The sequence below is a fragment of the Roseibium sp. JB4-4 genome (genome assembly GCF_055693425.1).
The window spans coordinates 2,642,621-3,100,747 of record NZ_CM146333.1; the positions used below are offsets into that span (position 1 = coordinate 2,642,621).

Sequence of the window (458,127 nt, forward strand, 5' to 3'; positions counted from 1 at the left end):
GTCAGGTTCATTTTGAAAATTGCAACAATCGAAGGCTTCAACATATCGTCACCAGCATCATAGACGGACATTTTTCTCACGCCGCCTTTGTACCGACGATCCGATTTTCATCGCCTCGCGATACTTGGCCACTGTCCTGCGGGCAATGTCGACGCCATCACCCTTCAGAATTTTGACAATCGTATCGTCGGAAAGGATCGATTTCGGGTCTTCCGCGTCGATCATTTGCCTGATTCTGTGGCGGACAGATTCGGCGGAATGGGCATCACCGCCAACCGTTGCGGAGATTGCAGAGGAGAAGAAATACTTCAGCTCGAAAATGCCCCTCGATGTCGCCATGTACTTGTTGGACGTCACGCGGCTGACAGTCGATTCATGCATGCTGATTGCTTCAGCGATGGTCTTCAGGTTGAGTGGACGCAGATGTTCAATGCCATAAGTCAGAAATCCGTCCTGCTGGCGCACGATTTCCGTCGATACCTTCAAAATCGTCTTGGCCCGCTGGTCGAGGCTTTTGGCCAGCCAGTTGGCGGTCTGCAGCGATTCCGTCAGGTATTCCTTTTCCGTCTCGTCCCGAGCCGTCTTTACGATCCGTGCGTAGTAGGTCTGGTTGACGAGGACCTTCGGTAAGGTGTCGGAGTTCAGTTCCACCGTCCAGGTCCCGTCATTTGCCTTTTTGACAAAGACATCCGGCACGACCGGTTGAACCAAAGAAGAGCCAAATACACTGCCAGGCTTGGGATCCAGGGCACGGATCTCGGCAATCATTTCGACGAGATCCTCGTCATCAACACTACAGATTCTTTTCAGGCCCGGCAGGTCCCGCTTGGCAAGCAGTTCAATGTTCTCAATGAGCGCTTCCATAGCTGGATCGAACCTGTTCTTGTCGATCAACTGCAGTTTCAGGCACTCGGCGAGACCCCGTGCAAAAACGCCTGCCGGCTCAAAGGTCTGGAGCACCGCAAGCACGCTCTCGATCCTGGCGACATCAACTCCGAGTTGCTCCGCGGCTTCGCCAAGGTCGATGTAAAGATAGCCGTTTTCATCCAGAGAATTGATCAGGTGACCGGCAATCAACTTGTCCGCTTCGTCACTGAGAGCAAGGTTCATCTGCTCTTCGAGTGTCGTGCCGAGAGACACTTCATCGGCAACGAATGCCTCCAGGTTGTAGTCTTCCGAGGCACCGCCGCTGCTGACGTTCTTGTAACTGTCGCCAGTCTTGAGAAGGGCCGGATCCGGAGAGGCCGGAACCCCGGGCTCATCTGGAAAAACGTTGCCGAGATCGGTGTCCATTCGAGAGGCGATCGCTTCCGACCCCGTTTCAAGGTCGCTTTGCATCCAGTCGCCACTATTTGGCTCGTCACCTGCGCCGTCAAACCCCTCGGAAGCGTTGACGCTGGCGTCCTGCGCGTTTTCCAGGACAGGCTCGGAGGAAGCTCCCTGTTCGCCTGCCTCGCCTTCACCTTTTTCCAGAAGCGGGTTTCGTTCCAGCTCAGCTTCGACATAGGCAACAAGATCGAGATTGGACATCTGCAAAAGCTTGATCGCCTGCATCAGTTGCGGCGTCATGATCAGCGACTGACTTTGTCGCATCTCCAGCTTTGTTGAAATGGCCATCTGCTTCTAGGGTGCCCGCGTTACCGAAGTGGTCTGCTTTTTGCTTATTCGTTTCAGACCGAGTGTATAACCTAGCGGGTCACGAGTCATCAAAGCGTAAATTGTTCACCCAGATAGAGCCTGCGCACGTCTGGATTGGTGACAATTTCCTGCGGCAGGCCTTCTGTGAGCACCTCGCCTGCGGCAATAATATAGGCCCGATCAATAAGCCCAAGTGTTTCACGCACATTGTGGTCGGTGATCAAAACACCGATCCCGCGCTGTGTCAGATGCCGCACAAGTTGCTGAATGTCGCCAACGGCGATGGGGTCGATGCCGGCAAAAGGCTCATCGAGCAACATGAAGGACGGGCGGCTGGCCAGCGCACGTGCAATTTCGACACGCCGGCGTTCACCACCGGACAAAGCGATACTTGGTGACTTTCGCAAGTGCGTGAGGCCGAATTCCGCAAGCAAAGAATCCAGCTCTTCACGCCGTTTCTGCCGATTGGGCTCAATCACTTCAAGAACGGCCCGAATGTTTTCCTCAACAGTCAGACCTCGGAAAATGGAAGCTTCCTGCGGCAGATACCCGATACCGAGACGTGCGCGCCGATACATCGGCATCCGGGTTATGTTGAACCCTTCAAGGGAAATCTGGCCTTGATCAGGCCGGATCAGCCCTGTGATCATGTAAAAGGTCGTGGTCTTGCCGGCGCCGTTAGGACCAAGAAGACCAACCGCTTCACCCGGCTTAACCGTCAAACTCACATATTTGACAACTTGCCGCCGGCCATAGGTCTTGCCTATACCGTCTACGACCAGAGAACGGGAGAGATCCTCGTCCTCGCCACGCTGCCCCGGCGCACCAACCGTCAAGTCGTCAAATTCCGTGGAGGTTTTTTTCACCGATGCGCCGTCCGTCCGATCCTTACCGCAGCTTCACATAAGTGCTGAGAAGGGAGCTGTCGAGTCAGATAAGCGAGCAACTCAATTGCCTTCTACGCTGTTAGGTAGAATTCGGACCTTCACCCGGCCACTCCCGCCGCCGCTTTCCGCCGATACGTTGCCCTGACCAGCAGTCAGATTTGCCTGCCCCGTTTTCAGATTGACTGTCAACTTGTTGCCAACCACAACGTTAGGACCCTGACTGAGCACAACTTCCCGGCCGGTCATGACCATGATTTCGCGGTTCATATCGAAACTCGCCGCGTCACCCTTTGCCGTTTGATCCTTGGAGGCGATAAAGACACCACCGGCGGCCTCCAGGCGCGAGATCTTCTGCTGGACGGCCGATTCATCTGTCTTGTCGCTGGCAGAGCCCGCGTAGAAGACCTTTAGCCGTTCCGTTTTGAGGCTGGTTTCGCCCTGGGTGACAACCACATCGCCGACAAATGTCGCGGTGCTGTTGTTGTCTTCCACCCGAAGTTCGCTTGCTTCGATCTCAATCGGCTGCCCATCATTCGATCCGAACCCTGCAAATGCGTCAGAGAAGGTCTGCGCTCCGGCAGCGCTGGCGAAGAGCACGGACATAGCAGCGATCGCGAATAGTTTGAGAGATTTCATTGGTTCCCGTCCTCAGCAGCCGGATTGAGCGTCATTTTGATGCCGTCCGAAAACCGGACGAGACCCTTGTTTTGATCATAAGAAAGCTTACCGGCAACAACGTGACCCTGGTCGGAACGGATCGAGATGGGCTCCGACGTGGACAGGGCACCGTTGTTCAGGTCCACCTGAACTTCAGAAAGATCCACCGTATAGCCTTCGCTCCACTCCAGCTGGATACCTTCGTAGAGGCGCAGCGTTTCCGCCGCGTTGTTGTATGTGCCTTTCAAGGCAATAATTTCCGCACTTTCATCAGCGCTTAGCACAATGTCAGCGCGTATGGTTTCAAGATCAATGATCCGGGGGTCACTCAATCTTTGAATGGCTCTGCTCGCAGTCACCTTGTAGGAGCGCTCACCATCGTGACCTGAGAGCTCCGGGTGATCCATCACCAGACCTTCGCTTGTCAGCATCATGTTGGCTGCGCCAAAACTGTTCAGAAAATTGAACAGGACCACAAGCGCGACCATCCCCCCGAGGATAAGAAGACCCATTCCCGGAAGCAGCCAGCGCAAGATGCGCACCATCAGACTGTGCCGTCTCGCAACGCGCTGTGCCTTGCTGGGCTTTCGCCTGGGAGCGGCTACTGCAGGGAATTCTGTGACTGCGGTCAAAAAAGTCTCCGGTTTGTCGCGAGCTCTGCCTGTCAGGCGGAGCCGGAAATATCAGGAATGCGCAAAGATGTCGTTGTCTTCCCATCCCTTTAGGTCAAGTTCGGCACGCGTCGGCAAAAAGTCAAAGCACGCTTTGGCGATGTGTTCACGTTCTTCCCGCTTGAGCATCGCCAGGAGCCGATCTCTCAGGTCATGCAGATAGAGCACATCGGAAGCCGCATAGGCCAATTGTGCATCCGACAACGTCTCTGCTGCCCAATCGGAACTTTGCTGCTGTTTGGAGAGCTCCACTCCAAGCAACTCGCGGGTAATGTCCTTCAATCCATGACGATCTGTGTATGTACGCACCAGCTTCGACGCAATTTTGGTGCACCAGACAGGCGACACACGGATATCCAGATAGTGCTTCAACACCGCAACATCAAACCTGGCGAAATGAAAAATCTTCGGTTTAGACGGGTCCGTCATCAACGCGGCAAGGTTGGGCGCATCGGCCTGACCGCGCGCGATCTGAACCACATCTGCAGATCCGTCGCCGGGTGAAAGCTGAACAACGCACAGCCTGTCACGATGAGGATTGAGGCCAAGCGTTTCGGAATCGACCGCTACTGCACTTGCCTTTTCATAAGCGCTCAGATCAGGGAGATCCCCTCTGTGGTAACGGATAGTCATTTCGAATTGTCTCCTGTCGCCCAAACGGCCAAAGCATCAAGGTGTTGACCGTCAGGTAAAACATGGCGAGACGTGTGGCAAGCGGATTGGTTGCTCGATCGAATTCCGCCGGGGAAACCCTGCTCTCACTTCTTGATGCGAAACGCCTGATGACAGCTTTTGCAGGTTTCGCCGAGCGCGCCGAAGGCTTCGGCGATTTGTGACTTGTCACCGCCTTCATCCGCAGTGCTTTTCAAAGCCAACGCAGCGCTCCGAAGATCGTCGGCGAGTGCCTGAAACTTCGTCCATTCCGTCCAGATCGCAGGACTGGCCTCTGTTGGCGGATGCAGGCTGTCTTCCGGGAAGAGCTTCACCATGGCCGCGCCACCGTGGTTTGCAATCACTTCTCCGGCTTCCGAAACCCGTGGCAGGTCCAGTGCTCCGGTCTTTAACATGGTGCCGACGGCTTTCACCTGATCCCCGATTTCAGACATTGCATCCATGCGGTCCTTGACGATTCCCGTTGCGCCGGTATGCGCAAGTGCCGTGCCCGCGACAACCAAAGTGCCCAGAAGGGCAATTCCTGTTCGTCCCAATTTCATCCATTCCCTCCTAGTGGATTCCATTCGCGCGTTGAAGCTCCCGAACAAAGACCACAATTCTCTCAACGTCCCGCATACTGGTGTTTTGCGCCGGAGGCATGTCACCAAACGACCAGTGGTGCGCTCTGACCCCTTGCTTGGCCGCAACAAAGAATGACCCGTCGCTGTGGTGACCTGGCTCGTAAATCTTGTGAACGAGAGGCGGGCCGAACCCTTCTCTGCCAACAGCATTGTCGCCATGGCACACCGAACAGTTCTCCTGAAACAGTTTTTGTCCTTCTACGGCGTTTTCCGACAGCTCTGGAACGGTGATCGTGACCATCGGCATACCTTGCGCCGGAGTTGCGTGATCACCTTTGTCTATGAATAGAGTGGCGAGGGTATACGCCAGTATGAGCGCAAAACCGGCCGCGACAACTGCCATCGTCCGCGCTTTCACTTCCCCTTCTCCTTGAAAGTGCCCATCGCTGCAGTACTCTGCCCCGCGAGATCATCAATTATCGGGCAGTCGGGCCGATTGTCGCCGTGACAGGCCTCTGCAAGATCGGAGAGAACCCGTCTCAGCGATTTCAGCTCCGAAATCTTGCGGTCCACCTCACGGATCTTGGCCTGTGTCAGTTTCTTGACGTCCGCACTGGCACGGTTCCTGTCGCCATAAAGCGAGAGCAATTCGCGGCATTCTTCTATTGAAAATCCGAGGCTTCGCGCTCTTTGAAGAAATTTCAGCCTCTCCAGATCAGAATTTGAGAATTCCCGGTAGCCGTTTTCGCTCCGCTGCGGGAGCACCAGTCCGATGTCTTCATAATACCGGATGGTCTTGACCGGTAACCCGCTTTGTTCAGCTGCTGATCCGATATTCATCTGATCGCCTCACAGTTTCAGGGTGCGCAAACGCAACGCATTGCTGATCACGGAGACCGATGACAAGCTCATGGCCGCTGCCGCCAGCATTGGTGAAAGCAGGATACCAAAGATGGGGTAAAGAACCCCAGCGGCAATCGGAACACCAACAGAATTGTAGATGAAAGCGAAAAAGAGGTTTTGACGGATATTGCGCACTGTCTCGCGAGCCAGTTTGCGCGCCCGCAGGATACCCTCCAGGTCGCCTTTCAAAAGTGTGAGACCGGCACTTTCGACAGCAACATCGGCTCCCGTACCCATAGCCAGGCCAACATCGGCTGCCGCAAGCGCAGGTGCGTCATTCACGCCGTCTCCGGCCATTGCCACAATATGTCCCGCAGCTTTCAATTCTTCGATCAGCTTTTGCTTTCCCTCCGGCAGGACGCCGGCGCGCACATCATCGATCCCAAGCGTTTTTGCGACCGCTTCTGCGGTTCGCGGAGCGTCGCCCGTTGCCATGACAATCCTGATATTGTCCTTGTGCAGCGCGCCAATTGCAGCCTTCGCATTGGTTTTGATCGGATCGGCAACGGCAATGACGCCCAGAAGGGCAGCCTTGTCACCTTTTCCGCGCACGAGATACATCGCTGTCTTGCCAAGATGCGCCAGTTCCTCCGCCCGTTCCTGCAATTCGGACAAATCGGCCCCGGCCTCCTGTGCAAAAGCCGCATTTCCGAAGACAATACTCTCGTGCATGACATTCGCCGTCACGCCCTTGCCCGTCACCGCCTGGAATTCCCGGGCGTCCGGCAAATCAATTCCCCGAAGCGCGATGGTATCAAGAATGGCCTCGGCCAGCGGGTGTTCAGAGCCTTTTTCCAATGCTCCGGCCAGATGCAAAACCGTGTTCTCGTCAACACCATCTGCCGTCAGAACATCGCTCACAATGGGTCGACCTTCCGTAAGCGTTCCGGTCTTGTCGACAACGATCGTGTCGACGGAGGCAAGACGCTCCAAAGCCTCCGCTGTTTTTACCAGGACGCCGGCCTGGGCACCGCGACCGGTCGCCGTCATGATCGACATTGGTGTTGCCAGGCCGAGCGCGCATGGGCAGGCGATAATAAGCACAGATACAGCGGCGATTACGGCATGCACGAAGGACGGGCTTGGCCCGACCACCAACCAGATGACAAAGGCCAGAATGGCGACCGCCACAACAGCGGGAACAAAGATACCGGCAACACGGTCGGCAAGGCCTTGAATGGGAGCTCGTGAGCGCTGTGCGGACGCAACCATGTCAACGATCTTGGCCAGCATGGTATCGGCTCCGACCAGCTCGGCCTGCATTACGAAGGAACCCGACTTGTTCAAAGTGCCACCGGTTACCTTGTCACCGTCCGTTTTGGCGACCGGCACAGGCTCACCAGTGACGAGGCTTTCATCGACCGATGAGTTGCCTTCCAGAACCCTTCCGTCGACGGGCACGGCCTCACCCGGCCTGACACGCAATCTGTCACCGGCCAGAATATTTTCCAGCGGCGCGTCATATTCATCACCTTCCGGCGTAACCCGCCGTGCGGTCTTTGGCGCCAGATCGAGAAGAGCGCGAATAGCATCGCCGGTGCGTTCACGTGCTCTCAGTTCCAACACCTGCCCGACAAACACCAGGGCCACAATGACAACCGACGCTTCGAAATAAACCGGGAGGTGCCCGCTTGCGCTCTTCAAGTTGTCGGGAAAGAGAAATGGAAGGAATGCTGCCACCATGGAATAGGCATAGGCGGTTCCCACGCCTATCATGATCAGCGTCCACATATTGAAGTGGCGCGTGGTCAACGATGTCCAGCCGCGCTGAAAGAATGGCAACGCTGCCCAAAGGACCACCGGTGTCGCCAGAAGAACCTCCAGGTAAATTGCGACGCTTTCACCAATCCAGTCACGAATTGGAACACCGACCATCGGCCCCATAGTCAGAACAAGCAGGGGAATGGCGGCCAGTGCGCTCACCCAGAGTCGCTTGGTAAAATCGATCAGTTCGTGATTGGGCTCATCGGAGACACCGCTCATCGGTTCAAGAGCCATCCCGCAGATCGGACATGTTCCCGGCCCTTCCTGGACGATTTCCGGGTCCATCGGACAAGTGAAGAGCGCTTCGCCTGAGCTGCGTTCCGCCTCTTGGGCTTTTTTCCGGTCGTTGTTGCCCGACAAAAAGAAATAAGGATCGGCGTCAAACCTGTCATGACACTTCGGATTGCAGAAATGGTAGTCCTTGCCTTTGTATTTGAGGGAAGGTTTGCCTTTGCCGAGCGCTACGGACATGCCGCATACCGGGTCGGTCGCCTGACCAACATTTTCCTGAGCGTCTTGATCCAAGACTTCCTGCATTATCCTGATGACTCCGATCTTGTCATGAAGCCGTCAGTTAGGGCTTCCAGTCACTGGAAGGTCAAGACGGGGAAACGCGTAGACAGCAGATGCTCAATAGGCGAACGCCTCGCATTCCCTTACGTACGCCCATGTGACTTCCAAATGTCAACTGAGCGCAGGCCTTCAAAACAAGGGCTGATGCCCATCAAAAATACCGAATGACAATTTCCTTGCCATCCTTCGAAGTTAAAATCATGATGACTTCAAATAAAAATAAAGCCCTGAGCAAGAATACAATTGATAAAAATACGGATCAATTTTATGAAAATCGGCAGAAAGCTCACTACTTCTCTGAATTTGCTTGGTTTCGCTTCATTTTTGTTAAGCGCATGTATTGCCAGCGCGTCAGCTGCCGATCTATCCAACAAGCCAAATGTCACGGAGACACTCGTCAATGAGAGGATCAATCGAACCTGGGAATTTATGATCGCTCCCTATTTCATAGCGGCCAATATTTCGGGGACATCACAGGTTGGGCGACTTCCGAGCACCGACATTGACATCGGCACGGGTGACATTCTGGAGAACCTCCGCTTTGGCGGGATGATCCACGCTGAAGCGCTATACAATCAGAAATTCGGCGGCATGCTTGATGTCGCCTATATGAACCTCGGTGGAGCGACAGATACCCCCAGATCAGGCGGACGTATTCGTGTCGGGGTTGGCCAACTGATTGTTGAAGGCATGCTTTTTTACAGAGCCTACAGCACCTCGCAGACGTCAATTGATGTGTATGCGGGTGGACGTTATTGGGATATCGACCTTGACCTTGATGCCACCGGCACAATTGCGGGCAACTTCGACATCACCAGAGGAGACAACTGGATCGATCCGGTGGTCGGTATTCGCGCCTTTCACATGCTGAATGACAAATGGTCGGTGAACGGCCGTGGCGACATCGGCGGCTTCGGTGCCGGTTCCGACTTTACCTGGAATGTGCAGGCCGGCGCTGGCTATCACTTCAACAAGACCTGGTCCGCGCATCTGCAATACAAGGCTCTCAGTGTCGACTATGACAATGACAAGTCCGGGAGATCGAGTTTTGAATATGACACGATCACACATGGCCCACTGGTCGGCATAGTCGCTCGATTCTAGTCGGGTTCCAGACCGTAACGCCTATCAGATTTTTTGATCGCAGGAGCATCGTCCACATTTTGATTGCACGCATCGCAATGTGTGGTCAGCCGGAGCACAACACGGGCCACCTTAATGGACTGGCGCCTCGCCATATTTGGGTGCATCTTCACGCTCCATTAACCATAAGTAGCACTATTCTGACACACCAATAACGCGAATCTCTTCTTGTTAGAACCAACGGTGTTTCGGTGATGCAAAAACTTTTCTGGTCGCTGTCTGCGGTTATCTGCCTGTCAGCCGGTATTGTAACCCCTTCGGTTGCTGCCGATGCCTATCAAGGTCCAGACGGCATTTATCAGACCTCAAGTCTGCGCGGCAGCATCGGGCTGCGCTACTGGTACAGCAGATCGAAATCGGATCTGGACAACGCCCGATATGATATTTCCAGCACCGCCGATGTCACGTCCCATACCGCCGAAATTGTCGGAACGCTTGAAGACGTGACCGAAGGAACCTTTTTTCGCGGATATGTCGGCCTTGGTCGCAATGTTGACGGCAGTACCGATTTCGTCGGTTTGGACATGGACAACACCAGCCAGACCACGCTCAGCTATGTTGTACTGGACGGTGGTTGGCAGTTCGCTCAATTCGCGAACAACCAGGTGCGGCTGAAAGGATTTCTCGGCTACCAATATCTTTCCGACGACCTGAAGGCGTCCTATCGTTCCGTCACGGTTGAGCAGTCACGAGACTGGCACGCAATCCGTTTGGGAATGACGGCGGAAGGTGACATTGGCGAACGGACCGGATGGTCAGTCGATGTGGCCGGCGTCCCTTGGAGCTACAACCAGATTGAAACCTGGGAAAGCGACTGGACCTACGGTCTGGAAGCGGACGCAATGCTGAATGTGGATCTGACCCAAAACTGGAAGCTTGGCGTCGGCGGCCGTTATTGGTGGCTTCATTCCAACTTCGACCGACGCAACAGCATTACCAACGAGAAGGTCGTACTCGACCAGAACTACCATCGTTACGGATTGCTCTTGGAGACCAAGTACGCCTTTTAAAACTGATTGCAATTCGGGTCGCCACCGTCCAGACCTTCTGGCAGAAACAACAAAGTCCGAACGCCAGAGATTGTCTGAGATCGCCAATGCCTGCCACGCCTGTTGCCACTTACCTGTTTCTCATCGCGGCCATCGTCGCCGAGGTCATCGCGACCTCGGCACTGGCAAAAACCGAAAACTTCACACGTCTGGTTCCGTCGATCATCACAATTGGCGGATACGCCGTTTCCTTCTGGCTTTTGTCATTCCCCATTCGTGTCCTGCCGACCGGCATTGTCTATGCCATCTGGTCCGGCGCCGGCATTGTTCTGATCACACTTGTTGCCTGGCTGGTCTTCAATCAGAAACTCGACCTGCCTGCGGTCCTGGGCCTTGGGCTCATCGTCGCCGGAGTTGTTGTCATCAATGTGTATTCAGACGTCGTGGGACACTAAAGAGGATCATTACGCCTTTCAGCAGGCGCTCTCCTCCTCCCGAACTTGCACATAAAATGCGGGCTTCACTTCTATTTCAACCAGCAATGCCATGCTCTTTGAACGGGATGAGTGACGTCACGGAAATTTAGGTTGAACAGATCAGGCTTATCCATGTAAATTTCACCAATATCGTTGTATGTCGGGCGGAACATGAATGTCTTATTTAAAGCAACTCGTCGCGTATGGTTTGACAGTGGCGCTCGCAAGCGCCTGCAACACAAATACAACTGTGGGCAATGGCGGTTCCGACAATGATTCCATAGGCCGCTCCACGACTTTGAGCCAGGGCCGTGTCGGAAACCCGGCCTATTGAACGTATTGAGAAAGCAATTTTTTCGGCCCGGTTTACAGGCTTTCATTCGTGTTATTTGACCTGGTTTATCTTGCGGATATTCGATTTCCCGGAGGCACTTCGACTGCGCTTTTTTACGAGTTAAGGGCAGCAGCAAGGGCTGGATTAAAGGTCGGGCTGATCCCTGTCGCTTCACCGATCCTGACCAAATCGCGTGCCCCCAATCCGAAGCTGCTCAACGAAATCCGCAGAACCCGAACCACCATTGTTCCAAGAGGCGTGACGCCGCAGTGTCGCCTATGCCTTGCGTATCATCCAACACTGCTCGACGGCCAGCTCAAGAACGTGCCCCGCGTCAAGGCGGATACGTTCGCGCTTGTAGCGCACCAGCCACCTTTGAACAGGTTTGGCGAGAAAGCCTTTGACGCAGGTCAGCTCTCTCGGATCGCCGAGGACCTTTTTGGCCACGAGCTGACGATACTTCCGGTCGGGCCGACTGTCAGACAAGGGTTTGAAGCACAAGGATTATCCGCTCAGCTTAGTGCCGACGACTGGCTCAACCTGGTAGATGTGAATGACTTTCCGATTTGCGACAACCGGGAGATTGAGGGACCTCTTGTCATTGGGCGTCACTCCCGCCCAGGTCGCGAAAAGTGGCCGGACCCGGAAGACGCTATCCTCGCCTATCCGGAGAACAGCAGATATCAGTTCCGCATGCTCGGTGTGGGGCCGGACTATCTGGGTGAACTGGATAAAACTCCATCCAATTGGCACTGTCTTCCGTTTACGACACAACCGGTTTCCGGTTTCCTGAAGGGGCTTGACGCCTACAGCTATTTCCACAGCCCGGCCTGGATCGAAGCCTTCGGTTATTGTGTTCTGGAAGCACTATCTGCAGGATTGCCGACCGTGCTTCCGAACTATTTCTGCGATTGGTTCGAGGACGCTGCGCTCTACGGCACACCTTCACAGGCGCCGGAGCACTATGACCGGATCCTGGATGACAAAACCTATCGACTGGAAGTGTCAACAAGAGCCAGGAAGTTTGCCTCTGACCGTTTCGGTCTGGAGCAGTTTGGAGAGCGTTTTGAAAAGCTGGCCGGCAAGGTCCAACATCTGCATGCTGCTGGATCATCGCAGAAGGCACGGCCGCCAAGGCAACATGTGGTTCTTGCCGTTACATCAAACGGGATCGGTCTTGGCCACCTGACAAGACAGCTCGCAGTGGCAAAAGCGCTTGGGCCGAACGTAAAAACAGTCTTCTTCTCCCTTTCGGAAGCAGTCAAAGTTGCTCAACAGATGGGACACCTGGTTGAATTTCGACCGTTCCATCGACGATTGGGCTGCCGTGTCAATGACTGGAACGATTTTTTTACCGGGAGTTGCGAGATGCTCTCTCGTTCTATCGTCCAGAACTCGTCAGTTTCGATGGAAACACTCCCTATTCCGGATTGCTGGAAGCAATTTCAGACCATGGTGACGCACAATCCGCCTGGATCCGGCGCGGAATGTGGCGCACGGAAGCGCCTGAGATTTCCCGGCGCGCATCGCACTTTGACCTTGTCATCGAACCCGGCGAAGTCGCTGCGCCAATGGACCCTGGATATGCGAGGATCGGCAGCGACCATCTGGTTCACACCGACCCTGTTCTGCTGGTAAACCAGTCAGAAATGATGACGCGCGCAACCGCCCGACGCCTATTGGACCTGCCACTGGATGCAACCCTTGGCCTGGTGCAGCTAGGTTCGGAGCGCAACAGCGACATGTCCTTTGCACGACACGCGATCGACGCTGTACTTGAACGCAACCAAAACGTTCATTTTGTTGAAATCAAATCGCCAATCAGCCCGGATTACGACAGGGAACCAAACGAGCGATACCATCGGCGTACTGCATATCCGCTCGGGCTTTATCTGAACGGGTTTGACTTCGCGGTTTCAGCAGCGGGATACAACTCCTTTCATGAGTTTCTTGCATCGGCCCTCCCCACTATCTTTGTTCCCAACAAAGCTCCAGAGATGGACCTCCAGGAAACGAGGGCGGAATATGCCGCCAAGGCAGGTTGGTGTCTGACATGCGACGCAGACGATCCCTTCAACCTGGAAGGCTGCCTGGACGAGATATTGCAAACGCAGACACGACTAGACATGCAGAACAAGTGCCGCATCCTTTCCAAAGGCTGGAAGGGCGCAAACCAAATCGCAGAGTACTTCGCAATGACTGCGGGTTTGCCGACCGGCCCCTTTCCCGGCAGTCAAAAGGATCGGAGTTTGATATGAAGTTGTCAGACAAGATCCGCAGTAGACTGCTAAAACCGGTTATTTCTCTCTACAGCCGTTTCGCCGGCTCCCGAAAAGAGACGGCCGTTCTTCTGTCAGGAACAGCGAAATCCAAGCCCGTGGCTCTGGTTTGGGCGTTTGGCATATCCGAACTTGAGCGTGACGCCAAACTGCAGGACATGAAGGATCACCTTGACGCCTTTCATACCGTCGTTGTCGTTTGTGACAGCAACGCATTTTCAAATTTGCTGCAGATGGGTTTTCGCGTCGAAGCCGTACCAAGTCACGAAGAGCAGCAAAGCCACTTTTGCGACCTGCCGTGGTCGACTTACCTCTCGCGTCGCATCAGCCGCATTCGGAACAACTGGGCGCCGGACTTTGAATTTACGCTCGCTAAAGATCCTGACGAGTTTGTCGAATCCTGCAAAAGCAGACAGCCGACAACATCCAACAACATTACAATGACTGAAGACCTCGAATATCTCGAGGACTACGCTTCCTGAACGGTTCCCGCGCTGGCACATCAAACGAGGTCCAAAGAATGTCTTAGATGGTCAACACATTGACTTTTGTTGCCTGTCCAGAGCTTCGCGGACAAAAGGCCGCAAGGACCCCAGTTCAACCGAAGGGCTTCTCAGTCTTTGATCGGCAAGAACCGAAAGGAGCTCTGGATGGTCTGGGTGACCGGGATCGCAGACATTGTGTTCTTCAAACTCCTGCTGTGTGAATGTGCCCCAATTGCGCAAACGCAGGAAATAGACGCCATTGGCACCGACATGTTGGGCCAGGCTCGCAAATGAAGGAACTTCTCGAAAATTCCGTTTCTGGACGACAAAGTCTAGCCGAAGTTTCGAGAAGGCACCTGCCCGACGCATGTTGCCGAGAAAGCGCAGGTTGCTCAAAAGGCGCTTAAAGGTTCCTCCACGCCTGACAACAGAATATGTTTCGGCCTCTGCGGCATCGACCGAAATCCAGATACTGTCGACATGTCCCCAAAGGTCCAGTCTGTTCCACGTGGCTTCATCAAGCAGGAGGCCATTGGTGTGCAACTGAAGCCTTTGAGCGCGGGTGTTTGTTGCCGTGAAGTGCTTCAGGAAGCTGAGAAAATGCCGGCTGGCAAATGGATCGCCAGACCCCGTCACCTTGATCCTTGAGGCTGCTGACAAAAAACAGCGTAGTCTTTGTTGATCAGGTTATCGAGCTCTGCCGATTGCTCGCGATTGATCTGGATGACCTTTGTTCGGCAGCTGGGACAGGATAGGTTGCAACTCCGGTCGTGAGACAAGATCGCGCGGTTTGGTGTTTGTTTCAGAGAAAGCGTATCCGATTTTTCGGATGCGTTTCGTGCTTTGGCAATTGTCATGACCTCGGAAGAGGCGCCCATTTGCTCGAGCTTCCGCAGCCTGCGCCCACTGATCATCGGGCAATGCCAACGGCTGCAATAGGTATAGTCTCCGTCGAGGATCGACCGCCTGATTTCTTTCGCCACGTCCGAGTTCCAGACACGGTCCGGTTTCTGGTCAAGTTTCCCAATCGGAACCGGCTGCCACGCCGAGCAGCAAAAGTGAACTGTCTCGTTCGCTCGTGTTTCAATCTGCTCGAAGGGTGCTTTGCAGAATTTGTCCTTAAGCCAATCATCAACCGGAAGCGACAGGTCGCTGCTTTCAATTGCGGCTGCATCATGCAACCGTTGAGCCAGCAAGTCGTGGTGGTCAACACTATTCACCGCGTTCGCGAGCCGCTTGGCCAGATCCCAGTTCTCTGCCTGGATACAGGCCAAAGAAGCCGCATTCAGAGTTGAGATGCTGACCTTACCGGCATCGTTCAAAAGCCATTCACCGAAGCCTTGCAGCAATCGCGCGCCGAGGGTTGAACCAATTTCATCCGCAGCAGCCGCGATCAGATCACGCGCCGTCTTCTTCCCCGAAACCGGATTCCTGCGGGCATCCAGATAGGCAGTGTTACCGGCATTCAGAAAGTCGGCCGTTTTTTGGAACCTTGCCGTTGGCTCTTCGATACGTTCAGCTTCCATGGGTCAGAGGCCGTTCAGCTGAAGTCGCTGCTCAATGCGTTCTTCGACCTTGGCAATGTCGTCTGTACTGAGCAATACCTTCAGTCGCTCGACTTCTTCAGCGGCATTCTTGTATTTCTTCAATTCGGCAATCCGATAGAAAAAGAAGGCTTCCAGCGTGTTCTGAGAAACCAGGCTGCCTTCCTCGTGGACCCGGCCCAACTCGAAATAAGCCTGACCGAACCCCCGATCGGCAGACAATGTGAGAAGCTCGAGGATCTTCTCTTTTCCCGCCGCGTCAGGTTTTTGACCCATCAGATCCCTGGCAAGAAAATAAGGCGAGAAACGGTCCCCGGCATCAATTGCCCGTGCCAGCCATAGATGCGCGGTCGTGCGATCTTTTTCGACACCCCACCCGGAAAGATAGCTTCGGCCCAGGCTGTTCATCGCCTCTCGCTGTCCGTTTTCAGCTGCAAGCCTGTAAAGCGCAGCGGAGGCGTCATAGTTCTGTTCGACACCAATCCCCTTCCGATAGAGATCTGCCAAGGCGTTTTGCGCATTTACCCATCCCATCGCGGAAGCGAGGCGGTACCAGAGTATGCCTTCAGACGGCTGCTGGGCGACACCGCGACCCTTTATGTAAAGCGTACCGACATTGGTCCGCGCGCGCAGATTGCCGAGACTTGCCGCCTTCAGATAGTACCGGCGGGCCTCCTCATAATTCACATCGGAACCGCGACCTGAATAGTACATGTACCCCAGATTGGTCAGGGCAGCGGAGTAGTTCTGATCCGCTGCGAGTTTGTAAAAGGCCTTGGCCCATTCAAACCGTTTGGCGACATCAAGAACTCGCCCCAGCTGGAACTGCAGCCGAGGGTTTCCGGGGTCTTCCACAAGCGCGAAACCGCACAGAATAACGGCATCTCGTATGTTGATCAGTCCGTCACGGATCGATGGTGCGACACGTTGCGGGTCTGCGGGATGTGCAGCCAGGAGATCACAGGCCGTCACGATGTCTCTCAGCCCGCCTGCGGCATTCGGCAGATCTTCGGGCCACAATCTGAACAGTTCTGCGGGAATATTTGTCTGGGGTTGAAATGCCAGACGTTCCTGACGCTTTTGCCTGGCCCGTTCAATGACATCCTGCTGGTTGATCGCAGCCGTACGCACACTCACGCTGCGCGACACCTCCGCAACCTGTTTCTCGCCTGTGTCCAAATTGCGCATGAGGGTGCGCACCGCCGAAATATGCCGACTGGACGGGAAAGATCGGACGAAGCGCTCAAGCTCGTCTTCTGTTCCGTATTTACTCAGAAAGTACCAAAGAACAGTGTCGAGATCATAGTCTCCGGCCTCGACTTGGGGTTCAGGTGTCGCAGATCCCGAATTCCCCCTCAGCACATGCTCTCGCTCGACAGACCCTATCACCCAAGGGATCTGCAATCCTTCGGTTGAGACCCTCACCTGCTGGCGAACGCGGCGAAATGCGGAAAAGAGCGAGATCCCCGGTGACTCGAACGCCCGGCTCAATGCAATCGCATAAGGTCCGTTACCACCGGCCGGGCCATCAAAGGCGAGTTTTCCAGCACTGGTGGAAAAAGCCAGCAACGTTTCTTCGCCGCCTGCTTCTGAATAGGACAATCCCGCCTGAAAACGCGGGTCCAGACCGGAAAACGGATCGTCACGGCAAGCATCGATAATGATCAATCGCAGTCCGCCGCCCTTCCCGGTCGAGGCAGCGTCAATGACATCACGCAGTTGAACCGCTTTCAGGTTCACCGATTCCGCTGAAGACGTGTCCACATCGACAGAAAGCAACTTGTTCTGCCCGTCCACCTGAAACCCATGACCGGCAAAATAGAAAACACCAATCTGGGCGCCATCAAAGGTCCTGTCCATTTCCTCAATGAGGGTGGTGAACTCATCTTTCTTGAGGTCAAAAAACAGATTGACCTCAAAACCCGCCTGCGCCAGGACTTCGGCAACAAGCGCGGCATCGTTTGATGCATTCGCAAGAGGCGACGTGTCGTACTTGGTGTTTCCGACAACGACTGCGATCCTGTCTGCAGCCGCCTGCGCCTGTTGAACCCAGACCTGGCCAATTGCGAGCGCGAACAACAATACCAAGCCCGCCGGGTTTCTGAGTTTCATCTGCTCACCTTCACAAAACTGCGTTCACGCCGAAAACCGGGCGATCAAGACGCCTGTATGCCTAAAAGCATCATCAAAACTCATTTTCCTTTGTCGGACAACCTGAAGACTGCCGATGTTCGGCCCGGAGAGCCGCAATCCCGCCACTCCACAGTCTTTCATCCCGCATCACTACCTGTCGTTGCGTAGTTTATCGCAAGAACTGATCCACATAATCCGCACCAAGCCCCACAGACTGGTAGTGCTCCCGGCACATGTCGATCTTGGTGAACACGTCCTCATAGCCGAGATGTTTTCCGTAAGGATCGACGTAGTACATGATGCCGTTCACCTGGAACAATGTGATCATCTCTTCGACATCATCAGGAACGACCAGAGTATGTGTTTCGCCCGGCGGTTCGTAGACATAACCTCCCTCCTGGGCGACCCAGTCATGTTCAAGATAGTGCCAACGGCCCTTCAGCACATACCCATGTACGGGATTTGGATGGCGGTGCCTTGAAAGAACTCCGGATTTTCGAACCCTTAGCAAATTGACCCAGTAACCCTGGCTCCGGTTCAGACACAAGGGCCGAAACCAGACGTTTTCAGCTTGAGGGACCCAAACACGCTCGTCATCGGGAATGGCACTCGGAACGACGATTTCGGCCTGAGCATCCTTCGGGAATGGAAGCTGATAGGGAATTCGAGGATTTTCGTCCTTTTCGGTGACAGGCATGGCTTCTCTCCCAATAGTATCGGGTTTCAATGACTTCAGACGGCTGAATAGCCGCCATCGACCGGATAGACTGATCCAGTGACAAAACTTGCTTTTTCGCTCAATAGCCAGGCGACAAGCGCTCCGACTTCTCGCGGTTGCCCCCATCTATCCATTGGTGTGCGGGCGAAAATGGCCTCTTCTCGGCTGATATCCTCCCGGAGACCTTCGGTCATGCCAGTCTCGATCCAGCCCGGGGCAACAGCGTTGACGCGAACGCCATCGGCGGCCCAATTGGCAGCAAGTGCCTTGGTGAGCTGCGCAACTCCGCCCTTGGAAGCAGAATAGGCCGGAACCAGGGCACCGCCGAAATAGCTGAGCATCGATGCGGTGTTGACGATCGCTCCACCCGACTTTTCCAAGATCGGCTTTGCCGCAAGACACATGCGCATCGTGCCTGTCAAATTGACTTCCAAGACGGTCTTGAAATTCGACAGTTCGTATTCTTTGCCGCGCATCAAAACACCGGCGCAATTGACGAGACCGTCGAGGCCATCCAGCTCTGCGATGCAGTTGGATACCGACAGGTCGTCTGTCACATCCAACCTGACGGCAGTGAGATGTTCGCTTTGAGGACATTGAGCAACCTCGTGGTCTGACACGCCGGTTGCCGTCACTTGCCATCCGCAGTTGATTAGTTCCTGCGCGACGCCAAAGCCAATTCCGCTGGTGCCGCCGGTGACCAAGGCTCGTTTCATGCAGCTCTACCTTCGTTCATGAACTTTTCAACGTCCTGTCTCTTGGGCATTGGAGCCACTGCACCAAAGCCCTGCGTTGACAATGCCGCCGCGGCATTCGCATATCTTGCGGCCTCATATGGATCCCGTCCCGCCGCCATCTCGGCAAGAAAAGCTCCATCGAACGTATCGCCGGCTGCGGTCGCGTCAACCGGCTTGACCGGCAAACCGGGCACGCGACGCCGTTCGTTGGGCAGCGCGATGAGTGTTCCCTCCTTGCCGAGCGTCAAGGCAACGATTTCACATCCAAGGTTCAAATAGAAATCGGCAATCGCGTCAGGATCTGTAAGGCCTGTCAGTTGCACTGCATCTTCCAATCCGGGAAGCGCAATATGTGCTTTTGCCATGGCGGCGTGCGTAACCGCGCGCGCCCTTTCCAAAGGCCACAGGTTGACCCTCAGATTGGTATCATATGAGACCCAGCCACCGGCCTGGCGGCAAATGTCCATTGCTGCAAAAACAGTATCCGCCGCTGTTGCGGAAATCGCCTGGCTGATCCCCGAAACATGTAAAATGCGCGCTCCGGAAATGTATTCCTGAGGAAGGTCCGCAGGCGACATCAAGCTGGCAGCTGATCCCTTTCGCATATAGGTGAAGGAGTGTCCGCGCTCATCATGGCTGACAAAATAGATCCCGGTGCGCGCATCCCCGCGCCGCCTCACGTGACAAGTGTCGACGCCTTCACTTTGCCAAAGCTCCAGAAATTCAGTGCCAAAGGCATCCTGACCCAGCTGAGTCAGGTAGCCGACGGACGCATTTTGCCGCGCGGCTGCGATAGCAGCGTTAGACGTGTCCCCACCGTGCCCCTTCAGATATCGACCGTCAGTTTGCTCGTTGAATTCGAGCATGGGTTCCCCCAGGCAAATGATGTCAGGTTGCATGATTGGTACTCTTTGTCGGGAAATATCGACCGCGAGTACACACTCGCGGCCGTGTGAGAACAATTATTCAGCCGTGTAGCTTTGGCCAACGCCGGGAATACGCCAGATCCTGAAGTTCGGGATCTGTGGGTCCTCGAAATTCATGTCGCCATCCACCCAGACGTGAAGATGGTTGGAAACAACGTAAAGAGCGCCATCGGGGCCCCAAGCAAGTGTGTCCGGCCAGTTCATTTCGGGATGGTGGGCAAACCTGGACAATTGACCGGTCTTGCCATCGAGTTTCATCAATCCATCGAGCGACAGCGCCGTCATATAAACGTTTCCGTCCCGATCCGCTGTCATGCCGTCCGTGTTCGACGGCAAGCTGGTCTCCACGCGGACCGCGTTTTCAAGAACCGTCTCACTGGTGTTGAAGTCACGCAGGAGGTCCGTATCAAGGCTGTAAAGAGTGTTGCCCGTGAGATTGGTCCAGTAAAGCGTTCCCTTGTCCCCAGACAAAGCAATACCGTCGGCACCGGTTTTCATACCGCCGTTTTTCAAGACCTGGCGGTCGTCGATGTTGAAAAAGAAATGCGGCTCATCGTTGGTGAATTTGTGCTGGTCCAGCAGCCGTCTGGCGGTATTTGATTTGCTATCGTAGGCAATCAGTCCGCCGTGCAAGGGATTACAGAAAATCCCACTGTCCGTGATATAGGCAAAACCGGTGTCGTTATCGACCGCGATGTCGTTCAGAAACGAGCACTTTGGATCGGCTTCGTCGGCAGAAAAGACGTACCTGCCGATTTCCTTGCCAGCCTTGATATCCCAAAGAACCAGCTTCGCATCACCTTCGGCCATCTTGCCTGCCACATGGCCCTGATCGAGGATCCACATCACATCGTTTCGATCGATCTCAAAACCAAGTACGGCTTTAAGCCCGGTCGGGTTGCCGGCGGCGTTCATATCCTCCGACGGATAGGGCTCCAGAACCCATTGATCGCCTTCCTTGACCAGTTTGGACAAAGTCGCTGGGATTTCTGGACCACCCCAGCGTGCGGTCGAAACATAGATGTTGCCATCGCTGTCGAGCTTGGCCCCCTGGATCAGAGCCTTGCCGAAAACACCGCTTTTTTCCCATGTGGACCGAACGTCCTCAGACAGCACCTTATATGGCAGGCTGTTCCATTCTGCGATTACTTCCGCTTCAGGGCCAGCATCAGCAAATGCTACCCCTGCTCCCAGCACAGTCGCCGTAAAGGCCACGGAAGCCCATTTCAACCGTTTCATTTCGATCCTCCTCTTCGATTGAGCGTCAAATCCGGCCGTATTTCGCCAAGCCTTCGCGTAAGGAGCCCGCCTGCATGATCAATTTGGCCTGCTCGGCTTCGCGGACGTCAATTTCGCGCGCCATTTCAAGCACTTCTTCAGCCTTCCCAATTGGAACGACAACAACACCATCAATGTCGCCGACCACGATGTCTCCGGGATGGACGATCACATCACCCACTGGAACCGGCTCATTGGCAGCCAGGGTTTTGTGGCGTCCGAGTGTCGTTCCTGGTGAGGTTGCGCGCGCATAGACCGGAAAATCGTAGTCGCGGCGAATTTCCGTGATGTCCCGGACGGCACCATCAAGCACGGCGCCTTCGTGCTTGTTGGCAACCGCGCCTGCGGTCATCAACCCGCCCCAAACAGCGACATTCGCATCGCCTGCAATCGAAATGACAATGACCGACCCCGGTGAAGATTCATCAATTGCGTCGAGTGCGTGTTGAGGCGGGATAAATTCGTCCGTCGGTCCTTCCAGTACAGTGACCGCCGGGCCAACGATCTTCTTGTCATTGATGCGGGGCTTGATGGTCTCGTCCAGATATCCCTTGCGCCCGGTCACCTTGTCCACCGCATCGGCAACCGAGGCGGTCGCGGTTTCGCGGAAACCTTCAATCAAATCTTTTAGTTCCATTACAAACACTCCTGTTGAACCGTCCTGAAACGGTAAGTTCCTGGATGGCAGTCCTATTGCTCACCACGGGTTGACCCAGTTGTTGGGGGAAGTCCTTGCAGCACGCGTGCCAGCTCTGCGCCCGCACGCCTTTGAAGCTCGCTGACGGACGCTTCCGAATACCAGCCGCAATGATCGCTGAGCACAGCGTTCGGTGCGCCAAGCAACGGGTTATCCGCAGAAGGCGGTTCGACCTGAAAAACGTCTATGCCAGCGCCAAAAATGCGTCCTGCATGCAAGGCTTCTGCGAGAGCGGTTTCATCAATCAGGCCCCCACGCGATACATTCAGAAGAATTGCATGGGGTTTCATCATGGCAATGCGTCTCGCATCGATGATGTTTCGTGTGTCAGGCGTCAAAGGCGTGTGGAGACTGACAACATCGGCCTCACGGCAGAGGCTGTCAGGGTCGTGACGTTCGACGCTCCACTCTTGTCGCGTTGCTTCATCGAGGTTCGGGTCACTTACGATGACCCGTGAAAAGCCGAGTGCCCTGAAGCGCAGACATGCCGCGCGGGCGATGCGCCCGAAACCGATCAGCCCCAGCGTTGCACCGCGGTGTCCCGGCACGGGATGTTGTTGGCCAATGCCCCAGAGCCCTTTCCTGACTTCAGCGTCTCGCGAGACGATGCGTCTTGCGACGGCAAGATAAAGAGCGAGCGCGTGGTCGCTGACTTCGTTCTCAGCGCCGTAATCGGGGATGTTGGCTATGTAAATGCCACGTTCAGTGGCTTTCTTGAGGTCCACATTGTCAACCCCGACACCGTAGCGCAGGATCAGCTTCAGGCTCGGAAAGTCGTCATAAAGCGCGGGGTCAATGCGGCGCTCCCTTATGAGCACCGCAAAGACGTTCTTGTTGGACAAGGCGGAGACCGCGTCCTGACTGGGCGAAACCGGAAGTACCTTTGCGCCGAATGGCTGGATGGCCTCTTGTTCCAGCTCATAGTCCGCATACCCGGGCTCAAGCACGGCCGCAAAGGGTGTCGCTTCTAGGGAAACAGCCTCCGCCCGCATATCATTGACCCCTGTAGTCTGCTACTGCAGCGTCGAGCTTGTTCGGCCAGTCTTCGCCGATCTCGCCAACGATGTATTCGCGTACTGCGGGCTGTGCGAGCGCACGGAACTTTGCCTTCTGGTCCGGACTGACCGGCACGACCTCGAGGCCTTTCTCACCCAGGATTGTTGCCGCATTGGCATCCTGTGCGGCCGTCATGCCCCGATGTATGACCTTGGAGATTTCAACGCATTCGTTGACGGCCTGCCTTTCGGCATCGGTAAGCCCCTCATAGAAAGCATCGTTGATCATGTAAGCGTGCCAGGAAAAGACGTGACCATCGAGGGAGACATACTTCTGGTGCTGATAGAGCGACGCATTGACGATATTGGTGACGCCATTTTCCTGGCCATCAACAACCCCTTGCTGCAGGGCGCCGGGCAATTCCGGCCAAGGAACAGGTGTTGCTGATGCACCGAGCGATTCCACGAGCTTTGTCCAGACGGGCGCTGTCATGACACGCATCTTCAAACCTTTCATGTCATCGGGCTCAGCTACCGGGACCTTTGAGTTGGTAAAATTGCGAACGCCGTTGTCCGCAAGGCCAAGAACGCGAATGCCGGTTTGGCTGCGCATGTCATCGAAGAGCTCCTCGCCGAATGGCCCATCCACGATCGACCAGGCCATGGCCTGATCGTCAAAGAGGTAAGGCATTGCGAATACGGCAAAAGGTTTGTAAACCGCAGAAATCGGGCCATCGTGGACGACGCCCATCTGGATTGCTCCGAGCTGAAGACCCTCGATGACCTGCCCCCCGTCGCCGAGCTGCGAGGCTGGAAACACCTGAACATCGATGTCTCCGGACGTCTTGCCTTCAACGCAAGTTTCAAATGCGAGCGCAGCAGCATGTTTGGGCGACGACATGTCTGCCGCCTGAAAGTGAGCGTATTTCAGCTCTTTTGCCTGCGCAGCACCTGCCGCGGCAAGAATGGCGAGTGCCGCTGTGGCACCCAATAGTCTTGAAGTCCGTTTCATAGTTTTCCTCCCAGGTTGCTAACTCGAAAATCCGAAAAAGCGAGGTAAAGCGGTGCTGATGTCCGGCACGAGAATGACGAGCAACAGAACCGCGATTTCCGCAGCAAGGAGCGGCAGAACAGCGCGCGACAGGCCTTCAATTCTGAGTTGGCCAACAGTCGCGATGACGAAGAGAACCGGCCCGACCGGAGGCGTGATCATGCCTATGGTCAGGTTGAGAACGAGCATCATCGCGAATTGCAAAGGATCGATGCCGAACTGCAGGGCGATGGGCCCCAGGACCGGTGTCAAAATGATGAGAGCAGGCAGCGTGTCTATGAAGAGGCCGCAAACGAGGGCAAAACCGGCGAGCAGGAACAGAACTGTCAAACGGTCCGTTGTTGCTCCGGATATGAGGGCGGCCAGGCTTTGCGGGATCTGCAAATATGTCAGCAACCATCCAAAGACGGACGCCATGGCGACGATCAAAAGCACGGACGACGTGGTTACACTGGCCCTCACAAGCACGGTGTAGAGTTTGGACCCATTCAAAGTGCGCATTGCCAGACCAAGCAGCAAGGCATAGGCGGTCGCGACCGCTCCTGCTTCCGTCGGTGTGAAGACGCCGCCCAAAATGCCGCCGAGAATGATCAACGGCATCAGCATTGCCGGACCGGCAGACAGGGCACTTCTGGTGATTTCGGAACCGGACGCTCTCTTCTCACGTCCGCGGTAGCCTTTCTTCACCGACACGTAGTGATTGGCGGCGGCCAGCGCCAAGCCCATGAGAAGACCGGGAACGATGCCTGCCATGAACAGCCCAGCGACCGTGACGCGATTGTCTGAGATCGCGTAAATGACCATCAGGATCGAAGGTGGAATGATCGGCCCGATGGTTGCCGTGGCCGCAGACAGAGCACCGGCATAGTTGGGCTCGTAGCCTGCGTTGCGCATCATGCGCATGACAATTGCCGATGGACCGGCAGCATCGGCCAATGCAGAACCGGAGATCCCCGCGAAAAGCATGGAGACCAACACGTTCACGTGGCCCAGTCCGCCTCGAATGTGGCCGACGAGATCGTTGGCGAACCGGAGCAAGGCCGTCGTCAGGCCGCAGGCCGTCATGAGTTCCGACGCGAGAATGAAAAAGGGCACGGCCATCAAGGGAAAGGAATTGATCCCACCAAACAATCGCTGCGGAATGAGCAGCGGATTCAGCGCTCCGTCGACCAGGATCGCAACGGTTGAGGCGACACCCATGGTGAAAACGACCGGCATCCCGAGCGCTAGAGTGGCAAAGAACAATATGATGAGGGTTTTTGCCATCATGATTGAACGTCGACTTCATCCAGATGGGTGTCGGTCTCGAACTCACCGGCGACGAATTTTCGGCATGTCAGCAGCAGGTGGCAGAGGAACAGGAATGATCCGAACGGAATGGCAAGATAGGGAATACCGCGCGAGATACCGGTCGCCATGGTTTCCTTGTTCCAGCCGAACTCGACAAACAGAATTCCAAACCAAAGGACGAGCCCCATAAAGGCTGCCATCACAGCGACGGCACACCAGCGGACCATCAACCGCGCCGCTTTTGGCAGCAGCGCCACAAAAAGATCGATCTCGACCAGCCGGCCGCTTCGCAGAGCCAGTCCGGCACCGGCAAACACACCGAAAATCATCAGGAAGCGCGCAACTTCCTCACCCCACGCGAGTGAAGACCCGAACACATAGCGTCCAATGACATTGGCGATCACGATCAAGAACACGATCGCCAACGAGCTTGCGACCAGGAAACGGTTCACGGCTATCAGGACGCGTTCGAATTGCGCCATCAGGTTCCTCCCGAGTGTGGAGTGCCAATCTGAGGTGGCCTCCGAGTTTCAGAGAACTGGCATACTGGCATACAGTATGTCAATGACAAAAATACTGTGCACCGGTTGCGAAACCGGTCTATAAGCCGTTTCCAACCGGAGGTTTCATGGTGTCATGTTGAAAATCGAGCGCCCTAAATCGTTTGCCGAACAGGTCTCTGACGTGCTGCGTGCTCAAATCATCAGCGGCGAGCGGGAGATGGGCGAAGCCCTGTCGGAAACGAAGATTGCAAAGGAACTCGGAGTAAGCAGAACACCGGTCAGAGAAGCCTTTGCCAGACTGGAACTGGAAGGACTTGTCCATACGGAACCGCAACGGGGAACATTCGTTTTCACGCTTGACCGTTGTTCACTGCTTGATATTTGCGACGTGCGTGTCAGCCTGGAAACAGCAGCCTTGAAAAAGGCAATGGAACGGGATCCGAAAGGGCTTGCAAGAAGTCTAAAGGACATCACCAAGAAGATGACTAAGGCCCGAAAGAAAGGCGACGAGCGCGACTATCTAGGCTTGGATACGGAGTTCCATCAAAAACTGTTCGATCACGCAAAAAACCAATTCCTGAACGACGCCTATCAGACAATCGCAGCGAAGATGGCTTGCCTAAGGAACATGCTGGGCAATCATCCTGAACACATGGAAAAGTCCTTCGCGGAACACATTGAAATCGCATCGCTTCTGGAAAATGGAAAAACAAATGAAGCCATTGATGTGATGATCAGACATATTGGCCGCAAGGAAGGCTCTTACTGGAACAAGTGAGGACCCGTTCGCAGGAAATCACACGGCTAGGGCGCTAGAAGATTGTTTGTCAACGCAATCGCGATGGCGTGTTCACGGGTTTTCGCACCGAGCTTGCGCCGTGCGTTTCGGATATGAAATTCCACAGTAATTGGTGCGATTCCAAGAGTGGATGCGATGCGTTGCGGACGTTCACCAGAGGCCAATGCAATCAGACACTCACATTCCCGCTGCGTGAGAGGCTCAAAGGCGCTTTCGATCCTTGCAAATGCTCCCATGGTCTTACTCGACCCTCCTGACATTGACCTTGTCGAATCTACGTAACAACTTGCTTCCCCAGCGGCATGACCAATATTGGGTATGCACGGCCGAAACATGGAACGGGCAACCGCACCGTTTTCGTTTCGCTCACGGGTTTCAACAAGCGTTTGTCCAGTTCGGAGCATTGCAAAGCCTTGAAAGATAAAAAGAATGGCGAGATGCCTTCCCAATTGGATGACATGATTGCCAATGTCTATGAAGCCGTACTTGACCAAGACCGCTTTGATGAACTGATCACGCTCGCGGAAAGCAGCATCACGAACAGGACCGCGCACCGGGAACTTTTGCGTAGAAAGCGCGATATCGAAGCGCATTTCGAAACCGCGGAAAAGCTGCTGTCGAGCCTGCAGAAACCTGAAGAAGACAAGGACCGGCCCGTAATCCGGTTGGGAGGGGACCTTACAATCCTGCAGGCCAATGAAACCGCCGAGCGAATTCTGCAAATTACCGCCGGCCAATCACTTGACGACTTGGATATCGATGGCGACGCTTTGGGTCATCTCAAAGAGGCCGTTTCGGGCCGAGCCGAAGACTGGCCGATCATTCGTGTCCCTCATGCGGCGACGGGCAAACAAGTTCTGTTGATCCTGTCAGCCGAAGAAGAACAGCGCATTGGAAAAATCTGGCTGCTGACAGGTGTTGAGCGCGTCTGGCAACAAGGCGCGAGCCTGGCCATGCAGAGCCTTTACGGTCTCACGCAGTCAGAAACCGACGTCCTGTCCATGCTGGTCAGCGGACATACACCGACGGAGATCGCAGAGGCACGTGATCGATCAGTCGAAACGGTTCGCCAGCAGATCAAGTCGATGATCACAAAAACCCGCTCGCGGGGCAGCGGTGAGCTTGTCGCCGTTGCCCGGGCCATCGCAAACTCTGCACAGCGGCGCAAACTTGTAACCACACCGGCAGATCACACACGAACACAGCTGAAACTCCGGGACGGGCGCAAAATTGACTATCTGGAGCAGGGAGATCCAAACGGCAGACCTGTTGTGTTCCTTCACGGCTGTCTTTGCGGCAACAGGCTGCCGAACACCGCGAGCCGATTTTTTTCCGAAAACGGTATCCGCCTGCTTTCTCCCGCCCGCCCCTGGCATGGTCAGAGCGACGGTCATGGGATACTGCTTCATGATCCGGCTCGTTACGCGCATGACGTTGCCGACTGGCTCGATCAGCTGGATCTGGAACAGGTCCAACTTGTTGCATTTGACGTTGGTGCCATCTTCGCACTGATCTGTCTTCCACATCTCCAAGACCGTGTGACGCGACTGCTTTGCGTGTCCGCTCAACCTCCCATGCGCAGCTTTCAGGATTTTTCCGGAGCCCCACCGCAGCAAAAACTGTTCGCCTTGTTGCCGCGTGTCTCAGTGCCGCTACTGAGCTACATGGCAAAACTGGGTGACAAACGGCTGAAGCGCGATGGACCGGACGGCTTTGCACAAACCGTTTTTGGAGGTGCGCAGGCGGATCTGGAAGCCTGCAATGATCCGCATTTGCTGGACCTGTTTTGGCAAGGGCACCTGTTTCATGTCGAACGCGGCTCGGACAGCTTCATAAATGATTGCCGGTTTGTTGCCTCTGATTGGGAGAAGCTGATCAAACCAACGGATGTCCCTGTTCATTTTGTTCATGGAACGCAAAATAGGTCGATCCGGCCGGAACGTATTTTAGCCTTCGCCGAGCGCATCGAGGCGCAAGTCTCGCTCGTTGAAAATGCCGGCCACAGTCTGCCTTTCAGCCATTGGCGCGGCTGGACACGATTTCTCGACTGAAATGAGCATCCCACCCTATCAAAATCCATAGCTGTTTCCACTCAAGGACACGTGCTCTCCTGAGTTCCTTTGAGACTTCAGGACAGATTGCGATGCGCGTTATTTCAAAGTTAGCTTTTTTCTTGTGTTGCCCCCTTTTTACATTACAAACGCCGCAGGCTCAGGAGACTGATCCCGGCAGGGCAATGATCGTCTTTGACGGGTCGGGTTCCATGTGGGGGCAGATCAGTGGCACCCCCAAGATCGTGACGGCCCGTGACACACTGGCGCGCGTCGTCGGCCAGCTGCCGCCAGCTCTTGAGGTTGGATTGATTGCCTATGGCCACAACCGCAAGGGCGACTGTAGCGACATAGAAACTCTGGTCCCGGTGGGGCCTGCCTCGACACAGTCGAGCAAACTTGTTGCATCTGTTGCTGCCCTCAAGCCAAAGGGCAAAACGCCTCTAACCGAAGCCGTGCGCCGCGCCGCACGGGAACTTCAGTTTCAGGAAGACAAAGCCACCGTCATTCTTGTGACAGACGGGATTGAAACCTGTGAAGCAGATCCGTGTGCTGTGGCAAACGAGTTGGAAGCGCTCGGGATCAACTTCACGACACACGTAATCGGCTTCGGGCTGAACGAGGAAGAAGGCCGCCAGGTTGCGTGTCTTGCGGAAAACACAGGTGGCCTTTATCTGCAGGCGGACAATGAGGGTGATCTTGCCGCCGCCCTGCAGCAGACAGTTTCTCTTTCGCCAGCGCCAGCGCCAGCGCCAGCGCCTGAACCCGCGCCTTTTCTTGCGAAGAATATCAAGGCGACGGTAAGCCTTGAGGAAGGTTCCGCCCCGATAACCGACGCAGACGGAATTCGTGTTTTCTGGACGGCAACACCCGCCGGTGGCGGTGAGGAAATTCGCCTGACCACACGTCCTGACATAACCGAAAGGCTGGAACCTGGCGCCTACCGCCTCGCCGCCCGAACGGACAAGGGCAGCTCGGCAGTTGCCGATGTCACGGTAACCGACAGCGAGCTTACGGAAGTCAACCTATCGCTTGGAGCCGGCAAGATCGATCTCTATGCCGTGATGGCCAACCAGGATCTTGGCCTATCGGATACGGATTTCTTCTGGCAGGTCGAAAACAAAATCACGGGCGAAAAGTTCTCGGCCTATACCCAGGCGCTGGAAGCGGTTGTTCCAAGTGGCCAGTACGAGGCGAAGCTCGTGATCACGCGTCTTGAAAAGATGTCGCCCGGCAGTGTCGAACTGAATGTGGTCACCGGAGAAACGGCGCAGGCCGAAGTGATCGCACAGACGTCGAAAGTCACGTTACGCGCCTTCAACGCCGACGGTACCGAGCTGAAGGCACACGATTCCAGACTGAACATCTACCTGGGAAGCTCAACGACCGACAATGGCGCGTTCGTCAAGATGGTGCTTGGCGGCGGTGCACTTTTTCTCCTGCCCGGACAATATTCCGTTCGAGCCGAAGCATGGGACGGTAGCAAACGAGAACCGATCTCCCAGTCAATAACGGTTAGCCCCGGATCGAAACAGACCATCAATGTGACCTTCCCATGAGTGGGCAGGAAGCATTCTGGGATCCAATAGAAGGCAAGGTAACACCGGAATACAAGCGAAGGCCGGAGCGTGAACCGGCGAAGCTTCCAGCGTCCTTCAAAAAGTTGGAACTTCCGTTTTTCCTTCTGGCCTTTCCCGGTTTCATTCTCGCTTTCTTCAGCGACAGTCTGATGCCTTACGGCATAGCACTCGTCACATTCGGGATGGCTGGCGGATTTGCGATCAACCACTTCACCGGAGCTACAGAAGACCGCCTCGCGCGGCTTTGGCAGACAGGTGAGCATCTCGGGTTTCGGTTCCGCCCGGAAATACCGGCCGCCCGGCTGCACGACATCCGGCAAAAGATCCCCGAACTTTTCAAACTGCGCGTTGGGGGATCGATCCCGCTGAACATCGAATGCGAGATGTGGGGCCGGTCGGAAACCGGTACGCCAATATGGCTCGGTCTCGGCGCGTTCTCGTCAGCTGCCTTTTTTGGCGGACCCAAACAGACCACCAAATTGGCGAATGCGGGTGCACAGGGCAACGTCGTGATGATGATCGCGGCGTATAAGCTGGACCGGGATACGGGCATCCGGATCGCACTGATGCCGGAGTCGCTCGGGGCTATCGGACCGTTCGACCGAGACCTGAAGACGGAAAGCGTGGCGTTCAACGACACGTTCAATATCAGAGTGACCTCAAGGGCGGATCAGGGGGATCTGGACCAGATTTCCGTCAATGTCCTGCAAGTGCTGACGCCGGCATTCCAGACCAAGCTGCTGGAGCTCGCAGACCGTTTCGCTGCACGGGTCATCGTGGATCGCGACACCGTTTATTTCGGCGGCTTTCATAACCTGCAAAGTCTGGACGATTCAGTCCTTCAATCCTTCGTCAAGGAGATCGTCGCCGCATTTGCAGCAGCAGCGACCTCTTTCAAACGCTACGCGGAGTGACTCAGAAAATGTCGTTCTTCATGATGTTGATCTTATTGGTTGGTATAGTCATTGGAACTTATGTCCTTTGCTACAACACGCTTATGTCGGCCAAGTTCCGTGTCGATGAAGCCTGGTCCGGCATAACGGTCCAACTCAAGCGGCGGCACGCACTTGTGCCCAATCTGGTGCAGGCTGCCAAAACAGCGATCGGCCACGAGCAGGCAATCATCGACAAGATCGTGATGGCACGGTCGGCTGCCCTTGAAGCGCTGGCAAGCGACAAACAGGCGGATATTGCCAAGGCTGAAGCCGGGTTAAGTCAAGCGCTTGGGCAATTCATTGCCTACACGGAAGACAACCCTGAAATAACCGCCAACGAAAACTTGCTCGTATTGCAGAAACAGCTTGAAGAGACAGAAGACCAGGTGGCCGCCGCAAGGCGGATCTACAACGGCAATGTCCAGGCCTACAACACCCGTGTCGCGTCCATTCCTTGGAACTTTGTTGCCGGGCTCAACAAACTGAAACCGTCTCAAATGTTCGAACTCGATGCTGCCGAAATGAAAGAAGTCTCGAGGGACCCTTCGCTTGACGCTCTAGAACTAGCCGTTCCCCCTCAGCAAGACAGGACCTGAGCCCATGTTGCGTCTTCTCATCAGCCTAGTCGTGCTGTCCTTCGCACTCCTGCCTGCCAAGGCATCTGACGACACCTGCGTAACGTCGGCCCCGAACGGGCAATCGCTGCGGGTGTATGACAGTGCCTCCACCAACAGCCCGGTTCTTGGAGGCATCGGTGTTGGAACCTGCGGAATTCAGGTCACAAACCAGTGTGAAGGCACGATGTGCGTGATTGTGCTTGCCGGGCTGAACGGCTGGGTGGATATGCAGCACATTTCAAACAGCCCTGTCGTCGCGCCCAGGCTCATGAATAGCGGAGCGGGAACCGGCAGCTATGTCTACGGTGTCACCGGCGGCTCTGGCTCTGTCACGGCAGCAGGCCGCACACAACCCACGCCGGTTGATGCCAATGGTGAGGTCAGGGTGCAAAAGACCGGTCCATCGGCAGCAACGTTGACGCTGCCGCAGGAAGTCACACCCGGCCCAATTCCCTTAAGCGGCAATGGCGCAGGTCCCTGGACCGGCGGCTTTGGCAGTTGGGGCGGGATGCCGATGGCCGTCACCGTTACCTTCAACGGTCTCGGCGCTCAGACAGCCACACTCGAGCTTAAGGGCAACAACCAGCTCGCAGCGATGACAATACGTCTCGACCTTGCTGCACGGTCCCTGCCAGAAGTTCAACAATCTGGCCGCCCGGCACCGGCAACACCTTCGCCTGCCGGGGCCGGTTTCAATGCGTGCACCGAGCTGGACCGACTGACCAAGGAGATCAACAGCCGCGCAGGAACCAAGCAAGTCCAGGATTTGCGCAGCATTTACGTAATTTCGGGGGTCAAGAGCACGGAACCGACCGCTGATCAAGCCGCCTGTCAAAAAGCGCTTGACCTGATTGCCCAGGATGCCGGGCTTTGGGTTCTGGTCGAAGAACAGGCCAGACTGGGTCCAGCCGCACCACCAACTCCTCCTGCATCAGGGGCCAGTCAACAAGTTCGTCCCAGCACGGTTCCCGCACCACGTCCGACACCACAGCCCGGAACAACAGCAAGCCAGTCTTCCCAGCACCAATCCGATCCGCACGGCTTGCTGGCTCAGGCCTGCAGCATATTGCAACCCCTGATCAGCCCATTGCTGCGTGGTGGTTCGCGGACCGAACGAGAACAGGTTCTCGCGCTTTTGACAGCGCAAGGTTTGGTCAGCGTTACCGGTGCACAACCCGTTCAATGCGCACTTATATTGGCTGGTCTGATGTCCAGCGGGCTTGTTGCCAATGACAATCGCCCCTGGGCCGCCGTTGCCCAGTCTGGCGCGACCGGCTTTGGCGGCGAGGACCCCTCGACAATGATCGCAGGCGGACGTGAAATCGGCATAGACCCTTCTGATTTCATACCTGAGTTCAATCCGGACGGACAGGCAGCCAACGCGGCGCCACCGGCTCCTCTAACAACCAGCCCTTCAAGCGCCGACGACCCCTGCATTTTGCTGGGCAACGCATTGGTGATTGCTGTTCGTGTCGGTTTTCCTGGCGATCTTTCCGCGCTCGCGGATCTCTTGAAGACCCATGGAGTTGAAACGCTCGCTCCAGGCTCAGCACCGCAATGCCTGGCTGCCTTGAACACTGCGCGCCAAGCCGGTTTGGCTCGATGACAGTTGGCTGGAAGGATAGCAACACATGAACACGAGAAGCGCCATTTTCAGTGTCCTTGCCATAGCTGCAGTCTTCCTGGCGGGTCTGCAGTTGGTTTCCGCAAATGAACCCGATCCCGCAGAAACCGCAGACTTGCCCGGATTTGGCATCTGGGGACCCGCATACAAACTTCGAAATGTGCCGAACGGGATGCGCCTTGTCGTTCGTGCGCAAGGAACCCGCTCTGCAGAAACTGTCGGAAGTCTTGCGCGGTCAGCCAGCGAAGTGCTTGTTCTCAACTGCGCGCCCGAGATCGTGCCACTGACTTTCGAGGATGCATCACCGGATGGGAAACGCGAACTGCTCGGCGGCGTCTGGTGCCAGATCGACCACTATGGAATGACCGGGTTTGTGCCGGGAATATATCTCGACCCCATCCTGAACCGATAACCTAAGGCTGCAGTCTTTCAGCTAATTCGTGGAACTGGTTTTCGAAAGCACAATGAAAAACGAAAAAGGCCTCGAAATATCGGGGCCTTTTTGGTCATTTTCCGGTGATCCAGGATAATCTGAATTCGGGAATTTGGTGCCCAGGAGAGGACTCGAACCTCCACGCCCGTTAGGGCACTAGCACCTGAAGCTAGCGCGTCTACCAGTTCCGCCACCTGGGCTGTGAGGGGGCTTGTAAGGGCCGGACCTGGGCTTGTCAATCATTATGCGCGACTTTTTTCCTCATTCGAAGCCAGCCCTTCACACACGCTCTGCAAAGGGCTAAGACACTGGCAGACAGACCTGCGAAATAGCAGTTCGGTCACACCTTTTGGACGCGACAGAAGGCATTTTCACGATGTCCACACCACTTAACGGCAAACTCGTCACGATTTTCGGTGGCTCCGGTTTTCTAGGCCGCCACATTGTCCAGGCCCTTGCCAAGCGGGGCTATCGTGTCCGCGCCGCCGTGCGGCGTCCGGATCTGGCAACCCATCTGCAGCCACTCGGTGCTCCCGGCCAGATCATGCCCATCCAGGCAAACCTTCGTTACCGCTGGTCCGTTGAACGCGCTGTTCTTGGTGCGGACGCCGTGGTGAACGCGGTCGGTATCCTGGCTCCGTCCGGAAAACAGTCATTCGATGCGGTTCAGGCCTTCGGCCCAAGGGCGATCGCTGAAGCTGCTCGCGCTGCCGGTCTTTCAAGCGTCACGCATATTTCGGCAATCGGTGCGGACCCGGAAAGCACTTCAGCTTATGCCCGCTCTAAGGCTGCCGGTGAAGCCGGTGTTCTGGAAACACTGCCGGATAGTGTCATTTTGCGCCCTTCGATTGTTTTCGGACCGGAAGACGACTTCTTCAACAAGTTTGCGGACATGGCCCGCTTCTCGCCCAGCCTGCCGCTTATTGGTGGCGGTGAAACCAATTTCCAGCCGGTATATGTCTGCGATGTCGCCGAAGCTGTGGCGCGCGCCGTCGATGGTCAGCTCAATCCTGGCACCGTCTATGAGCTTGGTGGCCCGGAAATCAAAAGCTTCAAAGCTTGTCTTGAAGACATGCTGAGCGTCACGCGCCGCTCCCGCCTGTTGTTGCCGATCCCGTTCCCGGTCGCTTCTGCGATGGGCAAGATTTTTCAACTCTTCCCCTATGCCCCCCTGACGGCAGACCAGGTAGAACTTTTAAAGACCGACAATGTCGTTTCCGACACCGCAAAATCGGACGGACGGACACTGGAAGGTCTCGGCATCACACCGGCAACGCTTGCCTCTGTTCTGCCGACTTACCTCGACCGGTTTCGCGAACGCGGCCAATACGACGCGCACCGGCCGGCCTGACGGTCGCCATCCTGAAATTCAAATGGCGGGCTTCGGTCCGCCATTTTTCATTTGGACCCACCGCGCATGAGTGGATGTTCCGGGATAGCTGCAAAGGGTGATTGGTTCGCCAAAGCTTTCGATTGCCGCCTTTTTGCGCATGTCCTAGGCTTGTAACCAGCTGGGAGGCGCCCATCGTGTCAATTCTTACCAAAGTCACTTTGCTTTTTGTTGTTTTCGTGGACCTTCTCGGCCAGGGCCTCGTGTTTCCGATCATCAACAGCCTCATCATGGAACCTTCGACCTCGATGTTGCCGAAGGACACCTCGAATGCGGTTCGTCATTTCAACTACGGTCTGATCATCGGAGTCTTTTTTCTATGCTGGTTTTTTGGCGCGCCTTACATTTCCAAACTCTCAGATGTGATCGGACGGAAGAACGCCATTATCATCTGCCTGTTCGGCGCGCTTGGCGGCTACGCTTTGACGATCGTGGCCCTCTACCTCAACAGTTTCCTGCTACTCATTCTCGGCCGTGCCATCACCGGCCTGACGGCCGGCAATCAGCCGATCGCCCAGGCGGCGATGATCGACGGCAGCGTCGACGACGAAGACCGAAACCGCAACATGGGCTACATCATCACAGGCGTCAGTTTCGGTCTGGTTGGTGGGCCTTTGATCGGCGGTTTTCTATCCGATCCGATCCTGATTGGCAGCATCGCCAGCATCAAACTGCCATTTTATGCCTGCTTCGTTCTGGTGGCGATCGCGATATTTCTGGTGGTCTTCGGCTTTGAAGACAAGGAAGACGCCATTGCGAAAAAACAGCCATTCGCGTTCCGCCCAGCCGAGATATTCGAGCTCTTGTGGCAAATCACCAAATACCCGAAGGTTATGCGGCTGACGTTTGTTTTCTTCTTCTTTCACATTGCCAACCTCTCCTTCTATATTTTTGTCGACAACTACCTGACCAGCCGCTTTGGATACGGCACCTTCGGCGGTTCCATGGTGATGCTGACAATCGGTGCCGCTCTTGCCTTTTCCAGCACGTTTCTTGTTGTGCCGGCACAAAAGCGGCTTAGCAAAGAAGCGATTTTGGGGATCACCTTCACTGTCTGGGCCCTTTCAGCGGCGGCGTTCGTTGCGTCTCCAGTGGCCATACTCACCTTCATTCCGGTGTTCTGTTTCTATTTTGTGTTCGGCATCGCCTACCCGACATTTCTCGGACTTTATTCGGCTGCGGTCGGTGACGAGGAGCAAGGCTGGGTGATGGGCGTTACAATCGCTGTGTTCACATTGGTCGCCGGCGTTATCTCCCTGATCGGGGGGAACTCATCGGGTTCGACCTGAACTTGCCTTTCTACGGCGTCATCATTGCCGCCATCCTTGCCCTGGCCGTCATGTTCCTTGCCTGGAACAAACCTGAAATCAAGGCGCTTACCAGAAGGTCCGGCGGCTGATACTCAAGGTCAGCCGCCGAATTCCTCAGTGGTTCCAAAATTCTTCGCCCAGGCGGTCGTGGTGCAATTCGCGATAGCCTGTTGTTGTGCGCACAAGGCCAATATCCCGCAATTCATCATGGTTCAGATGTGACAAAGCTTTGTGAGTTGCTCTGCGGCGGAAATAGCTGTTGAACTCAGCAGCAAATACACGAAGGGCGGAAAGCAGAAGACCGCGGCTATGCGCACGGCTGCGAAAAACGGTATCGATCTCAAGACTCATCTCACTTCTCCTAGGGGATTTGGAAGCCCCGCTTTTTGGGGACGAGACGAGAATGCCAAAGCAATCCTGACAACAGCGAGTCAGGTTTGATCCCGTTCTGTTCTCAGGTTATCATTTTTTTGAGATGCATCTCTCCAGCTTGGATCAGGACCTCAATCCATGAACCCAATCGAACGTGCGCTCGGCATATTGCTGTTGCTGACCGGCGGCAAACTTGTCCCTGCCACAGCGCTTGCCGAACGCTTTCAAGTTTCGCTTCGCACGATCTATCGTGACATCGACAGGCTGATTGCCCTCGGTGTCCCGGTTGACGCAGAACGTGGAGCGGAAGGCGGTTACCGCCTTGCAAGCGGCTACCTCCAGCCGCCAGTGGCGTTGACACGCAATGAAACAGCGGCCTTGCTGGCAGCCATGGCCCTTGTGCGCTCGAGCCGCACTGTGCCGCTCGCAGCCGAACTTGGTTCCGCGGAAAAGAAACTGCTCGCTTCACTGCCCAAATCCGTACACGGTCTCCTCAAGGACGCCGACAGGATCGTCGGCATCGAACCCATACCACCGGACATTTTTCATTCCGGGACCAAGGCGGAACCGACCGAGGACTGGCAAACGGCACTGGACGGCTTCATGGCCGGTATTTTGGACAGCAAACGCGTACGCTTTGAACACGTCAATCCGTCCCGGCGAACCGTCAAGTCGCATGATGTCGAACCCTTTGGCGTCATGTTCGACCGGGATCTTTGGTATCTGGCTGGCCGCTGTGTCGATACGAATCTGTTGAAAGTCTACCGGGCGGACAGAGTACGCTCGCTAGAGGTCAGCGGGCTCTTTTTTAGACCCGACAAGAACTTCTCCATTAAGAGCCTCACAGGCGGCGCGTGGCTATCGCAGGCCATGCGCCGTTGGGAAAAGGAAGAAGACATCGCCGAGATCCTGATCACCCCGCATCAGGCCCGCAAGCTCAGTGCCGACTGGTATTACCGGCATGCGATCTTTACGCCTGCGGAGGACGGCAGAGTGCTGATCAGCATTCCGTCCACCGAAAGAGCAAGGATCCTGCCGCTGGTCCGTTGGCTGGGACTTGGTGCGGAGCTTCTCGGTCCGGAAAATCTGCGGCAGGAGCTGGCTGAGGAACTCGGCGTGCTGAAGTCGCTTTATGAACGATCCACGTTCGATAAATCAGCCTAGGAAATAAAGCCCTGCAAATCCGGCGAGACCGACACCGATACGCCACCAGGCGAACGGCGCAAACCCGTGCCGGGATACAAAGTTGAGAAGGCCCTTCACCACAAAAACCCCGGCAATGAACGACGCAACAAACCCGATCGTTATGATCACCGCATCATCCATCGAGAGCACATTCCGGTTCTTGTAAAGATCATAGGTGAACGCACCGGCCATGGTTGGCATGGCAAGGAAGAAAGAAAACTCTGCAGCCGATCTCTTGTCAGTCCCCATCAGCAGAGCGCCTGCGATTGTCGCACCGGAGCGGGAAACGCCCGGAACCATCGCAAGACATTGGCAAAAACCGATCTTGAGGCAAAGCGACAATGGATAGTCCATGACATTGGTGTAACGCGGGGATAACGGCAATCTGTCGATCCATAGAAGGATGACCCCGCCAATCAGCAAAGTGGAACAAATCAGGGCAGGCGTTTCGAACAACACTTCCTTGATGAAGCTGTGCAGCATGACGCCGATAACGGCGGCCGGAAGAAATGCGACCAGAATACCAAATACGAAGCGGCGGCTTGTCGGATCGCTCGGCAATGTAATAACCAGGTTCCACAAGCGGGCGAAATAGACCGACAATATGGCCAGGATCGCGCCCAGCTGGATCAAGACTTCAAAAGTCTTGCCCGTGCTTTCAAACCCAAGAAAGTGCCCAAGCAGCAGGATATGACCGGTGGACGAGACAGGAATGAACTCCGTCAACCCCTCAACAATCCCCAAAATGAGAGCGCTGACAATCGTTTGGCCATCCATTTTGTCACAGGTCTCCAAATGGCTTGCTACATTCCGGCCCGAACGGGTATGTCTCGCGACTCAGATTGCTATTCATTGCCGCCTGTTTGCCGGAGCAATTTCGTGCCGTCAAACCCTTGATAACCATATCCGGGCAAACTGGACGTTAACGCGATTTTCCCATTGGGCTTAGGGCTCGCACCCTAGTCTTGCCACAGTTCAGGCTCTAAACGCTTCAATGCTTACGCTCTACCACCACCCTTTCTCGCCGTCGTCCCGATTTGTGCGGCTCATCCTGGCCGAATACGGAGCAGCCTTCGAGGAGCATCACGTCGAGCCATGGGACAGGCCACAGCAACTCCTGATGCTGAATGCCGCCGGTACTGTTCCGGTGCTGGTGGAGAATGGAGGCCCCGCTATCTGTGGCCCGGGACCGATCATGGAATATCTCGACGAGACCCGGGGATATGCGGTTGCCGACAAGCGCCTGATGCCAGACCACCCCGAAGCAAGAGCTGAAACCAGGCGGCTGGTGGAATGGAGCCTTACCAAACTCGATGTTGAGGTTGTCGGCCATTTTGTGCGCGAACGTATCTACAAGCAGATCATGCCAAAGTCAGCTGGCGGCGGTGAACCCGATTCAGCAGCACTTCGCGTGGCGCGCGCAAACATCAACCATCATTTGAGGTATTTCGGCTATCTGGTCGCCTCCCGCCGCTGGATCGCAGGTGACCGTCTGTCCTTTGCCGATTTTGCGCTTGCTGCGGGGCTGTCCTGCGCCGATTATCTCGGGGAAGTCCCGTGGGGCGACGAGGAGGACATCAAGTCCTGGTATGCGCGGGTGAAGTCCCGCCCCAGCATGCGGCCACTCCTCGGCGAAAAGGTGCTCGGCATGCCGCCTGCTCCCACTTACGCGGACCTGGATTTTTAGACCGGCAGTTCGTTTGGTTTGGACGCGAAAACTCAAAAAACTCTGACTGCCTTCAGGGAAAAGGCAGACCAGCTCGGTTTCGATGCCGTGAACATAACCGCTGCCGACAGCATTCCCGAAGCCGGTGAAAGGCTGCGCCGTTTTCTGAAAAACGACTATCACGGAACAATGGCATGGATGGCCGACACGGCGGATCGCCGCGCAGCACCGCCTGCCCTTTGGTCTGATGTGAATTCGGTCATCATGCTTGCCATGAACTACGGCCCGGACGGCGCGCAAGAGAACCATCCACTAGCTCATCTGGACGATCCGACCAAAGGTGGTATCTCGGTTTATGCCAGGCATCGCGACTATCATGACGTCATCAAGGGACGGCTGAAGGAGCTTGCAAGTTTTCTCGTGTCCAGAGCCGGCGGGGATGTCAAGGTTTTCGTCGACACGGCCCCGGTGATGGAAAAACCGCTTGGCCAGGCCGCCGGTCTTGGCTGGCAAGGCAAACACACCAATCTGGTCTCGCGTGAACTCGGCTCCTGGTTTTTTCTCGGCTCGATCTTCACCACGCTCGTTTTGCCGTCGGATGGTGCAGAGATCGATCACTGCGGCTCGTGCCGGGCATGTCTCGACAGTTGTCCGACCGCTGCCTTCCCCGCGCCCTACCAGCTCGACGCCCGGCGCTGCATCTCCTATCTGACGATCGAGCACGCAGGTCCCGTTCCGCATGAATTTCGCGAAGCCATGGGCAATCGTATCTATGGCTGTGATGACTGTCTGGCCGCCTGTCCCTGGAACAAGTTCGCCGGTGCGGCCAGGGAAGCCAAGCTCGTTGCCCGAGACGATCTCAAGAGCCCGCAACTGGCCGACCTCCTCAAACTGGACGACGGCGCGTTTCGCAAACTGTTTTCAGGGTCGCCCATAAAGAGGATCGGGCGGAACCGATTCATGCGGAATGTCCTGATCGCGGCGGGAAATTCAAAGACACCGGACCTCGTTCAAATCATTATGATTCTTCTGGACGATCCCGATCCTATTGTCCGGGGTGCCGCAGTATGGGCATTTCGCCGGCTCGGCCCAGATCACATTGTTGATAACCGGAAATCGAAGGCCTTGTCGTCGGAAATCGATGAAACCGTTCGCCAGGAATGGCTGAGTTGACCCGCTGAAAAGGCCGGACGTGATTCGACCTCGCCAAGAGAATGGTTCATAGTCATGGAATGGCCATGGACGTCTCCCTATATCGGGTCTGACCATCTCTTTCCCGGTCATTTCCGATCATCCGATTTGGAGCCAAAACATTGATTTCGCAAACTACGCTTCCGTCTTCCCGCCCATCTCTCCGAGCTCGTGTTCAGATCCTCAGCCTCACCACGGCTTTGGCTCTGGTGACGGGACCTGCCTTGGCGCAGGACAACGGAATAGCCGCCTTCAACGCCTATGTCGCGGGTCTGGCAGCGCTTGGGCTTGACGTTGAAAACGGATCCGTCAACTACGACGAGGGCAGTGACACGCTGACCCTGACCGACAGCAAACTTGTCTTTGCGGGCACAATTTCCGATTTGCCCTCGGACGACGGCGACGACACCACAACCCAGGACCTTGAATATTCTCTGTCCATGGAATCCGGCACCGTCACCATTACCGGTCTGACACATGATGCCGGCGCGTTCGCAGCCGATACCTGGATCTATTCCGACGACAGCGTTCTGATCGTCACCGGTTCGGTGGAAGGGGAAGGCCGCCTGCGTGCCGAAGGCCGTATGGCCGGAATCTCAGCGACCGGCTACAGCTTCACCATGCCCGAAATTCCGGCAGAGGATCCCAAGCGCCAGGCAAGCCGCTGGCTGCCGTTCCTCAAGGCAACCGTCCTGACCTCCTATGAGGAAGTCAAGGTCGACAGCACCGCCATGACATTCGAGGCCTATGCTGTCGAGGACGGTCAGGAAACGCCTGTGGTCACCGGAACCATGCAGATGGACGGGTATGTGATGGCCGATGCCAAAGACGGCTTCATCGGGTCCTACTCAATCGACAAGGTCACACAGAACCTGCAGACGCTCGACCCCGGCTCGGGCAACATGGTCAACCAGACCACCAGCCAGGGTAAGACCATTTACGAGAACATAGACGCGGCTTCGTTCGTTGATCTTTTTGATCCGGATGTTCCGGTGACCGGCGACGAAATTGTCATGATCGGTTCAGGGTCTGCCGTCGACTACGAAAATACCCAGGAAATTCTGCCGGGGATGACGCTCAAGATGAATATCGAGAGCGCAACAATGGGAGAAATGACGGTCACCAAACGTGATCATGATTTCCTCGCTGTTTTTGACAAACTGCTGGACACCAAGGAACCGTCTCCTGAAAAGATCATCACCAGCGTGTTTCAGCTTTATCGCTCGTTCGGCATCTCCGACGCCCGGGTCAGCGGTGTGTCCTTGAATGTGCCTTCTCCGGACACGGATGGCGGCTTTAACGTCAACATCAAGGAAATGGCGATGACCGACGTCAATTCCGATGGCATTGGCGAGATGATGATTGTCGGAGTGGATGCTCCGGAACTGCCGGAAGGCGCTTCAGTCAAACTCGACTGGGCTGCGATCGGCGACATCGAGTTCGCCGAATATACGCCGATGAAGGCCATGATCAGCACACTGATGGCCGACCCGGACTACGGCGAAAACAATCCGCTGGAAGTTGCCCGTGCCTTCATCCCGCGTTCCTTCGGCTATGAAGTGCAGGGACTGGATGTCAACGTTCCTGATGAAGGGCGCATACAGATCGGTAAAACCGAATTCAAAGCGTCCACCACCGTACCGCCGATCCCGACGAGCCTGTTCTTTAAGAGCGACGGTATCCGCGCCCCGATCAGCGCCGTCGATGACAAGGACGTTGAGGAGATGCTTCGAGCACTCGGGCTCGAAGAGATTGTCTGGTCCGATGAAACCCGGCTCTACTGGGACGAATCCACTCTTGAGCTTCGCCTTGAGCGCTTGATGGTGAACGTTGAAGGTGTCGGGAGTGCCGAAGCATCGGCCCGATTTGCAAACGTCCCGAAAGCCTTGTTTGAAGATCCAGAAGGTCAGGGCCAGATGGCAGCCATCACGGCGCAGTTCGTCGATGCATCGCTCGTATTCAACGATGCCGGCATTACGGCCAAGGGTCTGAAGCATATCGCGGATGCTGAAGGAATTCCGGAAGACGTCTTCCGTGAGGCCCTGGTTGCTCAGGCCGCTGAAGCGACCAGACCGATCCAGAACGAGACCTTCACAAACATGGTCAGTGAAGCGGTTTCGAAGTTCCTTGAGAACCCAGGCGAATTGAAGGTCACGCTCGTACCGGCCAACCCGGTGCCGCTTGCGCAAATTCTCGGCAGCATGGCCGCACCTCAAACGATCCCTGACCTGTTGAATGTCAACGTTACCGCGAATTGACCGGAAGACTTTCAACTGACAAACAAAGGGCGGTCAAGCGGCCGCCCTTTTCCATTCTGAATTCCACTTGTCTAACCTGTTCAATCGGCCTGCACGTCGAAGATCGACGTTTTCCGACAGCACCTGTTTGCGAACCGTGAGACAGAAATTTCAAAAACTCTGCGGCAGGTAGTCGGCTCCGGTCACATAGTTATAGCCGTCGAGCACAAGCCCGAAGACAGTGTTCACCTCTTCTGACGATTGCGGCGTGAAAATCAGGACGAATCCCTGCCAGCCGGGACGCTGATTTGCCCATGGGTGCATGGTTGCCCAGCCGGCGCGGACAGCCTCTTGTGCCCTCTCCGGGGGCAAAGAGGCATGAAGACTGCCGTCCGGGTGCAGATGGGCAAACTCCCGTCCTCCAACGATTGCCTGAGGGCGAGCCAATTTTACATCCTCATTCAGCCAAAACCCTTTGGCGCCAGGCAACGAAATGACGGTGGCGCGCAGTTCCACGCCGGGGATTTTCGCGACCCTTTCAAGCAGACGATCCGACAATTCGGGAACTGCTTGAGCTCCGATCTGGATATGCGGAACAGAACTTGTTGTCCTCGGCACCTCGCCTTCGCGTTGTGGAAGGCGGTCCTCGCCAGCACGCGCAGTTTCAAAAAACAGCCCCGCAAGAAGCAGGATCGCGACTGCGCAACTTGTTCTGCCAAATCCGTTTTTCATTCGATTGCAGTCCATTTCGATCTCGGGATCGATCTGCCGGGTTTTCATCAGCTCCGGCCAAGCGCTCACTGAAAACAGCCAGAAATCTCTTAGGTTCGCAGCAAAGGCACTGTGCCGCCGTCGTCTAGTCACTCTCACGGAATTTCTCATGGCATGCCTTGCATGAGCCGCCAATCGCTCCGATGTTGCTTCGGACACCTTCGACCCCGCTGCCGGCCGCTTCACTCATCGCCGTTGCAGCCACAATCAACTGTTTGCCGATTTCAGCGCTTTCGGGGTAAGTCGTCCAGGCCTCTACCTTGGCCCGTGTTTGTCCGGGAAGTGCCGTGCTGTCAGACCCTTGCGGCCAAGCGGACCCGTTGTTCATTGAGGCGAGGATCCTGATGTTTTCTGCCGCAGTCGTTGCAGCATCAGCGTTGTAGTCCACTTCGCCTTTCGCCATTGCTGCCAATTGCCCCAGGTTCCAGGCGTAGAGGGACATGACCGCTTTGCGCGCCTTGATGGCGTTGTCGAATTCTCCCGCAGCGCTTGCCACGCTGCCTCCCAGGGCAACAGCAACACCCATCGAACAAATCAACTTCAAACCATAGGTCATCATGCTACCCTTCTCTGTGCGATTTTGAACACTTTCAATTTTCCATTTTCGCAAACTGAGGTAAATTCGGAAAAATCAAACACAAAGGTGTGCGAAAATGCACAGACTTCGCTGGGATGATCTGCAGTTCCTTCATGCTGTAGCGGAACACGGTTCTCTTTCAGCTGCTTCGCGCGCCCTGGGCGTGAACCACGCAACAGTCCTGCGCAGGATCGCGTTGTTGGAAGCTGCAAATGAGGTTCAGCTATTTGATCGCAGCAGCGATGGATACCGGCTTCGTCCTGAAGGAAGAGCGCTTCTTGCTTCTCTCAAGCTGATGGAGCACGCCTCAGCACGCATTCAGCGGAGTCTTGTTCTGACATCCAAGGGTATTGAAGGTACGTTCCGGCTTTCAACAACTGATGCGATCGCCTGTCTTCTATTGCCGCGATACCTGACTGCGCTGCGTGCAACGCATCCCAATACGCATATAGAAATCGATGTCTCAAACGACCCGATTGATATGTCGTTGTCCGGTGCGGAGTTGCTCATCAGGCCAGGCTCAGAACTTCCAGCTGAACTCAGTGGACTACACGCCGGAACGGTGGGTTTTGGAATTTTCGGAACTGCCGGCTATCTGGAAAAAAATGCGGGGCGTGAAGCGAGCGAGTACAAATGGCTCGGCGTTTCACCGACATTCGCCCAGTCTACTGCCGGAGAATGGCAAGCTGCCAATAATCAAACACGGTTCGACTTTTCAGCTGACAGCTTCCTCGCACTCGCAAGCCTTGCCGCCGAGGGTCTGGGGCTTGCCATGCTACCTGTTTTTGTCGGCAACAAAACGCCTCAGCTCGTCAGAGTGTCTGAGTTTTCACGCGGCCCCGTCGCCGATATCTGGGTCGCAACTCACAAGGAGTTTCGACAACAAACGCATATTGAAGCGCTGCTGGAGTTCTTTGCAAAAGCCATCCGAACCGATGCGGAACTGAATTGAAATTCCGCATCGCATCAACAGTTCCGGGCGTCTCGCCTGCATCTCCAGCCAACGATAGGCTAGAGTGCGCGCACCGCTATTCGGCAGCTTCTTGATGTTGTGCCGGACCGATACGCGCCGCACAGAATTTGAATTCGGGAATCTTTCCGAACGGGTCAAGCTGCGGGTTGGTCAGGAAGTTGGCCGGCGCTTCAAAGAAACAGAATGGTACGAACAGCATCCCTGCTGATACGTCCCGATCAGCACGCAAAGTCAGCGTGATTGCCCCACGGCGCGTCTCGACGGTCACCTGCTGCCCAATGTCCAATCCTGCCAGTTTGATGTCGCGGGGGTTCATGGAAACCACGGGCTCAGGCTCGATCGCGTCGAGAACCGCCGCCCGCCGGGTCATGGCGCCCGTGTGCCAATGCTCCAGCATTCGGCCCGTCGTCAGCACCAGCGGGAAATCGTCATCGGGCAATTCGTCCGGCGGCACCAGATCGGTTGGAACGATTTTTCCGCGTCCGTCAGCCGTTGGGAAAGACTGTCCGAACAGGATTTCGTTGCCAGGCACATCAGGCGCATCTGCGGGATAGGTCACCGTGCCTTCGCGCTCAAGCCGCTCCCAGGAGATGTTCTTGAGCGAGGCCATGTGCGAGCGCATTTCCTCGTAGATGGCCGGAACCCCGTCGTAGGACCAGCCAAGTCCAAGCCGATTGGCTATGTCGATCAGGATTGTCCAGTCTTCACGCGCTTCACCCGGCATTGGAACACAAGGTCGACCGATCTGCACTTGGCGGTTGGTGTTGGTGTAGGTACCGAGCTTTTCCGCATGCGCGGATGCGGGCAAAATGACATCTGCGTGCCAGGCGGTTTCGGTCAGGAAAATGTCCTGAACCACAAGATGCCTCAGGCTCGCAAGCGCTTTGCGGGCATGACTTTGATCGGGATCCGACATTGCAGGATTCTCGCCCTGGATATACATCGCCTCGATGCCGCCAGAGAGAATGTCATTCATGATCTCAACGACTGTCAAACCCCTGACGGGATCCAACGTGCGTCCCCAGGCATCTTCGAATTCAGACCGGATATCCGCACTCTCCACAGACCGGTAGTCCGGGAAAACCATCGGGATCAGGCCAGCATCCGAGGCCCCTTGAACGTTGTTCTGTCCTCGCAAGGGATGCAAGCCGGTACCTTTCCGGCCGATCTGTCCTGTGGTCAGCGCCATGGCAATCAGGCAACGGACGTTGTCCGTGCCGTGAACATGTTGCGAAACGCCCATTCCCCAGTAGATGATCGATTTGGCGCTGGTTGCATAGAGGCGCGCAACGTCACGAAGAGTATCGGCCTCGATACCACAGACAGGCTCCATAGCCTCGGGCGTGAAGTCTCGGATTTTTTCCTTCAGCGTTTCGAAGCCGTCAACGTGAGCTGCGATGTACTGACTGTCGTATAGTTCCTCTGTGATGATCACGTTGAGGATCGCATTCAGCATCGCGACATCCGTACCCGGTTTGAACTTCAAACCGTAGTCAGCGTGCCGCATGAGGCCCTGGCCGCGTGGGTCCATGACGATAAGTTTTGTACCGTTCTTGGCGGCCTGCTTGATATAGGTTGCCGCGACAGGATGGTTTTGTTCCGGCCTTGCGCCGATGACGATCATGCAATCGGCATCTTCCGCGGCATTGAAGGGTGCTGTGACGGCACCGGAACCGATCCCTTCCATGAGCGCTGCCACCGATGATGCGTGGCAAAGTCGCGTGCAATGGTCAACGTTGTTGGTCTGAAAGCCCTGCCGGATCAATTTCTGGAACAGGTAAGCTTCTTCATTCGAGCCCTTGGCGGACCCGAAACCGGCAACACCTGCACCGCCCTTTGCCTCGAAGCTTGCCTTGAGGCCGCCGGCAGCCTTTTCAAGGGCTTCTTCCCAGGTTGCTTCACGGAAGAAATCGAGATGGTTCTCGAGCGTCATGGAGATGTCGCCGCGCTTGGGCGCATCCTCGCGTCGGATAAGCGGCTTGGTAAGACGCTCCGGGCTGGAGACATAGTCAAAGCCGAAACGACCCTTGACGCAGAGCCTGTTCTCGTTGGCTGGTCCGTTGCGACCTTCAACACTGACAATCCGGCCATCGGCGACCGAGACCGACGTCAGGCAACCCACACCGCAGAACGGACAAACACTGTCGACCGTTTCTTCCGCGAAAATCTCGCGTTTGGTCGCCGTTTCGTCCAGGAGGCTTTTTCCATCAAGGCCCCGGTTGGGCACGCGGAAACGCATTCACCGCACGCGACACAGGTGGAGATGCCCATCGGATCGGCGAGATCGAACACCGGCATTGTGTGAGATCCGCGGTCAGCCATCCCGATCACGTCATTGACCTGCACTTCGCGGCAGGCCCTTTCACACAGATTGCATGCGATGCAGGCGTCGAGATTGACTGCGATTGCGGGGTGCGAAACGTCCTGATCCGGCTTGGCGCCGGCTGCGAACCTGCCGGTGGAAACACCAATGGCATCCGACCACTTCCAGAAATCACTTTGCGGGTCGGGATGATTGTCGCGACCCGGCTGATCGGAGGCAAGAAGCTCAAACACCATTTCGCGCGCCTTTGAGGCACGCTCGGTCTCAGTGTTGACAACCATTCCTTCTGCGGGTGCGCGGATGCAGGAAGCCGCGAGCACTCGTTCGCCTTCGATATCCACCATGCATGCACGGCAATTGCCGTCGGAGCGGTAGCCCGGCGCGTCCTTGTGGCACAGATGCGGGATGGCGACGCCTTCACGCTTGGCAACCTGCCATATGGTTTCACCGTCTTTCGCCGTTACGGTCTTGCCGTCGAGAGAGAATGTGACCTGGCTCATTTGTCAAACTCCTCAGGGAAGAATTTAAGCACCGACGCGACCGGATTGCTGGCCGCCTGGCCGAGACCGCAGATCGATGCAGTGCGCATGACTTCATCAAGGTCTGCAATCTTGCCTTTGTCCCAATCTTCATCCGAAAGCAGCTGCTCCATCTTTTCGGTTCCGGAGCGGCACGGCGTACATTGGCCGCAACTTTCGTGCTTGAAGAAACGCATCAGGTTCAGCGCGACATCGCGCATATCGTCCTGATCGGAGAAGACCACGATTGCATGACTTCCGATAAAGCAACCGTGCTTGTCGAGCGTGCCGAAATCCAGAGGTTCATCGGCAAGCGACGCCGGTAGAATACCACCTGAAGCGCCGCCCGGCAGATATCCTTTGAAGATGTGCCCCTCTTCCATGCCGCCGCAAAATTCTTCCAGCAGCTCGTTCATTGTAATGCCGGCGGGCGCGAGCTTGACACCCGGGTCGCGAACTCGGCCTGAGACTGAGAAGGACCGGAAGCCCTTTTGTCCCGCCGTCCCTGCGACGCAAACCAGTCGGGCCCCTTTTCGATAATGTCCCGAATCCAATAGAGCGTCTCGACATTATGATTCAGTGTCGGTCGACCGAAGAGGCCAACCTGCGCGATGAAAGGTGGACGGTGGCGCGGAAGGCCACGCTTGCCTTCGATGGACTCGATCATCGCACTTTCTTCACCGCAAATATATGCACCGGCACCGCGTCTCAACTCGATCCCGATTGTGGTGATGATGCCAGCGTCGTTCAGTGCAGCAATTTCCGCCTTCAGAATTTCAAGAACTGCCGGATACTCATCGCGCATATAGAGATAGACGCGATCCGCTGATATCGCGTGAGCTGCGATCAGGGCACCTTCCAGAAGTCGATGGGGATCGCGTTCAAGATGATGACGATCCTTGAACGTACCCGGTTCGCCTTCGTCACCATTGATCGTCAGATATTTCGGTCCGGGCAGATCGTTGACGATTTTCCACTTCGTGCCCGTCGGAAATCCGGCACCGCCGAGCCCTCGGAGGCCCGCTTCGAGAGCCTTGTCGGCAATAGCGGCGGCATCAAGGTCACCGGCCCGAACGCGGTCCAGCAATTTGTAACCATTTTGTGCACGGTATTCCTCGAGACCGACATAGTCGGGAATTTCAGGTGACGTTTCACCTTCGAAGAGGGCAGAGCGGACGGAAATCTCGGTGGCGTTGTCAACGGCGCGCTTGCCGACCTGCACGGCGGGTGCGCCCGCACATCGGCCGATACACGGAACTTTTTGTACTCGGACCTTTGACGGATCCAACCCGCTCTCAAGGACGCCGGCAAGTGCCTCCGCCCCTTTGAGAGAGCATGCAACGCTGTCGCAGACGCGAATGGTCAAGGCAGCAGGTTTGGTTTCGCCTTCCCGGACGATATCGAAATGATGATAGAAGCTGGCGACTTCATAGATCTCGGCCTGGGAGAGCCGCATTTCTTCAGCCAATGCACGCAAATGACGGGCCTCCAGGCAGCCAAAAGCATCCTGGATTTTGTGAAGGTGCTCGATGAGCAGATCGGGGCGGCGCGGTTCGTCGCCCAGCAGTGTCTGGACTTCGCTTAAGGCCGCATCTTCCAACTGACGCCCTTTTGGCTGGGACGGCTTCCGTGAAAGCCCCTTGCCGAAAGACATTGGCGTTCCTCCCAAGTGTTCCGCAGCATACCGGCTCAACCGGGTGTGTGCTTCAGGATATGTCGGTTACGTCCTGAAATTTCAAATCCGCGAGGCGGTTTTGCTTCAAAACGTCTCAATTCGGCGGGATGTTAGCGAGGCGTCTATGGCCTGTCTGTTTCAAAAACGTCAAACGAACTTCAATTGCTGACGCTTTGACGATGACTTCATCGCATGCTCAGCACAATTTTTAGTCACAGCTGATTTCGCCTCGCCCCTGCAGGACGCGGTTCACGAAGGTCTCTGTCCTTTCAAGTGAACGGCCGGATCGACCGGAGACTATTCAGTTGGTCAAATGTGAGAATGCCGCAACGACGCGTTCATATACCGGGCGCTTGAACGGAACAATCAGACCGGGAAGCCGCGCTGCATGTTCCCAGCGCCAACTGCTGAATTCCGCTGAATGTCCTTCCGGAGGTGTCAGAATGTTGATTTCCTCGTCGTCCCCTTCGAAACGATAAGCCACCCAACGCTGGGCCTGACCTCTATACTTGCCCTTCCGGCTCCGTTGAACCACTTCCGGAGGATAGTCATAGGAAAACCATTCCGGTGCTTCTTCAAGCAGGCTGATCGTCGTGACGGAGGTTTCCTCAAAGAGCTCACGCCGGGCGGCCTGTTCCGGGGTTTCGCCCTTGTCGATCCCACCCTGAGGCATTTGCCACGAGAACTCATAGTTTGCGGAACTTCCGCCATCGTCGCGGCTGCCTATCCAGACCATGCCGTCCTTGTTGATCAGCATGATACCAACGCAAGGGCGGTAGGGAAGGTCTCCGGAGGGTTCTGGAAAACCGGGGCCAAGTTCAATCTTTGTCACGAAATCACCTATTGGAAACACACATTACTCGCGCAGCAATCAGATCGGACCCTGGAAATCAGGTTCCATGCCTGCAAAACGCTCTATCGATCAATGGTCGCGCTGATCGGCACCAACTGCAAACCGCGTTGTTCCAGGTCCCGTACCCACTCTTTGAGCTGGCGGACAGTGACAGGAAGTGCGGATCCGGATGCCACGGCGACGCCCCGCGCGCGCGCAATACTTTCAAGCTGAAGCAGCTTGGCATCGATGTGATCGTCCCGCGGGACTTCGTCCAGAACAACGTCGACACCGCTATAGGGTATGCGCTGATCACCCGCCACCTGAGGTGCCAGGCTGCGCGAAGACGATCCGTTGTCGACAAACATCAGACCACGGGACTTAAGCTTCTCCATGAGATAGTCCATGGAGGGCTTTGTGGATGTGAAACGCGCACCCATTTCCGGAATAATGCCGACGTAGTTGGTTGCGCGGGTCAAGAGGTAGGCCAACCGGTCCATCATTTCCGCAGGTTTCAGACTGACCAGCAGCGTGTGGGGGCCAGGATCGTTGTCCGGGAAATCAAACGGCTCCAGCGGCAATTGAAGCAAGAGCTCATGCCCTCTGCTGCGCGACTGCTGCATCCACAGGTCAAGGTCGTCGCCGTAAGGGGCCATGGCAAAAGTTATGTCCGCCGGGAGGCTGTCGATCGCGTTTTGCGTTCCTGTTTCGCTAAGACCCATGCCGTTCAACACAATTGCGATTTTCGGGATCGACGTGAATTCGCTCACCACGGGACGTGAATAAGCATCTAGCGGCCGCACTCCGGCATCGCTGATCTTGGGAAGGAAACCGTAATCGGTTCGTTCAAAAACCCGGTTGTCCGGATTGATATTGAGGTTCGCAACCGGAGCATCATGGCTCAGTCCATCCGGGCGTTCGATCATCTGATAACGCGGACCGAGGAGATCCTCGCTGGTTTCAGGCCTCAGATTGGGGCCGAGATCGCCGGTAAGTCCCGGTCGGATTTCGACAACTTCGATATCGTGAGACGTGACACCCTCGACGACCGCGTCAAGCGGCAGGAGTGCGACAGGCTCCCCCCAATGGGATCGTCCACCACAGCGACCCAAACCACAATGGTCGTTACCGCAACACTGAGGATACCCGCACCGATAAGGCCAAACGGCAGCTTCACGAGCCGCCGTTTGCCCATGCCTAAGGGAGCTGTGAGATCTTCGCTCGACATACCGTCCTGAGCCCGTTGACCGGGTCTGGCTGAGACTCGCACCAGCTACCGGCGTCATCATTGTTGTTTTGATACGCAGAACGAAACGGAGGGCACGCGCTGGCTTGCCAGCGCGTGTTACTTATTAGTTTTTGACGGCGGCGCTGTCTGAGACAGGCGGGAAAGCGCTGTCTACCTGAACGCCGCGCAGGAGATCCAGCGCAAGTTTCAGCTGTGTGTCGTCTTCCGGATCTGCCGGCACATAAGCCTGACTGCCGCTTTCTTCTTCGCCGTCGGCTTCCAGGTGACCACGCAAACCGGCCTCACCCTTGGTGTCGACGCGGCCTACCAGCTCTTCCGGCAGTTCCTGTAGAGCTTCAATGTCCGGGACGATGCCCTTTGCCTGGATCGAGTTGCCGGACGGCGTGTAGTAACGGGCCGTTGTCAGGCGGATTGCACCATTGGCACCAAGCGGGATGATGGTCTGCACTGACCCTTTGCCGAAGGAGCGGGTGCCAAGAATAGTGGCGCGACGGTGATCCTGAAGCGCACCTGCCACGATCTCGGATGCAGATGCGGAGCCACCGTTCACCAGAATGATCACAGGCTTGCCGGTGGTCAGATCGCCGGCACGCGCATTGTAGCGCTGTGTTTCATCTGCTTCACGGCCACGTGTAGAGACAATTTCACCACGGTCAAGGAACGCGTCGGAAACAGCGATCGCCTGGTCCAGCAATCCGCCCGGATTGTTACGCAAATCGATGACGAAGCCTTTCAGCTTGTCCTCACCGATGCTCTCAGACATCTGCTCGATGCCCTTCTTCAAACCGTCGAATGTTTGCTCGTTGAACTGCGTGACGCGCACATAACCGACATCGTCTTCTTCGCGCCAGCGAACGGAGCGAATGCGGATGACATCACGTGTGATTGTGATGTCGAACGGTTCAGCGGCACCTTTCCGGCGGATCGTCACAACGATATCGGTGTTGACCGGCCCGCGCATTTTTTCGACTGCCTCGTTCAAGGTCAGTCCCTGAACCTGCTCGCCGTCGATATAGGTGATCAGGTCACCGGCAAGAACACCTGCTTTGGCGGCCGGCGTCTCATCGATCGGCGACACCACTTTCACGAGACCTTCTTCCATCGTGACTTCGATGCCAAGGCCACCGAATTCACCGCGGGTCTGCACCTGCATGTCCCGGAAGCTTTTCGGAGACATGTAGCTGGAGTGCGGGTCGAGGGAAGTGAGCATCCCATTGATGGCGCTTTCGATCAGCTGTGCATCGTCAGGCACTTCCACATAGTCCGAGCGCACTCTTTCGAAAACGTCACCGAACAGATTGAGCTGCCGATATGTGTCCGTCGCGGCCGCATTGGCCGCCACTGAAACGTTCAGCGGCATCTGGGACATGGTCGTGACTGCCACAGCACCCATCAGAGCGCCGACAACCAGCAAGGAAGCTTTCCGTATCATCCGCGAGCCTTTTCCTCTTCTGTGCGCGCCCACCAGGGTTTGGGGTCTATCGCACGGCCGTCTTTTCGAAATTCAACATATAGGATCGGTTGGGTCGAACCCAAGCCGAAAGTCGAAGCGCTCGCCCATTGGGTTGCGCCCATCACACCAACCGGTTCCCCGGTCAAAACAAACTGCCCCAATTCCGCATCTATCCGGTCCATCCCGGCCAGGAGCACATGGTAGCCATCACCTGTATTCAGGATCAAGAGCTGTCCGAAAGATCGGAACGGACCTGAATAAACAACCCAACCGTCTGCAGGTGAGGTTACATTAGAGCCCGGCCTTGTGGCGATAGATTGACCTTCGGTCTCCCCACCAAAATCATCTTCTTCACCGAAATCCTTCAACATCGTGCCGACGACCGGTTGCGGCAACTGACCGACAGCATCATCAAATGCGATTGCCGGCGCAAGTCGGCCCGGGTCAGAGAACGGATCAAATTTCCGCGAATCCTGTTGTTTTGCTTCCAAAGCGGCCTGACGCGACTTTTCCGCTGCCTCGCGCGCGCTCTCGATTTCGGCTTCCAGGCTTGTGATCAGTTCCTGCAAGGACCCGGCTTTGTTGGCCAGTTCTTCCGCACGCCTTTGTTCTTCTTCCAGAACGCGCACCGATTTTTGATGCTCCTGCCGCTTTGCGCTCAGCAACAATTCCAGACGCGATCTTTCTTCAGCCAGTCGCATGGCGTCACCGCGCAGGCGGTTCTTTTCATCCGCAATAACCGTCTTCAGCCGATGCAATTCTTCAAGGTCGGCGGCAAGCGCCTCGGTTTCGACCTTCAGTTCGGGCATAACGGCGTTCAACAATATCGCGCTACGCACAGCAGAAAGAGCATCGCTCGGCCGCACGGCAAGCGCAGGCGGAGGCCGTTTGCCAATTCGCTGCAAGGCCGCAAGAACCTCAGCCAGGATATCCCGCCGCGCAATCAACGACAGCCGGACCGCGTCTTCGTTCTCGCCGAGCGCACGCAACCGGCGTTCCGTCGCCGTCAACTCGGTTTCGAGCCCTTTGATCGTATCGGAGGTGCTGATGATTTTTGCATTCAGCGTTTCACGATCCCGATCAAGCGCCCTGATTTCGCGCGCAATGGCGGCCTGCCTATCAGTTGAGACGCCAATGTCACGAGAGAGTGCAGCCAGTTCCTGCTCGCGCTGTTTCTTTCGCTCCAGAGCTGCGTTCACTTCCGGGGCGAGTTCGGTCTGCTCCTGCGAACTTTCGTCCACGCTTTCCGTCGCCAGCCCGTTTGCGGGCAGCGCCAGTGTAGCCGCAAGCAGACAGCTCAAGAGCGGTCGCTTGACTATCCGCATCTCAAGTCCAGGTCTCGCAATACTGATGCGATCCGGTAACAACCTGCCTAAGCTCCCAAAAGGTTATCTTATTCAGCGATACACAGTCTGCGTTAACGAACCGTTTACCCTAATAAAGAGTTCACTAACGGCACCTTCCACCGGTATATCGCGTAACCTTGTTTGTCCGGTAATCGTTGATCGATAATCGCCGAATGCGGCGAGATACGGGCAGAAGCCAAGATTTCCGCCATTTCGAACGCTCGGCAATGCCCGCCGAACCCGGCGGCATGGAATCCGTACTCCCAAATTTAGGCCCTAAACGCCAAAATGGCGATAAACGATATCCTGTGGATCAGGTCGCGGTGCTTGAATGTCCAGTGTCGCACCCATGCGTATTGCAAGACTGGCGGAGCGTTTGTTTTCAGGGTCCATATAACTCACCAAACCCGGCAGACAGCGCTGATTTTTCGCCCAGTCGCGAAAAGCACATGCGGCTTCAAACGCAATTCCTCGGCCTTCCGCGTGCGCATAAACGAACCAGCCAAGCTCATGCTCGGGAAAGAGCGGTCCGTGATTGATACCAACCTGGCCCAGACACTCACCCGTCTGACTGTCGTCGATCATAAGTGCACCGTGATCCATCAGCTGCCACTGGGCGACATCCTGACAGAACAGCCCCCAGGCATTAAAGCGGTCGAACGGTCCACCCATGAACCGGGATCGATCAGACAGCATCAATTGCTCGTAGTTCGGCCAATCGTCCATTTTCATCGCCCGCAACGTCAAACGCTCGGTGGTCAGAATTGGTGGCATATTGCCCAAACTCCTGAAAGACATGTGCGGCTCAAATCCGATGATAGGGATGTCCGGCCTGTATGGTTATGGCCCGGTAAATCTGCTCTGCAAGCAGGATCCGTGCGATCTGGTGCGGCCAAGTCATGGCACCCAGTGCCAGTTTCAGGTCTGCCCGGTTCAGAAGCTCCTGACCATGCCCGTCAGCTCCACCAACTGCAAAGACAACTTCTGAAATGCCCTCGTTCTTCCAGTCTTCAAGCTTCTGACTGAAAGCCGGACTGGACAGGTTCTTGCCATGCTCATCGAGAACAATCAGACGGGCACCCGGCGGCAGCGATTGCTGGATGACCTTTGCCTCTTCTGCCTTGCGGTCTTCGGGCCGCTGCGCGCGGCTTTCGGGAAATTCTGAGAGAGAGAGCCCGGTAATACCCAGAATTCGTCCGGATTTGCGAGCACGGTCCAGATATCGATCCAAAAGGTCTTTGTCCGCACCGGCCTTCATCCGGCCAATGCAGGAAAGCGTAAAGCGCATAAATTCCTCGCCGGAACCAAGTTTCCGGTTAAAACCTCATCGGCATCGGGAAGTCCAGGCTCAACAGCGGGTCAAGTCAGGACTTCATATCCGTATGTCAGCCGATATATTGCGGCGCGTCGTCCGACTCCGGCGCCCACATCTTCTCCAAATTGTAGAAGCTGCGCACTTCCGGACGGAAAATGTGAACTATCACATCGCCCGCATCAATCAGCACCCAATCGCATGTCGTCTGGCCTTCAACCGTTGAGGTGCGTGCGCCAGCCGATTTCAGGTCCTTGAGCAGATGATCCGCGATCGCACCCACATGTCGATGAGAGCGTCCGGACACGATCACCATGTGATCTGCCAGGGAGCTTTTTCCTGCGATGTCTAGAGTAACGACGTCCTCAGCTTTGGAATCGTCAAGACTGGTGAGGACCGTATCGAGGAGGTCTGCCGCAAGATCTTTGCTTACGGAAGCCTTCAGAGGAGTGGACATGGTTGCCCGCTCACTGTCAAAGGTCATGGTCAGATGTAGTGCCTTTCGCCGTTTGTCCGCCTTGTTCCCAACGTCGTCACGAACCGATAGTGTCGGCTTCGTACGTCACCCGTTTTGGAGACAGGGCCGGTTGACCGTACCTCGGCCGCGTTCATCGCGACCGACCCTATAATACCGCTTCCCTTTTGGCATTTTCAAGACAAGCTGGTTTTCTTGGCAGAATTGCCAGTCACACTCCGATATTCGTCAGCCTCAGATCCGTGGATGAAGTCCGGTCGAGAGGCGAGTGCAAGAAGGTCCAGACCGGTGGCTGCAAGTCCGGAAGCATTGCGGCTTGCTCCTCCGGAAGTCTATATTTTTCAAAGGCTTTTGCCATCGGTGCGGACATCATGGATAACGAAGCACCGGGCCGGTCAACCACCGCGATTGGAACAGAACCAACGATTGCACGCCAGTCCTGCCAGTGATGAAAGCTTGCAAGATTGTCAGCACCCATGACCCAAACGAATCGTACTGACGGCCTCATCACCCTTAGCGACATGACGGTTTTGGCCGTGTAGGGAGATCCAAGCACCTTTTCAAAAGCAGTCACTTTCATGCGCGGATGATCCGCAAGCGCCCTTGTCTCACGAAGCCGCAAATCAAGCGGTGCCAGATCTGAATGGCTCTTTAGAGGGTTTCCTGGCGTAACTAGCCACCAGATCTGATCAAGACCGAGCCTTTTCAATGCGGTGATCGCAACCAAACGGTGCCCTGAATGGGGAGGGTTGAAGGATCCACCGAATATGCCGATGCGATTGCCGGCTTCGACGTGAGGCAACTTCAACCACGTCCAGTCGAGTTCTGAGACCGGATTTCCTTCACTCATGCGCAAAGTCTCATGGGCGGGTCTGACCCGTACCACGAACCTTGTATTTGAAGCTGGTGAGTTGCTCGACGCCAACCGGGCCCCGCGCGTGCATGCGGCCTGTCGCAATGCCAATTTCAGCGCCCATGCCGAACTCGCCACCGTCAGCAAATTGCGTCGAGGCGTTGTGCAGAACAATCGCGGAATCAACTTCGCTCTGGAAACGGTCCGCGGCTATCTGATCTTCAGACAGGATACAATCGGTGTGGCTGGACCCATACCGGTTGATATGAGACATCGCCGCATCCAGATCCGGCACAACCCTTACCGACAGGATTTTGTCCAGATATTCAGTCGACCAGTCTTCTTCACTGGCCGGCACGACACCTTCGCAAATGTCACGCACCCGGTCGTCGCCTCGAATTTCGCACCCTTTTTCCTGAAGTGCCTTGACGATCTGAGGCATTTGGCTGTTTGCGACACCTTCATGCACCAGAAGCGTCTCTAGCGAACCGCAGATGCCGGTGCGGCGCAGCTTTGAATTGACGACTATGTCCAGCGATTTCTCAAGATCCGCCGATTTGTCGAGAAAGATGTGAACAAGGCCTTCCAGATGAGCGAAGACCGGTATCCGCGCTTCGGTCTGCACACGCTCAACCAGGCTTCGGCCGCCGCGCGGAACAATCACATCAAGGTTGCCACCAAGACCGCGCAACATCTCACCGACAGCGGCCCGATCAGTGACCGGCACGATCTGGATCGAGATCTTCCGGCAGTCCTGCGGCGGAAAGACCCTTTTGCAGTGCTGCGTGGATGGCCCTGTTGGAGTGAATCGTGTCCGAGCCACCACGAAGAACCACAGCATTTCCGGCTTTCAGACAAAGTGCGCCGGCGTCGGCCGTCACATTGGGACGGCTTTCATAAATGACGCCAATCACACCAAGAGGCGTGCGAACCCGTTCGATCTTCAGCCCGTTGGGCCGCTCCCATGCCGCCATGACGCTGCCCACCGGATCGTCGAGTGCAACGATGTCTTCCAGCGCGGCGGCAATGGCCTCGATGCGCTCGAGTGTCAGTGTACCGCGATCGAGAAACGCCGCCGTTTGACCATTTGCTGTCATGGCGTCGACATCCAGCTTGTTGCCGACGAGAATGTCTGGCGCAGCCTGCCGAACTGCCACTGCCATTTTGCGCAGCGCATCGTTTTTCTGATCAGCTGGTGCGGTCGCCAGGACATGCCCGGCGGTGCGGGCACGCTGCCCGATCTCCGCCATCAGATCCTCAGTCGTCATTGCTTCGACCGCTTCCAACATTCTTCCAAACTCCCAAATTGCGGTTTCCAGACCGCCCGTTTTGTGACTTTTTAGCCTGTTCCGTGCAAAAAGACATCATCCAGCACAAGATCATCTCGGTGGATCATTTCCGCACGGCCCGGGTATCCGACAATAGCTTCGATCTCGCGGCTGTTTCGTCCAGCAATCAGTCTTGCTTCATCCGCGTCATATGCGATCAGCCCACGGCCAATGATGCGCCCCTGCAGTGTCTCAACGATTACGGCATCCCCGCGCGTAAAAGCACCCGACACGGATGAAACACCCGCGGGCAGCAGGCTTTTGCCGGATTTCATCGCCTGAACCGCACCTTCATCCAACGTAATCCGTCCACGTGGCTCCAGGTGCCCCCCGATCCAGGCCTTGCGGGCGCTTGCGGGTGAACCAAGAGCCGGGAACCATGTTCCCCGCCCGCCGTCAGCCAAGCGCTTCAATGGATTGAGTTCCTTGCCGGACGTAATGATCATTGTGGTTCCGGCCGCCGTCGCGATCTTGCCCGCATCGATTTTGGTCTTCATTCCCCCTCGGGAGAGTTCTGATCCGGCACTGCCCGCCATGGCCTCGATCTCGCGGGTAATACGCGGCACTTCCGGCAGGAAGACAGCGTCAGGATCTTCATTTGGTGGCGCGGTATAGAGCCCGTCGATATCTGACAAGAGCACGAGACAATCGGCGCTGGCCATGGTGGCAACGCGTGCGGCCAACCTGTCATTGTCGCCATATCGAATTTCCGAGGTCGCGACAGAATCATTCTCGTTGACGATCGGTACAGCTCCCATCTTCAGCAGCATGCCGATGGTGGCGCGCGCGTTCAGGTACCGCCTGCGCTCCTCCGTGTCGCCGAGCGTCAACAGGATCTGTCCAGCTTTTTTACCATGCATGCCGAGTGCATCTGCATAGGCCTGCGCAAGCGCAATTTGTCCAGCAGCCGCAGCTGCCTGGCTTTCTTCAAGCTTCAATGGCCCCGTCGGCAACCCTAGGACACCACGGCCAAGCGCAATCGAGCCTGAAGAGACGATCAGGACGTCTGCGCCTGCATCGGACAATGACACAATGTCTGACACAAGCGCGTCGAGCCACGCCCGTTTCAACTCGCCCTGATCAACCAGCAGGGCGGACCCGATCTTGACGACGATCCGATTGAAGGATTTCAGGCTTCTGGACATCAGGGGTGCCAGCCCTCCTGTTCAGGCGAAGGCACCTGATTGGCGGCATCTTCCTTGTCCTTGTCGATTGCACGCACGATCATGCGCAAGGCCCGATCGACATTCTGGCCGCTTGCTGATGACAGCACCAATGGCTTTTGGCCACAGGCAGCCTCCAGGCTCGCCGACCTTTCTGTAATCAGGTCTTCCGTAAGCGCGTCGCATTTCGACAAGGCGACGATCTCCGGCTTGTCCATGAGCCCTGCGCCATATGCCTCAAGTTCACCGCGCACGACACGGTAAGCCTCACCGGGGTCATCTTCACCCGACCCGTCAACGAGGTGCAACAGAACCCGCGTGCGTTCGACATGGCCAAGAAACCGGTCCCCAAGGCCCGTGCCTTCATGCGCACCTTCGATCAGGCCCGGAATATCTGCCATTGCAAAACTGTGCCCATCTATCTGGACGATGCCGAGATTGGGATGAAGGGTGGTGAACGGATAGTCGGCGATTTTCGGCTTGGCGGCCGAGACTGTAGCCAGGAAAGTGGATTTTCCGGCATTCGGCAGACCGACCAGCCCTGCATCTGCAATCAGCTTGAGACGCAGCCAGATCCATTTCTCCTCGCCTTCCAGACCGGGATTTGCGCGGCGCGGTGCCTGGTTTACGGACGATTTGAAATGCGCATTGCCGAAGCCGCCATTGCCACCCTTCATCAGAAGAACACGCTGGCCCAGCTCAGTCAGGTCGGCGATCAGCGTTTCGTTGTCCTCTTCAAGGATCTGGGTGCCGACCGGCACTTTCAGGACAACGTCATCACCATGGGCACCTGTCCGGTTACGGCCCATGCCATGAATGCCCGTCCCGGCTTTGAAATGCTGTTTGTAGCGATAGTCGATCAGGGTATTGAGACCATCAACACACTCAACGATCACGTCGCCGCCCTTTCCGCCGTCTCCGCCGTCAGGACCTCCATATTCGATATATTTCTCACGGCGAAACGACACGCAGCCGGCTCCGCCGTTTCCGGAACGCACATAAATCTTGGCCTGATCGAGGAATTTCATTTTCTTCTCTTTGTTCTTGTCCTGCTGTCAGGCCCTGGTCCTGTGGCGGTCAGTGGCCGTTCAGAAATTCGGTTCGAGTGACTTCCGTTCGAAGTGCCGGCACGAAGCTGCCGCGCGAAACGCTTTCACAATCAATTTGCGCAACTCTGCGAAAGCCGAGTTTTTCCAGCACTTTCAGCGAACCGGAATTCTCAATCATGGCTTCACCGGCCAAAAGATCGTGCGCCGTATTTTGGAACAGCCAGGTCACGGCGGCCTTGACCGCTTCACTCATAAACCCGTTGCCCCAATAGGAGCGCCCAAGCCAATAGCCGATCTTCGGGGTCTCCTGCAACGTCTTGAAGCCGATCGCCCCGATCATTTGGCCGTCATGGTCAATATGAAATCCCAATTCGTCGGCGGTTGCCGCGTCTCGCCAGCGCTCTACGGACCGGGCAAGATATGTCTTTCCGGCCTCCAGGTCGTAAGGATAGGGAACACGCGAAAGCATTTTGACGACTTCATAGTCGCCAAGCAGTTCGGCACAGCGTTCCAGATCGTCCGGCTCAGGCGACCGCAGCTCAAGCCGACGTGTCTTAAGACTAATCGCGCTCATGACTTCTTCCGCTTATCCGCTTGAAGGTTTCCGGTTCCAGTTTCATGCGTGTGGCCGGGAGCGTTTCTCCCCGCGACTTGATTGAAAGACGATAAGGCCCGATCTCAGCGAAACCGAGCTTGGTGAGAACGTTGAGCGACGCCCTGTTTTCATCGAGTGCTCCGCTCAAAACCGGTTCACCTGACGAGCAGTCAAAATGCCAGACCAATACCGCCTTGCCCGCCTCAGTCATGAGGCCCTGGCCCCAAAATCTTCTGGCAAGCCAGTAGCCGAACTCAGGCGTTCCGTCTGGTTTTCCGCAAGACACGACGCCGATCAGACCTTCGCCCTTGTCGATGGCGAATGCCCGCTCCCCATCCCGTCCCTCTGCCGCGGTTTGCCCATACCAGTCGCGCGCATCGGAAAGCGCATAGGGATGCGGCACAGTCGTGAGCATCTTGGCGACATCATAGTCGTCAATCAGACGGACAATATCCGTCAGGTCCTGCTCCAGAACCGGGCGCAACGAAAGACGTCCGGTTCTAATTTCCGGCAGTTTCACGCCGCTTCCTTCCGTGCCTCGAAATCGGCTCGCGCCAGACGAACAACGACATTGGAGACCCGCCTGTCGAGCGCTCTGGAGAACCGCTCTGTCATGCTGTAGGGCTTGAAACCCATCTTGCGCAGAAGTCCGCGAGACCGGAAATTGTCCTCAAACGCGCGCGCAGCAATGGCCTCCGTCCGGTAGCTGGCGAACGCCCAGTCAATCACCGCTTCCACCGCTTCACTGGCATACCCATGTCCCTGGAACGCGCGACCGATCCAATAACCGATGGTCGGCAGGTCGGGCAGGTCTTCCAGATCTCCCGGAGCCTCAACGGCGGCAACACCAATAAAGACGCCACCAAGCGTGATCGCGAAAACGGCTTCCGTCTTCAGCGGATCCTTGCCGACGACCGTTTTCAGGAAGGCTTCTGCCGAGCCTTCCTCGTAGGGCCAGGCAAAGGAGCTGATCCAGCGGGCAACAGCAAAATCCTTGCCGCCCAGCTCCACAATTGCATCTGCGTCCGACATGGCAATCGGTCTCAGAACCAGTCGTCGCGTCTTCAGTTCCTGCAGTCCAGTCATCGTCCCTGCCCCCATCCTTTCAAAGACTTCCAAACGGTGCGTTCCAGCGTGTAGCGCTCAATCGGCACGGAACCACCGGCGCCAATCGACCGGATCATCGCCTGATCCCTGAACTGGAACCCGGATTTGATCAGGACCCGGCGGGATGCCGGATTGGTGACCCTGCAGGAGCCCTGCAGTTCATTGATGTCGTGATAGGTAAAGGCATGATCGACCAGAGCATGCACGGCCTCGGTCGCCAGTCCCCGACCCCAGAAGGGCTCACCCAGCCAATAGCCGATGTGGACCGGGCCTTCCGAGTCCACGGGTGCATATTTGGCAACACCGACCAACCGGCCTGTGCTTTTCAGCCGGATCGCAAACAGAGCGGACTTGTCACGCACCCGGTCCGCCTGCTTCACAAGCGCACGGGCGTTTTCAATCGTATATGGATGAGGCATCGCGGCCAGGTTCGCCGCGACGGTCTTGTTGTTGGCCAAAAACACAAGGTCGGCCAGATCGTCCATTCGCGGTTTGTCGAGCCGCACATGAACCGCTTCCTGCGGCAACGGGGCCGCAACCAAACAGCTTTCGTCTAACAGTCCATCACTTTCAACAACCATCTTTTCCTCCAGTCAGAACAAATCAAGGGGGAGATGGCGCCCCATCTCCCCCTTGGATCTTCGACTGGTCTTTGGTTGCTGACCTGTCTCGAATTGCCGGGGTCTTGTGGGACGCCGGCGCTTCGAAAATTCACGTCGGCTTTACTCCGCAGCTTCCGCCACCGGGACCACATTGATGTAGGTTCGTTTGTTGGCTTTCGCCTGAAACTCAACCTTGCCTTCCACGGTCGCGAAAATGGTATGGTCCTTACCCATGCCCACGCCGTTGCCCGGGTGCCACTGAGTGCCACGCTGACGAGCGATAATGTTGCCGGGAATCACAGCTTCCCCGCCGTATTTTTTGATGCCAAGACGGCGGCCAGCTGAGTCGCGGCCGTTGCGGGATGAACCGCCTGCCTTTTTATGTGCCATCGTTAGAACTCCTCGTTCTTCGAATACTTCTAGTCAGTCTCTAAGGAAGCGGCGGCTCAGTTGCCAGCCAGTTCCTTGGCCTGATCAACCCAGTTGTCGCGTTCGATACGGCCCTTGAAGTTCAAGACCTCATCGACGCGGGCGATGTCTTCCGCTGAGAAGTTGACGATCTGCTCATAGGTGGTGATGCCCAGAGCGTTCAGTTTCTTCTCAAGGACCGGGCCGACGCCAGAGATCTTCTTCAGATCGTCTTTGCCTTCCGGTGCGGTGAAGAGCGGCTCAACAGCTGCGTCTTCTTTTTTCTCGGCAGCCTTGGCTTCTTCAGCTTTCGGCTCTTCGGTTTTATTCGGCGCTGCCTTTTTCGGCGCTGCCTTTTTGGCCGGTTTTGCACCACCTGTCAGGATGTCGGTCACCTTTACAAGGGTGAAGGACTGACGGTGGCCGTTGCGGCGGCGGGAATTCTGACGCCGGCGCTTCTTGAAAATAATAATCTTGCGGCCGCGGCCCTGCTCGACCACTTCTGCAACTACGCTGGCACCTTCAACGGTCGGCGCGCCAACGGTTGTGTCGGTGTCGTTGCCAACCATGAGCACTTCATCAAAGGTTACGGTGCTGCCGGCTTCGGCTTCAAGTTTTTCGACCTTCAGGAGGTCATCTGCGGCAACAGTATACTGTTTGCCACCGGTTTTGATCACTGCGAACATGTCTCGCACGTCCTTCTTTTCGTTTTTGACATGCCGTCCAAAATCCTGTTGGATCGTTGATCCGGCTGCATTCAGGTCGACCTCAGGCGCCAGTCTCCCCGCAAGCGGTTGACAGGTCTTTGTGACGGGTTTCGCTTAAAGCTTGATTGCCCGGCAGGCCTAGAACGACAAAGAAAACCCGAAAAAGCGAACCTTTTCGAGCCCGCGCAATATAATCGGCGCGCCGAGGATGTCAAACGGAAATACGGTCGAGAGCTGCTAAAAAGCGCGGCGGAATGAATCGCTTGGCGCAAGTGAGGCGACTTTCTTCTGGCAAGTCAATTGATAGGCTTCAATTCATCCGATCCCGCACAAAGCTCGCTCATGGTGCTTGAGTGTCTTGAGCCGGATCCACCCATGTCAAGAACGGGCTGAAAATGGGCCAAACCCTCCGCATCCGCGCGCCGGTTCCGATCAGTTTCCGATGATATCGACAATCGGGTTGAAGAACTGAATTCCGGACTTGCGGGTCGCCCGTAGCTTGTCTATGTTCCGCGCCACTTGAGACCCGTTTATCTCAAAGTGCCGCGGAGAGGTGCCGGAGTGGTTGAACGGGGCGGTCTCGAAAACCGTTGAGCGCGCAAGCGTTCCGGGGGTTCGAATCCCCCTCTCTCCGCCATTTTCCAGAAAAGATAGTGTTTCCGAAGCCGTGTGGCAGGCTCAGAGGACTGATTCTTTATGTTAGAGGTATAAAATTCTGGTTTGGCCATGGGCGTATGCCGGGCTTTCTTCTGCCGCTCATTGAATGGCTGCAATGCGGACAAAGCCGTCATTCCTAGTTCGGATACGAGGTTCCGCTATTCGTTTTCCGATATCGTCAGCCTGTCAAAAATCTGCCAGAACTTCGCCAATTGTGCCGGGAAGTTCTGGCATCGCTAATTCATTGATCTTGCATGACTTAAAGATCATGCTGATCTCGGAACACCTTACGTTGTCAGCCCGCTAGAGCGACAGCATCCTTGCCAGCCGGAATACGGAGTGGGCTGTTTGAATCTGTAACAGCGTTCCAGATTGCTTCGACAACACTTTTCGGCTTCGTAAGCTCTTTGCCGCTCGGTTCTCTGAATGCTTGCATGATTTGAGCGACGAAATCCTTATAGTCTTCGGGCGTATCGCTGGATTGCGCCATCAATGACATCGCGTTCTTTCCGAAACTCGTAGTCGGTGCTTGCCCAGGCAACACGATGTGAGAGCGAATTCCGAGTGGAGCGAGTTCGAGAGCAAGGCATTCGGTAAAGGCGTTCACAGCGGCTTTGCTGGCAGTGTAAACTGACGCAATTGGCAAAGGCTTGAGCGTCACACTTGATGACACATTGACGATGACACCTGCACCTCTGGCTCGCATTTGAGGCAGCACACCGCGGACCATTTCCATTAAACCGAATGTGTTGGTTTCAAAGATACGTCGCAGATTTTCGTCCGATGTGCCCTCGAAGGGGGAAAGCCAACCCACGCCAGCATTGTTGACCAACGCGTCGATCTCGCCGGTGGCTTCGATGGCGCTGTCGATGCTGGCCTTGTCAGAAACATCCAGCGGCAAAATCCGCAATTGGTCTGAACTCGGCAGCAGTGCCGCGTCGGGCTTTCTCATGGTCGCGATGACCGACCATCCGTTTTCCAGAAAATAGCGCGCGGTATCCAGCCCGAAACCCGAGGAACATCCTGTGATCAAAACTGTACTCATAGCAGTCTCTCCTCTTTATTGACTGCTTTTAGGTAGTTTGGATAAGTTGGATTATATATAGCTTGTTATCCATTTTTTGTTATCAAGAGTCCGAATTGATCGACCCGTTCTCAGAAATTATCTCGCTTTTGCGGCCGCAGGCATCGCATTCGAAACTGTCTCATGCTTCGGGGCCGTTTCGTGTGCGCCGCGATGATGTGAGCGAAGCATTTTATTCTGCGGTTCTTTACGGCAGTGCCTCTTTGGAGGTCGCCGAAGAAGACGCGGTCGAGTTAAACGCAGGGGACTTCATCCTGATCCCTGCAGCCAAGTCTTTCACCATGTCCAGCCTCGACCCTAAACCGCCACTTGGTCTGGTGAGCCAACCTGTTGAGGGTGAAGACGGGGTATTCAGAGTGGGACAATTGAAGGGCGAGCCAGAAGTTCAACTGCTGATCGGACATTGTACGTTCGACAGCCCGGATGCAGACTTATTGGTTTCTCTTTTGCCGGGCTTGATCGTGGTGCGGGGTGAAGGACGCTTGGCCACCCTGACAGAGCTCGTGCGGGATGAAGCGCGTGCGAACAGACCTGCGCGAGATGTCATTGTAGAGTATTTGTTACAAGTGCTTTTGATTGAAGCTATTCGATCTGGCTCGGACTCTGGTGCGTCCACTGGCCTGTTACGAGGTTTGGCCGATTTGCGCATCGCGCCTCCATTAAGAGCGATGCACTCAAACCCTGCCCATAATTGGACGGTCCGAGAACTTGCCAAGGAAGCAGGTCTGTCGCGCTCAGCGTTCTTTAGCCGTTTCGATCGGATCATGGGAGTTTCTCCGATGGCATACCTGCAGAATTGGCGTATGACCATGGCAAAGAACATGCTGCGCTCGGGAGGGCATAGCATCGCGGAGATTTCAGCGAAGACGGGCTATGGATCATCAAGTGCGTTCAGCACCGCGTTTACCCGTTGCGTAGGATCTCCGCCTGCGCGTTTTGCAAAGTCGATTGCGGGCGATAAAGGCACATTTTCGATCTTCTAGCCTATTCGGATGATCGGCTATGGCAGAGAATTGGCGCGCCTTAGTCTCGTTGGTCGCGGCAAACATGCGACCCCACCCTCATGCAATTGAGGAATGAACTCATTTAGATGACAATGCCTCCAAAGCTGCCGTTCGAAGAAGTTACAGCATTTTGCAATTTGGGCTCGAGACAGTCATTTAATTTTCGGGGGCTTCTCAATAGTCCACTCAGGGGATTCCAACTTGGCACGGGTTTGACCCACACCAAAATCAGGCAGGGAATTCAAAATCGTTTCCCAAGTTTCTAGCTCTTTGAAAAGATCATCGAAAAGGTTCGGACTTTCCCCCTCTCTCCGCCATTTTCCGGAATGCTCTGGCGTTTCCGGTACACATAGCAGCACCAGATCAAAGATTTCTCGTTTTCAAAGCCCATTTTCTGGCGTTCAATGTAACCATCAGGCGCATGCTGGGAGACTTTCATCATCAGACATCCGTGACTTCGTTGCGGATAAAATGGCCGGTTGTTCTAGACACATGGACATCCGCGTTCATCTTCCGCCTAATACTCCGGCTCTCAACAGCACATTCGGTGTATTGAGGTTCCCTGAGGCCGTTCCTATATTCGGCGGAGACACAAGATCCGGTAGAGATACGAGGAACTGGAAAAAGACGATGGACCGCACGCTCACCACTTGAAACCAGAGGTTTGCAACCGTGAGCATCATCCATGTCTGCTATCGTTATCGCCAACCTGAGTTGGCACACTCCTGACAACACATCCCTTTTCGACAATTTGAATCTGACGTTCGAACCGGTCCGAACGGGACTTGTTGGTCGAAACGGTACAGGCAAGACGACCCTCTTGCGTCTGATCGCCGGCGAAATCGCTCCCATGACTGGGAAGATCATAACACCGCCGTCGGTCGGGTTTCTGCGGCAGAACCCTGAACAGCACCCAAACGAAACGCTGGCCGATCTATTCGGCGTTCGCGATCAACTTACCCTTCTGGACCGTGCGGAACGGGGTGAGGCAACGGCAGAAGATTTGGCAGACATTGACTGGACACTGGAAGCCCGGCTGGAAGCAGCCCTCTTAAACCTGGGGCTCAAACAGCCTATCGACCTGCCGATCCGCTCCCTCTCCGGAGGTCAGCGCACGCGCGCGGGTTTGGCCGCGCTTATGTTTGCTGAGCCGGATGTGCTCTTGCTGGACGAGCCAACCAACCATCTCGACCGAGCCGGACGCCGCAGTGTGATCGACGCACTGCGGGCGTGGAACGGATGCGTGGTTGTCGCCAGCCATGATCGGGAATTGCTGGGGGCGATGGACGCAATCGTCGAGCTCTCTCGTCTAGGAGCACGCAGCTACGGCGGCAACTACGACACGTATCGCCAGATGAAAGCTGCCGAATTTGCACGCACCGAAGCCGAACTTGCACGGGCAGAAAAGGCCGTCTCCCAAACGCAAGCGCGCGCGCAGCTGGCTTTGGAGCGCAAGGCCCGTACCGACCGGCAAGGCAAGCAACTCCGCGCGTCCGGCAGCCAATCCAAGCTCATTTTGAATGCAGCGAAAGAACGAAGCCAGTCTTCAGGCAATGCTGCAGCACGTCTTAGACACCGCCAGACCCAGGCAGCCGCTGATGCTTTGGAAGCGGCGCAGAAGTCCGTCGAGATCTCGCAGCCGCTCAAGATGGACATTCCTCCTTCCGGACTTGTTGCCGGTCGTGATGTACTGCGTGTTGATGACCTATGCTTCCGCTATTCGGGCAAGGCCCCTCTGCTTCAGGATGTATCCTTTGCGATTCGCGGACCGGAACGTGTCGCGATCGAAGGCAGGAATGGGTCGGGCAAGTCGACGTTGCTTGCGTGCGTCCACGGCAACCTTCAGCCACAAAGCGGATCTGTCTCGGTTCATGTTCCAATGGCGCTATTGGATCAGGATCTTAGCTTGCTGAAACCGGAAGAGACCGTACGGGACGCCTTTGCGCGGCTCGACCCGGAGGCCGGCGAGAATGATCGACGGGCGGTCCTGGCGCGATTTCTGTTTCGAGGAGATGACGCAAAGCAGAAGGTCGGTGCTCTCAGCGGCGGACAGCGCTTGCGCGCTGGCCTGGCCTGCACGCTCGGACATTGCAGGCCGCGCCAGCTCTTGCTGCTGGATGAGCCGAGCAACCATCTCGACATCGAGGCGATCGAAGTACTTGAAGCGGCATTGACCGACTACGATGGCGCAATCCTGGTTGTCAGCCATGATGAGGCCTTTCTGCAGAACATTGGCGTCGAACGAACACTTTCCCTCTGAACTCAAGTGTCAGCATCGACCTTGTGACAGGTCTCGTCGCTATTGAGATGACACATCAAGATTTTCTTTCGTAACAGCCCAGATGTTTTTGGCTCGTCGGGTCGCTTGTGGTGCGCAAAACAGCGAAATTCTGTACCCCATCTCGGCTTCGCAATTTCTGGCAACTATTCTGCCAGCGGCCAAATCTGCCTCGACGAGGCTCTCCGGTAGAACACCTCGCTCGCCTTTCGAAAGGCAATGAGCCCTTATGTCCGCGGCCATGCCATGCGGCACCTCTTCGGTCACAGGCAGTTCCGCAATGCTATCGCGGCACGCTTGCCATATCTGACCCACATAGGTCAGTGGATGGGAAACGTGCAGCGGCAACAGTTCAATTTCCGGTAGGTCGGCTGGCTCTATGATCATAAGCCTGTCCTTGGCGATGTCCGCATAGCGGAGAACCGACCAATTCTCATCCAGCGGGACGCTTGGGTGTCTGGTCACGATTGCCAAGTCCATCTCGGATCGCGCGATCATCCTGGCGGCGGTGTCGTGATTGGCCAGCATTGGGGCAAAATGAACGCCACCCAGTCGGCGTGACAGCCACTCCTTGAATTTTGGAAAGACGGTGAAGCTCACATTGTGAGGCATCACAATGGACACGCCTCCTTCACTGGTGCTCCAGGGGATAGACTGGCCTCGAAAGCTGTCAATTTCGGATAGGATTTGCCGGGCGACCGGTAAAAAATCGTCGCCTGCTTTCGTCAGACACAGAGGCCGGCTACCGCGATCAACCAGCGCCCGTCCCAGATAGTCTTCAAGCGCCCGCAAACGCTTACTTAGGTTCGATTGTGTCGTATTCCTGCGGTTGGCTGCATGTGTGAAGTTGAGAGTTTCGGCGACGCATAAAAAGTCTCGCAGATGGTCAATGTTCATCGCAGCGCCGCCCCTGCAAGCATCGACCGGTCTCAGTTAAGGGCACCACCAGCGGCAAAGAGCGCATCCATCATACCTTTTCGGGCGAGAGTGCCCGGGCGTTGCTCGGGACGCTCACCAAATCGAAGCAGTTGGGCAAACACCACGGTGCGAGCCTCCTTTTCTGCCCAGCCGACATACCAACCGAAAGGTTGTCCCTTCAATCTTTTACCGTCGTCACCAAAGGGCAGTCCCGCACCAGTTTTGCCATAAACAGTCCATCCATCAATCGGTTTTTCGACTTTCAGGAGTGCCTTGGTCTGAGCGACGGCCAAATGATCTACGGACAATTCTTCCTTGATCATGCGCGCGATGAAATCAACCTGTTCGGCGGGTGAGATCTTCAGCGACGAGCTGAGCCAGGCGTTGGTCAATCCATTCGACATGCCTTTGTCACCGGACACATCACGATTTCCGTAGCCAAAAGTGTCAACGTAGGCTTCGAACCGTTCCTGTCCCAGTTTTTTGGTAGCCAATTGCGAGTACCAGACAACCGAGTCCCGCATCCAGCTATATGGCCTCGTATCCTGTCGCCAGTTGGGATTCCAATCGGCATATCCTTCTTGAAATGGCCATTCAGGTGCTTCCGTCGACCTTAAAATACCGCTGTCAAATCCCATAAGACTTATCGCGATCTTGAAGGTAGAGGCGGAAGACATGCGCTCATCGCATTTTCCTTCTTCAATCAGGATTTTGTTCGAGGCGAGCTCAACTGCAAGTGTACAAACAACCTGCTGCTCTGCCGACGCCTGTAGCGGGATCGCTATGACGGTAGCTGCGACAAGCGTATTCAGTATTTTCATGGATTTTTTCCTTCACTGCTCAAGCAGCACTTACCTCCAATCCACCTGCGGCGTCCAAGTCATGTTTCGACTGTTGTATCGCCACGGAGGAATAGTTTGCCCATGCAAGGAACAAGACTTGGCGGCCTGGCGAGTACGAAGGCGGCAACATGAAGCGAACCAGAAATCTGTTCCCTGCGGTGGTTTGAAATTTCTCTGAAGGAGGCCTGCTTTACTAGAGAAGGGCGCACTCAAAACCTGACGCGCGAGACAAGGCTGTCATTCGGTCTCAAGCCGGAACTTGAGGAATTTTGCGCCATCATACTCAACCTCGCCGACACACCGCGCTCCAATTCTTTTAAGTGCCCCCAGGTTCTTGCGGGTTGGTGGCAAAAGAAATGTCACAAACGGGATGCGTTTGTCGGCTATGGCAAACTCCAGTGCCTTTTTCGAAATACGAGTCCCCAGACCAAAGGCGTCGGGCTTCAGAACCAATCCGAAGTCCCACTCATAACCCTCTTTCTGAAAACCTCCCCACCCGACATAGCGACCGTCTGACAAAATCGCCCAGTGGCCGAGCCCATCGCGAGACCAGCACTCTTCCTTTTGCGCGACAAACTTCGCCACGGCTGCCGTGTCCCATTCAAATGTCAAAAGCGGCATGTGTTCCGCGACCCTTGGGTCAGACATGTGAGCTTCAATTTCGGTGGGCTCAATTTCCGGCAGCCGCGTAAAAACGATTTTGTGTTTCAAGGTAAGTTCCTGTGGCAGTCATTTGATGGATTACCGGTGTTCTGCCCGAGCGACGAACAGCGCAGTCTCAAGGTGACCAATTTCATTCACTCATATGTGGTGGACGGGCACAATTTGCATAGCCAGCCCGTCGAACGTCTGTCAAAAAATAGCAGCGAAAGTGAAACGCTATTTTTTTTCCATCTGCCCGTAGCTGGAATTGTCGCGTGGCCAACAAGGCGCTCTCAGTCTCATCGCATCAATGTCTGCATTGGAACGACATCCAACCAACAGTCATTTTTGGCGGGCGTGTGCCAGCGCAAGTGACCACCGCGGGGCCCAGATCGCAATTGAGCCTGAGTGTGTGTTGCTCTACTGATTAGGCAGCCAGCTCGTTGCACGAGAACTTCCGGAAAGGCAAACACAGCATGATTGCATACGTCACTGTCGGTGCTGACGACATTGCCCGGGCAAAACAGTTCTACTGCGCGTTCCTGCCCGCCCTTGATTACGAACTGGAGGAAAGTCCCGAAGGCCTGAGCTTTGCGCTGCCTGTCAAACCGGGGCAGGCTGCCGCTCAACCGGAATTTTACGTCAAACCTCCCTTTGATGGAAAACTGGCATCCGCAGGGAACGGCGCCATGATAGCCTTTGAAGCTCATAGTCAAAAGCAGGTTCGTGAGCTTCACTCCGCAGCACTTGCCGCAGGCGGTGTTGACGAAGGCCAACCTGGCTTCCGTGCCTCTTACGGACCCCGTTTTTATGTCGGCTACCTGCGCGATCCGCAAGGCAACAAGATTGCACTGTTCTCCAGCAATCCGGACGAGCCCGGACGCGACTGATCGCGGTATGGCCTCTTGGGCTCGAATTTCGTAGAGATGCCTTTCAAGTTGGTCCAGACTTTGTTCCGAAAGGTCCAACCCAATTGAAACGCCTTAAATTCGCCAGGCCCCTAGGTGCTCAATCTTCTTTTGCGTAGCAGACGGCCTGGAGTTTGTTGCCGTCAGGATCTCGAACATAAGCAGCGTAGTAGTTTTCTCCATAGTGTGGACGCCTGCCGGGTTCGCCGGCACTGCTTCCACCCTCGATTAGCGCGGTTTGGTGGAAGGCTCTGACTGCGTCCCTGGTGTCAGCGACGAACGCAACATGAGTGCCATTTCCCCAGGTGGCTGGTTGACCATCTTCGGGCGGATAAAGATAAATGGTTGGCATGCCGCCTTTTTCAAAGGCCGGTGGTTTCCCCGGTGGCTTGGGCAAGCGTTCGAAACCAAGGGCACCAAGAACCTTGTCGTAGAAACGACCTGCACGTTCAATATCGTTGGTGCCGAGCGTAATATGGCTGATCACTGACATTGCTATTTCTCCTGATTGATAGGAGAATAAAACAAGAACAAACTCAGCACAATAGCTCTGCTTTCTACCGGAAAACAAAAGGCGCTACGGGTTCAAGAACGTTCGCCAGCCTGTTTCCCGGTACCGTCACCTGGATCAGTTTCCACCACCGAGCGGCAGACAGCCCGCTTCGCCGGACCCTGCCATCTGCGCAGGTTCGCGTTTGGATCGATACCGGCCGTTGCCAGGGCGCGGGCGGCGATCTGGCGGACAAGATCGTCCAGATCTGTCAATCCGGCATAGAAGGGTGGCACCGTTGGCGAGACGATCGCTCCCATGCGCGTCACCTTCAGCATGGCTTCCAGGTGACCTTCATGAAGTGGCGCTTCACGGGCCAAAAGGACAAGAGGCCGTCGCTCCTTCAGTGTGACATCCGCAGCGCGGCACAAAAGCCCCTCGCCAGTTCCATAGGCGACCGAGGCGAGACTTCGCATGGAACATGGCGCCACCAGCATGGCGTCCACTGAGAACGACCCACTGGCGAGAGGTGCGAATAGGTCCGTCTGCGGATACTCCACCGTTGCCAATGCGCCGATCTGCTCGCGGCCATCCGGGCCCAGTTCGTGCTCGATGGTGTGTTCTGCCCCGCGCGTGACAATGACATGCCGCTCAACTTGGAGGTCGGCCAACATGCGCAGCATTTGGAGCGCAATTGCAGCGCCCGACGCCCCGGATATGCCGACAATGACGCGTCTGGATGAGGTCATAGCCTTGAAGCTTCCACTTTTTCAGGCGGTTTCAGTTTGCCTAAAAGGCCTTCTGCACGCGCTGCCACATCCCGGGGCATCACAAGTTTCTTCGAAAAGGGCCGTGCGGTTTCCGAACCGATCTTGATGGTTGCATCCATGCCGAGTTTACCGCCCAGACCCTCACGCGGACTTGCAAAATCAAGCTGGTCAACCGGCGTGGAACTGAGAACAAGAAGGTCGCGTTCCGGGTCGGACCGGGTTGCGACAGCCCACATGACCTCGTCCCAGTTTCGAATATCGATATCATCGTCGACCACAATGACATATTTGGTCATGGAAAATTGCGGCAGCAACGACCAGAAGCCCATCATCGCGCGGCGTGCCTGTCCCGGATATGACTTGTCGATCTTGAGAATGGCAAACCTGTAGGAGCAGGTCGCTGGCGGCAGAAAAACATCCTGTATTTCCGGCAAGGCCTGCTGCAGGATTGGCCGAAAGAGATCTGTCATGGCGTCGCCGATGACCGAAGGTTCGTCGGGTGCGCGTCCTGTGAAGGTCGACAGATAAACCGCGTCGTCCCGCATGCGGAGCGCCTTCAGATGAAAGACTGGATATTCGGCAGGGTCGTTGTAGTAACCGGTGTGATCACCGAATGGCCCTTCAAGCGCGGTCTCCTCGGGGTGGATCTCACCTTCCAGTATGATTTCCGCACCTTCGGGAACATGCATTTGAATGCGGTTGCAGGGCGAGAGACGCGCGGGCCTGCCGTTGAAAATACCAGCAAGCGCCAGTTCGCTGATATTGCCCGGAGCAGGTATCACGGCCGCCAGAAGTGTCGCCGGATCGCAACCGATGACGACGGCAACGGGCATCGACTGGCCCTTGCCCTGCCATTGCCGGTAATGCTGCGCCCCGCCGCGAAACGGTAACCAGCGTACTATGGCGCGTTGTCCGTCCAGAACCTGCATTCGGTATATGCCGAGATTGTAGAGCCTTGGATCGTCCACTCCGGGTGGCCTTGTGATAACCAGTCCCCAGGTGATCAAAGGTCCGGCGTCTTCTGGCCAGCAGGTCTGAACGGGAAGGCACTTAAGATCCGGTGCAACGTCATGCAGATCCCTGGATGCGGCAATTTTTTTCGGGCGGGTGTTCCAGCCGGCTTTGGCCACAGGAAACAGTTTTGGAAGATCACGCAGGGACGCGGGAGTTTCGGGCGCGCGCAATGCGGCCAGAAACTGTCCAAGCTCCGGCAATTGATCGGGATGGATGCCAAGACCGTTGGCGACCCTTTTCCGCGTCCCGAAGATGTTCACGAGCAGGGATGCGGCAAATTGCACCTGCGACCCATATCTGGGGGCCTTCAGCAGCAATGCCGGTCCACTGTCACGGATGACCCGCTGGTGTAAAGCTGTCGCCTCAAGATGGATATCAACTGGCTCGGAAAGATGTTTCAACTCATCTTCAGAAGCCAAAAACGTCATAAATTCCGATAGGTTATGAAATTTCGGCAAGTCACGGCCGGACATTGTATCGCTTTGCTATCAATGGTGATTTCAAGCATTCAGCACCGACGCTCATGCCCTCATTCAAGACGCCCGATTGTCCTGACCGGGCCGGATTGAACCTTGATCTTTGTCAAGTCATTCAGGCAATTGCGCGAACTACATTCGGCGCTGAAAGTGAGACCTCATATGCCGACCACCGCACCTGCCCTCAGCTTGCCACCCCTGATTTCAACATTGATCGCTCCCTTGCCGAAAACGCCGATGGAGGTTCTTCTGACGCGGTTCACGAGGCGCCTCGTGGCACGTCGACCGGAGCTGCTGCAGCGGCTGGGTGCGGTTGTCAAAGTACCGATCGCAATTGTTCCAGATGATATGCCACACGCATTTCTTCTGTCTTTGGACAATGACAAATCCAGCGTCGAAATCTGCGACAAGGACCAAATCACGCGCGCCAAGGCTGTCGTCAGGGCTCCCTTTCTGGTTCTTTTGGGACTGCTTGACGGCACATATGACGCCGACGCCCTGTTTTTCACGCGGGACCTTAAAATAGAAGGCAGAACCGAGCATGTGCTGGCGCTGCGCAACACGCTGGAAGAGGCCGATCTGACACCTGGAGAATTCTTCGGTCTCAGCGGACGACCGGCGCAGTGGATGAACGGGTTCAGCGGAACGCTACTCGACAAGGCCAAAAGACTGGCCGGTAACGGAAGCCGGAACGCCAGCTCAATGGAACAGGGCGGCCAGCGGTGAGCAAGGAAGAAAAGCAGATGGAGCTCGTCTGTCCGGCCGGAACACCAGCCGCCCTGCGAGCGGCGGCGGACGCAGGCGCCGATGCCATCTATTGCGGATTTGCCAATGAGACGAATGCCCGAAATTTTCCGGGCCTGAACTTCTCACCAACAGAGCTTGCCGACGGTGTTGCCTATGCGCACGCAAAAGGTGCCAAGGTGCTTGTCGCAATCAATACCTTTGCCAGAGCAGGAAGTATCGGTCTCTGGCGTCAGGCGGTGGATGACGCTGCAGCATGTAACGCCGATGCAATTATAGCCGCCGATCTCGCGGTGCTTGAACATGCGGCGGAAAAACACCCGGATCGACGGCTTCATCTCTCAGTTCAGGCAGCAGCAAATTCACCGGAAGCAATCCGATTTTACTCCGATACGTTCGGGGTAAAGCGCGTGGTGCTGCCACGTGTTTTCTCAGTTCCGGAAATCGCGGCCCTCAATCGGGAAATCGACGTCGAAACCGAGGTGTTCGTCTTTGGCGGGCTTTGCGTCATGACCGAGGGGCGCTGTTCGCTTTCCTCCTATGCAACTGGAAAGTCGCCCAATCTGACCGGGGTCTGCTCGCCACCCGATCATGTTGACTATCGGGAAGACAAGGCAGGCCGGCTCTTGGCCCAGCTCGGCGGTTTCACCATCGACAGCTTCGAAAAAATACACCGGCAGGCTATCCGACACTCTGCAAGGGACAATTTTCAGCCGAAGGCCGAACGGGATATCTTTTTGAAGACCCGGTTAGCCTCAACGCATTCGAGCTGCTGGAAGACCTCGCAAAGGCCGGTGTCACAGCTCTGAAAATCGAAGGCCGGCAACGCGGCAAGGCCTATATCGCGGGTGTTGTCAGCGGTTTCAGGCGCGCCGTAGACGGACTTGCGACCGGCACAGACGCTGGTCCGGCTATTGCTGCGCTGAAAACGTTTTCCGAGGGCGGACGGCAGACGTCCGGCTCCTACAAGAAAACCTGGCGGTGATATTGTGATGGCGTCAGAGCGGATTGAACTTGCCCTTGGGCCCTGCCTCTTCAACTGGCCGGCGGGCCAGCTTCTGGATTTTTATGCACGCATTGCCGATGAAGCCGAGATCGACCGCGTCTATTTGGGCGAAGTCGTCTGCGGCAAGCGCATGCCGTTTACAGATACTGTGTGGCCGCAAGCTATCGAACGACTGGAAAGGTCCGGCAAGACAGTGGTGTTGTCTACCCTTGCGCAGCCGGTCAACAAGCGCGAACGCAATATTCTGAAGCAGCAAGCAAGTTACGACATGCCGATTGAAATCAACGACATGTCCCTTTTGCCATCCAGAGAAGCCCGTCCGTTCACGGCTGGTCCTTTCCTGAATATCTACAATGAGGCCAGCCTGGCGTTTATTGCAAAACAGGGAGCGGTCTCCTGGTGTCCGCCTGTCGAACTTCCCCTGGAATCCATTCAGCAGATTGCAGCGCTTGTGCCCGAGGTTGCGATTGAACTTTTCGCGTTCGGCCGCTTGCCGCTGGCGCTTTCGTCGCGCTGCTATCATGCGAGAGCTCATGGTCTCAGCAAAGATTCCTGCCAATTCATTTGCGAACGGGACCCTGATGGAATGAATGTGGCAACACTCGACGGTGAGCGGTTCCTGGCCGCGAACGGCATCCAGACGCTTTCTGATGCCTGTCACGTTGCAGCCCTGACCAGAGACCATCTCAACACATCAGGGATCCAAAGACTGCGCCTGTCGCCGCACATGTTGGACATGGTTGCCGTCAGCAATGCGTTTCGTGAATTTCTGGATGGGGCCCTGGATGCAGCAGAGCTCGAGGCGCAGCTGGAAGGACTAGAGCTGCCCGGTCCCTTGTGCAACGCATATCTGAAAGGGGAAGCGGGATGGAAAAAAACATCTCTTCCGGTTTGAATTCCGGAACTTATGAAAAAGAGCATAACCTGATCGAGCAGATCCACCGCGAGCTGTCGGGACTGGACATGCCTTGCAGCTGCAAAACCGAACTTGATCGCACGATTGTAGCGATTGAGGCCTGGCGGCAAAACAAGGCGCGCAAGGAACTGGTCGACAGCATTCGCGAGGATTATCACAACCTGGTTTCCGGCATCTCGTTTCTGACCGAGTTGGAAAAAATCGACCGGCTCGAACTCACACCGGAAGAACTTTACGATCACGCCGAAAGCCTGAAGTTTCTGGCGGACCTTGCAGACCGGTGCGCGGACCGGCTGGTCGGTCTGTCGACCATTTCAAAAATCATGAAATAGCAACGCGTTTTTTCGGGGGAAACGCAAGCCTTCGCATCAAGCAAACGGATCGATACCGATGAGATAGGGATGGAGGCCTGCGAGCACGAAGTAGGTTACAGAGGCAAGCAGCGCTCTTATCAGCAGGTTTTGCCAATCAACATCATGCACATTTTGAACCTGTTTCATCGCTTGCACCAGTCTCAACCAGTCAGGGCCCATTTCGCGCTGGCGGCGCTTGTCGATCATCTTCATGCCAAGCAGCGAGAACACTGCAAATGCGCCAAACAGGATCACATGCGCCAGATTGCCATTGGGAACCAGATGGGCTGCTGACCAGACCAGCAGTGCCGCAAGAACCGGATGACGGATCCATTTGACCAAGCCGGGTTTGGCTGGGTCGAACCGATCGTTCCGCATTCCGCCGAACGAAAACGGATTTGGCACGCCGACGCCGAATGCCAGAATCACGCAAAACGGTATCATCGCAATGCGCGGCACCCAATTCTGCCATGGAGCCCATGCCCAGATCTCAACAAAAGGTGCATCGCGGGCTGCAACAATCAGCCACCAGAGGATCGCCAGAGACAGAACCGAATAGCAGATTGTGAAACCGGCAGGTGTCAGTGCCCTAACGAGAATGGGGCGCGCAGGCGGGCGAACAAGAACCATGTGAGATGCGAAAAAAACCGCAAAGGCAACGATATAGTTGATCCAACCGGTTTCGGTCATTGAAGTTTCCATACCTTGATTCTGACTGCGGTCGTCTCCGGCATACCCGCAGGCTTGACCACTTTCACCAATTTAAAGTCGTCGGTTTCAGATCAGCTTGACGATGATCAAGAACTTCACGGCTCAGGCCTGTGACCATGTGGCTTTGTTGAAACGAGCCGCTTTCAGGCTCCTGAACCGACTGCAGTCGGTTTTGCATTCAAGAGACCGCTTCATGGCCGCTACCGTCCAATCCAGACGCCCCAAATTCAAGAGCCGTTTTCCGACCGTTCTGACTGCCGGGTTCCGGTTCTTCTTTCTTGCTGCCGGTCTGTTTTCCGTCGCAGCAATGGCCGTCTGGACCCTTTGGCTTGCCGCTCTTGCTGGTGGTGATACGCTGGATGTCCTGCCTGTTCGGATGATGCCCTACCTTTGGCACGCCCATGAGATGATGTTCGGCTATACGACGGCAGTGATCGCGGGTTTCTTTGTTACCGCGGTTCCGAACTGGACCGCAACCGAGGAAGCTGGACCCCGCTTTGTCACGATATGCAGCGTGATCTGGCTTTCGGGCAGGATGGCAATCTGGTTTTCCGCTTGGCTTGATCCGTTTCTTGTGGCCGCAGTCGACCTTGCGTTCATTCCGGTCCTTTCCACGGCCATACTTGGCCGGCTCACGCAGAAGTCACAGCTTCGCAACGCAATTTTTCTGCTTTTGCTGTGCACGTTATTTGCTGGCAATCTCTTGATGCATCTCGACTGGGTCGGTTGGAGCACCGATCTCGCAGAAACAGGCGTTCGCCTTGGCATTTTCACAAGCGCAGCCATGATTGCCATTATTGGCGGCCGCGTCATTCCGGCCTTCACCCGCAATGCCCTGAACAGAGAAGGTTACTCAGGTGCCCTGCCTCAATCCTACGGCTGGCTTGATCGGATCGGCATACTTTCCGCTGTGTTGACGGCTCTGGCAACGCTTCCCTTTGTGCCGCCCTGGGGGCTTGGCGCACTGTGTCTTGTTGCCGGAGCGGTCAACCTTGCCCGGCTGACCGGCTGGCAAGGAATGGCGACACGAAAAATCCCATCCTCTGGATTTTACATGTGGCGTATCTGCTGCTTTCAGCAGGCTATCTTGTTTACGGAAGCACCCTGGTGTTCGGGATATTAAGCGAAACCGCATCGCTACACCTTCTTGCCGCAGGTGCGATCGGATGCATGACGCTCGCTATGATGACACGCGCTTCCCTGGGTCATAGCGGCAGGCCGCTCGTGGTGTCGGGGCCGATTGTTCTCGCGTATCTCATGGTTATAGGGGCTGCGGTTTTTCGGACCTTCGGCACGATGTTCTTCGACTATTTCCCGGTGATGTTAATATCGGGAACACTTTGGCTGCTGGCGTTTGCCGTGTTTGCCTGGGTCTTCTATCCCATTCTGACCAGACCAAGGCCTGCGCGCCAGAGCAGCTAGGGAAACTCCCAACAATTCCAACCACATAATCGCAAGCGCAAAAACACCCAAGCTAGCTTGACTATCGTCAAGTAGCTTTCGTGCGACATCACCGAAGATCGGCACACCAAAAACAAGTTGTGTGTCGGAGCGCTTCACGTGCGTCCACTGTTTTATCATTTCAGCTTTCAGACGCTGTGCGCAGCCTTGCTCCTGGTTCTGGTCCAGGTGTCTGCCGCACAGTCTGCCGGCCCCCTTGTGACAGGCTTCCTGGAAAAGGTTCAGGTGAGTGAACTTGTTCCGGACGCCGACAGCTATGGTGTCTTGCGAGACGACTTTCCTATCGTCCCTGCTTTAAAAGCAGGAGAAACGATTGGCTGGGTGTTTCTTACCTCCGACTTCGTGTCGACGACAGGATATTCAGGCAAGCCAATTCACACGATGGTCGGTGTCGATCTGAACGCGATCGTGACGGGCGTTCGTCTGGTCAAACACTCCGAACCCATCGTCCTGATCGGCATTCCAGATTCCAAAATCCGCGCCGTGACGGAAGGCTATGCAGGTCTTGATCTGAAGGCGGAAGCGGCCAGCGGCGGCTCGGCTCACGATCTGGACATCATCTCCGGTGCGACTGTCACCATCATGGTGATTGACGATTCCATTGTCCGCTCCGGACTGAAGGTGGCGCGCGCACTGAGCCTTGGCGGTCTCGTTCCCGAACTTGCAGATGAAGGACCGCAGAAGGAAATCGACCCCGGCCTTCAAGAGGTTGCCGACTGGTTGACCCTGACAGGTGATGGATCGGTGCGGCGCATGTCGCTCGACATCGCGCAGATCAACAATTCGTTCGAGCTTCAGGGCGATCCGCGCGCAATAGCCCGGCCTGAAGGCGGGCCGGAAACAGATACGTTCATCGACATGTATCTGGCCCTGGCCGATGTGCCCTCTATTGGCCTCTCGCTCCTCGGCAAAGCGGAATACGACAACCTGAAGAAACGCCTGAAGGACGGCGAACACGCCCTCATCGTCATGGGGCGTGGCCGCTATTCCTTCAAAGGCTCGGGCTATGTCCGTGGTGGGATCTTCGACAGGATCCAACTCATTCAAGACGATATATCCGTCAGGTTTTTCGACAAGCAGCAGGCGCGTATCGGCGAAATCGCCGCCGATGGCGCACCGGCTTTCACCGAAATGGACGTATTCATCATTCCGGCCGACACAGAATTCGATCCGGCCAAGGATTTTCGCCTGCAGTTGTTGGTTCAACGTGCAGTCGGACCGATCGACAAAGTGTTCCTGACGTTTGATCTCGGTTACCAGTTGCCGGACCAATATTTGAAAACGATCGCGACAAGCACGAGTGCGAGCGATGCATCGGCACTCCAGCAAACCGGCCTGTCGGACGATCAGGCAGCTGTTCAGGCCCTTTGGAAACGGATCTGGCAAGACCGCAAGTCCGACATCATCGTGCTTGCAACAGCCATCGGCATTCTCACGCTTGTCTTCTTTTTTCAAATGCAGGTCACCCGGAACGAGAAATTCACTTTCTGGTTCCGCATCGGTTTCCTGACCTTCACGCTGGTCTGGCTGGGATGGATGCAGAGTGCGCAGCTGTCTGTCGTGAATGTGATGGCCTTCTTTTCCTCCCTCACGACCGAATTCAGCTGGAACGCATTCCTGCTGGATCCCCTGGTGTTCCTGCTGTGGTTCTCGGTGGCAGCAGCATTGCTGTTCTGGGGACGGGGGGCCTATTGCGGCTGGCTCTGCCCCTTCGGCGCTTTGCAGGAGTTGACCAACCGGTTGGCAAAGCTTTGCCGCATCCCTCAGATCGAGGTTCCCTGGGGTCTCCACGAGCGCATCTGGCCGCTCAAATACATGATCTTTCTCGGCCTGTTCGGACTGTCACTCTATTCGCTGGACGCAGCAGAGCACTATGCCGAGATAGAGCCTTTCAAGACCGCCATTATCCTCAAGTTCCAACGGGCCTGGCCGTTTGTCCTTTTTGCAGTGGCGCTGCTGGTCGCAGGGTTGTTCATCGAACGGTTCTATTGCCGCTACCTTTGCCCACTCGGGGCAGCCCTCGCCATCCCGGCCCGGCTTAGAATGTTCGACTGGCTGAAGCGCTACCGCGAATGCGGCAACCCATGCCACCGCTGCGCCAAGGAATGCATGGTCCAGGCCATTCATCCCGAAGGCAACATCAATCCCAACGAGTGCCTGAACTGCCTGCATTGCCAGGTGCTGTATCAGCACGATCAGAAATGTCCCGTTTGCATCAAAAAGCTTGCGAAAAGGCGGCGATTTGAGGTGCAGACCGGGCTGCGCAAACCGGAGGAGAGCGCCAAAAGCGCGAAGCCACTTCCGGCTGAATAACCTTCAAACGGCAAATAAGGAGAGCAGCCATGAAGGAGAAAGAACAACATTGGGGCATGTCCCGCCGAGACTTGTTAGGCGGTACCGCCAAGACTGCGGTCGTCGCAGGCATGGGAGCTGTCGCTGCGAGCGGCGCAACTCCGGCCCTTGCGGCTGATGGTGATCACAAATTCGCACTCGCACCGGGCGAACTCGATGAATATTACGGCTTCTGGTCCTCGGGCCAGACCGGCGAAGTGCGCATTCTGGGTGTTCCGTCAATGCGTGAATTGATGCGCATACCGGTTTTCAACCGCTGCTCTGCAACCGGTTGGGGGCAGACCAATGAGTCGCTGAAGGTTCTGACCGAAGGACTTCTTCCGGAAACCAAGGAATATTTGGCTGCGCAGGGCAAGGTCACCTACGACAATGGCGATCTGCACCACCCGCATATGTCCTTCACCGACGGCACCTATGACGGTCGTTACATCTTCGCGAACGACAAGGCAAACACCCGCGTTGCCCGCATCAACTGCACGACGATGAAGTGCGACAAGATCATCGAGATCCCGAACGCGCACGATATCCATGGCATGCGGCCGCAAAAGTATCCGCGCACAGGGTACATTTTTGCCAATGGCGAGCACGAAGCACCGCTGGTCAATGATGGCTCCGTCCTAGATGACCCGTCACAATATGCCTGCATCTTCACCGCAATCGACGGCGATGAAATGAAAGTCGCATGGCAGGTGATCGTCTCAGGCAATCTTGACAACACCGACGCTGACTATCAGGGCAAATACGCCTTCTCCACCAGCTACAACTCGGAAATGGGAACAAACCTCGCCGAGATGACCGAAAGCGAGCTGGATCACTGCGTCGTCTTCAACATCAAGGCGATCGAGGAAGCCGTTGCAGCCGGAAACTACAAGGAAATGAAGGGCGTTCCTGTTGTGGACGGCCGTAAGGAAGCCAATTCCCAGTTCACCCGCTACATTCCGATCCCCAACAGCCCGCACGGCTGTAACGCGGCACCGGACAAGCAGCACATTGTCATCAACGGGAAGCTGTCCCCGACGGTGTCCATCATCGATGTCACGAAGCTGGATGCGCTGTTCAATGACAATGCCGATCCACGTTCCGCGATTGTCGGCGAGCCGCAACTGGGTCTTGGCCCACTGCACACGGCATTTGACGGCAAGGGCGGTGCCTTCACCACGCTGTTCCTGGACAGTCAGGTCGTCAAATGGGACATCGACAAAGCCGTTCGCGCTTATGCGGGCGAAGATGTCGACCCGATCATCTCCAAAGTCGATGTTCATTATCAGCCGGGACACAATTCCACATCCATGGGTGAGACCGCGGAAGCGGACGGCAAATGGCTGATTTCGATGAACAAGTTCTCCAAGGACAGGTTCTTGAACGTTGGCCCGCTGAAACCGGAGAACGAACAGCTTATCGACATATCCGGCGACGAGATGAAAGTCGTTCATGACGGGCCGACATTCGCCGAGCCGCATGACAGCATCATCGTTCACCGGTCGAAGGTGAACCCCGCGATTGTCTGGGACCGCAATGACCCGAGCTTTGAGGATGCGAAGAGACAGGCCGAAGCCGATGGCGTCGATCTGGAATATGGCGCTGACGTAATCCGTGACGGCAATAAGGTTCGCGTCTACATGCATTCGGTCGCGCCAACCTTCAGCCTTGAGAAATTCACGGTAAAGCAGGGCGACGAAGTGACGGTCTATGTCACCAATATCGATGACATCGATGATCTAACTCATGGCTTCTGCCTGGCAAACTATGGTGTCGCCATGGAAGTCGGACCTCAAGCGACGGCTTCGGTCACTTTCATCGCCGAGCGTCCCGGTGTTCACTGGTTCTATTGCCAGTGGTTCTGCCACGCACTTCACATGGAAATGCGCGGCCGGATGTTTGTCGAGCCCCGAGGAGCCTGATCCATGCGCTGCGTCCTGTCCAAACCGGTCGGATCATTGACCCTTCTTTGTGCTGCATTGCTGGTCTGCGGACCGCTTGCTGCAAAGGAGTGGCTTGTCCCGGCCAAACAGGGCGCCTTGCAGGAGATCCTGAAAGATACGCAAGCCGGGGACACTCTCCGGCTTGCGCCAGGCGACCATTCCGGCCCGGTCGAGATTGACAAGGCGATCACGCTGGTCGGTGGCCGAAACGCGCGGATCATCGGAAATGGAACGGGAAGCGTCATTACGGTGCATGTTCCCGATGTCCAGATACTGGGCCTGACACTCACCGGTTCGGGCCTGTCACAGGAAACACTCGATGCCGGCGTCAAACTCACCAAGAAAGCTCATCGTGCGGTTGTGCGTAACAACACGATCCTGGACAATCTGACAGGCGTCGACGTGCATGGTGCCAGGAATGCGATCGTTTCCAACAATTTGATTGAAGGCCGCCGTGATCTGCGCATGAACGAGCGCGGGAACGGTATCTATGTCTGGAACGCTCCGGACCTGCTGGCAGAACACAATACCATCCGCTTCGGCAGAGACGGTGTCTTCGTCAATACCAGTCATAGAGACACTTTCCGCTACAATCATTTTGAAGGCCTCCGCTTCGCCATTCATTACATGCACGGCAACAGTGGAACGATTGAGGGCAACACCTCGAAGGACAATGACATCGGCTACGCGCTGATGTTTTCCGACCGACTGACAGTCAAAAACAATGTCTCGGTTGGAGACCGCAACCATGGTCTCATGTTGAACTACGCAAACCGGGCCAAAATCACCGGAAATCAGGTTTCCGGCGGCGGTGAAAAATGCCTGTTCATGTATAATGCCAACAAGAACACCGTCACAGACAACAGTTTCGAAGGCTGCCCGATCGGTGTTCATTTCACAGCCGGTTCGGCCAAGAATGCCTTCCAGGGGAATGCGTTCATCGGCAACAAGACCCAGGTTAAATATGTCGGCAGCCGCATGCTCGACTGGAGCACAGGCGGTAAAGGCAACTACTGGAGCGACCACGCTGCCTTCGACATGAATGGCGACGGCCTGGCCGACACGGCCTACCGGCCGAATGATCTGGTTGACCAGGTCCTTTGGACCCAACCTTCGGCAAAATTGCTTGTCGGCAGTCCCGCAGTTCAATTGCTGCGCTGGACCCAGTCCCAGTTTCCGGCCCTTTTGCCGGGCGGCATTGTCGACAACGCCCCTCTTATGCATCCGCCGGTTCGGCCCATGCCAAATTCGGGAGTACAGGGATGATCAGCAACTGCCTTTCTGTCCAAGGCGTCAGCAAGCACTTTTCCGCACAAAAGGCGGTGGACAACGTCACCTTCTCGCTTCAACCGGGAGAGCGTGTTGCACTTCTTGGCCACAACGGCGCTGGTAAAACCACACTGTTCAAGATTGTGCTGGGCTTCCTCAAAAGTGAGGAAGGTGCCATTTCCATACTGGGATCGGGCCCGGGAAGTGCACCCGCGCGCAACGTGACGGCCTATCTCCCCGAAGCCGTCGCCTTTCCGCCGTCGCTGACAGGCAGGGAAGTGCTGTCCTTTTACGCCCGTCTCAAAGGGCAACGGCCTGCAAAGGCACTACCGTTGCTCGACAAGGTTGGACTGTCAGATGCTGCCGGGCGCCGTGTCGGCACTTATTCCAAGGGAATGCGTCAACGGCTTGGATTGGCGCAGGCACTTATCGGCAAACCCCGGCTGGTGCTGCTTGACGAACCAACGACCGGGCTTGATCCCATTTCCCGACAGACTGTCTATGAACTCATTGGCGAGATTGCAGACCAGGGAGCAACTGTTCTGTTGTCCTCCCACGCCCTGACCGAACTTGAGGCCCGGACGGATCGGATCCTGATCATGTCCAAAGGCCGTCTCGTCGCCGATGATGCGCTCAGCAATTTACGTGAGCAGGCGGGTCTGCCCATCCGGATGAAAATCAGGACAAGACCTGGCGCTGTTCAGGAAGTTGCAGCCCAACTTGGCGGCGGTCGCATGAATGGGCGCTCGGTGGAATTCGACTGTGGACTTGACGACAAGATCAAAGCTCTCAGCGCCATAAGCGCCCTTGGAAGTCTGGTTGAGGATGTCGACGTGCATGCGCCCAGTCTTGACGACGTCTACCGGCACTTTTCCAAAAGCGCGCAAAAGGAGGCTTAAGCGATGCTCTCCAGAATCTGGACCCTTGCCGCTCAGGAAATCAGGATCGGCATCCGCAACAGATGGATTCTGCTCGCGACACTGATCCTTGCGGTGTTTTCGCTCGCATTGGCGCTTCTTGGATCAGCACCGGCAGGCACACTTGGCGTGGATCGATTGACCATCACCGTTGCGTCCCTGGCCAGTCTCTCAGTTTACCTCGTGCCTCTGATCGCCCTGCTTTTGGCTTTTGATGCGATTTGCGGCGAGATCGAACGTGGCACGTTGCTGATGACGCTGTCCTGCCCGATTTCCCGGACCGAGTTTCTGGCCGGGAAAGCGCTTGGTCATACGCTTGTGCTGACCTTTGCGCTCGTCATAGGTTACGGACTGACAGCCGCGCTTCTCGTCACCCTGGGTGCCGGGTCCGTTGCAGGTCTTCCCGATTTTGTCCGTCTGATCGCGACCTCAGTGTTGCTGGGTGTGTCCTTTCTTGCCATTGGCTATGTCCTGAGCGCGCTGACCCGGCAACCGGGAACGGCAGCTGCCGCGGCCATAGCCGTTTGGCTGATCATGGTTGTTCTTTACGATCTGGCACTGCTTGGCGCTCTCGTTGCCAACCCCGGTGGAACCTTTGCCTCAGATCTCTTTCCCTATGCGGTGCTTTTGAACCCGGCGGACGCTTTCCGGCTGTTCAACCTTGCCGCGCTTGGTGCAAGCGAACTGGTTGGCGGCATGGCCGGGGTATCTGATTCCCTACCCTTTGATCCGGCTTTCGCGCTTGTTTCACTGACGGTTTTCGCCGCTCTGGCGCTCAGCCTTTCCGCCTTGCTTATTCGGAGAATAACACCATGAGAATACAGATACTCGCGCTTGCAGCGGCCTGTCTTCTCGCAGCCTGCCAGGAAGAGGTCCAGATCGCCAAACCAGATGCGATCACGCTGACACCTGAAGCTGCCGGCCACTATTGCCAGATGACCGTTCTGGAGCATACCGGCCCCAAGGCGCAAATCCATTTGACGGATATGCCCTTCCCGTTCTGGTTTACGCAGGTACGAGATGCAGTGGCGTTCAAACTGTCGCCGGAAGAACCTAAAAACATAGCTGCGATCTATGTGAATGATATGGATAAGGCAAAGAGCTGGGAGGAGCCAGGATTTGACAATTGGATCGAAGCTGAGAAGGCCTGGTTTGTTGTCGAAAGCAAGCAGACCGGCGGAATGGGGGCGCCCGAAACGATCCCGTTCGGTACTGAAGAGGGTGCAAAAACATTCGCGGAGACAAACGGAGGCCACGTCCTTCGCCTTGCTGATATCCCGGCTGAATACGTTCTTGCACCGGTCGAGCTCTCGTCAGCCTCACAACTGAAGAGAGACGAAATTGAAGGTGTGCAGCGATGAGTCGGTCTAATGCTGCAGCCAGGCCGCTGAGCCGCCGCCGTTTCATCACCATCAGTGCTGCCGCTGCTGCCGGTGTGGCCATTCCCCTGGGAGCGGTCGGTGCTGAACCCGATCTTCACACATGGCGCGGGATCGCGCTTGGTGCGAAAGCGGAAATCAATCTGCTGCACACCGACGCTGACAGAGCCCGACATCTGTTTTCTTCGATCGAAGGAGAGATCCGACGCCTGGAAGGCATTTTCAGTCTCTACCAGCCGGACAGCGAGTTGAGCCGTCTGAACAGCACGGGGCTGTTGTTCGCCCCGTCTTTGGAAATGCTGGAAATCCTCAGCCTGTCGCAAAGGCTGCATCGCGCGACGGAAGGTGCCTTCGATCCAACGGTCCAGCCGCTGTGGGGCCACTATGCGCGGCAGGTTGCTGGAAATCAGACAAGTGATTTCGCGGCGGCATTTGCTCGCGTCGGCTTCAATCATGTCCAGATCCGGCCGGGCGAAATCAAGTTCAGAAAGTCCGGCATGGCAATGACACTCAACGGCATTGCGCAGGGTTTCGTCACCGACCGCATCGCCGCATTCCTGGAACGAGAAAGCTGCGGGGACATAGTGGTTGAAATCGGCGAAATTGCAGCTCGTGGGACCGCTCCCCAAAGGATGCAACGGGGAGAAACTGGATGGCCGGTCACCCTTCGTCCCGACCCGTCTTTGATCGACGCACAGGCAGAAATTCATCTTGCCAACGCTGCGGTTGCAAGTTCGGCGCGGCTGGGGACGACATTCGACCAGGGTGGATCGCGTTCCCACATTCTGGATCCAAGAAACGGCCATCCAGTCGATACCGGTCTTGCCGCAACAAGCGTCGTCGCCCCCAGTGCGGCATTGGCGGACGGACTGTCGACGGCAGCGCTCGTCTGCGGTGAAACCCAATTGCGGCAAGCGTTGACCGGCTTCCAAAAGGCACGTGCATTCATCGTGCGTGAAGACAGGTCCACAAACTGGCTGGCAACATAACAACTCGCGAAAACGAGACGGCCACGCAGGCCCGTAATCTTTTCTTGGGTGTCAATTAGCGGGACAGCTATCCACGCAACGCGCTGCCTCTTGCGACCCGCGCAATCATGGCCCAGACAATCGTTCTGAACATCATGGCCAAGACTGTCCTGAACTCGTATGCGCCACCCAGCATAACGTGCACTACAAAAGCGATGAGCACCATTGCTGTGCCTGCAAAGATGGCAATCGACAGCCAATATGCCCATCGTTGTTGTCGCAACAGTCCATAGCCTGCGACCACATATGAGAAGCCGGCAAGGAAATTGAACCACAGCACAAAATGAACAACGTTTCCGGCCGCCTCCATGGCTGCACTACCACCGAAAAGAACAATTCCGCCTGACAGGACAGTCATGAGGCCGAAAACAATCGCAAAGAGTGCAACAAAAACTGAAGCGGGACGTTTCGACTGAGTATCCGTCATGGTCAGCTCCCTGTCGGTGCGAAAAATCTGTGATCCTTTGTAACTTTCGAGCGTCAGTCCGAACGTTGATTGCCGTCTGCTTCATCCATCAACCCGCGCACCCATTTTGCGGCCGCCCAGGTTGCCGGAATTCCAAGGGGTATACTGATCCAGATCGATGTCATTGGAGACAAAACAGGCAAGCCAAAGGCCTTGCCCATGAGGCTCAGCAAAAAAAGATTGATCGCAACCGCAGCTGCGGAGAAAGGGTAGAGAACAACAGCCAGCTTCTTTACCGACCAGGTTCCGTCTGTCTGTGTCATTGGGCTTTTCCCTTTCAAAATGATTGGCAACCGGTGCCCAGCTCAAAAACGCTGCGGCGTGTTCAAACCGTCCTTGCGTCGGGTTGCCCAGGGCTTGCAGAAAAAGTCCCTAACAGCGTTTTTGAGCTTGCGGATTGTTGCTGCGAATGTCGGTCTTGCCGATGCACCCGAGAACTGCGTGGCACTATCAAACAGATCCGATCCGATCCGGTCTCCTGTTTGCCCTCCAGTTGAAGATATCGGCGGCGGCGTGAAACTGACAGCGAGCCGAGATCGATCCATCGGATCAAAACCATAGGTTCTGCGCCAAGCATTCTTGAGGCTTTGCGCAATCAAATCCGGTACGAACGCCGCCTCGCCGATGGAAGGCAGAAGCACGCCTTGAAAACGGCCTTCTTCCAGCTCCTGCGGGATATCGACAGTCAAATGTGATCCCGTCCCGGCAAGAAACGGCAGCAACAGAGTTCTGGGCGTGCTGAACCTTGCGACCCTTGCCAGAAACGGATCCTGTGCAAGAAAACCCGTGCGGATCTTCTTTTTGAAGGGTGTCAGGCGCTGCAATCTGCGCGCAAAATACAGTGCACACTCTGCTGCAGCCGGACCGGTTTCCGACCCGTGTGCAGCTATCATGATGTCACATGAGTTGAAGCACCAGCCGCGCTGTTCAGCTTCCTGTTTCAACAATTTGAACGATTGATGCGGCAGACCGGGGAAAGTCCCGAGAGGTGAAAGCTGATGCACTTTACGGTCGCCAAGGCGGTCGGGCAGCGCTTTTTTGGTAAACCAGCCATCGGCCATGAATACCGGCACGACATAAGGCACACCGGTAAAATTCTCCAGCTCTTGCTCCAGAACACCAGGAGCAGCAAGGGTCGCCGAGCGTATCGTCCAACCCGGAAGGGCGTGCGCTATTCTTTCAGCCAGTGCCTTGAGCTGATCCTCACCTGCTTGCGGGTCCAGAGGTTGCCCATGCGCGACGATTATCGCCTCAGTGACTGGTCCCTTCGGAGAAGGTGATCTTGTTCCAGACATTGTATTTCCCAGAAGGTTTTCGCATCGGCAAGCGCCGGACTTCCTCTAAAGTTTCGGCGTCGTAGATGATCACTGCGCCATCGTCCTCCCAGACGGAGACAAGCGCATGGCTGCCGTCACGCGTGAATTCGACATGGGCAACGGTGGCTCCCTCGACGGGGCGGAGCGTCTTCACGATTTCAAGACTATCCTTGTCGATGACATGCATGACGTCCTTGTTCGGACCGAAAAACACATCCACCCAGACATAGCGGGAGTTCTCGTGGCTGCGCATGAAGAAGCCGGGTCCAAGCGTTTCGATCCGCTTTATGGTTTTCCATGTCGACATGTCGATTACGGTGACTGCGCCGTCTTTCAGATGCGGCGTTGCCATGACTGTGGTGTCACCATATTTCCATGTGATTCCGGACCCGAGATGCGGCATGCCGGGCAAATCGAGGTCAGCGGTCTTCTGTCCAATGACAAGATCGATGACCTGCCCTCCCTCACCGCTGCGCGATGCTCCCATGACGTATTCATAGCTCTGGTCAAAAAAGAAATCGTCCAGATAGTCCGGCGTCGTGATCTTGCGGACCGGGAATGGGTCTTCACTCTTGAGCGGCCCCTCATCCCGCCAGTCGTGTGCAAACCCCATCTGCGGCGGGTTCGGGCCGTAGAAGACTTCCCAGATTTCCGGAACATCTTTCAGAGCAAGCACAAAGCTTTCACGTGGAGGAGCCTGATAAACAGCGGAAATTCGACTGGGTGTGCCGTCCTTTCCCTTGACACTTTTCACTTTCGCCACGCTCAGATCATCCGTTGAAAGGATTGTAAGCGAGTTTGGCAGATAATTGGCGACCGCGAGCCATTTTCCATCGTGCGAGATCGCGATATTGCGGCTGTTCAAGCCTGCGCGGATCCGACCGACTTCCTGAAGCGCATAAAGGTCGTATTTCTGCACCCAGCCGTCGCGCGACATGATGAAAACAAAGCGGCCGTTGGGTGTGAACTTCGGTCCGCCGTGAACCGCGAACGGTGTCTCGAAACGATCAAGCGTTTCAAAGGTATCACCATCCAGAACACTGACGTGATGATCGCCAGTTTCGACCGCGAGAGTGATGTTCATCGGATCGGATGACCAGATCGGGGTTTCAACCGACTTGTAATCCTCGTTCATCACGCGGCTGGACATGATTTCAACTTCACCCCAGGGCGGCACATCTGCCAGGGGCTGTTTCAGAAAAACAGCAAGTTCCTCGATTTGCTCGCTGGACAGTGTTTCGCTGAACGCAGGCATCTGAGTTGCTTCCCGTCCGTCACGAATGACTGAGACGAGATTGGGACCACGCATGCGACCCAGCGTTTGCGGGATCAAGGCAGGCCCCAACCCGCCCAGCCGTTCAGCGCCGTGGCACTCCTGACAGTTTTCGACATAGTTCTGCACCGGGTCCGCCATCGGCGCAGTCAATGTCAGGGCCAGAACGCTAAGCGAAACGATGAGCCGGATCATGGCGTTTTCCTCGGAATGGGGTCACGGTGAGACGTTCGAAACCATCTCCATCCGTGCCGATTTCTGCGTCGCTGAGATAACAGGCCGGATCTTCAGCCCAAGGGTCGCCCGTTACCTGCAACGCGCGAATGCGCGTGTTGCCGCCGCAAACGTTCTTGAACGCGCAGGCACCGCACCTGCCTTTGAGCGGCCGGGGCCGTGTCCTGAGCTGCGCCAGCATGGCATCGCTGCCTGTCCAAAGTTTTGAAAAGAGGTCCGTTTTCACGCTTCCAATCGTGTAGTCGGACCAATATGTATCCGGGTGCACATTGCCGAGCGTATCGATATTCGCGACCCCCAGACCTGAGGAATTGCCGCCCCAGGCTATCAGATGTTTCTTGATATGCGCGGCCGTCTCGGCGCCGAACCGTTCTCTTGCCCAGTTCAGGAAATAAACAGCATCCGCATCATTGTTCCCTGTGACGATGTCGAGTGGCAGTCCTCCGTTGACGCCTTCCCAGGCTCGCTCCAGCAGCAGGTCCATTGCCCAGCGCGACCGTTTGTGTTCGGCATCTTCGCCGCGGTGCTTGTCACCCCGGCCCGCATAGACCAGATGGGACAAATAGAACTTGTCGACACCCTCGTCATCGCAAAGGCGCAACAGGTCCGGAAGGCTGGTGAAGTTGCCCTCCGTCAGTGTGAAGCGCAATCCCACCTTGATCCCACGTGCCTTGCATTCGCGCACACCGCGCAGGGCGTCTTGAAATGCTCCATTGACACCCCGGAACCAGTCGTTTGTCTTGCCAATCCCGTCGATTGAAATTCCCACGTAATCAAAGCCGATTTCGGCAACCTTGTCGGCGGCCTCACCGTGCAGTTTTGTTCCGTTGGTCGACAGGGCAAGCATGCGCACCAACTTGCGGGCGCGGGTCGCGATGTCGAACAAGTCGCGCCGATCAAGCGGTTCGCCACCTGACAGAATGAGCGCCGGAATACGGAACCGACCGAGATCTTCCAGGGTCTCCATGGCCTGTGCGGCCGTCAATTCCCCTGGAAAGTCGACATCGGCGGAAACCGTATAGCAGTGACGGCATTTCAGATTGCAGCGGCGCGTGAGGTTCCAGATCACGACAGGTTTGACCGGCCCTGCCCCACGTGGACCTTTGACCGGAGTTGGGGCGTTGATCTGATGCATGTATTCAGACAGACGAAACATGGCTCAGCCTTCCTTCCTGCGGAGACGCATTCCGGTCTTTTTCAGGATGCGGGTGGAAAACAGGATGTCGCTTGCCCGGCATGTGTCGCCCAGCAGTTCAGCGACCTGGTCGCGCTTTGCAAGCACCTCGTCGCGATTTGCGCCGTGCACCATTGCAAACAGATTGTAGGGCCAATCCGGCAACGCCCGCGGGCGCCGATAGCTGTGGGTGACGAAATCAAGTGCACCGACCTTTTGTCCGATGTCGTCGACAATCGCATCGTCAACATCCCAGACGGTCATGCCGTTGGCGGTCATCCCAAGCCGGTAGTGATTGGGAGCAGCACCGATACGTCGAATGACCCCGAGTTTCTTGAGACGTTTCAGACGTTCCAGGACATCGTCTTCGCTCAGACCAAGCGTCTGTGCGAGCACGGCAAAGGGTGCAGGCACCAATGGCAAACCTGCCTGCGTCGCTTCTATAATTGCCCTGTCGGTCGGATTTAAGGTCATGCGTTTACCCGGAAGCCTATGAAGAACTCGCGCTCTTTCGGAAACTGCAGGACCTTCAGACCGGTCTCCTGCTCTATTGCCCTGGCAGACTCGCGAATTGCCGAACGGCTTTCTGTCGCCAGCACGAACCACATGTTCAGTTTGTGGTCGCGTTCATAATTATGCGCCACCTCGGGATGAGCATTGACTTTGGTTAAAACCTCTTCGAAACACTCTTGCGGTACCGCCATGGCACACAGGCAAAATGCACCGCCAAGCGCTTCAGCATCGAAAAACGGGCCGAAACGGGTCAGCAGTCCCTCGTCCCTCAAGTGTCTGATCCGGTCGACAACATCATCCTCGGCAATTCCGAGCTCATTTGCCAATGTCGCAAAGGGACGCGAAGTGAGCGGCAGATCATCCTGCAGGCGATTGATGAGCCGTCTGTCCAAATCCGTGAGCTCACCGGTCATGCGGCGGCTCCCGTGCGTGCAATCATCGCTCCGGTCTGCTTAAAACACCGGCTGGAAAAGAGTATCTTGAACTTCACGCCTTCCAGTTCGGGAAGGTTGCTTGCCTCCGTCAAAGTATCGAGCGCACGGGGCCGGCTTTGTGCGTGGATCATGCAGTAAAGGCGATAAGGCCAGACGTTCTTGACCGGGCGGCGCTCATAACAAAGCGTCACGCCGGGAAGCGCAGCGAGCGCAGGACCGGCTGCATCGATCCGCTCAGAGGAAATGTCCCAAACCACCATCGCATTCGACCGCCAGCCAAGGGCCCGATGCCGGACAATGACGCCCAAGCGGGAAATAATGCCCGCCTCCTGAAGGTCCTTCACCCGGTCCAGAACGCCTTGTTCGCTACGGTCCAGCTTGGAGGCGATGTCGCCGAAAGGGCGCGAGCTGAGCGGCATTCCGGTCGTCAACGCTTGAAGGATCTCGCGGTCACCCTCTTTCAGGCGATCAAGATCAACCGGACGCGCGACCGGAGTTTCCCGCGAATTGCCCCTGAGCTTGAATCCGAGATCCACATTAAAGGGTCGAACCAGGGGCAAATCGAGGACAACCAGACCGGTCTCGTCCCGGATCTCGTTCAGGACCGCATCGACATGATCCCGGTTCGGTCCGGTTGCGACGAACCAGAGGTTCCAGCGGTTCTCGCGCAAATAGGAATGGTTGACACCTGCTCGGCTGCCAACGAATTCGGCAACCTGCTCAAGAACTTCATCAGGAGCTGAAAGTGCCGCCAGTGTGCTGGCCGAGACGGTGTTCGGGGCGCAGGTGGCGCCGACCCGCGTGATCCGTCCGCTTGCACGCAATACGTCCAGACGGTTCAGCACTTCTTCTTCCGGGCAGCCGATGGCTGAGCCGATTACCGCGAAGGGGCGCGGGTCTATCGGGAAATCGCGTTGCCAGTCATCCAGCAGCGTGATGTCGGTCGCATCGCCAATTCGTTCCATGGTTCAAAGTCCCGTCTTGTGGGCCCGGGAGGTGAAGAAAATCCCGGACGGACTTTCTGCGTCGAATTCCGCAAGTTTCTCGAATGTGTGCGTGTCGTAGATCATCACCTTTCCGGCATCGCGCACCGAGACCCAAACCTCGTGTCCACGAGGAGTGAATTCCATATGAAGGACGGCAGGGCCGGGTTTGAACTCGTGAATGATCTCTTTGCTGGGCGTGTCAATCACCTGGATGGTGTCATTGAGAGGGTGGGCGAAATTCACCCACACCTGACGACCGTCAGGTCGGGACATGGCAAAGACCGGTTGTCCATAGGTCTCGGTTCGCCCCGTTTCGGTCAGGTCATCGGCATTGATCCATAGCACCTGGTGATGGCCAACCGCGGGCAAGACAAACTCTCGCCCGGCGCGTGCCCACCCTTCCAGGTGCGGCATTTTATAGACAGGCATTTCCTGCTGACCGCGCCCGTATTCAGGCAGAACCCGAATGGGCTCGGGGTTTTCATCCCAAAGGTCGATTGCCGTCAGTCCATCCTCGCCGAAAAGACCGGTGATGTAGAGACGGCCATCATCCGTTACCAACGCATCGTAGGGGTTGGTGCCCACACCCTTTACCTTGGTAATTTTCGGCGCGCCAGCCGAGAGATCGGCGATCCAGGTCTCGCCATCATCCCACAACGTGAACACAAACCGTTTCCCGGGTGCATCCACCAGGCCGATCGTCTTTGAACCGGTTGGAATATCGGCAACCAGATCCAGCGTATCGGCATTGAAGATCCGCACGCCCCCCGGTTCATAGTTGGAAACGGCAACAAGCGAACCGTCATCGGAGATCGCTCCGCCTATTGCATTGCCGGACTGGACAACACGGTTGGCGATCTTGCGCTCTACGATATCGACTTTCGTCAGTCCGCCATCGCGGCCGAAGACATAGGCGTAGCGTTGATCCGGTGAATAGACCAGGCTGGCATGCGAGAGATCGCCGAGGCCGGTGATCCGCGTCAGCATCTTTCTTTCAGACTGATCAACAAGCAACAAAGAACCCGAAGCGCGTTCGACAACCAGCCCAAGGTCGCCTGTCGCAAGGATGGTTTGGGCGTGAACGCTGCTTGTCATCGCGAGCGCTACGAGCGCGGTGGCGAGCCATTTCATTTCAATTCTCCTTGCAGGAGGTATTCGGCGATCTCTTTCGCCTCCGCCTCGCTCATCAGTGGCCGCCAGGGCGGCATGGCGGTGCCCTGGATACCGTCCAGGACGACTTCGGAAAGGGTCTCGACGTCATAGTGGGAAAGCGCATCGGGACGGATGTCCGGTCCAAGGCCTCCCTTCAGCGTCAGGCCATGGCAGGACCCGCAGTCCTGATGCACCAGTCTGATCAACGCATCCGGAGAACTGTGATCGTCGGCAAACGCCGTGCCGCAAAAAGAAGACTGATGGCAAACAGTCTATGCATGAGCGCGCTGCCCTGCGGCAGCCGGCTCTACCGCATCAATAAGCTCCGAGGCCACAACAGGCCATTCAGCACACAATGTGACGACCTTGCCGATGACAAAGAGCACTGGCGCTTTCAGCTCCGCGTCGCGAACATCGAGCGCAACCTGACCAAGGCGGGAGAACAGCCGCGTTTCGCGCGGTGTTGTCGCATTGGCAATCGCCATGACCGGCGTCGATTCACTCAGGCCCTCAGCAACAAGTCTGAGCGCTATCTGACCTATATTCGCGACACCCATGTATACAACAAGTGTTGTTTCTTCGCTGGCTAAGCTTTTCCAATCAAGGTCCAGCGTTCCATTGGCCTGACGATGGCCGGTCACATAGCGCACACCTGTCGCAAGCCCACGATGTGTCAATGGCACCCCGGATGCAGAAGCTGCCCCTTGTGCGGCGGTGATACCCGGAGCGTATTCGACCATAATGCCGTTTGCCTGCAGGTGGGCCGCTTCTTCAGAGCCGCGTCCGAATATCAGAGGATCCCCGCCCTTGAGACGTGCAACGGTCAACCCGCGCGACGCCAGCTCAGCAAGGATTTCGTTGATTTTTTCCTGGGGTACGGGATGGTTGTCGGGAGATTTTCCGACCGATACCCGCTCGGCCGTTTCAGGTGCAAGCGCCAGCACTTCCGGTGAAACGAGACGGTCATAGACGACAGCATCAGCTTCCTGAAGCATGCGCACGGCGCGCATTGTAAGCAGGTCCGGATCTCCGGGGCCGGCTCCAATAAGAAAGACTTTTCCCGTCATGAGAGACCTCGCTTCTGCTGAATACTGCCGGACGCTTCAGTTCTGTGCGAAGCGCCGGGGGCACCTGTCGTTTGCAGAAAGGGACGCGTTGGCTCGGCAAGGACAGTAATGATCGGCGCTTCGCAGAAGTATGATTGCTCGTTTTGGCCTTGAACTGATTGACAATAGTCAAGGTCAACCAGTTCTAATGACGCATTTTTTCATTATTCTATTCAAGGACTTACAGTAATCATGCCGATCATTTCCTGAGTTTCCCAGTGCGGGCCGCACAAATAGGTCTGATCGCCCGGGGTCAGGAACGTGAATTCGAATGCTTCCTCGGGAAAGAGACGATCCGATTCAGGCTCGCCTTCGTCCTTGAGGACAAGGCTGTGGCTGGTGCGCTTGTCTACATTGACCCAGCGGACCGTTGTCCCAACGGGAACCGTCAGTTTCTGCGGGCAGAACCGATACTTGTACATCGTGACAACCGTCACCCCTTCTTCTTCAGATGAAGGGTGCCCGAACAGTTCTGTGTATCGGCTTTCCGCCTCGTCACAGAGCGCTTTCAGGTCAGCGTCCTCCGCGCAAGCTGGAAGGGTGAGAACGAGTGACACCAATATTGCTGGAATACCGCAGGCTTGAACAAACATATGTACTCTCCCTGGCTGAAATGGCAGGGGCGGCAATTTCTCGCCGCCCCAAACCGTTACTGCTTGGCCACGTTGATTTGCGCCGTGTCGTCATCCAGAGCGAGGCTGGTGTTCAACGTCACATGGTGGAAACGTGCTGCGGCGTAGTCGTCGTGAATGGCAAAGCCAACCGTATAGGTCTTGCCAGGTTCCAGCGGAATGTCTCCAGGAGCTCCTGAATTCAGAGGTCTTGAGAAAACAACCGTCCAGATTCTCGCTGAAAGGTTTGCTTCCGCAGACATCTCGCCATCGTTCACGATCCGGCGCTCCAGAAGATAGCCATTGCTCGACGTGCCGTCCGCGTAAACGCGCAACAGGTCCAGATAGGTACCGTCTTCAAAAAGCTGGCTGATTTCTTCAGCGCTTTTCAGTTGATCCCAACCGCCCTGCGCCTTGCCACGCCGGCCTTTGACTTCAACCTTCGTGCGGCTTTCGGTCAGATACTTCGTAATGGTGTCCGTTGCTTCCAGACGGCCTGCCACGTCGGCGTTTCCGGCAATAGCCTCAGCGCCCGGGTCAAATGGCATATAGGTGTTGTCCGCGTGACAAGAGGCCCAGCAACCTGTGGTCTCACCCATTTCGATCCCCGTGCCGGCGATCATCATGGCGACCTTGACCTGATTGTCCGGATCCATCTTTCCACCGTCTACAAAGGGTGCGGGATTGTGAGGGGCATCGGGCCACTGAACGCGCACATAAAGATTTTCATCATCGTGCGCAGCCTGAATGGTGGTGTTGATGATCCCACGTTTGCCGGGAATTGGCGTCGGTTCCGTTTCACCACCAGCAACAATCTTGTTGCCGATCGCTTCCAGTTCCGCCGCATGGCAGGTCATGCAGGTATCGCCGCCCTTCGTCAGCGGCCGCGCGCCACCATGGGTCTTGCCATTCTGGACCCACTCGAACGAGGCCTGTCCCGGATAGAACAGCGTCAAATCCGTTACCGGAACAGCGTTCCAGTCAATATTGGCTGCAACGGTTCCCGTGGCGCTACCGGTATTTGCAGCGCTGTCGCCACCGGCGTCGGCATCGGAATTTGCAGCTTTGGCTTTTTCCTCTGCGACAGCGGCCTCAACAGCTGCGGCGATCTGGGCCTGAACAGCTTCCTGCTGAGCCTTTTGTGCAGCTTTTGCGGCAGCCGCCTCATCAGTTTCCTTGGCGACAATGCGCTCCAGGCTGACGATATACTCGTGCGGGACATCGCGCTTGAAAGCAGGGTTCGGCGCTTCGAGACTTTCCAGATAGTCCTCTTCAGCACGATCCCGAAGATCGGAGTGTGCGATGCCCTTGTGACAGTCGATGCATGTCTGACCGGCTTCCATCGCGTTCAGGTGCTGCTGTCTGGCCCTTGGTCTTTGGAACTCAGGCATCATGGATTCAAAATCGTGGCAGTTGCGGCATTCGCGCGAGTCATTGGCCTTCATGCGCTCCCACTCGTTCATCGCAAGTTCTAGGCGCTTGGCTTCGAATTTTTCCGGCGTGTTGATCGTACCGACCATCTTGCCCCAGAGCTCCTTGGTCGCCTGTACCTTGCGAATGATCTTGTGGGTCCAGTCCTTCGGCACATGACAATCAGAGCACATGGCGCCGACACCGGACCGGTTCACATCGTGAATGGTACCCTTGTATTCTTCGTAGACGTAGTCCCGCATCTCGTGGCAGGAAATACAGAATTGTTTGGTGTTCGTGGCTTCCATCGCGGTGTTGAAGCCACCCCAGAAAATGATGCCGCCGACAAACACTGCCGCAACACCCCCGATCGGCATGCCCCATAGAAGGTATCTGCGCCAGATCGGCTTTTTCTTGTCACCTTGGCTGCTCTCAGTCATGTCCAGGCTCCGTTTTCATGTTTCTCCGCCAGCCGGCTCAGCGCTGGCAGCGATCTGATTGCAGGATGCAGGGATCGTTTCCGAGTTTCCGGGCGACCATCCGTCGATGCAGTCCCGACACCGCTGGCAAAAAGAAGGGCGGGCGATATGCCCGCCCTTCAGACGCTTGCTTGTTATCGTTAAGTGACGTGGTTCGAACGATTGTAGACGTTGAACTTGCCGGTCGGAGCAAAGAGGCCTTTGATCCGGGTTTTTTCTTCAAGCGTTTCCGCATCGAAGATGACAATTTCACCGTTCGGTTCGAGCGACGTTGAGCGGTTCCACTTGGACACCCAGACTTCGGAACCATCCTGGTTGAACTCGAAGTGAACTGCGGCGCTGCCTTCCTCGTCGGTGATCTGGATCGTCTTCACGATTTCACCAGTCTCCTTGGAGATGACCTGAACCGACTGTTGAATTTCGGGTTCGGGATGCTTGGTCTGGTCAGCCCAAATGTATTTCGAGTCCGGATGGGTCCTGATGAACAGGCCAGCACCGTCTGTCTCTACTTCGTAGCAAACCTTCCAGGCGTCGTCCGGACGGTTCTCCGGATCGTTACCCCAGACCGTGACCGTACCCTCACCAAGGTGTGTGGTGCCTCCAACAGGTCCGCAATTCGGATCTACCCAGTTGGCTCCCGGACCCGGGTGCGGCAGGGCCGCAGTGTCGATCATCGCTTCAAGCTTGTGCGTTTGCGTGTCGACCACAACCATCTTGTTCGACGCGTTTGCGGCAATCTGGAAGTAGCGGCCTGTCGGGTCGAAGAATCCGTCATGCAGGAATTTTGCGGAATCGATCTTGTCGATACGCAAGTTGTCGAGGTCGGTGTAATCAACCTGCCAAAGCTGACCAAGTTCCTTGACCGCGACAATCCATGTCGGCTCGTTCGGAGTGGTGTAGATGGCAGCAACGCGGCTTTCTTCGACATAGTCACCATCAACATTGACGCCGCGAGTCGAAACGACTTTCTTCGGCTCCATCGTCTCTGCGTCGACGATTGCAAAATGCGGAGGCCAGTAACCGCCACCGATGACGTATTTGCCATCACCAGACACCGCAACATCGCGGGCGTCGTAAGCGATTTTCACTTCGGCGACCAACATATTCTCCGGGTTCTGCCAGAGATCGATCTTGGTCATCTTGCCGTCGCGGCCCATTGTGTACCAGAAGCGGCCGGGATGCTCAGGCTCGGTTACCGCGTGGTGCTCTGAAGCTTTCAGAACATGCACGGCATATCCGGTTGGAATATGCGCCAGAACTTCCTTGGTATCACCATCAATGACGGCAACCTTACCTACGTCACGCTCGATTACGACAAAGAAGTTTTCCCAGTTCCGGCCATGCAGAGGCTCCGTCGGATAATCCTTGGGTTCCACATAGACCTTGCGGGTCGCTTCCATCTGGGCCAGCGACATTTCAGGCGGCTTTGGCGCATCCATCATGATGTAGGTGGCCATGTCCTTGATTTCCTGCTCGGTCATGATGTCCGAGAAGTTGTTCATGCCGCCTTCGGTGCCCCAGGAGATGATTTTTTCAAGCCGCTCCTGGCCAAGCTTCAAGGTACCGCCTTCGGTTACCGTGCCGTCAGCAGCGGTCTTTTTCCAGCTTGGCTCAAGGTTCTTGCCTGTCGCGCCTTTACGCAGCACGCCATGGCAACCCGCGCATCTTTCAAAGTAGAGCTGCTTGGAACTTTCGAAGGCCTCTTCGCTTAGCGTCGGGCCCTCTGCAAGGGCAGGCACCGCCGCGCTGCCCAATAACAGCGCAAGACTTGCCGCTAACGCGGGGCCCGTCCTTTTCTTCAGTCTTGGATGTGACATTCTCAAACTCCAAATGCTGGTGAGGCATTCGCGAGACTTGAGCAATCTCGAGTTCCCTTCCTTGACTTTCGTTAAGATGATAGACCCGTTTTTTGTGAGTTCACCGAGCAGAATCTTTTTCACGTCGCAAATTCTCGGCAGCCGCCTCCTTTTTCACTTAGCCGACTAAGTTTATGACTTTCGTTGGAAACAGATTGAATATGAGAGCTTGAAATTCCAGCATCTTTTGCTGTCTGGACAGGTCGCAAATGCCTGCTTGACTTTGGTTAAGGAAATGACAGCCCGCGCTGCCACCCTCGAGACTACGATCAACTCGGGGTAAAGGAGCGCGCGATGCGCGAAGTCATGACCAAAAGCATGGCCCGAAATATATTTTATGGCGGGTCATTATTCTTCATCATCATCTTTGTAGGGCTGTCCATTCACAGCCATCTCTACATCACAGGAACTTCGACCGATCATGCCGGCATCACCGAAAGTGTGGCCGCGGGCAAACGTGTCTGGGAAGACAAGGCCTGCATCAACTGCCACACCATTTTGGGTGAAGGTGCCTACTTCGCGCCTGAACTTGCAAACGTGATGACGCGCTGGGGCGTTCTCGACGATCCGGACGCCGCTTTCGACACGCTGAAAGGCTGGATGGAATCCATGCCGACCGGCATCGAAGGCCGCCGCCAAATGCCGAATTTCGATCTGACCGACGAAGAAATTCGCGATCTGGCGAACTTCCTGATTTGGACCGACAACATCGACGCCCAAGACTGGCCGCCGAACGAAGCCGGCTGATCCGAACGCAAAAGGAAACTAAGATGAAGTACCAGTCTCAAAAGATAGCCCTGGCGTATTTCGGTGTCGCCCTGGCCCTCTTTGCCGTCCAGGTTCTCGGCGGATTGCTGGCAGGATGGGTTTACGTCCAGCCGAATTTCCTGTCCGAGGTCCTGCCTTTCAACATTATCCGGATGCTGCACACAAACAGCCTGATTGTCTGGCTGCTGCTCGGCTTCTTCGGTGCGGCCTATTTCCTGATACCGGAAGAGGCCGAACGCGAAATCCATTCGCCAAAGCTGGCCTACCTGCAGCTGATCATTCTGGTGGTTGGCACGCTTGGCGTGGTCGTCACCTACACCTTCAACCTGTTTGAAGGAAATTTCCTGCTCGGCAAGGAAGGACGCGAGTTCATCGAACAGCCGAAATGGGTGAAGGTCGGCATTGTGGTTGCAGCCCTCATGTTCCTTTACAACGTCACCATGACGGTGCTGAAGGGCAAGAAAACCGCCATCACAAACATCCTTCTGCTCGGCCTCTGGGGCCTGGCGCTTCTGTTCCTGTTCAGCTTCTACAATCCCAGCAACCTCTCACTGGACAAACAGTATTGGTGGTACATCGTCCACCTTTGGGTTGAAGGTGTCTGGGAACTGATCATGGCCTCGATCCTGGCTTACCTGATGCTGAAACTCACCGGTGTGGACCGTGAGGTCGTCGAAAAATGGCTTTATGTCATCGTCGCTGCAGCACTGTTTTCTGGCATCCTTGGAACAGGTCACCACTACTACTGGATCGGCACACCAAGCTATTGGCAGTGGATCGGCTCGATCTTCTCTTCACTAGAGGTGATCCCGTTCTTCGCAATGATGGCTTTCGCGTTCGTCATGGTCTGGAAAGGCCGCCGCGATCATCCGAACAAGGCCGCGCTTCTGTGGTCACTCGGGTGTGCGACGCTTGCCTTCTTCGGTGCCGGCGTCTGGGGCTTCCTCCACACGCTGCACGGTGTGAACTATTACACCCACGGCACTCAGATCACGGCTGCCCATGGTCACCTGGCCTTCTTCGGCGCTTATGTTTCCCTGAACCTGGCGATCATCACCTACGCAATGCCGATCCTGCGGGGTCGTGACCCCTATAACCAGGTGCTCAACATGGCCTCCTTCTGGCTGATGTCGGGCGGCATGGCATTCATGACATTCGTCCTGACATTCGCAGGAACCATCCAAACACACCTGCAACGGGTCAACGGTGACTACTTCATGGATGTTCAGGACCAGCTGGCACTGTTCTACTGGATGCGCTTCGGCGCAGGTGCAGCCTTCGTGATCGGCGCATTGCTCTTCATCTATGCGGTGGCGATGCCGAAAAGCGAAGTCATCGAGTCCGGTGACGCAGCCAACGTTCCTGCGGAGTGAGACCCATGGAAGGTAGCGTATCATTGGCAAAGGGGGCGGCTGACGCCCCTTTTTACCTGGCTCAGTCGGACGAATGCACGGTTTTTGAGGCTGCGCACAAGAACGGACTTCCCGTCTTGCTGAAAGGACCGACCGGCTGCGGAAAGACCCGCTTCGTTGCTCATATGGCGGCAAAGCTCAACCGCAAGCTTTACACAGTCGCCTGTCACGACGACCTGGCAGCTGCCGACCTGATCGGACGCTATCTTCTCAAAGGTGGAGAGACAGTCTGGGTTGACGGTCCCTTGACCCGCGCGGTCAGGGAAGGCGCAATCTGTTACCTCGATGAAGTCGTGGAAGCCCGCAAGGATGTGACCGTCGTCCTGCACCCGCTGACCGATGATCGTCGGACGCTGCCGATCGACCGGACGGGTGAAGAACTTCAGGCCGCACCGGGCTTCATGCTGGTGGCTTCTTACAACCCCGGCTACCAGAACATCTTGAAGACGCTGAAACCGTCCACGCGGCAACGTTTCATTTCATTGGAATTCGACTTTCCGCCAGCTGACCTTGAATGTGACGTTGTTGCAGAAGAAAGCGGGCTGGACAGGTCGCGTGTTGCCGCACTGGTCCGGCTTGCAGGTAAACTGCGTGCACTGAAAGGCCAGGATTTGGAAGAGGGCGTTTCAACCCGCCTGGTTGTTTACGCCGCAACGTTGATTGCCCAGGGTATGCCCGTAAACAGGGCCGTACTGGCAGCAATGATTGAACCTTTGACAGATGATGAAGACGTGAAACGCGGGCTCCTAGATCTTGTCACGGCCGTGTTTGGGTGAGGCCAGACCGATGGGCAAGATCGACTTCGAGCCATGGGAACCCGAGGAAACGGTCGGGAAACTGTGGCACGCTTTTGCAAGCCGCCTCGATGCACCTGAGGTGCATCACGGAGCCGCGGTCGGCCTTTCTGAGGTCGGCGGGCGGCTTGCAGTTCTTTTTCGGGGCCTGGGTGGTAATCATAATGTGGAACTCCGCCCGGTTTCGGAAGAAGTGTCTCGTCACCGCCTCAGTTTTCTGAGGCGACTCGGGACAGAGGTTGAAACCGTACCTCGAGCCAGTTTCGACGGAGAGATTCTGCGTTTGCCGGCATCCCTGGCAGTCTTCCCGACCCGGGAAGCAAATGCAGCGCTCTATATCTGGCTGACCGCTCTGGCGGCAAACGCACCGGTCTACAAAGTGGAGACCGATCCACTGCGCGCCGACCTGCAGGTTTTGCGCACAATCGGACAGATGGTTCGGGAAACTCTTCTCCATGCTCCAGGCTTGAGCGAGCTCTACTCGGTCTTGAGCCACGGCAGTTTGCTGCAACGGCCGGCTGCGTCTCTGCCTCGCTGGGAAGCAAATCTGGAAGCGCTTGTCCGAAACATGCTTGGAGACCCTGCCGAACTTTCCAAAGATGTTCAGGCGTTGCAGAACACACTGGAAAGCGGTGACTTTGCTGAATTCCAGGCCCCTCGCGGGTATCGTCCCTTTCGACCGGTTCCGGTTTGGCCGGATCTGCGCGAGGTTGTCTTTTCTTGCGGTGACGAAGTTGAAAACCGCGAAACCGACGGCACGCCGGAGGAGGCCGGCGACAAAACCTTGCGGGCACGCCGGCGCAAGTCGGACCAGGCCGAACGCAATGACAGTCTGATCCTGCACAAGTTCGAAGCGATCTTGAGCTGGGCCGAGTTTTTAAACCTCAATCGGCGGGTCGACGACGACGATAATGACGATGCCAAGAAAGCTGCCGACGATCAGGATGAAATCGGCCTCGGGCAGATTTCCAAATCTCCGGCAACACGCCTGAAACTGCATCTGGACCTTGCCCCTGAAGACGTCGACCGGGAACGCCTTTCAGGCAAAACTCTTTATCCCGAGTGGGATACAAGAAGCGGCCGTTACCTGCCGGACCATGTATGTGTCCTCACAAGTGTAGCCGGTGCCGACCCGGACAACGATGTTGCCGTAAAAGATCCCCGGGCCGCTCGGCGTATCAGGTCGGTCAAGAAACAATTCGAAGCGCTTCGCCCCGGCCGTGTGACGACGCGCGGACATATGGAAGGCGACCGGTTGGATATGGACACTGCTGTCAGATCCGAAGTCGAACGGATTGCAAGCGGCGCTGGCAATGACCGGATCTGGCTTCAGACCCGGCCGGAAGCGCGCGATCTTGCCGTTTCCATCCTTCTCGACGTTTCCCGGTCCACTGAAAGTGCGGTTACGGGCCGGGCTGTTATCGATATTGAGCGGGAGGCACTGACAGCGCTCGCCTGGGGCCTGAATGCCTGCGGCGACGACTTTGCAATCAACGCGTTTTCCTCGCTCAAACGGCATCGTGTCTATCTGCAGTCCTGCAAACGGTTCGATGAGCCGATGTCCGCCAAGGTTGAGCACCGTATCAGCGGACTGAGGCCAGGGTTTTATACCCGGCTTGGTGCCGCGCTCCGACACACATCGAGCGAACTGGCCGAGCAGTCACGCAAACGCAAGCTTCTGCTCGTCATCACCGACGGCAAACCGAACGATCTCGATCACTATGAAGGCCGGCACGGCATCGAGGATACGCGCATGGCCGTGCGCGAAGCCCGAAGAGCCGGTCAATCCGTGTTTGGCGTAACGATCGACAAGACGGGCAAGTCGTGGTTTCCAAGACTGTTCGGTCAGGGCGGCTTTGCGGTCATTCCCCACCCGGACAAGCTGACCCAGGCGTTGCCGGAAATCTACCGGCAGCTGATTGGCGGCTAACCATGGAAAGAGCTGCTGCAAAACCGCAGTCCGGAGGTCTGGATGGATTGCCCGGCGACTTGATGATGTGGGTTCTCATCATCAGCGAGCTTCTTGTCTTTGGTGCGGGTCTGGCAGCCTTTCTGGGTGTGCGGATATCTGATCCAGCAGGTTTTGCAGACGCCAGAACCTACCTTCATCCGACGCTTGCCGGCATCAATACGGTTGTCCTGATAACCAGTGGCTTTCTTGCGGCAAGAGCAGTAGATCTGCGGCACCAGGATCGACGAAGACCGGCACGCATTGCGCTCGGGGCGGCGATGACACTTGGTGTCGTTTTCCTTGTCATCAAAGCTATTGAATATGCCGATACGGCCGCGCAGGGCATCTCCACAGAAACCCATCCGTTTTTCACATTCTACTATCTTCTGACAGGTTTTCACGCGATGCATGTCATTGCGGGAATTGTCATTCTTGCGCTGATAGCCTGGAAGGACACACCCCGAAACATGGAAGTCGGAACAGCCTTCTGGCATATGGTGGACCTGGTTTGGGTGCTGCTGTTCCCGGTCATCTACCTGCTGGCGTGAGACGAAGATGACGCGCAATCCAACGACAAAAGCCTGGCTTCAACTGCTGCTTCTAAGTGGCTTGTCCGTCGTTCTAGCTGCTGGTGCTGCAGGACTTCTGGACCCAAGCGTCACAGGCGTGCTTGTTCTGGCACTTGCGTGGATGAAAGCGCGGGTCATCCTCTCGCGCTATCTGGGCCTGTGGCAGGCACCTTTATGGCAGGCGGGTTTCAATTGGGTTCTGGCACTCTACTGCAGTCTGCTGCTCGCGCTCTATCTCATACCCGCCTTCAACTCTTGAAAGCGCTTGACAGAGGTTCAGGCAAATCGAACTCTTCGCCGACCCGGCGTCTCGCTTCCCCGGACATCTTGCGCGCTGTCTTTTGAACGATGCCAAGAACCTTTTCATCGCTATGCTTGGCTGCAAAGGGCGCAAAGTACCATTTGAGAAACACGAAACAGATCGTGTCCTCCAGCGCCTGGACATCCGCGTGCTGCTTGATGCCTTCCTTGCGCAACATGCGTTCAGCGGCCGCAATATCTTCCGCTGCATACCCGGCTGCGGCCATGATCTCACCGACCCTTTGCGCATGATGCCCGGCCAGGTACCTGCGCCAGGCATGATAACCCGCCTTGCCTTCCGGAAAGGTTGCGCGTGGAACTGTCCAGCGTTCGATATGCTGACCACGGGCGGCGATTTTCAACGGGTCGGATGCCTGTGGGAACAAGCGGCTCAACTCTGAACTCATACGCTCGCCATATAGACGGGCTGCCGGAGCGCCTTCTTCCAGGTTCGGATCGGCTGTATTTGCTTCGTCGATCGCCGCGATGGCCTTTTCCAGGTGTGTCATTGTGCTTTGTGCCAGGCTTCGACCGGGTCGCTTTCAGAATATTCACGCAGCATTTCGATATCTTCGATCGCCGCGTGGTTGCGCTTGATATGGACACCTGCCGTTTTCAGACGGGCGAAAGACCGCGACAGGCTCTCCGGTTTCATGCCCAACCGGCCGGCGATCAGAAATTTGTCGTAGGGAAGGGTCACCACGCAGCTGCCCGTTTCCTGTTCACACAACTCCAACAGAAATTCTGCAACGCGCTGCGGACCGGTTTGCGCCTTGAGTTGCTCAAGCTGTGAGACCAGCGAATGCAGGTGCATGAAGGTCGACGCCAAAACGGCAACCGCAATCTCCGGATCCTTGCGCATCGCTTCCAGCAGCGCCACACTCGGTATGCGCATGACTTCACAAGACGTGACCGCTTCTGCAGAGACCGGATAGGCTTGACCACGGAACGCAACTGCCTCACCGAAGCTTTGCCCCTTGGCAAATACGTTCACAACAGCTTCGCCGCCATTTGGCGCTATCCGGTAGAGCTTGACCCAGCCCTCGGTCACGATGTGGATCGCCTTCGCGGTTTCCCCTTGCAGAAACAGCGTCTCGCCGCGGTCGTATTCGCGCCAGCTGGACATTGACAGGATCATGTCCTGGGTGTCTTGCGGGAAGGTCTGCAACAACAAAGAATTCTGCGCAATCTTCTTGCGGCGTTCATTCGGCATTCGATTTCCTAGTCAGGCTCCTGAGAGGCCTGCCCCTCCTATTGGCCTAGGGATATTACACAATCCATTGTCACGGTCACATCTGTTGAATTGCTGATATGGCAACGAACGCGCAGCCATGTCTTGACTATTGTCATTTCAAGCTAGGCCCTGCGCTCATAGTCTTGTCAGGATGATGAGAAAGAGGGGATCACATGGACTACAATTCCTTTTTCCGAAACCAGCTCGCTGACCTCAAACAAGAGGGAAACTACCGGGTCTTTATCGACCTGCAACGCAAGCGCGGTAATTTTCCTGCTGCCGTCCGGACCCACAAGAAAGGCCAGGACGACGTCACGATCTGGTGTTCAAACGATTATCTTGGCATGGGCCAGCATCCCGATGTGGTTGCCGCCATGCACGCTGCCATCGACAGGTGCGGTGCAGGCGCTGGCGGCACTCGGAACATTTCCGGCACGACCCACGACCATGTTCTTCTGGAAGAAGAGCTTGCGGACCTGCATGGCAAGGAAGCTGCTCTGGTTTTCACGTCCGGCTACGTCTCGAACTGGGCAGCCCTTGGAACGCTTGCGTCAAAGATCCCGGGCTGCATCGTCTTTTCCGACAGCCTGAACCATGCCTCGATGATTGAAGGGATCCGTCACTCAAGAGCGGACAAGGTCATCTGGAAACACAATGATCTTGAGGATCTGGAACACAAGCTTGCCGCGGCTGATCCGGCGCGGCCCAAACTGATCGCGTTTGAGAGTGTCTATTCTATGGACGGCGACATTGCCCCGATCGCAGAGATCTGCGATCTGGCGGACAAGTATGGCGCCATGACCTATCTCGATGAAGTGCACGCAGTCGGTCTCTATGGACCGCGCGGCGGCGGCATCGCCGAACACGAAGGCCTTATGGATCGCCTGACTGTCATCGAAGGAACGCTCGGCAAGGCATTCGGTGTGGTTGGCGGTTACATAGCCGCATCAACCGAACTTTGCGACTTCGTCAGAAGCTTTGCCAGCGGCTTCATTTTCACGACGGCCCTGCCACCGGCAATCGCTGCGGCGGCGACTGCCTCCATCCGGCATTTGAAGCAGAGCAATTCGGAACGCGAGGCCCATCAGGCAATCGTTGCCAGAGTTCGCAATCGGCTCGACACGCTCGGCATTCCGCATGTGCCCAACCCGAGCCACATCATTCCGGTGATTGTCGGCAATCCGGCAAAATGCAAATTCCTGTCAGACACGCTGCTGGATGACTTTGGAATTTACATTCAGCCTATCAACTACCCGACTGTGCCCAAGGGTACCGAACGCCTTCGGATCACACCTTCGCCAGTGCACACAAGCGGCGACGTCGACAGACTGATCGTCGCCCTGCATTCGCTCTGGAACCAGTGCCAGCTCGCGCGGCAGCCGATGGCTGCAGAATAGGAATATCCGCGGATCCGGTGTCTTCTTGCTCACTTCGACAATGCAATGACAAAAAAGACCGGCTGCCAATCACGGACAGCCGGTCTTTCTTTTGGTTCTCACTTATCCGGCTGCATTCACGGCGCGTTTTGCCATGACTGTTACGAGGTTTGCTCTGTAGTTTGCGGATCCGTGGAGGTCTGAGAGCATATCTGCAGGCGCGGGGGCAATTCCTGCGACAGCGTCCGGTGACCAGTTTCCGGCCAGGGCCGCTTCCATGTCGCTCATCCGGAAGACGCCGTTCTGCCCGGCGCCTGTCACGGCCACCGTCACCGACCCGTCTGCGCCCTTGGCGACAAACACGCCCGCCATGGCATAGCGCGAGGCAGGGTTCGGATATTTGGCATAAGCCGACTTTGCCGCCAGCGGGAAGGCCACCGACACAACCACCTCATCTTCATCAAGGGCCGTGTCGAACATGCCGGTGAAGAAGTCCCCGGCCGCAAGGGTCCGTTTGCTGGTCGTCACGACCGCACCGAGCCCGAGCAAGGCCGCCGGATAGTCCGCCGCCGGATCGTTGTTGGCAATCGAGCCCCCAAGCGTGCCCATGTGACGGACCGCCGGGTCGCCGATGCCCCCGGCAAGGGCCGCAAGACCAGGCAGCTTCTGCCGCACAAGATCCGATGCCGCCACCTCCGCGTGGGTCGTTGCCGCCCCGATCACGATGGTTCCCTCGCCTTCGCAAATGCCCTGCATCTCCGCAATCTTCGTCACGTCAACAAGGTCCGACGGCGCCGCAAGACGCTGCTTCATCGTCGGCAGAAGCGTCTGGCCGCCACCCAGGATCTTGCCGTCCTCTGCTGCCGCCATCTTCTCGGCAGCCTCCGATACGGAACCGGCACGGTGATAGGTTGTCTCATACATGTTGGGTCTCCCCCAAATCTCAAGTGTCCAATGACATCAGGTCCAATGCGGGCGGTCACACCGCCCGCTCATCGTCTCAAGTCCTATTCGGCAGCCTGCCTCAGGCCCGCCTGGCAAAGCGCCCACACCTTCTCAGGAGAAGCCGGCATCGACACAGCGTTGCTGCCGATCGCATCCGTGATCGCATTGATCACCGCAGGCGGAGACCCGATCGCTCCGGCCTCCCCGCAGCCCTTCATGCCGAGCGGGTTGCCAGGGCACGCCGTCACATGGGTCGACAGCTGATAGGACGGAACATCATCCGCACGCGGCATCGTGTAGTCCATGTAGGAGGCCGTCAGAAGCTGACCGCTCTCGTCATAGGCCGCATTCTCAAGCAGCGCCTGGCCAATGCCCTGCGTGATGCCGCCATGTACCTGACCTTCCACGATCATCGGGTTGATGATGTTACCAAAGTCATCTGCAGCCACAAAGCTCACAACCTCCGTCTGACCCGTCTCCGGGTCCACCTCGACCTCGCACACATAGGTCCCCGCCGGGAAGGTGAAGTTGGTCGGGTCGTAGAACGCCCCCTCCTTCAGACCCGGCTCCATGCCCTCAGGCAGATTGTGCGCCGTATAGGCCGCAAGCGCCACCTCGGTGAAGCTCAGCTTCTTGTCTGTGCCGGCCACTTTCAACTCGCCGCCCTCGATCTGGATGTCCCCTTCCGAGGCCTCCATCAAGTGTGCCGCGATCTTCTTCGCCTTCGCCTCGACCTTGTCCAGCGCCTTCACAACAGCCGACATGCCGACCGCGCCCGAGCGGGACCCGTAGGTGCCCATGCCGAACTGGACCTTGTCCGTATCCCCGTGCACGATCGCAACCGCATCGCTGTCAAGGCCGAAGCGCTCGCTGATCAGCTGTGCGAAGGTCGTCTCATGGCCCTGGCCATGACTGTGGGAACCGGTCAGAACCTCAACCGTCCCCACCGGGTTCACACGAACCTCGGCAGATTCCCAAAGACCCACACCGGCACCAAGAGATCCGACCGCCGCTGACGGCGCAATCCCGCAGGCTTCGATGTAACAGGACAGGCCGATCCCGCGCAGCTTGCCACGCGAGGCCGCTTCCGCCTTGCGCGCGGCAAACCCGTCATAATCGGCCGCCTTCAGCGCCGCATCCAGCGTCGCATCATAATCGCCCGCGTCATAGCACATGATCACCGGTGTCTGATGCGGGAACGACCGGATGAAGTTCTTGCGCCGGAACTCGGCCGGCGACAGGCCGACCTCGCGCGCCGCTGTCTCCATGATCCGCTCAAGCAGATAGGTCGCCTCAGGACGTCCGGCACCGCGATAGGCATCCACAGGCGTCGTGTTGGTATAGACCGTCTTCACATTCGCATGGATCGCCGGGATGTCGTATTGCCCCGACAGCAGCGTTGCATAGAGATAGGTCGGAACCGACGACGAGAACAGCGACATGTAGGCGCCCAGATTGGCAACCGTCTTCACCCGCAGGCCGATGATCTTGTTGTCCGCATCCAGCGCAAGCTCGGCTTCCGAGCGGTGATCGCGGCCATGGGCATCCGTCAGGAACGCTTCCGTGCGGTCCGATACCCACTTCACAGGCCGGCCGACGCGCTTCGACGCCCAAAGGCACACCATCTCTTCCGGATAGATATAGATCTTCGAGCCGAAGCCGCCGCCCACATCAGGGGCAATCACGCGCAGCTTGTGTTCCGGTGCGATGTTGTAGAACGCCGACAGGACCAGACGCGCCACATGCGGGTTCTGGGACGTCGTATAGAGCGTATAATGCTCCTCGGCCGCATCATAGCCGGCAAGCGCGGCCCGCGGCTCCATCGCGTTCGGAACAAGGCGGTTGTTGTGGATCTCCATCCGCGTCACATGCGCGGCACGGCCAAACGCCTCGTCGGTCGCCCCCGCATCACCGATTTCCCAGTCGTAGATCAGATTGCCTTCCGCTTCCGGATGGATCTGCGGCGCGCCCGCCTCAAGGGCTGCAAGCGGATCAACAACCGCAGGAAGCTCCTCATAGTCGACAACCACCGCATCGGCAGCGTCCCGCGCCTCGGCCTGCGTGTCGGCAATGACAACCGCAACAGCCTGGCCCACATGGCGCACAACCTCAGGCTCAAGCGCCCGCCAGCCGCCCATCTTCATCGGCGTGCCGTCCTTGGAGTGGATCATCCATCCGCAGATCAGATTGCCGACACCGTCGCCCACAAGCTGATCGCCCGTCAGAACCGCATCCACTCCCGGCATCGAAAGAGCCGCACTGGCATCGATCCCCGTGACCTTCGCATGGGCATGCGGCGAGCGCACAAAGGCCGCATAGCCCATGCCCGGCATCGCCATGTCATCCGTATAACGGCCACGGCCCGTGATGAAGCGCTTGTCCTCCTTGCGCAGAGCCCGGGCGCCAATCCCTTCAACTGCCATCATCTCTCTCCCAAATACTGCTCCGGATCAAAAAACTCCGGATGGTCTCCTCCGACCGGTCTGCCCGGCCCGCGTCTTCTCAAAGGTCGGTTCCAGACCGCCTCTGCCGGCTCCCTCCGGCAGATCAAAGGCGTCCCGCCTGACCCATAAATCCGTCGTGTTCCTAAAACCGGGCCCTCACTCGGCCGCCTGCGCCATGCCAGCCATCTGGTCGGACGCCGCCTTGATCGCCTTGACGATGTTCTGATACCCCGTGCAGCGGCAGATGTTGCCTTCCAGCTCGTGCCGGATCGTTGCCTCATCAAGATTGCCCGCACCGTGACGGTTGATCATGTCAACCGCGCTCATGATCATCCCCGGCGTGCAAAATCCGCACTGAAGACCGTGATGCTCCCGGAACGCCGCCTGCACAGGATGAAGCGCATCCGCGCTGCCAATCCCCTCAAGCGTCACCACCTCACTGCCATCCGCCTGCGCCGCAAGCATCGTGCAGGACTTCACCGCCTTGCCGTCAACATGCACAACACACGCCCCGCATTGCGACGTGTCACAGCCAACATGCGTTCCCGTCAGCCCCCGAACATCCCGGATCAAAGACACAAGCAACGTCCGGTCCTCGACTTCGGACGAAACGGTCTTCCCGTTCAATACCAAAGATACTTTCGACATAAATCTCTCTCCCTCATGGAACCTCTCGGGCCAAAGCCCAAATAGCCGGTTTAACACCGTGTTCTGCGGGTCCTGACAGCAAACGCCACCAGAACCGGATCATTCCAAATCTGTCGCCAAAGGGTCAACTGGCAAGCGCAAGAACAACAATCAGCGCGCCAAGCAGCAAAAGACCCCACACCATCGGTCCGCCAAACGCATTCCGACCCGCAGCATCCTCCAAATTCTCCTCTGCCTTGTGAAGACCCTCCTCAACCTTGTGCTCAGCCTCGCCAATCGCATGAAGGACCTCGCCCGGCGCCTCCTCAAGCGCGATCCGCTTGGCCTCCTCGGCAACACCCTCATCAAGACCATCGGCAAGATCCGCAGCCGAAGGCTCCGAAGACCCGGCAGAAACCGCCGGCGCCGATCCCCCGACCTGCTCGCTAAACCGGGAGAAAAACTCCTCGGCCATCTTGCGCGCCGTGGAATCAATCAAACGGCTGCCAAGCTGAGCAAGCTTGCCACCAACCTGAGCCTTCGCCTCGTAACTCAAAACCGTCGCATCACCATCTTCAACCAGACGGATGTCCGCCGACCCCTTGGCAAAACCGGCAACACCGCCCTTGCCCTCGCCAACAATCGTGTAACTCTCCGGCGCAACAACATTCTCAAACGTAACAGACCCTTTGAACTTCGCCTTGACAGGACCAATCTTCGACGTAACCGAAGCCGACATCTCATCATCCGAAATACGCTCAAGAACTTCACAACCAGGTATGCACAAACGCAAAACATCAGCGTCATTCAACGCTGACCAAACAGAAGAACGATCTGCCTGAATAACTTGACTGCCTGATATCTCCATGTCCTCCCCATCGATCGTTTTCGGCAAGTTGCAAGCGACAGGAAAATACACAGGGCTGCAGCTGTACACTGTACTTTAGGTCGGGTCTGCTTCCCGGCTTTGCAAACACACCGGTCTGAAGCTACATTTTGGGTTCGGCGACGGCAGTTCCGGCAAAGGAACGCCGCCTCCTGGGAGGAAAAATTGAACCCAAAAACTGGGACGCGATATGCCTGCGGGGTGGTCGTTTTATCGGCCGGCCTGCCGGATGAAGAGAACTTCTGGGCTGAAATCGATGCAGCTGCCAGGACGGGCCGGTATGCGCAGGCTCTGCTGTTTTTTTCGCAAGACCAGTTCCCGGCAGACATCATTCGAAACCGAATGGCCCATCATGCCGATGGCCTTGCCTATGCCGCATGTTCCACTGCCGGTGAGATAGGCGGTTCGACCGAAGGGACCGGGCAGTGCCTTGCGGTTCTGTTTCCGAAAGATCAATTTTCCATAAACGCTGTGCGTATAGACGGCATCCGCTCGATCGGCTTCGATCGTATCGTTGCCCAGGTCAAGGACGCGCGCCAGGTGTTCGACGCCGACGTGGCCAACCGTGCCGCTGAAACTGAACAGGGCGACGCCTTCGCCATCTGCCTGATAGACGGACTGTCGGTTGTCGAGGAAATGATCACCGCCGCGCTTCACTGGGCGCTGGACGATATCCCGCTGCTCGGCGGATCGGCCGGCGACAGCATGCATTTCAACAAGACCTCGCTCATTTTGAACGGCGAAATCAGCGATGATTGCGCGATCGTACTGTTTTGCAGATCAGCTGTGCCATTCCGGATTTTCAAGACCGACAACTTTGTGCCGACGGAACGCAAGCTTGTCGTCACAAGATCCGATCCCGAGCGACGCATCATCTATGAATTCAACGCCGCAGAAGCAGCTGGGGAATATGCCCGAGCCGTTGGCATCGATCCGGGTTCGCTGTCTCCCATGAGTTTTGCCTCTCATCCGCTCGTTGTTCGTGTGGGAGGCGAGTACTATTGCCGCTCGGTGCAAAAAGTGAACCCAGACGGATCGCTGTCCTTTTTCTGCGCTATCGACGATGGCATTGTTCTTACAGTCGCCGAACCGACAGGCATGACGAAGTCCACGAACGAGGCCTTTGAAGGTGTTGCAAACGAAATCGGTCCGGTCGACTTCGTCCTCGGCTTTGATTGCGTGCTGCGCCGGATCGATGCCCAAAACCGGCAGGCAACACAGCGTATCCAGAAGATCTACGAAAAATACAATGTCGTCGGATTCAACACCTATGGTGAGCAATACCTGTCGATGCATCTGAACCAGACCTTCACTGGGATCGCCTTTGCACAACAGGCCTCTATCGCGGGAGAAAAGGCATGAGCCTGTCCGATATCGACGATGCTGCCAGGCTGAAGAAAATAAATGCTGCGCTGGTTGACCGCGTAGAGCAGGCGATGGACCAGCAACGCAACGCCTTTTCCCTGTTTCAAACGGCCATTTCCCTGGAAGGACAAATCCGGCGCCGAACGGACGAGCTCACATCTGCACTCAGACGCTTGGAGGAGACAAACATCGAGCTGGCGCGCCAGAAAGACATTTCTGAACGGGCCAACCGGTCGAAAACGGAGTTTCTGGCTGCCGCGAGCCACGACATTCTGCAGCCGCTCAACGCGGCTCAACTGACCATCTCCTCCCTTCACGAACTTCAGGTGTCCGATCAGGCGCGTGCCATGGTCAATCAGGTCGAGCGCTCGCTCGACACAATGAACGAGTTGCTCAGGACCCTTTTGGACATTTCGCGTCTCGATGCCGGTGTTACAACACCGCGCTTCACATCGGTCCCGATACCCCCGATCCTCGACAGTCTGCTCTCAGACCTCAGGCCGATTGCGGAAAAGAAGGGATTGCGTCTACGTGTGGCCGTGACGAACGACTGTGTCTACACCGACAGAGTGATGCTGCGCCGAGCCCTTCAGAACCTTATTGCCAATGCCATCCGGTATACAGACAGCGGCGGCGTCCTGATCGGCACCAGACGCCGTGGCGACGACATTTCAATCGAGGTCATCGACACAGGTAGTGGCATCCCCGAAGACCAACTGGAAAAGATCTTTGAGGAATTTCACCGGGGACCGCTGTCTCGCGGTGATGGCAATGCCGACACTGGAACGGGACTGGGGCTCGGTCTTGCCATTGTTCGAAGGTTGGTAACCGCCCTGAAACACGATGTGAGCGTCAGATCCAGTCCTGGACATGGCAGCGTTTTCCGGATCAAGGCCAAGCGATCCGAAGCACCTGCGGAACCAACCGGTGCGGAGCGCACCAAACTGATAGCAATTCCCGTCAATGCCAGCCTCAAAGGCAAGAAGATCCTGGTCATTGAAAACGATCCGGCCGTCCTTGAGGCCATGGAAGGGCTGTTAGCCACGTGGGGATGCATCTACAGGATTGCCCGCTCATGCGACCAGACCCTTGAAGCCGTCGATGCGGTTTCATGGGTGCCCGATCTGATCATTGCGGACCACCATCTGGATTTCGGAGACCTTGGCACTTCGACACTTGAAAAGCTGTTTGAGCTCCTGCCGTCGCGGGTGCCCGCGATACTGGCGACCGCCGATGCCTCTCAAGGTGTCATCGACAGAGCGCGTGAGCTCGGTGTCGAACATCTGACAAAACCGGTCAAACCGGCACAATTGCGCGCTCTGGCAACGCATCTGATCAACAAGGCGGGTTAGCACAAAGTGCCGACAAGGCACCTGACCTGTTCTGCCTGTGCAACTACTGACGCCATTTCGCGCGCCTCAATCGGAGGGAGGCGCAAACGGGGCAACGGTGCCCAAGGCCTCGAGTTTCTTGACCTCGATGACCACCTGTGTCCGGCTTGAAACGGCCAGTTTTCGCAGGATTTCAGAGACGTGTGCTTTCACGGTCGTCTCCCCTACCTGCAACTCATAGGCAATCTGCTTGTTCAACAAGCCGTCACAAATCATGTTGAGCACCCGGATCTGCTGAGGTGTCAGACTGGCCATCCTCTCGATCATCCGGCTGGTCTCTTCATCAATCGATTCTTCCACGCCGTCTTCATACGATTCAGGCAAGTAGACCGCACCGCTCATGACTTGCTGAATGGCCTTTGCCAGAATGGTCTTTTTGGAAGATTTCGGGATAAAGCCTGCTGCGCCATAGGCCATGACCTGGGCAATGATCGCCTGGTCTTCAACTCCGGATACAACGACGACTGGTAGCTGAGGGTAGTGAGTTCGCAAGTGCAGAAGGCCCTCCATTCCCGTCACGTCCGGCATGGAGAGATCGAGGAGGGCAAGATCGAACCCGGGCCTAGCATCCAGAAAACGGCAAGCATCTACCAGCGAGGCAGCGCCCAGGGCATCGGACCCTGGATAAGCCAGCTCCACCGCACTGTGCAGCGCCTCGCGAAACAAGGGGTGATCATCGATGATCAGAAATTTGGTCACATTGTCTGTCCCGCCTCGCAGGTCCTCTTCCTCCGTTGTGGTGTTGGTCCCTGGTAACAATTGTCAATCGCAATATCTTGGCCTGTTCGCAAGCAGTTGCCAACAGTTTCGAGTGCTGATCAGCTGTGTTCAGCTTCGCGCCCAAATGATCCTGAATGGTATTCGGAAGCATAGATGATTCGGCCCAAAATGCATTTGGCCTGGAAATTCTTTGATTGACGACCATCAGCAAAGAATTTCAAACCCGAATACAAGCATTTGTGATGACTATCACACCGACCCGCGCTTCCCTTAGGTAAACTTCGATTAGATAAAGCTGCTGCTGTGCCCAATAGCTTGGGAATTCGCATTCGCGTGGGCTGAAGACTGAATACCGATCGAAAAGGACCGGGTCATGATTACGATAACTTCACCCTCGATGTGCCTGAATGACGCGCGTTCGAACCGCATATACACCATGGACGTGACCAAGAGGGTCAGCGCGACCGATACTCAGCGCGAGATTGTCGATATGGTCGTTGCCGCAGCAAGCCGTGTCGAAGGCGGCAAGATTGAAAACCTGGTGCTCAACGCTCATGGGTCGCCGGGAACATTTCACATCGGCACAGGATTGAGTTCAAGCACCATGTCGCCCTGGTCGGATGTCCGTGACAAGGTTTTCAAAATCTGGTTCCGCGGCTGTCTTGTTGCCCGGATTGCCGGAGAACACACCTCCAGCCACGGAGACGGTTCCTATTTGGAGGCTCGGGGCCTGAATTCCGGCAACGGACACTCCTTTATCAGTGCGTTTGCCCGACTGACCGGGTGCTACGTCGTTGCGCCGACAGAAATTCAGAGCGCGGCGCGTCAACGCTCCAGTTATCCGCGGGGTCAACTCGACAGTTACGAAGGACTGTTGCTTAGTTACGATCCGCAAGGGCGGATCAGCTGGCAGCAACGATATCCTTCACTGCACAGCTACAACAATGAAACGGGCACTGTACGGCTGCCCAACAGCGAATAGCCAGATGTTGTTCCGTTGACCCCGGGGCTTCAGACACCCGGGTTTTGCCGGTAGCTTTGCTCTAGTTCGATCAGCCGCTGCTTGCGCCAGAGCCCGCCGCCATAACCTGTGAGCGATCCGTCTGATCCGAGCACTCTGTGGCACGGGACAACAAGTGCGAGCTGGTTGGCACCGTTGGCCCTGGCGACCGCCCTCACCGCATCCGGCCTGCCGATGGCATTTGCAAGTTCTGAATAGCTCCGCGTTTCGCCCGCGGGGATCGTCAACAGCTCACGCCACACATCCCGAGTGAAGGCGGAGCCGTGCAGCGCAAGCCTGGTTTCAAAGACGCCGCTTTGTCCCTCAAAGAACCGGTCCAATTCCTCTTGGATCTGGTCGGTGGTTGCAGTCCTGCCAAAGCCAATCTCACCCTTGGCATAGCCCTGCAGTTTTTTGAATTCGGCCGGCAGAGCCTTGCGGTCGAGAAACTCCAGAAGGTGCAACTGCGACTGGTCAGTGACGGCGACCAAAGGACCGAGCGGTGAAGACACCCAGTCGGCAACCAGCAACGGGTCTTTGGAAAAAGCACCCGGTGCCTGTCCGAGAATTTTCGCGAAGGCCTGTCGAAAGGCGCTCGGCGAGCCAAAGCCCGCTGTGATCTGCGCCTCGATCACTTTGCCTCCACCGGCCAATGTCGAAAACCCTTCCTGAAGGCGCCTCTGCCGCGCCATCTCCAGAAAGGTCATGCCGAATTGCCGTTTGAATGCGCGCCGTACAGTGGATGGATCAAATCCGAGGTGTTTCAGATCCGGCTCGCCCCAACGATAGGCGGGTCGCTTTTCAAGCGCCTCTATGAGTGGTTTGACCACCGGATCCGCACTCGCTTCGGGTGTTGTTGGCTTGCAGCGTTTACATGGCCGAAAGCCGGCGTCAAAGCACTCTGCAACCGTCTCATAGAAGGTGCAGTTGTCCCGTTTCGGCTTCCGTGCGGGACACGTCAGACGGCAAAAGATGCCTGTGGAAGACACACCAACGAAGAAGCGCCCATCGTAGGATGCATCGCGTTCCTGAAGCGCTTCATAAAGCGTGTCAAAACCTGGATTGAACTTCAACATACGCGGAGACTAATCCGACTGCCCGGCAGATGCAGCCGGAAATCGGGCGCATATTGATTTCTTGGAACTGTCCCTACCTGTAGACCTGCTCTTCACCCGGAAAACTGCGTTCCTTCACTTCATCCGAATACGCTTTGACAGCGGCTTCGATCTGCCCCCCAAGATTGCCATAGACCTTGACGAATTTTGGCGGTGTCGGATTGAGGCCGAGCATGTCTTCCAAAACCAGGATCTGACCGTCGCACGTGGCAGAAGCGCCGATACCAATTGTCGGGATGGGAATGCCTTTGGTGACCTGAGCTGCCAGCGGCTCCACCATTCCCTCCAGCACCAACGCAAATGCACCGGCCTCGGTGACTGCTCTTGCATCTTCAAAATGCTGTTCCCAGTCATCTTGCTGACGCCCTTGTGTCTTGAACCCGCCCATGACATGGACAGACTGCGGTGTCAGGCCGATATGTGCCATGACCGGGATGCCGCGTTCCGTCAGAAAGCGGATGGTCTCTGCCATTCGAACCCCGCCCTCCAGTTTCACTGCTCCGCATTGGGTTTCTTTCATGACACGCGCAGCATTCCGGAACGCCTCAGACGGACTTTCTTCGTAGGTGCCAAAGGGCATATCCACCACGACGAGAGCTTGCCTGGTGCCACGGACCACGGCCTTGCCATGCATGATCATCAGATCGAGCGATACGCCGACTGTCGACTCCATGCCGTGCATCACCATGCCGAGGCTGTCGCCGACGAGAATGAAATCCGCGTATTTATCGACGATGGCGGCAGTGTGCGCATGGTAGGAGGTCAAAGAGACGATGGGATCGCCGCCTTTGCGCTTGGTTATCTGAGGGGCCGTGATCCGGCGAACGGGTTTTTGCGCGCTCATGCGATTTCCTTTCCAAGGAGCTTGATCTTTTCGGGGACGCTTTCTCAGGCAGGCGCAACCACGCGCTGGTCGATCAACAATACCGTGTCGAACCGGACAGCCAACAACACCACCGCCGGCCGATCCAGACGGCCACCCAATTCTGCAAGCGTTTCAGCATCCCGGATGTCGACGCTCTTGATTTCTCCAGACGGCGCCTTTGCAAGCTCTTGCCGGACTGCCTTTTCAAGAGCGGCAACGTCAGGCCCTGACTTTGCAAGCCCGTCAGCCAGCTCGAGGGATTTCGAAAGGGCAAGAGCTTCCTGACGATGCCGCGCATTCAAACGAACATTGCGTGATGACATTGCCAGTCCGTCCGGTTCGCGCACTGTTGGGTGGCCAACAACATCTATTGGCATGTCAAGATCGCGGACCATCTGCCGGATCAAGGTGAGTTGCTGGTAATCCTTTTCACCAAATACCGCGATATCCGGAGCGACAATGTTGAAGAGCTTGCTGACAACCGTCGAAACGCCGCGAAAATGTCCCGGTCGCAATGCGCCTTGCAAGATACCCGAAAGTCCTGGCACCTCGACAAATGTGTCTCCACCAGCACCGTACATTTCGTCGACATCCGGTGCGAAAACGGCATTCACATTTTCTGTAGTCAGCAACGCCAGATCGCGTTCTTCGTCGCGCGGATAGGTGTCCAGATCCTCACCCGCGCCAAACTGCGTGGGATTGACAAAGATGCTGGTAACCACCCTATCAGAATTTTGCAGCGCCATCCGCACAAGGCTTAAGTGCCCTTCGTGCAGATAACCCATCGTCGGCACCAGTGCGACGCTCTGGCCGCTTCGCTTCCAATCGCGCACAGTCGCCCGCATATCCGCCTTTGACCGGCAGATGATCATTGCGCACCCTCCCTGGACCACGGCTGCTCTCGACAGCATCTTGCTTTTCGCAGGTGCAACATAGGGGGACAGTTTCTGAAGGTCCAGTGGCCAAAGGAAGCAAGCCAAATGCGGTTTGCCTGCCAAAACTCAGTGCCTGGAACCGCATGATTTCTTTGGCTCACGGACATGTGCCTTGCAGCCTTCATGTCAGGTGCGAAAAATCGTCTAGCGTTGCGACCGAGGCCTAAACATGCGTGTATTCCTGTTCATATTTCTCCTTTTTCTGCTGCCACAGGCCGCCGATGCGTGCGGATCCGAAACACCGTGCGAAATTCCGGGCGGTTATTATCTGGCGGCCGCCCCTGAAGACTGGGACAACAAGACGCCGCTTCGACTCGTGGTCTATTTTCATGGTTGGAACAGCTCACCAGAGGCGACTTTTCGAAACAAGGCCATGGTCAATGGCGCGACCCGACGAAACGCACTGTTTGTCGCTCCATTTGCAAAAACCGGATACTGGCGTCAGATCGGCGACGGGCGGGCTGAAAGCGGACGCGATGAAGCTGCATATATTCGCGCCGTTTTGGACGACGTTCGCAAGCGCTGGCCGATAGATGAAAGGCAAACCTTGGCCTCGGGCTTTTCACGCGGGGCTTCAATGGTCTGGAATGTCGCCTGCTACAGCGGCAACCTTTTCCGCGCTTATGCTCCCATTGCCGGTGGTTTTTGGCGATCGAACCCGGAGACGTGCCCTGCCGGGCCGGTCAATTTGCGCCATATTCACGGCCTTGCCGATGGTGTTGTCGCCTTTGACGAGATCGGGATTTACAACTCCATGCCAATCACCGAAGGCTTCGACATTCTGTCTGAGACAAATGGGGTTAAGGGCGAAGCGCGCGAAGTGGCAAGCGGTGATCAACGGCTAACTTGCTCACGCTGGGACAAAAGCGACAGCGGACGCGTTCTTGAACTTTGCCTTCACGAACGCGGTCATTCGATCCCCGCCGAATGGGTTGCGCAAGGTTTAGACTGGCTTGAAAGCCTTCCTGAAGGTTCATGACGTCGAAACAATTGCGTCAGTTTTAACTGCTCCCAAAGCCGTGCCAATTGGCCCGCGCCTGGCTGCGCTTTGCAGCCCTGGTGACATTCGAAGAAGGACAGTTACAAGTCTTTCTCATTGAAAGTTGGCTCGCTAAGATGACGTCACAAATCCCACTCTTCCAATCTTGAGAAACACGCCATCATGTACGAGCCCAGAGGAAACGGCAAAGCAAGGTCCGTGCAATCCGTGACGTTTGCCGAGGTGGAACCTCCGGACCACCTGCGAGACGTCGTGCATCGTTTTCTGGAACTCAGAACGAAAGAGAACCTTGGAGAGGACTACAGCTTTCACGCCCTGCCCGATGCATGCACTTATGCTGTCTTCGACCAGCTTGATGCATCCATTGCCGGTGTGACGCGACTGCAGGCGACTTCCGAAGAACTCAATCTTGGAAAACAGTTTCACTACGTCAATATCCGGTTTTTGCCGGGGGTCTGGCAATCCGAAAAGGAAAAGAGTTCCTACGGCATGGTTGCAGAGCCTTATACGGGCGACCTTCAATTGGCTGAACTCAACCATCAACTTGTCAAACAGAACGACTTCACCGCGAAACAGTCATTGCTCACCGCGTTTGTCGAGAGGCTTCTCGTCAGCGAGCATGTTGTCGCGAATCCTGTGACTGAAAAAATCTTTCGCCAGCTGGAGCAGATACACTCTGTTGCCGACATGGCTTCGTTCGCGCATTTGTCGCCGCGTCAGCTTCAACGCGTTCTGAAAAAGACGCTGGGTTTCACACCACATGATTTTCTGAAAGTGCTTCGGTTGCAGCAATCATTGAAAGGCGAGCCATCACTGTCTTATGCGGATCAGTCTCACTTCATTCATTCTTTTCGAAAGGCGACCGGATACACGCCTGCCCGATATTCCCGCAAGTTCGATGTCTGAAATCTACAATACAGGCAATTTGTAGATCGATAGGTAAATGGCATGTTCAACACGACCAAATGGAGTTGAAAATGTCGAAGATGAACGCCGTTGGATGGTTTGATATTTACGTCAACGAACTGGACCGCGCAGTTACGTTTTATGAGCAGGTTTTCGACCAGAAGCTGGAGCCGATCGGCGACCCGACCGGCGAAAATCAGATGATGAGTTTTCCGGCCGACATGAGCGCCTATGGAGCCGGTGGCGCCTTGTCGAAGTCTGAACACGCATCCCCAGGTCCTGGTGGTACCGTTGTCTACTTTTCATCCGAAGACTGTGCTGTCGAGGAGAGCCGTGTAAGCGCTGCCGGAGGCAAGGTCATAAGGCCCAAATTTTCTATCGGAGAATATGGCTGGGTCAGCCTGTGTCAGGATACCGAAGGCAATTTCTTTGGCATCAGTTCCATGACATGACTTCGTTTTGCGGGGCGCTAACTCTGGAGCCCCGCAAACCGGCGATGGAATAGCCTTACACGGTCCAGACGTTTATCGACGTTTCCCGGCCTCTCAGCTTGATCTGGCTTTTGGCCGAGAACTGAAATCCCGGGTCGGATGCATTCTCGGAAAGGCCGGCACGGCGCATCAGTTCTTCACTGACGACGCATTTGCATCCGAGTTCCCGGGTCGAGGCTTCCAGCCTGCTGGCCACATTGACCGTATCGCCGACAACTGCGAACTCCAGCCGTCTCGACGGTCCGATATCGCCCAGGATTACCGGACCGAAATGAACCCCCACCGAGACCTTGATGGGCTCTATGCCTCTGGCTTGAAGGTCCTTGTTCAAGGCTTCGGTTTCGTCAATGAGCTGCAGCGCCGCCTTCAACGCATTACCGGCGTCGCCTGATTTGGTTTCCGGCGTTCCGAAAGTCGCCATGACGCCATCGCCGAGGTATTTATCTAGCGTTCCCCCATTTTGAAAAATAGAGCGCTCCACGAAGGCATGATATTGGCGCAGGAGGTCCATGACTTCCTCAGGCGAATGATGTTCTGCAAACTGGGTGAAGCCGACAATATCCGCAAAGAGCACCGCCACTTCCTGTGTTCGAACAGCCCCGATGTCGCGATCTGTCGACGCCAGAACATCGACCAGGCTGGATGGGAAGTAGCGCGACAGGTTTGCCCTTTCCGCGGCGATACTGGCCTGCCGCATCAGGAGCTGGTTCGATCGCCACCCCTTGAGCGCCAACATGGCCGCGACGATCAGGAAAACGACAATTTCCTGAATGCGGACAGACGGGCGGACGCTATTGGGGTCCAGTTCGCTCCCCACAATCGAATGGCCTTCGAAAGCGATTGCGGCAGCTTCGCTGAGTTCAGGGATTTTCTGTCCGAAAACGGCAACATATATGAAACCGGCCAGCCAGAGCATGCCCACCCAGGTGCCGATCGCCCAGACCGTCCGCCAGGAATAGGCAAGTGTGGCAGCTGCCAGAAAAATGAAAAAGTAGATGAAATTGTCAAACCTGTAGATGAACGCGGTCGGCACGTCCTCACTGACGAAGGGGTTGGGCGTAACAAAGAGAAGTGTCAGCAGACTGACATCCAGGAAAATGAGGCCGAGTTCCGTACGCGAATAACCGACACGTGCCAGCCGCAACTGTAGCCAGCCGAGTGCAATAAACACCGCAACCCAAGCCTCGTAGTAAAGGACACTCACGCTCGGGTTGAGAAAGGGCAGAAGGAGCGCGACAATTGACATCGCCACGGTCCTGGCGATCACCGCGAGCCGGTGCCCTTCCATTTTTTCGATTTCGAGAGCCTGAGCCAGAAACTCGTTTGAACTGGCCTGCCGCCTTTCATCATCGCGCAATTGACGCAGTCGCGCGATAAACCTGAACGGTGAGGGTATTCTGAGAGCCGACATACTCACTCCGTGTCATCGCAATCGTTCCAGTAGCTATCCTCACAATTGGTTACGAAGGAAAGGAATTCCTACGCCCTGATCCGAAAAAGCCGAGCAGTGAATTGAGACAGCGTCACACATAATCGCAGGCTTCGGCGAAGGAACTGGAAGCTCTTCACGCGCCTCTGCTGGCCGGAGCGCGCGCTCTGCCATCATTTTCATAGAGATAGCCGATGTACCGCGTCGTCTTGTTCGAAACCGCTCAGCTTGGCGTCCGTTCAGCCCAGCCTGCGAAAATCTTCTCCAAACCCACGACGATGTAATAGAGAACGATGCCAAGCAGGGCCAAAGCAATCAGAACCGCGAACATGAGCGGGTAGTCCGAGTTGGTTTTTCCGCTGTCGAACAGCGCTCCCAGACCCCTTCCATGAGGGCTGACGATCTCCATCAGATTGGTCCCGATAAAAGCCAGCGTCACAGAGACTTTCAACGCACCGAAAAACTCAGGGAGCGTTTTCGGCAGCGCGATCTTCCAAAAAATCGTGGTCTGCGACGCACCGAGAGATCTCAAGATATCGCGATACTCAGGCTCCAGCGTGGACAATCCGATCGACACGGAAACGGCGATCGGAAAAAAGGAGATCATGAAGGCGATCAGAACCGTATTAAAGTCGTGTGCACCGACGAACATGAGCGCGACGATGGGAACAACCGTCGCCTTCGGGACTGCGTTGAAGCCGACCAGCAACGGATAGAGCGCATCTCTCATGGTGCGCGAGAATCCCATCACCATTCCAATTGCAATACCGACAATGACTGCCAGCAACAGTCCAACGACCGTGCGCCAAAGCGTCTGCCAGCCCATGACGAGGAACAATTCCCAGTACCGCACATAGGCAGGCCAGAGATCGCTCGGCGAAGCCATCTTGTAGTTAGGCCAGTCATTTACCCAGACAAGCGCTTCCCACAGCAGCAGGAAAACCAGCATCGCAAACAGCGGCACGATCACATTGCGCAAGCGTCCGTTCATGATGCAACCTCTTCGGGAACGCGCCCTTGGGCAATTTCAATCTGATGCCGCAGAATTGTGAGCCTTTCGGCTGCTTCTGTGGTGTAGAGCTCTTCCAGATTTGCCGGAGCTGACCGGTCGATATTCATGACATACTGTGTGCGTGCCGGCCGCCCGGACAACACGACAACCTGATCCCCCAGAAAAATGGACTCTCTGAGATCATGAGTGATCAATACGCCGGTGAACGGTTCCTTGGCTTTCAGTTCATGCATCGTTTGCCAAAGGTCTTCTCTCGTGAAGGCATCAAGCGCGCCAAAAGGTTCATCCAGGATGAGCACCTCCGGCTGATGCACCAGTGCCCGGCATAGGGACGCCCGCTGCCGCATGCCACCAGACAATTCCGACGGCCGCTTGTCCTCAAAACCTTCCAACCCGACCAATGACAGCAAATGCCGCGCCCGCTCTTTCGCGGCCTCGCCTTTCAAGCCGTTGGGAACAATCTCCAAAGGCAACATGACGTTCTTCAAGATAGACCGCCATTCCAATAGAACCGGATTTTGAAACGCCATGCCGACTGTCGAGCGAGGTCCTCGAACCCGTTCACCATGAAGCCAGACTTCGCCTTCATCGGGACGCATCAGCCCGGCAATAAGGCGCGTCAACGTTGACTTACCGCAGCCGGAAGGGCCCACAACAGCGCAAAACCCGCCTTCTTCGACCGACAATTCAAGCCCATCCAGGACTGGCAATGGCCCGGCAGCCGTCGGATAGGCATGCCGCACGCCCTTAATTTCAATCAATGCTGTCATGAGATCCTTGATGGCCAGGGGCTTGTAGCCCCCTGCCTTTTTACTTCAAAGAAAAACCGCCTTCAGGCAGGTAAGCGTCCGTGAAATAGAGGCTGGCGTCAGGCTCATTCTGGAAGTCATAGACCGTCCCGATCTGCTCGATCGCACTGGTCATGCGATCCGCATCAATACCGCCCATGCCGTTCGCGGTCGTGTAGTCTGTGACGACATTGGCATCGATCGCCAGCTGCAGGCGGCGCTGCTCAAGCGCAGCATCGGCTGCCGGGTTGCGTTTGACCAGCGCAGGTATCACGGATTCGGGATCGGCGATCGCATCTTTCCAACCCATGGCAACAGCCTCAAGAAAGCTTTTGACCACTTCAGGGTTCGCAGCTGCGTATTCCGTGTTGACGATAACCGCATTGCCATAAAGATCGAGACCGTGGTCAGCCATCAAAATGGTCGAGATGTCGTCTTCCGGAACGCCCAAGCGAACAAGGTTCAAATAAGAGCTGAACGAAAAGCCCGTGATAGACGAAACGTTTCCTTCAGCCAGCATCGGCTCGCGGGTCGGGAACCCAACAGGCTCGACTTTGATGTCGTCCATATTGATGTTGTTTTCGGCGGCAAAAATCGGGAACTGCGCCCAGGCGCCGTCTGGTGGCGGTGCACCAAGTACCTTGCCGGCAAGGTCTCCCGGGCCTTCGACACCCAGCGACTTGCGTCCAATGACGGCAAAAGGAGGTTTGTCATAAACCATCATCGCGGCAATGACGGGTGCGCCCGGGTTCTGGTCGATGAATTTGATCAGGCTGTTGATATCTGCAAACCCGATCGGGAATGCACCTGTTGCGACCTTCGGAATTGCATCCAGGGACCCGGACCCTGCGGTGATCTCGACGCTCAAGCCCTTCTCATCAAAGTGGCCGTTGTCAATGGCGGCAAAATAAGGCGCGGACGGTCCTTCAAATTTCCAGTCCAGAGCAAAAGGGACAGCGGTCTTGTCACTGGCTACCGCGGCCGTTGCTCCGAATGCCACGACCGCAGCCGCGACGATTTTGCTGTAGAACATGAACGTCTCCCGTTACTTCAACTGTGCCAGCGATAAGCTGGGCCTCTACTGCGCCAAACGTTAGAGAGTGAAATCGCGATTTGCAAATCTTTTTGGCACGTTTATTTTTTGAGCACACCCTCAGAAATAGCAGACGGGATCGTGAGCTGAGCCGGAAAGCGTTCCGAACGCAAAAACACGCATAAAACCCTCAGGCTTGCGCCTAGCCTCAAGTCGCATGGGGACAGCGTTCCATTCCGGAAAAAGCCCCACAAACTGAAGGTTTGCCAACTCCGGTCCCCTCAATTGCGCTTTTTCCAGTTTTGCTTAACCAAATGCTACCAGCCGGTTTTGCTTCTTAAAGTTGTTTGTTTCTCAATCCACTATCCAAGCGACACCAAATTGAGCATGCCCAGAAACTCACCTTTGGCCACGCCAGACCCACCGTTTTCGCAACCAGTTGGCATTAATCGGCCGCGCTTTACCTAAATTGCAAACCTGTCACGCACAATCAGAGGCAATCATTGTGAAGAGGCGTCTTATGTCATCATTTCTTGCCAATCGATCGATTGCATTCAAGCTTGCACTTGTTTGCTGGGTACCGGTCTTGGCCCTGATCGCCATAAGCGCACAGAAGATCCACATTGAATATCAGGCCTGGCAAAAGGCGGAGGCCATCGGACAAGTGCTCAATGTCGCTCCGGTCCTGTCAGATCTGATTCATGATATTCAACGCGAACGTGGATCGTCTGCAGGCTTCGTCGGCTCTCGAGGATTAGCGTTCAAAAAGTCGATAAATGGTGAAAGATCCGAAACAGATACCGATCTGAAGAGGCTGCTGGCAACGGTTGGAACACCTTCCGGAAAACTTGCCTCCTCCAACTTCACAGACCCTTATAACGGCGCGCTCTCCGACTTGAGGAAGCTGACGAAGATCCGACAGGAAGTCGATTCATTTCAGATAACCGTGCCGGAAATTGCAAACTACTATACGGACGTCGTCGCACAGCTACTCGAAGCGATAGAACAAATGAAGCTGTCGGTCGACAACGCGGAAGTTCTGCACCAGATCTCGGCCTATATCGCGCTACAGCATGCCAAGGAACATGCGGGCCTCGAACGCGCCATGGGTGCTGTCGGCTTCGGCTCCGGGAGCTTCGCACCGGAGATCTACCAGCGGTTTTTGAGCCTTGTTGCACAACAGGACTACATGTTTTCTCAATTCCGCCAGAACGCGCCGACCGAAGCTCTCGTCCTATTGAGCAAGTTGCAGCACGGACCATTGGAAGTTCGTGTCCAGGAGTATCGGGAAATTGCGCAGCAGAGCCCCTATGGCGGAAGCGCGCGCCTAGTATCCGGAACGGACTGGTGGGACGCAACGACTGCCCGCATCGACGTACTCAAATCAATCGAAGACCGATTGTCACGATCGCTGCACGAATGGGCTCTGGAAGCCTGTCACCAGGCCTGGGTTTCGTTCGTTACGCTGACAGCGTTTCTGTTTGCACTCGTGGCTGGCGCCAGTGTCGTTTCGCTGCTGGTATATCGAGAAATCCAGCCGCCAATCGCGCGTATCAACGCATCGATGGCCAGCTGGACAAACGACGGAACCATGCCGGACCTGAAAGAAGCGCAACGTGAAGACGGTATCGGCGAGCTTGCACGCACCTTGAATGACCTGCGTCACCGGTTGGAAGACACACGGAAGACCGATCTGGAACGCAATGCCCGCGAACGGGCACAAACACAAGAAATGAAGCTGCTTTCCGATCTCAATGAATGGCTTCAGTCAAGTACATCGACCGACGAACTATATACGATGATTGAAACATTCATGGCGAAATTGCTGCCGGGCAGCAGCGGCAGCGTCTACGTCTATTCCAATTCGCGCGATGTTCTGGACGGGACTTGTTCCTGGAATGGCGGTGTCCTGCACGAGCACATTCGCCCCGACGACTGCTGGTCGCTGCGTCGTGGCCGCGGCTACTCGTTCAAAACCGATGATATCAAGTTCGCCTGTGAGCACACGCAGCCTCATCACGACGGCCCTTACTATTGCATCCCGATCCTGGCACATGGCGAAACCGTTGGCATGATGCACCTGAAACCCCTGCCGGGCATTTCGACGGATACTTTCTTCGAAAGCTATCGGCTCGCCCAGCTGGCCGCGGAACAAATCAGCCTTGCCATTGCCAACAGCAAGATGCGTGATCAACTGCACCAGCAATCCATTCGCGATCCTCTGACCGGCCTCTTCAACCGGCGGCATTTCATTGAAGTTCTGAGACGAAATGTCGAGACGTCAAAGCGCACGAAAGCGCCCTTTGTGCTGGCATCGATAGACGTCGATCACTTCAAGCGGTTCAATGACAACCACGGACATGACGCAGGAGACATGGTCCTGCGCGCTGTCGGGGCGACGCTGGAACAGGCATGCGGCGTTGAAGAATTGCCATGCCGAATAGGCGGCGAGGAGTTCATGCTGCTCTTGTCTGACACAACATTGGAAGCAGCTGAAAACCGCGCCGAGGACATCCGTCAACTGATCGAAAAAATCAGCGTTCGCTATGGCGAAAAGTCCCTGCCGAAGATAACCATTTCCGTCGGACTGTCTGCATTTCCTGATCATGGGTCACTGCCGCAGGATCTTATGCAGACGGCAGACGATGCCCTTTACAAATCAAAGGCGGCTGGACGAAATCAGGTCACCGTTGCAAATCTGGTGAAAGACGTTCCAGATCAGCCAACCGTCGATTTTGAAAAGGTCAAGGAAGAGCTGATCGACCACGTTGACCAGCGGGTTGCAAAAATCTAGACCCTCACGATGGCGCAAACACCGTTCTCGTCAGACGACTTCACCAAAAGCGCATTAACCTGCGCCGCACGAATGAAACAAGGCATTACTCAAACAAATGCGTCTTCATGATTGTTTTTGAAACTGTGCGCATAAAGGTCCGGAAATGGCGCCTCAGCGACTTTGACACTTTGCTTGCAGTCTATGGCAACCCGGACGTCTGTAGATACATTGATGACGGATCGCCTCTCTCACCGGACGAGGCCAGAGCCTGGTTGTCGGTCACTGAGAACAATTATGAAAAGCGCGGTTATGGGATGTGGGCTCTGACTTCAAGAGACACCGGCGCAACGATCGGCTTTGGAGGTCTGGTGCATCCCGGCAATCAGAAAACTCCTGAAGTCAAATACGCCCTTGGTGTAAATTTCTGGCGGCAAGGCTTCGCGACGGAATTCGTGTCTGCCGCATGCAGTCATGGATTTGACTGCTTCGCTTTGAACTCCATTATCGCAACCGTTGCCGCGGAAAACGGAGCATCAATTCATGTTCTCGAGAAATGCGGTTTCAGCGCCACGGGAAACCAGTTGGAGAGCGACGGTTCGATCACTCGCATCTTCCAAAAAACAGCAATCTGAGCTTTGGGATTGGTCTGCGCCGCTAAGGCTCCTCAGAAGAATCCGAAGTCATCGAAACTGTTCGGCGCATCCTTATCGGTTACTAAGGACTGGGCTTCGCCGGAACTGGAATGACCACCTGTCTGGCCAGGTTTCCAAATAGGAGGATGCATGGTTTCGATCGGGATCCACTCCCCGCCTTCTGCATCTTCGTCCGCGGACACGCCGCTGAAATCAAATCTGTCTTCTTCAGAATTGCTCCCGGAAGTCCTGTCGTCTGCATTCAGGTCGCTTACTTTGTAAGATGTAATAAATGCGTTTGATACGCGGGGCATTTCCATCTCTCCTTCTGTTCAACCTTGGAGCAGGTGCCCCAGCGTGAAGTCAGATTAGAAGGCGCCGAATTTCCGGTCTGTGATGAGGATTACGAAGTTCGCAAATCCGAATTCTTGCTACAGACACGCTCGATAAAGAAGACGTCCCTACGCTGAACAGCTGTTCCTGATCCCGACAAGCCATCACATGCCTGAAGACAGGTGAAACGCAGGATTGACTGGCCGGCAACCACGCAAACTGCAATTGCCGACGCCGCGTTCATTTCGAGGGGTAATCCGGTGTGGACTACCTGTGATCAGGCACCCCGGTGACGATTGCTTGGCTCGAAGCCCGATTTTTCCGCCTGTCTTGGTTCACGTACCCAGACTTCACGGTTCGGGTGCATACCGCCACCGCGAACGGCGGGAACGGCAGTGTGACGTGCCCTGTGCAACAGCCTCGTATCGGCAACGCCGCAATTGGGATGCTGACCGCCATGGTCGGCGACGACTTTATCCCACGCCCCTTTACGAGCAGCCAGAACGGCAGGGTCTTCGAGAGCCGTGCAGTTCAAGGTGTTGCTGTTCAGATCGACGATAATGGCATCGCCATCTTCGACAAATGCAATCGGGCCGCCAAGGGCCGCTTCAGGTCCGACATGACCGATTACTAGGCCAACGGAACCGCCAGAAAAGCGCGCGTCCGTCATCAGGGCGACAACAATGTCGCGTTCGCGGCAAAGCGTGGTGATACGGGACGTTGGGTCCAGCATTTCCGGCATCCCAGGAGCACCGCTCGGCCCGGAATAGCGGACGATAATCATGTCCTTGTCCTGGAAGCTGTCCGGCGCTTCATCAAGCGCCTTGATAAGGTCTGCCTCGCCTTCAAACACCCGCGCGCGCCCCTTGAAAAGATTGTCTTCCAGACCGCCTTCCACGCCCGCAAGTTTCAAAATAGCCGAAAAATCCGGAGACAGGTTACCACCGAGCATTCTGAGCCCGCCTGTCGGCTTGAAAGGCTCAGCGACCCCGTGAATGACATCGCCATCGGGCGCTGGAGTGTTCAAGTCGTCAACCTGCTCGGCAAGCGTGCGTCCGGTACACGTCATCATGTCACCGTTCAGAAGACCTGCGTCCAGCAGTTCCTTGACAATCACCTGGACGCCGCCGACGCGGTCGATATCAATCATGGAATAAGCGCCATATGGCCGCGCATTGGTTAGGACCGGCACAACGTTTTTCGACAGGTGATTGAATTCTTCAGGTGTCATGACATCGCGCCAGAAGTGCTCATAACCGGCGGCACGAGCGATTTCGGGCACGTGTAGAACCACATTGGTCGAGCCACCGATGGCCATCGCCACGATCACAGCGTTCCGGATCGAGTCCCGCTTGACGATATCGCGCGGCTTCAGACCGGATGTCATCATGTCAGCGAGATGGGAAACGAGCTCAGCCGGGAATTCTTCAAGGCGCCGAGGATCGTCGGAAGCGGGCGCGACCATGTGAAGAGGTTGAAGGCCGACGACTCCGATGAAGGTTTGCATGGTGTTGTAGGTAAACATGCCGCCGCAACTGCCAATGCCCGGGCAGGCATTGCACGCTATGCGATGGCGGACTGCCGGATCCGGATGACCTGCAACCTGATACGCGCTGACAATATCCAGAGCTTCCCCGGTTTCGGGGTCCCGGCCTGGCCGGATGGTGCCATCCGACATGATGATTGCCGGTTCGTTGTGTTCCAGAACGGCTGCCATAGTACCGACCGGCGGCTTGTCGCAGGCAACCACGGCGATGGTTCCGGCAAGGCCCGTTGCCTCCAGATGCTCACACAGGGAATCGTTGGTGACTTCCCGGCCCAGGAGCGAATAGCGCATCTCCCGTGTCCCGTTGCGGATACCGTCGGAGGTCGCGATGGTGAATTCCGGCTGAACCAGTCTGTATTTCAGTTCATCCGGACCATTGCCAATGCGGGATTTGAGGTGCTCATGAATAGCATCCACTTTGGAGGCAACGCCGAGGTAACACTGGCTGTCTCCCTTCGTCCCGACAACACCGACTGAGGGTTCGTGAATAAGTTCCGGATCTGTCCCCAGTTCTCTGGCAACCCCAATGGTCTGAGCGGACCGGCCAGGGTGGCGATCAATCAGGACGATTTTCGAACCCTTCATTTTTTTCTCCCTCACGTCGAGCACGATTACGTGTGCACCTGTTATCCCGTTTTTCAGCCACTGAATAGCCTCAAGCTGCACGGATCAGGAGCATTACCCGTCCAAAATAAACCAGTCGCAAATAATTGGCTTGATTTCGCTGTTTTACCTAAAACGCACCATCATAGGCTCGGCGTGGAATTCGGCAGGCCAGCAAAGTGAAACCGTCCCGCTTCAGTGCTGCTTCTGCTTCCTGTTTCAGATCGTTTTCATTCTCGATCCAGACACCGTGCCCGCCATATGCGCCAGCCACCGCCGGGAAATCCGTCTCGCTAAAATCCACACCTACATTCGGTCTTTGACTGCCGCGCTGTTTCAGTTCGATCAGCGCAAGACTGGTATCGACCAACACACAGATGATCACGGGGATATTCAGATCGCGCAGTGTTGAAAGTTCTCCGAGGCACATTTCGAGACCTGCATCTCCGACAAAGGCGATGACCGGTGAGCGATCGTCGACGAGACGGTGACCCATCGCGAGAGGAACCGCGCACCCCATGGTGCAAAGAGCCGATGACTGGAGCATTTGCCTCGGCATCGGGCAGCGCCAGATTTGACTGACCAGAATGCGGTGCGCGCCACTGTCAGCCGTTGCGACCGTGTTCGCAGGCATGACGTCGCGCAGCGTATGGAAAACCCTGCCAGGGCCCCAGCCGGACGGCTCCGGTTGAAATGCCTCTTCGAGATCCTTACGCACCTTTGCCGGTTGGCCGGCAGCCCAGGAAGACTGTTCCTTGCTTCTGGCGTCCGCCAAAAGTTTCAAAGCCGGGGCGACAGCGCTGCGAAGTGTTGCGGAAACGGCGTGCATGCCATGTGTGCGCAGCACCGATGTCACGTCGATGACATTCGCCGTTTCCTCCCAGGGATTGCGCCAGTTGATGCGCATCTCGATCGGGTCATAGCCCAAAAGAAGAATGCAATCGCTCTGATTGATCAGCGGCAGCAGGTGGCCATCAGCCTTTGGTGACAGACCAGCGCCTCCAAGTGCAAGTTCGCTGTTTTCGTCCAAAAGACCCTTGCCCTTGTAGCTGGTCACAAGGGGAATATTGAACGTTTGGCAGAGCTTGGAGATCTCGACCGAAGCACCTTCGTTCACGGCATCGACACCGGCGATGGCGATCGGACGTTCTGCCTTGGCAAACACCGCAAGCGCTGTCTCAAGGTCAGGTCCCTGAAACGGTGCACTGGCCACAGGTGCGGAGGAAAAACGCTCGCTCCAACCCTCTTCCGTTTCCGCTTCAGCGACCTTGATCGGAACATCTATGTGCACCGGCCCTGGCTGACCGTCGAGCGCAATTGCCAGAGCTTTTTCCATCATCACGTCCAGCGCACCAAGGCGGGCTGAGAAGCTTGCCTTCACGATTGGCCGCAACAATTGCTGGTGATCGAAAACCTGGTGCGTGTAGCTTTCCGCATCGGCCTGATCGACGCAGCCCGTCAGGAAAATCAGCGGCACGCGGTCCTGCCATGCGTTGGCAACGACATTGATTGCGTTTGCTGCGCCCGGACCGATGGTAGCCAGAAGCACACCTGGAGCACCGTCAGCATGCCAACCGCCTTCAGCCATGAAGCCTCCGGCATTTTCATGTTTGACCAGAACGAAATTCAACCCCGCCTGATCGAGCGCCTGCATCAACGCAAGAACTTCACCGCCAGGGATGCCAAAAGCATGACGGCAACCAGCTGCGTGAAGTTTGCCTGCTATAATATCTGCACCAGTGGTCATTGAAATGCTTACCCTTTATTTGGAGCATCTGCCCCAAGATCCAAAATACCTTTTGCTTCCAGATCCGAAAGCTGCTCTGCGGTCAGTCCCAGGTGACGAGCGAGCACGTCTTGTGTGTCTGCACCAAGCAACGGTGGCGCGTTCCTGTAACCAACCGGCGTTTTCTCCAGGTTGATGGGAGATCCAATCAGGTCAACGTCTCCGCTGAGCGGATGCGGCAGTGTAATGCGCATGTTGCGCTGCCGGATTTGCGGATCATCGAAAACCTGTCCCAAATCATTGACAGGGCCGCACGGAACACCTGCCTCTTCGAGCAGCCTGATCCACTCGTCTGCCGTCTTTTCAATGGTGAGACGCCGGATCAAGGGGACTAGCTCCTTGCGATTTCTTACTCGATCCGCGTTCTTGGCAAATTGAGGATCGGCGCCAAGCTCAGGCGCACCGGCAACCGCGCAAAACTTTTGAAACTGGGTGTCGTTGCCAACCGCAATGATGAAAGACTGATCTGCGGCGGGAAAGGTCTCATAAGGAACGATGGTCGGGTGCCCATTACCAAGCCGACCAGGGACATCGCCGGACACCAGATACCCAACGCCCTGATTGATCAGCCAGGAGACCTGCGCATCGAGCAAGGAAATGTCGATATGCTGACCTTCATCCGTTGAATGCCGATGGTTGAGGGCAGCAAGGATCGAGACCGTTGCGTACATTCCGCACATGACGTCGGCAATGCCGACACCGCACTTTGTCTCCGTGCCGCCATCCTCGTCGGCAAATCCGGTAAGCGACATGATCCCGCCCATGCCCTGGATCAGGAAATCGTAACCTGCACGATGCGCATAAGGCCCGGTCTGGCCGAAGCCGGAAATCGAACAATAAATGAGGCGCGGATTGCGCGCTTTCAAAGTTGCGTAGTCGAGGCCACGCCGTTTCAGGTCCCCAACCTTGAAATTCTCGACCAGAATATCTGCCTTGACGGCGAGATCGGCAATCAGGCTCTGGCCTTCCGGGCTGGACAGATCAATCGCTACAGACGCCTTGTTGCGGTTCGAGGACAGGTAGTAAGCGCTCTCGGCGGTCTCATTTCCATTCTTGTCCTTCAGGAAAGGCGGTCCCCAGCCACGAGTATCGTCGCCGCGGCCCGGGCGCTCGATCTTGATCACCTCCGCTCCAAGATCGCCCAGGATCTGGGTACAGGTCGGACCAGCCAGTATTCGCGAAAGATCTAGAACAACAAGACCGGACAGAGCGCCGGGATCGGGGCTGGATGGGGACACACTTCACCTAAACGTGCTGAATTTCGTCGGAAAAGGCCACAGGGGCGCAGCCGCGTCAACAGCACCGTTGCGCTGACGCGCACACTACGGCTCAAATTCCTGTCAGTTCGCGGTGAACGTTCACCCCTTTTCGGTCCACCCCATCATGGAGCCAAGCTCAGTCCACGCACGCTTGATCCATTTTGCTTCAACACTGTGGCCGCCATCATGCAAACAGAGTTCCAGAAGCCCCTCGCTGGGTTGCCAGCGTTCGCAGGTCAAATTGCCGTCGGTAAATTTCTGCGGTGCCGCGTCTTCAAGACCATTTTGCCGGCGCCAGACATCAAAGCTTTCAAAAACATCTCCCTGCTTCCACTGGCCGCCGCCGAGCCACCTGCCCGCGAGCGGCACGACCGTATCGCTGGTGCCGTGAACATGAAAAAGATAGGGCGGTTCTGTCGGACAGTCTTTCGGCAGCGGTTCCCAGAAGGCTCCGGCAATCGGAGCGTAGCCAGAAAACTTTCCGGAGTCCTGACAGGCCAGATACCAGGTCATGAAGCCGCCCGATGAAAAGCCGGACAACAGTGTCCGGTTCTTGTCGACGCCGAATTTGTCGGAAAGGTCACTCAGAACACTGTCGAAGAAGACGGCCTCATCGCGCAGATTTCGAGGCGCCGTGGGAAAGGACCACGTGCCGTCCACGCCCTGGACAGCGACAAAGGCAACGCCCAGCTCATCGGCCATGCGCTGAAAGCCTTTGTTGCGGATCGCATTGACAGCCTTTCCACGATGGCCATGCAGATAAAAGATCGCGCCGAGCACTTCTCCGTCTTCATGCGCCTTCGGAAGGTGGATGTAGTACTGCCCGTTTTCGATTTCACAAGGGACTTCTTCGCCGCACCCGGTTTCTGCGGCTGTGCTGTTTCCGCCCGCCAGGACAACGCCGCTCAATACGGCGGCACAGCCTACGAAAGAGTATTTTTTCGACAACACTTCCGGCTCCTCACCCATCGCATATGGTTCGCGGACTGCCGCAAAGAATTTGGCGCCCCGCCTGCAAACATTGGAGCGGCGCGGGAATTTGTCCAGCCGGCGCCGTTCACAAGTCGGAGAGAGCCATCAGGGTGAGTGTGCAACTATTCCCAGGAGCCGTCGGTGGGAATTTTCAGTGTCCGGCCGCAATGCTTGCAATGAACAGCATCCGTATCGTGCCGGTTCAAGCCGCAGTCGGGGCAGGAAATCCTGACTTTGGAAGGCCGGAAAATCGTTTGAACCAACCGTAGAAACAGGGCAACTCCGAAGATCATGATCAGGACGGTCATGAGCCTGCCAACACTGTCGGTCATCGTGATGTCGCCAAACCCGGTTGTCGTCAGGGTCGCAACAGTGAAATAGAGCGCATCGAGATAGTTGTTGATGTTGGGATTGCGGTCGTCTTCCACCACAAACACGATAGCAGTGACCACGAAAATGAAGACGATCAAGTTCACGCCCGACTGCAGAATTTCCTCGTTGCGCCTGAACCAGCTGGACGCATCGCGCAGCTCCTTCAGAAGATGATAGGACCGCATCAAACGCAACATGCGCACGACACGCAGGAAGGCAAAGTTTTCAAGGAAGGCGGGTGCGATCAAAGATGCAATCACGACAACGTCGGCCAAAGACGTAAAGCTGACGACATAGCGCCCCGGATTGGCTGCCGCGATCATCCTGGCAACATAGTCGAGCAGCAGCACACCTGCGATCACATAGTCCAACGCATGATGTAGCCGCGCCGGGTCAAGAACCGAAGAGACAACGAAATAGCCGATCGTGATCAGATCGAAAGTAAGCAGTGCATAGCGAAAGACCCTGGCTTTGGTGCTGTGACCGAAATAAAGCTGTCGGAGAATTGTTTTCAGAGAGAATGTTTCCGCGGCCATTGGATTTGCCTTTTCCCGGTTCAGTTTGACCGCAGTCCGACGGCAACCGCCCAGCCAATTCGCGTCACAAGCAGGTCGCCTGATTGAAGACCTAACACGCATTCGTGCACAATCTGCATGATGATGCTGCGATGCAGCTGTTTATTCCACAGCCTCGGGGCACTAAGGTCGCCAAAGCAAAAACGGCAAAAAGCCAACAGACGATAGGACTGGACGTTATATGTTTGATTTGTCGGGACAAGTTGCCTTGGTGACGGGAGCCAGCCGAGGCATAGGCGCAGCAGCAGCCCGAAGCCTTGCCAAATATGGAGCCAAAGTGGTTCTCGCAGCACGCAGCAGCGCAGATATCGAGCAGATCGCGGACGACATTCGCAAAAACGGCGGGGATGCTGCGGCCGTAACGTGCGATGTTGCCGACTACGGGGACATGGAAAAGGCCGTTCAGTTCGCGCTGGACACTTTTGGCGACATCAGCATTCTCGTCAACAATGCCGGCGTCATAGAGCCCATTTCACGGATTGAGACATCCGACCCCGAGGCTTGGGGGCAGGTCATCGATATCAATGTCAAAGGGGTTTATCACGGCATTCGCGCCGTCGCTCCGCACATGCTTGAAAAAAGTGCCGGAACAATTGTCAATATCAGCTCCGGCGCCGCCGTCGGCGCCCTTGAAGGCTGGAGCCAATATTGTTCTTCCAAGGCAGCGGCCCTGTCGCTCACACGCTGTGCCGACAAGGAGTTCGGCGACAAGGGCCTGCGTGTGGTCGGCCTCAGCCCGGGCACCGTTGCGACACAAATGCAGGTGGATATCAAGGCATCCGGCATCAATCCTGTCAGTCAGCTCGACCCTGCTGTGCACATACCTTCAGAATGGGTCGGCGAAGCCATTTGCTGGCTGTGCACGGATGCCGGTGACGCCTATCGAGGCGTCGACTGTTCCTTGCGGGACGAGGACGTTCGCAAGGCAGCCGGTCTCATACAATAAACATTCAGAATCAAAAGAGGGCCGCAATGCGGCCCTCCCATGAGATCGACGTGTCCGAATGTCCGGATCAGATCCCAGCGAAACCGTTCAAAACCGGAGGCTGCTCCAGCATCGTTCCATTCCGCCCAGACTTTCGGACCACGATCGGATACTCACTAGACATGGGCACACCTCCTTTCAGTTGTTGCAGACACAATAAATGTGAGGCTGAAATCTCAACGAGACAAGGCGAAAATCATATTTCCCCTGCTTTCGAGATGCTGATCAGACCGGCCTGTTACCGAGAGGCAACAGCATTATCCGCAATTGTCTGAAAGACATCATCCAGCTCGGCGGCGAGTTCGGCGAGCGCATCCCCGCCTTCGTCCATATAAGGGGCGAAAACAAATCCAGGCGTTTTCCAGGATAACGTTCCGCTGCCATCGCTGTTCTCGGTGACATAAAACCGGATGGGTGCTTCAATGCCCGCAGCAACCGATGCTTCAAGCATACGGATGGCATAATCGTTTCTGTAAACGCCCATGATGCGATTGCCGGGTATTTTCAACCCACGTCCCTTGGCTCCAGCTGAGGCACTTGCCTGCGTGACGAGAAGCATCTTTTCAGTTTTCACCGCCGCTTTGACGCTTTCGACCAGGTCGGAATAACTTTGCTCAGTCGGGATGACTTTCCAGCCTTCCCGGTCCGAAAGACTGTCCGCCTGGGAGACGCCAACGGCGACAATCAGCCAGATAAAGACACTTATCAATAGACGCATATTGCTTGCTCCCGCACTCACGTAGTCAATTCCGGCACCCTAATGGCCACCTGCCTCACAGCGCTCTCACAATGCGGTGTGCCGGGTTTCCCTCAGCCCATGCCAAGCCGCAGTCTCAACCTGGTGCCGGCAAGACTTCCCAGAAAACCGAAGACGAGCCAGAGCCAGCCATGAAGTGAACCGGATACCAGTCCGCCCAGATAAGCACCAATGTTGCAGCCATATGCCAGGCGTGCGCCGTAGCCCATGAGCAGACCACCGGCGAGTGCGGTCAGCACATCGCGCCGACTGAGATGCCAAACAGGAGCGAACCGGCCAGCAAGGGCCGCCGCCGCCATGGCTCCCAGAATGACGCCAAAATCCATGACGGAGGTGGTGTCCCGCAGAACCGAGTTGTCCAAGGCTCCGCGTTGCCAGGTCCAATAGGGCCAGGTTTCGACCGTCAACCCGACAGCTTGAAAGGCCTTGGCCCCCCAAAGTGCAAATGCCGAGGTTATGCCCCAGGGCCGACCGACGACGACAAAGGTTGCTATGCCAACGACGGCGAGCATGAGCGCGCCCAACATGGGCGACCAGGGACCTTTGAGAAAACTCTCAGTCCGCCTTGCGGGCGCGATCTCGCCATGAGCGCTCTTTTCAATCCGCAGCGTCAACAAGGCCAGGGCTCCAAGAACCGCCGCAGTTGCCAAAAAAGCACCGTGAGGCCCAAATTCCCGGACGAAGGAGACCGCCGGAAATTTGGGCAATCTTCCCCATAGATGCAGATGCGCTGTTGCCGCAACCGAGCCCAGAATGAAGGCGGCCAGTGTTATCATCATCCGGGTAGAGCCTCCGCCGGCGGTAAAGAGGGTGCCCGAGCCGCATCCGCCGCCCAGCTGCATTCCGATACCGAACATGAATGCGCCCAACGCTGCAGCAACGCCGAACGGAAAGACGAACCCGCCGGTGGGCCAGCCAAGTGACCCGCCCCAGGCGATCAGCGGAAAAGACACGGCGCTTGTCAGAAGGATCAGAACAAACTGTGCCCGCAGGCCGCCGCCACGCCTTTCGGTTACGATGCGGCGCCAGGCAGCTGTGAAGCCGAAGCTGGCGTGATAAAGAGACAAGCCGGCAAGACCGCCGATAAGGGTTGCAATTGCTTGCCGGGACCCGGCTTCGCCGTAGGCGCCTATGGCAATAAGGCCCAATAGGGCGAGCGCAATGCCAGTCACCATCAGCTGAGACTTTTGCAAACTGGGCGTCATGTCCTTGTGATCCCGATTCACTTTGGTTCCGTATTTCTTCAAGAGCAAATTTCACGGTGTCACGATTGGCCATAATTTCGCAACGAAAGTGTCTTTTGGTGGCCTACACATTGCCAACACCTTTTTGTGTTTTGCAGTTCAAGTGAAGCCTGCAGATTTTAGCGGTGACAAAGTATTGGCTGGCAGATGCCGAACGTCTTGACGCGGGAACAACGCGGCATCGGACCAGCCCGAAGAGATATAAAGGCCTGACATGCGTCTCAGCGATCAATTTGGGTATGATTTAACACTTGCCAACAAGGACGCAGTTGCGGCCTGGAATGCGACCGTGAATGCCTTCCTGGCTCATGGCAAGGCGACGCCGGGCCATCTTGAAAGCTGCTTGAGCCTGGCGCCCGATTTCGCGCTCGGCCATGCCACACGCGGTCTCTTCTGTCTGTTGCTCGGCCGGCGGGAACTTTATACGACAGCGCGCGAATGCCTGTCGGTGGCGCGCACGTCCGCCCAAAACACACCTTTGACCGATCGCGAAACGGTTGTCCTTGATGCGCTCGACACCTGGCTTCAGGGGTTTCCGACCCGGGCAGCCGATATCCTTGACGCCCAACTCGTCAAATATGCTCAAGATGCCTTGCTGATGAAGCTCGTCCATGCGATCCGTTTCGTTCTGGGCGATTCCGTCGGCATGCGGCAATCGATCGACCGTGTGTTCTCAGCCTATGACGAAAACCACCCCTCGTACGGGTACCTGCTCGGATGCCGGGCCTTTTCGCTTGAAGAAACCGGTGACTACCGTCAGGCGGAAGCATCCGGCCGCAGAGGGTTGGAGTTTGCAAAAGACGACGCGTGGGGCCTTCACGCTGTGGCACACGTTCACGACATGACGGGACGTGCCGAAGAGGGTGCCGGCTGGCTGGAAAACCATCCGAACGGTTGGGCGCATTGCAACAATTTCGGCTATCACGTGTGGTGGCACCTGGCGCTGATGTATCTCAGTCAGGGCGAAGCGGACAAAGCACTTGCGCTCTACGACAACGATATCCGCAAGGACAAAACCGACGATTATCGCGACATTTCAAATGCCGCGTCGCTGCTTGTTCGACTGGAACTGGAAGGTGTCAATGTTGGTCCTCGCTGGGACGAACTGGCCCTTTTGTCCGATAAACGGGCCGAAGACGGCTGCAATGTCTTTGCGGACCTGCACTATCTCCTCTGCCTCCTGAACGGCGGCCGCCGTATGGGAGCGGATCGTCTGCTCAACGGACTTAAGGATCGGGCGAAAAGCGAAACGGACATCGGCCGGGTTTCCGCCGAAGCCGGCTTGCCGACAGGTCTCGGACTGGAACAATACCGTAAGGGCAACTATGCATCGGCCTTTTCGCTGCTGACTTCAGCCAGGGACAATCTGAACATCATCGGTGGCTCGCATGCCCAGCGCGATGTCTTCGAGCGGATCACCATTGACGCTGCCTTGCGCGCCGGTTTCTCCTCTGAAGCAGAGAACCTGATCAAAAGCCGTACCCACAAGCGCGGCGCCCTTGACAGTTTTGCCGAACAGCGGCTTGAAGTCTGCGACAAGATGCAACGCGCGGAGCGGGTCATGGAAGACGACAGCCTGAGGGCCGCCGGTTCGGTGTAATCGCCGCCCGCCTTTGCAAGCCACATTTTTGGACCTGACGTGAACGCACATCACCAGACGAAACGCCCCCGTGACCCGCGGCTCGATTTTTTCCGCGGGATCGGAATGTTCATCATCTACGTTGCTCATGTGCCGTGGAATTGGTGGACTCTTTGGATCCCGGCCCGTTTCGGCTTCTCGGATGCAACCGAAGTCTTCGTATTCTGCTCGGGCATGGCATCGGCGATCGCTTTCGGCAAGATCTTCGATGTGCATGGTATCGGCATGGGAACCGCCCGCATTCTGCACCGGATGTGGCAGGTCTATTGGGCGCATATCGGTCAGTTTCTGGTAATCGCCGTCGGGCTCGTGATGATCCACGAAAGCGGCTACCTCAAGGAATGCTGCGACCTGACCCAGGATTATGTCGCGTCCTTGAACCTCTGGCATCTTTACGACAAGACGGCGGTGGCGCTGCCCGGCCTGATGACATTGACCTGGGTGCCCAATTATTTCGACATTCTGCCGATGTATATCGTGATCCTGGCACTGATCCCTGTGATCATGCTGGCCTCACGCGTGTCCGTTGCAGCCGCCTTTGCAGTATCGATCGGTCTCTGGCTCGCCTCTCAGTTCGGCTTTCTGGATCTTCCGGCAGAGCCCTGGGTCAATTCCGAAGGCGAACACAGAAAATGGTTTTTCAACCCGTTCGCCTGGCAAATGCTGTTTTTCACCGGTTTTGCCTTCATGCGCGGCTGGATCCCGGCACCGCCGGTAAACAGGAAACTGATCCTGTTCTGTGCGGCAATTGTCGTCATCACGATCCCATTCGCCTATTTCCGCATCCACAGCGAACATCAATGGAATGTCGTCTGGGCACGCGAGGTGCGCGAATTGATCCGCCCTCTGTGGATCAAGACCGAATTCGGCCTGTTCCGCTATCTCCACTTCCTGGCTCTGGCTTATCTGGCATGGGTTGCGGCTGGCGAGCATGGCAAGCATTTGCTCGGACACGGCGTTCTCTGGGGACGGTTTGTCAGGATCGTCCAAAAGGTTGGTCAGCAGTCTCTTGCCGTCTTCATGGCAAGCCTCGTGATTGCCCAGGCTGCCGCCTTGCTCCGTGACATGGTCTGGGGGCGTGGTGATTGGTTGCCTCAGATTCTGAGCAATCTGCTCGGCATTCTGGCGCTCATTCTCGTGGCCTATGTGGTCTCCTGGTACAAGAGCCAACCCTGGCGCAAACCACCCTCGGTTCAATCGGGTGGATCCCCCGACATGCCCAAGCCGGCAAACCGCGAAGACGCCGATGAAGCTTCCAAAACAAGGCCCGCTGGCAAGGAACAGGCGCTTACCTGAAGATAACAACATCATCTGCGTTAGCTGGACGTTGCCTATGCCATAGACAAAAACACCGGCCAAACGGCCGGTGTTTTTGTTCAATTTCTGCAGTGTTGTCTAATGAAGCGAAGCCATTTCAAGGTCGGCTTCGAACGCATTGGCAACGGCTGCTTCACGGCTGTCTGCCAGCAGGATCGGCGTGCCGTCCGCATTCAGAAGCGCATAAAGCGTCATGTTGTCATGGAGCGGTGGAACTTCCGGAAACATTTCCTTCAGGTCCCGCGCCTTGATCGGTTTGATATAGGCAACATCTCCGGTGCCGAGTTCCGTCAGTTCGTCGACGGACATGGCGGTTGTGAGATCTGCGCCGTCTGCCCAATCCGGGCTATTTGGGTCGTGCATCAGTCAATTCTCCACAAGTTGGTCGACGAGGGTCTATTCGCCGCTGGAGATTTCTATTTTTCTTATAACACGTTCCGGTTCAGGACGTGCCAGGTCGATGGACAAAAGACCATCTTTGAGGTCAGCTCCGAGGATCTCGATCCCCTCGGCCAGAACAAATGCCCGTTGAAACTGCCGGGCGGCAATGCCGCGATGCAGATACTGGCGGGATTTATCGTCTACCTGCCGACCTCGGATCACAAGCTGACTCTCCTCTACGGAGACATCGAGTTGCTCTCTGGTGAAGCCGGCCACAGCCAACGTTATCCGAATTATATCACCCTGACCTTCGTTTTTCGGAAGTCTTTCGATGTTATAGGGCGGGTATCCGTCATTCGCGGCTTTGGAAACGCGATCAAGCACACGCTCGATATCGTCGAACCCGAGCATAAACGGGCTAGAAAACGCTGACATGCGTGACATCCTCAAAGTCCTTGTCGAAGCGACCTTGCGCCCGGACCCTTTCAAAGGCATCCGGACCGGAGACAAGCTCCGTTCAGTATTAAATATGGCGCTTCGTTAAAATTGATTCAAGGAGAGGCGTTTTCCGGTCTTTTTCCGACACTGCCTCCGGACTTGCTCAGAATTCAGGCCGCAGCAATGGATCGCGTTTCAACAACTTGGCGAGTGCGGAAACGGCCTGTCTTATCAAAGGCTCATGGCGTTCGTCCTGATGCATGACAAGCCATCGTTCCGTCTCAAGCTCTTCAACAGGTTCCGAAACCCGGACAAGATCCGGGTAAGCCTCGCCGACAAACATGGGCAACAGCATGCGTGCATGTCCCTGCCGGACCAGCGAGAGGGCCAAGGATGCCCTGTTCACCGTGATCGTCACGTCGGCGGCATGATTTTCCATCATCCAGACAGCGGTTGGAAACAGAGCCTCCTTTTCAACCGGACTGACCCAGCCGATTTTTTGATTGGGCGCTATTTTGCCTGATTGATACGCAGCAAATCGGACTGTCCCGACCTTTCTGCCCGCCAGCCATTCCTGTTTCGGCCTTTTATTGCGGATGCCAATGTCGATCTGCCGCCGGGCGACGTCTCTGTTGCGGGGGTCGGCCAGAAGTTCCGGAACCCATCCTGCGTCCGGCGTCCAGAAGCCATCCAGATTGTCCATCAAAAGCCGCATGGTCCAGTCGCCCGCGGATATTCGAATACGCCGCCGCGCCTGCCCTGTGTCCCGCCAGGCGGCAATCGATTGAGCAGCCTGATCCATGTCTTCGAGCTGCATGAGCAGTTTTTGTCCCGTGGACGTTAGCTGGTAGCCGCGCGCCTCACGCTCGACCAGTCGGGCATTCAAGCTCCTTTCAAGAGACGAAACACGGCGCCCGAGCGTCGCGGCACTGACACCTGTCTTTTCTGCAGCTCCGGCAAGACCACCCGCTTTGGCGACGGCCAGAAACAATCTCAAGTCTTCCCAATCAATGTTTCGTTTCATTTTTGAAATCTCAATTTCAATTAGAAAACATAGGAATAAGCGTCTCTTGTGAGATTATCTGCAGTGATCCTCCAACACCAACCATTTTTGAAGGGAGCAGCAAATGCAAATTCCTTATTGCCTGCCTTTGAGACTCGATGGGAAACGTGGAAACACACCCGACTGGAATGATCCAGTCCGGGGCCTTTACCCGAACCATGCAGAATTCTGGCCTTCAGAACCTCCTGAACATCATCAAATGTTGCAACGGCACCTGCGCCTGGCACGCAAGCGCCGCCGGTTGATGTTGATAAAACTTTTGAAGTGGTGTTTGGGCCGCCCACTCATGGGTGTCAGGGCGCAGAATGCACCGGCTTCCGAGAAAGACCGGCAAGGCTTGGGCACGAACACGCCTGCCCGGTCGAAGTCCAAAGAAACCATGTCTTTCTTTCACCCGCTGCAAAAAGCGTCGGTCGCGCCAACAAAAGAGGCGCGACCGCTCCCACTCAGTTCGGCTTTGCCAGAAGCCTGCCGCCATGGGGATTGTCGATAACCATTTTCCAACTGCCGTCTGGCTGACGTCTTAACACCGCAACCGAAAGGCCTTCACCGGTCACATCCCGGCCTTCCGGGTCGGTGCCGGTCATTTTCCATGGCGCAATATGGACAGCCAGATCCCCCTGAACGATGACTTCATGGCCCGCATAGGAAAACTCTGGCGAAACAGAGCGGATCTGTTCGAAAATCTGCCGGGCTGTTGCGCTGTCGGAAACCGGCTGTCCCGGATCAAAAACAATAGATTGATCAACTTCGTAAGTCTGCATCACGGTGTCGATGTCTCCTTTTTCAAAGGAGCTTGTCATCTTCTCGATCAGGTTCAGGACTTTTTTTTGGTCTGTGGTCATATCAGAGCTTTCTTCCGCTTTCGTGGATGTTGAAAAGATCAGCATTGCCGCCACCATGGCAGCTCGATAAAAGATCCGGCGTTCCATATGATTCTCCGCGAATTCAGGCATGGCGGGGCCAGTCCCGCCTGGTGCCAGGCTGGTTAGGGTTGTTACTTGTCTGGCTGAACTGCGCCGCTAGAGCTCGGGCGACAGAATTCTGCGCAACCTCATGCGGATATCATCCGGACAGGCATGCGAGGGGACGCTGCGCTGAAGTTTAAATGTTTTCAGATCGTCGACGACAGCATCTATCTGTCGTCTTGTCTGCGCGTATCCTATTCGGCTTTCTGCTGAATTTGGATAAGTTCCAGCCTGGACCCTGCCCCCTTTGATTGCGGCAGGCAGGCGGCGTGGGCAGCGGCATTTGGCTTCGCTGGCGACAAGTCCGCAGTGACGGCTAGTGAAGGCCTCAACGCTCGCCCGGGCACGAGACAACCGTTTTCTGAATGTTGCCGGCGTGAGCTCAAGGATCTTCGAGGCTTCCAGATGATCCAGCTCAAATACGTCTCCAAGTACATAGGCAAGCCGCAAGTCCAGGCTCAGACAAAGAAGCATCGCCATTGTGCAAGAGATCCGCAGTTCATTCAGAAGCAGTGCTTGATCAGGTGCTTCGGGAGGGTCAGATATCAAACCGGTTTCAAGATCTGCCGCGAACATCTCGAAGGTCAGGCCCAGGTCCCGATCCCGGTGTTTCTTCGCTGCGATCAGATAACGAACGGCAACCTGGTAGGCCCAGGTCGAAAATGCACTCTCATTGCGAAACGTCGAAAGCTTGGTCAGTATCTGGATCAGGATTTCCTGCGTCGCTTCGCGGGCATCCTCCGGATTGACCAGAATGCGCCGCGCGAGACTGTGAATCAGATCCTCCACACTTGAAAGCACCTCTTCCAGGGCCTTCCGATCACCATTTTGAGCAGCTGCCACCTTCGCTGCCGATACATCCGCCGTCATCATTTGCCGGTCCTTCATTGAGTTCTTGAAAGGTTAGAGGGACCGACACGCGGATGTGTGACACAATTTTTTCAACTCAATCTCCTTGCGTGGCCGGAACCGACACGTCATCTTGCCGTTTCCCGCCGAGAACTCCGACCTCAGTTGACCCAGAGCCACACGATGACACGCGACGAATTTGACGCCTTTTGCAAGTCCCTTCCCGCGACAACAAACGTTATTCAGTGGGGTAACGCTTCAGTCTGGAAGGTCGGCGGCAAGATCTTTGCTGTTTGTTCCAAGTGGGGCGAGGGCGCTCATCCGAAGGTCAGCTTCAAATGCTCAGACATTTCCTACTCGCTTCTGACCCAGCAGGAGGGCTTGATCCCGGCCCCCTATCTTGCAAGAGCCAAGTGGGTGCAGATGGAGCAGGAAGGGGCGCTCTCCGATGACGACCTGAAAGCTTATGTCGAAGCCGCGCACAAGATCATCGCGGCCAAATTGACAAAGAAGCAACAGAAAGAACTTGGCCTTGCCGACTGACTTCACCGGCAAGTGGCGTTCACTCAGCCTGTTGATGGTGGCTGAAGTTGCAGGCATGAGCCTTTGGTTCATGTCCGCTGCCATTCTCCCAGATCTCACACGCGAATTTGCGATCTCCGAATTTCGCCAGGCCGCCCTTTCCAGCGCAGTGCAGATCGGCTTTGTTGCGGGTGCTCTCGCCTCTGCACTTTTGGGACTGGCAGACAGAATTGACCCACGCCGTTTCTTCGCCTTTTGCGCCATTCTGGCCGCGCTTTTCAATGCCAGCCTGCTGGTTGTGGAACCGGGCGGCAATCTGTCGATACTGGCCCGGTTCGTGACAGGGGCCCTGCTTGCGGGTGTCTATCCTGTGGGCATGAAAATTGCCGTTGGCTGGGGAAAGGAAGATCGCGGCCTTCTTGTCGGAACGCTTGTCGGTGCGTTGACGCTTGGATCGGCAGCCCCTCACTTCCTTGCGCTTCTTGGCGGCACTGACTGGCGTTGGAGCCTTTCTGTTGCCTCGATCGCGTCCGCCGCCGGAGGCGCACTGTGCCTTTTTGCAGGCCTCGGCCCCTTTCATGCCAAAGCACCGCGCATGAAACTCAAGGCTATCCTGACAGCCTGGACCAACCGCAAGATCCGCTTCGCTTACGCCGGATATCTCGGCCATATGTGGGAGCTTTATGCCATGTGGGCATGGATCGGCGTTGCATTGGCAATCTCGTTCAGCAACCAAATGTCATCTGACGCTGCGCTTTCGCTGTCCAGGCTGATTGCCTTTCTGACTATTGCCGCCGGTGGAATTGCCAGTGTGTTTGCCGGCCTTGTCGCAGACCGGGTTGGCAAAGCGAATATTGCCATCCTTGCGATGGTAATCAGCGGCAGTGCTGCGATTGCCTCGGCGCTCACATTCGGTGGACCGGCCTGGCTGACAATCATCTGTGTACTCGTCTGGGGCGCGGCCATCTTGCCGGATTCCGCGCAGTTCTCAGCACTTGTCGCGGACTACGCGCCACCCGATCAGGCCGGCAGCCTGATGAGCTTCCAGACGGCACTCGGGTTTGCCCTGACATTCTTCACCGTTCAGCTCACACCCGTGGCCGCCGACTGGCTCGGATGGCCCACTGTCTTTGCGCTCATGGCCATCGGGCCAGCGCTGGGGATTGCCGGAATGCTGAGACTGAAGAAAATGGAATAAAGTCTTTCAAGCGCGTATCAGGGCATTACCAGTTCAAATTCAGCGAACCCGAAATCCTTCCCGTTGATCCTCAGGCTCACTGCTTGAGTGCCTCCGTAGTAGACCCGCGTGGTGATCGGTCTGATCGCATGCTCTCTTGAAAGCTTGACCACTTGGCCCGGCGCCAGCTGGAGTTTTGTCCATTTGAAAACTTTCGGGGAAAGCGCTCCGTTCGCCTTTTTGAAATGAACCAGATAGTCCAACACCAGCGATTGCGTCTCGGCAGACGTTGACGTCAGTTCGATGCCGAACCCGAGCGCGTTGCCGTAGGGGACAACTTCCGTTGAGATCATTGGCCCTGTCAGTTCGAGCTCCGGCGGGTTCAGCCCGAACGCTTTCAGGGTCGCCGCATGACCCTGTTTGACCAAGGACCGGCAAGCATGCCTGACCAGCTTTTCCCGGTTCTTGTCAGCACCCTTCAGCCAGCGAGCTGCAATCTCGGCAACCAGATCCGGGTGGTCCTTGGCAATGTCATTGAGATGATTGGCGACGGAGCGGCGGACATATTCTTCCGGGTCGTCCTTCAGGGCTTCGAGCAGCGACAAGGTGGGTGTCGGATCGGCGACCAGTTTCTTGAGCCGCATGCCCCAGGGCAGGCGTGGGCGGGTGCCTTCGGAGACAAGCCTGCGCACATGAACGCTCGGATCGTTCACCCATGGCGACATGATCGCCAGTGCACGGTTCTGATCCTTGTCTAGAAAGGGCCTGACTTCGAATTCCGCAGTTGCCCGTTTGGTCATTTCCTTCAGAAGTGTGAAGGACTTTTCGAAGTCTTCAAGGCCGCAATCCGTGACAACCATTCCAAGGGGCATCATGCCCCAGCCGCGTATGCCTTGATCATCACTTGCGCGGTCGACATCGGTATCGGCTACGGGATGCAGCATGGCTTCAAGAACACCAAACCGCTCGTCCAGCCCGGCCGGCAGAACCTCTCCGGTGACATCGGCAATCAGCCGCGCGCGTTCCTTCAGTTCCAGAGCTTCAAGTCTCTCCAGGATCTCGGCTTCATAGGCTTTACGATCGAAGCATTTGAGATGCCTGTCGAGATGTCCTGCAAGGCAGCGCACCAGATCCGGCGAGAGGTGGTTCTTGAAAGGCTCCAAGTTTTTGCTCCTGGCTTGTGTGTCCGAAACGATGTGCCAGAAGACGCCCCCTCTCACCAGAGGGCACAACGCAAGCTCCTGACAGGTATTGTCAGGAGCCTGTCAGTTGCCCTGTCTGATTTGCCTCCCAAGACAAAAGGCCACCCCGGTTCCCGGGATGGCCAATTCGGATATGGGCACTCTTTGCGGGTCACTGCCTTGCTGCAGATCCGTCAGTCGATCCTTTGTCCGGTGACGGCATCAAAGAAGTGCACGTATTTGGGGTCAACCTTGAGATGCATCGTCTCACCGGGTTCGTGATGGGCATGGCTGGAGACGCGTACGACCATTTCCTGGCCACCATCGCCAAGGCTTGCATAAACGTAGCTTTCCGCGCCGACAGGTTCCAGAACGTTCACCGTCACCTCAAGGTTCACACCGTCGCCGTCAGTCGGCCCGTCAACCACATCAAGATGTTCCGGGCGCACCCCGATGATGTAGCCATCCTTGCCCTTGGTGTTCGCGCCGCTGAGCCCGCTGCCGGATTCGAGCGCAAGACCGGTACCTTCCGCCTTCACCTTTAGAAGGTTCATGGCCGGAGATCCGATGAAGCTCGCCACAAATGTGGACGCCGGGTTGTCGTAAACGTCGATTGGCGATCCGATCTGTTCGATGTTACCACCGTTCAGAACGACAAGACGATCGGCAAGCGTCATGGCTTCCAGCTGATCATGGGTCACATAAACGCTGGTGGTGCCAAGCGAGCGCTGCAGGCGCTTGATTTCCACGCGCATCTGGACGCGCAGTTTGGCATCAAGGTTGGAAAGCGGCTCGTCGAACAGGAAGGCTGCCGGTTCACGCACAATGGCGCGGCCCATGGCGACACGTTGACGCTGACCACCGGATAGCGCTCGGGGCTTTCGGTCGAGATAATCGCCGATTTCAAGAATACGCGCGGCTTCCTTGACGCGGCGATCGATCTCTTCTTTGGCCATGCCCCGGTTCTTGAGGCCATAGGCAAGGTTGTTATAGACGGACATATGCGGATAGAGCGCATAGTTCTGGAACACCATTGCAATGTCGCGATCGGCCGGATCAACCTTGTTGACCAGCCGGTCTCCGATCTTGATTTCCCCTGTGGTGATATCCTCAAGCCCGGCAATCATACGCAAAAGCGTGGACTTGCCGCACCCGGAGGGGCCGACCAAAACGATGAATTCACCGTCGTCGATATCAATGGAAACACCTTTGACGGCTTCCACTTCGCCGGCATAGACCTTCCGGACCGTGTCGAGAGTAATCGTTGACATAAAGTACCTCTAATTTCTCACTTGTCGCTCTCGACGAGCCCTTTGACGAACCAGCTCTGGAAGATCACAACGACCAGTACGGGCGGTATGATGGCAAGTATCGCCAGAGCCATGGCCTCATTGAAGTCCGGGATCTGCGCACCGACCCATACCTGCAGGATCTGCTTGATACCGCGCACCAGTGTGAACAGGCTCTCGTCTGTGGTGATCAGCGTCGGCCAGAGATACTGGTTCCAGCCAAAGACGAACATGATGATGAAGATTGCCGCTATCATCGTCTTGGAGAGCGGCACCAGGATATCCTTGAAGAATTTCCAGGGGCCGGCGCCATCAATGCGGGCTGCCTCCAGCAATTCGTCCGGGACAGACATGAAGAACTGACGGAAGAAGAATGTGCCGGTCGCAGATGCAATCAAGGGAACAATCAAACCGCTATAGGTGTTCACCATTCCAAGTGACTGAACAATCTCGTAGGACGGCAGGATGCGCACTTCCAGAGGCAGCAGCAGCGTTGCAAAGATCACCCAGAAGCAGAGTGTTGCCATCGGAAAGCGGAAATAGACGATAGCGTAGGCTGCGAGCATCGAGATGACGATCTTGCCGATGGCAAAACCGAAGCCGAGGATCATAGAGTTCTTCAGCATGACGAAGCCGTCGACTTCCTTGGTGAAGCCGCCAGCCTCAAAAAGTACCTTTTCGTAGTTTTCCAGAAACTTGCCACCCGGCAGGAACTGGACGCCTTCCTTGTAGACCGTGATTGCATCATGGGTGCTGGTCAAGAATGTCAACGCAACGGGCGTGACCATGAAAAACACACCTGCAAGCAGGATCAGGTGATCTGAGATCTGAAGTTTGTTCATTTCCGCCCCCTTTTACGTGTAGTGCACGCGCCGCTCGATCAGGCGGAACTGAATGACTGTCAGAACAAACACCATCGCCATCAATAGAACCGATTGTGCCGACGAACCGCCTAGGTCATTGCCGCGGAAGCCGTCGAGATAGACCTTGTAGACCAGGGTCACCGGGTTGTTGCCAGGCTCGTTCTTCACGATGACATCGATGATGCCGAACGTGTCGAAGAAAGCGTAGGTGATGTTGATGATGAGAAGGAAAAAGCCTGTCGGCGCCAGAAGCGGGAACGTGACTGTCCAGAAGCGGCGTATGCCGGAGCGGCAGTCAATGCTGGCCGCCTCCTGCACCGACTTTGAAATGCCCTGAAGCCCGGACAGAAAGAAGATGAAGTTGACCGGTATCTGTTTCCAGACAGCCGTCACGATCATGGCGAAGCTGGTGTCGAAATAATCCACACCGATCTGCATCCTCCAACCGAACAGCGCGAATAAATCGACGATCGGTCCGACATGCTGATCGAACAGCAGAACGCCGATGAGACCGGCAACCGGAGGAGCCACCGCGTAGACCCACATCAACAGTGTCTTGTAGCTGGATGCACCCCGCAGAACCTTGTCTGCCTTGACGGCCAGCAGAAGGGCTATGCCAAGAGAGAGGAAAGTGACGAAGAACGTGAATACGCCAGTAAAACGCGCCACCCGACCGTAGTCGGTCGAGGTCAGCGTATCGCTGAAATTGTCAAGCCCCACGAAAGTTGAGCCGAAGCCAAAGGGATCTTCCAGATAAAACGATGACTGCACCGCCTCGGCCGCCGGCCAGAGAAAGAAGATCGTCACGATGGCCAGCTGCGGCATCAGCAGCATGTAGGGCAGCCACGGGGACTGGAATTGAACTTTTTTCATATGAGTTTTCTTGACCCCCGGGAATGGGTAAAGCGGGTCACCAGATAAACCGGCAGACCCGCTTGACGTTCATGAAAATGGGGGCGCTTCGGAGCGCCCCCATTTGGGGTAGGTCAACCTGAACTTAGTTGCCGGTGGTCTTGGAGAAACGCTCAAGAAGCTTGTTGCCATCTGCTTCGATGGTCTTGAAAGCATCTTCGACGGAGGTATCGCCAGACATGATCTTACCGTACTCGCGGTTCATGACGTCACGGATCTGAACGTAGAAGCCCATGCGGTAACCCTTGGTCCAGTCGCCGCCCGGCAGGGTCAGCTGCTTGATGCCGATTTCGGCAGCAGGCGTGCTGTCGTAGTAGCCGTCCGACTTGGCCAGTTCGTATGCAGCGTTGGTGATCGGCACATAACCGGTCTCTTTGTGCCACATATACTGGACTTCCGGAGACGTCAGGTACTCGTAGAAGGACGCAACGCACTTGTTTTCCTCGTCCGGCTTGCCGGACATTGCAAAGAGTGCCGCGCCACCGATGAACGTGCCGGTGCCAGCGCCTTCAACTGCGTCCCAGTAAGGCAGGTATGTCGCGGAGAACGGGAACTCAACGGTTTTGGCAATGCCGCCGAAGGAACCCGAAGAGCCGAGCCACATGGCCACTTTGCCTTCGTTGAACGGGGTCTGGTTGTCGCCCCAACCGGTGCCGTAGTAACCGAACAGACCATCGTCCAGCCAACCTTTAACAGCGCTGAAGTGATTCTTGATCGGCTCACCGAAGACCAGCTTGGTATCCTTTGAACCGTCGTAACCGTTGTTGTTGGTTGCGAACTGCAGGTTATGGCGGGACTTGAAGTTCTCGGTGAAGATCCAAGGCAGGTGAGACTGAGCAAGCGGCACATAACCGGCTTCTTTCAGCTTCGGTGCGATTTCCGCAAACTCTTCCCAGGTCTTCGGAGCTTCAACACCGGCCTTTTTCAGCGCGTCGACGTTGTAGTAGAGGATCGGTGTGGATGAGTTGAACGGCATGCCGATCATCTTGCCGTCACTGTCGGCATAGAAATAGCGAACGCCATCGATATAGTCTTCGATGCTGAAGTTGGCGCCAGCGTTTTCCAGAATGTCCTGGGCCGGAATAACGGCACCCTTGGCTCCGATGATGGTCGCTGCACCAGCATCGAACACCTGCAGAATGTTTGGCTGTTCGCCGGCACGGAAAGCCGCGATGCCGGCTGTCAGGGTCTCTTCATAAGTGCCCTTGAAGACCGGTGTGATTTTACAAGCGTCCTGAGAAGCGTTGTAGCCGTTCGAAATGTCGACAACAACTTCGCCCAGACGTCCACCCATGGCGTGCCACCAGGCAATGTCGGTTGCCGCATATGAAGCGGAGGATGTGCCCAACAGGGCAGCCGCAGCGACAAAGCTGGCGACTGTTTTACGATAAGCCATGTTTATTTGCTCCCATCTCGAAGGGCATTTTTAGCCCCGGTCAGCAGTTGGTTTTCACGATACTGAAATGGCTTCATCAGCATCAGAAAGGATAACGCCTGCGTTTCGTATTGTTTTCATATGAACGTTGTATGACGCTCATATGAACATTAAAAGACGCCCAGACCGCGTCCGCAAGTGGCAACAGATGAAAACTTGCATATTTTGTTCAATCATCGGGATGTCAGCTGTTTTTTTTACCGCGTCGAAGGTCCCGCAAGACAATGGTTTGCCCGCAGACTCGCGCGTTTTTTCAGCGCAAGCCTTTCGTTGATATCACCGCGTCCATGAGGATTAGCCGGATCACATGAACGGGCTTCGACGAAGCCGGCTTCGTGAATATATCCATGAATTCAGAAGTTTACGCGTATACGCGATTTCCCAGGAGGCGCGCACCGCCTGTCAGGTAGCTCACTGGCGCGAGCCTTCCGGCACCCTCAGGCGTCCTGACCGAAAATCCGTTTCTTGGTGCTGGAGGATGAATGCAGCAGCTTGTTGTAGATATAATGCTTGCTTCGTTTTTCCAAAAACCTGAACGCGTATTCAATGCGGCCTTTCAAGCTTCGGCGTACCTTCGGACCCGAAGTCAGGTACCTGCGGATGCGTCCCTCTTCACAGAGCCGGTCCACCCATAGCTTTTCCGCGTCCCAGTCGTGCGTGTGCTGTTTGCCCTGATGCGTAAACCCGAACAGATGGATCTCCACGTCGGGCATGACATCCAGAATTTCCGCAATGATGGACGCGCCTGTCGTCGGATTGCTTCGTTCAAACGGATCGAATTCCTTGAGATGGCCGCGTGCTTTGGTTATCGGACCGAACCCCAGATGGGACTGTTTGCACTCCTTGGTAAAGAGCCAGTCGACGTCTCCATTTTCCCGGATATCATTCACCCAGACTTCAGGCGCGCGATGCAGGGCAACAGGATTTATCCGCTTGCTCATATAGACGCGTGCCCGGTTGAGCAGCAATGCATCGACCCGCTCGCCAGCCGCGCCGCAGGCTGGCGCGCTGTTAAACCGCAACACGAAATCGGCCTTGTCGATCATAGGGGCGTCGGCCTTCGAAACAGGCCCGTTTCCGACGATGGAAATCGATTTGATCGCGCGCTTCTTCAAGTCGCTTATTGTCATGAAGTCTTCCTGATACTGCACCGGGCCGTATAGCAATCCGGTTCCCAACCGGCAACGGCTGTTTGCGGCCCGCGCCGAGTGGCCATGGTATGGACGCGCAACCGGGGCACTCTCCATCCCGGCCTTTTCGACAACAAGGTTCCGCAAATGAATGGCATCCGCTAAGCTGGTTTCATTATTCGTTGACTTGGCACAGCATGACCCTGCCCTTCTCTTCTGTCTTTCCGCTGAAAAAAGCGCGCGCGCATGAAATTTGCGGCGACAGCGCTCTGGTTTTTGCCGCCGCAAGTGCCGGACTTTCAACCGGGGCCGTTGTCTGGGTATCGGAAAACTGGCGTCCGACGGTCAACCCGGAGGGCCTTTCTCCTTTCTGTGACCCGGGCAAACTGCTTCTGACCCGCGCCGACAGCCAGCTGAATGTTCTGGCCAGCACCGAAACGGCGCTGCGGTCCGGTGCCGCCGGGCTTGTCGTGGCAGAACTATCCAGCGCCATTGGGCTAACGGAAGGGCGCAGGCTGCAGCTGGCGGCGGAAGCCGGGGGAACGACTGCACTGCTCATCATTCCGGACGACGCGGGAAGCAATGCGGCAGAAACCCGCTGGCGCTGCACCGGCGTCCCGGCCGGACAACCAGGGCTGCCCGGGCAGCCCGGTCCTGCCTATGGCACCCCTCGTCAAAAGGACCATGACTCGACTCATTGGCACTGGTCGCTTATAAAGAACAAAATAGGAACATTGTCAGAATGGATTGTACGTTGGGATGCAGCGACGCATCGTATCATTGTGGTTTCCGAGGCTGGCAGCTGAGCGCTCCTTGCGCGCTCGGCCCGTCGATGCGCCTTTTGCTCTGACCCTGTTCGATCGGAATTCAGAACGCATTTACGACCTGTGTCCCCGTGCTGAAGCTGCGGGTCTCAACCGCGGCATGACGCTGGTTCATGCGCGCAGCTTCTGCCCCGGACTTCTGACCCGTGCGGCTGATCCTGTGACCGATCAGCGTTTCCTCCGCTTGCTGGCCCGGTGGGCCGTGCGCTACTGCCCCTGGGTCGGCCTTGACGGCCGGGACGGCCTTTTTCTCGACGTAACCGGATCGGCGCATTTGCTTGGCGGAGAGGCTCCGCTTCTGGACGATATCAAAAGCCGCCTGACCCGCGCCGGCCTGACGGCAAGGCTTGCTCTTGCCGGCACGCCGGGCACAGCCTGGGCCATGTCCCACTTTGCTGAAGGCATTGCTAACGATGGTGAGAACCTTGCGCGTATCGGCCCGCTGCCGCTCTCTGCCCTGCGCCTTCCCGACCAGACCTGCACCAGCCTTGAACGCCTCGGCATCGCAACGGTGTCGGAGCTCTACAACCTGCCACGGGCAACCGTTGCCAGACGTTACGATCCGGAGGTTTTGCGCCGCCTTGACCAGGCGCTCGGAGATATCCCGGAACAGATCTCGCCCCTGAAGGACGAAGTCAGCTTTGCTGTGCGCATCACCCTGCCTGACCCGATCGGACTTCTGGACGATGTCATGGCAGCGGCCCGGCGATTGATCGATCATCTATGTGCCCGGCTGGACATCGCCCAGAAGGGCGCGCGCATGCTCAAGATCACCTTCCGCAGAGTGGATCAGGAGAACCAGTCGGTAGAACTGAAGCTTGCCCGGCCGATGCGGGATGGCGAGCGCATACTTGCACTTTTCGAGCGGGGCGTCAGCGCCGTCGATGCCGGATACGGCGTCGACATGATCCGGCTGGAAGCGGTGGAGGTCGAAGAGCTTGGCATGCGCCAGCTGGACCGAGCCGAAGGCCGGGAAAAGGACAGTCTCGCCGATCTCATCACCCAGCTTGGCAACAGGGTGGGCCTGGAGAACATCCAGCGGTTTCACCCCGTCGACAGTCATATTCCCGAACGCAGCTTCAAACTGGTGCCTGCCGCCTATTCCAGCCCGGTTCCCACCTGGCCCGCCCAACGTCCACGCCCCTTGCGCCTGTTCCCCCCCGAACCGATTTCCGGGACCGGGTTCGAGCCGCCGCGCCGCTTCCGCTGGCGAGGCCGGTCCCTGAGCACCGCAGAGGCTGAAGGGCCAGAACGGATCACCCCGGCGTGGTGGGAAAACGACCTGGACTGGGCCCATGGCCTGCGCGACTATTGGCGCGTGGCCACTTTGCAGGGCCAGCGCCTGTGGCTGTTCCACACGCCGCAACACCCGGCCTGGTTCGTGCAAGGGGAGTTCGGTTGATGACCGTACCTATCCTTGCCGACGCCGTGTTTCCCGAACCGGCCCGCTATGCGGAGCTGTGCGTCACATCCAATTTTTCCTTTTTGCGCGGGGCTTCCCACCCGGAGGAACTGGTAACGCGCGCCGCAGCTCTTGGGCTGGACGCAATTGCCATCACTGACCGCAATTCACTGGCAGGTGTGGTGCGTGCCTTTTCCGCGCTCAAGGAGATCCGGCGGACAGCGGAGGAAGGCATCCAGATCCGGTCCCACTCGCAGATCGATTCATCCTCCCGGCAAGAGACCAGCACCACACCACCGCTCACCGTCGCACTTTCCAGAAGGTTGCCACGGCTGATTGTCGGAGCACGGCTCGTGCTGCAGGACAGCCCTGTGGAGTGGGTGGCTCTGCCGACGGACCGCGCGGCCTATGAACGGCTCAGCCAGCTTCTGACACTTGGCAAGCGCCGAGCGGAAAAGGGCGACTGCCATCTGAACCATGCCGATCTTCTGGCCGCCGCGACCGGCCTGATCCTGATTGCCCTGCCCCGGCCATTCATGACGGCATGTGGCTCACAGGCCGATATTTGCAAGACGGCACGTGCACATATCCGCGTGCTGCGCCAGGACGCCCCCGGCCACATCTTTCTGGGAGCGGCGCCGCGCTATGACGGTACTGACCAGGCCTGGTTCCGCACCTGTGCCCAGGCAGCCCATTCACTGGCAGCGCCCATGATCGCCGTCGGTGACGTGCTGATGCATCACGCCGGACGGCGTCGGTTGGCCGATGTGCTGACATGCCTGCGCGAAGGCTGCACCATCGACCAGATCGGAACCAGGGCCCTGCCCAATGGCGAACGGCGGCTGAAGGCGCCCGAGGATATGGCCCGGCTTTACCGCCACCACCCGGCGGCGTTGCGCCGAACTCTTGAAATTGCCACGCGCTGCAGCTTTGACCTTGCCGAGCTTTCCTACGAATACCCGGATGAGATCGCGGATGGCGAAAGCCCGCAGGAACGGTTGGAACGGCTCACCTACAAGGGCCTTCAAAACCGTTATCCGGCCGGCATCCCCGAGCACGCCATGGCCCTTGCGGAAAAGGAACTGAAGCTGATCCGGAAGCTTGATTTCCCCGCCTACTTCCTGACCGTTCACGACATCATCCAGTTTGCTCGCAGCCGTCATATCCTTTGCCAGGGACGCGGTTCGGCGGCCAATTCGATCATCTGTTATGCGCTTGGCATCACCGATGTCGGGCCGGAGACAATCACCATGGTCTCCGAACGGTTCATTTCCGAACACCGCGGCGAGCCACCGGATATCGACGTCGATTTCGAGCATGAACGCCGGGAAGAAGTGATCCAGTATGTTTATGAAAAATACGGCCGTCACCGCGCCGGGCTCTGCGCCACGGTGATCCATTTCCGCACCCGCGCCGCGATCCGGGAGGTGGGCAAGGTGATGGGGTTGAACGTGGATGTCACGGCTGCCCTCTCCGGCCAGATCTGGGGCAGCTCCAATTCCGGGCCGGAAGAAACGCGAATGAAGGAAATCGGTCTCGATCTGAGCAATCCGCGCATCTGCCAGACGATCGAATTGATCAAGGAGATCATCGGATTTCCACGTCACCTCAGCCAACATGTCGGCGGCTTTGTGATCACACAGGGACGTCTTGACGCGCTCTGTCCGATCGAGAATGCGGCCATGGAAAACCGGACCGTGATTGAATGGGACAAGGATGATATCGACGCCCTCGGCATCCTGAAGGTAGACCTGCTCAGCCTTGGCATGCTGACCTGCATCCGCAAATGCTTCGATCTGCTCGACACGCATCATGGACGGCAACTGACCCTCGGCACGGTGCCGCAAGGCGACACGACAACCTATGACATGCTGTGCAAGGCCGATGCGATCGGTGTTTTCCAGGTGGAAAGCCGGGCGCAGATGAACTTTTTGCCGCGCATGCGCCCCCGTGAATTCTACGATCTTGTCATTGAGGTTGCGATTGTCCGGCCCGGTCCGATCCAGGGCGGCATGGTGCATCCCTATATCAACCGGCGTCAGGGCAAGGAAAAGATCAGCTTCCCTTCAAAAGCGCTGGAAGAGGTTCTGGGCAAGACGCTCGGCGTACCGCTTTTTCAGGAACAGGCGATGCAGATCGCCGTGGTTGCCGCCGGCTTCACGCCGTCGGAAGCAGACAAGTTGCGCCGGTCCATGGCTACGTTCCGGCGTATGGGCACAATCGGCCAGCTGAAGGACAAGTTCATTTCCGGCATGCTGGAACGCGGCTATGAGCTGGAGTTTGCCCAGAACTGTTTCAGCCAGATCGAAGGGTTCGGCGAATACGGCTTTCCGGAAAGCCACGCAGCCGCCTTTGCCATGCTCGCTTATGTCTCGGCCTATCTGAAATGTCATTTCCCGGCCGAATTCGCCTGCGCTTTGCTCAACTCCCAGCCGATGGGTTTTTATGCCCCGGCACAGATCGTGCGCGATGCCCGCGAGCACCAGGTGGAGGTGCGCCCCATTTGCGTCAACACCAGCGCCTGGGACAACACGCTGGAGCGGCGCAGCGATGGCGCACTCGCCCTGAGACTGGGTTTCCGTCAGATCAAGGGACTTCGCGAAGAGGACGCCGACTGGATCGTTGCGGCACGCGGCAACGGCTATCCGGACACCGAAACCCTGTGGCTTCGAACCGGTGTGCCTCCCGCTACGCTGGAGCGCCTGGCCGAGGCCGACGCTTTTTCCGGCATGGGCCTCAGCCGCCGCGCCGCACTCTGGCAGGTAAAGACAATCCGCAGCCCCAAACCGCTGCCCCTCTTCAACGACCCGATTGACGGCGAAGCAATCTTCGAACCGGATGTGCTGCTGCCGGCCATGCATCTGGGCCAGGAGGTGGTAGAGGACTATCTGTCGACCCGCCTGACACTGCGCGCCCATCCGATGGAGTTGCTGCGCCCGCATATTCCACACCTGACCCCGCATGACCGTTTGCCCGTGCTCTCCCCCGCGAGGCACGTCATGTTTCGGTCTGCGGCCTCGTCATCACCCGCCAGCGCCCTGGCACGGCTTCAGGTGTCATCTTCTTGACATTGGAAGACGAAACGGGCGTTTCCAACGTGGTCGTCTGGCCGAAAATGTATGAAAAATATCGTGCCGCTGTCATTGGCGGGCGGCTCTTGAAAGTGACTGGCCGTCTGGAGCGCGAAGGTATTGTCGTCCATCTGATCGCTGATCATATCGAAGACCGCTCCCGCGACCTCGCTCTTCTCGGCCACCCCAGTGACGATGCTCTGGGTCAAACCACACCCAAGACCGATGACGTGCCCGCGCACCTCAAATCAGACGCACCTAAACCAAGAGCCATGCACCCGCGCGACCAGGCCAAACGGCTCTTTCCGAGCCGGGATTTTCACTGAGACACGCTTGCAAAGACACCACAATCATACCCTGAACCAACTCACTCATCAGGCCTGGTTGACAGAAGAAACCGCCATTTATTATACAGTGTATAAAAATGGAGAGTTGAATGCCAACCGGACACACAATGATGGCCATGAGCCTGGATGGTTTCGTCGCGCGAAAGAACCACACGCTCGACTGGTTGATGAAGCTCGACACTGAGGGTGAGGAGCACGGGTTTGCCGACTTTCAAGAGAGCATCGATGTCATCGTCATGGGCACAGGCTCTTTCAGAACGGTTCTGGGCTTCGGTGAATGGCCCTATCAAAAACCGGTGGTGGTTCTGAGCAGTACCATGCGCGAAGACGACATTCCCGACCACATAAAGGGCAAGGTTGAATTCAGCCAATTGTCACCTGACGTTCAGATGTCTCAACTGGGTGAGCGTGGCATATCGCGGGTCTATGTCGACGGCGGCGCAATCATCCGGTCATTCCTGCGTGCCGGCCTCATCGCGGATATGAGAATTGCAGTCGCACCTGTTCTCATTGGTGACGGCATTCGCATGTTTGGTGAACTAACCAAGGACATTGATCTGTTTCTTGAAGAGGTGAGCCAGTTCAAGTCCGGCCTGGTCCAAATGCGGTACAGGGTTATCTGACGATGGCCGCTAAAAAGACCCCGGGCCGCCCATCAAAAGGGGCTGGCGCGTTGTCCAGAAAACGCATCATTGCCGCTGCCGCGCCGCTCCTGCAGCAAAAAGGCCTCGAAGCTGTGTCTTTTCGGCGTTTGGCGGACAACCTCGGTGTGAGTGCAATGGCAATCAAATACCATATTGGTAGCCAGCAGGAACTGCTGTCCGCATTGGTCGAGCACAGTTTCAAAGACACGTTAGGCACGATCAAGGGAGAAAGTCCTGCGGAACGTCTCCGTCATGTTCTTTCAATGTACTGTATCCGTGCCCTGGAAAACCCGAATGCGATCCGCTGCATCCTGAACGACGCTTCGCTCATGAGTCTGGAAATTATTGAAATCACAGAAGAAATAAGGAAATATACCCGACTGTTGAACGATGATGACCCGGACGACGTTCTACTCAACCTGCTGGTCGATTACACGCACGGTTTCGTCTTTTCAGCGGTTGCAGCTGCCCCCAACACATGCCTTACCCAAGAGGATTACCTGCGCAGCATCGATTGGACGCTCTCGCTCTGCAAGGACCAGCAAAATTCGAAACCGTATTGATACCGGCGCTACTGAGTTGATATGCGATGATAGATCAAAGGACGATCATCATCGGTCGCACCGAAGCGAACAATGCCTGTCTCTTCGTCGCGAACCAGGAACCTGTCTCTGATATCAAAGGGCTCGCCACCTTCGCAAACTGCGCGTGAATTGAAGCGGTGAAGCTTGCCATCGTCGGTCAAGCGACCTTCAGCCACAATCCAGCCTTTCCCGTTTTCGCAAAGAGAGAACTCCGAAGGAACCACACGGATATCAAACTCTCCCGGCTCCTTACCAGCAATCGACAAATAGTCGATTGAGCCATCCAGAGCATCAAGTCCCTTGTAAAGTCCCACCCAATCCGCATCGTCCGCGACAGCGGAACCGGTCAAAACAGCCAGCCCTACAAAGGCCGATGCAAGCAATCGATTGAACATGCTTCAATCCCTTCGTGCGTATCAATTGCGATCACGACAGTCGATGACCACAAAGAAAATCACAGATTGCAACAATCCGTCAAAACACCCGCCGAGACCTTGTAGGACTGGTGCCACGCATTTTCTGTGTCCTGGTGAAACATCGTAGGCAAAAAGTATCGCATTCTGCTGGTATTTCATCCACGCATGACTTATGAGTGAGCAAATGCTCATTATTGTCTTGAAAGGCTCGTCATGCGCGCTTCATCCGTCCTGCTTTCCATAGCGCTACTCGTCGGCCTGGCTATTCCGGCTGCTGCTCAGATGAGCGAAGATCAAATCCGAAACGGCTTCAAAAATCACGCCGCGATGGCCCAGTATTATCGCTGGTATCAATTTTACGAACGCCCGGATGGCGGCGTTGCCAACGCACTCGATATCCTCACCAAAGACGTGACGATCACTTCCGGCCTGGGCACTGCGAACGGTCATGCGCAATACAAGGAGCGCGTGGCACAACTACCGGCAACCTGGAAGAATGCGCACCACGTTCAAACTGCCGAGATCACCCAAGGCAAAGACGGCAAAATGACGCTTGCCGCGAAGATCATTTATCAGAACCAGGGCATGCTTCCGGATGGGGCCGTTCGACAAGCCGACCTGAACTACACCGTTGAAATGGTGCCTGGCGAAGATGTGCTTCCGCTTCTATCCAATGTTCTGATCGAACAGGACAGCGACACCACCGTCACAAGTTTTCAAGATGCCTATGCTGAGAACCGGCTGCGCAGCCTTGTTCACTATTGGCTCGCGCTGATCGAAGACCCTTCCCGCAATCCTGAACCCGTTCAGGAAATTCTGTCAGATGACTTCTCACTGAATTTTTCAAGCGGCGCCATCACCGACTTTAACGGCTTCAAGGCTTGGCTGGCCGGTCCAGCATCGCAGGTCGCGGCCAGCACCCATGTCATATCCAACTTCGAAGCGAAGGACCTTGGTGAGGGAGAATACACGGCCACGATGGATTTCGATTGGGCAGGCATCACGCCCGACGGCACCGAACTTGTCGCCAAGACGCGCCATACCTGGACAGCAACCAACGACGTCAACGAGCGGTTTGCGCGCATCAAAACCGTCGATGTGGAAGTGCTTGAACCCTTCCGGCCACGTGGGAACTGACCTCACCAAACAGTGCAGATTGCCAAGTGATGGCCCGCGTGACAAAGACCTGATGCGTGGGCCACTTGCGCTATCGACGTCCTAGACAAATCGAACTGGGACTTTCTATTGTGCCGGCATGACAACCGAACCTCCAAAGATATCCGATAGCCGCGTTCGTGCGGTCATGGCTCCCCTTGCGCTCCCGCATAAGACGGCGTCCGGCACACTGGAAGCTGCCCCCCTGGTCCTGATCGACATAACGATGAATGACGGGATCACCGGTTCGGCATATCTATTTTCCTATACGCCGGTTGCGTTGGAGCCACTGGCCCTTTTGACCCGGAACCTGATCAACGGTCTCGTTGGCGAGACTTCGGACCCGGAAAGCGTGAATGCACTGCTTGATCAACGTGCCCGGCTGCTTGGAAACCAGGGCCTTCTGGCAATGGCGATCAGCGGTATAGACATGGCTTTGTGGGACGCCAAGGCCAAGCGGGCCGAGAAGCCCTTGTGCAAGTTGCTGGGCCAGGAATGCAAACCAGTCCGAGCTTATGACAGCCTTGGTCAGATGCCACCCGACGAGACCGCCCGGGAAGTCGAGGCTTCTCTCAAACGCGGATTTCGCGCTTTCAAGATCAAGGCCGGACATCCCGATCCGCAAGTTGATGCCGCCGTTGTGCGCGCGATCCGAAACGTAGCCGGTACCGATGTCTGGATTGCGGCGGACTTCAATCAGGCGTTCGATGTCGACGAAGCCGTTCAGCGCATGAAAATACTCGACGATGAAGGCCTGGCATGGATCGAGGAACCGGTTCATGCCACCAACTATCTGGGGCATGCCGTTGTTCGCACCAACATCCGGACACCGGTTCAAACAGGTGAAAACTGGTGGGGAATTGCCGACATGCAAAAATCGGTTGCCGCGAACGCTTCAGACCTTGTGATGCCGGATGCGATGAAAATCGGCGGTGTGACAGGCTGGCGCCGGGCAAGCCAACTTGCTCAAGATGCATCATTGCCGGTTGCAAGCCATCTGTTTGTCGAGATTTCCTCCCATCTTCTGAACGCGACGCCAGCTGCCATGATCCTGGAGTGGTTCGACATTGCCGGAACGCTTGTCGCGAACACGCCCACCATTCGAGACGGCCACGCGCTCCCATCTTTGGAGCCGGGCATCGGCATTATCTGGGACGAGCACGCAATTTCGAACATTTCAGCATAGCTCACGTGTTGCCTGTCAGAGCCGCAAGACCGACTTCACAGATCCAGCGCTGCTGAATGACCAGTCGATTGGTTGATTTTCCAGAAGATAGATAATGGAATTGTCGGGTTTCAGACCGGTCTGGCCGAGGCGTTTCCTCACATCTCGGTAAAGTGCCTCTTTCTGATCGTCAGAACGACCGCCAAGCAGAGCGATCTCAATAATGATTGTATGTGCCGGGTCGCGTACGCCCAGAAATGACGGATGAAGAATAATGTCTTGTGGCGGATAACGCGTCACAAGGCAGAAGAAGTCGTCAGGGTTTACCGCACACGTTTCCACCAAGCTGTCATGAAGCAATTGATTGATGCGGTGGCAGGTCGCTGTCGGCAGTGCCTGCGGAACGTGGATCTTGTTCATCGGCATCAGAGCCCCTTTCTGTTCGTTTGAAGTCCGGGGGCACGCTATTCTTGAATTTTTGTTGAAAATAGACAAAATCAAGCAAGATAAACTTGCCTGAAAGTCTGAAATGAATCCACATCTCGCACCCGAACTCGCGACGTTCGTGCGTGTCATTGACCTGGGGTCGTTCGCTTCAGTTGCCGATGAACGGGGGCTGACGTCTTCCGGGATATCCCGCGCTGTTTCCAGGCTTGAGGCATCATTGGGGTCCAAGCTGCTGCACCGCTCAACCAGGCGATTGGAATTGACGCGCGAGGGAGAAGTCTTTCTCCGGCATGCGCGCAACATTCTCGCGATGCTCGAAGCGGCACAGTCGGACATATCCAAGGAAACAGAACTTGCCCGTGGCCACTTGAAAATCAACTGCGGCTCAGCCTTTGCCCATCACAAACTGGCACCGATCCTGCCCGCATTCAACGAGACCTATCCTGATGTCACCGTTGATGTCTCAATCGCCGATCACCGCATAGACCCCTATGCTGAGCATTCTGACATCACGATCCGGGTCGGCCCCTTGAGCGATAGCGATCTTGTCGCCGTTCGGCTGGGATCGGTATCAAGGGTGATCGCAGCCAGCCCAGCTTATCTGGAAAAATACGGGCAACCGGCTTCATCGAAGGACCTGCTTTCGCATAATTGCCTGCTTTTAAAGGGGTTCCCTCACCAATCGAACTGGCCTTTCCGGGAAAATGGCAAACTGGTTGAGGTTGCCGTTTCCGGCAACTTCAGCTCAGACAGCGCAGAAATGCTGCTGCGGACGGCAATTGCGGGCCTCGGGATCGTCAGGTTGGGAGACTTTCTGGGAGAAGCCGCTCTCAAGTCCGGCAAACTGCTTCCCATTCTTCAAGACAGTCACATCAAAAACGAGCAACCCATTTCCGCACTCACACCGCCAGGACGGCAGTCCCTTCCACGCGTCCGCGCAATGCTGGATTTCCTGAAGGCGAAAACCTGAAGCCAGCCGGTCTTGTGTTGTCTGCGCCCGTCACACACTAGAATTCGTCGGCAAGCGCTTCCAATCTTTCCCGGTTCTTGATGATAAGCCAGCCGTCGCGCAGTGCTATCAGGTCAGCTTTTTGCCATTTACCGAGGCAGCGATTGACGCTTTCACGCGTGTTGCCAATCATGCCTGCCAGTTCCGACTGAGATTGGGAAAGCTTTTGAAGCGGACGGTCGTTTGACCCCGGAGTTGTTGTCGTCAACCTGAGCAGAAGCTTGGAGAGGCGCACCTGGGTATCCATAAAAGCGACCTCGATCATGCGCTCGTCGGACCGGCGCACACGCTGACACAGGAGTTCAATCAACCGGATCGAGAGTGCTGGGTTCCGGTTCAGAACGTCCAGGAACGAGCGGCGTTCAAGTACCACAAGCGCACAATTTGTGAGCGCATCGACATTTGCTGAACGTCCGCCGCCATCCAGCATGGCGATCTCGCCAAAGACATCACCGGCCTGCAGATCATTCAAAGTGATGTCCCTGTCGCCGGGTGTCATCATCGAAACGCGAACGGAGCCTTCGGCGATCGCCATCATGCTCATGCCGGGTTCACCCATCGCGAAGATTTTCTGCCCCGCGTCATAACGCTTCACATAAGAAAACTCAGCAAGTTCCTCTCTGGCACGGCTGTCAAGCGCTTCAAAAACAAAGCTTTTACCGAGCAGCTTTTCCTTGTTAAATTCGTTTGATGCATTCATGGTTTTTTACTCGAGAGGCATGACGCGCACGACATTGCTGGGAATGTCCGTGACTTGTTGGACAACAGCTCTAGGTGCCTTTGGGCAAATTTGAGCACGGCTTGAACGCTCCATTTAGGACATCGATGATGAAAAAGTATGTCACTCTGGCTCTATTCTCCATTCTGATTGCGCTCACAAGTACGTTTTCGAACGCACAATCTCTGATTGGGTGTACGCGAACCGAATTGGCAGATCCCGCCCGGGTTGTCTATCAGTGCCAGGGCGGTGTCACACTAGAGGCCGAAGCTGCAGCGTCCCTCGGTGTGATCAAGTCGGACCCCGATCAACGCCCTTCTGAGGTTGAGGTCGATTCTGATGCTGTCCTGATCGAGGTTGCACCTGCAGGCGGGCCCTTTCAAATTCGCACACCCCACGCGATCGCTGCGGTCAGGGGCACGGTCTATATTGTCGATGTGACCGCTGAAGGCACTTCCGTCTTTGTCAGCGAAGGCGAGGTCGCAGTTTTCCGCGAAGTCGGCAGCGAAGAAGTTACCCTGGCCGCAGGTGACGGTGTCGATGTGCGAACCGGTGAACCGCTTGTAGTCCGGCAGTGGCCGGAACAAAGGGTACGCGCCTTGCTCAATCGCTTTGGTCGATGAAGCCGAAGCTTTCCCGATGGATCTTGCTGGCTGCACTTGCCGCCGGCCTGATTTGGTCGGGTCTGCTCGCCTATATTCATCTGACCGGAAGCGCGAGTGTCCTCGACCGGTTTGAAACAGTTTTTCTTGATCTGAAAATTGCCGCAGCAGGAGAAAGATCTCCGCCCTCCGATGTGGTTATCGTTGCAATTGACGATCAGACCGTCAACGGAGTAGGGCAATTTCCGTTGCCGAGAAACCGGCTCGCCGCGCTCATCGATGCGATTGAGGCAGCTGGTGCGAAGGCGATTGCAATCGACATCCTGCTGCCAACCACATCAGACGATTCGCATGACCTCGACCTTGGTGCAGCTCTCAAGAACTTTCCATCCGTCATCGCTGCAGTCGGCAGCCTGGAGGAGGCACTCCCCCTAGAAAACAGCGTTCCCGTTGTGGAAACGGTGATGGTGCCCGCCGCAGCTGTCTCCAGGTTTTCGAAAACGGGATTGGCTAACATCGTCACGGACACCGGTGGCACACCGCGTCATATTCCGCATCTATTTTTGACACCTGAGGGCTTGAAGCCATCCTTCAGCTTGCAGGCGTTCAGCCTTTTTCAAGGTGAGCCACATTCCTTTGCGGCAAACGGCGTACGCATCGGTGAGCAGTTGAGAGCGACTGACCTGGGATGGCACATGCCCCTCAACTATTATGGCCCGGGCGGCACCATCCCCACTTTCAGCGCTGCTAATCTCATGGAGCAAGGCTCAGACCCTGAGATAAGCCTGGAGGACAAACTGGTCGTCCTCGGTGTCACAGCGACCGCAGTAGGAGACCGGTTCAGCACACCGTTTGATCCCGTCATGCCCGGGGTTGAAATCCAGGCGACCGGGCTTGCCAATCTGCTCGACCACAGCGCGCTCATACGCGGACCGGAGACCAGAAGCCTCGACGGTTTGGCCGCAGTCTGCATTACACTTCTCGGTCTTCTCGCGATCGCGTATTTCTCCTTGGCACAGGCCTCATTCATCTATTTCGTACTCATGGCTGTTTGGCTCCTCTTCACTGCGGTGGCATTCACTCACGGTCACTGGCTCAACGGCGCGCTGCCCTTGGCAGCAAGCCTTCCACCTGTCGCTGCATTGATTTTTGTTCGTCAGATCTCAGACCGCAGATGGGCTCGACAGCAGCAGATCGCACAACAGGAGCTTGCCAGGTTCCATGCGCCGAGATTGGCGGAACGAATTGCCGGGGACCCTACGTTTCTCCTGCACCCCAGGGAACAGACGGTTGCGGTTCTGTTCATAGACCTGTCCGGCTACACAGGCCTCAGCGAGCAGCTGGGCCCAGCTGCGACCCGGAACTTCCTGAAAGAGTTTCATACGGTCGTGGTCAATGTCGCGAGCGCAAACAATGGTGTCGTGCTCGATTTTATGGGCGATGGCGCGATGCTCGGCTTCGGCATCCCGGACCCAGCCTCAAGCGATCCCTTGAATGCCTGCCGGTGCACATTTCAACTTGTGGAGCAGGTGCACGATTGGCTCGCGCTTCAGTCGTCAATGTCGGAAAGGTGCCGGCTCCGTGTCGGTGGACATATCGGGCAAGCCGTTCTGTCCCGTCTCGGACACGAACAGCAACAGCAGATCACCGCAACTGGTGACTGCGTCAACGTGGCCAGCCGGTTGCTGGAAGTGGCTAAACATCATGGTGCCCTGGTTGCTCTCTCGTCTGACCTCATTGCAGCTGCAGAGAACATTTCTCCCAACTCGCTGACGGTACCTAGACGCGAAACAGAAGGCATTCGAGGCCGGCGGCAATCTCTCAGCGTCGGCCTCTGGAAGTCGCACGAAGTCCTGCTGAGTTCCAAACGGCTTTGAGGGTCAGACCACTTTGCCTTCAACAAGATTGCACCGTTTCGTGCAAGTGTAGCGGCCCGGAGATTGCCGTGCACCGGACCGGACGAACAGACAAAATCACAGCATCCGGAAGAGCGTCCGATCTTTCCTGATCGTGTGATGAAAAACCACAGCACCGATATGCAGCACAAAGAGGACAAGCAGGATATACGCGCTCCACTCGTGGATGGCGGACAAGGTCCAGGCGATATCAGGGCTCTTGCCTATCGGACTCCAAATCTGAACCAGACCGAACCATTTCAGCGGAAACCCATGCGCATTGGTCGCCAGAAAACCGGATACGGGCATGATGATCAGGAAAAGATAGAAAAGGCCGTGAACCGAGGCCGCCGCGTATCGTTCAATAGCCGGCCCTTCGTTCTCGATAGGTTTCGTCAAAAGCTTGTTGCCGACCCGGATCAGCATCAGCCACAAAACGATGAAGCCGAAGCTTTCGTGCAGCAGATAGAAAGCGGTGACGACATCCTTTTTTGCAAAGCCGATCATCAGTCCCAGCGGCCACGTAATCAGGACCAATACGGCGACGGACCAATGCAGAAGCCGCGTAACTGAACCATAACGCGCGAAGGGGTGAACGGGTTCCCGGTCCCCTTGAGAGGTTTCTTTGTAAGAGATGCTGTCTGTCACGGGTGTCTCCAACGGTCCTATGAGCTGATTGTATTGAGGGCTCAAGTTCAAATTTGCGCAAGGTCTGGCGGATCAGTTTTTACTGCACGGCATTCAAGCCGGTCCGCCAAGGTAGGTTTGCATCGACGAGGTCAGACATAGGCCTGAATGGGATTTCCGACATGTGGCATGCCATGGATCTGCGGCTGATCTGCACGAAAACCGAAGGCGTCCCGCTCATCGAACAAAAACTCGGACAAGTTCTCCATGATGCGAGCTCTTGCACCCGGCACGTGAAACCTCAAGTTTCGCAATCCACGCACGTAGTCGGAGAAAACCGGGTCGCGCGCACCCAGTGGACGACGGAAGGCCAGCTGCCTGTCGCCGAACACAGGCTTATATCCAAATATGGAAAGCCCAATGAGTTCGCGTGCCAAGACACGTGGAATGTTTTGCCGTGTGTCCCAAAACATGCGCAAATTCCAACTAATGAACTTTTTCCAACAAAGCTTCTTGAACTCAGGTGTATTCCGCACGAATCCCGCCGGCACGTTACCAAATCGCGCGAATTGCTGCTCCAACTCCCGCAATTCCTTGCCAAGAGTTGCCTCACATTCACGCCAGAGACCGCGTTCGTAGGGCTCAAGCGTTATGACAAACTCATGGTTTGCAGTCGCACCCCCGACGATCAGAGCGTCATTGAGAAGTGGCGTCCAACGATCTTCGCTCAAGATACTGCCAAGCCCACAAACCGGCACAACGTTCCTGGTCGGGAGGCGAGTATTCACTGGCAAGTCCGCGTCGTTTACTTCCTCGCGCTCTGCTTGGGCAGCGTCGGCCAGCATTGCTGTTTCTCTTTCCTGAATGCCATTGGCAGCAGTAATGCCGAAATTCATGATCAGGTTTCTTGCCTTGCGGATTTCGGTACCACCGAGCAGCACTAATCTCAGCTGATTTTGGCCCGTCGCCCGATACAGCCTGTAAGCTGCCCGGATGTACATTGTCATGGCAAGATCCCTGTCCCAGGACGGCGGAATGAAGCGACCGACCCAGGCGTTGTCTTGTCGGTAGATGTTTTTGACGGCTTGGATTTCTCTGTTGAATGTTTGGAAATTCATCAACGGCATGGGTCTTTCCTCCCTATTTGTCCCGAAGGAGCGGTTCCGATACCTGCAAGATGGTGGAAAGCGTTGTGAATGCCCTGTGACCATGGACACTTCACATGTCTGTAAATGAGAGAAAAGTTTCGGGAATACCTGAACGGACGGTCGGGAACGCACAAAGCCGCGGCAAGCGTCGGGTCTTTGGTTTTGTCGACGCACGGAAACAAGGCTCCGTTGCCTCAAACCCCACCAACTAAGCTCCTGAATGCTCAAGTCGAAAATCTGTGCCGTTCAGCACACTCTTCAGCCTCTGAACATGTGAAGAAGACGTCAGCTTTGGGTTGGTGTCGACGGGGTCCGTTTCTTAAACTACTGAAAATACTTCAGATCTATGCAATAGCAAATCGATCACAACTACGTTGGTCACCTGTACAAGGTTCTTTCGCTGTGTTAGCGGAATTGTCGTTCTACTGCTCGTTCGAGCAAATATTTCAATGGGATACTTCAAGCATGAAATCTTTCATACCCGGTTGCTTTCCGTTGTCATTGGCAGTCGCGGGAGCGCTGGTTTTTTCAAGCCCTGTTCTGGCCCAAGACACTTCAAACCGTGGCAAGGCCATGATGGTCCTGGATGCCTCGGGCAGCATGTGGGGCCAGATTGACGGGGTTCCGAAAATCTCAATTGCACGTGATGTGATCGATGGTGTTCTTGGAAAGTGGGACCCGGCCGTCGACCTGGGTCTCATGACATACGGGCACCGGCGCAAGGGCGACTGCAATGACATTGAAGTCATTCAATCCGTCGCGCCTCTTGACCCTAACAACTTTTCTTCGCTTGTCAGGGGTATCAATCCGCGCGGCAAAACACCCATTTCGGAATCGCTCATTCGCGCAGCGCGTGAACTGCGGCATGTTGAGGACCCTGCCTCCGTCATTCTGGTCAGCGACGGCCTTGAAACCTGCGAAGCAGATCCCTGCCTGGCTGCAACGCTCCTTGAAAACAGCGGCATTGATTTCACAGTCCATGTTGTCGGCTTTGACCTGACAGATGAGGAAGCACGCCAGTTGCGCTGCATTGCCGACAACACGGGCGGCCGCTTCCTGAACGCCGACAATGCAAGCGAATTGACTGAGGCCCTTGCCGAAACTGTTGTTGCGGTTAGCGAAGAAGTGGTTGCCAAGCCCGTCGCACCACAACCGGCACCACCCATTGTACCCAAGAAGATCACCGAACTTGATCTCGACCGGCTGAGCTTCGACGTCCACAAGATCGAAAAAGATGCCGCTTCCGGTAAAGTTGTCGCGACCGGAACGTCGAACGGCGTTGGCTGGACGGTCACTGCCAACAGCATCTACGAACCGTATTCCAACGTCAAAGGCGGTGCAGGCTTCAACGATCTCCCGGGCCGCTATGACGATCTGCATGTCGGGTCCGACTTTACGATCACCTTTGATCAGCCAGTGACTTCGATGCTTGTTGTGCTTGCCAATGACAATGACACGGGAGACGGGCCGAACTTCCAGGAACTGCCGCCCGTCGATTTTGTCGACGCCAGCAATCCCGATGGTGGCACCCAGGTGAAAATCGAAGATAAAGGTGGCGCGTTGTTCTACTACTACGACATCAACATCACATCGATGACGCATGTGAACGACAACGGCATCAACGACGGTTGGGACCTGGCGTTCTTCGTGTTTCCGACAGCCAACTGATCCATTTGAACAAGAAAAAGATGCCGCCAGGTCAACCAGGCGGCATCTTTATTTGAATTTCTCGTCGAGGCTTGGGATCAGGCAGAGCAGACCAAAATTCAGCACTTTCAATTCAACCCCGGCCAGTTCCTGTTTGCCTTGGCAATATAGCCTGGGATATCGCGGATCCAGGTCCGCTGAACAGGCTTGGAGTAGTTCACATAGAGTTTGCCGGCCACCACTTTATAAGCGAGCGGATCGACACCGACCTTGTAACCGCGTGAAACGCCATAGGCGCAATAGCCGTCAAATTGCGGGGCATAACTTGCAGGGTTCGCAGAGAAGGTGTCGCGGTTCCGTACTGACGTGAACTGGTATGTCAGTCCCCGGTATTGCGCAGTAAATTCAGCGCGGCCCTGCTTGGGGGTCTTTCCCGAAAAATAAGTCACCGGGTCGTAACCTGTCAGCGCAAGCGGGCTTTTTGCGTAAACTGGCAATGCTGAAGTCGCGACAATCGCACTAACGGCAGCTGCCGCAACAAGTCCTAGCAGTCCTCTACGGTTGATCATGAAACCTCCTCGGGTTTTCATCGTTCAGATGAGGATGTTGCGCGACAGGCTGACATTCAATGAACAATCATTTGAACCGAGTTGGCTTGCTGGCCTTCAAACTTGCTGTTTTCAGATTTCTGCGCGCAATCGGCGCACCTTCCGAGGAGCAGAAGCGGCCGGATCACGAAACCGTGAGCTTGGTTTATCGCGCTTCCTGACAAGCTGAACTCGGAAATTGCCACAAACGCACTATACTTTTGATCGGCCGTGTTTGGTCCCGAAGGTACATATGGGCGCCAATTCCGACAGGAGAGACATTCATGACCACCGATCTCATCACCCGCCGCAAACTTCTCGCTGCTGGAGGTGTTGCATTGACGATGGGCACAACCGGATTGTTGGTACCCGCTCAGGCACAAGGCCTCGCGCCAACGCGTTCAATGCGGGGTGGTTCCAACAATTACCGTCCCGGTGCTCCAATCGTCGACCGCATAGGGGATGGCGGCTTCTGGATGACTGGTACCGTGCGCCGCGCAGGCGATGGTGTACCTCTTGCCGGTCAGCGTATTCAGATATGGGCTCACACGACCGAAGGGCATGAACGCGATCCGCAAAGTCACGGCGCAACCCTTACCGATGCCAATGGCAACTTTCGCCTTGAAATGCCGCAGATCGTGCCCGCGTTTGGGCAACCGCACGGTCACCTTGCCTACGATAGCGAGGAGTTTGAAACGGTGTTCCTGCGTCCAATCATGTCAAGCTCGAAGGACACCAGCCTGGAGGCGCATTTCGTCCTTACACCGGCCTGACCCGACTTGGGGCTTCCTGAGATGAGCCGGATGCGCGGTTACCTGGTCTGGGGCGTGCTGGTGATTGTTATCGCGATACCGATTTTGGCCGCTGCAACAAGCCCACTGCTTGCCTGGCGGCAACCCGTTTACATTGTTGCCGGATTTGCCGGTGTTGCGGGCATGGCCCTTCTCTTGGTTCAGCCTCTTCTTGCAGGCGGCTATCTGCCCGGGCTTGCCGGCACGCGCGGGCGGCGGCTCCACCGCTATACCGGGACACTGCTGATTGCCGCTGTCCTGCTCCACGTTGGCGGGCTTTGGATCACCAGCCCACCGGATGTTGTCGACGCCTTGCTGTTTCGTTCTCCAACGCCGTTTTCCGTATGGGGTGTTCTTGCCATGTGGGCTGTTCTGACCGCAGCCTTTCTTGCCGGGTTTCGACGCCGCCTGCGGTTGACGGTGCGCTCGTGGCGACGTGCCCACACAATCCTGGCGATAGTCATTGTCACCGGTAGTGTGGTTCATGCTCTTTTGATCGAAGGAACGATGGAAATCATGACGAAGTTCGCTCTGTGTGCTCTTGTCGTTATCGCGACAGTGAAAGTCATCGTGGACCTCAAGGTTTGGACGAAACGGCCGCCGCGCGAAGTCTGAAGCAAGTCATTTTGATCGCTCTAGCCGGCAGCATGTTGCCACTCCGTCGGCTCATGGATCACATGATTGCCGATATGCAGGGCCAAGAGCTGTCCTAAGACCTTTCGGAAGCGCTTTCGTCCGGTTGAGGATCTTGCCGTGGCCGCGTTGCTATGCTGTGGTCGAGCGTGCACAGTGCGCGCGAACCATGCCTGAAGAACGAGCCTTCCATGTTCCGTGATCTCACGTTTCCAGCCACCTATATGGGGCTGCTTGCAGCCTTTGTCGGATACGCGGCCTCCTTTGCCATTGTGCTTGCCGGCGTAAAATCGATGGGTGCCACCGATGCACAAGCCGCGACCGGACTGTTTTTCGCTACCATCGGCATGGGCATCTGCAGTATCTGGCTCCCGGCCGTCACACGGATCCCGGCTGCGGTCGCGTGGTCAACTCCCGGCGCTGCATTTCTTGCGGCAACCGTTGCACTGCCGGGTGGATTTTCAGAAGCCGTCGGAGCTCTGATCTGTTGCGCCGCGCTAATCGTCGTGACCGGGTTCATCCCGGCACTCGGACGTGTTGTCGCCGCCATTCCGAAACCGATTGCAAACGGGCTCCTGGCAGGTGTTTTGTTGAAATTATGCTTTGCGCCGGCTTTGGCTCTAGGAACGATCCCCTTGCTTGTGTTGCCTGTCCTTCTGGCCTGGCTGGCCGGACTTGCCTGGAACAGGCTTGCTGCAATGCCATTTGCCGTCATCGCCTTTGTGATCGTTCTTTTCTTGACCGTGAATGGCGACAACGGCACCGTCGGCGCGGAAACGCAATGGCTGCCGGCATTTACGCCTGTCATGCCGACCTTTTCCATTCATTCATTTGTTTCCGTCTCTTTGCCGCTCTATTTCGTAACCATGGCAGGTCAGAACATCCCGGGCTTCGCCGTGCTGGAGCTGAACAAATACCCGGTCAACCGGCAGCCACTGCTCCAGAAGACAGGGCTGGTGAGTCTTTTGATCGCACCGTTCGGATCGGTGCCGGTCAACATGTCCGCGATCACCGCTGCAATGATGGCCGGAGAAGATGCCGGACGTGATCCGGCAGGGCGCTACTGGGCTGCCATAGTGTCTGGAATTGCCTACACGCTTCTGGCATTTGCTGCTGGACTTGTGACCTCTCTTGCAGGCCTTGCACCGACAGATCTGATCACTGCGGTTGCGGGGCTGGCGCTGATCCCGGCTTTCGTCAATTCCGTTTCGGCGGCGTTTAGCGATCGTGAGCAACTAGAAGCACCGGCTTTAACATTTCTGATCGCAGCCAGCGGAATGATGCTTTTCGGTATCAGCGGCGCGTTCTGGGGCGTCGTTGCCGGTAGCATTGTCTGGGTCGCAAAAGCCGTCGTTAAAAGACACACGACGTGAACGAAACGTGATGCGGCGCTCTTGTTAGCGACCTCCTCACGAGAGTTTTGTGTGCATGTGAACGCGTGAATCCGCAGACTGGCATTGGCCAAACGGAGGATGCCATGCCACTGACGCGTCGCGGATTTACTGGAATGCTTATTGCAGCTGCCGTCACACCTGCACCATTGAGAGCACAGGACGATCCGGTTCTGGCAGCCCTTCGATCTCCGCTTTACGGTACAAGTTCAGAATTCGCGAAAGGCATGATCTTCATGCGTGAACGCGGCAGTCCAGACGTCGTGCCCGCGCTCTTGACCAGCATGCGATTTTCCAGAGGGCGGCAGGGACGGATTGCCGAGGTGATGGACGAATTGGCGGGTCAAAAATTCGGTACCGACTGGTTCGAATGGATGCTCTGGCAGGAACGCAACCCGCAGATCATCCCCCATCCGTCACTGATCCCTTTCAAGCGTGAGGTTCTGCTTGGGATAGACGAAAATTTCGACGTCTTCCTGAAACCGGAGTATCTGGCTCGCAAGCGGATGAAAATACGGTTTGAGGAAATTGCCTGGGGCGGTGTCCGAAAAGACGGAATTCCTTCCCTCGACAACCCTGAACTGCTTCCAGCAGCCAAGGCGAACTATCTCAAGGGCGATGACCTCGTTTTCGGCGTCTCGATCAATGGTGACACCAGGGCCTATCCATTGCGGATCATGGGCTGGCATGAAATGTTCAATGAAGTCATCGGCGGCGTTGCGGTCGCACTGGCCTACTGCACGCTGTGCGGCTCGGGCATCTTGTTCGAAACCAAAGTGAAAGGCCGAAGGAGGCCGCTGGTTTTCGGTTCCTCCGGCTTCCTTTATCGCTCCAACAAGCTGATGTTCGACCGGGAAACCCATTCGCTATGGAACCAATACACCGGTAAACCGGTGGTCGGTCCGCTGGTGGACAGTGGCATTGAATTGAAGCAGCGTCCCGTCGTGATAACAAGCTGGGATGCCTGGAAGGCGTCCCATCCCAAAACCCAGGTGCTGTCTCTGAACACCGGCCATCGGCGCGACTACGGCTCTGGCGTCGTTTACCAGGACTATTTTTCCTCTGCCGAGCTCATGTTTCCAGCGCTGGTTGATCAATCACGGCATCGCCAGAAAGACTATGTCTTCGCAGTCCGCCAGTTCGGGGCTGCCAGAGCTTGGCCGCTGGATGCCTTTGAAGAGAAATCGATTATCAACGACGCGATTGCACAAACGCCTCTCGTCCTGATCGGCAATCCCTCAAAACGCACCGTGCGTGCCTATGAGCGCGGGCCTCATCGATTTCAGCAACGCGGCGAAGAGGTTCTCGATGATACCGGTCTGGCATGGACCGTGACAGAAACCGCGCTGGAACGTTCAGACGGGAAGAAACTCCCCCGTGTGGCAGGTCATATCTCCTATTGGTTCGCATGGGACAATTATCTGGGTGATGCCGCAACCATCTATGGCGGTTAACGGCTTGATCTATCGAAGCTTCCCTTCAAACAGGATGGTAGAAGCAATCTGGACAGCAACGTCACCTGCAGTCGTGGCAACAGCAGTCTTTAGATCTCACATATGGTCAATCTGCCTAACTTGAATGCAATTCAAGAAATACAACCCGCACAACAAATATTAGCGAAGGCACCACACCTTGCGGGTTGTACTCAAGATGCGAATTTGCGCCTGAATTCGACATACCTGCTCAAAAATAAGTTATTGGCGAAATAATACTGACAATTCGCATTGATTTCACAGAAATTCGCCCGATTTAGCCGTTACCAGACTCTGAAAATCGCTGACAATGCAAGTTTCCCGAGTATCTGAGCGCAGAAAATCATCTGGGTTCCATCTGTGGAGAGATTCTATGACTTCAAAAAGCAAGGCAGGACTTTTGAACGTTTTCTCTAGGTGCGCACCAGCGCCGCTGGTGGCGGCACTGACCATTGGTCTGCTCGTCCCGGCCGCAGTGGCGGAAGACCGCAGCGACTGGCCGACAAGCTTCTCGGTCGGAACGGCAAGTCAGGGCGGAACCTATTTCGTATATGGCTCAGGCTGGACAAATCTTGTTTCAGATCAGCTTGGCATCCCGGGCGGAGCCGAGGTCACCGCCGGACCGGTACAGAATGCAGCGCTTGTCCAAACCGGTGACCTCGATTTCGGCATGGTCACCATGGGGCCGGCATTCGACGCGATCAACGGTGAAAGCGCTCTTGCGCCAGGACTGAAACATGATCAGATCCGGGCGATCTTCCCGATGTACAAGACCGCATTCCATATCATGACCCTGAAAAGTTCCGGCATCGACAGCATCGATGACATTCCGGAAGGCGCAACTGTCGGCTTTGGGCCGGTTGGCGGCACCCCTGGAACGTACTGGCCACGGTTCTTTGATACGTTTGGCAAGTCCGTGACTGCGCGCCACGGAGGAGCAGCAGACCTTGCCGGCCAACTTCAGGACGGCTTGATTGATGTCTACACTTGGGCAGCAGGGGTCCCCTTCCCGGCATTCTCGCAAGTCGAAGCGCAGGCTGACGTCAATTTCATCGGCATGACGGACGATCAGGCCAAACAGATCGCGGCGGACCATCCGGTGTCTCTTTTCACTATCCCGGCCGGAACTTACCCGTCCCAATCCGAAGATCATGCGAGCGTTTCCATGTGGAACTTCGCGATCGCGCGCGCTGATCTTCCGGACGACTTTGTCTATGCCGTCGTCGATGCGGTGATGAGCAACAATCCAAGGATGCTCGACATTCACAAGGCGGCCATCGAAACCCTGCCGGAAAACTACGACAAGAACGCTTTCATTCCCTGGCACCCGGGAGCTGTTCGCTGGTTCAAGGAGAATGGCTTCGAGATCGACCCAGCCCTTGGCGGCTAAGCGATCCGGAACACGATAGATAATTGCCTTTATCCCGGGCCGCAGGACAGTGGCCCGGGTATACTATGTGCCAGATCGAGACCGAAACGTCATGTCCGACCCGATTGACCCCGTTCCCGCCCAACGGGATGAAGCTACCAGCCGCGCCTTGCAGGGCTGGCAGGGGAAATTGTTCGGTCTTCTGTGTGTGCTTTACGCAGCCTGGCATCTTTACAGTCTCAACATCGCGCCCCTGGAGACCTGGCTTTTTCGCATTCTTCACATTTGCGGAGCCCTCGTTCTCGGGTTCGGCCTGACGGGAGTGCTCATCACCGGGCCTGACAATCGCCTGCGTAAAGTCACGATGGAACGGGTCATTGCGCTCGCCGCCGGACTGCCGGTGATTTATGCACTCGTGCTGACCGTTTACGGTGTCATTCAATATTGGAACTCGGGGACCGTCGAGAACGCCGACACGACCTTTGCCTATTTCGGGATATCGCTCGCTGCCGGCACGCTGTTTGCGATTGTTGCCGGCTGGTTCATACGCGGCAAAGAAGGCCGTATTTCCCCGATCGACTGGGTTCTGGTGCTGGCCAGCATTGCATCGACCGGTTTCATCGCTCTCAGTCTTGATGCCTTGAACTTGAGACTGCGCGCGGGCACGCCATTTGCCGATCCGCAAAATGCCTGGGCCGCATTTGTTGCCATGGCGCTCATGCTGGAACTTACACGCCGTGTCGCGGGTCTCGCCCTGGTAGCGATTGCAGCAATTTTTGTCGGTTATGCCTTTTTGGGGCCCTGGCTACCCGGATTTCTGGAACACCGCGGGTACGATGCAAAGCGGTTTTTCAGCTACGTTTTCACCGATAACGGTATTCTCGGCCCGACAACCGCCGTCTCCTCCACCTACATCATTCTTTTCATCATTTTCGCGGCCTTCCTTCAAAGCTCAAAGGTCGGCGACTATTTCGTCAACCTGGCCTTTGCAACAGCTGGCCGGGCACGCGGCGGGCCAGCCAAAGTTGCCGTGTTCGCTTCCGGACTGATGGGAATGATCAATGGCACTTCTGCCGGTAACGTTGTGTCGACGGGCTCGCTGACGATCCCGCTGATGAAGCGTGTGGGATACCGCCCACAATCGGCAGGCGCAATCGAGGCTGCTGCCTCAACTGGTGGTCAGATCATGCCCCCTATCATGGGTGCTGGTGCCTTCATTATGGCCGAGATCACGGGAATTCCATATACGGACCTCGTCATCGCAGCCCTGATCCCGTCCGTGCTCTATTTTGTCTCTATCTATTTCATGGTCGATTTCGAGGCGAAGCGTCTTGGCATGCGCGGCATGACCAATGACGAAGTGCCCAAATTCAGGAAACTCGCCAAGCAGGCATTTCTGTTCCTGCCGATATTCATTCTGGTCGGCTCTCTTTTCCTTGGTTATTCGGTGATCCGTGCAGGCACGCTTGCGATTGCGTCTGCCGCTGTCGTGAGCTGGCTGACCCCGTTTCGTATGGGCCCGCTCCAGATCATCGAAGCCCTGCGCAATGCGTCTCAGATGTCCATCCAGATCATTACGGTCTGTGCTACGGCTGGCATCATTGTCGGCGTGATTTCATTGACAGGCGTCGGCGCCAGGTTCTCTTCTCTGCTGTTCGAACTCGCAGAGACCAGCAAACTGCTCGCGCTGATATTCGCGATGATCATCTCGATCATTCTGGGCATGGGCATGCCGACGACCGCAGCTTATGCGGTTGCCGCCTCGGTGGTGGCACCCGGCCTGATCGAACTCGGCATTGAGCCGCTGATTGCGCATTTCTTCGTGTTCTATTTTGCGGTCGTTTCGGCGATTACTCCGCCGGTGGCGCTTGCCGCCTATGCGGGCGCTGCCATTGCAGGAGCAGAGCCCATGCGCACATCGGTGACGGCATTCAGGGTCGGCCTGGCCGCGTTTATCGTACCGTACATGTTCTTCTACAGCCCCGGTCTTCTGATGGAGGCCAGCTGGATAGAAATCATCCGCAATGCAATTACCGCCATCATCGGCGTCTATTTCCTGTCCGGAGCCGTTCAGGGCTATCTGATGAGCCCCCTTGCCCCGATCTGGCGTATACTGCTTCTGGGTGCCGCCCTTTGCATGATTTCCGGCGATTGGCGTACCGACGTGATCGGCATCGTGCTCGGCGCTGCGCTTTGGCTTAAATCGCGTCATGATGTTGAACACGTCACCAGGGAAGCCTGATATTCGGGCACGCCAATTTGCACGCTCGTCTGTCGCTTGAAAGACCTGAAAACCGCCTTATCGCAGGAAAGCCGCCATCTCCTTCCTTGCCTTGGCAAGGTAGTTCTGACGGCTTTCCTGGGTCGAGCTGTCCATCTTGTAATGTGCCAGATAACGTGTCTTGCAACGCGGTTTTGCAAGAAGCTTGATGCCGCGCATGATGGTTTTGCGCCCGGGTTCTCCAACAAACTTGGACACAAACCAACTTGCACCACAGGTCGTCACGATCCCGATGCGCGAGATATTCTGCATGTTGGGCCGCAAGTCCTCGGTCGCGGTCGGCATGATGAACGTCTCATGCGGCACCCACACCCGTTCCAACCACCCTTTCAGCATTGCCGGAAGACCGAACCACCAGGTTGGATAAATGAACACGATCGCCTCGCACCACTTGATATCAGCCAGATCCTGCGCAATCGGTACGGTATTCGACTGCGGTGTGTGATAACCACGCCGTTCCTGCGCACTCATGACCGGGTCGAATTCTCTCGCATAAAGATCCGTCAGGCGCACATCGTGGCTGTCTTCCTCAAGGGCGCTGATAACGGTCTTGCACAGCGCAGCATTGAAGCTTTCTTCACAGGGATGACAGTAAACGACAAGAACGCGCATGCGCTTGGCCTTAAGGAACAACAACATGCAGGCAGAATGAACAAGCCGCCTGCGTCACTTTCGTAAGCCGCCACTCAGCCTCGCTGAAGACCGGGAAACAGGAAAACCTTGCCACTTGTGTAGTCGTAGTCCGGGTTATCCCAGGCAATCATCTTGCCCGGATTGAGCAGCCCTTTGGGGTCGGCCTCCTGCTTGAAGGCCAGTTGAACCGCATCTGTCTGTTTCATGCCGCCTTCTTCCAGCGTGTAGCGGTGCGGATTGAAAATCGGGCAGCCGTTCTCCTCATGCATCCGGATGATCTCATTCAGCCTTTCTTCGCTGGTGTAGCGAACGATCGGCAATCCGAAGCAGGTGATGTCGCCGTCAAAACGGACATATTCCAAGTGTCCAGGCACCTCATCGCCAAACAGTTCCTGCATCTTCCCGACCAGTTCAACCTGGTTCGGAAACGGATAAAGAACCTGAAGGTAAGTGATCTCAGGATCGACCCGCAGACCGCGCAATGTCGTGTGGTTCCAGGAAAGTTCATAGGCTGGAGGAAGCCGCCTCAGATCCTCTTCGTTTGCCTTGTCGGAACGATAAAGCACCGCTCCGCCGGACTGACGCGCGACGAACGCCTCAAACGCCGCCATGGCAAAGGGAGCCACCATCAACACCGCGACAGACTGATCCTTGCGAATGAACTTCTGGTGCCGCAGGAAATAGTCGTGCGGAACCGGCGCGGCCACGGGCGCTATGTTCTTGGTCAACAGGCCATCCTGATTGGCCAGGGTGTCGGAAAACCTGACCGCATCCATAAAGTCATCAAAGCCGACCAGAACATCAACCCAGTCGTAACTTGCGGTCAACGGCATCTCGATCTCGGTTATGATGCCGTTGGTGCCATAGGCATGCATCACCTTCTGCAGATCGTCACCCGTCATCTCCAGAATTTGAGGATCGGCCTCCATCGTGATGACCCGCAACCGAATGACATTGCCAAGATCCCTGAGGCCGCCCCAGTTGATCGAGCCGACCCCGCCCGAACCACCGGCAATAAAGCCGCCGATGGTGGCTGTCCTGTAGGTGGACGGATGCATCCGCAATTCCTGTCCGGACTGTTCACGGGCAACCTTGTCGATGTCGGACATGATGGCTCCGGCTTCAACGACAACCGAACCTGTCTTGACTTCCTTGACGGCCGCCATATCCGCCATGTTGAGTACAACACCGCCCGACAGCGGCATGGCCTGTCCGTAGTTGCCGGTTCCAGCGCCCCGCGTTGTCACCGGTATGTCGGCTGCAAAGCAGGCCTTCAGAACACGGATGATTTCGTCTTCCGTTTTCGGGGTCACGATCAGGTCGCCGGTAACATCCTCCAGCTGCTTCTTCAGGACCGGCGAATACCAGAAAAAATCGCGGCTCTTCTGCTTTACGATTTGCTGGTTGTCCTCGATCTTGAGGCCGTCAAGATCGGCTTTTAATGCAGCAATGGCGCTCATGACTCTGGTTGCCTTTCCTGGAGAATGTGATCGAGGTCGCGGTAATCGGGCAGAGTTTGGTCAATAAGAGACCCCGCGCGCAAAACACTGCGCGGGCCCGCCGGGCGGGACAAAAGCTCGTTCCAGTCTCGAGCATTGAACAGCACGAGGTCGGCCGGTGCTCCGATATCCAGTTTGCCCGCCGGGATATCCATCAATTGTGCAGGTGTCGTTGTGACCGTGCTGATCCAGTCGCCGATCGGGTGGTCAAGATGTAAAATCCGAGTGGCTTGCGTATAGACCTCAACCATATCGAGATCGCCATAGGCATAGAAAGGATCACGGGTATTGTCGGAGGCGACCGCAACCGAAATTCCGCGTTGCTTCATTTCGTGAAGCAAGGTGACACCCCGGCGGCGAGGTGTCCGGCCAGGCACACGGTCCTGGAGATACATGTTGCACATTGGCAGCGAAACGACGGCAATCCCGGCCCCTGCCAACAGATCAAGTGTCTTGTCAATCTCATCCGCCGGATGCACCGACAATGAACAGCAATGACCGCATACAATCTTGCCGTCGAATTTCAGACGCTGTGCCGTTTCGGCAATGTGGCGCAATGTGACCGCTGCCGGGTCCAGCGTTTCATCCACGTGAAAGTCCAGATCGAGGCCCCGATCCATGGCCGCACGAAAGACGTCTTCAAGATGCCTTTCCAGATCCGGGATCATATAGGTCACTGCGCCCATGATCCCATCGGCTTTCCTGACCTTTTCCGCAATACCCGACAGATAGTCCCTATCTTCGGCCAGGCGGTCGATCCCGAACAGACAAACGCCCTGCAGGGTTATGCGACCACTCCAGTCGGTGCGCATTTCCTCAAACACCGGCCAGGTGATGTCCTCCTGCGGCGGGATGCTGTCCAGATGCGTACGGATCGCGGCTGTTCCGTGTGCGTAGGCGCACTTCAGGGAAAACTCCATGCGCGCCCGCAGATCATCGGCCGACCAATAAGCAATCCGGTCTTCGCCGACCGCTGTGAGCGCCCCCATGAAAGATCCGTCTGGATTGGCCTTGCGTGGCCAGATGTGGCCTTTGTCGAGATGGGTATGCAGATCAACGAAGGCGGGCAAAACCAAACCGCTGTCCAGGTCCAGACTTGGATCCGCACCGGTCAAGGATCCGGCAGGCGCGACTTCAAGAAGCTTCCCATCAACGACCTTGAGGTCCCTCGCCAGCAGGCAGGCAGGATCCGAACCTTGTGTGTCGGCGAGCAAACATGCCGGAACGGTTGCATTCTTGATGATCCCGGTTCCGTTGAAACCCGATCCCGTTGCCGGTCCCATTTATATCTCCCGCTTCAGGGCACTTTCATGCCATTTGCGCAGGAGCAAATGCGACAGGAGGTTCATAGTCAGGAAGATCAGGATCCCCGTAACGGAAATCAGAATGAGTGCCGCGAACATTCTTGGCATGTTCAGCCTGTAGCTTGCCTCCAGGATCTGGTTGGCGAGCCCTGAACCGGAACCTGCGGAGCCCGCGACGAACTCCGCAACGATCGCGCCGATCAGAGACAGGCCGCCGGCAATTTTCAATCCGCCCAGGAAATAGGGCATAGCTGCTGGAAGGCGCAAAAACCGCAAGGTTTGCCAGCGGCTTGCGCCATAAAGGCGAAACAGGTTCTGCAGATTGTGATCTGCCGAATTTAGTCCAAGTGTCGTGTTTGAGAGTATCGGGAAAAACGCGACAATCCAGGCACAGATCAGGAGCCCGGCGGTGATGGAATCCACATAAATCAAGATCAAGGGTGCGATCGCGATGATGGGTGTTACCTGCAAGATGACCGCGAAAGGAAAAAACGAGATTTCGATCCATTTCGACTGCGTGAACAACACCGCCAGTCCCAGACCGCCCAATGTCGCGATCAACAGGGCTCCGAATGTGATCTTGAGCGTGTTGATGAGCGCAACACTCAAGATGCCCCAGTCGGCAAGCAACGTTTCAAAAACCTGTCCGGGCCTCGGCAGGATGTAGTGCGGAATTTCGTTCCAGACGCAGACCGTGTCCCATAGGTAAACCGACAACAGCAATATGACGACCGGCAACACCCATCTGCCAATCGTTTCCCTTCGAGCCGAACGTGCACGCTTCATTTCCTCGGCATCAAGAGGAATTTCCGCGCCAGCCACAGGCAATGGTGTTTTGTCTGCAATGTCTATGGTCATGATCCGGAGCGACCCTGAGAGTTTAAGAAAATCAGACAGTTCATCAGAGGTGATCTCCCGATTTCATGGCCTCGTGAAGCGCTTCAGAAACGTTTCGGCAGAAACCGCTATAGACGGGTGATGTCCTGAAATCCTCGTCCCGCGGATAAGGCGCATCAATGGCCATATCGTTGACGACACGTCCGGGCCGCGCTGCCATGACGACGATGCGGTTGGAGAGGTAAACGGATTCAAACACTGAATGGGTCACGAAAATGACCGTCCAGCCGAAGGTTTCCCACAAACGCAGAAGATCGTTGTTGAGCTTGAAGCGGGTTATTTCATCAAGTGCCGCGAACGGTTCGTCCATCAAAAGGAGCTTGGGCTTTGTCACGAGGGCGCGCGCAATCGAGACACGCATTTTCATGCCCCCCGACAATTCCCTGGGATAACTGTCCGCAAACTGGTCGAGACCAACACCTTTCAGCGCTTCCATCACCTCATCATAGGCGGCTTTTTTCGAAACCCCCTTGAGGCGCAGCGGCAACCAGACATTCCCGAAGACCGTCGCCCAGGGCATGAGGGTTGGTTCCTGAAAAACGAAGCTGAGTTCGTGGTCCTTCTGTCTGGATTCTTCCATCGGCCACTCAACCCTGCCCGAGCTTGGGCTCGTCAGGCTTGTGATGATCCGCAAGGCGGTGGATTTGCCACACCCCGAGGGACCCAGAAGGGAAACAAATTCCCCTTGCCGAATATCGAGCGACAGGTTGTTGAGTGCCACCGTCCCGTTGGAAAAGGTCTTTGAGATGCCTTTGAGGGAAACAATGGGCTGTCCAATACCCGTATCTATTTGCATATTTGCTTGTACCATGGCCGTCATTTCAAAATTGTCCGGCCATGGTTGCATTTTTCATGTGTGTCACGAAAGCGTCCTGATCAGTTCCCGGTCAGCTCTTTTTTGCGGTCCAGACCGACGCCATTGTTAACGAATTCAAGCGTGTAGGACTTCGTGTAGTCGACGTCTCCGTTGACAACACCCGCGGCGACCATTTTTTCAAAAAAGGACTTGTTGCGCTCATCCGTCATGGCACCGATGCCCATTGTGAGCGCATCGCCACTGTCAACGATGCCGTAGGATTTCAGCTTCTCGATCGAGAAGGCCAGCTGACCGTCCGTCATGCCAGGATTGTCCTTCTTGATCATTTCCAGTGCTTTGGAATTGTCGCCATAAAGGAAATTGACCCAGCCGATAGCCGAACCGTCGACAAAGCATTTGACGACTTCCGGTTTGGTTTCCACAAGCTCGGTCCGGGTTTCCACTGTTGTCGAATAGGTGTCATAGCCAAAATCGGCGATCAGAAAGATGTTGGGCTCAAAGCCGCCTTCCGTCTCGATGGCATAGGGCTCAGACGTAATATAACCCTGCTGGCCCAGTTTCTTGTCGGCAAGAAACGGTGCCGAATTGTAGGTGTAAGGACGCACCTGTTCGTCCTTGAAACCGAACTCTGACTTCATCCACTGATAAAAGGAATTGAGGCCACCCTTGCCGATCAGGAGGTTTATGTCCTTGAGGCTTTCCCAGGTATCCAGGCCCTGATCCGGATGCGTCATCAGGATCTGTGGTTCTTTCTGGAAATGAGCCGCCACAACGGTGGTTGGAATGCCCTGCTCAATCGCAGAAAATGCCTGAAGCATGTTGCCGCCCATCAGGAAGTCGATTTTTCCGACCGGCAACAGAATACGGTTGTTGGCCTGCGGGCCCCCAGGCTTGATTTCCACTTCAATGCCACAGGCTTCAAATGTGCCGTCGGCAACCGCCTGGTAGTAACCACCATGTTCTGCTTGAGCGACCCAGTTTGTACCGAAGGTCACTTTTTCAAGCGCATGCGCGCTTGTCGACGCCATGACGGCGAGCGTCGCAAGTCCTAAGTTCCGAGACAATCCCATTTCCGCGTTCCCCGTTTTCGTTACACCAAGCAGGTCAAACTGCCCACGACGGGCCGAATGCTCTGCCGCTGTGCTCGAAAGCCCTGAGAGCGGAACAGGCAGGAAGTGAGCCGTCGCGTAAAAACATTGGCCCGCTTGTCGTGCTGCCCGTTGGTTGTCTGAGCAGCCCGCAAAGACTTGCACATTGCTGCACCATTGTCAGCGCAAAAGTTAATCGTGCCCTCTATTTGAGCAATGGCATCTAAAATACGCAACTGCGAAAATTGCGCGCAGGCGATCGCCGCGATAGCTTTCGGTTTTTGACGTGAGGACAAGTCATTTGAAACGCACGCACACACCACCTGAAATTCGTGCCCCCTTTGCTCGCTACAGCCATGCTGTAGAGATCCCTGCAGGGCATCGTCTGCTGTTCGCTTCGGGTCAACTGGGTATTGCAGCCGATGACCGGATCCCAGCCGACATTAAGGGTCAAACCACGCTCTGTTTTGAAAATATAAAGGCGATCCTGGCATCTGCTGGCATGACATTGCAGGATGTGGTGCGGATCAATGCCTATGTGACCGACCGCGCCCACTTGCCTGGCTATATGCGCGTCAGGGACGGTTTCATTTCCGAACCTGCCCCGGCATCGACACTGATGATTGTTTCGGGTTTTGCGCGCGAAGACTTTCTGGTCGAAGTTGAGATTGTTGCCGCGGCGCCCTGACACGCTTCGTTGCTAAACGTGTGCGAAATGCCTTCAGAAGGAACTGAGGAGAAGAACCTTCATGCTGCCCAAACTCAATTGGCAAGACATGACCACCACCGATTTCGAGGCTCCGTCGGTCGAGGACTGGATCGCAGTTCTTCCGGTGGCCGCAATTGAACAGCACGGGCCTCATTTGCCGGTCTATACCGATACTGCGATTGCCCAGGGTCAAGTCCACAGAGTGATGGATCTTATCCCGGAAACCGTTCCCGCAACCTTCTTGCCCGTGCAGGCGGTCGGCAAATCGAATGAACACATATCCTCTCCGGGAACGCTAACCCTTGGCTGGGAGACAGCGCTCAGGGCCTGGATGGAACTCGGCGACAGCATTGCCCGCGCCGGGATCAGAAAATTGGTGATTGTAAACTCTCATGGAGGGAATGTGCCTTTGGTGGCCATCCTGACGCGAGAACTCAGGGTCCGGCACAAAATGCTGGCCGTTGGCACTGCCTGGGCGCATTTTGGACAGCCCGAAGGCGTCTTCCCGGATCATGAACTCACCTTTGGAATACATGGCGGCGACGTGGAAACCTCCATCATGCTTCACCTTCATCCTGAACTGGTGAAGATGGACAAGGCTCAGAACTTCCGTTCCGCACAGGAGCAATTCGTTTCTGAATTCACACACCTGCGCGCTCATGGACCACATGCGTTCGGCTGGAAGGCCCAAGACCTCAATTCCAACGGTACTGTTGGCGATGCTTCCATCGCGACCGCCGACAAGGGACGCCAGTCTCTGGACCACGCAGCCCGCGGCTTTGTGGAACTGCTGCATGACGTTCACGCCTTTGATCTGAATTTGCTGGCAGACTGAATTGGTGCCAGATAGCACTACCAGATTAAGGAGCCTCGCCATGTCACCAACCGACCTTCAGAGAGACATTATTGCGCGGGGTTCACCGCTTATCTCAACCGAAGAACTTGAACTTCTTTTGAAGCAACCGGGTCTCAAACTGTTCGACGTGCGCGGAACCTGGAGCAGCCCGGCCAGGGCGTTGCCGGAGGATTATGAACAAGGCCACATTCCCGGTGCAGCCTTTCTCGACTGGACCAGCCAATTCATCGATCAGAGCGAAGCTCTTCCTCTTGCATCTGTCGCGGGTCGGGATGCAGCCCGAAGCGCGTTCAAGGCCCTTGGCATCAATGCGACTGACCTCGTCGTTCTCTACGACAACTACAACCATATGCTCGCAGGCCGCATTTGGTGGGCAATGCGGTATTGGGGTTTTGAAAATGTCCGTGTGCTCAATGGAGGCTGGACCCGTTGGACCACGTTGCAGAAACCTGTGGCAACCGACAAACCAGATACGTCACAAGGCGACTTTGAACCTGTTCAAAAAAGCGATTTGCGCACAAGCCTAGAAGACTTCATCGAAAGCCACCAAAAATCCTGCGTCATTGACGCACGTGGCTTCGCCGGGTTTGCCGGGAAAGCAGAGGACCCGCGCACCGGACATATTCCAGGTTCATTGAACATCCCGTTTTCAGAACTCCTGGACAGCGAGACCGGCCTTTTTCTGAACCGCGGCGCCTTGTCGAACGTGTTTGATGAAAAATCGCCTCAATGGCGAGACCTTCCAGTTATCGCGACTTGCGGATCCGGCTATGCCGCAACCGTCACTCTGCTTGGATTGACCGAACTTGGAAGCGAGGCACGTTTGTTTGATGGATCCTTTTCAGCGTGGAAACAGGACCCGGCCAGGCCCGTTGAGCAAATCCAATAGGTTGGCCAGGTCACTGGTAGATGGATGAAATCTTCAGTGCTGTGATCGAAGGCTACGCGGTTCCACGAACCGGGCGGTTGTTTTCGATGTTGAACTTCATTCCGTCGAGAAGTTCTTCCAGATCCGGCCGCGCCGCCGGCCCGTTGGAAATATCCACCAGCATCAACGTGCCGTCCGGTCGTATCCCGAAACTGCCGGGTTCAGCAAAGAGCTTGTCAGTTTCAGCTTCCGAGAGAGGCTCTGAAACATAAAGGCCAAGTGAGCGCATCTGCGCCTCGCTCATTCCGTAGCAAAGCTCGAAATTCCAGCCGAATTCCTGCTGGTCAGCCCGCGCTTTGTCTTCGCTGTCGGCCGAAACAACCACAACGTCCAAAACATTGGTCCAGTTATCCAATGCAGCGTTCAACTTGTTCAAGAATCGCTTGCAGCGCGGGCAATGCTTGCCGCGATAAACAAACAACATGGTCCAACGGTCTTTGGGTTGCCCGACGGTGATCGAACCTTCACGCCCGAGCACCGGAAAGCTCATTTCCTCGAGACGTTCGCCCACACGTGGTTTTGGAGAAGACATTTGTTGCCCTTTGTTTGAAGATTGAACCGAGACTTAACGATAGCCGAATGGCCGCAGGGACAGCCGATTCGCATCTGCAAGATAGCAAAGACGACATCAGAAAGTGTCGCGTGCATGTTCAATATGCGTTGAGCTGCCTGGAAGGCAGGTTTTCAGTTTTTGGGTTCTGACATATCGGCCGGACCCGTCATGCGAACCGTTTCGCACCCGCGACACAGATGACAACCAGTATCGTAACCGCGATCATGGAGGGGGCGATAGGTTCTGCCAACAATACGGCAGCCAGGATCAGGCCGAAAAAAGGCTGCAATAGCTGCAGTTGCCCAACGCCCGCAGTGCCTCCGATTGCCAGGCCCCTGTACCAGAAAACGAAACCGACAAGCATTGAAAAGACAGACACGTAGCCAAGGCTCAGCCAAACCGGCAGCCCCAGATCTGCGAAGGACTGCGGATACGTGACCGCCGCCAGACCTGCCATGAAGGGAAGTGACAGGATCAAGGCCCAGGATATCACCTGCCAGCCACCCAGCCGGCGCGAAAGTTGTGCGCCTTCGGCATAGCCCAAGCCACACGCGACAATCGCGGCAAGCATGAATACATCACCGGTCAGAGAGGTATCTGAACTCCGGGCCAAGGCAAATCCAACGACTGCCGCGCTGCCCAGGATCGAAAAAACCAAAACAGGGGTGCGGGTCGTTCACCACCCCGTATCACCCCGAACGCGGCCGTCGTCAAAGGCAACAAACCAATGAACACGATGGAATGCGCCGCAGTGATGTGCTCAAGCGCAAGGGCTGTCAAAAGCGGGAAGCCGATGACCACACCGATTGCAACGATCGCAAGCGACTTCAGATCAGCAACAGACGGCCGCCGTTGCTTCATCAGTCCAAGCAGGAGACACGCCAGAACGGCGGCAAGCACTGCCCGCGCAGCTGTCAAAAAATAGGGATCGAAACCACTCACGGCCACTCGCGTCGCCGGCAACGAGCCACTGAAGATCAGCACACCGAGCAAACCACTGCCCCAACCGGAAAATGAAGAGTTCATCGCGACAAATCCTTTTTTGGATTTGTAGGTGGATTAGATCAGCAAAGGCAGATACAGATCAATACAATACTTAAAAACTGTATTGGTTTATTAAGCCATACAACGGAGCTGATGGTGACAAAGGCAACACGCCGAAATCTTGTCGTGGAACACATCAACCGCAGGATCCGGTCCAGAACACTTGGACCTGGAGACAAGCTGCCATCCGTTCGCGGACTTGCTTCCACTTTGAACATGTCTCCGTCGACAGTCGTGGAGGCTTATGACGTTCTGGCGGCAGAAGGTGCCATTTGGGCGCGGCGCAGTTCCGGTTTTTTTGTCGCCGACAAGGCTCAGCCCTTTGCCGTTTCCCAAACCGGTCCGCAGCTGGATCGTGAAGTTGATTCCCTTTGGGTCGCAAGACAATCGATCGACACGGAAAACGAACTGACCAAGCCCGGGTGCGGCTGGCTGCCAAGCGACTGGATGCCGGTCGATGCACTGCGCCGTGCCATGCGCCAGGTCGCCCGCGCGAATAACACCGTACTGACTGACTACGGCAGCGCTCAGGGGCACCGAAACTTGCGACATCTTATTGCCCGCAAGCTTCACGATCAGAGTAACGACGTGGATCCGGACTGTATTCTTTTGACAAACTCAGGATCGCAAGCTCTGGATCTGGTGTGCAGGTTCTTGCTCAGTCCAGGGGACACGGTTCTGGTCGACGACCCCTGTTACTTCAATTTTCATGCCCTTCTGAGGGCCCACCAAATCAAGATCGTCAGTGTGCCTTATACGCCAAAGGGCCCTGATCTTGCTGCGCTGGAGGACACCCTGAAAGACAAGCGCCCGCGGCTATATCTTACCAACTCAGCGCTTCACAATCCGACAGGGGCAACGCTCTCGGCCGCGACTGCGCACCGCGTCATGTCACTTGCCGAAACACATGATCTCATCATCGTGGAAGATTCCATCTTCTCCGAATTTGAACCGGCGCTTTCTCCACGCCTCGCGGCTCTCGACGGTCACAATCGTGTCCTGACCATCGGCAGTTATTCCAAAACACTGTCGGCCTCTCTGCGTTGCGGCCATATCGTAGCTCGACGGGACTGGATCGAAGCCCTGACGGATTTGCAGGTTGCGACCAATTTTGGCGGCCCCAGCCCCATGGTGAGCGAAGTTCTGCACACGGCTTTGACCGATGGCAGCTACAGAAAACACATGGAAGCCCTGATAACCAGGCTCGACCAACGGCGCGCCCAAATGACCAATGAACTTGGTGCATTGGGACTGAAGCCGTGGGTAAAGCCCCGCGGCGGTTTCTATCTCTGGTGCGAATTGCCAAACCAGATTGACGCTGCAACCGTTGCACGCGTGTCTCTGACAAAAGGGGCTGTTTTCGCTCCGGGCAACGTTTTCAGCGCATCGCAGAGCAAGTCTTCCTTCATGCGCTTCAACGTCAGCCAGCTGGAACCCGAGCACCTGAAGATACTCGGTGAAGTGACAACGACCGGCGATACGGCGAACGTCATCTGACCTATGCGAGCCGACCCTAGAACCAGAAACCTTCCCGGCGCCAGATCGTCAGGTTGCCGCGAACCGGAGGCGCAGGTGTTCCACCAAGAATGGTGAACTCCATTCCACCGTTGATGCCCTTACCGCCGGTCTGCTTCAGGATGACCCATTCATTGCATTGCGGACCACCGCTGGAGCTTTGGCACATGTCGATGCGCACGCTCTTCTCGTCTATCTTGTTCCAGACCCAGTCGACAATTGCCACATGACCGTTCCAGACCATGAAATCGAGTGGCTTCACTTCGTGGACGTCATCAATGTTGATCTTGGCGACGTGCTTTGGATAGTTCTTTGGTGAGACGCCGTGGTATTTGTCCCACTCGCCGGTGTAGATTAGAAAATTGGCGATGAAGCCAATGCAGTCCATGCCGAAGAAGCGGTCCTGAACCATCTGCTGCAATGCTGCACGGTCCGACATCTTGTCAAAATACATTCTCTTGATCTTGCCGGTCTGCTCGACATCCTTGGAGCCGTCCTTTTTGGCACGGCCGCAGACGTCGACCTTGTATTTGTCCATCAGCTCCTTGTTCTTGAGCATGAAATTCCAGATCTTCACGAAAGCCTTGTCATTTCCCTGACCCTTCAGCGCAAGATCAATCGCCTTGCCGCCGACATGTTGATTGAGGTTGATGCCGCTGGCATCCTTGATCCATCTGAAATTCTTGTAAAAACTGGTCGCGCTGTCATTGCCGCCATTGCCGCGATCCTTGCAAAGATACTGGCTCAGCTTGACAGGACCCGCGCTGGTCTGGAGACCCGGACTGGTGAGATGATCTACGTAATGGTATGGCAGGAAAAAGGACTCAGCCACATTCACTCTCCCTAAATTGGCCCCCGCATTTGGCCCCTTTTCGGTGTGGTGACCGGCATCAAATCTCTGAGAACCGGCGAGGCTAAATTGCCGTGGCAGTGAGGTTCTGTCTGTCTTCTACATCACACAATTCTTCTCCGCCTGCAGCGCAGCCGCCATTTTGAAAGACTTGATTGCGCGCACACCGCAATTCCTGCCTGAGGAACCAGGTGCGGAAATTGAGCCGACTAATTTTCTTTTGTTCCCTGATTGCTGAGCGATAATTGATCGCCTAGTCTTCCATCATCGGCTTTGGCCGACGGCTTCGCTACCTATGATTGCAATTTTCCTGGCAGGCAGTTGCATGACGGCTCGGCGCAGCCAAACTGAGGGAGAGAAAATCGTGACAAAATTTGAAGAACAAGAACAGTCATTCGACGAATTTGACGAGGCCATCAATCCGCCGCCGGAAGTGACCGAATTCGACCAGGTGGTCGACGAGGCCCTGTCCCGGCGTGGGTTCCTTGGGGGCGTCATGGCTTTTGGCGCCGGATCATTCGTGCTCGGTACATCCGTCTTTGGCTCCGGAGAGGCCGCGGCACAGAATTCCCGCCTGGGCTTCAACCAGGTGGCAGCCAACACGCTTGACGACATCACCTTGCCAGATGGCTATTCCAGCCACGTGGTCATTCGCTGGGGTGACCCGATGTTTTCCGGCGTTGCCGAATTCGACCATGCGACCCGCGGCAACGGCGAAAGCCAGGCCGGCGCATATGGTGACAATATCGATGGCATGGCGCTTTTCGAGCTCGGCGACGCATCGGTCCTGGTCAACAACAACGAATATACCAACCGGAAGATCATCTGGGGCAATCGGCCAGAAGGAAAGTCGGAAACGGATGATGATGTCCTGAAGGGCATGATGGCCCACGGCGTTTCCGTGATCGAAATCGCCAAGAGCGACAATGGCTGGGCTCTGGTCAAGGACAGCAAATACAATCGACGCATCACACCGCAGACCGAAATGGAAATTACGGGCCCCGCGGCCGGTCATGCCTCGATGCAAACAGAAGCTGACCCTGCCGGGACGCTGTCCAAGGGCACATGGAACAATTGCGGCAACGGGCGCACACCCTGGGGCACCTATCTTGCCTGTGAGGAAAACTTCAACGGCTACTTCTCCTCATCCGACCCTGATATCGAACGAACCGATGCGCAGAAGCGCTACGGGGTCAACGTCGAAGACTGGGGCTATGGCTGGGCCCAGATCGATGACCGGTTCGACATTGCCAAACACCCGAACGAAGCCAATCGTGCCGGTTGGGTGGTCGAAATCGACCCATCTGACCCGGCGTCAACGCCCAAGAAGCGGACTGCATTGGGCCGGTTCAAACATGAGAACGCGGAAGTCGTGGTCAATGGAGACGGGCGCATCGTCGTTTACATGGGTGACGATGAACGCGGCGAGTTCCTGTACCGTTTCATTTCCGACGGCGTTTATGCCGAAGGTGCAGACAATTCCGATCTGCTGGCTGAAGGAACACTTTATGCGGCGAAGTTCCATCCCGACGGCACCGGTCAATGGTTGGCGCTGACGCCAGAAACGACTGGTATGGCGTCGGCTGCCGAGGTCGTGATCAATGCCCGTGCCGCCGGTTCTACTGTCGGCGCGACAACCATGGACCGGCCGGAATGGGTTGCAGCCAACCCAAAAAAGCTGAGATCTATTGCGCTCTGACCAACAACAAGAACCGCGCAATCAAGCCCAATGCGGGTGGAGACCCAACTCCGGCGATGGGCCCGAACCCACGTGCGGAAAACCACTATGGGCAGATCGTCCGCTGGTGGCCTGCAGGCAGCAACCATACCAGCGACAGCTTCACCTGGGACCTGTTTGCGCTGGCAGGCAACCCGACCGTTCACCAGGATGCCTATGGCGGATCAGTGAACATCAATGAAGGCAACATGTTTAATTCGCCGGACGGGCTGTTCTTCGACACCAAGGGTCTTTTGTGGATTCAGACCGACGGCAATTACTCCAATGAAGAGGACTTTGCCGGACATGGAAACAACCAGATGCTTGTGGGTGATCCCGCAACTGGCGAGATCAAGCGGTTCCTGGTTGGCCCGAAGGAATGCGAAGTGACCGGTGCGGCAATGTCCAGCGACGGTAAAACGCTTTTCGTCGGCATTCAGCACCCCGGCGAACGCGGTGACTCGCATTGGCCTGAAGGCGGTGACAGTGTCCCACGGTCTGCCGTCATTGCGGTAACACGGGATGACGGCGGCCAACTCGGCTGACGCCATACTGATTCGAGCAAAAAACCGGCGCGGCCATTGCCGCGCCGGCCTCATAAGGGCGAACCACTTTTTCAAGTGGCTGCTTATCCGCGCAGCCGATGATGCAAGATGATCGGCACTGCGAGTTCTTCTTCATCCGCCAGATGCCGGACAAGAAAGGCTTCTATTGTTTCGGCAAGACCGTGCAGTTGACCAGCTTCTTCGCGCGCCTGCGCTTCATCCAGCTGGGTCAGCTTGATGGTCCTGTTGGCGGTTTCGGTAAACTCATCCAGGACGCGATCCAGTTCGTGATGGTCCTTTTCCAGGATTTCCAGGCCTGCATCAAAGCGGGGATCGGCAACGGAGAGCTCCGGGAAATAACTCCTGTCTTCCCAGGTGTGATGCCCATGGAGGTTCGCGACCAGCGCATTGCCGTAATATGACAACCGACCTGCGTAGTCATCGGAAGAGCGTCCTTTGCCGAGGTACACCTCGGTTTCAGTGCGCACCAGCTCCCCCAACTTGCGGAACATCTGGTGAGCACCCAGCCAGTGCCTGGTTTTGTCCTTGAAGCCAGGATGTGCCTCCCAGCTGTCCCTTGGATAATCATCCAGCAGAAGACGCATTTCTGCGGGCATATCTTTGGTGCGCATATTGAACGTCGGTGTCATCGTCTTCTCCTTTCTCCATCCTGCAATACCCGGAAGCCACATCTTCAGGCGGTCCATCAAATTTGCCTTCAACGCGACAGAACATTTGTTTCCGGGACATCGGAAGGGTCTTATGTCGGCATGCCTTTGCCGGAATTCCAGTTGCTGAGATGCAATGCGGGTATGCAATCAGCGCCCAGGCCGGCGACCGATTGAGAAGTTGCCGCTGTATGACAGCGATCATTCAACCGCATGCTGTCGCACTTGTGAGCCGTTCAACAGCTCGCCGGACTTGCAATTTCCGGAAATCAACCAGAGTGTTGGCATTCTGCAGTTTCCAACAACGCACATTCAGCGAGTTTCTTTCAGCCCATGGCCACGATCGAATATGTCTATTCCGCTCACTCCGGCTATGCCTATCTCGGTTCAGCGGAGCTGCTGCGGATTTGCGCTGACAACTCCGTCACATTGATCCACAGACCGATTCTGCTTTCACCAGTGATCGATGCACAGCGAGCGCCCTCGTTCCGGGGGCGGACGCAACAGCATGTCGACTATTTTTTTGGGCGGGAAATTGAACGATGGGCCGAGTTCCGAAACGTCCCCATCATCAACTACCGACCCAGTCGGCATGATGCTGACTATAGCCTTGCCTCGGGAATGATCCTTGCACTTGGCGAAACCGGTCAGCAAACGGATGCCATGGCACATGGACTACTCGAAGCCCATTGGCGTGACGATATGGATCTTTCGGATCTGGCAGCTTTAAAGGCACTTGCCACCTCACTGGGGCATGATGCTGATGCGCTTCTTGCAAAGGCCGGTTCAGCGGAAATGCAATCCTGGCTGCAAGCCAACACGCGTTGGGCACAGGAGAAAAACGTATTCGGGTCACCGACCTATTTCGTTGATGGCGACCCCTTTTACGGGCAAGATCACCTTGAGCTGGTGAAGCGCGCACTTCATACACCTTTCAAGGCTCCCGGTTGGTCAAATCCACCCGTGAAGTAAGGAATACCTCTGCCGGCCCCGATGACCGGTGATCTGTAAGGTGTGAGTGCCAAAGTCAGTTGGAAGTCCGGCCCCTCGCCCGGGCGTTCAGTTCAAAAGTTCTTCAATCACAGAGGCCTGTTGCTTACGTCCGTCAGGATCAGTTGCCGTCTTGAAACGGGTGAACTCCTCCCCCAACTGGACGTGCGCTTTCGAATGGGCGGCTCATTTGCCTCGACACACTCAAGGACCACTGACGCGACTTTTTCCGCTGTCTGGTAAATGTCGCCACCTGCGGCTCTATCCTGCGCGCTACCGATGTATTTCTGGAGGATGGGTAGATATTCATCCTCCAGCATGCCGCCTGTTTCCTCGATTTGCTTCATAATATTGGCCGCGAATTCGGACTGGATTCCACCAGGCTCTACTGTTGTGAAATCGATGCCAAAATTCGGCGACACGTAGCTGGCCAAAGCTTCCGTAAATCCTTCGACCGCGAATTTGGCAGCGCAATAGATCTCATTGAACGGCTGACCGACCAGGCCGCCAACCGAGGAAACAGTAACGACGTGTCCTTTGCGCGCTTTGCGCATATGCGGGATGACCGCTTTGGTGCATCGGACGACGCCCATGAAGTTGACGTCCATCACCCAGTTGATTTCTTCTTCGCTCGCCTGTTCCGTGGTGCGCACGTATCCGGCACCGGCATTGTTGATCAGTGTGTCTATCCGCCCCTCGGCAGCTATCACATGATCGACGGCGGCGTTGACGCTTGCACTTTCCTGGACATCCAGCTGCAGCACCTGCAGCGACACGGCGGCATCTTCAGCTGCGGCATCGAGGGTCGACTGCTTGGAAAGGTTGCGCATCGTGGCGTAGACCGTGTGACCCGCCTTGGCAGCCTGTACGGCGATTTCGACACCCAGACCCGTGGATGTGCCGGTGATGAGAATGACTTTGGACATGGCAGGTGTTCCTGAAAAGTGACGGGCATTCGACGCACAAGACCAAAACATCTTCAGATCATGCCGCGAGAGCCGCGAGTGAAAGCATCCATTGGTCCGTTGCGGATGCAGGGCTTGCAGCATGTGCGCCAGTAGCACCTTTAATTAATGAGCAATTACTCATTGTCAATATGGACCGGCAAAATCAATCCATGGTGCAAATCGATCCGGATTGGTAAGTAGGGGGATAGTGAGTTTCAGGAGACACATTTGGCGCGACCAAAGACAGGTGACAAACCTCAGGATTTGCGAAAGGCAACCGTTGACGAGGTGGCGGCAATCGGCTCGACAGCCGTTTCCGTCAACAAGATTGCTGCGCGGGCCGGTCTGAGCGTCGGGACGATTTACAGGTATCACCGAAGCAAGGACGAGCTGCTGTTTGCGGTTTTCCTCGACGTCAAACGCGACATACATGACGCGATGATGTCGGCTGCTGCACAACACCAGGAAACAGCCGATCGTTTGCGGGCCATGTGGTTCGCCCTTGTCGACTATGGCTTTCGCGCACCTCGGGACTTTCAGATGGTTGAGCTGATGAGCACCGAAACGCGAATTCAGGCCAGCGACAATGAAGATCTTAAGCGGCTCATGTCCGAAGTCCTGGCTGAAATTCAGCAAGGGATCGACGATGGCACGCTTGTGAAAGCAAGTGTACGCACCATCGAGACCGTACTTGCTTCGCCGGCGATTACGCTCGCGCGACGCGTTGCGATGGGCCGCCAGGGCATCGACAAAGACGAAGTGGAGCGAATTTTTTCCTTGGTCTGGCGCGGGATTGCCCATGACCAGTCAACGTTTCAAACCCATCCATAGCTTGGACAACGCCCGGCGCAAAACGCATGTCCCCGTGAGACAGTCGAACCTCAGATCAACGTGCCCAACAGACCAACCAGCAACGAAGCCATGACCACCAGGCTCAATGGCATTCTCAGCTTCGGGTACCAGGAGGGTGCGTCTCCAGACCGTGAAGCCGAAACGTCCTGGTAAAGCACAAGAGCGAAGGCTGCCACCATCACCAGCAAACCGGTTGACAAGGGCAGCAGCAACCCGACCCAGGCAATCAGGGACGGAACGACGCTGAGCGAGAGACGCGTGACTTGATTGTCGGTCGAGCTGGCGTCACTTATGGCAAGCCCCCATTGAATGCCTCCGAGAAAAGACAGAATGACTGCGCCGTAAAAAGCCATCGCTTGAGCAGCCCAATTTGACCAGTTTTCAGGTGCGAACACACAAAGAAATGCCAGGCCTGCAAACGGAATCGCGCCGGTTCCGCCTAACCATCGCGCTGCAACCGGCACGGTCGCCGGATCTTTCGGGTTTGTAAGACCAGTTGCGCTTTTAGCTGTCTTCATCAGAAAATTTCTCCCGGTCCCTGGCGCAACGTTTGAGAAGCGCAATGTCTCAATTCGCCTGGCGACGCATTTCATCGCGCCGCATCGGCATCTTGTCGATCAGTGCGAAGATTGCATTCGCTGACACAGGCTTGGTAGAGCGCAGTTTGAGACCGGTGTCTTTTCCGAAGAGCACGACTTCAAATTGCTCATCGGTCTTGCGCGCATAGTTCCTCACGCCAGATCCGGAAACATTGAGGTCAGGTCCAATCACAGTGTTTGCTGTCCCGGAAACGATTTCCACCAAGACCAGATGCCGCTCTTCAAATCCTTCCTGAATGCGTGCAAATGCGCGGCGCTGCGCAATCAGATCTGCGTCTTCAGGATGCGGCGCGAATACAACGATCACACGGTGCTTCCAGGCCCAGGCTTCCGGAACCTCTGCTTTGCTAGCCTGTGACGGAATAAATGTTGCGGCCACAACGGCAAGGGCCGTTCGAATGCCATTCCAGCTGCTATTGGGCATATGTCCGTTCCGGTTAATCTGTCTTCAAGTTCAAAGACCCCTACGCATGTCGCCGACAATCGGATTTCAGGCCTGAATTCCGAACCATGATGATCTTCCTGAATTCTTCTGCTCACGGGTCAACAGCAACCGGCCGTGAACCAAGTTGAATGGAACTGCGTAAATCAGGCATCTAGTCGTGAACCGCCGGATAGACACCTCAACCGCTCTTGCAAGGACCAGACAAGAATGACCCGTCGTCCCAGTCTTGCTTTTCTCAAGACAAAAGCTTTTAAGACGACGACGGCCGCACTGGTGTCGATCGGAACGGTTTTCACACCATCGCTTGACGGTCACGCGGCTTCGGCAAAGCCAATCAACTCAGCACACGACTTTACGTTCGAAATGGCATTCGGCGAGCCGCTTTCCTTGAAAGAATTTGCCGGAAAGACCGTATTGATTGTCAACACGGCCACCGAGTGCGGGTTCAGCGGCCAACTCTCGGGCCTGCAAGAGCTTCACGAGCGCTATGAAGGTCAGGGACTAGTTGTGCTGGGTGTTCCGTCCAACGATTTCGGCGGTCAGGAACCGCGCACCAACGATGAAATCGCGAAGCATTGCGAGGCTGAATATGGCGCGACCTTCACAATGACTGCGAAAACGGCTGTGAAAGGTGAACATGCTCATCCCTTCTACCAATGGGCTGCCAAAGAGCTAGGCGTCACCGCGAGGCCTTACTGGAACTTCCACAAGTATCTGATTGATTCGAACGGCAAGCTGGTTGCCTGGTTTGCAACACCGACCGCGCCAACGTCAGGAAAACTGACCTCAGAAATTGAGCGCCTGTTGACCAGCGCGGCAAAAGGCTGACACCGGCGCACAGTTTGCGCCACATCAACGCCCCCTCACCGCCCCAAGCCTAGGTTTCTCCAACAGAAAGTCCAAACCTTAGGAGAAACGAGATGGCCGTATCCAATTGGGAAGCTTTTGTCGCGCAAACGGACGAGCGCATGGCGGCAGTTCGCAAAGGCGTGCCTGAGGTTGCCAAAGGATTTGGCGCACTTGCCAAGGCTGCCACCGCACCCGGCGCACTCGACGCAAAGACAAAGGAACTGATTGCGCTTGCCATCGGCATTACTGCGCGCTGCGACGGCTGCCTAGCCTATCATGCCCGCGCGGCGGCTCGCCTTGGCGCAAGCCGCGACGAGATCCTCGAAGTCATTGGCGTGTCCGTCTATATGGGCGGCGGCCCTTCAATGATTTATGGAGCCGAAGCACTGGCGGCATTTGACGGCCTTGGCGAAGGCAGCTGACGAACCGTATGCACTAGCGGTTTGGAGGTGCACGGAACTGCGCACCTCCTTTATTCGAAAGCCCCCTAAGAGGCCACAGTTTCATTCACTCAGGATCGGTTCAAAGCCTTCAAACTGAGGATGGCCGACATAAAGGCCCTTGTTTGTGCCTGCGTTTTTATGAGCTGCGCGAAAATGCTCCGACCTGGTCCAGTTGACGAAGTCCTCACGGCTGTTCCAGACCGTATGAGTCGCGTAAAGCGTGGTGCCCATTTCTTCGTCCTCGGGCCCCTTCAACAAATGGAATTTCTGAAATCCGGGGACGTCATTCAGCCTTGAATCCCGCTCACGCCAGACCGTTTCAAAAGCGTCTTCCAGACCGTTCTTGATAGCGAAACGGTTCATGGCGATGAACATATTATCTCTCCGGGTTCGAATTTCGTGGTGCCGCTCGAATAATAAATATGACTCCAAAATTCAAGTTATTTGAGCGCGTGTTGCCCCTCAAGATTCATATCTGACAAAAGCGAACCGGCGACTGTCCGGTGCCCAGGAGGGAACATTCAGCGTCCCTTGTCCGCCAAAAAGTCCGAGCAGTGTCTTGGGTGTTCCACCCCCGGCTGGTAACAGACGCAGTTCCACATCCTTGTTGGCCGGGTGGCCTGACGTTCCCGCTTCATAGGCGAGATAGACGACATGTTGGCCGTCGGGCGAAGGATGCGGAAACCAATTGACCCGTTCATCTGCCGTCATTCGTTGAAGCTCCGATCCGTCCGGTCGCATGCGCCAAAGCTGTACATCGGTGTCTTTTTCACCGTTGAACCAGATCCAATTGCCATCCGGCGCATAATCCGGGCCATCGCAATGGTCGAAGTCTCTTGTCAGCTGCGTTTCTTCACCACCGGTGACCGAACATGTAAACACCTGGAAAGTGCCACGCGTTTGTTCGCGCTTGCCGACAAAAGCCAGGGTCCGGCCGTCGGGTGCCCATCCATGCCAATACGAGGGCGTTTTCGATGTTACACGCACTGGCAGACCGCCACCGACCGGAAGCGTATAGATGCAGCTTTCGGGCGTTCGGGATGCATCACTGATGACAAGCAATCGCCCGTCAGGCGACAAACCGTGATCGTTGTTGAGAGCCGTTGCAAATCCGGTATCGATTTCAATGAGTGAAGGCGCGCCAATTGGCAGTCGGTAGAGACGACCGTTCCCGTTCACCACCAGCGTGTCACCGTCGGGCAACCAGTTTGGTGCTTCCAGGTGGCGCTCGGCCTCAAGAATAATGGTTTCGCTGCCGGTCGCGATATCAAACGTTGCAACAATGCTCTTCAATACCCGCTCCCACGCGTCAGTTTTCCTGGATCACATGTGGCACAAAGCGCGAAAGATCCTGCGTGATCGGATGCCGGTCCTCACGGATACAAATGCCTGAAGCCTGACCACCAACGATCCAGGAACCGATCATCGCGTAGTCATCCCCGAACTTCGGGGGCTCCGTGTAAGCTTGGAGAATATGCCCCTCAGCGCCATAGGCTCCCGGTGTCGTCAACTCCTCATCGCCGAGCCCGCGCAGGGTAATGTTGGCACCCTCGCGGCTGAAAAACGGCTTGCGAACATGCGGCCCCGCCAAAAACGCGTCGTCGGCTTCTCCCTCGAAGAAGGACGGCAGCAAATTGGGATGCTCAGGGAACATTTCCCACAGGAGCGGCAAAATTGCCTTGTTTGAAAGTATCGCCTTCCACGGAGGTTCAATCAGTTGCACGGGAGCGCCTGGCAAATACGGTCCATAATCCTCACGGAACATGTCTTCGTAAGGATAAAGCTTGAACAGTGCATCGATGACAAAAGCGTCGCTGTCTGCGAACCGTCCCTGCTCGTCAACACCGATTTCCTCAACCGCGACAAAATGCGGGATCAGTCCTGCCTGCTTTGAACAGTCTTCCAGATAGCGAACCGTCGCACGGTCCTCGTCCTGGTCTTTCGAGGAGGCGAAATGAATATGGAATCCCGGCGCGAACATGGACGCGAACCGCTCAATCAAACGGTCCTGCACCGAATTGAATTGATCGGTGTCTTCCGGCAGCACGCCTGCCTTGATCTGTTCTTCCAGCCACATCCATTGAAAGAAACCGGTCTCATAAAGAGCCGTGGGGGTGTCCGCGTTGAACTCGAGCAGTTTTGCCGGACCCGTGCCGTTATAAAAGAAGTCGAAACGACCATAGAGCGAAGGCGTTTCGGCTTCCCAGGATTGTCGGATCCAGGACCGGTAGTCCTGCGGTATCGCGATCTTCTGTAGAAGCGCATCATCCCGAACGACCCGATCCACAAGCTCCAGGCACATGCCATATAGCTCTTGCGAGGGATCCTCAATATCGTCCTCGATCTCCTTGAGCGAGAACGAATAGGCCCTGCTTTCATCCCAGTAAGGCGCGCCATACATGGTGTGAAAGCCGAAGCCGAGCTTCTCAGCCTCTTCTTTCCAACCGGGTCTTTCGGGAAGCTCTAACCGTTTCATTTCAGATGGCGGATCAGAGTTTTCCAGCAGCGCTTGAACGTCATTGCGCTGAGGGTTTTCCAAGGCCTTGATCTTTGCTTCCAGGTCAGCGCCGCTTTCAAGCCGGGCTTCCTCGTCAGCTGCTTCCAGAATAGCCTGCTGCTCGGCCTGACGCTGCTCGAGCCTGGAAAGGCTGTCGACGGCGCTTGCCAGTTTTCCGTCAGAGGCAGTGGTATTCGTGGACGCAGCTTTTTGCGCCTTGATCAGAGCTTCGTTTGCTTTGGCGCTTTCCATCTTGCGCTGAAGTGTCTCGATCTTGTTTTCCGACTGGCGGATGGTGCTGTCCATACGCTCTTCGGTGGACTTGTACTGATCAAACAGGGCCTGATCGGACTCGGCCTTGTCACGCAATTTCAGGATGCTTTCGATGATCTGAACCGCCAATGGCTCGTCGCCTTGCGCCTTCGCGGTGCGCGCAGCTTCGGTGCGACGTTCAATCTCGGTCATCAATTCAGCGACCGATTTTTCCTTCAGTTTGCGGTTGGCCACCATGCGGGCCTTCTCGTCCTTGGCCGCAGAAATCGCCTGCTTGGCCTCGCGAACTTCCTGCTCCAGGATTGTCATCAGGTTCGCATCCTGAATGGATTCGGCCGCGTCATTGGCATGGCCCTTGAACGCAGTGATCAATTTGCCCCAAACACTCATGTTCCAGATATCCTTGCTTGATGAAACGGCTTTAAATTGCAGCGCTGACCTTGGGGCCGACTTCGGCGGCGAGTTCAAGCGCACTGTTTGAAATCGTGCGCAGCTCCGTTTCGACGGAATCCAGCGTCGAGCGGACCGACATGGCTCCGAACAGTTCATAGTATTCGCGACCGTCAACCACATCGATGGAGAGCGCGCATAGCGGCAGAAGCTTCTTGTGATTGCGCAGCATCATCGCCTCGAATGCGCCCGGATTGTCCTGTGCGTCGCGCGGCCAGAGCACCGTCGATGTCAGGATCTGGGTCTCTCCAAGGGTCAGGAAAAGTGTGATTTCGCCTGCGGAGCGGAGTTGAACCTCAAGAACGTCCGATTGTGCTTCGTTGATCTTGCAGCTGATCTCACCTTCTGCGAATGACTCCGACGCTTCGAGCGCGTCCTTGAGTTCCTGCAATGTCCAGGGGGTCTGCCGTGCGTTCATCCAATCGCCTCCAGATTTTTCACCGGGTCCACTCCCAGCATCGAACAAGTAGAAGTGAAACCAGACCGTTTCAAGCGGTTTTTCAGATTGGCCTGCGCGTTTGACAACCAGCGTCCCTCTCGTCACATTATGGGCCAAACACAAGCGGGGGCAATTAGCGCGCTGTGCCACTACTGCAACTCGTCATATCACGACTTTATCAGCATATATTGGAGCTCAAGCTCTGGCTGCTGTCGACACTGATTTGCGGATATCTGCTGATCTCCTGGCTCCTGTTTTTCCTTGCAGGCGAAGCGGGACTGACCAGCAATCCACTGACTTTTATCTATTTCGCCGCCACGACCGCTTCGACAGTCGGGTATGGTGACCTTTCACCGGAGACCGGAGCGGGACGCATGGTTGCCGCCTTCTGGTTTTTTCCGGGGGCCCTTTTGATATTCTCTGCAGTTCTCGGCCGGCTGACAGGCATGCTTGTGGAAGGAGTGAGGCGTATGGCTGACGGAAACGGTAACTACGAACGTATTCAGAACGCCACCGTCATCGTTGGTTATCACCGGGACAAGACCCCCCTCATGGTGGAGAACCTGGTCGCGGGCCAGGATGGCGACGAAAAGATCATCATTCTTGCAAGCGAAAAGAACGTCGAAGTGCCGGAGGGCGTCCGCTTTGTCAGAGCAGAACGTCTGGATGCGCTTCAGTCATTGCGCCGCGCTGCCATTACCGGATCGCAAAAGGTGCTGGTCTATGCGGCGACGGACGCGGAAACGTTCAACACCTGTCTGGCCATTCGAGAGCTGAACGAAGTCGTCCATATCGCGGCTTATTTCGAAGACAGGGACACAGCAAAACGGGCGGGCAAGCTGGCCAATATCGAACCAGTGGTCTCCAATGCCTGCGAAGCTCTGGTGCGCGCAGCGCAAGACCCTGGTGCCGGCGAAATTCTGATGGCCCTGTCGACTGCAGGCCTCGGCGCGACGATTTATTCAGCCATTGTCGAAGCGGACAACCCGATGGCAACCGGGATCCTGGAAAAGGCTCTCGCGGGATCAGAAGGAACTCTGATTGCGATCTCTCAACCCGAGGACAAAAACTTCGTATTCCGGCCCTTCCCGGATAGCCTGAAGTCCGGTGGATCGGTCTACTACCTTGCCAACAAACGGCTCAGCGCAAATGAAATCAGTGCCGGGCTGGAGGGAACCGATGTTCGGATCACTGTTTAAGCGCAACAAAGAATGGCAGCCTCCCGAAGTGCTCGGACTGACAGTCGGCCGCGGCATTACATTCGACCCGATTGCGCTCCGCCTGCTGCCGGAAGACAGCCTGATCGAACGACCAGATTCAACGCTCATGATCACCGCACAGGGCCATTGCGACCTTGGCGAACAGTCACACATGCACCGCTTTTATCCTGATGACGATCGGTTCCTGATCCAGTTTCAGGGAGGTGACGGCCAAAGCGACGAGCGGGTCGATGAAATAATGCTCTGGTACTTTTATGATGTGCAATATCCTTCAGGCGATCAGGAATGGAACCGCCTGAAACAGGCTATTCGCCAGAACAGTTACACATTGGAGGGCGAAAACGGCAATCATCGGTACGAGCGCGCCTGGTTCGATACTTCGACCGGCCCGGAAGACCCGATGACCTATTGGGAGGAAGTCTGCGACGACCGATCTGGCAGCGGTCGCAGGCGCATCTTCCAAACTGCAATGTTGTATGCACGCGGCTTGAAAGACGGCCGCGACGAAATGCTTCTTATCAATATGGAGGAGCCGGACAATGCGGAACGCAGTATTGCGTTCATGATCGGCTTTCCCCTCGAACGGCATAATTTTTCAGTTTAATTCACTTCTGACTTCAGTGGAGACCAAAATGGCCGACCTTCAGGCGTCCCTCGCAGGCATTCTTCCCTTTATCGCCTATTTCGCCGCAGCAATCGCAATGCTGTTGATTTTCATGAAAATCTACACCGCCATGACACCGCATGACGAAATGGCCCTGATCAAGGAAAACAACGTTTCGGCATCGGTCGTCTTCAGCGCGGCATTTGTCGGTTTCTCGTTGCCGCTCGCCAGCGCTGCGGCGAACTCGCTGAACATTGTCGATTTCATCATCTGGGGCATTATTGCGTGTATCGCGCAGCTCGTCGTCTATCAGATTTTCCGGCGCTTCTATCCAAAGATCACCGACCGTATTGAACGAGGTGAAATTGCAATCAGCATTAAGCTCGCTGCCATTTCGATCACTGTCGGCCTCCTGAACGCAGCCTGCATCACCTACTGACAATCCTGGACGAACGTATCCGCGACAATTGTCCAAATTGCATCAGACCGATTTGACGGTCGGGAGAAAACTCATGAAACGCTCCAAGTCGATCAAGCTGGTGGTCATGGCAACGACATCAGTAACTCTTGCCAGCTGCTCCGATGAACCGGATCTTGAAGGCCGCGTCTACAAGACCGAGGAAGAGTGCGTCACCGACAGCTTTGTTCCAGATGAAGTCTGCACCCAGGTCATTTCGGCCGGCAAGCAAATCCACCAGACCTCGGGACCACGCTACAACACGGTCAACCTGTGCGACGAACAGCACGGCAACAATTCCTGCCTTTATGAATCGGCGAGCGGCAGCGATTTTATTCGCCGCAACCTTCCGGCTATTTCGTAACCGGAGCTCTTGCCGGCCTGACAGGCGCTGTTGCCAGTCAGGCTCTCATGAACAATGTGCGGCCCGTCTATCCGGAGCGTGGCAGCAGGCGCTATTACACATCCGGCGGATACTATGTCGGCAGTTACGGCGGCGGCAGCTGGCGTACATATAACGATGCCGTCAAGACACCGCCCAAGGCCGCAAGAGTACAGACCAGAACTTCGGTGGCTTCGCGTGGCGGTTTCGGCAGCCGGTCCAGTTCCGGTTCCAGAGGCGGATAGTTCATTCCCGCATCTTGAGGCAAGGGGTTGGATTGATGTCCGCCCGGCCACGAGGCCGGTGCGAGTCTAATCCAGCCTCGCCTCCTTCTCGCGCCGCTCAAACGGCACCTTTCTGCCATCGGCCGTAAGCTGGCAGATGGAGGTCGGGGCACCGGTTTCGTCAAGTTCGACCAGTCCGATCCCGGAAGCGTTCAAGATCCGCTGTCCATGCGGGGTCCCTACCGGCTTGCGCGGAATGACGCGCATCCCTCTGCGTTTGGTGAACCAGTTGAGCGGTGATCGCGGGGCAAAGGCCCACCTGTTGCAGAAGTCGAAAACACGGATCAGCTTTTCCGGCCAGATGTTCTTGATACCGGAACTGCAGATCTGCCAAATCTGAGGACTGTCCGGTTCATCGCCATTCAGGCTTGGCGTCACCTGACGCAGTTCAACGTCGTAGACAAATGAATAGTGGACGTCACCGGACAGGATCACGAAATGCTTGGGCGTGTTGCGATGCCGGAAAACATTCAAGATAGCGCCCGCCGTTCCCGCGTGCGCCATCCAATACTCCGCGTCAACCATCAGCGGTTTGCCGATAACGGTGAAGAATTTCTGCACAGCTTCAATGAGTTTGACGCCGAAAATCGGCGCAGCGGACACCAGGAGGACCGAGTTCTTGCCGCGCAGGTGAGACTGAAGATCCGTTGCCGCTTCCCAATCCAGCAAGCCGGAGGGATAATGTGAATTGCGCTCCGAACGCCAGCGGCGGGTGCGCGTGTCCAGGACGATCAAAGGCGGATCGGTTTGCCATTGATAGTCCCACTCCTCAAGAGCCAAGAGTGCCGTGATTGCTGCATCGTGGCGGTCCGATCCCGGGTCAGCCAATGCGTCGCGCACAAACGCTTCCTGGGTATTGCGGAAGGTTTGCGGACAATTGCCCCAGCCCTGGTTCAGCGAATAGGCGATAATCGCGTTGCCGATCACCCGACGAGCCAACGGATGCCCATAGGCTGCCTGTTCCCAGGCAAGCGACAGGTTCCAATCGTCAGTCACATCGTGATCGTCGAAAATCATTGCAGTCGGGAGGTGGGCCATCAGCCGCCTTACGGCCGGGAGGTCGGCAACGAAGGCCTTCAAGGTCTCCGTTTCCTCCGCGTACATCTTCATTTCCTTGTCGCTCAATCCTTCAGGTGCCTGGAACTCCGGCATGTCCTTCCAGACGGCCGGCGACCAGACCAGCAAATACATGGCCAGCATTTCCGCCAGCGTGAAGAGATGATTGCGGGCGTGCAGGGAAGTGAAGATCGGTTTGCTCGTGCCGCCGAAGAGAACGTCGAACACCCTTGCGTTCTGATCGATCTTTGGCAGCAGCCCGTCGCGGCGATAGAGATAACCGCCGGCAGCATGCAAGGCATGGCCAGAGTCGGGAAGTCCGGTATCAAGACCGCTCAAGGTTTCGTCGTGAAGACCAAGCTTTTGAGCAAGTGCCCCGATCGCCTGCACCATCGGTCCGGCCACGTCATCCACATAGACCTGGTCACCGCTCATGACCAATAGCGATGGCCAGCCTTCTTCATTCGTACCAGGGGTCTCGCTGGTCGGAAGGCGCGCTTTCAAATGGGCATCGGCTGCGACCAAGCCATCGCCGGCTTCGCTGTGCGGTTTGCGGCATGACCCATGCAGCAAGGACTTGATCCTTTGGGGCACCATGAACCCGGGACGACTGACGCCCGGATAGGTGAGATCCGGTGCCCAGATCGTGTGATCCTGCCAGCCACTTTCCGGATCGTCTTCAAGTTCAAGGCTAAGGCGATAGCTGATCCATGTTTCAGCGGGCAAGGGTGTGTCGATCGGCACGTCTATCAGGAGATAGTGCAGCCTTTCGCCCGCGCATATGCAGGAAAGCTCCTCGGTGCCAGGTGTCAGGATAAATTCCATCGCCTCTTCGGCTTCAGCCTGCAGCTCCAGCTTCACACGGGCAGATGCGCGCACTGCCAGCCAGATGGCCACACTGTCCGGTGTGACCTTACGCAGAATCGGGCCTGCCAAAACTGCGGGAAGGCCCTTCTCAGGTTGCATATGCGTCTCCGTGTGCCCCTACCATCTTCAACAACAACGCATAATCCTGTCTGGTCTGACCAGCGTATTTTCTTGCAAGCGCAATCAACTCCTTCCTAGAGGTCTTCAATGCCGACGCCATAGCCCGCTCGTAGCGCACCGAGCGGCGATCGCCGCGAGAATGCGTTCGCGCCAGTGCGACACCACAGGCCTCTGCATAATCCTTGAGCGCTTTGGCAGGTTTCCTTGTGCGCAACAGGTCCTCTGGATCAACCGTCAGTCTTGCGTGATGGCGCGAGCGTACGAGCCAGTGCAAACCGCTCCAATAAACTTCATCCAGCACCAGATCAGGACGGCGCATCATGCGGCGCTGACAGTCCACAGTCAGATGCGCCGGGTTCATCCGGTTGACAGGCGACAGATCCGGAAAATGGTGGATCACCGCAGCTTCTCTCTGTTGCTTTACCTCAACGACATGGGTTTCCCTGAAAGTCTCGGCGTCAGGTGCCGCGTCCGGCCCAACCAGAAAATAGTAACGCTCGACACTGAGCGAACCGGTCCCGGCCCCGATGCGCCTTGCGACATCCAGAACATCATCATCGAGATGTGGCCCGAACACTTGCCTCAGTTCACCCGCAAGGACAGGAGCGACCTCTGCAAGCTTGTCTGATGAAGGATCGAAACGAAACCCGGCTGCTGTTCTCTTCGTCAATTTGGCAACAGAAGACTTCTTCTCAAAATGTTTGCCGCCCGCAGATCTCGCTTGCGCCTTACAGATAGGTTTTTTCAAGAAGTGCCCCTTGGCGAAACGTTTCAATGCCTCGTCCCGCTTGTCGGTGTCCTTCACGATCTGGCCCAGCGCTTTGCGATACGACTTGAGAAAGCGCTCTGATGCTCCTGCCGCATCCTTCCAGGTCGGTGGCGTTTTGTTTTTGAACCTCTTCTCGCTGCGATAACGCCCCGCAACGAGACCCTCCAGAAAATCTGCAACCAAAAATAGCGAGACACAAAATCTCAGCAAGTCGAAGGCAGCATGCCCCGTAGCGGCATCATCATAGTCGTTGGGTGCCCAGATCACCGTGTCTCCGTAGCTGCCATTTTCGGTAAGGAAGCCGAAATTCGCCAAATGACAGTCGCCGACAATACGCGTCAGAGGCACGTCAAGAAGTGCATTTGGCAGTCTGAGATTTCCAAAGGAAAGGTCGGCATAATAAAGCTGAGAAGCGCCGCGCAGGAATTGAAACGGCGAGGCGGCCATTTTGACATGTTTTGCCAGCACAGGCCGCGAATCCGGCGCTGCCCCGTCAATGCGCCGAAGCTCCTTTGAAATCAACAATTGACGTTTTCTGCGCGCGTTCATTCGATGCCTTGATTGCAAGGTGCAACTGGTTGCCGGTCCGGTTCCGAAAGTCTCTCTGGCAATCTCACATATGTTTGCAACATCGCGCTGGCAACCGGGCTGATACAATCGGTGACAAACAGTCTTGTTGTGCGCCCCAGGCGGCAGCAGTGCAAATCAGAAAAAGGGAACGGCGCCGGTACCAGCCCGCAAGGCCTTCGCACCATTGGTCAGAACAGATCTGCCGTGTTCGCCGGCTTGTCGGCATTGCCGGTCGATCGGCAAAAGCTATTTGCGGCGCAGGGGGTCCATATAGGGCCTTGGATCCTCTCCGCTTGTGGCCTATGACCTGACGGCCACCAGGAATGCAGAACGGTTTCGTCGGCGCGATAAACGCAAACGTTTTCCAGGTGCAAACGTGCCTTAGAGGACTTCTGGGAACTTCAATGAAGATGGGTTGTGAAGGAATGGTGGAGCCAAGGGGGCTCGAACCCCTGACCTCTTCGCTGCCAGCGAAGCGCTCTCCCAGCTGAGCTATGGCCCCATGTTCCAAGTGCGTCCAGGCTGGGAACCCGGCGCTGATGGGGGCGGAACATAGTCACACCGCCCCACAAGATCAAGCAGAAAATCGCCGATCAGGCTTCGGCTTGCACCGATTTACAAGCGCAGGCCGAAATCTTTTCTAAATCAGTTAGTTACCGGTCGGTATCTTCGTCTATCTCGACACGAATACCTGGCACGGCTTCGTCGTCTTCATCTTCGTCGTCGATGAAAACATCGTCGCTGCTGTCGTCGTCGTCTTCCTCGAGATCAACGTCGGTATCGTCGATATCCGGCACATCCTCGTCGTCAGAACCTTCCGCTTCCGCATCCGCTTCTTCCAGGGTCACGATTTCCGGTGCGGCAGCGTCTTCTTCTTCTTCTTCTTCCGGTTTTTCCTCAACCTTGGCCGCCTTGGCCGCACGAGAGGTCATCACCGCTTCGAAAACGGTACCGCATTTCGGGCACGTAACCGGTTCCCGATTGAGATCGTAGTATTTTGCGCCGCAGCTCGGGCACAGCCGCTTTGTGCCAAGTTCAGGTTTTGCCACTGTGCTTACCCTTCGTTTTAATTTAGCCGACTTGAATTGGTGGGCAGCCCCATAGCTGCAAGCCGTTTCGCTGTCAAAGGCAAATCGATAGAAAAATGTTCGTTGACCCATTGTTCTGCATGTTGTCGGGAAAATTTCAAGCGTCAGCCCGGTTTTCCCCACTCGCTTTTTTGTCATGCGCAACTGCCTGGCAACAGTGATCGGGCGCACGGAATGTCCTTAACTGTGAATCGCATGGGAAAAGATGACGAAGCTGCATTCGCGTGATAGGACGTGGCACCTTTTGACAACCGATCCAATCCGCGGACATTGAAAATGTCACATAACAACGCGCCTGCGCCCCTCACAACCAGCTCAGGCAGCCCCCTGACCGGCACCATCCGGGTGCCCGGCGACAAATCCATCTCCCACCGATCTTTGATGTTCGGAACGCTTGCTGTCGGCCGAACAACGGTCACAGGGCTTCTTGAATCAGAAGATGTTCTGGCAACAGCCGACGCCATGCGCGCAGTCGGTGCGACAATCGAAAAACATGACGATGGCCGTTACACGGTCGACGGAATCGGCCTTGGCAGTCTGCTGGAACCGGAAAACGTTATCGACTTCGGCAATGCGGGCACGGGCGTACGCCTGACCATGGGTATCTTCGGCAGTCATAACATTGCCGCCACCTTCGTCGGCGACGCATCCTTGTCGAAGCGACCGATGGGCAGGGTCCTCAATCCATTGCGCGACATGGGGACAAGTGTCATAGCCCGCGATGGCGACCGTCTGCCGGCGTCGATCCGAGGCGCGGAGCTGGCAATGCCCATCACCTATCGTGTGCCGATGCCATCCGCTCAGGTGAAATCCGCCGTCTTGCTGGCCGGTCTCAACGCGCCTGGCGAGACAACGGTTATCGAGCCGATCGCAACGCGCGACCACACGGAAAAGATGCTGAAAGGGTTCGGCGCCCAGATCAGCGTGTCGCTGAATGACGATGGCGAACGGGTGATCAAGCTTCAGGGACAGCCTGAATTGAAACCCCAGGACATTGACGTGCCGGGTGACCCGTCCTCTGCAGGCTTTCCACTTGTCGCAGCCCTGATTGTCCCGGGCTCCGATGTCACCATTGAGAACGTTCTTTTGAACGAACACCGCACCGGTCTGATCACAACACTGATCGAGATGGGCGGCGACATCGAGATCGTTAACAAGCGCGAAACTGGAGGTGAGGAGGTCGGAGACCTTCGTGTGAAGGCCAGCTTGCTGAAGGGCATTACCGTGCCCGCCGACCGGGCACCCTCGATGATCGACGAATACCCTGTTCTTGCAATCGCCGCGGCTTTCGCTGAAGGGGACACGTTCATGCCCGGGCTTGAAGAACTGCGCGTCAAGGAATCTGACCGGTTGGCGGCTGTTGCGCGTGGGCTGGAAGCCAATGGCATACCTTGCGTCGAAACGGAAGACACGCTGACAGTGACGGGAGGCTCCAACGCAATTGGCGGCGGAACAGTCACGACACATCTGGACCATCGCATAGCCATGGCATTCCTCGTTCTCGGTATGGCGGCTCACAAGCCGGTGACTGTCGACGACGGCGCCGTGATTGCGACCAGCTTTCCAACATTCACGACGCTGTTCGAAGATTTGGGTGCCACGCTGTCCAACAATGCCAGCGAGGCCGCATGATCATTGCCATCGACGGGCCGGCGGCGTCCGGTAAAGGCACTCTTTCGCGGAGGCTTGCAGACCATCTTGGCCTGAGACACCTGGACACTGGCCTGACCTATCGGGCAGTTGCAGCCGCCTTGCTTGCCAAGGGTCTGCCGCTTGGCGATGAAGCGATTGCAATCGAGATCGCCCAAAACCTGGATCTTGCGCAAATGGACAAGAGCGTCCTGTCCGCGCATGAAATCGGTGAAGCCGCATCTCGCATAGCGGTTTTGGGCGGCCTGCGCGAAGAACTTGTCAATCTGCAGCGCCGCTTTGCCGAAACACCACCGGGTGCCGTGCTCGACGGGCGCGACATCGGCACGGTCGTGTGTCCCGACGCGTCGGTGAAGCTCTTTGTGACTGCCTCGCCAGAAGCGCGCGCGCGCAGGCGCACCGACGAAATGATTTCCAAGGGCCAAGACGCCAATTACGCCTCTGTTCTGGATGATTTAAAGCGCCGCGACGAACGTGACAGCCAAAGAACCGTCGCACCAATGAAACAAGCGGAAGATGCGGTCTTGCTTGATACGACAGAAATGGATATAGAGACCGCGTTCCAGGCAGCTGTGGATATCGTGTCCCGTGCCAAGGATTGCTAGGTAGCAATGTGGGGTTCACCTTTGGTGCGCCCCTGTTCGTGCATCCGGAACAGACAGGCTGAAAGGCCAAAGGTTCTTAAAAGGAACACTTAAGAGATTTCGGCAGGACGCAGCCAAAACCGCGCCCTGTGACGAGACCGGATTTTCCGGCTCCTGCCCCGCCGGCCCGCTTCTTGTAAGCGGAAGGATCAGCGAGTACGCGATCCCGGGAGAAGGCCAATCCGGAGTGCAACACCAACCCGCCGGCGGTGCGCCAACTGGCGCCAGGAGAAAGACTTGACTGATTTTAATCCCTCAACCGAGGATTTTGCGGCTCTTCTCGAAGAGTCCTTCGTCCAGAACGACCTTTACGAAGGTGCTGTTGTCAAAGGCACCGTCGTTGCTATCGAAAAAGACCTGGCCGTCATCGACGTCGGCCTGAAGGTTGAAGGCCGTGTGCCGCTGAAGGAATTCGGCGCTAAGGGCCGCGACGGCGAAATGGGCGTCGGGACCGAAGTTGAAGTTTACCTGGAGCGTGTCGAAAACGCTCTTGGCGAAGCCGTTCTATCGCGCGAAAAAGCCCGCCGCGAAGAAAGCTGGGTTCGCCTAGAAGTCGCCTTCGAAGCCAACGAAAAAGTCAACGGCCAGATCTTCAACCAGGTCAAAGGCGGCTTCACCGTCGATCTGGATGGCGCTGTTGCCTTCCTGCCGCGTTCCCAGGTGGACATCCGCCCGGTTCGCGACGTGACCCCGCTGATGCATACGCCTCAGCCGTTCCAGATCCTGAAAATGGACAAGCGTCGCGGCAACATCGTCGTATCGCGCCGTGTCGTTCTGGAAGAAACCCGTGCGGAGCAGCGCTCCGAGCTGGTCCAGAGCCTGGAAGAAGGTCATACCGTGGAAGGTGTGGTCAAGAACATCACCGATTACGGTGCGTTCGTCGACCTCGGCGGCATCGATGGTCTGCTGCACGTCACCGACATCGCGTGGCGCCGCATCAACCATCCGTCGGAAGTTCTCACCATTGGCCAGACCGTCAAGGTGCAGATCATCCGCGTCAACCAGGAAACGCACCGCATCAGCCTCGGCATGAAGCAGCTTGAGACCGATCCGTGGGATGGCATCGAAGCCAAATACCCGATCGAAGCCAAGTTCACCGGCCGCGTGACCAACATCACCGACTATGGTGCATTCGTGGAACTGGAGCCGGGCATCGAAGGCCTTATCCACGTTTCAGAAATGTCCTGGACCAAGAAGAACGTCCATCCGGGCAAGATCGTTTCCACTTCTCAGGAAGTCGAAGTGATGATCCTGGAAGTCGATCCGGTCAAGCGCCGCATCTCGCTCGGTCTCAAGCAGACCCTGCAGAACCCGTGGGATGCGTTTGCTGAACAGTTCCCGGTCGGCACGAATGTCGAAGGCGAAGTCAAGAACAAGACCGAATTCGGTCTGTTCATCGGCCTCGACGGCGACGTGGACGGCATGGTGCACCTGTCCGATCTCGACTGGAACCGTCCGGGCGAGCAGGTCATCGAAGAGTACAAGAAGGGCGACATGGTCAAGGCCGTCGTTCTGGATGTTGATGTTGAGAAAGAGCGTATCTCACTCGGTATCAAGCAGCTCACCGGCGACCCGATGGAATCCGGTGCTGCCGGCGAGATCCGCAAGAACTCTGTCGTCACTTGTGAAGTCATCGAAATCAAAGACGGTGGCCTGGAAGTCAAGATCGCGGACAGCGACCTGACAGCCTTCGTACGTCGCGCTGATCTCAGCCGTGACCGCGAGGACCAGCGTCCTGAGAAATTCTCTGTCGGCGACAAGTTCGATGCACGCATCACGCAGTTCGACAAGAAGACCCGCAAGGTTGCAGCGTCGATCAAAGCTCTGGAAATCGCAGAAGAGAAGGAAGCTGTTGCTCAGTACGGTTCGTCCGACAGCGGCGCATCTCTCGGCGATATCCTGGGTGCTGCTCTGAAGCAGCAAACAGACGACTAAATTTTCCGGTCACTTTCAGGACCAGAAACGGAAAAGCCCGGCAGCGATGCCGGGCTTTTTTTCAAGCAAGAACTTTCTGTGACACCGGTCAGGCAACACCGTCACGAACATAGGTGAAAGCATTCAAGCCGGCTCCAATCGCAACGATCCTTATCTTGCGCTTTACACCGCCCGGCATCGGGTCATCTAGGCGGTAGACACCATCGCGCTGAAGTCCCAATCCAGCTGCCGCAGGGACCCAACCGGCTTGGGCGTATTCCTCGAAACCTCCCGTCGCTTGTGGTGCATCCGATGTTTGTGACAAGGTTGTCCCAGTTTCATAGGTTTTCAAAATATAGGGCATTTGACGTTTCTCCCTTCAGGAGCGCTTCGAACGCTCTGCAGCTGATTATTGGCAAGGTGTAAGTCCACCTGGATCTCGAATTGCGCGAAACCCGACCTGATCGATCGTGTTGTCACTGCGTGCATGGAAGCAGTAGCTGTCATTGGCAGCCGGCGCGGCAACGACGCAGGAATTGAACCCATTGGGTACGACATAATTCTCCAGGCCATTGATGGCGAAAACGGTTGCGGTACCGTCCGGATGTGGCGCCGGGTGCTTGGAAAACAGAATGGCGTCGTTAGGTGCCACGACCGGGATTGCTTGGAAATCCCGGCAGTCTGCCGAGAACGCCAATTGCGCGGAGGCGGAAACGGGCACGGCTAACAACCCACAAACCCAAGCTGCCACCGCCAACAAAGACACACGCGCTCTTCTGAAATGGAGACGCGGTTTTCCGTTTTTGAACTTCAGCATTGTCGTCGTCCTTTTAATTGAGGCATCTGGTGAGCGCATAGTGGAGCGCTCCGGGCGACGGAGGTCCCTCAGCTGCCTGTTGTGGTGAAAGTGCCGTCTGGATTGTAGACCACCTTGATGACCTGATACCCAAGAGTGAAATCACAGGTTGCTGCATGAGAGGTGTCGTACGGAACAACGGCCCCGACCTCGAAGTCCCCAACTTTGACAAAGTACTTGGAGACTGGCGCACAATAGAGCTGGCTGTTGGGATGCGGAGAAACGAAGCTTGACAGCACTATGGTGCCGTTCTGGTTTATCGTTGCGCACCCGCAAAAAGTTCCGGCGTTGGCGACGGTGTATAAACAGGTATCTCAACTCCGAAGTAACCGCCCGGCAGACCTTGCTTTTCAATAGGGGTCGAGAGCCCAAGCGGGTTCAAACTCATTGTCGAGTAGTTGTCGGCCTTTTGACCCGCTGCCAACGGTGTAAGGCTAATGGGTTGAGCCGCGGAAGTCTGGATGCCCACACTTTCGGTCGTATCCAGAGAGATCCTCGCATTGAAGCGCGTGACGGCCTCGTTTGCCCCAATACCAATGGCGCCGGCATAAACCTGTTTATCAAAACTGAATTTCAGCTGTGACCCGGAGGTCGCGTGAGGCGCTAATGAACTGCCTGCCAGACAACTTGATTTGATGCTGGCCGGGGAACCGGCATTTTGAAACGTTGCCTGATCTTGGAAAGCGTAAAAGTCCGCCGGTTGGCTGGAAAGGTTTTGAACTATGATTTGATATTGAGCGGTCATTGTCGCTGCCTTCAGGCTTGCTATCCATGCAACGGGGAAGCATTTCGCGTTTCGATCTGAGCCGACCGTCGGTGGAACGCGCCGTCCCTTGCCTTGGAAGGCGAACTGCTATTTTCGCGAAATTGACTTGAATTAGGCTGGCGTGAGCAGACCGGACAGGAAGAACGAACCACTCACGCCGTCAACACCAAGAACGTATCAAGGGTTATTTGACGATATCCGTCACCCAGGTACCGTTCGAATTCAGTGTGACGTCGATGATCGAGTGACCGCCGGTGAAGTCACAGATGGCAGCATCTACGCTTGAGGCTGTGAAGTTCATAACCGTTCCGGGAGTGAAGTCACCGGTCTGCACGTAGTACTTCAGGATAGGCTGACAATCCGTGTTGTTGTTGGGATTGGCTACGACGAAGTTCGACAGTGTGATACCGCCATTGACTTCTACAGCGGAGCCAACGTTGTAGATGGCAGGAGGAGAATAAGTCGGCGTCGTGATGCGGAAGGCTCCCGGCTGAACGCCTGTCCCTGATGTTGGCTGTGTCAATCCCAAAGGACTGACCGATGCTGTCGTCCAGTCGTTTGCAGAACCGGATGCAGGTGCAAGATCGATTGCCCGACTTGCTGAGGAAAAGCCTGAAGACTGGCCAACCTTGGGGGTGCTGTGCGCCTCCTGAATTCCGGCATAGAACTGCATATTTACCTGGAATGTCAGAATCGACCCTGTTTGACTATAGTTGCCAAGGCTCTGCGCATAGAGGCTGTTGCTATAAACCTCTCCTCCACCCGTATAAACTGCAGGCTGCTGAAAGAAATAGAATCCTTGCGTTGCCGATTCTAGATTTTTGACATTAATTGTTAGAAGAGTAGACATTACAATCTCCTGTTACATTAATTTTATTGAGAGGATTTTTTCACTTCCAAAATTTTTATTTAACTAAACTACAATAATGGAAACTTCCTCTCAGGAATATGCTGACCCATAAGAGAGTCTTTTTCTATCTAAAGTTGTTTACTTGTGGTTTTGAAATCCAATTAAATTTACCACTGGTTGAACTTTGGATGCGCACTGATCACCTTCTCTGGATCTCGGAGAGCAACTCAACAAGCAGCTCTGCAACCCTAATCGGGAGCGCCCTCGAACTCTCGACAAGATCAGACTCAAGGGCACTCATCTGATTTGGCTGCACCCAATCCGGGCCATTGCGACCCAAGAGAAGCCAATCAAGTGAAACATTGAGAGAACGCGCCAATTTGCAGGCATTCCCGACCGACATTGCATGGCCCTGCTTCCATTTCGTAATCGCTGCCGGCGAAATATTGAGTTCAACAGCAAGGGCCAAAGCCTTTCGATGTCCACGCACAAGCATCGCCTGCCTGAGGCGCTTACCTCGCTCCTTGTCAATTTCATGAGAGCCCATTCCCCAACCCCTTTACAAAGTGGAGAAGACTAGAAGGACACAACTTATATTTGACAAATTTTCATGTACTACACTTAAAAAGTGTTCTGCTCGACAGTTTTTACAGTATCAAAGAATATCTATAGAATTCTCATTGAAATACTTAGAGCCACACACTGGTCATCTTTTCTGCCGAGCTACCCGTCGCGACTTGGTTGATAGTCCGCCGTGGCAAGAGCATGCGGCAACATCCAACTGGTCAGACGAGGCTCTTTCAGTCGCTCGGTGCACTTTGACTTTTATATTGCCTGCTTTAGGCTGCATTGCACGACGAGCACCCGCCGGCAAGCTGCGGCCTCAAAACTCACCCCCAGACAGAATTGCGAAACGCATCATGACCGAAGCCAAAAGCGGCGACACGGTTCGCCTTCACTACAAGGGCACACTTGACGACGGTTCCGTGTTCGACAGCTCCGAAGGCAGAGAGCCCCTGGAGTTTACGGTTGGCTCCGGCCAGATCATTCCCGGTCTCGATCGCGCCATACCGGGCATGAAAGTGGGGGATGAAAAGACCGTCAATATTGCAGCTGCAGATGCTTATGGCCCGGTCAACCCGGATGCCCGGCAAGCTGTACCGCGTTCGAATATTCCTGAAAATGTGCCTCTGGAAGTCGGTCTCCAACTACAGGCGCAGACCGAAAACGGCCAGATGATGACAGTAACCGTGGTGGAGGTAGGCGAAGCGGAAGTAATCCTGGATGCCAATCATCCGTTGGCCGGCAAAGACCTGACCTTCGAAATCCAGATTACCGGGATAAACTAGGCCAGACACACTCACGCTTGAAAATCTTGAGCCCGCGATCAAGCGGGCTTTTTCTTGTGAAAGCCCAAATGATCATCCTATTGGGCGGGCGCAGGGTCCGGTTCGGCCTGCTTTTCTTTCACCAGTGTTTCTTCCATGAACACGACATAGATGACAAGGCCGACGCTCGCGGTTGCAGCAAGGGTCAAAAAACCGACGGTATAACTCGTGAACTGAACGATGTACTCGGCTGCAATATTGCTAAGCGATGCGCCAATTCCGATCAACATTGCAAGGACGCCTTGCGCGAAATTAAAGCGGCCTGTTCCCGCGGTGATATCTGCAAGAACCAGCAGAAACACCATCGCGAATATACCGTTGGCAACGCCATCGAGAGCCTGAATGGCAACGAGCGCGTAGGTGTTGTCGAATTGACTGAACAAAATGCCCCGAACAGGCAGCACAAGAAACGCGATCAGCAGCAAGGGTTTGCGGCCCCAGACATCTGCTTTCTTACCGCAAAAGATCGCCATGACGATCATCACGAGCTGGGCGGCAATCACACAGGCCGCCGTGAAGGCGATGCCGTGTTGCGCGTCACTGTTGGACGACAGTTTCTGACTGACGAGCGGCAACATGGAGGCATTGGCTGAGTGGAACAGGAAAATGCAGATGGCAAAAACAAGCAGCCGCCTGTCTTCGAAAAGGCTCAAAATACCTTCCGGGTTACCGGAACCGATTTTTTCTTCAGCCACACCTCCGCGCGCCAGTTCATGATCGATTTCGTTCCTATTGATCAGCAGGGCGCATACGATCATGCCGCAAGCCATGGCTGCCACGAGCCAGAATACGCCGAGCGGTGACCAAGTCAGCGCGAGTATGGCTGCCAGGACCGCAGCGATCATGTTGCCAGCGTGGTTCCAGGCCTGGTTTGCACTTGTCTGCCTCGTGAAATAGGCATGACCGACCAGACCAAGAGTAACCGCCGCAATAAGTGGCCCCAGAAATGCCGACGCGGACCCGATCAGGATCTGTGCGGTATAGACCGCAAAGGCATCGTTGAAAGCCAGGATACCGAGCGTGCTGATTGCAATGGCGATCGCGCAGCCGATCAAAAGTGTCCGTTTCCACGTTACGCTGTCGACTATCGCACCGGCCGGGGACTGCATTACGACGGTCGCAATGCTGCCGGCTGCCAGGGCAAACCCGATTGAACCGGGAGACCAGTGCTGCAAGGAAAGCAGATAGATCGCCAGGTAAGGCCCAATCCCGCCGACGACGTCGCCCGCAAAAAAATTCACTCCAAGCAACGGTCTGTTCAACTGCATGCTACCAGCCTTTGAAATGAGAGGGGCCTAACGTAGTCACCATCCATCACAAGCAGAAATTAGTAAAGCAATTGAATACATCTCGAAATAGCATAATAGTGTAGGCAGTTCGACAAATTCGGATGGATTAGATGCCTTTGAGTTTAATTGTATCTATATTTGTATTTTTCTTGATTGCAGTACGACAATGGCTTCCAGACTGGCTGAAGATCTGGATGATCATGACCTTTGGCGCAATATTTCTATTAATAACCGGGACTATTTCACCTTCTGAAGCCTTGAAGGCTATCGATTGGAACGTAATTGCTTATCTTTTCGGCGTGTTTGCCATTTCTCATGCTTTGTTTGCCTCCGGCATTTCGGAGAAAGTCAGCAATTGGATTTGTGCAGATACCCGTTCAGTTCCCCAGATCCTGCTCTTTTTCATTTTATTCGTCACCGCCGTGTCTGCTGTGCTCACCAACGATGCGGCCGCCGCCATTGGAACACCGATCGCAATTGCAATCGCTGCGAGCCTCAATATCGCCGCGGCCTTGCCTCTCATTGCCCTATGTGTCTCCGTCACGGTGGGCAGCATGTTTTCTCCGGTGGGCAATCCCCAGAACCTGCTGATCGTCGCCGATGGGCATTTCAACAATGCGGTCGGCACGTTTCTGGAGTGGCTGGCGGTACCGGCAGTGCTGTCTCTCGGATTTACGCTTTTGTGGTTTTGGTACTGCTTTGGCAAAGCGCCAAAGGGGGACGCCCCTTCCAACGTCACGCCGGACGAACAGAATATGCGTCAATGGCCAGCCCTTCTGGCAACCGGTTTGTTGTGCGCCCTGGTCATTACCGACAGCTTGGCGCATGAGACGGACTGGCTACCCGACCTTCCTCTTGGGGCCCTCAGCCTTATCGCCTCCATTCCGCTGTTTGTGTTTTCTTCGCATCGGTTTCAACTGATCAAGGAAGTGGACTGGCATACGCTGATTTTCTTCGTGTCCATGTTCATTGTGACCGGCGCCGTTCTGAAATCAGGTGCCTTGCAGGAATGGCTAAGCCCCTGGCATGACCAACTGGGTGAGCCGTTGATGGTCACTTCCATTTCGTTCTTCGGCAGCCAGGTGTTTTCAAATGTTCCGCTGGTGGAAATCTACCTGAACATTCTGGAGGGGCATGAGACGGCGACCTTGATGCTTCTTTCCGGCATTTCCACGCTCGCCGGCAATCTCTTTATCCTCAGCGCTGCCAGCAACGTGATCATTGTTCAGCAAGCTGAAAAACATGGCGTGGCACCTTTTCAGTTCTGGCAATTCACCGTCTACGTTCTGCCGGTAACGATCTTCTCTCTCATCGTCTGTTATGCCTGGGTTGCCTTCGTGCGAAACGCTGCCGGTTAGAAGCTGTGCCGCTTCCCTTCGCGGCAATTTTCGCGCGCGTTACGCGAAACCGCCGCAATCTGATGCGAAAGTTGCGATAAGCAATTGCAATTGCTCGTTCGCTCACTCTATTTAGGTTATTGGTTTCATACGATCTTATCCGGAGACCCCAATTCCATGTCAGTTGATGTTGACGCGCTGGTAGATAGACGTCGTTTGCGGCGCAAGGTAACCTTCTGGCGGGTGGCAACCTTTGTGGTAATTGCCGTGGCCCTGATCAGCGGCCTTGTTTATGTGTCCGGAATATCCGGTCTCTCCAAACGAAGCGCCCACATCGCCCGCATACCGATCGAAGGTGTCATCATCGAAGATCGCAAGACGCTGAAAATGATCGAGCGGATCGCCAAGGCGGAAGCCGTCAAGGGCGTGGTCATATCAATCAATTCACCAGGTGGCAGCACCACCGGCGGCGAAGCGCTCTATCAGGCGCTTCGGGAATTGTCGGAAAAGAAACCTGTCGTCGCCGAAATACGAACGGTCGGCACGTCTGCGGGCTATATGGTTGCGCTTGCCTCGGACCATATTGTTGCCCGCTACAACACGATCACAGGTTCGATCGGTGTCCTGTTTCAGTTCGGCAATATTCAGAAGCTGATGGAAACGGTCGGTGTCGAGATGGAGGCCGTCAAAAGCGCCCCGCTCAAGGCCGAACCGGATTTCTATTCGCCAACAACACCTGAAGCCCGCGCCATGCTGCAGAGCCTGGTTAAGGACTCCTATGACTGGTTCGTCGGTCTCGTCGCGGAACGCCGCGATCTGTCACCTGCCAAGGCGAGAGAACTTGCCGACGGCCGTATCCTGACGGGCCACACAGCCGTGGAAGAAAAGCTGGTCGACGCCATTGGCGGTGAGGACAAGGCCATCTCCTGGCTGGTCGACGAGAAAGGTGTTGCCAAGGATTTGCCGGTTGTCACCTGGAAGGCAAACGAAAACCTTGAAGAGTTGCCATTCTCGTCCCGGATCTCCCGCGAATTCGGAAAAGGCATCGGATCCGCGCTTCTAAATCCCATTAATGACGCTAAGGGGCTGATTCCTCGAGGTCTTACGCTTGACGGGCTCGTATCCGTTTGGCAGGCTTCAGACGCGGCAGACAATAATCATTAAGCGAGGGGCTCTCCATGATCAAATCTGAGCTTGTACAGCATATCGCCGAGCAGAACCCGCATCTGTATCAGCGCGATGTCGAAAACATCGTCAATGCCATCTTGGACGAGGTCACGGAAGCTCTGATGCGTGGCGATCGGGTGGAATTGCGTGGCTTCGGAGCATTCTCCGTAAAGAACCGCCCCGCCCGTATCGGACGCAATCCCCGCACCGGCCAGAAAGTGGAAGTGGACGAGAAATATGTTCCCTTCTTCAAAACCGGCAAAGAAATGCGTATACGATTGAACGATGGTGTGGATCACGGCGACGACTGATTGCGCTGCCGGTACCGGACCATCTAACATCAAGTTCTGATTTGGAAAATTCCGGGAGACCCAAGTGACCCGTTTCATCAGGAATGTGATTTTGTTTGTGATTGCAGTGGTTCTGGTGCCGCTTTCAGTCGCAAACCGGCACACGGTTTCCCTGTCCCTGAATCCATTCGATCCGCAGGATCCAGCAATGACCATTCAGGGCATTCCATTGTTCTGGGTGATTTTTGCCAGCCTTGCCGTCGGCATTGTGGTCGGCGGCCTCGGGGCATGGGCCAAGCAGGGGCGCTGGCGCAAGGAAGCCCGCGTCAAACGCCGCGAAGCCGACAAGTGGCACAAGGAAGCCGACCAGCTCCGCGAAATGAACACCGCCGCACAACCGGCAGCCGGCGTTAAGGGTTTGCCAGGACCGGGCAACCGATCAGCGGCCTAAGCACCGGCTTTTCAGATGAGGATCATCTCGAGCGGTGAAATTGACGCCTGTCTTGAAGACAGGCAGGTTCTGGAATCACTGAGACGCGCGTTCCGTTCCAACACAATTGCCCCCGAGATCAGCACTACGGCGATTGGCCGTCTCAACCAGAAAAACGGCAACATCTCCTGGCAACCGGCCTGGACAGATTTTGCGTCGCAAGGCGACGTCAGCCGCGGCTATGTCGGATGTTCGATCGAGTTGGCGCTTCCCGAGCAAAACGGCCAGTCGTCAGGCCTGTATCTTCTTTTTCCGGTTCTGCCGGACAACCAATCGCATTGCTCGACGGCGTCCGGCTTGCTGATTGGCGCACGGCCGGGCTCCATGCCCTGGCAGCCAGTTACCTGTCTCGCGAGGACACATCGCGCCTGCTGATCATAGGCGACAGTCCGCTCATCCCGCGGCTCGCCTGCGCCTATGCTGCGGTCAGAAATTTTACCTCTATCCTGCTCGCCGGTGCGTCGAAGGACATGCAAAAACGCCTGTCCGGCTTGCCTGCACTCAAGAAAGTTCATATCGGAACAACAGCAGAGATCCACGACGCCCAGGAAGGCGCGGACATGATCTGCATCGCGGGACCGGACAAGGACACTGGAAACCATCACCATCTGACCTATCTGGATCCACCGGCTGGCTGCCACATAGATGTTGTTGACGCAAATGCCAGCCTTCCAACCGATCTGCAGGAGGAGGGCAGGCTGTTCACAACAGACCTGAAGTCCCCGCCGCTGACGCATTTGGAGTGGGCAGCGGACTTGAAGGATCTCACCCAGGGCAACAAAGCCGGACGGCGGTATTACGGTCAGAGAACACTGTTTCTTCATGGCAACCGGACAGCCGTTGCGGACTATGCACTGGCAACACACATTTTTTTGAGGTCGTGACCTCTGGAACTTCAACCAATGAACACCAAATCTAGTCGCAGCAGGGGGAGACCTTGGGAGCGTGTGTCCTTAAACGGGTAGAAAACTCACAATCGGACACGCTTTCGATTTGTCGTTTTGCAAAGGAGCAAGACATGTTGACGACACTTGCATATTCGGCAAGCCTCCCAGTCGTCGCGCTCGGAACGATCTTTTACGTTTCCGCGACATTCGGGCTTGTCTACTAGGCACAAGGCGAAAAGCCGGTTCGTGGGAACCGGCTTTTGTCCTTTCTAAGGGCTCATTTTCCGAAAAAATGCTATTGCCTGCAACGATGGCAAAGTACCGTCGTGGTCAGCCATCTTCAGTCTTACCGCTCAGCGTTGCTTCTGTACCCTGGTAGTTTCCATCCATAAAGGATCGCGCCGCCGCGCAAGCCCAGGGCGAGAAGTGCTGCAAAACCGGCAGCCAAAGCGTTTGGAACGTCGAACTGAGCCAAGAGCACAAAGCAACTCGCGCCTGCAAAAGCTGCACTGACATAGATTTCAGGCTTGACGATCGATGGCGGCTCTCCGGCAATCGTGTCTCGCAGAATACCGCCGAAAGTTGCCGTTGAAACACCCATCAGAATCGCCACCAGGATCGTGTCTCCGACGGACAAGGCCTTTGCTGCACCCATGACCGAATAGGCGGCAACACCGACGGCATCAACCCATCTGAGGGGTTTGCTCAGCCGCTCGAGCCAGTGCGCAAAGAACCAGACGAAGACACTGACAATCAGGCAAACCAACACGTAGGTTTCGTTGACCACCCAGAAAACCGGCACACCCAACAACAGGTCGCGCAGTGTACCGCCTCCGATCCCGGTTAACGTTGCGAAGAAGAGAAACGCAATGAAATCCAGCTGCTTGCGAGACGCAACAATACCACCGGTCACAGCGAAAACAGCAACGCCAAGATAGTCCAGAATTTGAAAAAGCATTTACGCCCCCGGTGTTGGTTTTCACTTCTTCCTGGTTTGACACTGCGGCGTCAAGACCTGATGCTTGGTCCGTTCAGACCGGAGTGGTCATCAGCAGCGCATAATGCGCAAGAAATGAAAAAAGCCGCTCCCAGGTTTGGGAACGGCTCATTCATTCTGCATCGATGTCGCGTTCAGGCGCTCTTGTCGACAGTTTGGCCCGCTTCTTCAGAGGCACCCGCCGCCTGGGCGACGTCCTTGGGACCACCTTTGGAAACACCGACCATAGCAGGGCGCAAGACCCTTTCACCGATCACGTATCCGGCCTGAACGACCTGGACAACTGTGTTGTTCGGTACTTCCGTGTTTGGAACCTCGAACATGGCCTGGTGAAAATTCGGATCGAATTTCTGACCTTCAGGGGTCAGCTTCTTGACGCCGTTCTTTTCAAGCTGATTGAGAAGATCCCGCTCGATCATCTCAACGCCTTCGATCAGGGAGGCAACACCTGCATCTGCATTGCGGCGATCTTCTTCCGGCAGGGCCTCGAGTGCGCGGCGCAAATTGTCAGACACCGTCAGCATGTCGCGTGCAAAGCCGGATACTGCATACTGCCGGGCATCCTTGATCTCTTTTTCGGTCCGGCGGCGAAGATTTTCCATCTCGGCCATCGTCCTGAGAGCCCGGTCTTTCAACTCGGCATTTTCAGCGTTCAGAACTTCGACCGGATCTGCGGCAGTCTCTTCGACCGTATCAGACTGCTTTTCTGCAGCTTCGGCGCCCGGTGACGCCTCTTCCGGCTGTTCTTCCGGGGTTTTGTTTTCGTCGCTCATGGATGTTCCGTTTGCTCTGACTGTTTGCGGATGCTTATAGAGCCACTTGCCGCCCATTTCAAAGCGTATTGGCGGACAAGCATCAGCTTATCCGCCAAATGCACCCAGGGAACCCGGGCCGGTCCGCAAAGTGGTGGTTTTAAAGAGCGCTCTTGATCCAATCGGAGAGCTTGCCCTTCGGAGCGGCACCAACTTGCGTCGCCATCGGCTCACCGCCCTTGAACAGGATCAGCATCGGGATCGAACGGACACCGTACTTCATCGCCATGTCCTGGTTTTCGTCGATATTGAGCTTGGTGATCTTGACCTGTTCGCCCATTTCCTCGGAGATTTCTTCAAGTGCAGGGGCAATCATTTTGCATGGGCCACACCATTCGGCCCAAAAGTCGACAACAACCGGCGCGTCGGAATTCAGAACTTCGGTTTCAAAGGAAGCATCGGTAACTTGAGTGGTAGCCATAACAGGATCTCGTGGTTCGGAGCAAAACACCTACACGATGCAGGTGTATCAGTTGGCAAGAACGTAGGAAGCGATGCGGCCTCCGTCAAGCGGATGTGCCATCGGGACGCAAACCGGCGAATGTCTCATCGAGTATGTGGGCCGGAATCTCCATCAACTCGGGTTTTGATGTCCAGAGAAGACACGCGGAAACGACTGTTTCTGGATAAATCTGTTTCAGCATTTCCCTGTAAACACAAAGCTGTGCGCGATATTCAAGTGGAATTTCCTCGACCCGATCCGGCGGATTGAAGTTGGTTTTGTAATCCACAATCACGACCCTGTTATCCTCAACCAGCAATCGGTCGATCTGTCCGGATATCTCCACTTCCGTTCCGTTGGCAGCGCGAATCGTCCCGACCAGGGGAACTTCGGCAAGTGCACTGCCGGCGAACAGAGGTTCGAAGTCGCTGTTGGAGAGAATGTCATCGATCTCGTTGAGCAGATGGTTTCGAAAAGCCGAAAATTCAGGCTTCAGCGCCTGGTTAAGGTAGTTGTCCGCAGCCGGTAGCCGGTCTTCCCTATTCAGGTCAGGTAGCAGTTCCAACAGACGGTGGATAAGCCGTCCCCGCTCCAGCGGCCAGGATTGTGGCTGCCGGCCTGCCTGAAGACGTGCCAGGGCCGGGATCGGTTCAATTCCCTGTTTTTCTTCCATCGCTTCAAAGGCGCGAGATGGCTGCAGCCTCTTTTTTCGGCAACGCGCGGACCTGCGTCGTCAGCCAAATGGGAAGCTCCTCACCTGTCGCAGCCTCCTCGTCCGCTTTGGCCTGCCCGGTCTTGTTGTCAACTGTCGGTTCCGACTTGCTTTTTTGCCAACGCCACCCGCTTGTCTCACCCGATGCATCGACCAATTCGCGCGCATCAGGTTTCAAGGCCCTGCTGACCAGCGAATACCAGCAGTTTTCGTGAGCACCGCGTTTGGGCTCCCAGCCGCATACGATCAATCGGTCTTCTGCTCGCGTCAGGGCGACGTAAAGCAGGCGCCGGTATTCTTCTTCCTGCGCCTGCCTGAGGTCGTCGATTGCCTCGTCGTGCCAGGCTGTTCGATCGGCTTTCGAGGGCAACCAGACCAGGGCAGGTGGCATCAAGTCGTTGCCAAGACGTTTGCGCGGCAAAAACGCTGGGTCGTGAATGGCACTGACGGGCGCAGCACCCGGATCAACCAGAATAACAATCCTCGCCTCCAGTCCCTTTGAACCGTGCACCGTCATGATCCGCACCATGCCCTTGGTGTTTGTCAGCTCGCGCTTGATTTCGGTCGGGGCCGCAGCCATCCAGGCCAAAAACCTTCCAGTCCGGGCGCCGCCGCCTGTTCGTACGCAACTGTCAGGGCCAGAAACTCGTCAAGCACATCATCAACTTCGACCCCCAGCCGCGCTCGGAAGGCCTGACGGCCTCCGTCAGCACCCAAAAGCCTGGCATAGAATTCATAAGGAGGAACGAAGTCGGCCCGCGAACGCCACTCCTCCAGGCGAGCACGCACACCTTGCCATTTTTCTGAGGTGCCAGAGCGTTTGACGAGCATCTGCCAAAGTGTACCGGGGCGAATATCTGCCGCACTTTCCCGGGCAATTTCCAGAAGATCCTCATCGACAAGACCAAAGAGTGGGCTTTTGAGTACCGCGGCAAGCGAAAGATCGTCTTCCGGCAAAAGCAAGAAACGCCCGAGCGCCGAAAGATCCTTGACGGCGATATGATCCGTCAGAACCAACCTGTCGCTACCGGCCGCCGGAATGCCCAGTCGTTTCAGTTCTCGGTTGAGTGCTTCAACAAAGGGTCCACGCTTGCGCACAAGGATCATGACATCGCCGGGATCTGCGGTCCCGTCGCGCATCCACCCGGAAATTTCACCGGCAATTCGGCCGGCGACCTTCAGCATCGGATTGTCGGAACCGACATGGTCTATAGGCTTTCGCCAATCATCGGGTTCTGCAATCTCCGTTTCTGCTTCCAGCGGCCATAAATCGACAATGCCCGGATCCCTGCGGATCGCCTCATGCTTCGGGGCCTCGGCTATCTGTGAAAGGCCCCGGTAAGCCGTTTCATCGTCAAACACCTTGTCGACCGCGCCAAGCACGTCCGGTGTGGAACGGAAGGAAAGCTGCAAATTGACTGAATGAAACTCCTGCTCTGCCGCCGCTGCCTTTTGCGAAAATGCCCGGCGCATTGCATCGAAATAGGCAGGAACCGCACCCTGGAACGAATAGATGGACTGTTTTTCGTCACCAACGGCAAAGAGCGTCCGCGTTCTCTCGTGAGCGCCGCTGCCTGCAAAAAACTCCGATGCGAGTTCCTGGACGACTTCCCACTGACGCGGGCTGGTATCCTGTGCTTCATCGACAAGGATGTGATCAAGACCCTGATCCAGCTTGTACTGTACCCACTGGGCGGCGTCCGACTTCCTCAAAAGCGTCGCCGTCTTGACCACAAGATCTTCGAAATCGAGATACCCTCTGGCCGTTTTTGCAAGTTCGTAGTGGCGGATCACGGCATCGGCAAGACGCAAAAGGGACTTGGTCCCCTCATAGGTCGCCACCTTGCGGCGCTCGGCCAGAAGCGACAGAAGTCTTGCCTGCTCCGCATTCAAGGCATCAATCACGTTAGGAAAACCAGCTGTGATCTTCTTTGTGGCGAGGGACTTGCGCGGCTCAAACTTGGCCGTCAGGAAAACAGGCAACCAGGCTTCACGAAAAGCGGACGTGTTTTCGAGCCTTGCCGCAGCAACAATATCCGCAGCGCGTGCCTGATCTGTCTTTGCACCGGTGTTCAACGCTTCGGCATAACTGAGGCAGCTATTCAAATCGAGACTGCACTCGCTCTTGAACCGAAGGTCAAAAAGATCAAGCCGTGCAGTTGGATCCACCTCCAGCAAACCGGCTAATTCCGCGATCGCCTTTTCAAGATCCCCGGCATCAACCGTCCAGCGACGAAAAGCGTCCCGGTTCTGAATAAGTTCATCCAGAGCTTTCTGAGCCCCGCCGTCGCTCATGAGGTCAATGACGGAATTCAGGGCGGTCCCAAACGCACTTGCCGGTTCCATCTCGGCCTTGTGCAGAACAACCGCCCGGGCTTCGGCCATCAACTCGCTGGCAATCCGGTCGTCCAAAACCGCAAAATGCCCGGCGACATTGGCTTCAAGCGGAAACTGGTGCAACAACGCTTCGCAAAAGCCGTGAATGGTCTGGATTTTCAAACCCCCAGGCGTTTCCAGTGCTTTAGCAAACAACCTGCGTGCAAGCGCCAGGCGCGCGGCACTGGGCTTTCGGCCCTCGATCTCCTCAAGTTCACGCGCAAGCGCTTCGTCTTCGATTGTTACCCATTCTCCAAGGATCTTGAAGACGCGTGTCGCCATTTCGGCAGCCGCTGCCTTGGTGAAGGTCAGCGCAAGAATGCGGTTTGGATCCGTACCGTCCAACAGCAATCGAACAACACGGCGGGAAAGCACGAAGGTCTTGCCGGAACCGGCATTGGCACTCACCCAGGCCGAGGCCCTGGGTCTCGAGGCGCGGTCCTGCCGCTCTTTCGTCAGCTGGGGGATGTCAACGCCGCTCATGCCGGATCGTCTCCGCCGAGAGCCCATTCCTGCGTGCGCGCCAGGTGATCGAAATCGCCGTCCGTCTGTCGGCCGCGCATCACTCTTGCGCGTGACAGATAGCCCGTCTTTTCATCGGCATAATGCGCAATGAGCTGTTCAAGGCGCATCCATGCGTCTTCCGCAAGATCTGCCAGTTCAAGGTCTTTCGGATTGCGCAGGACTTCTATGACCGGTTCCAGGCCACCCTTCAGCTGCAGATAAAGCAATTCGGTCAACGGCGCGTCTGCCGGAACATCCTTGAACCCGAAACGTTTGATCATCGCGGCTTCAAGAGGCAATTGCGGAGCCAGAAGCGCATCAACCTGCTTCTGCGACGGCACCTGCCCGGTTTTGTAGTCGATGACGGCCAGACCTCCTCCCTCCAGGAGGTCAATCCTGTCAGCGCGGCCGCGCAACCGGAACTCAAATCCTGGAAGCTTCAGTTCAACGCCACCGCCAATTTCCAGATACCGTTTTTCCAATGTCTGAGACCGGATTGCTTCGTATCCGACAAATCCCGCTGCGATGCGCTGGAACCGCGGCCACCACAGAGCACGTATGGCAGGGAACGCATCCAGCGGCTGGAAGAGTTCTTCCCCAATCTCCAGAAGGGCCTCGATGGCGCTGCTGTCGAAGGGGCCTTTCCAGCTCGCCAGAAAGTTCGCCAAGGCATCGTGGACAAGATTGCCTTTGTCCGCAGCTCCCGGTTCACCACCAATCGGCTCTACGGGCTGGAGATCCAGTACATGACGGACGAAAACCGCATAGGGATCCCGGATGAGACGCTCGATCTCGGTGATCGAAAGAGACCTCGGCCGCGCAGCGAGCGGTGGGCATGGCCTTGGCCTTGCGGCGGGTGTGACGTTCCCCGGCGGTCGATCAAGACGGCCTGCCAGGGACGTAAAGCGAGCGCCCTGCTGCTCCATGACACGGGCAATATTGGGCCCGGCCAATGTCGTCAGTCGCTGGAGCCAGCGAGACGCAACAGTCGGTGCCCCGTCGGCTCTGGCGGCGCGCGTCAGAAGGACACGTCCAGCCCCAAGTCCTTGCGAAAAATCGTGGGCTGCGGCACCTAGCCGGCGCTCCGGCGGTTCCAGCCCCATGTCTCTTTTCATCGGCCGATTCAGCCAAGGATCGTTTCTGGTCCGTTGCGGCCAGACACCTTCGTTCAAGCCACCTAAAACGGCAAAATCGAATGACTGCAGCCGGGCCTCCATCGGACCCAAAATCTGAACGCGCAGATCGCCGGGCACGCGCCGGCGGACAGCTTCGCCAGACATCAGCGCAGGCAGCACGGAGGACCATTCACGCGGCACGATTTCAAGACCGCTTGATCTGGCGTCCAGCAAGCCTGTCAAGAAACCGGCGAGCGCTTCCCCGGCTTCGCCGGCGAACAATTCATCTACAGACCCGGCTTCATCCACGGCAACTGCCTGCAAAATATCCACATGCCTTCTGGCAAGTTCTGTGACGTCCAGCGGTTTGGAGCTGTTTGCAATCTCCTCCAGCGGCTCAAGAGCTGTGGAGAGACGATCCACCAGGCCCGCGATGACGTCCCAGTCTTCATCATGGATCTTCTTCCAGCGCGGCACATGCGATGCGTTGGCAGCCGCTTTCCGACTGACCTCAACGGCAAGCTTCAAACCCGCAGTGCCGGGGTGCGCTCTTGGTCCGCGCAGAACACCACGTTCAAGCGCGCGTGCAGCGGAACGAATGTCCTTCGCTTTCAAGCCAAGCCGCGCAAGAGGGTGTTTGAGAAGAGCCAAAAGGTCGATCGGATCGCACCCCTCCAACGCCAATTTAGCCGCAAGGATCGCCAATACTGCAGGCGCAGTCTGGTCCAGGGGCCGGCCCGCACTGTCATCCACCTGAACGTTCCAGCGTGCCAACTCGGCGGCAACGCGCCGGGTCAGCATCCTGTCCGCAGAAATCAATGCCGCTTTCTGACCAAGATCAATCGCTTCCCGCAAGGCAATGGCAACGCTCAAGGCTTCGTCGGCTTCATTACGAGCGGTCAGAATTGCGACGTCCCGCAACGCTTTCGCCCGCTCTTGCTCTGGTCGCTGCCGAAGATATTGTGTCCATCCGTCAGATGTATCCGCTGGACGGAGAGCCTCGGAGACCAGCTCTTCGCGCAGCTGCAACTCTGGTGTTCTGGCGCTGCGCAGTGGAATTACATCGGCCCGTGACGCCTTCAGCCGGATCAATAGTTGCTTGAGCGAATATTGCGGATGAGACGGCAGTATCGATGCAGGCTTGGCAGCCCCGATGCGGTCGAGCGCCGGTGCCTGACGTTCCCCGAGTGCCGCCCATGATCGTTCATCAAGATGATGATCGAGGCCAGGCAGCACAATGACACCCTGGTCCAGTCCTGCGACGACTTTCAAAAGTTCCGCGGTTGCGGGTACTGAGCCGGTGACACCCGCAACAATGACAGGCCCCTTTTGCACAGTCGACCTAAGGCGTTCGGCTTCTCTCCTGATCAGTGCCGAGCGGCGTGCTTTCGGGTCCATTCTGCCCAGCTCTGCCAGATGTGCCGGCCAGGCCGTTTGAACGATTTGAAGAAAGTCCAGGGTAATCTGCCAGTAACGCGCATGATCCTCTGGAACCAGCCCACCCAGTCCGGACCAGTCCGCCTCTTCCGTTTCCACTTCGTCCATCAATGTCAAAAGATCTGCGGCGAGCCAGGCCGCGTCGGCAGTCGATGCCGGCAAACCCAGCGGTTCATCGGAACGCAAGCTCAGCGCCTCCCGGCGCAGCATGCCCTTCCAGGCTTTCACCAGCCGCGTCATTGCCAGATGCCGCTCCAGGAGCGGCATGGCGGGCGGCAACGGCTCCAGATCGGCATCACCACTCAGGCCCTGGACGTCTTCATCAGCATCACCAACCGGACGGATGACAGGCAAGAGAACAGGTTTGCCGCCAAATTTTTGCTGAAACAGTTCCGGCAGGAGCCTGGCCGCACGACGCGTTGGCAGGTAGAGGGTGACCTTAGGCAGAAGCAATGGGTCATCAACCGGAAGAAATCCAGGCAAAAGAGATCCGTCGACGAGCGTGTCTACCAGCGTTTTCAGAAATGGAACGGAGGATGGAACGGTGAAGAGGCGCGGTCTTTCACCCATTCGTCAGGCCGCGCTCTCGCGCACTGCATATTCCGCCGCATGGATCGCTTCCGGCGTTCCGATATGAAGCCAGAGCCCTTCCATCTGCACACCGAACAGACGACCATTTTCAATGGCCCGGTCAAAGAGCTTGTTCATCGAAAACGGGCCTTCCGGTGCACCTTCAAAGAGACGCGGATGCAGGATGGTAGCGCCGGCATAAGCGAAGGGAGTCACGCCCTTTTCAAGACGGCGGGTCAACGCACCATCCTTCGCCATGTCAAAGTCACCGCGCCCGCCATATCCGACCGACTTCACCGTTTCGGCGACAAGCAGCAACGCATCCATGCGGGTTTCATCCCAGGCATCGATCATGTGTTCCAGGTTGGGTTTTACCCCTTCAATCCAGTAGCAGGTGTCGGCATTCAACTGGAAAAACGGTTCTTCGCCAAGCAGCGGTAAGGCTTTCTTGATGCCGCCTCCCGTTTCCAGGAGTTGTTCGCGTTCATCGGAAATGAGGATATCCATATCCTGGCGTCGGCGCACATGCACCTCGACAAGATCAGCCAGATAATGGACGTTGACGACACATGTCTTCACACCTGCTGCCGACAGCCGGTCCATGCCATGATCGATCAATGCCTGACCATTCACCTCAATGAGCGGTTTCGGCGTCGTTGCCGTCAAAGGACGCATGCGTTTGCCGAGACCTGCTGCCAGGATCATGGCTTTCGATGGACGGAACCGTGTGTTGGTCATGGATCATGCTCAATTGATAGTAGGCCGGCATCGCACCCTTGCAGGTTCAATGCCGGAAACCGTTGTACCAGTCTTTCAATTCCGACAGATTCGGCCTGTCGAGCACCCGGTCGAGATAGCCTAGCATACGCGGCAAATGGCTCAAATAAGCCGGCTTGCCGTCCCGCCTGGCCAGCCTGACGAAGATGCCGATGATTTTGGAAATCCGCTGTGCTGCCAGCACCGAATAAGCGGCGGAGAACCCAACCTTGTCAAAACCCTGCGACTGATTTTCCCTCAACGAGACATAAGCATCAAATAGGGCTGATTCCAGATCTTGACTGATATCCGTTCGGGCATCGAGCAGCAATGACGCAACATCATAAGCCACCGGACCGAAGACCGTATCCTGAAAATCGATCAGCCCGATCCGGTCGGTTCCGCTTGCGTCCCGCTGCCAAAGCAGGTTGGGCGAATGAAAATCGCGTAAAACCCAACCAAGTTGCGCAGAAGATATGGATCGTAACGTCTTGCGCCATAGGCCTTCAAATGACGCCCGCACGGCGTCGTCAATCGCCCGGCCGGTCTTTTCGGGAACATACCAATCCAGAAAGAGCGACGCTTCGGTGATCAATGCCTCGGATGAATAGCCAGGCACCTGGTAGGTCCGGTTTCCCTCAACCGGAATTGATCTTGGCCAAGTCTCACCATGCATTCGTGCCAGAACTTCAACGGCGGCGTAATACCGTTCCGAGACTGGAGCACCGTTCATGACAATGGTGTCACGGCCCAGATCCTCAGCCAGGACGAGCCCCTTTTCAGGCTCAGCTTTGTAGACCCTCGGCGCCCGAAAACCGCGGTCACGGAGTTCCGTTCCAATCGCCAGAACAGAGCGGCAATCCTGTGCCAAGTGGACTCGCTCCATATAGTTGGAGACGCTTTGAGCGAGCGTGTTCTGGTGAAACGGCCAGCGCATCAGCACAGCCGAGCTGTCATTCGTGGTAACCGTTTCGAAGGTCCGTAACGATGCGTCGCCAGCCAGGAACCGCCGTTCAGCGCCTGGGAACGAAGACTGTTCCAGAAAAGCCCTGATCTCGTGCGTTTCCCGAATTCGATCCTGCCAGGACGGGTCCGAGGCCTGAAACCGGAACACTCGTTTGTCCTCTGCCTCATCGGGCTGGGTGATCTGGATCCATAGGGCCTTTTCCGGCAAGAGTTCCCCTGCCTTCTCCGGCCACTCAATCAATGCCGCCCCGGTTTCCAAAAGATCATCGAGACCCAGCTCTTCAAGTTCTTCGGCTTCTTCAAGGCGGTAAAGATCAAAATGTGACAGGTCGAACCGATCGAACTCATATGTCTGAACGAGCGTAAAAGTCGGACTTGGTACTTCCAGCTCCGGATCGTTTGCGAGGGAACGAACAAGTGCGCGCGCCAGCGTCGACTTGCCAGCCCCCAGGTCTCCTGAGAGGCAGACAACATCGCCGGTTCCCAAGACCACGGCCAGATCATTTGCCAGGCGCTGCGTATTCGCTTCGTCGGCAATCGTCAGTTCAAGAAAAAAGTCTGGAATGGACCGCAGCTGGTGATCTGCCATGTTTGCTCTCTGGCCAGCGATCTATTCGGCAGCGGCCTGGTCCGCCTGTTCAGGCCGAGCCGGGAAAGCGCATGTGACCGTCGTGCCATTGCCTTCATCGGAATCGATCTCAACAGACCCTCCGTGGAGTTCCACGAAGCTCTTGACGATGGCAAGACCAAGGCCCGCACCCTGTCGCCGTGCGCCTGTGTCGTGACCGACAAACCGATTGAAGACCTGTGTCAGGATTTCGGCCGGAATACCGTAGCCATGGTCCTTGACGATGAATTTCACCGTATCGTCTTCACGGCTGCAGCTGACATCGACGACACCGTTTTCCTCAGAATAGCGAACGGCGTTGGCAATCAGATTGAACAGGACCTGACGCAGCCGTTTTTCGTCGGCGATCATCATGCCGATGTCGGCAGGGACCTGCGTCCGCAGATTGATCTTTGCTTCGGCGATCCGGTCCTTCAACCCTTCAACCGCCGCAGAGACCGTTGAGGCGACGTCAACCTCACCGAGGTCCAATTCCATGATACCGGCATCGAGCGTAGCCAGATCAAGAATGTCGTTGATGATGGCGAGCAGTGCAGAGGATGAAGACTGGATATATTCCGCGTATTCGCCCTGCTTTTCGGAAAGTTCGCCAAATTTCGGATCGGCCAGAAGCTGGGCAAATCCGATGATGTTCGTCAGCGGCGAACGCAGCTCATATGACACATGCTGGATGAAGGCGTTTTTGATCTGGTCTGCCTGCTGCAGAGCCTCGTTCTTTTCAAGCAGTGCCCGCTCGACATTCACGCTATCGGTCACGTCGACGAAAGTGACAAGCGTGCCACCGTCCGGCAGAGGTACCGTTGCGTAGTCCAGAACGTCACCATTGTGCCGCTCAAGACGACTGACATTTTGAGTGCGGTTGTCCAGAAGGCCGGTGACGTTGCCGGCAAGCAGATCCCAAGCCTCTTGCTCCGTGTCGCTCAGAACACAGGCTGAAACAACTTCTTTCACATGCGGAAGTTCCGCCAGTTGGTCTTCTTCAAGGCCCCAAATGCGGCCGAATGCAGGGTTCCAAAGTCGAAGGCGCCCGTCCGAGCCGAACACGGCAACAGCTTCAGACAGATTGTCGAGCGTTTCGCCCTGAACCCTTGTGAGCGCATTGTACCGGCTTTCCAGATCCAGCTGCTCAGTCACGTTCTCATAGATATAAGTGACGCCGCCTTGCGGATGCGGATTGGCGATCACGCGTAAGGTGCGTCCATCGGGCAGGTGCCACCAGCTTTCCCGCGCTTCAAGAGACTGGTAGCTCTCCAGCATCTTGTTGCGCCAGACCCGGTAGTCGGCCTGTTCGGGCAGCTTGCGTGCGGCACGGAGTGCGTCGAGTACGGCACCGTCTTCCGGCTGGCCTTCCAGGAAGGACGGGTCCAGGTCCCATAGCTGACGGAACGCCGCATTGTAGAATTGCAGTTTTCGATCGCTGCTGAATATCGCGACAGCGGCCGCCAGCTGGTCAAGTGTCCGGCCGTGAAATTCTTCGGCACGGCCCATTTCCTTGCGGGACTGCTCCAGCTCACTGATGTCCACGGCAATACCGGCCCCGCCGACATTCGCATTGACATCAGTGACTTCGAAGACGCGGCGTTCACCAGACGCCACAATTGGAATGCGGGCGGAAAAGCAACCGTCCTCTGTTCGCTTCACAGCCATAGCGGTGCGGGCTGCCGCATCAAGGAAAGTGGCCCCCTTCTTAACGGCTGCATCTGCCGTCGGCATCTCGACCGCTTCTGCATAGGCCGCGTTTGCCCAGATCAGATTGCCCTCGGCATCTCTTTGCCAGGCAGGTGCCGGCATGGCGTCAAGCAATGCGTGCAGCATATGCAGCTCGCCCGAAATCTTGGCGTTGCGTGCAGCAAGCTCGGCTTGCATTTGCCGTTCGCCTGTCAGATCACGTAATCGAAGCACCACAGCACCGCCCGTCGTACGGCCAAGCGCCTCGACATAGCTGCCGGTTCGGGTCTTCAATGTTGTGGTGAAGGCTTCTCCCGTCCGGAACAACAGATCCAGATGCCTTTCCAGATCTCCCGCGCATTTGGCTGTCAGCCAACTGCCGAAGGCCAGCAATTGTGCCGGAGGACGCGGAACACCGGATGTTTCGGGAAGGATGCCCCAAATCTGAGGCATTGCACCATTGCCGGTCCAAACAATCACCCGCTGTTCATCGGTGTTGAGCATGGCTTCAAGCCGGTCTACCCGGAACTTGAGGTCGCTCTTTTCCTTTTCCAATGCACTGGTAATCTGGGCCGACTGCTTACGATGGCGAACGAGTGCGATAGCAGCGGTTACGGCAAATGCGCAGATGCCACCAAATGCACCAAACAGGATCATTGCACCGGGATTGATTGCAGCGGCGGTGTCGGCGAGCATGTCGGCTGAGGCCGGAACGCTGGACAAGCCAAAGGCCGTCAACGCCGTACCACCAAGCGCAACTGTTTTCGGACTCCAATCTCGCCACGTCGCGCGTGATCGCGCGCCGTCCCTGCTGCCTTTCGGCATCTTATGATCCCCTTAGTGCCGCCTTGACCCGTTTTTTGCGGGCTGCAGCTCCCGGATTCTGGGAGCAAATCAAAGACATCTGCCTCTTGGCCTTTGATTCGCTTAAACCATAACCTTTTTGAGAATCACGCAGAAGAGTCCGTTGCTGAAAAGTTAACAGGACCCTTCAAATTGAAGGGTCCTGCATTTTTTTGTTCACAGCACCGAATCGAGGCGATCACTACATCTAGTGTATCGCCAATCGAAAATCAGTACTTGTAGTGTTCTGACTTGAACGGACCAGCCTTATTAATCCCCAGATATTGGGATTGCTCGTCGGACAATTCAGTTAACGTGACACCAAGTTTTTCCAAGTGCAGGCGAGCGACCTTCTCGTCCAGGTGCTTGGGCAGCACATAAACTTCGTTCTTGTACTCGTTGCCTTTGGTGAAGAGCTCGATCTGCGCCAGAACCTGGTTGGTAAAGCTTGCAGACATCACGAAGCTCGGGTGGCCGGTTGCGTTGCCGAGGTTCACCAGACGTCCCTGCGACAGAAGGATCATCCGCTTGCCATCCGGAAACTCGTACATGTCCACCTGATCCTTGACCGGGCGAAGCTTTGTGTTCTTCAAAGCGGCAACCTGGATCTCGTTGTCGAAGTGGCCAATGTTACAGACGATCGCCATGTCCTTCATGCCACGCATGTGGTCAAACGTGATGATGTCCTTGTTTCCGGTTGCGGTAACATAAATGTCGCCTTCCGGCAGCGCCTGCTCCATGGTCTTGACTTCAAATCCGTCCATGGACGCCTGCAGTGCACAGATCGGGTCGATTTCAGTGACAATCACGCGTGCACCCGCGCCAGCCAGTGACTGGGCAGAACCCTTGCCGACATCGCCATAACCGCAGACCACGGCAACTTTGCCGGACATCATGACGTCAGTGCCGCGGCGGATACCGTCGACCAAAGATTCGCGGCAACCGTAGCGGTTGTCGAACTTGGATTTGGTGACACTGTCATTGACGTTGATCGCCGGGAACGGCAAGGAGCCGTTTTTCTGCATTTCGTAAAGACGCAGAACACCGGTTGTGGTTTCTTCCGAAACGCCCTGAATCAGGCTCTTTTGCTTCGTGAACCAGCCCGGGTTTGCAGCCATGCGCTTCTTTATCTGCGCAAAGAGGCATTCTTCTTCTTCAGAAGTCGGATTTTCGATGAGACCTGTTTCTCCGGCCTCAACACGCGCGCCAAGAAGGATGTACAGCGTTGCGTCGCCGCCATCATCGAGGATCATGTTCGCACCTTCGGGGAAGTCGAAGATCTTGTCGGCATAATCCCAGTATTCTTCCAGCGTTTCGCCCTTGATGGCGAAAACCGGAACACCTGCTGCTGCAATGGCTGCTGCTGCCTGGTCCTGCGTGGAATAGATGTTGCAGGACGCCCAGCGAACTTCAGCACCGAGTGCGACCAGCGTTTCGATCAATACCGCTGTCTGGATGGTCATATGCAATGACCCGGCGATACGAGCGCCCTTGAGCGGTTTGCTTTCACCGAATTCAGCACGGCAAGCCATCAGGCCTGGCATTTCGTGTTCGGCAATTTCAATCTCGGTGCGGCCCCAGTCGGCGAGCCCCATATCCTTGACAATGTAGTCGGTCATAAATGTGTCCTGCTGTTTGAGCCAGCGTTAAAGGCCAGGCCTTGAGAAGGGCAATGAACCAGCCGATTACTTGAAACGAGACAAGCATGGCGGCAGCCCCAGGCTGATTTCCGGAAAACCTTCCGGAAATCCTGCGGCGGTTTATACCCGCCTCACGAACATGACGCAATAAAGATATAAAGAATTCTTTATATCATTTAAATTTCCTTACCTGATCTCAGTTCAGCAGTTCAGTGAGAATGTCGAAGGTAACGGAAACATCATCATTGGCTTCAGCAGAAAGGTAAACGACTGTCACACCACGGTCCGCAACATGGCGCACATCAGCGGAAAACCCGACATCTCCGCCCGAGTGGCCTACCACCTGTCCCAGATCAGGCTCGGTTTCAATTTCAATTCCCATGCCATAGCCCTCACCGATCGGGTCTTGCAGCAGACGCATGACACTTTCCTGGTTCAAGACGTCCCTTTCGTTAAAAAGGGCAAAATAGAATGCGGCGATGTCTTCAGCGCTTGCTACCAGTCCACCATCGCCAAACCCGAAACCTAAGAGCAAGTCATCAACAGACTGGAGGCCGCCGCCGAAATCCTCATTGCCCTGAACAAAGTCTTCCGGCCCTAGACCGAACCCGAGTACCTGCACATTTTTGATACCGATCGGTAAGAAAATATTTTGAGCGAAAACCTTGTTCATCGAAGAGCCGGTTGCCTCTTCAAGAATGATTTGTGCCAGCAGATAGTTTGTATTCGAATAGTCATAGGCGTTCCCAGGAGCAAAAAGATGCTTCTCATCCGCGATCGTTCCAGCTGCCCAGTGAAGAACCTCTTTGGCGGTCTCGCCAGCCACGACCCTTCTCAGGCTTTCCAGATAATACGCTTCATCCAGATAGTCCGGCAGCCCACTCGTCATGGTGAGTAGATGAGCAATGGTCAGATGATCCTTGCCATCCAGAACGTCAGCAATGTCAGACGGCAGCCATTTTGACACTTTGTCATCAACATCCAGAAGGCCCTTTTCGTTGAGCTGCAACAAGGCGACGGACAAAAACAGCTTGCCGAGCGAAGCGGTCAGAAAGCGACTGTCCGGCGTGGTCGGTGGACCAGATGGACGTTCCTCGCCACAGGTCAGCCAAGCCTTCGCATCAGGTGTCTGGACATAGAGCACCCGAGCCGGGCCAAGCGCCGAACAGTCCGGCCCGTAGATGTCACGAAGTAGCTCTTCCAGATCGTCTGTTGAGTGCGCCTGCAGTGGCTGCAGGAAAACAACGCTGACAATCGACAAAAGACATGCGAGACGGGACGGGCTGCACATGACGAACTGACCTTAATTTCGGTAGAGGTCTTCACGTGTCGGCGGCATGCCGGACAGGCCTTTGGTTCGCCGGGAGGTCACCGTCTGAAAAATTCCAATCGAGCCGCGTTCAAATCCCAGCGAAACGCCGATCAGATAGGCCAACCAAAGACGGTATTTCTCTTCGCCAATTTCCGCTATGGCAGCATCCTTCACCGCCATCAGGTTCTCGGCCCACAGCCGCGTGGTTCTGGCGTAGTGCTCGCGCCAGGCTTCCACATCGTGCACCTCAAAGCCATGAGCCTCGAGATTGGTCAAAGTCCAACCGATATGGTCAACCTCGCCACCAGGGAAGATGTAACGCACAAGCGCCTGATATTCCGGCTTCTTGCGGCGAAAGGCCTTCAAATCCTTCTTGCCGCGCCTGGTGATTGCATGGTGGAGGTAAAGTCCGCGCGGCTTCATAAGGCGATGCACGCTCTGGAAATAGTTGTCATAGTTGTCGAGACCGACAGCTTCGAACATTCCGATGGAAGAAATCTTGTCGAACTTGCCCTCCATCTCGCGATAGTCGATCAGCTTGACCGTGACCTTGTCTTCCAGTCCGCGCTCTTTGATCCGTTCCTCGGCGAGTTTCAGCTGCTCTTCGGCCAACGTGACCCCAACAGCGTTGACGCCATAGTGTTCGGCAGCGTGACAGATAAGCGCTCCCCAACCACAGCCGATATCGAGCATGCGCTCACCGGGCTTCAGCCGCAGTTTGCGGCAAATCATGTCCAGCTTGTCTCTTTGCGCTGTCGCCAGATCGTTCGACCAGTCGGTGAAATAGGCGCAAGTGTAGACCATCTCCGGATCGAGAAAGAGCCGATAGAAGTCATTGGAAACATCATAGTGAAAGGCAATGTCGTCCTTTCGACTGCCTGAGCTGCGGTCTGCTGCACGCCCAGCGTCCAAACCGTCGGTCTGCCCCTTACCGGCATTGCCGCCCAATAGCAGTGGCAATGCGTTTTTCAAAAGCAACCTCTTCCTGAGCCGCTTCCGAATTTCTCGGCCTTTGACCTTGGGCCTCTTGTCCGCGAAATCGAAAATCGTGCCACCGCGCGGATCGATCCTGCCTTCCGAGTACAGATCTACAACTGTCTTGATGCCGGGACGGCGCAACAATCGCGTCAGCGCCGTTTGACCGAGTGCGATCCGCATTCCATCTTCCGGCATTCCTGCAGGCACGCGGCTTCCGTCCCAGAGTTCAAATCCGAACTCAAGCTCGAGCGCATCGTGAATATGGGTCAAAACCGCCGTTGCAGATGAAATCAATCGGTCTTCGGAGTTACCTGCCATCGTTCTCCTCAATAAAGCTGACGGGAATGGCCCGAAGTTGCGGAATGGGCAATAAGTTCAGTCGGTCTCGCCGAAGCCGCTTTCAACCAATTCTGAAATCGCAGTCAAAGCCTCTTCAGCGTCAACACCGGCAACGCAGACCTTGATGCAGCACCCCGGGCTGGCAGCCAACATCATCAATCCCATAATCGACGTGCCACCGACGGTCTGACCATCTTTGGACACATTGACATCAGCCTCGAAGGTTTCGACCAGTTTCACAAGTTTAGCCGAAGCCCGCGCATGAAGGCCGCGTCGGTTGACAATGGTGAGATCTCTTTCCAACGGTGTGTCTGTTGTCATGTTTTTTTTATTAGTTCTGTCCCGACAGCACCTGACTTGCAACGGAAATGTATTTTTGCCCTGCCTGGCGGGCCTCATCGACGGCGTCTGCCAACTCGCGGTCTGCCCTGACACTGGCCAGCTTGATAAGCATGGGCAGATTGACCCCCGCGACCACTTCAACAGACTTGCTGTCCATGACCGAGATTGCCAGGTTTGAGGGTGTTCCGCCGAACATATCGGTCAGCAAAACCACGCCCTTGCCGGAATTGGCCGCTTCGACCGCCGTCAGAATGTCCTGCCGACGCTGTTCCATATCATCATCCGGACCAATGGAAATGGTTTCGACCTGTTCCTGGGGCCCGACAACATGCTCCAGCGCCGCCTTGAATTCCTCGGCGAGACGCCCGTGGGTCACAAGTACTAGTCCAATCATGTGTCGTTCGGCCTGACTATCGTGTGTTATCTGCTCAGAGTTCCGGTCAGAACCCGGAATGCGCCGGGCGTTTATCAGTCTGATGCACTCTCTTCAACCGTTTGCAGACATGCAAGCAAAAAAGACCTTCGATCCCTCAAATATAATCAAGGTTGCCGGGAAGCAGCTTGCGAAGGGCCCAGCGTATCATGCGCATGCTGTTGAAAGGTTGATCGGCTGGACATTTGAGGACCGGAAGCTGGATGCCCTCCAGCACCACATGGTCCAGGCAGCTTTCAGGCAAACGTTCCAGTTCCTGCAAAGGCTGAAGGTCGATAACAAGGTGCACCTGTGCTCGGCGTTCAAAAGCCTGTTCGACAAGTCCGAAACCACGCACTTCCATTCGCCCGCGGATCGCCTCTGGCGCTTCAGCGATAAGCCGCGCACCCTGCACACTCAAATGAACGTAGTCGTCAGAGACGAGGCGCCCGAAGTTTCCCCGCGACAAGGCCGCTTCTATCAAGAGGTCACACAGCGAAGTCTTGCCGCTTCCGGCATCTCCCCGGATCAGCAATCCGATCGTGCCGACAATGGCGCAATTCGCATGGACTGCACCAGCTGTCACTTACCCGGTCCAAGCGGCAGATAAATAGCAAACCTTGCCCCGGCGATTTTCTGGCTGCCATCCGCGCCCTGCTCAATTCGATTCGTCGCCGTCAAGGTGCCGCCATGCGCCTCGATGATCTGCCGTGAAATCGACAGGCCGAGACCTGAATTGTTTCCGAACCCTTCCCCGTCTGGCCGGTCGGTATAGAAGCGTTCAAAAATCCGGTCGGTGTTTTCTGCGCGGATGCCGGGGCCGTCGTCATCGACCATGATCTTGAACCCACGCCCCTCCCGGCTGAGGTCAACCCGAACTGTTCCGCTTGGAGGTGAAAACGAACGAGCATTGTCAAGAAGGTTGCTCATGACCTGACCCAGGCGAATATCATGGCCTTGCATTTCATAAGGCTTGACCCCTTGTGCATCTGCGACCGCCAACTTGACACTGGCACCTTCAGAACCGGCCATCTGATTGGCCGCGTCTGCCATGTTGCGCAGCAATTCCGCGATATCGATGGTTTCGGCCTGGATTCTGGCAAGCTCCGCATCAAGACGCGAGGCGTCGGAAATATCGCTGATCAACCGATCGAGACGGCGGACATCGTGCTGAATGACCTCCATCAACCGATCCTGGGAGTTTTTCGACTTTGCCAGCGGCAGCGTTTCAACGGCACTGCGCAGAGAGGTCAGCGGGTTCTTCAATTCATGCGCAACATCCGCCGCGAACCGCTCAATTGCATCGATCTTGTCGTAGAGTGCATTTGTCATTTCACGGAATGAACGAGCCAGGTGGCCGATTTCATCCTGACGATCTGAAAAATCCGGGATCTCCTCGCGCGAAGCCGAAGACCCCCGCCGCACGCGGTCGGCTGCCGCGGCGAGGCGGCGCACCGGTCCGGCGATCGTTCCTGCCAGCAGGATAGACAACAGGATCGTCACGGTAGCCGCAAACAGGAAGACCCTGATGATCGCTATTCGCTCGGCCCGTACGATGGCATCAATATCGCCACCCTGTGTGGAGAGCAGCAATGCTCCCAAGACCGCACGGAACCTCTGTATCGGAACGGAAACCGAGACAATCAACTCCCCCTTTGGGAGATTCGCGTCACACTCGCCGGTGACCCGGCAAGCGCCGCTTCGACTTCCGGATACGCCCGACCGTCGCCTCCGCCAACTTCCTGATAGAGCGGCAGGTCACCCTGCTGAAGCCAGCGCTTGGTCCATTGCCAGAGCGCATTCCAGAAGCCTTCTTCCTCGGCCGTTGGCGGCGGCAGGTCAAAGCGCAGGATCTGAGCGCTGGAATAAAGATGCCGGGAATCAAGGATCAGGATGCCTTCAGGGTCATAGATCCTGGCACGGGTCTTTGTCGGCGAAATCAGACGGCGCAGTACCGGACCAACACGTTCGGGATTGATCGGAAAGTCCAGACTGTCGAGATCATCCGTTGTCGGCGTAATGCTTTCGCCGGCCTGTAGCTGCAACAGGCGCTCAGGATCTACGGTGATTGTGCCTGTATCGACCGTGGCCGAGGCTGCAATCGCGCCAGCAATGATTTCACCTTGTGTGAGAAGGCTTTGAACACGGGCATCAATCAGACCCGCGCGAAACTGATTGAGGTACAAAATGCCGATCACGAGCGCCAGCAGACCGACAAGGTTGATCGCGATGATCCGGCGCGTCAGAGACGAAAGGACATAAGTTCCGAAGATCCGGCCCAGCTGATTGAGAAGACGTCTGCGGATGCGCTTGTTGCCGAGCCGTCGCAAGCGCGAGCGCTCCGAACCGTTTGCAGGTTCAGTTGCCGTGCCGTCTTCGACGCTCTCGCTTTCAACCGCCATTCAGGCTCGCTCTAAGGTATTTGGACCTTCACCGTCCAGTCAGGCTTCCCGGAACCGGTAGCCAACACCATAAAGTGTTTCGATCATGTCGAAGTCGTCGTCAACAACCTTGAACTTTTTCCGGAGCCGTTTGATGTGGCTGTCAATGGTCCGGTCGTCGACATAGACCTGATCATCATAGGCTGCATCCATCAAAGCGTTTCGACTTTTTACGACACCCGGGCGCTGCGCCAGGGCGGACAGGATCAGGAATTCGGTGACCGTTAGCGTGACCGGCTTGTTGTTCCAGGTGCAGGTGTGCCGCTCCTGATCCATAACAAGCTGGCCGCGTTCCAGCAGTTTGTCGGCGTCATCACGCGGGGCGGAGGCATCCTTTGGCTGCGCCCGGCGCAACACCGCACGGACACGCTCGACCAGTAGACGCTGCGAAAACGGTTTGCGGATAAAATCGTCTGCACCCATCTTCAGACCGAACAACTCGTCGATCTCATCATCTTTCGATGTCAGGAAGATAACCGGTAAATCGGAGTTCTGGCGAAGCCGGCGAAGCAACTCCATCCCGTCCATGCGCGGCATCTTGATATCGAAGATCGCCAGCTCCGGCGGGTCGGTCTGCAATCCATCCAAAGCCGATGTTCCATCGGTATAAGTCTGGACGCGATAACCTTCCGCCTCCAGCGCAATTGAGACTGAAGTCAAAATATTACGGTCGTCATCGACCAAGGCAATTGTCGGCATGCTTTGTTTTTCCATTTCCGGCTACGCACCGATGGCAAGCTTTAGTGTATCACACAGCGTTTGGCCTGCTAAATGCGCATAAATTAAGGCAAACCGCATGAAGAGATGCGTTGAAAATCTGAAAGTCGCCCTAATCGAAAGCATTGATGGAGTGCGCGCCGAGAAAATTCAAGATGTCGCGGACGACGTGGTCAATAAAGGACTTAGACGCGACCCGGCAAAGAGTACGGACGCAGATTCGAGCACATTGATACGCGAGTTTAGCGCGTTTTCTTTCGAATTTTCCGCCAATCCGAACATTCCGAAGGTTTCGGTTTTTTATTCGCATTCCAAATTAAACATTGGAAAATAAACGTAGGATTTTAATCGATTAAACAATGACATAGCACTTTTGGTGGTCTTGCTGCCCCATGGGCATTCCACTAGGTTCGCAGCCCTCAACGCCGGATCTGTTCACTTTTTTGCTTGTCCGGCAGCGACAAACACGCCCACATCACGAGGACTGCGGGAACATGAAAGAAGTCGGTGTCAGGAATCCTTCCAAAGGTTGCGATATTTTTGGTTTCAAGGGCCTGAAAGCGCTCTATTGGAACCAGAACGCGCCTGCACTTTACGAATATTCTCTTTCTCGCGGTGAAACCCGGCTTGCAGCCGGTGGTGCAATCGTTGCCGAAACCGGCATTCACACTGGCCGCTCCCCGAAGGACAAATTCGTCGTGAATGACGAAAGCACCAGAAATACGGTCTGGTGGGACAACAATGCACAAATGTCCAAGACGCAGTTCGATCAGCTTCTGTCAGATTTTCTTCAGCACGCGGAAGGAAAGGAGCTGTTTGCACAGGACCTTTATGGGGGCGCCGATGCGACACATCGTCTACCGGTACGCGTCTTCACCGAATATGCCTGGCATTCGCTCTTCATTCGCAACCTTTTGCTGCGCCCAGAACTTGGCGAACTCGACGGCTTCGATCCTGAGATGACAATTGTCGATCTGCCAAGCTTCAGAGCCGATCCCGACAAACACGGCTGCCGTTCGGAAACTGTTATTGCCTGTGACCTAACCCGAAAGATCGTTCTGATCGGGGGTACGTCCTATGCCGGTGAAATGAAGAAGTCGGTCTTCACGATGCTCAATCACCTGCTGCCGGCAAAGGGCATTATGTCAATGCACTGCTCGGCGAATGTCGGCGCTGATGGTGACACCGCGGTTTTCTTCGGTTTGTCAGGCACCGGTAAAACGACGCTTTCAGCCGATCCTGGCCGAACGCTGATTGGCGATGACGAACACGGATGGAGCGAAAGCGGTGTCTTCAATTTCGAAGGCGGCTGCTATGCCAAGACCATCAAGTTGTCCAAGGAAGCCGAGCCGGAGATTTATTCCACGACACAGCGCTTTGGCACAGTCCTTGAAAATGTCGTGCTCGATGCCGCGCGGGTACCGGATTTTGACGACGGGTCAAAGACCGAAAACACACGTGCCGCCTATCCGATCCACTTTATTTCCAACGCAAGCGAAACCGGCTGCGCGCCGGTGCCAAAAACCATCATCATGCTGACGGCAGATGCGTTTGGCGTGATGCCGCCCATCGCGCGCCTTACACCGGCACAAGCCATGTATCACTTCCTGTCCGGATACACGGCGAAGGTTGCTGGAACCGAGAAAGGCGTCACCGAACCCCAGGCGACATTCTCTACCTGTTTCGGCGCACCATTCCTGCCCCGCCATCCGTCAGAGTATGGCAACTTGTTGAAAGAGCTTATCGCCAAGCACAATGTCGATTGCTGGCTGGTCAACACCGGCTGGACAGGAGGCGCTCACGGAACCGGCCATCGCATGCCGATCAAGGCCACACGCACTTTGTTGCAGGCCGCGCTTTCCGGAAACCTGAATGGCGCTGAATTCCGAACGGATCCCAATTTCGGTTTCGACGTTCCTGTTGAAGTTTCCGGTGTCGAGACAAGAATGCTCACGCCACGGGATACATGGGCCGACAAGGACGCATATGACGTTCAGGCATCGAAACTCGTTCAGATGTTCGTCGACAATTTTGAGACTTATGAAGCCCATGTCGACGGCGCTGTGCTGAGCGCGGCTCCAGCCTTGAGGGTCGCCGCTGAATAAAAGCCCAACAATATTGTCCCACCCAACTTGATCGGCGCCGGGCCTCCCGGCGCCGTTTTTCTTTTGGATCCACTAGCATTCAAGGCCGCACACATCACCCAAGGCCAACTAGGACTTAAGCGCACTTTCTTAGCTGTCAGAAAAGCCTATATTGGGACGCCCCGCGACTGAACCGGGCTCACGAAGGAGCGCTTTTCATGACCACCGAAACATCCTCGATACCCGACGTTCTGAAAACCGCCGAGGCCTGGCGGAATTCCGGTCGGCCGGTAGCGCTGGCCACAGTGATAGAGACCTGGGGCTCAGCTCCTCGTCCCGTTGGCTCGCATCTGGTGATCGACGCAGATGGCAATTTCGAGGGATCCGTCTCGGGAGGGTGCGTGGAAGGCGCTGTCGTTGCAGAGGCAATCGATGTGATCGATACCGGCCGGCCGACCACCCTTGAGTTCGGCGTTGCCGATGAAACCGCATGGCAAGTCGGGCTTTCCTGCGGTGGCCGCATTCGTGTTTACGTTGAACCTGTCAACTGACTTCAGGACCTGTCGTGCTCAATATTGAAACTCTTCTCGCTTTTGCTGCCGCCACTGCCCTCTTTGCCTATATGCCAGGTCCCGCGTTGCTTTATACCGCTGCGCAAACGATCGCACGCGGCAAGAGAGCCGGTTTCATGGCGGCTTTGGGCATACATCTGGGCTGCTATGTACATGTTTTTGCCGCGGCTTTCGGCCTTTCGGCGATTTTTACCGTCGTTCCAACGCTCTATTTTGCGTTGAAGCTCCTGGGAGGCATTTACCTGGTGTTCCTGGGCGTGCAGATGATCCGTACACGAATGGTTGCCGGATCAACGCCCGACCTGCCTCAAAAAACGGTTCGCCGAGCCTTTGTCGACAGCATCCTGGTTGAAGTCTTCAATCCCAAAGTGGCAATTTTCTTTATCGCCTTCCTTCCTCAGTTCGTCAGCCCGGACGCCGGCTTTCCAATCTGGCTTCAGTTTCTGATCCTCGGCACGTTCGTCAACTGCGCGTTCACATCTGCGGACGTGGTGACGGTTCTGTTCGCAAGCGAAGTGAAAAAACGGTTGACCAAGTCCTCGAAAGTGCAGGATCTCACACGCTGGCTAGGTGGGTCGCTGCTGGTTGGACTTGGCCTCAAACTGGCAACGGACCGCGCGTGACACCATGGATCTTTCTCTTCTCAAACAGTTGAACAGTGACCGGGAGAACCGCTGCGCGGCGATCCTTGTTACACACATGTCGGATGGCACACAGCGGCTTGTGCACAAGGACGACAAACTTTCCAGCGATCCGCTTGCCGAAGAACTTGAGCGCAGGTTTCGATCCGGCAAATCCGGAACTGTCGAAACAGATGACAGCAACTTTTTTCTGACGGTTTCTGTACCGGCCCCCCGCCTTGTGATCATCGGGGCCGTTCATATCAGCCAGGCACTTGTTCCAATGGCCGAAATGGCCGGTCTAGACGTTACCGTAATCGACCCGAGGACCGCGTTTGCAACGGAAGACCGTTTTCCAGGCAGTTCATTGAAGGCTGACTGGCCGGAAAACGTTCTCAAAGACGCGCCCTTGGATGCCTACACCGCCCTGGCTGCCGTAACTCACGACCCGAAGATAGACGATTTCCCGTTGATCGAAGCCTTGAAGACCGAATGTTTTTATGTGGGCGCACTCGGCAGCAGAAAAACACACGGCAAACGTCTTGAGAGATTTAAAGAAGCCGGACTGACCGACCGTCATTTCGACCGCATTGATGCCCCCATCGGACTTGATATCGGCGCGGCCTCGCCTCAGGAAATTGCAGTTGCTGTGCTCGGGTCCATCATTCTTGCACTGCGTAAAGCTCCGGAGACCGCCAGATGAAATTCGGGCCATGCCCTCCGGAAGAGGCAGCTGGCTGCATTCTGGCGCACAAGACCAAACTGGGCGAGCGCACCTTGAAAAAGGGGCATGTGCTTACTCTGGAAGACTGCAAAAAGCTTTCTGCAGCGGGAGATAGCACGGTTGTCGTCGCCCGTCTTGAAGCCGGTGATATCGGCGAAGACGAAGCCGCAACACATCTTGGACTTGCTGCCAGAGGCAAGGGGCTCGTCGTTGATACTGCCGTGACAGGCCGCATGAACCTATACGCGGAGCAGGATGGCATTCTGGTGATTGACGAACAGGCGATAACAAACGCCAACAGGATTGATCCGGCGATCACATTCGCAACGCTCGCCAATCACACGAAGGTCGCAGACGGTCGTATGGTCGCAACAGCGAAAATCATTTCATTCGCTGTTCCCGAGGCCAAGGTGGCAGCAGCTGCTGAGGCAGTACGCCAGGCTGTTCGGATCCGTCCCTTCAAATCCTACAAGGTCGGTCTTGTTGCGACGGAGCTGCCTCACCTCAAATCAGCGACGATGGACAAGACAAGGCGGGTGCTGGAACAACGCCTGAGACCAAGCCAAAGCGAAATCCTTGAAGAAATACGCGTGCCCCATTCAGAGCCGGAAGTGGCGCGGGCTATCAAAGCTCTGGCGGACAAAGGGGCCGATTTTCTGGTGCTCTTCGGAGCCTCAGCCGTGGTTGATCGTCATGATGTTCTACCCGCCGGACTGGACCTGGCCGGAGGGAAAGTCAAGCATCTTGGGATGCCGGTTGATCCCGGCAATTTGCTCATGCTTGGAGAGTTTGATGGCAAACCTGTGCTTGGAGCTCCCGGATGCGCACGCAGCCCGAAGGAAAATGGCTTCGATTGGGTGCTTGATCGATTGATCGCGGGCCTGGAGGTGGGTTCCGATGAAATTACGGCGATGGGAGTTGGAGGCTTGCTGATGGAAATCGGAACAAGACCACAGCCACGCGAGGCAAGACGCACAAGCGAAGCACCGAAGATTGCTGCAGTCATACTTGCCGCCGGGAAATCTTCACGCATGCGTGGACCCAACAAACTGCTTGCCGAACTGGACGGAAAAGCCCTCGTTCGGCACGCGGCGGAAGCCGCCACGAATTCCGACCTGAACCAGACAATTCTGGTGACGGGTCATCGCGCCGATGACGTTTCTGCGCCTGTTGTCGATTTGCCGGTCACAGTGGTTCACAATCCGGACTTTTCTGACGGCATGGCAGGTTCAATACGCGCCGGAATGGACGCTCTGGAGGCCGATACGGATGCAGTGATCATTCTCCTTGGAGATATGCCGCGCATTGATGCGAAGGTTCTAAACACTCTCATTGCCGCATATGGTGCGAAGAAGAACAACCTGATCATCACTGCGACCGCAGATGGAAAGCGCGGAAATCCCGTTCTTTGGGACAGGCGCTATTTCTCGGCGCTGAAGTCATTGAGCGGTGATGTCGGTGCGCGTCACCTGATTGCGGACAATCCGGGCTTTGTGGCCGAAGTTGAAATCGGTGCCGCTGCCCGACTGGATCTGGATACACCCGAGGCGCTGCAAAAGGCCGGTGGCGTTCTTCCGGAAGACTAGTGCGGAGCACATTCTTACCAATGATTAACCCGGTATGCACTCAGTGCAAGTCCGCAATGCCAGGTATACTATTGCAATTTTGTGACATGCCGCTTATGTAATGCCTGCGCTTGCTGAAGGGTGCCCTTTGCGGGCTGGGCCTGGTTGTGGTCTGAAGCGCCTATAAATCCGATTTCTAACAAGAGCTGTTCGGATCCTCTCCTCCCGAGGATGGTCGAGCGCTTTTGTTGCTTGGCGAGAATAAAGGAAAACGACATGGCTGACTTGTCTCTCCCGCGTCCGGGCTGCTGCAAATGGGCAGAAGGCGATGCTGGTAACTACATCTTCCCGTGCAACACCCGCGTTGAAGCAGGTGTTTCTTATTGCTCGGAACACAGCGCAATCGTCTACATCCCGCCGGAAGAGCGTCGCCGCAACCGTTCCGGTGGCGGTGGCATGAGCCTGTCATTCCGCCGCGCGGCATAACTGAATTCAAGCTGCTTAGAAACAATAGCAGTTCTTTCGTGGGTCACCCACGTACCTTTAGACCCGGCCTCTGTGGCCGGGTTTTTTATTGTCTGCTTGCAACATACCTCTGAGCTATTCAAAACTGATCGGCAAAAAACGGGAACCAGCACAACCAAAGCTGCACATTGAACAGACCTGCTCTATTAAAGATTTAGATAGCATGTAAATTCTACTTATTTTCTGTATTTAATTATTCTCAACATCTCTTACTTCTGCAAAATTACCGCCAATACTAAAGTCTTCGGAGTCAGTTTTCTTAAAGTTGTAAACATTAATCTTTTATTCCGAATGCTCATGTACGTTAGAATGGTCTATATTCAATCTAGGCAGACCAATCGACAAAGGGCGAGTCCTGTATGGAAGTCTCGCAACCGCCAAATGAATCCGATCGGCTCAAGGCGCTTCATGCCTTGCAGATCCTGCATTCTGAAAGACTGCCGGAATTCGATGCCGTTGTTGAAGCTATTGCTACCGTATTTGATTGCCCGATCTCGCTGATATCCATTGTTGGTGAAGATGAGCAGTGGTTCAAAGCCAAATGCGGTCTTGATGCCGACAGCACGTCACGAGATGTGTCCTTTTGTCAGCACGCAATCCATTCCAACGACTTATTCGTCATTCCAGATGCACGAAAAGATGAGCGCTTTCGCGACAATCCGCTGGTCGTGGGCGATCCCTTTATTCGTTTTTATGCCGGCTGCCCGATATCCATCGATGGTGAAAACAGACTGGGGACCTTGTGTGTCATCGATCGCGACCCAAGATCGCCGAGCGAGGACCAGCTGACGCAGCTCAAACGGTTCGGAAAAATTGTCGAGGGTTTGATCAAGTCGCACAGGGCAGAACTTCAGGTGCAGGATGCACTCGATAGGGCCGAAGCGGAAAGTAGGCTCGCCACGCAGGAAAGTGAACTCCTTGAAGAAATTGCGACTGTATCCGGCGTAGGCGGTTGGGAACTGGACCTCGACACCAACCAATTGATCTGGACAGACAAAACCCGGGAACTGCACGAAGTTGACGCCGATTTTGTTCCGAGCGTCGATACCGCACTTTCGTTTTATGCTCCCGAAGGGCGTGAAATCATCAGTGCTGCCGTTGCCCGTGGCATTGAAGAAGGTATCGGGTGGGATGTTGAGTTGCCTTTCATAACCGCAAAGGGCAATGAACTCTGGGTTCGGGCCGCAGGACGACCCATTCTTGACAACGGCCGTGTTTGCAGATTGGTCGGCGCATTTCAGGACATCACCGAAAGGCTCGTGTCCGAAAAAGCGGTCCGGCGTTCTGAAGCCGTGCAGCGCACAACGCTGGAAACCCTTCGCGAGGGCATACTGGTTCTGAGCGCAAGCGGCCGGATCCAGTCATACAATCCTGCAGCAGCCAAGTTGCTCGGACTGGCAGATGAGGCTGCAGCAGGTCAGAAGATCCAGGACCTGATTGCAGGTATCCAGTTTCACACAGAAGACGGCAAGGTGGACCATGATGTCCTGGCAAGGGCTGCAAAGCTGCCGCACGAGGTCAACAATCACATCGTCAAGATGAACCGTCCCGATGTATCTTCATCGGTCTGGCTTCGAATTGATGCAAATGCCACTGCGGGCACCGGTGGTGCCGGACTGGATGTCGCCGTCGTTTCGCTCGCGGACATAACCGAGACGAAACTCCAGGCTGAAACGCTGCAGGTTGTCTTTGACAATATACACGGTGGGCTCGTCTACTATGATGAAGACCGTCGACTTGCAGCCAACAACGAATACTTTCAGCAGCTTCTGAAGTTGCCGAAGGAGTTTATTGACAGAAAAGCACCGCTTCAGGATGTGGCCGGCTTCCTGGCACGTCGAGGAGATTTCGGGCCAGGCGATCCTGACAAGCTCGTCAAAGAGCGCTTCTCCGTCTTTGACAATCCGGAACCGCATGTTTACGAGCGCGCCGGACCAGATGATACGACGCTTGAGATCTCGGGAAATCCCACGCCCAGCGGTGGCCTGGTAACAAGTATCTTCGACATCACAGAGCGCAAGCGGACAGAACAATCGCTCAAGATTTCGGAAGCCGTCAATCGTGCCACCTTGGCAGCTGTTTCCGAAGGCATCTTGTTGTTTGATTCAAACGGCATCATTCAGGTCTGCAATCCTGCGGCTGCCGGCATGGTCGGGTACCGGGCAGACGAGCTGGCCGGAATGGCGGTCCAGGATCTGGACATCAATATTCAATGCAGCCTCAATGACCTGGACTGCGACCCGTTCGTTCTTGCAGTGGATGATCCTGATTTCGTCACGGACTTGATTGCCAACGTGACGCCGCATGATAGCAAGACCAGCATCTGGCTGCGTGTGAACGCAAGGTCAATCGACCCTTCAGAAGAGTTCGGCCTGAAGGGCGTTGTCGTTTCGATGGCGGACATTACGGAGACGAAGGCGCAGGCTGACCAGCTTCAAACGATCTTCGACAATGTGCCCGGTGGTTTTGCCTATTTCGATGCGGGCTATCAACTGGCCTTCTACAATGACGAACTGATCGAAACACTGCAGGTACCTCGCGATCTCCTCGAACAGAAGCTGCACCTGCTCGACTACTTCAAGTTCAATGCTCAACGCGGTGACTATGGCCCCGGCGACCCGGAAGTTCTTGCTCTAGAAAGGTTCAAGGCGTATCCGCCAGATCAACCCCACGCATTTGAACGGTCAACATCAGACGGTCGCTATCTCGACATCAGGAGCACGCCGCTGCCAAGTGGCGGCTTCATCTACAATTTCTTCGATATTTCCGAGCGCCGACGCATGGAAGAAAAGATCGCAGAAAGCGAGCGCCAGGCGCATCTTCGCAATGACGAGCTTGAAGCCATTCTTGCCAATATGCGCCAAGGCGTCAGCGTCTTCGACAAAACGGGGCGTTTGTCCCTTTGGAACCAGCAATATCTTGAGATTTTCGGTAAGCCAGAAGGTGAAGTCCGCAAAGGTGCGAGCCTTGTCGAACTGATTGAGGCAGAAAAAGCGCGCGGTGAATTTGAAGGTGATGTCAAGGCTCATGTCATGGACCTGATGATCCAACTGTCTGCCGGCGACGTCGTCCGTTCAAAATTCAAACACCCCAGTGGCAGGGTGGTCAGTGCCGTTCATGCCCCCATGCCGGGCGGTGGATGGATTGGCACCCATGAAGACGTCACTTCGCAAGAACTGGCTGCTGAAAAGATCGAATATGCGGCACATCACGATATGCTCACCGGTCTTGCCAACAGAACTTTGTTCAACAAGACGCTGGATGAAGCACTCGACCGCGCCATCGTTTCAGAACACACAGGCGATCTGCTGTTGCTGGACCTGGACCGTTTCAAACCCGTCAACGACACCTTTGGCCACGATGTCGGAGATGAAATTCTCAAACAGGTCGCGGAACGAATGAAGGCGTGCGTGCGCTCAACCGATCTCATTGCTCGGCTCGGCGGCGACGAATTCGCTATTATTCTCAACTGCACCGGAGAACATACAGCCGAAATTGCCGCGCGCATTGTCAGTAACATCGAGCGGCCGTTTGCGGCTCTGGGACACACCGTCTCCATTGGCGTAAGCGTCGGAATTTCACCAATCTTCGGCGAAACCGAAGATGTGAGCCCGATCATCAAGCAGGCTGACATCGCTCTTTACGAGGTGAAGAAGAACGGCCGCAACGGTTTTCGGTTTTTCGATGGCAATCTGACCGGGGGCCCCACAGTCAACTGACACCGTGTCCATGAAAAAACGCGGCCCGTTTCCGGACCGCGTCATCAATCAGATTGGCCGATTGAAAGTGGTTTCAAGCCTTACTCAAGGCCTCAACCACATCTTTCAACTGTGCCAGAGTGTTTTCAGCACGCTGTTTCGTCGCATCGTCCTTGGCATCAGCCACGTCTTCTTCAGCGTTTTTGATCGCCTGATCAAGCTGTTCCCGGCTGATTTCGCCCACAGGCACGGCCTGTTCTGCCAAAACGGTCAGGCCACCCGCTGCAACATCAGCAAAACCGCCACGCACGAAATACTCGTCCCAACTGTCGCCTTCCCGGCGCACTTTCAGGATGCCGGGTGTGATCGTCGACATGAACAGGGTGTGGTCTTTCAGGACGCCAAACTCGCCTTCGGTGCCTGGAACAACAACTTCAGACACCTGTTCGGAGAGGAGCTGGCGCTCCGGCGAGACCAACTCAAACTGGAAAAGTTCGGCCATTTGGCGTCTTCCTTGTCAGTCAAAACTCAGATGGGCAACCCATCAGATTAAGAACCGGACACCTTTCACGGTGTCCGGAGATTTTAAGAGCCTTAAGCTGCTTCGGCAGCCAGACGCTGAGCCTTCTCGATCGCTTCATCAATGGAACCGACCATGTAGAACGCTGCTTCCGGCAGGTGGTCATATTCACCTTCAACCAGGCCTTTGAAGCCCTTGATCGTGTCTTCCAGGGCAACAAGCTTGCCCGGAGAGCCGGTGAAGACCTCAGCCACGAAGAACGGCTGTGACAGGAAGCGCTCGATCTTACGTGCGCGGGCAACTGTGAGTTTGTCTTCTTCAGACAGCTCGTCCATGCCAAGGATGGCGATGATGTCCTGAAGCGCCTTGTACCGCTGCAGCGTGACCTGAACTGAATATGCAGTGTTGTAATGCTCGTCACCGATGATCCGGGCATCCAGCATACGAGACGAGGAATCCAGCGGATCCACAGCCGGGTAGATGCCTTTTTCAGCGATAGCACGGTTCAAAACCGTTGTCGCATCCAAGTGAGCAAAGGTTGAGGCCGGTGCCGGGTCAGTCAAGTCATCGGCCGGGACGTAAACGGCCTGCACGGACGTGATCGAACCCTTGGTCGTGGTGGTGATGCGTTCCTGCATCGAGCCCATGTCCGTCGCCAATGTCGGCTGATAGCCCACAGCAGACGGGATACGACCCAGAAGCGCGGACACTTCGGAACCAGCCTGCGTGAAGCGGAAGATGTTGTCGACGAAGAACAGAACGTCCTGGCCCTCATCGCGGAAGTGTTCCGCAACCGTCAGACCGGTCAAAGCAACACGTGCGCGAGCTCCGGGAGGTTCGTTCATCTGACCGTAAACAAGTGCCGCCTTGGAGCCTTCTCCGCCGCCTTCCTTGTTCACGTTGGATTCAATCATTTCCCAGTAAAGGTCGTTGCCTTCGCGGGTACGCTCGCCAACACCGGCAAACACAGAGTAACCACCGTGCGCCTTAGCGATGTTGTTGATCAATTCCATGATAAGAACGGTTTTACCAACGCCGGCACCACCGAACAGGCCGATCTTACCACCCTTGGCGTAAGGTGCCAGCAGGTCTACGACCTTGATGCCCGTAACCAGGATTTCAGCTTCGGTGGACTGCTCAATAAATTCCGGAGCTTCCTGGTGAATGCCGCGCTTGGTTTCGTGTTTGATCTCGCCGGCGTCATCGACCGGCTCGCCAATCACGTTCATGATGCGGCCCAGCGTACCGTCGCCGACGGGAACCATAATGGCAGCGTCCGTATCGACCACTTCCTGACCGCGGACCAAGCCCTCGGTGGAGTCCATCGCGATGGTGCGAACCGTGTTCTCACCGAGATGCTGCGCAACTTCAAGCACAAGGCGTGTGCCCTGGTTGTCAACTTCAAGAGCGTTCAGGATGAACGGCAGATGGTCATCGAACTTGACGTCGACAACGGCGCCGATGACCTGGGTGACCCGTCCGACTTTTTTGTCAGCCATATCCCTAATCCTCGTATCGATCCCGTTAGAGCGCTTCTGCGCCCGAGATAATTTCAATCAATTCCGTCGTAATCTGAGCCTGGCGCTGGCGGTTGTAGCTGATCGTCAGTTTGTCGATCATTTCACCAGCGTTACGGGTCGCATTGTCCATAGCGGACATGCGAGCACCCTGCTCAGACGCAGCATTTTCCAGGAGAGCCCTGAAAACCTGCACGGAGATGTTACGCGGCAGAAGATCCGCAAGGATCTCGCCTTCGTCAGGCTCATATTCATAAACCGGCTGCGCGCCGTTGTTGCCTGTGTTTTCCTCGACTTCAAAGCTTGCAGGGATCAACTGCTGGGCAGTCGGTTCCTGAGCAATTACCGATTTGAACTTGGCATAGAAGAGCGTGCAGACATCGAATTCGCCATTATCGAACATGCCGAGAATGTCGCGACCGATTTCGTCAGCATCGGTGAAACCGACATATTTCACACTGCGCAGATCCACGGTTTTAAGAACGTACTGCCCAAGCTCGCGCTTCAACGCGTCATAACCCTTCTTGCCAACGCAAAGGATTTTGACCGTTTTACCGTCGGCGATCAGGCTGCGCGCCTTTTCACGTGCGAGCTTGGCGATATTGGTGTTGAAGCCCCCGCACAGCCCACGTTCAGCCGTAGCGACGACCAGGAGATGCACCTGATCGCTGCCCGTACCGGACATCAGCTTTGGAGCGTCGTCGCGGCCCTCGAAAGCCACCGCGAGATTGGCCAGCACGGCGTCCATGCGTTCCGCATAGGGGCGTGCAGCCTCCGCAGCTTCCTGTGCACGACGCAGCTTCGCCGCGGCCACCATCTGCATGGCCTTGGTGATTTTCTGCGTCGCCTTCACGGAAGCGATGCGGTTTCGTAAGTCCTTCAGGCTCGGCATGGCCGCCCCTGCTCCTTATCCCGGCGTGTGGTCTTAAGCGAAGTTCTTGGCGAACGCGTCGACGGCAGCTTTCAGCTTGCCGGTCAGTTCGTCGTCGAGAGCCTTCTTTTCCCAAATGGCGTCCAGCAGATCCTGGTGTTCACCACGCAGGAACAACAGCAGGCCTTCTTCGAAATCCTTCACCCGGTCGACCGGATGCGTATCGAGATAGCCGTTCACGCCAGCGTAGATCACTGCAACCTGCTCTTCCGTCTTCAGCGGCGAGAACTGCGGCTGCTTCAGAAGTTCGGTCAGGCGCGCGCCACGATTCAGCAGGCGCTGCGTGGTGGCATCGAGATCGGAGCCGAACTGCGCAAATGCTGCCATTTCGCGGTACTGAGCAAGTTCACCCTTAATCGGGCCGGCAACCTGCTTCATCGCCTTGATCTGCGCGGAAGAACCAACGCGGGAAACCGACAGACCGACGTTCACTGCCGGACGGATACCCTGATAGAAAAGGTCGGTTTCCAGGAAGATCTGACCGTCAGTGATCGAAATCACGTTGGTCGGAATAAACGCGGAAACGTCGTTGCCCTGGGTCTCAATGACCGGAAGCGCTGTCAGGGAACCGCGGCCATGCTCTTCATTGAGCTTCGCCGAACGCTCCAGCAGACGGGAGTGCAGGTAGAAAACGTCACCCGGGAACGCTTCACGTCCGGGCGGGCGGCGCAGAAGCAAGGACATCTGACGATAGGCAACAGCCTGTTTGGTCAGATCGTCGTAACCGATCACGGCGTGCATGGAGTTGTCACGGAAGTACTCGCCCATGGCGCAACCGGAGAACGGTGCAAGGAACTGCAGCGGGGCTGCGTCGGAAGCTGTTGCAGCGACAACGATGGAATATTCCAGTGCGCCTGCATCTTCCAGAGTCTTAACGAACTGAGCGACAGTGGAGCGCTTCTGACCGACCGCAACGTAGATGCAGTAGAGCTTGGCGTCTTCATCATCGGAAGCGTGCAAAGGCTTCTGGTTCAGGAAAGTGTCGAGAATAATCGCTGTCTTGCCAGTCTGACGGTCGCCGATGACAAGTTCGCGCTGACCACGACCAACCGGGATCAAGGCGTCGATTGCCTTCAGGCCGGTCGACATCGGCTCGTGAACGGATTTACGCGGCAGAATGCCAGGCGCCTTTACGTCCACACGGCGACGTTCGGTCGCTTCGATCGGGCCCTTGCCGTCAAGCGGATTGCCGAGCGGGTCAACAACGCGGCCCAGCAGACCCTTGCCAACCGGCACCTCAACGATGGCGCCGGTCCGCTTGACGGTGTCGCCTTCTTTAATGTCACGGTCGGAACCGAACAGAACGACACCGACGTTGTCGGATTCCAGGTTAAGAGCCATGCCCTTAATTCCACCTGGGAATTCGACCATTTCACCAGCCTGAACTTTGTCCAGACCATAAACACGGGCGATACCGTCACCGACGGAGAGCACCTGACCAACTTCAGAAACTTCGGCTTCCTGGCCAAAGCTCTTGATCTGGTCCTTGAGGATTGCGGAGATTTCCGCGGCCCGAATATCCATCAGCCGACCTCTTTCATCGCGAACTTGAGTGAATTGAGCTTGGTACGCAGCGAAGTATCGATCATACGTGAGCCGACCTTGACCACGAGGCCACCGATCAGAGCAGGATCAACTTCCGCTACGACGTTTACGGATTTGCCCGTGGAAGAAGACAATGCTTCCTTCAGGGCGGCGACATGTTCGTCGGACAATGGGGCTGCGGAGGTTACCTCAGCCGTTTCCTCGCCTCGCTTGTCTGCAAGCAGTGCGTGGTATGCCTTGATCATGCCGGGAAGAACGAAGAGGCGCCGGTTACGGGCGGCCAGCTTCACAAAATTTGCAGCGAGGCCGGAAATGCCTGCTTTTTCGAGAAGTGCAGTGAGCGCTGCTAGCTGCTCCTCAGCACTGAATGCCGGGCTCTTCACTAGACGGTCGAGATCTTCACTTTCGGCAAGCATGCATTCGAAAGCGGCGAGATCCCGTTCCACGTCAGACGTTACGCCTTCGCCCTCTGCAAGGTCGAGAAGGGCGGACGCGTAACGCTGTGCCACGCCGGATACGAGAGATACGTTGTCAGTCACCAGGTCCGTGCTCTCTGACTTTTTCCAGACCCGCAAAACGGCCAGCGTTCGCAAGGTATTGAAAAAATGAATGATTTCGAGGTCAGAAGGTATGACGGTTAAACCGTTCCCCCAAAGCCGCGCCTCAATTAGCACAGGGTTTCCCAGTGTGCAACTTCGCCAAAAGACTGTTTTTGACGATTCATAGGGGTTTTTTGATAGGCAGGCCTAAAAAGCCATGAAGATCAATGTCTCCACGCCCGTCTAAACCTTTAGACGGTTTTCCTACGACTGCGATTTTTTATGTGACGCACGGCCCAAAAGCTTCCTGGCATCGTCGAGGATCCGCTCGCGGCAGCCTCAATAGCTGATAAGAGGCTCAAAACCGCCGAAGATCATGCGCTTCATGCTCATGATTTCGTTGGCATTCGGCATGACCTCCTCCCATCGGGGATCCGATTCCATCGTGGCCATACAGGCATCTGCCGTTTTTTGGTCCGGCCAGACAATCCAGGAAAACACTACAGTCTCATCGTCTTCCTTTTTAACAGCCATCGGAAAAGACGTGACTTTTCCGTCCGGCACCGCCACGCCCCATGCCTCACAGCAATTCAAGGCGCCGTATTCCTTGAAGAGAACCCACGATTTCTCCGCGATTTCTTTGTAATCTGCTTTTCGCGCCGTCTTCACCGGTAACAAAAACCCCTGAACATAGGTCATTCACTTGCCCTCCTGGCTGGAAACAGACGCAAGCATCGCATATGATTATGTTGATATCAACGTAATCATATGCGATGCACCCAGATCTACCACTTTCTACAACACATGAAGTCCGCGACCGCTGTCTTTGCCTTCATCTTCAGCGCGCTGCGCGTCACGTTGGACGCCGGTTTGATGAGGCATTGCGGCCACTCCAGCTGACGAACGGGCAATTCTCATTACTCATGGCGCTGAACCGGCCCAGCGCGCCAAAACTAGGAGAAATCGCCACTTTACTGGTCATGGACCGCACCACGTTGACTGCAAATCTGAAGCCTTTGGTGCGCCGTGACCTGTTGACGATAGAACCGGACCCCGCGGACCGGCGAAGCCGCAGGCTGCTGCTTAGCGACAAGGGTCGAAAGCTATTGATCGACGCCATGCCTGTCTGGCGCGCTGTTCACGACGCGATTGATGCCGAACTGGCATCGGTCGACAGCGCACCTATCCTGAAGCAACTGCTAGCTCTCAGTTTCGATTGAGATGACCTCTTTGCCACCTCATTAGAGAAAGTGCTGCGGATCGATGTCCACCTGCACTCTTAAGCCCCTTGTCGGTTTCGGGCCCTCCGCGAGCCAACGCCGCAAATACGTTTGTAGGTCAAATTGACGCGGGGCCATCGCCAGCAATCGAAACCGATATCTTCCGCGCACCATCGCGAGAGCTGCCTCGGCCGGGCCGAGCAATGTCACTGCCTGATCGTGGGGAGCTGCCCGCGCCAGCGCTCTGGCGTAGCCTTCAGCGAATGACTTGTCTGGTCCGGACACAATGAGCGCTGCCAACCTTCCAAAAGGAGGCAATCCAGCTGACCGCCTTGCTTCGATTTCCGCCTGATAAAAGGCATGTTTGTCGCTCGACAACAACGCCTTGATCACCGGATGATCAGCATTATAGGTCTGAAGATAGCCCCTTCCGCCTCCGGTTACCCGGCCCGCCCGGCCGGTCACCTGCGCAAGCAGCTGAAATGTTTTTTCAGCCGCTCTCGGGTCCCCATGGGCGAGACCCAGATCGGCATCGACAACGCCGACCAGTTTCATCTTTGGAAAATTATGCCCTTTGGCGACAAGCTGCGTACCGATCACGATGTCGGCACCGCCTTCTTCGACGATTTTCATTTCCCGTTTCAGTCGCTCGGGCCCACCGGCAATGTCGGAGGAAAGCACCAGCGTACGCGCCTCGGGGAAAAGATCCGAGATTTCTTCGGCAATCCGTTCTACTCCAGGTCCGCACGCCACAAGGCTGTCACTGCTCTGACAGGACGGACAGGAATGCGGAACCGGTTCGGAATGACCGCAATGATGGCAGACGAGCTTTTTTGAAACCGGTGTTCCACCAACCATGCGCTACAGTGCGCGCACTGGAACCGATGGCCACACGTTCGGCAGAGCGTTAGCGGCGCATAGCCACGCCGGTTCAAAAACAAAAGCGACTGATCGCCGCTGCCGAACGTTTCGCGAATCCCGTTTATGAGAGCGGGCGCAAGCCATCGGCCGCGCTCCGGACCATCCAGACGCATGTCAATTGCGTGCAGGTCCGGCAGCGACGCCCCTGACGCGCGTTCAGGCAACTCGTATAGATCATACCGTCCCTGTTGCGCATTGACGATGCTCTCAACCGAAGGCGTTGCGGACGCCAGCACGACGGGAAACTTCGAAATGTGTCCTCTGACGACTGCCATGTCCCTGGCACTGTAGGGAACCCGGTCATCCTGTTTGAATGCTGCGTCATGTTCCTCATCTACGATAATCAAGCCGAGTTCCTTGAACGGCAGGAACAAAGACGAGCGAGCGCCGATGACAACCCTGACATCGCCGGAGGCTACGCCGCGCCAGACACGTGCTCTATTGCGAGGTGTAATTTCCGAATGCCACTCAGCCGGATAAACGCCGAACCGTTGTTCAAACCGACGCAGGAATTGTTCGGTCAGTGCTATTTCCGGCAAAAGCACCAATACTTGCCGGTCCCGTCGCAACGCTTCTGCAATCGCCTCGAAATAGACTTCCGTCTTTCCCGATCCGGTTACGCCGTCGATCAGCGCGACACTACCGCCTTGTTTGGAGAAGCCGCTGATCAAGCCTTCCGCAGCAGCCTGTTGAGAAGACGTCAAAGGTTTTTGTGAATAATCGATCTGTGGTTTGGGAAGCGGCAAGGCCGCCGGCATCATGACCACTTCCAAAACGTCCTGATTGATCAAACCGTCGATGACCGATGGAGAAACCCCTGCTGCGTGGGACAATCCGCTTTTTGTCCAGGCAAAACCATCTTCCATCGTAGCAAGGACACGCCCGCGAGCTGCCGTCATCCGGTCCGGCTCAGCACCGTCAATGCGTCGAACGCCCGGAACGGGCGCTTCCGGTTCCAGGGCTTCCTCGGAACGCAGCACCATACGCAGCACCATTCCGGGTGCTCCGAGCGTCCAGGAGGCGACCCAGTCAACAAAACGGCGCAATTCCTCATCAAGCGGGGGTGTTTTGTCATAGACCCTTGAAATGGATTTCAGCTTTTTGGGATTAATTGCTGCGTCCGGCTGATCGTCCCAGACAGCCCCGATCACTTCACGAGGACCAAGAGGCACCTTGACGATTGTGCCCGGCACCACAGTCTCACCAGGCGGCACCTTGTAAGTATAGGCAACCGGCACGGCAACGGGCACCAGAACACTGGCAATCGTTTCAGGCAGTTCTGGGTCGTCAAACAGCACCGGGTTTCAGGTCCTCACCGTCGTTTGCCAGTTTGTCCAGTACATGTGGCAACACCTCGAAATTGAAAAAAACAATGCCGCCGTCTCGCTCAAGCGCAAGCTCCGTTAGTCTTGAGGTACGTACCGCAAAAAATTCATCCACCGAAGAATCAGGGGTTCTTCTTGTCACCATCCTAGGGTAAAGAGAGCGCAGCTGACCACGCAAACGTTTTGCCCCGCTACCGGGGAAAGACATCCGGCGACTAAACGGGCGCCTCACAGGGAGTACGAATTCATGAAATTCTTTGTCGACACTGCCGACGTTGCGGAAATCAAGGAACTGGAGTCCACCGGTCTACTGGACGGCGTGACAACGAACCCGTCGCTGATTGCCAAATCCGGCCGTGATTTCAAGGAAGTGATCGCGGAAATCTGCTCGATCACAGAAGGCGATGTTTCTGCAGAAGTTGCTGCAACCGACTTCGATACAATGATCAAGGAAGCCAACGTGCTTCGCGCGATCGCAAATAATGTGGTCATCAAACTTCCGTTGACTTTCGACGGCTTGAAAGCTTGCAAGAAGCTGACAGAGGAAGGCACGAAGACCAACGTCACGCTGTGCTTCTCCGCGAACCAGGCTCTTCTTGCCGCCAAGGCCGGTGCAACTTACATCTCGCCGTTCATCGGTCGTCTTGATGATATTCATGCGGACGGTCTCGAGCTGATCAGGGAAATCCGCGTCATCTATGACAACTACGGTTACGAAACCGAAATCCTGGCGGCATCTATCCGCACACCGAACCACGTAAAGGATTGCGCCATCATCGGCGCCGATGTTGCAACCGTTCCCCCCGCAACGTTGAAAAGCCTCGTCAAGCACCCCTTGACTGACAAGGGTCTTGAAGCTTTCCTCGCCGATTGGGCGAAGACCGGGCAGAGCATTCTTTAGGCAAATACGAAACGTTACGACGCTGCAGTGGACGCATCGGGCTCAACGGTCCGGTGCGTTTCTGGTTTTGCCGGGTCATCGGGTGCGGACGCTCGAACTTTGCGTGAAGGGCGAACCAAGTTCAGAACCATCTTGCCCCACACGGCAAATGGATAAAGGATCAGTTTCACGACATCGTTTTCCGGAACGCCTTTCGCACCCAGCGGTTCATGGCAAGGACCGGGAACATAATATGTGCCAAAGGCAAGATCGAATATCGGGAAGATATTTGCGAGGTTCTTGCCGTAGGCTTCCGGAAAATCGGCATGGTGCCATTGGTGCATGCGCGGCGATGCGATCACATATTTGAACGGTCCGTGATCCCAGTCGACATTGAGATGGACATACATGCTGTGCAGCGTCAGCAGAACGGCTCCCATTCCCATCGATCCTGTCGGGAAACCCAACCAGCTGAGGAGCAGGATGTAAGACAGGCCCATCACAACAGACTCAAGAAAGTGAATCCGATAGGCCGTAAGTGCATTCATATCCGGGTCGGAATGGTGAATGGCGTGGATGGGCCAAAACCACCTGTGATGCATCAATCGATGGTTCCAGTAGTTGGCGAAATCGTAGCAAACGATCGCCAGTGGAACGAGCAGCCATGCCGGAACGCCTTGCCAAAAGCTCTCGTCGATGCCGGGCAGACCAATTGCGTCATAAAACTGCTTTACCGGGTAGGTAAGCAGCAGCACCGCAGGTGCAAACAGCAGGCTGACCCACCAGAAAGCAATATTGGCACCAACACTTTTCAGCAGCCGCCGTGGCCAGGAGAACCTATAACCACGCCGATGCAGATCAACCAAAACAACCACAAGAAGAAAAGCGATGGTTGCTGCAAAAGTCAGGCTTTCAAGACGGTTGTTGACCAGAAACAAAAACAGTTCCTGTAGCCGTTGGGCAAAGTCAGCCAATACGTCCACCGGGGCAACTCCTTACAAAACTCAACAAGCGTTTTAGCAACCCTTGCTTAAGTGACGGTAAAGTCGCCGCTGTCTATTCATCGCATCAAAATCCGTTCCATCGTTAACGGAACAGTTGCCTGTTCTGAGTGTAAATGAGGATCATGCGCACGAATTCTGACGAACAAAATGCCTTGTTGACCACGGCCCAGCCTGATCTTAATCACCGGCTGGAACTTTGGCTGGATCACCTGTCAGACGAGCGGCGCCTTTCGGACAAGACTCTTCTGGCCTATGAGCGGGATCTGCGTCAGTTTCTGCGGTTCTTGACAATGCACTTGGGTGGAGCGCCGGCCCTCAAGGACATTGCGGCCTTGCGCCCGGTTGATTTTCGAAGCTTTCTGGCAAACCGCCGCCGCCAGGGTGTGCAAAGCCGTTCTCTGGCACGTGGACTTGCCGGGATTCGGTCCTTTCTGAGGTTTTTGGAAAGACGCGGAGAGGTCAATGCGGCCGCTTCGGCAGCAGTGCGTCCACCCCGCCAGGCCCGCTCTCTGCCCAAACCCGTTTCCTCGAAAGATGCCGTCGATATCACCAGCGGCGATTTCGGGATGGAATCAGAGGCTTGGATCGAGGCCCGGAACGCTGCGGTACTGACGCTTCTTTATGGCTGCGGATTACGCATTTCAGAGGCGTTATCATTGACAGGCGGCGCGGCGCCGAAACGTGAAACAAAGACGATACGGATCATCGGAAAGGGTGGCAAAGAACGAATTGTGCCAATTCTGCCCGCCGTCAGCGAAGCCATCGAGCAATATCTGAAACTCTGTCCATACGCGGTCAGTGCAAATGGCCCGCTGTTCCTCGGCGCACGTGGCGGGCCGCTCAATCCCCGTATGGTCCAGCTGGCCATGCAGCGCTTGCGTGGAGCACTCGGTCTGCCAGACAGCGCGACGCCTCACGCCTTGCGCCATTCCTTTGCGACCCATCTGCTGGCCGGCGGTGGCGACCTCAGAACCATCCAGGAACTGCTTGGACATGCCAGCCTTGCCTCGACGCAGATCTACACAGAGATCGACAGTGCGCACCTTCTGAAAGCTTACGACAAGGCCCACCCCAGAAGGTAAAATATTACCTGTTTCAGTGAGTCATTCCTGTCTTGGAAATTCATACACCGAACGTGTTTTGTCATCAGGAAAAACTTCCCGCGCAATCACCTCACCACCCAGCTTTTGAACGAGTTTGCGGGCCGCTGCATTGGCATCATCCATATGCGTTTCTACCAAAGGCCAGCCATAGTTGTCATAGGCGTGTTTGATCGCAACTTTTGAAACTTCGACGGCCGCGCCAGTCCCCCGGGCTTCGGGCAGCAGCCACCAGGTCAGCTCGCGCCGGGGCCAGCCATCCGGCCAGACAAATCCGCAACCACCGATCGCAGGCCCGCCTTGTTTCGGCACGATCATCCAAAGTCCATAGCCGCGCAGGTGCCAGTGTCCGACGTGCCCGGCAAGGGCCCGCCAGGACTGATCATCCCGCAATGGTCCACCGTAGAAACGGGATGCTTCGGCATTTGAAAAAAGGCGCGGTATACGGCTAGGTCCTGCGCCTCGGGTGGGCGAAGCAGAAATCGCTCACTGCTGAGTGATTGCATACTAACTCTCTGTTTTACTTGGAGGGATTTTTTAACGACCCTGTCACTTTTCAAATGCAATTCTAGCAGGTGCGGCGGTAATCGGTTAGGTTGAAGTCAATCACTCGACGTTTTTTCACCGAAGGTACGTGGGAGAACAGACATGCGCATGGTGATCCTCGCAATCGCCCTATTGATGATGTCCGCGGCCCCGTCTCTTGCACAGCGGATTTACTGCCCGATCCCAGAAGATGGCACCTGGGTCAATCCGGATGCCGAGCCCAAACAAATCTCGCGTATCGAAGTGGAGAGCCGCTGCGAAAATGAACAGGTGAACGTGCGTGTCCGAGCCTTTACGTCCTGCATTCCGCGAGACTGCAAATGGGGTTGGACCAAAGCGGAGCTGCGTTCAGATGGTGCTGTCGTGGTATTGCTGGTCGGCTTTCTCAGCAGTAAGCAGATTACCTTGAAAGCTTTCGGAGATCTTCTCGACACCCATGTCGTGAATATCGTCAATGACTTGTCGGAACCTCGACGTGAAGTAACCTACAATCTCAGGCGAAAGTGATGCTGTTTTGCGCAGCAAAATACAATCGATCCCCGTTTTTTCCTTGCCAGATCGTCGTTTTTTCTTACCCTACGTAAAGTCGCGTCGTTCTAACGCGGCCAGAAGACGGAGGCAGAGCATGCGTCTATTAAGCACCGGTGTTGCGGCCCTCGCCCTGACAGCATTTGCAGTTGTTCCTGCAAATGCCTGTTCCTGGGGAAAGACCGCAAAGTCGAAAAACATGACCGTCGCGGACACGACCGTCATACCCGAAGTTGACACGGATGTTTCCATCGCGACCAATGATCTGAGCGACGAAACACTAAAAGAAGCAATCGTTCTACCGGTTCCAGGCGACAAACCAGCCGAGTGAACCGGCTCCTCTAAAGAGCTCCAATCATGTCCCGCTGCCTTGCAGCGGGACTTTTTGCAGAAGCCTTGCACATTTTCTGCTGAAATCGGCCCTCAAGGCGCCGCGAAGCGGATGCACCACAGCTCATATTGGCAGCAACCAAGTATCGGGGTGCGGTATCTCATGATTTCAAGGCGATTGTTTTTAAAAGGGCTTGGATGCGCCGTTCTTGGCGCGATTTCGGCACCCGCCTATGCGATCGGAGTTGAACCCTTTCGCCTGACGGTCAAAGAGTATCGACTGACACCGCCCCGCTGGCCCAAAGACCTCCAGCTCACGGCCGCACTGATCGCCGACCCTCATATTTGTGACCCATGGATGAATTTGGAGCGGCTGAAATTCGTGGTTGGCCGCACCAACGCCCTCAAACCGGATATCATCCTGATGCTAGGGGACTACGTGGCGAGCCACAAATGGCAGTACGATGCAATTCCACCGCAGGAGTGGGCAGACATTTTCGGTGACCTGAATGCGCCGCTCGGCACACATGCCATCCTTGGGAATCACGACTGGTGGGATGACCATGAAGCCCAACTGACCGGCCGAGGCCCAACGAAGTACGGTCAGGCCCTCCTCAACGCCGGAATACCGCTCTACCAGAACCGCGCTGAACGTTTCACCAAAGACGGCAAAGCCTTCTGGCTGGCCGGACTTGATGACCAGCTTGCCCTTTTTCCGAGCCGCAAGCGAAAGCGGAAATACTGGCGTGGCATGGACGACCTGACCGGGACCCTTGACCAGGTGATTGACGACGCGCCCGTGCTACTCATGGCGCATGAGCCAGACATAATCCGAAAGGTGCCTTCTCGCGTGAGCCTGACCGTCAGTGGTCACACACATGGTGGTCAGATCGATGTCATGGGTTACAAGCCCGCATTCCCCAAGAAACACGGGAAAGACCACATCTATGGTCATATCATCGAGACCGAAGGAACAACTCTGATGCGCCATTTGAGCCTCAGAACGAACCCAAGACACCTGATCGTGTCCGGCGGTCTTGGATGCTCGATCCTGCCGGTCCGCTTCGGCGTACCGCCGGAAATCACGTTGGTTCACCTCGGCGCTGCCAAAACAGCTTCTTGACATGCCGTGATGTCATCGAAAGGTGCTTGAGCGCTAACTTTCAGCAGAAACCAGCGGTCACTACACTGCCGGGTGGGTTTGCGAGCTGTCTTGACGGTACTCCCGAATAGCCTGCACGAAAATCTGGATTGCAGAGCTCAGGAACAGACCCGCCATCAATCCAGCAACAATCAGGTCAGGCCAGGCGGTTGCCGTGCCCCAAACGCCGAAAGCCGCCAACATAACCGCCACATTGCCGATTGCATCATTTCGCGAGCAAAGCCAGACGGACCGAACATTTGCGTCCCCATCCTTGTATCGCACAAGCAACAACACGCTGAAGAGATTAACTGCCAAGGCAAGAAAGCCGATTGACCCCATCACCGCAGCCTGTGGAACGCCAAGAACAAACACTTGGTAAAGCGTTGTCGCCGCAACCCAAAGACCCATGAGAAAAAGGCTGCTTCCCTTGAAGAGAGCAGCAAGCGCGCGCGTCTTCAGGGAGGCGCCAATCACAGCAAGTGAAATGCCATAGGTCACGGCATCGCCAAAGAAGTCCAGGGCATCGGCCTGAAGAGCTTTGGACCCGGCCGCCTGACCTGCTGCCATTTCCACGACAAACATTGCCCCGTTGAGCGCAATCACCAACCAAAGACGACGGCGGTAATCTTGCGACATGCCGTCAAAACGTTGATTTGAAGCGCCGCAGCACGCGCCCATGGTTCACTCCTTGCCGAATCGGCCACTTGAATTTCCGTCTTTTGACCTTTCTAATTCCTATAGCGACTAGAGCTTCAAGAGGTTTTTGATGGATTTTTCAATCGGAGAGCTGTCCCGCGAAACCGGGGTGAAGGTGCCAACGATCCGGTATTATGAAAAAGAAGGTTTGCTGGAAGCGCCCTTGCGGACCGAAGGCAACCAACGCCGGTACCGCCACTCGGATCTTGAAAGGTTGCGCTTCATCAGACACTGCCGCGACCTGGGGTTACCGATGCCAGCGGTTCGGGATCTTATCGAACTCAGCCAACACCCCGACAAACCTTGTGCCGAAGCGGACCTGATTGCGGTGGAACAGCTCAAGGCTGTCCGGCAACGCATCACGCATCTGCAGAGACTTGAGTCCGAGCTAACCCGTATTGCCGACAGCTGCCAGGGTGATCACACAGTCACAGAGTGCAACGTTCTCAGAGCATTTGCAGATCATGGGCTTTGCAAAGATGATCACTGAGCATGAGGGAGAATTCGCGACGTTGTTTCGTCACCAAAGATTTTGACCGACACGCCCTCATCCAGTTTTTCCAGTCGCAGAATCCGCCACCGTTCAACGGGAAGATTGCAGGACTGCCGACCCAATACACAAGAAAATTGCGGGACCCGCCGATAGTCCGGGTCCGACCACACTTTTTCAGCAATGTCATGCCGACCCTTGAGATATCCTAAAATCGTGTACTCGCTCACGTACCAGACATCGCCTTCCTCGAGGTCGAACAAACTTGTCGGACGCCCCTTGGGAAAGGTTCCGCCCCACGTCCAGGCGAGTGCGCCCAGGGTGTTTTGGTTCAGATAGTGCTGAGCCATGGTTTCATCGACAAACACGCGCTGACCATCTGACAGATCCTTCTCATAGGCAGCTATCACCGCTTCAGAATTCTCCACTCGTTCTGAAAGAAAATAGAAGCTGAAGAAATTGGCCGATAGGGCCAGAAAAAGGGTGGCAAATAGAGTTGCCTTCACCTTGAGCCACCTGGTTCCGACCGCAGCATCCAACGCGATCAGGAAAACCATTGAAGCCGCGAGGTTCCGGATCAAAGCTTTGTCGTGGAGGAAGGCCGCCAAAAACTGACCTGCCGCCAGTGCGGTGCAAATTGCAGCAGCGGCGGGGTTGTGACGAAAGACGAGCGCTGAAGCCCCAGCGAACAGGACCGCGCGAAGAATCGCCTCGTCATTGAAGCCACCACCCGTTGATCGGCCGGCATGGAAGGTGAACTGCTCAAGAAACTCGGCAAACTCGAAATCAATTGACAGTGCAAACACCGCGAGCGCCAACAAGAGCGCTGCAAGACCTTCGCAGATAATTCGCAACAGTCTTGCCTGACGCATTGCCAGGCGCCAGATCTCCAACACCGCAATAGCACCGAGGCTCCAGGCAAAAAGCGAAGGCGCTGCAAGAGGCGCAATGCCGAAAAGAAACTTGCTGAATATGCTCATTACAGCGCCCGGTCCTGCCTGCCCCCTGGCACGGGAAGCCTCAGCGCGCAACAACGGAAGAGACACGCTCAAGCCCGACACGAATATCAAGGCACCCGTCAGCTCCAGGCGAAATCCGGTAACAACGTACAATGGGGCAAAAAGGAGCGGCGTGAAAAGCGCGGCAAGCCGCAAATCCAATCGCAAACAGATGATCACGAAAACCAGGTTGGTCAGCGCAAAGCACAAAAACTCAAATGCAAGCAGCGCCGTGGTGTTGGTTCCAGAAACTGAAAAAAACAGTCCGGCGAAGATCAGATGCAGCCTCGGCTGCAAATGGTAGTTTTCAAGGCCGGGAAACTGGACCGCGAGCAGACTGTTCCAGTGGCGCCCGCTCTCGGCAAATTCCATTGCCCAGGGAACGAAAAAAAGGTCATCCACATTGGCAATGCTGCGGTCTGGCCAGAAGAAAACCAGGCCGCAAAGCAAAGGCAGCCCCATCACAGCCATAAAAAAAGTATGCCTGCTTTGTTATTCAATCCATTTGCAGGTTCGTTAAGTGCCAATTGTCACCTGACTGTTTCAACAAAAAACCGGGAGCTCTTTTCACTTAAGAGCCCCCGGCTTCCAACCGTTATTCTGCACCGCTGTTCTGATTGGCCGAAAAACCGACGGTTCTTTTAGGAATGTATCGGCTTGGCAAACGCACCGAGTGCTGCCTCCTTGACCGCTTCTGACATGGTCGGATGAGCATGGCATGTCCGGGCAAGGTCTTCCGAGGACCCACCAAATTCCATAAGAACTGCAGCCTCGTGGATCATCTCACCAGCGCCAAAGCCTACTATGTGAACGCCAAGGACGCGGTCTGTTTTGGCGTCAGCCAAAACCTTGGCAAAGCCATCCGTCTGGTTCATGGCACGTGCGCGGCCATTGGCCGTGAACGTGAATTTGCCGGTCTTGTACTCTACGCCATCGGCCTTCAATTCTTCTTCGGTCTTGCCGACAGAAGCCACTTCCGGCTGGGTGTAAACGACGCCTGGAATGACATCGTAGTTCACGTGACCTGCCTGGCCTGCCAAGATCTCTGCAATGGCCACGCCTTCGTCCTCGGCCTTGTGGGCCAACATGGGGCCGGCAACAACATCTCCGATGGCATAGATACCGTCGACATTCGTCTTGTAGTGCGCATCGATCTGAACCCGGCCACGCTCGTCGAGCGCAACGCCTGCACTGTCCAGTCCAAGTCCTTCCGAATAGGGACGGCGGCCGATAGCGACCAGGACGATGTCCGCTTCAATGGTTTCCGCGTCACCGCCTTTTGCCGGCTCCACGGTCACGGCTAGGCCTTTGCCTTTTTTCTCAACGCCGGTGACTTTGGAGGAAAGCTTGAATGCCATGCCCTGCTTTTTCAGCATCCGCTGGAAGTTCTTCGACACGTCTCCATCCATCGGGCCAAGGATCTTGTCCATGAACTCAACCACGGTGACTTCGGACCCGAGACGGTTCCAGACCGAACCGAGTTCCAGTCCGATCACACCGCCCCCGACGACGACCATCTTTCCGGGAACCTTCTCCAGCTCCAGAGCACCGGTCGAGGAGACAATCAGTTTTTCGTCAATCTCAACACCCGGCAAAGGCATGACATCTGAGCCGGTGGCGATCACGATATTTTTCGTTTCGACCACGGAAACCGTACCATCATCGGCCGTAACCTCGACTTTGCCCTGGGCCAGGATCTTGCCGGTGCCGGTATGCACATCGATCTTGTTCTTCTTCATGAGGAACGCAACGCCGCCGACATTGGCGTCCACCACATCAGATTTGTGTTTCATCATCGCCGGCAGATCGAGTTTCGGCTTGCCCGCCTTGATTCCGATCTTTTCAAACCCATGTCCGGCTTCGTCAAACATTTCCGATGCATAAAGCAGCGCTTTGGACGGAATGCAGCCGATGTTGAGGCAAGTGCCACCGAGGGTCGCCCGTTTTTCAACGACGGCCGTCTTCAGGCCAAGCTGTGCGGCCTTGATTGCGCACACATAGCCGCCCGGGCCGGTTCCGATGACGACGAGATCATATTGGGACATTTTGGTCGCCTTTGCCTCTTTCACTTCTGGTTGGAATTCAAATTCATGGGAGGATCGACCGACCGCCGGAAACGTCGAGAATGGCGCCGGTCGTGTAACTGGAACTGTCTGAAAGCAACCAGATGATGGCTTCTGCAACCTCGTCCGCAGATCCGGCACGTTTCATTGGAAGCTTCGACTGCAACTGCGCAACGCGATCCGGCAAGCCACCAGACGCATGCAGGTCCGTATCGATAATGCCAGGCCGAACAGCGTTTACGCGGATGCCTTCGTCAGCGACTTCCAAAGCCAGGCCAACCGTCATTGTGTCGATCGCGCCCTTTGAGGACGCGTAGTCGACATATTGTGACGGAGACCCAAGCTTGGAGCCCGCCGAACCGAGGTTCACGATGGCACCACCATTGCCGCCATGCCGCGTCGACATTCGCTTGATCGCTTCGCGCGCACAGAGGAACGAACCGACCACGTTGATGGAGAACATTCTGGTCAAACGTTCGGCGGTCATTTCGTCGACACGTTGAGAAAAATCGACGACACCCGCATTGTTGACGAGCCCGGCCAGCTGCCCAAGTTCATCGGCTGCGTTGAAGAGAGCAAGAATGTCAGCCTCACGTGACACATCAGCCTGAACCGCAACAGCCTTTCCACCAGCCGCTGCAATGTCTGCAACCACGGCGTCTGCAGCCGCCTTGTTGCCGGCATAATTCACCACTACGGCATGGCCCAAAGCGCCGGCCTTGCGGCAAACACTGGCGCCAATACCTCGGCTGCCGCCTGTGACGATAAGAACTTGATCGGTCATATTGTCTCCGGCTGAGACCCCTCCTGCTACCTGATCGGACGCAAATTGTCCGTCGCTCGCCCTTTGGCCCAAGTGCCAAAGAGAGAACCATCGGGGTTGATTTGATAGATCACAGGGTCGGCCTCTCCCCAGTTAACAACGAGCTGGTTTCCCTTGACAGGCCCCTGGCCGTGGAATGTGTCGCCAGCAATTTCCCAGCGGATATAGGCCGTGTTGTCTTTCACAGTAATGGTGGCCCGGCCCTGATAAGAGGCCCCGCTCGGATTGGTGCCCTGAACCGTATAAGTGCCTTCAATCTGCGGTGCAAAGACGGCTTTAGGCGCAGCAGGGGCCGGGTTCGATAGCCATGGCAACGAGGTGAGGGCCATTACAGCCACAATCAGAGCGGCAGCAAGCTTTCTAAAGAGTGGCAGCAGTGAAGCTTTCGGTGTCCTTATGCCCATCAGTCGCCTCCTTGTCAGAATTACTGTTCGGCCATGGCCAGTCGCAAACCAAAGCCTGCAAATGTTGCAGCGACGGTACGGCGCATCCAGACGAGCACCCTGTCGCTGCGCAAGATCCGTTCGCCAACGAGCGATGCAAACATGCCGTAAACGACAAAAACCACGAATGTCATCGCCATAAAGACACCCCCGTGCAAGAGCATCTCCAAGGTCGGATTGCTTGCAGCCGGACTGACGAACTGAGGCAGGAATGCCAGAAAGAAGACCGTCAGCTTGGGATTGAGGATGTTGATCAGGAAACCGGTCCAGGCCGTTGAAGCAAAACCCTTGGCCTTGCTTTTGTCGGCCTTCAGATCCATTGGTCCGCTGTCTCTCAACGTTTGCCATGCCAGATAGAGCAGGTAGGCAACGCCGGCATATTTGACAGCTGTGAAAACCAGCGCACTGGTGTGCATCAAAGCGGCAAGGCCGATAACCGATGCCAGAATAGCCGGAACGATTCCGAAAGTGCACCCGAGGGCGGCGGCGATGGAAGCCTGCCGCCCCTTACCAAGGCCAACGGCCACGGTATAGACAACCCCTGTTCCGGGAACCAGCACCACGATCAGGGCGGTTATCAAGAACTCCAGACTCATGATGCGGTCCCTTTTCTTCGGGGTCGGCCGGTCCGGATTACAGATCCAAAACCAGGCGCTGCGGGTCTTCCAGGCTTTCCTTGACGCGGACCAGGAAGGTTACAGCTTCCTTGCCATCGACAATGCGGTGGTCATAGGACAGAGCCAGATACATCATCGGGCGGATCACCACCTGACCGTTAACGGCCATAGGGCGCTCCTGGATCTTGTGCATTCCTAATATGCCCGACTGGGGAGCATTCAGGATTGGTGACGACATAAGCGAACCATACACCCCGCCGTTGGAGATGGTGAAGGTGCCGCCGGACATGTCTGCCATGCCGAGCTTGCCGTCCCGGGCCTTGCGACCAAGATTGCCGATTTCCTTTTCGATCTCGGCAATGGACATTTCATCGGCATCACGCACAACCGGCACCACTAGACCCTTGTCTGTGCCGACTGCAACGCCGATGTGGCAGAAGTTCTTGTAAATGATATCGGTGCCGTCGATCTCGGCATTTACTGCCGGGATTTCCTTCAGCGCATGCGTGACCGCCTTGGTGAAGAAGCCCATGAACCCGAGCTTGACACCGTGTTTCTTTTCGAAAAGGTCCTTGTACTGCTTCCGAAGCTCCATCACCGGGCCCATGTCCACTTCATTGTAAGTGGTCAGCATGGCAGCCGTGTTCTGGGCGTCTTTCAGGCGGCGGGCGATGGTCTGGCGCAGTTTGGTCATACGCACCCGCTCCTCGCGCGCATCGTCCTGAGCTGCAACCGGACCACGCGGAATGGCAGTAGCAGCTGGCGCTGCAGCTGTTGCACCGGACGAGATCGCGTTGATGACATCTTCTTTCAGAACCTGACCACGTTTGCCGGACCCGGCAACCTGATCGGCAGAAAGGTTGTTTTCTGCCATCATTTTCTGAGCAGAAGGCGCAGCCGGCATGGATGAGCCGGAAACCGCCGCAGGAGCTGAGGTGGCCGCAGCCGCAGCAGCGACCGGTGCTGCAGCGGCACCCGCGCCAGAAGGATCGATCTGGCAAAGAAGAACACCGGGTTGAATGGTTGCACCGGTTTCAGCCGCAATTTTGACCACAGTGCCTCCAACAGGAGCCGGCACTTCCTGAGCAGCCTTATCTGTTTCAAGCTCGACGAGCGTATCATCGGCCTTGACCGTGTCACCGACCTTGACGCTCCACTCTCCCACCTCGGCTTCCGTCACGGATTCGCCAGCGCTTGGAGCAACCACGTCGACCAGTTCGACGGCACCAGAGGATTTTGCCGCCGGAGAGCTTTCTTTCTTGGCTGGTGCCGAAGCTGCAGCGACCGCGCCTTCGGCGATCTGGCCGAGAAGCGCTCCGACTTCGACCGTATCGCCTTCGTTGACCACAATGCTTTCCAACGTGCCTGCCGCTGGAGCCGGAACCTCAACCGTCACCTTGTCGGTTTCCAGTTCCACCAGCGGCTCGTCCTGACTGACGGCATCCCCCGGTTTCTTGAACCATTGTGCAATTGTTGCTTCAGAAACGGATTCACCCAGCGTGGGCACGCGAATTTCGGTTGCCATGGTCGCCTTCTCTTAAAATTACCTGGCCAAGTCTTGAGAAGAGGGCCCGAAGGCCCTCCCGAACGGGATACGTTTAGTTTCCTAGTGCCTCTTCGAGGAATGCCTGCAGCTGTGCCAGATGGGCCGACATCAGGCCGGTTGCCGTCGAAGCCATCGCCGCCCGCCCTGCATACCGCGGACGCTTGTGTTTGGCATCGATCTGACCGAGCACCCACTCAATGTAGGATTCAACGAAGAACCAGCTACCCATATTCTTGGGCTCTTCCTGACACCAGACCATTTCAGCCTGCGGGAAGCGCGCCAACTCGAGCATCAGAGCCTTCTTCGGGAACGGATAGAGCTGCTCAATTCGCATAAGATAGACATCATTGATGCCGCGCTTCTCACGCTCTTCAAACAGATCGTAATAGACCTTGCCCGAACACATCACGACACGACGGATCTTGTCGTCCGCAACCAGCTTGCTTTCTGCGTTGAGGTTCGGACCCCAATCATCCCAAAGCAGACGGTGGAACGTTGAATCCGGGCCAAGCTCTTCGATCTTCGAAACGGCTTTCTTGTGGCGCAGAAGGGACTTCGGCGTCATCAGGATCAGCGGTTTGCGAATGTCACGGCGCAGCTGTCGGCGCAGAATGTGGAAGTAGTTTGCCGGTGTCGAACAGTTCGCCACCTGCATGTTGTCTTCCGCACAGAGCTGCAGATAACGCTCCAGCCGCGCTGACGAGTGCTCCGGTCCTTGGCCCTCATAACCGTGCGGCAGCAGGCAGACCAGACCCGACATGCGAAGCCACTTACGCTCGCCTGAAGAAATGAACTGGTCGAACAAGACCTGCGCACCGTTGGCAAAGTCGCCGAACTGCGCTTCCCACATGGTCAGTGCACGCGGCTCGGTGAGCGAATAACCGTATTCAAACCCGAGCACAGCTTCTTCGGAGAGCATCGAGTTGATGACTTCGTAGCGTTGCTGATCCGGAGAAATATGGTTGAGCGGGATATAGCGGCTTTCGTTTTCCTGGTCATAAAGAACAGAGTGACGCTGAGAAAACGTTCCGCGCTCACAATCCTGGCCTGAAAGACGGATCGGGTGCCCTTCTTTCAGGAGCGACGCGAAAGCAAGTGCTTCAGCTGTTGCCCAATCGATGCCTTCACCGGTCTCGATCATACGCTCACGATGGTTCATGAAGCGGGCAATGGTCCGGTGGATGTTGAAGCCGTCCGGCACATGTGCCAGAGCCCGGCCCATATCCTTCAACTCCTCGAGCGGCAGCCCGGTTTGACCGCGCCGGGGATCGTCTTCATCACCCGCGCGTTTCATGCCGGCCCATTTGCCGTCGAGCCAGTCCGCCTTGTTAGGCTTGAAGGCCTGACCGGTGTCGAATTCCTCATCCAGATGCTTGCGCCATTCCGCCTTCATCTGATCGACGTCTTCCTGCGAAAGCAGACCTTCGCTGATCAGACGTTCGGAATAAAGCTGAAGTGTCGTCGCATGCTTGCGGATCTTGCGGTACATGATCGGCTGCGTGAACGCCGGCTCGTCGCCTTCATTGTGGCCGAAGCGACGATAACAAATCATGTCGATAACCACCGGACGATGGAACGTCTGGCGGTATTCGATTGCGATCTTGGCGGCAAAGACGACCGCTTCTGGATCGTCCGCATTGACGTGGAAAATCGGCGCTTCGATGACCTTGGCCATATCCGACGGATAGGGTGAGGACCTTGAGAAGCGCGGATTGGTCGTGAAGCCGATCTGGTTGTTGATGATCACGTGGATCGAACCGCCGGTGCGGTGACCGCGCAGCGCCGAGAGGCCGAAACACTCGGCAACAACACCCTGGCCGGCAAAGGCCGCATCGCCATGCAACAGCAGCGGCAATACCGTGTCGCGATCAACTTCGGTGGTTTCGATGAAATTGCCGTTTTCGTCGGCGGCCAGCTGATCCTGTTTGGCGCGAGCCTTGCCAAGAACGACCGGGTTGACGATCTCCAGATGCGACGGGTTCGCCGTCAGCGACAAGTGAACATTGTTGCCGTCGAAATTCCGGTCAGCAGATGCCCCGAGATGATATTTCACATCGCCTGAGCCTTCAACTTCATCAGGCGCATAGGACCCGCCCTTGAACTCATGGAAGATGGCGCGGTGCGGTTTCCCCATCACCTGGGACAGCACATTCAGGCGGCCTCGGTGCGCCATGCCGAAGACGATATCCTTCAAGCCCATCTGGCCGCCACGCTTGATGATCTGCTCCAACGCAGGGATCAGCGCTTCGCCGCCATCAAGACCGAAACGCTTGGTGCCGGTGTATTTGACGTCGAGAAACTTTTCGAAGCCTTCCGCCTCGACAAGCTTGTTCAGGATGGCCTTCTTGCCTTCAGAGGTGAACGCAACCTGTTTGTCCGGCCCCTCAATGCGCTCCTGTAACCAGGCCTTGGACGCCGGGTCGGAAATATGCATGAACTCGACACCGAGCGTGGAACAGTAGGTCCGCTTCAGGATGTCGAGCATCTCGCGGATGGTGGCGTGTTCCAGCCCGAGAACGTGGTCGATAAAGATCGGCCGGTCCCAGTCGGCTTCCGTGAAACCGTAGGATGAGGGATGCAGCTCCTCATGATCGCCCTTGCCGCTCAGGCCGAGCGGATCAAGATCTGCATGCAGGTGACCACGCATGCGATAAGCGCGGATCATCATCAGGGCACGGACGGAATCGCGGGTTGCCTGGTGTACCTGAGCGTCCGAAATCGGTTCACCCTTGGCTTCGGCTTTCTTTTTGAGCTTGTCGCCGATTTTCTGCTCGATCGGCGCCCAATTGCCGTCAAAAGCATTGACGAGATCGCCATTTGCTTCAATCGGCCAGTCCTTGCGTTTCCAGGTCGCCCCGCGTGCCTCTTTCAAAACGGCGTCTTTTTCGTCCTGGAAAGACGCAAAGAATTCCCGCCAATCGGCGTCCACCGAATTCGGATCCGTTTTATACTGTGCGTAGAGGTCTTCGATATAGGCTGCGTTGGCGCCGTAAAGCAACGACGTCAGTGCGAATACGTTGTTCGCTTCCTGCCGTGCCATGTCCTTTAGCGGAGGTTTGCTCCGCCCTTTTTGTTAAGGCGGGCCGAAAATAAGACCCGCGGCCGGTTCCCTACAAAGACCGATGAAATCATCGGCCCCTCGAATAAGTGTTACGGCACACAATTTGCGCCGCAACCCATCCTTTCACTATGCAACAGGAAACGTAAACCGTTTCCGTGCACTAACCGCAAATAATCCTGCGATTTTAGCTCTTCAAGACTTCGAGAAGTGTCTCACCAAGCTTTGCAGGAGAAGGAGACACCTTGATACCGGCCGCTTCCATCGCCTCTATCTTGTCTTCCGCACCACCTTTACCACCGGAAATCACGGCACCGGCATGGCCCATTGTCCGGCCAGGAGGCGCGGTACGGCCTGCAATGAAGCCAGCCATAGGCTTCGAGCGACCCTTCTTGGCCTCATCCTTCAGGAATTGAGCAGCCTCTTCCTCGGCTGAGCCGCCGATTTCGCCGATCATGATGATGGATTGAGTTTCATCGTCAGCCAGGAACATCTCCAGGACATCGATGAACTCGGTGCCCTTGACCGGGTCGCCCCCGATGCCGACAGCAGTGGTCTGCCCAAGTCCGGCGACGGAGGTCTGATAGACGGCCTCATAGGTCAGAGTACCGGAACGGGAAACAACGCCGACGGAGCCCTTTTTGAAGATAGAGCCGGGCATGATGCCGATCTTGCACTCTTCCGGGGTCAGAATGCCTGGGCAGTTCGGTCCAAGCAGACGTGAATTGGACTTGTCCAATTTCGCCTTCACCTTGACCATGTCGGCAACCGGAATGCCTTCGGTGATGCAAACGATGAACGGGATTTCCGCATCGATTGCCTCGATGATTGCAGCACCGGCACCCGCCGGCGGGACATAGATCACGGATGCATCCGCACCTGTTGCGTCCTTCGCTTCGCTGACCGAAGCGTAAATCGGCAACTGAGCGGCGCTTTCAACGCTGCCCCAGGTTTCGCCACCTTTTTTCGGGTGCACACCGGCAACCATCTTGGTGCCATAATATTCAAGTGCCTGTTCCGTATGGAACGTACCGGTCTTGCCGGTCAGGCCCTGAACGATGATTTTCGTGTCTTTATTGACGAGGATCGACATTTACGCGCCCCCCTTGACGGCTTTCACGATTTTCTGGGCGGCGTCGTCGAGATCATCAGCGGCGATCACGTTAAGGCCGCTTTCGTTGATGATTTTCTTGCCGAGCTCCACGTTGGTGCCTTCCAGACGCACAACGAGCGGCACCTGCAAGCCGACTTCCTTGACGGCTGCAACAACGCCTTCCGCGATCACGTCGCAGCGCATGATGCCACCGAAAATGTTCACCAAAATGCCCTTCACGTTCGGATCGGACGTGATGATCTTGAAGGCGGACGTCACTTTTTCCTTCGACGCGCCGCCGCCGACATCCAGGAAGTTTGCGGGCTCTGCGCCGTAGAGCTTGATGATGTCCATGGTTGCCATGGCCAGGCCGGCACCATTGACCATGCAGCCGATGTCACCCTCGAGCGCGACATAAGCGAGGTCATGTTTGGACGCTTCGATTTCCTTGGCGTCTTCTTCCGTTTCGTCGCGCAGCGCCATGATGTCGTCGTGGCGGAACAGGGCGTTTCCGTCGAAGGAGACCTTGGCGTCAAGGACACGCAGATGTCCGTCCTTCATGACGATGAGCGGGTTCACTTCCAGAAGGCTCATGTCTTTTTCGACAAAGGCCTTGTGCAGGATCGGGAATAGCGTCATGCCATCGTCGCGTGCCGCACCTGTCAGTTCAAGCGCATCACACAATTGGCCTGCATCAGCAGCGGTGACACCCGTTTCAGGGTCGATCGGCAGCGTGATGATTTTTTCAGGCGTCTCTTCGGCAACCGCCTCGATATCCATGCCGCCTTCGGTGGACACCACGAATGCGGGCCGTCCAACCGTGCGGTCGACAAGGATGGAGAGATAAAGTTCGCGCTCGATGTCAGCGCCGTCTTCGATGTAAAGGCGATTTACAACCTTGCCCGCAGGGCCGGTCTGCTTGGTTACCAGCGTGTTGCCGAGCATTTCCTTGGCATGGGCCGTGACTTCATCCAGTGAGAAAGCCAGGCGAACCCCGCCTTTGGCATCTTCCGGCAATTCCTTGAATTTGCCTTTGCCACGGCCACCAGCATGGATCTGAGTCTTGACCACCCAAAGCGGGCCGGGAAGTTTCTTTGCGGCAGCTTCTGCCTCATCGGCTGTAAAAATGGCCACGCCTTCTGCGACCGGCGCACCGAATTGCTTCAGCACTGCCTTGGCCTGGTATTCATGAATATTCATGTGTCTCCCCCGTTTTCGGAGGACCGCTCTTTCAAATGATCGAAAAAGCGGCCGCTAAGTTCAAAAAGCGGGCGCTCGCTTAGCCGAGCGCCGGCTGAATTTTCTTACAAGCGTCAACCAGACCATCGACCGCAGCAACGGACTTATCGAAGTTGGCTTTTTCCTCGCCCTGCAAGTCGATTTCGATGACGCGTTCAACGCCATCCGCACCGATCACAACAGGTACACCCACATAGGTGTCTTTCAGGCCGTACTGTCCATCAAGGGCTGCTGCGCAAGGCAGAACACGCTTCTTGTCTTTCAGGTAGCTTTCGGCCATCGCAATGGCAGAAGAGGCAGGTGCATAGAAAGCAGACCCTGTTTTCAAAAGGCCGACGATCTCCGCACCGCCGTCACGGGTACGCTGAACGATTTCCTCCAGCCGCTCAGCAGTACACCATCCCATCTTGACCAGATCCGGCAGCGGAACGCCCGCAACGGTGGAATAACGGATCAGCGGCACCATTGTGTCGCCATGGCCACCCAGAACGAATGCCGTGACGTCTTCGACGGAAACATTGAACTCATCCGCAAGGAAATAACGGAAGCGGGCACTGTCCAGCACACCGGCCATGCCGACGACCTTGTTTTTCGGAAGGCCGGAGAATTTTTGCAGGGCCCAGACCATCGCGTCGAGCGGGTTCGTGATGCAGATGACAAATGCGTTCGGAGCATATTTGGAAATACCAGCGCCGACCTGCTCCATAACCTTCAGGTTGATTTCAAGCAGATCGTCGCGGCTCATGCCGGGCTTACGAGGGACCCCTGCGGTGACGATGACAACATCGGAGCCTTCAATGGCTTCATAGCTGTTGGCACCGGCCAGTTTGGCATCGAAGCGGTCGACCGGGGAAGACTGAGCGAGGTCCAGCGCCTTGCCCTGCGGAACGCCTTCCGCAATGTCGAAGAGAACGATGTCTCCCAGTTCCTTCAATCCTGCCAGATGAGCGAGCGTGCCGCCGATCTGACCAGAGCCGATCAAGGCAATCTTGTTCCGCGCCATTTCGAAAGTTTCCCTTTACGTAAGATGGAACTCTATGCCATCCTCTGATGACTGAAGATGGCACTACTCTCTTTGCCGCCCCTGCGCAAGTTCGCCAAAAGAATATTGCGCGAGGCGAAGCAAAATTTCTCGTTTCTTCCCGTCTGCGTAATTCCCCTATACGGAATGCAGACTTAAGCGTGTACTGCCCGATTGTCTCCCGCAAGGTACGCTTCGGACCTCATTTCGATCAAGCGTGAGGCCGTGCGATCGAATTCAAAAGCTTCCGTGCCATCTTCTCCGACATAGAGCTCCTGCGGCTCTGCTTCCGCTGAAATGACCAGCTTGATGCCGTTGTCGTAAAGCGTATCGATCAGGTTGATGAACCGCTTTGCCTCATTGCGCCGCGCACGCGACAAGACCGGCACATTGTCCAGGAAGATGGTGCTGTAGGCATTGGCGATACGGAGATAGTCACTCGCGCCGAGCGGCTGCATGCAAAGGTCATCGAACGTAAATCTCGCAGCACCCGATGCGACCGAAGGCACCGGTATGACGCGGCCCTTGTTTTCCAGCTCTTCGGAATGAGGCTTCATTCCATGTGTAAGCTTTGTGAAAAGCGCGTCCATCTGGGCATTTGCGTCGTTGCCCAGCGGCGTGACATACACCGGTGCTCCAGCAAGTTTCTCCAGCCGATAGTCAGTCGGTGAATCCAGATGCAGAATTTCCACGCGCGACTTCAGCATTTCGATAAACGGCACAAACAGTTGTCGGTTCAAACCATCCATATAGAGCCGTGACGGCTCGACATTGGAAGTTGCGACCACCACCACACCACGCTCGAAAAGCTGCGTAAACAAACGGCCAAGGATCATCGCATCTGCAATATCGGTGACCGAAAATTCGTCGAAGAGCAGCAACCGGGTTTCATCGGAAATCTTTTCGGCGACCGGTGGGATCGGATCATCTCCCTTGACCTCACCGCGCTTGTGCGCCTGCCGGTGCGCATGAATGCGCTCATGCACGTCGGTCATGAATTCATGGAAGTGAACCCGACGCTTTCTGCGGATCACGGTGACCTCATAAAAGAGATCCATCAGCATTGTCTTGCCACGGCCAACACCGCCCCACATGTAGAGGCCCTCGACCTTTGCCCAAAGCTGGTTTTTCTTGTTGGCAAACAGCCAGCCAAGTGAACTCTTCTTTGAGGCCAGACGGGTTTCGGCAAGGCGAGTGTTCAAAAGATCAAGATGATAAACCGCTTCTCTTTGGACAGGGTCCTCAGTGATCTCACCGGACGCGATCAGAGCATCGTAGCGGGCGCTCATGGCGCGGTTAACCGGCAGTTCCATATTCAAGGGTGCTGCTCCATCCATGAGAATTCATGGGGCGGTGAGTATCCAAGGCGCAGGTTGCTAAAAACCCTTGGGCGAAATACGGTCAAATTGCCGCAGATGCAAGTCATGAAATTATCCCAGGGCGCATTGCCGAGGCACAGAATTTTCATTCAACCGATTGAAATCAAAGGTTTTCAACATATGCCCGTAGTTTTGTGCGAGCACGATCCCAACTGGAAGGAAGAAGCGGAAAAGATCATTTGCGATCTGCAACAAGCGCTCCTGGACAACGTAACCGGGTTTGAACATGTCGGTTCGACCGCCATTCCAGGCATCAAGGCAAAACCCAAACTGCATATCGACATTCTTTTAAAACCCTCCGCAGATCTTGGCGAGTTGCGCCGTCGCCTGGTCTCGGCCGGATATGCCGACCATGGCAACCGGTTTCGGCCTGACGAAGTGCAGTTGACCCGACAGACAGCCAAACGGCTTGCTTCCGATCACCCTAATCAAAATGAAACGCTCATGAACCACCGTGTTTGTCTGTGCAAGGCCGGGTGCGCTGCAGCGGCAGACAGGGTTGCCTTTCGGGACAAGCTAATCAGCGAGCGGACACTTGCGCTGCAGTATGAGGCTCTCAAGGAGCGACTTGCCTCGAACCACAAAACCGGCCCGTGTTGGTCCGACTACTCTGCGGGTAAGACCGCCTTTATCAAGGAAGTACTGGCTTCGCCAATAGGGCGCTGATATCGCAAGCTCTTAGTTGAGGGCCCTTGGAGACCGATAGCCCGGTCCCTGGTTCAAGGCAGATTGTTCTGTGCGATGAATGCCTTGATGTCGTTGAGTTCCTTAATCAGCTTCTCGGCTCTTTGTCCATCCACGCCGATGGCGCAACCCAGGCCCTGAGGAACCGAAAGTGCCGTTTTGTAGAGACCCTTGCCACTCTCGGTCAGGAACACCTGAACGCGCCGCTCGTCTTCCGCGCTTCTTTGACGTGTTACAAAACCAAGTTTCTCAAGCCGCTTTACCAAAGGGGTAGCAGTTGCCTGGTCCACTTCGAGGCTCCTGGCAATGTCCTGCACCAGAATGCCGTCGTTCTGCCACAACACCATTAGCGCCAGATATTGCGGATAGGTGACACCCATCGTCTCAAGCAGAACCGCATACTCCTTGGTGATCGCCCGTGATGTCGAATAAAGAGCGAAACACAGCTGATCCTCTATTCTGAGCAGGCCTTTCTCGTCCGTCGTACAGCTTTCCATGATGCGTCCTATTAGATAGTGCGCAAATTTTTAGACCAATGCGGCATATGTTTCAAGACTCACCGTCTCTAACCGACTGAAATCAGTCATATTTTCGATCCTTTCAGAAAAGGCTTGACTTCACACATATTAAATAGCTTACAAATAAATAGTGCACTAATTAATTGCTTACCCTTTTTAAAGGAACCTATCATGACCTCACTCCGAAACTTCCTTGCGAGCGCCGCAATGGCAAGCGCCATGATCTGGTCGTCCGGTCAGGCAATCGCTTCAGATCTGAAAGCCAATTCAGTTGTCCTTGTTCACGGTGCATTCGCCGATGGGTCAAGCTGGAGCAAAGTAACGCCCTTTCTGGAAGCTGCCGGTCTTGAAGTGATCGCTGTTCAAAACCCGCTTGAATCGCTCGCCGGTGACGTTGCGTTCACCAACCGTGCGATTGATCGCGCAGAAGGTCCCGTGGTTCTGGTTGGCCACTCCTGGGGCGGCATGGTCATCACCGAGGCCGGCGGACATGACAAGGTCCAGTCTCTGGTCTACGTGGCCGCCTATGCACCAAATGAGGGACAATCTCTTGGTGAAGCTGCCGAACTCGAAAAGTTCCCTGCTCCGGGCATAGGCGCGCTGCAAAAAGATGAACACGGTTATTTCTTTCTGTCGAAAGAGGCGACCGCGAAGTACTTCGCACAAGATCTGCCAAAGGATCAGACCGATTTCATCGCGGCAAGTCAGGGACTTTTGAACAGCTCTGCACTTGGAGAGCCGGTCAGCACCACAGCATGGAAAGAAAAACCCAGTTTTTATGCCATCGCCGGCGAGGACCACATGACACCAACAGGGCTCCAACGCGAGTTCGCGAAGAAGATTGGTGCCGTTTCCAAGGAGATAGCGTCAAGTCATTCCATCATGGTTTCCCAGCCGGAATTTGTCGCCAATCTCATCATCGAAGCAGCCAAATGATATTCATTTGAAGGAGGACGAAATGAATCGGAAATTCAAAACAATAGCTGCGGCCGCAGTGACTTTGGCAGCTCTGAGCGGGGCCGCCATCGCGGAAGACGGCCGCACGCCCGTCTATGTTGCGGGGAACAAGCCAATTGCCCCCTATTCACCGGGAATCAAGCTCTCAAACGGAATGCTGTTTGTCTCCGGACAGATCCCCTATGTTGAAGGTGCAATTCCCGACGCGGCAAAAAATGACGTCAAGGCCCAGACCAAAATTGTCATGGAGAACCTGCGCGGCGTTTTGAACGAGGCCGGATACACTTTCAACAATGTCGTCAGGGCGACCGTCTTTATCACCGATATGGACAATTATGGCGCGTTCAACCAAGTCTACGGCACCTATTGGTCAGAAGGAGACATTCCGCCTGCACGAGCCGCCGTCGAAGTGGGCGCACTTCCCGGTTCTAAACCCGGTGCGCCGGTGATGGTTGAAGTCTCAATGATTGCAGCGAAATAGTTCGCAAACGACAAAAGGGCTGCATCCGGATCAACCGGACGCAGCCCCCAACCTATTTGAAAATCCAAGTTGGTCGTGCGCTATCGCAAAATCAGCGTCGTCTTGCGGCCGTTTTGCATTTCTTGCAGATAAAGAAGCTGCGCTACGAGATAACACTCGGATTGATCATCCAAATTCGCTTTCCGGCCACGACCGTCGGTCAACAGCCAGGCGTTTCCTGACTTGACCACGTCGCACTCAATCGGGTCCGTCGGATCGAACCCGGCTTTCTTGATGAGTTCCAGTCCTTCCTTTTCGGAACTGGCTTCCTCAACGCCTTTCACCTGCATTCTCAGACCGCGATAGGTCTTCTGCACGGCAAGCGCTGCGACGATTACAGTGACAACGTCATCGCCATCCATTGCCGCGAACCGCATCACGCCGCCGCCTTTTGGAATGGTCGAGTTGGAACACGGTGTTCTTTGCACATCCCCAAGCGGCGTCCACTCCGAACGAAGTGTGACGGTCGCCGGTTGCCGAAGGGCACCCATCTCCTTTGCCAGCCGCTTCTCGGCAGCACGTTGAGGGTCACGCCCCAGTCGTTCGGAACGTGCTGGCTTGCCGGCAAGAATTGTCCCTCCGATGCGCAGGCGGCGAAAGACAATGACGTCCCGCATAAGGTCGGTTCGCTCCACACGCCAACCAGCGTCCAGCCAGGCATTCTGATGCACCAGACTGCCGCCCGAATTAGCCCACCATGTTCTGTGTTCGCGGGCACTTTTCGGCAACGATGAACCGATGATTTCTTCGACTTCATACAGCTTGGCGGCCCAGACAACATCGTCTAGTCGAGCCAGGTGTTCGCGCAATGGTTCGTATTTGGACATTCGCACAGCCTTTCCGGTAGCCATGCAAATATACACTCATAGCGCGTACTGTAAAGTAAAAACACGGAGGTGTTTTAACGGAACAACGAGATGGGAGATCCGGAGGAGGTTTGACCGTTAAACTGCCCGGGAGAGCTGGAATAAAGCTGTGCGACGATCACACCGGAACCGTCCTTCAAAACGACTTGATTGCCGTTCAGATCCCAAGCCGAGATTCCTGACAATGCAGGCGTAGCACAACCTCTGGTATTAGCCCGGTAGCCGCCGGACCAGGTCGTCAGCGTCATAAACGCCATGCAGCTGTCACCCGAGGAAGACAGCTTCCAACCGCCCAAAAGATCGGTTCGGCCAACTTCCTTCGCACCGGACGGTGCAGCAACTGGATTGCTCGCAAGGTCCGTCGGAGCAGCGTTCGGATCGGTCAAGGTTGTGCCCGGTGGAGGAGCGTTGGGATCAAGTGGATCAAGTGTCCCAGTTCCGACCGGAGTTGTCGGTGTCGCAGGCAGCGGAGCCGCGTAGTTCCGATTGCCCGATAGCCGTTGGCAAGCGGCTGTCAGAACCACTAGACCAACAATCAAAACGAACTTTCCCGCACGCATCATGACGAATCAATCCCTCACCTTCGTCCCCATATGGTGCATCTCTTAGCCCACAATTTGTCGAAAATCCAAAATCACGAAAAAAATGCACATGAAGCACCGCTATTTTTGACTTGGATGGCAGTGACAACGGTCAGGCAACGTCCCGAACCGCCGGCGAGGCCGGTAACCCAGGCGGTACCAGCAATCGATCGATCACTGTCCTGATCTTCAGAAAGTAGCCTGCACTTGCCGTGAAGCCCTCCGCCAGCGGAGGCTTTCCAGCAATGCTCCACCAGTGGCTAGAGGTGGTTGCCTTCCAATGTGATGGCTGATCGATCGGCGCCAGGTCAGCCAGGTAAATGACCCTATCGGGAACAACTGCATAGGGCAGCAGGAAAATGTCGAACGGCTTTGGCGTCAAACCCCTGGCATCCAAACCTTCGGCAGCAAGAAGTCTTTCGACATGCCTGCTCAGCCGCCCAGATGGTGCAGACGCTGCAGAAAAGGCTCGTATCAGACCATTCGCCTTCGAATTCAGATAGGCTTCTGCAAGAGGACCGAGCAGAGCGTTGTCCGGGCACAGGAACAGCAAGGTGGTGTTTGACAAGACGTCACCCCTTCTTAGAACAACGTAAATGATGCGCCAGCAGCGACATGCTCCTATCCCTCCTTCAGGTAAAGAATATGACAGGAGAAGTTCGCCTCCTGTTTTCATGAGGATATCTTTGGAACAAAGACACGAATTCGAATATTCGTCTGTGCCGGGACTGTGACCCTTATCTCCATCGCCCACGCCGTCCTGACGGTATGTCCATGAATTTGAATTGGAGCCAATGATGTCAATTGCACTGTGGTGCATCCTGATTGCCGCAATTTTGCCGATCCTGTCTGCTTTTCCTGCAAAGCTGAGCAAGGACTTCAACAACGCCCTGCCGCGGGATCCGGACTATTGGCGCGAAGGATTCAGGGCGCGCGCGCAGGCGGCTCAAGCCAACGGCTTCGAAGCGTTTCCGTTTTTCGCGGTTTCCGTTTTTGTCGCAATGAGCCAGGGCGCAGATCCACATTGGATCGACAGATTGGCTGTTTTGTTCGTACTTTTGAGACTGATCTATGTGTTCTGCTACTGGATGGATCGGTCGACACCACGGTCGCTGGCATGGGCGGCGGCTTTCTTGACGATCGTGGGACTGTTCACCAGCTCCTTGTGGAGTTGAAATGCAACAAGGCGATATTTAGATCGGTAAATTCTTCAAGGAGAGTTTGCACCACAGGTTCTATTTCGCTAACGATGCAGGGACGCGTAGCAGGTTACCGATGGGCAGAGGTGCAGTGTGCGGACGACAGACCAGACGACAAACGCCTTGCCGGCTCGGCGTGAGGCTGCGCTCCAAAAGCAGGCTCCAGAACAACATATAGTTGATTCCCTGATCGCCGAACGCGGAAAACTTGTGATGGCCAGCCCCTGGTGGCCCATCATCAAACCTTTTGCATACAAGATACTGCGCTACAAATCCGCGGTCGATATGGCGGACAAGATTGCTCAAATGGAAGCCGTAGACTGCTTTGCCCATTTGAGCAGTCTGCTTCAGCTTGATGTGACAACCATTGGCCTGGAGCGCGTTCCCGCTCAAGGACCCGTGGTTCTTGTTTCAAACCATCCGACCGGTATTGCCGACGGCATTGTTCTTTACGATGCGATCAAGGCCTGCCGCGATGATCTGTCCATTTTCGCCAACAGGGACGCAATCCGAATCAACCCACGGCTGGCGGACATGATTGTCCCCGTCGAATGGCGGGCCGATTTCAAGAGCCGGACAAAGTCGAAAGAAACCCTGAAACTCGCCTCATCCGCATTCACGAAAGAACGCGTTGTGGTGCTCTTCCCATCCGGACGTCTTGCCCATTGGCATCAAGGCAAGTTGACGGAACGCCCCTGGATGACGTCTGCATTGGCTTTGGCTCGAAAGAACAAAGCGCCGATCATCCCCATGCATATGGGAGGACGCAATTCGGGCCTCTTCTATTTCCTTGCCAGGGTGTCGACAGAATTGCGCGACATGACAGTTTTCAATGAGCTGCTCAACAAGAAGAATGCCAAATTCAGCGTCCATTTCGGCAAACCTATCCGCCCGGAGCGACTTGCGGGTGATCTCAGCGAACTTGCCGAGCAGATGCGCGTTCACTGTGCCGAAACCCTGGCGACAGATCCGGACGCCGAATTCTGATTTTCATATGCCCTGTTGAATGGCGAAACCGGTCATCCACAGGTGCGATTTCCCCTTCATTGCCCTGACTGTGCGAATAAGACATGGTGCGGATGAAGAAAGGGAACCTTCTCGCTCATGCCAGTTTCGCCCGCGATTGCCGCGCAGGATACCCTGCCCGTTCAGCCCGCCGTCGCGCCGCCGGTTCTTCCCGAACCAAAGCCGCTTGCAGTTTTGCAGCAGGTGTTCGGCTACAGCAGCTTCCGGGGCAAACAACAAGCCGTCATTGAGACCTTGAGTGAAGGCAATGACGCTGTCGTTCTGTTTCCGACCGGCGCCGGGAAGTCTCTTTGCTTTCAGATCCCCGCACTTTGCCGTCGAGGCGTCGGCATTGTTGTATCGCCCCTGATTGCGTTGATGAAAGATCAGGTCGGTGCTCTGCAGGCCGCCGGAGTAAAAGCAGCGGCCCTCAACTCGACACTCTCGCCGGATGAGCAGGACGCGCTGCGGGAAGACCTGCGGCGAGGGGCTGTCGACCTCCTTTATGTGACACCAGAGCGTCTTGGAAATGAGAGTTTCCGCCGTTTTCTGGACACGCTTGACATTGCCCTGTTTGCGATCGACGAAGCGCATTGCGTCAGTCAGTGGGGCCACGATTTCCGGCCAGAATACCTGTCTCTTTCGTGCCTTCGCGAGCGTTATCCGGGCGTGCCAAGGGTTGCTCTGACCGCGACCGCAGACCCGCACACCCAAAAAGACATTCTGGCCCGGCTTCAGCTGGAAGAAGCTGAAGTCTTCTCTTCCAGTTTCGACCGGCCCAACATTCGCTACGAAATCGTGGAACGGACCAACCAGCGTCAACAGTTGCTGGACTTTCTGAAAAAACATGAAGGTGAAAGCGGTATCGTCTATTGCCTGTCACGGGCGAAGGTTGAGGATATAGCCGACTGGCTAAGTGCCAAGGGAATAAAAGCACTTCCCTACCATGCGGGTCTGCCGACAGGGCAGCGCGCGGCCAATCAGGATGCCTTCCTTCTTGAAGAAGGGCTTTGCCTTGTGGCAACGGTCGCCTTTGGTATGGGGATCGACAAACCCGACGTTCGTTATGTCGCCCATCTCGATCTGCCGTCTTCCGTTGAAGCCTACTACCAGGAAACGGGGCGTGCCGGTCGCGACGGAGCACCAGCCGAAGCCTTTATGGCTTATGGCATGGCCGACCTTGTGCAGCGCCGACGCATGATTGCGGAAGGAGATGCCCCGGAAGACGTGAAGCGGGCGGAGAATGCCAAACTGAATGCGCTGCTTGGCATTTGCGAAACGGCAGGCTGCAGACGGCAAGCCCTTCTTGCACATTTCGGAGAAACCTACGCAAACCCTTGCGGAAACTGCGACACGTGCCTGTCACCGGTTGAAACCTGGGATGGGACCGAAGCTGCGCAGAAACTCATGTCTGCGATCTACCGCACCGGCCAGCGCTTCGGCACCGGTCATGTGATTGATGTTCTCATGGGTAAATCGAACGAGAAAACCAATCGTTTCGGACATGACGCTTTGACCGTTTTCGGGATTGGTCAGGATGTCCTGCAAAAAACCTGGCAATCAATTGCCAGGCAGTTGGTCGCAGCCGGTTATGTGGATGTCGACCACGCCCAATTCGGAGCCTTGGTATTGACCGAAAAGGCGCGCAGCGTCTTGCGCGGCGAACAAACACTGGCCTTGCGCAAGGACCGCAACGCTGCGGGCCTGAAAAGAACACGCACCTCCCGGACCGCTTCAATTGCAGACGAATTGGATCACGAGGACAAACTCTTGTTTGAGCGGCTGCGCAGGCTCAGAACCCAGATTGCCCGGGATCAGAGCGTTCCGCCCTATGTTGTTTTTCCCGACGCGACGCTCGCAGGCATTGCTGCGGCGCGTCCAGTGACCAAAGATGCTCTGCTTGCTGTCTCCGGCGTCGGACAATCCAAACTTGAAAAATACGGCGAGACGTTCCTCGATCTGGTTGAAGCGTTCGAGGCCGGGGTATGAATTCGTTTACCTTAACGCATTCTTGATAGTTTTCACCCGATAAAACCCTCAAAGGTTGTATTCAGGGGTCTATCCATGCGTTTCACGCCGCTTGTTGTCATCGCCATGTCAGTCGGGGTTTCTGTTTCCGAAGCAGCAGACATTCCGACAGACGTTCTTCCTGTTGCACAATTCGGATCGCCGGAAAATCTGCGTCTGAAACCCGTGGGCTGGACAGGCTTCAATGCCGTTCTGTTTGCCGGCGGCGGTTTTCTGCAAGGAACCGATAGTCTGGGATTGGACGCTTTTTTCAGGTCTGCGCTCTTCGGAGGATCGCTTGGATACGATCATCAGTTCAACAGTATCGTGTTTGGCGCAGGCGTCGAAGGCGCGTTCACGAATTTTCGCGGCAACTCCAGCTCGGGCAATTTCAGGCAGAAATCCAATTGGCTCTCAAGCGCAACCGTCAGGATTGGCTACGATGCCGGACGGTTCATGCCATATCTGTCCGGCGGTATCGGCTTCGGCAACTACGAAATTGAGCGAAAGAGCGATGGTGCCAGCGACGAAAACACCCAAGTCGGGTATGTTCTCGGTGGAGGGCTAGAGGCCCGCATCACCGAAGGCCTCTTTGCAAGAGCCGACTACAAACACTACGAATTCAGCGACCAGCGATACAGTGTCCCGGGGACACAAAGTTTTACGGCTGAAGGCAACGCAGACATCTTTCAGGTCGGAGTTGGTTACCGCTTTTGATCTTCAGGCGAATTCGGGCTGATCACGCTTCCGGGCGCAAACAGAGCTGATAGACACCTGTCAGGTTGCCCAGCGTCTCTTCGTTCGGATGCGTCAGAAATTCGTCGATGATTTCCCGCAAGGCAAGATGCATCTGCCGATGCTGTCGCAGGCGGCGGTAAGAGGAGCCAAGCTTGTAGATCTGGTCGATTTCCTCACGAGTGAACAGGTCGAGACCCGCAATCCCCAGAACCACGCCAAGGTCGGCGTGAGTGCGGCGGCACAGATTGTGTGCGACCAGAAAACCGAAAAGACCTGTCACGAACCTGTTTTCGAAAGACAGATGATTGAAGTCCCGCCCCACGACAGCCAACACGACCTTCATGATGACCACAGTTGCCTCGGCCGTGAATTCGGTCGGAGTATTGGTGTCCCTGATTTCCAGATCGGTTTCTTCCAGCAAACCGGCAAGGCCGGCGCGCAGGCGATCTTCCGTTTCTACGGCCCTCAGTTCGGAAATGAATTCCGGCTCCGCTGCAGTTCGACTTCCAAACAAGCTTAGCATACCAGCGCCCTCCCAAGGGTGAGCCCACGAAATAAATTGTAGCGCAAAGTTACCTTACGGCAAACATGACAAAGCCTACGGCTGATTTTTCATTCAAACAGTGATGCGCAACACATTTCGGGCGCTGGGTATGCCCGTCTTTAAGACCCGGCTTTCGGTATGCCCTTGAAGGCTTCGTCCCCCCATACAGACTTCACTCGCGCATCGCGGCCGCAAGCCTTGCGATAGCCCTTGTAGGCCTCCGCCCGGGTGACATAGCCGAACCTCGTCAGGGTGCGGACATCGCTCTTATAATAGGCCTGATGGTAATCCTCAGCAGGCCAGAAGACCGCAGCACCCTCGATCGGGGTCACAACCTTGCCGCCAAGGATCTTGTTGGCTTTATCGAGTTCCTGTTTGGCCTGTTTCGCCTGAGCATCGTCCAATGGATGAATGGCTGTTGAATACCCAAAACCCCTATCGCAGAACTGACCACCGGCATCCGTCACATCGACCGTGCGCAAAAAGATCGCAACAAGGTCTGCATAACTGATTTTGCTTTCGTCGAAGTCGACTTTCACGACCTCACGGTGACCACCGCGTTCATAGTTCTTGTAGGTCGGGTTTTGTGTCTTCCCGCCGGCATAGCCGGACACCACATCCCTCACACCGGGCAACTTTTCGAGATCAGACTCAACGCACCAAAAACATCCACCTGCAAAAACGGCCGTTCCAGCCTGCGCGGGAGAGAATTGAGCGGTGCCAAGCATCAGGGTGGCGAGAATAAGGGGCAGCTTACGCTTCATCAGTAATCCTCCATCAGTTACCACAAAGAGGTAACGTAACGCGGGAGAGAGGCAACTCAACTCACATGGCCGTCCCAGCACAAGAGCGTGAGTGTCATGTGACAAAACCAGATAAGGGTGCATGGACCCCAAGTACCGATGTAGCCATCGCAATAGACAAAAAAGCCGCGATAGAAACCAGGCGAGCCGTCAGGCCCGCCCGGTATCGCTTCAAAAGACCCGCATTTAAGTGGGGCAACGACGTCTCGATTGGGTCTATGCCTGCTGGCCTGACCAATCGATGCGTTGTGTCACGAACATTGTCACTGCCAGTGCAACGAATGCAATGACGGATCCGATCAGCAAAGCGTAGTCCTGCTCGCGCATGAGCGCGTACAAAACACTGAAAATGCTCGCCAAAACCAGAAACATAACCAGTCCTGCGACCTTGCTGCGAAGCGATGTGCCAACATACGCAGCGTTCAAAACAGTCGCCGCCAAAGCGGCTATCAGATAGGCCAACGCATAGCCAACGTGTTCTGCGAAGGCGAGCAACATGACATAGAAGATGATCAAGGCCAGCCCGACCAAGCCATACTGGATCCAGTGGAAGTGCCATCCGGACCGCATCTCGAGCACAAATACTGCGAGAAATGTCAAGCTGATGAAACCGATGGCGTATTTGAGCGATCGGGAAATTGTCTGATAGAAGTCAACAGGTTCAACGAATTTCACGCCCAGCATCTTGTCCTGCAGCGGCACTGAATTGGTGACCAGAACTTTCGGAATGCCACGAGCCAGATAGGGGATGGTCCATTTGGCATCAAAACCGCTTTCAGAGATCTCACGGGTTTCGGGCAGGAACGCCCCCGTGAATCCAGGATGTGGCCAGTCAGACTTGAGAGCTACCTTGGTGGTTTGTCCGGCAGGCGCAACATAAATTGCCCTGGAGCCATTCAATTGCAGCGGAATGTCGAACGTGAAACCGTCTCGCCATGTTGCGTGTGGAATGGCAACGTTAATGCCTGAAGGGCTTTGAGCACGGCCCGCCCGGTATTGCGGGTTCATCTCGAGTGGTCCAAGGCCCGGCTCGAATGGCAGAGACTGCGCTCCATTCAGCTTCAGGCTGACTTCGCTTTTCAGCGCCCGGACATCACCGATACCGATGGTTAGCAGGGCATGGTTGTAGGCAACGGTAATTGTCCCCCCATGCATGGCTCGGAACATATTGGTAGGACGCGCGGCAAAGCGACCACGCAATTGCAAGCTCCCGTGATAAACCGGCAGTGAATAGATTGACTTTTTGCGATCCTCGACACCAATGTCACCTCCAATTTCCAATACGTCTGGAAACAGGACAGCCGCGCGCTGTACAACCTTGGTCACGCTCTTGTCGTCGATCTCCTGCCGGTAAGTCTCCGTGTAGGGAACCACCAGATACGGGCCGTTCACTTCCTGCGTACCTCCCCAGGATTTTGCGATATCACGCGCGACCTCTTGCGCTCGATCCGCCCGCTCTTCAACGAGTACCCAGACAAAAAGGCTGGGAACCAAAAGCACCATCGTTACAAAGCCAATCAAAACGAATTTGATGGCAGGTGAATTCAGAAATGATTTGGATTTGCCATGACCGCCATTTGAATGCGGCTTGGGACTATTTGCAGGTTCTGAACTGGTTGTGTCTGAATTATTCATACTATCGGAAACCCTCTGCAAGGCGGCGCCCGACCAGATCGGATGCCTTTTCAACGCAAACAGGTTTCCATCCAATCCGGGGAAAGGTTGGACGCGTTCGTTGAGGTTTTTCGCATTGATTTTGCAGAAAACGTGCAACGCCCCGTAGCTCCCGACGATCTCCCCGACACGCCAAAACGCTCACAACAGGTTTGAGAGAGCCCTTCCGATGCACTTGCGTCGGTTCTTCGCCGCACTTATGTCGAAGCAGTCGTTCACTTAATTTTGCAGGTCTCATGTTCCAAGCCGCTTCCAGAGCCATGTCTCAGGTTTTTGAACCTCCGTTTCGTTCAATCTTCTGGAAAATGATCGGCTTTACGCTCGGTGTCCTGCTGGTTGTCTGGATCACTCTCCAGGGCTTGGTCGTAAACTTTGTCGAGTTGCCCTATGGATGGATGGACACAGCACTTTCGATCCTGACAGGCATTGGTGCGATATTCGCGCTTGGCTTTCTGATTGCGCCAATCTCGGCGCTCTTTGCAGGTCTTTTCCAAGATGACATAGCCGACATTGTCGAGGCGCGTGACTATCCTGACGACCGACCGGGCCGTGCATTGCCATTTGCTCAATCGATTGGCCAGACCATCAAATTCACAGGCGTTGTCATTCTGGGGAACATTTTTGCGCTCCTGCTGCTTCTGATTCCAGGCATTAACCTGATCGCTTTTTTCCTGGTGAACGGCTACCTGTTGGGACGAGAATTCTTCGAATTTGCTGCAATGCGTTTCATGCCCGCTGCGGAGGCAAAAGCATTCAGAAAAGCACGGAGCGGGACCGTCTTTCTTGCAGGCCTGATTATCGCTGGCCTGTTGGCGGTGCCAATCCTAAATCTGGTAACGCCGATTTTTGCCACGATTTTCATGCTGCATCTGTTCAAGATGCTCGCGGCCAAACATCCCGGTTACTCAAGCATTGATCAAACGAGCTAGCCGCTCTTATTGCCCAAGTTTCCGGCATTTCTGACGGTTCCTCTCTTCAAACCCTTGCATCCGGCCCACCGATCTGAAGAACTGCCTCTTCAAGCGGAAGGAAGACATGCAGAGTTTATTGACAGAAATCGCGGCAGCAGCGGCTTCCAGCCCCGACAAAGGCAGCGTGGCAACCTACATTCCAGAACTTGCCGACATAGATCCCGAGCAATTCGGAATGTGCGTCGCGCTGGCGAGTGGGGACGTGTTTTGTGCAGGCGATGCTGACACGCCCTTTTCAATACAGTCAGTGTCGAAGGTCTTTGCGCTCGCCCTTGCGCTTGGACACGTCGGCGACCAGTTGTGGAACCGGGTCGGCCGCGAACCCTCCGGCCTGTCGTTCGATCTCGATCCTGCTGCTAGAGCGGGAGGACGGTATTCCGCGCAATCCATTTATCAATGCAGGCGCCCTGGTAACGACGGATACCTACCTTTCCGGATCATCTCCGCGCGAAGCGCTGGCCGCACTTTTGAGGTTCATGCGCGCAGCTGCAGACGACGACAGCATTCATATCAACGAAGATGTCGCCAAATCGGAAATTGCGACCGGGCACCGAAACTTCTCGCTGGCACATTATCTTGCCTCGCATGGCAACTTGCGCAATTCCGTCGACAAGGTTCTTGGCACCTATTGCCATCAATGCGCCGTGGAAATGACCTGCCGACAACTGGCCCTCGCTGGACGCTTCTTGGTCGATTCTCCCACCATGCCGGCACTCGTTTCCATCGAACGGCGGCGGCGAATCAACGCACTCATGATGACTTGCGGCCACTATGACGGGTCCGGAGACTTTGCCTTTCGGGTCGGAATGCCCGGCAAGAGCGGTGTCGGCGGCGGCATTCTGGTTATTTCTCCAGGACGTGCAGCAATCGCCGTTTGGTCACCCGGGCTGAACCGGTATGGCAATTCGAAATTGGGAACGGAGGCCATGGAAACCTTTGCGCACAGTACCGGTTGGTCCGTCTTCGGCGTGCCGCATCCGGCTTGAGCATTGCTGCTGAATTGCGTGAAGTGTGTGAAAGAGACAAACCTGCATTGCACAAGGGATACAGCTCCGAGCGAACCTCTTGCGCCAGTCACTTTTTGTCACCGTGTGAATTAAAACGATTCAGAAGTAGTCTCGGCTCGTTTTGGCCTTTAGGATATTTTGACGTTTGAAGGCGTTAGCGCTAGAACCCCTCTAGACAACGCTTTGATTTGCTTACGTTTGCGTAAACGTAAACTTGAGCGAAATGAGCTAAGGATGTCACGTTTGCCAGTGTCGCCCATTACCGGTGCGGTGCGTCTCCAAAAGGCGAATGATGCATTCTTGCCTCATGTCGCTCTGCGTCGTACGGGAGAGGAATTCCATGCCGAACGCCGATCTGCGGGGCAACCGCCCGCTATCGCCCCATCTTCAGATTTATAAGCCTATTCTGACGATGGTCATGTCCATACTGCATCGTATTACCGGTGCAGCACTCTATTTCGGCACCATCCTTCTGGCATGGTGGCTCATCGCAGCTGCAGCCGGGCCGGCCTATTTCGATTTCGTCAACGAGATTTACGGCTCAATTCTGGGCCGCCTGATCCTGTTCGGCTTCACCTGGGCGCTGGTACATCACATGCTCGGCGGTCTTCGGCACTTTGTGTGGGATATGGGCGCCGGCTTTGGCAAGGACGCCCGGGAGTGGCTCGCCAAGGCGACCATAGTCGGCTCTGTCTCGCTCACGCTGATCCTTTGGATCATCGGCTACATCGTTCGATAAAGGAGAGTGTCATGACAGATATGCGCACACCCTTGAACAAGGTTCTCGGACTTGGATCGGCAAAAGAAGGCACAGACCACTTCTGGAAACAGCGCCTGACAGCCGTCGCCAACGTCTTTCTGATTTCATTCTTTGTGATCCTGGTGATTTCGATGCAAGGCGCCAGCCATGGCGATGTGATCGAAACGCTCAAGAATCCGCTTGTTTCCATTATCCTCCTCCTGGTGATCCTCTCCGGCGTCTATCACATGAAACTCGGTATGCAGGTCATAATCGAGGACTATGTGCATGGCGATGGCATCAAGTTCCTGACGCTTATGGCAAACACCTTCTTTTGCGCCTTTATCGGCTTCGGCTGCATTTTTGCGGTTCTTAAAATTGGCTTTGGAGGCTGACCCGAATGGCCAAGACGTATGAATTTGTCGACCACAAATATGATGTGGTCGTTGTTGGTGCCGGTGGTGCGGGTCTGCGCGCGACACTCGGCATGGCTGAACAGGGACTTCGCACTGCCTGTATCACCAAGGTCTTTCCAACGCGTTCCCACACTGTTGCCGCGCAGGGCGGTATCGCCGCGTCACTGACAAACATGACGCCGGACTGCTGGGAATGGCACATGTATGACACGGTCAAGGGATCGGACTGGCTCGGTGACACCGATGCCATGGAATACCTTGCCCGTGAAGCGCCCAAGGCGGTTTATGAACTCGAGCACTACGGTGTGCCGTTCTCGCGAACCGAGGATGGGCGTATCTACCAGCGTCCCTTTGGCGGGCACATGCAAAATTACGGCGAAGGCCCGCCCGTGCAGCGCACCTGTGCGGCGGCAGACCGGACCGGCCATGCTATCTTGCACACGCTTTACGGCCAGTCTCTGCGCAACAACGCCGAGTTCTATATCGAGTATTTCGCGCTCGATCTGATCATGTCCGAAGACGGTGTTTGCCAGGGTGTGATTGCTTGGAACCTCGACGACGGCACGATGCACCGCTTCTCGGCCAAGATGGTCGTGCTGGCGACCGGCGGCTACGGACGTGCCTATTTCTCCGCAACGTCTGCCCATACCTGCACCGGCGACGGCGGCGGCATGGTGGCACGCGCGGGGCTGCCGCTACAGGACATGGAGTTCGTGCAGTTCCATCCGACCGGAATCTACGGATCGGGTTGCCTGATCACGGAAGGTGCCCGCGGCGAAGGCGGTTATCTGGTCAACTCCGAGGGTGAACGCTTTATGGAGCGTTATGCGCCTTCAGCCAAGGATTTGGCGTCCCGTGACGTTGTTTCACGCTGCATGACGATGGAGATCCGTGAAGGCCGCGGTGTCGGCAAGGACAACGATCACATCTTCCTGCATCTGGATCACCTGGACCCAGCGCTGCTGGCTGAACGTTTGCCCGGCATTTCGGAATCGGCGCGCATCTTCGCCGGTGTCGATGTCACCAAGGATCCGATCCCGGTCTTGCCGACTGTTCACTACAACATGGGCGGCATCCCGACCAACTATTGGGGGGAAGTCCTGAACGCGGATGGCGACAATCCGAACCGCATTCAGCAAGGTCTCATGGCTGTTGGTGAAGCAGGCTGTGCGTCGGTTCACGGCGCCAACCGGCTTGGCTCCAACTCGCTCATCGACCTTGTGGTGTTCGGCCGCGCGGCTGCGATCAAGGCCGGGGAAGTCGTTGACCCGAAAGAAGCCATTCCAACGCCGAGCGAAGCATCCTGCGACAAGATCATGGACCGTTTCGACACGCTGCGGAACGCCAACGGCTCAGTTGCAACGGCCGATCTTCGCGACAAGATGCAACGCGCCATGCAGGAAGACGCTGCTGTCTTCCGCACCCAGGAAAGCCTTGAAGCCGGATGCAATCGCCTGAGTGAGATCTGGGGTGAAATGAAAGACCTGAAGGTCACCGACCGGTCTTTGATCTGGAATTCCGATCTGGTGGAGACGCTGGAACTGGAAAACCTGATGGCCAACGCCATCACCACGGTCTATGGCGCGGAAGCCCGCAAGGAAAGCCGCGGTGCGCACGCGCGCGAGGACTTCAAGGACGGTCCATTTTCCGGACGGAACGACGAAGAATGGCGCAAGCACACCCTGGCATGGGTCAATGACGCAGGCGAGGTCAAGCTGGACTACCGTCCTGTCGTTCTGGACCCGCTGACCACGCATGACGAAGGCGGGATCGATCCGAAGAAGATCGCGCCCAAGGCGCGCGTCTACTAAGGAAGCAGCACGTTGAGTGAGGCGGCAACTCTATTGGACACAAGCAGTCCGTTCGGCACCTACAGGGCCGAACGGCTGGTTCGTGCTGCCTGGCGTCTGGCAGATCGTCATGACCTCTCCAGAGGATTGCGCAAGCGTATCCGCGCCTTGGTCGCAAAGGTTTTCAAGGGACCTTACGACTTGGAGGCGGACGGCCTCAAATTCCGGATTTATCCGGGTGAAAACTATGACGACCGAAAGTTACTGGCCAAGGGGCGGCTGCCCGAGCGCGAAGAGCACAAGCTGATCGAACCGCTGCTCGGACCCGGCAAGACTTTCGTGGATGTTGGGGCAAATATCGGATCCTATGCGATTTTTGCCGCTCACCGCGGGGCCAGGGTTGTTGCGATCGAGGCCAATCCTCAGACGGCTTCCAAGCTCAGCTTCAATGTCTTCGCAAATGCTCTGGACAGTGTCACGGTGATCAATTCCGCAGTCGGTCCACGCGAAGATACGCTGCCGCTTTGGCACGAACCGAGCAATTGCGGTTTCGCCACCTTTGTGAAGGATCTGACCACCGGCGAATGGGCCGGAGACTGGTCGCAGACCTTCGTCAAGGTCAGGCCCTTGACCGCCATAACAGACGACCAGGGACTTAAACGGATCGACCTCCTGAAAGTGGATGTCGAAGGGTTCGAAGACCGGGTGGTGCTGCCCTTCCTGAGGCACGCGGACAGGCCACTCTGGCCCCGTGTGATCCTGCTTGAAACAAATTGCCGGCCTTATTGGACCGAGGACTGCCTGAGCGAATTGGCAGACCGAGGGTACGAGATCACAGGCCAGACGAATGACAACATGGTCCTTGAGCTTAAAGAAGAAGCTTGAAGATACTCTGGCCCAGGACGCGAACCGGGCCCAACGCGGAGCAGTAACAAATGGTTCAGCTGACGCTTCCTCGGAACTCTCAGGTGACGGAAGGCAAGGTGTGGGACAAGCCGGAGGGGGCGACCAACCTGCGTGAATACCGCATCTATCGTTGGAATCCGGATGACGGGCGCAACCCTCGCGTCGACACGTATTTTGTCGACGCGGACAATTGCGGGCCGATGGTTCTGGATGGGCTTATCTATATCAAGAACAAGATCGACCCGACGCTGACGTTCCGCCGCTCCTGCCGGGAAGGCATTTGTGGTTCCTGCGCGATGAATATCGACGGCACCAACACGTTGGCCTGCACCAAGGGCACAGATGAAATTGCCGGCGATGTGGTCAAGATCTACCCGCTTCCGCATATGGCGGTGGTCAAGGACCTCGTGCCGGACCTGACCCGCTTCTATGCCCAGCACCGGTCTATCGAACCCTGGCTGCAGACGGTTTCGCCTGCCCCGGAAAAGGAATGGCGCCAATCCCATGAGGACCGCGTCAAGCTGGACGGCCTTTATGAGTGCATTCTGTGTGCTTGTTGCTCCACGTCGTGCCCGAGCTATTGGTGGAACGGTGACCGTTATCTCGGCCCGGCTATTCTGCTGCAGGCGTATCGCTGGCTGATCGATAGCCGCGACGAGGCAACCGGCGAGCGGCTCGACAATCTGGAAGACCCGTTCCGGCTGTATCGCTGCCACACTATCATGAACTGCTCTCAGGCTTGTCCGAAAGGCCTGAACCCGGCCAAGGCAATCGCTGAAATCAAGAAAATGATGGTGGAACGGCGGGTCTGACCTTAGCTGATCACCTGAACTTTGAAGGCCGTCCAAAGGACGGCCTTTTTGTTTGCGGACCACCGATGTTGTGTTGCGTCCCGCTCCGGTGAACGAAGACCGCTTTAGGGCGTCGATAGTCCCCTACCGGAGCAAAAAATCCAAGCCTTTATTCGATGAAGCTGTGATTGCAGTCACAGCAAAATAAATCGTGTGCGGTGATAGTTAGTCAATGCTTAGAAAACCGTCAAAATACTTATAATTCATATAGTTACGCCAGCCTCGTCAAAAAAGACACTTGATGTGGGCCAAATTGTTCCAGCAAACCACTCAAGGCTGAACCCTATGCAGGAATTTTGGAAACATCCCGCACTGTCCTATCTGCAAACCTCGTTCTTTCAACACCACTCGAATATGTACCCCGCAGATTATGGCAGTCATTACAAATCTTTGCCTGTCCCCGTCGGCAACTCGGTTATTCGGGTGGCGGTGAATGGATACCGATCCAACTACACGAGTGCACGCAAAGCCGAATGCAACGCGCTTCTCAGGGTTGTCCGAAAATTCTGCGACCAGCCAGGAAGCGACTATCAACAAGCAGGAGAATGGACCCGCACCTGTCTGGCCCGCGTCGTCTCCTGTTTTGCAGGCCAAGGCATGCCGGAGGAAATTTCCCTGCTGTGTTGCCTCGCTGTCGAAAGCAAATACAAAACTATTGGCGAGTTGCCGCAATGGGCCTGGGCAAATTTCGGCATGGACTGCGTTGGCTTCGTCAGTAGCTATCTGATCGCTCTCGGCCAATTTCAAAAGATGGTGACATATATTCCGAAGTACAAATTCATTGCCGATGTTGCCAGATCCGTCGATGATATCAAATATGACAACGCCATCCTTTGGGCCGATGTTGAAGGCGGTAATGCGAAGGTTCGTCGAAATCCCGGGAACAAGTCACACATTGCTATCGTGGAGTGCTGGGAACAATACGGCAGCACCCTCTACGTGGCGCAATCGGCCAGTTCAAAGAAGGGTGTCGACTTTGACCGGGTTTATGAAATTGTGCAGGAGCCCAAGTCCAGCCAACGGGATCGCGCCTACTGGAAAATCCGCCCGAAGGGATCCTATACGACCAGCAAGGTTGTGATTACCAAATCCATTCCGATTTTTGCAGGCTCAAACTGACTGAATACGCCGAGAACTACTCTCGCCAGTCCCATTTGCCTTTCGGATCGGATTTGTCGATCGCCAGACCGGCGATTTCACCGTGCGTGTCCGTTGAGACCTTAACGTATTCCTTGGACTGCCAGACCGGATAGCCGCCCTTGATGATATCAATGCCGATCTTGATCGTCTTGTAATCGAGATCCCGCTTGGCGACCGCGCCACCAATGGCATAGCCCTGCTCGTAAACACCTGCTGTTTGAGAGTTTGTCAAAACAAGGCCGAACCCGATTGTCCGGCTTTTGCGGCTGGGGATCATGGCAGCTGTCGTTCTGGCAGACGCTTTCATTCGTCCCAGTTGCACTGTCGCTGGCAAGAGCTCTCCCGTCCGGTCTTTCTTGGTAAGATTCCGCGGATCTTTCGGATCTGACCCGGTAAATTTGACTTCTTCCTGCTTGAAACGGATCCGAGGATCATATCCCCATTCATCTATACGTATGGCCACGTTGAAGTCGGTGCCGTCCGGTTCTGGAATGCCTTCAATCTGCAGAATGAGTTCATTGCCCGAGGATGGCGTCAGGCGCCATTTCGGTTTTGCGTAATACCAGGCGTTTTGCGTTCCAAACGGGATCAGCTTTGTCTTTTCGTACCAAAACCCGACACCTGCTCCAAGACTCGGAAGGCACGGAAAAATGTAGTACTTTTGAGGATCGCGATTTTTCAGATAGTCCTTGTCGAGTAGGTTTTCCGACTCGCCAACAAGGATGTTGAACGCGGTCTTGAATTCGTTCGAACCCGCTATTTGCTCAATGTTTTCCTGGTTCTTTAAATATGCACTTATGATGGGCCTGAGCTTTGGCATCAAAGTGGTCAGGCCAGCTGCCATTTCAACTTTCTTCTTTGAAATCCACTCCGTGCCTAGCGACGCTTGCCAGTCATAACCGCCATCGCTGAGGCTGAGTGACTTGAAGTGTTCGAAGTCTCGAACACCGCGCACAAACACAAGCGAGGGAGCTTCCAGATGCGCTTGAGCCATTGCTCCCACTCTTGCGCCGACTATCAGTGCATCCAGCCGGTCCCGTTTTCCTGAAAGGCTCCACAGGGCACATGCTGTCCCCGATCCACCGAGGATAAATGAAGCGTTTGCGCCGCCGACCGTAAATCCGGCCCAAACATCCGCGAATGTGTCTTTGCTCACCGAAAAACCTCAAACAAATAGTCACCAAATCTGCCGTAAAATTCCGGCATGCTCCTTACAAGAAAAAGTAGAGAAAAAATCCCCTTAAACCCTGTGTGCGGAGTTAAATCAGAAGCAGTGACCTTTCAAAAAGATACAACTGTTGATTATCAGACTTTAATACTGAAAAAGGATCAGAATTCACGCCGATATACAAGCTCTAAGACGCCGGAAAAAAACGAAATGTATTAGTAAATCTTGCAGCGTTGAACAAAAATTCGTGAATACAAGCAGATTGCTCTAAGCGATTCTCAAGCTGCGCAAAGGCGTGCTTCGTTCATTTTCCGATTGCGCGCTGAAGACGGCTAATTCGAATTGAAATCCGGACCTCCGAACAAGACGAATGGCAGCTGGAGAAGGTCCGCATACCTCAGAATTGCGTCCGGGCCTTCAGCGCCTGCGTGAGTGTGCCCTCATCGAGATAGTCGAGTTCACCACCAACCGGCACTCCATGTGCCAACCGGGTGACATTGACCTCAAGATGCGAAAGCTGATCCATGATGTAGTGGGCTGTCGTCTGGCCCTCTACCGTTGCGTTGATCGCAAGGATGATCTCGTCCAAAGGCTCGTTTGCGCAGCGGTCTATCAGGGTCGCCAGGTTGAGATCGTCCGGACCGACCCCGTCAAGTGGAGAGAGAGTACCGCCAAGTACATGGTAGCGGGCATTGACAGCTCCGGCGCGTTCCAGGGCCCAGAGATCAGCAACATCTTCCACAACGACCAGAACCGACTGATCGCGTTTGGGATCAGCACAGATGGTGCAAGGGTCCGACGTGTCGACCGTTCCGCAGGTGCTGCAGATGCCAATTTCGCTGACCGCGACGCCCATGGCCTCCGCCAGCGGGACCAATAACTGATCCTTTTTCTTGATGAGATGAAGTGCTGCGCGGCGCGCCGAGCGCGGTCCGAGGCCCGGCAACTTTGCAAGCAGCTGGATCAACCGCTCGATTTCCGGCCCCGCAACACTTTTCTGCGCCATTTGCTGCCTGCCCCGTCTCTTAAAACGGCAGCTTCATATCGGCGGGCAGACCCAATCCACCCATGAGCTCCTGGGTCTTTTCCTGGATCAGGATCTCGACCTTGGCCTTGGCTTCCGTGTGAGCTGCCATGATCAGGTCTTCCAGAATTTCAGCTTCTTCTTCCTTCAGCATCGAAGGGTCAATTTTCAGGCTTTTGAGCTCACCTTTTCCGTTGAGCGTCACAGTGACAAGGCCGCCGCCGGATGAAGCAACCGCCTCTATGTCGACGATCTGCTCTTGCAGAGAACCCATCTGCTCCTGCATCTGCTTGGCCTGTTTCATCATCTTGAGGAAGTCCACGGGGTCTCTCCTTGAATATGCATGTGTGCCGAACCGGCGAGCTTCGTTTGATGATAGCGTTTAGAAGAACGTTCAGCGAATTACCAGCCCCAACTCACTGCCCGAGCATCGACCGGATGTGGGGTGGCATCAAGTCCGAGAGGTGCTCTCCGATACTATTCAATGCCTGTTTCCGGGCGACCTAAAACAGCTTCTACGCCTCCTTGAAACAAAGATAGAAGATCCTCGCGATGAGATAGAGCGCAACGAAGAAGAAGACACCGATAATGGCCAGCACAACAAGGAACTTGGTGAAGTCATCAATTCCGCTTCTGGAAATAACAAACATGGACAGGAACGTGACGAACCCCGTCACGAAGAAGAAGATGAAATTCCATTTGATCTTGTGATCTCTCGCCATCTTGGCCACCAGATCACCGGAGCCGTCAATCGTCTTCGTCATCGCCAAGCGCCTCGCCTAAAAGGGGGTCTGAAACCATCGGATCGGCCAGAGCAGCTTCATCCTCTTCCGATACCTGCACCTTCACGTCGACAACCTTCGCCCCGGGGAATGCTGAAAGCAGAGCAGCGACGGTCGGATGGGACTTGGCGTCCGACAGCAGTTGTTGCTGGTTGGCTTCCTGCTCTTCATGAATGGTTGGACGGCCCTGATTGCGCGAGACAACCACGAACCATCTCTGGCCTGTCCATTCCAGCAGCTTTCGGCCGAATTCGCCCGCGATATCGGCAGGCGCATCTTCCGTTGGCTGAATTTCGATCTTGCCCGGTTCGAACTTGACAAGCCGCATCTGCCGCTGGATGGCGACCTTCATCGGGATATCGCGCTTTTCTGAAGCCAGAGCGACACAGTCACGCAGGTTTTTCAGACTGTAGGTCGGTTCGGCCGAAACCTTTGGTTCGGGTGTGGCCATTGGCTGCACTTCAGCTTTCGGCAAACCGCCTTCGATTGCTGCTAGTTGAGGCCGGCCCAAGATTTGTGCCGGCCGTGCCTGCATGGAGGGCCCACCGCCGGCAGGTCCTGAACCATGTGAAGCTCCAACGGCCATCGCCGTTCCACTGCCGCCACCTGGGCCAGCGCCGCCACCTGGGCCACCGCCGCCACTCGACGGGGCGCTGCTGGGAGCGCTTGCACCTGCGAACGGGTTATTGCCATTCTTGATCTGTGCCATCAGGTCGCCAGGGTCCGGCAGGTCGACAGCATAGGCCAATCGTACCAGCACCATATCCGCGGCAGCGAGCGGTTTCGATGCCGCCTGCACCTCTTGCACGCCTTTCAGCAGGATCTGCCACGCCCGGGACAACAGGCGCACGGAAATTTTTTCAGCGAACTCACGGCCGCGACCACGCTCTGCTTCGGTTACCGAAGCTTCGTCGGCAGCCTTTGGCGCCACCTTCATGCGCGTCACCAGATGGGTGAAATCCGCGAGATCCGTCAGCACGATAGCCGGATCCGCTCCGACATCATACTGCGCTTGAAGTTCTGCAAGCGCGCTTTCAATGTCGCCGCTCATCAGGTGCCCGAAGAGGTCAATAACCCTTGCCCTATCCGCCAGACCGAGCATCTCACGCAGGTCACCAGCTTCGATCGCACCGCCACCATGAGCCATCGCCTGATCCAGCAGAGACAGTGAATCGCGCGCAGAGCCTTCACCTGCCCGGGCAATCAGCATCAAGGCCTCATCCGAAATCTGAATGCCTTCCGCATCAGAAATCCGCTTCAGAAGGCCGATCAGTTTCGACTGATCTATCCGACGCAAATCAAAGCGCTGACATCGGGAGAGAACGGTGATTGGAACTTTGCGGATTTCGGTGGTCGCGAAAATGAACTTCACATGTTCCGGCGGTTCTTCGAGGGTCTTGAGCAGACCGTTGAAAGCCGCATTGGACAGCATGTGGACTTCGTCGATGATATAGACTTTGTAACGCGCTGTGGCCGGACGATATCGGGAAGCGTCAATGATCTCGCGAATGTCGTTGATACCGGTATGGGACGCGGCGTCCATCTCGATCACATCGACATGGCGTCCTTCCATGATCGCCTTGCAATGGGTGCCTTCCTGATCGAGCTTTACCGTTGGCCGATCGGCGACGCCGGGCACTTCGTAATTCAGCCCTCGTGCGAGAATACGCGCTGTTGTCGTTTTTCCGACACCGCGCACACCTGTCAGCATCCAGGCTTGGGCAATCCGGCCTGTGTCAAACGCGTTTTCAAGCGTTTGAACCATTGGTTCCTGACCAACCAGATCCTCAAAGGTCTTGGGTCGATACTTTCGTGCGAGCACACGGTAAGCGCCATCCTGCGCGGCGGGTTGCGCCACACTGCTATCGCTGATCAGACCGGGAGCTTCACCGGCCGCCTCTTCCGGAAAACCTGTTTCATCCATGAGCCGCACAATAGCGGTTTTTTCGCAAAGATGGACGGCTTATTGAAAAGATTTCTGTGTGTGAAGGTCGCACCCAGCAGTGAGCCGACCCAATGGTGAGCTCAAGCACTGCAACGGTCTGGCATCAAGAAAACGGTCCTGGCGTTCTTGCTGTTCAAACGGTCTGGCGAGTACCAGTTTCCCATCAAGGACCTGGACATCAGGTCGGTGTTTTTCTCCATGAATTCGCCGAAGGTTTGGTGGGAGTCGATGCCATTCGCTCCGACAAAAGGCTCAAGAAAGCCAGGGTGACAGTCAGATTGAACTTGCCTGGCGCACCTGCTTTGCTGGCAATGCCTCGCAATGCCCTGGAATACGTGCGCGCCGCGTCCAGAAAATCGTATCTCTGCAACATCTGACAGGCAACGCCAATATGGTCGAGATGGCTGAAGCCACTCGCATCAAGTGTTTCCGCCTCAAAACGATCGGCCAAGATGCGATAGTCCCTATCTGTCATCGCGCGACCCTTCCTTGAGTTTATGGCTGTCCTCTGCCGAAAGCGCCAGATCGTAAACGCTTTTGAGCTGTTGGATCTTGCCAATTGTTTCTTTCGAAAAGGGTGGTTTGTTTTCAAAGCAATGGAGCGCCATGCCTTCGATCAAATCGCCCAAAGAAATGTCCAGATGCTCCGCAAGGCCTTTGAGAACCTTGAGAAGCCTCTTCTCCAGACGCACACCGGTCTGAACGCGTTCAATCTTTTTGCTCATTTGTTACTTTGGTACAATGGTACCTTATTTGTCAATACGCTTCGCGCGCTTCTGGAGCGTGAGCTTGCAGGAAAGATTGAGAGATCGAGGAAGACCAGCCACAAAAAAACACCGCTCCAAAGGGCGGTGTTACCTGCAGCCATCTTGTGGCTGAAATGGGTGGGAGGCTGGCACGGCGACCCGTGCCGAGGCTCGTTAGGGCTGCTTCCTTCCGGATCTGACCCGGTTGGCGAGTGGCTCGTCCACCACCAACCTCCCGAGCGCCTTATATCAGATGCCCCCAGGGGTTTGGCAAGGGCTGGAAAGATGTTTTTTCAACAACGCAATTCATGGAAACCACGGATTAGGGACGCAGTGTCGCCAGCTTCAGACCAAATCCCATGAACACCAAACCGGTCACACCCTTGAGCCACCGCTGAAATGAGGGATTGCCAGCCGCCCGGCTCACTTTCGCAAGCAGCATGATCATGGCCCCGAACCAGACAGCGTTGATCAGGGAATGCGTCGCGACAAGCATCATGGACGCAGCTATCGCGCCCTCGCCAGCTGGAATGAACTGCGGAAAGGCCGCCAGATAGAACATCGAAACCTTCGGATTGAGCGCATTTGTGAGGAAGCCCTCGCCAAAGGCCCGAACCAGCGTGCGTTTGTTACGCGCCGGTTGAACCTTCGATGCGATCACCTTACGGGAAAGCGCATCGCGCAATGCTTTCAGACCAATCCAGAAGAGGTAGGCAGCACCAACCATCTTAACAACGAAAAAGGCTTCGGCTGAGTGCACCAGGATAACGGAGATCCCCAGGATCGAGAGGGATCCATGCAAGAAAAACGCAGACACGAAACCGCCGACATTCGAAAAGGCGGCAGCACGACCTGATGTCGGAACCGTCTTGGCAATCAGCACACCATTTGGGCCCGGCGACATGACCAGCAATGCGGTAACAAGCGTAAAACTTAAAAGTGTTTCCAATGACATGACAAAGGCCCAGTGACTGATGACAAGGTCTTTCTGGCTGAGAATGCGGAAGACCGGTTCACATGGCATTCAATCTAGCTCTATGGTGTTGAATTGCAATCCGGGACATCGCCACCTGCGGATTGCGCAACCCCGCTTCAGTGTTCACGGAACAAGATCATGTCCTCTTTTGCCATCAATCCCCGCCTGGAAGGCGACAGCTATTTCGTTGAAGATTTGCCGCTGTCCCAGCTTCGACTGATGAAAGACGCAAATTATCCCTGGCTTATGCTGGTTCCCCGCGGTGCCGATCTTGTTGAACTGATTGACCTGTCCGCTGAGGACCAGCAACAGCTGATGCGCGAAATCGCAATGACCAGCATGGCCCTGAGGGTGGCTACAGACTGCGAGAAGCTCAATGTCGGTGCGCTTGGCAACCAGGTATCGCAATTGCATATTCACGTGATTGCCCGATTTAGAGCAGATCCGGCCTGGCCAGGGCCCGTCTGGGGTGCTGTGCCTTCAATCCCTTATGAGCCTGAGAAGGCGGACAGCCTGATTGCGGACCTCCGGCGCGCGCTGGCCGATGCCACGGCTTGAATTGAACAAGCCACGAACAGGGCTAGCGCTGGACAGCACCCAACCACCGACTTAGTGTCAGGCATCGATCATCCTGCCTTCACCTTTTCAAGGAATACTAGATGCGCGCGCCCGCTGCCGGTCTCCAACCGATGGAGATGAGTTTTCTCGGCAACACACTTGACCGGCAATCCACGAAACGAGGTGACAAAGCTTATATCGACGGGCTGTTGCAAAGACCGGACACGCAATTTGTCCTGTCGACGGACAAGACTCTGGTCTTCAGGGGCGATGACATCCAATCGATCGGCCACAGCCTTTCCGAGGCCGTCGCTTTGGGAGCGGAAACCAAGGAGATGGTGTTCCTCGGGTTAAGGCCTGAAAACGGTCAAGCCGTATTTGCAACCACCGTCCCACATACTGACGATGACCTGTCGGAGCGACCAGGCCTTCAGTCGATCGACTTGAGAAATCTTGCGCTGAAAAACCTATTGTCGCCTGAAGACCTTGGTGCCCTTGCACAGGCAAGAGCTCTTATTCACTGGCATCGCACGCACCGCTTTTGTTCCAGCTGTGGTGAGAAATCAGTCATGGCAGAAGCTGGATACCGTCGCGATTGTCCAACCTGTGGCGCACCGCATTTTCCGCGCACTGACCCTTGCGTGATCATGCTGATCACCGATGGGGACCGTGCCTTGCTCGGTCGGCCCGCACGGCTTCCGGAAGGGATATATACGACCCTTGCCGGTTTCATGGAGCCTGGCGAAACAATCGAACAGGCCGTGCGACGCGAAACGCTCGAAGAATCCGGCATAGTCGTGGGCGATGTTCAGCTGATCTCCAATCAACCCTGGCCGTTTCCGGCAAACCTGATGCTTGGATGTATCGGCACTGCAAACACTTTCGAAATCGAAATTGAAGACGATGAGTTGGAAGCATGCAAGTGGTGCAGTCGTGAGGAAGTCCGTCAAATGGTTGCCGGCACTCACCCTGAAGAGCACAAGATACCGCCGTCTATTTCGATCGCCTATGAGCTCATCATTGGCTGGCTCGATGGAGTAATCTGATGACCTGGTGCGTTTACCTGACCCATCCTGAAGTGAAAATCGATCCCGACGTCCCCGTTCCCGAATGGGGCCTGTCCGACGTCGGCCGTGAACGCGCGGGAAAAGCGACCTTTTTGCCGTTTGCCAAAGAGATCAAACAGGTGATTTCGAGCGCCGAGGTCAAGGCTGTTGAAACCGCGCAGGTGTTTTCGGGCCGTCTGAATGTTTTTCACCGTGTATTGCAGTTTCTGCACGAGAACGACCGCAGCGCCACCGGCTTTCTTCCCCCCGAGGAATTTGAAGAGACAGCGGATGCTTTTTTTGCCAACCCTGCGGCGTCCATTCGAGGATGGGAAAGAGCTATTGACGCGCAGGATCGCATCGTGAACGGCGTTCGCAGCGCGTTGCGACACATCCCTGACGACCAGCCGGTGCTTTTTACCGGTCACGGAGCTGTCGGGACACTCTTGATGTGCCATTTGATGGCAACTCCAATCTCAAGGCACTTTGACCAGAAACGCGGCGGTTGCTGGTACCGTTTCGAAAAAGACTGGCTGAGCAGCCAGGAAGGACGGCATTTGGGCTGGACAGAGCTCTAAAGTCGGTCGGTCCTGGCCCCGGATCGTGATAGGCTGCAGCGCTGATTTAAGACTGTGGAGCCTGCCTGTGATCCGCCCGTTGCCCTTTCTACTTGCCGCCATCTTGATTTTCGGCAGTCAATCATTGCCAGCTTCAGCGGGCAAATACGACAGCCAGTTCCGGCAATTTCTGCAAAGTGAAATTATTCCGGCCGCGCGAAAGGCGGGTGTTTCACAGGCAACACTCGACAGGGAGTTGTCCGGTCTCGCTCCGGATACGTCACTTCCGGGTCTGGTTGGCCCTGGTGGCAAGGGCGCGCCTCCGAAAGTCAATTTCCAGGCGGAGTTCCGAACGCCTTCGCGTTACTTCAGAGACAGCCAGTTCAATTCACTTGTGCCGGGCGGGCGCAGCCTCATGCAGAAACACGCATCCGCACTTCAGCGGATCGAGGCGCGATATGGCGTTCCCAAGCGCATCATCCTGGCAATCTGGGCACGTGAATCGGGCTATGGTGGAGCTAAAATCCCTCACGATGCCCTGCGGGTTGTCGCCACGCAGGCTTTCATGGGTCAGCGGCCGGATTTTTTCAAAGGGGAGGTAATTGCCGCGCTCAGGATCTTGCAGAACGGCGACATTTCAAGGCGTGCGATGAAAAGCTCCTGGGGTGGAGCCATGGGGCAGCCGCAGTTCCTGCCATCGTCTTATCTGAAATATGCCGTCGATTTCGACGGCGACGGTAAGCGCAATATCTGGACATCACAGGTCGACACGATGGCTTCGATCGCGAATTACCTTGCAGAACACGGCTGGGCAAAGGGCCGGGACTGGGGCTATGAGGTTGTCTTGCCGGAAAACGTCTCCTGTACGCGCGAGGGTCCGGACAACCGGCAAAAAATTTCCGCTTTTGTGCGTGAAGGCGTCAAACGTGTCAGCGGACGGCCATTCCCGGATCATGAATTGAACAAGCCGGGTAACATCCTGTTGCCGGCAGGCCGGTATGGGCCAGCCTTCATTGCGACCGAAAATTTCTATGTGATCAAGGAATACAACGAGAGCGATACCTATGCCCTGTTCGTTGGCCACCTTGCCGACCGCTATGGCAGCAACAAAGCTTTCGCAGGATCATGGAAGCCAATGAAAGAAACCACACGTGGCGCAGTTCGAAACCTGCAACAGCGCCTGGAGGGCCTTGGCCACGATGTCGGCGGCGCTGATGGTTTGATCGGTTTCAAGACACGGCGTTCGATCGGCAAGGATCAGGAAAAGAACGGTTTTTTTGCCACGTGCTGGGTCGGTTAAGGGCCTGAAATCCAACCGCCAACATTCAGCTGATGCGGCAAGCCTGACTTATCAGGAAGCGACGAGGCTTTGCATCGCAAGCACGGCACACATAGTGTCGTGCTTGCGAATTATGACTTTTTGCTTTCATTTTTTATTGTTTTACGATAATTAATTACCTCCATTACCAGAATGGAGTTTCTCGAATGTTTGGACCAATGCTCCAGCGCGCGATCCTGTCGCCGTGCCTGAAATCCCTGTTTGTTGCTTTTTTGGTGTTACTGGGTAAGACCGGCCTTGCCCACAGCGCCGACCTTGACGCTTTCAACCCCGCCAAGACCGATCCGGAGCATTTCCTGATTGCGGTTCAGCATTCGCAAAGGCTGAAAGTCCCGGTGAATGGTGCTCGCATGAAAGTCGTCATGCGAGAGAAATCGACCGGACGCGTTTTGAAACAAAAAGAGATATTTCTGACAAGAACTTCACTGCCCGCCAAGTCTGCAGAACAATTTCATCACGACCAGGATGAGACCGTTTCGATTTTCCGCATTCCCGAAGTTCAGATCGACGAATTGCGATCCCTGCAGGCAAAGTTTCTTTCATTGCCTGAATCGAGGCGGAATGCCATCAGCGGATCGTTGATGATCGACGTCGCCGGTTGCAAGGTAGATCCGGAGGACAACGGACAAATGTTGATCTCAACCTATCTGAAAACGTCGGAGCTTCCAGAGTTCGTTGTCCTTGCTTCGGACTATGACTTGAGAAATGTGCCTTCCAAACCAGGTGTCCAACAGGACGATCCGATCAAACCCTGTCACTGATCTGGATTTCAGGCGTTGTTGGTTCAAACACCAACCACGCCTTCCGGAGCCGTCTCCAAGCGGAAGGCTGCAGCCATAAGCGCCTTTGTATAGTCGGTTTGGGGAGCGTCGAATATCTGCTCTGACGAGCCGGATTCCACAACCTTTCCCTGGCGCATCACGACAACTTCGTTGGCAAGCGCACGAACGACCTTCAGATCGTGTGAAATGAACAGGTAAGCGAGACCATGAGCCTTTTGCAGGTCCCTCAGGAGATCGACGACCTGTGCCTGTACACTCATGTCCAATGCCGATGTCGGTTCATCAAGCATCACGAATTTGGGCTCCAGGACCATGGCCCTGGCGATTGATATCCGCTGCCGCTGACCACCGGAAAACTCGTGCGGGTAACGGTGGCGCGTGGACGCATCAAGGCCAACTTCCTCCAAAGCATTGGCCACCTTTCGGTCGCGTTCTTCTGGCGAAATGTCCGGGAAATGAACCAGCAGGCCCTCGCCTACAATGTCGGCAACGGACATGCGTGGACTTAGAGCGCCAAAGGGATCCTGAAACACGATCTGCATGTCCCGCCGGAGGGGCCGCATTTCCTTCCAGGAGTTGGTCTGGATCTCGTTGCCGTTAAACGCGATGCGGCCGGTAGAAGATATCATGCGCAGGATCGCCAGTCCGAGCGTCGTCTTGCCGGATCCGCTTTCGCCGACAATCCCGAGTGTCTGTCCTTGACGCACGGTGATGTCGATACCGTCAACGGCCTTGATGTGATCGACGGTCTTTCGCAACAGGCCGCGCTTTACAGGAAACCAGACCTTCAGGTTGTCAGCCTGAACCACAATCGGCTTGTCCTTGTCGGTTGCCGGCGGGTCCCCTTTCGGTTCTGCCGCCAGGAGGTGTTTCGTATAGTCATGTTGTGGCTTGTCGAAAATGTCAGCAACCGGCCCCTGCTCGACGATTTTACCCTTGGTCATCACGCATACACGGTCGGCGAACTTTCTCACGATCCCCAGATCATGAGTGATGAAAAGCATGGCCATGCCCTGCTTCTTCTGAAGGTTCTGCAGGAGTTCCAGGATCTGAGCCTGAACCGTCACATCAAGCGCCGTGGTCGGCTCGTCGGCAATCAAGAGATCCGGCTCGTTGGCGAGCGCCATGGCGATCATGACGCGCTGGCGCTGGCCGCCCGATAGCTGATGCGGATAGGATTTCAGGCGTTTTTCCGGCTCCCGGATGCCGACCTGGTTCAACAGCTCAAGAACACGTTCACGCGCTTTGGTGTCACTCATGCCACGGTGGATCTTCAGGATTTCGGAGACCTGCTTTTCCACCGGATGAAGCGGGTTGAGAGACGTCATCGGCTCTTGAAAAATCATCGAGACGCCATTGCCGCGCACTTCGCGAAGTTTTTCCTCATTTGCCTGTAGCAGATCCACACCATTCATCATGATTTTCCCAGAAGGATGGGATGCGGTCGGATAGGGTAACAGGCGCAAAACCGATTGGGCGGACACGGACTTGCCGGACCCACTCTCACCAACCAGAGCGACGGTCTCACCCTTCTTGAGGTCAAACGAGATCCGGTCGACTGCGAGGGTCTGGCGTTTGCCTTGCGTGAAGGCTACGGACAGGTCTTGGACTGAAAGGAGGGTTTCTTTTGTCATTGCCGTTTCCTCCTTAACCCATGCTCTTGCGCGGATCGAATGCATCGCGCACGGCCTCGCCGATGAAGATCAGAAGGCTGAGCATCAGCGAAATCACCACGAAGCCGGTAATGCCGAGCCAGGGGGCCTGAAGATTGTTCTTACCCTGTGCCAACAATTCACCAAGCGAAGCCGACCCGGGCGGTAACCCGAATCCCAGAAAATCCAGCGCCGTAAGGGTCGAAATCGAGCCATTGAGAATAAACGGCATGAATGTAAGCGTTGCGACCATCGCATTGGGGAGCAGGTGCCGCCACATGATGACCGGATTGGACACTCCTAGCGCTCTTGCCGCGGACACGAATTCCAGATTTCGACCCCGCAGGAATTCGGCCCTGACAACGCCGACCAGCGCCACCCAGGAGAAAGCGAGCAGTATGAAAAAGAGTGTCCAGAATCCCGGAACCAGGAACGAAGACACGATCAGGATCAGGTAAAGGGTCGGAATTGCGGTCCAGATTTCGATAAAGCGCTGGAAACCGAGATCGACCCAGCCGCCGTAATACCCCTGGACTGCACCGGCGGCGATGCCGATGACGGAAGAAGCGAGCGTCAGGGCAAGACCGAAGAGGACGGAAATCCGGAAGCCATAGACCATCCGGGCGAGCACATCACGGCCCTGATCATCGGTGCCGAGCCAGTTCCAGTTGCCAATGACGCAGTTCGGATCATCCGCTCCCATTGGGTAACGGGCGCACCGCTCTTCCTTGTTCATGGTCCAGGACGGCGGCGCCGGGGCAGGGATCGGAATGTTGCGGTTCACGGACCGATGATTGTAGCGAACAGGCGGCCAGAGCATCCAGCCATTCGCCGCAATTTCTTCCTGAATGAAGGGATCCCTGTAGTCGGTTACGGCCAAAAAACCACCGAACTTTTCTTCCGGATAGTCGACGAATACTGGCGCGAGCAGTTCACCCTTGTAGGACACCAGAATGGGGCGTTCGTTGGTTAGAAATTCCGCCAGCATCGCCATTGAAAACAGCACCAGGAAAATCCAAAGCGACCAAAAGCCCCTTCGGTTGGCCTTGAAATTCTGAAGACGGCGGCGATTGATGGGTGAAATGCGTGAAGCAGTATAGGGAACGAGGTCCGCAGTGTCGTTGTGTTCGGTGACCGGTTCATGATCCGTCTCGACAAAAGCTGCTTCTATCGCCGGCTCGTAGGCCACTGCCTCGCTTCGGGAATCGCCGATATCGAAGCTGCCACCTGTGTCGTTGCTATGATCGGATGACATGGCTCAGACCTCCCTGCTTTCGAAATCGATCCGGGGATCGATCCAGGTGTAGGTGAGATCGGAAATGAGGTTCACCAGAAGTCCCATCAGCGAGAAGATATAGAGTGTTGCAAAGACGACGGCGTAGTCGCGGTTGATCACCGATTCAAATCCAAGCAGACCCAAGCCATCGAGCGAGAAGATTGTCTCAATCAGCAATGAGCCAGCAAAGAATGAAGAGATGAATGCGCCAGGAAAACCGGCAACGACGATCAGCATCGCGTTCCGGAACACATGCCCGTAAAGCACCTGACTTTCATTCAATCCCTTGGCCTTGGCAGTGATGACATATTGCTTGCGGATTTCGTCCAGGAAGGAGTTCTTGGTCAGAAGCGTCGTTGTTGCGAATGCAGACAGCACCATGGCCGTGAGCGGTAGCGCCAAGTGCCAGAAATAGTCCGCAATCCGGGCTGGCCAGGAGAGAGATTCCCAATTGTCCGACACCAACCCTCGCAGCGGGAAGATGTCCCAGAAGGATCCGCCGGCGAACAGCACGATCAGGAGAACAGCGAAGAGAAACCCCGGGATGGCGTAGGCGACAACCACGACACCTGACGTCCAGACATCGAACCTTGATCCGTCACTGACCGCCTTGCGGATACCGAGCGGGATCGACACAAGGTAGGAAATCAACGTCATCCAGAGACCGAGCGAAATCGAGACGGGCAGTTTTTCGGCAATCAGGTCGATAATGCGGATATCCCTGAAATAACTCTCGCCGAAATCGAACCGCGCATAGTTCCAGAGCATGGTCAAGAACCGCTCAAATGGCGGTTTGTCAAAGCCGAATTGCGCTTCCAGTTCAGCGATGAATTCCGGATCAAGACCTTGAGCGCCCCGATATTTGGAACTGACTGCGTCGGCCGATGCAGCGCCGCTGCCACCGGAAGAATCGTTCCCGCCACCGAGCATATCGCTGCCGCCGCCGCTAATCCGTGAAGTGGCCGAAACGTCGGTTCCCTGAAGCTGCGCTATGACACGCTCAACCGGGCCTCCCGGCGCGAACTGGATTATCACGAAATTTATCGCCATGATTCCGACCAGCGTCGGTATCATGAGCAGCAATCGGCGGAGAATATAGGCGCCCATGGATTACGTGCATTCCCTTTATCTTTGGCCTTCTGAAGCGGGCCGGAGGTGTCACTGTCGGAAAGATTACCTGCCTTTGCCGAGTTTTTGCGCCTTTTCCTGATCTATCCACCAGAGTTCTTCAAGCGGGAAGAAATAACGCGGCGTTTCTTCCGGAAAGCCGTAGACATCCCATAGAGAGACATTGTGGACATTCTTGTACCACTGGGGAATCCAGTAAAATCCTGAGCGCAATACACGGTCCAGAGCACTGGCTGCAGTGTTCATTTCCTCGCGTGTCTGGGCCGCAATTGCCTTGTCGATCAAGGCATCGACAACAGGACTTGAGATGCCAGCCGTGTTGTAGGTCCCCGGTGTTGCCGCTGCCCTTGATCCCCACAATTCGCGAATGGTGTCCGAAAGAGTTGGCGCGAGCGAATACCGGCGGCTTGCAATGTCAAAATCATAGTCGTTCAGCCTAGCCTGGTACTGGGCTGGATCGACAATGCGCAAGTTGGCCTTGATACCGAGCCGTTCCAGGTTCTTCAATAAGGGATTCGTGATCCTCTCGAAGGCTGTCGTGTTGTTGATGAATTCAACTTCAAACGGCTTGCCGTCCGGCCCGATCAGCTGTGCACCATCGCGCTCATAGCCTGCTTCTTTCAGCAACTGGCTGGCACGGCGCAGCAGCTTTCGGTCAAAACCTGACCCATCGCTTACCGGCGGAATTATCGGCTCGCCGAACACTGTCTCCGGCAATTGATCCCGGAAAGGCTCCAGCAGCTCCAATTCAGCTGCCGATGGCATTCCTTCGGCCTTCATATCCGAATTTTCAAAGAACGACTCTGTGCGCTTGTAAAGCCCGTAAAAGAGGTTCTCGTTAGACCACTCGAAGTCAAAGGCGAACCCCAGAGCTTCGCGAACTCTCGGATCCTTGAACTTTTGCCGGCGTGTGTTGAAGAACCACCCTTGTGCACCCGATGGACGGCCATCAGGGAAATCACGGCGCACGACACGGCCATCCTCGACAGCCGGAAAATTGTATTCCGTCGCCCAATTCTTGGATGAAAACTCTTCGCGATAAAGGACGTCGCCTTTTTTGAACGCCTCGAAGGCAACTTGCCGCTCGCGGAAGAACTCAAGGCGGATGGTTGAGAAGTTGAGCTGACCTTTGGTGACCGCAAGATCATTTGCCCAGTAGTGTTCAACCTTGTGATATTCGACATATCGGCCAACCGCATGCCTGCCAACCTTATAGGGACCTGATGACAAAGGCGGGGTCAGCGTCGACTGCTTGAAATCGTAAGCCGTGTAGTAGCGTTTTGAGAAGATTGGATAGTCGGCAGCCACTGCGAGAGGGAAGCTCCGGGCCTGCGTTCCGTCAAATTGAAACGCAACCCGATACTCACCCAGCACTTCAGCATCCTTCAGGACGCCAAGCGGCTGGCTCAGCAGAGGATGACCGTCGGCCTTCAGCAACATGATGGAAAATGCAACATCCTCGGCAGTCAGCTTGGATCCGTCATGGAACCGAGCCTCCGGCCGAAGATTGAACGTGAACATGTTGCCGTCTTCAGAGACTTCTACAGTTTCGGCCACCAGGCCGTAGACCGCATCCGGCTCGTCATAGGCACGCACCATGAGCGTGTCGAAACACAGCTCCATACGCGGCGGCGCGTCGCCCTTCAATATGAAGGAATTGAAGGTGTTGTAGGTCTGAACATTCTGATTGAAGTACCAGTAGGGTGCTTGAAACGAGAACGCTCCCCCTTTTGGCGCGTCCGGGTTGACGTATTCGAAATGAGTGAAATCCGGCCCGTATTTCAGGTCTCCGAAAACCGACAGACCGTGCCGTGGGCCCTTTGGTGCGGCAAGTGCCATTTTAGCGGCAAGAGGTGTCGAGGCCGCGACTATTGCCGCTCCAGACAGTTGCAGCATCTGACGGCGCGTGGGAGACAAGCCCTTTTTCATCACTTGATCGCCTTCGTCTTGGCCGCCAGCTCTTCATCGTACCACCAGATCGTAGGAAATCCGGTACTGAATTCAGGCATTTGTTCTGGATGCGCAAAGCGGTTCCAGCGCGCGGTCCGCGTTTCGTCGGAATAGAATTGCGGCACCACATAGTGGTTCCACAACAGCACGCGATCGAGCGCATGGGTCGCAGCCACCAATGTCTCACGGTCTTCGGCGAAGATGACCTTGTTGATCAGCTTGTCGATTGCCGGGTTCTTGATGCCCGCATAATTGGCCGAACTCGGATTATCGGCGGATGTCGTTCCCCAATACTCCCGCTGCTCGTTTCCAGGTGAGAGCGACTGACCGATCGCCAGTACGACCGTATCGAAATCGCGCGACCGCACTCTGTTGATGAACTGGGACGTATCCACGAGCCGCAATATCGGGTTGATGCCAATGCTCTCAAGGTTCTTGGCGTATGGCAGCAGTGTCCGTTCGCTGGCCTTGTCCCGATAGAGAAACTCGATGCTGAGCTGCTCACCGGTGTCGGGGTCGACCATCTTACGATCCTTGAGTTCATAGCCGGCTTTGCGCAGAAGTTTCACTGCCTCGCGCAGGTTGGCCCTGACGTTTTGCGGGTTTCCACCAACAGGGTTGGTGTATTCCTGGGTGAAGACTTCGGGCGGGACCTCGCCCCTCACCTCTTCCAGGATCTCCAGCTCCTTGCCTTCGGGAAGACCCGATGAGGCGAGTTCAGTACCTGCAAAATAGGAATTGACGCGTTTCAGGAGGTTTGCCGAAACGATCTCGTTGGTGGTTTCAAAGTCATAAGCGAAGTTGAGCGCTCTACGTACATCCGGGTCCTGGAATTTTTCCCGTCGCTGGTTCAGGAAAAAACCCTGCATGACACCGGATGATCTGTCGGGAAAGATTTCCTTGACGACGCGGCCATCTTCGACTGCCGGGAAATTGTAGCGCTTCGCCCACTGGCTGGAACTGCGCTCAAGATGATAGTCGTATTGATCGCCCTTGAAGGCTTCGAACTGAACTGCGTCATCGAGAAAAGAGATGTAACGGATTTCGTCGAAATTGTAGGTGCCGACCCGAATGGGCAGATCCTTGCCCCAATAATCGTCGACACGTTCGTAGTTCACCTGCCGGTTGGCCGTGAAATCCTTGATCCGGTAAGGGCCAGAGCCCAGCGGGGGTTCAAGCGTGGCTCTTGAGATATCACGCGGCTCACCCTTGCTGTCGGTTCCCTCCCACCAGTGCTTTGGCAAAACGGTGAGTTGACCCATGATTTTCGGCAGTTCGCGATTGCCGGATGCATCAAAGGTGAAGCGGATAACCCGGTCATCCACGATTTCAGTTTTCGTGACATTCTGGAAATAAAACTTGCGCTGCGGATCGAGCTCAATCGCCTTTTCAAAAGACCAGACCACATCTTCCGGTGTCACTGGCATGCCGTCGTGCCATTTGGCATCGGGGTTGAGACGGTATTCGACCCAGGAGTAGTCCTTTGGATAACGGACCGCATCGGCCAGAACACCATATTGGGCACTGATGTCCTCTTCATCGAGAGACGGTTCCATCAGGCTCTCGTATATGATCAGGATGCCAGGCCCGATGCTTCCCTTTTGCGCCAGGATGTTGAAGGTATCGAACCCGCCGCGGCTGGCCAGGCGAACAGTCCCGGCTATTGGCGCTTCGGGATTGACATAGTCGAAGTGGGGAGCGTCAGGGCCATATTTCGGCGCGCCGTTCAAAGCAGCGGCATGTTGCCATTCGGGTTCTTCTGCCTTTACCGGACCAGTACCTAATGCCGTAGCAGACAAGGCTCCCGCCAGCACTACTCCTGCTGCGGTCCGCCTAATAGAACACCAATTGAGCACCATGGGCTTTTCCGTCCCTTTCCTGTTTCGCGGCCCAAATCGTCGGACCTTATGTAAACAGTGTAGGGACGCACTGACCAAACGTCACCAGCTGGTTGGCAAGATGACAGAAATTTAACCAGCTTGGACCACTCCCTTCCTGGAAGGGTCTTGTAAATTTTGCTTAGCTTTAGCCTTTTGGGCGTACATTCGACCATCAGCAACTCTTAGTAGGTCTTCGACAGTTGCTGCATCTCCTGGGTAGCTTGCCGTTCCGATACTTGCCTTAACGTCAATCCGCGCTCCCGAATACTCAAAGACACGAGATACGTGGTCGGACAGTCTGGTGAGAAAGGACTTACGTTCCTGCCCGCGCATGTTTCCCGGGGTCAGGACAATGAATTCGTCACCGCCAACACGCGCGACCGTATCTGTCCTTCGAACCTGGTTCTGCAGCCTTTGCCCGACCTCCACCAAGAGACGGTCCCCAACCGAGTGCCCATAACTGTCATTGATCGGTTTGAATGCATCCAGATCGACGTAAAAAATCTCGAAACCGGATCCGCTGCGTTCGCACATGGCAGCCAGCTGCATCATCCGATCCTCAAGGAGCCGTCTGTTGGCCAGCCCCGTCAACGGGTCATGCAAAGCCATTGAGCGGACCTTGTAGACCTCACTGATCAGGAGAAACGCCATTGCCGCAAAGATCAGAGAAAGGAAACTTCCGACCAGCTGGGTGACCCAGACCTTGTTGCCCATATTGGACCAGCCAATCTCCGGATAGGCGATCAGTTCCCAATCCAATCCACCCGGCAAATGAAGAGGCAGAGATACAAAATCGAGATTCTCAATTGACGCAGATCCGAAAATGACCGCGGATTGGTTGTTTACGGCATTCTTGTTGAGAAGCGCCATACGAAGGCCGCCGACACTTTCCCTGATCCCGGCAGACTCCATCAAACCGGCTTCGTCCAGCACAAGCGTCACAACACCCCAGTAGGGCCGGTCCTTTGTGGGCTGCCCCGGGAAAGTCGCCGGAAAAACGGGAATGCGGATCACGAGAGCCCGACCTCCCTGAACCAGTTCCAGCGGCCCGGCAATGACCACCTCCCGGGTGAGCATGGCTTTGCGTATCGCTGGCCACTGGGCGGTGTTCATTCTGTAGTTGAGACCGATGGCAGCCTGGTTCGGTTCAAACGGATAAACAGCGCGCAGAATGTTGTTGGGTGCAAGACCGATGGAGCGTATCGACGGATTTTCCTCAATCAGATCGATCGAAATTTCGCGATAATCTTCCATGTCGAATGGCGCACCTGAGACCTGGGAGACTACGGATCTCAATCCGAAACCGTACGCGACTGTGCGGCTCAGTTCGCCCTCAAGCCGAGCATGAGCTTCCGACAGGTTGGCGATCACTTCGCGCTTGTGTTGGGAGACCAGTTCGTTGCGCACGAGCTGGCCCACATGCGCTGTCACCGCAATTCCGACGAGAAAACACGCGACGGCAACAAGGGAGGCGGCAACCGCCCCATTTGTTTTGCCTAGTAGATCTCTCGTTAGACTTATGCCCATGCGGCCCACACCCGACCTTCGCCCGCGTAGCATATAACGTGACGTCAGATTTGTTAATTTTTCGCCCAGTTCCCACAAAAAAGCCGGGTGCAAGACCCGGCTCCTTGAAATTTTGTAGCAACTGGCGCTGCGGCGGGAGTGTTTTACTCTGCCGGCAGCGGTTTTGGCGAAGCGGACAGCTCACGCATGTAAGCAATCATGTTGGCCCGCTCTTCCGGCTTGCGAAGGCCGGCAAAACCCATGGACGTACCCGGGATGTATTTCTTCGGGGAAGCCAGGAAAGACTCAAGACCTTCATAGGTCCACTCGGCATTCGCCGAACCGTATTCGTTCATGGCGGCAGAATATCCGAAACCGTCGACGCCGCCAGGTTTGCGACCGACCACATCCCAAAGCGCCGGACCGACCTTGTTGGCTCCGCCGTCATCAAACGTGTGGCAAGCGGCGCATTTCTTGGCGACTTTCTCACCTTCCGATGCCGAGGCTGCGAGCAGCAGCTCTGAAATCGGCACAACGTCCGGCTCAGGCTGAACTTCAGAAGTGGAATCTTCCGCAGATGCCACGACAATCTCATAACCCGGTTTGCCGGGGATTGTCGGGTGGAAGATGATGTCGGAGACAATACCAACACCCATTGTCAAAATCAGGACCATCAGGATCGCACCGGCGATCTTGTTCAGCGTGAAGGAATCCATTCTCTCCGGCTCCAAGCTCATACGCGTCCGGGCCCGCAGTGACACTGCGACCCCTATCAGCTTTTCGAATTTTGCCGGAACCTACAAATTTTTTGACCTTGCTGTCCATAGCTTTAAAAGGGCATCTGATACGACAAACGGACGCGGCCCGGTTTTTTTGCACCTTTTCTGCCCGTCCGACCGAATGGAGACCCGATTGACCGCCGCTCTTGTGATCATACCCGCCCGTCTTGCGGCAACACGCCTTCCCCGCAAACCGCTTGCCGATATTTGCGGAAAACCAATGATTGTGCGCGTTCTCGAGCAAGCCCAGAATGCGGATATCGGCCCGGTTGCCGTCGCTTGCGACGACAAAAACATTTTCGATGCCGTCAAGGACCATGACGGGCAGGCGGTGATGACGCGGGTTGATCATGCGTCCGGTTCGGACCGCATTCATGAAGCCGTCGGACTGGTTGATCCGGACGGAAAATTCGAAGTCGTGCTCAATGTTCAAGGTGATGTGCCTTTGATTGCACCGGAAGCGATTCGGGCAGCCTTTGCTCCGCTGACCGTTTCTGAAGTCCAGATCGGGACCATCATGACGGAGTTTACGAACCCTGACTTCCGTGACGACCCGAACTTCGTAAAGGCTGTCACGACGCCAAATGGTGAAGGGCATCACCGGGCGCTTTACTTCACCCGCGCACTGGCTCCCAGCGGCGACGGTCCGCACAATCACCATATCGGGATTTATGCCTATCGGCGGTCCGCTCTGGCAAGGTTTGTCGCCCTTCCGCCATCTCCTCTGGAGATTCGCGAAAAGCTGGAGCAGCTGCGTGCGCTTGAAGCAGGTATGCGGATCGATGTTTCGGTCATTGACAGCGCACCCATGGACGTGAACACACCGGAAGATCTTGAGCGCGCACGCGCAGCCTACAGAACATCCTAGAAAGTCAGGCTTTTTTACCCATGTCAGATAGAAAAAGAATTGTGTTTCAAGGAGAAACCGGCGCCAACTCCCACATGGCCTGCAGAAGCGTTTATCCCGACTACGAGGCTATTCCCTGCGCGACCTTCGAGGACTGCTTTTCCGCAATGGCGGATGGTTCGGCAGACCTTGCCATGATCCCGATCGAAAACTCCGTCGCGGGCCGTGTCGCAGACATCCATCATCTTCTGCCAAAGTCAGACCTGAACATCATCGGCGAGTATTTCATGCCGATCAAGTTTCAACTGATGGCGCCCAGGGGTGCCCGCGTGGAGGATTTGAAAAAGGTTCAAAGCCACATTCACGCCCTTGGACAGTGTCGCAATGTCATTCGGGAACTCGGCCTGACCGCCGTGGTCGGCGGTGACACGGCCGGCTCAGCGCGACAGATTTCCGAGTTGAATGATCCCAGCGTCGGCGCTCTTGCACCTGAAATGGCGGCCGAGATCTACAATCTCGACATCCTGCGTAAAAACGTTGAAGACGCAGCGCATAACACAACACGGTTTGTTATTCTCTCCCGGGACAAGATGGAGGCTGCGCATAACGGCCAACCGGTTATCACCACGTTCATCTTCCGTGTTCGAAACGTGCCGGCTGCGCTTTATAAAGCGCTCGGAGGGTTTGCGACCAACGGGGTCAACATGACAAAGCTGGAATCCTATCAGCTCGAAGGCCAATTCTTTGCGTCCATGTTCTATGCGGATGTAGAAGGCCACCCGGAAGACCCGGCGGTCGCTCTCGCCCTTGAGGAGCTTGCCTTCTTCTGCGCAGAGCTCAACATGCTCGGGGTCTACCGCGCCAGCCCGTTCCGAGAAAAAATCAAAGAGCCTGAGGCCAACCGCGCCCTCAGACCCAATCCCAATTCCTAACGTCACCCCTGACGCTACCAGAGGACAATATGACCGAAACCAGATTTGATGCCCTTTGCATCGGAAATGCCATTTGCGACGTGTTTGCACATGTTGAAGAAGATTTTCTTCTCCAGGAAAACCTGATCAAGGGATCGATGCGTCTAATCGACACCGAAGAAGCGGTGCGTCTCTTCAACAAGATGGGGCAGACTGTCAGGGTCTCCGGTGGCAGTGCCGGCAATACGGCCGCCGGCATTGCATCTCTGGGGGGGCGTCCTGCCTATTTCGGCAAAGTGGCGGAAGACGAACTGGGCGACAGCTACTCTCACGACATGAACGGAACAGGCGTTTATTTCAACACACCGCGCCTTCGGGAATGGAAACCGACCGCGCGCTCGATGATCCTGATCACGCCGGATGGTGAGCGCACCATGAACACATATCTTGGGGCCTGCACCGAATTCAGCCCGTCCGATGTGGACGAAGATGTCGTTGCCGCTGCGGCTGTCACTTACATGGAAGGCTATCTCTGGGACCCGGAAGAGGCCAAAAAAGCCTTCCTCAAAGCGGCCGAGGTTGCACACCTGAACAATCGCAAGGTCGCCCTGACACTGTCCGATTCCTTTTGCGTTGACCGTTACCGTGATGAATTTCAATCGCTTCTGGCCGACGGCGTTGTTGATCTCCTGTTTGCAAACGAGCACGAACTCAAGGCGCTTTACCAGACAGGCGATCTCGACACAGCCATCAGCGCCGCCAAGGAAAACGGTGCCCTGACGGCCCTGACGCTCGGCTCCGAGGGCGCGATGGCCTTCGACCGGGAAGAAACCGTGAAAGTTGACGCCAAGGACGTTGCCAACGTTGTGGACCTGACAGGGGCCGGCGATCTGTTTGCGTCCGGTTTTCTGTTTGGGCTCGCGCGCGACTACAAGATCGCCGATGCGACTGAGCTTGGCTGCCTATGTGCTGCGAGTGTCATCAGCCACGTTGGCGCACGCCCGGAACGCCCCTTGAAACACCTGGCGGCACAGAGCGGATTTGAAGTCTAGAAACGACAAAGGGGCGATCATCGCCCCTTTGATTTCTCTGTATTGGCGATTTGCTGAAAAGCGGGATGTCAGTCGGCAAGATCCTGCATGCTGACTACGCCGCCGTTTTCATCGAGCCGATAAATGATCGGCGTGCCGGTTCCAAGTTCGCGTTTCAGAATTTCTTCCGGGCTGAGGTTTTCAAGCTCCATGATCAAAGATCTGAGCGAGTTTCCATGGGCAGCGACAATTGTCCGGTTGCCCGCCAGCACACGCGGCAGAATTTCCGCCTTGTAGTAAGGCAGGACCCGCTCTGCCGTCATTTTGAGGCTTTCGCCACCGGGAGGCGGAACATCGTAGGATCGGCGCCAGATATGGACCTGTTCCTCGCCGAATTGCTCACGGGCCTCGTCTTTGTTCATGCCCGTCAGATCACCATAATCCCGTTCATTCAACGCCTGATCCTTGAACGTTTCCAGACCTGTCTGGCCAAGCTCATTTAGAATGATATCTAGAGTTTTCTGTGCCCGTGACAAAACCGAAGTAAAGGCGAGGTCGAATTCCAGTTTCAGGTCTTTTAGCTGTTGTCCGGCCTTGTGAGCCTCGGCAACCCCCTGTTCGGTCAGACCAGGATCCTTCCAGCCGGTAAACAGGTTCTTCAAATTCCATTCGCTTTGCCCATGACGGACAAGCACAAGAAGGCGATCCATGCCGTGCTCCTTAAGCTTCGATCTCAATTTCAGTCGTTCAGGCCGAGAACGTCGGCCATGGAATAAAATCCGGGCTTTTGATCAAAACCCCAAAGCGCGGCCTTCACGGCACCGCGCGCAAATAATTGCCTGTCCTCGGACCTGTGTGACAGTTCGATCCTTTCGCCTTCACCAGCGAAGATCACGGAGTGTTCTCCAATGACGGATCCGCCTCTCAAGGTAGCAAAGCCGATATCGCCTGTTTGCCTTGGGTCCATGATACCGTCCCGCGTGCGCACCGAATGGGTTCCCAAATCGAGCCCGCGCCCTTCGGCTGCGGCCTCACCAAGCAGCAAGGCCGTTCCCGACGGCGCGTCAACCTTGTGTTTGTGATGCATTTCCAGGATTTCAATATCAAAGTCGGTGTCAAGCGCCGCAGCAGCCTTGCGCACCAAACTGGCGAGCAAATTAACGCCCAGGCTCATATTGCCGCTCTTGACTATGCGCGCATGTCGCGCCGCAGCACGAAGAGGTTCGTCCTGCCCCTCAGCCCAGCCGGTCGTGCCAATGACGTGGACAATCCGTGCTTGTGCGGCCAGCTCAGCAAAATAAAGACTGGCTGGAGGTGCGGTAAAATCAACCACCCCGTCCGCCTTGGCAAAAGCGGACAGGGGATCGTCGGTGACGGGCACTCCAAGTGTCTCGGTACCTGCAAGATCTCCGACGTCTTTTCCCAGACAGTCAGCGCCTTCCCGGTCAACCGCTGCGACCACCATTGCACCCGGTGCTTCGGTTATGGCACGCGTCAAGGCTCGACCCATTCGGCCACCAGCTCCGACGACCACCAAACGCATCTGCGCCATTGCGAACCTCTCAATCAACTTTCGAAGGGGGTATAGCAGTTTCGCACAGGGAGGCAAACGCTTGATACGTTGTTAGGCAGCAGACTTGCGCTACCTAATTCCTTGTAAATATTACTAGGAATGGATTTCAGATTTCATAGTCAAAGTTAAGTTTATTCCCGTATTTTTGTTGACTAAAAACTTTCCTTCAATTCACCTAAGATAAACTTTGAACAGTTACAGTGACGCTTCCGATTGCTTATTCTAACAATTGTGAAATCAAGCCAAAGATTTCATGATGGTGTATTCGGATGGTCTGAGAACGAATGAAAAAAGTTGCGACCAAATTGACGCCAGGGCTTCGGGGGCGCTCCAAATCTGGAAAAGTCACCTTTGGCCATGACAGCCTGACCCCGCTCAACCAGGCGAGCCTTTGTGCTGCACAATCTTTAGATCACACTCCCGGCACCCACGGAGAGCAACTTTGAGAGGCCGGTTTTCATTCCCGTTCAGCCGGCTTGTCATGGCGCTTTTTACCGTCGGGCTGGTCGGCACGGGGATCGCCCTTTTCTGGGTCACCTATATGGGAAGTCTGTCGATCGCCGAATACGAAGTTGCCCGTAGCGCCAAATCGAAGGCGACGCTGGCGCGTCTTGTTTTCAACCAACATCTGGACCAACTCGAAGGACGCATTCGCACCGTTGCGAGCGACCCGGCGCTTCAAAATGCGCTGGCTGAAAAGGACGCTGCCGCCGCGAAGGCAATTGTGGAACAGGCGTCGCAAAGCATGACCAGCGCTGTTCTCGACCTGTTGTTAATCGATCTTCCAGATGAAAGCGGTTGGGTCAAAAGCAGCCTCGGCTTGATCGACTTGACAGATCAATTGCCTTTCAATGTCCGTCAGGCCATGCCTCCCGATATCTGGATCACCTATGCCAATCATCACACCGACCCCATGGAAGTCACAGCCGCGCTGTCAATCCTGGTAATCGATCCGGAAACCGGACAGCTTCTTGGCCGGGTTTTTGGAGGTACGTCGGTTACAAGCTCCTTTTCGCTTCCGGGCGTACTCGCCAAGAACCTGCAGGTCGATGACATTTCGTTCGCTCATGACCATCACATTGTTGCCGGCATCGGCGAATTGATGAGCGAAACACTGCATCACCGGGCGACCACCGGCTCAGAGAACGTTCAGTACCTGCTTGAAAATGATCAGCTTTTCGTCATTGCGCCCCTTATCGCCGATCTTGACGGACACATGCTGTCCGCCATCATAAAGCAACCGATTGATACGCTTAAGAATGTCAAGGCAACTTATAGCCAGCTGTTCCTGCCGTTTCTCGTCTATACCGTTTTATTGGCGCTGTGTGCAGCGCTTCTGGTCAACAGGATAACCAGTGCCGGACTCGGTCGGCTGATGCGTTATGCCATGAACTTGCGCCAGGACCGCCTGGTTTCCGCTCCGCAGGCCGGGCTCATTTCCGAATTCAACAAACTGTCTGCCATGTTCCAGACTGCCTTTGAAACCGTCAGAAACAGAGATGCCCAGTTCAAGGACATGATCGACGGTTCGCTGCACGGTGTTCTGGTACATTCCAATCGGCGCGTTCTTTACGTAAACGACGCTCTCTTGAAAATGCTCGGGTATGAACCGGGCACGTCCGAACAACTGGTCGGAACCCCCTTCTGACATTTTATGCCCCTGAAGAACATGACCGCCTCCGCAGCTATCTCAAAATGCGCGGGAAAGGTGGCGCGCCGCGCGTATATGATGTCAAAGGGCAGCATAGGGACGGGCACACGGTCTGGTTTGAACAGCATGTTCGTCTTACGGAATGGCGCGGAGAAAATGCCCTTTATGTAACGATCACTGATATCAGCGAACGCAAACGCCAGGAAGAACTGGCAACCAAGAATGCCAATTTCGATATTCTGACAGGCCTGCCCAACCGACGCCTGCTCCTGGACAGGCTGCGGCAAAGCCTGCAACGCAACCGGCATGACGGCGTTCTGACTGCATTGATGATCCTCGACATCGATCGCTTCAAGATGGTCAATGAGACCTATGGACCGAAGGCAGGCGACCAGGTGATTGAGAGCGTCGCCGCCAGGCTGACACAGACGATGAGCCCGGACCAAACGGTCGCTCGCATGGGCGGCGATGAATTTGCCATCATCCTGTCCGACCCTGAAGACCGCTGGGAAATTGAGCGGATTGCGCGCGAGATCCTGACCGATATCAGCGACCCGATCGAACTTGAAGATGGCACCCGTGTCGTGCTCTCCGGAAGCCTCGGCATAACGCTTGCGCCAAATGACGGTGACGATGACGAAGTCCTGCTTTTGCAGGCCGACACCAGCATGCACCAGGCAAAGGCCGAGAGTGGCACGAGTTACAGGTTCTTTGCCACCCGAATGAATGAACAGACCGCACGGGCGGGTCTTGTGGAAGCCTCCTTGCGGCGTGCAATTGAAAATGGCGAGCTCCACCTCAATTACCAACCCATTGTCGACTATGCCTCGAACAAAGTCGTCGGCTGTGAAGCGCTGGCGCGTTGGACGGACGACAAGCTGGGCGTCGTTCCTCCGACAGAGTTTATTCAGGTGGCGGAAGAATGCGGTCTCATTGTTCCCCTCGGAGAGTGGGTGCTTCGGGAAGCCTGCACTTTCTATCAATCCTGTAATCGCAACGGAATGAAGCTGGAAAGCATCAGCGTCAACATCTCACCACGCCAATGCCGCGATGAAGATTTTCTCACCGAGCTTCGCGACATACTTCACGACACCGCCATGGACCCTACACATCTGTGTCTGGAAATCACTGAAAGCGTGATGTTTGACGATCAGCGAACCAACCCGGTGGAGATCCTGACCGCGATCAGTTCTCTCGGCATAAGGATATCCCTTGATGACTTCGGAACCGGTTATTCGTCACTTAGTTATCTGAAACGCCTGCCGATAGACACGCTGAAGGTCGACCGCGCCTTTGTCATGGACCTTGACCAGGACCAGGACGATCAGGCACTTGTCCAGGCCATCGTTTCGATGGCGCGCTCACTTGGGATCAACGTGATTTGCGAGGGGGCTGAAACGTTGGAACAATGTGATCTGATCCGGTCGTTCGGTTGCTCTCTGATCCAGGGGTACCACTTCGCCCGGCCAATGGCCGGCGTCGATTTTCATGGATATCTCGTCAATATGAACGGAACCGATCAGGTTTCTGCCGAAGCCGGTTGATCACGCCGAACCACATGTCACGTGACAAACAAAAAACGGGGGCCAAGCGACCCCCGTTTCTGTTCAAGCTATCAAGAAGGCTTATTCAGCTTCTTCTTTCTTCTCGATTTCCTTGCCGGTCTCCTGATCAACGACCTTCATGGACAGGCGAACCTTGCCACGCTCGTCGAAGCCCATCAGCTTGACCCAGACCTTGTCGCCTTCCTTGACAACATCGGTAACCTTGCCGACTTTTCTCGGAGCCAGCTGGGAAATGTGAACCAGACCGTCTTTGGCGCCGAAGAAGTTTACAAATGCGCCGAAATCAACGCACTTCACGACAGTACCTTCGTAAATCACACCAACTTCCGGCTCAGCGGCAATGGAGTTGATCCAGTTGACGGCTGCCTTGATGGCCTTGCCATCGGAAGAAGCAATCTTGACAGTGCCATCGTCTTCGATGTTGACCTTTGCACCGGTCTTTTCAACGATTTCACGGATGACCTTGCCGCCGGAACCGATCACTTCACGGATCTTGTCGACCGCGATTTTCATGACTTCAATGCGCGGCGCATGTTCGCCGAGTTCGGACCGGGCTTCGGTGATGGCATTGGCCATCTCGCCAAGGATATGAATACGTCCGTCCTTGGCCTGTGCCAGGGCGACTTTCATGATCTCTTCGGTAATGCCGTCGATCTTGATGTCCATCTGCAGGGAGGTGATACCCTGTTCGGAGCCGGCAACCTTGAAGTCCATGTCGCCAAGGTGATCTTCGTCACCGAGAATGTCGGACAGAACCGCGAAGCGGTCACCTTCCTTGATCAGGCCCATCGCGATGCCCGCGACCGGTGACTTGAGCGGCACGCCCGCGTCCATCATCGCGAGGGATGCACCGCAAACGGTTGCCATCGAGGACGAGCCGTTGGATTCGGTGATTTCTGAGACAATGCGGATGGTGTACGGAAAATCGTGATGCTGTGGCAGCATCGGGTTGATCGCACGCCAGGCCAGCTTGCCGTGACCGATTTCGCGGCGCCCCGGAGAGCCCATGCGGCCGGTTTCACCGACAGAGTAGGGCGGGAAGTTGTAGTGCAGCATGAAGTGAGACTTCACAGTGCCTTCCAGCAAATCGATGAACTGCTCGTCTTCACCGGTACCCAGGGTGGCAACCACCAGACCCTGTGTTTCACCGCGGGTGAAGAGAGACGAACCATGCGCGCGTGGCAGAATTCCGACTTCAGACGAAATTGCACGTACAGTCGAAAGATCACGTCCATCGATACGTGAACCCGTATCGAGAATGTTGCCGCGGACAACTTCCGCTTCCAGTTTCTTGAACTGTTCGCCCAAAACGTTGGATCTCGACGGCTTCGCCTTCAGCTGCGTTGGTGATCAATGCCTCAACCGCCTTGGCCTTGGCAGCATCAACCGCATTCTTGCGTTCGGTCTTGGATGTGATCTTGTAGGCTTCAGTCACTTCATCGGCGACCAAAGACTTGATTTTGCCGAAGAGTTCGGAGTGATCCGGCAAGACCAGATCGCGCGGTTCCTTGGCAGCGGTTTCAGCCAGCTTGATGATGGCGTCGATCACGGTCTGGAAACCCTTGTGACCGAACATCACGGCACCCAGCATGGTGTCTTCGTCGAGTTCCTTGGCTTCCGATTCAACCATCAGAACCGCATCGTTGGTACCTGCGACAATGAGATCCAAAGACGAATCCGGCATGTCGTCAACCAGCGGGTTGAGGACGTATTCGCCGTTGATATAACCAACACGCGCACCGCCAATCGGGCCCATGAACGGAACACCGGACAGGGTCAGTGCGGCGGATGACGCAACCATTGCCAGAATGTCCGGCGCATTTTCCAGATCATGGGAAAGAACGGTGATCACAACCTGAGTGTCGTTCTTGTAGCCATCGGCAAACAGCGGACGGATCGGGCGGTCAATCAGGCGTGATGTCAGAGTTTCGTGCTCAGACGGACGGCCTTCACGCTTGAAGAAGCCACCCGGGATCTTACCGGCGGCAAACGCCTTTTCCTGGTAGTTCACAGTGAGCGGGAAAAAATCCTGACCTGCCTTCGGTTCCTTGGCGGAAACGACTGTCGCCAGAACCTTTGTTTCGCCGTAGGTCGCCATAACGGCGCCATCGGCCTGACGGGCTACCTTGCCCGTTTCGAGAATGAGCGGACGTCCGCCCCAGTCGACTTCCACACGATGAATGTCAAACATCATCTGTCCTTACAAGTTTGCCCGCTGCCGGCTGCTTTCGGTACAGCACGGCGAAACGGGCACATTCCCGGTCGGCCCCGGATGGGCCGGTTACCGGTGGACAAGCCACGGGCAAGACAACGAGCTGCTTTCGCCACATTTGTGGAAAGAAGCCGGCAATCCTGCCCCATGACGTGTCACGAGGCTTCTATAGAGCGTTTATCAACAAATGGAAACGCTCAAGAGCCGATTGGTGGATCTCCCGGCGGCAATTTGTTCATCTGTGCTTGCCGAAGGTGTCTCCAAAGAAAAACGCGGCGGGAAATCAACCCACCGCGTTTACCGAATTCAGTGTTCTTAGCGGCGAATGCCAAGACGCTCGATAAGCGACTTGTAACGCTCTTCGCTTTTGCCGCGCGTATAGTCCAGAAGAGACCGGCGCTGCGCAACCATCTTCAGAAGGCCGCGGCGGGAATGATTGTCCTTGCCATGGTCCTTGAAGTGTCCAGTCAGGTTGTTGATCCGTTCGGTGAGGATTGCAACCTGGACTTCCGGAGACCCGGTGTCGCCTTCTTTGATCGCGAATTCCTTCATGAGCTCTGCTTTGCGCTCTGCGGTAATCGACATCGCTCTTTCCTTTCAAAGAGTGGTGGTCCGTTGACCGGACACGTTGAACTGCCGGAAACCGGCCTGATCCGAATGTCTCCAGAGCCGAGATGTCGTTCAGCAAAGGATCCTTTCGGACGAATTGAGCCTTAGTACTCAATGGCGGCGGTATATGGCAGAAAACAGCCAGGAAATCCAGAGAAAATTTTAAGATTGCACCTTGCCAGATTCAACAAGCTGGTCATTGTGAACCGGCACCCTTTCGCACAATCAAACTCTTTTCGGGATCCGGACCTCACAACAGCCGATTTGAGATTCAGATGATCATTAGAAGCGCACTAGACAGCGACAAGAAGCCAATGAGCGCTATTCTGGCTCAATTCAACCTGCTGTCGCGCAGCGACCGGTCAAGCGATGCTGCATATGTTAGCCGGCACAACATCGAGCACTCGGACACTGTTTGCTGTTCCGTAGCAGAAGATTCCGATGGCATTGTATTGGGTTTTCAGTCTCTAAAACGCGTTCAGGACGGAACCCCGTTTGGCCTTCCGCCCAGTTGGGGTTTTATCGGAACCTATGTGGCTTTGAATGCGGTTCGGCAAGGGATCGGAACTTGCGTTGTTCGAGGTCTCGAAAAGAGCAGCCAGATCCGCCGGGGTGACGATGGTCGACGCGACAATTGACGACACCAACGCACGCGGCCTTGCCTATTACGGCGCTTTGGGGTTTGCGACCTACCGCACGATTCCAGGCTTTGTCTGCAAGTGCTTTAAAGTGACCATGCCTCACAAATGAAACACACGGGTCGGCTGAAATCGGCCTTTTTCGATGGTGCCGATCGCGACTGGCACGTCGGCGTGGCTGGCGAAGGCAACGTCCGTGTTCAGCGGTGCGTCCCGGCCGCGCAAGATGATTGCCATTCCTTTACGGATCTTCGCTGCATCATCGAGCGAGACCGGTACTTCCACCAGGTCATCCATTGCGTCGCGGACCGGCAATACAAATTCAGCGACCAGTTCCTGAATGCCTTCGCTTTCTGCCAACTCCCCGGCAGCTTCAAGGATCTCATCGAACTTGATCAGGTCCTCTTCGCCGAAGGGACCAACAAGCAATCGGCGCAATTCCGTGACATGACCGCGCGTGCCCAGCCTGCGCCCAAGGTCCCTTGCGAGCGCACGCACATAGGTTCCTTTTCCGCACTCGGCTTCGAAAACTGCCCGGTCGTCATCCAGGCAGCTGACAAGGTCAAGACGGTGAACATCAATCGGCCGCGCCTCCAACGCGACAACCTCACCTTCACGCGCCAGATCATAGGCCCGCTCACCAGCCACCTTTATGGCCGAGAACTTGGGAGGGACCTGCATGATCGTTCCGGTGAATTCGCCAAGGACAGCGGTAATCGCATTCGCGGTCGGCCGATCGTCAGATGAGGCAATGACCTCGCCTTCGGTATCGTCCGTGTCGGTTTCAGTGCCCCAGGTCACCTCAAACCGATAGATCTTGCGTCCATCCATCACAAATGGAACCGTTTTCGTGGCCTCACCAAATGCAACAGGCAACAGGCCAGAGGCCCGAGGATCCAAAGTGCCTGCATGACCCACTTTCTGAGGCGAAAAGATGCGCTTGATCTTACCCAGTGCTTCGTTGGAGGTAATGCCGTAGGGCTTGTCCAGGACCAGCCAGCCATTGATGGCATTCTTTTTCTTTTGACCTGCTTTTGCCGTGCCATTTTTTGCTCTGCCATAGAAGAACGTCAAAGCCCCATAAACGCTCCGACGGCCCCGGGAGGCCCGGGCCTTGAAACACTTCAGCCGCAACCTGGGACTGTCGATATCTAGTTGTTTTCGTCGTCCAGATCCCTGGCAACATCCGGAGAATGAAGGAGCGACCCGATGCGGTCGTCGTCATCAAAACGGGTGTCGAGGACAAAGCGCAGATCGGGCATGTATTTCATGGTCAGGCGGCGGGAGACCTGTCCGCGCAAGAATTTGGCGCTGCGATTGAGAGCTTTCTCAACCTTCTCTGCATTCACACCGCCGAGCGGCATGACGAGGCAGGTTGCAACGCGCAGATCGGGCGTCATTCGCACTTCCGGAATTGTAACGATAACTCCATCCAGATCAGGATCGGAGAAAGCGCCACGGGTAAGAATGTCCGACAGTTCCTTGCGAACCGTTTCGCCAACGCGCAACTGACGCTGCGAAGGGCCTCGACTGTCCTGTTTGTGTTGCTTTGCCATTATTCTGGTCCTATCCGCCAGCTCTCCCGGTCCGTGCTTGAACTGCACGACGGTCCGGGACCTGCCGCATATCCTGCGCGGTTCACGCGCTCAATTGAAAAGAGCGCGCTTTCGCGCGCTCTCCTATCCGAATTCCGGACCACAAACGGCAAGCGCCATTGTCATCCGGAAAATCTTAGATGCTTCCGGCCGTCAGAGCGTACGTGCGATCTGCTCAACCCGGAAACACTCGATGACGTCGCCCGGACGCATGTCCTGATACTTGACGAAGTTCATGCCGCATTCCTGACCGGACTCGACCGATTTGACTTCATCCTTGAAGCGTTTGAGCGTGCCCAGTTCGCCTTCGTGAATGACCACGTCGTCACGGATGAGACGGACATTTGCGCCACGCTCAACCACACCTTCGGTAACCAGACAGCCAGCAACCTTGCCAACCTTCGAGATATGGAAGACTTCCTTGATCTCGGCATTGCCGAGGAAGGTCTCGCGGCGCTCGGGCGACAAGAGCCCGGACATCGCTGCCTTGATATCGTCGACCAGGTCATAGATCACATTGTAGTAGCGGATCTCGATGCCATCGCGGGACGCAGCTTCACGAGCCTGCTTGTTGGCACGCACATTGAAACCGATGATGGGAGCCTTGGATGCTGCTGCCAGAGTGATATCGCTTTCGGTGATGCCACCGACACCTGACAGAAGAATCCGTGCACCGACTTCGTCAGTGCCCAGTTCATTGAGCGCATGCACAATCGCCTCGGCGGAACCCTGAACGTCGGCCTTGAGGACCAGCGGGAATTCCTTCTTGCCGGTGTTCTGTGCACTCATCATCATCTGTTCGAGCGAGCCGCGGGCAGCGGAAGCAACCACAGACGCCTTTTCACGAATCTGACGCTGGCGATAGTCAGTGATCTCACGAGCGCGGGCTTCGTTCTCGACAACGGCGACCATGTCACCAGCAGCCGGAGTACCCTGGAAACCCAGAACTTCCACCGGCTTGGCGGGCCCTGCTTCCTTCACCTGCTTGCCGTTTTCGTCAAGCATCGCACGAACCCGGCCCCATTCGGCACCAGCCACGAGGATATCACCCGGTTTGAGTGTGCCCTTTTGAACCAGAACGGTTGCAACCGGACCGCGGCCGCGATCAAGCTGCGCTTCGATGACAATACCTTCAGCAGTACGATCCGGATTGGCCTGTAATTCCAGGACTTCCGACTGCAACAGGATCATTTCAAGCAACTTGTCGAGATTGGTACCGTTGAGCGCGGAAACTTCGACATCGATCACATCACCGCCCATGGATTCCGTCACCAGCTCTTCACTCAAGAGCTCTGTGCGGACCCGGTTCGGATCAGCGCCCTGCTTGTCGATCTTGTTGATCGCAATAATGATTGGTGCATCCGCTGCCTTGGCGTGCGCAATCGCTTCCTTGGTCTGCGGCATGACACCGTCATCAGCAGCTACGACCAGGATCACGATATCTGTCGATTTGGCTCCGCGAGCACGCATTTGCGAGAACGCAGCGTGACCTGGCGTATCGATGAAGGTAATCTTCTGACCGTCCTGGTCGACCTGGTAAGCGCCGATATGCTGGGTGATACCCCCGGCTTCCCCGGTTACGACCTTGGACTTACGGATGGCGTCAAGAAGTGACGTCTTGCCGTGGTCAACGTGGCCCATGATGGTAACAACCGGCGGGCGCTGCTGAAGCGTCGCTGCTTCGTCTTCCAGGGTGAACAGGCCTTCTTCCACGTCTGCTTCGGAAACACGCTTGACCGTGTGGCCCATTTCCTCGGCGATCAGTTCAGCCGTGTCAGCATCGATCACATCATTGATCTTCAGCATCTGGCCTTGCTTCATCAGAAGCTTGATCACATCGACCGCTCGCTCAGCCATACGGTTGGCGAGTTCCTGGATGGTGATGGCTTCAGGCAGAGTAACTTCGCGCGAGATCTTCTCGCGGACCACCTGCTGCTGGCCACGCTTCGCCTTTTCCTGGCGACGGCGCATCGATGCCAGCGAACGTGCCCGCTGACCGTCGTCACCTCCCGTTGCCGCAGAAATCGTGAGCTTGGACCGGCGGCGGTCTTCACCAGCGCGCGGACGCGCTGTCGGTGTCGGAGCCTGCTTGGGACGCTTGACCGCGCGAAGACCCTTGTTGTTGTTCCGGGTCTCGTCTTCGCTTGCCTCACGGGCAGGCTTGGGACGAGCCGCGGGGGCTTCTTTGCGCTTGCCCATGTCGTCAAGGCTCGGCGGTCTGCCACCGTCGGCATGCGACGGCTTGCGGCCGGAAGATTTTCCGGACTGGGCGTGCGCCTCATTTGCCGGAGCAGCAGCCGCGTCGGGCTGGGCTTCTTCGGCTGCAGGTGCTTCCTTGGCCTTCTCGGCGGCCACCCGGGCGGCTTCCGCCTCCTGCTTGGCTCGCTCTTCAGCTTCGGCGCTGGCACGCGCCTCTTCTTCCGCCTGACGTTTCGCCGCTTCTACTGCACGGCGCTTATCGTCTTCTTCGCGGCGCTTGCGTTCCTCAACTTCCCGCTCCTTGGCCATCTGAAGCGCCGCGGTCCGTGCCGCCGCTTCTTCCTTGGTCAAGGTTCGGAGAACGTTGCCGTTGCCTTTCTGGCGCTGCCCGGACGCAGACCGACGGGCTTGCTTTGCAGCCTGAGGATCGGGCTGCTGCGGCTTGCGTGGCTCTTCAGCCGTTCTCTCAAGGCGCTGCGTTGCCGACACCGGTGCTTCCGGCTTGGGCTCCTGGCCTGGGATCACAACACGACGCTTTTTCTTTTCCACGACGACGGCTTTGGACCGGCCATGCGAAAAAGACTGCCGAACAGTTCCCTGGTCGCCACCCCCGCGCTTTAGGCCAAGCGTCTTGCCACGCTCAACGCTGATTGTCTTGTCGCCTGGATTCTTCGTATCGCTCATATTGCCTTCAGTCCTGCGCAACTGCCCTGTCAAGCGTTGCTCGTTTCGCTGCCAACCGCGGTTGGTGCTCGAAAACTCTCCAATTCGCGCACCCGCGCCAGGAAGTTTTCGCTCGCCTGCCCGTCAAGCAGTGCAGCATGTATCACATTTGACCGGCCCAATGCCAAATCCAATTGGTCCGAATCGAACAAACGGACGATTTGGCATCCGTTTGCGAGTTCCTCTTGGCCGGCAGCCACTGCTGCCAGCTTCCGCACCCCGTCATCTGCAGCGTCCGAGGCGTGGATAAGCCCGGCGACGGGATCCCGCCGCAGAGCCGCTTCAACCTTTGCAAACCCGGTCACCAGTTCGCCGGCCTTGCGAGCCATGGATAATGCCTGCAATGCAGATCGCTCCATCAGCCCATCAACCAGATCCGCCAGTCCCGGTTCGACACGGGCTTCACCTTTAAACCCCCTGCCGAAAACCTTCTTCCGGTCTTTTTCGGCAACGGCGACCATTTCGTTCGAAGCCGTTACCCAAACACCACGCCCGGGAAGTACCCGCTTCAGATCCGGCACAACCCGACCATCGGGATCAAGCACGAACCGGATCAGCGAGCTGATCGGCTGAACCTCCCGGGTGACGGCACATTGCCGTTCGGTCGGCTCATTCTTCCTGGGCACCTTGCCACTCCTTCAGGTCGATCTTCTTTTCGACCCATCGAGGACCGTTCAGACCGACCGTTCACTTCGTCATCGGAACTAGAGCCCTGCCGTTGTGTTCCATAGACCACAACCAGCTCTGTCCGCATTTGTCCCTTTGCCTTACCCGTTCAGGATCGCACCGGCTGGGGCTTCTTCTGCCGGCGCTTCAACAGCCTCGACAACTTCTTCTTCGTCTTCTTCTGCTTCGGCCGCCTGTGCCGCAAGCTCTTCTTCGGTGATCCAGCCTGCTGCGATACGCGCGGACATCACCATGTTTTCTGCATCGGCGCGAGAGACGTCGAAGTCGGAAAGGGCACCTTCGAAACGCTTGGTCTCACCATCCTTGCGTTCAGTCCAACCAACCAAGTCGTCAGCGGCACAGCCTGCAAAATCCTCGATGGTCTTGATGTCGTCCTTACCGAGAGCCACCAGCATAGCTGTTGTCAGGCCATCAATCGAGCGCAACTCGTCAGAAACACCAAGAGCAATGCGTTCCTCGTCCTGCTTGGCTTCCAGTTCGCCGAGATAATCACGGGCACGAGCCTGAATTTCAACGGCTGTGTCATCGTCGAAGCCTTCGATCATGGAAATTTCTTCAATTTCCACATAGGCAACTTCTTCTACCGAGGTGAAGCCTTCGGTTGCAAGCAGCTGACCGACCATCTCATCAACATTGAGTGCTTCCATGAACAGCTGCGAGCGTTCCATGAACTCTTTCTGACGACGGTCGCTTTCTTCCTGCTCCGTCATGATGTCGATGGCCCAACCGGTCAGTTGAGATGCAAGCCGGACATTTTGGCCGCGGCGACCGATCGCAAGAGATAATTGGTCATCAGGAACCACGACTTCAATGCGTTCGGCGTCTTCATCGAGAACAACTTTCGCGACCTCAGCCGGCTGCAAAGCGTTGACGATGAATGTGGCCGCCTCATCATTCCACGGAATGATGTCGATTTTTTCGCCTTGCAATTCACCGACAACCGCCTGAACGCGGCTGCCGCGCATACCGACACAGGCGCCGACCGGGTCAATAGACGAGATCTTTGGAAATCACGGCAATCTTGGCGCGGGATCCTGGATCGCGTGCAACGGACTTGATTTCGATAACCCCGTCATAGATTTCCGGCACTTCCTGGGCAAACAGCTTTGCCATGAATTGCGGATGCGTGCGTGACAGGAAAATCTGCGGTCCGCGCTGCTCGCGGCGAACGTCATAAATAAACGCGCGAATGCGGTCACCAGTGCGGAAGATTTCACGCGGGATCAGCTCGTCACGACGGACAATGCCTTCGCCACGCCCCAGATCGACAATGACGTTCCCGTATTCCGCCCGTTTGACGACACCGTTGATAACTTCACCAACGCGGTCCTTGAATTCGTCAAACTGACGATCACGTTCTGCTTCGCGAACCTTCTGAACGATTACCTGTTTCGCGGACTGGGCTGCGATCCGGCCGAAATCAAGCGGCGGCAATGGCTCAGCAATGAAATCGCCGAGATTTGCTTCCGGGTTCCTGGCCTGTGCATCGGTTAGCGCAATGTCGGTAGACACGTTTTCAACTGTCTCAACGACCTGCAGAAGACGCTGCAACCGGATTTCGCCGGTCTTCGGATTGATCTCAGCCCGAACTTCCGTTTCGGTTCCGTAGCGCGAGCGAGCCGCCTTCTGAATTGCGTCTTCCATTGCGTTGATGACGATCATCCGGTCGATCGATTTTTCCCGAGCGACCGCGTCAGCAATTTGCAGCAGTTCCAGCCGGTTCGCGCTGATTGCCATTTTTCACTCCTCTTGCGCCAGAGTAATTCTTGTCTCGTGTCCGGCGCGTTGTTCCTTAGCCTCTGAGCATTCGGCTCAGTTGGGCGTGTTGTCCTGTGCCAACTCCTCAGTCGGCTTCCGGGCAGCCAACGCCGCCTTTTCCGCCTGCAGAGCAGCTGTAATCAAATCGTCGGTGAGCACCAGTTTCGCTTCGCCAATATCTTCAAGCGGCAGGTCAACGGTGTCCTTTTCGCCATCGGCCGCGTCAGGCAAACGGATCTGCGCCGCACCGTCCTGCGCACCTAGGAGCAGTCCGCGAAACCGCTTGCGGCCTTCCTGCATGACCGTCATTTCAATTTTGAGTTCGTGTCCCGCCCAACGGTTGAAGTCTTCCGCGCGCACCAAGGGTCGGTCAATGCCGGGCGAGGAAACTTCAAGGTGATAAGCTCGATTGATTGGATCCTCGACATCAAGCGCTGGCGAAACAGCGCGACTGATGGTTTCGCAATCTTCGACCGTCATGGTGCCATCGGGGCGCTCTGCCATGATCTGCAATGTGCAGCCATTGGCGGCGCTGATCTTGGTGCGCACCAGACGATAGCCGAGATCTTCAATGACCGGCTCAACAATTGCGGCAACACGAGCGTCCAGGCCCTGTTCCGTCACAATTCTCGGTTCGTGTGTGCTCACACTTGGCTCCTTAAGAAGCAGTTGCCTGCTTTTGAGCATCAGATGCACCTGATCGTCGATTTACATAGGGCAATCCTGCTCGAATTCGTTGGTTTCCGGCGCCAGTTAAGCAAAAAAGAGCGGGTCCCCGGCGGGCCCACTCTCAAAGTGCTCAGATAAGCCGTTTGAGGTGAAACACCGGCTGTATAACGCCAAAGCCATTGCGAACGCAAGAGGCCCAGCCAAATTCATCAAAGAAGTTGGTGTGACAGTGACTTTCGGGCTTTCAATGCAAGCGCGGGCCTCAGATCCGGCGAAAGGTCAGATACCTTCCGACACGGCCTTCGCGAAGGGCCTTGTCCTCATAGCGCGTGCCTGGCCAGCCTCGCCAGGGCTGCTTCCAGTCGCTTGAAGTCCCGGCCGTCCATTCAAACTCCGGATGGTCGCGACAGTGACGCAGTGTCCAGTCGATATATGTGTCGATGTCACTGGCAAATCGGAATTCAGCCCCCGGCTTGATGACACGGGCATACCGGCTCAGGTTCTGTTCATTGATGAACCGCCGCTTCCAGTGGCGCATCTTCGGCCAAGGGTCGGGATAAAGCTGGTAGGCAAGATCCAGCGAAGCGGATGGAAGCCAGTCGAGCACATTGACCGCGTCATCATCATAGAGCTTCACGTTTTTCAGTTTCTCGTCGACCACGGCAGCAACCGCCTTGGCCATACTGCCGACGAACGGTTCGACGCCTATAAAACCTGTTTGCGGCTCCGAGCGTGCGCGGTGGAGCAAGTGCTCTCCGCCGCCAAATCCAACCTCGAGGCAGACCGTGTCAACGTCGGCGCCAAAGAGGCTTTTGAGATCCTCAGGCGCTGGACCGGTCAAATCAAGGGCCAGCCTCGGCAGCTCCCGTGCCATGAGGTCTTCACGGCGCGGACTGAGCGGCTTGCCTTTGCGCCGACCGAAAAATGAGCCTTCGTAGCGTTCAGTCATTCTTCTTAAACGCAGATCGCCGGCAGTTCACCGGCGACCTCCTTCTTTGCTTTGTCAGCTGGTCAGAGCTTATCCCGCGAGCGGGCGAAGTTGATCAACCAGATCCGTCTTTTCCCAGGTGAAACCACCATCTGCATCCGGCTCGCGGCCAAAATGACCATAAGCTGCGGTACGCTCGTAAATCGGATTGTTGAGCTTCAAGTGCTCACGAATGCCCCGCGGGCTCAAACCCATGACATCACGCAGCGCCGCTTCCAGTTTCGCTTCGTCGCAATTGCCTGTGCCGTGAAGGTCGACATAGACCGACAGCGGGTCGGATACGCCGATCGCATAGGACAGCTGAATGGTGCAGCGGTCTGCGAGATCAGCGGCGACGACGTTCTTGGCAAGGTAGCGCGCGGCATAGGCGGCAGAGCGGTCAACCTTGGTGGGGTCCTTGCCGGAGAAAGCGCCACCGCCATGTGGGGCAGCACCTCCATACGTGTCGACGATTATCTTACGGCCGGTCAGGCCTGCATCTCCGTCCGGACCCCCGATAACAAAAGCGCCGGTCGGGTTCACGTGCCAAACGGTCTCGCCGGAAATCCAACCATCGGGCAGGGCCTGAAGAATGTATGGTTCAACGATGGCCTTCACATCTTCCGACGTCAGAGCCGGGTCGAGATGCTGCGTCGACAGAACGATGGACGTCGCGGCGACAGGCTTGCCGTTTTCGTAGCGGACTGTGACCTGGCTTTTCGCATCCGGCCCGAGTGCCGGCTCCTTGCCGGACTTGCGTGCATCGGCGAGCAGCTGAAGGATCCTGTGTGAATAGAGGATCGGTGCCGGCATCAGCTCGGCGGTTTCACGGCAGGCATATCCGAACATGATGCCCTGGTCGCCCGCACCCTCATCCTTGTTGCCGCCAGCATCCACACCTTGCGCGATATGTGCGGACTGAGCATGCAGGTGTACTGCGATGTCGCAGTTTTCCCAATGAAACCCATCCTGCTCATAGCCGATATCTTTGACAGCCATGCGGGCGAGATGCGCGAGGTAGTCGCCCGTAATGTTTGCCGGGCCGCGGGTTTCGCCTGCGATCACGATCCGGTTCGTTGTGGCAAGCGTTTCGCAAGCAACGCGTGCTTCCGGCATTTCTCTGAGATAGGCATCGACGACGGCATCGGAGATGCGGTCGCACACTTTGTCCGGATGCCCTTCGGACACGGATTCAGACGTAAACAGGTAATTCTGACGTGCCATTGGCGATCGTCCTTCTGGGAATGAATATGACTGAAGCGGCGAATGACATCGCCGCTTCGAGTGCATCAATCTTAGAAGTTTTTCGCCACGTCAAGCTCGCAGTCGAATTTTGTTAGTCGTCACCGGCCAATGAACGGACCAGATCGACAATTCGACGACGCACTTTTGGGTTTTCGATCCTTACGAAGGCTTTGTTCAAAGACAGGCCTTCCGAGGACGACAGAAAGTCGACGACATAGGAAGTTGGCTGTGTTTCGCCAAAGCCTTCAGCCTCTTCAGGTGTTCCAGGAGCATCTTCGAAGAAGAAGGACACCGGCACTTTCAAAATTGTCGCAATATGCTGCAGCCGGCTTGCGCCAATCCGGTTGGTACCTTTTTCGTATTTCTGAATCTGCTGGAAGGTGATGCCGAGGGCTTCACCCAGTTTTTCCTGACTCATACCCAGCATCATCCGCCTGAGTCGAACTCGGCTTCCTACGTGAATATCAATCGGATTTGGAGACTTCTTACTGGGCATATGCGTCACTCTTTCTTCTTCTCGCGGTGAATGTCCGCTCGTTTTCGTTTGCAACAGCTCCTCTTAAGTCCTCCCACAAGGTCCCAGAGGATCGAAGTTTGCCCGCAACTTTACACTGGTGCATGAAGCAGCCTTCAATCGGCTATTTCACGGTTGTATCACACTTCCTTCACTCAACTCAAACAATTTTTATCAATTTATACGCGAGTCGCGGTTGTATTGCGAGATCCCCGCAAATACTACCAATGCGATTGAAATAATCAGCATGGGCAAGTCGCCAAATACCCCATAGAGAGTTTTGCCTAACCTCTGCGGAAGCTGTCCGTCTATCACGCCTTTTTCGAAGATTTCGAGCTTGCCAATGACTTCACCCTTGCCGTCAAAAATGGCGGAAATACCGGTGTTTGCGGCTCTAATCATCGGGAGACCGGTTTCGATCGCCCGAAATCTTGCCTGAGCAAGATGTTGATAAGGTCCTGGTGTGCGGCCAAACCAGGCATCATTGGTTACATTCAAGAGAAAGTCGGGACCGTCTTCTGCCCCTGAAACACTTCCCGGAAAGATTGCCTCATAGCAAATCAGAGGTAGAAACCGGGATCCCTGAGAAACGCTGAGCGGTCGGCGTTGATAACCAGGGCTGAACCCTCCCGGAAGCCCGGCCAGATTGGTGATCCCGAGACTTTCCAGAATGGATTTAAAGGGAACGAACTCACCGAAGGGAACGAGCCTGACCTTGTCGTATATGCCCTTTACAGCCCCGTCTCCATCGACGACATAAACGCTGTTGAAGTATTCCGTTCCATTCGGACCGGCCTCTGCGCGGACAGCGCCCAAGACAAGTTCGGTGTTGTCTGTGAGCACCTGCGCGATCCGGAACATTGCACCCGGCTCCTGCGTCAGCAGAAAAGGCACTGCCGATTCCGGCCATATCACGATGCGCTCCTGCCCAACGCGTGCATCGCCTCCGAGCGGCGCAGCTGTCATATCCAGAAATGTTCGAAAAATGAGGTCTCTGAACTCGGGCCGCCATTTGTCCTGCTGATCAATAGACGGCTGCACAATGCGCACATCCAGGTCAGAGGCCTTGGTCTCAATCGTCTGAAGCCTGAAAGCTCCGTATCCGGCGAGAACAAGCAGCAATGCCGCCGCAAGACCAACAGCCGACATTCGTTGCCGCAACGGTCTGGTATCTGCAAGAACGGCTGGGGTGGAAAAGATGGCAACAACCAAAAATGTCAGACCATAAATTCCAATCAGGCTTGCTGTTTGAGACAGCGCCAAAGACCCGGAAAATCCGTAGCCGAAAGCATTCCAGGGAAACCCGGTCAGCACATGGCCACGCAACCAATCTGCCAACGTCAGACACGCAGCAAGAAGAAGAACGCGCCGAAACCTGTCACTCCAAAACAGCGCCGAAAAAGCAGTTCCGATACCAGTGAAGATAGCAAGACCAGCCGGCATCGCCAGAACTGCAAACGGCATCAGCCAGGCGAAGCGTTCGGCCTCGACGAGAAACGCTGCGCCAATCCACCAAAGACCTGCGAGGAAATAGCCGAAACCGAAGAGCCAGCCCAAGCCAAATCCGGTTCGGAAACGCTTCAAGGCTCCACCGGATACAGCCTCCAGGGCACCATCCAGAAGCCAGATCAGACAAGGGAAAGTGACCAGGAGGACAACGGGAAGATTGTACGGGGGCAGCGCGAGTGCCGACGCGGCTCCACAGGCGATGCATAACAGCCACCGCTGCCATCCCCATGCCAACAGAAAATAATTGGGCAGGGCGGACAGCCGTTGAGACAACCAATGCATCAGAAACCTATTCCCCTTTGAAGTGCTGTGGAGCTTTGTCGGCTCCAGGCAAGAGGGTCAAGGTTTTATTGCCTGATATCAGAAAAGCCGACGGATCAACCGCTCGTGCCGGAAACAGATTTGCGCGAAGGCTCTTTTGCCGGCTCTCGTTCAGAAACGCTTTGCGATGGCTCACCCTGGGCTTGTTCCGAAGCCGGCTGATCACTTCGCTTGTTGCGCCGCCGCAGCTCCTGGGGCCGTATTTCGGTCCGTCGGCGCCGGATCTTCAAACGCTTGATCCGCCGGGGGTCGGCGTCCATAACCTCGAATTCAAAGCCCGGCACTTCCTTGGGTACAAACAGCAGTTCGCCGCGCACAGGAACACGTCCTATCGAAACGTAAAGCAGTCCACCCAAGGTATCGACGTCCTCAGAGATTTCATTGCCGGTCAGCTGCGTGCCGAGGGCTTCATCCAACTCTTCCAGTGGAAGGCGCGGGTCAGCGGTCCAAACGCCTTCAGCCTCGAGAGCGAGCATAGATTCTTCGTCCTCATCATGCTCATCCTCAATGTCACCAACCACCTCTTCGACGAGATCCTCCAATGAAACCAGTCCGTCGGTGCCACCATACTCATCAATGACCAGCGCCATCTGAATCCGTCCGGCCTGCATTTTCGCCATCAGGTCCGTTGCCGGCATGGAAGGCGGGACAAACAGAAGATCCCGCAACAGATCCGTTTCCTTTAGCGAAACCGACAAATCGACACTGGACAGATCGAGATGCGGCCTGTTGTGACCATTTCGGGCACCTCCATTGAGGTCATCTGGTTGTATCTCGGTTGCACTCTCACCGTTTTCCACAGTAGTTGCAGGCCGGCTTTGCGCACCGCGCTCCGCAATAAAGGCCATCACGTCCTTGATGTGGATCATTCCACGCGGATCATCGAGCGTGTCTTCATAGACAGGCATGCGGGAATGGCCGCTTGTCTGAAACAATTCCATGACACGGCTGAGGCTGGTATCGAAATCAACTGCGTCGATATCGGCACGCGGGATCATGGCGTCCTCGACGCGCAATTCTCTCAAGCGAAGAATGTTTCCGAGAAGCAGGCGCTCTTCCGGCGAGAAGGCGGCATCACCACCGCCCTCGCGCGCGAGCTCGTCTTCAAGGTTTTCACGCAGGCTCGAAGAGTGCCGTCCCAAGCGCAAAACGCGTTTGAGCTTATCCAGAAAGGCCGCAGATCGCTGCGGCTTCATCTCTTGCGGGTCTTCCCCCTCCGGGGGCTGTCCGGAAGAAGCGGCCTTAGGCTCGCTTGCCGGACTTTCAGGTTCACTTACGTCCATCATCCATCAATACAAGAACGCCACGCTACATGATGCCATCTAACGGCCTTCCGCCACAAGTGGCCTGTCAGCGTAAGGGTCATCAATGCCTATAGTGGCCAATATGGTTTTCTCAAGGCTCTCCATCAGTTCAGCCTCATCATTTTCCTGATGATCATAATCGAAAAGATGCAGCAAACCATGAATTGTCAAATGGGAAAGGTGATCGTCAAATTCAATTCCCAGCTCTTCCGCTTCGCGCATTATGGTTTCAATAGCAAATACGATATCTCCTAAAAGCGGCCCGTAAACATCATCTTGCGGGTCACTACCCGGAAAAGACAGCACATTTGTCGGCCTGTCTTTTTCTCGCCACTCTCTGTTCAATTTGCGGATCGCATCATCATCAGTGAATAAAAGCGAGACTTCGGACCCGTTCCGGACTTCTAGGTCAGTCGCCTCAAATGCAGCTGCGATTGCTCGGGTAACAACTTTTTCCAAGCCAGATTCATCTGCCCAGCCGGCCGCCTCGATCGAAAGATCGATTTGAAACCCCTCCGGCAGGCTGTTCGACATTCTTCGCCCCGGCTCTCAGGACGCTGCAGCTTCACGCGGTCTGGGCGGAACTCCGTCCTGACCATTGTCGCGCTTGCGTTCGTTGAAGCGGCGCTCACGCGCCACGGATTCCTCGCGGGAGGCGTTGTCATAGGCGGTGACGATACGTCCAACCAACTCATGACGAACAACATCGGTTTCAGAGAAACGGATATGCGCAACCGCCTCGATATCCGTCAGGAGGCCCAAGGCCTCACGCAGACCGGATTTCTGACCTGCGGGCAAATCGATCTGACTTGGATCGCCGGTCACGATCATTTTGGACCCTTCCCCGAGACGGGTCAGGAACATCTTCATCTGCATGGACGTGGTGTTCTGTGCTTCGTCAAGCAAAACAACAGCATTCGACAGCGTGCGGCCACGCATGAAAGCGAGCGGCGCAACTTCGATCATCCCGGACTGCAACCCGCGGTCCACCTTTTCTGCCGGCATCATCTCGTAAAGAGCATCGTAGATCGGTCGCAGGTAAGGATCGACCTTGTCTTTCATTTCGCCAGGCAAGAAGCCAAGACGCTCACCGGCCTCTACGGCTGGGCGGGAGAGGATCAGGCGCGCAACGTCGCCGCGTTCCAGCAGGGCTGCCGCATATGCCACAGCCAGAAAGGTCTTGCCTGTGCCGGCAGGACCTGTTCCAAAATCAGATCCGCCCGATCCATGGCGCGAATATATGCGTCCTGAGTCGGCGTTCGAGCAACGATTGTTTTCCGGCGTGTTGCGATCTGCGCAAAGGCAAGGCGCGACTTCGGCTCCAGGGTCGGTAGCGGCAATTGTGCCTCGGCCGCCGCAGCCATGCGCAGGGCGCCGTCCACGTCGCCGGGGTGAATTTCCTGGCCCTGCAGCAGTCTTTGGTACATCGCCTCAAGCGCAGTACGTGCCTGTGCACATCCGGCGCGAGACCCCTTCAGCGTCACCTGATTGCCGCGCGCAATGGCATCAATCCCAAGCCGCTGCTCGATCAGCGCAAGGTTCTGGTCAAACTGACCGAACAGGTCGCCGATCAGCCGGTTGTCTTCAAAAGCAAGGACAATGTGGGTCAAATCGGATGCCGAAGCGGCGGAAGAGGATTGATCCGTGGACTTGCGGGAAGAAGATTGGCTGTCGCGCGTCAAATGACATCTCCTGTTCTCAACCGGCTTTTGCCTGGATGGCGCCGGCATCGTCTCGTTCATCTTGCCCGGCATTCAGCCGTCCGAACAGCGAATTAGATCCGATCTCTACGATTTCCACCGCTTGTACACTGCCAATCAGGCTTTCCGGTGCGTCCAGCTGAACCGGCTGCAGCCATGGGGACTTTCCGACAAGTTGACCCGGATTTCGCCCTTTCTTTTCCAGAAGGACATCGCAAGTCATCCCAAGCCGGGAGGCGTTAAAGGCCTTTTGCTGCTCGCTCACCAGCGTCTGCAATTCCGCTAGACGCTCGGACTTGAGATCTTCCGGCACCTGGTCGTCCATGGTCGCTCCAGGCGTTCCGGGGCGTTGACTGTATTTGAACGAAAACGCAGAGCCATATTCGACACGCCGTATCAGGTCCATTGTGTCTTCAAAATCCTGGTCTGTCTCACCCGGAAAACCGACAATAAAGTCACCGGACAGTGCAATACCGGGCGCAGCCGCCCGAATTCTGTCGATCAAACGGAAATAATCATCGCGCGTGTGACGCCTGTTCATCGATTTCAGGATCTTGTCCGAGCCGGACTGCACAGGCAGATGCAAATAAGGCATCAGGGTCTTCAGGTCCCGATGCGCATCAATCAGGTCGTCATCCATGTCACGCGGATGGCTGGTGGTGTAACGCAACCGGTCGAGACCATCGATCTCCGACAAGCGGCGCAGCAACTGCCCCAGACCCCAGGTGGTTCCGTCCTGCGCTTCTCCGTGAAAAGCATTCACGTTCTGCCCGAGCAAAGTGATTTCACGAACGCCGGACGCCGCCATGCGCTCGGCTTCCTTGACAATCTGCGTGACGGACCGGGACACTTCTGCGCCGCGTGTATAGGGCACAACACAGAACGTGCAGAATTTGTCACACCCCTCCTGCACTGTCAGGAAGGCAGAAGGCGCTCGTTTCTGAACAGGTTTTTCTGCACTTTCCGAAAGATGATTGAACTTCGCGTCGATGTCGAACTCGGTCTCAACGACTTTCGCTCCCTGGCGCGCTTTCGACAGCAGTTCAGGCAGCTGATGGTAGCTTTGCGGCCCGATAACCAGATCAACGATCGGTGCACGTCTGGAAATTTCCTCGCCTTCGGCCTGCGCCACGCATCCCGCGACACCGACCATCATATCCTTGCCCGACTTTGATCTTGCTTCCTTCACTTTGCGGATCCGGCCAAGCTCTGAATAGACCTTCTCTGCTGCTTTTTCGCGAATATGACAGGTGTTCAGGATGACGAGGTCGGCGTCCTCCATATCATCGGTCGCCTGAAACCCCTCCGGCGCAAGAACGTCGGTCATGCGTTCACTGTCATAGACATTCATCTGGCAGCCGTAGGTGCGAACAAATACCTTGCGGGTATTGGTCAACTCTTCGGATGTCGTGTTGTCCGACGGAGAAACGGCAGATGTGGTCGTTTCAGGTTCTAGATCCGGGCGGCTGGTCATTCGCTCCTCGTGGCCTTCATTGCGAGGCCGTCATGTCATGAGTGCCGGTGCCTTTAGCGGGGGAGCTGCTTTCCCTCTCGCTTAGAGAACAGTCTCGTCTTTTCTATGAAAACGAGGCGCACCAGAATTTCAGGCGCCAGCTTTACCGGTTTTTTCCGCGTTTGAGAAGAACTCGAAAGCCTTGAGATCGTCTGTTTGTTCACTTTCGAGCGGCTTTTGAAGCAACGAGGCGATGGTCATTGCCCTGACATCCCTTTCAAGCTTTCGGGTCAACGCTTTCCGGTCGGTGTCTTTGTCGACAAGAACCGGGTCCCCCCAACGCACGATCACATCCAGTGCTCCGCGCGAGAAAATACCCCAGAGATGCCCAGGCAGTTCCATATCACCATACCAGGCAACATGGGGCCGATGCGCCCGGCCCATCGGAAGGCCATAAAAACCCTGGTAGGCCACCGACAATGGCTGAACCCAAACCCTGGACGTTTCATCTGACCCGACAGCTCTGGTGGCCGCACCAAGCAGCGCAGACCGGAAGGGCAGCACACAGTTGCCATCGTTGGATGTGCCTTCGGCGAAGAGCACCATCGCATCGCCTTGCGCCATGCGGTCCGCAATCTCATCGGCCACCTGAGCCGTCTCGGTGCGCCGGGTTCTGTTGACGAAAACCGTTCGCTGCAGCTTGGCGAGAAGGCCGAAGATCGGCCAGCCGGACACTTCGGACTTCGCAATGAAGGACAACGGCATCAGCGATCCGAGAACAGCGATATCGACCCAGGACACATGGTTGGCCGCGATCAACAAGGGCCGGTCGGTTGCAGGTTCACCTATCTGCTGGATCTTGATGCCCACAAGCCGGGTTGCGACGCGATGCCAGATTTCGGGCAGCTTTCTTTGCACCGGCAACCGGAATTTGATGGCAGCCCACTGCAACGGAATGAGGATCAAAGAGACGATCGTCAAAAGAAAAATGATGATGCCTGCCTTGATTTCAGCCATCGCCCTTGTCGTCCTCGGTGGCGCTCAGCGGAACTCCGTAGAGCTCCAGTCTGTGGTCTACCAGCTTGTAGCCGAGTCTTTTTGCAATGAATTCCTGCAAGGCCTCTATTTCTTCATTTCGGAATTCGATGACCTGCCCGGAGCGCAAATCGATCAGGTGGTCATGATGTTCATCGGGAACCGTTTCATAACGTGACCGACCGTCGCGAAAATCATGCCGCTCGATCATGCCGGCATCTTCGAATAGTTTTACGGTGCGATAAACGGTCGAGATGGAAATACCCGGATCGATCGCAACAGACCTGCGGTAGAGCTCTTCCACGTCGGGATGTTCGTCCGAGGCTTCCTGAATGACCATGGCAATGACGCGCCGCTGTTCCGTCATGCGCATGCCCTTGGCGATGCACAACTCTGCGAGCGTTGGTTGCCGGTCGTCCGTCATCAAAAGCCGCCTAATGTCCCATTGCAGTTCCGTGCTACAGCGCTTAGCGAAGATCGATGCGCATGACAAGCGCCGTACCGTCACCTCCGCTTTCGCTGTAATAGCCCTGGCGCTTGCCGACCTCCTTGAAGCCGAGCCCGCGATAGAGCAGCAGGGCGGCCTCGTTGGAAGCATCCACCTCCAGAAACAGGTGACTGCACCGCTCGGCATAGAGCCGGAACAAGGAGGCTTCCATGAGCTTTTTTCCAACGCCGCGGCCGCGTTGTCTGGGCTGCACCGCGATGGTGATGACTTCCGCTTCTTCGGCAACTGTGCGCAGAACAACAAAACCAAGCGGCGCCCGTGTTCCATAGGGGCTCGCTCTGCGTGCAACCAATATCGTCACACCGTCCTGTGCTTTCATCCGGCCGAATTCGTCGGCATGCCAGTTGTGTGCGAAAGATGAGGCGTGAATCTCGGCAATCTTGGGCAGATCTTCGTCCAGCGCCTCTTCAACGACCGGCGGCTGGGTCCAGAACCACCAAAAACTCATTGCCGTTCAATCCTTCCCCTTGTCTGCGGTTTTGCGTCCGGGGGCCGCAGATACAGCGGCGAAGGAGACGAAACAACCGGATCCGCAGTCAACCCGAGCTCAGCAACATCCCGGATACCCGGAAATCCGTTGATGGACAAGACACGCTCACGTGGCAGTCCCAATCCATCGACAATTTTATACGCTGCCGAACCCGCGAACCTTATTTGCTCCGGCAAGTCACCTGCAAGATCCTGCAAGGAGCGTACAGCGGCCTGACTTGCAGGAAATCCATCTGCATCAAATTCCTGGCAATAGACTTCATCACCCTTCCCGGTCAACGCAACCAGGATCGGCGCTCCGCCATCATGAGGTGCCGCAGACCGAGCAATCGCGGCCAGTGTCGTGATGCCGACAACAGGTTTTCCAAGGACAAGACCGAAACCGCGAGCAACGGACAGTCCAACACGAAGACCTGTAAAACTGCCGGGACCTACGGTGACGACGACCCTGTCCAGGTCCGCAAATGCAGTTGACGTTTCGGCCATGACCTCACCAATCATGTCCATCAATGCTTCTGCATGGCCCCGGCCGATTTCCTCCGCGCATGCCTCAAAGCATGCGGTTTCAGCACCGTCATCAAGGACAGCGGCCGCGCAATTTGCAAGGGCTGTGTCTATCGCTAGAACGCGCATACCGGGTCAACCATAAGTCTCGTTGCTTATGCCACTACCGCGTGACCTGACTTATGTCGAGCCTAGCTTTGGACCTAAGTCCAATGGGGGGCTTGCGTTCCACAAGGAAAGCGAGTCGGAAATAAAAACGGCCCGACAACAAGGTCAGGCCGTTGAAAAATCGAAAGAATTCGGTTCAGATCGGCCGAACTTCCTCGACCTCGGGAACGAAATGGCGCAGCAGATTCTGAATGCCGTGCTGCAAAGTTGCCGTTGAAGAAGGGCACCCGGCGCACGCGCCGCGCATGGAAAGATAGACAATTCCTTCCTTGAAGCCCTTGAAGGTGATGTCTCCACCGTCCTGCGCGACGGCCGGACGAACCCGCGTTTCAAGGAGTTCCTTGATTGTTTTGACGGTGTCCGTGTCACCTTCTTCGAAGAATTCGCCTTCTTCGGTATCCTCTGCCTGACCGGCTATCATGACCGGTTGGCCAGACATGAATTGCTCCATGATCACGCCGAGGATAGCCGGCTTCATGTGTTGCCAGTCGGTTTCGTCCTTTGTCACCGTGACGAAGTCATGACCGAAGAAGACAGCCACAACACCGGGGACATCGAAAAGTTTTTCCGCCAGAGGCGAAGCGCCGGCATCCGCCCTTGAGCGGAAATCGTATGTGCCCTCCGGCAAAACGACCTTGCCCGGCAGGAATTTCAACGTGGCCGGATTGGGGGTAGCTTCCGTTTGAATGAACATGATCATCGTCCTTGCGTTTCTTGAACGCGCCCGAATTAAGCGGGTGTCTTGCGCCTCTCCTTATCGCAAAACACCGATGAGTCCTTTTAGACCATCTCGCAGCAGTTTGGAACCGTTAAAAACTAGATAGGTACTCGACCGGCGTGGTCAAGCAGCCGCCCTGAAGATGCCGCTGTTTTTTGGCGCAAAATCGCCGGGAGCCCTGACCCTTAAGCCAGAGCAGAGATGGAATCGTCGTCCAGGTTCCCCGGCACGATGGTAACCGGAATGGGGAACGTTCCCGCAGACTTTCCTGCAATCGACGACACAAGCGGTCCAGGACCTTCCGACCCGGTGCTGGCAGCCAGAACCAGGATCGCGATATCGGCGTCAGCTTCAATCAGCTCCATGATTTCTTCGGCCTTGGCCCCTTCCCGAACAACGGTTTCAGGTTCGGTGCGTGCGACCGACCGGACACGACCGGCGGCTTTGGCAAGGGTGGCTTCCGCTTCTTCCTGAGCTTCCGCGCGCATAATGTCTTCCACGCCGAGCCAGTGCTGAAAATCACCCGGTGCGATGATGAAGACGAGAGTGACCACGCCCCCGTGCGCGCCGCACGTTTGGCTGCATAAACAATTGCCCGATCACATTCGGGCGTTTCGTCGACCACGACCAGAAACTTCCGGCGGTGGCCTTCCTCGTTGCTTTTGCGAATAGCTACCATTCGCGCATGCTGCCATTGCTCTGCACGCATCGCAAGCGGCGAAATTGCCGCTTGCCTGAACCGGCTTTTCTGCTGACCTACCTAGAGAATGAACCTCGACAGATCCACGTTCTTGGCGAGATCACCGATATTTTCATTCACGAACTCTGCGGAGATCTCAACTTCCTCTCCCGACTTGTCGGGGGCTGTGAAGGAGATTTCGTCCAGGATTCGTTCCATCACAGTCTGCAATCGGCGCGCACCAATGTTTTCGACCGAGGCATTGAGATCAACCGCGACCGACGCGATTTCCTCGATTGCATCTTCGGTGAAGGAGAGTTTGACGTTCTCCGTTTCCATCAACGCGACATACTGTTTGATCAGGCTTGCTTCAGGTTCAGTCAGAATCGCACGGAAATCTTCCTTGTTAAGTGCGCGCAATTCCACGCGGATCGGCAAACGCCCCTGCAGTTCGGGCAGGAGGTCCGACGGTTTGGCCACATGGAACGCACCCGATGCGATGAACAAGATATGGTCGGTCTTGACAGGGCCGTGTTTGGTGGACACCACAGTGCCTTCGATCAACGGCAGCAGATCACGCTGAACGCCTTCGCGGGACACGTCTCCGCCTGCCCGGCCCTCGCGTGCGCAAATCTTGTCAATCTCGTCCAGGAAGACGATGCCGGAATTCTCCACCAGCGAGATCGCCTCTTCGACCACCTTGTCTTCATCGAGGAGCTTGTCTGACTCCTCGTTGATCAGAAGCTCGTAAGATTCGCGAACCGTGGTCCGTTTCTTCTTGGTCTGACCACCAAAGGCCTTGCCCAAGAGATCCGACACGTTCATGACGCCGACGCTTGCGCCAGGCATGCCCGGGAGATCGAAACTCGGCATCTGTGCCTGCGCACGGACCTCGACTTCGATTTCCTTGTCATCCATCTCGCCATCGCGCAGTTTTGTGCGGAAACTGTCACGCGTTGCCGGGCTTGCGTTGGCACCGACGAGTGCGTCCAGTACCCGCTCTTCGGCAAGTACATGGGCTTTCGCCTTGACCGATTCCCGCTTTTGATCGCGTATCAGCGTGATACCGGCCTCAACCAGATCGCGGACAATCTGCTCGACATCCCGGCCGACATACCCAACTTCGGTGAACTTCGTTGCCTCCACCTTGGTGAATGGAGCTTTGGCCAGTTTTGCCAACCGTCGGGAGATTTCGGTCTTGCCAACGCCGGTGGGTCCGATCATGAGGATGTTCTTTGGCAGAACCTCCTCGCGCATCTGACCTTCCAGTTGCTGACGGCGCCAACGGTTGCGCAGCGCAATTGCCACTGCACGCTTAGCGTCTTTTTGACCGACAATGTATCGGTCGAGTTCTGATACGATCTCGCGTGGAGAAAAATCGGTCATCGTTTACGACACGCCTTCTTGATTATTGTGTTCCATGAGCAAACTGTCGTCGGTGCGGCCAAGAAGATCCTCGATCTCCCGGAATCCTGCCTTTCGGTAGGCTTTAACAGCCCTCAGATTTGCAGGGTCCGGATCAATGATGATCCGCTCATACCCTTCCCCGCGCAGCTTCTCAACAAATGCACTCAAAACTCGGGTTCCTATGCCTTTTGACAGATCCGCCGCGCTGGCGATGGACAAATCCACGCCAACCGCTTCTTCAGGCAGCAACTCCAGCCAGGGGTAGTCTTCAACCCATTCGGTGTTCTTCTGATCCTTGATGAACCAGACCTGGATATAACCCGTCTCTTTTCCGTCTATCTGGAAAAAATAGGGACGCGTTGTGTCCTGGCCGGTCAGCATTTCCTTGATGTATCCAAGCTCTTCAGTCGGATCGCCCCACCATTCCCGCCAATGCGGCCTTGCCATCCATTCCGACAGCAAGGGCAGATCTTCCATTGTCACGGGGCGAAACGAGACCATCGACGATCACTCGGCGGTATCCAGCGATTCAACAGTTACACTGGCATTTGTGTAGACACAGATTTCTGCCGCGACCGCCATTGCCTTGCGAGCAATGGTTTCTGCGTCAATATCCGTATCTGCCAGTGCACGGCCGGCAGCCAGTGCGTAGTTGCCACCCGAACCGATCCCCATAATGCCGCCTTCAGGCTCAAGAACGTCACCGGTTCCGGTCAGCACCAGTGACACATTCTTGTCGGCAACCAGCATCATCGCTTCAAGCCGGCGCAGGTAACGGTCGGTGCGCCAATCCTTGGCCAGTTCCACACAAGCCCTCATGAGCTGTCCGGGATATTGCTCCAACTTTGCTTCCAGGCGCTCAAACAACGTGAATGCGTCTGCGGTTGCACCTGCAAAGCCTGCAATCACTTCACCCTTTGCAAGCGGCCGCACCTTGCGGGCGGTGTGCTTGATCACGGTCTGGCCGAGAGACACCTGTCCATCGCCCGCAATGACGACCTTGCCGCCCTTGCGCACCATCATGATCGTCGTACCGTGCCACTGGGCAGGTTCGCGCGTTTCGCTCATCAAGTCCTCGTAAGTCTCTTTTGTCTGCCGCCCTATGTAGGCGGCTAACACGGCATTTCCAAGCAATCATTGGCGCACGCTAGAATAACGCGGGTTTCAACCTCAGTGCGACATCTCGATCCTGGTTGCTCTCAAGAGGGCATCCACCAGCCGATCAAGCTGACCGCTGATCCGGTCGTCGGTAAGGTCACCTTTCTCGTCAAAGGCACCAGATGCGCGGGGAATTGAGACCATCTGCGGCAACACCATTGCACCCAATCCAACCTCGAGGATCGTGCGCATACCGATTAGGCCGCGCATGCCACCGAACCCGCCCGGTGAAGCTGCTCCGAGCGCAAACACCTTGTTCTTGTATGCTTCACCCGGCTCCTTGACACGGCTTATCCAGTCCAGAGTGTTCTTCATAAGCGGTGTGATGCCAGCATTGTATTCAGGACAAGACAGGAACACACCATCCTGACCATGGAACAAACGTTTGAGCTTACAGGCATTCTCAGGCACGCCATCGCTTTCTTCCAGGTCACCGTCATAGACGGGCAAGGGATACTCCTTCAGCGACAGGTGTGTGACCTCCGCATCCAGAATGGCCAGCCTCTTTGCCACCAGCGCCACCAGTTTGCCGTTCAGCGAAGCGCTCCGGGACGAGCCTGAACACACGAGGATCTTTGGATTTTGCATCAAATATCTCCAGTTCACAGTCGACCATAGGGCAACACCGCCAAAGGTGTTTGCCCGAACACGGTAACTAGAGCGTTGTGCACGAATTTTGGAGGTTTAGTGGCCTTTACGGTAAACCCAAACCCGCGCCGGAGGCAGGTTTTTCCAAACCCAATCCGAACTGAACACCGAGACGGCATGACTGTTCGGCTTGACGGGCGCTACAAGCCCATAGGAAAACTGAATGAAAGGCGCTCCAGGCTTGAGCATTTCGAGAGCCTCGGCCAGCAGAGCCTTTCGAACAGACTCCGGTTTCGTCAGCAGCGGCAAGGATGAGACAATGCCGTCAAGCTTGCCCGACCTGTTCGACCGGTCAGCAAAAAATCCGCCTTCACTTTCCAGACTTTCGCGCAAAGCATATGCATCCCCTTGCAATACGGTCAGGCCCGGATACCTAAGGCTCAGGATTTCACAGAATTCGGGGCTGTATTCGACAAGATTGAGATGATGGTTGGCAAATCCGCGATCGATCAAGGCTTTGGTCACGGCACCCGTGCCAGGTCCAAGTTCGACGACACGGCAATGAGGACGCGGTGTCAGGAACGAGGCCATCTTTGCAGCGAGATCGGGACCCGATGGCGTTACAGCCCCGGTCCTCAACGGATTCTGCGCCCAGGATCGTATGAACTTCATTTCGTCGAGCACTTTTGCCCGGACGGCATTGGCCTTGACGATCTTTTCCCGAAGGCGTTCCCCGCGAATCCCGCTACGCTTCAACATCTTACCTCACTTCCACCCAGGAGGTGAATATAAGGGGACTTGTCAGAATATGCTACGGGTGGGCGTACAAATTGCACGAACTCGCGGATAATGCTTAGACGCACCAGGCCAATCAAGCGCCGAGATTGTCTATGAAATCCTTCACTTTGGAAAAGAACCCCGCAGATTCGGGATGGTTCTCGCCGGACGATTCTTTTTCAAATTCCGCCAGAAGTTCCCTTTGCCTGCGTGTCAGGTTCGTCGGCGTCTCCACAGTGACCTGAATATACATGTCACCGTGCTGGCTGGTGCGCATGATCGGCATGCCCTTGCTGCGCAGGCGGAACTGCTTTCCTGTCTGCGTACCTTCCGGTACCTTCACCCGGCTTGTCGCACCCGCAACAGTCGGCACATCGAATTGCCCGCCCAGGGTTGCCGTACTCATGGAAATGGGTACCCGGCAGTAGAGGTCTGCGCCATCGCGCTGAAACAGTTCATGGGGGCGAATTGACAGGAAGATATAAAGATCGCCCGCAGGACCACCGCGCACACCGGCTTCCCCTTCTCCGGCAAGCCGAATTCGGGTGCCGTCTTCGATGCCGGCTGGAATATTGACAGACAGCGTACGATCCTGGGTCTTTCGTCCTGAGCCGCTGCAGCTTTCGCAGGGATCGGTGATGACCTGCCCACGCCCCTGACAGGTTGGACAGGTACGCTCAAGCGTGAAAAAGCCCTGAGCTGCACGTACACGCCCGGCGCCACCGCAAGTACGGCAGGCACTCGGGCTGGTTCCCGGTTTCGCACCTGAACCGGAACAGTCGTCACAGGTGATGCTGGTCGGGACCTCGATCTCAACCGTCTTGCCGGCAAAAGCGTCTTCCAACGTAATGTCGAGATTGTAGCGCAGGTCGGCGCCACGCTCCCGGCCACCGGAACGGCGTCCGCCACCCATACCGAAGAACTCTTCGAAGATATCGGACATGGTGGAGGAAAAATCATGCGCGCCAGCGCCACCACCGCCACCGAAACCGCCATTTTCGAAAGCTGCATGCCCGAAGCGGTCATAGGCGGCACGTTTCTGGCCGTCTTTCAAGGTGTCATACGCTTCGTTGACTTCCTTGAACATGGCCTCGGATTCACCATCGCCCGGATTGCGGTCCGGGTGATATTGCATTGCCATTTTGCGGTAAGCGCTTTTCAGCGCCTTTTCATCCGCATCGCGTGAAACGCCCAGAACCTCGTAGAAATCACGTTTGGACATCAAGATCTCTCGGTCTTGTTGTTGCACCGTCGGCAGCCTGGGCAGGCCCGGCGCCAGGAACGAGAGGGGCTCGTCGCATGTTCAATTGATCCAGACAAAGCCCCACCCGCGACTATTACGGCGAAAGCGCCGGACTCATGTGCCCTTGTGATCGGGCAAGCAAGCGTCCGGCGCCAGACTTGACCAGCCAGCCGAGACACGGCTGGCTGTCGATTTTCAGTTATGCAGACTTCTTGTCGTCTTCGTCTTTGACTTCCTCGAAGTCCGCATCGACAACATCGTCTTCCGCCTTGGCTTCGGCTTCTTCGCCGCCTTCGCCACCGGCTTCCGCATCGGCTTGTGTAGCCTGATACATGGCTTCGCCAAGTTTCATGGATGCTTCGGCCAGGGCCTGGGTTTTGGCCTTGATGTCTTCAAGGTCTTCACCCTCGAGCGAGGACTTGAGCTCTTCAAGAGCGGATTCGATCGCAGCCTTGTCGTCTTCGGAGACCTTGTCACCGTAGTCTTTCAGCGACTTGTCAGTGGAATGTACCAGCGACTCGCCCTGGTTCTTGGCTTCCACCAACTCTTTCCGCTTCTTGTCCTCGTCGGCATGGGACTCAGCATCCTTGATCATCTGGTCGATGTCATTGTCACTAAGACCACCAGAGGCCTGGATGCGGATCTGCTGTTCCTTGCCGGTACCTTTGTCCTTTGCCGAAACATTGACAATACCGTTGGCATCGATGTCGAAGGTGACTTCGATTTGCGGCACGCCACGCGGTGCCGGCGGAAGTCCGACCAGGTCGAACTGACCGAGGACCTTGTTGTCGGCAGCCATCTCACGTTCGCCCTGGAAGACACGGATGGTCACAGCCGTCTGATTGTCTTCGGCCGTGGAAAACACCTGACTCTTCTTGGTCGGGATCGTCGTGTTGCGATCGATCAGGCGAGTGAAGACACCGCCGAGCGTCTCGATACCGAGCGACAGCGGAGTGACATCCAGAAGGAGCACGTCCTTGACGTCGCCCTGCAGAACACCGGCCTGGATCGCTGCGCCCATGGCCACGACTTCGTCCGGATTTACACCCTTGTGTGACTCCTTGCCAAAGAAGGTGTTCACGGTTTCCTGAATTTTGGGCATGCGGGTCATGCCGCCGACCAGAACGACTTCGTCAATTTCACCAGCTGCCAGGCCTGCGTCTTTCAGAGCAGCCTTCATGGGGTTGATGGTGCGTTTGACCAGGTCTTCAACCAGAGATTCAAACTTGGCGCGGGTGAGCTTCAATGTCAGGTGCTTCGGACCGGATGCATCAGCCGTGATGAACGGCAGGTTGATTTCGGTCTGCGAAGAGGACGACAACTCGATCTTGGCTTTTTCCGCGGCTTCTTTCAGACGCTGCAAGGCAAGTTTGTCGTTCTTCAGGTCAATGCCCTGATCTTTCTTGAACTCAGCTGCCAGATAGTCGACGAGAACCATGTCGAAATCTTCGCCACCCAGGAACGTGTCGCCGTTCGTGGATTTCACTTCGAATACGCCGTCGCCGATCTCCAGGATGGACACGTCGAACGTGCCGCCACCAAGGTCGTAAACAGCAATGGTCTTGCCTTCATTCTTGTCCAGGCCATAGGCCAGGGCTGCGGCAGTCGGCTCGTTGATGATGCGCAGGACTTCCAGGCCAGCGATCTTGCCGGCATCCTTGGTTGCCTGACGCTGAGCATCGTTGAAATATGCCGGAACAGTGATGACCGCCTGAGTAACACTCTCGCCGAGGTAGCTCTCTGCTGTTTCCTTCATTTTCTGAAGGATGAAGGCGGAAACCTGGGACGCGGAGTATTTTTCGCCGTTTGCCTCAACCCATGCGTCGCCGTTGTCGGCTTTGACGATTTCGAAGGGAACCAGTTTCTGGTCCTTGGCGACAGTCGGGTCGTCAAACCGGCGCCCGATCAGGCGCTTGACTGCGAAGAGCGTGTTCGTCGGATTGGTGACTGCCTGGCGCTTGGCCGGCTGACCGACAAGGCGCTCGCCATCGTCGGAGAATGCCACCATAGACGGTGTGGTGCGTGCACCTTCTGCGTTTTCGATTACTTTGGGATCTTTACCGTCCATGACGGCGACGCACGAGTTCGTCGTGCCGAGGTCGATACCAATGACCTTTGCCATATCTGCCTCTCTTTCTAGCAAACCAGACAGACCCTAGAAGGCGTCGGCCCGGCTCCTCTCACTTGTAATCCGGGACCAGCCCGGAGATCGCGCCGGAGCACATGCTCTGGATTTGGCGCGAAGCTTGATCGCTATATAGGTGGATGAAACTTTGCCTGCAAGACATCTGTTTGCTGGCAATCGCCAGTCATCACCGATATTTCTTGCCTGATCGTTACCAAGATCGGATTTCGGATTGTCGTAAAAGTCAATTTTTCAGAAAATCACCATTCAGACGCGGGATCTCTCCAGAGGAATACATTCATGAAAGACGCCGATTTGTGGAGCCGCATTACGGCTTGTCATCCAGATGCGGTCGAAGCCGATTTTCCATTTTCAAAACGACTGGCACGGGACAATGGCTGGTCTCACGAATATGCCCTGCGCGTCATCACGGAATATCAGCGTTTTGCTTATCTCAGCCGGCTGGGCTCAGGCATGGTTACGCCAAGCGACGAGGTCGACCAGGCCTGGCACCTTCATTTGACCTATACGAAGCACTATTGGGGGGCTTTCAAGGACGCACTCGGCGGCCCTTTGCACCATATGCCGACCAAGGGCGGTGCAGATCAGAATGCACTGTTCAACGATGCCTACGCCAAAACATTGGCGCATTACCGAACCGAATTCGGCAAACCGCCTGCTGACATATGGCCTCCGGCCTCCGTGCGGTTCGGGAAAGCACCGCATTTCCGTCGCATAAATACACAAGATCACTGGATAATCGCCAAACCGGAATGGCCCAATCACGTTCGGACCGTCTTCAAGGCCCTGACGTCGCTTCCTGGCGCCGTGCTTGGTGCCTGTGCTGCGCTCATCGCATTTCTACTGGGAAGCACTCTTGCTTTTGCTCATGGCTCTCCGGCTGGCGACACACTGCTGGACCGGGTTCGAAACATGATCTGGCACTGGGCTACGGAACATACTGTCGTTTTCGTTTTTTGTGTTGCCATAGTCGGGATAGTTCTCCTCTTGCTTTTCAAAAAAACGGCGGGAAGCAAGTCGTCTGGATGCGGTTCGGGCTGTACTGCCGGCGGCTCCAGTGGATGCAGTTCTTCTGGTTGCGGCGGGTGCGGTGACTGAACAAGAACCCGTGAGCAAAAAAATGCAGGATAGCTCTCTTGGCGGCCCGGCGGGCTTTAAGTATTTGCCCGGGTACTTTGACCGCACCACCCAGGAATTTCTTCTGAAAGAAGTGCGGTCTTGCGTTGCTAAGGCACCGCTCTTCCAGCCTGTGATGCCGCGAACCGGAAAAGCCTTTTCCGTGAAGATGAGCAATTGCGGCCCGCTTGGCTGGGTCTCCGACATCAACGGATACCGGTATCAGCAAGCTCATCCTGATACTGGAGCTCCATGGCCCGGCATTCCGCTCGCCTTGCAAAAACTCTGGAAGGATCTCGCGCCAAGTGCTCAGCCGCCACAGGCCTGCCTGATCAATTTTTATGAGCAGAGCGCCCGAATGGGACTGCACCAGGACCGGGACGAACAAACTTTCGAAGCCCCTGTCATTTCGGTCTCGCTTGGCGACACAGCAACTTTCCGGGTTGGCGGTTTGTCCCGCAAGGACCCGACCAGATCCTTTCGCCTGCAGTCCGGCGATGTCGTTGTGCTCGGCGGTGAGGCGAGGCTCGTCTTTCATGGAATCGATCGGGTTTTGAGCGGAACATCGAGCCTTCTGAAAAACGGGGGCCGGATCAACCTGACGCTTCGGCGCGTCACCGCCGGTTGAGCAGACTGCCAGCTTCCGGCGTCAATACAGCGCGATCAAAGCAGCCACTGCGATCACGATATTCGCCAGTAGGCAGACAACGAATGCAATCGTGCGGGGTCCGCCGGCGACTCTGCCGACGCCGGCGTAATAAACGCCCCAAAACAATAGACGTGCAGCCAGGTAAATACCTGCAGCCACATTCACCAGCAACGGTGACACGCCGGCTATGATCGCAATCAGGACAGCAGCCAGAAAGGCCGGAAAGCTCTCAGCTGAGTTCTGATAGGTTCGAACCGCCCGAAAACTCAGTTTCGTATGGTCATACTGCAGCGGCATGCCAGGGATCTGTTCCTCTTTGGCAAATGCGAGCGGAGCTGTCAGGAAGTTCTGGACCAACACGATCAAGGATAGTGCGGCGACAATTGTCAAACCCGGCCTATAGGCATTGAGGAAGGGAGCAGCTTCAAAGAGATTTTCCATTTTTCTATCCGAATTCTTTCAACAGGATCTGCCTTTTTTGCCAGCAATCAATTTATGTTAAAGAACATTTTTTGGTCCCTGATATTCTTTCCAGATCAGGTCCGGGAGACAGCCTTGCCTTACGCCCCAGAGCACAAAACCAAAACGCGCAAACGCATCGTTGAATGCGCGCGTATTCTCTTCAACCGCCATGGCTTCTCAGAAGTCTCGATCGATACCGTCATGGCCGAAGCCGGCCTTACCAGGGGCGGTTTCTACAATCACTTCAAGAACAAGGACGAGCTTTATGCGGAAGCCGTGGCGTCCTTCCTGAACGGGCGTGGCAAAACCTGGCGCGACGAAGCCGGTGTCGACCCGGTCAATGGTGGACCACAGACGGTTAGGGACATGATTGAAAGCTACCTTTCGACCAAGCATCTCGGCGACGTGGAAGGACAATGCCCGATGATCGCACTGCCATCCGACGTCGCCCGGGCGACGCCTGAAGTTCAGTCCGCGTATGAGGCCCTGCTGCGGGCAATGATCTGGCTGTTTGAAAACAATCTGCCTGAAGCCCCTGCCAAAAGAGACAAGGCCATTGGACTGGCGGCTTTGTGCGTCGGCGGCATGGTGTTGTCCCGGACAATTGACGACGACACTCTTGCAGAAGAAATCCGCAACGTTTCGAAGTCGCTTGCTCTGCAACAGCTGGAGACCGGTGAGCGCCCCTGATGTTCACTGCTCCCGATATGTCGCCTCATAGCTGACCGGAAATGCAACTGAACGGGCGATGTAGCAATATTTGTGAATTTCGCGGTGGATCGCGTCAGCTTCTTTCAGGTTCGTACCCATGGGCACCACGATCTTCGGTCTCAAAGTTGCCTGCAAAAACCGGCCTGCACCATTTTTTTCGGTCTCTCCAAAACCCAGAGGAAAGTCCTCATAAGCGCTCACGGCAATGCCGGCGTTGCTTGCCAGATGCAGATACCAGAGCATGTGGCAGCTTGCGAGCGCCGATAAAAGCAGATCTTCCGGGTTGTGAAGCTCCGGGTTTCCACCAAGCAACGGGTCATTGGCACAAGACACCGCAGGCTTGCCCGGTGTCCTGATTTCCCAGGTTCGTTCGTATCCACGATAGGTGTTCGTGCCGGTCCCCAAGTTCCCGGTCCAGACAATTTTCGACGTGTATTGGTGGTTGGTTGCCATCTCGCTCTCCAAAATGTATACATTTATACATTCTTGAATTTAAAATTTGTCAAGTCCATGATGAGGCCGATCAGAGGAAGGTTTCATGTCCGCAGAGCACATTGCAGCCACGCTGGAAACTGAAATTGTCGAAGGCCGCTTCCGGCCTGGCGAAGAACTCAAGCAGGGTGAAATCGCAAAACGATTTGCAATCAGCCGGATCCCGGTTAGAGACGCTCTCCAACTCTTGGCCTCTCGTGGAATGATCAGCCTCGTCCCCAATCGGAGAGCGCGGGTGATCAGTCTGGAATCGGCCGAAATTTCAGAGATTTACGACCTAAGGGTGCTGCTGGAAACAGACTGTCTGTGCCGTGCAATCAATCTGATGACGGAAGCCGACCTGAACGCAATTGAAATCGCATTCGCTCACTCGTCGATTGATGCGGGCACAAACCGGTGGGCTGACGGCGACTGGGCCTTTCACCAAAGTCTCTATCTACCTGCGGACAGGCCGCGGCAATTGAAGATGATTGAAGAGCTTCGACGGACATGCCGCATTCATATTGCCGGATACGGTGTACTGCCGGCACAGACCAAAGACTGGCTGAAAGATCATGAAGACATCTTGTCATCTGTCCGCAATCGCGACAAAACCACCGCACAAGGCATCCTAAAACGGCACATCAACGATGCCTGCACGACATTGTTGTCTGCCTGGCCTAACCAGAACAACAGTTCCTAGCTGCAAACGGACCCAGTCCAGGCATCGCATGTTCTACTGCTTGTACGGTATGACGCTGCCAATGCGATCAGAAGGCCTGATAGGTCAAAAGCAGCGCGCAGACGGCAATCACCCAAAGAGCAATTCGTCCAGACCGCGTGTGCCTTGCTTCTGCCTTGCCGATCGCCTCCGCGGTTTCTTCATCGAACCGAAGACCACTGTTGGTCATTTTTTCAAGTTCAGCAGACATGCGACCAATGCGGTCGGCAAACAAGGGCATGTCGTTTGCGACCCGTGCCAGTGCGGACAATGCGTCGCCCGCGTCCCGGAACTTACCAACGGGTCCAAGATTTTCTGCGATCCAGCTGCCAACAACAGGTTCAGCCGTCCGCCACATATCAAGATTGGGGTTCAAGGACCTGGCAACACCTTCGACTACGACCATGGTTTTCTGCAACATGATCAATTGGGTCTGGGTGCGCATTTCAAACAGGTCGGTCACTTCAAACAGCTGCGTCAGAAGCCTGGCCATGGATATCTCGCTGGCATCGTGACCGTGGATCGGCTCCCCAATCGCACGGATCGCCTGTGCAAACATGTCAACGTCCTGATGGGCCGGCACATATCCGGCCTCAAAGTGCACTTCGGCAACCCGCTTGTAGTTTCGAGTGATGAATCCGAACAGGATCTCGGCCAAAAAACGGCGTTCACGCTTGTTGAGCCGGCCAGTGATGCCAAAATCGACCGCGACAAGCGTTCCGTCTGGTTCGACGAAAAGATTGCCCTGGTGCATGTCCGCGTGAAAAAACCCGTCTCGCAGCGTGTGCCGGAGAAAGCTCTGAATGACTGACGCACCCAGAGCCTCCAGATCGTGTCCGTCTTCACGAAGGCCATCAACATCGGACATTTTCCGGCCATCGATCCACTCAAGCGTCAAAACACCCTTGGATGTGTGAAGCCATTCCACACTTGGCACCCGGAAACCCGCGTCATTCGCGATGTTTTCTGCCATTTCCGATAGTGCGGCAGCTTCGAGCCTGAAATCCATTTCCATGGCGACGGATTGCGCGAGCGTATCGACCACCGCAACGGGACGAAGCCGACGCGAAGGCGGATGGAACCGCTCCGCGAGGCGGGCGACCAGGTAGTAACTTTCCAGATCTCTTTGAAATCTTCGGGCAACACCCGGGCGCAAAACCTTGACGGCGACCTTTCGGTCCACCCCGTCCTTGCCTCTGATGACGGCCGGATGCACCTGAGCGATGGATGCCGCTGCAACGGCTTCGCCAAATTCGACAAAAATCTCGTCTACCGGTCGATCAAGCTGTTCTGAAATTGCCCGCCGTGCTGCCTCATGTTCGAACGCAGGCAGCCGGTCCTGCAGTGCGGATAATTCACGCGCGGCATCTTTTCCAACGACATCGGCCCGCGTTGCCAGGAACTGGCCAAGCTTCACGTAGGAAGGTCCCAACCGATTGAGAGCGTCTGAAAGGCGCAGGTCTGCACTCTTGTCTTTGACCGCGCGACGTTCCAACAAGCGGGCAATCGCGATCCCGAAGCGCGGTCCTGCTGGAAGGTCCGGCAGATGGACGAGGCTGAACACACCTTCGCGCGCCATCACGAAACCGGCCCGCACCAGGCGGAATAGGGACATTACCGGAAACGCCATCAATCAGAATTTCCAACCGGAATGCAGTGCGGCAATGCCGCCGGAATAATTGCGATAGGTGACCCGTTCAAATCCTGCTTCCCGAACCATCTCCGCGAACCGCTCCTGACTGGGAAACTTGCGGATGGACTCTACCAGATACTGATAGGGGTCTCCGTCACCCGTCACCCATTTGCCCATGACAGGGATCGCCTTGAAAGAAAAGGTGTCATAGACTTTGTCCAGAAGGGGCACATCGACTTCGGAAAATTCCAGGCAAAGAAAGCGGCCGCCGCGCTTCAGAACGCGCTGCGCCTCCTTCAATGCTTTCGGGATGTCCGGCACATTTCGGATGCCGAAGGCAATCGTATAAGCGTCGAAACTCTTGTCAGGGAATGGCAGGTCTTCAGCGTTTCCCTGGCTAAAGGTGATCAACCTTGAAAGCCCGGCTTTCGCTGCTCTGTCACGGCCGACACCGAGCATGGATTCATTAATGTCGCAGACCACTGCCGAAACCGTTTCAGCCGACCGGTTGACGACACGTGTCGCTATATCGCCTGTGCCGCCTGCAACATCCAATAGCTGCCAGCCTGATTTGTCGGTCCTTGGCGGCGCAAGGAAAGAGACCATCGCATCTTTCCAAACCCGGTGCATACCGCCGGACATCATGTCGTTCATCAGGTCATAACGGTCAGCTACCTTGTGAAATACATCGTCCACAAGCGCCTGTTTGCTACCCTCGGCCACCTTTGTGAAACCGAAACTGGTCGGCATGTCCTCCGGAGTCCGGTCCGAAGCTCCGCTGCGAGCCTGTTGCGTCATGAATGCGTCTCCAAGATCAACCTGTTCAGCCTCAGCTTACCGGTTGACCACCGTTCCTGTTCTTGAACAGATCAGCCCGCTCTTTCGCGAACTGCCGTTGTTCTGGCGGATCACAAATCCATTTAAGGTCTTCAAAGTGCGCCGGAACATAGTACAAGCACCGCCCGAGCGCTATCTTTGCCGGCCTTGGACGCCATATGCCGCAGGCCAGTGTGAGATTGTCAGACCTCTTAGCGCGCAACCGAAGCGGAGACCAGTCTTCAGATGCCTGAATTGCCGGAAGTTGAAACCGTCAAACGCGGTCTGTCGCCCGCATTCGAAGGAGCCGCGCTGCGAAAGGTTGAGCAAAACCGCCCAGATCTTCGTTTTCCGTTTCCGGAAAATTTCACCAGCCGGCTGACAGGAAAACGGGTCACCGCCTTGTCCCGCCGATCCAAATATCTGCTTGCTGATATCGACAGTGGAGATGTCCTGGTCATGCATCTTGGTATGTCAGGGTCTTTTCGGATCGAAGCCGATCATAACGAAAGTGCACCGGGCGCATTTGTTCACGCCCGCAGCAAGGACACCAAGCACGATCACGTGGTCTTTCACCTTGAAACCACCACTGGAGAACGCCCGCGCATCATATACAATGATCCGCGCCGCTTTGGTTTCATGGACCTCGTGCCACGAGCCAAGCTATCTGCGCATCCACTTTTCAGGGACCTTGGACTGGAGCCTCTGGGCAATCAACTGAGCGCGGAAACACTTGCCGGTCTATTCGAAGGTCGGAAATCGCCTTTAAAAGCCGCTCTGTTGAACCAGAAGCTGATCGCTGGTCTTGGCAATATATATGTGTGTGAAGCACTTTGGCGCAGCGGCCTGAGCCCGGAACGCTCCGCCGGGAGCCTGGTGACGAAATCAGGAAAGCCGACAAAAAAGGCGATCGCACTTGCGGCCAACATCCGGGAAACACTCGAAGACGCTATCAAGGCCGGCGGCTCTTCCTTGCGGGACCACACCCAGGCTGATGGAACGCTTGGCTATTTTCAGCATTCCTTTGCGGTCTATGGCCGCGAAAACGAAAGCTGCCGGACGCCGGGCTGCAGCGGCACTGTTGCACGGCTCGTGCAATCAAACCGCTCGACCTTTTATTGCCCTCATTGCCAGACCTGACAGTCCGGCCTCTATCCCTTCGGCCAAACTTGCCAGACACGCCTCGTGTCGGTTAGGCATGAGCCGTAAGTTTGACAAATCCGAGGAGCCGTACATGACGGCAACCTCCGGCCTTGGGAGCGCATACTATGGGATACGAGAACATCCGCGTTGAAAAGCGCGGCAAAGTAGGCCTGATCACTCTGGACCGGCCGGAAGCCCTGAATGCGCTCAATTCAGCGCTGGTTGCAGAGCTTTGCACAGCCCTCGACAGTTTCGACGAAGACGAGCGTATCGGCTGTGTTGTCATCACAGGTTCGGAGAAGGCTTTTGCGGCTGGCGCAGACATCAAGGAAATGCAGCCTCACAACTTCGCTTCCGCCTACCAGACCGATCTGATCACGCCATTTGACCGCGTCTCGCGGAACCGGAAGCCAATCATCGCTGCGGTTGCTGGCTATGCGCTGGGCGGCGGCTGCGAACTGGCCATGCTCTGCGATTTCATCATCGCTGCCGATACCGCAAAGTTCGGCCAGCCGGAGATTACTCTTGGCGTCATCCCCGGGGCAGGTGGTACACAGCGCCTGACGCGGTTCGTCGGCAAGTCAAAGGCCATGGAGATGGTTTTGACAGGTCGCATGATGGATGCAGAAGAAGCAGAACGCAGCGGCCTGGTCAGCCGTATCGTTCCCGCCGATGACCTTCTGGAGGAAGTCCTGAAGGCCGCTGAGAAAATCGCCGACTTCTCGCTTCCTGTCGTCATGATGGCAAAGGAAAGTGTCGACCGGGCGTATGAAACAACACTTTCTGAAGGGGTCCGGTTCGAGCGACGTGTCTTCCAGGCGCTTTTTGCCCTTGAGGACCAGAACGAGGGCATGAGCGCCTTTACGGAGAAACGGTCACCGCAATTCAGGAACAAATAATCTTCCGTGTATCAACGACAAAGCCGTTGACGACAAGCGCAAGCGCCATTATAAGCAGCGCCCAATCGGTGGCGGACTTTCGCCGCCGTTGTTTTTTGATCGGGTCTTACCGGCTTTGAAGCCTTGGTCCGATCGCCACCGGACCCTAGTCCCCATTACCGATCAGGATTGAGCCAATGGCCAACACACCATCGGCCAAGAAGGCGGCCCGCAAGATTGCCCGCCGGACGGCCACCAACAAAGACCGCAGAAGCCGTGTTCGCACGTACCTGCGTAAAGTTGAAGAAGCAATCGCTTCTGGCGATCAGAGCGCAGCAAACGACGCTTTCAAGGCAGCGCAGCCGGAAATCATGCGCGCAGCGTCCAAAGGCGTGATGCATGCAAACACGGCATCCCGGAAAGTTTCCCGCCTCAACGCCCGCATCAAGGCACTTGGCGCCTAATTTTTCCGTGAAATCAACGCTCAGAAGACCCGGCCACAGTGCCGGGTTTTTTTTAGCCATGCAATTTTGTGGATGACAGAAATAGGCCCGTTTCAGGTTCACAACCTTCAAAAATACGCCATATGAGAGTGTCAAAAATTATCTATGTTTTTCAATATCTTACAGGTATGTAGGATCTAAGCGGTGAGATCAAACCGGATTCGATACGAGTCAAGGTATCTGTTCCGAAATTTTTTTGAAATCGCTGTTTTTCATTTGCGACAAGGCAGCTCAGAGCAAAAAGTCATTGCGGTAAAAAGCATTTGCTCCTTTGCACACAGGGAGCGGAAATTCGGTAACGCAGGGGCAGAAACCGGCATCTGCCAAGAAACGTATTAACCCGCTGTTGCCCCGCAAGGCGCTGTCTGTATATTAACAACACGGCTGGCGGCAAAGACCAGCGATTAACCTAAAACTAGTGCTTGGAAAAACAATGTATAAGTCAAACAGAAATATAGCTGAGCACACGTCATATAGGCTGGGAAGCGAATACATTAACGCGTTCAGTCTTTACGGCGCTTAGCGAAATTTAGACTAATACTCCTTCCGAAAATACTAATAAGCAAATTATAACCGATGGCGCAAAGCTATCGAAGGGGGCGTCTGTGCAACTTGAGGGTGGTTACGCAGGAAATTTCAGCGCGAAGGAGGCTTTTCAGCAGCTCTCCGAACAACAGGACGCGGTGCTTGTTGACGTGCGCACACAAGCGGAATGGGCCTTTGTCGGCATCCCCGATTTGCGCCCGATCGGCAAGGAACCTGTATTGGCGGAATGGCAAAGTTTTCCGTCGAGCGGACCAAATCCGGATTTCGCGTCGACTGTTTCAAACCAGTTGGTCAAAAAAGGACTTGACCAAAGCGCTCCGATCTATTTTCTGTGCCGCTCCGGCGCACGGAGCCAAGCAGCTGCAATTGCGCTGACTCAGGCCGGTTACACGCACTGCTACAATATCTCTGATGGATTTGAGGGGCCGCTGGACGCAGACCGTCATCGCGGCACACAGGCCGGCTGGAAAGCTGCCGGGCTGCCTTGGATTCAGAATTAGTTTCCCGCATTCAAGACGGGGCGGCGGCTGGAGTATATCCACCGCCAAACGAATAACCGTCCCAAAAGGGACATCATAATGCTGCAAAAGCAGCGAGGCGGCGAAGAATGGCTGTGGCGGACCGTTCTTCACAAAGTACAGGAGGCAGATGACATGCAGGTTCAGGAGGCAGGTGGCTCCGAACATTGGAAAAGGGTCAAAAAACAGCTTCGCGCGGAATTGGGCGATGATGTTTTTACGAGCTGGTTTGCTCGTGTCGACCTTGAGGAACATCAGGACGGCACTGTACGCCTGTCCGTTCCGACTCGATTTCTTAAACAGTGGATCCAGAACAATTATAATGATCGGCTCATGGGTCTTTGGCAGCGCGAATGTGATAACGTTCACCGAATTGAGCTGACTGTTCGTGGCGCTATTCGGCCACGCCAGACACCGACAAACAAAGCCAGTCTTGCGGGCCCTTCGGGTGCCAAGCCTGTAACAGTCGACACCAGAAACGACGGTTTGGGCGATGCCGCGCAGGTCACGCGCGCTCAGGCAGCAACTGCGGCCCTTGGCAGGGGCGATGCCGGCGGCGACAGCGCAAGAGACGTCCTGCAAGGGGCAGCACTCGACCCCAAATACACATTCGACACGTTTGTTGAAGGCGAATCCAACAATCTCGCACTTGCTGCAGCCCGTCAGGTTGCATCCGGCGGCGCCGTCACCTTCAACCCGCTCTATCTACATGCGTCCGTAGGTTTGGGAAAAACTCACCTGATGCAGGCAGTCGCCGCGAAGGCACGCGCCAGCGGACGGAAGGTGCTTTACCTCACCGCCGAACACTTCATGTACAAATTTGTGGCCGCGCTCAAATCCCAGTCAGCACTTGCCTTCAAGGACACGCTGCGGACAATTGACCTCCTCCTGATCGACGATATGCAATTCCTTCACGGCAAACAGGTACAGCAGGAATTCTGCCACACGCTGAATGCCCTGATCGACGGCGCACGTCAGGTAATTGTCGCTGCGGATCGTGCGCCGTCTGAACTCGACACACTTGATGACCGCGTCCGTTCGCGTCTCTCCGGCGGCCTGGTTGTCGGCATACAGGAGCCTGACTTCACGCTTCGCCGGAACATCCTGACTGCCCGTGTCGAAACTGCGCAGAAAGCCTACCCGCAATTCGCCGTGCCGGAAACTGTTCTGGACTACGTTGCCCGGCATGTCGCCTCTTCAGGCCGTGATCTGGAAGGTGCTCTGAACCGGCTCATTGCGCATAACCAGCTCACCAACCAGCCGATTACGCAGGAAATGGCCGAGATGACATTGCGTGATCTGGTCCGCTCCAGCGAACCGCGCCGGGTCAAGATCGAAGACATCCAGCGCGTCGTCTCCAAGCACTACAATGTGACCAAGGCTGACTTGCTGTCGGCACGCCGAACCCGCACCATCGTGCGTCCGCGTCAGATAGCTATGTATCTTGCGAAAGTGATGACCCCGCGTTCACTGCCTGAAATCGGTCGCCGGTTCGGCAACCGGGACCACACAACAGTGCTGCACGCAGTGCGCAAAATCGAAGAAATGGCCAGAGCTGATTATGCTTTAGCGCAGGAGCTTGAATTGCTCAAGCGCATGTTGGATGCCTGATACAATCAGCGCACCGACCTGAGCTCGAAAATAACAGGTTTTCTAGCATTTTGAGGGCGCTCCAAAGGGGCGCCCTCTTGCTTTTGAGAGCGGTTAAGGGCAGTGTCTTTCCCCCGCTCCATAACGGAGCCCCAAATCCAGTTCGCCAGGCTAATTCGCCTGGCTTTTCATGAGTACGGAACGAGTGAATGAAAGCGACCCTCGAGCGGACCGACCTCCTCAAGTCCTTGACCCATGTTCATCGGGTGGTTGAGCGCCGGAACACCATTCCCATCCTGTCGAATGTTCTCTTGCGGGCCGATGGTGGCGCGATCAATCTCAAAGCAACCGATCTTGACCTCGAAATCGTCGAAACGGTTCCCGCAATGATCGAATTGCCAGGCGCGACCACTGTGCCGGCACATATGTTTTACGATATCGTGCGCAAGCTGCCGGAAGGGTCGCAAGTCGTCCTGGAAACCACCAGCGACAATGCCACATTGGAAATACGGGCCGGCCGCTCGAAATTCACGCTGCAGATGCTGCCGGAAACGGATTTCCCTGACCTTACCGCCGGTGATTTCAGCCATGGATTCACGTTGTCAGCCTCTGACATTCGCAAGTTGATCGACACTACGCAGTTCGCCATTTCGACCGAGGAAACGCGCTACTATCTGAACGGGATCTACCTGCACACGGTGGACGCTGCCAACGGCCAGCAGTTCCGTGCGGTTGCGACAGACGGTCACCGCCTTGCGCAGGCCGAAGTGTCGGCTCCATCAGGATCGTCCGGAATGCCCGGCATTATCGTGCCGCGTAAGACGGTTGGCGAGATCCAGAAGCTTCTTGAAGAGCCGGAAGCCGACGTACAGATCGAACTGTCGGACACCAAGATTCGCGCAACGACGGGATCCGTCGTACTGACATCCAAGCTGATCGATGGCACTTTCCCGGATTATGGCCGGGTCATTCCGCAGGGAAATGACAAGGAGATGCGCGTCGACAGGGACGAATTCAAGGAAGCTGTCGATCGTGTGTCGACTATCTCCTCAGAACGAGGACGCGCCGTCAAGCTGTCGCTCGGCGACGGTCGCATGGTTCTGACTGTCAACAACCCGGATTCCGGCAGCGCGACTGAGGAACTGGCCGTCGAGTATGATGCCGAGGATATGGAAATCGGCTTCAACTCACGCTATCTCCTTGATATAGCTAATCAATTAAGCAGCGACACAGCTCTGTTCCGGCTGGCCGATTCCGGATCTCCGACACTTATCCAGGACAATACGGTTGATGACTGCCTGTTTGTGCTGATGCCGATGCGGGTCTGACGAGAACCTCCGGCAGTTGAAAAGGCGGACGTTGGATCATGACTGAGTTCAGGACGGCGCAGCTGACCCGCCTGTCCTTGACCGGCTTCCGCAACTACGCCGCACTTTCCATTGATATCTCGGCCAAACTCGTCACGTTCGTCGGTGCCAACGGCGCCGGTAAAACCAACATTCTGGAAGCTATCTCCTTTTTAACCGCCGGACGGGGCCTCAGGCGCGCGACCCTGGCTGACGTCGCCCAAAAGGGCGGAGAGGGCAGCTGGAGTGTTGCCGCAACCGTCATGCTGGATGGTCTGGAGACGAAAATCGGCACGGGGCTCGCAGCGGGTACACCGGGCCGGAAAGTGCGCATCGATGGCGAGGAAGTCCGAGGTTCGGAAAGCCTTCTTGATTACATGCGCGTGCTCTGGCTTGTCCCAAGCATGGACGGCCTTTTACCGGACCTGGATCGGACAGACGCCGGTTTCTGGACCGCCTCACACTGGCCATCGATCCGTCTCACGGACGACGCGTCGCCGATTTCGAAAATGCACTTCGTCAACGAAACCGGTTGCTGGATCAGGGCGGAGGTGACGCCTTTCTGACCGCCTTGGAGCAACAGGTTGCCGAACTCGGAATCGCTGTTGCGATCGCGCGCGGGGAAACTGTCGGGCTGCTAAGCCAGATGATTGCCGAGCAAGTCGCCCAGGCGTTACCCTTTCCGCATGCATCGGTCGCATTGGAGGGAGCGTTTGAAGCAGAGATGCTGGGATTGAGCGCCTCGGACCGGGAGGATCATTACCGCCAGATGCTCAAAGACGGACGCCCACGTGACCGAGCTGCCGGACGCACATTGAACGGGCCTCATCTGAGTGACCTGAAAGTCTTTCATGCCACAAAGAACATGCCGGCTGCGCAATCCTCCACCGGCGAACAGAAGGCGCTGCTGATCGGACTGGTACTGGCGCATGCGGAGCTGACTGCAAAAGTGTCCGGCATGACACCCGTTCTTCTGCTCGATGAGATTGCCGCGCACCTTGATCCCGGCCGCCGATCTTCGCTATTCCAGAAGCTGAATTCACTTGGCGGACAGGTTTTCATGACAGGGACTGACAGTGCCCTTTTTGAAGCCTTGCCCGGAGATGCGCACGTGTTTGAGATCGAGGATGGCAAGAGCCGCCTTTGCAGCCCCAGGTGACCCCTTAAATCCGCCTGAATCTTATGGTTTTCCACCATAATCCCTTCGCTGGCTTGCTGACGGGCCGCACGCAGTTGAACGACTGCCGGAACCCCGTATAACGGGGTGAGAAAAGATAAATCGATTGGTGATTGATTCGCATGAGCGACACGTCCACGCCTGAGCCTACCCCGAACCCGGAAACAGAAAACGGTGCCGACTATGGCGCCGACAGCATCAAGGTTCTCAAGGGCCTCGATGCCGTCCGCAAACGGCCCGGCATGTATATCGGTGACACGGACGATGGCTCCGGTCTGCACCACATGGTCTACGAGGTGGTCGACAATGCCATCGACGAGGCTTTAGCCGGTCACGCAGATTATGTCACCGTCACGCTTAATCCGGACGGTTCGGTTACCGTGTCAGACAACGGACGCGGCATTCCGACGGACCTGCACTCTGAAGAAGGTGTTTCAGCAGCTGAGGTTATCATGACCCAGCTGCATGCCGGCGGTAAATTCGACCAGAATTCCTACAAGGTTTCCGGTGGTCTGCACGGCGTCGGTGTTTCCGTGGTGAATGCGCTTTCCACCAGGCTTGATCTTCGCATCTGGCGAAACGATCAGGAGCACTTTATGAGTTTCTCCCATGGAGACGCTCAAGAGCCGCTCAAAGTCGTCGGTCCGGCCAATGGCCGGAAAGGAACCGAAGTCACGTTCCTGCCTTCGCCGGAAACCTTCAGCAAAATTGAATTTGATTTCAGCACCCTTGAACACCGTCTGCGCGAGCTGGCATTCCTGAATTCCGGTGCGCGCATCATCCTGACCGACAAACGCGGTGTTGAGGACGTTGTCGAGGAGCTGTTTTACGAAGGTGGACTTGAAGCTTTCGTCCGTTATCTGGACCGGGCAAAGCACCCGCTTATTGAAGATCCCGTCACCATGAGCGCGGAAAAGGACGGGATCACCGTAGAAGCCGCGATGTGGTGGAACGACAGTTATCACGAACAGGTTTTGTGCTTCACAAACAACATCCCGCAACGCGACGGCGGTACACACCTTGCCGGATTCCGTGCTGCACTGACGCGTCAGGTGACCGGCTACGCAGAGGCCACCGGACTTATGAAAAAGGAAAAGGTCTCCCTGTCCGGCGATGACTGCCGTGAAGGCCTGACATGTGTATTGTCGGTCAAGGTGCCGGATCCGAAATTCTCGTCACAAACCAAGGACAAGCTCGTTTCATCCGAGGTGCGTCCGGTCGTTGAGAACCTGATATCCCAGACACTGAGTGAATGGCTTGAGGAAAACCCGGCTCCCGCCAGGTCGATTGTCTCCAAGGTCGTTGAGGCCGCCTCGGCGCGCGAGGCCGCCAGAAAGGCCCGCGAGCTGACCCGCCGCAAGGGTGCACTCGACGTCGCCTCGCTGCCCGGCAAACTGGCGGACTGCCAGGAACGTGATGCTTCGAAAGCCGAACTCTTCCTGGTGGAGGGCGATTCCGCGGGTGGCTCGGCAAAGCAGGGCCGCCATCGGGAAAACCAGGCCGTCCTGCCGTTGCGAGGCAAGATCCTCAACGTGGAGCGGGCGCGCTTTGACAAGATGCTGTCGTCCAATGAAATCGGCACGCTGATTACCGCGCTCGGCACCGGTATCGGCATGGAAGAATTCAATATTGAGAAACTGCGGTACCACAAGATTATCATCATGACCGATGCGGACGTGGATGGTGCCCACATCCGGACATTGCTCTTGACATTCTTCTTCCGCCAAATGCCGCAACTGATCGAAAACGGCTATGTCTATATCGCGCAGCCACCGCTTTATAAGGTCAAGCGTGGCCAGTCCGAGCAATATCTAAAGAACCAACAGGCTCTGGAAGACTACCTGATCGCTCAGGGCCTGGATGACGCATCGCTGACGCTTGCAAATGGCGAAGTGCGCATTGGTCAGGACCTGCTAGGTGTTGTTCAGACAGCCCGGGCGATTTCCGACATTTTCGACGACCTGCACTCTCGCTACAATCGCGACGTCGTCGAACAAGCCGCAATCGCCGGTGCACTCAACACCGAGATTCTGGACGACCGCACGAAGGCCGAAGAAGCGGCTGCCTATATCGCACGCCGCATGGACATTCTCGCCGATGAATTCGAGCGCGGATGGACAGGCGAGGCCCGCGACGATGGCAGTCTGGTGTTCAAACGGACCGTGCGCGGCGTCGAAGAAGCCGCCACAATCGATGCGGCCCTGCTCGGATCGGCAGATGCCCGCCGTCTCGCGGCGCATGCCGAGCATCTGCAAGAGGTCTATGGCAAGGCCGCCGCGCTGCGCCGCAAGGACAACTCAACGGAAATCAGAGGGCCGCGTGCGCTGCTGACACAGGTTTATGCCTTCGGCCAGAAAGGCATTTCTCTTCAGCGCTATAAAGGCCTCGGTGAGATGAACCCCGAGCAACTTTGGGAAACAACCCTTGACCCGAATGTCCGCTCCCTTCTCCAGGTCAAGGTGAAGGAAGCCGATGACGCGGACGATATCTTCACCAAACTCATGGGAGACGAGGTGGAGCCAAGGCGCGAATTCATCCAGGACAACGCGCTTTCCGTTGCCAATCTCGACATCTAGTCGGGATCTTAAATGAAAAATCAAAAGAGCGGTTTTGCCGCTCTTTTTTTGTCCTCACCTCCCCGGCCAGGGCGCCGGAACACCGAAGAGATGGCCCTGAGCAGCCTCGATATTCATCTCCCGCAGCAAGTCTGCTTCTTCAAGCGTTTCGACATGCTTGGCGACAACCTTGATGCCAAGTTCATGAGCCGCCCGTACAAGGCCGTTGAGGATGGCCGCTTTAGCGGGTTCCCCAATGACCTGCTGAGTCAAACTGGACTCCAGCTTCAACCATTCAACCCGCAGGCCCGTCAGGCGTGACAGAACAGGCCAATGACCGGCGAAATCATCTACGGCCGTTTGGCACCCAAGTTCAGCAGCGAACTTGAAAAGGATTCAACCGTTGCCGGTTCGCGCAGGAAGTCCTTTTCGGCAATCTCCAGGCACAACTTGGCTGCAAGCAACGGGTTGATGGAAAGGCGATGATAAAGGCCGTCTCGGAAATTCGGGTCGCGGGCCGATTCAGCCGAGACGTTCATCGTCAGAATTGACCGGTCCGAGCTTCTTTCCGCCGCGTCCAGCACCCGGTCCAGGGTCCAGGCATCCACCTGGGCAATAAATCCTGACCGTTCAGCGGCTGAAATCCATGCCCGGGACGACAGACCCCTGGCGCGGTCGCCCTGCAACCGCAGCAAAACTTCCTGTCCGCACACCCGATCGTTCTTCAGGCACATGATCGGCATGGCAAAGAGTGTCAGCTCATTGCCCCGGAAACTGCCGGCATCAGGTAAATCTGCCAGTTCGTTTCGCCGCCGCTGACAATCTGTCGATTGCACGCTGTGGATCTGAACAGATTGTCCACCGCCCCTCTTCCCGCGCAGGCACGCATGATCTGCAACACCCAGCAGCGCGGCGGCGTCGATCTCTTCGGCCGCGACACTGCTGTCCACAAAGGCGACACCAATGGAGCCGCCAATCGTGAAGACCCTGTCACCGACTTCCAATCTGATCCTTTCAAAGCCATCCAGGACCCTTTCGGCCACATCGAGGGCTGCACCTTCACAGGCAGCGGGAACCATTCCGGCGAACTCATCGCCGCCAATGCGTGCAGCGGTCCCGAATTCACCAAGTGTCAGGCTCAAGCAGGCAGCGACCCGCATGAGCATTTCGTCACCGGCATCATGGCCGCCAAGGTCATTCACCTTCTTGAATTCATCCAGATCGATGTAGTAGACGGCCAGCCCTGTCTCATGGTCGGAGCAAAGTCGCGTCAATTCCCACTTCAGCGCTTTGGTGAAGGCCCGGCGGTTTTCCAGACCCGTCAACGGATCGTGGTAGGCAAGTCTTCGGTTTTCGGCAACGTCATGCGGGCAGTCAATATTGCGCCGGATAACCGCCATCGATGCGCGGCGACGAACACCTTGTTCCTTTTGTTCCTTGATCGGCACAATCCGGACTTCACACATCTGACGGTCTGTCAGGTAACCTGCTGCTTCAAAGCTCCGATTTTCAGGGATATGGAGTGTTTGTGCCAGATCCTCATCTCCCTCCTGCAATGCCTCAATCAAAGCCCCGATGTCATAGTCACTACCGATCAGCTCAAGCAGCATCACGGCTCTTTCCTCTGCACTTTCCGATCCGTCGAAAACAAGAATTTCGTCGGGAAAATGCTCCAACAGGTCGAAACTTGCCGACGCCGATTTGGAAGAAACCTCTGTCCGGGAAACAGTCTCGGGCAGCTGCTTGGCGTCCTGGCCACTTTCTTTCATGTCGAATTGAACAAGGACTGCCTGGTTCGCACCTGTCAGCGACACCACGGAGGTGCAGATCATATGGTGACAGAATTCGCTTCCCGACTTCAGTGTCATTGTGCCGCTGGCCTGCGAAGGGACCCCACTGAATGCAGTCGCCAAGACGGTCTTGCACCGTTTCCAGCTTGACCTCGACAACAATGTTTTCAGCCCGGCGGGCATGAAATCAAGTTTCAAACGGGAGCAGGCATCTCTCAAATGCGTGTTGCAGTGAAGTATGCTTCCGTCCTGCGCAACATAAGCAGCAGCAAATGGCAGGACTTCCAGCAGGGACGTGTGAAATCCTGCAAGACTATTATTATCACTTGTGTGACCGGACCTCTCCAGCCGGTCTTCTAAAAACCGATGGCTGACTTGCACCAGACCGCCCTTTCAAAAACTCGGATCGAAAGGCGCTACCACACTACTTACGCGCCAAAATCATGCATAAAGTATTATCACAGTTCTTTTGATTATTTCTAAAACCGAAAACTTCCCACAACTCTTAGGATTTTTATATTTAACCGGAAATTAACGTTCTACATTCAATATTAACTAAAATTTTAGCAAACTTTTCTTCAATTTTCATTTTATCGTTGAATTCACGCCACAATTTTTTCACATCCGCGACCTATTCGTGCCGTGACGGAATGTTAGGCGTCGCCATCACAGTTTCGTCAATTTGTGGCCAGGAGCTGGCCAAGAACCGACAGGATTCAACCATGCATACACACAGCGCTCTCAAGAGCCTGGTGCGGGCAGGTCTTTGCGCAACCATGCTGGCAACGGCAGGATCAGCCGCCTTTGCGTCCAATGATAACTTTACCCAGTGCGGCAAGGCCTCCTGGTACAAATTGGGCGGCACCACAGCCAGCGGTGAGCCCGCCAACCCAAACGGCCTCACGGCAGCGCATCGCACATTGCCATTTGGAACCATGGTTGAGGTGACCAATCTCTCCAACGGAAAATCGGTTACCGTCCGGATCAACGACCGGGGACCTTATTCCAAAGGCCGTGTGATTGATGTGACCTATGCGGCCGCAAAAAAGCTCGGCTTCATCCGCAAAGGAATTACGAAGGTGCATGTCTCGGACGGACCGAAGCAAGTCGCTAAAAACACTAAGCAGTTTTGCCGATAATTTGCGATCAATCGGCCGGCTTCAGCAAACTACACATGCGGAATTTTTCGAATTTCTCTGTAGTAAGCCTCTGTATTTAAAGAGACTATTTAGTGACACGATACTTTCACAACTGACTCAGTATGAATAACGATCAGTCGCATTACAGTGAATCAAAAAATAAAATATTTTACGGTAATGACAATCAATAAAGATGTCGCTAGAGTTGCCGCCGTGGTCGATGGGGCCACGTGCACAGTAACTTTATTCGCGCAGTCTTATGGCTGCGCGTTTTTTTTGTTTTACATCTCAACAATTTGAAAAGTCTGCTGGCCACCTACCGGACGCACTTGAAATCAACGCATCTGCAACCTGCATATGCGGGGAACATCATACCTCCCCCTGCTGGTCGAGCCGGCCTAAAATGGCTTCGGCACTGGAGCGGTATTGGTCCTGTTTTTCAGGTGCCATTTTCCGCCAGGTCGCGTAAGGCTGCCCAAGTCGTGGATTGTTTCGAAGGTGAGTTTCGTTCCTGTCGAGAAAATGCCAATAGAGCGCGTTGAACGGACAAGCCCCCTCACCCGTCCTTTGATTGACATCGTAAGAACAGACCCCGCAATAGTCCGACATCTTGTTGATGTAGTTGCCGCTCGAGATGTACGGCTTGGAGGCCAGCAAGCCGCCATCAGCATACTGGCTCATACCGATGGTATTCGGTAGCTCGACCCATTCATATGCATCCGCGTAGACCATCAGGTACCATTCATGAACTTCGCCTGGATCAACACCGGCAAGCAACGCGAAGTTTCCTGTCACCATCAACCGCTGTATGTGATGCGCATAGGCTTCCTCAAGCGTTTGCGTGACGGCTTCCGCGACACACTTCATCCGCGTTTTTCCCGTCCAGTAAAAGTCCGGCAAGGGCCGGTGGGCTTCCAATGCGTTCTTGGTCGCATAGTCCGGCATTTTCAGCCAATAGATGCCCCGGACGTATTCGCGCCAACCCAGGATCTGCCGGATAAACCCCTCCACGGCATTCAAGGGCGCCTTGCCTTCCAGGTAGGCCGTCTCGACCTTCCTGCAGAGCGTCAGAGCATCAAGAAGCCCGGCATTCAGGTAGGCTGAGATGACGGCGTGATAGAGAAATTTTTCGCCTTGTAGCATTGCATCCTGATAGGTGCCGAAATTTGCAAGCGATGTCTCAAGGAACTCCTCGAACGCCGCCTCGGCATCCTGTCTCGTTACCGCGAACCAGAACGGATCGAGCGATCCGAAATGATCGGCAAAACGGTTTGCAACCAGATCAAGAACCTCTTTGGTGATTTTGTCTGGCGCTACCCGTCTCGGCGAGGGCATGAAAAGGTCCGCTTTCGCCGGCTTGCGGTTCTCCGCATCGAAGTTCCACTTGCCTCCCACGGGCTTTTGCCCGTCCATTAGCAGTCCGGTTTTGCGGCGCATGTCCTGATAAAAGTTTTCCATGCGCAACTGCTTTCGCCCTGTTGCCCAGGCGCGAAACTCTGCAGGTGAACACATAAACCGCTGATCTGAAAGGATCTCCACCGGCAGACCGAGATCATCCTGCCAGCTGCGCATGCCTTCCATCACACGCCATTCTCCGGGCTCGGTCAGCAGAACTCCTTCCGGGCTCAGACGCTGAGCCGCCCTTTTAATCTCTCCCTTGAAACTGCCTGTGTTGCCTGGCGCATCCAGTTCGACATAATCGACCGCCCAGCCTGCATCGCGCAGCTCTTGCGCAAAATGGCGCATGGCGGAGAACAGGAATGCGATCTTCTTCTTGTGATGACGGACATAAGTCGCCTCTTCCATCACCTCGACCATAAGCACTTGATCCTGCTTCCGCTCGGCCCGCTTCAAGCTGGACATATCGTGCGACAGCTGATCTCCAAGGATCAGCACAAGCTTACGGCAATTGGGCGTTTCGTTCATCGGAACCTGCGACAATTGAGGTGGTTACCAAACAATACGCAGTCGAAGCTCTGCTCTATCACCCCGGCGACATTTTTGTTGTAAACTTTGCTCCCGAACCAGAGCAGCCATGGTCTTCAAAGCACGATTACAGTTTCGGCAATGCCAAAGCCCAGGCGCCTTGCGAGCCGCCAGAATTCCTGTCCAAAATAGCAGAAAGCCATTGCCCCGGGTCCCCGGATCGAGTATCAGACGCGTCTATCCGCCGTGCCATTCTCAATGCATGGCCGAGCAGCACCCGTAGCTCAGCTGGATAGAGCGCTGCCCTCCGAAGGCAGAGGTCACAGGTTCGAATCCTGTCGGGTGCGCCAAAAAAATCAATAATTTCAGTAAGTTACGGAGCGCTCTCAAAAGAGAAGTTCAGGCACTGCAAATTTTTGCAAGTGTTTTCCGGCGATTTTCGAGTTGTGCTCGTACAAATCCCGTACAGCGCTTCTCTGAAAGTTGGAGGGGCAAATGCACTCGCCTTGCCTGCCTTCCGGCAAGGAGGCATGCATGAGCGAGCGCCGCCCGTTCCGGGAAGTGAAGCTTCAATGGCTAAGACTGCTGAGCTGTGATGCCAATATCAACGACAATGCCAAGTGCGTAGCGCTCTATATCGTAACCGCACATGTGAACGGCCACACCGAGAAGGCGTGGCCGTCCTACAAGACCATTGCCGAGGCAACCGGCAAGAGTGTCAAATCCATCCAACGCGCCATCCGGGATCTGGAAATCGGTGGATGGCTCAGCGTTCAACGCGGGAATGGCGTCGGGCACAATACGGAGTATTGCCCTACCGACGCCTCGATCCTAAAGGCCTCCGAGCTTCGAGAAAAGACGGACAAATCTGCCCCCCTTACCCCGTCTGAAGGCGGACAGATCTGTCCCGAAAGGCGGTCAGACGTGTCCGGCAAACGCGGTCAAATCTGTCCACCAAACTTAGAGAAAGAAAAAATATAAAACCTAACGCGCGTGAGGTGCGCGCCAAGGCCGTCTCTCGCCGCTCCATTCCCGTCGTCGTCCTTCCAACAGCCCGGACTAGGCAGGTCAATGAATGGAATGCCTGGCTTGCCGAAAAGACCCTGCCAGACCTGGCGCGGTTCAATCTCGCAACCAGCGTTGACGGCTCATCCGGGTACCAGCTTCCAGGGCGTTGGCCCCCGGAAGGTGGCTCCGACAAAGAGCAGGATTGTTTGTCGTATTTCCTGAGCAGACTGCCAGCGAGTGCACACCAGGAAGTCGCTCAAGCAGCCTGTTTGGAGGCAGCATAACCGTAGCAGAATAGCCATTATTGCAGATACCGAGAGCTTCATCGACCTGGCCCAAACTCGAGTTGAAATCCTTGTTGAAACATCATTCAGCATCTGATTGAAAGCTTAAGCACAACACTCAATGCGCGAATATGCAGCCGAAGAATTTGGGAATTCCCATGATGAAAATTGTCGCGAGAATTGCAGCAATCGAGCTCGTTCGAGCCGTCTCGTTGACTGCCATCGCAATGTCAGCCTTTTGCATGGTGATGCTCACGTACTGTATCTTGGTGATTCCTTTGTCCCTCTTTTTTGGCCGTATTCCGCTTGAAGACTGGCAGGTCTTTTCAATGGCATTTGGATTGGCGGTTCTGCCGGCTGTATTCGTCGCCAAGGTCCCATCCGTCGCCGCAGGAAATTTCGATGTGATTTTCGCAACAAGGCGCCCTTCTGAGCGGGAAAAGACATTGATTGGCGAAGTCGAGGCGGTTCTGCAAGCGCGGTCTGTCGCGACGGGGATCAGGCTTCCCAGGCTGGTTTGGCGGATACAGGACAGCGGGGAGCTCAATGCTTTTGCCTATGCCCACAATCGGGTCGTGTTCACCAAAGGGCTATTGCTCAAGTATGGGGACACAGCTTCTGGGATTGAGCGCCTCAGCGGTGTCATCGCCCATGAAATCGGACACTTACGCAATTGGGATACTCGGATCCAAATGATGCAACACTATCTCAATCTACCCATCAATTTCGGTGCTGAACTTGCCAACAGAACACTCAACCGGATCCCCTTCGTCGGTTTGCTGTTCACCGCCGGAACAACAGTCCTATGCATCCCGGCCAAGGTCGCTGAGATGCTCATCAATTCGATATCGAGGTTCACCGAGTACGAGGCCGACCGATTTGCCGCCCGTCTTATTGAGGGAAACCGACTTTCTGAAATTCTAGACGACTTCTCGAAGATGGAAGAACAACAGAGCGACACTTTCAGCGCGTGGATACAGCGCTCTCATCCGCCGGCAGAATTGCGACATGAGGCCGTATCGAAACACGTTCTTTGAAAAGACCAGTGCCCTATTGGTCAGGGCGCTGCTGACGAACGACCGCTTCGCGTCCCCATACCAGTCGTTCGAACTGAAATGTCGCGGCCTGGAAGCCGACAAAATCCGCAAGCTTTGGATCGATGTGGGTGCCCCAAAAAACGACCCTTAGATCAATTTCGCGATATTCTTAAAGTTGCTGTTAGGTCACGCGCCTTGTGAGCTGTTGACATTGGCCGAATTCAGCGATGCATTGGTTAACTGCTCAGGACGCCCGACTGTGCCAGAATATCCTACCGGAAGTATTCAGGGCAACAATCGAGCCGCTGCAGTTGGCCAGCCGGAAACCGGGGTGGTTTTCGTCGATCTCTACATAAACGACGGTCAAAAGTTTGCATCACCACCGCCGACACGGTTCAGAGACCCGCAACTGAATATCTGGCTGCGGATTAGCCGGAAATGTGACGACACGCTAACCCACATCAGCATGCATCGCCACCGCTGCTGCTATGTTGTCACACAGCTTCAAAGATGGGCGACGCCATTAAACCCGGCACCAAACAGCTACTGACAAGTCACTTTTACCTGTCTGGCAACTCTGATCGGGCCTGGCGCCTATCGCGCACTCCAGCTACACCCAGGAGGTCCCATGGACCATTCATCACATGAGCCGCTTCAGGCCGGCGAGATCATTGCGGCTAACGTCAAGGGCACCGATATCTACGGACCCGATGATAAAGTGATGGGCAATGTCTCCGAAATGCTCGGCACCGGTCAGTATGCAAGGGCGGTCATTGAAGTTGGCGGCTTTTTCGGAATCGGGGTCAAGCAAGTTGCCCTTGATGTGTCACGCATCGACTTCATGCGCGATGAAAACGGAAAAGTCCTTGCTCACACCAAGATGAGCAAGGTCGAATTGAAAAACCTGCCGAAGCATCGAGGTTGAGCTGTCAAAGACAAAATCAACTGATCGGAACACTATCCGAAGCGCTTAAACACGCCGGAAAATGGCCTTCAGACGCGAGCACAGGAAAACGAAATGGCAAAGGGCAAAAGCCGCCGTGGCAGAGAAGACAGAAAGCCGAAACGGAAAAAGACCACGCCTGTCCCGCCAACTTCTTTCAACAAGGAGTTGACCTTCGAGACGAAACCGAAGGCAAAAATTGCCTGAACTGGCTTTGTGGCAGGACAATTGCCAATCTAACCGGGCATTGAACGCTGCTGCCAATAGGGCTTGCGCGGACAGATCCTTGATCGTGAATAGGCTTTGCTGCGGCCTGTAAATTTCCTCCGGCGGCATCTTGCATGCAGCACCGCCATTTCTCTGCTCGATGTTCGGCCAAAATTAGCATCGGAGGTTCCTGATGATCGTCGGGTTTCCCGGTTGGTTGCCGCTTCGACGGGCAAGCAAAGCCCCTTGGAACGATATCAATCCTGTACGTGCAGAGATGTTCGGGGCCGAACGTCTGGAACAGCATGCGGCGAGTCTGGCAGAACAACAAGACGTCACCCTTAAACCACCACGTGTCGTGTCGTTGCAGCGCCGGCTGGAAGAAAATGCAATTGCCTTGTCGGCCACGCACAAGGCCTGCAATCTTGAACTTGCAGCCGGTCACCCGATCGTGCCTGCTGCTCAGTGGCTTCTGGATAACTATCACCAGGTCGCGGCGCAAATCGGCGAAAGCCGCACCGATCTGCCGGCCAGTTACTACCGAACGCTGCCAAAGCTCTCAGATGGCGCGTTTCGAGGCTATCCGCGAGTCTTCGGACTGGTCTGGACCTATGTGGCACACACGGACAGCCACCTCGATGCGGTGATGCTATCCAGATTTATCCGCGCCTACCAACAGGTGCAGCCCCTGACCATCGGCGAACTCTGGGCGATTCCAATCACGCTGCGCCTCGTTCTTCTGGAAAATCTCCGGCGCCTCTCCGACCAGATCCGCATGGGTCACAAAAGACGCCATGAGGCTGACCAGCTTGCAGACCGTGTTCTCGGCGCAGGGAACACGCAAACCCACCCACTAGCCTACTTAGAAGCTGGCCTGAATGGGCGCATGTCCGAAGTCTTTGCGGCTCAACTGGCCAAGCGGCTTCGAGATTGCGATCCGCTCATCACTCCGGCTATCGGCTGGCTCGAGGAGCGTTTGGCGGCGCAGGGCAGCGATATTGATCTTGTTGTGCACCATTCACAGGAACGTCAGGGCGCTTCCAACGTCTCGGTGCGAAACGTCATCACGAGTCTGCGCACAATTTCCGAGATGGACTGGCCGGATCTGTTCGAGAGTGTCAGCCTCGTCGATGCGAAGCTGCGGGAATACGCGGGGTTTGCCGCAATGGATTTCGCCAGCCGCAATCTCTATAGAACGGCCATCGAGGATCTTGCCCGGCACTGTGATCGCAGCGAAATCGAGGTGGCAGGGTTGGCGCTCGAGGCCGCAGGCAGAGCGTCAGAGATGGCTGCAACGTCTCTCTCCAACGCACTTTGTCGGCGCCGAGGCGATCCCGGCTGGCATCTGTTTGCAGAAGGGCGGATCACCTTTGAGCGCCAAATCGGTTTTCGGCGAGCCTGGCGGCCCTGGCTTCACTTTCACCCCAGTCTTTCAGGTTACGCCGGCAGCATCATTGGCGTCGCCCTTGGCTTGCTCGTGCTTGGCCTCTGGGCGGTTACAGGTCTCGCCAACGCCCCCGTTTCGGGAGCGTTTCTGATCCTGTGGGCCGTCGTAGCCCTGATCCCTGCAAGTACTGTTTCGCAAATTCTTGTCGATCGCCTGCTCGGTTGGACAGTCCCTGCCACCGCGCTGCCGGGTTTGGCGCTCGAAGACGGGATTCCAGCCTCGCTGCGCACTTTAGTCGTCGTGCCGACACTCCTGACAAATGTCAGCGATATGCGCACGCAGATCGAAGGACTGGAAGTTCATTATCTGTCAGGTACAAAAGGAGATGTCACTTTCGCGCTTCTCACCGATGGCGTGGACACCCCTCACCAGAACATGCCGGGCGATGCGGCACTTGTGACACTGATCGACAAGGAAATCGCCAGGCTGAACCAGCTCTATGGTTCGGCCCCGTCGGGCGTGCGCTTTTTGCATCTGCATCGCCAGCGCCGGTATAATCCGGTTGAGAAACTCTGGATGGGATGGGAACGCAAGCGCGGCAAACTGCAGGAACTGAACCGCCTGCTGCGCGGTGCCACGGACACCGACTACCGTACCCCTGATGGCGGCATCCCAGTCGTCCCTCCTGACGTCCGGTATGTATTGACGCTGGATTCCGATACACGGATGCCACGCGACACGGTGCGACGGCTGGTCGGCAAGATGGCACACCCGTTAAGCCGCCCTGTTATCGACCCCGTCTTGCGCCGGGTAGGCGCGGGTCATGCGATCCTGCAACCTCGCGTCACTCCTGCCCTGCCGGCTGCGCGCAGTGGTACAGCCTTTCAGAATGCCACATCCGGGCCAGGCGGAATGGACCCCTATGCCGCAGCTGCGTCAGACATCTATCAGGATCTCTTCGGTGAAGGGTGCTTCACCGGCAAGGGCATTTACGATCTTGACGCATTCGAGACGGTGATGGCCGGGCGCGTTCCTGAAAACACCTTGTTGAGCCATGATTTGCTGGAGGGAATTTTCGCTCGAGCCGGACTAGCCTCAGACGTCGAGCTCGTTGAAACCTTTCCTGATCGGCAGGACCTTGCGGCACGCCGTATCCATCGCTGGTGCCGGGGCGATTGGCAGCTGTTGCCCTGGCTGGGACCGCACGGCGGGCTGGGTGCACTTGGGCGGCTCAAGGTTCTGGACACGCTGCGGCGCTCGCTTCTGGCGCCGGCGACCCTGGGCACGCTGGCACTGGGTTGGCTGCTACCCGGTCCGGCTGCCATTCTGATAACCGCGCTGGTATTGGCGATCCTGATGCTGCCGTCGTTCCTTCATGCGGCGGTTTCAGCAGTGCCGCATCGTGCCGGACTACATCTTCGAACACATCTGCGTCTGATGCGCGAAGATCTGGCGCTGGCGTTGCTTCAGACCGGGCTTGCGGCAGCTTTTCTTGCCGATGCCAGCTGGCGTTCGCTCGATGCCATCACACGTACACTGTGGCGACTGCTGGTCTCCCGTCGGCACTTGCTGCAATGGACCACCGCCGCCTCTCTCGCCGCGGCCCCGCGCCTGGATCTGGGCGGCTTCACGCGGGCCATGGCGCCTGGCACCACACTGGGACTGGCCCTGGCCGGGTTGACCGCCTTTGCCGCCCCGGCTTCGCTGCCGCTGATCCTGCCTTTCGCCGGGCTCTGGCTTGCTGCGCCTTTCATCGCCTTGCGCGTGAGCGAAATTCCCAAGCCAGGACCCGAAGCAACGTTGACACCTCAGGACGCACAGGCGCTACGTCTGATTGCCCGCCGGACCTGGCGCTATTTCGAGACATTCGTCACCACGGAAGACTGCCATTTGCCGCCAGACAATTTTCAGGAAAATCCCAGTCCTTCGATTGCCCACCGCACCTCTCCCACCAATATCGGGCTCTATCTTCTGGCAACAGTGGCTGCGCGCGACTTCGGCTGGATCAGCCTTAAACAGGTTGCCGAGCGGGTCTCCGCGACTCTTGATTCGATGGAAACGTTGCCGCGTCTCAATGGACATTTCTACAACTGGTACAGCACGCAGGATGGCCGGGTCCTTGACCCTCCCTACATCTCGTCGGTGGACAGCGGAAATCTTGCTGGACATCTGATCGCGCTTGCCAATGCGTGTGAAGAGTGGGCGGAGGCGCCTGCCGCGGATCTGCGACGCCGTCGCAGCGGTCTCGCCGATCTGTTGGACTTGGTCGAGATCGACGCAGTTCGGGCCGGCGTACTGCCAGATTCTAGCTTCCCTGCCACGATGCGGTCATTACGAGATAGCCTGGCACAATCCGAGATCGACTGGTCCGCCTTACAACACCTCGCCACCGAAGCAGAAAACTCCACAGGGGCCAGCAACCTGTCAGATGCGAGCGCACGATCCTGGCTGTCACTGTTGCGCGACAGTCTGAACGAAATGGCCGCAGACGCGGTTGGCTTTGGCATCGACCGATCCGATCTCGCCAGGCACCTGCGACAGCTCGGCGAAACCGCGCGCAGATTGGCGATGGAGATGGATTTCGCCTTTCTGCTGAACCCAGAGCGCAAACTGCTCTCAATAGGCTATTCGGTGCACGAAAACGCGCTCGACCCGGCTTGCTACGACCTCCTGGCGTCCGAGGCCCGTCTGGCGAGCCTATTAGCCATTGCCAAACAAGATATCCCTCCACGCCATTGGTTCCGGCTGAGCCGTGCCTCGACTGCGGTTCGTGGCGGCACAGCGCTTGTTTCATGGGCTGGATCGATGTTCGAATACCTGATGCCTGAGCTGGTGATGCGCGAACCCGAAGGTAGTCAGCTCGGACGCACCTGCCGATTGGCCGTCGCACGCCAGATCGCCTATGGCAAGGCTCAAAGTGTTCCCTGGGGTATCTCCGAATCCGGTTTCAATGCGCGGGATTTGGAATTCATCTACCAATACTCCTCTTTCGGCGTTCCCGGACTGGGGTTGAAACGCGGCCTTGCCGGCGATCTTGTGATCGCGCCCTATGCGACTGGTCTTGCCGCGATGCTCGATCCTGCCGCTGCGCGGAGGAATTACGACGCGATCGAAGGGTTAGGTGGACTTGGGGTCTTTGGCTTCTATGAAGCATTGGATTTCACCTCCGCCCGGGTGCTGCCCGGCCAGCGTTTGTCGGTTGTGCAAAGCTATATGGCCCATCATCAGGGAATGACCATCGCGGCTATTGCCAATGCATTGACTGACGGGCAGATGCGCGCGCGCTTCCACCGCGAGCCGATGATCCATGCCAGCGAACTGCTGCTACATGAGCGGTTGCCGCGCGATATCGCCCGCACACTTCCACCTCTCGAAGAGCCGGCGAAGAACCTCATGCAACCTTCGGAAGTGGAGCGAGGGCGGCGGATCTCATGTTGTCCGAGCGGTCTGCCCGTCAGCCATCTGATGTCGAACGGGCATTATGCTGTCATGTTGACCGCGACGGGAGGAAGTTATAGCCGTTGGGGAGACATCGCACTGACCCGCTGGGGAGAGGATGCGACACGTGACCATCAAGGCGCTTTACTGCACCTGCGGGACATTTCGGACGGGACGGTGCAGAGCTTTGGCCCCTGTCAGGAAGGGGCGACGACGTCCGACCAGGCCGTACAGTTTTTTGAAGACCACACGACCTTCACTGCCCAAACGGGGCGGCTTGACACGGTGCTCGACATCCTCGTCTCCGGTGAGGCCGATGCAGAGGTGCGCCGCCTGTCCATCACCAATTCGGGGCGCGGTGCTTGCGAGCTGGATGTAACTTCCTATGTCGAATTGACGCTGGCGACCCCTGCCTCTGAAACAGCTCATCCCGCTTTCTCACGGATGTTCGTGCAGACCGACTTCCTACCCGAATACGATGCGTTGATTGCATGGCGTCGCCGTCGTAGTCCGGACGAGCCGGAGATTTGGGCCGCACAGTTCATGAGAGTGGAAGGCGAGACAATCGCCCCCTTGCAATATGACACCGACCGAGCCACGGCACTCGGCCGCGACCAGGAACAGGCTCGGCCCCGCGCCATAACTCACCCCGGCCCGTTGGCGGGCCACACCGGAACAGTGCTCGATCCAGTCTTCGCCTTGCGCAACCGGCTACGCATCTCGCCGGGAGATACTGCACGTCTGATGGTCTGGATGGTTGCCGCAGATAGCCGAGAGGCGCTGATCGACCTGATCGATCGTCATCATGACAGCAATGCCTATGACCGTGCTCGAACGCTGGCATGGACCCAGGCTCAAGTGCAATTGCGTCATCTCGGCATTTCGCCGGATGAAGCCGCTGATTTCCAGCGTCTCGCGGCGCCGATCCTTTATCACGACATCAGGTTCCGGCCACCTGCGGCTGTTTTGGCAAAAGGGTCCGGACGGCAATCGGGCTTGTGGCCGCTGGCAATTTCTGGGGATCTACCTATCGTTTTGCTGCGCATCGACGATCCGGCAGACATCGGACAGGTCCGCGCGTTGCTCCAAGCTCATGAATACTGGCTTGGCAAACAACTGTCCGTGGACCTGGTTATTCTCAATGAAAACCCTGCCTCCTATGTGAAGGACCTGCAGACGGCAATAGACACTGCCCTGCGCAGCAGCCACTCCAGGCCACGCAGCGGCGAACAGCGTGTGCGGGGAGCGGTGTTCACACTTCGCTCCGATTTGATCGCACCGGAGGCTCGCGCGCAGCTTCTGGCAGCCGCAAGGGTGGTTCTTTTGGCACGTCGCGGCAAAATTGGTGATCAGCTTGTCATGGCGCAGAAGGATACCGACCTTTTCCTTGCCGAAGAGAGACTGGCAGAAATACTTCCGGAACCGGCCGGGCGCACCACTTCGAGGACAACCGACAAATCCGCAGTTCTCGATAGTCCAGCAGATCTGCTGGCCGCTGGTGAAAGTCTGGAATTCTTCAACGGCACTGGCGGATTTGACCAGGACGGGCGGGAGTACGTAATCCTGCTCGGCCCGAACGACACGACCCCAGCTCCCTGGATCAACGTTATTGCCAATCCCGGTTTCGGGTTCCAGGTATCGGCGAGCGGGAGTGGTTTCATGTGGGCCGAAAACAGCCGTGACAACCAATTGACACCCTGGTCCAACGATGCTGTGGCAGATCCGGCGGGCGAGGCCTTTTATATCCGAGACGACGACAACGGCACGCTGATCTCGCCGACCAGCCGTCCGCTGCGCAGGACAAGGGACGGGGCCGGAGAAGAAACCGGGCTGTATATCGTGCGGCATGGGTTCGGTTACAGCAAGTTCGAACATCAGGCGGACGGCATTGCCTGTGACCTGGTGCAATTCGTGCCTCGCCAAGACCCGGTACGGGTCTCGGTGCTACGTCTGAAGAATACCGGCCAGAAGCCGCGTCATCTGAGCGTTGCCGCCTATAGCGAACCGGTGATGGGAGTGTCGCGTGCCGCCTCTGCGCCTTTTCTAATTAGTTCACGTGATGGAGCGACCGGAGCCCTGCTGGTATGCAATCCCTGGAACACCACTTTTCCAGGCCGTGTTATGTTCACCGGCCTTTACGGCCCAGGGGCGGGTGTTGAAAGCTGGACAGGCGATCGCACGGAGTTTCTCGGACTGGGTGGGAGCGTAGCTGCCCCCGCAGCGCTTCACCGCCAGCCAACTCTTTCGGGCCGGCTTGGTGCCGGGTTCGACCCCTGCCTTGCGCAAATGAAGGCTGTTGTGCTTGCCCCTGGTGAAAGCGTCGAGGTTTTGCATTTGCTCGGCCAATGCACTGATGCGGCGACAGTTGGTGCGCTGGTCCGGCGCCTTCGCTCTTCAGATCCGCTCAAGATGCTGGCGGAAGTTCAAAAATATTGGACCGAAACTCTGGGCGCACTCCAGATAGAGACACCTGACCGGGCGATGGACATCATGGTCAACGGCTGGTTGCCCTATCAGACTCTTGCTTGCCGGATCGAGGCGCGGGCGGCCTTCTATCAGGCGAGCGGTGCCTATGGCTTCCGGGACCAGCTGCAGGACAACATGGCGCTCACGTTGACGCGGCCCGAGCATACCCGAGCCCACTTGCTGCGTGCCGCCGCACGTCAATTCCCCGAGGGCGACGTGCAGCATTGGTGGCTGCCGCATTCCGGACAGGGCGTACGCACGCGTATTTCGGATGATTGTGTCTGGCTCGGTCACGCGGTTGCCGCCTATGTTGCCAGCACGGGCGATGCAGCGGTGCTCGACGAACGTGTACCATTTCTGGAGGGGCACCGCCTTTGCGAGAGCGAACATGAAGCCTTCTTCCTGCCCGACGAAGCAGGCGACGACGCGTCGCTATTCACACACTGCGTGCTCGGGCTGGACCGCGCCCTGACGCTGACCAGCCCGTTTGGTCTGCCACTGATCGGCACAGGCGACTGGAACGACGGCATGAATCGCGTTGGCGCCGAAGGCCATGGTGAAAGCATCTGGTTAGGCTGGCTTCTGCTGCAGGCACTGAAGGCTTTCATTCCGCTGGCCGAGCCGCGCGACCCGGAGATTGCACGACGTTGGCGAACGAGGGCCGAAGCCTTGCGCCAGTCCATAGAGAAAAATGGATGGGATGGGGACTGGTATCGCCGGGCGACTTTCGACGATGGCACCTGGCTCGGCACGGCATCTGCGCGCACCTGCCGTATCGACTCGATCGTGCAAAGCTGGGCGGTGCTGTCGGGAAAGGCTGATCCCGTGCGCGCAAATCGTGCGATGGAAGCCTTCGACCGCCTTCTTGTAGACCGCGCCGACGGGCTGTCTCTGTTGTTCACCCCACCATTCGGCACGGACCCCACGCCCGGGAACCGCGATCCGGGATATATCGCCGCTTACCCACCAGGCCTGCGCGAAAATGGCGGGCAGTACAGCCATGCCGCGATGTGGGCGATCCTCGCCTGGGCGAGGCTGGGACGCGGCGATCGTGCTGCCGAGCTATTCTCGCTAGTCAATCCTATCAATCACTCGAGAACGGCAGATGCCGCACAGCGTTACAAGACCGAAGCTTATGCCGTCGCAGCCGACGTCTATTCCGTTGCGCCGCATATCGGCCGCGGTGGTTGGAGCTGGTACACCGGCTCAGCCGCCTGGATGCACCGTGCAGCGATCGAGGGGATCCTCGGCATTACCCGTGAGGGCAATCGCCTGCGCGTGGCACCCAACATCCCGGCGGACTGGCCAGGCTTTTCTGCTCGTCTGAAAGTAGCGGATACCTTGTGCGAAATTCGGGTAGTCCACACAGAAGATGCCGAGGCCCGGCTTGACGGGCAGGATATCGCAGCGGGGCCGGAGGTGTTTCTGCCGCTCGACGGTACCTCTCACGATCTGTTCCTTGGCCTCAGTCATGTCGAGCGAAAGACACCTACCGTGTGACAGAGCCGGGTTAAAAGACGGCTGCGAAAAGAGAACGTGCCCTCCCGTCTACCCGGTGTCAGCATCAGTTTGCCGGCAGAACACTGTGGGCGTGCGCCCTTCTTGCTTCAAACATCAGAAAGAACCTCATGACCACGTTGAGCACATGTCACGTGACCACCTATCGCTATCTGCAACCGGTCTTGCTTGGACCGCACCGGATGATGCTGCGGCCGCGTGAAGCGCGAGACCTGCGGCTCATTTCGCACGACTTGACGGTGTCGCCAGAGGCAGAGATCACCTGGGCTCATGATGTCGCGGGCAATGCTGTCGCGACTGCCCGGTTCAGCGCACCAACTCGACAATTGCTCATCGAAAGTCGGGCAACAGTTGAGTTGACCGCTTCAGCCTGGCCGGTACTCACCATTGCTGCCGAGGCCATCAACTACCCGTTTTTCTATTCCGATGACGACGTTACCGATCTAGGAGCGCTTGCAACACCTCAATATGCCGACCTTGACGGCCGACTATCCAGATGGGCCGAGGGTTTTGTCCTTGGACGTCCAACCGATACCTTGTCCCTGTTGAGGGACATCTCGACCGGGATTGCCTATCTAAGCCGCGAGATGCAGGGAACGCAGACGCCTCTGGACACACTATCGCGCGGATCAGGGGCATGTCGCGACATTGCAGTCCTGTTCGCGGAGGCTGTGCGAAGCCTCGGTTTCGGAGCGCGCATCGTCTCCGGCTACCTGTACGATCCTGAAAGGTGTCTCGTGGGGCATGAAGGCACGGGTTCCACCCATGCCTGGACGGAAGTCTTTGTACCAGGTGCGGGATGGGTCGCTTTCGATCCCACGAACCAAAGTGTCGGATCGAAAAATCTGATCCCCTTGGCCGTCGCCCGCGGTATTCATCAGGTCGTCCCGGTCGCCGGCAGTTTTACGGGAACCGGGAGCGCTCTGGGAGAAATGTCAGTCGAAGTGCATCATACAGTGATTGATGATTGAAGTTGGAATGCCGACCGGGAATTCATTGGACGCCGCGGTATCGGGAAACGTCGAACGGAGCACGGCACATATCGCGACGAGGGCCGGCTCAACCCATGACACGCCAAATCCGCTCCGGTCCTAGCTGTTCCGGTTGATGTATGGGCATGATGAGCTGCTGCCCATACTAAAATGAACGCCAGCGCAGGATCGATATCGAGATCGGCCAGAATCGCATTTCCATCGAAGGAAAGTGAGCAAAATTGTGCATCCGGAGCGTTGCTAAGACATTGAGCTGTCCGGTCACCGCAGTTCAGATCAGCAGGACCTGTCGCGAGACGCGATATTGCCTCCCTCAGGAGAAACCACCATGTCACTCGGCCTGATCCTCATTATTCTGCTTGTCATAATTCTTATGGGCGGTTTCAGAGACCGTATCGATGGGCGTGACTTTAGCTTCGGCCATTCCGGGTTAAGTCTGCTTGGTGCTGTTCTGACCGTCGTCGTACTCGTGTTGTTTGGCCGTATCTGAAACGATTTACCGTTATGGGTGATGTGGTTTTCAGTGCCCTGGAAATCCCATCCGAACCGTTCCTGGAGGCTTGCTGAAGTAGAGGACCGCCGCGACCTCCATGTTCCAAGTCAGAATTCACGGTTGCTGGTCGCTCCAGAACCCTCGGCGAAAATCAGAAATAAGAAGTCCATGACGATCTCGTCCAGATGAATAGCGTTTCAGCTAGAATTCAAGGAGACTTGAACACTGCCGGCAGACAACCGGACCTGTCAATTACAACGTTTCAATGCGGAACCGGACACAATAGTACTTGATTGAGTCCGGTTCGGTCGGTCGAAAAGACTTTGTTGGTGTTGTATATTTTCACACTTCCCCGGTTTCCCCGCTTCGGCGGAACTCAGAGTGCGTAACCAGCCACAAGAGCGCGAGTAAACCTATAATTGCAGAGACTGCGGATCCCGTAAAAATTCCGAGCTTTGCAGCCCCTATAAGATCCCTATCAAAAGCCAGGTTGGCGATGAAGAGCGACATGGTGAAGCCGATGCCGGCGAGAAATGCTCCAGCTGTCAAGAACGGCCATGACAGATCAGGGTGTCTCACCGCAATACCCAAACGAACGGCCGCCCAGCTGAAACTGAAAACGCCGAGGGGCTTGCCGAGCACCAATCCTGCGACAATCGCCAACGAAATTTGCTGACCAATATCGGCCTTGTCGATCGAAATCCCGGCATTTGCCAGAGCGAAGATCGGCATGACAGCAAACCCTACCCATGGATGCAGCGCCAATTCGAGCCTCTCAACCGGAGAAAGGGTTTCTGAAACCGCCCGGCCAGCCTCACGAAGATCATGCCGTTCTGGAGTGTCTCCGCTCCAGTGTTCGCCTCCTGGATAGGCGAGCACCTGCTCGAGAATTGCCCGAAGGCGCGTATCGCTCACCCAATTTTGGGTTGGTGTCATTAAGCCAAGAACAACACCTGTAATCGTTGCATGAATGCCAGAAGTATCGACGCACAACCAGATTGCGCCGCCCGCCAGAAAATATATGGGCATGCTTCTTATACCGAGGCGGGCAATGCCGACCACCAGACCAAATCCCAGTAGCGCCGCCCCTATAGCAATCCAGTTAAATGCTTCTCCGTAAAACACAGCCACCACAACGATGGCTCCGACATCGTCAAAAATGGCTAGCGACAACAGAAAGAGCCGGAGAGTTGGTGGTATGCGCCGACCGAAGAGTGCGAGGCACCCGATAGCGAATGCCGTATCGGTGGCCATGACGGTTCCCCAACCGTGTATCCCCGGGTTCCCGGCGATCAACGCCAAATAGATCGAGACCGGTACGATCATTCCTCCGAGCGCAGCTGCAAATGGTAACGCAGCCTGTCTTGGGTTCCTCAATTCTCCGAGAACGATTTCTCGTTTGAGTTCCAGGGAAATCACAAAGAAAAAGAACGTCATCAGTCCATCGTTGACCCAGTGCCGCAGCGAACGGGTGAAATCCAGCGATCCGTAATGGAGACCAATCGGTGTTTCCCAAAAGGCCTCGAAAGACAGAGCCCAGGGCGAGTTGGCCAGGGAAAGTGCGAGCAGCAAAGCAAGAAGCAACAGTCCACCTGCCGCCGCCTCGATTTTCAGAAACCTTGCGAATGTTTTCGTGAAGCGATCGGCAATTTCTTGAGGAAGGCTAGTGCCATTTGAACTGGTCATGTCAGTTGCTGTCTTCGCCGGAGAAATGATGCCTCAAGGCGCACTTTTCGTGTCGAGGATGGCTAGGCCACCCGCAGGCCAGGGCTAGGGTCAGGTTAGGGCCTTCGAACCGAGTTTCCGCCAGCAATAATCCGATTGATCAGTTTGGCTACCGCAAGGTGCATTTCCCTGTCAGATTCGGGAGTAACCGAATTTTCGTGTGAAGCGGCGGCATCGCGCAATATTCCCACGATCTCGTGTTCAGGAAGAATTGCATGATCATTTATGGCGAGCAGAAGAGCCTCACAAATGGAGAGAGCCGCCATTCCTGAAAGGTCCTTTGGATCGGGCATTGTCGGCATTCCTTTCCTTGGGAAGAAGTCCGCAGCGATTGCGAACCTGTGGAATATCATCAGCCTCGCAGAGTTTGTGTTATCTTGTACTGATCGAAAGCAGTCCAAGTGCCGGGATTGCGGGATAATATCCACCGATGCTGGAGGCACCATTGAACACCATCGAAACAAGTCCGCTCAAACGCAAACTTTCCGCATTTGTCGCTTTGTCCGTTGATGAGCTTGTAGTCTTGGAGCAACTACACCAGCGCCGCAGAACATTCGTCGCGGGTCGAGATCTTGTGCATCAGGGACAGTCCAGGCAGGCTGCCTATATACTGGTTTCAGGATGGGTATGTTCTTACAAGACGCAATCTGACGGGACACGCCAGATTGTCGACGTCCAGATACCTGGCGACTTTCTTGGGTTGCGCAGCGTTCTGCTTCGCACCTCGGACCACAGCTTTGAACCGATCACCGATATTCAGGCGGTCGAAGTTCATGCTAACGATCTCCTTGACGCGTTTGCAAGGTTCCCTCGCTTGGCGGCCGCAGTATTGTGGGCCGCGTCACGGGACGAAGCCATGGTGGTCGAACACCTCGTTGGCCTCGGACGGCGTGACGCGGACGGGCGTATGGCCCATTTTTTGCTGGAGCTTGGCTCGAGATTGGCTCTGATTGGCATGGGTAGCCAGAGTGGCTACGACTGTCCTTTGACACAGTATCACCTCGCCGATGCTTTGGGACTGAGCGCCGTGCACGTCAATCGTGTTTTACGGCAATTGCGTGAAAGCGGATTGGTCACGTTTCGAAACGGCAAGGTGACGTTCCACGATCGTGACCGCCTGGTCGAATTTGCGGGGTTCGATCCTGAATATCTAGACCAAAACGGGCCATTGCTGAAGTAAACTCATACTTGCGCGATGCCTATTTCTGGCCGACCAATTTCTTTGGAATGCGACCGGAAAGAACTAGGTGCAAAAGATGCCGCCGTTCTTGTCAATCTTTTCCTTGATTTTGTTGGCCCGAAAAAAACTTGTAAGCAAGATAGTAAATCCGCAGGTCACAATCTTAACCGCATCGGAACGAAAAAACTCCAAGCACTAACTTCGATCAGGATGTTTCCCCAAGGCTCCAAGTAGGATGAGCGGAGCGGTCGGGTACTCGGTCAATTTCTTGACACGCCTTTAAAGGCATTGACAAAGACTGCGACAACAGGCGGGCCAATCTCATAAGCGGACTCGCAACGCTTGCCCCGAAAAACGAAGTTACCTCAAATAGTCACGCGTTGGAAAGGGGTTCATTAGTGCCGAGCCTGTTTTCAAGTGTCTACGTGCCTGCCGAAGCATTTGCTCGCAGGCTTTGAACGTGACGTGCGCTTACATGCGAAGGAGTACTGCGGCTATGGAGAAGAAATTGAAGAGGGACGGACCCAAGTCGGATTCCACAGATCTCGAGAGGCGGGTCCTAGCACACGAGAGAATTTTACAATCTCTGATAGCGTATATGTCCTGCTCTGAGCCCCGGTTTGTCAAACACCTCAAGACACGCTTTGTCGACACCAATTCGATGGCGCGCCGCGAACAAGACTATAGAGACGTTGACGATTATGCCGAAGAATTCATGCGCGCGGTCATAAACCTCGGGGAAACCAGTGCCCTTCCAATATCGAGCGTTACAAAAACTGAAAGGGCCTCCAAGCATCCGAGAAAACTGGTGCTTGCTTCAGTCCATATGCTTCCTCCGGAGACTGAGCAGGATCGGGTGCAGGTCCGGGAAAGAAATGGGATATGGGAAGTAAGGGTTGATGGCGCCTTTCTCGGGGACTATCAGAAATCGGAACACGCTAGGACGGCTGCCGCTCTGGCCAGGCTTTCACTCAAATGAGGAAGGGTCTGTCGTCTTCTGGCCGTTTGGAATGCTCAAGACGGGAAAGAAAGGGTGATATACGGATCAGCCTGGGTTGCCGTCTTGATTTCAAGTTTCCGAAATCCACACCGATAATTGCGATGCTCAACGTTGATGCAACACACTATTGCGACCTCGAGCAACTGGATTTTTTGACAACTACTCCTTGCGTGCCGATCGAGAGCTACAAGGATGTTTTTGGGAACTGGTGTTCCAGGCTGACAGCGCCGGCCGGCGCCTTCAGAATGGCGACGCAAGGCATCTTTTTTGATCATGGAAAGAAAGATCGGTTTTTTCCTGCTGCGTATCAGCACTCTGTACAAGATCTTCCATCCGACGCACTCGTGTTTCTATTGGGCAGCCGCTATTGCGATACTGATTTGCTGTCGCAAGAATCTTGGCGGCTGTTCGGAGAAACAAAGACAGGCTGGGCCAGGGTTCAGGCTATCTGTGACTATGTGCATCAGCAGGTGACCTTCGGCTATGAGCATGCACGCGCAACCCGAACGGCGTCCGAAACCCTGACCGAAGGGCGGGGTGTTTGCCGTGACTTCACCCACCTTGCGATCAGCTTCTGTCGATGCATGAACATCCCGGCCCGCTATTGCACGGGATACCTGAGTGATATCGGCGAGCCGGAACCGCATACCCCGTGTGATTTCGCAGCCTGGATGGAAGTCTTCCTGGCAAACCGATGGTGGATCTTCGATCCGCGCAACAACCAACGCCGCATCGCACGGTTTCTGATTGGCCGCGGAAGGGATGCTGCCGATGTCCCGCTTACACAAACCTTTGGCGAAAATACTTTAGGAAATTTCGAGGTTTGGACCGAGATTTCCAATTGAGACTAACTTCGATCAGCACACGACCGGCCGGGTCCATCTAAATTCTTTAAAACAGTCTCGCCTTCCTATGAAATCATCGACCAAGACGATTCTGGAAGCTTGATTGAAGCACAACCAATTAAAAACGGCGGATATTGCCATGAACACCCGATCGACCAGATCGACGGTGAAGTTCTTCCACCCCTTCTCTTTAAATAGGCAATCGGAAGTCCTGCCTGCCGGAGACTACGAAGTCCTTGTCGAAGAAGAACTTCTTCAGGATATGAATTTCCTCGGATACCGAAAGACGGCGACGTATCTGATCGTTGCTGGCAAGGGGAAGACCGTGATGCGGGAAATCTCCGGAAACGATCTGGAAGCCGTGCTCAACCGAGACCGGGCCGCCAACGATGACAGACAAAACAGCAAGGCAGCTCCTGCGGAGGACTTGAAATGAACATTCCCGAATGGCTGAAACCTGTTGCGCTCGGCGTCGTGATCGGCGCAATTGCCGTGAGCGCGGTGGGATTTTCCTGGGGCGGCTGGGTAACCGGTGGAAACGCGACACAGATGGCGAACAGGCTGTCACAAGACAAAGTAATTGCAGCGCTCGTGCCGGTTTGCGTCAACCTATCCCGCACCGACGCAGAACGCGCCACGAAGCTGGCGAAGATTCGTAAAACCTCTGCATACCAGCGAAGGAATGCGCTCATGGAAACTGGATGGGCGACGGTTCCTGGTTCGGATAGCTCCGACCGAGATTTGGCGCAAGCCTGCCTGGCCGCACTCGAACTCGACAAATCGTGAGCGGGAGCGCTCATCATGCCAGAAAGTACACTTGGTTCGATGTTCGCAGAGAATCTCCAACATCAAGACCATGCCGCAGCGGATACCGTTGCTTTCTACGTGAAGGAAGATCTCACACTTAAGGACTTTTTCGCCGTAAGCAGCGAAATGGCCGAAGGGAGACTTTTGCCATCCAGGCGGCGGAAAATGAAGGCATGCGGGTTTTCGTGAACGAGCCGGAATAAGAGCAAAGCCAGGCCACGTATCTCGACCGGGTATGACGGCACTTTTCGGCAGCAAAGCCTGTCTCGGCGATCAGCCGGGCGATGCCGAACGCCTGACAATTCACTTTGAAGAACGAGAGCAATCCGTCCCGATCAGCCGGCGCGCAAGTGATTCTCGGGAAAGAGCTGTCATGACATTGGAAAACAAAAGTCCTCCCGGTTCGGGTCCTTGGGGCACGGGGCCGGGAGACCGTTCATCGGATATCGACACTTTTCTGCGGCATGGTCGCCAGCGCTTCGGTGGCATTTTACCGGGTGGCTTTCCCTCGGGCCGCGGACTTTTGGTCGCCGGCGCACTTAGCTTTGCCGCTTACGGGCTCTGGTCATCCTACTACACCGTACCCAGTGACTCCGTAGCAGTCATTCAGCGTTTCGGAAAGTTCGTCGCGGAAGTCCCGCCCGGGCTACATTTCAAGTTCCCCCTCGGGATCGACACAGCGACGATTGTCCCGGTCAAGCGTCAATTGAAGCAGGAATTCGGCTTCACCACGCCAGGTGGCAACGATCCCTATCAAAGTCCCACCGACGGCCGGCGCGAGACCGAGATGGTTACCGGCGACCTGAATGCGGCGTTGGTCGAATGGGTGGTTCAATATCGTATTTCGGATCCGGTCAAGTTTCTGTTCGAGGTGCGAGAGCCCGCCGCCACGCTTCGCTATGTTTCGGAATCCGTCATGCGCGAAGTGGTTGGTGACCGCACTGTCGACGAAGTCATCACGATCGGCCGGCAGGAAATCGAAAGCGAAGCACTCCTGAAGATGCAGGCTCTGGCCACGAAATACGCCATGGGCATCAGCATCGACCAGGTTCAGCTCAAGAACATCAACCCACCTGAGCCCGTCCAGTCCTCGTTCAATGAAGTCAACCAGGCGCAGCAGGAAAAGGAGCGTCTGATCAACGAGGCCCGCCGGGAATACAACAAGGTCATCCCGCTGGCGGAAGGCGAAAAGGACCAGCGTATTCGTGAGGCGGATGGCTATCGGTTGAAAAGGATCAACGAGGCCGAAGGCGACGCGTCGCGCTTTACTGCGCTCTTGACCGAATATCTGAAAGCACCGGATGTAACCCGCCGGCGGATCTACATCGAAACCCTTCAGGATGTGATGCCCGGTATCGAATCGAAGATCATCGTTGACGGATCAACCGGCAGCATCCTGCCGCTTCTCAATCTCGACCGTCAAAAGGAAAACCGGCCATGAAGATCGTATGGGGACTTCTTGCCGGGATTGGAGCCGTTGCCGTTGTGTCAGCCTCCACTGCCATTTACACCGTTGGCGAAATTGAACAGGCAATCATCACCCAGTTCGGTAAGCCTGTGGGAGAACCGGTTACCACGTCGGGTCTCAAACTGAAACTTCCCTTCGTTCAGGACGTCAACCGGATTGATCGCCGGGTTCTGGAATGGGATGGCAACCCTTCCGACATGCCAACAAAAGACAAGCTGTATATTTCCGTCGACCTGTTCGCCCGCTGGAAGATCACCGACCCTTTGCAATACTTTCTCCGACTTCGCGACGAACGAAGCGCCCAGTCCCGGCTCGACGACATTTTGGGCAGCGAGACACGCAATGCGGTTGCAAAGCACGAGCTGATCGAGATCATCCGGACGACAAGAGGGCGTACCCCCTTGCGAGACACACTCCTTACGGACGAGGAACTTGCGCAGGATATCGGGTCGCTTGTTCCCATCCAGAAAGGTCGGGAACTTGTCGAGAGGGAAATATTCGAGGCAGCGGCCGAGAAGGTCCGCGTCTTCGGAATTGCGCTGCTCGACATCCGGTTCAAGCGCATCAATTACAACGAGAGCGTCCGGCCAAAAATTTACGACCGGATGGTCTCGGAACGCCGGCAGATCGCCGAGCGCTTCTTGTCGGAGGGCAACGGCGAGGCCGCACGTATTCGCGGTAACCGTGTGCGCGATCTGAACAAGATCCAGTCCGAAGCCTATCGGGAGGTGGAGGAAATCCGTGGAGTGGCCGATGCAGCCGCTGCCGACATTTACGCCCGGGCCTACAACACAACCGTGCAAGCCGCGGAATTCTACGAGTTTACCCGGACAATGCAGGCCTACAAGGACATGATATCCTCTGGAACGACCCTTGTCTTGTCGACGGACAGTGATCTCTTCAAGTTCTTGAGGGGTATGCAGGCTAAAGTCGGGAAACCGGACCGCCGCCAGCCGGATAGCGGCGGCGAATTGGTCAGTGACATGACAGAGAGCAAGCAATGACCAAGTCGGTTTCGACCGAAAAGTCGGGACTACCCAATTGGAAACAGTCCGAACCTGCACCCATTTCGGTGCCTTCTCCCGATCCGTTCAATTTCATGAACCGCGCGCTTGAAAATTGGGACGGCGAGGGAGGAGCACTTGCGCAGGATTCCATGCACTGTGAATATGGCAAGCGTGTCGAAGCTGACGGCTCCTGGACGATTTACCACGTCTTTACCGGCAGCCCGGCAACAATTGGCGGCAATCTGATGCAGGACATGAACGCAAAAGACGCACTGGATCAAATGACAATAACAAATGCCGGCAATTCCACACGGCGGGCGGCACGTGCAAAGATCTTGAAGGTGCGATTTTTGGCTACCTGGTGGGTTCGACTAACCAAATACTTCCGATTTTTCTACTTTTTGCTGCCAGTGTGATCAAGCTTCTCGTTCGCCGACCCCTCATGGCGTCGGCCGTTTTTTGAGGAGATCGATTGCGGCTATGGTTCGAGATGAGACCTAATTGAGCCCTCCAATTCTTCCGCAATATTGAGCGAAGATTGAAGAACTTTCGTTTCGTTCGAGGCGTCAGATCCCTGTTCCATGATGGCGACAGGTAATTCAAGCTTGCCAGCCGCAGTGTTCACGCGAACATAATACAGAAGCTGGCCACAGGGCCGCACTTCAACTTTCGTCAGCTTGATCTCTGACATTGTCAGTCTCCTATATAGACATTCACGCACCACTGGAATTCGCGAGAGCTTGGGCTTTCTGCCTTGCAACGCGCAAAGCCTTACCTTTGGTAAATCGTTTTTTGATTACAAGCGCGTTGCCCTGGGTTGCTTCGGCAATCGCCACGGGTTCGAGGTTGTCCTGGGTGACCATATGTTCGTGCAACTCCAGATCATTGCGGATCCGGTATTGCGGTGTGTCACCGATGCAGGGCATCAACGCGGTAATGCGGAAGGATACGCCACGACTTGAGGACGTCATCGGGGGGCGTTCTTCATTCTGACACATTGTCCGATGGCAAAACGGTGTTCTGAAAGAGTTGGCGCCTTTCGGTTGAGCCAATTTTGTTGGTTATTTTCGTTAATCATGATCCTTTTCCTTCGCATTTTCCATCCTGTATACCTTGGCAAGGCTGTCATTCGACTGTTGTTCATGATCCTGGGCCGTCGGGCCACAGAACCATGAGCGACGAGAGACATCGGGCCAAGCATTCGAGGAAAGCTTGAAAGTGTTGCATGAATCGCGTCGATCGAAACTGATGCATGTTGGTCAGCGCTGGAAAAGCTGGGATCTCTTTGTCATAATCTCTGAGCTAAGGGATAGGGTTTGCGTGCTCTTCGGCGAAAAGAACTGCGCGAGGACAAAAGTGTGTATTTGCTACTAAGTTGACGATTAACGGCTCCGAAACTCGTGGCACGGATTATCAGTGGCAGATGTATATGTTTGGTTCGAGGTCAGCGTGCCGACGGGCACAGCTCTTGCTCCCGTCTGACCGACGCAGGGCGAATGGCAAGTTTCGTCAGTCGACAGCCAAAACCAGACTGTCCCCTCTCGGCCCCATTTCAGCCACTCCAAAGCTTGGACACGGGCGTCGGGTCAGCGGCAGCACATTAGCTCGCGAACACCCCTGAAACCCTCTTTCTCGCCGTCGCTCACAAAAACAGACTACCTAGATGAATTTTGATAAATTCGGACCGGTTTTGAATTGTATGTTTATCTTCTTCTTTCTTGTGCTGAAGTCAGTTCTGCTCGCAAGAAGTTAAGCAAAGACGTTTTACCAGAGCCCCAACGACCTTCTAGGCCGATGACCATTCCGTCCCCCTTCGAAGCCTCCACTACTAAAGGAGCAAGACGCTCAGCAATGCCGACAAATCCGAATAGATCATCGTCGCTATTTTTGACGGCGCGATCAGAGTCTAGTTCCTTAGCCATGCTTTCCTCATGCCAAGCAAAGTTTTGCCATTAACAAAACCATAGGTTTGAAATTTTCTAGAGGTCAATCGAATGCGCAATCGTACTAGTCATTTTCCGGACATTTGCTCGAGCTGCAACATAGGTCAACTTTCGGGATAATCTCCCGAATCCGCAAACGACCGAATTGGGGACGCAAAGCCGTCGTTTGTTTCTTGTGCGGTAAACCTCTAGTTAGAGCCCATTCAAGACCTGCAGATTTTCTGGGTGCCAGTCCTTTCCGCCCCGAAGCGCACATTGACCATGCATTTCCAAGTCTGTGCCCCTTCGATCGAAGAAGGATCATTGAGAACCGTCTCGATCCACGGATCAGCGCTCTCAGTTGGTTCTGAAATATTAAAAGCTAACACCTAATGGCCCTGAGCGGTCTGTTTTTGGCAACCTCGGTTCCGATCCCTGTGGCCTCGCCCGCAAGTGAAACTATCAGAATGTCCCCTCTTCAGACACGAACCACCTTCAGCTTGGTTTTCAAGTCGGTTCGGCAAAATGCATGCAGGAAGCAGGTCTGCTCGGAAATATCGAGCATCTCCTGTGCTGTCTCGTCGCTTTCCGATGTTTCCAGATAGACATGCGTTTCAATCGGATCGGCCTCGCCCGCCTTGCCGGTTCCGCCTGTGGCTCCGCCATGGCTGAAATGGGTGTCCTGCACAATGCGGTAATCTGGCAGATCCAGCTTGAGCATTGAGACGAAGCGACCGAACTGCGTCATAAAGCAAAACCCAATGCCAGCAGATATCAGCGTATTGGCATCCGGCGCGCGGCCATCTTCGGACGACAGGAACCGGAACGACGTGCCGTATGGCGAATACTGCATCTGCTGGATTTCCTTGATGCCGTCCTCACGCATGACCGCCACGGCACCAATGTTCAGACGCCGGTCCTGCTCGTCTGATAGCGAAGAGCCGCCTGCCGTCGTGCCCAAGACGACGTTTTTCTTGGGCGTCGGGCCAACAGGTGCCATCAGCTTGATGCTGCTCGTTCTCGCTTCGGCTTTGGCGAAGTGGTTACCCGGGTCGGGAAACAGCGGCCCGTCGAGTTCCGCAACTTTCGCGGTGGGTAACTCAGTACCGTTCTTGCCAAGCTTGAAGAGGCTTTCCAGCTGCCCCCGCATCAACCCGTTCAAAGGCGATGCGTAGGTGGCGTTTATCAGAAACTCTTTGAGCGGCCCGTCCTCAAGATCACAATCAATCTCGACCCGAAGGTCGATATTCTCAGCGCCGCCAACCATGGTTCGCTTCGGCATCGAGCCTTTCATCGTGTAGTAGTTGTCTTGAATGAGTTTCAATTTGCGGATCTCAATGCCTTGGAGTACAGCCAGTGCCAGAATTTCGTTCATGAAACTCGCGACCATGCCGGTCGACAGAAACGCCAGCGGGCAAGGCGCCGCATCGTGACCGTTCAGATACGGGCCTTCATCTGATACCAAGCGCCAGGTGCGTCCGGTCAGTGCCGAGTGGACCAGCGCTTCTTTCTGAAACCCGCTCAGCGAACGCACCCAGGTTCGGAGCGCATTTCCTTTGCGGTTCAACGGAGCATTGATCGACACGTCGTCGGCATTTACCACCTCGAAAAACGGCGCAAGACCGCTTGTTCCAATGATGTCTTTACCTAGTTTTTCCATATTACTTACTCCACCAGGAAGCCCGCGGGCGAAGAGACCGAATGGGGCTCTGCGAACGCCAACACGCCGTCGTATCCAAGATTTCTGCCGATGCCGCTGTGTTTAAAACCGCCAAACGGACCACGCCCATCCTGCGCCATCGGACCGTGACCGTTGACATATGTGTATCCCGCCTCAATCCGGCGCGCGAGGCGCATCGCCCGCTCGGCATCTGCCGTCCAGACCGAAGAGCACAGACCGAAGACACTGTCATTGGCCACCGCGATCGCTTCGTCCTCGGTCTTGAACTTCATGATCGGCAGGCAAGGGCCGAACTGCTCTTCACGAACTATCTTCAGGTCGGGGTCAGCGTCGTAGACCAAGGCAGGTCGCTGGAAATAGCCGCCGCCATTGTACAGTTCTTCATCTGGAACCTGTCCGCATTCCTTGAGGTCAGCCCCCTTCGCGCGCGCTTCGGCGATCATGTCGGTGACGACCTTGAACTGGCGCGCATTGTTGACCGGACCCATCGTGGTTTCGGGAAGCAGGCCGTCGCCCACCACGGCGCGCTCACAAGCGGCGGTGAAGCCGTCGACCACCTCATCGTAACGGCTCTCATGCACATACATGCGTTTGAGCGCCATGCAGATTTGTCCAGACGACCCGAACGCACCCCAATACATCTTGTTGAAGGCCTCGTCGTCGAGCTTGACGTCCTCTAGGATGAGCGCCGCGTCGTTGCCGCCCAACTCAAGCGTCACAGGCGTGAGGTTGTCGGCTGCAACCTTCATGACATGTTTGCCAACGGCTACGGAGCCGGTGAAATTCACCATCCGCACCAGTGGATGACCGGTCAGCGTGTCACCGATCTGCTTCGCATCGCCCGTGATGATGTTGACGACGCCGGGCGGCAGCATGTTCGCGATGATCTGTAACGTGAGCACTGGCGCCATCGCGCTATCCTCCGATGGCTTGACCACCACTGTGTTGCCAGTCACCAGTGCCTGAGGCAACTTCGCGCCGAGGATCGACAGCGGCCAATTCCAGGGCACGATCAGGGCCGCCACCCCCCGCGGCTGGCGCATGATCACGGTGTCGAATTGCGGGCCGACCTCGGCCGGTCCCATAACCTCGTCAATTGCCATCTGTTCGCCATAGGCGGCAGCCTGAAGAAACCGATCACCGAGCCGCGACATCTCCAGAAGTGTCTCCCCGGCGATCTTGCCATGCTCCCGCGTAAAGAGCCGTGAGCGATATTTCACGTCTTCTTCGTTCGCTGTCAGCGCCTTGGCGATCTCGCGCAATTTCGTGGCGCGCTCGGCGAAGCCAAGCGCAGCCCATGCCGGAAACGCAGCATGTGCTGCCTCAACGGCTTCATTCATATCGTCCCGGGTCGCGGCAGCAGCATGGCCCACCAGCTCACTTGGACGGGCTGGGTTGTAAAGATCGTAGAAAGCCCCATCAGAGGCCGGACGCACATCGCCGTTGATGAAGATGTCCGTCTTGATGACTTGATCCATGTTGCTCATGGCGCCCGCTCCTTTAGAATTTGCCTTGGTTGTTCCACTGCTCGGGCGGCAGGATCTTTTCCATGATGTCCCAGTGCTCAACGATCAGTCCGTCACTGAGGCGGAAGATGTCGAAAACACAGTAGTGGCTGTCACCCATCTGCATGTGGCTCAGCGTCACGACATAGTTGCCCTGCCCGACCAGTTTGTGCACCTTCCAGTAGCGCATGACGCGCCCCTGCTCGGCGAGACCTGCGGCCCACGCCCCAAACCCTTCGAGGCCATCGGCGACTTCGGGGTTGTGCTGGTCATACCGTTCGGTCAAGATGAAGTCGGTCACGCGATCGAATTGACCACCGATCAATACGGCGTCGCAGAATGCCTGAATCTTCGCCTTGTTCGCGTCGGTCTTGTCGAGGTCCTCGATCTCGGTAGGGCCATCGACCATTGTGCGACCCGAAACCGTCTCGGTCGCATACTCTTGGATGACGTCCCAATGCTCAACGACCTTGTCGTTCTCATCGGTGTCGAACAGATCGCCAGTCACCCACTGAGCCGCACCCTTGCCAAGGTTTTGATAGACGTGAAGAAAGACATACGGCCCATCTTCGATTTCCCGGACCACCTGGATGTCCCGATCCGGATTGCGTTTGAGAAACGGTCCGAAGAACTCGGCAAAGCCTTCCTTGCCATCGCCGACGCCTGTTGAATGCTGAGTATAGCGGTCACCTGTATGAGAATTGAGCGCTTCCCAGATTTTGCCGTCGCGAATGCCCTCCAGATAAAGGCCCTTTGCATGTTCCACTTTCGCAGTTTTGGTCACTTTTTGCTCCCATGTCCCCGTAACGATTGACCCCGTGGGGAAGCTTTCTTGAATTGACGGCATCCCGATTGCACCGACTTCATAAAATCGGCAATCCAACTGATGGACTGCTCCTTCACGCTCAGATCCCGTGAATGTTCGACAGAATGTGGCTCGACATGCCGCCGTCGACAGTCAGGTTGGCCCCTCGGAGCCATTTGGCCTCGTCGCTGAGTGCGAAACTCACGACCGGCGCGACGTCTTGCGGTGTTCCGGGGCGGTCCATGACCTTCATGTCTTCCTCGGCTCGTTCACCGAGCGTCTGGATAAAGTCGCTGAGGATCGGTGTGTCGACAGGCCCCGGGCTCACGCAGTTCATGGTGATATTGCGGTCTCGCCATGCCCATCGGTTTTGGATTGTCCAGACGATCAGTGCCTCTTTCGAAAGGAAGTAGTTGCGTCCGGTGTCGTCGCCATTCAGGCCATGTGTTTCGCAAAATGCGTCGACATCATCGTCCAGTGAAATCGCCAGTGCCGCTTTCACTTGATCCACGGAATTCGGCCAGCCGAACCCCGCAAGTGAGGCAAGGTTTGCGATGGATGCACCGTCTGCGAGTTTGGGGACAAGGCCCAGCGTCAGTCTTTGCAAACCATAGAAGTTCACCTTCATGACCAGCGGTGCTGGCGCCGTCGGAGGTAGGCCCGCGATATTGGCAAGACCGTCGACGCCTTCCGGCAAGTCCGAAACCAAAGCGTCGATCGCGGCCGCATCACTCAGATCGGCTCGAAAGAACTGATCGACCCCCGGCGCGTCGTTGCGGTCAACACCAATCACATACGCGCCTTGTCCCTTTAATACTTTTGCGGTCTCCGCTCCGATCCCGGATGCGGCCCCAGTGACAACGTATGATTTACCCTCATGCATCATTGGACCCTCCCAGGTCATCCCACCATCGTTTGCGGCAGGAAAATCGCGATTTGTGGAAACAACATCAAAAGGATCAGCATCAGCGCCATGGCGAACCAGAACGGCCAGATGCCATGGAAAATCTTTGCCATCGGCACGCCAGGGGCAATGGACTTCACAACGAAAACATTGAGGCCGACAGGCGGTGAGATCATCCCCATCTCAAGCACGATCACGACGATGATGCCGAACCAGATCATTTTCATGTCGGCCATCGATGGATCAAAGCCGAAGTCAAGCGCGGCAATGATGGGCAACACAACAGGGATCGTGAGCACCAGCATCGCGATGCCTTCGAGGAACATGCCGAGGAACATGTAGATCAGTATGATCAGCAGCAGAACGCCGAAGTCACCGATAGGCAGTGATGTCATCAGCGTGACCAACTGGCTCGGCAATTCGGTCAGCGACATGAAGGGGATGAAGATGAAGGCGCCGATGATGATCATGAAAACAGTGGCCGAAGCTTTGACCGTTTGAAGGATCACTTCGCGAACAGCATGGCCATTGAGAGATCGCCGCCAGAGCGCCACCAACAAGGTCAGGAACGCACCGACGGAAGACGCCTCGACCGGCGTAAAGAATCCTGTGTACATGCCGCCGATAGTGATCCCCACGACGGCGACAAAAGGCAGTGCCGCCGACAGCGCATCGCGACGCTCGGGCCAAGCGGCTTTCTCACCCGGAGGTCCGGCTTCAGGCTTGCGCAGCACAGTGAAATAGATCGCTCCGATAAAGAGCAGCGTCATCAGAATGCCGGGGACAATACCCGCCATGAAAAGGCGACCGATGGATTGCTCAGTCAGCACAGCATAGATGATCATGCCGCCCGACGGTGGGATCAGGAACCCTAGTGTGCCTCCCGCCGCGACTGACCCGGTCGCAAGGCTGTCAGCATAGTTGAACTTCTTCATCTCCGGCAGCGCCACGCGACCCATCGTAATAGCCGCCGCCAGAGACGAACCCGACAGTGCTGCAAAGCCGGCACAAGCAGCGATGGTGGCCGACGCCAGCCCGCCTTTCAAATGACCCATCCAGCGATAGGCGGCAGCGAACAGGTCGGCGGACATGCCCGACACACCGGCCAGGTTGCCCATCAACACGAACATCGGGATAACGAGAAGGTTGTAGTTCGAAGCCGCCTCGAACGTCTCACCCGACAGATTCGACATCGCCGTCTTGAACCCGCGCGACCACGCCTGGTCAGAGGCCATTCCCAGCGCCAGAAACCGGTTGGCGGTGGCAAAGATCGTACCAACGACGCCCACAAGGATCATGGACAAAGCAACGGGAACCCGCAAAGCCAGCAGCGCGAAGAGCGCAAGCAGGCCCAGAATACCGAGGGCTGTCATGCTGATCACAGCGATTCTCCTAATCGGATTTGCTCGATCTTCCCGTTGCGCACCAACTGGACTGCATCCGATGCGCAAACGAGCGCATAGATCGCTACACACGTGGCAAGCATGTAGTAGAAGGGCTCATAAGAGATGAGCAGTTGTTGCGTGGTCTCTCCGAATTTTGTGGCGTTCTGACCGGCAACGACCAACTCCCACGCCATCAGGAGCATCAGCGCCCCGCACAGAACCCGCACAGCAAATAAGGACCATTTGGCAAACCTTGGGGACATCCTCGATTCAAGGATCTCTATCTCTATATGCGCGCCGACACGGCCACCGAACGGAATCGCGATGGCCACCAGGATCACGAGTGACAGGATCATCACATCCTCGGCACCCCGGATCGGTGCGTTCAACAACTTGCGCATGACGAGAACGTTGATCGTGCCGAAGATCGTCATGAAGGCAAGCATCGCTCCACCGATAAGCAGCGCAGCCCAGATCAAAACCTGATCCAGTGTGGATAGGAATACGGAGCGCGACATCGCAATCCTCCTTGACAGTTCAAGAACTACGGGACGGCCCATAGGCCGCCGCAAGGGAGGTTATTGATTGATGGCCTCATAGACCGCACGTGCGTCCGTGATGCCGCGGGACTCGTAGTCGGCGAAGATCACTTCCAGTCCCTCCGCAACAGCGGCGTCCATCTTCGCCCGCTCCTCCGTGCTGACCTCGACCTCGGTGACTTTGGCCATCTGATCGGCGGTTTGCATCATCTCCAGAGATTTAGCATCCGCTCCGTCAAAACTAGCCGCGCCCTGAAGCGAGAAGGTCTCGCCCGCAAGATCGTCGATGATGGCGCGATGCTCGTCGCTAAGACCCATGTAACGTTCTTTGTTCATCGCCACGAAGAACACGGCATGTTGCACGGGAACGTTGGTGACAAGATGCGAGGCCACGTCCCAGAAATTCCAGGGTGGTGTAATATTGTTGTAGGTCGCTGTAGTGGCGTCAATTGTACCCGTAGAAAGACCCGTATACATCTCGGTTACAGGCATCTGGACAGGCACACCACCAAGCGCTTCGACAATCGGTGTTGTCATGGCGGCATAGGGCACCATTTTCTTGCCCTGAAGACTGTCGAACGTTGAAACATCGCTCGTCGCCGCCCAGACATTGCCAGCGGTAGTGAAGATGCCAAGCAGCTTTACATCCTCGTATTCATCGGCCAGGTGCTGGTCATAGACCGCCAAAAGACGCTCAGTCGCTTCCTTGGCGTTTGTCGCCTTGCCCGGCGGAATGATCAGCATAGATTTCGGGAAAATCGCGGGTGTGTAGGCTTGAAGCCCAAAGGTAATGTCGGCGACACCTTCGACGGCACGCTTGTACTGCTGCACCGGACCCGCGCCCAACTGGCCCGCGGGAAAGACTTTCACGGTGAGTGACCCGCCGGACCTTTCCGCCACCTCTTCAGCGAACCACTTGAACAGCACTGCATTGGTGTGATGCTGCGGCGGTACGAAGTTTGCAATGGACAGTTCTTCAGCGGAGCTCTTCAAGGGTAGTGCCGATGCGATCGCAAGTGCAGCCACCCCCATCATCGATGACAGTTTCATGGTTTCCTCCCAATTTAGTGCCTTCAGCTTACGTGAGGATTGACATTCAACAAATCGATGCGTTTCGATAATGGTTATGAAAAATTTCGATTTTTACAGACTCGATGGACAGCTCCTGCGCACCTTTTTGATGATCCTCGAAGCGTCATCTGTTTCCGTCGCGGCTGAACGCCTCGGCGTCACGCAATCCACCGTCAGTCACGCACTTAACAAATTGCGAACTATCCTCGGTGACCCGCTCTTTGTTCGATCGGGCCAGGGTCTTACACCCACGGAAACGGCTCTTGCATTGAAGGCTCCGGTTCTGGACGTCCTCGACCGTTTGCAATCACTGACGGACCTAAGGCCCTTCGATCCGCGCTCGGAAAAAATGCACTTTGTCGTCGCCGCCAACGACATGCAGCGCGACCTTATCTTTCCCCGTCTGCTGCATGGTGCTTGGGCCGAAGCGATTGATTTGACCATGGAATTGCGCCCTTCGGGCGTGCCAAGTGTCGGACTGCTCAGGGATGCGCGTTGCGATCTTATCCTGACACCCTTACCTCCAGACGCACCCGACCTGATGCAGCGCAAACTGTTCACAGGCGACATGAAGGTCTTTTTTGACGCCAACTGCCGTACACCACCCCAAACGCTGGATGGCTACATGTCCGCCGAGCACGTCGCCGTCCATTTTGCGCTTGGAGGGTCAGCGGACGAAGTCATCGAGTCGCGCGAGCTCGTCTCGCTGCCAAAGGCGAAGGTCTCCGTCTCGAACTTCGCAGGCATTCCCCCGTTTCTCCTGGGGACTGACCTGATCACAACACAGTTCGAATTTATGCAAAAGACGTCGCTCAGCCCGCTGGCAATGGCCGACCTGCCGTTTCAGACTGAGCCGATCAGCATATACATGGTTTGGCATCAGCGCTCGACCAACGATCCCGCACACAAATGGCTGCGTGATCAAATCCAAATTATCAGTCGCGATTTACAGTTCTGAATGCGGTAACCTGGTTTTGCAGGGCGGCGCGCCGACAATCTGAAAGCTCACAACTAGAGCCCTTGTGAAAAGTCAACTTTTCCACCTTACACCCATTGAAACTTGGAGTTCGCAATGTCCGCTGGCCGCCCTCCATTGAGTTTCGTACATCACGAAACGAACGGCAGCTTTGTAGACCAGCTCTGTTTTCTGTTAACGACCGAAATGGCGAAGCGAAGCAGTCATTAATTGCGCCAAATCTCAATGCCTTAGAAATCGGATGAACGCACCAAGCTCATCAACGGGCCACCCCGTCGCTCAGGACATCCAGATAGGCGCGATAGGCAAAGACGCGGTCACGTTTGCGGCCGGTGATTTCCTCAACCAGGCCGAGTTTCTGCAATTGAGCCAGGGCAGCATTGACGGTTGGCATTGTCAGGCCACTGTGCTCTACCGCAGCGGCGGCTGTCAGGAATGGGCGTGTCCGCATCAGGTCATGAACCTGAAGAACCGAGCCGGTTCGATCTGCATCAGAAATGATCCGCCCACGGTCTTCCGCCAAAAGGGAGGCGATCCGGTTCGCGGTTTCGAAAGCCTGGTTGGCGGTTTCCGCAATGCCATCCAGAAAGAACTCGAGCCAGGCTTCCCAAGCCCCGCGCTCGCGCACTTCCTGCAAGAGGCGGTAGTAATCGGCACGGTGGGTCTTGAGGTAAAGCGAGAGATAGAGCAGCGGCTGGCGCAGAACGCCCTCGGCACACAGAAACAGCGTGATCAGCAGGCGGCCAAGTCTGCCGTTTCCGTCCAGGAAAGGGTGGATTGTCTCGAACTGCACGTGAAGCAAACCCGCCTTGATGAGCGGTGGAATGCCTTGAGTTTCGTCATGCAGAAACTGCTCCCAGTCACTGAGGCAATTCATGACCTCGATTGGAGGCGGAGGCACGAACATCGCGTTGCCTGGCCGTGTTCCGCCAATCCAGTTTTGCGAGCTGCGAAACTCGCCTGGGTTTTGCATTGCGCCCCGACCGCTGTCGAGCAGCCGGTTATGCATCTCGCGAATTAGGCGAAGGGAAATTGGCAACGTGGCCATCCGATCGAGGCCGTACATCATGGCATCGACGTAGTTGGAAACCTCTCTGATGTCATCGAGCGGCGCGCCGGCAACGGCTTCCGTTTCGAACCGCAGGAGATCGGACAGCGTCGATTGCGTGCCTTCAATCTGGGACGACAGAACGGCTTCCTTGCGGACATACATATAGAGAAAGAGCTCTTTGTTTGGCAGGAGGACAGAGACCCCATCGAGACGTCCCAGGGCTCGCTCGGCAGCGCTCAGTCGCGTCACCAGGCCCGAGAGATCAACAGGTGGCACCGGCGGCAGCGGTGGAGGCACAAAAGCGCGTACGCGCTCACCCGCTACCGATGTTTCGACAAACGTTCCTATGCGTCCATCAGGTTCGTGGGAAACGGGCACGACAATGGCTCCAGAGCTTTAAGTACGTCAGTTTAAATAGCGGAATTCACTAATAAAGAAAAATGCATTTTTGTTAATTAATGACAACGGCTATTCAAGTGAGGAATTGCAACCCACGCGAAATGATCTGCCCCTAGGTGGCCAATCACGCTGCCCCAGGAATGCGTTCCGCCGCAGGATAGGGTTCCGATGCTGCTACTCACTCAAAATCTTGTCACGCTCGTTCCGCAAGGAATCGAAGTGTTCAACCGTGTGAAAAACTCTTTTGCAGAGTTCCTGATAGCCGGGCCAGTAACCATGGTCATTTGCCTGTTTTTCAAAACTGGACGGTTGCCACCAATCAGAGAACCAAGACGACGAACGAGCCTGCTTGACCGCAAGAAGAGGGTTCAAGTCTCCATGTACGAGCTGAACAAAATTTTCAGGATCCAGGAGATACCCAGACGTGTCGATCGGCACCTGATTCAAACTCAACTTCCTGCAAGTGTTTGAAAAGCTGGCTTGATCAAATTCACCCGAGCCGCCGACCACTTCGCTAAGGTTCAACGTCGTATTGAAGATTTTGCTGACGAATCCATCATGCGACGTGACAATCGCCACGTTGCCTTCCCTGGCCATGCTTCTGATAAATGCAATCTTTTGCGGGTCGAGCTTCAGAAGCGTGTCCGCCAATTCCGTGCCGTATGCACTTATCTGGTGCACCTCGAAAGGATGGCCTTCTCCGTGCTTGAGCCACTCCGGCCGCACATTCAGATAGCTGGCAACACGGTTGGAAAGATCAAACGAAGGGTAGGCAATCCCTCCAAATACCCGCTCCAGCTGCTCTGCCGTATCTTCTGAAACTGCCTCTGCCACTTTCGAAACAGATATTTTCGCCTGGGCGACATCATTTATCTGAGCAAGCGCCCATTTGTATCTGGCGGAGACGCTGGACAAGAATGTCTCTTCCAACCGCGCGACGATCTCGGCGTTCATGGAACGGTTGCTGCGTTTTGCTGCCTCGGCAATTTGATCGCGCATGCCGTCCGGCAGGCGAACGACAAATTGATCCTTGTCTTTGGCTTTGGTCTGGCTCGTCATGGCCTGTTGATACTCGCAAAGTGCTATATAGAAAATGCTAGCATAATGCGATTGTTTCGGCATAGGATGGCGAATAGATAGCATAGTGCTACTATTCAGGAGATTAGCAGATGACCAAACAAAACTGGCCCAGGGTCCTTGTCCGCCTCCCGGTTGAGACAAAGCGATTTTTGGAATCGGAAACGCAGAAAAACGCATCGTCCTTGAACAGCGAAATCGTGCGCTGCATCCGGCATCGGATGGATGAGCTCAATGCTCCGACACACTCTTCGTCCCTGTCGCCTCGGCTCCCTCGCTAAGGGAGCCGTTCTATTGAGCTCACCAGTTGTCCTCCCCAAAGCCCTCACAGAAGCGAAAACAGCCGTAGAGTGGGTGTCCATATTCGCAGAAAAAGGAATCCGGATTTCTGCCCGCCAGCTTACGGCGAGGGCTCGCAGACTGGGTGCATTTTATTCCTGCACGCGGCCAATGCTTCTGCATCCCGACCACATTGAACAGATTTTGAACCAGACAGATCAATGCCACTCGAACTCATCAGACGAAAAGACTCCGACGTATGGCACATCAGAGGTCGCATCGAAGAAATTCCAAACTGTCAGTACATCCGTAAGAGCACGGGAAAAACTAGAAAGGCTGATGCAGAAACGTACCTAGCCTGGTTTAAACATCAAGAAATCAGGTCTTTTTACGCATCAGATCTCCCTCAGGCCGGAAGGCCCTTCCTGTTTTCTGATGCAGTGGAGCTTTACAATCCGACACCCGAATTTGCGGGATATCTCCTGAAGGTCATGCCGTATCTGGAGAACATTCCAGTCAGCGAGATCACCGGAACAATGGTACGCGATCTCGGGCCGATCATTTCCCCTCACAATTCAACGGATACCTGGCGAAAACAAATCATCAACCCAGTGCGGGCCGTGATCAATCACGCGCACGATCTCGGAAAATGCGACGCGCTGAAGATCAGGGGCTACTCGAACCAGGAACGAGAAAAGCAAGATCAGCGCCGCGGCAAACAAAGCCGGCCCGAGAAGGTTCCGGGTGACTGGAGTTGGATCCTCGAGTTCCGAAAACACACAGACCTGAGATTTGGGCTACTCGCGCAGTTCATGTTCGAAACGGCTGCGAGGATTAGCCAAGCACTCGCGATCACTCCGGATGATCTCGACCTGAAGAACTGCGTCGTCTCTATGCCGCCGGCGAAAGGCTTTCCCAGAACGCCGGTCAAACTCTCAAAAGAGCTCGCGGCCGAATTGATGGAACTAAAACCTCGACGCCCGCGCAGAACTGGAGACCCACACCAGGAACGCCCCGTGCTGCTTTTCGGCTACGCATCGCGTGGCAGCGTCTACAAGCGGTGGAAGCGCGTTTGCAACGCCGCGAAGATTGACGTTCGCATGCCTCATGCCGCTGGCCGCCATGGCTTTGCAACCGAGATGTTGAACAGACAGGGGATCGACCCCCACTCCGTCGCGAAACAAGGTCGGTGGGCTGACACGAGACTGCTTTTCGAAACCTACGGTCATGCAGAAGACGCAGAGAGCAAGGTCCAAAATGGCCTCAGTACAGGACGCGCACAGGCGCTACAGCGAACATCCAATAACCAATTGAAAAATAACAAGGAATAAGAAAATGACAACCACCCTCCGAAGGCAGAGGTCACAGGTTCGAATCCTGTCGGGTGCGCCAAAGCCTCAAGATTCAAAACACCGGCTGTTTGGCGAAGTGGCCTTGCTGCAAGTTGGCAGGCAGAATGCCGCACTTGAACCCGTCAAATTTTTGTGGTGCCTCTTGCCCAAGTTGGTGCAGAGCGTTGGTTCGGCATGCGCGAAATCGGCTGAAATTGTACTCTGAAGCCGGCGATTTTCAAAAAAATGATCACGAACTCGCGACTTGCATTTATGCGATGGTAGGGGTGTGTGTCTTATTTACTCAACCCTGCACGCTTTTTGAGCAGAATTTATTTCTTTCGCTCACAAGACTATTTTTGCAGCCAACACCAATTGTTGCCAAAAACAATACGCTCATCGGTCAACACCTAGCCAAACCATCGTATATTTGGAAGAAAAACATCCGTATTGCACTGCAGCATTACTGCGAAATTCTACGCCCCCGCCTACAGCCCAGAGTTTTAAATATGGTTGTATTCGATTTTTCTTCAGATGAACCGTGATTAGACAACTCCTTTTCCTGAAGAATTCGAAACTGTTGATGCAAATAAATCAAACAATTCTGTAAACCATAATACATCTACGCCCAAATTTTGATGCAACTGCACCAAGACAAGAGTTGCAGCATTGGTTTATTAGTTTGTTAATACTTTTTTAACGCTCCGGCATATGGGGCGCACTTACTCAAAAATAAAAATTATCGGTCGCCGTACAGAAGCGATCACTTAGACAGGCAACAGACTACGGCAGCTTTACTTAGGTGGGGGCACCAAATGTATTTCGGTTCTCGGCATTTCGGAGAAGACATTACGTATGGCGGCTTTTTAAAAGACCGCCGTACACACGAAAAACTCGACTTTCCCTATATGCTCGCAAGACGATTTGAGTATCTCGTCTTCAGCGTCTTTGTTTTCGATTCCTTACGAAATTCAGTGGAAGCACAGTTTACGACTGACGACCCGGGACGGCTCTGGGATGCAAGTTTCCTCATTGAACAAGAAAAACAAACACTGGCGGCATTGAAACAGGATATCTGTGCACCGGTGTATCATGATGCGGTTGTATTGCGCTGTATCCAAGAAAATGGCAGCGAAGATCCAGCAAAATCGGTTTTGGAGACCGATCGGGCGGCGACCCTTTCCGTTGACCTTGGTAGCGGGCTTCAGCTTTTTTTGACTGCGCACATTCCCTGCGGCTTCTCCGAGCAGCTCTTCCAAGGCGTGGTTGCCTATATGGGAGATATTTTCGGGGGCTTCCGCAGCTATGCCGAAGAACTCGTTTTCGGTTTTAACAGGATAGACCTGAAAAGCTCAGACTATTGGATCAAGCACATCAAGCATGCCGCATTGGTCGTCTATGGCAACGGGTATCTCCTGACAAAAAACTCCGCGGCCGAGGCTTTGCTGCAAAGCGGTGAAGACCTGAGGATCGTTGATGGCCGGATCTTGGGACCAGCTGACCTTCTTGCCCGGTTCTATCCGGCAAAAAGTATTGATGCGCTAGCTGTACAGGGGCTTTCGCAGAGCTCGCCTTCAACGCAGCGGCACATTCTGCATACGGCGTCCGGAACGCAACTTTTGTTGGAACCGGTGCCTTCGTTTTCTGATGAAGACAAACAAGACGACCCGGTTCGAAACTACTTCACCAAAAAAATTCTTGTTGCCTCAACCGACGGTCCCATCAACGCGGATCCATTGCTGATCAAAGCAACAGCCGGTGTGACGCTACAGCAGGCGCGCCTCATACAGCAACTGATCGCCGGCAAGAGCGTCAGGCAGGCCGCCGAGGAAATCGGTATTCGCTACAACACTGCGCGCAATCACATCGCAATGGCGCAGCAAAGGCTTGAAGTCAGCTCGCAGGCTGAGCTGATCAACGTCGTTCAAAGGGCAATTTCCATCGCCCCGGAACTTGAAATTAAACAATAAAAGTATGGAGTTAGGACAATGCTGAAGTTTCTGGCGTATTTGTTCGCCACTGTGGCTACCATTGCAATGTTTTTCATTGCGACCTTGCCTTTGTCCGTAGAGGTGCAGCTGTTTCTCGGGCTGTTCCTACTGCTCGCAATGCAATTCACAAAGGCTATTCCCGGCACTCTAGGGCGGGTCATTTTTCTCTCCCTGGGCGGCATTATCGTTGGCCGCTACGTCTATTGGCGCGTAACACAAACGGTGCCGCCAATCGAGAATCTGGCAGACTTCGTGCCCGGCGTTCTGCTTTTGGCCGCCGAGCTTTTCTGCATTCTCATGTTCTTTCTGTCAGCTCTTATCGTGTCGGATCGTTACCAGCGGCCTCGCAAGGTTCTGACACGGGATGAAGACGCTCCGAGCGTTGATGTTTTCATTCCAAGTTACAACGAGGACCCCGGTCTGGTGGCCTGCACCATCGCTGCGGCCAAAAACATGGACTATCCGGCGGACAAATTCAGGGTCTTTCTCCTCGACGACGGCGCAACGGACCAAAAACTGAATGCCTACGACCCAGCAGATGCGCGCGAAGCCCGGGATCGGGCGGATACACTGAAACGCATTTGCGACGAACTCGGCGCTACATATCTGGCCCGTGAAAGGAACGAACACGCAAAGGCCGGGAACCTGAACTACGGTCTGTCACGCTCCGAAGGAGACCTGGTTGTGGTCTTTGATGCCGACCACGCACCGGCGCGTGAATTCCTGCGCGAGACAGTGGCCTATTTCTCCGATCCCAAGCTCTTCCTGGTTCAGACCCCGCACTTTTTCCTCAACCCCGACCCGGTTGAGCGCAACTTGCGCACCTTCAACTTCATGCCGTCCGAAAACGACATGTTCTACGGAATGATCCAGAAGGGTCTGGACAAGTGGGACGCAACGTTCTTCTGCGGATCTGGAGCGGTATTACGCCGGTCTGCGCTCAATGAAGTTGGCGGATTCTCCGGCGTCTCGATCACGGAAGACTGCGAGACCGCATTGGAACTACACTCCCGCGGTTGGAAGAGTGCATATGTCGACCGTCCGATGATCGCCGGCCTTCAGCCAGACACGATTGCTTCATTCATCGGCCAGCGGTCGCGCTGGTGCCGCGGAATGCTGCAAATTCTCCTTTTGAAAAACCCGCTTTTCAAACCGGGCCTGAACTTCATGCAGCGGGTTGCATATGTTTCAAGCGCACTCTTTTGGCTGTTTCCTTTTCCGAGGCTTGTCTTCCTGCTGGCACCCTTGCTCTTCATCCTATTCAGCATGAAGATCTACATTGCCTCACCTCAGGAATTTCTCGCCTATACGCTCACCTACATTCTGGCAGTCGTAACCATCCAGTCGGGCCTCTATGGCAAGTTGAGATGGCCCTGGATCTCCGAACTCTACGAGTACATCCAGTCGATCTTCCTGTTCCCGGCAATCATTTCGGTGGTGCTTAATCCACGCAGCCCGAAATTCAACGTGACCACCAAAGGCGAAACGCTTGAAAAGGAACAACTGTCGGTTCTCGCGTGGCCTTATGTCGTCGTGTTTGTGCTCATGCTGGCCACGACGGGTGTGCTGTTTTGGCGCCTTGAGAATGACCCTGGCCAAACCGCACTCCTGTCAGTGGTGGGCATCTGGCATGTTTTCAATCTGATCGTCACCGGGGCAGCGCTCGGAGCCATTCTGGAACGCAAGGAAGTCAGGACTGCACCTCGCATACGTGTTCAGCGCAAAGGCCTATTGAAACTTGGCGAAGACACGGTTCCCGTCACGTTGGTGGAAGCCAACACCAACGGTGTTCTGATGCACTTCGACAAAGTGCCGCATAGCGGAAACATGCTTGGCGAACGAGGGCTCCTCAAAGTGCTGCCGGCTCAAAAACAAAGTCGAAATGGCAGTACGTCGACAGACATGGAAGACTTCGGCCCAGAAGACGGCATCAGCGTGAATATTGCTTCTCAACGGGCAAGTTCCTCCGGCCTTCTCGTCGGCGCCGGTTACATCGATACAGTCGCCAAGTGTGCCCAGGCGTCCAGCGATCTGGTGTTTGCAGACCTTTCCATTCCAAGAGCACTGCACAACCGGAAACTTACAGGAGCCTCGCCCATCGGAGGCATGCTGCGGCTTGTGCGCTGGTCGGTTCACTACGGCATTCGTATTCCGGTGGTCGCGTTCTTTTCGCTCTTTGGAAGCGCTGCGCGTCGCAAATCCGCGCGCGTCGAAAACGACCTTCCCGAAACCTTTATGACACCTGCAGAGTGAGGTCCCTCATGATAAAAAATTCAATCGTGTCGACTGGAAGCATGTGTCTGAAATCAGCGCTTCTGGCGGCAGCTGTTCTCACGGTCCCTTTCGGTGCCAATGCCCAACAACTCGATCTGTCGGTTCTGGAAACAAAGACAGAAGAACGGCGCACGATCCGTCGACTCACTGCGACGGCGGACCAGATGCGCCTAGAGGGCGAGTTTTCAGAACTGCGTCTTGCCCTTTACGCGCCACGTGACGAGGCTTTGCTTTACCGCAAACTGCAGGTCGACTATCTGACGGCCGTCTCCGCAGCACCGGAGTATTCCAACCTGAGCGTCACGATCAACGGACAGTTTGTCGGTGACATTGAACTAACCTCCGGCGAACAGGCATCTTTGCGAAGCTTCGATCTGCCGCCCGGACTGATCGTCGAGGGATTTAACGAAGTCCGCTTTGTTGCGAGACACAAGCACCGGGTCGATTGCACCATCCCAGCTACCTATGAGCTTTGGACGGTGCTCAATCCAGCCAACACCGGGCTTGTCTTCGACCCCGGCGCCGACACTGCACCGAAACTCGTTTCCGGTCTAGAAGTCCTCAGGGCAATTCCCAACGACGTGACAGGCTCGACAAATTTCCGGCTGGTCCAGCCCGCCAACATGAGCATGTCCAATCTGGATCGATCTCTCGCCGTGGCGCAGGCGGTAGCGGTTTTCGGAAAATATCAGAATCCGAACATCGAGATCCGGACCGAACCTGGCACCAATGCAGGAATGGACATTATTGTCGGCACGCGTGCGGAACTGTCAAAGGCCGGCTATGCAGTCGGGCGGACCCGGTCCGGTATCCAAGGACTAGTGCTCATGCGTAGTCCGGAAACAGGTCGGTTGTCGCTTTTGATTGCCGCAGACAGTCGACCTGCATTGGACCATTCCATCGCACAATTTCAAGAAGCGCTGTCAAAGCTTCCAATCACCGGCACGCAGCGCGGGATCAAAGTATTCACAACCAAGTTTGGTTACGAGATAACGCCTGGAACAGCTGTTTCACTTGCTGAACTGGGGGTCAGCAGCCAACGTTTCGATGGCCGGCTCATGCAACGGGACTTCTCCATCAGATTGCCGGAAGACTATTTCGTCGGCGATTATGGAAAGGCGACGCTGAGCCTGGATATTGAGGCGCTTGCAAACCTTTCGAATGCAAACCGGCTTCAAGTGTTTGCAAATGGAGCTGCTCTTGCTTCAGCGGAATTGACCAGGGAAGGGATCACTTCCCGCTCGCCGGTGAACATTCCTCTCGGAGGTTTTTCACCCGGCTTCAACGAGCTTCGCATTGAAGTGTCCTCTCTGACTTCCGAGGATGAGGTTTGCGATGTCTCATCGCTCAATGGAGTCGATCGTTTGGCCTTCGAGACAAGCACCTCCACGATCGAATTCGATTCTCTGGCCAGAATGCGTGTGACGCCAAGCGTGTCGCCGGGCAATCTGTTGCCTCAAAGCACTGCGGATAACCGGCCGACCTATGTTCAGGTGCCGTCAAATGACCGCAACAGCCTCGAGGCCGCTGCTCAGCTTGCTGTAGCGGCATCTGCCATCAACCAGATTGTCCAGCCTGTCTCGCTAGTCATGGGCGCCGGTGATGTTGGGTCTCAACCAGGCTTGATCGTAGCGCCCGTCAACCGGCTTTCCGGCCTCGCAAAGCAGGCTTACACCGATACGCTTCAAGACACTCGCCGAAGCGCATCTCGCGGCCATGTCGCAAATTTCGTCGGCCTTGAGACCCTCGATGCGAATGAGCCAGGCCTTTGGGCAGATCTGAGAAGATATGCCAACTCGGCATGGCGCAACATGGGGTTCAAATTAGGTTCTGAATTTCAGACGCAAAAAAGCTTCAAGCTTGAAAAGAATGATGTTCTCATCTCACAGCGAACCACCGATCTCACACCGCAAGAAAGCTGGGTCGCGTTCTTTGGCGCACCCGTGAAGCAGGACGTTTGGACGGTCGTCACTGGATTGACGGGCGACGATGTCAAGTCCGGAGTTGACACGCTTCTTCGGGAGGGAAGACTGGCCTGGCTCGGGGGCGACACATCGCTTTACAAAACGTCTGACAACACCGTTTTGTCCGATCGTTTCTCAGAAGCAAATTATTTTGCGTCGCTCGCCAATCCTTCCGAGCTCAGAAACAGCCGGTTGGTTGTTGCCGGCGTGATTTCGCACAACATGCTCGACTTTGTGGTCTTCATGGTGCTGTTCGGCGTCGTTCTGGCATTCAGCTACTATGTTGCGCTCAGAAAATCAGGGCGCTGAAATGTTGAAAACTGTCATTTCAGCACTGCTTGCAATTGTGCTTGCTTCGAGCAGCGCTGTGTCCGACCCGGTATTCGGACACGGCGCCCGCGAAAAAGATGCGTTGTCGCTGTGGCTGAGGTCTGCCTGGCGTGACTACAAGAGCCGCTTCGTCACGGACGCCGGTGCTGTTATTGACGACGCCAACAAGGGCATCAGCCACAGCGAAAGCCAAGGTTACGGTATGGTTCTGGCCGTTGCCGCGGACGATCTCGACGCGTTTCAGCTTATTCGAGACTACTCGTTTGAAACGCTTCAGGTCCGCAACGACAGCCTCTTTGCCTGGAAAGTCGAACACACGGACCAAGGCCCCAATATTACGGATATCAACAATGCAACGGATGGGGACCTACTCATTGCCTGGGCACTTCTAGAGGCTTACAAGCGATGGGACAATCCTGACAACTTGGCTTTTGCAAGGAAAATACTGCAGGACGTTGCCACTCTTCTCGTACACGAAACAAGCCTTGGCCCGGTTCTTCTTCCAGGTGCAATGGGATTTGTTGAAGACGAGGGAAAGACCTTGACGGTCAATCCGTCCTATTGGGTGTTTCCCGCCCTGGAAAGCATTGCCCAATTCGACAGATCGGCCAATTGGGCAGAGATCGCTGTTGTGGGCGAGGAAATTCTGGATCTTTCCCAACGGGCACCCACCTATCTTCCACCAGACTGGGTGGACATCAGCGGCTTCAAACTCGTGCCTTCCGATAAATTCCCACCGGAGTTCGGCTACAACGCCATTCGCATTCCGCTTTATCTCGCATTTTCCAGCAATGCGTTTCGCGAGAAGAAAGCAGCCGACTTTTCAACATTGCACGGTTTCAGCAATCCAGGTGGACCTGCGGTCACCCAGGTTGTGACCGGTGCGATACAGTCCACAATGAGTGAGATCGGATTTCGATCAATCGTCGCATTGTCGCGCTGCATCGACACGTCAGAACCTTTTCCGACCTCACTACTGCAGTTCGGATCGGACTCTTATTACTCCTCAACACTTCAGATTTTTACAGTTCTCGCACTTGCAGAGAGGAACCCAAAATGTCTTTCTCCAGAATGGTGATTGCCGCGCTTGCTCTAACGCTCGCCACCAATGGCGTCGATGCGCAGTCCGCCCCTTGGGAAGCCGCGCCGAGCCAACCGTCGGGAAGCCTTCCCCTAACGCTTAAACTGCAAAGCAACGATCAACCAATAGCGCAACCGGTGAGCGTTTCACCCTTTTCTCTCACGGTTGACAAGCCGACCGGGCCTGCCAACGGCCAAGGCGTCGTCACTGCAGAGCCGGAGGTGGATGAATCCGCACTGCGCTACTACGCGAAGAATGGAGAAATCGGACGCGTTTCGGCGGAAATAAAGAGGCTCAAAAGCCTTCACCCTGAATGGGAACCACCGGAGAATATCTTCGACACCAATCGGATCGAAGTAAACGAGCAACCTCTGTGGGATCTGTTTGCTGCGAAAAAAATACAGGAGCTTTATGCCAAAATCCGAGAATATATAAAGCTTTATCCTGGTTATGAGCCCTCCACTGAACTGCGCCGGCAAATTGTCAACGCAGAGGCACGCAAAGCGCTGGTCCAGGCGTCAAACATCGAAAACAATGGTGAAGTGATCAGGCTTGCAGTGGAAAACCCCGACCTGCTCGTTTGCCGCGAGATCGATGTTATCTGGCGGACCGCAAAAGCGCTGTTGAGCGCTGGCCAGGAGCTGAAAGCCCTTGAGGCCTACAAGTACATTCTGGCCAATTGCAGCGATGAAAAAGAACGTATTGCCACGGTTCAAAAAGCGGCCGAACTGTTGCCGCGCAATGCCGTCGAGCAATTGGTCCAGATGGGTAGAACACGACTGGATGGGCAATCGGAATTCAATCAGGTCTATCTGAACATTCTGCGCGGGGAGATTGGCAACGGGGCAGCAGATATCACTGCGCTCGTTGACACCTCTGACCTTGAGGCACTCGGCCGCGCAGCCAAATCGCTCAAGAACCCGGAAGATGCTGAACTTCTCGGCTGGTACTTCTATTCCAGAGAAGACTACAAAATCGCTGAAACCTGGTTCCGCACTGCTCACAAGATGAAGCCCACAGTCAAATCCATTGAAGGAATTGTGGTTTCTCTCAAGGAGGCAGGAAGCTACGAAGAAGCGGAAGAACTGGCGTACAAAAACCGCAGGAGGGATCCTCTCATCCTGAAGGCCTACCTCGAAGTGGTCGCCATTGCGCTCATCGAGGGATATGGCGAAGAGATGGAATTCAAGCGGCTTTCACGCTTTGCCAACGTCATCCAGGATGCTGAATCGCCAATTGCCGCCCAGGTCCTCGGTTGGCACTTCTATGAGATGCACGAATTTGAAGAAGCGGAAATCTGGTTCGACAAGTCAATGCAGTATCAGCCCAATGAAGCAGCGGTGCTTGGTCTGGTTGTCGTTGCCCAGCGCACGAAACAAAAAGCCCGTGAACAGCAACTTGTCGCCGAATGGTCCGGTGATTTTCCTGCACTCAGAACAGTTGCCACCAAGAGCAATAAATCAACGGTGGCAACCAGCCGCAAGAAGCGACCATCCGTTTCCCGCTCTAACACTGCTATCCGCTCCGCGGAACGTGAAATGGGCGATGGCGATTGGCGCGGTGCGCTCACATATCTTGAAAGAAACGCAGCCGGTGGCCGGGAAAGCCGTAAAGCAAAGCTCATGCGCGCTTGGTCGCTATATCACACAGGCAAGAGCAAAGAGGCTCATCGGCTCTTTGCTGAGGCAGACAAGGCGCGCTCCACAAAAGAAACACGGCAAGGCAAGTGGTTTTCCGAAAAGAAGATGTACAAGTACCAGTAAGCACTGGTTGCTTGCTTAAGCCTGCCAATTCGTCCCCGGATATTCCTATCCGGGGATTTTCTGTTTCAAAGAAACGCTTTTCAAGAACTTAACAGCCGAGCCTCGCTCTTGTCATTCAATTGCGATTAAGCCACCGCTAAAAACATCAGCATTGTTTTCCGGAAATTGACGAGGGTCTGTTCGTCGTCTTCAAGTTTTCTTTTCAAGACCGAACCTTCCAACGCAGTGACAACAAATTCGGCAAGTGACTTTGCTGTTTCGTCGCTTCGAATACTACCGTCCTGCTGGCCCTCAACAATGCAGGCTTCAAAGTCTGCAATCCAGGCTGAGTAGACCTCCTTCAGGGCTTCTCGGAACTCTGGTTCGTGCGCCATTTCACTGGTGAAGTTTCCAACCAGACAGCCCGATTGGGATACGTTGAACGCTGCAAGATGGGCGTCAATTCGATCAAGCGGACTTTGTTCCGGGTCTCTGAGTGCGGCGCGCAGATCCTCTGATTGGCGCCAATATGCCTTCAGAACCTCAAGACCAAGTTCTTCTTTGCTTTTAAAATGATTGTAGAAAGACCCCTTTGGGACGCCGGCGTAGTCCACGACCGTTTGCACACCGCTCGCGTGGTAGCCCTTTTCGTGAAACACAGCGAGTCCAGCATCAACGATTTTTTCTTTGTGGCTTGCTCTTGGCATTCGTCGTTACCTATTGATTTCAGACTGACGCGGGTCAGGATTGTCCGGCCCGCACCAATCGGTTTCATTTATACTCTTCGGTCAGGAGGTGACGAGAACAATCTTCCCTCTACGCCCACCGGCCTCTATCAAGCGGTGTGCTTCGGCGGCTTGGTCCAGTGGCAAAGTCTGTTCGACCAGCGGCTTGAGCAATCCGCGTTCTGTCAGAGACCCAAGGCGGGAAAGTCGTTCAGCGCTTGGTGTCAGGAAGACCAGATGAATCTCGGCGTTAACGCCCCAACCGTCATAGAGGCTTTGCGGGTTAGGCTGGTCGACGATGCTGACAACGCGCCCACCAGCACCCAAAAGGCTAAGGGATTTTTGTATCGTGTCCCCACCAACGAGATCGATAATGACATCATACCCGCCATTTGAATGCGCGGCGAGCTGATCCCATGCATTGGCTTCACGGTAATTGACGGTTGTGTCCGCGCCAAGGCTTTGTACAAGTTCCTGCACTTCCTTGCGGCTGGTGGCGACCACTTTGGCACCGGCCAGGCGCGCAATCTGCACAGCAAACAGGCCGACGCCGCCAGACCCACCGTGGATCAGGACGCGATCACCTGCTTTCAGGCGTCCACGTTCAATCAAACAAACCCAAGCGGTGCTGGCCGCGATTGGTAGTGCAGCTGCACCCACAAACGACAGACCTTTGGGTTTTTTGGCGATTATTTGTGCCTGTTCGACATGGTATTCGGCATAGCCGCCTTCGTTGGACAAAACGCGCGCGCTATAGAACACGTCATCTCCCACATTGAACGCGCTAACGCCTTCCCCGACGGCTTCAACCGTTCCGGAGACATCTACACCCAATTTGTGCGGTGTCGGCATGTAAGCTGCATAGTCGCCGCGGCGGACTTGGACATCGAATGGGTTGACAGCGGCGGCTTCGACCTTGACGAGGACTTCACCAATCCCCGGTGTTGGCTTTGGAACGTTCTTGATTTTCAGGGCCTCAGGGCCCCCATTGGCTTCGACAAAAACGGCGCGCATCTCTAAATTCCGTGGTTTTTCAGGGGAGAAGTACGAGTGCCGATGACGTCGGCACTCGCTTTGATCGGGTGGTTCAAATCAGGTGGCGTAGCGCCATTCTTCTGGAACCCATGCGTAAGACCCGTCTGCGCGACGGTCGACATACCCGAAGGAGGGGAACGGCACGTGGGTGGCAGTAACCAGTGCCCGTTCCTGAGCGGCCACATCAAAGATCGTACGACGGGACTGTTTGCCATCTTCTGCGTTCGTGTCCCAAATAGCGGACGCATCGGGGTTCGCAAATTGGATGGCCGCACTGATCACGGCATCGCCGATGATGTAAAGGGTCTCGCCGCCGCTCTCGACCCGGTAGCCAGTGTGACCTGGCGTGTGGCCGGGCAATGGGAATGCAGAGATTCGGTCACCCAGATCTTTTTCGCCTTTAAACGTGGAGATGCGACCATCAAAGACGCCTTTCCATTGACGTGCCACATCGAACCAGGGTTTCGAGATGTCGACGGCTTGCGCTTGGGCAGCTTCGCTGGTCCAATAGTTGAGATCTGTTTCATCGACGAAGACTTGGCCGTTCGGCATGACCACGTCGCCTTCTGCTGAGAACATTCCTGCGATGTGATCCGGATGAACGTGAGTAATCAGAACCTGGTCGATGTCTTCTGGCTTCACACCAATTGCCGCCAAGTTGCCCGGGAGCAGGCCGGCGTTTGGACCGAACAGATCGCGCGCGCCACTGTCAACGAGGATCAGTTTTTCGCCAGTGTTGATAAGATAGGCATTTACGCCGTTGCGGATCGATCCGGCAGGTTGAAACACATCAGCAAGGTAGCCGTCAGCCTGTTCAGGAGTGACATTGGCCCAAATTTGGTGAGGAAGGTCGACATAGCCGTCTCCCAGGACGGTGATCTCGTAGCTCCCTAGCTTGCGGCGGTACACCAGCGGTGTCTGCGTGCCGACAATCGGTGTCGCCGCTTGAAGGGGCATGACTAGCGAGGATGCGGCCGCACCGCCAACAGCAATTGTTGCAGCGCTTGACATGAATCTACGACGATTGATGAGAGAATTTGAGGTATCTGACATGGTGTGTCCTGGTTGTTCGAGTTGCGTGTACGTGGTGCTACACGATTTTAATATGACCGGTCGTCTTAAAATTCAAGCCCGAAGAAAACCTGATGGATAACCCTTTCGTGATGAGAAGAAATTATGCCATTAAAACAATTACTTGTAACATTTTTCTCTTGAGATTTTTGGACATTGAATGAAAAACGGCTGGGCTAAATCTGGCCCCGTTTACGCGATTGATCACATTGAATTCTTGAGTTTTGCTTTGGCTGCGACACAATCCTGGTCAGACGTTCCTGGTTAAACGACCCAGGTTAAACGACCCTGCGGGCGAGTATGATACCAAGCGTCATGAACGCAATGCCGAGGGCCTTTTGAGCGCTGATCGGTGTCTTGACAGCACCCAAAAGTCCAAAATGATCGATGACACTCGTCGACACGATTTGACCCAAGAGGACGAGGAAAATTGCATTTCCAAGTCCAATTTTAGGCGCGATGGCTGTTACGGCGAGGACATAGAAGACAACAAAGAAACCTCCGGAGAACGAATAAAGTGGAGGCATCCTTGTTGGAAAGGACGGCACGCCCTGAACCAGCAAATATGAGGTGGCGAAGACCAGACCGACGAACATCAGAATTGCTGTTGCAAAGGTCGGGCTGGCCAATCGGGTACCGAGCCCCGCATTGATGGCGGCCATGACAGGGATGCCAATTCCGGCTGCGAATACGATAGCACTGAGCAGTAGCATTTTGATCATTGGATTCAGCCATTGAGTCTGGATTCTGGGCGGGATCAGGCGCGCAATCATTTAGAGTTTGCGAAACATGTAACGAGATCATAGGGCTGCGTGTGCGATCACCTGCGAGGTAACGGAATGTGTCCTTAAACTCGAAGGCGTGCGATAGCATGATCGGCGCATTCGATTGGGTCGCAAGAAGCAAACCTGCTGTCAGGAAGAAGCAACAAAGTTCCGGCTCTTAGGTCGGGCAACGTCAGCGATCAGTTCTTGGAGTGAGAATCGTAGACTTTGCCGCTTATTTTCCACTCGCCGTCCTGTTTGTAGAGAACAAAGAAATCGGTGAAGCGGTTTTCACCCCAGTGGATGAATTCGACGCGGGCTGCTGCGGCCGGACCCGAAACGTTGATCCAGGCGATATGATGCTGGACGTCCGGAGCAGGACCGCCTTCGGAAACAGCGCCTGCGAATGTGTCTGCATCCATATTGTAGACCGTTCCCCCGATGGAACCGACAATATGCGCATGGTCGAAAAAGCCGGTCCGGGCCAGAGCGCCGTCACCTTTTTTTGCAGCGTCGATATAAGGCTTCAACGCCTTTTCGATCGCTTTGTATTCACCGAAGCTTTGAGCTTCGTCTGCTGTGTTTTCGACGCTGAGTGCGGTGGTGTTACTGTTTGACATTTTGTCTCTCCAGGAGGGTTCATGGATGCGCGTTAATGCAGCACTGACCTACATGTATGTAGTCTGCAAGAAATAAAAAGAGCTATTGGCTCACAAAAACGTCAAGTGCCCGATCGACCATCATTGGGTCGGCATCCAGGCGGGCGAGCAACAAAGACCCTTCAAGGCCGCTGAGAAACTGAAGTGCGCGGTCTTCGGGCTTCGGTTCGTTCATTTGGATAAACTGGTCGGCGAGCCACTTGCGTATGTCACCGAAGTACAAAGCCAACGCCCTGCGGACTTCAGGGCTCACCGTTTGAAACTCGGCAGCCATCATCCCACACATGCAGATTTTTTCATTCTGCACGTAGCATCTGAAGTGGTCTATCAGCGCGCCAAGCCGTTCTTGTGGTGTTTCGAACCGATGATTGAAGTCCTGTAGTGCCTCGCCATGCACATTCCTGATGCGCTCAACAAGCGCTAAGGCGAGGTCTTTCTTGGCCTTGAAGTGGTAGTGAATGCTGGAGTTTTTCACGCCGATTTCTGCCGCAAGATCAAGGTAGCTGAAATTGTTGAAGCCCTTGGTTTGGGTAAAATCCTCTGCGAGGTCCAAAATGCGGGTGCGGGTATCGATCATCTTCGCTCTCCTCCGTATCTACATGGATGTAGGTAGGACGAAAGTCAATGGTGAGATGATTGACTTGGGGTGTATGACGGAATTCCCATAGCTCAATGCATGACAGCCATCGCACCAAAAGCTTGACTGTTGGTCGGAACGCGAAGAACCCCATCAAAGCAGCGCATTGGCTCATTGCTTGAAAGTGGCGCCAGGAAAGCTGACTTCACGGCAAATTAGGCGTCAAACCGTGAAGACATGAACTTTTTGTGAGAGGTGTGTATTTTGGCGTCAGAAATATCTACATACATGTAGGTCAGCAAAAAGCGTGACACAAACTCTCCCCCCGAAAGGAACTTCCAATGATCCGCATGACGCTTAACAGCTTTGCTTTTTTGACAGTCCTCAGCGCACTCGTGACTTCAGGGCAGCTTGCAGCAGCGCAGGACGCGGCAACGCCTGATGAAATCGCCACCTTCGAGGAATATGAGGCCATCAAGGAAGCGCTGCAGCCATATATTGTTTCCGCCCGCACTGGGGATGGCGCCTTGACCCGCAAGGCCTTCTACGACCATGCGCATATTGTCGGTTCCATTGGTGGAACGCTCTACAATATGGATGCGGATACATTCGCAGGCGCGATTGACGATGGCGGACCATCCGAAAACGTCCGTCATCACATCGCCTGGATCAATGTTTCCGGCCCCGCCGCTGCAGCCCGCGTCGAATTCATTGACTGGGGCGGCAACCGCTTCACCGATTTCTTTGTTCTCTACAAAGAGGGCGACCTGTGGAAGATCAGCGGAAAAGTCTACAACTCCCACGCCAACAACTAAGTATGAGAAAGAACAGGGCGGCGCTGCCAAAGGGCCGCCCTTGGCTCTGACCTGAAACCCAAGAATTCCTCCAGTATAGCGTAGAGCCCGCCGCGCCCAGAAGACGGACGGCATGAGGCGTTCTTGGTTTACAGAAGAACAGATCGTCGGCATCTTGCAGGAGCACGAAGCCGGGGTGACGACGACAGATGTCATGCCTTATTAGACGCCTGTGACGGGAGCCACCAGTTTCACATGCGCCAAAACCCAAGACACACCTAGCCCGGCACACAGTGAGGCTTCGTCTCACTAAGCAAGTGTCTTTTTCTGCTTCGTGAGTTTTCGTTGGAGGCGCATTGCACATTCGGCCCTCGATGGATGAGCTTTGCACTACCCTGCTCTTTAATCTTCCCTTAAGTTCAACAAGTTGTTGATTGCCTTGTGTTCGGTTTACATTAAAAAGAAATAGGTTGCTTGCTTTATGGCAGAGGTCGGTGCAACCCTTTCATCATAGTGGAACCGAGAGCGTTCTATCGGTCAAACAGAAGAGGCCGGTCAAAGGCAAATCATGACCCAGAAAACCGCAGCGGATCTTGGGATACAAAAGGGGGAGCGTCGCCAGCTCACCGCACTTTTTTATGACCTGGTCGGCTCGACTTCCATGGTCACGAATATGGACCTGGAAGATTACCGGGAAGTGCAGCAGGCGCTTCATCATGCCGCTCACAATGCCATTGCAGGGCATGGCGGTCATCTCGATCTTTTGATGGGCGATGGCGGTTCAGCCTATTTCGGGTATCCGGTTGCAGACGAAGACGCCCCTCAACGCGCCGTGGCTGCCGGTCTCGCGATTCTGAAAGAGCGCGCCGACATCCAAAAACGCTTCGACTGCGATATTCAGGTCAGGGTTGGGGTCGCCACAGGACCGGCGGTTTCAGGACCAGCGGGAAGCGGCGCATTGGCGGATCGGGAGGAGATCATCGGCATTGCGCCTACACTTGCCGCCCGTATTCAAGGCATCGCACATGTCGGGACCGTCGCCGTTTCAAACGCCACCTATCGCGCAACGCGGCGCATCTATCACTATGAAAGCCTCGGTGCCCATTCCCTGAAGGGTTTCGATCAACCTCAAAGTCTCTGGCAGCCACTTGGGCGCCGCGGGACCTTCGACCGGTTCGAGACACTTCGGGACGCCGGACAGCCTTTTTTGGCAAGACGGGACGAGCTGGAGGAGGCAACTGACCGATGGCAGCTGGCTTCCAGAGGTGAAGGACAGGTGCTCTACGTCCATGGCGAACCCGGGATTGGAAAGTCCCGGCTGTCGTTTCAAGTTGCGCAGCAGGCCCGGGATGACGGTGCACATCTTCTAGACTTCCAGTGCGAACCGGAATGCCGCGACATCCCGTTTTCGCCCTTTGTCAAAAGTCTGCGCGCCGAAATCAGAAGATACAATCCCTCTTTCGATTTCGAGACGCCTTCAGCTGACGCCATCGCCGAGGTTCTGCCCCTTCCTGGAGATCAGTCGCCAGAGTTTTATAAAGCACTTGCTTTTTTGCTGTCACCTTTGCCTCAGCAAGATCCAGCTGAGGTGCATCCAGCATCTTCTGTCGATACGCTTGTTGATGCTGTCATGGCCATAGCGAGCGCCAAGCCCTGTGTCATCAAACTGGAGGACCTGCACTGGGCCGACAGTCAGACGATCGAAGTTCTGGAGCATCTCCTTGACCGGATTTCATCGGCTCCGGTCTTCATCGTGGTGACATCGCGTGAGCGGCCCAAACGCGAATGGACTGAGCTCCCTCACGTTTCCAAGCTGCGCTTGTCGCGACTGGGTGAGGACAGCATCATTGAATTGATCGGAAACATTACTGGAGCTGCTGCATTGCCGCCCCGCCTGGCCCGCGCCATCGCAGCGCGTTGCGAGGGTGTGCCTTTGTTTGCCGAAGAACTGACACGCTTTGTGATAGACCGCGGCGCAGAAAAAATGGCCGACGAGAGTGCCTGGGAATCCCTCTTTGAGTCTGAAGAGACCGCCAGCCTGCAGGATCTTCTGGCTGCGCGGCTTGCAGCTCTCGGCAAAGCCAAGATTGTAGCTCAGGCCGCAAGCGTGATCGGCAGAAGCTTCAATATTCTGACGCTGGTCGCGCTTCTGGCATCTACCGGCACACCTGCCTCTGCCGATGAGAGCCTCAACCAGCTTATGGCGGGTGGCTTTATCGAAAAGCATTCAAATGAGGCGGAACCGGCCTATCGCTTCCGGCACATGTTGCTGCAACAAGCTGCGTATGCCGGGCTATTGCGGGCCAACCGGCGCACACTGCACACCGCGCTCTATAGAATTGCCACAGGCAACGAGGCCACCGGACAACCGTTCACCAGCGCCGAACTTGCGGTTCACGCTGAGCAAGCCAAACTGCCTGTCGCAGCTGCCCGGCACTATATTGACGCCGCCCGCTCCGCATCTTCCCAGTCTGCACTCAAGGAAGCCCGAACCCATCTGACCCGCGCCCGCTCAATCGCAGAAAAAATCAGCGACAAGGCCGTCGCTGGCGAACTTGAACTGGAAATCGTCAAGTTGCTCGGTCCCGTTGTTGCCACGATGGACGGAACGGGCTCGAAGGAAGCCTCAGCACTTTATAAACGCGGTGTGGAGCTTCTGCACGAAACGCCGGAAACCCTTCGTGCTACGGGATTTCCGCTTTACTGGGGCTGGTGGTTCACGGCCGCCAATTTCAAGGAACAACGCGAACGGGCTGAAACCATTCTCAGCGACCTGACGGGTGTGAACGATAGGGAAATCGAGCTTCAGGCCCACCATTGCCGATGGGCTACAGCGTTCAATCTTGGCAATCACAATGACTGCCTGGAAGCCATTTCCAAGGGGCTTGAACTTTATAGCGAAGATGAAGCACTGGAACATCGAACTCGATATGGCGGCCACGATGCCAGGGTTTGTGGCCTCGGCGAAAAAGCCTTGTCCTCCTGGTTCATCGGGCAAACGGAATCGGCAGTCGCCCACATGGAGCAATCGGATGCCTGGGCCAGGCACATTGATCATGTCGGCAGCAACTGCCACGCGCTTGATATCGGCATCATGCTCCATCGCTACAGAGGTGATGTCGACCGAGTGGCAAGTCTTGCAAGGCGTATGAAAACAGCTGCCGTGGAACACGACCTTAAGTCTCTGGAGGCCAAAAGCCTGATCTTTGCAGGCTGGGCACAGGGAATGTCGGGAGACCCTGAGCGTGGCCGTGCCAATCTGACAGAAGGGTTGGCCATTCAGCAGGAGATCGGCACGGAAGAAGACTTTCCCGTCTACCTTGAGATGGCGGGCGAACTCGACGGAATGCTGGGCCGTTCTGACAACGGATTGGCCGTCTTGAGTTCAGCGATTGAACGTGCTGAGGAAACAGGACATGCCTTCTGGCTTGCCGAACTCTACCGGCGGCGCGCCCGCCTTGGTGCCAGAGCCGGATCCGGAGCAGACCAGATTCTTGCGGACCTCGCCAAGGCAGAAGACGTCGCCCTGAGCCAGAATGCGAAAGTTCTGGTCTTGAGGGCCTTAGCAGACTTGGTGACGCTGCAGCCAGACAAAGCAACACCAGGACATCGGGAGCGGGCGCAGCGCATTCTGCAGGAATTGGAACAAGGTAGCGAAAAGGTTCGCACATCCGCCCTACTGGCAAGCCGTCTGAACTGAGGGGATGGAGGCAATCCACCCAAACCAGGAATTGTTCAATGAAATCAGCGAAATATGCCGCGAGTCGCCCGCGTCGGAGCTCTCACGTCGCTTTTGCGCAGACGACTATCTTGCCCGTTTAAGGCCTCATCTGACGTCCTTCGGCATTACACGGCTGGCAGATGTCACCGGACTTGATCGCGTTGGTATCCCGGTTGTCCAGGCTGTCCGGCCGCTGGCGCGATCGAACGCCGTCAACCAGGGTAAAGGCTTAACCCTTGCAGAGGCAGCTGTCAGCGCAACCATCGAAGCTGTCGAAACCTATGCCTGCGAAACGCCCGAGCAAATCGGCGACAGGGCATCGCCCAACGACGTCTATGGACACGCGGCAGCACACAATCTGTCCTGTCATTTGGCGTCGAAGGCGTCAGACGAGTGGGCGCAGGAGCCAATTGCGTTTTTGCGCGGAATTGAACCTATTTCACAGGATATCGTCAGCGTTCCTGCAGCTCTGGTCAGCACCGATTACACGCCATCCTCAATTCATGCATTGTCCCCTTTCATCCGTAGCACGACCGGCCTGGGCGGTGGGGCGAGCTTGGAGGAAGCAATTCAGCACGGGTTCCTTGAAGTTCTGGAGCGGATAAGCACAGACCAGGCCATGACGACACATGGGTTCTTCGAGAAAAACCGCATTGTACCGGAAACGAGTGCCGACCGTTGCACAGCCAGACTCATTTCCCAGGTAAAAGATGCCGGTCTCTTGTTTGCTGCCTTTGAATGCAGCCCGGTTGGCCGCTTTCCCGTGGTCTGGGTCAAACTCCTGGATGAACGTGCGTCGGCAACCTCTCTTCCATTTGCTGCGGATGGATTTGCCTGCCGCCCCACCCTCAGCGCAGCGCTGCGTGCGGCACTTCTTGAAAGCATTCAAACACGCGCATCGGTGATTTCGGGCGCTCGCGAAGACATAACCCGCAGTTCCTACCCCAGAAATCCCGATGATCAGCTGATCGCCTTTGAAAGGCGGCAAATGGGCAAGAGGTCAGGGCAGAACCCATCATTCGTCGGAAAAAATTCACCCGTGAGGATGAAGGATTTTGCCGAAGCGCTGGCGGAAGCAGGATTGACCGCAGCCATTGTTCCGGTCCTTGCCTTAAAAGACGTTCCGCTTTTTATCGTCCGGATCGTGCCGCTGGTCGGCCGGGTTGGGAGGCATGATGCAGACTAAGCGTCCACTTGTCGTTTTCATTGGCCCGAGTTTACCACCCGGCGGCCTTCCTCAGGCTCTTGAGGCTGATATTCGCCCGCCTGCATCCCAGGGCGATATTGCTGCTGTGTCGCTTGAGGCAAAAGACTGCGTCGTTGCTCTGATCGATGGTGTTTTTCAAGGTGCTCCCGCAGTCAGGCACAAAGAGATCCTCTGGGCGATTGATCGCGGCGCTTCCATTTTCGGTGCTGCCAGCATGGGTGCTCTCAGAGCCGCTGAATTGTCGGACCATGGAATGCATGGTCGAGGGCTGATCTATCGTTGGTACCGGCGATACGCCCTTGCACCTGATGATGCGGTCGCGGTCCTTCATACGCCAGAGGAACTCGGTGCCGTCGCGATCACTGAGGCCCTTGTAGATTTGCGCATTCAGGTCAAGAATTCGCGAAAGAAAGGCAATATCACCTCGCCTCAAGAAAGTGCCCTGGTTCTTGCGGCTTCACAGCTTCATTACACAGAGCGGCGCTTGAAAACCGTGTTGGACAGCGCCCGGAAAAATGGTGCAAATATTTCGACTTCAGATCTGGTGAAACCCGGTTGCACTCAAAAGCAATTTGATGCGCAACTTCTACTAGATGAGCTCACCGATCGTCAGAAATCAGGCAGCTGGCCTCCCGCCTCAACTGCAGGGACTTTCGTGCCAACTGACGCGTTTCGACAGGACCTCGCAGATGCGGGATTTTCATTGGACAGCTTCTCAGGTGCTTGATAGTCTTTCAATAATTCCCCTGCGGAAGTTTCGATGGGCAAGCCCAAAACATCGTTTTTGAATGCTGTGCGGAAAACGGAGAAACAACTTACACGCTTGCGCAACAAGAGATTGTGACCAACGCCGGTTTCCGGACCGGATGTGAAATTACCGGATTTCAGAGGTTGAATTGAGTATCTATCTCGATCGGGAAACCATCTCACCTGAAACGGGGCGTCTCGGCACCCGGTTTCTTCTTTATCCGCAGGTGCCGCACCTGGCGGGCTATGAGAAACCGGAAACAGTCTGGATCAGCACGTCGCCGAACGAGATCCAGCCAGGACCGGCGGACCGCCGCATGTATGTCGCAGATCCGCTTTTTGAAAAGCCTGTATACGAGTACCCCTTCCAGCCTCCTTTCAACGGTGAACAACATCCGCCCGCAGAAGCCGGACCAGACGGACATTTCGATCATCTGGACCCATCAAGCCGTCAATTTGTCTGCGCTCACGTGTTTGCTTCACTCAGGCGCGTCCTCGACATCTGGGAAAGTTACCTCGGTCATGAGATCATCTGGCATTTTTCGCAAACCTACGAACGGCTTGAGATCATTCCTTTTGTCAACTGGAACAATGCCCAGTCTGGATATGGATATATGGAGTTCGGTACTGAGCTCAATGATCAGGAGACGGTCTATCCATATGCGCTGAACTTCGACGTCATCGCCCACGAATTCGGCCATGCGCTCATTTTTGCAGAAATGGGAACACCTGTCGGCGGGAGCGCGAACCGCGAATATTTCGGTTACCACGAGAGCGTTTCGGACATGATCGCACTCATTTCGCTTCTTCATTTCGACAGCGTACTCGACCGGCTGCTGCGATCGACCCGTGGCAATCTTCTGACAATGAATGAACTTAACCGGATAGCGGAACTGTCCGGTGACCGACAGATCCGGACTGCCAGCAACGACCGAAAAATGAGCACCGTCACAGATTCCGTGCACGATCTGTCAAAGCCCTTTACCGGCGCAATATTCGATACCCTGATTGAGATTTACCACCACAACGCGGTTGACGGAAACCTGGTTGATCTTCCGGAAAGCGTGTCGCATGACCGGCTGTTCGAGCTTGATCATCATGAAATCGAACTGATTGGGCACCGGTTTGCCGATGCCTTCAATGCGCGTGAGTTTTTGCTCAAATCGGCGCTGGCAAATGCAAGGGACCTCATGGGATCGGCAATTGCGCGGTCCTGGAGTGCGCTCAATCCCGATACACTCAACTATGCGCTGGCCGGCGCCGCAATTGCCGACCAGTTGGATGCCCTTGGCAACTCTGCCGCCGGAGACATCCTGATGGAAAACCTGGCGTGGCGGGAAATCCTGATGAGAACCTGACATGCCGTCGACAATCAGAATTTCAAAAGGGGGAAGTTAAATGAGCGATCAACTGCCGACCATCCTGTCCATACCACCATACGACCCGGCGGAAATCATTCTTATTGGAAGCAACATTGCCGGCAGCGGCAGCAAGACGGTGGCCGAGGTCAAGATCGAGTCCGGCGGCAGTCCGGACAGCCGGCTGACCATCCAGTTGATGGACACCGGCGCGGACCAGCAGATCGCATTGATCAGGGCCTATGTTTATGAAGGCAACTATTACGAATTGCCGAAACCCAAGATCATGGTGGTCACCGGTGACGCAACCGATATTCCAGGCGACTACGTTCCAAAAAACCGGAAGCTTCAGTTCTGGCGCATGAACAAACTCAACAGAACAACAGAAATCTCCGTGGAAGACGGATTGCTTGAAACTCTTGTTCTGGAGGCCAACATGCCGGGTCGCAGGTCGCCGAATTCCTATGCGGCCAATATGCAAATGGCGCATAAATCCGGAAGACTGACGTCATAGGTCCGGCCATGCCGGCACGCGTTGCCAAATCGCGCCGGGGTCATGGCAAAGAGACCCGGCGAGGGCATGTGCTACTGTTGGCTATTCGGCAAAAAAGATAGCAACGCCCAAATCACCTGTTGGGAGGTGCGTATGTCCATTGACGCTGACAATACATCCAGTACCGGTCCATAAAACACTGAGAACGAGGAGGACCTCATCGCGATGTCCGATGAAAAACAACCTTTTTGCGGAACCTATGAAGTCGGTCAGATCAGGATCATGGCACTAGACGGCCAGGAGAACCTGGCCAAAGGTGTTGTTCCAGGCGAGATGACCGTGACATCGGCTGAATTTTCCTATGTGCCCAACAACCCGGACGAAAACGCTCTCGATGTTACTATCGAGGCGTTTGCGACAGTCAATAGCTCAGGTGACAAGATCGTCCATATCGAGGATCTGAAGTTGCTCCTGCAAAGCGATACGAGCTATTGGGCAACCGAAGGTGTCAAATCCACCTTCACGGTCGAAGACGCCTTCGAAATGTCCGTCAAGATGCGTGCCGATAAAACCTCGCTGGCACCAGGCCGGCTTTACGTCCGCTTCCACTGCGAGAAAAGCAGCGAGGCGTAAAACGACATGCATTTCGGTTCGGGTTTCTGATGAATGCCTGACGGTGAACTCAATCGGTTGCCATTTGATCACGTTGCCAAGCAGTTAACACTGCGATGCTGTATGGTTGCTGGGCAATAGCTCGTGACGCACACATATGTTTGCTATCCAAACCTAGCCCTACAATTTGAGCGATTTCGCCCAGCGGCTTTTACAAACGTTACCAGTGATGGCATCGACTCGAAGGATTTTGTAGTCATCATGCATGGCAATCTGCTTGGTGTGACTGGCTAGGCATCATGCAAATTTCAAATTCGTGCAGTGTTCTTCAGCATCAGCTCATTTTACAGGTGATGTTCCCAAGTTAAGTCTATTGATTGCACTCTTTATGTTAAGCAACAATTTGGATGAGATTGCATAATTGCACGCCTGGCCGACAAACAAGAGGTCGCTAAAAATCAATGAAACGTCTGTTGATCATTGGCCTTGTCACTATGCTTGCTGCAGGTTTCATAATCTGGTCTCTCAAGCCGGCAGACTTTGAAACCACTTCCGAACGATTTGCCAAGCTGTCGACTTCGATCAAAAGCGAAACAGATGCCGGTGCGGTCACGTTCGCATTTGGCGATTTTGGAGCACTGAGTTCGCAGACGCTGCAAACTTCGGGTGCACCGTGGAAGCTTTTGATAGCGGCGCTTGTTCTGAAAGAAGCCAATGGCGACCTCGCGGCGCTAAAAGAAGTCAAAATCCCGGAGCTGTTCCGGCGGTTCGGGTTTCACAGTCCGGACGCGATTGCGAACTGGCCACTCGGCTTACCTGAACCAGATCTTTCTACACCGCTTGGTCTCAATGTCGGCCTTGCTGAACACGAATACTTGCCGTTGGCTGTTACAATAAGCAACACAGGATGCGCGGCCTGCCATTCCAGTGTCGTTTATAAATCAGACGGTACTCCTGACCCAACCCAGGCTTGGCTCGGAATGCCAAACAGTTCGATCAATCTTGAAGCATATGCCACCGCGCTCTTCGCTGCCTTTAAGGAGTATGCTGGTGATGATCACAAGATGATGCAAGCGGTCCAGCTTCTATTTCCGAAAACCTCTTGGAGTGAGCGACAGACGTTACGTTTTGCACTCTTACCAATTCTCAGTGCCGAAATCGAAAAACGCGCGACCGGCCTTGGCAGATTGTTGCCATTTTCGGCAGGAGTGCCTGGAGCAACCAACGGACTTGATGCGCTAAAGCAACAACTAGGCTTAATTAATGACGAAATTGCAGCGCCGGCAGGTGTCTATAACTCTGTACCAGATCTCGGTGGAAGACTTTGGCGGCAGAGTTTACTCAACACGGGGACATATATTCCTAATGAAAGCTTTGAAACGACCGAGATGACATTGAAGGACATCGTTCCTGAACACCTGGAACGATTGGCACCAATTGTGGCGTACTTTACCGTTCCAAGCATGGGTGTTTCAGAACAAGTTGCCGAAGCTCACATCGACGATGCTCGGAAGATTCTTACCTGGATGATGGAGTATCGTCCCCAGCCCTTTCCTGGAAAGGTCAACCGAACATTGTTGAAAAGGGGACAAAACATCTACCGCGACCAGTGTGCAGACTGCCACGGACACTATGATCGCAATATTACTTCCCCTCAACTGAAGTCATTTCCAAACTGGATAGGCAATATCGAAACAGATGAAGCTCGAAAGAACTTGACGAATGGTAGGGTTGCTAACGCAGTTAACCGAGGACTGTTTGGGCATTATTTCCAGGCACGTAGTGCATCATCTTACGCTGCGCCGCCCTTGACTGGCCTCTGGGCAAGCGCTCCATACCTGCACAACGGAAGTGTTCCTACACTGTGGCACCTTATGCGTCCGTCCAAGCGACCAACAAGATTTGTTGTTGGCGGGCACGCCCTTGACCTGGAGAAAGTTGGTCTCCAAGGCGAAAGTAAGGGAGGCAATTCGTGGATGCCTCCTGATAGTTACACCCCTTGGGCAATAACAGCCGAGATTGACACCCGAGAATTCGGTTTTTCGAATGCTGGTCACACAATTGGATTCGACCAACTAACAGAAGAAGAAAAAAACGCTCTGCTGGAATACCTCAAACTTTTTTAATGAGATTGTTGGCAGATAGCCTAGCTTTTGCTGGCTGAAAGCGTCCTGGATGTCTGCCTACGCGCAAGACCGTGACAAGAGCGTCCTCTAAAGGAAGACCGAGCCGTTCGCAGACGTGTTTGTTTGCCGCTGGATCGTCAGCAAGTGCAGCCATCGGCCAAACAGCGAACCCAGCATTCGTGAGCGAAATCCAAAAACTGTAAAAATGCATGCCGCTCAACCACCTGTCTTCTTCTTGTGGTCGATGAAAGGCAACCAGGCCAGTGGCACTAAGCGTTTTCGTTTCTTCAGAAATGATGAGTTTTCCGAGAGCCATGCGATCCAACGCTTCAAAAACCGGCCTCCTAAGAACGTATTTCGCAATGGTCGCTTCAAACGCATTCATCTCGAGCGCATCTGCCGACAAACCATCAAGCGACCAGTTCGGGTCTTTTTTGAGAAACGCATCCAATTTAGAAGTTCGCTTCGAAAGAATGCGTTTCGCATGATTTTAAGACTTACAGAATCGTTTAGTTCAGCAAATTCCGCTTTGATGATTTGACCAGCGGCAAGGGTTGCGTCTTTGCGCTGAGCGCAAATGTCCTTCAGGAGCTTCAGTTCGTTCGCCGTCGTCTGCGCAAACTTTCCTCTATATGTCGTCCTTCGATGAAGGGTTTCGATGTTAGGAGCTGCTTTAGGCTCCGAACCAATTTTGAGCAGCGCAGAATTTCCCTCGAATTCCGCGCCTCGAACGCCAAATCCTTGCCTCGCAAGCGCGTAAATCGTGCCTTGAAGCGCAGCTCCGCCACTCAATCGCGCATCCTGGCCGTTGGGATCGCCGACTTTGAGAAGCCGTTCTGGCAACAAAGACAGGTGCAAATCACCTATCCCATCCAAGTGCCAACGCGTGGGCTGAGTGTTGTGAACCGACGGAGCAAGATTGGCCTCTGCCGCTATGATTTGAAGCGTCTCCTGCTTCATGAGAGTGATTTCCGGAACAGATGAAGTCTATGAAGGCGTGTTGCGCCAGCCTTTTCCTTCTGAGCTAAACTTGCGCGGTTTTCGTCCCCTATCCATGTATTACCCAACTTTTCGTAACCCGCGGCCTTCATAGCAAGTATCACGCGGCGCAAGACGAGCGGGTTCACACCCTTACCCTGCATGTCCGGTCGCACAGCCGAAAAAATGAGAACCGCACGCTTGTTGCTAAGTTTGTGGGTCAAAAAATGCCATGGCGCCGTGAAGCTTGAGCAAGAACCGACTTTGGTCAAAAACGGATTGAGGTCTGGGACACATAAAATCGTTGCTATCGGTTCGCCGCGCCAGGTCAAGAGCGCGGAAATGCGAGGGTCAACAATCCAGGCCATATCCTTCGCCTGAAAGTGGAACTCTTCTGAACTGACCGGTACAAACATTGGGTTTGCAGCAAACGCTACATTCAACAACTGGCGCGCCTGCTCCATCCGTTTGCGAACATTCCATCGCGAGATTGGCAGAAATGAGTAGTCAGGGTCTTCCAGAATTGCCTGCTGTTTTGAACCGAGCTCAGGCGCTTCAGTCTTAGCAAGATCGACCTCAAAAGTGGTCATGGGGAACTCGGCGTGATAGCCGTTGGCCGCCAGGAACTTCGGAACATGTGGAGGGTTCCACACAAGATCTGTGTAGGGAGCCTTGTCAAACCCGGACGTTACAACTCCAATCTGCTGCATTGCCGTCAGGTTGAAATTGCCTAAAATCTCATCAAATCCTCGGTGCCGAGCCCAGTTTTCAGCCTCAGTCAAAAGTGTCCGGGCGACCTCGGCATCCTCGACACAGTCAAAGAAACCGAAATAAGCCCGACGCCATCCATAGAGCCTGTTAGAAGCGCTATGGCAGTGTGCGGTGATTCGACCAACGGCCCGCCCATTGCGGTGAACCGTAAACCATGAAATTTGGTCTTCATTGTCAAACAGAGGGTTTTTATGTGGGTCTAAAAACCGGGCCAGGTCCGACTTCAATGGCGAAACATATGCGCTCGTCCCAGGATAGGCATTAAAGGGAGTTTCAAAAAACGCTTGGAAGTTCCCCCTTTCAACGGTCAACTGCATTTGTTACTCCCAAGCACAGTATCTCTTTCAGCGATCAATCTCGCTAAGCGCAGAGCTAACCTTAAGTTACTTCCAGACGCGGCTGCTATTCCACTCGGTGTCCCCACGGCAATGACAAACGGGTGTTCAGCAACAAGAATGGCCTCGCGCGCACCAAACCGAGAGAGCAGTTCGCGCAATTGGCTCTGCCCAATAGTGTCATTTGCTCGCGATTTTGGAAGGTCTGAAATCCGCAGCGCACCTGACAC

At 55.7% G+C, this 458,127-nt stretch carries 422 protein-coding genes, 4 tRNA genes, 1 other RNA gene and 17 pseudogenes (1 of these 444 running past the window's edge); 185 read left to right on the forward strand and 259 right to left on the reverse strand.

The window, feature by feature from the left end; translation table 11 throughout:
* Positions 1–57 precede the first annotated feature (57 nt).
* The 9 genes from rpoN to ACZ1HV_RS12300 all read right to left on the reverse strand — a co-directional run bounded on the left by rpoN (position 58) and on the right by ACZ1HV_RS12300 (position 8,292).
* Positions 58–1,617: an RNA polymerase factor sigma-54 gene (rpoN, locus tag ACZ1HV_RS12260; protein ID WP_472718232.1), complete on the reverse strand. Its 1,560-nt coding sequence runs from the start codon at positions 1,615–1,617 to the stop codon at positions 58–60.
* Positions 1,618–1,706: 89 nt separating this feature from the next.
* Positions 1,707–2,474, reverse strand: a complete 768-nt coding sequence (lptB, locus tag ACZ1HV_RS12265) for an LPS export ABC transporter ATP-binding protein (RefSeq protein WP_298817941.1) — start codon at positions 2,472–2,474, stop codon at positions 1,707–1,709.
* Between the two features lie 111 nt (positions 2,475–2,585).
* Positions 2,586–3,161 (reverse strand): LptA/OstA family protein, encoded by a 576-nt coding sequence (locus ACZ1HV_RS12270; protein WP_298982960.1) that lies wholly within the window; start codon positions 3,159–3,161, stop codon positions 2,586–2,588.
* Entirely contained in the window at positions 3,158–3,814 is a 657-nt protein-coding gene (gene lptC / locus ACZ1HV_RS12275) for an LPS export ABC transporter periplasmic protein LptC (protein ID WP_298817840.1), read from the reverse strand. Before lptC ends, ACZ1HV_RS12270 begins: the two co-directional genes overlap by 4 nt.
* Positions 3,815–3,865: 51 nt before the next feature.
* Complete coding sequence (locus tag ACZ1HV_RS12280; RefSeq protein ID WP_298817838.1) at positions 3,866–4,486, reverse strand: ribonuclease D; 621 nt, start codon at positions 4,484–4,486, stop codon at positions 3,866–3,868.
* A gap of 125 nt (positions 4,487–4,611) precedes the next feature.
* A complete protein-coding gene (locus tag ACZ1HV_RS12285) occupies positions 4,612–5,067 on the reverse strand; it encodes a c-type cytochrome (protein WP_298982961.1) in 456 nt (151 codons plus the stop codon).
* Between the two features lie 10 nt (positions 5,068–5,077).
* Positions 5,078–5,506: a c-type cytochrome gene (locus ACZ1HV_RS12290; protein WP_472718233.1), complete on the reverse strand. Its 429-nt coding sequence runs from the start codon at positions 5,504–5,506 to the stop codon at positions 5,078–5,080.
* Positions 5,503–5,928 carry a Cu(I)-responsive transcriptional regulator gene (cueR, locus tag ACZ1HV_RS12295; RefSeq protein WP_298964972.1) on the reverse strand — a complete coding sequence of 142 codons (426 nt, stop codon included), beginning with the start codon at positions 5,926–5,928 and terminating at the stop codon, positions 5,503–5,505. The genes ACZ1HV_RS12290 and cueR overlap by 4 nt, the downstream gene beginning before the upstream one ends.
* Positions 5,929–5,937: 9 nt before the next feature.
* Positions 5,938–8,292 carry a heavy metal translocating P-type ATPase gene (locus tag ACZ1HV_RS12300; protein ID WP_472718234.1) on the reverse strand — a complete coding sequence of 785 codons (2,355 nt, stop codon included), beginning with the start codon at positions 8,290–8,292 and terminating at the stop codon, positions 5,938–5,940.
* A 303-nt stretch (positions 8,293–8,595) separates the two neighbouring features.
* Here ACZ1HV_RS12300 and ACZ1HV_RS12305 point away from each other — a divergent pair, with 303 nt between their 5' ends.
* The 7 genes from ACZ1HV_RS12305 (at position 8,596) to ACZ1HV_RS12335 (ending at position 14,031) form a co-directional block, all read left to right on the forward strand.
* Positions 8,596–9,432: a hypothetical protein gene (locus tag ACZ1HV_RS12305; RefSeq protein WP_298964966.1), complete on the forward strand. Its 837-nt coding sequence runs from the start codon at positions 8,596–8,598 to the stop codon at positions 9,430–9,432.
* Between the two features lie 233 nt (positions 9,433–9,665).
* A complete protein-coding gene (locus ACZ1HV_RS12310) occupies positions 9,666–10,481 on the forward strand; it encodes a hypothetical protein (protein ID WP_472718235.1) in 816 nt (271 codons plus the stop codon).
* An 86-nt stretch (positions 10,482–10,567) separates the two neighbouring features.
* A complete protein-coding gene (locus ACZ1HV_RS12315) occupies positions 10,568–10,915 on the forward strand; it encodes an SMR family transporter (protein WP_298964961.1) in 348 nt (115 codons plus the stop codon).
* A 196-nt stretch (positions 10,916–11,111) separates the two neighbouring features.
* Positions 11,112–11,270: a hypothetical protein gene (locus ACZ1HV_RS12320; RefSeq protein ID WP_173006189.1), complete on the forward strand. Its 159-nt coding sequence runs from the start codon at positions 11,112–11,114 to the stop codon at positions 11,268–11,270.
* A gap of 48 nt (positions 11,271–11,318) precedes the next feature.
* Positions 11,319–12,908 (forward strand): glycosyltransferase family protein, encoded by a 1,590-nt coding sequence (locus ACZ1HV_RS12325; RefSeq protein WP_472718236.1) that lies wholly within the window; start codon positions 11,319–11,321, stop codon positions 12,906–12,908.
* Positions 12,842–13,528 (forward strand): glycosyltransferase, encoded by a 687-nt coding sequence (locus ACZ1HV_RS12330; protein ID WP_472718237.1) that lies wholly within the window; start codon positions 12,842–12,844, stop codon positions 13,526–13,528. The genes ACZ1HV_RS12325 and ACZ1HV_RS12330 overlap by 67 nt, the downstream gene beginning before the upstream one ends.
* Positions 13,525–14,031 carry a hypothetical protein gene (locus ACZ1HV_RS12335; RefSeq protein WP_472718238.1) on the forward strand — a complete coding sequence of 169 codons (507 nt, stop codon included), beginning with the start codon at positions 13,525–13,527 and terminating at the stop codon, positions 14,029–14,031. The genes ACZ1HV_RS12330 and ACZ1HV_RS12335 overlap by 4 nt, the downstream gene beginning before the upstream one ends.
* 51 nt (positions 14,032–14,082) lie before the next feature.
* Here the strand turns inward: ACZ1HV_RS12335 and ACZ1HV_RS12340 are convergent, their stop codons facing one another.
* The 12 genes from ACZ1HV_RS12340 to ACZ1HV_RS12395 all read right to left on the reverse strand — a co-directional run bounded on the left by ACZ1HV_RS12340 (position 14,083) and on the right by ACZ1HV_RS12395 (position 25,885).
* Entirely contained in the window at positions 14,083–14,670 is a 588-nt protein-coding gene (locus tag ACZ1HV_RS12340) for a radical SAM protein (protein ID WP_472718239.1), read from the reverse strand.
* A complete protein-coding gene (locus tag ACZ1HV_RS12345; RefSeq protein ID WP_472718240.1) occupies positions 14,667–15,560 on the reverse strand; it encodes a hypothetical protein in 894 nt (297 codons plus the stop codon). The genes ACZ1HV_RS12340 and ACZ1HV_RS12345 overlap by 4 nt, the downstream gene beginning before the upstream one ends.
* 3 nt (positions 15,561–15,563) lie before the next feature.
* Entirely contained in the window at positions 15,564–17,690 is a 2,127-nt protein-coding gene (locus ACZ1HV_RS12350; RefSeq protein ID WP_472718241.1) for a caspase family protein, read from the reverse strand.
* Between the two features lie 190 nt (positions 17,691–17,880).
* Positions 17,881–18,408 carry a 2,4'-dihydroxyacetophenone dioxygenase family protein gene (locus ACZ1HV_RS12355; RefSeq protein ID WP_298817810.1) on the reverse strand — a complete coding sequence of 176 codons (528 nt, stop codon included), beginning with the start codon at positions 18,406–18,408 and terminating at the stop codon, positions 17,881–17,883.
* 35 nt (positions 18,409–18,443) lie between these two features.
* On the reverse strand, positions 18,444–19,145 hold the full coding sequence (locus ACZ1HV_RS12360) for an SDR family NAD(P)-dependent oxidoreductase (RefSeq protein WP_298817808.1): 702 nt from the start codon (positions 19,143–19,145) through the stop codon (positions 18,444–18,446).
* Positions 19,142–20,065, reverse strand: a complete 924-nt coding sequence (locus ACZ1HV_RS12365; protein WP_298817806.1) for a sugar kinase — start codon at positions 20,063–20,065, stop codon at positions 19,142–19,144. Before ACZ1HV_RS12365 ends, ACZ1HV_RS12360 begins: the two co-directional genes overlap by 4 nt.
* 63 nt (positions 20,066–20,128) lie before the next feature.
* Positions 20,129–21,331: an L-dopachrome tautomerase-related protein gene (locus ACZ1HV_RS12370; protein ID WP_472718242.1), complete on the reverse strand. Its 1,203-nt coding sequence runs from the start codon at positions 21,329–21,331 to the stop codon at positions 20,129–20,131.
* Between the two features lie 25 nt (positions 21,332–21,356).
* On the reverse strand, positions 21,357–22,007 hold the full coding sequence (locus ACZ1HV_RS12375) for an RraA family protein (RefSeq protein ID WP_298817803.1): 651 nt from the start codon (positions 22,005–22,007) through the stop codon (positions 21,357–21,359).
* Between the two features lie 53 nt (positions 22,008–22,060).
* Positions 22,061–23,059, reverse strand: a complete 999-nt coding sequence (locus ACZ1HV_RS12380; protein WP_472718243.1) for a C-terminal binding protein — start codon at positions 23,057–23,059, stop codon at positions 22,061–22,063.
* A gap of 1 nt (position 23,060) precedes the next feature.
* Positions 23,061–24,074 (reverse strand): DctP family TRAP transporter solute-binding subunit, encoded by a 1,014-nt coding sequence (locus ACZ1HV_RS12385; RefSeq protein ID WP_298982983.1) that lies wholly within the window; start codon positions 24,072–24,074, stop codon positions 23,061–23,063.
* A gap of 18 nt (positions 24,075–24,092) precedes the next feature.
* Positions 24,093–25,382 carry a TRAP transporter large permease gene (locus tag ACZ1HV_RS12390; protein ID WP_298817797.1) on the reverse strand — a complete coding sequence of 430 codons (1,290 nt, stop codon included), beginning with the start codon at positions 25,380–25,382 and terminating at the stop codon, positions 24,093–24,095.
* On the reverse strand, positions 25,379–25,885 hold the full coding sequence (locus tag ACZ1HV_RS12395; RefSeq protein WP_298982985.1) for a TRAP transporter small permease: 507 nt from the start codon (positions 25,883–25,885) through the stop codon (positions 25,379–25,381). The genes ACZ1HV_RS12390 and ACZ1HV_RS12395 overlap by 4 nt, the downstream gene beginning before the upstream one ends.
* Positions 25,886–26,039: 154 nt before the next feature.
* Between ACZ1HV_RS12395 and ACZ1HV_RS12400 the strand changes: the two genes are divergently transcribed.
* Complete coding sequence (locus tag ACZ1HV_RS12400) at positions 26,040–26,684, forward strand: GntR family transcriptional regulator (RefSeq protein ID WP_472718244.1); 645 nt, start codon at positions 26,040–26,042, stop codon at positions 26,682–26,684.
* Between the two features lie 26 nt (positions 26,685–26,710).
* Here ACZ1HV_RS12400 and ACZ1HV_RS12405 read toward each other — a convergent pair whose 3' ends face one another.
* Positions 26,711–26,941, reverse strand: coding sequence for a LuxR family transcriptional regulator (locus ACZ1HV_RS12405; RefSeq protein ID WP_472718245.1), 231 nt, complete (start codon positions 26,939–26,941; stop codon positions 26,711–26,713).
* 177 nt (positions 26,942–27,118) lie between these two features.
* Here ACZ1HV_RS12405 and ACZ1HV_RS12410 point away from each other — a divergent pair, with 177 nt between their 5' ends.
* From ACZ1HV_RS12410 to ACZ1HV_RS12435, 6 genes are all read left to right on the forward strand, one after another.
* Positions 27,119–28,756: a bifunctional helix-turn-helix transcriptional regulator/alpha/beta hydrolase gene (locus tag ACZ1HV_RS12410; protein WP_472718246.1), complete on the forward strand. Its 1,638-nt coding sequence runs from the start codon at positions 27,119–27,121 to the stop codon at positions 28,754–28,756.
* A gap of 185 nt (positions 28,757–28,941) precedes the next feature.
* Complete coding sequence (locus tag ACZ1HV_RS12415) at positions 28,942–30,315, forward strand: vWA domain-containing protein (RefSeq protein WP_472718247.1); 1,374 nt, start codon at positions 28,942–28,944, stop codon at positions 30,313–30,315.
* Positions 30,312–31,250 (forward strand): hypothetical protein, encoded by a 939-nt coding sequence (locus tag ACZ1HV_RS12420; RefSeq protein ID WP_472718248.1) that lies wholly within the window; start codon positions 30,312–30,314, stop codon positions 31,248–31,250. The genes ACZ1HV_RS12415 and ACZ1HV_RS12420 overlap by 4 nt, the downstream gene beginning before the upstream one ends.
* 8 nt (positions 31,251–31,258) lie before the next feature.
* Positions 31,259–31,867, forward strand: a complete 609-nt coding sequence (locus ACZ1HV_RS12425; RefSeq protein ID WP_472718249.1) for a LemA family protein — start codon at positions 31,259–31,261, stop codon at positions 31,865–31,867.
* A 4-nt stretch (positions 31,868–31,871) separates the two neighbouring features.
* Complete coding sequence (locus ACZ1HV_RS12430; RefSeq protein ID WP_472718250.1) at positions 31,872–33,494, forward strand: hypothetical protein; 1,623 nt, start codon at positions 31,872–31,874, stop codon at positions 33,492–33,494.
* Positions 33,495–33,519: 25 nt separating this feature from the next.
* Complete coding sequence (locus ACZ1HV_RS12435) at positions 33,520–33,924, forward strand: hypothetical protein (RefSeq protein WP_298964915.1); 405 nt, start codon at positions 33,520–33,522, stop codon at positions 33,922–33,924.
* 134 nt (positions 33,925–34,058) lie between these two features.
* On the opposite strand, the gene ACZ1HV_RS12440 is transcribed toward ACZ1HV_RS12435, so the two are convergent.
* Positions 34,059–34,145, reverse strand: a tRNA-Leu gene (locus ACZ1HV_RS12440).
* Between the two features lie 176 nt (positions 34,146–34,321).
* On the opposite strand from ACZ1HV_RS12440, the gene ACZ1HV_RS12445 reads away from it, so the two are divergent.
* Both ACZ1HV_RS12445 and ACZ1HV_RS12450 read left to right on the forward strand, forming a co-directional pair.
* Positions 34,322–35,296, forward strand: a complete 975-nt coding sequence (locus ACZ1HV_RS12445) for a complex I NDUFA9 subunit family protein (RefSeq protein WP_298983003.1) — start codon at positions 34,322–34,324, stop codon at positions 35,294–35,296.
* A 176-nt stretch (positions 35,297–35,472) separates the two neighbouring features.
* Positions 35,473–36,624 carry an MFS transporter gene (locus ACZ1HV_RS12450; protein WP_472718251.1) on the forward strand — a complete coding sequence of 384 codons (1,152 nt, stop codon included), beginning with the start codon at positions 35,473–35,475 and terminating at the stop codon, positions 36,622–36,624.
* 135 nt (positions 36,625–36,759) lie between these two features.
* On the opposite strand, the gene ACZ1HV_RS12455 is transcribed toward ACZ1HV_RS12450, so the two are convergent.
* Positions 36,760–36,996, reverse strand: coding sequence for a DUF1127 domain-containing protein (locus ACZ1HV_RS12455; RefSeq protein ID WP_298817772.1), 237 nt, complete (start codon positions 36,994–36,996; stop codon positions 36,760–36,762).
* 159 nt (positions 36,997–37,155) lie between these two features.
* On the opposite strand from ACZ1HV_RS12455, the gene ACZ1HV_RS12460 reads away from it, so the two are divergent.
* Positions 37,156–38,181, forward strand: coding sequence for a helix-turn-helix transcriptional regulator (locus tag ACZ1HV_RS12460; RefSeq protein ID WP_472718252.1), 1,026 nt, complete (start codon positions 37,156–37,158; stop codon positions 38,179–38,181).
* Here the strand turns inward: ACZ1HV_RS12460 and ACZ1HV_RS12465 are convergent.
* On the reverse strand, positions 38,173–38,979 hold the full coding sequence (locus tag ACZ1HV_RS12465; RefSeq protein WP_472718253.1) for an undecaprenyl-diphosphate phosphatase: 807 nt from the start codon (positions 38,977–38,979) through the stop codon (positions 38,173–38,175). The genes ACZ1HV_RS12460 and ACZ1HV_RS12465 overlap by 9 nt on opposite strands.
* Positions 38,980–39,196: 217 nt before the next feature.
* On the opposite strand from ACZ1HV_RS12465, the gene ACZ1HV_RS12470 reads away from it, so the two are divergent.
* The 3 genes from ACZ1HV_RS12470 to ACZ1HV_RS12480 all read left to right on the forward strand — a co-directional run bounded on the left by ACZ1HV_RS12470 (position 39,197) and on the right by ACZ1HV_RS12480 (position 43,317).
* Positions 39,197–39,889, forward strand: coding sequence for a glutathione S-transferase family protein (locus ACZ1HV_RS12470; protein ID WP_472718254.1), 693 nt, complete (start codon positions 39,197–39,199; stop codon positions 39,887–39,889).
* Positions 39,890–39,907: 18 nt separating this feature from the next.
* Positions 39,908–41,041: a tRNA epoxyqueuosine(34) reductase QueG gene (queG, locus tag ACZ1HV_RS12475; RefSeq protein ID WP_472718255.1), complete on the forward strand. Its 1,134-nt coding sequence runs from the start codon at positions 39,908–39,910 to the stop codon at positions 41,039–41,041.
* A 140-nt stretch (positions 41,042–41,181) separates the two neighbouring features.
* A complete protein-coding gene (locus ACZ1HV_RS12480) occupies positions 41,182–43,317 on the forward strand; it encodes a hypothetical protein (protein WP_472718256.1) in 2,136 nt (711 codons plus the stop codon).
* Positions 43,318–43,467: 150 nt separating this feature from the next.
* Here the strand turns inward: ACZ1HV_RS12480 and ACZ1HV_RS12485 are convergent, their stop codons facing one another.
* Positions 43,468–44,097 carry a luciferase domain-containing protein gene (locus ACZ1HV_RS12485; protein WP_472718257.1) on the reverse strand — a complete coding sequence of 210 codons (630 nt, stop codon included), beginning with the start codon at positions 44,095–44,097 and terminating at the stop codon, positions 43,468–43,470.
* A gap of 55 nt (positions 44,098–44,152) precedes the next feature.
* Positions 44,153–44,626, reverse strand: coding sequence for a c-type cytochrome (locus ACZ1HV_RS12490; RefSeq protein ID WP_472718258.1), 474 nt, complete (start codon positions 44,624–44,626; stop codon positions 44,153–44,155).
* Positions 44,627–44,720: 94 nt separating this feature from the next.
* Here ACZ1HV_RS12490 and ACZ1HV_RS12495 point away from each other — a divergent pair, with 94 nt between their 5' ends.
* Positions 44,721–45,596, forward strand: a complete 876-nt coding sequence (locus ACZ1HV_RS12495; RefSeq protein WP_298983013.1) for a LysR family transcriptional regulator — start codon at positions 44,721–44,723, stop codon at positions 45,594–45,596.
* A gap of 76 nt (positions 45,597–45,672) precedes the next feature.
* Here ACZ1HV_RS12495 and fdhF read toward each other — a convergent pair.
* The 19 genes and pseudogenes from fdhF to ACZ1HV_RS12590 form a co-directional block, all read right to left on the reverse strand.
* Positions 45,673–48,440 (reverse strand): annotated as a pseudogene (gene fdhF / locus ACZ1HV_RS12500) (formate dehydrogenase subunit alpha).
* Positions 48,437–50,112 (reverse strand): annotated as a pseudogene (locus ACZ1HV_RS12505) (NAD(P)H-dependent oxidoreductase subunit E). The pseudogenes fdhF and ACZ1HV_RS12505 overlap by 4 nt, the downstream one beginning before the upstream one ends.
* Positions 50,113–50,434: 322 nt before the next feature.
* Positions 50,435–50,965, reverse strand: a complete 531-nt coding sequence (locus ACZ1HV_RS12510; RefSeq protein ID WP_472718259.1) for an RNA pyrophosphohydrolase — start codon at positions 50,963–50,965, stop codon at positions 50,435–50,437.
* Between the two features lie 83 nt (positions 50,966–51,048).
* Positions 51,049–52,077, reverse strand: coding sequence for a divergent polysaccharide deacetylase family protein (locus tag ACZ1HV_RS12515; protein WP_472718260.1), 1,029 nt, complete (start codon positions 52,075–52,077; stop codon positions 51,049–51,051).
* A gap of 240 nt (positions 52,078–52,317) precedes the next feature.
* Entirely contained in the window at positions 52,318–53,646 is a 1,329-nt protein-coding gene (locus tag ACZ1HV_RS12520; protein WP_298817746.1) for a S41 family peptidase, read from the reverse strand.
* Positions 53,643–54,992 (reverse strand): murein hydrolase activator EnvC family protein, encoded by a 1,350-nt coding sequence (locus ACZ1HV_RS12525; protein WP_472718261.1) that lies wholly within the window; start codon positions 54,990–54,992, stop codon positions 53,643–53,645. Before ACZ1HV_RS12525 ends, ACZ1HV_RS12520 begins: the two co-directional genes overlap by 4 nt.
* 297 nt (positions 54,993–55,289) lie before the next feature.
* Positions 55,290–55,787: a GNAT family N-acetyltransferase gene (locus ACZ1HV_RS12530; RefSeq protein ID WP_472718262.1), complete on the reverse strand. Its 498-nt coding sequence runs from the start codon at positions 55,785–55,787 to the stop codon at positions 55,290–55,292.
* Between the two features lie 31 nt (positions 55,788–55,818).
* On the reverse strand, positions 55,819–56,301 hold the full coding sequence (gene rlmH, locus ACZ1HV_RS12535; RefSeq protein ID WP_472718263.1) for a 23S rRNA (pseudouridine(1915)-N(3))-methyltransferase RlmH: 483 nt from the start codon (positions 56,299–56,301) through the stop codon (positions 55,819–55,821).
* 97 nt (positions 56,302–56,398) lie between these two features.
* Positions 56,399–56,782 carry a ribosome silencing factor gene (rsfS, locus tag ACZ1HV_RS12540; protein WP_298817939.1) on the reverse strand — a complete coding sequence of 128 codons (384 nt, stop codon included), beginning with the start codon at positions 56,780–56,782 and terminating at the stop codon, positions 56,399–56,401.
* Positions 56,783–57,011: 229 nt separating this feature from the next.
* Positions 57,012–57,650: a nicotinate-nucleotide adenylyltransferase gene (locus ACZ1HV_RS12545; RefSeq protein ID WP_472718264.1), complete on the reverse strand. Its 639-nt coding sequence runs from the start codon at positions 57,648–57,650 to the stop codon at positions 57,012–57,014.
* Positions 57,651–57,660: 10 nt separating this feature from the next.
* Positions 57,661–58,942 (reverse strand): annotated as a pseudogene (locus ACZ1HV_RS12550) (glutamate-5-semialdehyde dehydrogenase).
* A gap of 50 nt (positions 58,943–58,992) precedes the next feature.
* Positions 58,993–60,129, reverse strand: a complete 1,137-nt coding sequence (proB, locus tag ACZ1HV_RS12555) for a glutamate 5-kinase (protein WP_472718440.1) — start codon at positions 60,127–60,129, stop codon at positions 58,993–58,995.
* Positions 60,126–61,172, reverse strand: coding sequence for a GTPase ObgE (gene obgE, locus ACZ1HV_RS12560; RefSeq protein ID WP_298964869.1), 1,047 nt, complete (start codon positions 61,170–61,172; stop codon positions 60,126–60,128). The genes proB and obgE overlap by 4 nt, the downstream gene beginning before the upstream one ends.
* A 49-nt stretch (positions 61,173–61,221) precedes the next feature.
* Entirely contained in the window at positions 61,222–61,767 is a 546-nt protein-coding gene (locus ACZ1HV_RS12565) for a GNAT family N-acetyltransferase (RefSeq protein WP_298983020.1), read from the reverse strand.
* A complete protein-coding gene (locus tag ACZ1HV_RS12570) occupies positions 61,754–62,308 on the reverse strand; it encodes a GNAT family N-acetyltransferase (RefSeq protein ID WP_472718265.1) in 555 nt (184 codons plus the stop codon). The genes ACZ1HV_RS12565 and ACZ1HV_RS12570 overlap by 14 nt, the downstream gene beginning before the upstream one ends.
* The gene (locus ACZ1HV_RS12575) at positions 62,305–62,874 is read right to left on the reverse strand and encodes a GNAT family N-acetyltransferase (RefSeq protein ID WP_152503738.1); all 570 of its coding nucleotides are present in this window, start codon (positions 62,872–62,874) and stop codon (positions 62,305–62,307) included. Before ACZ1HV_RS12575 ends, ACZ1HV_RS12570 begins: the two co-directional genes overlap by 4 nt.
* Positions 62,871–63,476 carry a GNAT family N-acetyltransferase gene (locus ACZ1HV_RS12580; protein WP_298817723.1) on the reverse strand — a complete coding sequence of 202 codons (606 nt, stop codon included), beginning with the start codon at positions 63,474–63,476 and terminating at the stop codon, positions 62,871–62,873. The genes ACZ1HV_RS12575 and ACZ1HV_RS12580 overlap by 4 nt, the downstream gene beginning before the upstream one ends.
* Before the next feature lie 141 nt (positions 63,477–63,617).
* Entirely contained in the window at positions 63,618–63,887 is a 270-nt protein-coding gene (rpmA, locus tag ACZ1HV_RS12585) for a 50S ribosomal protein L27 (protein WP_152503739.1), read from the reverse strand.
* A 56-nt stretch (positions 63,888–63,943) separates the two neighbouring features.
* A complete protein-coding gene (locus ACZ1HV_RS12590) occupies positions 63,944–64,591 on the reverse strand; it encodes a 50S ribosomal protein L21 (protein ID WP_298817721.1) in 648 nt (215 codons plus the stop codon).
* A gap of 568 nt (positions 64,592–65,159) precedes the next feature.
* Between ACZ1HV_RS12590 and ACZ1HV_RS12595 the strand changes: the two genes are divergently transcribed.
* A tRNA-Ser gene (locus tag ACZ1HV_RS12595) sits at positions 65,160–65,249 on the forward strand.
* Positions 65,250–65,564: 315 nt separating this feature from the next.
* Here ACZ1HV_RS12595 and ACZ1HV_RS12600 read toward each other — a convergent pair.
* Entirely contained in the window at positions 65,565–66,314 is a 750-nt protein-coding gene (locus ACZ1HV_RS12600) for an SDR family oxidoreductase (RefSeq protein WP_472718266.1), read from the reverse strand.
* A gap of 95 nt (positions 66,315–66,409) precedes the next feature.
* Here ACZ1HV_RS12600 and ACZ1HV_RS12605 point away from each other — a divergent pair, with 95 nt between their 5' ends.
* Positions 66,410–67,336 (forward strand): AraC family transcriptional regulator, encoded by a 927-nt coding sequence (locus ACZ1HV_RS12605; protein ID WP_472718267.1) that lies wholly within the window; start codon positions 66,410–66,412, stop codon positions 67,334–67,336.
* A 706-nt stretch (positions 67,337–68,042) separates the two neighbouring features.
* Positions 68,043–69,617 (forward strand): ABC-F family ATP-binding cassette domain-containing protein, encoded by a 1,575-nt coding sequence (locus ACZ1HV_RS12610; RefSeq protein ID WP_472718268.1) that lies wholly within the window; start codon positions 68,043–68,045, stop codon positions 69,615–69,617.
* Positions 69,618–69,656: 39 nt separating this feature from the next.
* Here ACZ1HV_RS12610 and ACZ1HV_RS12615 read toward each other — a convergent pair whose 3' ends face one another.
* From ACZ1HV_RS12615 to ACZ1HV_RS12625, 3 genes are all read right to left on the reverse strand, one after another.
* Positions 69,657–70,532: a LysR family transcriptional regulator gene (locus tag ACZ1HV_RS12615; RefSeq protein WP_472718269.1), complete on the reverse strand. Its 876-nt coding sequence runs from the start codon at positions 70,530–70,532 to the stop codon at positions 69,657–69,659.
* A gap of 32 nt (positions 70,533–70,564) precedes the next feature.
* Positions 70,565–71,374, reverse strand: a complete 810-nt coding sequence (gene blaOXA, locus ACZ1HV_RS12620) for a class D beta-lactamase (protein ID WP_472718270.1) — start codon at positions 71,372–71,374, stop codon at positions 70,565–70,567.
* A 258-nt stretch (positions 71,375–71,632) separates the two neighbouring features.
* Positions 71,633–72,043: a GNAT family N-acetyltransferase gene (locus ACZ1HV_RS12625; protein WP_472718271.1), complete on the reverse strand. Its 411-nt coding sequence runs from the start codon at positions 72,041–72,043 to the stop codon at positions 71,633–71,635.
* Here ACZ1HV_RS12625 and ACZ1HV_RS12630 point away from each other — a divergent pair, their 5' ends adjacent.
* Together ACZ1HV_RS12630 and ACZ1HV_RS12635 are read left to right on the forward strand one after the other, a co-directional pair.
* Entirely contained in the window at positions 72,044–72,412 is a 369-nt protein-coding gene (locus ACZ1HV_RS12630) for a hypothetical protein (protein WP_472718272.1), read from the forward strand.
* A gap of 101 nt (positions 72,413–72,513) precedes the next feature.
* Positions 72,514–72,927: a VOC family protein gene (locus tag ACZ1HV_RS12635; protein ID WP_298964847.1), complete on the forward strand. Its 414-nt coding sequence runs from the start codon at positions 72,514–72,516 to the stop codon at positions 72,925–72,927.
* 118 nt (positions 72,928–73,045) lie between these two features.
* Here ACZ1HV_RS12635 and ACZ1HV_RS12640 read toward each other — a convergent pair whose 3' ends face one another.
* The 3 genes from ACZ1HV_RS12640 to ACZ1HV_RS12650 all read right to left on the reverse strand — a co-directional run bounded on the left by ACZ1HV_RS12640 (position 73,046) and on the right by ACZ1HV_RS12650 (position 75,647).
* Positions 73,046–73,438: a VOC family protein gene (locus ACZ1HV_RS12640; RefSeq protein ID WP_298817714.1), complete on the reverse strand. Its 393-nt coding sequence runs from the start codon at positions 73,436–73,438 to the stop codon at positions 73,046–73,048.
* A gap of 92 nt (positions 73,439–73,530) precedes the next feature.
* A complete protein-coding gene (locus ACZ1HV_RS12645) occupies positions 73,531–74,184 on the reverse strand; it encodes a UbiX family flavin prenyltransferase (protein WP_472718273.1) in 654 nt (217 codons plus the stop codon).
* On the reverse strand, positions 74,181–75,647 hold the full coding sequence (locus tag ACZ1HV_RS12650) for a UbiD family decarboxylase (protein ID WP_472718274.1): 1,467 nt from the start codon (positions 75,645–75,647) through the stop codon (positions 74,181–74,183). Before ACZ1HV_RS12650 ends, ACZ1HV_RS12645 begins: the two co-directional genes overlap by 4 nt.
* A 321-nt stretch (positions 75,648–75,968) precedes the next feature.
* Here ACZ1HV_RS12650 and ubiT point away from each other — a divergent pair, with 321 nt between their 5' ends.
* The 4 genes and pseudogenes from ubiT to ACZ1HV_RS12670 all read left to right on the forward strand — a co-directional run bounded on the left by ubiT (position 75,969) and on the right by ACZ1HV_RS12670 (position 78,693).
* Positions 75,969–76,421: a ubiquinone anaerobic biosynthesis accessory factor UbiT gene (gene ubiT, locus ACZ1HV_RS12655; protein WP_472718275.1), complete on the forward strand. Its 453-nt coding sequence runs from the start codon at positions 75,969–75,971 to the stop codon at positions 76,419–76,421.
* A 17-nt stretch (positions 76,422–76,438) separates the two neighbouring features.
* Positions 76,439–77,424, forward strand: a pseudogene (gene ubiU, locus ACZ1HV_RS12660) (ubiquinone anaerobic biosynthesis protein UbiU).
* Between the two features lie 7 nt (positions 77,425–77,431).
* Entirely contained in the window at positions 77,432–78,340 is a 909-nt protein-coding gene (gene ubiV / locus ACZ1HV_RS12665) for a ubiquinone anaerobic biosynthesis protein UbiV (RefSeq protein ID WP_472718276.1), read from the forward strand.
* The gene (locus ACZ1HV_RS12670) at positions 78,313–78,693 is read left to right on the forward strand and encodes a hypothetical protein (RefSeq protein ID WP_472718277.1); all 381 of its coding nucleotides are present in this window, start codon (positions 78,313–78,315) and stop codon (positions 78,691–78,693) included. The genes ubiV and ACZ1HV_RS12670 overlap by 28 nt, the downstream gene beginning before the upstream one ends.
* A 36-nt stretch (positions 78,694–78,729) precedes the next feature.
* Here ACZ1HV_RS12670 and ACZ1HV_RS12675 read toward each other — a convergent pair whose 3' ends face one another.
* The gene (locus tag ACZ1HV_RS12675) at positions 78,730–79,404 is read right to left on the reverse strand and encodes an NnrU family protein (protein ID WP_472718278.1); all 675 of its coding nucleotides are present in this window, start codon (positions 79,402–79,404) and stop codon (positions 78,730–78,732) included.
* A 328-nt stretch (positions 79,405–79,732) separates the two neighbouring features.
* Here ACZ1HV_RS12675 and ACZ1HV_RS12680 point away from each other — a divergent pair.
* The 8 genes and pseudogenes from ACZ1HV_RS12680 to ACZ1HV_RS12715 all read left to right on the forward strand — a co-directional run bounded on the left by ACZ1HV_RS12680 (position 79,733) and on the right by ACZ1HV_RS12715 (position 89,714).
* Positions 79,733–80,847, forward strand: a pseudogene (locus ACZ1HV_RS12680) (NnrS family protein).
* Between the two features lie 138 nt (positions 80,848–80,985).
* Positions 80,986–83,199, forward strand: coding sequence for a NosR/NirI family protein (locus tag ACZ1HV_RS12685; RefSeq protein WP_298964823.1), 2,214 nt, complete (start codon positions 80,986–80,988; stop codon positions 83,197–83,199).
* Positions 83,200–83,228: 29 nt separating this feature from the next.
* Positions 83,229–85,139 carry a TAT-dependent nitrous-oxide reductase gene (gene nosZ, locus ACZ1HV_RS12690; protein WP_298817705.1) on the forward strand — a complete coding sequence of 637 codons (1,911 nt, stop codon included), beginning with the start codon at positions 83,229–83,231 and terminating at the stop codon, positions 85,137–85,139.
* Positions 85,140–85,142: 3 nt separating this feature from the next.
* Positions 85,143–86,426: a nitrous oxide reductase family maturation protein NosD gene (locus ACZ1HV_RS12695; RefSeq protein WP_472718279.1), complete on the forward strand. Its 1,284-nt coding sequence runs from the start codon at positions 85,143–85,145 to the stop codon at positions 86,424–86,426.
* Positions 86,423–87,328: an ABC transporter ATP-binding protein gene (locus ACZ1HV_RS12700; RefSeq protein WP_472718280.1), complete on the forward strand. Its 906-nt coding sequence runs from the start codon at positions 86,423–86,425 to the stop codon at positions 87,326–87,328. The genes ACZ1HV_RS12695 and ACZ1HV_RS12700 overlap by 4 nt, the downstream gene beginning before the upstream one ends.
* A gap of 3 nt (positions 87,329–87,331) precedes the next feature.
* Positions 87,332–88,162 (forward strand): ABC transporter permease, encoded by an 831-nt coding sequence (locus ACZ1HV_RS12705; protein WP_298983051.1) that lies wholly within the window; start codon positions 87,332–87,334, stop codon positions 88,160–88,162.
* Positions 88,159–88,707 (forward strand): nitrous oxide reductase accessory protein NosL, encoded by a 549-nt coding sequence (locus ACZ1HV_RS12710; RefSeq protein WP_298817702.1) that lies wholly within the window; start codon positions 88,159–88,161, stop codon positions 88,705–88,707. The genes ACZ1HV_RS12705 and ACZ1HV_RS12710 overlap by 4 nt, the downstream gene beginning before the upstream one ends.
* Positions 88,704–89,714, forward strand: a complete 1,011-nt coding sequence (locus ACZ1HV_RS12715) for an FAD:protein FMN transferase (protein ID WP_472718281.1) — start codon at positions 88,704–88,706, stop codon at positions 89,712–89,714. The genes ACZ1HV_RS12710 and ACZ1HV_RS12715 overlap by 4 nt, the downstream gene beginning before the upstream one ends.
* A 67-nt stretch (positions 89,715–89,781) precedes the next feature.
* Here ACZ1HV_RS12715 and ACZ1HV_RS12720 read toward each other — a convergent pair whose 3' ends face one another.
* From ACZ1HV_RS12720 to ACZ1HV_RS12785, 14 genes are all read right to left on the reverse strand, one after another.
* Positions 89,782–90,180, reverse strand: a complete 399-nt coding sequence (locus tag ACZ1HV_RS12720; RefSeq protein WP_472718282.1) for a hypothetical protein — start codon at positions 90,178–90,180, stop codon at positions 89,782–89,784.
* Positions 90,181–90,233: 53 nt separating this feature from the next.
* Positions 90,234–90,482 (reverse strand): hypothetical protein, encoded by a 249-nt coding sequence (locus tag ACZ1HV_RS12725; RefSeq protein ID WP_298964803.1) that lies wholly within the window; start codon positions 90,480–90,482, stop codon positions 90,234–90,236.
* A gap of 42 nt (positions 90,483–90,524) precedes the next feature.
* Positions 90,525–91,514, reverse strand: a complete 990-nt coding sequence (locus ACZ1HV_RS12730; protein WP_298817693.1) for a CbiX/SirB N-terminal domain-containing protein — start codon at positions 91,512–91,514, stop codon at positions 90,525–90,527.
* Entirely contained in the window at positions 91,471–93,003 is a 1,533-nt protein-coding gene (locus ACZ1HV_RS12735) for a cytochrome D1 domain-containing protein (protein WP_472718283.1), read from the reverse strand. Before ACZ1HV_RS12735 ends, ACZ1HV_RS12730 begins: the two co-directional genes overlap by 44 nt.
* Entirely contained in the window at positions 92,978–94,198 is a 1,221-nt protein-coding gene (gene nirJ / locus ACZ1HV_RS12740; RefSeq protein ID WP_298964794.1) for a heme d1 biosynthesis radical SAM protein NirJ, read from the reverse strand. Before nirJ ends, ACZ1HV_RS12735 begins: the two co-directional genes overlap by 26 nt.
* 3 nt (positions 94,199–94,201) lie before the next feature.
* Positions 94,202–94,690, reverse strand: coding sequence for a siroheme decarboxylase subunit beta (ahbB, locus tag ACZ1HV_RS12745; RefSeq protein WP_298817687.1), 489 nt, complete (start codon positions 94,688–94,690; stop codon positions 94,202–94,204).
* Positions 94,687–95,142 carry an Lrp/AsnC family transcriptional regulator gene (locus tag ACZ1HV_RS12750; protein WP_472718284.1) on the reverse strand — a complete coding sequence of 152 codons (456 nt, stop codon included), beginning with the start codon at positions 95,140–95,142 and terminating at the stop codon, positions 94,687–94,689. Before ACZ1HV_RS12750 ends, ahbB (ACZ1HV_RS12745) begins: the two co-directional genes overlap by 4 nt.
* Positions 95,139–96,128 (reverse strand): siroheme decarboxylase subunit beta, encoded by a 990-nt coding sequence (ahbB, locus tag ACZ1HV_RS12755; protein WP_472718285.1) that lies wholly within the window; start codon positions 96,126–96,128, stop codon positions 95,139–95,141. The genes ACZ1HV_RS12750 and ahbB (ACZ1HV_RS12755) overlap by 4 nt, the downstream gene beginning before the upstream one ends.
* 3 nt (positions 96,129–96,131) lie before the next feature.
* Positions 96,132–97,280: a cytochrome D1 domain-containing protein gene (locus tag ACZ1HV_RS12760; protein WP_472718286.1), complete on the reverse strand. Its 1,149-nt coding sequence runs from the start codon at positions 97,278–97,280 to the stop codon at positions 96,132–96,134.
* Entirely contained in the window at positions 97,277–97,507 is a 231-nt protein-coding gene (locus ACZ1HV_RS12765) for a c-type cytochrome (RefSeq protein ID WP_472718287.1), read from the reverse strand. Before ACZ1HV_RS12765 ends, ACZ1HV_RS12760 begins: the two co-directional genes overlap by 4 nt.
* A gap of 66 nt (positions 97,508–97,573) precedes the next feature.
* Complete coding sequence (cobA, locus tag ACZ1HV_RS12770) at positions 97,574–98,368, reverse strand: uroporphyrinogen-III C-methyltransferase (RefSeq protein ID WP_298817676.1); 795 nt, start codon at positions 98,366–98,368, stop codon at positions 97,574–97,576.
* A gap of 212 nt (positions 98,369–98,580) precedes the next feature.
* Positions 98,581–99,000, reverse strand: coding sequence for a cupredoxin domain-containing protein (locus ACZ1HV_RS12775; RefSeq protein WP_298817674.1), 420 nt, complete (start codon positions 98,998–99,000; stop codon positions 98,581–98,583).
* A 56-nt stretch (positions 99,001–99,056) separates the two neighbouring features.
* Positions 99,057–100,868: a NapC/NirT family cytochrome c gene (locus tag ACZ1HV_RS12780; protein WP_472718288.1), complete on the reverse strand. Its 1,812-nt coding sequence runs from the start codon at positions 100,866–100,868 to the stop codon at positions 99,057–99,059.
* A 179-nt stretch (positions 100,869–101,047) separates the two neighbouring features.
* Positions 101,048–102,724, reverse strand: a complete 1,677-nt coding sequence (locus ACZ1HV_RS12785; RefSeq protein ID WP_298817672.1) for a cytochrome D1 domain-containing protein — start codon at positions 102,722–102,724, stop codon at positions 101,048–101,050.
* A gap of 333 nt (positions 102,725–103,057) precedes the next feature.
* On the opposite strand from ACZ1HV_RS12785, the gene ACZ1HV_RS12790 reads away from it, so the two are divergent.
* From ACZ1HV_RS12790 to ACZ1HV_RS12815, 6 genes are read left to right on the forward strand one after another with little or no spacing between them, the layout of a single operon-like run.
* Positions 103,058–103,510: a c-type cytochrome gene (locus ACZ1HV_RS12790; protein WP_298817670.1), complete on the forward strand. Its 453-nt coding sequence runs from the start codon at positions 103,058–103,060 to the stop codon at positions 103,508–103,510.
* Between the two features lie 23 nt (positions 103,511–103,533).
* Complete coding sequence (locus tag ACZ1HV_RS12795; RefSeq protein ID WP_298817668.1) at positions 103,534–104,904, forward strand: cbb3-type cytochrome c oxidase subunit I; 1,371 nt, start codon at positions 103,534–103,536, stop codon at positions 104,902–104,904.
* Between the two features lie 5 nt (positions 104,905–104,909).
* Positions 104,910–105,719: a CbbQ/NirQ/NorQ/GpvN family protein gene (locus ACZ1HV_RS12800; protein ID WP_298817666.1), complete on the forward strand. Its 810-nt coding sequence runs from the start codon at positions 104,910–104,912 to the stop codon at positions 105,717–105,719.
* Positions 105,720–105,729: 10 nt separating this feature from the next.
* On the forward strand, positions 105,730–107,667 hold the full coding sequence (locus ACZ1HV_RS12805; protein WP_472718289.1) for a nitric oxide reductase activation protein NorD: 1,938 nt from the start codon (positions 105,730–105,732) through the stop codon (positions 107,665–107,667).
* Positions 107,668–107,669: 2 nt separating this feature from the next.
* Complete coding sequence (locus tag ACZ1HV_RS12810) at positions 107,670–108,236, forward strand: cytochrome c oxidase subunit 3 family protein (protein WP_472718290.1); 567 nt, start codon at positions 107,670–107,672, stop codon at positions 108,234–108,236.
* Between the two features lie 7 nt (positions 108,237–108,243).
* On the forward strand, positions 108,244–108,516 hold the full coding sequence (locus ACZ1HV_RS12815; protein WP_298964770.1) for a hypothetical protein: 273 nt from the start codon (positions 108,244–108,246) through the stop codon (positions 108,514–108,516).
* On the opposite strand, the gene ACZ1HV_RS12820 is transcribed toward ACZ1HV_RS12815, so the two are convergent.
* Entirely contained in the window at positions 108,506–109,066 is a 561-nt protein-coding gene (locus tag ACZ1HV_RS12820; protein ID WP_472718291.1) for a DUF4202 domain-containing protein, read from the reverse strand. The two genes, ACZ1HV_RS12815 and ACZ1HV_RS12820, sit on opposite strands and share 11 nt — an antisense overlap.
* Entirely contained in the window at positions 109,063–109,770 is a 708-nt protein-coding gene (locus ACZ1HV_RS12825; RefSeq protein WP_298817657.1) for a Crp/Fnr family transcriptional regulator, read from the reverse strand. The genes ACZ1HV_RS12820 and ACZ1HV_RS12825 overlap by 4 nt, the downstream gene beginning before the upstream one ends.
* A 194-nt stretch (positions 109,771–109,964) precedes the next feature.
* On the opposite strand from ACZ1HV_RS12825, the gene hemA reads away from it, so the two are divergent.
* A complete protein-coding gene (gene hemA / locus ACZ1HV_RS12830; RefSeq protein ID WP_298817655.1) occupies positions 109,965–111,188 on the forward strand; it encodes a 5-aminolevulinate synthase in 1,224 nt (407 codons plus the stop codon).
* A gap of 102 nt (positions 111,189–111,290) precedes the next feature.
* Here the strand turns inward: hemA and ACZ1HV_RS12835 are convergent, their stop codons facing one another.
* From ACZ1HV_RS12835 to ACZ1HV_RS12850, 4 genes are all read right to left on the reverse strand, one after another.
* Complete coding sequence (locus ACZ1HV_RS12835) at positions 111,291–112,091, reverse strand: FAD binding domain-containing protein (RefSeq protein WP_472718292.1); 801 nt, start codon at positions 112,089–112,091, stop codon at positions 111,291–111,293.
* A gap of 83 nt (positions 112,092–112,174) precedes the next feature.
* Complete coding sequence (locus ACZ1HV_RS12840; RefSeq protein ID WP_298966984.1) at positions 112,175–114,535, reverse strand: xanthine dehydrogenase family protein molybdopterin-binding subunit; 2,361 nt, start codon at positions 114,533–114,535, stop codon at positions 112,175–112,177.
* 177 nt (positions 114,536–114,712) lie between these two features.
* Positions 114,713–115,204, reverse strand: coding sequence for a (2Fe-2S)-binding protein (locus ACZ1HV_RS12845; protein WP_152501626.1), 492 nt, complete (start codon positions 115,202–115,204; stop codon positions 114,713–114,715).
* A gap of 124 nt (positions 115,205–115,328) precedes the next feature.
* Complete coding sequence (locus ACZ1HV_RS12850) at positions 115,329–116,051, reverse strand: SRPBCC family protein (RefSeq protein ID WP_472718293.1); 723 nt, start codon at positions 116,049–116,051, stop codon at positions 115,329–115,331.
* Positions 116,052–116,234: 183 nt separating this feature from the next.
* Between ACZ1HV_RS12850 and ACZ1HV_RS12855 the strand changes: the two genes are divergently transcribed.
* On the forward strand, positions 116,235–117,431 hold the full coding sequence (locus ACZ1HV_RS12855; RefSeq protein ID WP_298819136.1) for an FIST N-terminal domain-containing protein: 1,197 nt from the start codon (positions 116,235–116,237) through the stop codon (positions 117,429–117,431).
* Complete coding sequence (locus ACZ1HV_RS12860; protein ID WP_472718294.1) at positions 117,428–118,786, forward strand: ATP-binding response regulator; 1,359 nt, start codon at positions 117,428–117,430, stop codon at positions 118,784–118,786. Before ACZ1HV_RS12855 ends, ACZ1HV_RS12860 begins: the two co-directional genes overlap by 4 nt.
* A 66-nt stretch (positions 118,787–118,852) precedes the next feature.
* Here ACZ1HV_RS12860 and ACZ1HV_RS12865 read toward each other — a convergent pair whose 3' ends face one another.
* Positions 118,853–119,524 carry a response regulator transcription factor gene (locus ACZ1HV_RS12865; protein ID WP_472718295.1) on the reverse strand — a complete coding sequence of 224 codons (672 nt, stop codon included), beginning with the start codon at positions 119,522–119,524 and terminating at the stop codon, positions 118,853–118,855.
* A 394-nt stretch (positions 119,525–119,918) separates the two neighbouring features.
* Between ACZ1HV_RS12865 and ACZ1HV_RS12870 the strand changes: the two genes are divergently transcribed.
* On the forward strand, positions 119,919–120,527 hold the full coding sequence (locus ACZ1HV_RS12870) for a hypothetical protein (protein WP_298819130.1): 609 nt from the start codon (positions 119,919–119,921) through the stop codon (positions 120,525–120,527).
* Between the two features lie 29 nt (positions 120,528–120,556).
* On the opposite strand, the gene ACZ1HV_RS12875 is transcribed toward ACZ1HV_RS12870, so the two are convergent.
* The 3 genes from ACZ1HV_RS12875 to panC form a co-directional block, all read right to left on the reverse strand.
* Positions 120,557–121,621, reverse strand: coding sequence for a bifunctional transcriptional activator/DNA repair enzyme AdaA (locus ACZ1HV_RS12875; protein WP_472718296.1), 1,065 nt, complete (start codon positions 121,619–121,621; stop codon positions 120,557–120,559).
* A gap of 73 nt (positions 121,622–121,694) precedes the next feature.
* A complete protein-coding gene (gene panB / locus ACZ1HV_RS12880; protein WP_298819126.1) occupies positions 121,695–122,504 on the reverse strand; it encodes a 3-methyl-2-oxobutanoate hydroxymethyltransferase in 810 nt (269 codons plus the stop codon).
* 44 nt (positions 122,505–122,548) lie between these two features.
* On the reverse strand, positions 122,549–123,397 hold the full coding sequence (panC, locus tag ACZ1HV_RS12885) for a pantoate--beta-alanine ligase (protein ID WP_298819163.1): 849 nt from the start codon (positions 123,395–123,397) through the stop codon (positions 122,549–122,551).
* Positions 123,398–123,629: 232 nt separating this feature from the next.
* Here panC and ACZ1HV_RS12890 point away from each other — a divergent pair, with 232 nt between their 5' ends.
* The 3 genes from ACZ1HV_RS12890 to ACZ1HV_RS12900 all read left to right on the forward strand — a co-directional run bounded on the left by ACZ1HV_RS12890 (position 123,630) and on the right by ACZ1HV_RS12900 (position 125,818).
* Positions 123,630–124,439, forward strand: coding sequence for a CE1 family esterase (locus tag ACZ1HV_RS12890; RefSeq protein ID WP_472718297.1), 810 nt, complete (start codon positions 123,630–123,632; stop codon positions 124,437–124,439).
* Between the two features lie 183 nt (positions 124,440–124,622).
* Complete coding sequence (locus ACZ1HV_RS12895) at positions 124,623–125,366, forward strand: AraC family transcriptional regulator (RefSeq protein ID WP_472718298.1); 744 nt, start codon at positions 124,623–124,625, stop codon at positions 125,364–125,366.
* Between the two features lie 71 nt (positions 125,367–125,437).
* Entirely contained in the window at positions 125,438–125,818 is a 381-nt protein-coding gene (locus ACZ1HV_RS12900; protein WP_472718299.1) for a VOC family protein, read from the forward strand.
* A gap of 55 nt (positions 125,819–125,873) precedes the next feature.
* On the opposite strand, the gene ACZ1HV_RS12905 is transcribed toward ACZ1HV_RS12900, so the two are convergent.
* The 4 genes from ACZ1HV_RS12905 to ACZ1HV_RS12920 all read right to left on the reverse strand — a co-directional run bounded on the left by ACZ1HV_RS12905 (position 125,874) and on the right by ACZ1HV_RS12920 (position 130,119).
* Positions 125,874–127,268: an adenylate/guanylate cyclase domain-containing protein gene (locus ACZ1HV_RS12905; RefSeq protein WP_472718300.1), complete on the reverse strand. Its 1,395-nt coding sequence runs from the start codon at positions 127,266–127,268 to the stop codon at positions 125,874–125,876.
* A gap of 241 nt (positions 127,269–127,509) precedes the next feature.
* Positions 127,510–128,277, reverse strand: a complete 768-nt coding sequence (locus ACZ1HV_RS12910; RefSeq protein WP_298819116.1) for an ABC transporter permease — start codon at positions 128,275–128,277, stop codon at positions 127,510–127,512.
* Complete coding sequence (locus ACZ1HV_RS12915; protein ID WP_298962077.1) at positions 128,274–129,068, reverse strand: ABC transporter ATP-binding protein; 795 nt, start codon at positions 129,066–129,068, stop codon at positions 128,274–128,276. Before ACZ1HV_RS12915 ends, ACZ1HV_RS12910 begins: the two co-directional genes overlap by 4 nt.
* Before the next feature lie 40 nt (positions 129,069–129,108).
* Positions 129,109–130,119 carry an ABC transporter substrate-binding protein gene (locus ACZ1HV_RS12920; RefSeq protein WP_298819112.1) on the reverse strand — a complete coding sequence of 337 codons (1,011 nt, stop codon included), beginning with the start codon at positions 130,117–130,119 and terminating at the stop codon, positions 129,109–129,111.
* Positions 130,120–130,639: 520 nt separating this feature from the next.
* Here ACZ1HV_RS12920 and ACZ1HV_RS12925 point away from each other — a divergent pair.
* Together ACZ1HV_RS12925 and ACZ1HV_RS12930 are read left to right on the forward strand one after the other, a co-directional pair.
* Positions 130,640–132,913, forward strand: a complete 2,274-nt coding sequence (locus ACZ1HV_RS12925) for a nitrate- and nitrite sensing domain-containing protein (RefSeq protein WP_472718301.1) — start codon at positions 130,640–130,642, stop codon at positions 132,911–132,913.
* 107 nt (positions 132,914–133,020) lie between these two features.
* On the forward strand, positions 133,021–133,527 hold the full coding sequence (locus tag ACZ1HV_RS12930) for a GNAT family N-acetyltransferase (RefSeq protein WP_298819108.1): 507 nt from the start codon (positions 133,021–133,023) through the stop codon (positions 133,525–133,527).
* Positions 133,528–133,559: 32 nt separating this feature from the next.
* Here ACZ1HV_RS12930 and ACZ1HV_RS12935 read toward each other — a convergent pair whose 3' ends face one another.
* From ACZ1HV_RS12935 to ACZ1HV_RS12960, 6 genes are all read right to left on the reverse strand, one after another.
* Positions 133,560–133,841 carry a hypothetical protein gene (locus tag ACZ1HV_RS12935; RefSeq protein WP_298819106.1) on the reverse strand — a complete coding sequence of 94 codons (282 nt, stop codon included), beginning with the start codon at positions 133,839–133,841 and terminating at the stop codon, positions 133,560–133,562.
* Positions 133,842–134,137: 296 nt separating this feature from the next.
* Positions 134,138–135,991: a dihydroxy-acid dehydratase domain-containing protein gene (locus ACZ1HV_RS12940; RefSeq protein ID WP_472718302.1), complete on the reverse strand. Its 1,854-nt coding sequence runs from the start codon at positions 135,989–135,991 to the stop codon at positions 134,138–134,140.
* A 148-nt stretch (positions 135,992–136,139) separates the two neighbouring features.
* On the reverse strand, positions 136,140–137,756 hold the full coding sequence (locus ACZ1HV_RS12945) for a thiamine pyrophosphate-binding protein (protein WP_298819102.1): 1,617 nt from the start codon (positions 137,754–137,756) through the stop codon (positions 136,140–136,142).
* Positions 137,757–137,764: 8 nt separating this feature from the next.
* On the reverse strand, positions 137,765–139,033 hold the full coding sequence (locus ACZ1HV_RS12950) for a CaiB/BaiF CoA transferase family protein (RefSeq protein WP_472718303.1): 1,269 nt from the start codon (positions 139,031–139,033) through the stop codon (positions 137,765–137,767).
* Positions 139,034–139,153: 120 nt separating this feature from the next.
* Positions 139,154–140,005 (reverse strand): CE1 family esterase, encoded by an 852-nt coding sequence (locus ACZ1HV_RS12955; protein ID WP_472718304.1) that lies wholly within the window; start codon positions 140,003–140,005, stop codon positions 139,154–139,156.
* 143 nt (positions 140,006–140,148) lie between these two features.
* Complete coding sequence (locus tag ACZ1HV_RS12960) at positions 140,149–140,934, reverse strand: ion transporter (RefSeq protein ID WP_472718305.1); 786 nt, start codon at positions 140,932–140,934, stop codon at positions 140,149–140,151.
* A gap of 220 nt (positions 140,935–141,154) precedes the next feature.
* Between ACZ1HV_RS12960 and ACZ1HV_RS12965 the strand changes: the two genes are divergently transcribed.
* Positions 141,155–141,919, forward strand: a complete 765-nt coding sequence (locus tag ACZ1HV_RS12965) for an SDR family oxidoreductase (protein ID WP_298962107.1) — start codon at positions 141,155–141,157, stop codon at positions 141,917–141,919.
* Between the two features lie 277 nt (positions 141,920–142,196).
* Here ACZ1HV_RS12965 and ACZ1HV_RS12970 read toward each other — a convergent pair whose 3' ends face one another.
* The gene (locus ACZ1HV_RS12970; RefSeq protein ID WP_298984975.1) at positions 142,197–142,676 is read right to left on the reverse strand and encodes a DUF302 domain-containing protein; all 480 of its coding nucleotides are present in this window, start codon (positions 142,674–142,676) and stop codon (positions 142,197–142,199) included.
* A gap of 92 nt (positions 142,677–142,768) precedes the next feature.
* Positions 142,769–143,920 (reverse strand): YeeE/YedE family protein, encoded by a 1,152-nt coding sequence (locus tag ACZ1HV_RS12975; RefSeq protein WP_472718306.1) that lies wholly within the window; start codon positions 143,918–143,920, stop codon positions 142,769–142,771.
* Between the two features lie 253 nt (positions 143,921–144,173).
* Between ACZ1HV_RS12975 and ACZ1HV_RS12980 the strand changes: the two genes are divergently transcribed.
* On the forward strand, positions 144,174–145,559 hold the full coding sequence (locus tag ACZ1HV_RS12980; RefSeq protein WP_298819089.1) for a tetratricopeptide repeat protein: 1,386 nt from the start codon (positions 144,174–144,176) through the stop codon (positions 145,557–145,559).
* Between the two features lie 39 nt (positions 145,560–145,598).
* Positions 145,599–146,894 (forward strand): OpgC family protein, encoded by a 1,296-nt coding sequence (locus ACZ1HV_RS12985; protein ID WP_298819087.1) that lies wholly within the window; start codon positions 145,599–145,601, stop codon positions 146,892–146,894.
* Positions 146,895–146,993: 99 nt separating this feature from the next.
* Here ACZ1HV_RS12985 and ACZ1HV_RS12990 read toward each other — a convergent pair whose 3' ends face one another.
* The 5 genes from ACZ1HV_RS12990 to ACZ1HV_RS13010 all read right to left on the reverse strand — a co-directional run bounded on the left by ACZ1HV_RS12990 (position 146,994) and on the right by ACZ1HV_RS13010 (position 150,638).
* Positions 146,994–147,278, reverse strand: a complete 285-nt coding sequence (locus tag ACZ1HV_RS12990) for a BQ00720 family protein (protein WP_247649307.1) — start codon at positions 147,276–147,278, stop codon at positions 146,994–146,996.
* A gap of 33 nt (positions 147,279–147,311) precedes the next feature.
* Positions 147,312–147,740: an Hsp20 family protein gene (locus tag ACZ1HV_RS12995; RefSeq protein ID WP_298819083.1), complete on the reverse strand. Its 429-nt coding sequence runs from the start codon at positions 147,738–147,740 to the stop codon at positions 147,312–147,314.
* Between the two features lie 157 nt (positions 147,741–147,897).
* Entirely contained in the window at positions 147,898–148,758 is an 861-nt protein-coding gene (locus tag ACZ1HV_RS13000; protein WP_472718307.1) for a LysR family transcriptional regulator, read from the reverse strand.
* 485 nt (positions 148,759–149,243) lie between these two features.
* The gene (locus tag ACZ1HV_RS13005) at positions 149,244–149,729 is read right to left on the reverse strand and encodes a YybH family protein (RefSeq protein WP_472718308.1); all 486 of its coding nucleotides are present in this window, start codon (positions 149,727–149,729) and stop codon (positions 149,244–149,246) included.
* A 90-nt stretch (positions 149,730–149,819) separates the two neighbouring features.
* Positions 149,820–150,638 carry an RNA polymerase sigma factor gene (locus tag ACZ1HV_RS13010; protein ID WP_472718309.1) on the reverse strand — a complete coding sequence of 273 codons (819 nt, stop codon included), beginning with the start codon at positions 150,636–150,638 and terminating at the stop codon, positions 149,820–149,822.
* A 159-nt stretch (positions 150,639–150,797) separates the two neighbouring features.
* Here ACZ1HV_RS13010 and ACZ1HV_RS13015 point away from each other — a divergent pair, with 159 nt between their 5' ends.
* Together ACZ1HV_RS13015 and ACZ1HV_RS13020 are read left to right on the forward strand one after the other, a co-directional pair.
* On the forward strand, positions 150,798–151,157 hold the full coding sequence (locus ACZ1HV_RS13015; RefSeq protein WP_298819075.1) for an MmcQ/YjbR family DNA-binding protein: 360 nt from the start codon (positions 150,798–150,800) through the stop codon (positions 151,155–151,157).
* A complete protein-coding gene (locus tag ACZ1HV_RS13020) occupies positions 151,147–152,334 on the forward strand; it encodes an MFS transporter (protein ID WP_472718310.1) in 1,188 nt (395 codons plus the stop codon). Before ACZ1HV_RS13015 ends, ACZ1HV_RS13020 begins: the two co-directional genes overlap by 11 nt.
* Positions 152,335–152,351: 17 nt before the next feature.
* Here ACZ1HV_RS13020 and ACZ1HV_RS13025 read toward each other — a convergent pair whose 3' ends face one another.
* From ACZ1HV_RS13025 to ACZ1HV_RS13050, 6 genes are all read right to left on the reverse strand, one after another.
* Positions 152,352–153,476, reverse strand: a complete 1,125-nt coding sequence (locus tag ACZ1HV_RS13025; RefSeq protein ID WP_472718311.1) for a DNA alkylation repair protein — start codon at positions 153,474–153,476, stop codon at positions 152,352–152,354.
* A gap of 212 nt (positions 153,477–153,688) precedes the next feature.
* A complete protein-coding gene (locus ACZ1HV_RS13030) occupies positions 153,689–154,765 on the reverse strand; it encodes a sn-glycerol-3-phosphate import ATP-binding protein UgpC (RefSeq protein ID WP_472718312.1) in 1,077 nt (358 codons plus the stop codon).
* 17 nt (positions 154,766–154,782) lie between these two features.
* The gene (gene ugpE / locus ACZ1HV_RS13035) at positions 154,783–155,625 is read right to left on the reverse strand and encodes a sn-glycerol-3-phosphate ABC transporter permease UgpE (protein ID WP_298819067.1); all 843 of its coding nucleotides are present in this window, start codon (positions 155,623–155,625) and stop codon (positions 154,783–154,785) included.
* 12 nt (positions 155,626–155,637) lie between these two features.
* Complete coding sequence (locus ACZ1HV_RS13040; protein WP_298819065.1) at positions 155,638–156,519, reverse strand: ABC transporter permease subunit; 882 nt, start codon at positions 156,517–156,519, stop codon at positions 155,638–155,640.
* Positions 156,520–156,643: 124 nt separating this feature from the next.
* Positions 156,644–157,954, reverse strand: coding sequence for an extracellular solute-binding protein (locus ACZ1HV_RS13045; protein ID WP_298984985.1), 1,311 nt, complete (start codon positions 157,952–157,954; stop codon positions 156,644–156,646).
* 476 nt (positions 157,955–158,430) lie between these two features.
* Positions 158,431–159,123, reverse strand: a complete 693-nt coding sequence (locus tag ACZ1HV_RS13050) for a glycosyltransferase family 29 protein (RefSeq protein WP_298984987.1) — start codon at positions 159,121–159,123, stop codon at positions 158,431–158,433.
* 197 nt (positions 159,124–159,320) lie between these two features.
* Here ACZ1HV_RS13050 and ACZ1HV_RS13055 point away from each other — a divergent pair, with 197 nt between their 5' ends.
* The 6 genes from ACZ1HV_RS13055 to ACZ1HV_RS13080 all read left to right on the forward strand — a co-directional run bounded on the left by ACZ1HV_RS13055 (position 159,321) and on the right by ACZ1HV_RS13080 (position 165,974).
* Positions 159,321–159,929, forward strand: coding sequence for an ImuA family protein (locus ACZ1HV_RS13055; protein WP_298984989.1), 609 nt, complete (start codon positions 159,321–159,323; stop codon positions 159,927–159,929).
* Positions 159,930–159,936: 7 nt separating this feature from the next.
* Positions 159,937–161,349 carry a Y-family DNA polymerase gene (locus ACZ1HV_RS13060; protein WP_472718313.1) on the forward strand — a complete coding sequence of 471 codons (1,413 nt, stop codon included), beginning with the start codon at positions 159,937–159,939 and terminating at the stop codon, positions 161,347–161,349.
* The gene (locus ACZ1HV_RS13065; protein WP_472718314.1) at positions 161,349–164,417 is read left to right on the forward strand and encodes an error-prone DNA polymerase; all 3,069 of its coding nucleotides are present in this window, start codon (positions 161,349–161,351) and stop codon (positions 164,415–164,417) included. Before ACZ1HV_RS13060 ends, ACZ1HV_RS13065 begins: the two co-directional genes overlap by 1 nt.
* Positions 164,408–164,746 (forward strand): OB-fold nucleic acid binding domain-containing protein, encoded by a 339-nt coding sequence (locus ACZ1HV_RS13070; RefSeq protein ID WP_472718441.1) that lies wholly within the window; start codon positions 164,408–164,410, stop codon positions 164,744–164,746. Before ACZ1HV_RS13065 ends, ACZ1HV_RS13070 begins: the two co-directional genes overlap by 10 nt.
* A gap of 110 nt (positions 164,747–164,856) precedes the next feature.
* Positions 164,857–165,390: a dihydrofolate reductase family protein gene (locus tag ACZ1HV_RS13075; protein ID WP_472718315.1), complete on the forward strand. Its 534-nt coding sequence runs from the start codon at positions 164,857–164,859 to the stop codon at positions 165,388–165,390.
* 2 nt (positions 165,391–165,392) lie between these two features.
* Positions 165,393–165,974, forward strand: coding sequence for a TetR/AcrR family transcriptional regulator (locus tag ACZ1HV_RS13080; RefSeq protein ID WP_472718316.1), 582 nt, complete (start codon positions 165,393–165,395; stop codon positions 165,972–165,974).
* An 8-nt stretch (positions 165,975–165,982) separates the two neighbouring features.
* On the opposite strand, the gene ACZ1HV_RS13085 is transcribed toward ACZ1HV_RS13080, so the two are convergent.
* A complete protein-coding gene (locus ACZ1HV_RS13085; protein ID WP_298819048.1) occupies positions 165,983–166,390 on the reverse strand; it encodes a hypothetical protein in 408 nt (135 codons plus the stop codon).
* A gap of 234 nt (positions 166,391–166,624) precedes the next feature.
* On the opposite strand from ACZ1HV_RS13085, the gene ACZ1HV_RS13090 reads away from it, so the two are divergent.
* Both ACZ1HV_RS13090 and ACZ1HV_RS13095 read left to right on the forward strand, forming a co-directional pair.
* Positions 166,625–167,548, forward strand: coding sequence for a hypothetical protein (locus tag ACZ1HV_RS13090; protein WP_472718317.1), 924 nt, complete (start codon positions 166,625–166,627; stop codon positions 167,546–167,548).
* A 118-nt stretch (positions 167,549–167,666) separates the two neighbouring features.
* Positions 167,667–168,752 carry an enolase C-terminal domain-like protein gene (locus ACZ1HV_RS13095; RefSeq protein WP_472718318.1) on the forward strand — a complete coding sequence of 362 codons (1,086 nt, stop codon included), beginning with the start codon at positions 167,667–167,669 and terminating at the stop codon, positions 168,750–168,752.
* A gap of 15 nt (positions 168,753–168,767) precedes the next feature.
* Here the strand turns inward: ACZ1HV_RS13095 and ACZ1HV_RS13100 are convergent, their stop codons facing one another.
* Positions 168,768–169,157 carry a tautomerase family protein gene (locus ACZ1HV_RS13100; RefSeq protein ID WP_472718319.1) on the reverse strand — a complete coding sequence of 130 codons (390 nt, stop codon included), beginning with the start codon at positions 169,155–169,157 and terminating at the stop codon, positions 168,768–168,770.
* 103 nt (positions 169,158–169,260) lie between these two features.
* On the opposite strand from ACZ1HV_RS13100, the gene ACZ1HV_RS13105 reads away from it, so the two are divergent.
* A complete protein-coding gene (locus tag ACZ1HV_RS13105; protein WP_472718320.1) occupies positions 169,261–170,148 on the forward strand; it encodes a LysR family transcriptional regulator in 888 nt (295 codons plus the stop codon).
* Positions 170,149–170,185: 37 nt separating this feature from the next.
* Here ACZ1HV_RS13105 and ACZ1HV_RS13110 read toward each other — a convergent pair whose 3' ends face one another.
* Complete coding sequence (locus tag ACZ1HV_RS13110; protein WP_298962156.1) at positions 170,186–170,887, reverse strand: Crp/Fnr family transcriptional regulator; 702 nt, start codon at positions 170,885–170,887, stop codon at positions 170,186–170,188.
* Between the two features lie 128 nt (positions 170,888–171,015).
* Between ACZ1HV_RS13110 and ACZ1HV_RS13115 the strand changes: the two genes are divergently transcribed.
* Both ACZ1HV_RS13115 and ACZ1HV_RS13120 read left to right on the forward strand, forming a co-directional pair.
* Positions 171,016–171,528: a FecR family protein gene (locus ACZ1HV_RS13115; RefSeq protein ID WP_298819029.1), complete on the forward strand. Its 513-nt coding sequence runs from the start codon at positions 171,016–171,018 to the stop codon at positions 171,526–171,528.
* A complete protein-coding gene (locus ACZ1HV_RS13120) occupies positions 171,480–173,384 on the forward strand; it encodes a CHASE2 domain-containing protein (RefSeq protein WP_472718321.1) in 1,905 nt (634 codons plus the stop codon). Before ACZ1HV_RS13115 ends, ACZ1HV_RS13120 begins: the two co-directional genes overlap by 49 nt.
* A gap of 96 nt (positions 173,385–173,480) precedes the next feature.
* Here the strand turns inward: ACZ1HV_RS13120 and ACZ1HV_RS13125 are convergent, their stop codons facing one another.
* On the reverse strand, positions 173,481–174,050 hold the full coding sequence (locus ACZ1HV_RS13125) for a cytochrome b (protein ID WP_298819025.1): 570 nt from the start codon (positions 174,048–174,050) through the stop codon (positions 173,481–173,483).
* A gap of 131 nt (positions 174,051–174,181) precedes the next feature.
* A complete protein-coding gene (locus ACZ1HV_RS13130) occupies positions 174,182–175,156 on the reverse strand; it encodes a hypothetical protein (RefSeq protein WP_298985003.1) in 975 nt (324 codons plus the stop codon).
* A gap of 486 nt (positions 175,157–175,642) precedes the next feature.
* Between ACZ1HV_RS13130 and ACZ1HV_RS13135 the strand changes: the two genes are divergently transcribed.
* Positions 175,643–176,845, forward strand: coding sequence for a vWA domain-containing protein (locus ACZ1HV_RS13135; RefSeq protein ID WP_472718322.1), 1,203 nt, complete (start codon positions 175,643–175,645; stop codon positions 176,843–176,845).
* Between the two features lie 107 nt (positions 176,846–176,952).
* On the opposite strand, the gene ACZ1HV_RS13140 is transcribed toward ACZ1HV_RS13135, so the two are convergent.
* Entirely contained in the window at positions 176,953–177,393 is a 441-nt protein-coding gene (locus tag ACZ1HV_RS13140; RefSeq protein WP_472718323.1) for a YHS domain-containing (seleno)protein, read from the reverse strand.
* A gap of 302 nt (positions 177,394–177,695) precedes the next feature.
* On the opposite strand from ACZ1HV_RS13140, the gene ACZ1HV_RS13145 reads away from it, so the two are divergent.
* From ACZ1HV_RS13145 to ACZ1HV_RS13170, 6 genes are all read left to right on the forward strand, one after another.
* Positions 177,696–178,184 (forward strand): peptidase associated/transthyretin-like domain-containing protein, encoded by a 489-nt coding sequence (locus tag ACZ1HV_RS13145; protein ID WP_298819017.1) that lies wholly within the window; start codon positions 177,696–177,698, stop codon positions 178,182–178,184.
* A 21-nt stretch (positions 178,185–178,205) separates the two neighbouring features.
* Positions 178,206–178,817 (forward strand): ferric reductase-like transmembrane domain-containing protein, encoded by a 612-nt coding sequence (locus tag ACZ1HV_RS13150; RefSeq protein WP_472718324.1) that lies wholly within the window; start codon positions 178,206–178,208, stop codon positions 178,815–178,817.
* Between the two features lie 152 nt (positions 178,818–178,969).
* Entirely contained in the window at positions 178,970–180,208 is a 1,239-nt protein-coding gene (locus ACZ1HV_RS13155; protein WP_472718325.1) for a benzoate/H(+) symporter BenE family transporter, read from the forward strand.
* A gap of 104 nt (positions 180,209–180,312) precedes the next feature.
* Positions 180,313–181,680, forward strand: coding sequence for a DUF3179 domain-containing protein (locus ACZ1HV_RS13160; protein ID WP_472718326.1), 1,368 nt, complete (start codon positions 180,313–180,315; stop codon positions 181,678–181,680).
* Positions 181,681–182,071: 391 nt separating this feature from the next.
* On the forward strand, positions 182,072–183,088 hold the full coding sequence (locus tag ACZ1HV_RS13165) for a TAXI family TRAP transporter solute-binding subunit (protein ID WP_472718327.1): 1,017 nt from the start codon (positions 182,072–182,074) through the stop codon (positions 183,086–183,088).
* 91 nt (positions 183,089–183,179) lie between these two features.
* The gene (locus ACZ1HV_RS13170) at positions 183,180–185,309 is read left to right on the forward strand and encodes a TRAP transporter permease (protein WP_472718328.1); all 2,130 of its coding nucleotides are present in this window, start codon (positions 183,180–183,182) and stop codon (positions 185,307–185,309) included.
* A 57-nt stretch (positions 185,310–185,366) separates the two neighbouring features.
* On the opposite strand, the gene ACZ1HV_RS13175 is transcribed toward ACZ1HV_RS13170, so the two are convergent.
* The 6 genes from ACZ1HV_RS13175 to ACZ1HV_RS13200 all read right to left on the reverse strand — a co-directional run bounded on the left by ACZ1HV_RS13175 (position 185,367) and on the right by ACZ1HV_RS13200 (position 191,568).
* Complete coding sequence (locus ACZ1HV_RS13175; RefSeq protein ID WP_298819004.1) at positions 185,367–185,960, reverse strand: NAD(P)H-dependent oxidoreductase; 594 nt, start codon at positions 185,958–185,960, stop codon at positions 185,367–185,369.
* A gap of 74 nt (positions 185,961–186,034) precedes the next feature.
* Positions 186,035–187,441 (reverse strand): FAD-binding oxidoreductase, encoded by a 1,407-nt coding sequence (locus tag ACZ1HV_RS13180; RefSeq protein ID WP_298819002.1) that lies wholly within the window; start codon positions 187,439–187,441, stop codon positions 186,035–186,037.
* Entirely contained in the window at positions 187,438–188,763 is a 1,326-nt protein-coding gene (locus ACZ1HV_RS13185; protein ID WP_472718329.1) for a cytosine deaminase, read from the reverse strand. Before ACZ1HV_RS13185 ends, ACZ1HV_RS13180 begins: the two co-directional genes overlap by 4 nt.
* The gene (locus ACZ1HV_RS13190; RefSeq protein WP_472718330.1) at positions 188,764–189,642 is read right to left on the reverse strand and encodes an ABC transporter permease; all 879 of its coding nucleotides are present in this window, start codon (positions 189,640–189,642) and stop codon (positions 188,764–188,766) included.
* Positions 189,643–189,685: 43 nt separating this feature from the next.
* On the reverse strand, positions 189,686–190,492 hold the full coding sequence (locus ACZ1HV_RS13195) for an ABC transporter ATP-binding protein (protein WP_472718442.1): 807 nt from the start codon (positions 190,490–190,492) through the stop codon (positions 189,686–189,688).
* Between the two features lie 65 nt (positions 190,493–190,557).
* Complete coding sequence (locus ACZ1HV_RS13200) at positions 190,558–191,568, reverse strand: ABC transporter substrate-binding protein (protein WP_298818993.1); 1,011 nt, start codon at positions 191,566–191,568, stop codon at positions 190,558–190,560.
* A 319-nt stretch (positions 191,569–191,887) separates the two neighbouring features.
* Between ACZ1HV_RS13200 and ACZ1HV_RS13205 the strand changes: the two genes are divergently transcribed.
* The 3 genes from ACZ1HV_RS13205 (at position 191,888) to ACZ1HV_RS13215 (ending at position 194,040) form a co-directional block, all read left to right on the forward strand.
* The gene (locus ACZ1HV_RS13205; RefSeq protein ID WP_298818991.1) at positions 191,888–192,274 is read left to right on the forward strand and encodes a RidA family protein; all 387 of its coding nucleotides are present in this window, start codon (positions 191,888–191,890) and stop codon (positions 192,272–192,274) included.
* A gap of 61 nt (positions 192,275–192,335) precedes the next feature.
* Positions 192,336–193,130, forward strand: coding sequence for a creatininase family protein (locus ACZ1HV_RS13210; protein ID WP_472718331.1), 795 nt, complete (start codon positions 192,336–192,338; stop codon positions 193,128–193,130).
* Between the two features lie 40 nt (positions 193,131–193,170).
* Positions 193,171–194,040 carry a sulfurtransferase gene (locus ACZ1HV_RS13215; protein ID WP_472718332.1) on the forward strand — a complete coding sequence of 290 codons (870 nt, stop codon included), beginning with the start codon at positions 193,171–193,173 and terminating at the stop codon, positions 194,038–194,040.
* A 52-nt stretch (positions 194,041–194,092) separates the two neighbouring features.
* Here ACZ1HV_RS13215 and ACZ1HV_RS13220 read toward each other — a convergent pair whose 3' ends face one another.
* Positions 194,093–194,611, reverse strand: a complete 519-nt coding sequence (locus tag ACZ1HV_RS13220; RefSeq protein ID WP_298962200.1) for a redoxin domain-containing protein — start codon at positions 194,609–194,611, stop codon at positions 194,093–194,095.
* A gap of 187 nt (positions 194,612–194,798) precedes the next feature.
* Positions 194,799–195,658: pseudogene (locus ACZ1HV_RS13225) on the reverse strand (DMT family transporter).
* 114 nt (positions 195,659–195,772) lie between these two features.
* Here ACZ1HV_RS13225 and ACZ1HV_RS13230 point away from each other — a divergent pair.
* Positions 195,773–197,173: an aminotransferase-like domain-containing protein gene (locus ACZ1HV_RS13230; RefSeq protein WP_472718333.1), complete on the forward strand. Its 1,401-nt coding sequence runs from the start codon at positions 195,773–195,775 to the stop codon at positions 197,171–197,173.
* A 16-nt stretch (positions 197,174–197,189) separates the two neighbouring features.
* Here ACZ1HV_RS13230 and ACZ1HV_RS13235 read toward each other — a convergent pair whose 3' ends face one another.
* Positions 197,190–198,023 carry a hypothetical protein gene (locus ACZ1HV_RS13235; protein ID WP_472718334.1) on the reverse strand — a complete coding sequence of 278 codons (834 nt, stop codon included), beginning with the start codon at positions 198,021–198,023 and terminating at the stop codon, positions 197,190–197,192.
* 382 nt (positions 198,024–198,405) lie between these two features.
* Between ACZ1HV_RS13235 and ACZ1HV_RS13240 the strand changes: the two are divergent.
* A pseudogene (locus ACZ1HV_RS13240) lies at positions 198,406–200,303 on the forward strand (PhoX family protein).
* A gap of 83 nt (positions 200,304–200,386) precedes the next feature.
* On the opposite strand, the gene ACZ1HV_RS13245 reads toward ACZ1HV_RS13240, so the two are convergent.
* A complete protein-coding gene (locus tag ACZ1HV_RS13245; protein WP_472718335.1) occupies positions 200,387–200,953 on the reverse strand; it encodes a hemerythrin domain-containing protein in 567 nt (188 codons plus the stop codon).
* A 351-nt stretch (positions 200,954–201,304) separates the two neighbouring features.
* Here ACZ1HV_RS13245 and ACZ1HV_RS13250 point away from each other — a divergent pair, with 351 nt between their 5' ends.
* A complete protein-coding gene (locus ACZ1HV_RS13250; RefSeq protein WP_298818975.1) occupies positions 201,305–201,943 on the forward strand; it encodes a 2-hydroxychromene-2-carboxylate isomerase in 639 nt (212 codons plus the stop codon).
* A 107-nt stretch (positions 201,944–202,050) separates the two neighbouring features.
* Here ACZ1HV_RS13250 and ACZ1HV_RS13255 read toward each other — a convergent pair whose 3' ends face one another.
* Positions 202,051–202,887: an SDR family oxidoreductase gene (locus ACZ1HV_RS13255; protein ID WP_472718336.1), complete on the reverse strand. Its 837-nt coding sequence runs from the start codon at positions 202,885–202,887 to the stop codon at positions 202,051–202,053.
* A 249-nt stretch (positions 202,888–203,136) separates the two neighbouring features.
* On the opposite strand from ACZ1HV_RS13255, the gene ACZ1HV_RS13260 reads away from it, so the two are divergent.
* Positions 203,137–203,739: a TetR/AcrR family transcriptional regulator gene (locus ACZ1HV_RS13260; protein WP_298985032.1), complete on the forward strand. Its 603-nt coding sequence runs from the start codon at positions 203,137–203,139 to the stop codon at positions 203,737–203,739.
* Positions 203,740–203,789: 50 nt separating this feature from the next.
* Here ACZ1HV_RS13260 and ACZ1HV_RS13265 read toward each other — a convergent pair whose 3' ends face one another.
* Positions 203,790–204,278, reverse strand: a complete 489-nt coding sequence (locus tag ACZ1HV_RS13265; RefSeq protein ID WP_472718337.1) for a DUF3429 domain-containing protein — start codon at positions 204,276–204,278, stop codon at positions 203,790–203,792.
* A 49-nt stretch (positions 204,279–204,327) separates the two neighbouring features.
* Positions 204,328–204,783 (reverse strand): DUF4174 domain-containing protein, encoded by a 456-nt coding sequence (locus ACZ1HV_RS13270; RefSeq protein WP_472718338.1) that lies wholly within the window; start codon positions 204,781–204,783, stop codon positions 204,328–204,330.
* A gap of 228 nt (positions 204,784–205,011) precedes the next feature.
* On the opposite strand from ACZ1HV_RS13270, the gene ACZ1HV_RS13275 reads away from it, so the two are divergent.
* Positions 205,012–205,632, forward strand: a complete 621-nt coding sequence (locus tag ACZ1HV_RS13275) for a glutathione peroxidase (RefSeq protein WP_472718339.1) — start codon at positions 205,012–205,014, stop codon at positions 205,630–205,632.
* A gap of 92 nt (positions 205,633–205,724) precedes the next feature.
* Positions 205,725–206,075 carry a carboxymuconolactone decarboxylase family protein gene (locus tag ACZ1HV_RS13280; RefSeq protein WP_298985039.1) on the forward strand — a complete coding sequence of 117 codons (351 nt, stop codon included), beginning with the start codon at positions 205,725–205,727 and terminating at the stop codon, positions 206,073–206,075.
* Between the two features lie 81 nt (positions 206,076–206,156).
* Here the strand turns inward: ACZ1HV_RS13280 and hmuQ are convergent, their stop codons facing one another.
* The 5 genes and pseudogenes from hmuQ to ACZ1HV_RS13305 all read right to left on the reverse strand — a co-directional run bounded on the left by hmuQ (position 206,157) and on the right by ACZ1HV_RS13305 (position 209,734).
* The gene (gene hmuQ / locus ACZ1HV_RS13285) at positions 206,157–206,471 is read right to left on the reverse strand and encodes a heme-degrading protein HmuQ (protein ID WP_472718340.1); all 315 of its coding nucleotides are present in this window, start codon (positions 206,469–206,471) and stop codon (positions 206,157–206,159) included.
* A gap of 87 nt (positions 206,472–206,558) precedes the next feature.
* Positions 206,559–207,389 (reverse strand): TolB family protein, encoded by an 831-nt coding sequence (locus ACZ1HV_RS13290; RefSeq protein ID WP_472718341.1) that lies wholly within the window; start codon positions 207,387–207,389, stop codon positions 206,559–206,561.
* A gap of 16 nt (positions 207,390–207,405) precedes the next feature.
* Complete coding sequence (locus ACZ1HV_RS13295; protein ID WP_472718443.1) at positions 207,406–208,572, reverse strand: glutathionylspermidine synthase family protein; 1,167 nt, start codon at positions 208,570–208,572, stop codon at positions 207,406–207,408.
* Between the two features lie 39 nt (positions 208,573–208,611).
* Positions 208,612–209,256, reverse strand: a pseudogene (locus ACZ1HV_RS13300) (PspA/IM30 family protein); the annotation flags it as partial.
* A gap of 31 nt (positions 209,257–209,287) precedes the next feature.
* Positions 209,288–209,734, reverse strand: coding sequence for a YjfI family protein (locus tag ACZ1HV_RS13305; protein ID WP_298818954.1), 447 nt, complete (start codon positions 209,732–209,734; stop codon positions 209,288–209,290).
* Between the two features lie 164 nt (positions 209,735–209,898).
* Between ACZ1HV_RS13305 and ACZ1HV_RS13310 the strand changes: the two genes are divergently transcribed.
* The 5 genes from ACZ1HV_RS13310 (at position 209,899) to ACZ1HV_RS13330 (ending at position 212,663) form a co-directional block, all read left to right on the forward strand.
* The gene (locus tag ACZ1HV_RS13310; RefSeq protein WP_298985042.1) at positions 209,899–210,954 is read left to right on the forward strand and encodes an ion channel; all 1,056 of its coding nucleotides are present in this window, start codon (positions 209,899–209,901) and stop codon (positions 210,952–210,954) included.
* The gene (locus ACZ1HV_RS13315; RefSeq protein WP_298962246.1) at positions 210,935–211,579 is read left to right on the forward strand and encodes a DUF2491 family protein; all 645 of its coding nucleotides are present in this window, start codon (positions 210,935–210,937) and stop codon (positions 211,577–211,579) included. The genes ACZ1HV_RS13310 and ACZ1HV_RS13315 overlap by 20 nt, the downstream gene beginning before the upstream one ends.
* A 28-nt stretch (positions 211,580–211,607) precedes the next feature.
* Positions 211,608–212,018 (forward strand): DUF350 domain-containing protein, encoded by a 411-nt coding sequence (locus tag ACZ1HV_RS13320; RefSeq protein ID WP_298818949.1) that lies wholly within the window; start codon positions 211,608–211,610, stop codon positions 212,016–212,018.
* 73 nt (positions 212,019–212,091) lie between these two features.
* The gene (locus ACZ1HV_RS13325) at positions 212,092–212,400 is read left to right on the forward strand and encodes a DUF1190 domain-containing protein (RefSeq protein WP_472718342.1); all 309 of its coding nucleotides are present in this window, start codon (positions 212,092–212,094) and stop codon (positions 212,398–212,400) included.
* 17 nt (positions 212,401–212,417) lie between these two features.
* Positions 212,418–212,663, forward strand: coding sequence for a DUF1190 domain-containing protein (locus ACZ1HV_RS13330; protein ID WP_472718444.1), 246 nt, complete (start codon positions 212,418–212,420; stop codon positions 212,661–212,663).
* Between the two features lie 66 nt (positions 212,664–212,729).
* On the opposite strand, the gene ACZ1HV_RS13335 is transcribed toward ACZ1HV_RS13330, so the two are convergent.
* The 4 genes from ACZ1HV_RS13335 to ACZ1HV_RS13350 all read right to left on the reverse strand — a co-directional run bounded on the left by ACZ1HV_RS13335 (position 212,730) and on the right by ACZ1HV_RS13350 (position 217,133).
* Positions 212,730–214,724 (reverse strand): metallophosphoesterase family protein, encoded by a 1,995-nt coding sequence (locus ACZ1HV_RS13335; RefSeq protein WP_472718343.1) that lies wholly within the window; start codon positions 214,722–214,724, stop codon positions 212,730–212,732.
* Positions 214,714–216,039, reverse strand: a complete 1,326-nt coding sequence (locus ACZ1HV_RS13340; protein ID WP_472718344.1) for a DUF2252 family protein — start codon at positions 216,037–216,039, stop codon at positions 214,714–214,716. Before ACZ1HV_RS13340 ends, ACZ1HV_RS13335 begins: the two co-directional genes overlap by 11 nt.
* A gap of 471 nt (positions 216,040–216,510) precedes the next feature.
* Positions 216,511–216,586: transfer RNA gene (locus ACZ1HV_RS13345), tRNA-Ala, on the reverse strand.
* 151 nt (positions 216,587–216,737) lie between these two features.
* A complete protein-coding gene (locus tag ACZ1HV_RS13350; protein ID WP_298818941.1) occupies positions 216,738–217,133 on the reverse strand; it encodes a TIGR02300 family protein in 396 nt (131 codons plus the stop codon).
* A 315-nt stretch (positions 217,134–217,448) separates the two neighbouring features.
* On the opposite strand from ACZ1HV_RS13350, the gene aroA reads away from it, so the two are divergent.
* The 3 genes from aroA (at position 217,449) to rpsA (ending at position 221,401) form a co-directional block, all read left to right on the forward strand.
* Positions 217,449–218,804 (forward strand): 3-phosphoshikimate 1-carboxyvinyltransferase, encoded by a 1,356-nt coding sequence (gene aroA, locus ACZ1HV_RS13355; RefSeq protein WP_472718345.1) that lies wholly within the window; start codon positions 217,449–217,451, stop codon positions 218,802–218,804.
* Positions 218,801–219,427: a (d)CMP kinase gene (cmk, locus tag ACZ1HV_RS13360; protein WP_298818937.1), complete on the forward strand. Its 627-nt coding sequence runs from the start codon at positions 218,801–218,803 to the stop codon at positions 219,425–219,427. The genes aroA and cmk overlap by 4 nt, the downstream gene beginning before the upstream one ends.
* 276 nt (positions 219,428–219,703) lie before the next feature.
* The gene (rpsA, locus tag ACZ1HV_RS13365) at positions 219,704–221,401 is read left to right on the forward strand and encodes a 30S ribosomal protein S1 (protein WP_152503900.1); all 1,698 of its coding nucleotides are present in this window, start codon (positions 219,704–219,706) and stop codon (positions 221,399–221,401) included.
* 88 nt (positions 221,402–221,489) lie between these two features.
* Here rpsA and ACZ1HV_RS13370 read toward each other — a convergent pair whose 3' ends face one another.
* The 6 genes from ACZ1HV_RS13370 to ACZ1HV_RS13395 form a co-directional block, all read right to left on the reverse strand.
* A complete protein-coding gene (locus tag ACZ1HV_RS13370) occupies positions 221,490–221,744 on the reverse strand; it encodes a hypothetical protein (RefSeq protein ID WP_298818935.1) in 255 nt (84 codons plus the stop codon).
* A 45-nt stretch (positions 221,745–221,789) separates the two neighbouring features.
* The gene (locus tag ACZ1HV_RS13375) at positions 221,790–222,197 is read right to left on the reverse strand and encodes a hypothetical protein (protein WP_472718346.1); all 408 of its coding nucleotides are present in this window, start codon (positions 222,195–222,197) and stop codon (positions 221,790–221,792) included.
* A gap of 68 nt (positions 222,198–222,265) precedes the next feature.
* Positions 222,266–222,475 (reverse strand): hypothetical protein, encoded by a 210-nt coding sequence (locus ACZ1HV_RS13380; RefSeq protein WP_472718347.1) that lies wholly within the window; start codon positions 222,473–222,475, stop codon positions 222,266–222,268.
* Between the two features lie 17 nt (positions 222,476–222,492).
* Complete coding sequence (locus tag ACZ1HV_RS13385) at positions 222,493–222,981, reverse strand: hypothetical protein (RefSeq protein WP_472718348.1); 489 nt, start codon at positions 222,979–222,981, stop codon at positions 222,493–222,495.
* 205 nt (positions 222,982–223,186) lie between these two features.
* Complete coding sequence (locus ACZ1HV_RS13390) at positions 223,187–223,852, reverse strand: hypothetical protein (RefSeq protein ID WP_298962276.1); 666 nt, start codon at positions 223,850–223,852, stop codon at positions 223,187–223,189.
* Positions 223,853–224,051: 199 nt separating this feature from the next.
* On the reverse strand, positions 224,052–224,399 hold the full coding sequence (locus ACZ1HV_RS13395; RefSeq protein ID WP_298962278.1) for a helix-turn-helix domain-containing protein: 348 nt from the start codon (positions 224,397–224,399) through the stop codon (positions 224,052–224,054).
* 373 nt (positions 224,400–224,772) lie between these two features.
* Here ACZ1HV_RS13395 and ACZ1HV_RS13400 point away from each other — a divergent pair, with 373 nt between their 5' ends.
* Complete coding sequence (locus ACZ1HV_RS13400) at positions 224,773–225,201, forward strand: FKBP-type peptidyl-prolyl cis-trans isomerase (protein ID WP_298962280.1); 429 nt, start codon at positions 224,773–224,775, stop codon at positions 225,199–225,201.
* A gap of 77 nt (positions 225,202–225,278) precedes the next feature.
* Here the strand turns inward: ACZ1HV_RS13400 and ACZ1HV_RS13405 are convergent, their stop codons facing one another.
* Positions 225,279–226,508: an MFS transporter gene (locus ACZ1HV_RS13405; protein ID WP_298818923.1), complete on the reverse strand. Its 1,230-nt coding sequence runs from the start codon at positions 226,506–226,508 to the stop codon at positions 225,279–225,281.
* Between the two features lie 131 nt (positions 226,509–226,639).
* On the opposite strand from ACZ1HV_RS13405, the gene ACZ1HV_RS13410 reads away from it, so the two are divergent.
* The 6 genes from ACZ1HV_RS13410 (at position 226,640) to ACZ1HV_RS13435 (ending at position 230,697) form a co-directional block, all read left to right on the forward strand.
* Entirely contained in the window at positions 226,640–227,887 is a 1,248-nt protein-coding gene (locus tag ACZ1HV_RS13410) for an SLC13 family permease (protein WP_298818921.1), read from the forward strand.
* A 156-nt stretch (positions 227,888–228,043) separates the two neighbouring features.
* Complete coding sequence (sppA, locus tag ACZ1HV_RS13415; RefSeq protein ID WP_152503905.1) at positions 228,044–229,030, forward strand: signal peptide peptidase SppA; 987 nt, start codon at positions 228,044–228,046, stop codon at positions 229,028–229,030.
* Positions 229,031–229,044: 14 nt separating this feature from the next.
* Complete coding sequence (ihfB, locus tag ACZ1HV_RS13420; protein WP_298818917.1) at positions 229,045–229,344, forward strand: integration host factor subunit beta; 300 nt, start codon at positions 229,045–229,047, stop codon at positions 229,342–229,344.
* A gap of 64 nt (positions 229,345–229,408) precedes the next feature.
* Positions 229,409–229,774 (forward strand): LapA family protein, encoded by a 366-nt coding sequence (locus ACZ1HV_RS13425; RefSeq protein WP_298985058.1) that lies wholly within the window; start codon positions 229,409–229,411, stop codon positions 229,772–229,774.
* Positions 229,775–229,789: 15 nt separating this feature from the next.
* Positions 229,790–230,188: a hypothetical protein gene (locus tag ACZ1HV_RS13430; protein ID WP_472718349.1), complete on the forward strand. Its 399-nt coding sequence runs from the start codon at positions 229,790–229,792 to the stop codon at positions 230,186–230,188.
* Positions 230,092–230,697 (forward strand): hypothetical protein, encoded by a 606-nt coding sequence (locus tag ACZ1HV_RS13435; protein ID WP_472718350.1) that lies wholly within the window; start codon positions 230,092–230,094, stop codon positions 230,695–230,697. The genes ACZ1HV_RS13430 and ACZ1HV_RS13435 overlap by 97 nt, the downstream gene beginning before the upstream one ends.
* Before the next feature lie 349 nt (positions 230,698–231,046).
* On the opposite strand, the gene ACZ1HV_RS13440 is transcribed toward ACZ1HV_RS13435, so the two are convergent.
* The 18 genes and pseudogenes from ACZ1HV_RS13440 to ACZ1HV_RS13525 form a co-directional block, all read right to left on the reverse strand.
* Positions 231,047–231,658 carry a trimeric intracellular cation channel family protein gene (locus ACZ1HV_RS13440; protein ID WP_298818911.1) on the reverse strand — a complete coding sequence of 204 codons (612 nt, stop codon included), beginning with the start codon at positions 231,656–231,658 and terminating at the stop codon, positions 231,047–231,049.
* A gap of 173 nt (positions 231,659–231,831) precedes the next feature.
* Positions 231,832–232,470: a nucleotide exchange factor GrpE gene (gene grpE, locus ACZ1HV_RS13445; RefSeq protein ID WP_298818908.1), complete on the reverse strand. Its 639-nt coding sequence runs from the start codon at positions 232,468–232,470 to the stop codon at positions 231,832–231,834.
* A gap of 139 nt (positions 232,471–232,609) precedes the next feature.
* Positions 232,610–232,930 (reverse strand): thioredoxin, encoded by a 321-nt coding sequence (gene trxA, locus ACZ1HV_RS13450; protein WP_152503911.1) that lies wholly within the window; start codon positions 232,928–232,930, stop codon positions 232,610–232,612.
* A gap of 85 nt (positions 232,931–233,015) precedes the next feature.
* Positions 233,016–233,624, reverse strand: coding sequence for a PD-(D/E)XK nuclease family protein (locus ACZ1HV_RS13455; protein ID WP_472718351.1), 609 nt, complete (start codon positions 233,622–233,624; stop codon positions 233,016–233,018).
* Positions 233,625–233,628: 4 nt separating this feature from the next.
* Positions 233,629–234,243, reverse strand: a complete 615-nt coding sequence (locus ACZ1HV_RS13460; protein ID WP_472718352.1) for a 3'-5' exonuclease — start codon at positions 234,241–234,243, stop codon at positions 233,629–233,631.
* The gene (gene addA / locus ACZ1HV_RS13465) at positions 234,207–236,522 is read right to left on the reverse strand and encodes a double-strand break repair helicase AddA (RefSeq protein WP_472718353.1); all 2,316 of its coding nucleotides are present in this window, start codon (positions 236,520–236,522) and stop codon (positions 234,207–234,209) included. The genes ACZ1HV_RS13460 and addA overlap by 37 nt, the downstream gene beginning before the upstream one ends.
* Positions 236,519–239,665 (reverse strand): double-strand break repair protein AddB, encoded by a 3,147-nt coding sequence (gene addB / locus ACZ1HV_RS13470; RefSeq protein WP_472718354.1) that lies wholly within the window; start codon positions 239,663–239,665, stop codon positions 236,519–236,521. The genes addA and addB overlap by 4 nt, the downstream gene beginning before the upstream one ends.
* A 3-nt stretch (positions 239,666–239,668) precedes the next feature.
* Positions 239,669–240,403, reverse strand: a complete 735-nt coding sequence (locus tag ACZ1HV_RS13475) for a nucleotidyltransferase family protein (RefSeq protein WP_298962303.1) — start codon at positions 240,401–240,403, stop codon at positions 239,669–239,671.
* 46 nt (positions 240,404–240,449) lie between these two features.
* Positions 240,450–241,976 carry a tRNA (adenosine(37)-N6)-threonylcarbamoyltransferase complex ATPase subunit type 1 TsaE gene (gene tsaE, locus ACZ1HV_RS13480; RefSeq protein WP_472718355.1) on the reverse strand — a complete coding sequence of 509 codons (1,527 nt, stop codon included), beginning with the start codon at positions 241,974–241,976 and terminating at the stop codon, positions 240,450–240,452.
* A 21-nt stretch (positions 241,977–241,997) separates the two neighbouring features.
* Entirely contained in the window at positions 241,998–244,508 is a 2,511-nt protein-coding gene (locus tag ACZ1HV_RS13485) for a PAS domain-containing sensor histidine kinase (protein WP_298962309.1), read from the reverse strand.
* A gap of 248 nt (positions 244,509–244,756) precedes the next feature.
* Positions 244,757–246,145 (reverse strand): adenosylhomocysteinase, encoded by a 1,389-nt coding sequence (gene ahcY, locus ACZ1HV_RS13490; RefSeq protein ID WP_298818895.1) that lies wholly within the window; start codon positions 246,143–246,145, stop codon positions 244,757–244,759.
* Positions 246,146–246,362: 217 nt separating this feature from the next.
* The gene (locus ACZ1HV_RS13495; RefSeq protein WP_298818893.1) at positions 246,363–247,457 is read right to left on the reverse strand and encodes a serine hydrolase domain-containing protein; all 1,095 of its coding nucleotides are present in this window, start codon (positions 247,455–247,457) and stop codon (positions 246,363–246,365) included.
* 12 nt (positions 247,458–247,469) lie between these two features.
* Positions 247,470–248,774 (reverse strand): class I SAM-dependent methyltransferase, encoded by a 1,305-nt coding sequence (locus tag ACZ1HV_RS13500; RefSeq protein WP_472718356.1) that lies wholly within the window; start codon positions 248,772–248,774, stop codon positions 247,470–247,472.
* 57 nt (positions 248,775–248,831) lie between these two features.
* On the reverse strand, positions 248,832–249,116 hold the full coding sequence (locus ACZ1HV_RS13505) for an HPr family phosphocarrier protein (RefSeq protein ID WP_298818889.1): 285 nt from the start codon (positions 249,114–249,116) through the stop codon (positions 248,832–248,834).
* A 10-nt stretch (positions 249,117–249,126) separates the two neighbouring features.
* Complete coding sequence (locus tag ACZ1HV_RS13510) at positions 249,127–249,531, reverse strand: PTS sugar transporter subunit IIA (protein WP_298818887.1); 405 nt, start codon at positions 249,529–249,531, stop codon at positions 249,127–249,129.
* 136 nt (positions 249,532–249,667) lie between these two features.
* Positions 249,668–250,135, reverse strand: a complete 468-nt coding sequence (locus ACZ1HV_RS13515) for an HPr kinase/phosphorylase (RefSeq protein WP_298818885.1) — start codon at positions 250,133–250,135, stop codon at positions 249,668–249,670.
* Positions 250,132–251,951 (reverse strand): annotated as a pseudogene (locus tag ACZ1HV_RS13520) (stimulus-sensing domain-containing protein). Before ACZ1HV_RS13520 ends, ACZ1HV_RS13515 begins: the two are co-directional and overlap by 4 nt.
* A 39-nt stretch (positions 251,952–251,990) precedes the next feature.
* Positions 251,991–252,689, reverse strand: a complete 699-nt coding sequence (locus tag ACZ1HV_RS13525) for a response regulator transcription factor (protein WP_298818881.1) — start codon at positions 252,687–252,689, stop codon at positions 251,991–251,993.
* A 512-nt stretch (positions 252,690–253,201) separates the two neighbouring features.
* On the opposite strand from ACZ1HV_RS13525, the gene ACZ1HV_RS13530 reads away from it, so the two are divergent.
* The 7 genes from ACZ1HV_RS13530 to ACZ1HV_RS13560 all read left to right on the forward strand — a co-directional run bounded on the left by ACZ1HV_RS13530 (position 253,202) and on the right by ACZ1HV_RS13560 (position 262,516).
* Positions 253,202–254,812: a phosphoenolpyruvate carboxykinase gene (locus ACZ1HV_RS13530; protein WP_472718357.1), complete on the forward strand. Its 1,611-nt coding sequence runs from the start codon at positions 253,202–253,204 to the stop codon at positions 254,810–254,812.
* A gap of 197 nt (positions 254,813–255,009) precedes the next feature.
* Positions 255,010–255,342 carry an XdhC family protein gene (locus ACZ1HV_RS13535; RefSeq protein WP_152503925.1) on the forward strand — a complete coding sequence of 111 codons (333 nt, stop codon included), beginning with the start codon at positions 255,010–255,012 and terminating at the stop codon, positions 255,340–255,342.
* A 14-nt stretch (positions 255,343–255,356) separates the two neighbouring features.
* Positions 255,357–255,986: a LysE family translocator gene (locus ACZ1HV_RS13540; RefSeq protein ID WP_298962327.1), complete on the forward strand. Its 630-nt coding sequence runs from the start codon at positions 255,357–255,359 to the stop codon at positions 255,984–255,986.
* A 4-nt stretch (positions 255,987–255,990) separates the two neighbouring features.
* A complete protein-coding gene (locus tag ACZ1HV_RS13545; RefSeq protein ID WP_298818873.1) occupies positions 255,991–256,686 on the forward strand; it encodes an XdhC family protein in 696 nt (231 codons plus the stop codon).
* Positions 256,683–258,293, forward strand: a complete 1,611-nt coding sequence (locus tag ACZ1HV_RS13550) for an NTP transferase domain-containing protein (protein WP_472718358.1) — start codon at positions 256,683–256,685, stop codon at positions 258,291–258,293. Before ACZ1HV_RS13545 ends, ACZ1HV_RS13550 begins: the two co-directional genes overlap by 4 nt.
* A 255-nt stretch (positions 258,294–258,548) precedes the next feature.
* Entirely contained in the window at positions 258,549–258,758 is a 210-nt protein-coding gene (locus ACZ1HV_RS13555) for a hypothetical protein (RefSeq protein ID WP_298818869.1), read from the forward strand.
* A 398-nt stretch (positions 258,759–259,156) separates the two neighbouring features.
* Positions 259,157–262,516, forward strand: coding sequence for a PAS-domain containing protein (locus tag ACZ1HV_RS13560; protein WP_472718359.1), 3,360 nt, complete (start codon positions 259,157–259,159; stop codon positions 262,514–262,516).
* A gap of 73 nt (positions 262,517–262,589) precedes the next feature.
* Here ACZ1HV_RS13560 and ACZ1HV_RS13565 read toward each other — a convergent pair whose 3' ends face one another.
* The 6 genes from ACZ1HV_RS13565 to ACZ1HV_RS13590 form a co-directional block, all read right to left on the reverse strand.
* A complete protein-coding gene (locus tag ACZ1HV_RS13565) occupies positions 262,590–262,997 on the reverse strand; it encodes a F0F1 ATP synthase subunit epsilon (RefSeq protein WP_298818865.1) in 408 nt (135 codons plus the stop codon).
* 92 nt (positions 262,998–263,089) lie between these two features.
* The gene (gene atpD / locus ACZ1HV_RS13570; RefSeq protein WP_472718360.1) at positions 263,090–264,514 is read right to left on the reverse strand and encodes a F0F1 ATP synthase subunit beta; all 1,425 of its coding nucleotides are present in this window, start codon (positions 264,512–264,514) and stop codon (positions 263,090–263,092) included.
* 25 nt (positions 264,515–264,539) lie between these two features.
* Positions 264,540–265,424 carry a F0F1 ATP synthase subunit gamma gene (locus ACZ1HV_RS13575; protein ID WP_298818863.1) on the reverse strand — a complete coding sequence of 295 codons (885 nt, stop codon included), beginning with the start codon at positions 265,422–265,424 and terminating at the stop codon, positions 264,540–264,542.
* Between the two features lie 33 nt (positions 265,425–265,457).
* On the reverse strand, positions 265,458–266,987 hold the full coding sequence (atpA, locus tag ACZ1HV_RS13580) for a F0F1 ATP synthase subunit alpha (RefSeq protein WP_298818860.1): 1,530 nt from the start codon (positions 266,985–266,987) through the stop codon (positions 265,458–265,460).
* Positions 266,987–267,547, reverse strand: a complete 561-nt coding sequence (locus ACZ1HV_RS13585) for a F0F1 ATP synthase subunit delta (RefSeq protein ID WP_472718361.1) — start codon at positions 267,545–267,547, stop codon at positions 266,987–266,989. The genes atpA and ACZ1HV_RS13585 overlap by 1 nt, the downstream gene beginning before the upstream one ends.
* 339 nt (positions 267,548–267,886) lie before the next feature.
* Positions 267,887–268,246, reverse strand: coding sequence for a DUF1428 domain-containing protein (locus ACZ1HV_RS13590; protein ID WP_298818856.1), 360 nt, complete (start codon positions 268,244–268,246; stop codon positions 267,887–267,889).
* A gap of 74 nt (positions 268,247–268,320) precedes the next feature.
* Here ACZ1HV_RS13590 and ACZ1HV_RS13595 point away from each other — a divergent pair, with 74 nt between their 5' ends.
* Entirely contained in the window at positions 268,321–268,767 is a 447-nt protein-coding gene (locus ACZ1HV_RS13595) for a MarR family winged helix-turn-helix transcriptional regulator (RefSeq protein ID WP_472718362.1), read from the forward strand.
* Positions 268,768–268,788: 21 nt separating this feature from the next.
* On the opposite strand, the pseudogene ACZ1HV_RS13600 reads toward ACZ1HV_RS13595, so the two are convergent.
* Both ACZ1HV_RS13600 and ACZ1HV_RS13605 read right to left on the reverse strand, forming a co-directional pair.
* Positions 268,789–270,986, reverse strand: a pseudogene (locus ACZ1HV_RS13600) (primosomal protein N').
* Positions 270,976–271,128 (reverse strand): hypothetical protein, encoded by a 153-nt coding sequence (locus ACZ1HV_RS13605; protein WP_298818850.1) that lies wholly within the window; start codon positions 271,126–271,128, stop codon positions 270,976–270,978. Before ACZ1HV_RS13605 ends, ACZ1HV_RS13600 begins: the two are co-directional and overlap by 11 nt.
* 132 nt (positions 271,129–271,260) lie before the next feature.
* Between ACZ1HV_RS13605 and fsa the strand changes: the two genes are divergently transcribed.
* Positions 271,261–271,914, forward strand: a complete 654-nt coding sequence (gene fsa / locus ACZ1HV_RS13610; protein WP_152503938.1) for a fructose-6-phosphate aldolase — start codon at positions 271,261–271,263, stop codon at positions 271,912–271,914.
* A gap of 14 nt (positions 271,915–271,928) precedes the next feature.
* On the opposite strand, the gene ACZ1HV_RS13615 is transcribed toward fsa, so the two are convergent.
* Complete coding sequence (locus ACZ1HV_RS13615) at positions 271,929–272,876, reverse strand: sterol desaturase family protein (RefSeq protein WP_298818847.1); 948 nt, start codon at positions 272,874–272,876, stop codon at positions 271,929–271,931.
* Between the two features lie 143 nt (positions 272,877–273,019).
* On the opposite strand from ACZ1HV_RS13615, the gene ACZ1HV_RS13620 reads away from it, so the two are divergent.
* A complete protein-coding gene (locus ACZ1HV_RS13620; protein ID WP_298985080.1) occupies positions 273,020–273,979 on the forward strand; it encodes a tyrosine recombinase XerC in 960 nt (319 codons plus the stop codon).
* Positions 273,980–274,000: 21 nt separating this feature from the next.
* On the opposite strand, the gene ACZ1HV_RS13625 is transcribed toward ACZ1HV_RS13620, so the two are convergent.
* Complete coding sequence (locus tag ACZ1HV_RS13625) at positions 274,001–274,390, reverse strand: GNAT family N-acetyltransferase (RefSeq protein WP_472718363.1); 390 nt, start codon at positions 274,388–274,390, stop codon at positions 274,001–274,003.
* 255 nt (positions 274,391–274,645) lie between these two features.
* On the opposite strand from ACZ1HV_RS13625, the gene ACZ1HV_RS13630 reads away from it, so the two are divergent.
* From ACZ1HV_RS13630 to ACZ1HV_RS13640, 3 genes are all read left to right on the forward strand, one after another.
* Positions 274,646–275,050, forward strand: a complete 405-nt coding sequence (locus ACZ1HV_RS13630; protein ID WP_298818841.1) for a serine/threonine protein kinase — start codon at positions 274,646–274,648, stop codon at positions 275,048–275,050.
* 118 nt (positions 275,051–275,168) lie between these two features.
* Positions 275,169–275,402 (forward strand): hypothetical protein, encoded by a 234-nt coding sequence (locus tag ACZ1HV_RS13635; RefSeq protein WP_298818839.1) that lies wholly within the window; start codon positions 275,169–275,171, stop codon positions 275,400–275,402.
* Positions 275,403–275,564: 162 nt separating this feature from the next.
* On the forward strand, positions 275,565–276,524 hold the full coding sequence (locus ACZ1HV_RS13640) for a metallophosphoesterase (protein WP_298962497.1): 960 nt from the start codon (positions 275,565–275,567) through the stop codon (positions 276,522–276,524).
* 60 nt (positions 276,525–276,584) lie between these two features.
* Here the strand turns inward: ACZ1HV_RS13640 and ACZ1HV_RS13645 are convergent, their stop codons facing one another.
* Entirely contained in the window at positions 276,585–277,223 is a 639-nt protein-coding gene (locus ACZ1HV_RS13645) for a cation efflux transmembrane domain-containing protein (protein WP_298818836.1), read from the reverse strand.
* Positions 277,224–277,311: 88 nt separating this feature from the next.
* Between ACZ1HV_RS13645 and ACZ1HV_RS13650 the strand changes: the two genes are divergently transcribed.
* The gene (locus tag ACZ1HV_RS13650; protein WP_298818834.1) at positions 277,312–277,731 is read left to right on the forward strand and encodes a MerR family transcriptional regulator; all 420 of its coding nucleotides are present in this window, start codon (positions 277,312–277,314) and stop codon (positions 277,729–277,731) included.
* Here the strand turns inward: ACZ1HV_RS13650 and ACZ1HV_RS13655 are convergent.
* The 11 genes from ACZ1HV_RS13655 to zapE all read right to left on the reverse strand — a co-directional run bounded on the left by ACZ1HV_RS13655 (position 277,725) and on the right by zapE (position 291,945).
* Complete coding sequence (locus tag ACZ1HV_RS13655; protein WP_472718364.1) at positions 277,725–279,200, reverse strand: hypothetical protein; 1,476 nt, start codon at positions 279,198–279,200, stop codon at positions 277,725–277,727. The two genes, ACZ1HV_RS13650 and ACZ1HV_RS13655, sit on opposite strands and share 7 nt — an antisense overlap.
* A 170-nt stretch (positions 279,201–279,370) precedes the next feature.
* On the reverse strand, positions 279,371–280,774 hold the full coding sequence (gene lpdA, locus ACZ1HV_RS13660; protein ID WP_472718365.1) for a dihydrolipoyl dehydrogenase: 1,404 nt from the start codon (positions 280,772–280,774) through the stop codon (positions 279,371–279,373).
* A 43-nt stretch (positions 280,775–280,817) separates the two neighbouring features.
* On the reverse strand, positions 280,818–281,576 hold the full coding sequence (locus ACZ1HV_RS13665; RefSeq protein ID WP_298818828.1) for an SDR family oxidoreductase: 759 nt from the start codon (positions 281,574–281,576) through the stop codon (positions 280,818–280,820).
* 26 nt (positions 281,577–281,602) lie between these two features.
* Complete coding sequence (gene lfb1 / locus ACZ1HV_RS13670) at positions 281,603–282,019, reverse strand: LIC10280 family protein (protein ID WP_298818826.1); 417 nt, start codon at positions 282,017–282,019, stop codon at positions 281,603–281,605.
* 20 nt (positions 282,020–282,039) lie between these two features.
* A complete protein-coding gene (locus ACZ1HV_RS13675; protein ID WP_298818824.1) occupies positions 282,040–282,654 on the reverse strand; it encodes a LysE family translocator in 615 nt (204 codons plus the stop codon).
* Between the two features lie 37 nt (positions 282,655–282,691).
* Positions 282,692–284,200 carry a 2-oxoglutarate dehydrogenase complex dihydrolipoyllysine-residue succinyltransferase gene (gene odhB / locus ACZ1HV_RS13680; protein ID WP_472718366.1) on the reverse strand — a complete coding sequence of 503 codons (1,509 nt, stop codon included), beginning with the start codon at positions 284,198–284,200 and terminating at the stop codon, positions 282,692–282,694.
* Positions 284,201–284,273: 73 nt separating this feature from the next.
* Positions 284,274–287,261 carry a 2-oxoglutarate dehydrogenase E1 component gene (locus ACZ1HV_RS13685; protein WP_298962373.1) on the reverse strand — a complete coding sequence of 996 codons (2,988 nt, stop codon included), beginning with the start codon at positions 287,259–287,261 and terminating at the stop codon, positions 284,274–284,276.
* A gap of 205 nt (positions 287,262–287,466) precedes the next feature.
* Positions 287,467–288,372, reverse strand: a complete 906-nt coding sequence (gene sucD / locus ACZ1HV_RS13690) for a succinate--CoA ligase subunit alpha (RefSeq protein WP_298818818.1) — start codon at positions 288,370–288,372, stop codon at positions 287,467–287,469.
* Positions 288,373–289,572, reverse strand: coding sequence for an ADP-forming succinate--CoA ligase subunit beta (gene sucC, locus ACZ1HV_RS13695; RefSeq protein ID WP_298818816.1), 1,200 nt, complete (start codon positions 289,570–289,572; stop codon positions 288,373–288,375).
* 79 nt (positions 289,573–289,651) lie between these two features.
* Entirely contained in the window at positions 289,652–290,614 is a 963-nt protein-coding gene (mdh, locus tag ACZ1HV_RS13700) for a malate dehydrogenase (protein WP_298818814.1), read from the reverse strand.
* Positions 290,615–290,787: 173 nt separating this feature from the next.
* The gene (gene zapE, locus ACZ1HV_RS13705; RefSeq protein ID WP_298819157.1) at positions 290,788–291,945 is read right to left on the reverse strand and encodes a cell division protein ZapE; all 1,158 of its coding nucleotides are present in this window, start codon (positions 291,943–291,945) and stop codon (positions 290,788–290,790) included.
* 186 nt (positions 291,946–292,131) lie between these two features.
* Between zapE and ACZ1HV_RS13710 the strand changes: the two genes are divergently transcribed.
* Positions 292,132–292,677, forward strand: coding sequence for a GrpB family protein (locus ACZ1HV_RS13710; protein WP_472718367.1), 546 nt, complete (start codon positions 292,132–292,134; stop codon positions 292,675–292,677).
* Between the two features lie 53 nt (positions 292,678–292,730).
* Here the strand turns inward: ACZ1HV_RS13710 and ACZ1HV_RS13715 are convergent, their stop codons facing one another.
* Positions 292,731–293,192, reverse strand: a complete 462-nt coding sequence (locus tag ACZ1HV_RS13715; RefSeq protein ID WP_298818808.1) for a MarR family winged helix-turn-helix transcriptional regulator — start codon at positions 293,190–293,192, stop codon at positions 292,731–292,733.
* 192 nt (positions 293,193–293,384) lie between these two features.
* On the opposite strand from ACZ1HV_RS13715, the gene ACZ1HV_RS13720 reads away from it, so the two are divergent.
* Positions 293,385–294,149 (forward strand): alpha/beta fold hydrolase, encoded by a 765-nt coding sequence (locus ACZ1HV_RS13720; protein ID WP_298962382.1) that lies wholly within the window; start codon positions 293,385–293,387, stop codon positions 294,147–294,149.
* Positions 294,150–294,171: 22 nt separating this feature from the next.
* Positions 294,172–294,651, forward strand: coding sequence for a RidA family protein (locus ACZ1HV_RS13725; protein ID WP_472718368.1), 480 nt, complete (start codon positions 294,172–294,174; stop codon positions 294,649–294,651).
* An 80-nt stretch (positions 294,652–294,731) separates the two neighbouring features.
* Here the strand turns inward: ACZ1HV_RS13725 and ACZ1HV_RS13730 are convergent, their stop codons facing one another.
* The 3 genes from ACZ1HV_RS13730 to ACZ1HV_RS13740 form a co-directional block, all read right to left on the reverse strand.
* Positions 294,732–295,517 carry a DUF7662 domain-containing protein gene (locus tag ACZ1HV_RS13730; RefSeq protein ID WP_298818802.1) on the reverse strand — a complete coding sequence of 262 codons (786 nt, stop codon included), beginning with the start codon at positions 295,515–295,517 and terminating at the stop codon, positions 294,732–294,734.
* A gap of 74 nt (positions 295,518–295,591) precedes the next feature.
* Positions 295,592–296,119 (reverse strand): protease inhibitor Inh/omp19 family protein, encoded by a 528-nt coding sequence (locus tag ACZ1HV_RS13735; RefSeq protein WP_298818800.1) that lies wholly within the window; start codon positions 296,117–296,119, stop codon positions 295,592–295,594.
* 130 nt (positions 296,120–296,249) lie between these two features.
* A complete protein-coding gene (locus tag ACZ1HV_RS13740; RefSeq protein ID WP_472718369.1) occupies positions 296,250–296,705 on the reverse strand; it encodes an arsenate-mycothiol transferase ArsC in 456 nt (151 codons plus the stop codon).
* A gap of 229 nt (positions 296,706–296,934) precedes the next feature.
* Between ACZ1HV_RS13740 and ACZ1HV_RS13745 the strand changes: the two genes are divergently transcribed.
* The 4 genes from ACZ1HV_RS13745 (at position 296,935) to ACZ1HV_RS13760 (ending at position 301,065) form a co-directional block, all read left to right on the forward strand.
* On the forward strand, positions 296,935–297,312 hold the full coding sequence (locus ACZ1HV_RS13745) for an MAPEG family protein (protein ID WP_298818796.1): 378 nt from the start codon (positions 296,935–296,937) through the stop codon (positions 297,310–297,312).
* A gap of 117 nt (positions 297,313–297,429) precedes the next feature.
* Positions 297,430–298,323 carry a 1-acyl-sn-glycerol-3-phosphate acyltransferase gene (locus ACZ1HV_RS13750; protein ID WP_298985102.1) on the forward strand — a complete coding sequence of 298 codons (894 nt, stop codon included), beginning with the start codon at positions 297,430–297,432 and terminating at the stop codon, positions 298,321–298,323.
* 117 nt (positions 298,324–298,440) lie between these two features.
* Positions 298,441–300,330 carry a DNA helicase RecQ gene (gene recQ / locus ACZ1HV_RS13755; protein ID WP_472718370.1) on the forward strand — a complete coding sequence of 630 codons (1,890 nt, stop codon included), beginning with the start codon at positions 298,441–298,443 and terminating at the stop codon, positions 300,328–300,330.
* A gap of 75 nt (positions 300,331–300,405) precedes the next feature.
* Positions 300,406–301,065, forward strand: a complete 660-nt coding sequence (locus ACZ1HV_RS13760) for an outer membrane protein (RefSeq protein ID WP_298985105.1) — start codon at positions 300,406–300,408, stop codon at positions 301,063–301,065.
* Positions 301,066–301,087: 22 nt separating this feature from the next.
* Here the strand turns inward: ACZ1HV_RS13760 and ACZ1HV_RS13765 are convergent, their stop codons facing one another.
* From ACZ1HV_RS13765 to creD, 3 genes are all read right to left on the reverse strand, one after another.
* A complete protein-coding gene (locus ACZ1HV_RS13765; protein ID WP_472718371.1) occupies positions 301,088–301,609 on the reverse strand; it encodes a hypothetical protein in 522 nt (173 codons plus the stop codon).
* Between the two features lie 140 nt (positions 301,610–301,749).
* Positions 301,750–302,358 carry a peptide-methionine (S)-S-oxide reductase MsrA gene (msrA, locus tag ACZ1HV_RS13770; RefSeq protein ID WP_472718445.1) on the reverse strand — a complete coding sequence of 203 codons (609 nt, stop codon included), beginning with the start codon at positions 302,356–302,358 and terminating at the stop codon, positions 301,750–301,752.
* A 291-nt stretch (positions 302,359–302,649) separates the two neighbouring features.
* Positions 302,650–304,068, reverse strand: a complete 1,419-nt coding sequence (gene creD, locus ACZ1HV_RS13775) for a cell envelope integrity protein CreD (RefSeq protein ID WP_472718372.1) — start codon at positions 304,066–304,068, stop codon at positions 302,650–302,652.
* Positions 304,069–304,343: 275 nt separating this feature from the next.
* On the opposite strand from creD, the gene ACZ1HV_RS13780 reads away from it, so the two are divergent.
* From ACZ1HV_RS13780 to ACZ1HV_RS13815, 8 genes and pseudogenes are all read left to right on the forward strand, one after another.
* A complete protein-coding gene (locus ACZ1HV_RS13780) occupies positions 304,344–305,036 on the forward strand; it encodes a sulfate transporter family protein (RefSeq protein ID WP_472718373.1) in 693 nt (230 codons plus the stop codon).
* A 106-nt stretch (positions 305,037–305,142) separates the two neighbouring features.
* A pseudogene (locus ACZ1HV_RS13785) lies at positions 305,143–306,064 on the forward strand (glutaminase).
* Between the two features lie 361 nt (positions 306,065–306,425).
* On the forward strand, positions 306,426–306,824 hold the full coding sequence (gene sdhC, locus ACZ1HV_RS13790) for a succinate dehydrogenase, cytochrome b556 subunit (protein ID WP_298818777.1): 399 nt from the start codon (positions 306,426–306,428) through the stop codon (positions 306,822–306,824).
* 11 nt (positions 306,825–306,835) lie between these two features.
* Entirely contained in the window at positions 306,836–307,219 is a 384-nt protein-coding gene (gene sdhD, locus ACZ1HV_RS13795) for a succinate dehydrogenase, hydrophobic membrane anchor protein (RefSeq protein WP_298818775.1), read from the forward strand.
* A 5-nt stretch (positions 307,220–307,224) separates the two neighbouring features.
* Positions 307,225–309,051: a succinate dehydrogenase flavoprotein subunit gene (gene sdhA / locus ACZ1HV_RS13800; RefSeq protein WP_298962400.1), complete on the forward strand. Its 1,827-nt coding sequence runs from the start codon at positions 307,225–307,227 to the stop codon at positions 309,049–309,051.
* Positions 309,052–309,063: 12 nt separating this feature from the next.
* Positions 309,064–309,915: an FkbM family methyltransferase gene (locus ACZ1HV_RS13805; RefSeq protein WP_472718374.1), complete on the forward strand. Its 852-nt coding sequence runs from the start codon at positions 309,064–309,066 to the stop codon at positions 309,913–309,915.
* 50 nt (positions 309,916–309,965) lie between these two features.
* Positions 309,966–310,748 carry a succinate dehydrogenase iron-sulfur subunit gene (locus tag ACZ1HV_RS13810; RefSeq protein ID WP_152503975.1) on the forward strand — a complete coding sequence of 261 codons (783 nt, stop codon included), beginning with the start codon at positions 309,966–309,968 and terminating at the stop codon, positions 310,746–310,748.
* 462 nt (positions 310,749–311,210) lie between these two features.
* Entirely contained in the window at positions 311,211–311,906 is a 696-nt protein-coding gene (locus tag ACZ1HV_RS13815) for a hypothetical protein (RefSeq protein ID WP_472718375.1), read from the forward strand.
* A 16-nt stretch (positions 311,907–311,922) separates the two neighbouring features.
* Here ACZ1HV_RS13815 and ACZ1HV_RS13820 read toward each other — a convergent pair whose 3' ends face one another.
* The 9 genes from ACZ1HV_RS13820 to ACZ1HV_RS13860 form a co-directional block, all read right to left on the reverse strand.
* Positions 311,923–313,083 (reverse strand): hypothetical protein, encoded by a 1,161-nt coding sequence (locus ACZ1HV_RS13820; RefSeq protein WP_472718376.1) that lies wholly within the window; start codon positions 313,081–313,083, stop codon positions 311,923–311,925.
* 409 nt (positions 313,084–313,492) lie between these two features.
* Positions 313,493–314,101: a recombination mediator RecR gene (recR, locus tag ACZ1HV_RS13825; protein ID WP_298818764.1), complete on the reverse strand. Its 609-nt coding sequence runs from the start codon at positions 314,099–314,101 to the stop codon at positions 313,493–313,495.
* A gap of 19 nt (positions 314,102–314,120) precedes the next feature.
* Positions 314,121–314,426 carry a YbaB/EbfC family nucleoid-associated protein gene (locus tag ACZ1HV_RS13830; protein WP_298819153.1) on the reverse strand — a complete coding sequence of 102 codons (306 nt, stop codon included), beginning with the start codon at positions 314,424–314,426 and terminating at the stop codon, positions 314,121–314,123.
* Positions 314,427–314,634: 208 nt separating this feature from the next.
* On the reverse strand, positions 314,635–314,883 hold the full coding sequence (locus tag ACZ1HV_RS13835; protein WP_298962407.1) for a hypothetical protein: 249 nt from the start codon (positions 314,881–314,883) through the stop codon (positions 314,635–314,637).
* Positions 314,867–316,825: a DNA polymerase III subunit gamma/tau gene (locus tag ACZ1HV_RS13840; RefSeq protein WP_472718377.1), complete on the reverse strand. Its 1,959-nt coding sequence runs from the start codon at positions 316,823–316,825 to the stop codon at positions 314,867–314,869. Before ACZ1HV_RS13840 ends, ACZ1HV_RS13835 begins: the two co-directional genes overlap by 17 nt.
* A gap of 199 nt (positions 316,826–317,024) precedes the next feature.
* A complete protein-coding gene (locus ACZ1HV_RS13845; protein ID WP_472718378.1) occupies positions 317,025–317,321 on the reverse strand; it encodes a hypothetical protein in 297 nt (98 codons plus the stop codon).
* Positions 317,311–317,571, reverse strand: a complete 261-nt coding sequence (locus tag ACZ1HV_RS13850; protein ID WP_298818756.1) for a hypothetical protein — start codon at positions 317,569–317,571, stop codon at positions 317,311–317,313. The genes ACZ1HV_RS13845 and ACZ1HV_RS13850 overlap by 11 nt, the downstream gene beginning before the upstream one ends.
* Before the next feature lie 159 nt (positions 317,572–317,730).
* Positions 317,731–317,828: signal recognition particle sRNA small type (gene ffs, locus ACZ1HV_RS13855), an RNA gene on the reverse strand.
* 86 nt (positions 317,829–317,914) lie between these two features.
* Entirely contained in the window at positions 317,915–318,547 is a 633-nt protein-coding gene (locus ACZ1HV_RS13860) for a LysE family translocator (RefSeq protein ID WP_472718446.1), read from the reverse strand.
* A 159-nt stretch (positions 318,548–318,706) separates the two neighbouring features.
* On the opposite strand from ACZ1HV_RS13860, the gene ACZ1HV_RS13865 reads away from it, so the two are divergent.
* The 5 genes from ACZ1HV_RS13865 to ACZ1HV_RS13885 all read left to right on the forward strand — a co-directional run bounded on the left by ACZ1HV_RS13865 (position 318,707) and on the right by ACZ1HV_RS13885 (position 322,829).
* Positions 318,707–319,126, forward strand: a complete 420-nt coding sequence (locus ACZ1HV_RS13865) for an HIT domain-containing protein (RefSeq protein WP_472718379.1) — start codon at positions 318,707–318,709, stop codon at positions 319,124–319,126.
* 101 nt (positions 319,127–319,227) lie between these two features.
* On the forward strand, positions 319,228–320,172 hold the full coding sequence (gene nudC, locus ACZ1HV_RS13870) for an NAD(+) diphosphatase (protein WP_472718380.1): 945 nt from the start codon (positions 319,228–319,230) through the stop codon (positions 320,170–320,172).
* On the forward strand, positions 320,172–320,750 hold the full coding sequence (locus ACZ1HV_RS13875) for a histidine phosphatase family protein (RefSeq protein ID WP_298985122.1): 579 nt from the start codon (positions 320,172–320,174) through the stop codon (positions 320,748–320,750). Before nudC ends, ACZ1HV_RS13875 begins: the two co-directional genes overlap by 1 nt.
* Positions 320,751–320,820: 70 nt before the next feature.
* Positions 320,821–322,029 carry a lytic murein transglycosylase gene (locus ACZ1HV_RS13880; RefSeq protein ID WP_298962502.1) on the forward strand — a complete coding sequence of 403 codons (1,209 nt, stop codon included), beginning with the start codon at positions 320,821–320,823 and terminating at the stop codon, positions 322,027–322,029.
* 185 nt (positions 322,030–322,214) lie between these two features.
* Positions 322,215–322,829 carry a hypothetical protein gene (locus ACZ1HV_RS13885; RefSeq protein WP_472715494.1) on the forward strand — a complete coding sequence of 205 codons (615 nt, stop codon included), beginning with the start codon at positions 322,215–322,217 and terminating at the stop codon, positions 322,827–322,829.
* A 23-nt stretch (positions 322,830–322,852) separates the two neighbouring features.
* Here ACZ1HV_RS13885 and ACZ1HV_RS13890 read toward each other — a convergent pair whose 3' ends face one another.
* From ACZ1HV_RS13890 to ACZ1HV_RS13920, 7 genes are all read right to left on the reverse strand, one after another.
* Positions 322,853–324,484 (reverse strand): ABC transporter ATP-binding protein, encoded by a 1,632-nt coding sequence (locus ACZ1HV_RS13890; protein WP_472715495.1) that lies wholly within the window; start codon positions 324,482–324,484, stop codon positions 322,853–322,855.
* A 13-nt stretch (positions 324,485–324,497) separates the two neighbouring features.
* Positions 324,498–325,757, reverse strand: coding sequence for an ABC transporter permease (locus tag ACZ1HV_RS13895; protein ID WP_298985129.1), 1,260 nt, complete (start codon positions 325,755–325,757; stop codon positions 324,498–324,500).
* 3 nt (positions 325,758–325,760) lie between these two features.
* Positions 325,761–326,885, reverse strand: coding sequence for a microcin C ABC transporter permease YejB (locus ACZ1HV_RS13900; RefSeq protein ID WP_298985131.1), 1,125 nt, complete (start codon positions 326,883–326,885; stop codon positions 325,761–325,763).
* Positions 326,886–326,951: 66 nt separating this feature from the next.
* Complete coding sequence (locus ACZ1HV_RS13905) at positions 326,952–328,835, reverse strand: extracellular solute-binding protein (RefSeq protein ID WP_472715496.1); 1,884 nt, start codon at positions 328,833–328,835, stop codon at positions 326,952–326,954.
* Positions 328,835–330,715: an extracellular solute-binding protein gene (locus ACZ1HV_RS13910; RefSeq protein ID WP_472715497.1), complete on the reverse strand. Its 1,881-nt coding sequence runs from the start codon at positions 330,713–330,715 to the stop codon at positions 328,835–328,837. The genes ACZ1HV_RS13905 and ACZ1HV_RS13910 overlap by 1 nt, the downstream gene beginning before the upstream one ends.
* A gap of 111 nt (positions 330,716–330,826) precedes the next feature.
* On the reverse strand, positions 330,827–332,263 hold the full coding sequence (locus ACZ1HV_RS13915) for a diguanylate cyclase (protein ID WP_472715498.1): 1,437 nt from the start codon (positions 332,261–332,263) through the stop codon (positions 330,827–330,829).
* Between the two features lie 143 nt (positions 332,264–332,406).
* Positions 332,407–332,958 carry a c-type cytochrome gene (locus ACZ1HV_RS13920; RefSeq protein WP_298818733.1) on the reverse strand — a complete coding sequence of 184 codons (552 nt, stop codon included), beginning with the start codon at positions 332,956–332,958 and terminating at the stop codon, positions 332,407–332,409.
* A 184-nt stretch (positions 332,959–333,142) separates the two neighbouring features.
* Between ACZ1HV_RS13920 and ACZ1HV_RS13925 the strand changes: the two genes are divergently transcribed.
* The 3 genes from ACZ1HV_RS13925 to ACZ1HV_RS13935 are packed head-to-tail and all read left to right on the forward strand — an operon-like array spanning position 333,143 to position 335,831.
* Complete coding sequence (locus tag ACZ1HV_RS13925) at positions 333,143–333,889, forward strand: 3-deoxy-manno-octulosonate cytidylyltransferase (RefSeq protein WP_472715499.1); 747 nt, start codon at positions 333,143–333,145, stop codon at positions 333,887–333,889.
* A 20-nt stretch (positions 333,890–333,909) separates the two neighbouring features.
* Positions 333,910–334,800: a prephenate dehydratase gene (locus ACZ1HV_RS13930; RefSeq protein WP_298962443.1), complete on the forward strand. Its 891-nt coding sequence runs from the start codon at positions 333,910–333,912 to the stop codon at positions 334,798–334,800.
* 29 nt (positions 334,801–334,829) lie between these two features.
* Positions 334,830–335,831, forward strand: coding sequence for an adenosine kinase (locus ACZ1HV_RS13935; protein WP_298818729.1), 1,002 nt, complete (start codon positions 334,830–334,832; stop codon positions 335,829–335,831).
* A 68-nt stretch (positions 335,832–335,899) separates the two neighbouring features.
* Here ACZ1HV_RS13935 and ACZ1HV_RS13940 read toward each other — a convergent pair whose 3' ends face one another.
* Entirely contained in the window at positions 335,900–336,520 is a 621-nt protein-coding gene (locus tag ACZ1HV_RS13940) for a 2,3-bisphosphoglycerate-dependent phosphoglycerate mutase (protein ID WP_298818727.1), read from the reverse strand.
* Positions 336,521–336,549: 29 nt separating this feature from the next.
* Positions 336,550–337,362, reverse strand: a complete 813-nt coding sequence (dapB, locus tag ACZ1HV_RS13945; protein WP_472715500.1) for a 4-hydroxy-tetrahydrodipicolinate reductase — start codon at positions 337,360–337,362, stop codon at positions 336,550–336,552.
* Positions 337,363–337,864: 502 nt separating this feature from the next.
* Here dapB and ACZ1HV_RS13950 point away from each other — a divergent pair.
* A complete protein-coding gene (locus tag ACZ1HV_RS13950; protein WP_472715501.1) occupies positions 337,865–339,031 on the forward strand; it encodes a PAS domain-containing protein in 1,167 nt (388 codons plus the stop codon).
* The gene (locus ACZ1HV_RS13955; RefSeq protein ID WP_472718447.1) at positions 339,028–340,578 is read left to right on the forward strand and encodes a putative bifunctional diguanylate cyclase/phosphodiesterase; all 1,551 of its coding nucleotides are present in this window, start codon (positions 339,028–339,030) and stop codon (positions 340,576–340,578) included. The genes ACZ1HV_RS13950 and ACZ1HV_RS13955 overlap by 4 nt, the downstream gene beginning before the upstream one ends.
* Positions 340,579–340,659: 81 nt before the next feature.
* Here the strand turns inward: ACZ1HV_RS13955 and pnp are convergent.
* Together pnp and rpsO are read right to left on the reverse strand one after the other, a co-directional pair.
* A pseudogene (gene pnp, locus ACZ1HV_RS13960) lies at positions 340,660–342,790 on the reverse strand (polyribonucleotide nucleotidyltransferase).
* A gap of 336 nt (positions 342,791–343,126) precedes the next feature.
* The gene (rpsO, locus tag ACZ1HV_RS13965; protein WP_298818717.1) at positions 343,127–343,396 is read right to left on the reverse strand and encodes a 30S ribosomal protein S15; all 270 of its coding nucleotides are present in this window, start codon (positions 343,394–343,396) and stop codon (positions 343,127–343,129) included.
* 299 nt (positions 343,397–343,695) lie between these two features.
* On the opposite strand from rpsO, the gene ACZ1HV_RS13970 reads away from it, so the two are divergent.
* Positions 343,696–344,058 (forward strand): GNAT family N-acetyltransferase, encoded by a 363-nt coding sequence (locus ACZ1HV_RS13970; RefSeq protein ID WP_472715502.1) that lies wholly within the window; start codon positions 343,696–343,698, stop codon positions 344,056–344,058.
* Between the two features lie 102 nt (positions 344,059–344,160).
* On the opposite strand, the gene truB is transcribed toward ACZ1HV_RS13970, so the two are convergent.
* The 27 genes and pseudogenes from truB to dnaK form a co-directional block, all read right to left on the reverse strand.
* A complete protein-coding gene (gene truB / locus ACZ1HV_RS13975) occupies positions 344,161–345,132 on the reverse strand; it encodes a tRNA pseudouridine(55) synthase TruB (RefSeq protein WP_472715503.1) in 972 nt (323 codons plus the stop codon).
* Positions 345,133–345,209: 77 nt separating this feature from the next.
* Positions 345,210–345,614, reverse strand: coding sequence for a 30S ribosome-binding factor RbfA (gene rbfA, locus ACZ1HV_RS13980; protein WP_298818712.1), 405 nt, complete (start codon positions 345,612–345,614; stop codon positions 345,210–345,212).
* 192 nt (positions 345,615–345,806) lie between these two features.
* On the reverse strand, positions 345,807–348,536 hold the full coding sequence (gene infB / locus ACZ1HV_RS13985; protein ID WP_298985146.1) for a translation initiation factor IF-2: 2,730 nt from the start codon (positions 348,534–348,536) through the stop codon (positions 345,807–345,809).
* A 29-nt stretch (positions 348,537–348,565) separates the two neighbouring features.
* Positions 348,566–349,201 carry an RNA-binding protein gene (locus ACZ1HV_RS13990; protein ID WP_298818708.1) on the reverse strand — a complete coding sequence of 212 codons (636 nt, stop codon included), beginning with the start codon at positions 349,199–349,201 and terminating at the stop codon, positions 348,566–348,568.
* Positions 349,202–349,342: 141 nt separating this feature from the next.
* A pseudogene (nusA, locus tag ACZ1HV_RS13995) lies at positions 349,343–350,999 on the reverse strand (transcription termination factor NusA).
* A 75-nt stretch (positions 351,000–351,074) separates the two neighbouring features.
* Entirely contained in the window at positions 351,075–351,668 is a 594-nt protein-coding gene (gene rimP, locus ACZ1HV_RS14000) for a ribosome maturation factor RimP (protein ID WP_298818704.1), read from the reverse strand.
* A gap of 283 nt (positions 351,669–351,951) precedes the next feature.
* On the reverse strand, positions 351,952–352,638 hold the full coding sequence (gene trmB, locus ACZ1HV_RS14005; RefSeq protein WP_472715504.1) for a tRNA (guanine(46)-N(7))-methyltransferase TrmB: 687 nt from the start codon (positions 352,636–352,638) through the stop codon (positions 351,952–351,954).
* A 69-nt stretch (positions 352,639–352,707) separates the two neighbouring features.
* Positions 352,708–353,880 (reverse strand): methionine adenosyltransferase, encoded by a 1,173-nt coding sequence (gene metK, locus ACZ1HV_RS14010; protein WP_298818701.1) that lies wholly within the window; start codon positions 353,878–353,880, stop codon positions 352,708–352,710.
* A gap of 112 nt (positions 353,881–353,992) precedes the next feature.
* A complete protein-coding gene (locus ACZ1HV_RS14015; RefSeq protein WP_298818700.1) occupies positions 353,993–354,397 on the reverse strand; it encodes a helix-turn-helix domain-containing protein in 405 nt (134 codons plus the stop codon).
* A 192-nt stretch (positions 354,398–354,589) separates the two neighbouring features.
* Positions 354,590–356,206: an apolipoprotein N-acyltransferase gene (gene lnt / locus ACZ1HV_RS14020; RefSeq protein WP_472715505.1), complete on the reverse strand. Its 1,617-nt coding sequence runs from the start codon at positions 356,204–356,206 to the stop codon at positions 354,590–354,592.
* 95 nt (positions 356,207–356,301) lie between these two features.
* Positions 356,302–357,531 (reverse strand): transporter associated domain-containing protein, encoded by a 1,230-nt coding sequence (locus ACZ1HV_RS14025; RefSeq protein WP_472715506.1) that lies wholly within the window; start codon positions 357,529–357,531, stop codon positions 356,302–356,304.
* A 36-nt stretch (positions 357,532–357,567) separates the two neighbouring features.
* On the reverse strand, positions 357,568–358,083 hold the full coding sequence (ybeY, locus tag ACZ1HV_RS14030; protein WP_472715507.1) for an rRNA maturation RNase YbeY: 516 nt from the start codon (positions 358,081–358,083) through the stop codon (positions 357,568–357,570).
* Positions 358,084–358,098: 15 nt separating this feature from the next.
* A pseudogene (locus ACZ1HV_RS14035) lies at positions 358,099–359,279 on the reverse strand (PhoH family protein).
* Positions 359,248–360,723 (reverse strand): tRNA (N6-isopentenyl adenosine(37)-C2)-methylthiotransferase MiaB, encoded by a 1,476-nt coding sequence (gene miaB, locus ACZ1HV_RS14040; RefSeq protein WP_472715508.1) that lies wholly within the window; start codon positions 360,721–360,723, stop codon positions 359,248–359,250. The pseudogene ACZ1HV_RS14035 and the gene miaB overlap by 32 nt, the downstream one beginning before the upstream one ends.
* Positions 360,724–360,852: 129 nt before the next feature.
* Positions 360,853–361,719 carry a lyso-ornithine lipid O-acyltransferase gene (gene olsA / locus ACZ1HV_RS14045; protein WP_298962482.1) on the reverse strand — a complete coding sequence of 289 codons (867 nt, stop codon included), beginning with the start codon at positions 361,717–361,719 and terminating at the stop codon, positions 360,853–360,855.
* Entirely contained in the window at positions 361,712–362,161 is a 450-nt protein-coding gene (locus ACZ1HV_RS14050) for a Fur family transcriptional regulator (protein ID WP_298818685.1), read from the reverse strand. The genes olsA and ACZ1HV_RS14050 overlap by 8 nt, the downstream gene beginning before the upstream one ends.
* Positions 362,162–362,204: 43 nt before the next feature.
* Positions 362,205–362,693 (reverse strand): ribosomal protein S18-alanine N-acetyltransferase, encoded by a 489-nt coding sequence (gene rimI, locus ACZ1HV_RS14055; RefSeq protein WP_472715509.1) that lies wholly within the window; start codon positions 362,691–362,693, stop codon positions 362,205–362,207.
* Positions 362,690–363,367, reverse strand: coding sequence for a tRNA (adenosine(37)-N6)-threonylcarbamoyltransferase complex dimerization subunit type 1 TsaB (gene tsaB, locus ACZ1HV_RS14060; RefSeq protein WP_298818681.1), 678 nt, complete (start codon positions 363,365–363,367; stop codon positions 362,690–362,692). Before tsaB ends, rimI begins: the two co-directional genes overlap by 4 nt.
* Positions 363,368–363,542: 175 nt before the next feature.
* On the reverse strand, positions 363,543–364,100 hold the full coding sequence (locus ACZ1HV_RS14065) for a NifU family protein (protein ID WP_298818679.1): 558 nt from the start codon (positions 364,098–364,100) through the stop codon (positions 363,543–363,545).
* Positions 364,101–364,309: 209 nt separating this feature from the next.
* Positions 364,310–364,803 (reverse strand): annotated as a pseudogene (locus tag ACZ1HV_RS14070) (universal stress protein).
* 81 nt (positions 364,804–364,884) lie between these two features.
* Positions 364,885–366,189, reverse strand: a complete 1,305-nt coding sequence (gene hslU / locus ACZ1HV_RS14075; RefSeq protein WP_298818676.1) for an ATP-dependent protease ATPase subunit HslU — start codon at positions 366,187–366,189, stop codon at positions 364,885–364,887.
* 3 nt (positions 366,190–366,192) lie between these two features.
* Positions 366,193–366,711 (reverse strand): GNAT family N-acetyltransferase, encoded by a 519-nt coding sequence (locus tag ACZ1HV_RS14080; RefSeq protein ID WP_472715510.1) that lies wholly within the window; start codon positions 366,709–366,711, stop codon positions 366,193–366,195.
* A 6-nt stretch (positions 366,712–366,717) separates the two neighbouring features.
* Positions 366,718–367,278 carry an ATP-dependent protease subunit HslV gene (gene hslV / locus ACZ1HV_RS14085; RefSeq protein WP_298818673.1) on the reverse strand — a complete coding sequence of 187 codons (561 nt, stop codon included), beginning with the start codon at positions 367,276–367,278 and terminating at the stop codon, positions 366,718–366,720.
* Positions 367,279–367,380: 102 nt separating this feature from the next.
* Complete coding sequence (locus ACZ1HV_RS14090; protein WP_472715511.1) at positions 367,381–367,956, reverse strand: NADPH-dependent FMN reductase; 576 nt, start codon at positions 367,954–367,956, stop codon at positions 367,381–367,383.
* A 96-nt stretch (positions 367,957–368,052) separates the two neighbouring features.
* A complete protein-coding gene (locus tag ACZ1HV_RS14095) occupies positions 368,053–368,715 on the reverse strand; it encodes a class I SAM-dependent methyltransferase (RefSeq protein ID WP_298818669.1) in 663 nt (220 codons plus the stop codon).
* Positions 368,716–368,827: 112 nt separating this feature from the next.
* Positions 368,828–369,955, reverse strand: coding sequence for a molecular chaperone DnaJ (gene dnaJ, locus ACZ1HV_RS14100; RefSeq protein WP_298818667.1), 1,128 nt, complete (start codon positions 369,953–369,955; stop codon positions 368,828–368,830).
* 220 nt (positions 369,956–370,175) lie between these two features.
* Positions 370,176–372,098, reverse strand: a complete 1,923-nt coding sequence (gene dnaK / locus ACZ1HV_RS14105; RefSeq protein ID WP_472715512.1) for a molecular chaperone DnaK — start codon at positions 372,096–372,098, stop codon at positions 370,176–370,178.
* 303 nt (positions 372,099–372,401) lie between these two features.
* Here dnaK and ACZ1HV_RS14110 point away from each other — a divergent pair, with 303 nt between their 5' ends.
* On the forward strand, positions 372,402–373,220 hold the full coding sequence (locus ACZ1HV_RS14110; RefSeq protein ID WP_472715513.1) for a glycine-rich domain-containing protein: 819 nt from the start codon (positions 372,402–372,404) through the stop codon (positions 373,218–373,220).
* A 22-nt stretch (positions 373,221–373,242) separates the two neighbouring features.
* Positions 373,243–373,866 (forward strand): alpha-ketoglutarate-dependent dioxygenase AlkB, encoded by a 624-nt coding sequence (locus tag ACZ1HV_RS14115; RefSeq protein ID WP_298818662.1) that lies wholly within the window; start codon positions 373,243–373,245, stop codon positions 373,864–373,866.
* A 21-nt stretch (positions 373,867–373,887) separates the two neighbouring features.
* Here ACZ1HV_RS14115 and ACZ1HV_RS14120 read toward each other — a convergent pair whose 3' ends face one another.
* Positions 373,888–374,328: an MAPEG family protein gene (locus tag ACZ1HV_RS14120; RefSeq protein ID WP_298985156.1), complete on the reverse strand. Its 441-nt coding sequence runs from the start codon at positions 374,326–374,328 to the stop codon at positions 373,888–373,890.
* 114 nt (positions 374,329–374,442) lie between these two features.
* On the opposite strand from ACZ1HV_RS14120, the gene ACZ1HV_RS14125 reads away from it, so the two are divergent.
* Entirely contained in the window at positions 374,443–375,039 is a 597-nt protein-coding gene (locus tag ACZ1HV_RS14125) for a TetR/AcrR family transcriptional regulator (RefSeq protein ID WP_298818657.1), read from the forward strand.
* Between the two features lie 3 nt (positions 375,040–375,042).
* Here the strand turns inward: ACZ1HV_RS14125 and ACZ1HV_RS14130 are convergent, their stop codons facing one another.
* Positions 375,043–375,513 (reverse strand): OsmC family protein, encoded by a 471-nt coding sequence (locus ACZ1HV_RS14130; RefSeq protein ID WP_298818655.1) that lies wholly within the window; start codon positions 375,511–375,513, stop codon positions 375,043–375,045.
* 85 nt (positions 375,514–375,598) lie between these two features.
* Here ACZ1HV_RS14130 and ACZ1HV_RS14135 point away from each other — a divergent pair, with 85 nt between their 5' ends.
* Positions 375,599–376,234: a GntR family transcriptional regulator gene (locus ACZ1HV_RS14135; RefSeq protein ID WP_472715514.1), complete on the forward strand. Its 636-nt coding sequence runs from the start codon at positions 375,599–375,601 to the stop codon at positions 376,232–376,234.
* A 67-nt stretch (positions 376,235–376,301) separates the two neighbouring features.
* Here ACZ1HV_RS14135 and ubiB read toward each other — a convergent pair whose 3' ends face one another.
* Together ubiB and ubiE are read right to left on the reverse strand one after the other, a co-directional pair.
* Positions 376,302–377,882, reverse strand: a complete 1,581-nt coding sequence (gene ubiB, locus ACZ1HV_RS14140) for a 2-polyprenylphenol 6-hydroxylase (RefSeq protein WP_472715515.1) — start codon at positions 377,880–377,882, stop codon at positions 376,302–376,304.
* Between the two features lie 3 nt (positions 377,883–377,885).
* The gene (gene ubiE / locus ACZ1HV_RS14145; protein ID WP_472715516.1) at positions 377,886–378,683 is read right to left on the reverse strand and encodes a bifunctional demethylmenaquinone methyltransferase/2-methoxy-6-polyprenyl-1,4-benzoquinol methylase UbiE; all 798 of its coding nucleotides are present in this window, start codon (positions 378,681–378,683) and stop codon (positions 377,886–377,888) included.
* 264 nt (positions 378,684–378,947) lie between these two features.
* Here ubiE and mutM point away from each other — a divergent pair, with 264 nt between their 5' ends.
* The 8 genes and pseudogenes from mutM (at position 378,948) to gyrB (ending at position 388,978) form a co-directional block, all read left to right on the forward strand.
* Positions 378,948–379,841: a bifunctional DNA-formamidopyrimidine glycosylase/DNA-(apurinic or apyrimidinic site) lyase gene (gene mutM / locus ACZ1HV_RS14150; RefSeq protein ID WP_472715517.1), complete on the forward strand. Its 894-nt coding sequence runs from the start codon at positions 378,948–378,950 to the stop codon at positions 379,839–379,841.
* A gap of 128 nt (positions 379,842–379,969) precedes the next feature.
* Positions 379,970–380,743, forward strand: a complete 774-nt coding sequence (locus ACZ1HV_RS14155) for an enoyl-CoA hydratase (RefSeq protein ID WP_298818646.1) — start codon at positions 379,970–379,972, stop codon at positions 380,741–380,743.
* 176 nt (positions 380,744–380,919) lie between these two features.
* A complete protein-coding gene (gene rpsT, locus ACZ1HV_RS14160; protein ID WP_152504040.1) occupies positions 380,920–381,186 on the forward strand; it encodes a 30S ribosomal protein S20 in 267 nt (88 codons plus the stop codon).
* Positions 381,187–381,830: 644 nt separating this feature from the next.
* Positions 381,831–382,271, forward strand: coding sequence for a rhodanese-like domain-containing protein (locus ACZ1HV_RS14165; RefSeq protein WP_298818639.1), 441 nt, complete (start codon positions 381,831–381,833; stop codon positions 382,269–382,271).
* 153 nt (positions 382,272–382,424) lie between these two features.
* A complete protein-coding gene (gene dnaA, locus ACZ1HV_RS14170) occupies positions 382,425–383,900 on the forward strand; it encodes a chromosomal replication initiator protein DnaA (RefSeq protein WP_298819138.1) in 1,476 nt (491 codons plus the stop codon).
* Between the two features lie 188 nt (positions 383,901–384,088).
* Positions 384,089–385,207 (forward strand): DNA polymerase III subunit beta, encoded by a 1,119-nt coding sequence (gene dnaN, locus ACZ1HV_RS14175; protein WP_298963266.1) that lies wholly within the window; start codon positions 384,089–384,091, stop codon positions 385,205–385,207.
* A gap of 38 nt (positions 385,208–385,245) precedes the next feature.
* Positions 385,246–386,384 (forward strand): annotated as a pseudogene (gene recF, locus ACZ1HV_RS14180) (DNA replication/repair protein RecF).
* A 140-nt stretch (positions 386,385–386,524) separates the two neighbouring features.
* Complete coding sequence (gene gyrB, locus ACZ1HV_RS14185) at positions 386,525–388,978, forward strand: DNA topoisomerase (ATP-hydrolyzing) subunit B (protein WP_298818633.1); 2,454 nt, start codon at positions 386,525–386,527, stop codon at positions 388,976–388,978.
* Between the two features lie 54 nt (positions 388,979–389,032).
* On the opposite strand, the pseudogene ACZ1HV_RS14190 reads toward gyrB, so the two are convergent.
* Positions 389,033–390,930: pseudogene (locus ACZ1HV_RS14190) on the reverse strand (EAL domain-containing protein).
* 539 nt (positions 390,931–391,469) lie between these two features.
* On the opposite strand from ACZ1HV_RS14190, the gene ACZ1HV_RS14195 reads away from it, so the two are divergent.
* Positions 391,470–391,886 carry a septal ring lytic transglycosylase RlpA family protein gene (locus ACZ1HV_RS14195; RefSeq protein ID WP_472715518.1) on the forward strand — a complete coding sequence of 139 codons (417 nt, stop codon included), beginning with the start codon at positions 391,470–391,472 and terminating at the stop codon, positions 391,884–391,886.
* Between the two features lie 369 nt (positions 391,887–392,255).
* Here the strand turns inward: ACZ1HV_RS14195 and ACZ1HV_RS14200 are convergent, their stop codons facing one another.
* Positions 392,256–393,812, reverse strand: coding sequence for a cryptochrome/photolyase family protein (locus ACZ1HV_RS14200; protein ID WP_472715519.1), 1,557 nt, complete (start codon positions 393,810–393,812; stop codon positions 392,256–392,258).
* 273 nt (positions 393,813–394,085) lie between these two features.
* Here ACZ1HV_RS14200 and ACZ1HV_RS14205 point away from each other — a divergent pair.
* The 8 genes from ACZ1HV_RS14205 to ACZ1HV_RS14240 all read left to right on the forward strand — a co-directional run bounded on the left by ACZ1HV_RS14205 (position 394,086) and on the right by ACZ1HV_RS14240 (position 407,582).
* Positions 394,086–394,162: transfer RNA gene (locus ACZ1HV_RS14205), tRNA-Arg, on the forward strand.
* Positions 394,163–394,346: 184 nt separating this feature from the next.
* The gene (locus ACZ1HV_RS14210) at positions 394,347–394,793 is read left to right on the forward strand and encodes a helix-turn-helix domain-containing protein (protein ID WP_472715520.1); all 447 of its coding nucleotides are present in this window, start codon (positions 394,347–394,349) and stop codon (positions 394,791–394,793) included.
* Between the two features lie 17 nt (positions 394,794–394,810).
* Positions 394,811–395,104: a hypothetical protein gene (locus tag ACZ1HV_RS14215; RefSeq protein ID WP_472715521.1), complete on the forward strand. Its 294-nt coding sequence runs from the start codon at positions 394,811–394,813 to the stop codon at positions 395,102–395,104.
* Positions 395,105–395,262: 158 nt separating this feature from the next.
* Positions 395,263–396,141 carry a M48 family metalloprotease gene (locus ACZ1HV_RS14220; RefSeq protein WP_472715522.1) on the forward strand — a complete coding sequence of 293 codons (879 nt, stop codon included), beginning with the start codon at positions 395,263–395,265 and terminating at the stop codon, positions 396,139–396,141.
* Between the two features lie 628 nt (positions 396,142–396,769).
* A complete protein-coding gene (locus tag ACZ1HV_RS14225) occupies positions 396,770–397,066 on the forward strand; it encodes a PRC-barrel domain-containing protein (protein WP_281926577.1) in 297 nt (98 codons plus the stop codon).
* A gap of 418 nt (positions 397,067–397,484) precedes the next feature.
* Positions 397,485–406,082, forward strand: coding sequence for a GH36-type glycosyl hydrolase domain-containing protein (locus ACZ1HV_RS14230; protein ID WP_472715523.1), 8,598 nt, complete (start codon positions 397,485–397,487; stop codon positions 406,080–406,082).
* A 128-nt stretch (positions 406,083–406,210) separates the two neighbouring features.
* Positions 406,211–407,071 (forward strand): transglutaminase family protein, encoded by an 861-nt coding sequence (locus ACZ1HV_RS14235; RefSeq protein ID WP_298815589.1) that lies wholly within the window; start codon positions 406,211–406,213, stop codon positions 407,069–407,071.
* A 349-nt stretch (positions 407,072–407,420) separates the two neighbouring features.
* Positions 407,421–407,582: a DUF3309 family protein gene (locus tag ACZ1HV_RS14240; protein WP_282044575.1), complete on the forward strand. Its 162-nt coding sequence runs from the start codon at positions 407,421–407,423 to the stop codon at positions 407,580–407,582.
* A gap of 345 nt (positions 407,583–407,927) precedes the next feature.
* Here the strand turns inward: ACZ1HV_RS14240 and nhaA are convergent, their stop codons facing one another.
* The gene (nhaA, locus tag ACZ1HV_RS14245; RefSeq protein ID WP_298963299.1) at positions 407,928–409,271 is read right to left on the reverse strand and encodes a Na+/H+ antiporter NhaA; all 1,344 of its coding nucleotides are present in this window, start codon (positions 409,269–409,271) and stop codon (positions 407,928–407,930) included.
* 95 nt (positions 409,272–409,366) lie between these two features.
* On the reverse strand, positions 409,367–409,603 hold the full coding sequence (locus ACZ1HV_RS14250) for a hypothetical protein (protein ID WP_298815587.1): 237 nt from the start codon (positions 409,601–409,603) through the stop codon (positions 409,367–409,369).
* A gap of 152 nt (positions 409,604–409,755) precedes the next feature.
* Here ACZ1HV_RS14250 and ACZ1HV_RS14255 point away from each other — a divergent pair, with 152 nt between their 5' ends.
* The 9 genes from ACZ1HV_RS14255 (at position 409,756) to ACZ1HV_RS14295 (ending at position 416,033) form a co-directional block, all read left to right on the forward strand.
* Positions 409,756–410,490, forward strand: coding sequence for a Crp/Fnr family transcriptional regulator (locus ACZ1HV_RS14255; RefSeq protein ID WP_472715524.1), 735 nt, complete (start codon positions 409,756–409,758; stop codon positions 410,488–410,490).
* A gap of 496 nt (positions 410,491–410,986) precedes the next feature.
* Entirely contained in the window at positions 410,987–411,469 is a 483-nt protein-coding gene (locus ACZ1HV_RS14260; protein ID WP_298815585.1) for a hypothetical protein, read from the forward strand.
* 59 nt (positions 411,470–411,528) lie between these two features.
* Positions 411,529–412,335, forward strand: coding sequence for a transglutaminase-like domain-containing protein (locus ACZ1HV_RS14265; protein WP_281926601.1), 807 nt, complete (start codon positions 411,529–411,531; stop codon positions 412,333–412,335).
* A 139-nt stretch (positions 412,336–412,474) separates the two neighbouring features.
* Entirely contained in the window at positions 412,475–412,771 is a 297-nt protein-coding gene (locus ACZ1HV_RS14270; protein ID WP_298815584.1) for a hypothetical protein, read from the forward strand.
* The gene (locus ACZ1HV_RS14275; RefSeq protein WP_298815583.1) at positions 412,768–413,121 is read left to right on the forward strand and encodes a hypothetical protein; all 354 of its coding nucleotides are present in this window, start codon (positions 412,768–412,770) and stop codon (positions 413,119–413,121) included. The genes ACZ1HV_RS14270 and ACZ1HV_RS14275 overlap by 4 nt, the downstream gene beginning before the upstream one ends.
* Before the next feature lie 15 nt (positions 413,122–413,136).
* Positions 413,137–413,331, forward strand: a complete 195-nt coding sequence (locus tag ACZ1HV_RS14280; protein ID WP_472715525.1) for a hypothetical protein — start codon at positions 413,137–413,139, stop codon at positions 413,329–413,331.
* Positions 413,332–413,377: 46 nt separating this feature from the next.
* A complete protein-coding gene (gene hflK, locus ACZ1HV_RS14285; RefSeq protein WP_298815581.1) occupies positions 413,378–414,583 on the forward strand; it encodes an FtsH protease activity modulator HflK in 1,206 nt (401 codons plus the stop codon).
* Positions 414,580–415,614, forward strand: coding sequence for a protease modulator HflC (gene hflC / locus ACZ1HV_RS14290; protein ID WP_472715526.1), 1,035 nt, complete (start codon positions 414,580–414,582; stop codon positions 415,612–415,614). The genes hflK and hflC overlap by 4 nt, the downstream gene beginning before the upstream one ends.
* The gene (locus ACZ1HV_RS14295; protein ID WP_298963305.1) at positions 415,611–416,033 is read left to right on the forward strand and encodes a hypothetical protein; all 423 of its coding nucleotides are present in this window, start codon (positions 415,611–415,613) and stop codon (positions 416,031–416,033) included. The genes hflC and ACZ1HV_RS14295 overlap by 4 nt, the downstream gene beginning before the upstream one ends.
* A 62-nt stretch (positions 416,034–416,095) precedes the next feature.
* On the opposite strand, the gene ACZ1HV_RS14300 is transcribed toward ACZ1HV_RS14295, so the two are convergent.
* From ACZ1HV_RS14300 to ACZ1HV_RS14345, 10 genes are all read right to left on the reverse strand, one after another.
* Complete coding sequence (locus ACZ1HV_RS14300; RefSeq protein ID WP_298815578.1) at positions 416,096–416,308, reverse strand: hypothetical protein; 213 nt, start codon at positions 416,306–416,308, stop codon at positions 416,096–416,098.
* A 22-nt stretch (positions 416,309–416,330) separates the two neighbouring features.
* Positions 416,331–416,588, reverse strand: a complete 258-nt coding sequence (locus tag ACZ1HV_RS14305) for a hypothetical protein (protein WP_472715527.1) — start codon at positions 416,586–416,588, stop codon at positions 416,331–416,333.
* Positions 416,589–417,320: 732 nt separating this feature from the next.
* On the reverse strand, positions 417,321–417,539 hold the full coding sequence (locus ACZ1HV_RS14310) for a P-loop NTPase fold protein (RefSeq protein ID WP_472715528.1): 219 nt from the start codon (positions 417,537–417,539) through the stop codon (positions 417,321–417,323).
* Between the two features lie 478 nt (positions 417,540–418,017).
* Complete coding sequence (locus tag ACZ1HV_RS14315) at positions 418,018–419,199, reverse strand: OsmC family protein (protein ID WP_472715529.1); 1,182 nt, start codon at positions 419,197–419,199, stop codon at positions 418,018–418,020.
* A 5-nt stretch (positions 419,200–419,204) separates the two neighbouring features.
* On the reverse strand, positions 419,205–420,707 hold the full coding sequence (locus ACZ1HV_RS14320) for an aldehyde dehydrogenase family protein (protein WP_472715530.1): 1,503 nt from the start codon (positions 420,705–420,707) through the stop codon (positions 419,205–419,207).
* A 13-nt stretch (positions 420,708–420,720) separates the two neighbouring features.
* Positions 420,721–421,509 (reverse strand): nuclear transport factor 2 family protein, encoded by a 789-nt coding sequence (locus ACZ1HV_RS14325; RefSeq protein WP_472715531.1) that lies wholly within the window; start codon positions 421,507–421,509, stop codon positions 420,721–420,723.
* A gap of 121 nt (positions 421,510–421,630) precedes the next feature.
* Complete coding sequence (locus tag ACZ1HV_RS14330; RefSeq protein ID WP_472715532.1) at positions 421,631–422,416, reverse strand: coniferyl-alcohol dehydrogenase; 786 nt, start codon at positions 422,414–422,416, stop codon at positions 421,631–421,633.
* Positions 422,417–422,430: 14 nt separating this feature from the next.
* Complete coding sequence (locus ACZ1HV_RS14335) at positions 422,431–423,807, reverse strand: TRAP transporter large permease (RefSeq protein ID WP_472718448.1); 1,377 nt, start codon at positions 423,805–423,807, stop codon at positions 422,431–422,433.
* Positions 423,808–423,812: 5 nt separating this feature from the next.
* Positions 423,813–424,337 carry a TRAP transporter small permease gene (locus ACZ1HV_RS14340; RefSeq protein WP_472715533.1) on the reverse strand — a complete coding sequence of 175 codons (525 nt, stop codon included), beginning with the start codon at positions 424,335–424,337 and terminating at the stop codon, positions 423,813–423,815.
* Between the two features lie 60 nt (positions 424,338–424,397).
* Entirely contained in the window at positions 424,398–425,408 is a 1,011-nt protein-coding gene (locus tag ACZ1HV_RS14345) for a TRAP transporter substrate-binding protein (protein ID WP_472715534.1), read from the reverse strand.
* A 76-nt stretch (positions 425,409–425,484) separates the two neighbouring features.
* Here ACZ1HV_RS14345 and ACZ1HV_RS14350 point away from each other — a divergent pair, with 76 nt between their 5' ends.
* Positions 425,485–426,387: a LysR family transcriptional regulator gene (locus ACZ1HV_RS14350; RefSeq protein WP_472715535.1), complete on the forward strand. Its 903-nt coding sequence runs from the start codon at positions 425,485–425,487 to the stop codon at positions 426,385–426,387.
* A 277-nt stretch (positions 426,388–426,664) separates the two neighbouring features.
* Here ACZ1HV_RS14350 and ACZ1HV_RS14355 read toward each other — a convergent pair whose 3' ends face one another.
* Positions 426,665–427,834, reverse strand: a complete 1,170-nt coding sequence (locus tag ACZ1HV_RS14355) for a Fic family protein (RefSeq protein WP_472715536.1) — start codon at positions 427,832–427,834, stop codon at positions 426,665–426,667.
* A gap of 195 nt (positions 427,835–428,029) precedes the next feature.
* Complete coding sequence (locus ACZ1HV_RS14360) at positions 428,030–429,112, reverse strand: Arc family DNA-binding protein (protein WP_472715537.1); 1,083 nt, start codon at positions 429,110–429,112, stop codon at positions 428,030–428,032.
* 539 nt (positions 429,113–429,651) lie between these two features.
* Here ACZ1HV_RS14360 and ACZ1HV_RS14365 point away from each other — a divergent pair.
* The 6 genes from ACZ1HV_RS14365 to ACZ1HV_RS14390 all read left to right on the forward strand — a co-directional run bounded on the left by ACZ1HV_RS14365 (position 429,652) and on the right by ACZ1HV_RS14390 (position 439,945).
* Positions 429,652–430,542 (forward strand): tyrosine-type recombinase/integrase, encoded by an 891-nt coding sequence (locus tag ACZ1HV_RS14365; RefSeq protein ID WP_472715538.1) that lies wholly within the window; start codon positions 429,652–429,654, stop codon positions 430,540–430,542.
* Positions 430,543–431,357: 815 nt separating this feature from the next.
* A complete protein-coding gene (locus tag ACZ1HV_RS14370; protein WP_472715539.1) occupies positions 431,358–432,512 on the forward strand; it encodes a helix-turn-helix transcriptional regulator in 1,155 nt (384 codons plus the stop codon).
* Positions 432,513–432,530: 18 nt separating this feature from the next.
* Complete coding sequence (gene bcsA, locus ACZ1HV_RS14375) at positions 432,531–434,786, forward strand: UDP-forming cellulose synthase catalytic subunit (RefSeq protein ID WP_472715540.1); 2,256 nt, start codon at positions 432,531–432,533, stop codon at positions 434,784–434,786.
* 8 nt (positions 434,787–434,794) lie between these two features.
* On the forward strand, positions 434,795–437,080 hold the full coding sequence (locus ACZ1HV_RS14380) for a cellulose biosynthesis cyclic di-GMP-binding regulatory protein BcsB (protein WP_472715541.1): 2,286 nt from the start codon (positions 434,795–434,797) through the stop codon (positions 437,078–437,080).
* 1 nt (position 437,081) lies between these two features.
* Complete coding sequence (locus ACZ1HV_RS14385) at positions 437,082–438,179, forward strand: glycosyl hydrolase family 8 (RefSeq protein WP_472715542.1); 1,098 nt, start codon at positions 437,082–437,084, stop codon at positions 438,177–438,179.
* Positions 438,158–439,945, forward strand: coding sequence for a hypothetical protein (locus ACZ1HV_RS14390; protein ID WP_472715543.1), 1,788 nt, complete (start codon positions 438,158–438,160; stop codon positions 439,943–439,945). Before ACZ1HV_RS14385 ends, ACZ1HV_RS14390 begins: the two co-directional genes overlap by 22 nt.
* Positions 439,946–440,070: 125 nt before the next feature.
* Here ACZ1HV_RS14390 and ACZ1HV_RS14395 read toward each other — a convergent pair whose 3' ends face one another.
* From ACZ1HV_RS14395 to ACZ1HV_RS14420, 6 genes are all read right to left on the reverse strand, one after another.
* Positions 440,071–440,631 (reverse strand): TetR/AcrR family transcriptional regulator, encoded by a 561-nt coding sequence (locus ACZ1HV_RS14395; RefSeq protein WP_472715544.1) that lies wholly within the window; start codon positions 440,629–440,631, stop codon positions 440,071–440,073.
* 81 nt (positions 440,632–440,712) lie between these two features.
* Positions 440,713–441,663, reverse strand: coding sequence for an NADP-dependent oxidoreductase (locus tag ACZ1HV_RS14400; protein ID WP_472715545.1), 951 nt, complete (start codon positions 441,661–441,663; stop codon positions 440,713–440,715).
* A gap of 78 nt (positions 441,664–441,741) precedes the next feature.
* Complete coding sequence (locus ACZ1HV_RS14405; RefSeq protein WP_472715546.1) at positions 441,742–442,737, reverse strand: MBL fold metallo-hydrolase; 996 nt, start codon at positions 442,735–442,737, stop codon at positions 441,742–441,744.
* A gap of 296 nt (positions 442,738–443,033) precedes the next feature.
* Positions 443,034–443,477, reverse strand: coding sequence for a DMT family transporter (locus tag ACZ1HV_RS14410; protein ID WP_298821492.1), 444 nt, complete (start codon positions 443,475–443,477; stop codon positions 443,034–443,036).
* A gap of 242 nt (positions 443,478–443,719) precedes the next feature.
* A complete protein-coding gene (locus tag ACZ1HV_RS14415; RefSeq protein ID WP_472715547.1) occupies positions 443,720–444,139 on the reverse strand; it encodes a nuclear transport factor 2 family protein in 420 nt (139 codons plus the stop codon).
* Positions 444,140–444,221: 82 nt separating this feature from the next.
* Positions 444,222–444,755, reverse strand: a complete 534-nt coding sequence (locus ACZ1HV_RS14420) for a TetR/AcrR family transcriptional regulator (RefSeq protein ID WP_298821496.1) — start codon at positions 444,753–444,755, stop codon at positions 444,222–444,224.
* 341 nt (positions 444,756–445,096) lie between these two features.
* Here ACZ1HV_RS14420 and ACZ1HV_RS14425 point away from each other — a divergent pair, with 341 nt between their 5' ends.
* The 8 genes from ACZ1HV_RS14425 (at position 445,097) to ACZ1HV_RS14460 (ending at position 455,813) form a co-directional block, all read left to right on the forward strand.
* Complete coding sequence (locus ACZ1HV_RS14425; protein ID WP_472715548.1) at positions 445,097–445,570, forward strand: nuclear transport factor 2 family protein; 474 nt, start codon at positions 445,097–445,099, stop codon at positions 445,568–445,570.
* Positions 445,571–446,117: 547 nt separating this feature from the next.
* Positions 446,118–449,249 (forward strand): AAA family ATPase, encoded by a 3,132-nt coding sequence (locus ACZ1HV_RS14430; RefSeq protein WP_472715549.1) that lies wholly within the window; start codon positions 446,118–446,120, stop codon positions 449,247–449,249.
* Positions 449,250–449,253: 4 nt separating this feature from the next.
* Positions 449,254–450,456 carry a YcaO-like family protein gene (locus ACZ1HV_RS14435; protein WP_472715550.1) on the forward strand — a complete coding sequence of 401 codons (1,203 nt, stop codon included), beginning with the start codon at positions 449,254–449,256 and terminating at the stop codon, positions 450,454–450,456.
* Complete coding sequence (locus tag ACZ1HV_RS14440; protein ID WP_472715551.1) at positions 450,446–451,204, forward strand: TfuA-like protein; 759 nt, start codon at positions 450,446–450,448, stop codon at positions 451,202–451,204. The genes ACZ1HV_RS14435 and ACZ1HV_RS14440 overlap by 11 nt, the downstream gene beginning before the upstream one ends.
* A gap of 169 nt (positions 451,205–451,373) precedes the next feature.
* Positions 451,374–452,582 (forward strand): gluzincin family metallopeptidase, encoded by a 1,209-nt coding sequence (locus tag ACZ1HV_RS14445; protein WP_298821506.1) that lies wholly within the window; start codon positions 451,374–451,376, stop codon positions 452,580–452,582.
* Positions 452,583–452,622: 40 nt separating this feature from the next.
* Positions 452,623–453,096, forward strand: coding sequence for a hypothetical protein (locus ACZ1HV_RS14450; RefSeq protein ID WP_152498926.1), 474 nt, complete (start codon positions 452,623–452,625; stop codon positions 453,094–453,096).
* A gap of 204 nt (positions 453,097–453,300) precedes the next feature.
* A complete protein-coding gene (locus ACZ1HV_RS14455; RefSeq protein ID WP_472715552.1) occupies positions 453,301–453,708 on the forward strand; it encodes a hypothetical protein in 408 nt (135 codons plus the stop codon).
* A gap of 440 nt (positions 453,709–454,148) precedes the next feature.
* The gene (locus ACZ1HV_RS14460; RefSeq protein ID WP_472715553.1) at positions 454,149–455,813 is read left to right on the forward strand and encodes a c-type cytochrome; all 1,665 of its coding nucleotides are present in this window, start codon (positions 454,149–454,151) and stop codon (positions 455,811–455,813) included.
* Here the strand turns inward: ACZ1HV_RS14460 and ACZ1HV_RS14465 are convergent.
* The 3 genes from ACZ1HV_RS14465 to ACZ1HV_RS14475 all read right to left on the reverse strand — a co-directional run.
* The gene (locus ACZ1HV_RS14465) at positions 455,800–456,264 is read right to left on the reverse strand and encodes a hypothetical protein (RefSeq protein ID WP_472715554.1); all 465 of its coding nucleotides are present in this window, start codon (positions 456,262–456,264) and stop codon (positions 455,800–455,802) included. The two genes, ACZ1HV_RS14460 and ACZ1HV_RS14465, sit on opposite strands and share 14 nt — an antisense overlap.
* 505 nt (positions 456,265–456,769) lie before the next feature.
* Positions 456,770–457,879, reverse strand: coding sequence for a GNAT family N-acetyltransferase (locus ACZ1HV_RS14470; RefSeq protein WP_298821526.1), 1,110 nt, complete (start codon positions 457,877–457,879; stop codon positions 456,770–456,772).
* On the reverse strand, positions 457,870–458,127 hold the final stretch of the coding sequence (locus ACZ1HV_RS14475) for a hypothetical protein (RefSeq protein ID WP_472715555.1). Its footprint extends 774 nt past the window's final position; only the last 258 of its 1,032 coding nucleotides appear in the window; its start codon lies beyond the right edge, outside the window; its stop codon occupies positions 457,870–457,872. Before ACZ1HV_RS14475 ends, ACZ1HV_RS14470 begins: the two co-directional genes overlap by 10 nt.

What these genes read in the sequence shown, in the direction of transcription:
- nirJ (WP_298964794.1), bottom strand. Translation starts at nt 94,198, where the DNA reads ATGTTTCGTCTGTCTGAATACATGCATCAGATCAACGCCCCAACTCCG.
- ACZ1HV_RS13440 (WP_298818911.1), bottom strand. Translation starts at nt 231,658, where the DNA reads ATGCTTTTTCAAATTCTGGACTATCTTGGCGTTGCTGTTTTCGCTGTG.
- ACZ1HV_RS13510 (WP_298818887.1), bottom strand. Translation starts at nt 249,531, where the DNA reads ATGATTGGACTAGTACTTGTGACCCACGGGCGTCTCGCCGAGGAATTC.
- ACZ1HV_RS13555 (WP_298818869.1), top strand. Translation starts at nt 258,549, where the DNA reads ATGGCTGACTTGTCTCTCCCGCGTCCGGGCTGCTGCAAATGGGCAGAA.
- ACZ1HV_RS12350 (WP_472718241.1), bottom strand. Translation starts at nt 17,690, where the DNA reads ATGAAACTCAGAAACCCGGCGGGCTTGGTATTGTTGTTCGCGCTCGCA.
- ACZ1HV_RS13335 (WP_472718343.1), bottom strand. Translation starts at nt 214,724, where the DNA reads ATGCAACCTGAGAAGGGCCTTCCCGCAGTTTTGGCAGGCCCGATTCTG.
- sdhC (WP_298818777.1), top strand. Translation starts at nt 306,426, where the DNA reads ATGCCGAACGCCGATCTGCGGGGCAACCGCCCGCTATCGCCCCATCTT.
- ACZ1HV_RS12420 (WP_472718248.1), top strand. Translation starts at nt 30,312, where the DNA reads ATGAGTGGGCAGGAAGCATTCTGGGATCCAATAGAAGGCAAGGTAACA.
- lpdA (WP_472718365.1), bottom strand. Translation starts at nt 280,774, where the DNA reads ATGTCCCAATATGATCTCGTCGTCATCGGAACCGGCCCGGGCGGCTAT.
- msrA (WP_472718445.1), bottom strand. Translation starts at nt 302,358, where the DNA reads ATGCTTGGCACCGCTCAATTCTCTCCCGCGCAGGCTGGAACGGCCGTT.
- ACZ1HV_RS12805 (WP_472718289.1), top strand. Translation starts at nt 105,730, where the DNA reads ATGGGCAAGATCGACTTCGAGCCATGGGAACCCGAGGAAACGGTCGGG.
- ACZ1HV_RS13860 (WP_472718446.1), bottom strand. Translation starts at nt 318,547, where the DNA reads ATGTCATTGGAAACACTTTTAAGTTTTACGCTTGTTACCGCATTGCTG.
- ACZ1HV_RS12335 (WP_472718238.1), top strand. Translation starts at nt 13,525, where the DNA reads ATGAAGTTGTCAGACAAGATCCGCAGTAGACTGCTAAAACCGGTTATT.
- ACZ1HV_RS12945 (WP_298819102.1), bottom strand. Translation starts at nt 137,756, where the DNA reads ATGACCACTGGTGCAGATATTATAGCAGGCAAACTTCACGCAGCTGGT.
- ACZ1HV_RS13065 (WP_472718314.1), top strand. Translation starts at nt 161,349, where the DNA reads ATGACCGTACCTATCCTTGCCGACGCCGTGTTTCCCGAACCGGCCCGC.
- sdhA (WP_298962400.1), top strand. Translation starts at nt 307,225, where the DNA reads ATGGCCAAGACGTATGAATTTGTCGACCACAAATATGATGTGGTCGTT.
- ACZ1HV_RS12910 (WP_298819116.1), bottom strand. Translation starts at nt 128,277, where the DNA reads ATGAACGGACGCTTGCGCAATGTGATCGTGCCGCTGTTTGCGATGCTG.
- ACZ1HV_RS13925 (WP_472715499.1), top strand. Translation starts at nt 333,143, where the DNA reads ATGGAGACCCGATTGACCGCCGCTCTTGTGATCATACCCGCCCGTCTT.
- ACZ1HV_RS14370 (WP_472715539.1), top strand. Translation starts at nt 431,358, where the DNA reads ATGTATTTCGGTTCTCGGCATTTCGGAGAAGACATTACGTATGGCGGC.
- ACZ1HV_RS12405 (WP_472718245.1), bottom strand. Translation starts at nt 26,941, where the DNA reads ATGGGAGCATTTGCAAGGATCGAAAGCGCCTTTGAGCCTCTCACGCAG.
- ACZ1HV_RS13370 (WP_298818935.1), bottom strand. Translation starts at nt 221,744, where the DNA reads ATGCCCTATATTTTGAAAACCTATGAAACTGGGACAACCTTGTCACAA.
- ACZ1HV_RS12750 (WP_472718284.1), bottom strand. Translation starts at nt 95,142, where the DNA reads ATGACCGGTGAGCTCACGGATTTGGACAGACGGCTCATCAATCGCCTG.
- ACZ1HV_RS14360 (WP_472715537.1), bottom strand. Translation starts at nt 429,112, where the DNA reads ATGCGTTTTTCTGCGTTTCCGATTCCAAAAATCGCTTTGTCTCAACCG.
- creD (WP_472718372.1), bottom strand. Translation starts at nt 304,068, where the DNA reads ATGAATAATTCAGACACAACCAGTTCAGAACCTGCAAATAGTCCCAAG.
- ACZ1HV_RS14305 (WP_472715527.1), bottom strand. Translation starts at nt 416,588, where the DNA reads ATGACGTCCTCAAGTCGTGGCGTATCCTTCCGCATTACCGCGTTGATG.
- ACZ1HV_RS13000 (WP_472718307.1), bottom strand. Translation starts at nt 148,758, where the DNA reads ATGAAACGAAACATTGATTGGGAAGACTTGAGATTGTTTCTGGCCGTC.
- ACZ1HV_RS13410 (WP_298818921.1), top strand. Translation starts at nt 226,640, where the DNA reads ATGCCTTTGAGTTTAATTGTATCTATATTTGTATTTTTCTTGATTGCA.
- ACZ1HV_RS14015 (WP_298818700.1), bottom strand. Translation starts at nt 354,397, where the DNA reads ATGCCCAGTAAGAAGTCTCCAAATCCGATTGATATTCACGTAGGAAGC.
- ACZ1HV_RS13545 (WP_298818873.1), top strand. Translation starts at nt 255,991, where the DNA reads ATGGATCTTTCTCTTCTCAAACAGTTGAACAGTGACCGGGAGAACCGC.
- ACZ1HV_RS12365 (WP_298817806.1), bottom strand. Translation starts at nt 20,065, where the DNA reads ATGCAACCTGACATCATTTGCCTGGGGGAACCCATGCTCGAATTCAAC.
- rbfA (WP_298818712.1), bottom strand. Translation starts at nt 345,614, where the DNA reads ATGGCAAAGCAACACAAACAGGACAGTCGAGGCCCTTCGCAGCGTCAG.
- ACZ1HV_RS13320 (WP_298818949.1), top strand. Translation starts at nt 211,608, where the DNA reads ATGGCCGACCTTCAGGCGTCCCTCGCAGGCATTCTTCCCTTTATCGCC.
- ACZ1HV_RS14430 (WP_472715549.1), top strand. Translation starts at nt 446,118, where the DNA reads ATGACCCAGAAAACCGCAGCGGATCTTGGGATACAAAAGGGGGAGCGT.
- ACZ1HV_RS14395 (WP_472715544.1), bottom strand. Translation starts at nt 440,631, where the DNA reads ATGCCAAGAGCAAGCCACAAAGAAAAAATCGTTGATGCTGGACTCGCT.
- grpE (WP_298818908.1), bottom strand. Translation starts at nt 232,470, where the DNA reads ATGAGCGACGAAAACAAAACCCCGGAAGAACAGCCGGAAGAGGCGTCA.
- ACZ1HV_RS13595 (WP_472718362.1), top strand. Translation starts at nt 268,321, where the DNA reads ATGCACCCAGATCTACCACTTTCTACAACACATGAAGTCCGCGACCGC.
- ACZ1HV_RS13405 (WP_298818923.1), bottom strand. Translation starts at nt 226,508, where the DNA reads ATGCAGTTGAACAGACCGTTGCTTGGAGTGAATTTTTTTGCGGGCGAC.
- gyrB (WP_298818633.1), top strand. Translation starts at nt 386,525, where the DNA reads ATGAGCGACACGTCCACGCCTGAGCCTACCCCGAACCCGGAAACAGAA.
- ACZ1HV_RS13150 (WP_472718324.1), top strand. Translation starts at nt 178,206, where the DNA reads ATGAGCCGGATGCGCGGTTACCTGGTCTGGGGCGTGCTGGTGATTGTT.
- ACZ1HV_RS14120 (WP_298985156.1), bottom strand. Translation starts at nt 374,328, where the DNA reads ATGGAAAATCTCTTTGAAGCTGCTCCCTTCCTCAATGCCTATAGGCCG.
- ACZ1HV_RS12330 (WP_472718237.1), top strand. Translation starts at nt 12,842, where the DNA reads ATGGACCCTGGATATGCGAGGATCGGCAGCGACCATCTGGTTCACACC.
- cobA (WP_298817676.1), bottom strand. Translation starts at nt 98,368, where the DNA reads ATGACGGGAAAAGTCTTTCTTATTGGAGCCGGCCCCGGAGATCCGGAC.
- ACZ1HV_RS12895 (WP_472718298.1), top strand. Translation starts at nt 124,623, where the DNA reads ATGTACGAGCCCAGAGGAAACGGCAAAGCAAGGTCCGTGCAATCCGTG.
- nhaA (WP_298963299.1), bottom strand. Translation starts at nt 409,271, where the DNA reads ATGACCAGTTCAAATGGCACTAGCCTTCCTCAAGAAATTGCCGATCGC.
- ACZ1HV_RS12915 (WP_298962077.1), bottom strand. Translation starts at nt 129,068, where the DNA reads ATGACAGCATTGATTGAAATTAAGGGCGTGCGGCATGCCTATCCGACG.
- ACZ1HV_RS14450 (WP_152498926.1), top strand. Translation starts at nt 452,623, where the DNA reads ATGAGCGATCAACTGCCGACCATCCTGTCCATACCACCATACGACCCG.
- ACZ1HV_RS12940 (WP_472718302.1), bottom strand. Translation starts at nt 135,991, where the DNA reads ATGAAGGGTTCGAAAATCGTCCTGATTGATCGCCACCCTGGCCGGTCC.
- ACZ1HV_RS13295 (WP_472718443.1), bottom strand. Translation starts at nt 208,572, where the DNA reads ATGAAACGGTTAGAGCTTCCCGAAAGACCCGGTTGGAAAGAAGAGGCT.
- ACZ1HV_RS13530 (WP_472718357.1), top strand. Translation starts at nt 253,202, where the DNA reads ATGAAAGAAGTCGGTGTCAGGAATCCTTCCAAAGGTTGCGATATTTTT.
- tsaE (WP_472718355.1), bottom strand. Translation starts at nt 241,976, where the DNA reads ATGGCAGATCACCAGCTGCGGTCCATTCCAGACTTTTTTCTTGAACTG.
- ACZ1HV_RS14350 (WP_472715535.1), top strand. Translation starts at nt 425,485, where the DNA reads ATGAAAAATTTCGATTTTTACAGACTCGATGGACAGCTCCTGCGCACC.
- ACZ1HV_RS14050 (WP_298818685.1), bottom strand. Translation starts at nt 362,161, where the DNA reads ATGACGGACGACCGGCAACCAACGCTCGCAGAGTTGTGCATCGCCAAG.
- ACZ1HV_RS14315 (WP_472715529.1), bottom strand. Translation starts at nt 419,199, where the DNA reads ATGGAAAAACTAGGTAAAGACATCATTGGAACAAGCGGTCTTGCGCCG.
- ahbB (WP_472718285.1), bottom strand. Translation starts at nt 96,128, where the DNA reads ATGGAACGAATTGGCGATGCGACCGACATCACGCTGCTGGATGACTGG.
- ACZ1HV_RS12785 (WP_298817672.1), bottom strand. Translation starts at nt 102,724, where the DNA reads ATGTCACATCCAAGACTGAAGAAAAGGACGGGCCCCGCGTTAGCGGCA.
- ACZ1HV_RS13730 (WP_298818802.1), bottom strand. Translation starts at nt 295,517, where the DNA reads ATGTCCAAATACGAACCATTGCGCGAACACCTGGCTCGACTAGACGAT.
- sppA (WP_152503905.1), top strand. Translation starts at nt 228,044, where the DNA reads ATGTCAGTTGATGTTGACGCGCTGGTAGATAGACGTCGTTTGCGGCGC.
- ACZ1HV_RS13460 (WP_472718352.1), bottom strand. Translation starts at nt 234,243, where the DNA reads ATGGCTGCGGCCCCGACCGAAATCAAGCGCGAGCTGACAAACACCAAG.
- ACZ1HV_RS13180 (WP_298819002.1), bottom strand. Translation starts at nt 187,441, where the DNA reads ATGAGCGCCATTGCTGCATTAAAAGCCGATCTTGACGGCCTCAAGATC.
- ACZ1HV_RS12890 (WP_472718297.1), top strand. Translation starts at nt 123,630, where the DNA reads ATGCGTGTATTCCTGTTCATATTTCTCCTTTTTCTGCTGCCACAGGCC.
- ACZ1HV_RS13105 (WP_472718320.1), top strand. Translation starts at nt 169,261, where the DNA reads ATGAATCCACATCTCGCACCCGAACTCGCGACGTTCGTGCGTGTCATT.
- ACZ1HV_RS12795 (WP_298817668.1), top strand. Translation starts at nt 103,534, where the DNA reads ATGAAGTACCAGTCTCAAAAGATAGCCCTGGCGTATTTCGGTGTCGCC.
- ACZ1HV_RS14455 (WP_472715552.1), top strand. Translation starts at nt 453,301, where the DNA reads ATGTCCGATGAAAAACAACCTTTTTGCGGAACCTATGAAGTCGGTCAG.
- ACZ1HV_RS12300 (WP_472718234.1), bottom strand. Translation starts at nt 8,292, where the DNA reads ATGCAGGAAGTCTTGGATCAAGACGCTCAGGAAAATGTTGGTCAGGCG.
- ACZ1HV_RS14240 (WP_282044575.1), top strand. Translation starts at nt 407,421, where the DNA reads ATGTCACTCGGCCTGATCCTCATTATTCTGCTTGTCATAATTCTTATG.
- ACZ1HV_RS13765 (WP_472718371.1), bottom strand. Translation starts at nt 301,609, where the DNA reads ATGCTAAGCTTGTTTGGAAGTCGAACTGCAGCGGAGCCGGAATTCATT.
- recQ (WP_472718370.1), top strand. Translation starts at nt 298,441, where the DNA reads ATGCCAGTTTCGCCCGCGATTGCCGCGCAGGATACCCTGCCCGTTCAG.
- ACZ1HV_RS12430 (WP_472718250.1), top strand. Translation starts at nt 31,872, where the DNA reads ATGTTGCGTCTTCTCATCAGCCTAGTCGTGCTGTCCTTCGCACTCCTG.
- ACZ1HV_RS13505 (WP_298818889.1), bottom strand. Translation starts at nt 249,116, where the DNA reads ATGACAACAGACACACCGTTGGAAAGAGATCTCACCATTGTCAACCGA.
- ACZ1HV_RS12935 (WP_298819106.1), bottom strand. Translation starts at nt 133,841, where the DNA reads ATGCCCCGCGTATCAAACGCATTTATTACATCTTACAAAGTAAGCGAC.
- ACZ1HV_RS12380 (WP_472718243.1), bottom strand. Translation starts at nt 23,059, where the DNA reads ATGCGGGCGGAGGCTGTTTCCCTAGAAGCGACACCCTTTGCGGCCGTG.
- ACZ1HV_RS14110 (WP_472715513.1), top strand. Translation starts at nt 372,402, where the DNA reads ATGAAAGACGCCGATTTGTGGAGCCGCATTACGGCTTGTCATCCAGAT.
- ACZ1HV_RS12970 (WP_298984975.1), bottom strand. Translation starts at nt 142,676, where the DNA reads ATGCGTCTATTGATAAGTGTCTTTATCTGGCTGATTGTCGCCGTTGGC.
- ACZ1HV_RS14440 (WP_472715551.1), top strand. Translation starts at nt 450,446, where the DNA reads ATGCAGACTAAGCGTCCACTTGTCGTTTTCATTGGCCCGAGTTTACCA.
- ACZ1HV_RS13400 (WP_298962280.1), top strand. Translation starts at nt 224,773, where the DNA reads ATGACCGAAGCCAAAAGCGGCGACACGGTTCGCCTTCACTACAAGGGC.
- addA (WP_472718353.1), bottom strand. Translation starts at nt 236,522, where the DNA reads ATGAGCGGCGTTGACATCCCCCAGCTGACGAAAGAGCGGCAGGACCGC.
- panC (WP_298819163.1), bottom strand. Translation starts at nt 123,397, where the DNA reads ATGATCATCTGCCGGTCAAAGGCGGATATGCGGGCGACTGTGCGCGAT.
- ihfB (WP_298818917.1), top strand. Translation starts at nt 229,045, where the DNA reads ATGATCAAATCTGAGCTTGTACAGCATATCGCCGAGCAGAACCCGCAT.
- ACZ1HV_RS12840 (WP_298966984.1), bottom strand. Translation starts at nt 114,535, where the DNA reads ATGGCAGTTGAAGGGATTGGCGCCCGGGCTCTGCGCAAGGAGGACAAG.
- ACZ1HV_RS14230 (WP_472715523.1), top strand. Translation starts at nt 397,485, where the DNA reads ATGATCGTCGGGTTTCCCGGTTGGTTGCCGCTTCGACGGGCAAGCAAA.
- ACZ1HV_RS12625 (WP_472718271.1), bottom strand. Translation starts at nt 72,043, where the DNA reads ATGTCTGACCCAAGGGTCGCGGAACACATGCCGCTTTTGACATTTGAA.
- ACZ1HV_RS13550 (WP_472718358.1), top strand. Translation starts at nt 256,683, where the DNA reads ATGAAATTCGGGCCATGCCCTCCGGAAGAGGCAGCTGGCTGCATTCTG.
- ACZ1HV_RS13055 (WP_298984989.1), top strand. Translation starts at nt 159,321, where the DNA reads ATGACCCTGCCCTTCTCTTCTGTCTTTCCGCTGAAAAAAGCGCGCGCG.
- ACZ1HV_RS14270 (WP_298815584.1), top strand. Translation starts at nt 412,475, where the DNA reads ATGAACACCCGATCGACCAGATCGACGGTGAAGTTCTTCCACCCCTTC.
- ACZ1HV_RS13085 (WP_298819048.1), bottom strand. Translation starts at nt 166,390, where the DNA reads ATGTTCAATCGATTGCTTGCATCGGCCTTTGTAGGGCTGGCTGTTTTG.
- dapB (WP_472715500.1), bottom strand. Translation starts at nt 337,362, where the DNA reads ATGGCGCAGATGCGTTTGGTGGTCGTCGGAGCTGGTGGCCGAATGGGT.
- ACZ1HV_RS12670 (WP_472718277.1), top strand. Translation starts at nt 78,313, where the DNA reads ATGGAAAAAAACATCTCTTCCGGTTTGAATTCCGGAACTTATGAAAAA.
- ACZ1HV_RS14425 (WP_472715548.1), top strand. Translation starts at nt 445,097, where the DNA reads ATGATCCGCATGACGCTTAACAGCTTTGCTTTTTTGACAGTCCTCAGC.
- ACZ1HV_RS12995 (WP_298819083.1), bottom strand. Translation starts at nt 147,740, where the DNA reads ATGTCACGCATGTCAGCGTTTTCTAGCCCGTTTATGCTCGGGTTCGAC.
- tsaB (WP_298818681.1), bottom strand. Translation starts at nt 363,367, where the DNA reads ATGCGCGTTCTAGCGATAGACACAGCCCTTGCAAATTGCGCGGCCGCT.
- ACZ1HV_RS14130 (WP_298818655.1), bottom strand. Translation starts at nt 375,513, where the DNA reads ATGGCAACCAACCACCAATACACGTCGAAAATTGTCTGGACCGGGAAC.
- ACZ1HV_RS13305 (WP_298818954.1), bottom strand. Translation starts at nt 209,734, where the DNA reads ATGAACGCACGGCAGACCCCCTGGACATTGCAGGAACTCAAGGACGCG.
- ACZ1HV_RS14340 (WP_472715533.1), bottom strand. Translation starts at nt 424,337, where the DNA reads ATGTCGCGCTCCGTATTCCTATCCACACTGGATCAGGTTTTGATCTGG.
- ACZ1HV_RS13455 (WP_472718351.1), bottom strand. Translation starts at nt 233,624, where the DNA reads ATGGAAGAAAAACAGGGAATTGAACCGATCCCGGCCCTGGCACGTCTT.
- ACZ1HV_RS14385 (WP_472715542.1), top strand. Translation starts at nt 437,082, where the DNA reads ATGTTGAAAACTGTCATTTCAGCACTGCTTGCAATTGTGCTTGCTTCG.
- ACZ1HV_RS12825 (WP_298817657.1), bottom strand. Translation starts at nt 109,770, where the DNA reads ATGCCGAATGAACGCCGCAAGAAGATTGCGCAGAATTCTTTGTTGTTG.
- rpoN (WP_472718232.1), bottom strand. Translation starts at nt 1,617, where the DNA reads ATGGCCATTTCAACAAAGCTGGAGATGCGACAAAGTCAGTCGCTGATC.
- ACZ1HV_RS14435 (WP_472715550.1), top strand. Translation starts at nt 449,254, where the DNA reads ATGGAGGCAATCCACCCAAACCAGGAATTGTTCAATGAAATCAGCGAA.
- ACZ1HV_RS14400 (WP_472715545.1), bottom strand. Translation starts at nt 441,663, where the DNA reads ATGCGCGCCGTTTTTGTCGAAGCCAATGGGGGCCCTGAGGCCCTGAAA.
- ACZ1HV_RS13390 (WP_298962276.1), bottom strand. Translation starts at nt 223,852, where the DNA reads ATGTCTACTCTTCTAACAATTAATGTCAAAAATCTAGAATCGGCAACG.
- ACZ1HV_RS14080 (WP_472715510.1), bottom strand. Translation starts at nt 366,711, where the DNA reads ATGGTCTCGTTTCGCCCCGTGACAATGGAAGATCTGCCCTTGCTGTCG.
- ACZ1HV_RS12545 (WP_472718264.1), bottom strand. Translation starts at nt 57,650, where the DNA reads ATGAGTGAAGGAAATCCGGTCTCAGAACTCGACTGGACGTGGTTGAAG.
- addB (WP_472718354.1), bottom strand. Translation starts at nt 239,665, where the DNA reads ATGGGTGAAAGACCGCGCCTCTTCACCGTTCCATCCTCCGTTCCATTT.
- rlmH (WP_472718263.1), bottom strand. Translation starts at nt 56,301, where the DNA reads ATGCGCTTTACGCTTTCCTGCATTGGCCGGATGAAGGCCGGTGCGGAC.
- ACZ1HV_RS13265 (WP_472718337.1), bottom strand. Translation starts at nt 204,278, where the DNA reads ATGAAGACAGCTAAAAGCGCAACTGGTCTTACAAACCCGAAAGATCCG.
- ACZ1HV_RS12845 (WP_152501626.1), bottom strand. Translation starts at nt 115,204, where the DNA reads ATGTCGAAAGTATCTTTGGTATTGAACGGGAAGACCGTTTCGTCCGAA.
- ACZ1HV_RS12600 (WP_472718266.1), bottom strand. Translation starts at nt 66,314, where the DNA reads ATGAGTACAGTTTTGATCACAGGATGTTCCTCGGGTTTCGGGCTGGAT.
- ACZ1HV_RS13200 (WP_298818993.1), bottom strand. Translation starts at nt 191,568, where the DNA reads ATGGGATTGTCTCGGAACTTAGGACTTGCGACGCTCGCCGTCATGGCG.
- ACZ1HV_RS12925 (WP_472718301.1), top strand. Translation starts at nt 130,640, where the DNA reads ATGTCATCATTTCTTGCCAATCGATCGATTGCATTCAAGCTTGCACTT.
- ACZ1HV_RS14335 (WP_472718448.1), bottom strand. Translation starts at nt 423,807, where the DNA reads ATGACAGCCCTCGGTATTCTGGGCCTGCTTGCGCTCTTCGCGCTGCTG.
- ACZ1HV_RS12490 (WP_472718258.1), bottom strand. Translation starts at nt 44,626, where the DNA reads ATGATGACCTATGGTTTGAAGTTGATTTGTTCGATGGGTGTTGCTGTT.
- bcsA (WP_472715540.1), top strand. Translation starts at nt 432,531, where the DNA reads ATGCTGAAGTTTCTGGCGTATTTGTTCGCCACTGTGGCTACCATTGCA.
- ACZ1HV_RS13720 (WP_298962382.1), top strand. Translation starts at nt 293,385, where the DNA reads ATGACCTCACTCCGAAACTTCCTTGCGAGCGCCGCAATGGCAAGCGCC.
- ACZ1HV_RS12640 (WP_298817714.1), bottom strand. Translation starts at nt 73,438, where the DNA reads ATGTCAGTGATCAGCCATATTACGCTCGGCACCAACGATATTGAACGT.
- ACZ1HV_RS13190 (WP_472718330.1), bottom strand. Translation starts at nt 189,642, where the DNA reads ATGACCATAGACATTGCAGACAAAACACCATTGCCTGTGGCTGGCGCG.
- recR (WP_298818764.1), bottom strand. Translation starts at nt 314,101, where the DNA reads ATGGCGCAGAAAAGTGTTGCGGGGCCGGAAATCGAGCGGTTGATCCAG.
- infB (WP_298985146.1), bottom strand. Translation starts at nt 348,536, where the DNA reads ATGAGCGATACGAAGAATCCAGGCGACAAGACAATCAGCGTTGAGCGT.
- ACZ1HV_RS14250 (WP_298815587.1), bottom strand. Translation starts at nt 409,603, where the DNA reads ATGCCCGATCCAAAGGACCTTTCAGGAATGGCGGCTCTCTCCATTTGT.
- zapE (WP_298819157.1), bottom strand. Translation starts at nt 291,945, where the DNA reads ATGGAACTGCCGGTTAACCGCGCCATGAGCGCCCGCTACGATGCTCTG.
- cueR (WP_298964972.1), bottom strand. Translation starts at nt 5,928, where the DNA reads ATGAATATCGGATCAGCAGCTGAACAAAGCGGGTTACCGGTCAAGACC.
- ACZ1HV_RS13140 (WP_472718323.1), bottom strand. Translation starts at nt 177,393, where the DNA reads ATGATCAACCGTAGAGGACTGCTAGGACTTGTTGCGGCAGCTGCCGTT.
- ACZ1HV_RS12735 (WP_472718283.1), bottom strand. Translation starts at nt 93,003, where the DNA reads ATGATCCGGCTCATCGTTTCGCTTAGCGTTCTGGCCCTGACATTGACT.
- ACZ1HV_RS13095 (WP_472718318.1), top strand. Translation starts at nt 167,667, where the DNA reads ATGACAACCGAACCTCCAAAGATATCCGATAGCCGCGTTCGTGCGGTC.
- ACZ1HV_RS13275 (WP_472718339.1), top strand. Translation starts at nt 205,012, where the DNA reads ATGACCCGTCGTCCCAGTCTTGCTTTTCTCAAGACAAAAGCTTTTAAG.
- dnaN (WP_298963266.1), top strand. Translation starts at nt 384,089, where the DNA reads ATGAAAGCGACCCTCGAGCGGACCGACCTCCTCAAGTCCTTGACCCAT.
- ACZ1HV_RS13090 (WP_472718317.1), top strand. Translation starts at nt 166,625, where the DNA reads ATGCGCGCTTCATCCGTCCTGCTTTCCATAGCGCTACTCGTCGGCCTG.
- ACZ1HV_RS13220 (WP_298962200.1), bottom strand. Translation starts at nt 194,611, where the DNA reads ATGTCTTCTCCAAAACCACGTGTGGGCGAACGTCTCGAGGAAATGAGC.
- ACZ1HV_RS13920 (WP_298818733.1), bottom strand. Translation starts at nt 332,958, where the DNA reads ATGGATTCCTTCACGCTGAACAAGATCGCCGGTGCGATCCTGATGGTC.
- ACZ1HV_RS12705 (WP_298983051.1), top strand. Translation starts at nt 87,332, where the DNA reads ATGCTCTCCAGAATCTGGACCCTTGCCGCTCAGGAAATCAGGATCGGC.
- ACZ1HV_RS13195 (WP_472718442.1), bottom strand. Translation starts at nt 190,492, where the DNA reads ATGGTACAAGCAAATATGCAAATAGATACGGGTATTGGACAGCCCATT.
- ACZ1HV_RS12580 (WP_298817723.1), bottom strand. Translation starts at nt 63,476, where the DNA reads ATGGTTGTTGAAAGTGATGGACTGTTAGACGAAAGCTGTTTGGTTGCG.
- ACZ1HV_RS14210 (WP_472715520.1), top strand. Translation starts at nt 394,347, where the DNA reads ATGAGCGAGCGCCGCCCGTTCCGGGAAGTGAAGCTTCAATGGCTAAGA.
- ACZ1HV_RS12270 (WP_298982960.1), bottom strand. Translation starts at nt 3,161, where the DNA reads ATGAAATCTCTCAAACTATTCGCGATCGCTGCTATGTCCGTGCTCTTC.
- hslU (WP_298818676.1), bottom strand. Translation starts at nt 366,189, where the DNA reads ATGACCGATTTTTCTCCACGCGAGATCGTATCAGAACTCGACCGATAC.
- ACZ1HV_RS14330 (WP_472715532.1), bottom strand. Translation starts at nt 422,416, where the DNA reads ATGATGCATGAGGGTAAATCATACGTTGTCACTGGGGCCGCATCCGGG.
- ACZ1HV_RS13655 (WP_472718364.1), bottom strand. Translation starts at nt 279,200, where the DNA reads ATGGCTGTGATGGGGCTGCCTTTGCTTTGCGGCCTGGTTTTCTTCTGG.
- rsfS (WP_298817939.1), bottom strand. Translation starts at nt 56,782, where the DNA reads ATGTCCACTCCTCTGAAGGCTTCCGTAAGCAAAGATCTTGCGGCAGAC.
- ACZ1HV_RS14280 (WP_472715525.1), top strand. Translation starts at nt 413,137, where the DNA reads ATGCCAGAAAGTACACTTGGTTCGATGTTCGCAGAGAATCTCCAACAT.
- ACZ1HV_RS12715 (WP_472718281.1), top strand. Translation starts at nt 88,704, where the DNA reads ATGAGTCGGTCTAATGCTGCAGCCAGGCCGCTGAGCCGCCGCCGTTTC.
- ACZ1HV_RS13010 (WP_472718309.1), bottom strand. Translation starts at nt 150,638, where the DNA reads ATGATGACGGCGGATGTATCGGCAGCGAAGGTGGCAGCTGCTCAAAAT.
- ACZ1HV_RS13895 (WP_298985129.1), bottom strand. Translation starts at nt 325,757, where the DNA reads ATGTCATCCGATCATAGCAACGACACAGGTGGCAGCTTCGATATCGGC.
- ACZ1HV_RS13840 (WP_472718377.1), bottom strand. Translation starts at nt 316,825, where the DNA reads ATGGATGAAACAGGTTTTCCGGAAGAGGCGGCCGGTGAAGCTCCCGGT.
- mdh (WP_298818814.1), bottom strand. Translation starts at nt 290,614, where the DNA reads ATGGCGCGGAACAAGATTGCCTTGATCGGCTCTGGTCAGATCGGCGGC.
- ACZ1HV_RS12760 (WP_472718286.1), bottom strand. Translation starts at nt 97,280, where the DNA reads ATGAAATGGCTCGCCACCGCGCTCGTAGCGCTCGCGATGACAAGCAGC.
- lfb1 (WP_298818826.1), bottom strand. Translation starts at nt 282,019, where the DNA reads ATGGGCATAAGGACACCGAAAGCTTCACTGCTGCCACTCTTTAGAAAG.
- ACZ1HV_RS13155 (WP_472718325.1), top strand. Translation starts at nt 178,970, where the DNA reads ATGCTGTGGTCGAGCGTGCACAGTGCGCGCGAACCATGCCTGAAGAAC.
- ACZ1HV_RS14345 (WP_472715534.1), bottom strand. Translation starts at nt 425,408, where the DNA reads ATGAAACTGTCATCGATGATGGGGGTGGCTGCACTTGCGATCGCATCG.
- ACZ1HV_RS14405 (WP_472715546.1), bottom strand. Translation starts at nt 442,737, where the DNA reads ATGTCAGATACCTCAAATTCTCTCATCAATCGTCGTAGATTCATGTCA.
- ACZ1HV_RS12415 (WP_472718247.1), top strand. Translation starts at nt 28,942, where the DNA reads ATGATCGTCTTTGACGGGTCGGGTTCCATGTGGGGGCAGATCAGTGGC.
- hslV (WP_298818673.1), bottom strand. Translation starts at nt 367,278, where the DNA reads ATGAGCGAAACGCGCGAACCTGCCCAGTGGCACGGTACGACGATCATG.
- ACZ1HV_RS12675 (WP_472718278.1), bottom strand. Translation starts at nt 79,404, where the DNA reads ATGACCGAAACCGGTTGGATCAACTATATCGTTGCCTTTGCGGTTTTT.
- ACZ1HV_RS13865 (WP_472718379.1), top strand. Translation starts at nt 318,707, where the DNA reads ATGTCCTCTTTTGCCATCAATCCCCGCCTGGAAGGCGACAGCTATTTC.
- ACZ1HV_RS12965 (WP_298962107.1), top strand. Translation starts at nt 141,155, where the DNA reads ATGTTTGATTTGTCGGGACAAGTTGCCTTGGTGACGGGAGCCAGCCGA.
- ACZ1HV_RS12920 (WP_298819112.1), bottom strand. Translation starts at nt 130,119, where the DNA reads ATGTTCTACAGCAAAATCGTCGCGGCTGCGGTCGTGGCATTCGGAGCA.
- ACZ1HV_RS12860 (WP_472718294.1), top strand. Translation starts at nt 117,428, where the DNA reads ATGAGCCTGTCCGATATCGACGATGCTGCCAGGCTGAAGAAAATAAAT.
- ubiB (WP_472715515.1), bottom strand. Translation starts at nt 377,882, where the DNA reads ATGGCGTTTCCGGTAATGTCCCTATTCCGCCTGGTGCGGGCCGGTTTC.
- ACZ1HV_RS13270 (WP_472718338.1), bottom strand. Translation starts at nt 204,783, where the DNA reads ATGCCCAATAGCAGCTGGAATGGCATTCGAACGGCCCTTGCCGTTGTG.
- ACZ1HV_RS12975 (WP_472718306.1), bottom strand. Translation starts at nt 143,920, where the DNA reads ATGACGCCCAGTTTGCAAAAGTCTCAGCTGATGGTGACTGGCATTGCG.
- ACZ1HV_RS12780 (WP_472718288.1), bottom strand. Translation starts at nt 100,868, where the DNA reads ATGACTGAGAGCAGCCAAGGTGACAAGAAAAAGCCGATCTGGCGCAGA.
- ACZ1HV_RS12810 (WP_472718290.1), top strand. Translation starts at nt 107,670, where the DNA reads ATGGAAAGAGCTGCTGCAAAACCGCAGTCCGGAGGTCTGGATGGATTG.
- ACZ1HV_RS12700 (WP_472718280.1), top strand. Translation starts at nt 86,423, where the DNA reads ATGATCAGCAACTGCCTTTCTGTCCAAGGCGTCAGCAAGCACTTTTCC.
- ACZ1HV_RS13725 (WP_472718368.1), top strand. Translation starts at nt 294,172, where the DNA reads ATGAATCGGAAATTCAAAACAATAGCTGCGGCCGCAGTGACTTTGGCA.
- ACZ1HV_RS13780 (WP_472718373.1), top strand. Translation starts at nt 304,344, where the DNA reads ATGTTCCAAGCCGCTTCCAGAGCCATGTCTCAGGTTTTTGAACCTCCG.
- ACZ1HV_RS14420 (WP_298821496.1), bottom strand. Translation starts at nt 444,755, where the DNA reads ATGATCGATACCCGCACCCGCATTTTGGACCTCGCAGAGGATTTTACC.
- ACZ1HV_RS12615 (WP_472718269.1), bottom strand. Translation starts at nt 70,532, where the DNA reads ATGAACATTGACCATCTGCGAGACTTTTTATGCGTCGCCGAAACTCTC.
- ACZ1HV_RS12870 (WP_298819130.1), top strand. Translation starts at nt 119,919, where the DNA reads ATGATTACGATAACTTCACCCTCGATGTGCCTGAATGACGCGCGTTCG.
- ACZ1HV_RS13100 (WP_472718319.1), bottom strand. Translation starts at nt 169,157, where the DNA reads ATGCCGATGAACAAGATCCACGTTCCGCAGGCACTGCCGACAGCGACC.
- ACZ1HV_RS12355 (WP_298817810.1), bottom strand. Translation starts at nt 18,408, where the DNA reads ATGCCTGTCACCGAAAAGGACGAAAATCCTCGAATTCCCTATCAGCTT.
- ACZ1HV_RS13245 (WP_472718335.1), bottom strand. Translation starts at nt 200,953, where the DNA reads ATGACACCGACGTTCAATATGCGCACCAAAGATATGCCCGCAGAAATG.
- ACZ1HV_RS13015 (WP_298819075.1), top strand. Translation starts at nt 150,798, where the DNA reads ATGACACGCGACGAATTTGACGCCTTTTGCAAGTCCCTTCCCGCGACA.
- ACZ1HV_RS13115 (WP_298819029.1), top strand. Translation starts at nt 171,016, where the DNA reads ATGAAAAAGTATGTCACTCTGGCTCTATTCTCCATTCTGATTGCGCTC.
- ACZ1HV_RS13845 (WP_472718378.1), bottom strand. Translation starts at nt 317,321, where the DNA reads ATGACAGATAGGGACTATCGCATCTTGGCCGATCGTTTTGAGGCGGAA.
- ACZ1HV_RS13560 (WP_472718359.1), top strand. Translation starts at nt 259,157, where the DNA reads ATGGAAGTCTCGCAACCGCCAAATGAATCCGATCGGCTCAAGGCGCTT.
- ACZ1HV_RS12565 (WP_298983020.1), bottom strand. Translation starts at nt 61,767, where the DNA reads ATGAGCGCGATTAGTCTTAAGACACGTCGGCTTGAGCTGCGGTCGCCT.
- ACZ1HV_RS12435 (WP_298964915.1), top strand. Translation starts at nt 33,520, where the DNA reads ATGAACACGAGAAGCGCCATTTTCAGTGTCCTTGCCATAGCTGCAGTC.
- ACZ1HV_RS12305 (WP_298964966.1), top strand. Translation starts at nt 8,596, where the DNA reads ATGAAAATCGGCAGAAAGCTCACTACTTCTCTGAATTTGCTTGGTTTC.
- sdhD (WP_298818775.1), top strand. Translation starts at nt 306,836, where the DNA reads ATGACAGATATGCGCACACCCTTGAACAAGGTTCTCGGACTTGGATCG.
- ACZ1HV_RS12360 (WP_298817808.1), bottom strand. Translation starts at nt 19,145, where the DNA reads ATGAAACGAGCCTTGGTCACCGGCGGCACCAGCGGAATTGGCTTTGGC.
- ACZ1HV_RS13665 (WP_298818828.1), bottom strand. Translation starts at nt 281,576, where the DNA reads ATGACCGATCAAGTTCTTATCGTCACAGGCGGCAGCCGAGGTATTGGC.
- ACZ1HV_RS14025 (WP_472715506.1), bottom strand. Translation starts at nt 357,531, where the DNA reads ATGATGGACGTAAGTGAACCTGAAAGTCCGGCAAGCGAGCCTAAGGCC.
- ACZ1HV_RS13565 (WP_298818865.1), bottom strand. Translation starts at nt 262,997, where the DNA reads ATGGCCGAACTTTTCCAGTTTGAGTTGGTCTCGCCGGAGCGCCAGCTC.
- ACZ1HV_RS12285 (WP_298982961.1), bottom strand. Translation starts at nt 5,067, where the DNA reads ATGAAATTGGGACGAACAGGAATTGCCCTTCTGGGCACTTTGGTTGTC.
- ACZ1HV_RS13045 (WP_298984985.1), bottom strand. Translation starts at nt 157,954, where the DNA reads ATGGCTTATCGTAAAACAGTCGCCAGCTTTGTCGCTGCGGCTGCCCTG.
- ACZ1HV_RS13645 (WP_298818836.1), bottom strand. Translation starts at nt 277,223, where the DNA reads ATGGGCGCGTGCTGCGGCGCTTCAAATCAACGTTTTGACGGCATGTCG.
- ACZ1HV_RS13630 (WP_298818841.1), top strand. Translation starts at nt 274,646, where the DNA reads ATGCGCATGGTGATCCTCGCAATCGCCCTATTGATGATGTCCGCGGCC.
- ahcY (WP_298818895.1), bottom strand. Translation starts at nt 246,145, where the DNA reads ATGACCGACTACATTGTCAAGGATATGGGGCTCGCCGACTGGGGCCGC.
- ACZ1HV_RS12525 (WP_472718261.1), bottom strand. Translation starts at nt 54,992, where the DNA reads ATGCGGATAGTCAAGCGACCGCTCTTGAGCTGTCTGCTTGCGGCTACA.
- ACZ1HV_RS13535 (WP_152503925.1), top strand. Translation starts at nt 255,010, where the DNA reads ATGACCACCGAAACATCCTCGATACCCGACGTTCTGAAAACCGCCGAG.
- ACZ1HV_RS12930 (WP_298819108.1), top strand. Translation starts at nt 133,021, where the DNA reads ATGATTGTTTTTGAAACTGTGCGCATAAAGGTCCGGAAATGGCGCCTC.
- ACZ1HV_RS12835 (WP_472718292.1), bottom strand. Translation starts at nt 112,091, where the DNA reads ATGTATGAGACAACCTATCACCGTGCCGGTTCCGTATCGGAGGCTGCC.
- ACZ1HV_RS14065 (WP_298818679.1), bottom strand. Translation starts at nt 364,100, where the DNA reads ATGTTCATTCAAACGGAAGCTACCCCCAATCCGGCCACGTTGAAATTC.
- ACZ1HV_RS13250 (WP_298818975.1), top strand. Translation starts at nt 201,305, where the DNA reads ATGGCCACGATCGAATATGTCTATTCCGCTCACTCCGGCTATGCCTAT.
- cmk (WP_298818937.1), top strand. Translation starts at nt 218,801, where the DNA reads ATGATCATTGCCATCGACGGGCCGGCGGCGTCCGGTAAAGGCACTCTT.
- ACZ1HV_RS13080 (WP_472718316.1), top strand. Translation starts at nt 165,393, where the DNA reads ATGGCCGCTAAAAAGACCCCGGGCCGCCCATCAAAAGGGGCTGGCGCG.
- ACZ1HV_RS13110 (WP_298962156.1), bottom strand. Translation starts at nt 170,887, where the DNA reads ATGAATGCATCAAACGAATTTAACAAGGAAAAGCTGCTCGGTAAAAGC.
- ACZ1HV_RS13950 (WP_472715501.1), top strand. Translation starts at nt 337,865, where the DNA reads ATGGCGCTTTTTACCGTCGGGCTGGTCGGCACGGGGATCGCCCTTTTC.
- ACZ1HV_RS13830 (WP_298819153.1), bottom strand. Translation starts at nt 314,426, where the DNA reads ATGATGAAACAGGCCAAGCAGATGCAGGAGCAGATGGGTTCTCTGCAA.
- ACZ1HV_RS14320 (WP_472715530.1), bottom strand. Translation starts at nt 420,707, where the DNA reads ATGAGCAACATGGATCAAGTCATCAAGACGGACATCTTCATCAACGGC.
- ACZ1HV_RS13970 (WP_472715502.1), top strand. Translation starts at nt 343,696, where the DNA reads ATGATCATTAGAAGCGCACTAGACAGCGACAAGAAGCCAATGAGCGCT.
- ACZ1HV_RS12650 (WP_472718274.1), bottom strand. Translation starts at nt 75,647, where the DNA reads ATGACGTTTTTGGCTTCTGAAGATGAGTTGAAACATCTTTCCGAGCCA.
- ACZ1HV_RS12280 (WP_298817838.1), bottom strand. Translation starts at nt 4,486, where the DNA reads ATGACTATCCGTTACCACAGAGGGGATCTCCCTGATCTGAGCGCTTAT.
- ACZ1HV_RS14310 (WP_472715528.1), bottom strand. Translation starts at nt 417,539, where the DNA reads ATGGCTAAGGAACTAGACTCTGATCGCGCCGTCAAAAATAGCGACGAT.
- ACZ1HV_RS12990 (WP_247649307.1), bottom strand. Translation starts at nt 147,278, where the DNA reads ATGCACGACCCAAATAGCCCGGATTGGGCAGACGGCGCAGATCTCACA.
- ACZ1HV_RS13475 (WP_298962303.1), bottom strand. Translation starts at nt 240,403, where the DNA reads ATGACCAACACACGGTTCCGTCCATCGAAAGCCATGATCCTGGCAGCA.
- ACZ1HV_RS12425 (WP_472718249.1), top strand. Translation starts at nt 31,259, where the DNA reads ATGTCGTTCTTCATGATGTTGATCTTATTGGTTGGTATAGTCATTGGA.
- ACZ1HV_RS14410 (WP_298821492.1), bottom strand. Translation starts at nt 443,477, where the DNA reads ATGATCAAAATGCTACTGCTCAGTGCTATCGTATTCGCAGCCGGAATT.
- ACZ1HV_RS13030 (WP_472718312.1), bottom strand. Translation starts at nt 154,765, where the DNA reads ATGTCAACGATTACTCTCGACACGGTCCGGAAGGTCTATGCCGGCGAA.
- ACZ1HV_RS13675 (WP_298818824.1), bottom strand. Translation starts at nt 282,654, where the DNA reads ATGAGTCTGGAGTTCTTGATAACCGCCCTGATCGTGGTGCTGGTTCCC.
- ACZ1HV_RS12720 (WP_472718282.1), bottom strand. Translation starts at nt 90,180, where the DNA reads ATGACGGATACTCAGTCGAAACGTCCCGCTTCAGTTTTTGTTGCACTC.
- ACZ1HV_RS14135 (WP_472715514.1), top strand. Translation starts at nt 375,599, where the DNA reads ATGTCCGCAGAGCACATTGCAGCCACGCTGGAAACTGAAATTGTCGAA.
- obgE (WP_298964869.1), bottom strand. Translation starts at nt 61,172, where the DNA reads ATGAAATTCCTCGATCAGGCCAAGATTTATGTGCGTTCCGGAAACGGC.
- ACZ1HV_RS14275 (WP_298815583.1), top strand. Translation starts at nt 412,768, where the DNA reads ATGAACATTCCCGAATGGCTGAAACCTGTTGCGCTCGGCGTCGTGATC.
- ACZ1HV_RS14200 (WP_472715519.1), bottom strand. Translation starts at nt 393,812, where the DNA reads ATGAACGAAACGCCCAATTGCCGTAAGCTTGTGCTGATCCTTGGAGAT.
- ACZ1HV_RS13385 (WP_472718348.1), bottom strand. Translation starts at nt 222,981, where the DNA reads ATGACCGCTCAATATCAAATCATAGTTCAAAACCTTTCCAGCCAACCG.
- ACZ1HV_RS14115 (WP_298818662.1), top strand. Translation starts at nt 373,243, where the DNA reads ATGCAGGATAGCTCTCTTGGCGGCCCGGCGGGCTTTAAGTATTTGCCC.
- ACZ1HV_RS13685 (WP_298962373.1), bottom strand. Translation starts at nt 287,261, where the DNA reads ATGGCACGGCAGGAAGCGAACAACGTATTCGCACTGACGTCGTTGCTT.
- ACZ1HV_RS12590 (WP_298817721.1), bottom strand. Translation starts at nt 64,591, where the DNA reads ATGTTCGCAGTGATCAAAACCGGTGGCAAACAGTATACTGTTGCCGCA.
- ACZ1HV_RS13735 (WP_298818800.1), bottom strand. Translation starts at nt 296,119, where the DNA reads ATGATGCGTGCGGGAAAGTTCGTTTTGATTGTTGGTCTAGTGGTTCTG.
- sucC (WP_298818816.1), bottom strand. Translation starts at nt 289,572, where the DNA reads ATGAATATTCATGAATACCAGGCCAAGGCAGTGCTGAAGCAATTCGGT.
- ACZ1HV_RS14415 (WP_472715547.1), bottom strand. Translation starts at nt 444,139, where the DNA reads ATGTCAAACAGTAACACCACCGCACTCAGCGTCGAAAACACAGCAGAC.
- ACZ1HV_RS13915 (WP_472715498.1), bottom strand. Translation starts at nt 332,263, where the DNA reads ATGGGCATAAGTCTAACGAGAGATCTACTAGGCAAAACAAATGGGGCG.
- ACZ1HV_RS12960 (WP_472718305.1), bottom strand. Translation starts at nt 140,934, where the DNA reads ATGGCCGCGGAAACATTCTCTCTGAAAACAATTCTCCGACAGCTTTAT.
- ACZ1HV_RS12775 (WP_298817674.1), bottom strand. Translation starts at nt 99,000, where the DNA reads ATGTTTGTTCAAGCCTGCGGTATTCCAGCAATATTGGTGTCACTCGTT.
- ACZ1HV_RS12635 (WP_298964847.1), top strand. Translation starts at nt 72,514, where the DNA reads ATGATTGCATACGTCACTGTCGGTGCTGACGACATTGCCCGGGCAAAA.
- ACZ1HV_RS13650 (WP_298818834.1), top strand. Translation starts at nt 277,312, where the DNA reads ATGGATTTTTCAATCGGAGAGCTGTCCCGCGAAACCGGGGTGAAGGTG.
- ACZ1HV_RS13500 (WP_472718356.1), bottom strand. Translation starts at nt 248,774, where the DNA reads ATGGCAGGTAACTCCGAAGACCGATTGATTTCATCTGCAACGGCGGTT.
- ACZ1HV_RS13210 (WP_472718331.1), top strand. Translation starts at nt 192,336, where the DNA reads ATGCTGCCCAAACTCAATTGGCAAGACATGACCACCACCGATTTCGAG.
- ACZ1HV_RS12800 (WP_298817666.1), top strand. Translation starts at nt 104,910, where the DNA reads ATGGAAGGTAGCGTATCATTGGCAAAGGGGGCGGCTGACGCCCCTTTT.
- ACZ1HV_RS12465 (WP_472718253.1), bottom strand. Translation starts at nt 38,979, where the DNA reads ATGGATGGCCAAACGATTGTCAGCGCTCTCATTTTGGGGATTGTTGAG.
- ybeY (WP_472715507.1), bottom strand. Translation starts at nt 358,083, where the DNA reads ATGTCGAACAGCCTGCCGGAGGGGTTTCAAATCGATCTTTCGATCGAG.
- ACZ1HV_RS12385 (WP_298982983.1), bottom strand. Translation starts at nt 24,074, where the DNA reads ATGAAACGGACTTCAAGACTATTGGGTGCCACAGCGGCACTCGCCATT.
- atpA (WP_298818860.1), bottom strand. Translation starts at nt 266,987, where the DNA reads ATGGATATTCGGGCCGCGGAAATCTCCGCAATCCTCAAGGACCAGATC.
- ACZ1HV_RS13160 (WP_472718326.1), top strand. Translation starts at nt 180,313, where the DNA reads ATGCCACTGACGCGTCGCGGATTTACTGGAATGCTTATTGCAGCTGCC.
- ACZ1HV_RS13485 (WP_298962309.1), bottom strand. Translation starts at nt 244,508, where the DNA reads ATGCCGAAAGGCAGCAGGGACGGCGCGCGATCACGCGCGACGTGGCGA.
- ACZ1HV_RS12445 (WP_298983003.1), top strand. Translation starts at nt 34,322, where the DNA reads ATGTCCACACCACTTAACGGCAAACTCGTCACGATTTTCGGTGGCTCC.
- ACZ1HV_RS12905 (WP_472718300.1), bottom strand. Translation starts at nt 127,268, where the DNA reads ATGTCGGCTCTCAGAATACCCTCACCGTTCAGGTTTATCGCGCGACTG.
- metK (WP_298818701.1), bottom strand. Translation starts at nt 353,880, where the DNA reads ATGGCACGTCAGAATTACCTGTTTACGTCTGAATCCGTGTCCGAAGGG.
- lnt (WP_472715505.1), bottom strand. Translation starts at nt 356,206, where the DNA reads ATGCATTGGTTGTCTCAACGGCTGTCCGCCCTGCCCAATTATTTTCTG.
- ACZ1HV_RS14090 (WP_472715511.1), bottom strand. Translation starts at nt 367,956, where the DNA reads ATGCAAAATCCAAAGATCCTCGTGTGTTCAGGCTCGTCCCGGAGCGCT.
- ACZ1HV_RS13145 (WP_298819017.1), top strand. Translation starts at nt 177,696, where the DNA reads ATGACCACCGATCTCATCACCCGCCGCAAACTTCTCGCTGCTGGAGGT.
- ACZ1HV_RS14460 (WP_472715553.1), top strand. Translation starts at nt 454,149, where the DNA reads ATGAAACGTCTGTTGATCATTGGCCTTGTCACTATGCTTGCTGCAGGT.
- ACZ1HV_RS12730 (WP_298817693.1), bottom strand. Translation starts at nt 91,514, where the DNA reads ATGTCTGGAACAAGATCACCTTCTCCGAAGGGACCAGTCACTGAGGCG.
- trmB (WP_472715504.1), bottom strand. Translation starts at nt 352,638, where the DNA reads ATGACTGAACGCTACGAAGGCTCATTTTTCGGTCGGCGCAAAGGCAAG.
- mutM (WP_472715517.1), top strand. Translation starts at nt 378,948, where the DNA reads ATGCCTGAATTGCCGGAAGTTGAAACCGTCAAACGCGGTCTGTCGCCC.
- ACZ1HV_RS13885 (WP_472715494.1), top strand. Translation starts at nt 322,215, where the DNA reads ATGTTTGGACCAATGCTCCAGCGCGCGATCCTGTCGCCGTGCCTGAAA.
- ACZ1HV_RS12645 (WP_472718273.1), bottom strand. Translation starts at nt 74,184, where the DNA reads ATGACCTCATCCAGACGCGTCATTGTCGGCATATCCGGGGCGTCGGGC.
- ACZ1HV_RS13325 (WP_472718342.1), top strand. Translation starts at nt 212,092, where the DNA reads ATGAAACGCTCCAAGTCGATCAAGCTGGTGGTCATGGCAACGACATCA.
- hflC (WP_472715526.1), top strand. Translation starts at nt 414,580, where the DNA reads ATGAAGATCGTATGGGGACTTCTTGCCGGGATTGGAGCCGTTGCCGTT.
- dnaK (WP_472715512.1), bottom strand. Translation starts at nt 372,098, where the DNA reads ATGGCAAAGGTCATTGGTATCGACCTCGGCACGACGAACTCGTGCGTC.
- ACZ1HV_RS13850 (WP_298818756.1), bottom strand. Translation starts at nt 317,571, where the DNA reads ATGAGCAAAAAGATTGAACGCGTTCAGACCGGTGTGCGTCTGGAGAAG.
- ACZ1HV_RS13810 (WP_152503975.1), top strand. Translation starts at nt 309,966, where the DNA reads ATGGTTCAGCTGACGCTTCCTCGGAACTCTCAGGTGACGGAAGGCAAG.
- ACZ1HV_RS13715 (WP_298818808.1), bottom strand. Translation starts at nt 293,192, where the DNA reads ATGGAAAGCTGTACGACGGACGAGAAAGGCCTGCTCAGAATAGAGGAT.
- ACZ1HV_RS13890 (WP_472715495.1), bottom strand. Translation starts at nt 324,484, where the DNA reads ATGACAAAAGAAACCCTCCTTTCAGTCCAAGACCTGTCCGTAGCCTTC.
- ACZ1HV_RS12900 (WP_472718299.1), top strand. Translation starts at nt 125,438, where the DNA reads ATGTCGAAGATGAACGCCGTTGGATGGTTTGATATTTACGTCAACGAA.
- ACZ1HV_RS12530 (WP_472718262.1), bottom strand. Translation starts at nt 55,787, where the DNA reads ATGCCACCAATTCTGACCACCGAGCGTTTGACGTTGCGGGCGATGAAA.
- ACZ1HV_RS12710 (WP_298817702.1), top strand. Translation starts at nt 88,159, where the DNA reads ATGAGAATACAGATACTCGCGCTTGCAGCGGCCTGTCTTCTCGCAGCC.
- dnaA (WP_298819138.1), top strand. Translation starts at nt 382,425, where the DNA reads ATGCAGGTTCAGGAGGCAGGTGGCTCCGAACATTGGAAAAGGGTCAAA.
- ACZ1HV_RS13640 (WP_298962497.1), top strand. Translation starts at nt 275,565, where the DNA reads ATGATTTCAAGGCGATTGTTTTTAAAAGGGCTTGGATGCGCCGTTCTT.
- ACZ1HV_RS14095 (WP_298818669.1), bottom strand. Translation starts at nt 368,715, where the DNA reads ATGTTGAAGCGTAGCGGGATTCGCGGGGAACGCCTTCGGGAAAAGATC.
- ACZ1HV_RS12460 (WP_472718252.1), top strand. Translation starts at nt 37,156, where the DNA reads ATGAACCCAATCGAACGTGCGCTCGGCATATTGCTGTTGCTGACCGGC.
- rpsO (WP_298818717.1), bottom strand. Translation starts at nt 343,396, where the DNA reads ATGTCGATTACCGCAGAGCGCAAAGCAGAGCTCATGAAGGAATTCGCG.
- dnaJ (WP_298818667.1), bottom strand. Translation starts at nt 369,955, where the DNA reads ATGTCCAAACGTGATTTCTACGAGGTTCTGGGCGTTTCACGCGATGCG.
- ACZ1HV_RS13075 (WP_472718315.1), top strand. Translation starts at nt 164,857, where the DNA reads ATGCCAACCGGACACACAATGATGGCCATGAGCCTGGATGGTTTCGTC.
- ACZ1HV_RS13910 (WP_472715497.1), bottom strand. Translation starts at nt 330,715, where the DNA reads ATGGTGCTCAATTGGTGTTCTATTAGGCGGACCGCAGCAGGAGTAGTG.
- ACZ1HV_RS13395 (WP_298962278.1), bottom strand. Translation starts at nt 224,399, where the DNA reads ATGGGCTCTCATGAAATTGACAAGGAGCGAGGTAAGCGCCTCAGGCAG.
- ACZ1HV_RS12695 (WP_472718279.1), top strand. Translation starts at nt 85,143, where the DNA reads ATGCGCTGCGTCCTGTCCAAACCGGTCGGATCATTGACCCTTCTTTGT.
- ACZ1HV_RS13170 (WP_472718328.1), top strand. Translation starts at nt 183,180, where the DNA reads ATGTCCGACCCGATTGACCCCGTTCCCGCCCAACGGGATGAAGCTACC.
- ACZ1HV_RS13215 (WP_472718332.1), top strand. Translation starts at nt 193,171, where the DNA reads ATGTCACCAACCGACCTTCAGAGAGACATTATTGCGCGGGGTTCACCG.
- hmuQ (WP_472718340.1), bottom strand. Translation starts at nt 206,471, where the DNA reads ATGTTCATCGCCATGAACCGTTTCGCTATCAAGAACGGTCTGGAAGAC.
- ACZ1HV_RS14235 (WP_298815589.1), top strand. Translation starts at nt 406,211, where the DNA reads ATGACCACGTTGAGCACATGTCACGTGACCACCTATCGCTATCTGCAA.
- ACZ1HV_RS13745 (WP_298818796.1), top strand. Translation starts at nt 296,935, where the DNA reads ATGTCAATTGCACTGTGGTGCATCCTGATTGCCGCAATTTTGCCGATC.
- hflK (WP_298815581.1), top strand. Translation starts at nt 413,378, where the DNA reads ATGACGGCACTTTTCGGCAGCAAAGCCTGTCTCGGCGATCAGCCGGGC.
- ACZ1HV_RS12345 (WP_472718240.1), bottom strand. Translation starts at nt 15,560, where the DNA reads ATGGAAGCTGAACGTATCGAAGAGCCAACGGCAAGGTTCCAAAAAACG.
- ACZ1HV_RS12520 (WP_298817746.1), bottom strand. Translation starts at nt 53,646, where the DNA reads ATGATACGGAAAGCTTCCTTGCTGGTTGTCGGCGCTCTGATGGGTGCT.
- aroA (WP_472718345.1), top strand. Translation starts at nt 217,449, where the DNA reads ATGTCACATAACAACGCGCCTGCGCCCCTCACAACCAGCTCAGGCAGC.
- ACZ1HV_RS13165 (WP_472718327.1), top strand. Translation starts at nt 182,072, where the DNA reads ATGACTTCAAAAAGCAAGGCAGGACTTTTGAACGTTTTCTCTAGGTGC.
- ACZ1HV_RS14295 (WP_298963305.1), top strand. Translation starts at nt 415,611, where the DNA reads ATGACCAAGTCGGTTTCGACCGAAAAGTCGGGACTACCCAATTGGAAA.
- ACZ1HV_RS13495 (WP_298818893.1), bottom strand. Translation starts at nt 247,457, where the DNA reads ATGTGCAGCCCGTCCCGTCTCGCATGTCTTTTGTCGATTGTCAGCGTT.
- ACZ1HV_RS13040 (WP_298819065.1), bottom strand. Translation starts at nt 156,519, where the DNA reads ATGAAAAAAGTTCAATTCCAGTCCCCGTGGCTGCCCTACATGCTGCTG.
- ACZ1HV_RS13315 (WP_298962246.1), top strand. Translation starts at nt 210,935, where the DNA reads ATGTTCGGATCACTGTTTAAGCGCAACAAAGAATGGCAGCCTCCCGAA.
- ACZ1HV_RS12875 (WP_472718296.1), bottom strand. Translation starts at nt 121,621, where the DNA reads ATGTTGAAGTTCAATCCAGGTTTTGACACGCTTTATGAAGCGCTTCAG.
- ACZ1HV_RS14260 (WP_298815585.1), top strand. Translation starts at nt 410,987, where the DNA reads ATGGAGAAGAAATTGAAGAGGGACGGACCCAAGTCGGATTCCACAGAT.
- fsa (WP_152503938.1), top strand. Translation starts at nt 271,261, where the DNA reads ATGAAATTCTTTGTCGACACTGCCGACGTTGCGGAAATCAAGGAACTG.
- ACZ1HV_RS12495 (WP_298983013.1), top strand. Translation starts at nt 44,721, where the DNA reads ATGCACAGACTTCGCTGGGATGATCTGCAGTTCCTTCATGCTGTAGCG.
- ACZ1HV_RS12725 (WP_298964803.1), bottom strand. Translation starts at nt 90,482, where the DNA reads ATGACACAGACAGACGGAACCTGGTCGGTAAAGAAGCTGGCTGTTGTT.
- ACZ1HV_RS12310 (WP_472718235.1), top strand. Translation starts at nt 9,666, where the DNA reads ATGCAAAAACTTTTCTGGTCGCTGTCTGCGGTTATCTGCCTGTCAGCC.
- miaB (WP_472715508.1), bottom strand. Translation starts at nt 360,723, where the DNA reads ATGACCAGCCGCCCGGATCTAGAACCTGAAACGACCACATCTGCCGTT.
- ACZ1HV_RS12610 (WP_472718268.1), top strand. Translation starts at nt 68,043, where the DNA reads ATGTCTGCTATCGTTATCGCCAACCTGAGTTGGCACACTCCTGACAAC.
- trxA (WP_152503911.1), bottom strand. Translation starts at nt 232,930, where the DNA reads ATGGCTACCACTCAAGTTACCGATGCTTCCTTTGAAACCGAAGTTCTG.
- ACZ1HV_RS12790 (WP_298817670.1), top strand. Translation starts at nt 103,058, where the DNA reads ATGCGCGAAGTCATGACCAAAAGCATGGCCCGAAATATATTTTATGGC.
- ACZ1HV_RS12395 (WP_298982985.1), bottom strand. Translation starts at nt 25,885, where the DNA reads ATGGCGCAATTCGAACGCGTCCTGATAGCCGTGAACCGTTTCCTGGTC.
- ACZ1HV_RS13050 (WP_298984987.1), bottom strand. Translation starts at nt 159,123, where the DNA reads ATGACAATAAGCGACTTGAAGAAGCGCGCGATCAAATCGATTTCCATC.
- olsA (WP_298962482.1), bottom strand. Translation starts at nt 361,719, where the DNA reads ATGGCTGAAATCAAGGCAGGCATCATCATTTTTCTTTTGACGATCGTC.
- ACZ1HV_RS13175 (WP_298819004.1), bottom strand. Translation starts at nt 185,960, where the DNA reads ATGCGCGTTCTTGTCGTTTACTGTCATCCCTGTGAAGAAAGCTTCAAT.
- ACZ1HV_RS13130 (WP_298985003.1), bottom strand. Translation starts at nt 175,156, where the DNA reads ATGCCGTTGATGAATTTCCAAACATTCAACAGAGAAATCCAAGCCGTC.
- panB (WP_298819126.1), bottom strand. Translation starts at nt 122,504, where the DNA reads ATGAGCGCGCAAAAACCCGTTCGCCGGATCACGGCCCCTCAGATAACC.
- ACZ1HV_RS13710 (WP_472718367.1), top strand. Translation starts at nt 292,132, where the DNA reads ATGCCCGTAGTTTTGTGCGAGCACGATCCCAACTGGAAGGAAGAAGCG.
- ACZ1HV_RS13525 (WP_298818881.1), bottom strand. Translation starts at nt 252,689, where the DNA reads ATGCCGACAATTGCCTTGGTCGATGACGACCGTAATATTTTGACTTCA.
- ubiE (WP_472715516.1), bottom strand. Translation starts at nt 378,683, where the DNA reads ATGACGCAACAGGCTCGCAGCGGAGCTTCGGACCGGACTCCGGAGGAC.
- ACZ1HV_RS14155 (WP_298818646.1), top strand. Translation starts at nt 379,970, where the DNA reads ATGGGATACGAGAACATCCGCGTTGAAAAGCGCGGCAAAGTAGGCCTG.
- ACZ1HV_RS12320 (WP_173006189.1), top strand. Translation starts at nt 11,112, where the DNA reads ATGTCTTATTTAAAGCAACTCGTCGCGTATGGTTTGACAGTGGCGCTC.
- rpsT (WP_152504040.1), top strand. Translation starts at nt 380,920, where the DNA reads ATGGCCAACACACCATCGGCCAAGAAGGCGGCCCGCAAGATTGCCCGC.
- ACZ1HV_RS13935 (WP_298818729.1), top strand. Translation starts at nt 334,830, where the DNA reads ATGACCGAAACCAGATTTGATGCCCTTTGCATCGGAAATGCCATTTGC.
- ubiV (WP_472718276.1), top strand. Translation starts at nt 77,432, where the DNA reads ATGGCGTCAGAGCGGATTGAACTTGCCCTTGGGCCCTGCCTCTTCAAC.
- ACZ1HV_RS13375 (WP_472718346.1), bottom strand. Translation starts at nt 222,197, where the DNA reads ATGCTGAAGTTCAAAAACGGAAAACCGCGTCTCCATTTCAGAAGAGCG.
- ACZ1HV_RS12820 (WP_472718291.1), bottom strand. Translation starts at nt 109,066, where the DNA reads ATGACACACCTGGAAAAGGCCATCGCGGCGATCGACGAAGCAAATACA.
- ACZ1HV_RS14225 (WP_281926577.1), top strand. Translation starts at nt 396,770, where the DNA reads ATGGACCATTCATCACATGAGCCGCTTCAGGCCGGCGAGATCATTGCG.
- ACZ1HV_RS14300 (WP_298815578.1), bottom strand. Translation starts at nt 416,308, where the DNA reads ATGTCAGAGATCAAGCTGACGAAAGTTGAAGTGCGGCCCTGTGGCCAG.
- ACZ1HV_RS13005 (WP_472718308.1), bottom strand. Translation starts at nt 149,729, where the DNA reads ATGGAACGCCGGATCTTTTATCGAGCTGCCATGGTGGCGGCAATGCTG.
- atpD (WP_472718360.1), bottom strand. Translation starts at nt 264,514, where the DNA reads ATGGCTGACAAAAAAGTCGGACGGGTCACCCAGGTCATCGGCGCCGTT.
- ACZ1HV_RS13575 (WP_298818863.1), bottom strand. Translation starts at nt 265,424, where the DNA reads ATGCCGAGCCTGAAGGACTTACGAAACCGCATCGCTTCCGTGAAGGCG.
- ACZ1HV_RS13185 (WP_472718329.1), bottom strand. Translation starts at nt 188,763, where the DNA reads ATGGGACCGGCAACGGGATCGGGTTTCAACGGAACCGGGATCATCAAG.
- ACZ1HV_RS13875 (WP_298985122.1), top strand. Translation starts at nt 320,172, where the DNA reads ATGACCTGGTGCGTTTACCTGACCCATCCTGAAGTGAAAATCGATCCC.
- ACZ1HV_RS13835 (WP_298962407.1), bottom strand. Translation starts at nt 314,883, where the DNA reads ATGACGAAGACGATTGACGGCTCCGGTGATCTGGTGGCCAAGATGGCG.
- ACZ1HV_RS13280 (WP_298985039.1), top strand. Translation starts at nt 205,725, where the DNA reads ATGGCCGTATCCAATTGGGAAGCTTTTGTCGCGCAAACGGACGAGCGC.
- ACZ1HV_RS12370 (WP_472718242.1), bottom strand. Translation starts at nt 21,331, where the DNA reads ATGAAACGGTTGAAATGGGCTTCCGTGGCCTTTACGGCGACTGTGCTG.
- ACZ1HV_RS12470 (WP_472718254.1), top strand. Translation starts at nt 39,197, where the DNA reads ATGCTTACGCTCTACCACCACCCTTTCTCGCCGTCGTCCCGATTTGTG.
- ACZ1HV_RS14390 (WP_472715543.1), top strand. Translation starts at nt 438,158, where the DNA reads ATGTCTTTCTCCAGAATGGTGATTGCCGCGCTTGCTCTAACGCTCGCC.
- ACZ1HV_RS12980 (WP_298819089.1), top strand. Translation starts at nt 144,174, where the DNA reads ATGCGTCTCAGCGATCAATTTGGGTATGATTTAACACTTGCCAACAAG.
- ACZ1HV_RS12575 (WP_152503738.1), bottom strand. Translation starts at nt 62,874, where the DNA reads ATGACTGGACTGCAGGAACTGAAGACGCGACGACTGGTTCTGAGACCG.
- ACZ1HV_RS12400 (WP_472718244.1), top strand. Translation starts at nt 26,040, where the DNA reads ATGTTGAAAATCGAGCGCCCTAAATCGTTTGCCGAACAGGTCTCTGAC.
- ACZ1HV_RS12390 (WP_298817797.1), bottom strand. Translation starts at nt 25,382, where the DNA reads ATGATGGCAAAAACCCTCATCATATTGTTCTTTGCCACTCTAGCGCTC.
- hemA (WP_298817655.1), top strand. Translation starts at nt 109,965, where the DNA reads ATGGACTACAATTCCTTTTTCCGAAACCAGCTCGCTGACCTCAAACAA.
- ACZ1HV_RS12850 (WP_472718293.1), bottom strand. Translation starts at nt 116,051, where the DNA reads ATGGAGATATCAGGCAGTCAAGTTATTCAGGCAGATCGTTCTTCTGTT.
- ACZ1HV_RS12815 (WP_298964770.1), top strand. Translation starts at nt 108,244, where the DNA reads ATGACGCGCAATCCAACGACAAAAGCCTGGCTTCAACTGCTGCTTCTA.
- ACZ1HV_RS12375 (WP_298817803.1), bottom strand. Translation starts at nt 22,007, where the DNA reads ATGGAACTAAAAGATTTGATTGAAGGTTTCCGCGAAACCGCGACCGCC.
- sucD (WP_298818818.1), bottom strand. Translation starts at nt 288,372, where the DNA reads ATGTCGATCCTCGTCAATAAAGACACGAAAATCATCGTTCAGGGCCTG.
- rimI (WP_472715509.1), bottom strand. Translation starts at nt 362,693, where the DNA reads ATGAGTTTTTGGTGGTTCTGGACCCAGCCGCCGGTCGTTGAAGAGGCG.
- ACZ1HV_RS14220 (WP_472715522.1), top strand. Translation starts at nt 395,263, where the DNA reads ATGATGAAAATTGTCGCGAGAATTGCAGCAATCGAGCTCGTTCGAGCC.
- ACZ1HV_RS12455 (WP_298817772.1), bottom strand. Translation starts at nt 36,996, where the DNA reads ATGAGTCTTGAGATCGATACCGTTTTTCGCAGCCGTGCGCATAGCCGC.
- ahbB (WP_298817687.1), bottom strand. Translation starts at nt 94,690, where the DNA reads ATGACCTTAAATCCGACCGACAGGGCAATTATAGAAGCGACGCAGGCA.
- blaOXA (WP_472718270.1), bottom strand. Translation starts at nt 71,374, where the DNA reads ATGAAAATACTGAATACGCTTGTCGCAGCTACCGTCATAGCGATCCCG.
- ACZ1HV_RS14470 (WP_298821526.1), bottom strand. Translation starts at nt 457,879, where the DNA reads ATGCAGTTGACCGTTGAAAGGGGGAACTTCCAAGCGTTTTTTGAAACT.
- ACZ1HV_RS12315 (WP_298964961.1), top strand. Translation starts at nt 10,568, where the DNA reads ATGCCTGCCACGCCTGTTGCCACTTACCTGTTTCTCATCGCGGCCATC.
- ACZ1HV_RS13905 (WP_472715496.1), bottom strand. Translation starts at nt 328,835, where the DNA reads ATGAAAAAGGGCTTGTCTCCCACGCGCCGTCAGATGCTGCAACTGTCT.
- ACZ1HV_RS14380 (WP_472715541.1), top strand. Translation starts at nt 434,795, where the DNA reads ATGATAAAAAATTCAATCGTGTCGACTGGAAGCATGTGTCTGAAATCA.
- rpmA (WP_152503739.1), bottom strand. Translation starts at nt 63,887, where the DNA reads ATGGCACATAAAAAGGCAGGCGGTTCATCCCGCAACGGCCGCGACTCA.
- ACZ1HV_RS13430 (WP_472718349.1), top strand. Translation starts at nt 229,790, where the DNA reads ATGAGGATCATCTCGAGCGGTGAAATTGACGCCTGTCTTGAAGACAGG.
- ACZ1HV_RS13255 (WP_472718336.1), bottom strand. Translation starts at nt 202,887, where the DNA reads ATGTCCAAAGTCATTCTCATCACCGGCACATCCACGGGTCTGGGTGTC.
- odhB (WP_472718366.1), bottom strand. Translation starts at nt 284,200, where the DNA reads ATGGCAACCGAAATTCGCGTGCCCACGCTGGGTGAATCCGTTTCTGAA.
- ACZ1HV_RS13940 (WP_298818727.1), bottom strand. Translation starts at nt 336,520, where the DNA reads ATGGATCGCCTTCTTGTGCTTGTCCGTCATGGGCAAAGCGAATGGAAT.
- ACZ1HV_RS13760 (WP_298985105.1), top strand. Translation starts at nt 300,406, where the DNA reads ATGCGTTTCACGCCGCTTGTTGTCATCGCCATGTCAGTCGGGGTTTCT.
- ugpE (WP_298819067.1), bottom strand. Translation starts at nt 155,625, where the DNA reads ATGAACAAACTTCAGATCTCAGATCACCTGATCCTGCTTGCAGGTGTG.
- ACZ1HV_RS13590 (WP_298818856.1), bottom strand. Translation starts at nt 268,246, where the DNA reads ATGACCTATGTTCAGGGGTTTTTGTTACCGGTGAAGACGGCGCGAAAA.
- ACZ1HV_RS13900 (WP_298985131.1), bottom strand. Translation starts at nt 326,885, where the DNA reads ATGGGCGCCTATATTCTCCGCCGATTGCTGCTCATGATACCGACGCTG.
- ACZ1HV_RS13930 (WP_298962443.1), top strand. Translation starts at nt 333,910, where the DNA reads ATGTCAGATAGAAAAAGAATTGTGTTTCAAGGAGAAACCGGCGCCAAC.
- ACZ1HV_RS13135 (WP_472718322.1), top strand. Translation starts at nt 175,643, where the DNA reads ATGAAATCTTTCATACCCGGTTGCTTTCCGTTGTCATTGGCAGTCGCG.
- nosZ (WP_298817705.1), top strand. Translation starts at nt 83,229, where the DNA reads ATGAAGGAGAAAGAACAACATTGGGGCATGTCCCGCCGAGACTTGTTA.
- ACZ1HV_RS13635 (WP_298818839.1), top strand. Translation starts at nt 275,169, where the DNA reads ATGCGTCTATTAAGCACCGGTGTTGCGGCCCTCGCCCTGACAGCATTT.
- nudC (WP_472718380.1), top strand. Translation starts at nt 319,228, where the DNA reads ATGCGCGCGCCCGCTGCCGGTCTCCAACCGATGGAGATGAGTTTTCTC.
- ACZ1HV_RS13620 (WP_298985080.1), top strand. Translation starts at nt 273,020, where the DNA reads ATGCGCACGAATTCTGACGAACAAAATGCCTTGTTGACCACGGCCCAG.
- ACZ1HV_RS14195 (WP_472715518.1), top strand. Translation starts at nt 391,470, where the DNA reads ATGCATACACACAGCGCTCTCAAGAGCCTGGTGCGGGCAGGTCTTTGC.